Source organism: Pseudomonas sp. R43(2017) (assembly GCF_002112345.1).
In the GTDB taxonomy this organism is placed as follows: domain Bacteria; phylum Pseudomonadota; class Gammaproteobacteria; order Pseudomonadales; family Pseudomonadaceae; genus Aquipseudomonas; species Aquipseudomonas kribbensis.
The window spans coordinates 285,050-655,188 of the sequence record NZ_NEHJ01000004.1 but is presented as its reverse complement, the minus strand read 5'-3'; the positions used below and the strand labels follow the sequence as shown (position 1 = coordinate 655,188).

The window sequence follows — 370,139 nt, the reverse complement described above, 5'->3', positions numbered from 1 at the left end:
GAAGACCGAACCGTTGAAAGCGCCAGACAAACCGGCATTTCCAACTCCTTCCAGGCTTCGATGATCTGAAGCAATCCGCCATCGAAACCTACATAACTCATTGAATCTCAAGGAGTTTTCCGTTTCGACTGCGCCGGAAGTGGGGCGAATTATAGGCCTCCAGAATCTGCCGTCAACCCTTAATTTGGTTTTTCTATCAGTCAGAAGCTCAGCACCGTCGAAAGATCCAGATATCAGCGCGCATTCAGCGCAACGAGCAACCGTACCCAATGTCCCCTCATGCTCCTCTATATATAGATAGAAGAACATTCGAGCTCCATGAAAACGCAAAGCCAAGCAATACCCATCGAACCGACTGCATTACAAGACAGGAAGCTGAGGATCGATTCAGAAGCAATGAGCCACCCACGAGACGAAACCAGCCCGCGCAGCTTCAGCAAATCCTAGGAATATGAGAACAACAGAAAGTGATAATCAACCGTGAGGCCGGCGGACATCAACAAGAAGGTTTTGCAAAGATGGTGTCCCAGGGCAGGTTCGAACTGCCAACCTTCCCCTTAGGAGGGGGATGCTCTATCCAATTGAGCTACTGAGACATACACGTTGTCGCTTGCAGACGCTGCGCGACGGACGGCGAGCATGTTAACGGCCGAACCTTGATTTGTCATGTCGTCCGTAGGGCATTTTAAGTGTAGGCAGGCGCCCCGCAATCTCGAAGGGCGATTTACCGTGCAATTTGCATCATCACAAAATAACCGTCATTGCACATTGCAATGCACCATTTTTTAACCTGCATCTTAAATGCTTGTTTTTAAAGGACTTAACAGCAGTTAAACTATTGGCATGACGACTGCTTCGCCTGTTCTGCAGAAGAACGATCGGAGATCAGCCTCATGAACCGCACCCTCTTGCTTGCAAACGCGATCGCTTTAGCGATTCTGGTGGGCTTTCACTTTGCCCCCGAGAGCACTGAACCGGTTGCACAGCGTATGCCGCATTACTTGCAGGTACAAAAGGCGCCACAGTGGGCAGTGCTGAGTGACCAGGGCAGCCACTCACAGGAAGTCAGCGCGCCCCTCGAGACGTCGCAAGCCAAATCGATCGATCGCCTGGTGTTTTGAATCATCTTCAGGAGTACAGCATGTCCAAGTCAGCGGCAGGATTTTTGATCCTCGCCTTTTTGAGCGGCGCCCTGCATTTTTCGCTGTTCGAACAAACCGAAGTCACCCCGCCCCTGATCGGTTGCGCCGTTTTTGCAGTGCTGTTCTTGCTTGCACTGGCAGCCGGCCGCAAGTTCAAATTTGATCCGGTACTACGTTGAGCTTCACCCATTCCACAAAATGATCAGCGGCCACCGCCAACTCGCCAGAGTTGTCGAGCTGGAACACAGGCCTGCTGATTGACCTCCTTTCCAGGAACAAGGCGTTGCGAGCAAGCCTGGCATTGATTTGCTCAAGCGTTTCTCGCCCACGCTTGAGCAGACGTTCCCGCAACACCTCTTCCCTGACTGTCAACAAAACCGGCAACAGCGTCGGATAATCCTCCAGCGCTTGGCGCAGGTTCGCGCGCGATCCGTTTACCAATACGTGATGCCCGGTTTTCAGCCACTGGTCCATTTCAGCAGGAATACCATAGGAGAGTCCGTTCGCCTGCCATGACAATGAAAATTCACCGGCGCGTCGGCGTCGATCAAACTCCTCGGGAGTGACACTGAGCGCATCCTCCCCCACAGATTCCGCCGACCGAGTAATGACGCGGCGCATGACCTCACAACCCAGCAGACGCAAACGCTCACGCACAGCCTCGATGAGACTGTCCTTGCCCGAACCAGATGGCCCCATCAGATAAATAAGCTTGCCATCCATCCTGAAAACGCCCCCCAGCAGGTGCACGCCCCTAGTAAATCGGCCATTTGCCACTATCCTGTACAAGGTAAGGAACAACGATTTTAGCCGCATAGCATGCACGGTCTGACGCCTTCGGGCATCCCTTCGTGCGCTTCAGGACGCGGTCAGCGATACGGGCCGGCTCATTCTTTTCAAACCAGTCCGCATTTCTGATAATTGGTGCTGGCATTACGCCTTTACCCGGATCAATATTTGTCACAGAATTGACGCCAATGATCTGGCAATTTTGAGGCATGATGCGAGCCTCTTAACAATTCAGGTTGAACCATTTGGCGCGGATGCTTGTCCTACGACTCATCCTGCGGCCAATCCCGAGAACCGCTCCCCTGAACTAACCGGTTAAATATATGCGCCCATTGAAACAGGCAATTTATTCCAGCCGTACGGCTGACAAGTTCGTCGTACGCCTGCCAGACGGAATGCGTGAACGCATTGCCGAGGTGGCTCGCAATCATCATCGCAGCATGAACTCCGAGATCATTGCGCGCCTTGAGCAGAGTCTTATTCAGGAAGGCGCACTGGGCGAAGAGCTGAGCATGCGCCTCGACAGCCCGGAGCTTTCGCTGCACGAACGCGAGTTACTGCAACGCTTCCGCCAACTCTCCCATCGCCAGCAGAACGCACTGGTTTCTCTGATCGCCCACGACGCCGAAATGGCCGCAGACGCATCCTGAGTCAAATCGAATATCTCAAGCCAGCATGAATGCTGGCTTTTTTTTGCCCGCAATCCGGGATTTCAAGGACGAAAAAAAGCCCGCCAATTGGCGGGCTGTTCGACACAGGAAATCAGAGCAGGAAAATCGTCGCCAACCCCAGGAAGATGAAGAAGCCGCCACTATCGGTCATGGCCGTAATCATCACACTGGCCCCCATTGCCGGGTCTCGCCCCATCTTGGCCAACGTCATCGGGATCAACACCCCCATTAAAGCCGCCAGCAACAGGTTGAGCGTCATCGCAGCCGTCATCACCACGCCAAGCGACCAACTGCCGTAGAGCATGTAAGCCACTACACCGATCACTCCACCCCAGACCAGGCCGTTGATCAACGCAACGGCGAGCTCCTTGCGCATCAGACGCGAAGTATTACCCGTGCTGACCTGATCGAGCGCCATGGCGCGAACGATCATGGTGATCGTCTGGTTGCCGGAGTTACCACCGATACCCGCCACAATCGGCATCAGAGCGGCCAGCGCCACCAGCTTCTCGATCGACCCTTCGAACAGGCCGATCACCCGCGACGCGACGAACGCCGTGATCAGGTTGATCGCCAGCCACGCCCAACGGTTGCGCAGGGATTTCCAGACGGAAGCGAAAATATCTTCCTCTTCCCGCAGACCCGCCATGTTGAGGACTTCGCTTTCGCTCTCCTCACGAATCAGGTCGACCATTTCATCGATGGTCAGACGGCCGATCAGCTTGCCGTTCTTGTCGACCACCGGTGCCGAGATCAAATCGTAACGCTCGAACGCCTGAGCGGCGTCGTAGGCATCTTCGTCCGGGTGGAAACTCACCGGATCGCTGGCCATGACTTCGGAAACCTGTTTCTCCGGATCATTGACCAGCAAACGCTTGATCGGAAGCACGCCCTTGAGTACGCCGTCGTAGTCGACCACGAACAGCTTGTCGGTATGACCCGGCAGCTCTTTCAGGCGGCGCAGGTAACGCAGGACCACTTCAAGACTGACGTCCTCACGGATGGTCACCATCTCGAAGTCCATCAGCGCACCGACCTGCTCCTCGTCGTAGGAGAGGGCCGAACGCACGCGCTCGCGTTGCTGCTGATCCAGAGTCTCCATCAGCTCATGGACGACGTCTCGCGGCAGCTCGGAGGCCAGGTCAGCAAGTTCGTCGGCATCCATGTCCTTGGCAGCAGCCAGGAGCTCGTGATCGTCCATGTCGGCGATCAGCGTTTCACGGACGGAGTCGGATACTTCGAGAAGAATGTCGCCGTCGCGATCAGCCTTGACCAACTGCCAGAGCGTCAGACGATCGTCCAGCGGCAGGGCTTCAAGAATGTAGGCAACGTCGGCAGAGTGCAGATCATCGAGCTTGCGTTGCAACTCGACGAGATTTTGCCGGTGGACCAGGTTCTCGACCCGATCGTGATGTGCGCCTTCCTGGCGGTGAGTCAGGTCTTCGACGACCCGCTGGCGCTGCAGCAGCTCAACGACCTGAGCCAGGCGATCCTGCAGGCTTTCCTGTGTTTTCTTTACTTCGATTTCGGACATAGGCGAACTCCACTCCCAGCAGCGGGGCACGCCGGAAGGATCAATCAGTCAATTCATGATTGGTAAAACGGGGTACTGAGTAACTACTGGGTAAGTCCATGGAAGTTTTCCATAAGCCCCGGCGGGGCTGACGGGCGCAATGATACACCGCCTGACGGTTTTAAACGTTAAAAATCTAGGCTGAAACAAGCGCTTGCGAGACAAAGCTGAGCGCTGTCCTGACTCTTCAGACTCCGACGACTCATCCTGAAAAGAAAACACACCGGCAGCGAAAAAACTGCCGACTACGCTTGAAAGGGATCGTCATGGAGGACGCCGAATGCCATCGAAAACATCCCGACTCATGCTGACCACCCTGCTCTGCCTCCCGCCCACAGGGAACACAACGACACTTCACCGCTGCGAAGCTGCTGACGGCAGCCTCACATTCACAACGCTGAGTTGCGCGAACAATGAGCGCCTTTTACTCCAGGAGGTACGCCCCTACTCGCCCGGCTCGACAGTGGCACTGATACCCGAAGCCCGACACGAAGAAATATCCGGTATGAATATCAGAAAGCGAGAAATGGCCGTCGTAGGCCGGACAAAAGACAAATGTGGAGATCTGATCGACGCACGACAGAAGCGCGAAGCAATCATCAATCAACGAATCATCGCCGGCATGAGCCAACAGGATGTTGAGAGCGCCCTGGGCAAGCCTGACAAGATCAGCATCCGCAATTCGGCAACGACTTATCGTTACGACCTCAAGCGAGGCCGCAGTGCTCAGGTCGATTTTGATGAGAAAGGATGCGTGACAGGAAAACTCAAATCCCGGACAGCAAAAAGCCCGCGTTAAACGCGGGCTTTTTGGTATATGGTGCACTCGACAGGATTCGAACCTGTGACCGCTCGGTTCGTAGCCGAGTACTCTATCCAGCTGAGCTACGAGTGCAATTTGTGTTTTTAGACCAGACCACAACTGGTTGAAGCCAAGTTATTTACATTGCTGCAACTAACTCTTAAATGGTGCACTCGACAGGATTCGAACCTGTGACCGCTCGGTTCGTAGCCGAGTACTCTATCCAGCTGAGCTACGAGTGCATTTGTGTTTGTTAGACCAGATCACACCTGGTTGAAGCCGAGTCATTTACATTGCTGCAACTGACTCTTAAATGGTGCACTCGACAGGATTCGAACCTGTGACCGCTCGGTTCGTAGCCGAGTACTCTATCCAGCTGAGCTACGAGTGCATTTGTTGCGCCGCATTATAGCCCGTCTAATCTCTATTCCAACCACTTTTTCTATTAATTTCAACAACTTACAGAAAAAGCCAGATTACAACGTACTAAGCAAATAATGGCGGAGAACGGGGGATTCGAACCCCCGACACCCTTGTGAGGTGTACTCCCTTAGCAGGGGAGCGCCTTCGGCCACTCGGCCAGCTCTCCGCAACACGGGGCGTATCTTAACCAACCTTTTCCCCGTTTGCAAACATAAAAATCAATAAAAATTAATGACTTGGTTCTTCGTCCTTCTCTTTCTTTATACGCAGGTAGATTTCCTCACGGTGCACGGCGACCTCTTTCGGGGCATTGACGCCGATACGCACTTGATTTCCTTTGACGCCGAGCACGGTCACGGTGATTTCGCCATCACCGATAATCAGGCTTTCTGCGCACCGACGAGTCAGAATCAGCATACCTTTCTCCTCACGCGAATCATTTCAGGGACAACAGTCTGCAAAAAAAAGGCACCCGACCTACAACCGGAGCGATCGTAGCCCTACATGCCTGAGTATTGACCAGCGCGAGCAAAAGAACAGTTCAGGGCTCGCGCCATTCAAAAAATAAAGGGCGCGGTCAGACCGCGCCCTTCATTGACCAGGATTACTCGCCCTGACGGGCTGGAGCATCCAGTTCGAAAGCCGTGTGCAGGGCGCGCACGGCCAGTTCCAGGTATTTCTCTTCGATCACGACGGAAACCTTGATTTCCGAAGTCGAGATCATCTGGATGTTGATGCTTTCCTTCGCCAGGGATTCGAACATGCGGCTGGCCACGCCTGCGTGGGAACGCATGCCGACGCCGACGATCGAGACCTTGGCAATCTTGGTGTCGCCGACGACTTCACGGGCACCGATCTCGCGAGCGGTGTTTTCCAGCACGGTCTGCGCGGACTGGTAGTCGTTGCGGTGCACGGTGAAGGTGAAGTCGGTGGTGTTATCGTGCGCGACGTTCTGCACGATCATGTCGACTTCGATGTTCGCGGCACTGATCGGGCCGAGAATCTTGAACGCCACGCCCGGGGTGTCTGGCACGCCACGGATGGTCAGCTTGGCTTCATCGCGGTTGAAAGCGATGCCGGAAATGATCGGCTGTTCCATGGTTTCCTCTTCATCAATAGTAATGAGGGTGCCCGGACCCTCCTTGAAGCTGTGCAGTACGCGCAGCGGAACGTTGTACTTGCCGGCGAACTCCACGGCACGGATCTGCAGCACCTTGGAACCGAGGCTGGCCATTTCCAGCATCTCTTCGAAGGTGATCTTGTCCAGACGCTGAGCAACCGATACCACACGCGGGTCAGTGGTGTAGACACCGTCGACGTCGGTGTAGATCTGGCACTCGTCAGCCTTCAACGCAGCGGCCAGCGCCACGCCGGTGGTGTCGGAACCACCACGACCCAGGGTCGTGATGTTGCCGTGCTCGTCGACGCCCTGGAAACCGGCGACCACAACCACACGGCCAGCCTTCAGGTCACCACGAATCTTCTGGTCATCAATCTGCAAGATACGCGCTTTATTGTGCGCACTGTCCGTCAGGATCCGCACCTGGTTGCCGGTGTACGACACCGCCGGCACACCGCGCTTGATCAGCGCCATGGCCAACAGGGCGATCGTCACCTGCTCACCGGTGGAGACAATCACGTCCAGTTCACGCGGAACCGGTTGATCTTCGCCACTGATTTGCTTGGCCAGATCGATCAGACGGTTGGTTTCGCCGCTCATTGCAGACAGCACAACCACCAGGTCATCGCCGGCATCGCGGAATTTCTTAACCTTGTCGGCGACCTGCTCGATTCTCTCGACAGTGCCGACCGAGGTGCCTCCAAATTTCTGTACGATCAAAGCCATTTCAAAGCCGCCTCTGCCCATGAAGGGCGCCCAATAATCACTCGAACAGCCGCCGGGCCCGCCACTAGACTGCGGGCCCGACAGACCGTCTTATAAACCCTGCTCGACGAATGGAACGGTCAGCGCCAGTGCGCTATCCAGTGCGCCGGCGTCGACACCGCCGCCCTGCGCCATGTCCGGACGACCACCGCCCTTCCCGCCCACTGCCGCAGCAGCCTGTTTCATCAAATCACCGGCTTTGAGTTGGCCAGTCAGGTCCTTGGTCACGCCTGCAACCAGTACGACCTTTTCCTCATGGACACTGCCGAGCAGGATCACTGCGCGGCCGAGTTTGTTTTTCAGCTGATCGACCAGCGCCAGCAGCGCCTTGCCGTCCTGACCATCCAGACGCACGGCCAGAACCTTCACGCCTTTGACGTCCACAGCCGAAGCCGACAGATCGTCGCCGGCGGCAGCAGCGGCCTTGGCCTGCAACTGCTCGAGCTGCTTCTCCAGCGCGCGGTTGCGCTCCAGTACAGCCGACAGCTTGTCGATCAGGTTTTCGCGGCTGCCCTTGACCAGGCTGGCCGCTTCCTTGAGTTGTTCTTCAGCAGCGTTCAAGTAAGCCAGCGCCGCAGCGCCGGTGACCGCTTCGATACGACGCACACCCGATGCCACACCGCCTTCGCTGATGATTTTCAGCAGGCCGATGTCGCCGGTACGGTTGGCGTGGATACCGCCACACAGCTCGACGGAGAAATCGCCGCCCATACTCAGCACGCGCACGTTGTCGCCGTACTTCTCGCCGAACAGCGCCATGGCGCCTTTCTGCTTGGCGGTTTCGATGTCGGTTTCTTCGGTTTCAACGGCGGAGTTCTTGCGAATCTCGGCGTTGACGATGTCTTCCAGGGCTTTCAGTTGCTCCGGCTTGATCGCTTCAAAGTGACTGAAGTCGAAACGCAGGCGCTGACTGTCGACCAGCGAGCCTTTCTGTTGAACGTGATCGCCCAGCACCTTGCGCAACGCAGCGTGCAGCAAGTGCGTGGCCGAGTGGTTCAGCGAGGTGGCGTGACGCACGTCGGCTTCGACGTGGGTTTCCACCGGTGCGCCAACAATCAGGCTGCCCGACGCCAGCACGCCGTGGTGCAGGAATGCGCCGCCGGTCTTGGTGGTGTCGCGCACGTCGAAACGGCTGTTGCCGGCCTGCAGATAACCGCAATCGCCAACCTGACCACCGGACTCGGCGTAGAACGGCGTCTGGTTCAAGACCACAACGCCTTCCTGCCCTTCACTCAAGACGTCCACGGACTGGCCATCTTTATAGAGAGCAACGACTTTCGCCGAACCGCTGGTGGCGTGGTAACCGGTGAATTCGGTATCGACATCAACCTTGACCAGGCTGTTGTAGTCCAGGCCGAAGGAGCTGGCGGAACGTGCACGGACGCGCTGGGCTTCCATTTCACGCTCGAAACCGGCTTCGTCGATGGTCAGGCTGCGCTCGCGGGCGATGTCCGCGGTCAGATCCATCGGGAAACCGTAGGTATCGTAGAGCTTGAACACTACGTCGCCCGGAACCACGTCGCCCTTGAGCTCGGCCAGATCCTGCTCGAGGATCTTCAGGCCCTGCTCCAGGGTCTTGGCGAATTGCTCTTCTTCGGCTTTCAGTACGCGTTCGATGTGCGCCTGCTGGGATTTCAGCTCTGGGAAGGCTTCACCCATCTCTGCCACGAGAGCGGCAACGATCTGGTAGAAGAAGCTGCCCTTGGCGCCCAGCTTGTTGCCGTGACGGCAGGCGCGACGAATGATCCGGCGCAGTACGTAGCCACGACCTTCGTTGGACGGCAGCACGCCGTCAGCAATCAGGAAGCCGCAGGAACGGATGTGGTCAGCCACGACTTTCAGGGACGCCTGGTTATCGTTGCTGCAACCGATGGCCTTGGCCGAAGCGGCCAGCAGGCTCTGGAAAAGGTCGATTTCATAGTTCGAGTGAACGTGCTGCAGCACGGCACTGATCCGCTCCAGGCCCATGCCGGTGTCCACCGACGGCGCTGGCAGCGGGTGCAACACGCCATCGGCGGTGCGGTTGAACTGCATGAACACGTTGTTCCAGATTTCGATGTAACGGTCACCGTCCTCTTCCGGCGAGCCCGGTGGGCCACCCCAGATGTCGGCGCCGTGATCGTAGAAAATCTCGGTGCAAGGACCGCACGGGCCGGTATCGCCCATGGTCCAGAAGTTGTCGGAGGCGTAAGGCGCGCCCTTGTTGTCGCCGATGCGCACCATGCGCTCGGCCGGCACACCGACTTCCTTGGTCCAGATGTCGTAGGCCTCGTCATCGCTGGCGTAGACAGTGACCCACAGCTTTTCCTTCGGCAGGTTCAGCCACTTCTCGGAGGTCAGGAAGTTCCAGGCGTAGGTGATGGCATCACGCTTGAAGTAATCGCCGAAGCTGAAGTTACCCAGCATTTCGAAGAAGGTGTGGTGACGGGCGGTGTAACCGACGTTTTCCAGGTCGTTGTGCTTGCCGCCGGCGCGCACGCATTTCTGGCTGGAGACGGCGCGGGTGTACGCGCGCTTTTCCTGGCCCAGGAAGCAGTCCTTGAACTGGTTCATCCCCGCGTTGGTGAACAGCAGGGTTGGGTCGTTGCCCGGAATCAAAGAGCTGGAGGCTACACGGGTGTGGCCTTGCTCTTCGAAGAAGCGAAGGAAGGCTTCACGGATTTCTGCGCTTTTCATTAGGTTCTTCCACGGAGGCTGCGGCCAAAGGCCTGTACGAAACGTCAACAGACGAAACGACGGCAAAGGGCCGCATTATATCGGCCCTGCGCGCGGGGTACAGCGTGTTTATACGATAGAAACGGTCAATTGAGGGGCTAACGCTGTCACTTGCGCGAAAACTCGACGAATGTCGCGATCACTTGCTCGATTTGCGAGCGATTGACGTCCATGTGCGTGACCATCCGCAGACGGGCGGCAGCGCTCAGTTTGATCCCGCGCTCGGCGGCAAACGCCTTGATCGCTTCGGCACGGTCACCCATCTGCACGTAAACCATGTTGGTCTGCACCGGTTCGACGGTGAAACCGGCCTTGCGCAGGCCTTCGGCCAGGATTTGCGCGTTGGCATGGTCATCCGCCAGACGCTCGACGTTGTGATCCAGCGCATACAACCCCGCCGCCGCCAGCAATCCGGCCTGACGCATGCCACCGCCGACCATTTTGCGCAGGCGCCGCGCCTTGCCGATCAACTCGGCCGAACCGCAAAGCACCGAACCGACAGGCGCGCCGAGGCCTTTGGACAGGCACACCGATACCGAATCGAAGTGCTGCGTGATTTCCCGGGCATCAACCCCGAGCTTGACGGCGGCGTTGTACAGACGCGCACCGTCCAGGTGCAGCTGCAGGCCATTGTCTCGAGTGAACTGACGCGCCAGGACCAGATACTCCATCGGCAACACCTTGCCCTGCATGGTGTTTTCCAGTGCCAGCAGGCGGGTGCGGGCGAAGTGGAAGTCGTCAGGTTTGATCGCCGCTGCCACCTGATCCAGGTCCAGCGAACCATCGGTCTGCACTTCCAGCGGCTGCGGCTGGATCGAGCCGAGCACTGCTGCGCCGCCGCCCTCGTACTTATAGGTGTGCGCCTGTTGGCCGACGATGTACTCGTCACCGCGCTCGCAATGGGCCATCAAGCCCAGCAGGTTGCTCATGGTGCCGGTCGGGACGAACAGCGCGGCGGCAAAACCCAGCCGTTTTGCCAGTTCTGTTTCCAGACGATTGACCGTCGGATCTTCGCCATACACATCATCACCGGTGGCCGCCGCGGTCATCGCGTCGAGCATGGCGGGAGTCGGTTGGGTGACGGTGTCGCTGCGAAGATCGATAACGCTCATGAACCTGGCCTCTGGTCAGCAGGGGAAATCCCTTTTCGTAGAGGAATTACTGCGGGCATGGCGCGGATTAATCAACCCTCGCGCAAGGAAAAGTCGTTTCCACGCTTCGAAAAATCCGATGGCAATCATCACAAAGGCGCAATGCACAGCCCGCCGATCTGTGTTAAAAACGCTGCGCCGCCCGATAAAGGGCGGCGAAACGTTCTCAGGGCGGGGTGCAATTCCCCACCGGCGGTAATTGCGCGCAATGCGCATAGCCCGCGAGCGCTTGGTGACGGACACGGCAAAACACCGTGAACGACGGCAAGGTCAGCAGACCCGGTGTGATTCCGGGGCCGACGGTCACAGTCCGGATGAAGAGAGAACGGGATTAACGCCAAAGGGCCGTCCGCCGTGTTCGCGCGAGCGTGCGTACCCTTGAATCCCTTTCGATTCATAACGCCCTGTTTTTCACACAAACAGGAGTCAGAACATGCAACCTACCGCTATCGACAGCAAAAGCAAACACCCTCACGGCGAGCGCGTCGCGTTCATCCAGGCCTGCTGGCACAAGGAAATCGTCGACCAGAGCCGTAAGGGCTTCCTCGCCGAAATGATCGCCCAGGGTTATCAGGAATCGGACATCGATTTCTTCGAAGTCGGCGGCGCCTTTGAAATGCCCCTGCACGCCAAGCTGCTGGCCAAGACCGGTCGCTATGCCGGCATCGTCGCCGCCGCACTGGTGGTGGACGGCGGGATCTACCGTCACGAATTCGTTGCCCAGTCGGTGGTCAGCGGCCTGATGCAGGTTCAACTGGAAACCGAAGTGCCGGTGTTCTCGGTGTCGCTGACCCCGCACCACTTCCATGCCGGCGAAGAACACCAGAAGTTCTTCTTCGAGCATTTCGTGCACAAGGGTCAGGAAGCGGCGAAGACTTGCGCGGATACGCTGCAGAAAGTGCGTGCGTTGCGCCGCACCGAGCCGCGTGCTGTAGCGGTCTGATGCAATAACGATCTCCCCCGCGCGCTGCGTGGGGGAGATTCAGTTTCAGGCGAGATTTTCGTCAGTGGTCGGCACGATCAGAATGCCTGCCCGCAGGCCGTTCTTGACCTTGGGGTTGGGGAAGATGATCCGCGCGCCCTGCTCTTCGATGATCCAGCGGGTATTGGCCAGGTCTTCGGCCAGCACATAACCCACATCCAGCTCCGAAAAGTTTTCGATGTCCGCCGGCAGGTTCAGGCGGAACGAGTCGCTGTGTTTGATGATTTCCCGCGCCACGCTGAACAGTTGCAGACCGTCCAGGCCCTGCTCGGCCATCTCCGGCTCGGTACCTTCGATGATCTGCTTCAGACGGGTTTCCAGCAGCGACACATTGACCCCGGCGTTCTGCCCGAACGGCCGCGCCTTGCCCAGTTCCAGCGTGAAGGACTCGGCACCGAGCTTGTCGTAGGTGTAGGAACTGAAGACGATCGACGGTTTATTCTGCAACAGCACCGCTTCCATGCCGGCAGCGCGCAGGCGGGCCAGTTCAAGGCGGGAATGCTGACGACCTTCCTTCCACGGATACAACGCAAACTGTTCGATCTTCGAACCGCGAATCGCCGTGTGCAGGTCATAGTGCAGTCGCTGACGATCCGGCACGCTGAAGAAGCTCGCGGCCAGACGTTCCAGCTCGCAGGCGCGCAGGGCTTCGGAGCCGCTGCTTTGTTCGTGACGGCCGTTGAACAGCCGATTGACGTCCTGCTCGATGAAACGCTCGCCCTTGCGAATCGCTTCCGGGTTGCCGAACAGGAACAGAATGCGTGCGCGCGGCTTCAGGTCGCCGCGGGCGATGTCATGCAGCAGCCGGTCGAGCAATTCGATCGGTGCCGTTTCGTTGCCGTGGATGCCTGCCGACAGCAGCAGGTCCAGGCCATTGTCGCGCGCCTCGGGTGGCCGGACTTCCAGCGCACCCTCGCTCAGCCAGCGCATGCGCACGCCTTCGACAGTCAGTTGAGTCTTCTCCGCCGGTTCGCGGCCGGCGAGGGTCAGTTCAAGCAGTTTGCCGAGGGCGAGCATAGAGCGGTTTCCTTAGTGGTCGTGGTTGCAATCCGGGCCGTGCACGTGGCCGTCATCGTCGCCGAGGTCAGCCGGTTCCATCTCCAGTTGCAGACTTACCAGATTAGTCGCCAATGGGCGCAGCAGCAGGTTGGCGTACTCTTCGTCACCCTCCTCGACGTCCACGCCGATCAGCAGCTGGCCGCGGCCGTCCTGCTGGATCCACAGCTCTTTGCCTTGCCACATGACCGCGACGCGGGTGCAGGACGTTTGCAGTTGCGTGCCGTCGGTGTCTTCAAGGATCAGCTGCAGGGAATCGCTCATGTTTTACGCTCTCTTGGGGAGATGGAACCGTGCGCCGCGACGAAGCGGCGCACCGGTCATCAATTGATCTGGAATGGATAAACCGCGCCCAGTTTAAGGATTTGCGTCAGTTCATCCAGTGCCGTCCGGCATTCAAGCAGCAATTGCGGATCCGCCAGATCGCTTTCGCTCAGACGGTCGCGATAGTGCTTTTCAACCCATGCGGTCAACGAACCGTACAACGGGGCGGTCATGATAACCCCTGGGTTGACGGCCGCCAGTTCGGTTTCGTTGAGCGCGACGCGCAGACGCAGGCAAGCCGGGCCACCGCCGTTCTGCATGCTTTGCTTGAGATCGAAGACTTTCACCTCTCGGATCAGGCCGCCGGAACTGGTCAGGCCTTGCAGGTAGTTCCACACGCGCTCGTTGCCACGGCACTCTTCCGGCACGATCAGCAACATCGAACCATCAGGACGCGACAGCAACTGGCTGTTGAACAGGTAGGAACGCACCGCGTCGTCCACGGTAACCGCCGAACGCGGCACGCAGACCGACTGGAACTTGCCGCCGACCTTGGCCAGTTTGGCTTGCAGTTCGGCCAGCATGTTCTCGGTGTCGAGGAACGCGTCCTCGTGATAGAACAGCACCTCGCCGTTGCCCACTGCGATCACGTCGTTGTGGAAAACGCCCTGGTCGATCACCGCCGGATTCTGTTGCGCGTAGACCACGCCGTCATCACGCAGACCGTGCAGACGGGCGACCGCTTGCGAGGCTTCAAGGGTCTGACGCGCCGGGTATTTCTGCGGCGCCGGGTAACGGGTGTCGAACGCACTGCGACCGAACACGAAGAACTCGACGCCGGCCTCGCCGTACTCACGGCAGAAACGTGTGTGGTTCGCTGCGCCTTCGTCGCCGAACTGCGCGACTGCCGGCAATGCGGCGTGGTGAGCGAAGTGCTGCTGGTCGGCGAACATTGCACCCAGCACGCGGCTGGTGGTCGGGTGCTCGATGCTGCGGTGGTATTTGCAGTTCAGGTTGGCGGCGGTGAAGTGCACGCGACCGTCAGCGGTGTCGGCACTCGGGCTGACCGTGGCGGCGTTGGCCACCCACATGCTCGACGCCGAGCAACTGGCGACCAACAGCGGCATCGCGTCTTTTGCGGCTCGCTCGATTACCTGAGCGTCGGTGCCGCTGAAACCCAGACGGCGCAGAGCAGCCACGTCCGGACGCTCCTGTGGTGCGAGAACGCCTTGCTGAAAGCCCATTTCCATCAGCGCTTTCATTTTTGCCAGGCCTTGCAGCGCCGCTTCCTTCGGGTTCGAGGACTGCTGGCTGTTGCTCTGGGACGCAACGTTGCCGTAGGACAGACCACCGTAGTTATGGGTCGGCCCCACTAGACCGTCAAAATTGACTTCAAAGGATTTCATCAGCGAGGCTCCACGAGAATCTGTTGTTATAGGCATCGAGTAACAATTCAATAAGACCGAGTCGCGGCCTTCGCGAGCAAGCTCGCTCCCACAGGGATCTCATCGCCCTTGTGGGAGCGAGCTTGCTCGCGAATGGGCATCACGCCATCTTCACGCCAGGTGTCAGGGCCGCCGGCAATACCAGGCTCGGGGTTTCCAGCGAGGCCACCGGGTACGCGCAGTAATCCGCCGCGTAGTAGGCGCTGGCGCGATGGTTACCCGAAGCGCCGACACCGCCGAACGGCGCGCTGCTCGCAGCACCCGTCAGTTGCTTGTTCCAGTTGACGATACCGGCGCGGCTTTCCAGCCAGAACTGCTGGTAGCGTTCTTCGGAATCCGACAGCAGACCGGCGGCCAGACCAAACGCGGTGTCGTTGGCTTCGGCAATCGCCGCCGCGAAATCGGCGTAGCGGATCACTTGCAGCAACGGGCCGAACAATTCTTCGTCGGAGCGATCGGCAACCGCCGTCACATCAACGATGCCCGGGGTCAGCAACGCCGACCGGGCCTGTGGTTGAGTCATTGCCAGCAGCGACACAGCGCCGTTGGCCAACAGATGCGCCTGGGCATCCATCAACGCTTTCGCCGCGCCGAGGGAAACCACTGAACCCATGAACGGCGCCGGCTGCTGATCGAATGCGCCGACCTCGATGGTCGAACTGACTTCCACCAGACGCTTGAGCAGGCTGTCGCCCCACGCGCCTTGCGGCACCAGCAGACGACGTGCGCAGGTGCAACGCTGACCGGCGGAAATGAATGCCGACTGAATGATCGTGTACACCGCAGCGTCGAGGTCGGCGACCTGATCGACCACCAGCGGGTTGTTGCCACCCATTTCCAGCGCGAGGATCTTGTCCGGGCGCCCGGCGAACTGCTGGTGCAGGTGATTGCCGGTACGGCTGGAACCGGTGAAGAACAGACCGTCGATGCCCGGATTCGCCGCCAGGGCAATCCCGGTCTCCCGGGCGCCTTGCAGCAGGTTCAAGACACCAGCCGGAAGACCAGCTTCGATCCAGCACTTGACCGTCAGCTCGGCGACTTTCGGGGTCAGCTCGCTTGGCTTGAACAGCACACTGTTACCGGCCAGCAGCGCCGGCACGATGTGGCCGTTCGGCAAGTGACCAGGGAAGTTGTAAGGACCGAACACTGCCACCACACCGTGAGGCTTGTGGCGCAACACGGCGGTGGCGTCGCCCAGCGGGCCGCTCTTCTCGCCGGTACGTTCGCGGTAGCTCTGCACCGAAATCGCGATCTTGTTGACCATGCTGGTGACTTCGGTCGCGGCTTCCCACAGCGGTTTGCCGGTTTCCTCACCAATGGTGCGGGCCAGTTCGTCGGCGTGTTTTTTCAGCGCGGCGGCGAACGCTTCGAGCACGCTGATGCGCTCTTCGAGCGTGCGACGGGCCCAGCCCGGGAACGCCTGACGCGCAGCCTGCACGGCCGACTCGACCTGAGCGGCAGTGGCGCCCTCCCCCGACCACAGCACTTGCTGGGTCACCGGGTTCAGCGATTGAAAGACCTCGCCCTGACCGGCCAGCCACTCACCTGCGATGTATAGCGAATTCATTATTTCGACTCCCGGGCAGCAGACAACGCCACGGCGCGAACCTGATCGCCAGCGTTGAGTTGAAGACGTTTGGCGGTCAGCGGATCGACCACCAGGGTGCCGGCGGCCAGACGGGCCGGCGCAGCCGTGATGCGGCAGTCTTCGCGTTTGCGGTTATGGATGATGAACGGCGTGGCGTCGTCGCCCGGCGTGCCGATGGCCAGCACCAGCGCCTCGCTGTCACGCACCGCGCGGATCTTGCTGGTCTCGCACTCGATGGCTGGACCGGCATCGAAGATGTCGACGTAACCCTGGTAGCTGAAGCCTTCGCTCTTGAGCATCGCCAGCGCCGGTTCGGTGTCCGGGTGCACCTGGCCGATGACATTGCGCGCGTCCGGCGACAGGAAGCAGGTGTACAGCGGGAATTTCGGCATCAGCTCGGCGATGAATGCCTTGTTGCCGACGCCGGTCAGGTAATCGGCCTGGCTGAATTCCATCTTGAAGAAATGACGCCCCAGGCTTTCCCAGAACGGCGAACGGCCAGCTTCATCGGATACACCGCGCATTTCGGCAATGATCTTGTTGCCGAACAGTTCCGGGAATTCGGCGATGAACAGCATCCGCGCCTTGGACAGCATGCGACCGTTGAGGCCCGTGCGGTAATCAGCGTGCAGGAACAGCGAGCACAGCTCGGAGTTGCCGGTCAGGTCGTTGGCCAGGAACAGCGTCGGAATCTCGCGATAGATGTTCAACTCCTGCGAGGCGCTGACGGTCAGGCCAACGCGGAAGTTGTACCACGGTTCGCGCAGACCAACGGCGCCGGCGATGGCGGAAATCCCCACCACGCGACCGTTGTCGTCTTCGAGCACGAACAGGTAGTCCGCGTCGCCACGGCCGGCTTCACCGCGAAAGGTCTTCTCGGCCCAGCCGACCCGGTGAGTCAGGCGCTCTTCGTTGGCCGGCAAGGTGGTCAGGCCGGTGCCGGTGCTGCGGGCCAGGTCGATCAGAGCGGACAAATCGCTGCTGCGTACGGGACGAACAATCATGCTATCTCCTCAAACGGGCCGCCGTGGCCACCCGTGAAACTCGCTAAGGCGTTAAACCGCCACCAGGCGCACGCTGGCACCTTCACCGACGCCCAGGGCTTCGGCCGCTTCCAGATCCAGGGTCACCGGTTTGCCCGGTGCGTAATCCAGCTCCAGCAGTACAGCGCGGTAATCCTGCAACTGGGCATTGGCCACCAGATACTGGCGCCCGGCACCTTTGACCGGCTCACCGATCTTTACCGGCACCACGCGGCTCTGGGCGATCGAACGGATCCCCGAGACACGCGCATGCAGGGTCGGGCCGCCGTCGAAAATGTCGATGTAGTGATCGGTCTCGAAGCCTTCTCGCATCAGGATATCGAAGGTGATCTGCGCACGCGGGTGCACCTGGCCCATTGCTTCCTGAGCGGAGTCCGGCAGCAGCGGCACGTAGATCGGGTAATGCGGCATCAGTTCGGCGAGGAACGTGCGGCTTTTCAGGCCACACAGACGCTCGGCCTCGGCGTAGTTCAGGTCGAAGAAATTGCGACCGATGGCGTCCCAGAACGGCGAGTCGCCGTTCTCGTCGCTGTAACCGACGATCTCGGTCACCACCGAATCGGCAAAACGCTCCGGATGGCTGGCGACGAACAGCAGACGGCCACGGGAGTTGAGTTCGGCCCATGGCGAACCCACCAGCTCACGCTGCACGTAGAAACTGGTCAGCAAGCTGTTGCCGGTCAGGTCGTGGCATTGCGAGAGTACGTGAATCTTGTTGTGGATCTTCAGCTCGCGGGAAGCGTGCACGAAGGTCTCGTTGCGAAAGCTGTAGAACGGCTCGGAATAACCGGCCGAAGCGACGATCGCCGAGCAGCCCACCAGTTTGCCGGTGGCGGTGTCTTCGAGGACGAAGAAGTAGCTCTCTTCACCGTTGAAGCTCACTTCGGCGGCAAACGAGGCTTCGCTCGCGGCAATCTTGTCGCTCAGGCGTTCAACGTCATCCGGCAAGGAAGTGACACCAATCGGGCTGTCCGCAGCCAGACGCTGTACCTCGCCCAGATCAGCCATTTGCGCGGGGCGCATCACCAGCATGGTGTCACTCCTTTCTCTACTTCAGGTCGGCGAAAGCGCCGACTCGGGAAAAAAATGCCGGGCAGGCCCGGCACAGGAAATTTGTCCCGGCGCCTGTCGATGAAGACAGGCGCCGGGCGGTCTTGCATGAATCAGGCTTGGGTCAGTTTCGCTGCAGCACGTTCGAAGCGATCCAGACCGGCGTCGATATCCGCGTCTTCAACCACCAGGCTCGGGGCGAAACGGATCACGTCCGGGCCGGCCTGCAGAATCATCAGGCCTTCTTTTTCAGCGGCGTTGAAGATGTCCTTGGCCTTGCCTTTCCAGGCATCGCTGAGCACACAACCGATCAGCAGACCCAGACCGCGCACCTGGGTGAACAGGCCGTACTTCTCGCCGATCTGTTGCAGACGGGTCTTGAACTTGTCGTGCTTGGCGTTGACGCCGTTCAGCACCTCAGGGGTGTTGATCACGTCGATCACCGCTTCAGCCACGGCGCACGCCAGCGGGTTGCCGCCGTACGTGGTGCCGTGAGTGCCGACGACCAGGTGCTTGGCCAGCGCTTCGGTGGTCAGCATCGCGGCGATCGGGAAACCGCCGCCCAGGCTCTTGGCGCTGGTCAGGATGTCCGGAACCACGCCGAAATGCTGGTAGGCGAACAGGTTGCCGGTACGGCCCATGCCGGTCTGCACTTCGTCGAACACCAGCAGCGCGTTGTTCGCGTCGCACAGTTCACGGGCGCCTTGCAGGTAAGCCAGCTCGGCCGGCAGCACGCCGCCCTCGCCCTGGATCGGTTCCAGAACGACCGCGCAGGTCTTGTCCGAAACAGCGGCTTTCAGGGCCGCCAGATCGTTGTACGGCACGTGGGTGATGCCGGTGATTTTCGGGCCGAAACCGTCGGAGTACTTCGACTGGCCACCGACGTTCACGGTGAACAGGGTACGGCCGTGGAAGCTGTTGAGCGCGGCGATGATTTCGTATTTCTCGGTGCCGAAACGGTCGAACGCGACGCGACGGGCCAGCTTGAAGGCAGCCTCGTTGGCTTCGGCGCCGGAGTTGCAGAAGAACACGCGCTCGGCAAAGGTGGCGTCGATCAGCTTGTGCGCCAGACGCAGGGCCGGCTCGTTGGTGAACACGTTGGACACGTGCCACAGTTTGTTCGCCTGCTCGGTCAAGGCACCGACCAGCGCCGGATGCGCGTGGCCCAATACGTTGACGGCGATGCCGCCGGCAAAGTCGATCAGCTCGCGGCCGGCCTGATCCCAGACGCGGGAACCGGCGCCACGCACCGGAATGAAAGCGGCAGGCGCGTAGTTGGGAACCATAACCTGGTCGAAATCGGCGCGTTGTACCGCAGCGTGCTCAACGGACATCGGAGTCTCCTGATGAGGGCCACCCGCCTGAAACTGGCGAGCGATGGGGGGATTGTAAGGACAGTTTTGTGCCCGGCCTTGTCGCCAAGCGACAACTTCTTATAGCGCAAACCCCGGATTTTCCCGGGTTTACGGCAATGCGACATATAGCGTCGCAAAGGCGCAGTTTAAACCGTCGCCGACAATTGCAGCAGGCCCACGAGCATATCAATAGGCATGTGCCGGTCTGTCATACATATGTACCGCATCCACTGCCGAGATCTCTGGTTTGCTGACGGTTTCCCGACGTACATGGACAGACTCGATGCAGGCATCCACCGGACAGATTGCAGCTCACACAGCGCTCAATCCCCCCGAGCACTACGAACCTCTCAGAAACGCTTTCCCGGAATGGCTCGGCAAAGCCTCGGGCGTGCGCCGCCAGGCCCTGAAACACAATCGCCGCAGGCTCACCGACAACCTCAAGAAAGCACCAAAAACGCAGCATGCGGAATTGAGAGCCCTCATCGCTCAACGCATGAGCATGCAAAACACCGTCGACCGGACGCTTGAGCATCTGCAGGACGCCGGCGCCTATGCCGAGCCGATCCTGACCCAGGCGCTGAAGAGCAGATTCAGTCTGGACGCGGATGTCAGGAACACATTCCTGCACCTTTACATCCCGGTGACAACGCCCGGATTTTCGATCACCACCGGTAGTCGTACCTGGACGGTGTCACTGCTCGATGCAGCGCTGCACAACTTCGAAGAAGACGAAACCAAAGCTGACGCTTACTCCACCGAGTCGACCTTCACTACCAGGCCATCACCGTCAGGTCAGTTCGAAACCCTGCCGCAGATAAAGACACGCCTGAGCATCGCGGCGTTTACCCGCCTGTGCCGGGAACTGGACATCGGCGGCCGCTACAAAACGTATCTTGAAGAAAACCTGGGTATCGGCGAGCCCGTCACCAGCGCTGCGCTGCGTCAACGCATCAGCGCCAGTGAAAAGATCGCCATCCAGACCGCCTTGCAGATGGCGCAAATGAATGGCGATGTCAGCGAGTTATACGCACGCCTGATTGGCGGTTTGCTCGACGACTTGCAAGGCATGCGAGTCAATGGCCAGGCGCTGCTTTGCCATGACCTGAGCATGATGTCGTCGAAGCTGACCGGTATCGTTCTTTTCGCGCCGGATCTGCAGCAGGCACGCACCCCGGTCAGGGTGGTGGCCTATGTGCCGGACGACCCCGAACATCCGCTCAAGGAGTACGCCTCGACTGTAGACATGATGCGCGAGCTGACACGTCAACTGCGCAACCCGGAGTATCAGAAATTCTTCAGCCGCTTCGTGGCCCATGACCAGCGCGGGTACTTTTTCGCCGACCTCGGGCAACGCCTGAGTCGGGTGAAATGGCACCCTTCGGCACCCGGCAACTCATTGCCCGCCTGGCGCGACACGCCCGTCGACAACCCCAATCTGCAATTTTCCACCACGCCCATCGAGGGTCCGCTGCTGGATCAGCTTTATCAACGAAAGTTGAACAAGATCCTCAATGACGCGGCGACGATCGCTGTCCCGACCGCCACGGTCGACCGCAACGCCCGCTGGGCGACATGGGACGCCTTCACCCGGATTGCCTCTTCGATTCTTGAAATCGCCTCGTTCGTGCTGATGCCCTTCGTCCCCTTTCTGGGCGAAATGATGATGGCGTACATGGCCTATCAGTTTCTCGACGAAGTGTTCGAAGGGGTCGTCGACTGGGCCGAGGGGCTGAGCACAGAAGTTGCCGAGCACATGTTCGGCGCACTGGAGTCGCTGATCCAGCTCGGGGCCTTCGGCATCGGTGGTGCCATCGCCGTCGAGGAGCTGCCGAAAATCCTGCCTGCGGAGTTCATTGCACTGATCGACCGCTTCCAGCCCGTGAAACTGCGCAATGGCAAGACGCTGTACTGGAAACCGGATCTGCAGCCGTACGCACGCCAGATTCAACCACCCAAGGGGTTCGGCCCCGACCCACAAGGACTGCATTTGTACCAAGGGAAAAGGCTGCTCCCCATCGACCAAAGTCATTACGAAGTCAGCGCTCATGAGCATCCCGGAAAACTGTACATCGAGCATCCGACCCGTACGGACGCCTACCGCCCCATCGTGCGCCATAACGGCGATGGCGCCTTTTACACCGAGCTTGAACGACCACTCGAGTGGGACACCGCGACGGCATTGCAACGCATCGGCCATAGCGTTGAAGCGTTTTCACCCGCCAAACGCGAGCGGATCCTCAAGGTCAGCGGTTATCCGGAAGATGCACTGCGCAAAATGCACGTCAACCAGGAACGCCTGCCGCCGTTGCTGGCCGACAGCATCCAGCGCTTTCGGATCGATCAGGACCTGCAGGACTTCATTGACCAGATCGCCAGCGACAGACCCGAGAAATATCTGAATGTCGATCCACTGATCCAGCTCGAGCTTCTCAAGGGACAGAATCTGTGGCCGGCCAACAAAAGGCTGCGATTCATCAACGAGCAAGGTGAAATCGCATGGCAATCCACGACCGATCAATCGCTTCCTCTGACAGAGCTCCGCCAGGACAGCCTTGCCGAGGGTGACCTGCTCAAGACATTGATCCAGACCCTCGACGAACCGGAAATCAACACATTGCTGGGCGAGGCGTTCGGCGAGCGGTACGCCCTCGGTGCGCGCACCCGCACGCTCAGAGCCATGCTTGCGCAGCTCGCCCGACAACAGCGCCCTTCGCTTTTCGCGGCACGCTATCAGGCGCTGCAACAGAGCGTTGATCCCTTGGCCAGGCATGTGGCTGTGCATGCACCGCAACTGCCCATCAGAATCACCGAAGAACTGCTGAGTACGGCGACCGGTTCAGAGCTGAGGGAGATCCGCTGGGGACGCTGGCCCGAACGGCAGCAAGCCCTGACAGATCAGGCCAGGCACGAGCTGCGCATTACCCGTGCCTACGAGGGGCTTGAACTGGACTCGGTGCACAATCCCGATTCCGACACCCTCGCCCTGCACAGTCTTCAACAGTTGCCCGGTTGGCCAGCAGACATACATCTTGAAGTCCGCGCCCAATCCCGTGAAGGCCAGCTACTCGACAGCACCGGCCCTGTCGAAGCGCCCGTACGTAAAGTGCTGGTCCGCAAATCCGATGGGCTCTGGCAGCCACATGACGAACAGGGACTGGAACTGCTGGGGACCACCGACTTCTACACGGCTGTCCTGCAAGCGTTGCCGGACGCGCAACGGCAAGCCTTGAACCTGCAGATCGGCGAAGGCGCAAAGCTCAGGCAAGCCATCCGCGACAATCCGCTCCCCCGCACCGAACTGCGGCTGGCAATCTTGCCCGATCCTGCCCCGGCACCTGCCGTGGATGCCTTGCGATTGCTGGGTGCCGATGGTTACTCACGCAATACACCACCAGCCCTGCAAGCACCTCGCACGCTGGATAACCGGATCAGACAGATCTACCCGAGAATGTCCGAGACCGATCGGCTCGCCATGGCCCGGCGTCTTGAAAACCACCCGGGCGGAGCAATCGCCGAGCTGTCCCGGCTTCAGCTTGAATATGCACAACTCGATAGCGACCTCAATCATTGGATGTTCGACCTCCCGGATATCAACCCGGCAAACGGCACCCTGATATCGGACGACCAGCGGATGTCGGCCATCCGCGATCGCCAGATGTTCGCCCACGCGCTGCGCAATTGTTGGCGCAGAGAGATGCGCGGGCTCAATGGTTACGAAATGCGCTTTTCGCAGTCGATCGTGGGCGATCTGCCCACCCTGACTGCTGACTTCGGCCACATCGTCGAGCTGGAGCTGATTGGCGACAACGAGCCTGGCGCCGTGAATACCTTTCTCGAGTGCTTTCCGGGGCTGATACGCCTGGATCTGCTCGATTTCGACCTGCACAATCTGCCGCAGCGCATGACGAACCTCCCGCAACTGCAACAGCTGACGCTGCACAATTGCGGTGTCGTCCTGACACCGGGAAACCAGTCGCTGCTGTCGTCACTCAACGGGTTGACCGCACTGAATCTGGAACACAATCCGCTGAGCACGACGTTCGATTTCAGCGTTTTGCCAAACCTGACTCACTTGAATCTTTCCAGCACTGGAATCTCCGAAGTCCCGCCGGGACTTCTGAACCATCCTCGCCTCATCAGCGTGTGGCTTAGCGACAATCAGATCAGCACGCTCCCCGATCCTTTTTTCCAGCGACCTGCCGCTTCTACCGCCGGATACGATTTTTTCGGCAATCCACTTTCCAGTGCGACCCGGGAAAAAGTGAAGATCTATTACAACCGGACCGGCAGCGATCTGGGAGTTCGCCCCGAGCAAACGGAAATAAGCCGGACAAAGGCACTGTTTACCGATCTCAATGACCGCCAAGCCAGCGAACTGATCTACAGCCTGCCAGGCTCGCTGGTGCAAGGCCGACTTCAACTGGAGCGATGGGAAAGTGAAATCACCCGGCTGACCGCCGACCTGGCGACATGGGCGCGGAACACGCCGAATCGCAATCCATCCACAGGGGAGATGCTGACACCCCAGGAACATTCCAGTCAGTTTTACGAGCGGGAAATATTTGCCGGAAGGATTGAACGACTATGGCGCCACCGCTCGACCTCACACCCGCTGACAAGAGCGGACGTACTCTCGGCGCAAGCCACGTTCATCGGCGACATGCCCGTGCTGACGGCAGATTTCAACCACATCACAACGCTATCCCTGAACGGAAACAAACAGATAAATGCCACCTCTGCCTTCCTCCGAAGTTTCCCCCGATTGAAGCACCTGATCCTGCATGACTTTGCACTGGATCAACTGCCACAGACACTCAGCGCCTTGCCCATGCTTGAGACGTTGCTGCTCAAAAATTGCGGTGTGCGGCTCACTGGCGAGCTACAGATCGCACTGGCGTCCATGCGCGAACTTGAATCGCTCGAATTGCCGGATAACCCGCTGGACAACACACCCGATGTCGGCAGCCTGACCGAACTGACCTACCTCGATATCTCCCACACCGGCATCAGGCATGCGCCGGCCGGCCTGTCCGGGCACCCGAAACTGCGAACGGCCATCGTCAGCGACAACCGGATCAGCGAGCTACCCGAGGCCTTGTTTGAAATGCCCGCGCCGGCCAGCGAAGGGTTCGATTTCTCCGGCAATCCATTGACCGCCGATACTCGTGAAAGGATCAAACGTCACTCCAGGGAAACCGGTGTGGATTTCGCGGTACTCGCCGAGCAGCCAGACATCGAAGCCACCCAAGCCCTGTTTCCCGCTCTGGATATCGAAGAGGCCAGCGATGTGTTTTATGGCTTACCCGGCGACCTGGAGCATGGACGCGGTCAACTCAGGCACTGGAAAGCGGAATTCGAGCAACTCACCGCCGATCTGGCGCAATGGAAAATGGCGATCCCCCAGACGCATCCTGCCACCCAACGCCCATTCACTTCTTCGGAGTTCCTCGCAGAACATTCAGCCAGAACAACCTTTGCCGAACGACTGCAGGCTCTATGGCGTGCCCGATTACCGGAAAACCCCAGGCAACGGGGCGACTCATTGGTCGCCAACCTGGCGTTCAGCGGGCAACTGCCAAGGCTGACAACCGACTTCGGCCACATCCGCAGCATTTCACTCACGGGCAATCCGGCACTGAGCGATCTTGACGGGTTTCTTCAGCCTTTCTCCACTCTGCATCATCTGGAACTGCGAGATTTCAGTCTTGGGCAAAACCCGCTTTCAGCCCTGCACATTCCCTCTCTGGAAAGACTGATTCTGGAAAACTGCGGCTTGACGTTTACCCCACAAAGCCACGCGACCCTGTCATCACTTGACGCCCTTCAGTACCTGAATCTGAACCGAAATCCACTGGGGCAATCGCCCAACCTCAAAACGCTACCGGCACTGCTTCAACTGCATATGGTCGACAGCAGTATTTCGAGCCTGCCCGACGGCCTGTTCGACCACCCCCGCCTGCTCGCAGCCTTTTTCGATCGCAACCAGATCCGTGAACTGCCCGACATCCTCTTCGAAGTCGACACCCGTCCGCCCAGACAGCTCAGCCTTGCCGACAACCCGCTCTCACCCGCCATGCTTGAGCGAATCAAGCGTTGTTACCGGCAGTTCAGGTTGAGCTTTGGCGTTGCGATGCCTCGGGAAGACATCGAGCGAGTCCGCGAGCTGTTCCCGTCCCTGGACGATAATGACGCCAATCGAGTGCTGTTTCTGCTGGAGGGAAACATCGATAACGGCCGGTTGCAGATCGAGCGCTGGGAGGCCGAATTGCAGCAGCTGGAGCAAGACTTGGAACAATGGGTAACCGATATTCCGGAACGCTATCCGGCCAGTGGCCTTGTACTGACCGAAAGCGACCGCGCCGCAGAGTTCGCCAGCCGTACGACATTTCGCCTGGAACTGGAGTCGTTCTGGAGCCAGAGGTCTGCGGAAAACCCGGAATCAAGAGCTGCAATCCTCAACCTGGACCCGGGATTCATCGGCGAGCTGCCGGCATTGAGCGCAGACTTCGCGCACGTCACGGCACTGTCGATCATCGGCGATCACCAGTTACGGGTGGGCACGGAGTTCCTGCACGGCTTCACCGGTCTCGATTCGCTTGAGCTGGGTAACCTGGCACTGTCAGAGATTCCGCAGGCGCTGACCGGAATGCCGGACCTGCGACAACTGGCTCTGAGTCACTGCAAAATCGTGCTGGATGACGAAGGCAGCGCCGCGCTGCATTCGCTGAAGCAACTGGTCCGGCTCGACCTCTACAGCAATCCCCTGGGCCGTTCGCCCGACGTCCGCAGGCTGCCGTCTCTGGAGTTTCTCGACCTTTCGAACACCGGAATTTCCAGTCTTCCTCCAGGTTTGCTGGAGGCACCAGGACTGGAAACGGTGATCCTCAGTGGCAACCATCTCACCGAGCTCCCCCCGGAACTCTTCGAGCTGCCCGCCTCTGTCACCAACGGCTTTGACTTCGGCAGCAATCCGCTGAACGCGCCCACCCGGGAGCGCATCAAGACCTACTATCGCGAGACCGGGGAAAACCTCGGTGTACTGGCCGAACCGACAGACATCGCACGCACCCGGACACTCTATCCGGCGCTGGACGATGAACAGGCCAGCACGCTCATCTATCAACTTGAAGGTTCTCTGACCGATGGCCGCAGAGAACTGGCCCGCCGGGAAGCGGAACTCGGCCGGTTACTGGGCGAGCTGGCCACCTGGGAAAGCGATATACCGGACCAACGCTTGCCCGGTCAGCCAATCACACCTGACGAACGCCTGACGGAGGAACAAAACAGAACGGCATTCAGCGAAGCGCTGCTGTCCTGCTGGCGCAGAATACCCGTGGAAGGCTCGGACACTGGCGATCACGATTTCACTTTCCGGCTACCGATCCTGGGCGAACTGCCGACACTGAGCGTCAGCTTCGACCATGTTTCGGACCTGCATCTGGTCAACACCCGCGATGACTCGCCACGGATCGGGCGATTTCTCGAGGCATTCCCTCAGCTCGTCAGCGTCGACATTCAAGGCTATGAACTGACCGGTATCCCCGAGGCCATCTTCCGGATGAAGCGGCTCAACACCCTGAGCCTGCCAGCGTGTGACCTCACCCTGTCCCCTCGGGACGTTGCAGGACTGGCGAGCCTGGACAGCCTCGACCTGCTGCACCTGCATGACAATCCACTCGGGCTGACACCCGACCTCAGCAACCTGCAAGGGCTTACCGATCTGGATCTGAGCACCACCGGCATTCGCGAAATCCCGAAGGGCGTACTCGGTAACTACAACTGGTTGGAGCTGGATCTGTCAGGCAATGAAATCCGTGAAATGCCGGACGAACTGATGGAGGTGCCTGCCTATGTTGCGGATCGTTACGACCTGCGCGGCAATCCCTTCTCCGCTCAGGCCATGCAGCGAATCCGGGCTTACTACCAGGAAACAGGCCTGACGCTGAACGTTGACGGCGTGCTCGAACACCCACCGGTGCGCAGTCGCCCCAGTGTCGAGATCGAGGATTAACAACGTTTGAATCAACAGCGCCATGAAGCATGGCGCTGTGCTTGAAGGATCAACCGCGCTCGGGCGGCACCGACGACAGCTCGAACGGACTACTGCTGCGCCGCTGGTTGCGGTCTTCCCGCGGCGTGGCGCCGAAGAAGTTGCGATAGGCGCTGGAGAAATGCGGCCCCGAGGAGAAACCGCAGGACAGGCCGATCTGGATGATCGACTTGCTGGTCTGCATCAACATCTGCCGGGCCTTGTTCAGGCGCAGTTCCAGGTAGTACTGGCTCGGCACGCGGTTGAGGTATTGCTTGAAGATCCGCTCCAGCTGACGACGGGACACGCACACATGCTGGGCGATTTCGTCGGTGGTCAGCGGCTCTTCGATGTTGGCTTCCATCAGCAGCACCGCCTGGGTGAGCTTCGGATGGCTGGAGCCGAGGCGGTTCTGCAACGGAATCCGCTGACGCTCACCGCCTTCGCGGATGCGCTCGACCACCAGTTCTTCGGAGACCGCACCGGCCAGTTCCGCACCGTGGTCACGGGCCAGTACCGCCAACAGCAAATCGAGCACCGACATGCCGCCGCACGCCGTCAGGCGATCGCGATCCCAGTCGAACAGATGGCTGGTGGCGATGACTTTCGGGAAGCGCTCGGCGAAATCGTCCTGCCAGCGCCAGTGCACCGCCGCGCGATAACCGTCGAGCAGACCGAGTTGCGCCAGCGGATACACACCGGCCGACAGACCACCGATCACGCAACCGGCGCGCACCAGTTGTTTGAGCGCACTACTGAGTGCCGGCGCCAACGTGGTCGGTGGCTCATCGGCGAGCAGGAACAGTTTCTGGAAGTTTTCGAGCTTGCCGGCCCAGGGTTCGCCGGGCAGTTGCCACTCACCTTCGGTCGGTGCTTCGGCCTGCAGGAACGACAACTCGTAAACCACATCCGGATGCACACGCTGGGCAACACGCAAGGCCTCCTCTGCCAGCGCCAAAGTCAGAGCTTTAGTGCTGGGCCAAATCAGGAAACCAATTCGATGGGCAGTCATGGCGGGCGATCCGAAACGTAAACAGAGGGAAAAACCGAAATCGGCTGCAACCAAATTAGACCATCTGGCGCGCTGCGCAGCATGACCTAATTTGGTGCATAACGGGAGCGATTACTTGAGGCTGCCCGAGAGGAATTGTTGCAAACGTTCCGACTGCGGATTGACCAGCACTTCACGCGGGTTGCCGCTCTCTTCCACGACGCCTTTGTGCAGGAACACCAACTGGTTCGACACTTCACGGGCAAAGCCCATTTCGTGAGTCACCACCACCATGGTCCGGCCTTCCTGAGCGAGGGCCTGCATGACTTTCAGCACGTCGCCGACCAGTTCCGGGTCGAGGGCCGAAGTCGGTTCGTCGAACAGCATCACTTCCGGTTCCATCGCCAGCGCACGGGCGATTGCTACACGCTGTTGCTCGCCACCGGACATATGCCCCGGGAACGCGTCCTTACGATGGGCCACGCCGACCTTGTTCAGGTAGTGCTCGGCTTTCTCGCGGGCTTCGGCCTTGGACACGCCCAGCACGTGAACCGGCGCTTCCATGATGTTTTCCAGCGCGGTCATGTGCGACCACAGGTTGAAGTGCTGGAACACCATCGACAGGCGCGAACGCATGCGTTGCAGCTGTTTCGGATCAGCGGCTTTCAGCGCGCCGTCCTTGTTCGCTACCAGCTTCAACTCTTCGTTGTTGAGCAGGATCTTGCCCGCGTGCGGCTGCTCGAGCAGGTTGATGCAACGCAGGAAAGTACTTTTGCCGGAGCCACTGGAGCCGATGATGCTGATCACATCGCCGGCGGCCGCTTTCAGGGAAACGCCCTTGAGCACTTCGTGACTGCCATAGCGTTTATGCAGGTCTTGGACTTCAAGTTTGTACATGCGGTCGGTTCTCACAAAAACAGTCAGTCGTTGAGCAAAGGGCCGTCGCGCAGCGCATCGCGCCCCGCCACTTTGGCCAGCCAGAAACCGGGTTGGGCGTAACGCAGCCGCTCAATGGCAAACAGCACCCCGGACGTACCAGCACACACCGTGCTGACCCGATCCGACAGCGGATCGATCACTTCGAAAATCTTGTCACCGGCTTCAACCCACTCGCCGGGCTTGCGCAGAAAACTCACCACACCGGGATGCGGCGGCAGGAGCAGTTCCGTGCCTTCGAACGGCATGCCTTCGCACGGTTCGCGCACGGCGCTCGGCCACTCGCCACGGATCAGGCCTTGTTCTGCGAGGAACGACAGAATCCCCTCTGCCCAAGCCTCGGCTTGTGCAGGTGTGGTGTCGGCCTGACCACCCAGTTCGACGGTGGTCGCCAGGCACGCCAGTGGAATCTGCGCGTCCGGGAACAGACGCGACAGACGCAGCCACGGCAGCGAACAGGCTTCATCGAACGAGCTGCCGCCGGAATCTTCCGCCAGCAGGCCGACCTTCACATCCAGGTGCGCGGCGAGCGAACGCCACTGCGGCCAGTGCTGCGGCAAGGCGTACATGTGCAGCGCGGCTTCGCAGTCGCAATGCAGATCCAGCACCACATCGGCAGTCGCGGCGTGTTGCAGCAGGATGCGCTGCATGCCTTGCAACTGGCTGCTGGCCTCGGGCAATCCGGCCAGATGCTCGGCCATTGCCTGACGGATCAGACGGATGTTGGCGTGCGGATCATCACCGAGTTGCCCTTCAAGCCTGGCAGCCACGGGGGCGCTGAGCTCGACGAAATCACGGTTGAAGTTCTTGCCGCTGCCGGCCTCGAAACGCCCCTGGTGATTGCCTTGCAGCAATTGGCCAAGACCCAGCGGGTTGGCCACCGGCACCAGCTCGATGACGCCATTGAGCAGGCCTTTGGCTTCGAGTTCGCCGAGACGTTTTTTCAGTTCCCAGGCGGTGCGCATGCCGGGCAGTTCGTCGGCGTGGAGGCTGGCCTGGATGTAGGCCTTGCGCCCACCGTTGCCGAAGCGAAACACCGAAATCCGGCGTTCGCTGCCCAGGTGGCTCCACGGCAGAACGTGGTCGATGCGTTCCATATCAGTGCTTCCTCGGGGCCAGGTAGCTCAGCCAGCGACGCTCGGCCAGCTTGAACAGGCGCACCAGAATGAAGGTCAGGCACAGGTAGAACACGCCGGCGGTGATGTACGCCTCGAACGGCAGGTAGAACTGCGCGTTGACGGTACGGGCCGCGCCGGTGATGTCGATCAGGGTCACGATGGACGCCAGACTGGTGGTCTGCAGCATCATGATCACTTCGTTGCTGTACTGCGGCAGTGCACGACGCAGGGCCGATGGCAGCAGGATGCGCTTGTACATCTTGACCCGCGACATGCCCATGGCCTTGGCCGCTTCGATCTCACCGTTCGGCGTGGCCTTCAGGCTGCCGGCGATGATCTCGGCGGTGTAAGCGCTGGTGTTGATCGCGAACGCCAGGCAGGCACAGAACGTTGCGCTGGACAGCCACGGCCAGAGGAAACTTTCACGCACGGCTTCGAACTGGGCCAGACCGTAGTAGATCAGGAACAGCTGAACCAGCATCGGTGTGCCGCGAATCACGTAGGTGTAGAGCCACGCCGCACCATTGACCACGGCGTTCTTGGAGACGCGCATCAGACCCAGCGGCAACGCCGCCAGCAGACCGAAGAACAGTGACAGCGCGAGCAACTTGAGGGTGGTCACCAGGCCGCCGAGGTACAGCGGCAGCGACTCCCAAATGACGTTGTAGTCGAAGATCATAGATCAGCCGCCCTTACGCCTACCGAGTAGCGCTTCTCAAGGTGACGCAGCGCCAGCAACGAGACACTGGTGATCACCAGGTACATCGCCGCCACTGCGAGGAAGAAGGTGAAAGGCTCGCGGGTGGCGTCGGCCGCCTGCTTGGCCTTGAACATCATGTCTTGCAGACCGACCACGGAAATCAGCGCGGTGGCCTTGGTCAGTACCAGCCAGTTGTTGGTGAAGCCCGGAATCGCCAGACGGATCATCTGCGGCACCAGCACCCGGAAGAACACCTGGAAGCTGCTCATGCCGTACGCCATGCCGGCTTCGGCCTGCCCCTTGGGGATCGCCATGAACGCGCCACGGAAGGTTTCCGACAGGTACGCACCGAAGATGAAACCGAGGGTGCCGATGCCGGCGGCCAGCGGGTTCAGGTCGATGTACTCGTCATAACCGAGCATCGGGGCGACGCGATTGAGCAGGTCCTGACCGCCGTAGAAGATCAGCAGGATCAGCACCAGGTCGGGAATCCCGCGGATCACCGTGGAATACAGATCGCCCAGCCAGGCCAGCCAGCGCACTGGCGACAGGCGCAAGGCGACACCGATCAGCCCGAGAACGATGGCCAGGGCCATGGACGACAAGGCGAGCTGAAGCGTCAGCCAAGCGCCATCGAGGATGACAGCCCCGTAGCCTTTCAACATGATTCAGGTCCTCGAAAGTTGGGATGAAAAAATGGCGCAAACCGCAGAGATCCTGTTGCTTGCGCCATTTCGGACGGGTCGAGCGACGTAATTACTTGCCGTAAATGTCGAAGTCGAAGTACTTGTCCTGGATTTGCTTGTACTTGCCGTTTTCGCGGATGGCCGCGATGGCAGTATTGATCTTGTCTTTCAGGGCGTCGCCCTTGCGTACCGCGATACCTACGCCGTCGCCGAAGTATTTTTCATCGGTGAACTGCGGGCCGACGAACGCAAAGCCTTTGCCGGCGTCGGTTTTCAGGAAGCCGTCGTTCAGCAGGGTGGCGTCCGCCACGGTGCCGTCGAGGCGACCGGCGGCCACGTCGAGGTAGATTTCGTTCTGCGAGCCGTATGGCTTGATCTCGGCACCCAGCGGCGCCAGGACTTCACGGGCGAAGCGCTCGTGGATCGAACCACGCTGCACGCCGATGTTCTTGCCCTTGAGCTCGGTCAGCTTGTCGCTGACCACGGTGCCTTCCTTCATGACCAGGCGGGCCGGGGTGTTGTAGTACTTGTTGGTGAAGTCCACGGACTTCTTGCGGTCTTCAGTGATCGACATGGACGAGAGGATCGCGTCGATCTTGCGCACTTTCAGTGCCGGGATCAGACCGTCGAACTCTTGCTCGACCCACTGGCACTTGACCTTCATTTCTTCGCACAGTGCGTTGCCGATGTCGTAGTCGAAACCGACGATGCTGCCGTCCGGGGCTTTGGATGCGAATGGAGGGTAAGCCGCTTCGATACCGATCTTCAGAGGCTTTTCATCGGCGAATGTCGGCAGGGACAGCACGGACAGTGCCAGGGCGCCAAGCAGCACAAGTTTCTTCATCTTGGGACTCCATCGGTAAAGGGCAAAAACGGCAGAGTGAGCGACAGCCCAATATGCGAATGGGTGGAACGAAAGCGGTTGCTGCGTGCGTGGGATATTTCCGAACAAACCCTGAAGGCTTCAACGCGAGCCACGACGAGCGAGTGATCGGCATTCTAACGACAGGCCCGAAGCCGATATTTCTTCAATGCGACAACTAATTACAGAAGCACCGAGAAACCCGCTTGAGCACATTGACAGCTCCGCAATTTCATGCAAGAGCGAAAGACAGTGAACCGATCTATGCTGCAAATTGCGGGCCTATTATTCGCAAACCCTTCTAATCCGGCAAGCGCGGGGTGATGTCTTATTTTTCACCGGTCGTTTTGAGGCTCTAAAACGGGGCGATGCGTTTCTCATTGCCCCGTTGCGGGGCGGGCGGTTACACATTCGGTTACTTGAAGTCGGACGGGTAACAGTGGGAATGGGCTGACGGAGCAATTCGATAATTATTGGCCGAAGATCCCCCGTCACTGATCGTTACCACGCGGAGCGTGGGAACGATCGATAACAAAAAGCCCCGCCCGGCGTGATGCCGGACGGGGCTTTTCAGCCTTCAGATCCGCCGCTTACGCGACGTTCATGGTCTTGTGGGTATCGATCAGATGCTGCACCACACCCGGATCAGCCAGGGTGGAGATGTCGCCCAGGCCTTCGTACTCGGCGGTAGCGATCTTGCGCAGGATGCGGCGCATGATCTTCCCCGAACGGGTCTTCGGCAGCCCCGGCGCCCACTGGATCACGTCCGGCGAAGCGATCGGGCCGATCTCCCTGCGCACCCAGTTCTTCAGTTCCAGGCGCAGTTGCTCGCTCGGCTCTTCGCCATTTTTCAGGGTGACGTAGACATAGATGCCCTGCCCCTTGATGTCGTGCGGCACACCGACCACCGCCGCTTCGGCGACTTTCGGGTGAGCGACCATCGCGCTTTCGATCTCGGCAGTACCCATGCGGTGGCCGGACACGTTGAGCACGTCGTCCACGCGACCGGTGATCCAGTAGTAACCGTCGGCATCGCGACGGGCGCCATCACCGGTGAAGTACATGCCACGGAAGGTCTTGAAGTAGGTGTCGACGAAACGGTCGTGGTCGCCGTACAGGGTGCGCGCCTGACCCGGCCACGAATCGAGAATCACCAGATTGCCTTCGGCCTCGCCCTCAATGATGTTGCCGAGGTTGTCCACCAACGCCGGCACCACGCCGAAGAACGGACGTGCGGCCGAACCTGGCTTGAGGGTATGAGCGCCCGGCAGCGGGCTCATCATGTTGCCGCCAGTTTCGGTCTGCCACCAGGTATCGACGATCGGGCAACGGGACTTGCCGACATTCTTGTAGTACCAGTCCCAGGCTTCCGGGTTGATCGGCTCGCCCACCGAACCGAGCAGACGCAGGCTGCTGCCGTCCGCGCCTTCGACAGCGGCGGTGCCGGAGGCCATCATCGCGCGGATCGCGGTCGGCGCGGTGTAGAGGATGTTGACCTTGTGCTTGTCGACGATCTTCGCCACCCGGGTGATGTCCGGGTAGTTCGGCACGCCTTCGAACAGCAGAGTGGTCGCGCCGTTGGCCAGCGGGCCGTAGACAATGTAGGAGTGACCGGTGACCCAGCCGACGTCGGCGGTGCACCAGTAGATTTCGCCCGGACGGTAGTCGAACACGCGCTCGTGGGTCATCGCGGCGTACAACAGGTAACCGCCAGTGGTGTGCTGCACGCCCTTCGGCTTGCCGGTGGAGCCGGAGGTATAAAGGATGAACAGCGCTTCTTCGGCGCCCATCTCTTTCGGCGCGCAGACAGTGCCCGCCACTTTCATCAGGTCTTCGTACCAGATGTCGCGATGCTGGTTCCACTTGATGTCGCCACCGGTGCGCTTGCACACGATAACTTTCTGGATGCTGTTGGTCTCAGGGTTGGTCAGCGCGTCGTCGACGTTGGCCTTGAGGGAAATCTTCTTGCCGGCACGGATGCCTTCGTCAGCGGTGATCACCACTTTAGAGCGGCAGTCGATGATGCGGCCGGCCAGGGCTTCCGGCGAGAAGCCACCGAACACTACCGAGTGAATCGCGCCGATCCGGGTGCAGGCCAGCATGGCGACCACGGCTTCGGGGATCATCGGCATATAAATGGTCACCACGTCGCCGCGGTGCACGTCCTGACCACGCAGGGCGTTGGCGAACTTGCAGACTTGTTCGTGCAGTTCGCGGTAGGTGATGTTGCGGCTTTCGGAAGGATCGTCGCCTTCCCAGATGATGGCGACCTGATCGCCGCGCTCGGCCAGATGACGGTCGAGGCAGTTGTAGGAAACGTTCAGGGTGCCGTCGGCGAACCACTTGATGTCGACATGGTGGTCGTCGAACGAAGTCTGCTTCACCGTGGTGAAAGGCTTGATCCAGTCGAGGCGCTTGGCTTGTTCGCGCCAGAAGCCGTCAGGGTTGACGACCGACTGCTGGTACATGGCTTTGTAGGTCGCCTCGTCGGTCAGCGTATTGGCCAGAACCTCGGGACGAACGGGATACAGAGAAGCCGCACTCATCTTTCCTACCTCGGTGTAATAGTTGTTTTTGTATGACCCTGTTGTAGCCGGGGCGACCGTATAGAACCATTCGACGATGGTAGTAACAAGCCCCTACAGGTCGTGGCGATAATCCCGATGCTCGCCGCCGATGACCTCGCAGGCCTTGAATCTACTGGCCTGGCAGCGATTGTTACCAAATCTGCCAAAGGTGTTTATCAAAACCCCATCTGTTTACACCCACCCCGCCTCCCTAAAATCTGCCTCGCCGACAAGGCAAAGTGATTAACAACGTTACAGCCCCCACGAAGGCCGTTAATCCAGCTCTGAAGTAACAAACCAAACGATGAAGTTCCACACGCAACCCCAAAAAGGTTGCGTGACCCCACTCGACCTCAAGAAGGTAAATTTCAAATGAAAGCTTTATTGGTTCTGGCCCTCAGCAGTCTGTGCGCAACCGCCATGGCAGACGAGGTCCCGACTGATGTCGCACAGCAACAACCGGCCATCGAGGAATACACTTACTCCACTCACCTGGACATCGCCAAAGTTGTATCGATGAGCGAAGTACCAAATGTCTGCGAAGTGGTACCGATGAAAATGGAGTACGACGACTCCACTGGCCAGCGCCACATCCTGCGTTACAGCGTGATGGGTAACGGCTGCACCAATTGATGGTTTGAGACTGCACCGAATCGGATCGCTCAGCGCAACATCGAGGGTCGATTCCAGCCCGGCTCCGGTCGGGCTCAGTTGTGTTTGAAGGGACGTAAAAGGGTTGCAAAACACAAGATATAGTGAAAAACGCGGTTTTTTGCTCGTTTTTTGAGCAACCAATCACACGCAGAAAAATTAATGAAAAAAATTTCTCCGGGGCCAATCCCGGCGAAAGCCCTGTAAACCCTCGCTCCAAACGAAATCACCCTCCCGCTCGACCGCCCTGCGCTGTTTCGCCCTCCCCCACGCCGGTGTTTTTTTCCCTATAATGCCGCCCAATCGGGTCAGCAATATTCCCTTACAGGGATCAAAGCCATTCTGAAGCCCCGCAGCAGCGTCCACGCTGACTCGCGCCCGTCAGAGGCTCTCGGAAACCCGTAAAAATTTTCTGTTTATTGCCTGCGTTGCACCGCTGCAAAAAACGACATCCAACGCGGCCTGTACGGCCGTGTGAAAAACCAACCAATCAGTTTTCACACGGGCACAGGCCCTCACGCAGGAGACGACACGTCATGCTGAGCTGGGACGAATTCGACAAAGAAGACAGTGAAGTAGCAGTAAAAGGCGCCAACGCCGGCCACGCTACCGAAGCCAACATGGACCGCCTCGACAGCGCCGGCGGTGCCGCCGCCCTCGAAGCCCGCGCCGTGACCGCCGAAGACTCGGCCGCCGTGGCCCGCGCCAAGGCTGCACTGGATTCCCTCGACGTCGCCGAAGGCCTCGCCGAACTCGAAGGCTCCGCCGCCCGTGTCGCCGTTGACGAAAAGCGCATGATCAACTGCCGCGCCGACCTCAACCAGCTCGTGCCATTCAAGTACGACTGGGCCTGGCAGAAATACCTGGACGGCTGCGCAAACCACTGGATGCCGCAAGAAGTCAACATGACCGCCGACATCGCCCTCTGGAAAAACCCGGAAGGCCTGACCGACGACGAGCGCCGCATCGTGATGCGCAACCTCGGCTTCTTCTCCACCGCCGACTCCCTGGTTGCCAACAACCTGGCCCTGGCCGTGTACCGCCTGATCACCAACCCGGAATGCCGCCAGTACATCCTGCGCCAGGCATTCGAAGAGGCGATCCACACCCACGCCTACCAGTACTGCATCGAATCGCTGGGCATGGATGAAGGCGAGATCTTCAACATGTACCACGAGATCCCGTCGGTCGCGAAAAAAGCCGCCTGGGGCCTGAAATACACCCGCGCCATCTCCGACCCGGAATTCAACACCGGCACCGTAGAGACCGACAAAGAACTGCTGCGCAACCTGATCGCCTACTACTGCGTTCTGGAAGGCATCTTCTTCTACTGCGGCTTCACCCAGATCCTCTCCATGGGCCGCCGCAACAAAATGACCGGCGTCGCCGAGCAGTTCCAGTACATCCTGCGCGACGAATCCATGCACCTGAACTTCGGCATCGACGTGATCAACCAGATCAAAATCGAAAACCCACACCTGTGGGACGCCGAAATGAAGGAAGAAGCCTCGCAAATGATCCTGCAGGGCACCCAACTGGAAATCGAATACGCCCGCGACACCATGCCTCGCGGTGTGTTGGGTATGAACGCTGCGATGATGGAGGACTACCTGAAGTTCATCGCCAACCGTCGTCTGTCGCAGATCGGTTTGAAGGAAGAGTACCCAGGGACGACTAACCCGTTCCCTTGGATGAGCGAGATCATGGACTTGAAGAAAGAGAAGAATTTCTTTGAGACTCGTGTGATCGAATACCAGACTGGTGGTGCTCTGAGCTGGGACTAATCGTCTCGCTCGGCAGGATTTGGCGACTGATGCTTGAGTCGTCGAATTGAGAAAGCAAAAAGCCCCGATTTTATCGGGGCTTTTTTATGGGCGACTGGTTGTCCTTTTCCATTCCTACGTTGCAGCGCTCAATCTCCCACAGCACTTACAGCCGCTTCGCATTGAAGCAAACTGCAAGCACCTCTAAGCTCAATTGCAGGTGCCTAAGAAACACCCAACGTAGAAAGCTTGATCAGTCAAACAGACGCATATGCCGTCAGTGGAGCTGTTTCGCTCGTTGGGATTTCTTCAGTCCACTCTACGTTGGGGTCAGCCCCTCCAAAAATCTAAACGTAGAGGTAATGGATATGCCCAGTCCTTTTTCTGTAACAGTCTTCTCGCGTCACAACCTCGCGCTACACACCCTTCTGCTCGAAAACCAAGCGTGGTTCTGCGCCCGCGATGTAGGTCGTTTGATGGGTGTCCATCTTTGCGAACGCATGGTCAACAAACTAGATAAGGACCAACGTCGCGTTTTGTGGATTGAGTATTTTCGGCAACCCGAAAAGCAATTGATGCTCAGCGAATCAGGTGTGTATGCGCTGCTGGTGTACCACTACGTTCCGGGGAACCGCTTGTTGCGGGAGTGGTTGACTCTGCAGGTGGTGCCGGCCCTACGCGACGCAGAACACTTGGGACATACAGAACGACCGATGTTGAGTTTGTTGGATTGGCCGGAGATGTCGTTGAGCTTGCTGCATTGGCAGGATGAAGGCTGGATTCGACTGCGGGATATGCCTTATCTGCTGAACGATCAGACGCAACGGCGGACACCGGGGAAGCCTTGGTGGCGAAAGGTTGCGCAGGTTTTTCAGTCTTCGGGACACTCCATGGGGTAGTAATGGTGGTTGTAGGACTTAACGAGATCCGTCTTTATTTTCTGTAGGAATTTTCGTAGACATCAGTGATGGCCACTCAGTATCGTCCGAGGGTTTTCAATCCTCGGCGATTTTATGAGCGACAAGAAAAAAGACACTGACTGGACTGTTGCTGAGATTGAGGCAGCGGTTGACGCCTATCTGAAGATGTTTGAGCTAGAGCGAATCGGCCAAAAGTTTAACAAAGCACATGAGAATCGCGTGTTGCGTGCATCTGCGTTGCACAACCGCACTGAAGGCTCAGTTGAATTCCGCATGCAGAACATCTCTGCCGTTTTATTGAGAATGCATAGGGAATACATCAAAGGGTACAAGCCAGCTAGAAACGTTGGGGCCAACGTTGAGCCAGCCATACGGGCAGTATTGATTGCAAAAGGGGTCACGTTTGGGGATCCAACGATTGCGACTGCGGATGAAGAAGCACTAGAACAGAGAGCTCTGGCGCTAGAAAAACTGCCTCTTGAAGACGAACCGGAGGGGATTGTGAAACCGAAGCGCGCTCCCGCCCAAAGCACTGCATTTATACGTGATCCGAAAGTTAGAGCCTGGGTCCGTCAAAAAGCCAAAGGGATATGTGAAGGGTGCGGTGAACCGGCCCCGTTCACTAAAAATGACTCGCCCTACCTTGAAGTTCATCACGTAAGGCATTTGGCGAATAAGGGTTCTGATCGAATCAGCAACGCTGTAGCACTTTGTCCGAACTGCCATCGGCGCTGCCATCACTCGAATGACAGCAAAGAGTTCACCGAGTCGCTTTATGACAGGGTTAAACGGTTGAAGCGTGAACACCCGAACCGCAAAACTATGTAATGAGTGAGCTTGCTCCCTCGCCAAAGGTGAGGAGTGGCCGGCAGTGGCGGTGCGAGGATGGAGCCTGGGATCGCCAACAAGCCGGCTCCCACTGATTCCGCATCATTCTGAAAACAATCAGTGCAACCCACCCCACCACCCGCTATTAATACCCCTCCCCCCACTCAAGGACCCGAGCCCCACCATGAAATTCGACCTCGCCTACTGCCTCAGCCTCGACGACAAGTTGTCGATCTATGACGTTCGCGATCTCAATTTTGATGAGACGGTGGCGTTCGATTCTGCGAAGGAACACTTCCAGTGCCCCAACGACGCCTGTCGTTCGGCGTTCGATGCGTCCAACGAGTTGGGTACGTTCAACGCCAAGAACGTGAATTACGTGCGCACGCCGCACTTCAAGAATCTGCCCGGTACGCAGCATGTGGCGGGTTGTCCGTATGTGAGTTTGAAGACGTCGGCGTCGGGGGTTGAGGCGGCGGATGGGGAAGCGGATGACGGGCGGGAGGAGCATTTCCCGTCGGAGTTGTTGCTGACACGTCGTGAGTATGTGCGCAAGCCTGCTGCACCAGCGGGGGCGGCGGATGTGTTGCGGGATGATCCGGTGCGGGTGGCGGCTTCTCCCTCAAAAGACTCGCCGAGTCGGGAGACGGCACCGGACAAGACCAGTGTCTTCGCTCACCCCGTGGAGTGTTTTGTGTCGAACTTCGCGGACAAGGATTTGCTCAAGCGCATGCCGTTGAAGATTGGCGAGCATACGGCGCCGTACAGTTCGTTCTTCAAGAAGATCGAGTACTTGATGGACAACAAGGGGCTGATTTACTGGGGCCGGATCAAGAAGATCGAGGACTTTCACAGCGCCAGTTTCCGGATCGATTTCGAGGACAAGGTCTGGTTCAAGAAGCCGGATGACAGCAAGAAGAAGCCATATCCGGTGAGTGTCTATCTCAACAAGAAGCTGATCGACAACTACCGCAAGCGCAAGGCGTTTCTGGAAGAGATCAAGCACGCCATCGACAGCGACAAGGAGTTGTTCTGCTTCTTCTATGGTGTGACGCCGGAGTTGAAGCAGGTGCCGGGCAAGAAGAACCCCGAAAAGCCTTTCGAGGTCTTCAATGCCAATATCGAGAACCTGGATCACTTCATCATTCGTGAAGCGCCGGGTCTGGCGTGAGGGTTAGCCCTGGGGCAGTTGCAGTTTGACGGCGCCGGGGTGTTGCTTGACGACTGAGTACGGCAGGATCGACCAGTCGGGGTTATCGCAATTGCGCTGGTAACGGGCGAAGTAGGCGCCCAGGTAAATACCCTTCGGCGTGAAGTGCCAGTTGGAATAGCCCCAGACGCTTTCATCGGTGTAATCGCAACTGCCGTCATCTTCGGCCGGCTTCTTCATTTCATCCGGGTACAACGTGGTGAACTGTTTGACCAGCCACGGGGCCATGACTTTCATCTGGTCGTATTCGCTGGCTGCGCTATTGGGCTCGCCGATCCACAGTACGTCTTTGAGCTTCAACAGTTCGCCCGTGTGGACGTTCAAGTTGATCGGCGAACTGCCGAAGTCCGGGTGCGCGCCGCCGCAACTGTAGCCGGTTGAGATGTCCAGGCTGACCACGTCGGGCGAGAGAAACTCGGGGGCCGCGCCTTGATCGAACTCGGCGTACTCCGCGCCATCCATCATGCAGCGGTGATAGTCGATGACTTCAGTCCAGAGCCGCCCGAGCAGGTGGTTGTTGATGCGTTGCAGCTCTTCTTTTGTGTAGCCGGAATCAACACTGAACAGCGAAATCTTCGACTCAGGCTCCGCCCACCATTGCAAGTCGTAGCCCATGAAGTTCTCTTTTTTCCCCGGTTTGAGCTTGAGCCCCTGCAGGCGCAAATACTCGTAGGGATCGTCTTTCGGCAAGGTGGCAATAAAGGGCAACGTCGTTGCAGTCGGCGCGGGAAGTTTGGCCTCGACCAGTTCTACCGGCAGTTTCTTGCCTCTCGGGTTTTGCCATTCGCCCTGCCAGCCGTTGGCGGTGGCTTTCAGCTTGAGGGTCGGCAAAGGCTTGTCATCACCGTAGCGATTGTTGCCCTCGACCAGCGTCAACGTGATGTCCTGCAATGAACCGCTGAGGGCCAAATCGCGGTGATACTTCTCGTAGAAGTAACGACCGGTCACTTCTTCCGGATTCTGGGTATTGAGCTCGACCACAATCGGCGTCTTACCCAGTGTGCCAGTGAACACATGTGGGCCACCTTCGGCATGGGCGTTGGATATCAGTGTGAACAGCGCCACGGCGTATGGCGCCAGGCGCAACAGTCCCTTGAGCATGGATCGATCCCTGAATGAGTCGGAGGTTGCGCCGGGACGTGGGTGCCGGCGCTGGAAAATTCGCGGCGGATTATGGCGGGGTTGCGTGCAGGAATCGAGGTTCTACTTCAGTGCCATGGCCAACAGCACGATGACCAACAGACCGATATACACCCAAGCATGCACCCGATCCGGTATTCGCCCGATCCACGGCGTCGCCAATCGAATCCCTACCATTGAGCCCAGCGTCAGCACCGCAAACGCCAGCAGATCCACATACCCGATAAACCATGGCCCGAGGTCTGTCTCGCTGAACCCCGCCATCACCATGTACGTCAGCGTCCCCGCCAATGCCACCGGCACGCTCAGCGGATTGGCCATCGAAGTCGCCTGCGACATGCTCAACCCGCAACGCCGCAACAGCGGCACGGTCATGACGCTTCCTCCCACGCCGAGAAAGGTCGCGATGGCGCCAATGCCTACCCCACCGCCGGACGTTTCCACCGTTCCCAATCGCCGTGGGATGACGCCTTCGGACTGTGTGAGAAACCCGCGTCGCAGCAGGCAGTCGACAATCGTGACGCCGAGGTAGGCGATGAAGGCATAGCGGATGATTTCGCCGCTGGCCCAGACCGCGGCGATTGCGCCGACGATAGCGCCCAAACCGATGAAACCGCCCAAGGGCCACAGGTAGTCACGGATGAGGTTGCCTGCGCGGCGATGCTTGCCGGTAGCGACCAGGGCGTTGACGATCATCACGCAGGTCGAGGTGGCGACGGCGATGTGCATGGCGGATTGGCTGATCGGGTCGTCGACACCGTGGCTAGCGGTGAGCATGCGGTACAGCAGTGGCACGACGACAAAGCCGCCGCCGAAACCAAAGAGCACGGCGGTGATACCGGTCAGGCAGCCGAAGAGTGTCAGCAGGAGGTAGAACATAGCGCGTCGTCCGTTGTGTGGGAGCGGTCGACTGTAGAGCGGCGGCGCTTGGCCTGCTTCAGCAAGTCAGCCAATAATGTTTGCGTTTACGCCAACTGCCGGGTGCCGCTCGATGCGCAATGTTTCGATCAATCTGCTGGATGACACGCCGCGCCCGGTGGTGGCGATCGGTACGGATTATTCCCACGGCTATCTGTTGCCACGTCATACGCATCGGCGGGCGCAATTGTTGTACGGCGCGACCGGGGTGATGCAGGTCAGCACGCATGACGGCAACTGGGTGGTGCCGCCGCAGCGAGCGGTGTGGATTCCGCCGGGGGTAGCGCATGAGGTGTTGATGCTGGGGGTCAGCACTCGCAGTTTGTATATCGAGCCGGGGGCGGTGGATCTGGCTGAGCGTTGTCAGGTGATCAGTGTGTCGCCGTTGATGCGGCAATTGCTGATGGAAGCGGTGGAGCTGCCGCTGACCTATGACCTGACCGGGCGTGACGGCGTGCTCATCGACTTGTTGCTGCATGAATTGCAGCGGAGTACGCCACTTCCCTTGCATATCCCGCTGCCGTCTGACGGAAGACTGCTCGAACTTTGTCAGACCTTTCTGCAACAGCCGAATGCCCACCAATCCCCCCAGCATTGGGCCGATCAGTTGCACGTAAGCTTGCGCACTTTCAACAGGTTGTTCCGCCAGCAGACCGGCCTGAGTTTCAGTCAATGGCGCCAACGCGCCTGCGTGGTATTGGCGCTGGCACGCCTGGCGGCGGGTGAAGCGGTGACGCGGATTGCCCTGGATTTCGGCTATGACAGCCCGGCGGCGTTCTCGACGATGTTCCGCCGGATCCTCGGTCAGGCACCGTCCGTCTGGTTGGAGGCGGCGAACTAGGGCAAATCAAAAAATGCGTTTGATCCCGGCCGAAAACAACTGTACAAAAACACAGTACATTTTCCATCAGCACTCTCGAGCCCGGAGCACACCATGGCCTCTTCAGCGATGAACCTCATCCTCGAACGTATCGCCCTTTTCCAGTTCACCCCGACCCACTGCGCCCAGGCCCGAGGGATGTTGGGCTGGAGTGTGGAACAACTGTCGCGGGAGGCAGGGGTTTCGGTAGACGACATCCAGCGGTTCGAAGCGCAACAGGAAGTGGCGGATTCGGCTCGGCTGGCGTTGACGTATCGGTTTGAGGCGCAGGGGTTGGTGTTCTTTCCGGGGTTTGCGCCGGGGCGTGGGGGGAATGTGAGGGGATGCAGCCCTGCAGAAATACACGGTGAGTTGGCCATGGCCGAATAACCGTGCGCAAAAAAGCGATTGCGGCCACTCACTCAAAAGGAAGGTTTCACTGCCGTTTGCAATGAAACCCTCGTGAGCCTGATTACTCCTTGAACCCCGGCTGCCGCAATGCCATCGAAGCCTGTTCGTAGCTGTACGCCATCGCCAACAACTGCGGCTCGCTCCATTGCTGGCCGTATAAGAACACTGAAGTCGGCGTACCGTCATCGCTCATGCCCGAGGGCAAGGTGATTGCCGGATAGCCTGCGGTAGCCGCAGAAAACTGGGAATAACCATCGTTTTCAGCAAACAGTGCGTCCAGGTTGTGTTCGCGCAGTTGCTCATCGATAGCGTCTTTGAAGTTCTGGCTGATGATTGCAATCTGTGCACTCGCCTCCTCATGGGTGAGTTCAACGGCGTTGATTGCCTCCAGCATCTGCTGGCCGTAATGCTCATCACCGGGGTTAGCCTGGTTGAAGTCGATCAGCGTCTGCAATGAATCAATCGGCAAGCCCTGACGGCTGGCCAGGTACTCGGGCAACTCATGCTTCATCGCGCCCATCAGACCACTGAGGTAGCCCTCGATGTCTGGAAGACGCACGGTCAATGGGACCAGCGTAGCGCCCTGCTCCCGCAAGACAGCCATCGCGGCGAGCATCTCCGGATTCGGGGTCAGTAACGTGTCGTGGGATCCTGTATACGCGACTGGATAGCCAATCCGCTTGCCTTGCAGAGCGGCATCGGAAAGCAATGCCGTGTAGTCGATTCCTGTGGGGGCGTTGGCAGTGGCGCTGTCCGCAGCATCTGTGCCTTGCATGACGTTGAACATCAATGCAGCGTCCCGCACCGTACGGGTCAGTGTGCCCGGAGTGTCTTGCAGGCGAGTGATCGGCACGATACCGGAACGGCTGAACAACCCGAGCGTCGGTTTGACGCCGACCACGCCAATGGCCGAGGCCGGGCAACTGATCGAGCCATTGGTTTCTGTGCCCACTGCCAGCGGTGCGAAACCGGCGGCCACTGCGGTTGCCGGGCCGGAACTGGAACCACAGGTACCTGCGCTCAACAGGTGAGGATTTTTCCCCTGGCCGCCGCGCCCGCTCCACCCCAAAGGCAGAGACATATCACGCATGCCCGACCATTCACTCATGTTGGCTTTGCCCAGCAGGATGGCGCCGGCCTCGCGAAGCTGTTGAACCGTAAAAGCATCCTGAGTCGTCGGCTGTCCGACCATGGCCATTGAGCCGGCACTGGTTTGCATGCCGTCAGCGGTATCGAAGTTGTCCTTCAACAGGACCGGAATTCCGTGCAGCGGGCCACGGATCTTGCCTTGCGCACGCTCTTCATCCATCGCCGTCGCGATGTCGAGAGCCTCGGGATTCATTTCGATAATGGCGTTGAGGGTTGGACCTTGCTTGTCCAGATCCGCAATACGCGCAATGAGGTGTTGAACCAGCGCAACCGAAGTCAGTTCGTTGCTGACCATCATTGCACTGAGCTCGCTGGCGCTTGCGTATTCAAGTTCAGCACCGGAAGGCGCCGCGAGGGCAGCGCTGCTGGCCAGCGAGAGCAGGATGGCCTGCGCCAGCGTATTCATGTTGCGTTTAAAGCGGCATTTCATTTTCTAATCCTTGTTTAAGCCAATCACGAGTGAGTCATTTCACTCGCGACCAAGCCTACCGAAGCCGCAGGAAACGGCTGTCAGCAACAAGAACCAGTACTGGTAGGAAAACTCACCCAGCCTTGTAGCCGCTACAAGCAACGCGCCCTTTTTCTGACATCTCCTGTTCCACTTCTAGCCACCATGCGTCCCCACGCTGGGGTTGCATCAAGTTAAACGCCTCACCCATTTTCGGCGTCGTGATGGAAACACTGCGTTCCCAGGCCAAGGCAAGAATGCGATCAAAGGGTTCGTGCCAGGCATGCATTGCCAGATCGAACGTGCCGTTGTGGATTGGAAACAGCCAGCGGCCCTTGAGGTCGATGTGGGCTTGCAGGGTTTCTTCCGGTTGCATGTGCACGTGAGGCCATTCGACGTTGTAGGCGCCGGTTTCCATCAGGGTCAGGTCGAACGGGCCGAACTGTTCGCCGATGCGTTTGAAGCCGTCGAAGTAGCCGCTGTCGCCGCTGAAGAAAATCCGCGTGTCGCCGTCGATGATCACCCACGAAGCCCACAGGGTCTGGTTGCCATCAAACAGGCCACGGCCGGAGAAGTGCTGCGACGGGGTGGCGATGAAGCGGATGCCGGCGACTTCGGTGCCCTGCCACCAGTCGAACTGGCGGATCTTGCTGGCATCGATGCCCCATTTGATCAGGGTGTCGCCGACGCCCAACGGGGTTAGGAACAGGTTGACCTTGTCCGCGAGTTTCAGCACCGCTTCGTAGTCGAGGTGGTCGTAGTGGTTGTGCGACAGGATCACCGCTTCGATCGGTGGCAACTCGTCGATGCTGATCGGTGGCTGGTGGAAGCGTTTCGGGCCGGCCCATTGCACCGGTGAGGCGCGCTCGGCGAATACCGGGTCGGTGATCCAGAACTTGTCCTGCAGTTTCAGCAGCAGGGTCGAGTGACCGAGGCGATAGACGCTGTGGTTCGGCGCAGCAATCAGGTCGGCACGGGTCAGTGCCTGCACAGGAATGGCCGACGCAGGACGTGTGTTGCGCGGTTTGTGGAAGATCATGTTCCACATGATGCGCAGCATCTTGCGCACACCTTCACGCTGCACCGGCGCGTGGTTGCGGAACGTCCCTTCGGCCTGGCGCGAAGCTTCAGGTACAGGACTGACCGCGGAAGAAATTGATTTGGCCATGACTGAATGACTCCAGAAAAACCGCGCAATTCACGGTTTTCCACGGTGGGACGATAAATGGCCAAGGCACGCACGCATCAGCCGGACATCTGGTTTTAGGTTGCACCGATTAACGCAACATTACACTGATCGGTGTACTTTCTAGGTTGCATGAATCCGGATGACAAGTAAACTGCCGAGTGTAATTTCCTCCTTTTTCCTGCCGAATCGAATTTATGACAGCTCCAACACGCCTCACCGACCGCAAACGCGAAGCCATCATCCTGGCGGCCATTTCCGAATTCCGTGCCAACGGTTTCGAAGTCACCAGCATGGACAAGATCGCGGCCACCGCCGGGGTGTCGAAGCGCACGGTGTACAACCATTTTCCCAGCAAGGAAGAGCTGTTCGCCGAAATTCTCAACCAGTTGTGGGCACGGATCAGCACCGAGCAAGCCGTGTCGTACCAGCCCGACCAGCCCTTGCGTGATCAACTGCGAACGATGCTGCTGGCCAAACTGCAGATGATGGCGGACGACAATTTCATGGATCTGGCCCGAGTCGCCATCGCCGCCGCGATCCACTCGCCCGAGCGTGCGCAGAACATGGTGGCGCGCATGGGCGAACGTGAGGAAAGCGTCACCGTTTGGATCCGCGCCGCCCAGGCAGATGGCCGGTTGAAAGCGGTCGATCCGGAGTTCGCCGCGCATCAGGTGCAAGGGCTGCTCAAATCCTTCGCCTTCTGGCCACAGATTTCCATGGGCCAGCCCTCGCTCGACAGCGCCACGCAAAATGCCGTGGTCGATTCGGCACTGGACATGTTCCTGGCCTGCTACCAGCTCTAGATCACGTCTGCGCCGCGTAAATGGCTCACAAGGACACTGAATTTTCCCGCTGGAATAAATGACAATGTCTGTCATTGACCGATGAACGGTCGCTCTGAAGAATTACACTGCAAAGTGTTTCAGAATGAATCTGGCGAAGAACATCATGGAAAACCAACGCGGCAAAGGCTTGTCATTCGCCAGACGTATCTATTTGCCTCGTGCCATTGGATTGGGGATCGGTTTCTTCAGCGTCGGCGCCGCGCTGTATCCATTGAATGTGCCGGCGTGGCTCTGGGCGCTGCTGCTGTTCAACGGGTTTCTCTGGCCCCATGTCGCCTATCAATGGTCGACCCGCTCGGCTTTCCCCTACCGCGCCGAGCGCCGCAATCTGCTCTATGACTCGGTGTTCGGCGGCTTCTGGACCGCGTGTTTCCAGTTCAATCCACTGGTCACCGTGACCATTCTGTCGATGATGACCATGAACAACGTCGCCGCCGGCGGCCGACGTCTGTTCCTGCTCGGCGCCCTCGCCCAGGTGATCGGCGTGCTGCTGGGCTGGTCGCTGTTCGGGGTCAAGTTCACCCTGATGGCGACGCAGACCCAGGTCTGGGCGTGCCTGCCGATGCTCACTCTTTATCCGCTGGCGCTGGGCATGGTCTGCTATCGGCTGGCGATCAAACTCGCCGAACACAAACGCACCTTGAGTGCCCTGAGCCGCACCGACAGCCTGACCGGTCTGCTCAACCACGGTGCCTGGAAAGACCTGCTGCACCTCAAGTTCCAGCAGTGCCGCGATCACAACAGCCAGGCCACCCTCGCGCTGATCGACGTCGATCACTTCAAGGTAATCAACGACAGCTACGGACATATCGTCGGCGATGCGGTGCTCCAGCAACTCAGTCGCGAACTCAAATCCTTGCTGACTGAAAGCGAGCTGGCAGGCCGTTACGGCGGCGACGAATTCTGCGTGATCCTGCCCAACCTGCCACTGAGCAGGGCCGAAGCGCTGATGGAGCAACTGCGCCAGTCCCTGCACCAATATCGTCATCCGGATGTAGCAGAATTACGGGTCAGCCTGAGTATCGGGCTGGCACGTTTTCACCCGACCTACCCGGATGCGCTGCATTGGCTGGATGATGCCGACAAGGCGCTGTACACCGCCAAACATACGGGCCGCAACACAATCAGCGTCGCGCTGAGCCGCTCCAATGCCTGACAGGATTTGTACAACAAAGTGACACCGCACTTTCTTGTACAAGTTTAATAAGTTTGTATAAGATCGAGTCGCCAGCCTGGATGCTGGCACTTTAGTGGTCATTGCCCAATGTCGTCAGCTCGTTCGGCCGGCCAGCGCAGGAACAGGGACAACACCTCAGCCCTATTTCCGGAGCGCACCCCGTATGTTCTTCAATCGCCATCAATCCGTCATCGCTGACCTGCAACACACCATCACCGAGCAATCCGGTTTGCTCGAAGCCATTGACCGCTCCATGGCGGTGATCGAGTTCAATCTCGACGCCGTGGTCCTGCGCGCCAACGACAACTTCCTGAAGACCACGGGCTACAAGGCCGAACAGGTGATTGGTCAGTCCCACCGCCAGTTCTGCCCACCCGAATTTGCTCGCAGCAGCCAGTACACCGAGCTTTGGTCGAAGTTGAAAAACGGTCAGTTCCAGTCCGGTACTTTCGAGCGCATCGACAGCCAGGGCCGGCCGATCTGGCTTGAAGCCAGTTACAACCCGATCAAGGATGCGTCGGGCCGGGTGGTGAAAGTGGTCAAGTACGCCATGGACGTCACCGCCAAGGTACAGCAGGAAAGCGAAGCCAACGCCAAATTGCAGGCCATCGACCGGGCCATGGCGGTGATCGAGTTCGACCTCGACGGCAACATTCTTACGGCCAATCAGAATTTTCTGACGCGCATGGGCTACACCCAGGCCGAACTCAAGGGCAAACATCACCGCTTGTTCTGCCCCGCACATCTGGTCAACAGCAGCGCCTACCAGGACTTCTGGCGCCGGCTCAATCAGGGCGAGTTTTTCCACGGGCAGTTCGAGCGCATCGATAAACACGGGCGAACTGTCTGGCTGGAAGCCAATTACAACCCGGTGTACGACGCCGCCGGGCGTCTGTGCAAAGTGGTGAAATTCGCCTCGGACGTCACCGCCCGGGTCGAGCAGCACGAGCAGGATGCCCGCAGTGCCAGCGCCGCTTATCACATCTCGGTCGCCACCCGAAAAGTCGCCGAGCAAGGCACGCAAGTCATCCAGCAAGCGGCCAGCGAGATGCGCGAAATCGCCGATGACATTGCCGAGTCGTCGACCCTGATCGCCCAGCTCGGCGAGCGCTCCGAGCAGATCACCGCCATCGTCAACACCATCCGTGCGATTGCCGACCAGACCAACCTGCTGGCGCTCAACGCGGCAATCGAGGCGGCGCGGGCCGGTGAGCAAGGTCGCGGTTTTGCGGTGGTGGCCGACGAAGTACGGCAACTGGCGGCACGCACCAGCGGTTCGACGGCAGAGATTTCCAACATGATCGGCCTGATCCAGAGCGAAACCCGTCAGGCGATCAAGAGCATGGACGGCACCCGTGGCCGTGCGGCCCAAGGCGTCGAGCTGGCGGATCAGGCGGGGACGGTGATTCTGCAGATTCGCGATGGCGCCAGCGAAGCGGTGGACGCGGTGAGCATGTTTGCCAACGAGCGAGCGCCGGGATAGGCCGACACGGGCAACGCAGGGCTATAGTGATTCAACGTCCCAAGCCCTGCCGAGTCCGTCATGACCACCGAAAAAAACGAATCCCCCGCCGCACCTGTCGATCACCTGCGCTTCCACCGCCCCCACGCCCACCTCAACACAACCTTCGGCAACGACAAGTTCGCCCTGCGGGCCGAGGCGTTTGCGCGGTTCTTCGGTACGCCGACCTTTCTTGGCGCGCAAACCCTGATTGTGGTGCTGTGGGTGTGCCTGAACATGTTTGGCGTCACGACCTTCGACGTCTATCCGTTCATCCTGTTGAACCTGGCGTTCAGCCTGCAATCGGCCTATGCCGCACCGCTGATCTTGCTGGCCCAGACCCGTCAGGCCGCGCGGGACAAGGCGCAATCTGACGCCGACGCCCAGCACCGGGAAGCCCTGGCCGTCGCCAATTCCGAGCGTCAGGTCCAGGCCGCGAAGAACACCGCGCAATTGCTGGAGCTGCTGGAGCAGAACACCCGGCTCACCGAAATGACCAAGAACCTCACCGAACGCATCGAAGGCCTGACCCGCGAGTTGCACGATCACATGCGCCAGAACCCGCAGGCCTGATCACGGCAAACGCAGCGCCCGCCCGAGTTCATCGAACAACGTGACTACCGAGCGCAACGCGCGGCAGTCCGGGCGGGTCAGCAGCCAGAGCGCGGTGTCGTAACTGTGCAGCGGTTCGCTCAAGGCTTGCAGACCTTCGGTGATCAGAAAGTCCGGCAACGCCGCGACGCCTAACCCGGCACGCACCAGTTCCGTCACCGACAGCATGCTGTTGCAGCGATAGCCCGATGTCACGCCGGGCAAGTGTTGGCGGCGCCAGACCACGGTCGGATGATCGGGCAGGAAATCGTCCGGAGCGATCCAGGTCATGGCAGTCAGATCGGATGCATCGATGCTTTGCAGATAACGCTCACTGGCACAGACCCGGTAGGAAATCTTCGCCAGTTCTCGTCCGACCAGATGCTCCGGTGGTGTGCGAGTCAGGCGCAGGGCAATGTCGGCATCGCGGCGGCTGAGGTTGGCGAAATCGTTGGAGGTGCTCAGCTCGATGGTCAGCGCCGGATAGTTCGGCATGAACTGCGCCAGCGCCGGCAGCAGCAGACCTTGCAGCACCGAATCGGTACAGGTCAGACGCACCGTGCCGCTGACCACTGCGCCGCCCTGCTCCACGCCGATGCGCGCCGCTTCCAGTGCCTGCTCGGCGCGTTCGGCCTGCTCGGCCAAGGTCTGCGCAAGGCTGGTGGGCAGGTAACCGGCGCGGCTTTTTTCGAACAGTTGCTGACCGAGTGCGGCTTCCAGTCGGCGCACGGCGCGAAACACCGTCGACACATCGACCTTCAACAACTGTGAGGCCCGGGCCAGAGAGCCGCCACGCACCAGGGCAAGAATCAGCGCCAGATCCGGGAAGTCGAGTCGATAATGCGTCACTGCATTAATCACTTGGGGAAACGCCCATATTGAGTGCGTGAACGCCAATCTATAGTGAGCGTCATCCCTCAACAAGCACTGCGAGCACTCATGGAATCCAGAGCCCTGCGCATCGCCCTGATCGGTGACTACGATCCACAAGTTACCGCCCACCAAGCCATCCCCGTCGCCCTCGGCCTGGCGGCGGAACACATTCGCCGACCCGTCGATTTCGAATGGCTGGCCACCAACCGGATTCACCTCGATACACCGCTCGAAGGTTTCGACGGTTTCTGGTGCGTCCCGGCCAGTCCTTACAAAAGTGAAGCAGGCGCGCTGCGGGCCATCCGTTTTGCCCGCGAACAGCAGCGACCGTTCCTCGGCACCTGCGGCGGTTTTCAACATGCAGTGCTGGAGTTTTCCCGCAACGTATTGGGCTGGGCCGATGCCGAGCATGGTGAAACATCGCCCGACTCCACCCGCGCCGTGCTCTCGCCACTGACCTGCTCGCTGGTGGAAGCGGTAGACAGCATCCATCTGGTGCCCGGTTCGTTGATCGCCAAGGCGTACGAAACCTCCGAGATTCGTGAAGGTTATCGCTGCCGTTTTGGTGTGAATCCGCAGTTCGAACGGGAGTTGCTGACCCATGACCTGCACGCCGTGGGCCACGATTCGGCAGGCGATCTGCGCGCCATCGAACTGAAAAACCATGTGTTCTTTGTCGCGACATTGTTCCAGCCGGAACGTGCAGCGCTCAAAGGGCAACTGCCACCGCTGGTGCGGGCGTTTGTCGAAGCATGCGCGGAGCAACCTCGATGAAACCGGACACTGAGTGTTTCGCGGTGATATTCACTTCGACCCGCACCGAAGGCGACAACGGCTACGCCGAGGCGTCCGAGCGCATGATGCAATTGGTGGCCGGGCAACCGGGGTTTCTCGGCATCGATTCGATCCGGGGCGCGGACGGGGTGGGGATCACGATTTCGTACTGGGAGAGCGAGGCGGCGATTCTGGCCTGGCGCGAGCATCCGGAGCACCGGGTGATTCAGGCGCGTGGGCGGGCCGAGTGGTATTCGGCGTTTCATACGCGGGTGTGTCGGGTGGAGCGGGAGTATCGGTTCGGCAAGTGAGTAATGCGGTGTCATCACTGGCCCCTTCGTCGGATCGCCGCCCGGACCAAGCCCGCTCCCACAAGGTAGTGCGCTGTTATCAAGATCACGCCGTACTTGTGGGAGCGAGCTTGCTCGCGATGGCGGCAAATGGATCACCGAAGAACCTCAGTCCTTCACCAGACTGCGCACCGCCTCAATCTCCGGCACTTCGCGCTTGCTCATGTAAACGCGCAACGGCTCGGTGATGTTGATCCGGTCGTCGATGTGCTGATCGAGCAGCAACTGGATCAACTCGCGCTTCAACGTCATGGTCTGTTCCGTCGCGGGGGCCCAGACGAATTCGCTGGCGGGAATGATGCCGTCATCGGCCACGTCCATGCCGAACGAATCTTCGCTGAAACGCACGATGTACTGGCCGGTTTTGCGGTTGAGGCCGACAAAGCCCTTGAGGTCGTCGGCCGCCTGGCAGATGAGTTGGGATGTGATGCGCATGGTAAACCTCACAAGAGTGATCGAAGGTTCACACGCAGGGCATTGAGGCACACCCTCTGCCGGGGTGGTTGCCGTGGCCAAGCGTACTGCAAACAAACGCACAAAAGTGCGGAAATTTTCGCTTTCAGTACGTTTATGTCGGTCTTGCGATAGCACGTTTTCGTTTGAGTTGCTAAAAGGGACATCTTCGAAAATACCTGCGAAAGGACCTCGACATGCCCGCCACGTTTACCAAAAGCGCTCTGCTGCTGAGCCTGATGCTCGGCCTCGGCCAGGCCCATGCCGCCGCCCAGCCAAGCCCTGTTGCACTCGCTGCCTCCGAGGGCATTCCGCACCCGGCGGTGATCGCCCACCGTGGCGCCTCCTTCGACGCACCGGAATCCACCGCAGCCTCCTACAAACTGGCCCGGGACCTCGGCGCCGACTATCTGGAAATGGACCTGCAGCGCAGCAAGGACGGCGTGCTGTTCGCCCTGCACGACAACAATCTGCAACGCACCACCGACGTCGCCACCAAGTTCCCGGATCGCAAGGACAGCCCGGCCAACGCCTTCACCATGGCCGAACTGAAAACCCTCGATGCCGGCAGCTGGTACAACAAAGCCTACCCGGATCGCGCGCGTCCTTCCTACGTCGGCCTGCAGATTCTGACCCTGGACGAAATCATCGACATCGCCCAGGCCAACCCGCAGCACAAGCCGGGCCTGTACATCGAGACCAAGGAACCACAACTGTTCCCCGGCATCGAGCATGACCTGAAGGAAAAACTCCAGGCTCGCGGCCTGCTGATCCCGGCCGGCGCCAAACCGGCGAAAAAAGTCGCCAGCGTCGGCGAAAGCAACGGCAAGGTGATCCTGCAGACCTTCGAGAAAAACAGCCTCGAACTGCTGCAAAAGGAAATGCCGCAGGTGCCGAAGATCCTGTTGCTGTGGGTCGGCGAAGGCAGCATCGAGCCGAAATCCAAAGTGACCTTTGCCGAGTCCGGCGAGAAGGACAAGAACGTTTTCTATGGCAAGCAAGAGCCGAAATCCGAAGCTGAATTCAAGCAATGGATCGACTACGCCAAGGCTCAGGGCGCCATCGGCACCGGTCCTTCGGCCAAGCTGACCCACGGCGGCGATCAAAGCTATTCGGACCTCGTGCAGCCTTGGATGAACAAGTACACCCATGACAAGGGCATGCTGGTGCACGTCTACACCGTCGATGAGCCGGTGGACTACGAGAAAGTCATGGCTGCCGGCGTCGACGGTATCTTCACCAACCGCGCCAGCGAACTGCTGAAGTTCTACAAACGCCCGGCCGCCGCCAGTGTGGATCAGGTGTTGAAGAACAACGGTTTCTGATGCAACCGGACACCCCGTGGACAGGCCGCCTCTGGCTGGGGCACGACCATGGCCTGATCCACGGGATGTCGGGGCGCACTGCGCCCCACTCCCACTATGCGCATCAACTGATTCTTGCGCCTGACCGGCCAGTGACAGTGCTGGTCGAGGGCGAAACCGTCACCGCTTCCCGCCTGCTGATTGCCTCACAGACTCGCCATGCGATTGTCGAGGCGACGGATCCCGTGTTCACCGTGTATGCCGAACCGTTGCGGTTTGACGCCCAAGTGTTGCGCGATGCGCTGTTCGACAATGAGCTGTCGTTATCGGCACTGGATCATGCCATCAACCAATGCCCGCGACGCCCGCTGAATGACCCGCGAATCGAACGGGCTCTCGCCACTGTCGATGCCTCACTCTCGAGCAAAGTCGCCGCCAGTGCCGTGGCCGATGCTGCGCACGTGTCCATGAGTCAGTTGCAGCGGTTGTTCGTCAGTCAGGTCGGTTTGCCGGTGCGGCGACTCGTCTTGTGGCGACGATTGCGACTGGCGATGGCTTCAATAATCGCCGGCAGCCCGGTGACCGACGCCGCCCACGCCGCCGGGTTTGCCGACTCCGCTCACTTCTCCCGCAGCCTGAAAAAACTCTTCGGCGTCACCGCCCGCCAGGCGTTGCAGCACATCGAATTGCGCCTGCTGGACTGACTCAACGTCGCAAGCCGTCCGGCACTTTCGGTTCCTTGCCTAGCGTTGCCGGTTCGAACGGATCGAGCAATTGCGCCATGTAGTCACGCGGAAAATCCGGACGACTGCCGATACCCAGGTCGCCCTCGCCGATCCGGTATTGCGCCGTGTAAAAACCGGTCCCCAGCAGCCAGTCCCACAAAGTAAAGAACAGTCCGAAATTGACGTCACCGGCGCGCCCGTACTTCATGTGATGAAAGCGATGCAGCGGCGCCCAGGCAAAGATCCAGCGCAACGGGCCGACACGCATGTCCACATTCGAATGCTGCAGCAACAGCTGGATAGCAATGGCGAACGCCAGCAACACCGCCACTTCGGACGGAATGCCCAACACCAGCAACGGCAACAACCCCGCCGTCGCTTCCAGCAATTGATGCAGTGGATGTTTCATCAAACCGTTGAACCCGTAGAGCCGCTCGACGCTGTGATGAATCGCGTGCAACCGCCACATCCACGGCACCCGGTGGCTGGCGTAATGCATCAGGCTCACGCCCGCATCAGCAATGAAAATCGCCAGACCGACTTGCAGCCACAGTGGCCAGTTCGACGGCCAAGCACCGTCAATCGCCAGCAGCGTCACCAGCCCCGGCAATGCCAACAGGCCGATGGCGTTCAGCGCTTCGTTGACCAGCGCGTGCAGCATGTCGCGGCGACGATCACCGGCCGGGCGATTCCAGTTCACTTCATACGGCAGCACCCATTCGGCGGCGAACGACACCGCCAATGCCACAACAAACAGCGGCATCAACCACAGCAGCGAATGCCCCGCCAACCCTATTCCGCCTCCAATGAATCCAAGCCAGAACAACGGCGCGTACCACCACGAAAAAATGCGTTTCATGTCCACCTCCCTCAATCGAAGGCCGAGCATGAAAGTTGCCCGCGAACGGCGATTGAACAAACGACGCAAACACCTGCGGCGCTTTTTAAGGGTGAATTAAGTTGTGGTGACTAACCTGAACTCACTTGAACGAATCACCCAAAGGAATAACCGATGAAAACCCTGACTGCCTTGTTTACCGCTGCTGCCCTGACCCTCACCGCTGGCCTGGCCCAGGCTGACGTTCGTGTCGATCAGATCCCTGAGCTGGTCAAATCCGGCAAGATCAAGCCACTGGAAGAGCTGAACAAGATTGCCCTGGCCCTGCACCCGGGCGCGACCATCGTCGACACCGACCTGGACAACCATTTCAACGGCTATGAGTACGAAGTCGAGTTGCGTACTGCCGATGGCAAGGAATGGGACGTTGATCTGGACGCGGCCACCGGCAAGGTTCTGAGCAACAAGCAGGATCACTGATAACCCCGGCACTACCCTGTGGGAGCGAGCTTGCTCGCGATAGCGGTGCACCAGTCAACATTGAGTTGTCTGACGAACGCCATCGCGAGCAAGCTCGCTCCCACATTGCTTTACGGTGAGCTTAAGCGGTGGTGCTGACCAGCGAACCGGAAGTACCGCTGTCAGACTCCTGCAACGCCGCCAACAACGCCGCCGTAGCCGTCTGCAACGAAGCCGACGTCGTCGCGATCTGCGATTGCGCAGCCGCAACATCCGCAGCCTTGGCATCCTGACTTTCCTGCTTGGCCTGAGCCGCTTGCAGCGCCTGTTGCTGTTCCTGCAATTGCTTTTGCAGTTCGGCGATCTGCTTGCGCAGTTCTTTCACGGTATCCGATTCATCATTGCTGGAGCTGCTGTCACCCGACGGCGTCGCACCACCGCCCGCCGCAACTTTGCTGGTGTCAGCTTTCACCCCGGTGCTGGCCGCCGCTGTGGTCGAGGTGTCGTCGCCCGTGTCGGCAATCGATGTTTTGCTGGTAGGTGTGGTGACGGTTTGATTGATCGAAACAGACGTGATGCTGACCATGGAAAATCTCCAATGACGGTTATAGATAACCGGCCATCGGCGATGCACACATGAATTTGAGATCGACTGTGTACCGACTCGGTAACCGGGCCGGTACACAGTCGCTGGCGGGTCAGACGCTCAGGCGAGCGGTGACGTCGTTGAGTTGCCCGGACAGGCCGTGCAGGTTCTGGCTGGCGCTTTCAGTGCGCTGCACGTTGTCGAGGTTGGTGCTGGCGATCGAAGTGATCTCGGTCAGGTTGCGCGAGATGTCTTCGGCCACCGAAGTCTGCTCTTCGGCCGCCGTGGCGATCTGACGGTTCATGTCGCGGATCGCTTCCACCGCATGGGTGATGCGCTCGAGCATGGCGCCGGCCTGGGTCACTTGCTCGACGCTTTCGTCGCTGCGGGTCTGGCCGCTGTCGATGGCGTGGGCCGCATCCACCGCGCCGGTCTGCACGCTCTGGATGATCTGGTTGATCTCGATGATCGACTCCGCCGTGCGCTGCGCGAGGTTGCGCACTTCGTCGGCCACCACCGCAAAACCACGCCCCGCTTCACCGGCACGAGCCGCTTCGATGGCGGCGTTGAGCGCCAGCAGGTTGGTCTGCTCGGCGATGCCGCGAATCACTTCCAGCACCTTGCCGATGCGCCCGCTATCGGCTTCCAGACGACGGATCACCGTGGCGGTGTTGGCAATTTCACCGCGCATCTGGGTGATGCTGTGGATGGTGCTCTGCATGACCTTCTCACCCTGCTGGGCGGACTGGTCGGCATCGTCGGCAGCACGCGCCGCATCGGCCGCATGACGGGCGACTTCCTGGGCAGTGGCGGACATTTCGTTCATCGCCGTGGCCACCTGATCGGTGCGGTTGAACTGCTCGTTGGTGCCGCCGGCCATCACGGTGGCGATGGCGTTCAACTCGCCGCTCGCGCTGTCCAGATCCTTGGCGCTGCGCTGCAGATGGTTGAAGGTTTCGGCGAGGAAATCGCGCAGGGTGTTGGCCGCAGCAGCCAGATTGCCCAGTTCGTCCTGACGGTCGCTGGCCACACGCTCGACCAGCCGCCCCTTGCTCAACTGGGTGACGTAGTCGATGAGTTTGCGGATCGGCTCGACCAGGTTGCGGTTGACCAGCCACAGGCTCAGCAGACCAATCAACAGACCGGACGCGAGCATCACCAGAATCCCCAGCATCACGGTGCGATCAGCGCTGGCGCTGATCAGTGCCGACTGTTCGGTGCCCTGCTTGCGCAGCTCGGCCACCAGCTCGCTCATCTGGTCGCTGGCGGCGCGGTCAACGCCTTTGACCGCCACGTCGCCAGCGGTCGGATCGGCACCGGCGGCTACGTAGGCATCGCGACCTTTCTGGTACGCGGCGCCAAGCAGGCGATGTTCTTCACGCAGACGTTCGATGCGGGTTTTCAGCGAAGGCTCGAGGCCTTTCTGGTTGGCCAGTTCACCGAGGATGTTCTGCACATCGCGCTGACGGTCTTCGAACTGGCCCCAGTATTTGGCCAGGTCCGCCGGTTGCTTGCCGCGCAGCAGAACGTTTTTCCACTCCTGCACCTGCACCTTGAATTGCAGGTTGGCTTCGTCGATCAGTTGCGAGGTGTGCAAGGGACCGGCGATCAACTGGCTGTAGCTTTGCACGCCGTTGGACAGGAAATGAAAGCAGGCCAGCGCGATCAACAGCATCGCCAACAGGCTGCCGCTCAGCAGGGCGAGAATTTGCGCTCTCAGGGATTTTTGCAGCATCGCAGGTACTCATGACAGGGATGAGGCACGTCCGGTAAGACGTGAATTGTGGCCGGACATCCGTGTCGGCGAACCTTGGCTCTTGGCCGAAGGCGCGCAACCTAACTCATGCGTGATCGGCGTGCCAGAGCACTTCTTGAGAAAATTCCGACCGCCGGTAAGGCATTGATTTTGACGTCATTTCACCGTCACCAAAACGTCACATTGCATTGCAATGATGCGGCTCAGGTGAATCTGCAAATCCCGCAACAGACGCCTTTCTTGCAGCGAGACTTCATGAACCACAGCCTCGATATCAGCCATCGCGATCCTGATCTGTTTGGCCTGCTTTACGGCTTCCGTTTTCGCCCGGGCGAGCGCGGGCGCGAAGTGGATTCGGCGACCGCCCTGCGCTGTCTGCAGGACGACAGCGACAGCGACGAATTCCTCTGGCTGCACCTGAACCTGGCCCACGCCGCGTGCGAGCGCTGGATGAAAAGTCATCTGCAATTGCCCCAGGAGTTTTTCGAGGCGCTGCATGAAGGTTCGCGTTCGACCCGCATCGAGCATGTCGATTCGGCGTTGCTGGCGGTGGTCAACGACGTGGTGTTCAACCTCAGCAGCATGGTGTCGTCGGACGTGTCGACGCTGTGGGTCTGCGTGCGCAGCAAACTGATCGTCAGTGCGCGTCTGCAACCGTTGCACTCGGTGGACAAGTTGCGTTCATCGGTGAAGGCCGGCGAGTGCTTTCGCTCGCCGTCGGAACTGCTCGTGCACTTGCTGCGCGACCAGGGCGAAGTGCTGACGCAGATCGTGCGCAAGACCAGCATGAGCGTCGATCAGGTCGAGGACGAACTGCTCTCCTCGCGGCTCTCGACCAACCGCGCCGAACTCGGCGCCAACCGTCGGGTGCTGGTGCGTCTGCAACGGCTGCTGGCGTTGGAGCCGGGTTCGCTGCTGCGCCTGCTCAACCGACCGCCATCGTGGCTGCAAAAGGAAGACGTCAAGGAGCTGCGCAAGTCCACCGAGGAGTTCGCGCTAATCATCAACGACCTCACGGCCCTCGGCGAGCGGATCAAGCTGTTGCAGGAAGAGATCGCCGCCAACCTCAACGAGCAGAGCAACCGCACGCTGTTCACCCTGACCGTGGTCACGGTGCTGGCGCTGCCGATCAACATCATTGCCGGTTTCTTTGGCATGAACGTCGGCGGCGTGCCGCTGGCCACCGATCCGGAAGGGTTCTGGATTCTGGTGGCGCTGGTGGCCACGTTCACCGTGATTGCCGGGCGCTGGGCGTTTCGCAAGCGCGGGGATTATTAGGACCGGCGGCGCAGCTAATCCACCGAACACTGATCTGCCGCAGTCTCTCTGTAATATTTAGCAACGATCATGGGCGACACTCCTTCCCTCGCTCAGGATTGTCCTCCCATGGCTACTCCCTCCCTGACCGCCAGCCCGGCCCCCGCTTCCAGCGGCAGGCCGGCGCTCGACAAAAAAACCGGCCTCTTCACTTACGTGGTGTTCTTCGCCGTGCTGGCCATGGGGATGCTGTTCACCGCCTACAGCCTGATGCACGACATGCACGAACTCGGCACGGTGGTCACCACCTGGACGCCGTTCCTGCTGCTCGGCGTGGCGCTGCTGATTGCGCTGGGCTTCGAGTTCGTCAACGGTTTCCACGACACCGCCAACGCCGTGGCCACGGTGATCTACACCCACTCGCTGCCGCCGAATGTCGCCGTGGTCTGGTCGGGTTTCTTCAACTTCCTCGGCGTGTTGCTTTCGAGCGGCGCGGTGGCGTTCGGCATCATCGCGCTGCTACCAGTGGAGCTGATTCTGCAGGTCGGCTCGTCCGCCGGTTTCGCGATGATCTTCGCCCTGCTGATCGCCGCGATCCTGTGGAACCTCGGCACCTGGTGGCTGGGCTTGCCGGCCTCGTCGTCGCACACGCTGATCGGTTCGATCATCGGCGTCGGCGTGGCCAATGCCCTGATGCACGGCCGTGACGGCACCAGCGGTGTGGACTGGGCCCAGGCCACCAAGATCGGTTACGCGCTGCTGTTGTCGCCGCTGGTGGGTTTCGGTTGCGCGGCGCTGTTGCTGCTGGCGTTGCGTGCGTTCGTGAAGAACCGTTCGCTGTACAAGGCACCGGAAGGCAACACCCCGCCGCCATGGTGGATTCGTGGTCTGCTGATCGCCACCTGCACCGGCGTGTCCTTCGCCCACGGTTCCAACGACGGCCAGAAAGGCATGGGTCTGATCATGCTGATTCTGGTCGGCACCTTGCCGATGGCTTACGCCCTGAACCGCACCATGCCTGCCGATCAAACGTTGCAGTTCGCGGCGGTGGCCGAAGTCACCCAGCAGGCGCTGGTGAAAAGCGCCCCGCTGCCGGCCCCGGCCGATCCGCGTCCGGTGCTTTCGGATTACGTACGCAGCAAGGAAGCCACGCCACAACTGATCCCGGCCCTCGCCGCGCTGACCGGGCACATCGGTGAAGAGGTGAAAGGCTACGGTTCGCTGTCAAAAGTCCCGGCCGAAGCCATGGGCAACGTGCGTAACGACATGTACCTGGCCAGCGAAACCATTCGCCTGATGGACAAGAACAAGGTCGGCACCTTCGACGCCGACACCACCGGCAAACTGCAATTGTTCAAGCAACAGATCGACAACGCCACGCGGTTCATTCCGCTGTGGGTGAAGATCGCCGTGGCGATTGCGTTGGGGCTGGGCACCATGGTCGGCTGGAAGCGGATCGTGGTCACGGTCGGCGAGAAGATCGGCAAGACCCACCTGACCTACGCCCAGGGCGCATCGGCGGAAACCGTGGCGATGCTGACCATCGGCGCCGCCGACATGTTCGGCCTGCCGGTGTCGACCACTCATGTGTTGTCTTCGGGCGTGGCCGGGACCATGGTCGCCAACGGTGGCGGCCTGCAGATGAAGACCATCCGCAATCTGCTGATGGCGTGGGTGCTGACGTTGCCGGCGGCGATTCTGCTGTCGGGCAGCCTGTATTGGCTGTTTACCCAGATCTTCTGATCGACCCGAATCCCTGTGAGAGCCTTTGCTCCCACAGGGATTTTCGGCAGGAATCAGAGCGTCGAACGAATCAACTCCCCCAGCCAGTCCATGAACACCCGCACCCGCAACGGCAGATGCCGCTGCCTCGCGTACAGCAGTGAAATGCCCATCGCCGGCGCGGTGTATTGCGGCAGCACCGTCACCACCTCTCCGGTGTCCAGGTAGGTATTCATCCCGGTACGCGGCACCTGGATCAGACCGAATCCCCCAAGACACGCCGACTCGTAGGCATCGGTGCTGTTGACCGTCACGCTGCCGGCCATCGGCACGCGATGGACCTGCCCGTCCTGCTCGTAGACAAACCCTTCCGATCGCGAACCCAGCACTCCGACGTAATGCACCAGCCGATGCTGCGCCAGATCTTCCAGTGTCTGCGGCACGCCGTAGCGCTCAAGATACGCAGGGCTGGCGCAGTTGATCATGCTGAAATCCCCCAGATGCCGTGCGACCACCGATTGGTCGGGCTGCGCACCGATGCGCACCACGCAATCGAAGCCTTCGGCGAGCAGGTCGACCCGGCGATCGGTGCTGCTGATTTCCAGCTCCAGGTTCGGATGCCGGGCCATGAACTCCGGCAGCTTCGGCATGATCAGCCGCCGCGACAGAATGTTCGGCATGTCGACCCGAATCCGCCCGGTCAGCGACGCTTCGTCCTGACGGAACAGGTTCTCGATTTCGTCCATGTGCGACAGCAGATCCTTGCTGCGCTCATACAGCGCGAGGCCGTCCTGAGTCGCCTGCACCCGGCGCGTGGTGCGTTGCAGCAGACGCGTGCCGAGCAGGGTTTCCAGTGCTTGCACCTGCTCGGACACCGTCGAGCGCGGCAGCCCGAGACTCTCCCCCGCCATCGTGAAACTCGACAGTTCGCTGACCCGAACGAAGGTGCGCAGCAATTCCAGTTTGTTCATGGGCCACCTGTTGATTGTTCGGTATGACCGACCAGTGATTCCGGTTTCAGTCTGTTTATCACCCCATGGCGGATAAATAAACTTTGCTGCATCAACCGTCACTGCTCTCGAGGAAATCCCATGAACCGCAAAATCGCATTGATCACCGGTGCCAGCCGTGGCCTCGGCAAGAACGCCGCCCTGCACCTCGCCGCCCAAGGCGTGGACATCATCGGCACCTACAACAGCCGCGCCGATGAAGCACAATCGCTGGTCGAGGAACTGAAAACACTCGGCGCCAACGCCGTGATGCTGCAACTGGACGTCGGTCGCAGCGAAGGTTTTGCCGATTTCGCCGTGCGGGTCGAACAAGCGCTGCAACAGCTCGGACAGCCGCGCTTCGATTTTCTGATCAACAACGCCGGGATTGGTGTACATGCCTCCTTCGCCGACACCACGCCGGAGCAGTTCGACCTGCTGATGAATGTGCAGTTGAAAGGGCCGTTTTTCCTGACCCAACAGCTGCTGCCGCTGATCAACGATGGCGGGCGGATCATCAACATCTCCAGCGGTCTGGCCCGCTTCACCCTGCCGGGTTACGCCGCCTACGCGGCGATGAAAGGCGCGATGGAAGTGCTGACCCGTTATCAGGCCAAGGAACTGGGTGCGCGGCAGATCGCCGTGAATATCCTGGCACCCGGCGCCATCGAAACCGACTTCGGCGGCGGCGCGGTGCGCGACAATTCGGCGCTGAATGCGATGGTCGCCAGCAACACCGCGCTGGGCCGTGCCGGGCAGCCGGATGACATTGGCGGTGCACTGGCGCTGCTGCTATCGCCGGGGGCGCAGTGGATCAACGGTCAGCGGATTGAAGCGTCGGGCGGGATGTTCCTGTAAGCCCGAACAAAGTCCGGACAAAAAAAATCGCAGCCCTCACAGGCGGCGATTTTTTGTTTTCAGCTCTGGCAAGCGTTGCGCATCACCAGCCGCTCGCGCACCACGTCATAACCCCAGTGGTAGATGTAGGTGTACGGCAGGAAGAACAGCAGCACACCGATGTCGAGCAGGAACGCCTGCCACAGGCTGACCGACAGCCACCAGGCAATCAGCGGCACGCCCATCACGATCAGCCCGCCCTCGAACAGCAGCGCATGCGCCACCCGCACCCAGGCGTTGTGGGCGATGTTCCAGCGTTTGAGCAGACGGTCGAAGAAGCCGTTGAACACCACGTTCCAGCCCAGGGCCAGCAACGCGATGGCCATGGTGACGGCGCCCATTTCGACCAGCGGTTTACCCATGATCCACGCCAGCAACGGCGTACAGATCAGGATCGCCAGCAGTTCGAAACCGATGGCCTGGAAGATACGTTCAGTGATGGATTTGTTGGCAGTCATGACCGAAGTCCTCTGTGAAGATGGTTGCCATGATCCAGCACCGAACCGATACTTCATAACCAATAACCATCGATCAAGGCGATAGTTCATGGCTTCTCAGGAAGTGTTGCTGGCGTTTGTCCAAGCGGCTACTCAAGGTTCTTTTTCGGCAGCGGCGCGCAAACTCGGGCGCAGTCAGTCCACCGTCAGTGCGGCCGTCGCCAGTCTGGAGATCGACCTGGACCTGGTGCTGTTCGACCGCAGCAGCCGCAAACCAACCCTGACCCCGGCCGGGCACGTGATGCTGCAACGGGCCGAGGCGATTCTGGCGGCCACCAGCCGCCTGGAAATGACCGCCCGGCAATTGGCCCAGGGTGTCGAGCCGAAACTTACGGTGGCGATTTCCGACACTTATCAGTCCGACCGTTTCGAAGCCGCATTGGTGGGTTTCGAGCAGCGCTATCCGGATCTGGAGCTGGAATGCCTGATCGCCGAGTGCGATGACCTGATCGAACTGGTGCAACGCGGGCGAGCGCATTTGGCATTCGCCGAGATGCAGGACAACTATCCGCCAGATCTGGCGACCGCGACCGTCGCCGAACGAACTGAAATCGCCTTGTTCGTTGGTCGAAACCATCCATTGGCGACGCAGGAATCCATCGATCAAACAGTCCTTGAACAGCACCGCGAGCTGCGTCTGGCCACCATCGTCAATCCCTATGACAGTCGCGGCAAAGGCCGGGTGTGGTCGGCGCCGAGTTATCTGATGCTGCTGGAAATGGCCGAAAAAGGCTTCGGCTGGGCGCCGCTGCCGCGCTGGCTGGTGGAGCGTTTCGGCAACGGTTTGCTGGTGGAACTGAACGTGCGCGGCTGGCCTAAACCGGTATTCGTCGATGCCCTGTGGTCGCGGCTGTACCCGCCGGGGCCGGCGGGGAGCTGGTTGCTCAGCAAGATGCTTGAGTGAAGACTCAGGCAGCGGCAATGGCTGGAGGCCGGTTGTGCTGGAAGTATTCATACAACCCGCGCATCGTCGGCAATTCCAGCGCTTGCGCCGCATAGCACAACCCCACCCGCCGGGTCGGCGCCGGCAGGTGCAGCGATCGCACGACGATGCGCGCATGCCCGCTGACCAGTGACTGCGGCAACATCGCCACGCCGACACCCGCTGCCACCATGTGCAACGCCTGTTGCAGTGAGCCGGCATGCCCCGCCACCGCTTCCGGCGAACGTCCGTAAAGCGCCATCAACCGCTGATGCGAAGGATGCTGCGGACAAGTGATCCAGTCCTCGATCGGCGCCCAGCCGGCCTGCGCGTTGGCCATCGGGTGATCGAGGGGCAGCGCCATCACGTAAGACTCTTCCCACAACGGCAGGAACAGTTCGTCCTCGCAGCACATTTCCTCGACCGCCAATCGACCATCGCCGTGACAGCCTTCCTCCAGGGTCAGCAGCAGATTGGGCAACGCCTGATGGGCCATACGCACAAAGGCTTCGATGTGACTGGCGGCAATGTCGCCCTCGATGCCGAGGGTCAGCGGCGCGCGGTTTTCGCGGCCGCGAAACATCCGGCTCAACGCCTCGGACTCGGCCACCATCCGCCGTGCCTGTGGGTACAGCAACCGCGCTTCGTCGCTGACTTCCACACCACGGGGCTGACGCACGAACAACGTCGCGCCGAGTTCTTCTTCCAGCTGCTTGATGGTCACCGACAACGTGGGCTGACTGATGAACAGCCGTTGCGCGGCGGCGGTGATGTTGCGTTCCTCGAATACGGCGAGGAAGGCTTTGAGATGACGGATATCCATAGGAGATTCCGATGGCAGACAGAGGAATAAGGCATTTTTCAGCCTACAGCGGGCTAAATATACTGCGTCACGAATCTGGTTATTTGTTTTTCTTATCTCAGGAGTTCATCTATGAGCAAGCCATTGATCATCATCACCGGTGCCAGCTCGGGCATCGGCGAAGCCACCGCCCGCCGCTTGAGCGCTGCCGGCCATCCGCTGTTGTTGCTGGCACGCCGTATCGAACGCCTCGAAGCACTGGCCCTGCCAAACACCCTCAGCCGCCGCGTCGACATCACCGACCGCGCCGCGTTGCTGGCCGCTGTGGCCGAGGCTGAAGCGCAGTTCGGCCCGGCCGATGCGCTGATCAACAACGCCGGGGTGATGCTGTTGGGCGAAATGAGCAAACAGGACCCGGCGCAGTGGGACCAGATGCTCGACGTCAACGTGAAGGGCCTGCTCAATGGCGTGCACGCGGTGGTCACCGGGATGATCGAGCGCAAGCACGGCACGATCATCAACGTCAGCTCGGTGGCCGGGCGCAAGACGTTCCCGAACCATGTGGCGTACGTCGGGACCAAGTTTGCGGTGCACGGGTTGTCGGAGAACCTGCGTGAAGAGCTGTCGCCGCATAACGTGCGGGTGACCACGATTGCGCCGGGGGCGGTCGAGACCGAGTTGTTGAGCCACACCACGGATGAGGCGATCAAGACCGGGTATCAGGCGTGGAAGCAGGACATGGGTGGAACGGTGCTGAGTGCCGAGGATGTGGCGACGGCGATTGCCTATGCGTATGGGCAGCCGCAGGGGGTTTGTATTCGGGAGATTGTGATGGCTGCTACGCGGCAGCAAGCCTGATCCATTGTTACAGACCTAAATGGCCCCTTCGCGGGCAAGCCCGCTCCCACATTTGATCGCATTCCAATTGTGGGAGCGGGCTTGCCCGCGAAGAGGCCAATATTGCCAACGATCCTTTCGGATCATTCCAGTGCTTTAAGCCGCCCTTCAATAAACCGCCGCTCCGGCTCCTGCCGCGTCAACTCCAGCGCTCGAGAATAAGCCGCCCGAGCCTCCTCAACCCGCCCCAACTGCCGACAAAACTCTGCCCGAGCCGAATGCGCCAGGTGGTAATCCTGCAATTCCCCGCGCTCCAGAATCCCTTCGATCAAGGTCAACCCCGCCAACGCCCCATCACGCTTGGCCACCGCCACCGCCCGGTTCAACTCGATCACCGGCGACGGCACCGCCCGCAACAACACGTCATACAGCCCGACGATCTGTTCCCAGTCCGTCTCCCCCGCTGTCGGCGCTTCGGCGTGCACTGCCGCAATCGCCGCTTGCAGGCAGTAGGGCCCGAAGCGTCCGGTGGTCAGCGCCCGCTCCACCAGATTGCAGCCTTCGGCAATCAGCTCGGCATTCCACAATCCGCGATCCTGATCATCCAGCAGAATCAATTCCCCATCCGCCGATGAGCGCGCCGAACGCCGCGACTCATGCAACAGCATCAACGCCAACAATCCCATGACTTCCGGATCCGGCAACAACTCCAGCAGCAGACGCCCGAGACGAATCGCCTCTCGGGTCAAATCCTCGCGGGTCACCTGGGCACCGCCCGACGCCGAGTAGCCTTCGTTGAACACCAGATAAATCACCCGCAACACACTGTCGAGGCGTTCGGGCAATTCGCTCAGGCTCGGGACTTGATAGGGGATTTTCGCGTCGCGGATCTTCGCCTTGGCGCGCACGATGCGCTGGGCAATCGCCGCCGGGGCCGAGAGAAATGCACGGGCGATTTCTTCGGTGGTGAGGTCGCAGACTTCGCGCAGGGTCAGCGGCACTTGCGCATCCGCCGCCAGCGCCGGGTGGCAGCAGGTGAAGATCAGGCGCAGGCGATCGTCTTCCACGTCTTCAACGTCCCATTCGGACTGTTCCAGCTCTTCCAGTTGCGCCAGCAGCAACGGCTGCGAGGCCTTGAACCGTGCGCGGCGGCGCAACACGTCGATGGCCTTGAAGCGCCCCGTTGACACCAGCCACGCCCGTGGATTGTCCGGCACACCATCCTGCTGCCAGCGCTCGACCGCGACGAAGAACGCCTCGTGCAAGGCTTCTTCGGCGAGGTCGAAATCGCCAAGCAGACGGATCAGGGTCGCGAGGATCCGCCGCGAGTCTTCGCGGTAGACCTGCGCGACCCGGGCCGCGACCTCAGACATTCAACTGCCGCACGGGACGCACTTCGACACTGCCGACCCGGGCCGCCGGAATGTTGCCGGCGACCTGAATCGCTTCGTTGAGGTCCCGTGCGTCGATCAGGTAGAAACCGGCCAACTGCTCCTTGGTCTCGGCGAACGGGCCGTCGGTGATCGACAACTTGCCGTTGCGCATGCGCACCGTGGTGGCGGTCTGCACCGACTCCAGCGCTTCGGCGGCGACCATCCGGCCGCTGCCCTGGATCGACTCGGCGTAGGCCCAGCACTCGGCGTCTTCCGGGCTGTCGGGCGACGAATGCAGCAGGCGCTCATCGCTGTAGACCAGGCATAAATACTTCATGGCGTTCTCCTGAATCGGACGGATCAACTATGGCTGAAGATCAGGGTTTCGCATCGAACAGGGTCGAGCCGGTCATCGGATCGAACGGTGCCGACCAGTGTTCGTGGGCGATTTTCCAGGTACCACCGATTAGCCGATAGCAGGCGGTGGCGCGCATCCAGCAGCTCTGGGTTTCGCCCTTGTCATTGGTGCCGCCGCAGTTGGCGACCCAGTGGGCGAAGGCGATGTTGTCGCCTGTCTCGATGGCGATTTCGTGGAACTCGAAGATGTGCGGGCCGGGGCACATTTCCATGCAGGCGATCCAATGGGCGCGGTAGGCCTCCTTGCCCTTGAATTGCAGGGCCTTGATCGCATCGAACGAGAGGATGTCGTCGGCGTACAGGGTCATGACCTTTTCCACGTCCTTGGTCATGACGGCCTGACGGTAGGTGTCGATGATGGCTTGAATCTGCGCTTGCGTACTCATGGGTTTTCTCCCTGTTTTTTGTTGTGAAGACACCCTTTGTCGTTCGGCGACTGGGCGGATCGACAGCTGAAACAAAAAAATTCCGAAGAAGACAAAATCGCTAGAATCCGGGACTCATCTTTGTAGGAAAAAGGAAATTCCCGTGTCAGCCCGACTCGTGCCTTACGAAAGCCTGAACGCCACCCAACGCCAACAGGTCGAGGCCATTGAAATCCACGCCGAGCAGATCAAGTTCTCCGGCGACATCCACGGCGCCCTGCACACCCTGCTGTCGAAACCCGGCCCCGGCGTGAAAGGTTTTGCGCTGCTCGCCGAGGAAGTGCCGGTGGCATTCCTGCTGCTCAAGCGCCCGCCGGTGTTGCCGGATTGGGCTGATGAGCACAGCGCAACCCTGCATGCATTGCAGGTCGATCACCGCGCTCAGGGCAAGGGTTATGGCAAGGCTTGCCTGCTGGCGCTGCCGGAGGTTGCGCGCCAGGCCTGGCCGGAAATCAAAGGGCTGGAACTGTCAGTGGACGCCGACAACGACGCCGCGATTGCGCTGTACGCCAAATATGGCTTCGTCGACAGCGGCGAAGCGTACAAGGGGCGCATCGGTTACGAGCGCCGCATGGGCCTGTTCTTCTAATCGTCGAAGGAGCAACGATGATCGATTCAATCGAAGCGCTGGAAGCCATTTACGGACTGCCCCACGAGCGGGCAGTGCGCAAGCAGATCGGCTTTCTCAACGAGGACTATCAGGCGATGGTCCGGGTCTCGCCGCTGGTGATTGTCAGCTCGGTGGGCGCCGATGGCATTGACGGCTCACCGCGCGGTGACGCACCGGGATTTGTACGAATCATCAACGAACGCACCCTGGCCCTGCCGGATCGCCCGGGCAACAACCGCATCGATACCTTGCGCAACGTGCTGCACGATCCACGGGTGTCGCTGCTGTTCATCATTCCGGGGATTGGCGAGACGTTGCGGGTCAACGGCACCGCAACTATCAGCGCTGATCCGGAGTTGCTGGAAAGTTTCGCGGTCAACGGCAAACCGGCGCGTACGGTGTTGCTGGTGACGGTGGACGCGGCGTTTTTCCATTGCTCTAAAGCGTTTTTGCGTTCGGATGCGTGGAATCCGCAAACTCATCTGCCGCGCTCGGCACTGCCGACGGCGGGTGCGTTTCACAAGCGGCTGAACGACGGGCAGTTTGATGCTGAGGCCTATGATCGCGAGGCCCCGGCGCGGGTACGTGAAACGCTCTACTGAGGTTTTTACAGCGTCAGAATCATCTCGTGCCACGCCATCCCGCCGTGGTCGGACTCGGACGGTTTGATGTAGGCGAAACCGAATCCGGCGTACAGCGGGATGTGTCGTTCCTTGCACATCAGGTGAATCGTCGCCTTGCCCTGGGCGCGCATGCGCTCGATGAACTCGCCCAACAGACGCTTGGCCAGGCCCAGGCCCTGATAATCCGGGTGCACCACCACCGACATGATCACCACGTTCGGCCCGGCCGGGTCGTGGCCGATCAGTTCCTTGAACGCCTCGTCGGACATCTGCACGTCAAACGCCGCACCGGAGTTGATGAACCCGGCTACCTGCCCGTCCACTTCCGCGACGATGAAACCGTCCGGCCAGGTGGCGATGCGCGTGGCGATCTTCTCGCGGGTCGCGGCTTCGTCGCCTTCATAGGCGAGGGTTTCGATGGCGTAGCAGCGATCCAGGTCGGCGGCGGTGACGTGGCGGATGACGGTGTTCATGGCGGCTCGAAATCAGTGAAAACAAGGACGCCAAGGATAAAGGAATAAGGTGTTCATATCGATCCGCGCGGGCAGCGTAAAGCCTGCGTATAAGCGCTTTTCTTCGGATTCGGGACGGTCTATTCCTGAACACTGTCTCTGATCACCCGAAGGGGAAACAGCTTATGAGCAGCGTGGAAATCGGTTTGTTGATGGTGTTGGGCATCAGCTTCTTCGGCTTCATTACCCTGGGCATCGACCTGTTGCGGGCACGACGGATCAAGGGCAAATAGGGTTCGAACGGCAGCGCGAAGCGGGTTCGCGCTGCCGGTTGCCCATCAGGTTTTCTTTTCGACCGGGACGCAGATTTCCAGCTTGCCGGTTTTGAGCTTCGGGTTGAAATCGGCGCTGTAGCGTTCCAGCTCCGGGGCATTCAGCCCTTTGTATTCGGAGGCCGGCAGCCAGGTCTTGTAGATGTACTCAAGGGTCTGCGGCAGCAGGTCGAGCGAACCCTTGTGCTCGAACACCGCGTACTGGCGCGGGAGGATTTCGATCCACGGATACTTTTCCTGCGGGAAGTCGTCCAGCTTGCGGATTTCGACCCCGGCCATGTAATCGAAACCGCCGTTGCCGTCGAAATTGCTGCACACGCCGTAGGTCACTTCGCCCTTCTGCCCCGGGATATTTCCGATGTGCGGGATGAGTTTTTCCCACAGCGCAGGGATGTCCTGGACGGTCTCTTTGGTAAAGCGATCGCGAAAACCTGCAATCAGCAGGAAGTGTCCATGTTCGAAGCGAGGTTCAGCCACTTCGACGCGTTTTTGCTCATCCATGACTCGACTCCTTGGAACGAAAAAAGTGGGTTCGGCTGGGAGTATAGAAGCCAAACCCGATTCGCACATTTACAGCGTATGCATGGCCTCGGCGGCGCCGGAGCCGACGAATTCGTTATAGCCGGATACGATCACGTAGACTGCGAAATAGCAGAAGATCGCTGCAGATGCCATGTAGGAATAGCGCAACAGCTTGTCGCCCAGCAGTTTGCCGCCGTGGCTCGCCGCGAAGCACAAACCCGTCGACCACAGCAGCCCGGCACACAGGAAACCGCCAAGGAACAGCGCCGAACTCAGAGGTCCACCGCCACCGGAGCGGGCGATCAATGTGCCGCCCACGGCCGCGAACCAGAGGATGGCGCTCGGCGACGACATGGCGAGAAAAATCCCGCGGAAGAATTCCTTGCGATGGGAGTTCTGGCCGACTTCGGCCGTCGCCGCCAGCTGCGCCTCGTGATGGATTGCCGAATAGATCATCTTCGCCGCGAAATAGATCAGCAGCGCCGAACCGCCGATCCACAGCACCCAGCGCACGGTTTCGTATTGCAGCAGAACGGTCATTCCGGCCAGGGCCAGAACGGCGTAGATCAGGTCACCGACGCAGGTGCCGAGGCCCAGAGCGAAGCCCTGAAAATAGCCGCGTTGCATGGCCAGGGTGATCATCGCGATGTTGGCCACGCCGATATCCAGGCACAGCGAAAGGCTCAGCAAGAAGCCGCTGGTGAATTCCATTAACCGTTTTCCTTGGGAAAAATTGTTGTCGTGCACGCTGGACAGTCTGCCATCGCTGCCCTTATCTTCCGCCACAGGTCACCGCAGTGACCAGCGTCGCTCGGACGGTTCCGGGCGCTTACGTTATCCGAGGCAACAATGGCTGAACAAGGTTCGCCGCGCCGCTTTGCGCGCATAGATCGACTCCCCCCTTACGTTTTCAACATCACTGCCGAGCTGAAGATGGCCGCCCGACGTCGTGGCGAAGACATCATCGACTTGAGCATGGGCAACCCCGACGGCGCCACGCCGCCGCACATCGTTGAAAAACTGGTGCAGGTTGCACAACGCGAAGACACCCACGGTTACTCCACGTCCAAAGGCATTCCGCGCCTGCGCCGGGCGATTTCCAACTGGTACAAGGACCGCTACGAGGTCGATATCGACCCGGAAAGCGAAGCCATCGTCACCATCGGTTCCAAGGAAGGCCTGGCGCACCTGATGCTGGCGACCCTGGATCAGGGCGATACCGTGCTGGTGCCGAACCCGAGCTACCCGATTCACATCTACGGTGCCGTGATTGCCGGCGCCCAGGTGCGGTCGGTACCGCTGGTGCCGGGCGTGGACTTCTTCGATGAGCTGGAACGGGCGATTCGCGGCTCGATCCCGAAACCGAAGATGATGATCCTCGGCTTCCCGTCCAACCCGACCGCACAGTGCGTGGAGCTGGACTTCTTCGAGCGGGTGATCGCCCTCGCCAAACAGTACGACGTGCTGGTGGTGCACGACCTGGCCTATGCCGACATCGTCTACGACGGCTGGAAAGCCCCGTCGATCATGCAGGTGCCGGGCGCCAAGGACATCGCGGTGGAGTTCTTCACCCTGTCCAAGAGCTACAACATGGCGGGCTGGCGCATCGGTTTCATGGTCGGCAACCCGGAGCTGGTCAGCGCCCTGGCGCGGATCAAGAGCTACCACGACTACGGCACCTTCACCCCGCTGCAGGTGGCCGCGATTGCTGCGCTGGAAGGCGATCAGCAATGTGTGCGCGACATCGCCGAGCAGTATCGCCAGCGCCGCAACGTGCTGGTCAAAGGGCTGCATGAACTGGGCTGGATGGTCGAGAACCCGAAAGCCTCGATGTACGTCTGGGCGAAGATTCCCGAAGCCTACGCGCACCTCGGTTCGCTGGAGTTCGCCAAGAAGCTGCTGGCCGAGGCCAAGGTCTGCGTCTCGCCGGGTGTCGGTTTCGGTGAGTATGGCGACGATCACGTGCGCTTCGCGCTGATCGAAAACCAGGACCGGATTCGTCAGGCGGTCCGCGGGATTCGCGGGATGTTCCGGGCGGATGGCCTGGCACCGAAAACAAGCGGTTGACGCAAAACCTGTGGGAGCGAGCTTGCTCGCGATGAGGCCGTCACTGCAACAAAGATGTCGACTGGACCACCGCTATCGCGAGCAAGCTCGCTCCCACAAAGATTTGTGGATTCCGTGAAAAGTCATCACCCACAAAAAAACCGCATCGCTGCGGTTTTTTTGTGCCTGCGATTCGCCCTTAGACGAACAGCGACAGCAACAGAATGAAGCCCAGGCCAACCACCGACAGGATGGTTTCCATCGCGGTCCAGGTCTTGAAGGTCTCGGCCACGGTCATGTTGAAGTACTGCTTCACCAGCCAGAAACCGGCGTCGTTGACGTGGGACAGGATCAGGGAACCGGCACCGGTGGCCAGCACCAGCAGCTCACGGTTTACGCCCGGGATCATCCCGACCACGGGCACCACGATGCCCGCGCCAGTGATGGTCGCCACGGTGGCCGAACCGGTCGCGATGCGGATCACCGCCGCTACCAGCCACGCCAACAGGATCGGCGAGATCTGCGCGCTGACCGCCATGTGGCCGATCACGTCACCCACGCCGCTGGTCACCAGCATCTGCTTGAAGCCGCCGCCGGCACCGATGATCAGGATGATCGCGGCGGTAGGCGCCAGGCTCGCATCCAGCCACTTGAGCATCTGTTGGGAACCGATGCCCTGCTTGTGGCCGAAGGTGTACAGCGACAGCAGCAGTGCCAGCAGCAGCGCCGAAATCGGGTGACCGATCATGTCCATCCAGGTGCGGAAGAAATGACCGTCCGGCAGCGCCACGTCGGCGAAGGTTTTCAGCAGCATCAGGAACACCGGCAGCAGCACGGTGACCAGGGTGATGCCGAAGCTTGGCAGCTTGGTCGAATCGGTTTCACGGGCCAGTTGATCGACCAGTTCCTGATTCGGCGTGCCCGGAATGTGCTTGGCGATGAACGTACCGAAGATCGGACCGGCAATGATGGCGGTCGGCAGCGCGACGATCAGACCGTAGAGAATGGTCTTGCCGATGTCGGCACCGAACACGCCGATGGCCAGCAGCGGGCCCGGATGCGGTGGAACCAGACCGTGCACGGCGGACAGGCCGGCGAGCAGCGGAATACCGATCTTGATGATCGACACGCCGGTGCGGCGAGCCACGATGAACACCAGCGGAATCAACAATACAAAGCCGATTTCGAAGAACAGCGGAATGCCCACCAGGAACGCGGCGAACATCATGGCCCACTGCACGCGCTCTTTGCCGAACGCGCGGATCAGGGTCTGGGCGATCTGATCGGCACCGCCGGATTCGGCCATCATCTTGCCGAGCATGGTGCCCAGCGCGAGGATGATGCCGACGAAACCGAGCACGCCACCGAAGCCGTCCTGGAACGCCTTGATGATGGTGCCGATCGGCATGCCGGACGTCAGGCCGAGGAACGCGGCGGCGATGGTCAGGGCAATGAAGGGGTGAATCTTGAACTTGGTGATCAGGACGATAAGCCCGATCACCGTGACCACTGCATCAAGCAGTAGGTAGGCGTCATGGGACATGCCAAACATTGGGGGTGTCTCCTGGTTTGTTGTTGTTATTAAAGCGGGTTAATCAGAAGTCGAAAGGACAGCGCTATCTTCACAATCACACTCATACCGCCTGTTTCAGGCCATGGGCCTGCCACCAGACGTGGGCTTGCGACGCCAGTTCTTCAACGCTGTGGATCGAAGCATTCAGGGCCAGGGTCAACGGTTCGCCCTTGGGCGATTCGAGGGTGGCGAACTGGCTTTCGATCAAGGTGGCCGGCATGAAGTGGCCCGGACGGTGGGACACACGTTCGGCGGCGACTTCAGGCGTCAATTCGAGGAACACGAAGCCCAGGCCTGGCAAGGCACTGCGCAACACTTCGCGGTAACTGTGCTTGAGGGCCGAGCAGGTCAGCACCGGGCGTTCGCCCAGAGCGTCAACACGACGCAGCTCATCGCACAGGCTGTCGAGCCAGCCGGCGCGGTCTTCGTCGTTCAGGGGGATCCCCGCGCTCATCTTTTCGATGTTCGCGGCCGGATGGAAAGTATCGCCTTCAATGGCAGTGGCGCCGCTCAATTGGCACAGGGCCTCGCTGACGCACGTCTTGCCGCAACCGGCAACGCCCATGATGACCAGGGCGGTGATGGGATGATTCATGTAACACCTCAGCGCGCAGACAGCGCTACCTTTGCTAGCTATGACTCTAGTGCACAGGCAGAAGTTGCCGACGCCTTCTTGTCGTTTTTTTGGGTTGCAGCAGGTTTTGTCCCAACGCCAAAAAGCGAGGATCAGGCAGGACCTCGCTCACGCATTTGCAGCTGCATAAGGACAGCGCTACCTTAGTGCCTTGATTTTTGTTTGGCAAGCCGCCCGATGACCACCCCTAAAAACGATAAAAACACCCGCACCACCGGCCGTCCCACCCTCAATGAAGTCGCCCGGCTGGCCGGCGTCAGCCCGATTACCGCTTCTCGCGCCTTGCGCGGGGTCAGCACCGTTGCCACCGAACTGGTGGAAAAAGTCCAGAAAGCCGCGCTGGAACTCAACTATGTGGTCAACCCCGCCGCCCGTGCCCTGGCCTCGGCCCAGAGCCATTCGGTGGTTGTGCTGGTGCCTTCGCTGGCCAACCTGTTGTTCATCGACACCTTGGAGGCCATTCATCGGGTGCTCACGCCCAAGGGCTTCGAAGTGCTGATCGGCAACTTCCACTACTCTCGCGATGAAGAAGAAAACCTGCTGCGCAACTACATGGCCTATCAGCCACGGGGTTTGCTGTTGACGGGCTTCGACCGCACCGAAACCTCGCGGCGGATGATCGAGGCCAGCAACATTCCCTGCGTGTACATGATGGAACTGGACAGCGCCGCCGGGGTGAACTGCGTCGGCTTCTCCCAGCTCAGCGCCGGGGAAACCGCCGCCGAGCACTTGCTGTCCCGTGGCCGCAAGCGTCTGGCGTACATCGGCGCGCAGCTAGATCAGCGCACCCTGCTGCGCGGTGAAGGCTTTCGCAAGGCGTTGCAGAAGGCCGGTCGCTACGACCCGGATCTGGAGGTGCTGACCCCGCGTTCATCGTCCGTAGGCCTGGGTGGCGAGTTGTTCCTGCAACTGCTGGCGGCGCATCCGGACGTCGATGCGATCTTCTTCGGCAACGACGACCTGGCCCAGGGCGCCCTGCTCGAAGCCCTGCGCAACGGGATCAGGATCCCCGAGCAAGTGGCGATCCTCGGCTTCAATGACCTGCCGATGTCGGAGCACATGGTGCCGCGCCTGAGCAGCATCAACACCCCGCGCGAGGCCATCGGCCGGCGTGCGGCGGAGCAGATGCTGACGCTGATGGCCGGCAACAGCGTGGCGCGGCCGGTGGAGGACATGGGCTTCGAACTGAAAATCCGCGAAAGCACCTGAATCAGCCGCCCAGCAACTCCACAAGAGCCAGCGCGCCCTTCTGCAACGGCTGGCTCTTGAGCCACACCGCGTGCACCGGCAGTACCAGGCCGTTTTCGATGTTGCGGAAATTCAGCCGTTTCAATCGTCCGCTATCGAGCCACGGCTGCACCACCGACAACGGGAAATTGCCCCAGCCCAACCCTGCCTCGACCATCTCCAGCGCCGTCTCCAGACTGTCGGTGCGCCAGTGGGATTCAGCCACCAGCGGCCGGGTTTCGCTGATCGGCAAGTCGCGACTGCCGACCACGATCTGCCGCACATGCACCAGATCTTCGAGAAACAGATCCTGCCCCTGCAACAGCGGACTGTCCGCCGCCAGCGTGGCGATCATCCGCTCGCTGCCGACAAACTGAAAGCGCTCCAGCACGTTCACGCTCAACCCGGCGAACGCCAGGCACACGCTGATCCGGCCGCTGTGGAGCATCGCCAGCACGTCGTCCTGCGGCGCGGTGAGTACTTCGATGTCGAGTAGCGGATGGCGCTCACTGATTTCCTTGATGGCCGCCAACAACCGTCGGCGATCGATATCCGTCGCCACGCCAATCGACAACTTGCTCTCCAGCCCCAGCGACAACTGCACCGCGTGCACCTGCAATTGCTTGAGCTGATCGGCGATCAGTCGCGCATGGGGCACCAGCGACAGCGCCATTGCCGTGGGTTGCGGTTCGCGGTGGCTGCGATCGAACAAGGGATAGCCGAGTTCGGCCTCCAGATTGCCGATGGCCATGCTCACCGCTGACGGGACTTTGCCCAACGCCCTGGCAGCGGCGGAAAACGAGCCGCGCTCAATTACGGCGAGAAACAGTTCGATGCTTTCGCTGTTGAAATTCACTTCACACACCTGTCAATAAAACTGAAAGCATCTGACTTTTTCTGTCATCGCTATTGAAGCTATCTTTCGTCGCCTTCGCCAGCCCCGTTGGCCACAAGTCGCAAGAAAGAGGCAATTCCCCATGCAAGGCGTCAAACGCAAACTGGTCTACGTGTCGCTCTATGAAGTGATCGGCATGACCTTCTCGGCCCTCGGCCTGGCGTTGTTGTCCGGCACCTCGCCCGGCAGCACCGGCCCACTGGCGGTGATCATCACCACCATCGCCGTGACCTGGAACTTCATCTACACCTCGCTGTTCGAGCGCTGGGAAAGCCGTCAGGTCTCGCGCACCCGCACGGTCAAACGGCGCATCGCCCACGCCGTCGGTTTCCAGCTGACGCTGATCGTGTTCCTGATTCCGCTGATCGCCTGGTGGATGAATATCAGTCTGGTGCAGGCCTTCCTGCTGGATCTGGCGCTGATCGTGTTCATCCCCTGCTACACCTTCGCCTTCAACTGGCTGTTCGATAAGGTGTTCGGTTTGCCGGCCTCGGCGCTGCCGGATCCGGCACCCGCAGCATGAATCGCTGATGGGTGAGCGGATATTGCAAGAAATCGGCGGTTTTCCTGCGTAAGCCGCCGATATAAGCAATCCTTGATTTCCGATAGCAGGCTAAGATTTTCCATCATAAAAAAATGGATCGGCCCATGACTGCACACGCCCCCGCCGCCGCGCAACGCGACGGCATCGACCCGATACGCGCCGCACAGATTTCCGCCCGCATCGACCGCCTGCCGGCAGTCGCCACGATCTGGCGGCTGGTGGCGCTGCTGTCGATCGGTGGTTTCTTCGAACTCTACGACCTGTTCCAGACCGCCTACATCAGCCCCGGTCTGATCCGTGACGGCATCTTCGCCACCGGCAATCAGGGCGTGTTCGGTTTCTCCGATCAGGCCGCATTTGCCTCGGCAACCTTCCTCGGCCTGTTTCTCGGCGCCAGTCTGCTCAGTCCGTTGGCGGATCGCTTCGGGCGGCGGGCAATCTTCACCTTCGCGCTGGTCTGGTACACCGTGGCCACGGTGCTGATGGGCGTACAGAGTTCGGCGTTGGGGATCATCTGCATGCGTTTTCTGGTGGGCATCGGCCTCGGCATCGAACTGGTGACCATCGACGCCTACCTCTCGGAACTGGTGCCCAAGCGCATGCGCAGTTCAGCGTTCGCCTTCGCGTTTTTCGTGCAGTTTCTGTCGGTGCCGGCGGTGGCGCTGATGTCGTGGTGGCTGGTGCCGCAGGTGCCGTTCGGAATTTCCGGCTGGCGCTGGGTGGTGTTGGCGAGTGCGGTGTTTGCATTGTTCATCTGGTGGCTGCGCAAGCGTTTGCCGGAGTCGCCGCGCTGGCTGGCCCAGCACGGTCGGTTCGATGAGGCGAACCGGATTCTCGACGGTATCGAGGCACGCTGCGAGAAGGATCATCGTCAGCCACTGGACGCACCGGAAGCGGTAGCCGTGGACGTCGAAGGCAAGGGCCGTTTTGCCGATATCTGGCAACCGCCCTACCGTCGTCGGGCCTTGATGCTGATCGTCTTCCACATCTTCCAGGCCATCGGCTTCTTCGGGTTCGGCAACTGGCTGCCGGCGCTGCTGTCCGGTCAGGGCGTGGGTGTCACTCACAGCCTGATGTATGCGTTCATCATCACCCTCGCCTACCCGCTCGGGCCGCTGCTGTTCGTCAAATTCGCCAACCGCTTCGAGAACAAATGGCAGATCGTCGGCTCGGCCCTCGGCGCCATGACTTTCGGCACCTTGTTCGCGTTGCAGACCAGCGCCTTCGGCCTGATCTTCTGCGGGGTGATGATCACCTTCTGCAATGCCTGGCTGAGCTTCAGTTATCACTCCTATCAGAGCGAACTGTTCCCCACCAACATCCGCGCCCGGGCGGTGGGGTTCTGTTATTCGTTCAGTCGCTTGTCGACGGTGTTCAGCAGCCTGTTGATCGGTCTGTTCCTCGACCACTTCGGCACGCCGGGCGTGTTGGCATTCATCGTTGCCAGCATGCTGATCGTGATGTTGACCATCGGCTACTTCGGTCCTCGAACCCGCAACCTGGCGCTGGAAAACATCGCCCATCGCTGACGGGCAACGGTCATCTTCTGCCGCCGGACGGCAAAGGATGACCGCTTCTGAAAACTGGAAATTCATTAACCTGCTGAATTCACGGGACTTATTCTGACGGCACGGTAATTGCTGCTTTACCGCCGACAGCAATTACCACAAGGTCCTCCATCATGTTGGTCAGCTCGAAACAAGCGGATCTGATTCATCTGCCCAAGCGCATCACCGATGACGCAACCGCCACGGCGGCGGCCGGTCTGCAAGGCGGGCTTCACGGCGCCATGCTGCAAACCCTGCAAAACCAGGCGCAGGCGCAAACCACCGACGCCACCAATCAGGTGCAAACCTCGGCCACGCAACTCGCCACCCAGCAAGTCAGCGAAGCCACGCGCATCAGCGACAACGTCGATGAGGCGTTCGCCAAGACCCGCGTCGGCCTGCAGACCTCTGACGCTTCACAGACCAAGACCGCCGGCACTTCCGCCACGGACGAATTCAAGGACTACATGAGCAAGTCGCCGGAACAGCGCCTGCGCGACAGCATCCTGAAGGAAATGGGTCTGACCGAGGACGACATCAAAGCCATGCCACCGGAGAAACAACTGGCCATCGGCAAAGAGATCGCCGATCGCCTGCAGGACAAGATGAAGCTGGCCGAAGCCGAGAAGCAGAACAAGCAGGACGCCAACTCGGTCAAGCTCAGCGACCAGTCGGCTGACAAGTTCCTCGCTTCGCTCTGACCCGCAGCGCAATGAAAAAAGGATCCCGAGGGATCCTTTTTTTCAGCCGTGAAACCGTCAGTTCAACTGCAACGTCTCGTTGAACTGGCTGATCGCATCCACCACGTGCCGCGAGCCCTGCTGAATCTCGCGGATCGCGTCCCCAGCCTCGTTCGCCAGTTCCACCCCGAGCCCGGTGCGGCTCAGGCTCGACTGCATGCTCGACACCGCACTCAGTGACAACTCGTGGTTCTTGCGCACCACATCGACAATCTCCAGCGTCGCCTGACTGGTCCGCGCCGCGAGGCTGCGCACTTCATCCGCCACCACCGCAAAACCACGTCCGTGCTCACCCGCCCGCGCCGCTTCGATGGCCGCGTTGAGTGCCAGCAGGTTGGTCTGGTCGGCAATCCCGCGAATGGTCTGGACGATGGTGCCGATGATGTCCGACTGCTTGCTGACCGCATCGATGCTCAGGGCCGCTTCGTTGAGGTCGCGGGAAATGTCCTGAATGATCTGCACCGTTTGCTGCACGACCTGTGAGCCTTTTTGCGCGCAGGCGTCATTTTGTACCGAGGTGCTGTGGGCCGATTCCGCAGCGGTCTGCAAGGTGGTCATCTGGTGGGTGATGTCGCTGGCGAACTTCACCACTTTGTACAACCGGCCCTTGGCATCGAACAACGGGTTATACGAGGCTTCAAGGTAAACGGTCTGCCCGGACTTGTTCTTGCGTTCGAAACGGTGCGAGTGATATTCGCCGCGATTGAGCGAGGCCCAGAACGCTTTGTATTGCGCCGACTCGGCTTCGGCACGGTGACAGAACAGACTGTGGTGATGGCCGACAATTTCGTTGAGCGAGTACTGCATGGTCTTGAGGAAGTTATCGTTGGCCGAGATCACATTACCTTCCGGGGTGAACTCGATCACCGCCATCGAACGGCTGATGGCGGCGAGCATGCTTTCCTCTTCTTTTTCCTTGTTCACTCGCGCGGTAATGTCCGACGCCACTTTGATCACACTTCGAACCTGTTTGTCCGGGCCGTACACCGGCATGTAACTCGCTTCCAGCCAGATCTCCTGGCCACGCTTGTTCAGGCGCAGAAATGTCCCGCTGAGCGGTTCGCCACGGGCCAGGTCACGCCACAACTTGGCGTACTCCTCGCTGCGGTAAAACTCTTCCTCACAAAAGATCCGGTGATGTTTGCCCCGTACTTCCTCGGCGCTGTAGCCCATGGTCTTGCAGAAGTTGTCATTGGCATCCAGCACGATGCCGTCGGGGGTGAATTCGATCATCGCCATCGAACGGCTGATCGCCTCCAGCTTGGCGTTGGCTTCGGTCAGGGCACAGCTGAAGCGTTCGATTTCCTGCAGGTCAGCCTTGTGATGTAGGTTGAACATGTCTCTATCACCTTGAGCGCGGTCTTTTGATTTGATGAAAGTTCAGGTCTTTCAGAATCCACCACTACGTTCCACAGAACAGGCACACGCATTCCTCCACGGGAGGAAGTTGTCAGGTGATAAACGATGATTAATCAAAGAGTCCATGCAGCGACGCTCTAATCAAGACATCCTTCTCTTGATAGCCCGCGAACGGGCCATTCCTAACGTGTAGAAGAACTTCCATTTAAAAAACATGCTCCTTGCCGGTTAAGTGTCGGTGCCTTGGATTGCGCACTCTGGCAGCTTTGTTCTCGGCTAACCGATTGCCGTCGAGGCGCTTTGGATGGCGGTCGACATAGTTAGTTACGTGTGAGCATAGACAGCGCAAAGCCTTGCGCAAGGCCACTAGTCGGCCAGTACCTCGGGGATTAAGGACAAAAAACGGACAAGAATCGGTTCAGCGGGCGGGTTGTTTGTTGCCATTGCGACCGACTCGCAATGGCAACTTTTGAAACGACACGATAATCGGAAAAGAACTACAGACTGCCGCTGACTTTATTCGCCACCTCACCCGGTACCCATGGTTTCCAGACTTGTGGTTGATCGCGCAGAAATGCTTCGGCGACCTGACGTGGCTGCTGACGTTTCTCGCTCATCCCGGCCAGGGTCTGGTTCAGCAGATCGATCGGCAAATCGACTTTCTCAAAGAACGTCACCAGTTCCGGGTACTGCGCCTTGAACGGTGCCGACACGCCAATCGCCAGGCTCGCCGGCATCGAGCGGGTGCCTTTCGGGTTAGGGTTGTTGGCGTCGGCCAGGGTTTTCCAGGCTTCGGCGTCGAACGGCGGCTCTTCCAGCTTCACCAGTTTGAAGCGACCGAGCAACGGCGTCGGCGACCAGTAGTAGAACAGCACCGGTTTGCCGCGCTTGATCGACGACGCCACCTCGGCATCCAGCGCCGCACCGGAGCCGGTGCGGAAGTTGACGAAGCTGTCGTTGAGCGCATAGGCCTTGAGCTTCTGGCTGTTGACGATTTCCGAGGTCCAGCCGGTCGGGCTGTTGAGGAAACGCCCACGGCTCGGGTCTTCCGGGTCTTTGAATACATCCTTGTAGCGCGGCAGGTCGGCCACGGATTTCAGCTCCGGCGCCAGCGGTTTGATCCCGCGCTCGGGGTCGCCCTTGATCACGTACTCCGGCACCCACCAGCCTTCGGTGGCGCCCTTCACCGTATCGCCGAGGCCGAATACCTTGCCTTCGGCAGCGGCCTTTACCCACGCCGGACTACGCCCGGCCCACTCTTCGCCGATCACTTGAATGTCGTTTTTCGCCAGCGCCGCTTCGAGGCTGACGGTGCTGCCCGGCAGCGTATCGGTCGGGTAGCCGTAGCCTTTTTCGACAATCAGGCGCAACACCTCGGTGATGAAACTGCCGCTTTCCCAGGTGATGTCACCGAAGTGGATCGGCGCTTTTGTTTCCGCAGCGACAACGTGGCCGGCCGTCAGGGTCAGGGCCAGCAGCGAACTGCCGAGCAGGGTTTTGATCGATCTCATGCGGACCTCTTGTTCTGGGAGGAAATCAGGGTTTGGTTGGCGCTGTGGCGGTTGCACAGGGCCTGGGAACGGGTCATGTACAGGCTCACCGAACGCTGGGAGATACCCAGTTCGGCGGCGATTTGCGGGTAGGTCAGGCCGTCGATGCGGGCCAGCAGAAAGGTCGAGCGCACTTTGCCCGGCAGGCGCTGGAGCGTCCGGTCCAGATGCTTGAGGCTTTGCGACAAGTCGGCCAGTTCTTCGGGGGACGGCCCGTGATCGAGGTCACTCTGTTGCAGTTGTTGCAGATGCCGACGCTCCAGATCACCCCGCCTCCAACGCTCGTACAGCAAGCGTTGGGCGATGGTGGTAAGCAAGGCGCGGGGTTCGCGGATGGCGGTCAGGCCTGGCGCTTCGAGCAGTTGCGCGAATGTCTCGGCGGCGATGTCTTCGGCGCTGGCTGCATCGTTCGATTGCCGACGCAGGCGTGTGCACAACCATTGGTAATGGTCGCGAAACAACGTGTTCACATGATTGCGATGGGATGAGTCGGCGCCGGACATGGGGGCTCCTTGGTCAAGGGTCGCTGAATGTCCGGTCGTCCGGTGGCGCGATCCTAGCAAGGTGCCTTATGCGTTATAAATACTTAAAAAGAATTTTTATATTCCATTTGTGAATTAACCGTGGCCGCTAGCGCAAGCGGCCATAACCCAGTTCTTCGGCCTCGCGCTGGTAATCCAGCAGGACCTGGTAATCGCTTTCGCTGGCCGGCAGGACTTCGGGCAAACCGAGGACACGGGCCACATCCGGCAAGTCTTGCAGGCTGCGGTTCATGGCCCGGCGCAGTTGCTCGATCTGCTGGTCCGTCGTGCGGGCAGCGGTGATGAAGGGCAAGGTCGGGCTGAACGCACTGCGCCCCACCACCCGCAACCCACTGACCTCTTCAGCAGCGTGCTGCGCCAGGTACGCAAAGGTCACGCTGTCGATGGCCGCCAGATCGGCGCGGTCTTCGCGCAACCAGCGCAGGCTCTCGCGATGACCGCCACTGAGACCGACCGAAGCGAAAAACCGCCCGTCCCGCTGCAACGGTGCCAGGCGCTGGCGCAACAGGTTCATGCCGCTGTTGGAGTCTTCGCTGTTGATCACCCCGCGACTGTCAAAGAACTCCGCCAGACTGCGGCGCGGATCATCGGCGCGGGCAAGGATCAGGCTGCAATGATTGCCGGCCGTGGCGTCCGGCAATTCGTAGCGCGGACGGCCGACAAGCCTGACCTGCCCACGCAACGCGGTCATCAGCGGATAGCCGCAGGTCTGGGCCAGCAGCAACTGCGGCGACAGCCAGAGCTCCGGCAGCGACAAGCCTTCGGCACTGAGCCGCGAATGGCCCAGGTGATCGAGAATCCGCGCCAGCCACTGTTCGTTCGCCGCGCGGATCGGCTCGGGGGCGATGTACATCAACAGCTCTGCGTAACCTGACGACATGCTGACCTCAAATGAATGGATGCTGCGGACTGTCGATCGGCTTGATGCCGTGCCGGCGCCACAATTGCCCATAACCCTGCACCAGAAATCCGCCGCTGCGTTCGATCCATTGCTCGCGACGCATGCGGTAGGCCTTGGGCAAGTCATACCACGCCAGCTTCGGCAGATCGTGGTGCACCAGATGGAAATTCAGGTTCAGGAACAGCCAACGCCATGGCCACCCGGCTTCGTTGAGCACGGTGCGTTGCTCCGGTTGTGTGTGCGGCCGGTGTTCATAGTAAGAGCGGACCATCGCAATCGACAGCGCCGGGATGCTGATCAGCAGCAGGTAATGCCAGACCGGCAATACGCTGTAGCGGGCGATGAACACCAGCATCAGCACAGTCAGGGCACCGTGGGTCAGCCACATCAGCCGAGCCTGGTGTTCAGCGTTTTTCAGGCGTTGCAGTTCTTCATCGGCCAGCGCCAGCAAGGCCAGCGGTGCGCCGAGGATGAATCGGCCGAGCACGGTCTTGTTCAGCCAGTGCAGGCTGCGTTCGAACAGCGAGCTGCCTTGCCAGCCGTCGGCGCTCAGGTAGCGGCTTTCGGGGTCGAGGCCAGGGATCGTCAGGTCTTCGTCGCGATGGTGCTGCAGATGGCTGTCGCGATAGAGGGTGTACGGATACCACACGGCGAACGGCGCATAGCCGAGGATTTTGTTAACCCAGATCCAGCGTGTCGGATGCCCATGGAGCAACTCGTGCTGCACCGACAGCCACAACACCAGCAACGGAATCAGCAGCAACGTGCTCCACCAGAGGCCCAGCCGTTCGCTGCCCAGCACAATCGCGAACCAGCCGCCGTATACGCCGATCAGCAGCAGCCAGGTCGGCCAGTCGGTACGGGCGGTGAAGCGTTGACGCAGGGTTTCGATCTGTTGGCGATGGGCATCGTCGAAATAGTGGGGCATGGCGTGGCTCGGAACGAAGGTCTGATCGTTCTGTGCAACACCAGCGGGAAATCTTGCAGATTATTTTTTGCAGAGAAGAAAGGAGCCCGAAAAGCGGGCTCCCGTGGAACGGTATCAATGGCCAAAAATATCGACTTTTTTCGCCCTTTTCTCGTGGCGTTTCTCGATGGCGGTCTTGGCCGGTTTCTTCTTCGCAGCTTTCTTCGCATCCATACCTTTGGACATGACGCGTACTCCTCTGAAGGGGATGTGAGATCAGGTATACACCTATCCCGGCGAGTACGTTGTTTTATAATCCGCGACTTTTGCACCGGCAGTCCGATTCATGACCGACACCCGTTACAGCCAGCTCGACGACCTGTCCTGGCCTTTGATGAACAAGTTCTACCGCCAGCATCAATCGTCGATGAAAGCGGTACGCGAGGCGCAATTGTGGGTGGCGCGGCGCGAGGAGATCGTGGCTGCGCTGTGCCTGCGGCCGGTGTTCGGCGGGCATTGGCTGACCGGGTTGTTCGTTGATCCGGCCTGCCGCGAACAAGGCATTGCCGCGCAGTTGATCGCGGCGGCGGTGAAAGATGTGGAGACGCCGGTGTGGCTGTTCTGCCATCCGGACCTGCGTAGTTTCTACGAGCGGCGCGGCTTCACCTTCGACCCCGCCCTGCCCCAGGCGATGGCCGAGCGCCTGAGCCGTTATGCGCGGAGCAAGCCGATGATTGCCATGGAACTGGCTCCGCGCACTGGCTGATCAATCGTCAGCGTTGGGATCGAGATCCGGGAACATCACTTCGGTAAAACCGAACTTGCTGAAATCGGTGATGCGCGACGGGTACAGCCGCCCGATCAGGTGATCGCACTCGTGCTGCACCACCCGCGCATGGAATCCCGAGGCCACGCGCACGATCGGCTGCCCTTTCGGGTCGATACCTTCGTAGCGGATCTGCTGATAACGATCCACCGCGCCGCGCAGGCCGGGTACCGACAGGCAGCCTTCAAAGCCCTCTTCCATCAGCGGACTGAGCGGCGTGATCAGCGGATTGATCAGGATCGTCTGCGGCACGGCTTCGGCGTCCGGGTAACGCTCGCTGTGCTCGAAGCCGAAGATCACCAGTTGCAGGTCGACGCCGATCTGCGGCGCGGCCAGGCCAACACCGCCGACGCTTTCCATGGTCTGGAACATGTCGTCGATCAGTTGCCACAGCTCCGGGCTGTCGAGCATCTCGGCGGGCACCGGCGGGGCTATGCGCAGCAGGCGCTCGTCGCCCATCTTCAGGATTTCACGGATCATGGTCAGGCTTCGTCTGTGTTCGGCTTGAGCGACTGATCGCGCCCCAGGCCGGAAACGTGTTGTTTGGGATGTTCATCGAGTTCGCCGGGGACTTTCTCGCCCGGATCCTTGCCCTCGCTGGACATGTGTTCGATCACCGCATTCATCTCCGCCCCCAGCAACAGCACGGCGGCGGAAATGTAGAAATACAGCAACAGCACGATGATCGCACCGATGCTGCCATACATGGCGTTGTAGTTGGCGAACGTCTTGACGTAGAACGCGAACCCCAGGGACGCGACGATCCACACCACCACCGCCAGCACCGAGCCCGGGGTGATGAATCGGAATTCCTGTTTGACGTCGGGCATCACGTAGTAGATCAACGCGACGGCCACCATCATCAGGATCACGATTACCGGCCAGCGAGCGATGGTCCACACGGTGACGATGAAATCTTCCAGGCCGAACTGACCGGCGATCCAGCCCATCACCTGCGGCCCCAGCACCATGAGTGCGGCAGCGGCCAGCAGCATGCCGGCGATGCCGACGGTGTAGAAAATCGACAGCGGGAAACGCTTCCAGATCGGCCGGCCCTCGACCACGTCGTAAGCGGCGTTCATCGCGCTCATCATCAGGCGCACGCCGGCGGACGCGGTGTACAGGGCGATGACGATACCCACGGAAAGCAGGCCGCCCTTGGACTGTTGCAACTGGTCGATCACCGGGTTGACCTGCTCCAGCGCCTGGGGCGGCAGCACCAGCTCCGATTGCAGGCGCAGCCAGGAAAAGAAGTCCGGCAGGTGCAGGAAACCGATCAGGGCAATCAGGAACAGAATGAACGGGAACAACGAGAACAGCATCTGGTAGGCCAGTGCCGAGGCATAGGTCGACATCTCGTCTTCCATGAACTCGGTGACGGTACGCACGATGACCCGGTGCAGGGGCAGGCCTTTCATGTCGGGGAAAATCATTCGCGTCTCCTTTCGCCGCAAAACAGGTTGAAGTCGTGGCGACTCAGGGGCCGTTTTCTCTCATCAAAGTAGCCTACTTGGCGACTCTGAAACACTGTGATCCGTGACTGCATGTGAACGACACACAAAAACGGCCATCCTTGGATGGCCGCTTCGGTGTTTCGTTCAAGGCTGGATCAAGCCTTGTCGACGCCTTTCTTGATCGCGTCCTTGGCTTTGCCCACCGCTTGCTGGGCCTCGCCTTTCTTCTCTTGCAGTTTGCCTTCGGCTTGCAGCTTGGTGTTGTCGGTGGCTTTACCGACGCCTTGCTTGACGTTGCCGACTGCTTCGTTGGCCATGCCTTTTACTTTATCGCCTGTGCTACTCATGGTGTTTCTCCTTGGTGCATTAACGGGGAAAAGTCAGTACGTAATGATTGACTGGCCCGGTTTGCGCCAAGTTTCATTTATTTTCAGGGCTTCATTTCGTCGCGGCGTGCAGGTTGCGCTTTATGTTTGCGAGCGTAGCCCCGAGAATGCCCACCATAAGGGCGCCAGGCGCCACAGAACCGACCCCGCAGGAATGTTATGAAACTCGATAAAAAGCAGGCCATCGCCCGTCGCAACCAGGAACTGGGCGGTGCCGTGCTCGGCACCAACAACTGCCACTTCGCCGAACTGAACCGCAACCGCAACATCTGGTGGTTCGACTTGCCGGTGTCGCGTCTGGCCATCGGTCAGTACGAGTGGATTCACCTGTTGATGCACACCCCGGCCACCGACGAACTGCTGCACCTGAAAGTGCCGACCGTGTTTCTGCGCGAGAAACTCGAAGGCCTGGTGATCCGCAACGAAGGCAAGCGCAAGGCAGCCCTGAGCCTGGAACTGAGCGCCGACAAGGACTCGTACCTGCAGGACATGCGCCCGGCGGGGACCAATGTGAACTTTGCGCCGTTCCGCCAGTAAGCGATTCCTGCTTCAACAAAAAGCCCCGCATCTGCGGGGCTTTTTGTTTTACGCGGCGCTCTTCGCCTTGATCTTCTTCAGCTCTTCGTCACGCAGTTCGCGGCGCAGGATCTTGCCGACGTTGGTGGTCGGCAATGCATCGCGGAATTCCACCGAACGCGGCACCTTGTAGCCGGTGACGTTGGCGCGCATGTGCTCCATCACCGTTTCCTTGGTCAGCGTGACGCCTGGCTTGGCGACGATGAAGATCTTGATCGCCTCGCCCGACTTCTCGTCCGGAATGCCGATGGCTGCGCACTGCAACACGCCTGGCAGGGTCGCCAGCACGTCTTCCAGCTCGTTCGGGTACACGTTGAAACCGGAGACCAGGATCATGTCTTTTTTGCGATCGACAATGCGCATGTAACCGTCCGGCTGGATCACCGCGATGTCGCCGGTCTTCAGCCAGCCTTCGCTGTCGAGCATCTCGTCGGTGGCTTCCTGACGCTGCCAGTAGCCTTTCATCACTTGCGGGCCCTTGACGCACAGCTCGCCGATTTCGCCCAGTGGCTGCTCGACACCGGCGTCGTCGACGACTTTGCACAGGGTCGACGGCACCGGAATGCCGATGGTGCCGATCTGGATGTTCTGGATCGGGTTGACCGTGGCCACCGGGCTGGTTTCGGTCATGCCGTAGCCTTCGCAGATCGGGCAACCGGTGACTGCTTTCCAGCGCTCGGCTGCCGCCAGTTGCAGGGCCATGCCGCCGGACAGGGTGACTTTCAGCGCCGAGAAATCCAGCTTGCGGAAACCTTCGTTGTTGCACAGGGCCACGAACAGCGTGTTGAGACCGACGAAACCGCTGAACTTCCACTTCGACAGTTCCTTGACCATCGCCGGCAGGTCGCGCGGGTTGCTGATCAGGATGTTGTGGTTGCCGATCAGCATCATCGCCATGCAATGAAAGGTGAACGCATAGATGTGGTACAGCGGCAGCGGAGTGATCAGGATCTCGCAACCTTCATTGAGGTTGGAGCCCATCAGCGCCTTGCACTGCAGCATGTTGGCGACGAGGTTGCGATGGGTGAGCATCGCGCCCTTGGCCACGCCGGTGGTGCCGCCGGTGTATTGCAGCACAGCGACGTCGCCGCTGTTCGGGTTGGCTTCGGCGACCGGCTGGCCCTGGCCCTTGCTCAGCACGTCGTTGAACTTGACGGCTTTTGGCAGGTGATAGGCCGGAACCATTTTCTTCACGTACTTGATGACGCTGTTGATCAGCAGACGCTTGAGCGGCGGCAACAGGTCGGCGACTTCGGTGACGATGACGTGTTTGACACCGGTTTTAGGCACCACGGCTTCGGCCAGGTGCGCCATGTTCGCCAGGCACACCAGCGCCTTGGCACCGGAGTCATTGAACTGGTGTTCCATTTCCCGCGCGGTGTACAGCGGGTTGGTATTGACCACGATCAGCCCGGCACGGATGGCACCGAAGACGGCGACCGGGTACTGCAACACGTTGGGCAGTTGCACGGCGATTCGATCACCGGGCTGCAAATCGGTATGCTGTTGCAGATAAGCGGCAAACGCACCGGACAATTCGTACAGTTCACCGTAGGTGATGGTCTTGCCCAGGTTGCTGAACGCCGGTTTGTCGGCGAAGCGTTGGCAGGATTGCTTCAACACTGCCTGAATATTCGGGTACTCGTCTGGATTGATGTCGGCAGCAATTCCAGCGGGGTACTTATCCTTCCAAAAGTCTTCGATCATGGAAGCCCACTCCTCAGCAACGCGAATTCAGCACCGCATTTGATGCGATTATTATTGGTGTTTGTTTTGTATTGGTGAATCTGGCTTTTTATCAGGCCGAGAAGTCACAAAGCGCGCCGAGAGTAGCAGCTTTGCCAAGGGTCGACCAGAGCCAAAAGTGGCCCGCATGGTCACTTTAATGACTCAAGAACTATTGGCAGTCATTTTAGAGCAAAAATCCTATAACACCCTGAAAGTCCCGGTTTACCGGGCCTTCAAAGCAAAAGATCGCAGCCTGCGGCAGCTCCGGAACCGAAAACGTGTTTCCTGGAAGCGTTACCGCAGGCTGCGATCTTTTTACTTCAAGCTGACCTATGCGATATCGCGCAGCTCCCGCCGCAGGATCTTCCCGACAGGCGTCATCGGCAGCGACTCTCGCAGCACGATGTGTTTCGGCACCTTGTACGCGGTGAAATTCTCTTTGCAGTAGGCCTTCAGCTCTTCCAGGCTAACCCCGGTTTCCCGCGCCACCACAAACAGCTTCACCGCTTCCCCGGAACGCTCATCCGGCACACCGATCACCGCACAGTTGGCGACTTTCGGATGGGCCATCACCACGTCTTCGATTTCGTTCGGGTACACGTTGAAACCGGAGACGATGATCATGTCTTTCTTGCGGTCGACGATGCGCACAAAGCCGTCCGGGTCGATCACCGCAATGTCGCCGGACTTGAACCAGCCCTCGGCATCCAGCACTTCGGCGGTGGCCTCGGGTTTCTGCCAGTAGCCCTTCATGATCTGCGGGCCCTTGATGCACAGTTCGCCGCGCTCGCCCAAAGGCTGCTCGACGCCGTCGTCGTTGATGACTTTCAATCGGGTGCCCGGCACCGGCAGGCCGACCGTGCCGATCCGCGACAACTCGCCGTACGGGTTGGTGCAGGCCACCGGCGAGGTTTCGGTCAGGCCGTAGCCTTCGGTGATGCGGCAACCGGTAAGTTGCTCCCAGCGCTCGGCGGTGGCCTTGACCAGCGCCGTGCCGCCGGAGTTGGTGAGTTTGAGCGTGGAGAAATCCAGGGTCTTGAAGTCCGGATGATCCATCAGCGCGACGAACAGGGTGTTGAGCCCCAGCAGTGCCGAGAATTTCCAGTTCTTCAGCTCCTTGATGAAGCCACCGATGTCCCGCGGATTGGTAATCAGCACGTTGTGATTGCCGGACACCATCATGCACATGCAATTCGCGGTGAAGGCATAGATGTGGTACAGCGGCAGCGGCGCGATCATCACTTCCTGGCCTTCGCGCAACAACGGCTGACCGTCGCTGCCGAACTGACCAAGACAGGCGCGAACCTGCTGCATGTTGGCCACCAGATTGCCGTGGGTGAGCATCGCGCCCTTGGCCAGGCCGGTGGTGCCGCCGGTGTATTGCAGCACGGCGATGTCATCCAGGCCGACCTTCAACGGCTTGATGCCCAGGCCCCGGCCCATGCGCAAGGCGCTCTTGAAGGAAATCGCCTGGGGCAGCGAATACGCCGGGACCATTTTTTTCACTTTGCTGACCACGGTGTTGACCAGCCAGCCCTTGGCGGTGGGCATCAGGTCGCCCATCTTCGCTTCGATCAGGTACTGGATGTCGGTGTCAGGCAGCACTTCCTGGACTTTCTGGCCGAACATGTTCAGGTACACCAGCGCCCGGGCACCGGAGTCCTTGAACTGGTGACGCATCTCCCGCGCGGTGTATAGCGGGTTGGTGTTGACCACGATCAGCCCGGCGCGCAAGGCACCGAACACGGCAATCGGATAATGCAGGACGTTGGGCATCTGCACCGCGATGCGATCCCCCGGCGCCAGATCAGTGTGGGCTTGCAGGTAACCGGCGAACGCGGCGCTCTGGCGCTCGAGTTCGGCGTAGGTCAGGGTCACGCCCATGTTGCTGAACGCCGGGCGGTCAGCGAATTTCTTGCAGGAACGCTCGAACACCTCGATCACCGACTTGAATTCACCCACGTCGATGTCCAGGGGTACGCCCGCCGGGCGTTTGTCATTCCAGAAATCAGGTTGCATTGTTCTTGTCCTCTTTACCTGAGCCGATCCGGGGCCGCTTCGCTGTCATTTTTCTCTTGTCCTTGAAAAAGCCGAAAGCAAAAAGCGGGGCTTCACGGACACTAGCAGCTATGGTCATTCAGGCAAATATGGGCAGCGTCCTCATTGATCGTGTGAATCTTCCTGCCGTGGCGTGAGCTGATCGGACGCGCTATACAATGCAATCTCTGCAATCCCCTGCAACAAAAGCATGCCGCAAAAGGAATCGCCATGATCCACGACACTTTCTGGCTGGACGCGAGTGACCGCAGCCGCCTCTTCGTCAACCAGTGGCTGCCGAACGCGCCACTGAAGGCGGTGATTCTGCTGGCCCACGGCATGGCCGAGCACAGCGCCCGGTACGCACGACTGGCCGAATCGTTCTGCGCCGAAGGCTACGGTGTGTATGCGCCCGATCAACGCGGCCATGGCAAAACCGCCGATCATGGGACGCTCGGGCACTTCGCCGACGACGATGGCTGGTGCAAGGTGGTCGGTGATCTCGCGAGCCTCAACCAGCTCCTGGGCCAGCGTCATCCGGGCGTGCCGATCGTGCTGCTCGGGCACAGCATGGGCAGCTACATTGCGCAGGCTTATTTACTGCATCACAGCGCCAGCCTGCACGGCGCGATTCTCAGCGGCTCGAATTTCCAGCCGGTTGCGCTGTATCGCGCGGCCCGGCAGATCGCCCGGTTCGAAAAACTGCGCCAGGGCGCCAAGGGACGCAGTGCGCTGATCGAATGGTTGTCGTTCGGCTCGTTCAACAACAAATTCAAACCGGCACGCACCGCGTTTGACTGGCTGAGTCGCGATCCGGCCGAAGTCGACAAGTACGCCAGCGATCCGCTGTGCGGCTTTCGCTGCACCAACCAGCTATGGATCGACCTGCTCGGCGGCTTGCAGCAAATCAGCAAAGCGTCCAATCTCGCCCAGATCGACCCGGGCCTGCCGCTGCTGGTGATTGGCGGCGAATGTGATCCGGTGAGTGAAGGCAAGCGTCTGACTGATCTGGCCAATGCCTTGCGCTCGGCCGGCAGCCAGAACCTGCAACTGAAGATCTACCCGCAGGCCCGGCACGAATTGTTCAACGAGACCAACCGCGACGAAGTGACCGCCGATGTGCTGGCCTGGATCGACCAGGCGCTGAGCCATCCCCGTCCGCACCGCAGCGAATAATTTTTTGTGGATTCATTTAATCCGTCACAGGAACCGATACCGATGACCCAGGTTACCAACATCCCTTACGAAGCCCTCGAAGTCGGCCAGACCGCCAGCTACAGCAAGACTGTCGAAGAGCGCGACATTCAGCTGTTCGCCGCGATGTCCGGCGATCACAACCCGGTACACCTGGACGCCGAGTTCGCCGCCGCCAGCATGTTCAAGGAACGCATCGCCCACGGCATGTTCAGCGGCGCGCTGATCAGCGCGGCAGTGGCGTGCGAGCTGCCTGGGCCGGGCACCATTTATATCGGTCAGCAGATGAGTTTCCAGAAGCCGGTGAAGATCGGCGACACCCTGACCGTGCGCCTGGAAATCCTCGAGAAACTGCCGAAATTCCGCGTACGTATCGCCACTCGCGTATTCAACCAGCGCGATGAATTGGTGGTGGATGGTGAAGCCGAGATCCTGGCTCCGCGTAAACAACAGACCGTTACTCTGCCGACCTTGCCGGCGATCAGCATCGGCTGATTTCTTCTGCAAAAAAACAAAGTGGGAGCGAGCTTGCTCGCGATAGGGCCAGACCAGTCAACATCAGCGTTGAATGTCAGTCCATCATCGCGAGCAAGCTCGCTCCCACAGTTTTCAGGGATGCTTACGAGCGGGCACGCGCCTGGTTACGCAGCGCTTTCACCTGATCATGATTGCGTTGCACGCCGTGGTACTGGCGCTCGACCAGATCACGAATGCCGACCAGGTTGTGCTTGTTGATCTTCTCGATCGCTTCACGATAAGCCTTCAAGGCGTGGTCTTCACCGCGCTCGGCTTCGTTGAGCACTGCCTCTTCGTCCTTGCCGGTGAACATGGCTTTGACGTCGACCCAGCGACGATGCAGGTCACCGCTGACGCTGGTGGAGGTTTCCGGATCGCCACCCATCGAGCGCACGGTCGCCTGCAATTCGGCAGCAGCCGTAGCGCAGTCGGCGGAGCGTTTCACGAACAGGGTTTTCAGTTCAGGGTGCTTGATGTCTTCAGCGCAGGTCTTGAACCCTTCCTGACCGTCCTTGCTGGTTTCGATCAGGTCGTTGAGGACGGAGATGGCTTCTTTATTCATGTCAGTCATTTTTCAATTCCTTGCGTGGGTGAAAGATGCAAGGAGTGTTGCAGTGGTCGTGCCAGCTTCTTAAAAATTATTTAGTCGTTAATTTTCAATGAGTTACAAACAAAGCAGAAATCTGTATGCCTGTTATTTGCATGATCTGTCATTTGGCCTGCATGCAGAATGCCTGTATTTTCCAAAGTGTTTTCAAAGCCAGACGATTTCAACGATGAACCCCGAAAAACTCGAACTGCTGATCACCCGCGAAATGCCCTTCGGCAAGTACAAGGGACGGATCATCGCCGACCTCCCCGGCCCGTACCTGAACTGGTTCGCCCGGGAAGGTTTCCCCCACGGCGAACTCGGCGGCCTGCTGGCGCTGATGCAGGAAATCGATCACAACGGCCTGTCGGAGCTGCTGGAACCGCTGCGCGCCAAACATGGCAAACCCGCCCCGCGCCACTGAGGCGCATCCTGATCCGAGTCGACCATGCCCGATAACACCCGCCGCGCCCGAGACGAAGCCTTCTGGCAAACCTTCGCCAACCGTTACGACCGCCATCCCGGCCCCGTGAACCTGGAAAACGGCTACTTCGGACGCATGTCGCGCACCGTGGTCGAGGACTATCAGCGCCATATCGAACAGATCAACAACAGCAACTCGATCTATGTGCGCCAACGCTTCGAACAGCACGACAGCCTCGACATCCGCGCGCAACTGGCCGAGCTGATCGGCGTGCGTGCGCAAAGCGTCGCTTTCACCCAGAACGCCACCGCCGGCCTGCAGTCGCTGATCCGCAACTACAACCGGCTGGAGCCTGGCGATCAGGTGCTCATCTGCGATCTGGAATACGACACGGTCAAGGGCGCGATACGCTGGCTGGCCCGCCATCGCGGGGTCGAGGTGATCGAGATCGAGCACACGCACCCGGCCAGCTTCGACAGCCTGCTGGCGACTTACCGCGAAACTTTCATTCGCCATCCAAAGCTCAAGCTGATGGCGCTGACCCACGTCACCCACCGCACCGGACTGGTGATGCCGGTGCAGGCGATCGCCTCGCTGGCCAAGGAACATGGCGTCGATATCATCCTCGACGGCGCCCACGCCCTCGGCCAGATGGAGTTCGATCTGGAAGCGCTGGGCATCGCCTTCGCCGGGTACAACCTGCACAAATGGATCGGCTCGCCGCTGACCCTGGGCTTTCTGTATATCGCTCCGCAGCGTCTGGCCGACATCGATCCGGACATGGGCGAGATGCATTTCCCGCTCAACGACATTCGCTCACGCACGCCCTACAGCACGCCGAACATTCCGGCGCTGATGACCCTGCCGCTGGTGTTCGAGGAACACCGTGCACTCGGTGGTGCAGCGGCCAAGGGCGCACGGGTCAATTACCTGCGCAACCTGTGGGTCAGCGCCGTGCGCAACCTGCCGGGCATCGAGGTCACCACCCCGGACGATCCGCGTCTGTATTGCGGCATCACCTCGATGCGCTTTACCCGGCATGCCGACCAGCAGGCGATGGTCGAACGCCTGCTCAACGACTACAACCTGTTCACCGTGGTGCGCAACGGCGCAGCCTGCGGGCCGTGCATCCGCATCACGCCGTCGTTGACCACGACGGCGGCGGAGATTCAGTCGCTGATTCTGGCGCTGAATGAACTGCGTTAAACCGTGTACTTGTCGAAGTCCTCGGGCTTGATCTGCGACGACACCGCAAAGGTGTCGATGCCGATCGTGAGGTGACCGAAGTAACCGTCCTCGTGGGAGTCGCGGCCGATCGGCCACACGGTCAGGGTCGAGGCTTCCCCGCCCATGTTGGCGTAATAGACATCGTTGGCATTGCACACCGGCTCCGAGCTGCGCCCCCGATAAGCCTTGGCGTTGAGCACCCCGCGAGAAACCACCTCGGGAAAATACAACTGTCCGACCCAGGCCACATTGCGCTCATCGAGGTATTCGTTGCCGGCAACGATGCGCACCGCCACGTGAATGTGCAGGGCACGTCCGGCATAAAACCCCGGATAGATCGTGGTGAAACGCACCCTGCCCATGTGATCGCTGAACTGACCACCGCGCAGGTAGGTGTCGTCGTCGGTTCGCGGAATTGAACCGATGTCTTCAACGTCGACTTCCTGATCCGGGTTAACCCGGCTCCACCCGGAATAAGCACCACGTGCGTTGCAGTGCCAGATATCCACCAGTGCGCCGCTGACCGGTTCGGCGGTCATGGCGTCGACGATGGTCAGGCGCAGCAGCAAAGGCAAGCCCTCGGCGCCTTCGCTGATGTTGCGGCGCAACAGTTTGGGATTGCGAAAATATGGCCCGGCGACTTGCTCGGGAGCCAGTTGATAAACCGGTGGAGCTGAAGGCTGGTTGTCCATGAGGCGTTCTCTCTTCCATAAGATGAACGCAGGTTAACGCCACACGCCAAGCCAGGTGCGGTAACTATGTATCTCCAGATAACGTATCGCGAGATAACGAAGGCTTTTTCAGGCAAAAAAAAACGGTGCACCGACCAAGCGCACCGTTAAAGCCGTAGAACACACAACGAAGTGTCGGGTGAAGCGATCAGTCCAGCAGCGCCAAAGCCTCGGCGGTGCATTCCTGAATGCGGGCCCAGTCGCCGTTCTTGATCCACTCCGGATCGAGCATCCAGCTACCGCCCACGCACATGACGTTTTTCAACGCCATGTAGCTCTTGATGTTGGCAGGACCCACGCCGCCGGTCGGGCAGAATTTCACTTCGCCGAACGGGCCGCCGAGGGCCTTGATCGCCGCGACGCCGCCGCTAACTTCAGCCGGGAACAGCTTGAAGCGGCGATAACCCAGACCATAACCTTCCATGATGCCGGAGGCGTTGCTGATGCCCGGCAGCAGCGGGATCGGGCTTTCGACGCTGGCTTCCAGCAGGTCACGGGTGATGCCCGGGGTGACGATAAATTGCGAACCGGCCGCCTCGGCTGCGGCCAACATGTTGCGGTCGAGTACGGTGCCGGCACCGGTCACCAGCTCCGGGCGCTGTTCGCGCAGGATCTGGATTGCTTTCAAGCCAAACTGCGAACGCAGGGTCACTTCCAGCGCGGTCAGACCACCGGCGGCCAGGGCGTCGGCCAGCGGCAGCACGTCCTGTTCACGGGCGATGGTGATCACCGGCAGGATCCGCGCCTTGGCGCAGAGGCTGTCGATCAGGGCAACTTTGTCCGCCATGGAAACGGTCGGGGATGGGGTTGTCATAGCGGCTGTTCCTTGGCTCATGGGCACCAGTAAATCTCTAACGTAGGTTGCAGAAACGCGCGAACCGGCATGGCGGCGACGTCGTTGGATGCCAGTGCGGCATTCAGGGTGGTCAGTTTCGACTGACCGGAAATCGACAGAATCTTGTGTTTCGCCGAAGCCAGCAGCGCCCGGCTCATGGTCAGGCGTTGACGCGGCACGCTCGGCGCCAGCATCGGCCAGCAACGACGGGTGCCATCGGCTTGCAGGGCTTCAGCCAGGTTCGGGCTGTCCGGGAACAGCGACGCGGTATGGCCGTCATCGCCCATGCCCAGCACCAGCACGTCGATCGGCGGCAACTCGGCGAGCAACCGGTCGGCCTGCTCCGCCGCCTGCTCGACGTTGGCCGCCGCGCTGTAAAGGCTGAGAAACTGCGCCTTGGCCGCCGGGCCCTTGAGCAGATACTGCTTGAGCAAACCAGCGTTGCTGTCGGCGTGCTCGACCGGCACCCAGCGCTCGTCGGCCAGGGTCACGACGACCTTCGACCAGTCCAGCTCCTGCTTGGCCAGGTGCTGGAAAAATGCCACCGGGCTGCGACCGCCGGACACCACCAGCACCGCGTTGCCGCGCGCCGCCAGTGCTTCGCTCAACTGCTTGGCGACATTCAACGCCAGGCCTTCGGCGAGCAGCACCGGGCTCTTGAATTCGTGGGCATTCACGCCCGACGGCAGTTTCACATCAGATATCGCCATACCACGACCTCCCGTCCCGCGTGATCAATGCAATGGAGCTCATCGGCCCCCACGACCCGGCCGCATACGGCTTGGGCGCGTCACCGGATTTTTTCCACCCGGCGATCAGCTGGTCACACCACTTCCACGCGGCTTCGATTTCATCTTTACGGACAAACAGGTTCTGATTGCCGTTCATCACTTCCAGCAACAACCGCTCGTAGGCGTCGGGGATCCGCGCGCTGCGCCAGGTGTCGGAGAAATTCAGTTGCAACGGGCCGCTGCGCAGCTGCATGCCCTTGTCCAGGCCTTGATCCTTGGTCATCACACGCAGGGAAATGCCTTCGTCCGGTTGCAGCCGGATGATCAGTTTGTTGCTGATCTGCAGGCGCTGCTCCGGGGCGAAGATGTAGTGCGACGGTTCCTTGAAGTGGATGACGATCTGCGACAGCTTCTGCGGCATGCGCTTGCCGGTACGCAGGTAGAACGGCACGCCCGCCCAGCGCCAGTTGCGGATGTCGGCACGCAGGGCGACGAAGGTTTCGGTGTCGCTCTGGGTGTTGGAATTCGGTTCTTCGAGGTAACCCGGTACGGATTTTCCTTCGCTGTGGCCGGCAATGTACTGACCGCGCACTACCTGAGTGGTCAAGCCTTCCGGGCTGATCGGCGCCAGGGCCTTGAGCACTTTCACTTTTTCGTCACGGATGCTGTCGGCGGACAGGTCGGCCGGCGGGTCCATGGCGATCAGGCAAAGCAGTTGCAGCAGGTGGTTCTGGATCATGTCGCGCAGCTGGCCGGCCTTGTCGAAATAGCCCCAGCGGCCTTCGATGCCGACCTTCTCGGCCACGGTGATTTCCACGTGGGAGATGTAATGCTGGTTCCACTGGGTTTCGAACAGGCTGTTGGCAAAACGCAGGGCGATCAGGTTTTGCACCGTCTCTTTGCCCAGGTAGTGGTCGATGCGGTAGGTGCGGTTCTCCGGGAAAAACTGCGCCACGGCGTCGTTGACCTTGCGCGAGGATTCGAGGTCCGAGCCGATCGGTTTTTCCAGCACCACACGGGTGTTTTCCGCCAGACCGACCTTCGCCAGGTTCTCGCAGATCGCGCCGTACACCGCCGCCGGGGTGGCGAAGTAGGCAATCATGCGTTGTTTGGTGCCGGCCAGCTCGGCCAGCGCCGCGTAATCTTCAGCCTTGAGGAAGTCGACGTGCAGGTAGGTCAGGCGCGCCAGAAAGCGCTCGGCCACTGCCTCGTCCAGTTCCTTGCCCACGTAGCGGCGCAGTTCGGCGGCAATGAATGCCATGTGCTGCTGCTCGGTGCCTTCTTCACGGGCCAGCGCGATAATACGCGTGTCCTCGTGCAGCAGGCCGGCGCCATCCAGGTGATAAAGGGCAGGAAACAGCTTGCGCAGGGCCAGATCGCCCAGGGCGCCGAACAAGGCGAAGGTGCACGGTTCTACCGTAATCGAAGGCATGATGTTTGTTCTTTTATCAAGTTAAGCTACAAATACCTTTTTTCAAGGCATCACTCAAGGGAAAATGTAGTAATAACCACAACATTTTCGCAAAATACAGATTCCGAGTGGTGGTCGGTCGGAGCCATCAGTAGGATAGGCCACCGTCACGGGCCACATCAAAGGCCCAATTTGCATAGCCGCGCGCTTATCGGCGCCGGTGAATCTAGGAATTCTTATGGACCGCGTGCGAAATTTACTGGAACAGATCCAGAGTCGCCTTGAAGAGCTGAACAAGGCCGAACGCAAAGTCGCCGAAGTGATCCTGCTCAACCCGCAGCAGGCCACCCGCTTCAGCATCGCCGCCCTCGCCCAGGCCGCCTCGGTCAGTGAACCGACGGTCAACCGTTTCTGCCGTTCGTTCGGCGTCAGCGGCTACCCCGAACTCAAGCTGCAACTGGCCCAGAGCCTGGCCAGCGGCGCAGCTTACGTCAGCCGCGCGGTGGAGGCGGACGATAATCCCGAAGCCTACACCCAGAAAATTTTCGGCAGCGCCATCGCCTCGCTGGACAGCGCCTGCCAGGCGCTGGACCCGAACCTGATCAGCCGCGCCGTCGACCTGTTGATCCAGGCCCGGCAGATCCACTTCTTCGGCCTCGGCGCCTCGGCCCCGGTGGCGCTGGATGCGCAGCACAAGTTCTTCCGCTTCAACCTGGCGGTGACCGCCCACGCCGACGTGCTGATGCAACGCATGATTGCTTCAGTGGCGCACACCGGCGAGCTGTTCGTGATCATTTCCTACACCGGCCGCACCCGCGAGCTGGTGGAAGTGGCGCGCATCGCCCGGGAGAACGGCGCTTCGGTACTGGGCCTGACCGCCGAGAACTCGCCACTGGCCAAGGCCAGTACCCTGAGCCTGAACATTCCGCTGCCGGAAGACACCGACATCTATATGCCGATGACTTCGAGGATCATTCAGTTGACGGTACTGGATGTGCTGGCGACGGGGATGACCTTGCGTCGTGGGGTGGATTTCCAGCCGCATCTGCGCAAGATCAAAGAGAGTTTGAATGCGAGCCGGTATCCGGTGGGTGACGAGTTCAACTAGTTCGCGCTGATTACTCCCACGCTTGCGCGTGGGAGTAATGACTAAGCAGCAGCCCAAGCCTGCAAACTCAAATGCGCCTTCTCCCCCGGCGCCAGATGCAGGCTGTCGGTGCCCCCCGCCGCCGCTTCAACACAGACAAATTCCGAGATCTCATCCCAGGTCACGCCCAGCAACGGCCGCGCACCCGGATGCCAGACCACCGTGTCCGCACTCTCGCCGGTATCGATGCACAGCTCGCGCTGCCAGGCGTGATCCTTGAGCTGTAATTCGCCGTCGTGCTGGAACACGCGCTGACAGCCGCCGTCGACCCGCAACTCGCCTTCCTGCTGACAGACTTCACGGTTCAACTGGTCGTAACCCTGCGCTCCTTCGAGCCCAGACAGCGCTATCTCACTCACATCGCCAATACGCCAGTAAGCGTGCAAAGCCTGGCTCAACTGGCACGGCATGTCGTCCTGATGCTCGGTGCTCAGGCGTAATTCCATGCGTTCGCCCAGGTGCGCGTGCAAGTCCACCTGCCAGTCGCACAGCTGCAATTGCCAATGCAGGCGCACGCCGTCATCGGCGGTGCTGCTGTCGAGCAGTTTCCAGTCCAGCAATCGCGCCCAGCCATGGGACGGCCATGCGTTTTCGCTCGGATGGCGGCCATACCACGGCCAGCAAACCGGCACGCCACCACGGATCGCGCCGACATGCGGCCACTTCGCCGCGCACCACAACCACGGTTTTTGCCCGCGCGGCTGAAAGTGCAGCAATTGCGCACCCTGACGACTGAACACCGCCTGACACAGCGGATGGTCGATCACCAGCACATCGCGCATCTGATAGCGCTCCCAGGCGAACACCGGTCGTTCGCGCAGGGATTTGAAGAAGCGTTGCAGCGGATGCTCATGCATGGGCCACGGTTCCAGATTCAACTTTCATGGGCTGCGACACCCCTTTCCAAAAAAAAGCGGACAGCCTGGGCTGTCCGCAAATATGCGCACATAGAGAGGAGCTTATCGCAGACGCGTCAGAACGTAGACTGAATTTTCAGGCCAGCGACCAAAGCGTTGTCCACTTGATCCACGCCACCCGGGTGAGTGATGTATTGCAGGTTAGGACGCACAGTCAGCCAGTTGGTAACGTGGAAGCCGTAGTTGATCTCGTAGTTGTATTCGGTCTCGCGAATCGGCGAGAACACCGGATTGTCGTAGTCCGAAACACCGTTGGAGGCGTTCAGCAGTTCGGCGTTTTTCTTCACGTCGTCGTTGACGTGGATACGCGCCGCACCGATACCGACGTCATCCTTCGGACGGGCGTCGAACGGGCCTTTGTAGACAAACATCACCGACTGGTAGTTGTCGATGAAGTTGGTGTCCTTGTCATGGAACGTGGCGTTGGCCGCGATGTTCAGACCACGGGAGGCGTCGCCGTTGTGGCTGGTGAGTTGCTGTTGCGCAACGAACCAGTAGCCGTGCTTGCTGCTGTGGGTGCGGTAGGCGTTGCCGGTGGTTGCTGCGTCGTTGCCGTTGATGTCTTCACGGACATCGGCGGCATCAGCCGTGCTCTTGTAGTAACCGACGCGGTATTCGCCCGGCAGGCTGTTGACCTTCGGCGACCAGACCAGCTCGACCGGCAGTACGGTACCGGCGGTGCCGCTGCCGCTGAGCTTGAAGCCGTTGCCGTGTTCCAGCTGCGACGGGTTCTGGTTGTACGCGCCGATCTGCGCGTAGAGCTCGTCGTTGATGTTGTACTTCACGCGAATCGCGGCCTGGCTGACGGGCCAGTTGTACCAGATGTTGGTCGCCCAGTTACCGACCTGCGAGCCGCAGAACGCCAGGTTCTGGAATTCGCACGGGAAGGTGTTGAAGTCTTCGCCTTCACCGAAGTAACCGGCCTTGACGTCGAGCTTGTTGTCGAAGAACTGGTGCTGAATCCACAGTTGGGTCAGACGCACCATGTGGCCACGACCGTAGACTTCCTGCGAGGAAGACAGGGTGCCGGCACGCGGGTCGCCAACGCGGTCGTTGGAAATGTTCTGACCGTTACGGTTGGTCAGCTGGATCTTGGCCTGCGTGTTGTCCCAGCCCCAGAGTTTTTGCAGGTCCAGCGCCACGCCCAGACCGAACTGGTCGCTGTAGCGGCCGGTCTTGTCGTCGTTGTAGCCGCCATGCAGGTTGGCGCCCATTTCCCCGACGTAGTCAGCCTTGATGTCGATGCCTTGCTCGATCAGCTTGGTCCGCTCGCCACCCCAGTCGCCCGTCATCCACTTGGAATCGGAGCTGAATGCATCGGCGGCCATGGCATTGCCGGCCATGACCAATGCGGCCGCGGCTGACACTTGGCAGATCAACCGGGCATTGACGTGTTTCTTTTTCATCCCTACATCCTCGTCTTTATTGTTATTAACTGTTTTTTTCCAACGCGGTTTACATCCCCTGCGGAAATGGGTGTGCCCACTCCCGCATTGATTTCTTACCGACCCTTGAACTGAGCGACATTGGCGCTGTGCGCTTCGGTCTTCGGCAGCCCCGCCACACCCAGGCGCTCGCCGCTCTTGGCGTCGAACAGCAGCACTTTCGACGGATCGAATTGCAGGGTCAGGGTCTCGCCCACCTGCGGCGCCACGTCCGGGGCCAGACGGCAGCAGACCTTGGTGTCGTTGAGGTTGACGAACACCAGGGTGTCCGGACCGGTCGGCTCGGTGACCTGCACTTCAGCCTTGATGCTCGGCAGGCCGTTGCCCTCGCCGTTCGCCAGCGCGATCTGCTCCGGGCGCAGGCCGAGGATCACTTCGCGATCTTCAAGACCGGCGTCCTGCATCGCCATCGGCAGCTCGCAACGGGCCTGGCCGCTGTCGAGCAGCGCCACCAGACGACCGTCCTTGCGTTGCAGGCGCAGCGGGATGAAGTTCATCGGCGGCGAACCGATGAAGCTCGCCACGAACAGGTTGGCCGGGTCGTTGTAGATCTCTTTCGGCGTACCGAACTGCTGGATGATGCCGTCCTTCATCACCGCCACTTTGTCGCCCAGGGTCATCGCTTCGATCTGGTCGTGGGTCACGTAGACCGTGGTGGTTTTCAGGCGCTGGTGCATCAGTTTCATTTCGGTGCGCATCTCGACGCGCAGCTTGGCGTCGAGGTTGGACAGCGGTTCGTCGAACAGATAGATCTTCGGCCGACGCGCCAGCGCACGGCCCATGGCGACGCGCTGTTGCTGACCACCGGAGAGCTGGCCCGGCTTGCGATTGAGCAGGTGCTCGATCTGCAGCAGCTTGGCCACGCGAGCGACTTCCTCGTCGATGGCCGACTGGCTCATCTTGCGGATCTTCAGACCGAACTCGATGTTCTCGCGCACGCTCATGGTCGGGTACAGCGCGTAGGACTGGAACACCATGGCGATGTCGCGGTCTTTCGGGCTCATGCCGCTGACGTCCTGGTCACCGATCATGATCGCGCCGCCGGTGATGGTTTCCAGGCCAGCGATGCAGTTCATCAGGGTCGACTTGCCGCAGCCCGATGGCCCGACAAGGATCAGGAACTCACCGTCCTTGATCGACAGTTCGATGTTCTTCAGGGTGTCCGGCAGGCCGGCACCGTAGGTCTTGTTTACATTGCGAAGTTCGAGCGTAGCCATGATTACCCCTTGACTGCGCCGGCCGTCAGCCCGCGCACGAAATACTTGCCTGCGACCACATAGACCAGCAGGGTCGGCAGCCCGGCGATCATCGCCGCCGCCATGTCCACGTTGTATTCCTTGGCCCCGGTGCTGGTGTTGACCAGGTTGTTCAGCGCCACCGTGATCGGTTGCGAATCACCGCTGGAGAACACCACGCCGAACAGGAAGTCGTTCCAGATCTGGGTGAACTGCCAGATCAGGCAGACCATGATGATCGGGGTGGACATCGGCAGGATGATCCGCCGGAAGATCGTGAAGAACCCTGCACCATCCAGGCGTGCAGCCTTGATCAGCGCATCCGGAATGCTCACGTAGTAGTTACGGAAAAACAGCGTGGTGAACGCCAGGCCGTAGACCACGTGTACGAACACGAGGCCGGTGGTGGTGCTCGCCAGGCCCATCTTGCCGAGGGTGAACGACGCCGGCAGCAGCACGGTCTGGAACGGCAGGAAGCAGCCGAACAGCAACAGGCCGAAGAACAGCTGCGAACCCTTGAAGCGCCAGAACGACAGCACATAGCCGTTCAGCGCACCGATGGCGGTGGAGATGATCACGGCCGGAACGGTGATCTTGATCGAGTTCCAGAAGTAGCCGTCAACGGTGGCCCAGGCTTTCACCCAGCCGATGCCACTGACCACGGTCGGCCAGCTCAGCAGGTTGCCGGTGGAGATGTCTTCCGGGGTCTTGAAGCTGGTCAACAGCATTACCACCAGCGGCACCAGATACAGCAGGACCGCGAGAATCAGCACCGCGTAGATCGCGATGCGGCTCAGGCTGATGGCCGGTTTGGAGGCGAGACTAGTCATGACGCTTGGTCCTCAGCTCGGAGTACAGGTAAGGCACGATGATCGCGAGGATCGCACCGAGCATAAGAATCGCACTGGCCGAGCCCATGCCCATCTGCCCACGGCTGAACGTGAACGAGTACATGAACATCGCCGGCAAATCGGAGGAATAACCCGGGCCGCCAGCCGTCATGGCCGCCACCAGGTCGAAGCTCTTGATCGCGATGTGCGCCAGGATCATCACCGCACTGAAGAACACCGGACGCAGGCTTGGCAGCACCACTTTCCAGTAGATGCGCGGCATGCTCGCGCCGTCGATCTGGGCGGCGCGGATGATCGATTGATCAACGCCACGCAGACCGGCGAGAAACATCGCCATGATGAAGCCCGAAGCCTGCCAGACAGCCGCGATCACTAGGCAATACACCACGCGATCCGGGTCGATCAGCCAGTCGAGACGGAAGCCTTCCCAGCCCCAGTCCCGCAGCAATTTGTCCAGGCCCATGCCCGGGTTGAGCAGCCATTTCCACGCGGTACCGGTGACGATCATCGAGAGCGCCATCGGGTACAGGTAAATGGTGCGGATAAAGCCTTCGCGACGGATTTTCTGGTCGAGGAAAATCGCCAGGGTCACGCCGATCACCAGAGTGATAGCGATGAACATGCCGCCGAACACGGCCAGGTTCTTGCTCGCCACCCACCAGCGGTCGTTGTCGAACAGCCGCGCGTATTGCGCCAGGCCTGCCCACTTGTAGTTCGGCAGGAAGGTCGATGTGGTGAACGACAGGACAAACGTCCAGAGGATATAGCCATAGAAGCCCACCAGAACGATGAACATGCTCGGCGCCAGCACCAGTTTCGGTAGCCAGCGCTGCAATGCGTCGAACGGCGAGGCCTTGCTGAACACAGCAACAGAACTCATGGGAAGATCCAGTAAAAAAGATGAAGGACCGCTGCAAGCTCCCAGCCTCAAGCCGATGCGCGACTTGAAGCTGGCAGCTGCTCTACGCCGGTGTTACTTGGCAGCCTTGACGGCGGTGCCGAGTTTCTTCGCAGCGTCGGCCGGGTCGGCTTTCGGGTCGTTGATGAAGTTGGTCACGACATCGAAGAACGCGCCCTGTACGGCCAGCGTGGTCGCCATGTTGTGCGCCATGCTCGGCTGCAGGCCGCCGGTCTTGGCGTCTGCCAGGAAGTCCTTGGCAGCGGTCTGGGCACAGGAGTCGAAACCGTACTTGCCCATGTCGGCGAGCATGTCGTTGCGCACCGGGATCGAGCCCTTGTTGATGCTGAAGACTTTCTGGAAGTTTTCACCCAGCACGACTTTGGCGATGTCCTGCTGACCGGCCGCGGTACCCGCGTCCTTCTGCTTGAACACGGCCAGCGAGTCGATGTTGTAGGTGAACGCCTTGTCGGTGCCCGGGAAGGCTACGCACTCGTAATCCTTGCCGGCGACTTTCTTGGCGGCGGTCCATTCGGACTTGGCCCAGTCACCCATGATCTGCATGCCGGCCTTGCCGTTGATGACCTTGGCCGCTTCCAGGTTCCAGTCCTGGCCTTTGCCGTCGACGTCCATGTAGGTCGCGACTTTCTTCAGCTCGGTCAGCGCCTTGACCATTTCCGGGCCGGTCAGGGCAGCGTTGTCCAGGTCGACCAGGGCTTTCTTGTAACCATCAACGCCCATCACCGACAGCACGACCGCTTCGAACACGGTGCTGTCCTGCCAAGGCTGACCGCCGTGGGCCAGCGGGATGAAGCCCGCAGCCTTCAGCTTGTCGCCGGCGGCGTAGAATTCTTCGAGGGTGGTCGGGGCTTTGGCGATACCGGCTTTCTTGAAGACTTCCGGGTTGATCCACAGCCAGTTCACCCGGTGAATGTTCACCGGCACGGCCACGTAATCACCGTCGTACTTCACGGTATCGGAGACTTTCTTGTCGAGCAGGCTGTCCCACTTCTCGGACTTGGAAACGTCCTTCAGCACGTCAGTGTCGAGCAGACCGGTGGACGCCCATTCCTGGATGTCCGGGCCTTTGATCTGGGCCACGCCCGGCGGGTTGCCGGCGACCGCACGGCTTTTCAGCACGGTCATGGCGGTCGCACCGCCACCACCGGCGACAGCGCCGTCTTTCCAGGTGAAACCGTCTTTTTCCACTTGTGCCTTGAGCACATCGACGGCAGCTTTTTCGCCACCGGACGTCCACCAATGCACGACTTCCACCGAACCTTTGGATTCGGCAGCGGAAACACTCAGGGGCAGCACAGCGAGCGGGAACAGGGAGGCGACAGAAATGACAGTAGCGAGGCGAGAAATCGCATTCATCTGAGATGTACCTTTCTTGTTGTTATGCATGCAAGTCTGGTGCTTGCGCTGCACACGAGTTTAAACAGGACGTTTCCCCTCGCAGGTAACGAAGGGACGCGCAAATGTCACCGCATGGTTACACAGGAACAGGCCGGGACAACTGTGCCAGCGCAGTCGCCATGCTCGGCGCCAGCGGCAGACGCGGGATCAGCACCGCCTGCCAGGCGTGATACAGATCCGGTTTACCCGCCCAGATATCGGCACTTGGACGGTTCTGCGGATCGAGTTCGTGATGCCAGCTGCCGTCGCAGCGGTCGATGAAATTCGCTTCGCAGAATTCCCAGAATAGCCGGTACCAGGATTCGTACTGCGCATCGCCGGTGCGTTTGAGCAAGGCACTCGCGGCAGCGCTGGCTTCGGCGTGGGTCCAGTGCAGGCGATGGCGCACCACGGCCTTGTTGTCCCAGTCGAGGGTGTAGACGATGCCCGGGGCGCTATCGACGTCCCAGCCATGCCGGCAGTTGTTCTCGAACAGCTTTTGCGCATCGGTGGCCAGCCAGCCCGGCGTGAGCATGCCGGCCTGGACCCGCGCCGCTTCGAGGTGCAGCAACAGCCGCGCCCACTCGAAACCGTGGCCCGGCGTGGTGCCGTACGGACGGAAACCGTCGGCAGGATTGTCTTGGTTGTATTCGCGCAGCGGCTGCCAGTTTCGGTCGAAATGCTCGATCACCAGATAATCGTTGGCAGCGGCGTGACCGTGAATCACCCGCTCGACGATGCGTTGCGCACGCACTAGCCAGCGCGGGTCTTCGGTGACATCGGCCAGCGCAAGGAACGCTTCGGTGGCGTGCATGTTGCTGTTGGCGCCGCGATAGGCTTCTTCTTCACTCCAGTCACGGTTGAAGAATTCGCGTAGGGCGCCCTCTTCTTCGCTCCAGAAATACGTGTCGATGATGTCGATGGCGTCGTCCAGCAACGCCTGCGCGCCGGGACGTTGCGCGACCACTGCCGAACTCGCCGCGAGGGCGACGAACGCATGCAGATAAGCGTTCTTGCCGGTGTTGCCATCACGGTGTTCAGCGACGGCAAACCAGCCGCCGTGCAGCGCATCGCGCAACGGGCCGCGCAGGGCCGCGATGCCGTGATCGACCAGCTCGGCAAATCCCGGCAGCCCCTGAATGTGGGCCATGGCGAAGCTGTGAGTCATGCGTGCGGTGTTCATGGTTTCGGCTTGCGCGCCGGCCTGGAGCTGGCCGCGCTCATCAAGATTGCCGAAGCCTTCGGGCAACCGTGAAGCCTTGGCAAATGCCAGCAGGCGCAGGCCTTCGTCGGCGAGCCATTGCTGGTGGGCAGGGGCATTCAGCCAACTGCTGAAGCCCGGATTGAAGTGATCCATGGAAGGCCTTTTTTGTTGTTATGACTGCGGGCAGTCTAAACAACGGGCCGGGGTTGGCTTGTAACGAAGGGGGCAGGTTTTGTCACCAGTCGGTGACATTCAGATCAATCCGCCGAACGCGGCAATTGCAGGGTCACACGTAATCCGCCTTCACGCAGATTCTGCAACGTCACTTCACCGCCATGGCTATGGGCAATGTTGCGGGCAATCCCCAACCCGAGCCCATACCCCTGCTGCTGCCCCGCCAGCCGGAAGTGCGGCTCGAACACCTGCTCCAGCCGCTGCTCCGGCACGCCTGGCCCTTCATCGTCGACATGCAGCACGAACGCACTCTCGTCGTCATCGATATGCAAATGAGCGTTCTGCCCGTACTTCAGCGCATTGTCGATCAGGTTGCCGATGCAGCGCTTGAGCGCCAAGGGTTTGCCCGGATACGCCGCCAGCGCCCGTCCCTGCTGGGTCACGCGGCCATTGCCGTTGGGCGCCAGATACGGCTCCACCAGACAGTCGAGCACATGGTTCAGATCCACCGGCTCGATGTTTTCGTGGATGTCGGTGTCTTTGACGCATTGCAGCGCACCTTTGACCAGCAGCTCCAGCTCATCCAGGTCACGGCCGAACTTGGTTTGCAGCTGTTCGTCTTCCAGCAGTTCGACCCGCAGACGCAGACGGGTGATCGGCGTGCGCAGGTCATGGGAAATCGCGCTGAACAACTGACTGCGCTCGGTGAGGTAACGGCTGATGCGCTCGCGCATGGTGTTGAAGGCGCGGCCCACTTCCACCACTTCGCTGCCGCCGCCCTCGGCCACCGGCTCGACGTCGGCGCCCAGCGACAAGTCCCGCGCCGCCCGCGCCAGACGCTTGAGCGGCCGGCTCTGCCAGTGCACCAGCAGTCCGATGAACAGCAGCAGAAATCCGCTGGTGAAGACGATGAACCACACCTGCTGGGTCGGCAGGCCCTGCTCTTCGAGACTGGTGTAGGGCTCGGGCAACAGCGAGGCGATGTACAGCCATTCCCCCGGCGCCAACTGGATCTGGGTCACCAGCACCGGCGGATTCACCGGTTCCAGGGTCAGCGCGTAATGCGCCCAGGAGCGTGGCAACTCGTCGAGTTTCAACCCGGCGTTGAAGATCCGCAGATCATCGGGGCTGACGAAGGTCACCAGAATGTCGGTGTCCTGGCCCAGGGACTGACGCAGCACTTCATCCACGGCTTGAAGCACCGCTGCCTTGCGCGGTGTAACCGGCAACACCTCCATGCCCAGCGGTTTGTCATTCAGCGTCACCACAAAACGGGTGCCGCCCATGCTGCGCAACTGATCGAGCACCAACGGCCGATAAGCCACCGGCAACGAGCGGAAATAACTGACGCTGGCGGTCATCGAATGGGCGAGGCTGCGGGCGCTGGTGACCAGGCCTTCGAGCTGGGTCGCGCGCAACTGGGACACCCAGATCACGCTGGACAGCGTCTGGGCGAACAACACCGCGAGCAACGTCAGCAGCAACATCCGCCCAAGCAGCGAACGCGGCATCGGCACTTTGCGTGCAGTGTTGCGCAGGAACTCAGTGACCATTGCCGGCAACCACGTTGGCTGCCAGTTGGTAGCCGCTGCCGCGCACGGTGCGGATCAGTCGTGGCGGTTTTTCGGTGTCGCGCAGACGCTGACGCAAGCGGCTGACCGCCATGTCGACGATACGATCGAGAGGCATCAGGTCGCGGCCACGGGTGGCGTTGCCGATGGTGTCGCGGTCGAGGATTTCCTGGGGGTGATCAAGGAACAGTTTCAGCAAGGCGAAGTCGGCGCCGGACAGAATCACTTCCTCGCCGTCGGTGTGAAACAGCCGATGGCTGACCATATCCAGTCGCCACTCATCGAACGCCAGCACCTCGCTGCCGCTGCGTTCCTGACCGAACTGGGCACGGCGCAGCAGGGCCTTGATTCGCGCTTGTAATTCGCGGGGGCTGAAAGGTTTGCCGAGGTAGTCGTCGGCGCCCAGTTCCAGACCGATCACCCGATCGGCCTCGTCGGAACTGGCGGTGAGCATGATGATCGGCACCTGGGCCTGACGCGGATGCTGGCGCACCCAGCGGCACAGGCTGAAGCCGTCTTCATCGGGCAGCATCACATCAAGGATCACCAGATCGCTCGGCGCCTCGTTCAGCGCCTGGCGGAAACTGGCGCCGTCGGCCGTGGCCCGTACCTGAAAACCCGCGCGGGTCAGGTAGGTTTCCAGCAACTCGCGTATCTCCTGGTCGTCATCGACCAACAAAATCGACTTGTTGACTGAACTCACTTCGAAGGCATCCTTGTTGTTGGAATTGGGCGGATTATGCCTGATGTGCCGAGGGTTCCCACGCTCGGCGTGGGAATGTTCATTTACCGGATTGTTCGAGCGCCACTCCTGCACCGACCAGACCCGAGTACGGTGCCGTCACCAGCCACACCGGAATCCCCTTGAAGTAATCGCTCATGCAGCCCTTGTCGGCGAAGCTGCGGGCGAAACCGCTTTCCAGGAAGAAGTCGGCAAAGCGCGGAATCACGCCGCCAACGATGTACACCCCGCCGCGACCGCCAGTGGTCAGCACGTTGTTGCCGGCTACGCGACCGAGCCAGCAGCAGAATTGCTCCAGCACCTCCAGGGCAATCGGGTCACCGGCGAGGCCGGCTGCGGTGATCGCTTCCGGCGTGTCGAGTTTTGGCTCGTGGCCATCCACCGCGCAGATCGCCCGGTATACCCGAGGCAAACCGCCGCCGCTCAACGCGGTTTCCGCGCTGACGTGGCCGATCTCGTTGTGGATGTGCTGCCAGAGCTGGGTTTCACGCGGGCTGCTCAGCGGCAGATCGACGTGACCACCCTCTCCCGGCAACGCGGCAAACCGGCCTTCGCCCAGATCGAGCAAAGTGCCGACGCCCAGGCCGGTGCCCGGACCGATCACCACCGCCGGACGCAACGGTTCCGGCTCGCCTTCGCAGACCACGCGGAATTCGCCGGGCTGCAAACGGGTCATGCCCAGTGCCATGGCGGAGAAGTCGTTGACCAGCAGCAACTGCTCGACCTGCAACGCCTGGCAGAACGCCTTGCGGCTCAGGCGCCAGTGGTTGTTGGTGAACTTGAACTCATCGCCACTCACGGGACCTGCCACCGACAGGCACACCGAGCCGATGGCGCCCGGCGCCAGGCCGAGCCCGCTCAGGTAGAGGCTGATCGCCTCTTCCGGGCTGGCATGGTCGGCCGTGGCCAGCACCTGCACCGACTCGAGCTGCTGATCTTTCCACAACGCAAACCGCGCGTTGGTGCCTCCGATGTCACCGACCAAAGCCAGTTTCAATTAAGCGTCTCCAGGGCAGAAGTGAAGGCGCTGGCGCCCTGCTCTGCCGAGCTGAAGGCCAAACGCATGAAGCCAAACAGTTCGCGACCGCTACCGATGTTGTTGCCCAACAGGCCTTTGGCGGGTTCGCGCGCTGCGAATTCGGCGGCGTCCACCTTGAGTTCCAGGGTGCCTTTGACGCCATCGACGCGGATGATATCGCCCTCTTGCACGCGAGCCAAAGCGCCGCCGACATAAGCTTCGGGGCTCACGTGAATGGCCGCCGGGATTTTCCCCGAGGCGCCGGACATGCGCCCGTCAGTCACCAGCGCGACCTTGAAGCCGCGATCCTGCAGCACGCCGAGGAACGGCGTCATCTTGTGCAGTTCCGGCATGCCGTTGGAACGCGGGCCCTGGAAGCGCATCACCGCGACGAAATCCTTCTCCAGCAAACCGGCCTTGAAGGCGTCGGCCAGATCCTGTTGATCCTGGAACACCATGGCCGGTGCTTCGACGATCTGGTTTTCCAGCGCCACGGCGGACACCTTCATCACGCCGCGACCGAGGTTGCCTTCCATCACCCGCAAGCCTCCCTCTGCCGAGAACGCACGGGCCACCGGACGCAGGATGTTTTCGTCGAGGCTTTCGGTCGGGCCTTCGCGCCACACCAGTTTGCCGTTATCGAGGAACGGCTCCTTGGTGTACTGGCTCAAGCCGTGGCCGAGCACGGTGTTGACGTCTTCGTGCAGCAGGCCGGCTTCCAGCAGTTCGCGGATCAGGAACGACATGCCGCCCGCCGCCTGGAAGTGGTTGATGTCAGCCTTGCCGTTCGGATAGACGTGGCTCAGGGTCGGCACGACTTCGGAGAGGTCGGCCATGTCCTGCCAGGTCAGTTGAATGCCCGCCGCCATGGCGATGGCCGGCATGTGCAGGGTGTGGTTGGTCGAGCCGCCGGTGGCGTGCAGCGCGACGATCGAGTTGACCAGCGCCTTCTCGTCGACGATTTCGCCGATCGGCAGGAAGTTGCCGTTCTGTTTGGTCAGGCGTGTGACCTGGTGCGCGGCTTCGCGGGTCAGGGCCTCGCGCAGCGGCGTGTTCGGGTTGACGAAAGAAGCACCCGGCAAGTGCAGGCCCATGACTTCCATCAGCAACTGGTTGGTGTTGGCGGTGCCGTAGAACGTGCAGGTGCCCGGGCTGTGGTAGGACTTCATTTCCGATTCCAGCAGCTCTTCGCGGGTCGCCTTGCCTTCGGCGTACTTCTGCCGCACGTCGGCTTTTTCCTTGTTGGAAATCCCCGAGACCATCGGCCCGCCCGGCACGAAGATCGTCGGCAGGTGACCGAAACGCAGGGAGCCCATCATCAGGCCCGGCACGATCTTGTCGCAGATGCCGAGCATCAGCGCGCCGTCGAACATGTTGTGGGAGAGCGCCACCGCCGTCGACATCGCGATCACTTCGCGGCTCGGCAGGCTCAGCTCCATGCCCGGCTCGCCCTGGGTCACGCCGTCGCACATGGCAGGCGTGCCGCCGGCGAACTGGCCGACCGAGCCGATTTCGCGCAGGGCGTTCTTGATCTGTTCCGGGAAGACTTCGTACGGCTGGTGCGCCGAAAGCATGTCGTTATACGACGAAACAATGGCGATGTTCGCCGAGTTCATCATCCGCAGGCTGTGCTTGTCTTCGCTGCCACACCCGGCCACGCCATGGGCGAAGTTGGCGCATTGCAGCTTGCCGCGCATCGGCCCGTCGGTTGCGGCGCCGCGAATGAGCGCAAGGTAAGCCTGACGCGTGGCGCGGCTGCGGGCGATAAGCCGTTCGGTGACCTCAAGAACGCGGGGATGCATGTGTAGAACTCCAGGCTAACGGATGTGGCGACCTGATTGTCTATGCTGACCAAAGCGCCCGCACGCGTGGGATGACGGGCGGTTTCCTTGACCATTCGGACCAGTTGATTCAGGTCACTCGTTGTAGATAAAACAAAATATTGCCACTAAAAAGGCTTGTTTTCTATTTTTATGCGAATAATCTTGTAATTCCAACAACAAAACGACGGCGGCGCTGTTCAATGACTCTTCGAATCGCAATCAATGGTTTTGGCCGCATCGGCCGTAATGTCCTGCGCGCACTGTATACCCAAGGCTATCGACAGGATTTGCAGATCGTCGCCATCAACGATCTGGGCGACAGCGCGATCAATGCGCACTTGCTCAAATACGATACCGTTCACGGCACGTTCGATGCTGAAGTTGCGCATGACAACGAGAGTCTGACCGTCAACGGTGACCGTATTTCGGTCAGCGCCATCCGCAACCCTGCCGAACTGCCGTGGGCTGCGGAAAAGATTGATGTGGTTTTCGAATGCACCGGTCTGTTCACCGACCGGGCCAAAGCCGCTGCGCATATTACCGCCGGCGCACGCAAAGTGATTATCTCGGCCCCGGCCAAAGGCGCCGATGCCACCGTCGTTTATGGTGTGAACCACGACATTCTGCGCCAGTCGCACCAGATCATTTCCAACGCCTCGTGCACCACCAACTGCCTGGCCCCGGTGGCCCAGGTGCTGCACCGCGAACTGGGCATCGAAAGCGGTCTGATGACCACGATTCACGCCTACACCAACGACCAGAACCTGACCGACGTCTACCACACCGACCCGTACCGCGCCCGCTCCGCCACCCAAAACATGATCCCGAGCAAGACCGGCGCCGCCGAAGCCGTGGGCCTGGTGCTGCCGGAACTGGCGGGTAAGCTGACCGGCATGGCCGTGCGTGTGCCGGTGATCAATGTGTCGCTGGTTGACCTGACTGTGCAGTTGAAACGCGAAGCCTCGGCCGATGAAGTTAACGCACTGATGAAAGCGGCGAGCCAGCACTCGAAAATCCTCGGCTACAACACCCTGCCGCTGGTATCGAGCGACTTCAACCACAACCCGCTGTCGTCGATCTTCGACGCCAACCACACAAAATCCAGCGGCAAACTGCTGAAGGTGCTGGCCTGGTACGACAACGAGTGGGGCTTCTCCAACCGCATGCTCGATAACTGCCTGGCGCTGTGCAACGCGGAATAAAACGCCTACCCCCTGTGGGAGCGGGCTTGCTCGCGAATGCGGTGGGTCAGTCGACATATTTATTGCCTGACACGACGCTTTCGCGAGCAAGCCCGCTCCCACAGTTTTTTGATTTCAATCTGAAATCAACACTTGACCACTCGGGCGGATGATAAGCATTATCATTCGCTCGAAATGGATCAGGTCCTCCCGTGAGTCAGTCGCAGTTCAATCACGTTTTCCTCGCCCAGCGCACTTCATTGCTGCGAACGCTGGAACGCATGGTCAACAACCACAGCACCGCCGAAGACCTGTTGCAGGAAACCTACCTGCGCGTCACACGGGCGCTGAGCGAACGGGCCATCGATCACCTTGAACCCTTTGTCTTCCAGACCGCGCGCAACCTGGCGCTGGACCATTTGCGTGCGCGCAAGATCCATTCGCGGACCATGGTCGACGACGTGCCGCAGGACGTGGTGCACAGCGTCGCCGCCCCTGCCAGCAGCGCCGAAGACGCCGCCCACGCCGAACAATTGCTGGAGCGCTTGAACGTGAGCCTCGGTGAACTCAGCCCCCGTCAGCAGCAAATCTTCATCCTCAGCCGCCTGCACGGGCACAGCTATCAGGAAATCGCCGAAGAACTCAGCGTGTCCCTCAGCACGGTGCAGAAAGAACTCAAATTGATCATGACCATTTGCATCGGTGTCGCCGAGCGCTTGAATGGCGACTGATGCCGTAGGCTTTTTCGGTAAACGACAGGATCGACTGCACTGATCATCGGCCTTTGTTACCCTTGCCCGACTTTTACGCTTCACTAAAAAAACAGCCGTGCACAGACACTGCCGAGGAAACACCGTGACGGACACCCACCGCCCTCCTTCGCCCGACACGGCGCAGGACGCCGCCAACGCAATGGACCAGGCACTGAACTGGCTCATCGTGCTCGGCAGCCCGGACGAGGAACAGACCCGGCAGTTTCATGCCTGGCTGGCGGCCGATCCGTTGAACGCCCAGGCATTCGCCAAGGCCCAGTCGATCTGGGACGGCCCGCAGATCGCCCAGTGCGCGCAAGACCTCGCAGCCAGACCGAAGAAAGTCACCGTCCTCACCCGTCTGCGCCCGCACTGGAAACCGCTGGCCACCGCTGCGGTGCTGATTCTCGGTCTGTTCAGTTTCAGCAACCTGCCGATGCGTCTGCAGGCCGATCACCTGACCGTGGTCGGCGAGCGGCAACGTTTGCAGCTTGAGGACGGTTCGAAAGTCCTGCTCAACACCAATTCCGCCTTCTCCAGCACGATCAACGATCGCCAACGAGTTGCGCGGCTGTATCAGGGCGAAGCGTTTTTCGAGATTCCGGCCAGCCGCAGCCAGCCGCTGGAAATCGACGCCGGGCCGGTGAAGGCCAGCGTGCGCGACACCGCGTTCGCCGTGCGTTATCTGGATGGCGTGGCGCAGGTGCGGGTGCAGCGTGGCGATGTCGATCTGCGTGCCACCCGTGACGATGCCCGGGTGCGTCTGTCCGCCGGGGAAAGCATCCGCATCGGTCCGAATGGTTTCGACCGGACGGCCAAGGTCGACGCCGCTACCGATCTGGCGTGGGTGCAGGGTCGGTTGATCTTCGAAAACTGCCCGTTGAACCAGGTGCTGGCGGAACTGCGCCGCTACTATCCGGGTTTCATCATCAACACCAACGAACATCTGGCCGACGTAGCCGTCACCGGCAATTACCGCCTCGACCAGCCGCTGGACGTGGTGCGTTCGCTCGCTCACATCACCTCGGCCAAGCTTCAGGAATTCCCGGCGCTGGTGATTCTGAACTAAATGAGAATTATTTTTACTCGATAGCCGAAGCTCGTTCGTCTCGTTATAGCCAATGCAATTGATTCGCATCTTCGGACGTGAATCAGCACCTATAAAGATTCGTGCGACACGGAGCGCTATCGATGTCCTCACGCCTTACCCGCCAGACTTCTTCCCCTTCCCGCGTGCTGTCGCTGCTGACTGCCGCCATCCTGATGGCCGGCACCGCGCCACTGATGGCCGCTACCGAGCAACCGGCACGCAACATGGGCGATTACTCGTTCGCCATCGGCCAGCAACCGCTGGTGTCGGCGCTCAACGCGTTCACCGCCGTCACCGGCTGGCAGGTCGGTTTGCCGGCCGAACTGGGTAAAGGCGTGTCGTCCCCGGGCGTGCGCGGTTCGCTGCCACCGGAAAAAGCCCTGGAGCGCCTGTTGGTGGGGACCAACCTGAGCTTCCGCAAGCTGAGCAACAACAACGTCGTGCTGGAAAAACGCAACAACAGCGGCGCACTCAACCTCGACCAGGTGACCATCAGCGCCACCCGTCAGGAACAGTCGGTCAACAGCGTACCGGCCACCGTCACCGTGCAGACCCGTCAGGACCTGGACCGCAACAACGTCAACACCATCAAGGATCTGGTGCGCTACGAGCCGGGCGTGTCCGTCGGCGGCGCCGGTCAGCGCGGCGGTATCAGCGGCTACAACATTCGCGGCATCGACGGTGACCGCATCCTGACTCAAGTGGATGGTGTCGAAGTACCGGACGGCTTCTTCAACGGCCCGTACGCCAAGACTCAACGCAACTACGTCGACCCGGAAATCGTCAAACGCGTGGAAATCCTTCGCGGCCCGGCCTCGGTGCTGTACGGCAGCAACGCCATCGGCGGCGCGGTCAGCTACTACACCCTCGACCCGGATGACATCATCAAGCCCGGCAAAGACGTCGGCGCCCGCCTGAAAACCGGCTACAGCTCCGCCGACGACAGCTGGTTGAAATCCGCCACCGTCGCCGGTCGCGCCGAGCAGTTCGACGGTTTGCTGCACTACAGCCAGCGCGACGGTCATGAAACCGATTCCTACGGCAGCAACAACGGCACCGGTCTTGAGCGCACCGCCGCCAACCCGGAAGACGTGAAAGCCTCCAACGTGCTGGCCAAGATCGGCTGGAACTACAACGAAGGTTCGCGTCTGGGCCTGACCTACGAAAAGTACAAGGATGATCGCGACACCGATCAAAAAAGTGCTTACGGCGGCCCGTTCTTCAATGGCGCTCCGACCATTCCGAACAGCGTGCTGCCTGGCGGCATGTACCAGTGGCGTACCGGCAACGACACCGTCACCCGTGAGCGTTTCGGCCTGGAGCACAGCTTCGCCCTCGACAGCCTGTTGGCCGACAACGTGAAGTGGAGCCTCAACCACCAGGTCGCCAAGACCGACCAGAGCACCGAAGAGTTCTACTACCCGATGACCCGTAAAGTGCTGCGTACCCGCGACACGATCTACGAGGAAAAACAATGGGTGTTCGATGCGCAACTGGACAAGGCATTCGCCATCGGTGACACCGATCACGTGCTGACCTACGGCACCACGATCAAGCAACAGAAAGTCACTGGTTCGCGCAGCGGCGACGGCAAGTGCCTGGCAGTCGGTCGCGGCTGCACCGCCATCGGCGCCACCAGTGCGGCGGACGTGCTGAAGAAGTCCAGCGACTTCCCGGACCCGACCATCAACACCTACAGCCTGTTCGCCCAGGACCAGATCAGCTGGAACAAATGGACCTTCCTGCCAGGCCTGCGCTACGACTACACCCAGCTCAAGCCACACATCACTCAGGAATTCCTAAACACCGTGGCTGCCGATGGCAAAGGCACGGTGAGCGACGAAAACAAGACCTGGCATAAAGTCTCGCCGAAATTCGGCCTGACCTACGCCCTGACCGACAACTACACCTGGTACGGTCAATACGCCGAAGGCTTCCGCACTCCGACCGCGAAAGCGTTGTACGGCCGCTTCGAGAACAGCACCACCGGCTACAACGTGGCGCCGAACCCGAACCTGGAACCGGAAAAGAGCAAAAGCTATGAAACCGGTCTGCGCGGCAACTTCGAGCAAGGCTCGTTCGACGTGGCGGTGTTCTATAACAAGTACCGCGATTTCATCAACGAAGACGCCGTCACCCCGGGCTACAGCGAGCTGACCTTCCAGTCCAGCAACATCAAGCACGCCACCATCAAGGGTGCCGAAGTCAAAGGTCGCCTGAACCTGGATTCGTTCGGTGCGCCGCAAGGTCTGTACACCCAGGGTTCGATCTCCTACGCCTACGGACGCAACAACGACAACGGCGAGCCGTTGAACAGCGTCAATCCGCTGACCGGCGTATTCGGTCTGGGTTATGACCAGGACAACTACGGCGGCCTGCTGAGCTGGACCGTGGTGAAGAAAAAGGATCGCGTCGACGACACCAACTTCAAGTCGCCGGACGGTGTCAGCAGTCAATTCAAATCCCCGGGCTTCGGCATTCTCGATCTGGCCGGCTACTACAAGGTGACCGACGACGTCACCGTCAGCGGCGGCATCTACAACCTGACCGACAAGAAGTACTGGTTGTGGGATGACGTGCGCGGTTACGACAGCGTCGGCGAAGCGTCGGTGACACAACCGGCCAACCTCGATCGCCTGACCCAGCCGGGTCGCAACTTCGCGATCAACCTGGTCTGGGATATCTGATCCGGATGACCTCACGGCGCGTGCATTGCCGCGCCGTGAGGTTTTTTTACTGTCCCGCGCTTGCCCGTTCGTCTCGTTATCAAGCGCCTCTTTTATCAAGGACATCTCATGAGCACCCCGGAAAAAGCCCTGCGTTCGCAACGCCTGAACCAGATCACTCACGAGCCGCACAGCAAGCTCGATGCGCTGGTGAAAGCCCATGCGCCGTTCGAGACTCGCGCCAATTTTGCCCGCTTCGTGGTCGCGCAGTACTTGTTCCAGTCGGAACTGGTCTCGCTGTACAACGATGCCGAACTGACTGCCATCGTCCCTGACCTGCCGGCCCGCTGCCGCGCTGAAGCGGCCAAGGCCGACCTTGCGGACCTGGACACCGAAGTGCCTGCGCCCGTCGCCGGCGCGGTGAAAAACCCGAGCAAGGCCCGCGCCCTGGGCTGGATCTTCGTGTCCGAGGGTTCCAAGCTCGGCGCGGCGTTCCTGATCAAACGCGCCGTTGCCCTGGAACTGAGCGAAACCTTCGGCGCCCGTCACCTGGGCGAGCCTGAAGGCGGTCGCGCCGAAGGCTGGAAGAGCTTCGTGCGCACCCTCGATTCGCTGCAATTCAGCGCCGAAGAAGAAGCCGAAGTGGAGCAAGGCGCGATCGACGCATTCAACCGCTTCACCGTGCTGCTGGAACAGGCTTACGCCACGGAAGCCGAACCGGCCTGATCCCTGTGGGAGCGAGCTTGCTCCGGGCGGCGTTCCGACGAAGGCGACGGCACATTCAACATAAATGTGCATGACACACCGCTTTCGCGAGCAAGCTCGCTCCCACAGGAGTCTTGGCAAATCTGTAGAATCCCCGTTTCGCCTCACACACTTCGAGCCCATGCCCCAACCCGCCTCCTCCCGACTCGCCCGCCTGCTGTTCGGCCTGCTCGCCTACGTCAGCCTCGGCATCGGCCTGATCGCCATCGTCGTGCCCGGCCTGCCGACCACCGAGTTCATCCTGCTCGCCGCCTGGGCCGCGACCCGCAGCTCGCCGCGCCTGAGTGCCTGGCTGGAAAACCATCGGCTGTTCGGGCCGATCCTGAGCAACTGGCGTAACGGCAAGATCATCGCCCGCAAGGCCAAGGTCAGCGCCACCGTCAGCATGCTGCTGTGCGCCACCCTGATGCTGGTGGTGCTCGATCACGGCTGGCCGGTCTATCTGGCAATTGCCGGCATGACCCTGGGTAACCTGTGGATCTGGTCACGCCCGGAATCGCTGCCGAAGATTTCCTGATTTTTCCCTTCTTTTCAGGGCTTTTGCCCGCGCAAACGTTTTGCCGCGACCGTTCGTCGGCATGCGCCTCATGCACCCTCGCCCCGCGCCGATGAGCATTGAATGGCGCTGAATGGATTTGGCGAACCGGGCAACTCCGTGCCCCGTAGCCAACAGTTCATTCATTCGCGAGAACACCCCATGTTCGACTCCCTGTCCATTCGCCTGAAAATCGTCCTGCTGTCCGGGCTGTGCCTGCTCGGCGTGGTTGCGCTGATCGTCGGCATCAACATCTACCAGACCAACCAGAACGACGAACTGGTCAGCGATTCGAGCAGCAAGATGCTCACCGCCAGCGTGCAGAACCTGCTGCAGGCCAAGGCGGCCGAACAGGCGGTGCAGGTGCAGAAAACCTTTGGCGAGAGCCTGCTGGTGATCACCGCACTGGCCGACCAGATCAAGGACATGCGCGTCATGGCCGCCAAGCGTTCGCTGGACGCCGGGGCCTTGCGTGAAGAATTGAACCTGAGCCTGAAAACCGCGTTCGAGCGCAACAGCAAGGTGCTGGGTATCTGGCTGGCCTTCGAACCCAACGGCCTGGACGGCAAGGACAGCGAGTTCGTCAACGACGCCGCGCGCCAGTCCAACGAAGCCGGGCGCTTCGCCACTTACTGGAGCCGCGCCGGCGGTTCTGCGCTGAACACGATCATGGTCGAAGAAGACATGACCAAGACCACCCTCAGTGTCAGCGGCACGCCCTACAACAGTTGGTACACCTGTCCTCGCGACAACAAGCGCACCTGCCTGCTCGACCCGTACGCCGACACCGTGGGCACCAAGGAAATGCTCATGACCACCATTTCCGTGCCGCTGCTGGTGGACGGCAAGGCCATCGGCGTGGTCGGCATCGACATCGCCCTCGACGCCCTGCAAGCGGCGGCCGTGGGTTCCCAGCGCGAACTGTTCAACGGTGCCGGGCACATGCTGATCGTTTCCGGCAGCGGCGTGCTCGGCGCCTACAGCACCGACGCGACCAAGGTCGGCAAAGGCATCGCCGAGACCCTGGGCGCCGAAGGCAAGGACATCCTGCAACTGCTGAGCGCCGGCACACCGAAGATTCTCGAACAGGGCGATCTGATCCGCGCCGTGTACCCGGTCGACCCGATCGGCAACTCCCGGGCCTGGGGCGTGGTCATCGATTTGCCGAAACAAGTGCTGCTGGCCGACTCGGTCAAGCTGCAAGCGGTGCTCGATGACGCTCAGCAAACCGGCGTGATGACCGCGTTGGCGGTGGCCGTGATCGCCGGCCTGATCGGCCTGGTGCTGATCTGGCTCACTGCTTCGGGCGTGACCCGGCCGATCAACAGCGTCGCCGAAATGCTGAAGAACATCGCCAGCGGCGAAGGCGATCTGACCCAGCGCCTGAACTACACCAAAAAGGATGAACTGGGCGAACTGGTGAACTGGTTCAACCGCTTCCTCGACAAGCTGCAACCGACCATCGCCCAGATCAAACAAAGCATCACCGAAGCCCGAGGCACCGCCGATCAGTCGTCGGAGATCGCCCGCCAGACCAGCGAAGGCATGCAGGTGCAGTTCCGCGAGATCGATCAGGTGGCCACCGCCTCCAACGAAATGAGCGCCACCGCCCACGACGTGGCCAACAGCGCCTCGAACGCCGCCAATGCGGCCAAGGGCGCCGATCAGTCGGCCAAGGACGGGATGTCGATCATCGAACGCAGCACCCGCGACATCAATCAATTGGCTGATGAAGTCAGCAAGGCGGTGACCGAAGTCGAGGAACTGGCGGTCAACAGCGAACAGATCGGTTCCGTGCTGGAAGTGATCCGCAGCATCGCCGAACAGACCAACCTGCTGGCGCTGAACGCCGCGATCGAAGCAGCCCGCGCTGGTGAAAGCGGTCGTGGTTTCGCGGTCGTCGCCGACGAAGTCCGTAACCTGGCCAAGCGCACTCAGGATTCGGTCGAGGAAATCCGCGTGGTCATCGAACGCATCCAGACCGGCACCCGTGGCGTGGTAGCGACCATGCATTCGAGCCAGACCCAGGCCCACAACAACGCCGGGCAGATCCGCCAGGCCGTGGACGCCCTCGGCAAGATCAGCGACGCGGTCACCGTCATCAGCGACATGAACCTGCAGATCGCCAGCGCCGCCGAACAGCAGAGCGCCGTGGCCGAAGAGGTCAACCGCAACGTCTCGGCGATCCGCACCGTCACCGAAACCCTGACCGAACAGGCCACCGAATCGGCGGCGATCAGCAGCCAGCTCAACGCCCTGGCCAGTCAGCAGATGAAATTGATGGATCAGTTCCGCGTCTGACCTCCCCCGATCGTCATCTGTTCTATGATCAGGCCCTCTTCCGGAGGGCCTTCGATGACTGATCTGCTCACGTCCATTCAAGCCGCACTCGGTTTGCCCAGCACACCGATTCCATTCACCGGCGAGGGCGCCCTGCCCTCGGCGTTTGCCGTCACCGACCTTGCCTGCGCGAGCATTGCCGCGGCCGGGCAAGCGGTCGGCGAATTGCTCCGGCAGCAGACCGGCCAATTGCCCGATATGGCCGTCGACCGCCGCCTCGCCTCGTTCTGGTTCGCCACCTCACTGCGACCGATAGGTTGGGAAGTGCCGCCGCTGTGGGATCCGGTGGCCGGCGACTACGCAACAAAAGATGGCTGGATTCGCCTGCACACCAACGCCCCGCATCACCGCGCCGCCGCTGAAAGCGTGCTCGGTGCCTGTGCCGATCGCGCGGCCATGGCGACGAAAGTCGCGCAATGGGCCAGTGCCGATCTGGAGCAAGCGGTGGTCGATGCCAAGGGTTGTGCTGCCGAAATGCGCAGTTGGGAACAGTGGCAGAAACACCCGCAAGGATTGGCGGTGAACGCCGAACCCTTGGTGCGTTTCAGTGATGGGAAAGATGAAAGTCGTCAACTCTGGCAAGGCTCGGTGGCGCAGCCATTGGCCGGGCTCAAGGTGCTCGATCTGACCCGCGTCCTCGCCGGCCCGACCGCCAGCCGCTTTCTCGCGGGGCTCGGCGCCAATGTCCTGCGCATCGACCCGCCGACCTGGAACGAACCCGGCGTGGTGCCGGAAGTCACCCTCGGTAAACGCTGTGCGCGGCTGGATCTGCATCAACCGGCAGATCGGGCGGTGTTTGAAGGTTTGCTCAAGGACGCTGACATTCTGCTGCACGGCTACCGCGCCGATGCGCTTGAACACCTCGGTTTCGGTGCCGAACGTCGCCGACAACTGGCTCCAGGGCTGATCGACGTCTGCCTGAATGCCTACGGCTGGAGCGGTCCGTGGCAGAGCCGCCGGGGCTTCGACAGTCTGGTGCAGATGAGCAGCGGGATTGCCGAGGCCGGACAGCGCTGGAAGCAGGCGGACAAACCGACGCCGCTACCGGTGCAGGCACTGGATCATGCGACGGGGTATCTGATGGCGGCGAGTGTGATCCGGTTGCTGGCTGAAAGGTTACGCAGTGGTCGAGGTGGGTCCGCTCGACTGTCGCTGGCGCGGACGGCGAAGCTGTTGATCGAGCAGGAACCGGGCACGAACGAAGTGCTGCGTCTGGAAGATGCACAGGATCAGAGCTTGCGGCTGGAGCAGACGCCCTGGGGGCCGGCGCATCGGCTGCAAGCGCCTTTGAAGATCAGCGGGACGCCATTGCAGTGGACATTGCCGGCCACCGAGTTGGGTTCACATCAAGCGCGATGGTTTTGACTGCGTGCGAGTTTCAATCCGCACGACTCGACGATGTCCACAAAACCTGCGCCGCATAACCGCGAAACGGTCGCCAAGTCTCCGCGCGGGCAGACAATTCCCGCGCCGTCATCCGCTCTCCTTCCAGCACTTCCAGTGCCCGCAACAACCCCACATCCCCGGTCGGGAACCCGTCCATGTCCCGCAACTGCCGCAGCGCGATGTACTGCGCCGTCCAGTCGCCAATCCCGTGCAGCGCCAGCAACCGCGCCGTTCCTGATTCAAACAGCAACGGATCATCCAGCAACGCCTGCGCCACCCCGGACAAGGTGCGCCCGCGACTTTTCGGCATGCCCAGCGTTGCCAGATCGGCGTTCGCTAAAACGGCTGCCCGAGGAAAGACGTGAGTCAGTCCAGGCACCGATGAATGCAACGGTTCGCCATACTGCGCCAGCAGTTTCCCCGCCAGCCGGATCGCCCCGACCACGGTAATCTGCTGCCCCAGCACGGCCCGAAACGCCAGCTCCAGTCCGTCCCACGCCCCCGGCACCCGCAACCCCGGGCGCTCGGCAATCAACCGCGCCAGCAGCGGATCTGCCTTCAAATGCCGCTGCATCGTCGGCAGATCCGCGTCCAGATCGAACAGCCGACGCAAGCGCATGATGATCTCGGGAACCGCTGACGGATCCGGGAAATCCAGCTCCACCTCCAGCGCATCGCCGTCACCGGGCCAGACCGAAACCGTGCCGTGAACGCCGTCCAAACCGATGCTGCGCGAATACACGCCATCGATCACCGCCTCCATCCCGACCACCGCCCGCGCCGCGAGAAACCCGAGCATCGCCGGCCAGTCGTAGGGCGACTGATATTCGAGCCCCAGCCTCACAGTGACAGCAAGCCGCTGTACAACCCGTAGGCCGCCAGCCCGGCTCCGGCGATCACGCAGGTGAAGATGCCCTTCTCGATGGTGGTGAACAGCGGCTCACCCTGCTCATGCTTGGCCTTGGCGAACAGGATCACCCCCGGGGCATACAGCAGCGCCGACAACAGCAGGTATTTCACCCCGCCGGCATACAGCAACCACACCGCGTAGCACAGGGCGATGCCGCCGATCAGCAGGTCCTTGGTGCGTTCGGCCGAGGCATGTTCGTAGGTTTCGCCTCGCCCGCTCAACAGCACCGCATAGGCCGCCGACCACAGGTACGGCACCAGAATCATCGACGACGCGAGGTAGATCAGGCTGGTGTAAGTGCCGGCGGAAAACAGCGTGATCAGCAGGAAAATCTGGATCATCACGTTGGTCAGCCACAGCGCATTGACCGGCACATGGTTGGCATTTTCCTTTTTCAGGAACGCCGGCATGGTCTTGTCCTTGGCGGTGGCGAAGAGAATTTCGGCGCACAGCAGCGCCCATGACAGCAACGCGCCGAGCAACGAAATCGCCAGGCCGATGCTGATCGCCAGCGCGCCCCACGGCCCGACGATGTGTTCCAGCACCGCCGCCAGCGAAGGGTTCTGCAGGGTCGCCAGTTCCGGCTGACTCATGATCCCCAGCGACAGCACGTTGACCAGCACCAGCAGCGCCAGCACGCCGATGAAACCGATCACCGTGGCCCGGCCGACATCCGCGCGCTTTTCGGCCCGCGCCGAATACACGCTGGCGCCTTCGATACCGATGAACACGAACACGGTGACCAGCATCATGTTGCGCACCTGATCCATCACCCCGCCGAAATTCGGGTTGCTGCGGCCCCAGATGTCGCGGGTAAAGATATCGGCCTTGAACGCCACGGCAGCGATGACGATGAACATGACCAGCGGCACGATCTTGGCCACGGTGGTCAGCTGATTGATGAACGCCGCCTCCTTGATCCCGCGCATCACCAGAAAATGCACGGCCCACAGCAGCACCGAGGCGCAACCGATGGCGATCGGCGTGTTGCCCTGGCCGAACACCGGAAAGAAGTAGCCGAGGGTGCTGAACAGCAACACGAAATACCCGACGTTGCCCAGCCAGGCACTGATCCAGTAGCCCCACGCGGAAGAGAATCCCATGTAGTCACCGAAGCCGGCTTTGGCGTAGGCATAGACGCCAGAATCCAGCTCCGGCTTGCGGTTGGCCAGGGTCTGGAACACGAATGCCAGAGTCAGCATGCCGATGGCGGTGATTCCCCAGCCGATCAGGATGGCGCCGGCGTCGGCACGAGCCGCCATGTTCTGCGGCAAGGAGAAAATCCCCCCGCCAATCATCGAACCCACCACCAGGGCGATCAGTGCGCCAAGGCGCAGCTTTTGCGTCGGTTGCGACATACAAATCTCCTTGAAATATGTGGTGAGGTTTTATTTGTAACAACTATTAACTAAACGGCTAATAGCCGAAGACGTTTATCAGGTAATGCCAACAAACGCCCACTTATATATAGCGGATGACGCTAACACCTAGCACGTTAAGTCAGTTTTGTGCGCCGATCCTAATAAATCAATTCTGTACTGAAAACAGATGTGAAAAATTTGCCAAAACCTGAAAAGCAACTAGCGTGATAACTCGAAAGTAATAGGATCCATTCCCAATCAAATCGACCAAAGGCCTCTGGGACGGGCCTTCCAGACAGTAGCCTTATGCCTGCAGTGGATTCATAAGTCATTCATTAACAATGGAATGTGGCCATGCACTGATCTATGTCAGCTGTTTGAACAGTCAACAGAACTACGCTGTGAACTCTTCTCTCCTGCAATGGAGTCATGCAATGTCTGAAGCTCCCGGAAAACTACGACTAGGTGCACTGGTTGCCCTGGTAGTCGGATCAATGATCGGTGGCGGGATATTCTCTTTGCCACAAAACATGGCCGCCAGCGCCGACGTCGGTGCGGTACTGATCGGGTGGGCCATCACCGCCGTCGGCATGCTCACCCTCGCTTTCGTCTTTCAAACCCTCGCCAATCGCAAACCTGACCTGGATGGCGGCGTGTACGCCTACGCCAAGGCCGGTTTCGGCGACTACATGGGTTTCTCGTCCGCCTGGGGCTACTGGATCAGTGCCTGGCTGGGCAACGTCGGTTACTTCGTTCTGCTCTTCAGTACCCTCGGTTATTTCTTTCCGATTTTCGGTGAAGGCAACACCGTTGCCGCCGTGATTGGTGCCTCGGTGCTGCTGTGGGCCGTGCACTTTCTGGTGCTGCGCGGGATCAAGGAAGCGGCGTTCATCAACCTCGTGACCACCGTCGCCAAGGTCGTGCCGCTGCTGCTGTTCGTCCTGATCGCGATTTTCGCCTTCAAACTGGACATCTTCACCGCCGACATCTGGGGCGTGAAAAACCCGGACCTGGGCAGCGTGATGAATCAGGTGCGCAACATGATGCTGGTCACCGTGTGGGTGTTCATCGGCATCGAAGGCGCGAGCATCTTCTCGGCCCGGGCGGAAAAACGTTCGGACGTGGGTAAAGCCACCGTAATCGGTTTCATCACCGTGCTGCTGTTCCTGGTGCTGGTGAACGTGTTGTCGCTGGGGATCATGACCCAACCGGAACTGGCCAAACTGCAGAACCCGTCGATGGCCGCCGTGCTTGAGCATGTGGTCGGTCACTGGGGCGCGGTGCTGATCAGCGTCGGCCTGATCATCTCGCTGCTGGGGGCGTTGCTGTCGTGGGTGCTGCTGTGCGCGGAGATCATGTTCGCCGCCGCCAAGGACCACACCATGCCGGAGTTCCTGCGCAAGGAGAACGCCAACCACGTGCCGGTCAACGCCCTGTGGCTGACCAACGCGATGGTCCAGCTGTTCCTGGTCATCACCCTGTTCTCGGCCAGCACTTACCTGTCGCTGATCTACCTCGCCACTTCGATGATTCTGGTGCCGTACCTGTGGTCGGCGGCCTACGCCCTGTTGCTGGCGGTACGTGGCGAAAGTTACGAGGGCTTCGCGGCCGAGCGCCGCAAGGATCTGATCATCGGCGGCATCGCCCTGATCTACGCGGTCTGGCTGCTCTACGCCGGTGGCGTGAAGTACCTGCTGCTCTCGGCCCTGCTCTATGCGCCCGGCGCGATCCTGTTCGCCAAGGCCAAGCTCGAACTCAAACAACCGGTTTTCACCAACGTCGAGAAGCTGATTTTCGCCGCGGTGGTCGTGGGTGCCCTGGTGGCGGCCTACGGTCTCTACGAAGGCTTCCTGACTCTGTAATTGCCAAACGTTTTATCTCTGGAGGATCACTGAAATGACCACGGAAAAAGTTAAGTACGGCGTCCATTCCGAAGCCGGCAAACTGCGCAAAGTCATGGTTTGTTCCCCAGGTCTGGCCCATCAGCGGCTGACCCCGAGCAACTGCGACGAACTGCTGTTCGACGATGTGATCTGGGTCAATCAGGCCAAGCGCGACCACTTCGACTTCGTCACCAAGATGCGCGAGCGCGGGATCGAAGTGCTGGAAATGCACAACCTGCTGACCGACATCGTCGGCAACCCCGAAGCGCTGAAATGGATTCTGGATCGCAAGATCACCCCGGACACCGTCGGTGTCGGCCTGACCAACGAAGTGCGCAGCTGGCTCGAAGGCCTGGAGCCACGCAAGCTCGCCGAGTTCCTGATCGGCGGCGTGGCCGGCGAGGATCTGCCGGACAGCGAAGGCGCCAGCGTGATCAAGATGTACCGCGATTACCTGGGCCACTCCAGCTTCCTGCTCGACCCGCTGCCCAACACCCAGTTCACCCGCGACACCACTTGCTGGATCTACGGCGGCGTGACCCTCAACCCGATGTACTGGCCGGCCCGTCGTCAGGAAACCTTGCTGACCACCGCCATCTACAAATTTCACCCTGACTTCACCGGCGCCGACTTCGAAGTCTGGTACGGCGACCCGGACAAGGACCACGGCAAGGCCACCCTCGAGGGCGGCGACGTCATGCCGATCGGCAATGGCGTGGTGTTGATCGGCATGGGCGAGCGCACCTCGCGCCAGGCCATCGGCCAACTCGCACAATCGCTGTTCGCCAAGGGTGCGGTGGAAAAAGTCGTGGTCGCCGGCCTGCCGAAATCCCGCGCGGCGATGCACCTGGACACCGTTTTCAGCTTCTGCGACCGCGACCTGGTCACGATCTTCCCGGAAGTGGTCAAGGAAATCGTGCCGTTCATCATCCGTCCTGACGAAAGCAAACCTTACGGTCTGGACGTACGACGGGAGAACAAAACGTTCCTCGAAGTCGTGGCCAACTCGCTGAACCTGCCGAACCTGCGCGTGGTGGAAACCGGAGGCAACAGCTTCGCCGCCGAACGCGAGCAATGGGATGACGGCAACAACGTGGTGGCCGTGGAGCCGGGTGTGGTCATCGGCTACGACCGCAACACCTACACCAACACCCTGCTGCGCAAGGCAGGCGTGGAGGTCATCACCATCAGCGCCGGCGAACTGGGCCGTGGCCGTGGCGGCGGCCACTGCATGACCTGCCCGATCATCCGCGACCCGATCGACTACTAAAACTCTGAGCCCTGGCCGCGACTCACAAAGAGCGGCCAGGGGGATAACCGACACCGAAGGAGATCCATCATGGCTTTCAATATCCACAACCGTAACCTGCTCAGCCTGGAACACCACACCCCACGTGAGCTGCGTTACCTGCTCGACCTGTCCCGCGACCTGAAACGCGCCAAGTACACCGGCACCGAGCAACAACACCTGAAGGGCAACAACATCGCCCTGATCTTCGAAAAAACCTCGACCCGCACCCGTTGCGCGTTCGAAGTTGCCGCCTATGACCAGGGCGCCAACGTCACCTACATCGACCCGAATTCCTCGCAGATCGGCCACAAGGAAAGCATGAAGGACACGGCCCGCGTGCTGGGTCGCATGTACGACGCCATCGAGTACCGTGGCTTCAAGCAGGAAATCGTCGAAGAGCTGGCCAAGTTCGCCGGGGTACCGGTATTCAACGGCCTGACCGATGAATATCACCCGACCCAGATGATCGCCGACGTGCTGACCATGCGTGAGCACGCCGACAAGCCGATCCACGAAATCAGCTACGCCTACCTGGGCGACGCCCGCAACAACATGGGCAACTCGCTGTTGCTGGTCGGCGCCAAACTCGGCATGGACGTGCGCATCTGCGCGCCGAAAGCCCTGTGGCCCCACGATGATCTGGTACAGCGCTGCAAAAAATACGCGGAAGAAAGCGGCGCCCGCATCACCCTGACCGAAGACCCGAAAGCCGCCGTCAAAGGCGTGGACTTCATCCACACCGACGTCTGGGTATCGATGGGTGAACCGGTTGAAGCCTGGGCCGAGCGCATCGAGCAACTGCTGCCGTATCAGGTCAACGCACAACTGATGAAAGCCACCGGCAACCCGCGCACCAAGTTCATGCACTGCCTGCCGGCGTTCCACAACAGCGATACCAAGGTCGGCAAACAGATCGCCGAACAGTATCCGCACCTGGCCAACGGCATCGAAGTGACCGACGACGTGTTCGAGTCGCCGGCCTGCATCGCCTTCGAGCAAGCGGAAAACCGCATGCACACCATCAAGGCGATTCTGGTTTCGACTTTGGCTGATCTGTAAGCGTTGCCCCCCTGACCTGCGGGCGCCGCCAAAGGCTGCCCCCGCAGGCTCACTGAATTCTGAAAGGACTGCATTATGCGTATCGTCGTAGCTCTGGGCGGTAACGCCCTGCTCCGCCGTGGCGAGCCGATGACCGCTGACAACCAGCGCGCCAACATCCGCATCGCCACCGAGCAAATCGCCAAGATCCACCCTGGCAATCAACTGGTCATCGCCCACGGCAACGGCCCGCAAGTCGGCCTGCTGTCGTTGCAGGGCCTCTCCTATAAGCCCGATGAAGCCTATCCTCTGGACGTGCTCGGTGCCGAAACCGAAGGCATGATCGGTTACATCATCGAACAGGAACTGGGCAACCTGCTGGACTTCGAAGTCCCGTTCGCCACCCTGCTCACCCAGGTCGAAGTCGATCCCAAGGATCCGGCTTTCAAGGACCCGACCAAATTCATCGGCCCGGTCTATGCCAAAGAAGAAGCCGAGCGCCTGGCCAAAGAGAAAGGCTGGGTGGTCAAGGCCGACGGTGACAAATACCGTCGCGTGGTTGCCAGCCCGAAACCCAAGCGCATCTTCGAAATCCGCCCGATCAAGTGGCTGCTGGACAAGGGCAGCATCGTGATCTGCGCCGGCGGTGGCGGCATCCCGACCATGTACGACGAAAACCGCAACCTCAAAGGCATTGAGGCGGTCATCGACAAAGACCTGTGCTCGTCGCTGCTCGCCGAACAGCTGGAAGCGGACTTGCTGGTGATCGCCACCGACGTCAACGCGGCGTACATCGACTTCAAAAAACCCACCGAGAAAGCCATTGCCCAGGCCCACCCGGACGAACTCGAACGCCTGGGCTTCGCCGCCGGTTCCATGGGGCCGAAGGTGCAGGCAGCTTGCGAATTTGCGCGCCATACTGGCAAGGTCGCGGTAATCGGTTCGCTGGCGGACATCGAAGCCATCGTCCAGGGCACCGCCGGTACGCGGGTGAGCACCTCGAAACCCGGCATCACCTACCGATAAAAAAGAAATACTGGGGCAGACTCCAGGTCTGCCCTTCTCCCATGCCTTGAAAGGAGAGAACACCATGGCCCAGTTCGAACCCGGTCATTTGCACATCGAGCGGCACGCGTTGACCAAAGACGACGTCAACTACAACATCCGCCTCGAATACGAGGTGTCGCAGGATCCGCAAAAAGGCAAAGGGATACAGTTCCGGCTGGTTGGAAGCATCCAGGGCAAAGAGGTCAACGAACCGTTCTTCCTGCCCAAGGAAGAGGCCTACAACTTCGCGCGCAACGTGACGCAGATTGCCGAAAAGTACGGCATCCCCAAGAGCCACAGCCAGATCGGCTCGGTGCACAAGCATTACGACCTGATGTTTGAAGACATTCGTACGCAGCTGAATATGAAATCCGGGGATCCGGTCAATCCCGAGCATTTCGAGTAACCCGAACTCACCCCATACCCCCTGTGGGAGCGAGCTTGCTCGCGAAAGCGCTCTGTCAGTCCATATCTTCATTGCTGATACACCGCATTCGCGAGCAAGCTCGCTCCCACAAGGGTATGTAGCCAGCGGAAGAGCGCGCCCGGTTTCACCATTTCCCCGCCCCAAGGCATACTTGCCCCCCTCCGCACTCCAGAACCCAGAACCACCCCATGCGCATCCACGTCAGTTTCATCGACCGCGTCGGCATCACCCAGGAAGTCCTGGCGATTCTCGGTGGACGCAATCTCAATCTGGATGCGGTGGAAATGGTCCCGCCGAACGTCTACATCGACGCCCCGACCCTCAGCCCGCAAGTGCTCGAAGAATTGAAAGACGCGCTGTTCCGGGTGCGCGGCGTGGAAGCCGTGGTGGTGGTCGACATCCTCCCCGGCCAGCGTCGGCACTTGCAGCTCGACGCGTTGCTCGCGGCGATGACCGACCCGGTGCTGGCGCTGGACAGCGCCGGCAAGGTGCTGCTGGCCAACCCGGCGCTGATCGCCCTGTACGGTCGCGAGCCGGCGGGCGAAAGTGTCTCGGAGCTGTTCAACGATCCGGGCCTGCTAGAAACCTTGCTCGAACAGGGCTTCCGCTTGCCGCTGCGGGAGATCACCGTCAACGGCCAGACCCTGTTGCTGGATGCCACGCCGATCACTGACGCCGGTGCACTGCTGACCCTGTATCAACCGAACCGCATCGGCGAACAGCTCTCGGCGCTGCACCACGACCATGCCGAAGGTTTCGATGCACTGCTCGGCGAGTCGCCGCCGATCCGCACGCTGAAGGCCCGGGCGCAGCGCGTGGCGGCCCTCGATGCACCGCTGCTGATTCAGGGCGAAACCGGCACCGGCAAGGAACTGGTGGCCCGCGCCTGTCACGCCATCAGCGCCCGGCACAACGCACCGTTTCTGGCGCTGAACTGCGCGGCCCTGCCGGAGAACCTCGCCGAGAGCGAACTGTTCGGCTACGCCCCCGGCGCCTTCACCGGCGCACAACGGGGCGGCAAACCGGGGCTGATGGAACTGGCCAACCAGGGCACGGTGTTCCTCGACGAGATCGGCGAGATGTCGCCGTACTTGCAGGCCAAGCTGCTGCGATTCCTCAACGACGGCAGCTTCCGTCGGGTGGGTGGCGATCGCGAAGTCAAAGTCGATGTGCGGATACTCAGCGCGACCCACCGCGACCTGGAAAAAATGGTCAGCGAAGGCCTGTTCCGCGAAGACCTGTTCTACCGCCTCAACGTACTCAACGTCGAAGTGCCGCCGTTGCGCGAACGCGGTCAGGACATTCTGTTGCTGGCGCGCTATTTCATGCAGCAGGCCTGCGCACAGATCCAGCGTCCGGTCTGCCGCCTCGCGCCGGGCACCTATCCGGCGCTGCTCGGCAACCGCTGGCCGGGCAACGTGCGGCAATTGCAGAACGTGATTTTCCGCGCCGCCGCCATCTGCGAAAGCAGCCTGGTGGACATCGGCGACCTCGACATCGCCGGCACCTCCGTGGCGCGGCAGACCGACACCGACGTCGACAGTCTGGAAGAAGCGGTGGAAGCCTTCGAGAAATCGCTGCTGGAAAAACTCTACGTCAGCTACCCCTCGACCCGCCAACTGGCCGGCCGCCTGCAGACTTCGCACACCGCGATTGCGCACCGATTGCGCAAATACGGCATCCCCAACAAACCCTGATCTCACCGCAAATTCCCTGTGGGAGCGAGCTTGCTCGCGATGGCGGTGCGACATCCAAAAAGCTGTCGACTGACAGGCCCTCATCGCGAGCAAGCTCGCTCCCACAGGGTTTTCCATCCAGCCGGCTCTCGATCCAGTTGAGAGTCCTAGCCCGAAAGCGACCTCCATCTGTACTGAAAGCGCTACAGCGGAATGATATCGATACACCTTCCTCCGATCACCGCTGCGCAAGGCTTTGATCCACTTCAGCTTTTTTCTTTGCACCGAGCTGTAGCGATTTCGCTACAAGCCTCATCCTCAAAGTCCTTCGATAAAATATCAACTCATTGATTTATAACGATATTTTTACGTTGGCCGCGTTCTTGCTAAGTAACCGTTCATAAAATCAGGGCATTACCGCCCAAGTAATCCACCGCGTCCACCAGACGAGTCTGGCCCTTAGGAGATTCCATGAGCGAGTTGCGTTTTACTGAAGATCACGAATGGCTGCGCGCCGAAGCCGATGGTTCTGTCACTGTTGGCATCACCGCTTTCGCGCAGAACGCTTTGGGCGATGTGGTCTTCGTGCAACTGCCTGAACTGCAGGCTTACGAGAAAGGCGCCGAAGCCGCCACCGTGGAATCGGTAAAAGCCGCCAGCGGCGTGTACATGCCGCTGGACGGTGAAGTGCTGGCAGTGAACCCGGCGCTGGAAGATGCCCCTGAACTGGTCAACGAAGATCCGCTGGGCGAAGGCTGGTTCTTCCGCTTCAAGCCGTCGGATGCTTCCGCCGTCGCCAAGCTGCTGGATCAGGACGCCTACGACCGCCTGATCAAAGCCCAAGCCGAAGCCTGAGGAACCTGACATGACCCAAGTAAATCTCGGCACCGCCAACGAATTCATCGCCCGTCACATCGGCCCGCGCGCCGGTGACGAGCAGGCCATGCTCAACAGCCTCGGCTTCGACTCGCTCGAAGCCCTGAGCGCCAGCGTCATCCCGGAAAGCATCAAGGGCACCAGCGTGCTCGGCCTCGACGACGGCCTGAGCGAAGCCGATGCCCTGGCGATGATCAAAGGCATCGCCGGCAAGAACCAGCTGTTCAAGACCTACATCGGCCAGGGCTACTACAACTGCCACACGCCGTCGCCGATCCTGCGCAACCTGCTGGAAAACCCGGCCTGGTACACCGCTTACACCCCGTACCAGCCGGAAATTTCCCAGGGCCGTCTCGAAGCGCTACTGAACTTCCAGACCCTGATCAGCGACCTCAGCGGCCTGCCGATCGCCAACGCTTCCCTGCTCGACGAAGCCACCGCTGCTGCCGAAGCCATGACCTTCTGCAAACGCCTGAGCAAGAACAAGGGCAGCCACCAGTTCTTCGCCTCGATCCACAGCCACCCGCAAACCCTCGACGTGCTGCGCACCCGTGCCGAGCCACTGGGCATTGAAGTGGTGGTCGGCGACGAGCGTGAACTGACCGACGTGACGCCGTTCTTCGGCGCCCTGCTTCAATACCCGGCGAGCAACGGTGACGTGTTCGACTACCGCGAACTGACCGAACGCTTCCACGCCGCCAACGCCCTGGTGGCCGTGGCTGCCGACCTGCTGGCCCTGACCCTGCTGACTCCGCCGGGCGAATTCGGCGCGGACGTGGCCATCGGCAGCGCCCAACGTTTCGGCGTACCGCTGGGCTTCGGCGGCCCGCACGCGGCTTACTTCTCCACCAAAGATGCGTTCAAGCGCGACATGCCGGGCCGTCTGGTCGGTGTTTCGGTTGACCGTTTCGGCAAGCCTGCCCTGCGCCTGGCGATGCAGACCCGCGAGCAACACATCCGCCGCGAGAAGGCCACGTCGAACATCTGCACCGCACAAGTGCTACTGGCCAACATCGCCAGCATGTACGCCGTGTACCACGGCCCGAAAGGCCTGACCCGCATCGCCAACCGCGTGCATCACCTGACCGCGATCCTGGCCAAGGGCCTGAGCGCACTGGGCCTGACCGTCGAGCAAACCAGTTTCTTCGACACCCTGACCCTGGCCACCGGCGCGCAAACCGCCGCGCTGCATGACAAGGCCCGCGCCCAACAGATCAACCTGCGAGTGATCGATGCCCAGCGTCTGGGCCTGTCGGTCGACGAAACCACCACCCAGGCCGACATCGAAACCCTGTGGGGCCTGTTCGCCGACGGCAAGGCTTTGCCTGATCTCGCCGCTCTCGCCGCTGCCGCGCAAAGCACCATTCCAGCTGCACTGGTGCGTCAGTCGCCGATCCTCAGCCACCCGGTGTTCAACCGCTATCACTCGGAAACCGAGCTGATGCGCTACCTGCGCAAACTGGCGGACAAGGACCTGGCACTGGATCGCACCATGATTCCGCTGGGCTCGTGCACCATGAAACTCAACGCCGCCAGCGAAATGATCCCGGTGACCTGGGCCGAATTCGGCGCCCTGCACCCGTTCGCCCCGGCCGAGCAAAGCGCCGGCTACCAGCAACTGACCGACGAACTGGAAGCGATGCTCTGCGCCGCTACCGGTTACGACGCGATCTCGCTGCAACCGAACGCCGGTTCCCAGGGTGAATACGCAGGTCTCTTGGCGATTCGTGCCTACCACCAGAGCCGTGGCGAAGACCGTCGCGACATCTGCCTGATCCCGTCGTCCGCCCACGGCACCAACCCGGCCACCGCCAACATGGCCGGCATGCGCGTGGTCGTGACCGCCTGCGACGCCCGTGGCAACGTGGACATCGAAGACCTGCGCGCCAAGGCCATCGAGCACCGCGAACACCTCGCCGCGCTGATGATCACCTACCCGTCGACCCACGGCGTGTTCGAAGAAGGCATCCGCGAGATCTGCGGCATCATTCACGACAACGGCGGCCAGGTGTACATCGACGGCGCCAACATGAACGCGATGGTCGGCCTCTGCGCACCGGGCAAGTTCGGCGGCGACGTTTCGCACCTGAATCTGCACAAGACCTTCTGCATTCCGCATGGCGGTGGCGGCCCGGGTGTCGGCCCGATCGGCGTGAAATCGCACCTGACCCCGTTCCTGCCGGGCCACGGCCACATGGAGCGCAAGGAAGGCGCGGTCTGCGCAGCACCGTTCGGCAGCGCGAGCATTCTGCCGATAACCTGGATGTACATTCGCATGATGGGTGGCGCGGGTCTCAAGCGCGCTTCGCAACTGGCGATCCTCAATGCCAACTACATTTCCCGTCGCCTGGAAGAGCACTACCCAGTGCTGTACACCGGCAGCAACGGTCTGGTGGCGCACGAGTGCATCCTGGACCTGCGTCCGTTGAAAGACAGCAGCGGCATCAGCGTCGACGACGTTGCCAAGCGTCTGATCGACTTCGGTTTCCACGCCCCGACCATGTCGTTCCCGGTGGCTGGCACGCTGATGATCGAACCGACCGAAAGTGAATCCAAGGAAGAACTGGACCGCTTCTGCGACGCCATGATCCGCATCCGCGAAGAAATCCGCGCAGTGGAAAACGGCACCCTGGACAAGGACGACAACCCGCTGAAGAACGCTCCGCACACCGCCGCAGAGCTGGTTGGCGAGTGGACTCACCCGTACAGCCGCGAACAAGCGGTGTACCCGGTGGCATCGTTGATCGAAGGCAAATACTGGCCGCCGGTCGGTCGCGTCGACAACGTGTTCGGCGACCGCAACCTGGTCTGCGCCTGCCCGTCGATCGAAAGCTACGCTTAAACGAATGAGGGGCAGGTAAACCTGCCCCTTTTTCCAGAACACCACAAAACCCTGTGGGAGCGAGCTTGCTCCGGGCGGCGTTCCGACGATAGCGGTAGATCAGCCAACATTGATGGTGACTGACACTCCGCTTTCGCGAGCAAGCTCGCTCCCACAAGGAAATGCATCAATCCTGACATTCCGCCAATTCCTATAACAAGAAACCGGAGAACAACCATGTCGTTAAGCGTGTTCGACCTGTTCAAGATTGGCATCGGCCCCTCCAGCTCCCACACCGTCGGCCCGATGCGCGCAGCCGCGCGCTTCGTCGAAGGCTTGCGCCGGGAAAACCTGTTGTCGGCCACCACCAGCGTCAGGGTCGAGTTGTACGGATCCCTCGGCGCCACCGGCAAGGGTCACGGCAGCGACAAGGCTGTGCTGCTGGGCCTGGAAGGTGAACACCCGGATACCGTGGATACCGAAACCGTCGCCGCACGTCTCACGCAGATTCGCGGCAGCGGGCGTTTGAACCTGCTCGGTGAACACAACATCGCGTTCAACGAGAAAGAACACCTGGCAATGATCCGCAAGCCGTTGGCCTATCACCCCAACGGCATGATCTTCCGTGCCTTCGATGCGGCGGGATTGCAGATCCGCAGCCGCGAGTACTACTCGGTCGGCGGCGGTTTTGTGGTCGACGAAGATGCGGCCGGTGCCGACCGTATCGTTGAAGACGCCACCCCGCTGACCTTCCCGTTCAAAAGTGCCAAGGACTTGCTCGGTCACTGCGCCACCTATGGTCTGTCGATCAGTCAGGTGATGCTGACCAACGAAAGCGCTTGGCGCCCGGAAGCGGAAACCCGCGCCGGCCTGCTGAAAATCTGGCAAGTGATGCAGGACTGCGTGGCCGCCGGCTGTCGCAACGAAGGCATTCTGCCGGGTGGCCTGAAGGTCAAACGGCGCGCGGCGGCACTGCACCGGCAACTGTGCAAGAACCCGGAATCGTCGCTGCGCGATCCGCTGTCGGTGCTGGACTGGGTCAACCTCTACGCCCTCGCCGTCAACGAAGAAAACGCCAACGGCGGGCGTGTAGTGACAGCACCGACCAACGGTGCGGCGGGGATCATCCCTGCGGTGTTGCATTACTACATGCGCTTCATTCCCGGCGCCAACCATGACGGCGTGGTGCGCTTCCTGCTGACCGCGGCGGCCATCGGCATTCTGTACAAGGAAAACGCCTCGATCTCCGGCGCCGAAGTCGGCTGTCAGGGCGAGGTCGGCGTGGCCTGTTCGATGGCGGCCGGTGCGTTGTGCGAGGTCCTTGGCGGCAGCGTGCAACAAGTGGAAAACGCCGCTGAAATCGGCATGGAACACAACCTCGGCCTGACCTGCGATCCGATTGGCGGGCTGGTGCAGGTGCCGTGTATCGAGCGCAACGCCATGGGCTCGGTCAAGGCGATCAACGCCGTGCGCATGGCCATGCGCGGCGACGGGCAGCACTTCGTCTCCCTAGACAAGGTCATCCGCACCATGCGCCAGACCGGCGCCGACATGAAAAGCAAATACAAGGAGACCGCCCGCGGCGGTCTGGCGGTCAACATTATCGAGTGTTAATTAGCCCCCTCTTCCGCCGGGAGAGGGTTGGTGTGAATCAAGGAGTCACGCATGTCCACCGAACAACTGTCGAAAACCCCGCTGCACGCTCTGCACATCGAACTCGGCGCCCGCATGGTGCCGTTCGCCGGCTACGACATGCCGGTGCAATACCCGCTGGGCGTGATGAAAGAACACCAGCACACCCGTGAGCAGGCCGGGCTGTTCGATGTCTCGCACATGGGCCAGATCCGCCTGACCGGCGCCAATGCCGCCAAAGCCCTGGAAACCCTGGTGCCGGTGGACATCATCGATCTGCCGGTAGGCATGCAGCGCTACGCGATGTTCACCAACGAAACCGGCGGCATCCTCGATGACCTGATGGTCGCCAATCTCGGCAACGACGAACTGTTCCTGGTGGTCAACGCCGCGTGCAAGGATCAGGACCTGGCGCATCTGCAAAAACACATTGGCGATCAGTGCACCATTACCGAGCTGTTCGAAGCCCGCGCCCTGCTCGCCCTGCAAGGTCCGGCGGCTGTAACCGTACTGGCACGCCTGGCGCCGGAAGTGGCGAAGATGACCTTCATGCAGTTCGCCCGCGTGACGCTGCTGGGTGTGGATTGCTTCGTCAGCCGCTCGGGCTACACCGGTGAGGACGGTTTCGAAGTCTCGGTACCGGCAGCCGATGCGGAAAAACTCGCCCGCGCCCTGCTGGCCGAACCGGAAGTCGCCGCCATCGGCCTTGGTGCCCGGGATTCGCTGCGTCTGGAAGCCGGCCTGTGCCTGTACGGCCACGACATGAACACCGACACCACGCCAATCGAAGCCAGCCTGTTGTGGGCAATCTCCAAGCCGCGCCGTGCCGATGGCGCACGGGCCGGCGGCTTCCCGGGTGCAGAACAGGTTTTCGCCCAGCAGCAGAACGGTGTCGCGCGCAAACGCGTCGGCCTGCTTCCGCAGGAGCGCACGCCAGTCCGTGAAGGCGCAGAAATCGTCAACGAAGCCGGCGACATCATTGGCAGCGTGTGCAGCGGCGGTTTCGGCCCGACCCTGGGCGGGCCATTGGCGATGGGTTACCTAGACAGTGCTTATGTCGCACTGGACACACCAGTCTGGGCCATCGTTCGTGGGAAAAAGGTGCAAATGCTTGTAAGCAAAATGCCATTCGTTCCACAACGCTACTATCGTGGTTGATTGACTGTTTCTATAAGTAACGCGATTGCGTTATGCATGCACTAATGTGTAACGCAATCGCCATAAAACAGTGCACTTCCCTTACATTCGATTCGAATATGAACTTGGCTTATAACGTTCGAAAACAATTGAACAAGCTAATCGTATAAGCCCGACTAGTGGACTGACTAACAGCCGGCAAGCACAGGAAAACCGGGGCCTTCACAGGGCTTGTTTTTCCTCCTGTAGTTGGCGTAGAGTTTGTCCACTGTGTTTGCATGGGTCAGCTTGGAATCGTGACCTGGGCAGTAGCCTACAAGTTAGCTACATCCCGTTCGACGTCTTCTTACTCTCCTGCAACCAGCTCCAGTACTCTTTCATGAGGAAGAGACTGTCATCAATTTTTGCGTCAAAGGAAATAAGAAATGTCCACACGTCAGAGCGGTACCGTCAAGTGGTTTAACGACGAGAAAGGTTTTGGTTTTATCACTCCAGAAAGCGGTCCGGATCTGTTCGTGCATTTCCGCGCTATTCAGGGCAACGGCTTCAAGAGCCTGAAAGAAGGCCAGAAAGTGACTTTCGTTGCCGTACAAGGCCAGAAAGGCATGCAGGCTGATGAAGTCATCGCTGAAGCCTGATTTTCTGTAACGAAAAAGCCCCTGATATTGATATCAGGGGCTTTTTTGTGCGCGCGAATCCGTAAAATGGCGCTTCACTTTCCGTCCAGAGGCTGCCATGTCGAAACACCTGCTCCTTCCCCAGGGCGACTTTCCTGCCGTCGGCCTCGGCCGTCGTCTGGCAGCGATGTTCTACGATTTTCTTCTGTGCACCGCCCTGCTGATCGTCACGGGCTTCGTCTATAAGCTGATCCAGGCCGCGATCATCGGCGAAGAGCGTCTGCGCGCGATGACCGACGCCGGCAAACTGGACGGCGATCCGCTGTACTCCACCGTGCTGCTGCTGGTGCTGTTCGGTTTCTTCGCCAAATTCTGGACTCACGCCGGCCAGACCCTGGGCATGCAGGTCTGGGGTATCCGCGTACAGAACGCCGATGGCACCGCGATCAGCCTGTGGCAGGCGCTGCTGCGGTTCATGGTGTCGATCGCGTCGTGGCTGTGCCTCGGCGTGGGGTTCTTCTGGTCGCTGTTCGACAAGCGCAAGCGCGCCTGGCATGACATCTACTCGGACACGCAACTGGTGCGGATCCCGAAAAAAGCCAAATAATCCTGCAGATGCAAAAACGCCCCGATCGAATCGGGGCGTTTTCGTTTGCGGCTGAAGGTCAGGCGTTGCCTGCCAGTTTCATCCGCGCAGCCTGAGTGAAGTCGAGCATGCGCTTGAGCGGGCGGATCGCCTGGGGAATCAGCGCCGGGTCGACGAAGATCTCGTTCGAGCCCTCCTTCAGGCACTTCAGCGTGCGCTCAAGGGTGTTCATGGCCATCCACGGGCAATGTGCGCAACTACGGCACGCCGCGCCGTTACCGGCCGTTGGCGCCTCGATGAAGACCTTGTCCGGGCACAACTGCTGCATCTTGTAGAAGATGCCACGGTCAGTGGCCACGATCAGGGTCTTGTTCGGCAGCGATTGCGCGGCAGCGATCAACTGGCTGGTGGAACCGACGGCGTCCGCCAGCTCGATCACCGACGTCGGCGACTCCGGGTGCACCAGAATGGCCGCGTCCGGGTACAGCGCCTTCATGTCTTCCAACTGCTTGGACTTGAACTCTTCGTGAACGATGCAGGCACCGTCCCAGAGCAGCATGTCGGCGCCGGTCTGACGCTGTATGTAGGTGCCCAGGTGCTTGTCCGGGCCCCAGATGATGGTCTCGCCGTTATCCATCAGGCTTTCGACGATCTCCAGCGCGCAACTCGATGTCACCACCCAGTCGGCCCGGGCTTTGACCGCGGCCGAGGTGTTGGCGTACACCACCACGGTGCGCTCGGGATGCTGATCGCAGAACGCCGAGAACTCATCCACCGGGCAACCCAGGTCCAGCGAACAGGTCGCCTCCAGGGTCGGCATCAGTACGCGCTTTTCCGGGTTGAGGATCTTCGCGGTTTCACCCATGAATTTCACGCCGGCAACCACCACGGTCTTGGCCGGGTGAGCGTTGCCGAAGCGGGCCATTTCCAGAGAGTCGGAAACGCAACCACCGGTTTCTTCGGCCAGGGCCTGAATGATCGGATCGCAATAAAAGTGGGCAACCAGCACCGCGTCCTGAGCCTTGAGCTCGGCGGCGATGGCGGAACGGTAATAAGCCTCTTCCTCGGCCGTCAGCGGCTTGGGCTGCTTGGCGTCAAGGTGGGCTTGTACCAGAAGGCGTTCGGAAATCTGCGTCATGTTCGCAAGACCTGCAGGCGCATTCGCGCGAAAGTCGAGTATACACCCGGCTCCGGACCGCTTGAGGGTACCGCCGGGAGAGTGAGTTTTATCAGGCACGGACAGCGTTGAAGCTGCGCAAGGCTACAGAATATCCGGTTGATGCAAAAGATGATTCTGACCTGTGTCAGCGCAGGACGCGCCGAACGGAAAAATGCCCGAATTGCAGGCAAAAAAAAACCCGGAAATCCTCACTTTCGTGGGCCTTCCGGATTTTCTAAACCGCCAAATATGGTGGGTCGTGTGGGATTCGAACCTACGACCAATTGGTTAAAAGCCAACTGCTCTACCAACTGAGCTAACGACCCGCTGTGTGGTGGCGCGTATAATACTGATTTTTAAGGACTATTCAACACCTAATTTGAAAAAAATCAAAAATAAGGTGTCGGGTCGCTGATTCCGGCCGCTGCAAAGCCTTCTGCACGCAGTCGGCAGCTGTCGCATTTGCCGCAGGCACGGCCATTATCGTCCGCCTGATAGCAGGAAACCGTCAGCCCGTAATCAACACCCAGCTTCACGCCAGTCTGAACGATCTGTGCCTTGCTCAGGTTCTGCAGCGGCGCCTGGATGCGGAAACCATTGCCCTCCACACCGGCCTTGGTCGCCAGGTTGGCCATACGCTCGAACGACTCGATGAACTCGGGACGGCAATCCGGGTAACCGGAGTAATCCACGGCGTTGACGCCGATAAAGATGTCACGGGCGCCGAGTACTTCAGCCCAGCCCAATGCCAGCGACAGGAACACCGTGTTACGTGCCGGCACGTAAGTGACCGGAATGCCCTCGCCCAGTTCTTCAGGGATATCGATGCTGGTATCGGTCAGGGCCGAACCGCCCATGCCATTCAGGTTCAGGCCGATCACCTTGTGCTCGACCACACCCAAGTCGCGGGCAACGCGAGCAGCGGCGTGCAATTCAGCGTGGGAGCGTTGACCGTAATCGAAGCTCATGGTGTAGCAGGCGTAGCCTTCTGCACGGGCCATGGCCACGACCGTTGCCGAGTCCAGACCACCCGACAGCAGGATGACCGCACGTTTTTCGTCGGTGTTCAGTTGTTCAGTCATCTCAGCGCCCCGGCTCATCATTCCATAGATATTTGTGCAGCTGCAGTTGCAACCGCACTGGCAGGTTATCCGCCACCACCCAGTCCGCCAGATCCCTTGCGTTCAGGTCATGGTGACTTGGAGAAAACAGGACTTCGCCGGCACGCCGGTCAAGCCCGTACTGGATCAGCTTGGAAACCGCCCAGTCATAGTCGTCCCGCGAGCAGATGACAAACTTCACCTGATCGTTGGGCGTCAGCAGTTCGATGTTCTCGTAACGGTTACGATGGGCTTCTTTCGAATCGGGCGTCTTCAGATCGACGACCCGACTGACCCGCGGATCAACCGCTGAAATGTCGAGGGCGCCGCTGGTTTCCAGCGAGACTTCGTAGCCGGCATCGCACAATTGCTTGAGCAAAGGGATGGCATTGGGCTGTGCCAGCGGCTCACCGCCAGTGACACAAACGTAGCGCGGGCGAAACCCGGCCACTTGATCGAGGATGTCGTCGAGTGTACGAATGGTGCCGCCGCTGAACGCGTAGGCACTGTCGCAGTATTGGCAACGCAACGGGCAACCAGTCAGGCGCACAAAAACAGTGGGCAGCCCGGCAGTCCGCGTTTCCCCCTGCAACGAGTAGAAAACTTCGGTGATTCTCAATGTGTCTTGCATAGTCGCCACGGGCGTAACAGCTAAACAGGCTGTCCGCCTCCGTCAGGCACTTCAGGCAACCCCGCCAACGCGTAGATCACCAGAAGCGTGTTTCATAAAAGGGCGTGAATTCTAACGAAAAAACCCGCGACAAGCGCGGGTTTCTTCCAAACGGGTCAAACACACTTACATGCGTTGCAGATCGCGTTGGGCCAACTGGGCAGCGGAGGTACCCGGATACTGGGACACCACTTGTTGCAGAATGCCTTTGACCTTGTCGGTGTGACCGAGGCGGCGCTCTACGTCAGCCAGCTTGTACAGCGAATCCGGCACTTTGGCATGCTTGGGATACAGCTGCGAAACCTTGGCAAAAGCCTGACCTGCACCTTGCAGATCGCCTTTGGCCAAGTTCACTTCACCCAACCAGTACTGGGCATTGCCCGCGTACTGGCTGTTCGGGTATTTACGCAGGAACGCGGCGAAAGCCTGGCTGGCCTTGTCGAAATCCTTGGCCTTGATCAGGTCGAAGGCTGCATCGTAATACAGCTTTTCCTTGGCCGGATCAGCCGGTTCACCACTCGCGGCAGGTGCCTGGGCAGCAGCCCCGGCTCCAGCAGCGGCACCGGCAGCAGCACTTGCATCGCCACCGGCAGAAGAATTCTCGGGAGTCGCGGCAGGTGCAGCACCGGATCCTATGCGCCGATCAAGATCCTGGTATCGCTCCAGGGATTCCTGCTTCATGCGCGCAACCTGATTCTGCAGTTCTTCGATCACGCCCTGCTGGCGCGATATCTGATCCTGCATTTGTTGCAGTTGGTTGAACAGCATGCCTTGTGCCGAGGCAGGGGCCGAAGCCGCTCCCCCGGCATAGGCGCCGTTCGTACCGTAACCTGCAGGCGGATAACTGCTCCCGCTATTGTTATAACCGGAGTTGTCATCGACCACAGGAACCGCAGCCCACGCCGCAAGCGACGCGAGGCTGAGAGCCAGAACAGTTACAGCACGACGGCACGTTCGCATATCGAATTACTTACGCAGTTCGACGCGACGGTTTTGAGCCCAGGACTGCTCGTCGTTGCCGGTAGCAACTGGACGCTCTTCGCCGTAGGAAACCAGTTCCAGCTGAGCTGGGGAAACACCTTGCAGTACCAGGTAGCGCTGAACGGCTTTCGCACGACGCTCGCCCAGTGCCATGTTGTACTCACGAGTACCACGTTCGTCGGTGTTGCCTTCCAGAACAACGCGAGCGCCGTTTGCTTTCAGGTCTTTGGCGTGAACGTCCAGAGCGCGCATGGCTTCTGGCTTCAGGTCCGAGCTGTCGTATTCGAAGTAGAAGGTGGTGATTGCGCGCAGAGCAGCTTCTTCGCTCAGGGAACCGTCAACGGCACCGGTGTTTGCGCCGTAACCAGCGTTTGGATCAACAGCGCCTTCACCGGCGTTGTCGCCGCCTTTGGACGAGCAACCTACAGCTACAGCCATGGCCAGAGCCAGCGCAGCAAATTTACCAAACTTCAGCATTTCCATCGTGAAACTCCTAATGAACCCCAGTGTGTTAAGTAAAACGTGTAGCGCCCGCTCACTTCAGGTAAGGGGACCAGGACGGTTCTCTGACTTCGCCTTGAGCGGTAGGAAGCGGGAGCCTAACGCGTCCATTAATGGACACGAGCATCAAGACTCCCCGGCCCTGTTGGCGGGTGGCGTAGATTACCATGGTGCCGTTGGGCGCAACAGTAGGCGACTCGTCCAGAGTGCTATCAGTGAGGATTTTTACACTTCCGCGCTGCAAATCCTGAGCCGCCACTTTGAAATTGGTGAAACCGTCCTGACGATGGATCATCACCAGGGTCTTTTCATCAGCCGAAAGCTTCGGGTTGGCGTTGTAGTTGCCCACGAACGTCACACGCTCGGCACCACCGCCATTGGCGCTGGTCTTGTAGATCTGCGGCTTGCCGCCACGGTCCGAAGTGAAATAGATGGTCGAGCCATCCTTGCCCCAGTACGGTTCGGTGTTGATGCCGGGACCGGCGGTCACACGAGTGATCTGACGCGAACCGAGGTTCATCACGTAGATGTCCGGGTTACCGTCCTTCGACAGCACGAACGCCAGGCGATTGCCATCCGGCGACCAGGCCGGGGCACCGTTCAGGCCTTCGAAGTTGGTGATCTGCTCACGGCGACCGGTGTCGATGTTCTGCATGAAGATGCGCGGACGCTTCTGCTCGAACGATACATAGGCAATACGCTTGCCGTCCGGTGCGAAACGCGGCGACAGAATCGGCTCGCGCGATTGCAGCAGAGTCACGGCGCGGGCACCGTCATAGTCCGAACGCTGCAGGGTGTAACGGGTGTTCTTCTCGGAGAAGCGTTCAGCCGTCACGTACAGCAGGCGAGTCGAGAACGCACCCTCGATGCCGGTCAGCTTCTGGAACGACTGGTCAGAGATGAAGTGCGCCATGTCCCGTATTTGCTCGGTGGTACCGGAAACACTGCCGTCCGCCACTTTCTGCTCGGTGGCAACGTTGAACAACGCCCACTGAACCTGCAGGCGACCACCGGCCGGCGTGATATTGCCGACCATCATGTACTGGGCACCTACCGCCTTCCAGTCACGGAAGATGATTTCGCTCGGCTGGCTTGGCTGGCTGATCATGTTCTGTTTTGGAATCGGCGAGTAATAACCCGAGTTCCGCAGGTCGTTGCCAATGATTTCAGCCATGTCATCCGGCAGGACGGCACCGCCCTGGAAACCGAACGGTACGACGGCGATCGGGGTCGCCCGATCGCTGCCGCTGGTGACCAGAATGTTCTTTTCATCCGCCATCGCGATCCCTGCCATGCAGCAGATCACGACCAGCATTCCTCGAAGAAGGTTTCTCACAAGGCTAGATCCTCAGGTGTGAATGTCATCTTGAATGAACGATACGGAGCGAAATCGCTCGGCTTCATTCCCTGCATTTCCGTCAAACGTCCAATATTCTTGACCGCCGCCACTGCCGACGCATCGAACGGACCGTCGCCACTGGACTTGGCCACGCTGACCGTAGTCACCGTACCGTCCGGCAACATGCCGATCTGCAGTACAACCGTCATGCCTTTGCGTGCCGAAGGAGGACGTGCCCAACCTTCCGCTGCCCGCGCACGAATCAAGTCATCGAAGCTGCCTGCGGTTTCGTCACCACGTTCGTCCGCCAAAGCCTGCTGACGCTCGGTCTTGTCGGACAACAGGTCGGCCAGAGCCTGGGCCTTCTTGTCCTCGACCGATTTGCGTGCCGCGTCCTGCGCTTTCTTCTTCGCAGCATCGGCAGCAGCTTTCTTCTTGGCTTCATCGGCGACTTTCTTCTTCGCCTCTTCAGCCTCGGCTTTCTTCTTGGCGTCTTCGGCGGCTTTCTTCTTCGCGTCTTCGACGATTTTCTTCTTGGCTTCTTCAGCGGCCTCTTTCTTGGCCTCTTCTTCAGCAGCCTTCTTGGCTTCTTCTTCAGCTTTCTTCTTGGCTATATCAGCCAATTGTTTCTCTTCTGCCTTCTTGGCTTCGGCGGCTTTCTTCGCGTCTTCGGCTTTCTTGGCTTCGTCAGCCTTTTTCGCCTGTTCCGCTTTCTTCGCCTCATCGGCCTTCTTGGCTTCCTCGGCCTTTTGAGCCGCTTCTTCTTTCTTTTGTTCCGCAGCCTTCACCGCTTCCTGCTCGACCTTTTTCTGCTCCATCTGCTCGACTTCGGTCTGGCGCGCGGCGGATTTCTTCGCCTCACCCGCAATCTTCTGATTGGTCTGGGTGGTTGCCTGACTTTTCGATTTCAGCTGGTAAAGGGTCGCCTGGACAATCGGCTTGGCCGGCGGCAGCTCCGGTGTCATGGCGAAACTGACGAACAGCATGCCGAACACCAGCACGTGCAAGCCAATCGCCCAGACACTGGGCCAGAAGTAGCTTTCCGAGGCGGACGGCTCTCGCTGTTGCTGCATCAGGGGGCCTCGGTGATCAAGCCAACATTACCGACCCCGGCTTTCTGCAACCCGCCCATGGCGCCCATGACGGAGCCATAATCGACGGACTTGTCGCCACGGATGAAGACCTGGGTGCGCTTGCCGCCTTCAGTGCCGGCGCGGATGATCTTGGTCACCGCGTCGGTCATCTGTGGCAGGGTCATGGCCCGGTCCTGTTGCTTCTCGGTGTCGACTTCGCTGCCAAGGTTCCAGTAGTAGGTCTTGTCAGCCTTGATCGAAATGGTCAGCACCTGGGTGTTGTTGTCCTGCGGCAAGGCTTCGCTGGAAACCTTGGGCAGATCCACTTTCACGCCCTGATTGAGCATCGGCGCAGTCACCATGAAGATGACCAGCAGCACCAGCATCACGTCGATGTAAGGCACTACGTTCATCTCGGCGACCGGCTTGCGCTTGTGTCGGGCTCGAGTGATTAAAGCCATCGGTAAATACCTGCTTATTCTTCGCTGGTGTGCACTTTGCGGTGCAGGATCGCCTGGAATTCATCGGCGAAGGTGTAGTAGCGGCTCAGCAAGGTTTCACTGCGGGCAGAGAAACGGTTGTAAGCGATAACGGCCGGGATCGCGGCGAACAGGCCGATCGCGGTGGCGATCAGGGCTTCGGCGATACCTGGGGCCACAGTGGCCAGGGTGGCCTGTTGTGCACTGGCCAGACCACGGAAGGAGTTCATGATCCCCCACACGGTACCGAACAGACCGATGTACGGGCTGACCGAACCGACGGTGGCGAGGAACGGCAGGCTTTGCTCGAGCTTCTCTTCCTCGCGGGAGATCGCTACGCGCATGGCACGGGCCACTCCTTCCATGACCGCTTCAGGGTCGACGCCCGGCTGCTGGCGCAGACGCGAGAATTCCTTGAAACCGGCACGGAAGATCTGCTCGACGCCCGAGTCCGGATCCGGGTTGCTGCCGGCCTGGCGGTACAGTTTGGACAGGTCGATACCCGACCAGAAGCGCTCCTCGAAGCTCTCCAGGGCACGTCGACCGGCGCGCAGCAGATTGCTGCGCTGAAAGATCATGATCCATGAGGTCACCGATGCGGCTACCAGGGTCAACATTACCAACTGCACCACGATGCTGGCATTGCTGACCAGGCTCCACATGGAGGAATGGTCGACGACGTTAGCTTCCACGCTTTATCTCCTGCTTCAAGTGTGTACCCGTGCCGACCGCGTCGGCGAAAGCCGCACGCAAGTCTTCGGGAAGGGCCCGGGGTTTCAAACTGTTAGTGCGCACACAGGCCACCAGAAACTGCCCCTCACAGAGCAGCACATTATCCGTTGCCCGCCTGACCTGCTGTCGAAAGCGCAGGCTGGCACGGTTCAATTCGATTACATCAGCGCTTACCAGCAGCTCGTCGTCCAGTCGCGCCGGCGCGTGATAACGCGCTTCGCTGGAGTGCACGACGAACAACAGGTCCTCCCCTGCCAGCGCCGACTGGGCAAAGCCCAGCTCCCGGAGCCGCTCGGTTCGAGCCCGTTCCATAAACTTGAGGTAATTAACGTAATACACGATGCCGCCCGCATCGGTGTCCTCGTAATAAACGCGACAACGATGTGCGAACGGCTCAAGCCCGTTTTGCGCGCGCATACTCTAGTGCTTACTCCTCGGGTTGCCAATCCGGCCAGGCAACTGTTTTTCATAGTTCGAAGGCTTTACCGCAAAAGTACCGTCCTGAGACAGTACAAACGCTGAATAAATCGCCAATAAATGTGTATCAATCGTCCACGGCATCGAGAAACTCGTCTGCCACGGGCATTTCGCCCATTCGTGACGGAATGTTTAAACCAAAATGCAGATACGCGTGCCGGGTCACCACTCTGCCCCGCGGCGTACGCATGATGTAGCCCTGCTGAATCAGATACGGTTCCAGCACATCTTCGATGGTGTGGCGCTCTTCACTGATTGCAGCCGCCAGACTGTCGATGCCGACAGGGCCGCCATCGAACTTCTCGATCATGGTCAGCAGCAAACGCCGATCCTGATGATCGAAGCCGTGTTCATCGACATCCAGCAGATTCAGTGCCAGGTCGGCAACGGATTTGGTGATATGCCCCTTGGCCCGGACTTCGGCGAAATCCCGCACCCGGCGCAGCAGCCGGTTGGCGATCCGCGGCGTGCCACGGGCACGCCGGGCAATCTCGAAAGAGCCTTCCGGGTCCAGCGGCAGACCGAGGATGTTCGCCGAACGGCTGACAATCGTCGCCAGGTCGGCGGTGCTATAGAACTCGAGGCGCTGGACAATACCGAAACGGTCGCGCAACGGATTGGTCAGCATCCCCGCTCGTGTCGTCGCGCCAACGAGGGTGAACGGCGGCAGATCGAGTTTGATCGAACGCGCCGCCGGCCCTTCACCAATCATGATGTCGAGCTGGAAGTCTTCCATCGCCGGGTACAGCACTTCTTCGACGATCGGCGACAGACGATGGATTTCATCGATGAACAGCACGTCATGGGGTTCAAGATTTGTCAGAAGCGCGGCCAGATCCCCCGGCCGTTCGAGCACCGGGCCCGACGTGCTCTTGATCGACACGCCCATTTCCTGGGCAATGATGTTGGCCAGAGTGGTCTTGCCCAAACCCGGCGGACCGAAGATCAGGGTGTGGTCGAGGGATTCGCTACGGCCACGGGCGGCCTGGATAAACAGTTCCATCTGCTCGCGAACGGTCGGCTGGCCAATGTATTCGGCCAGACTGACGGGACGTATCGCCCGATCCTGGACTTCTTCGCGCTCACGCGGACTGTGCGTGGCGGCGATCAGACGATCAGCTTCAATCACTTAAATCATTCCCTTCAGGGCGCGTCGGATCATGTCTTCACTGCTCAAGCCTTTCTCCTTGATCGCGGAAATCGCCTTGCTCGCTTCCTGTGGCTTGTAGCCCAGGGAAATCAGCGCGCTGACCGCGTCATTCTCGGCGGTATTGACCGGTGCCGGGCCGTCCGGCTGGTTCGGCACCAGCGCAAACATGGCCGGCGAGGTTTCCCAGGCCTTGAAGCGGTCCTTGAGTTCGACCAGCAGACGCTCGGCGGTTTTCTTGCCCACACCCGGTACTTTGGTCAGCGCCGAGGTGTCCTGGGACTGCACGCAACGGATCAGCTCATCGACTTCCAGACTCGACATCAAGGCCAGGGCCAGTTTCGGCCCCACACCATTGAGACGGATCAACTCGCGAAAAAAGTCTCGCTCACGCTTGCCAGCGAAACCATAGAGTAACTGCGCGTCTTCGCGTACGACCAAATGGGTGTGCAAGGTCAGCGGTTCACCGACCGACGGCAGGCGATACAGGGTGGTCATGGGCACTTCCAGCTCATACCCGAGGCCGTTTACATCCAGAATCAGGTGCGGCGGCTGTTTTTCAGCGAGGGTGCCGCGCAAGCGTCCAATCACGTTTCAGATCCTTGAGCGTTGGCCAGCCGTGGGCTGGCGACAAAACGGAATACGGATTCGGGCCGACGACCCAGGCACAAAATCCATATACCGGAAAATTGATTGCTGATGCTATCAGAGACGCAGGCGCCCGCCACGACTGCGTGCGGTTCCCAGACCATGCGGCAACAGGCTGGAGCGTGTATGCGCATGGCAAATGGCAATGGCCAGGGCGTCCGAGGCATCGATTTGCGGCTTGCTGGTCAGTTTGAGCATGTGCATGACCATCATCTGCACCTGTTCCTTATTCGCGGCGCCGGTGCCGACCACGGCCTGCTTGACCTGGGTTGCCGTGTACTCGGCAATCTCCAGACTCTCTTCGGCCCCCGCGACGATAGCGGCCCCACGTGCCTGCCCGAGCTTCAGCGCCGAGTCGGCGTTTTTCGCCATGAACACCTTTTCGATGCCCATGGTCACCGGACCGTAGGTCTGGATGATTTCCCGCACGCCGCGATAGACGATCTGCAGACGCTCATGCAACTCGCCGGCGCCGGTACGAATGCAGCCGGAAGCCACGTAGACACAACCACGCCCGGTATCGCGTACCACGCCATATCCGGTGATGCGCGAACCGGGGTCGATACCAAGAATTAAAGTCATAAGCCTGCAGGTTCGAAAAAACACAAAAACAAATGTGGGAGATTCCATGTTCGAGAGGAACCCTCAAACATGAAATCTCCCACATTGAAGCCTAGCCGTTATCAGCCGAGCTGAGCCGCCACGTCTTCCGGAATGTCGGCATTGGAATAGACGTTCTGCACGTCATCCAGATCCTCAAGCATGTCGATCAGCTTGAGCACCTTCTCCGCGCCTTCCAGATCCAGTTCGGCGCTGGTAGTCGGCTGCATGACGATTTCCGCGTCATCACCCTTGAAACCGGCCGCTTCCAGCGCGTTTCGCACGGCGTAGAAGCTGGTGAACGAGGTGAACACGTCGATCGAGCCGTCTTCATGAGTGACCACGTCGTCGGCATCGGCTTCCAGTGCCGCTTCGGTCAGCGCATCTTCGTCGACACCCGGCGCGAAGCTGATCTGGCCCTTGCGTTCGAACAGGTAGGCCACCGAACCGTCAGTACCCAGGTTGCCGCCACACTTGCTGAACGCATGGCGCACGGCCGCGGCGGTACGGTTGCGGTTGTCGGTCATGCACTCGACCATCACCGCCACGCCACCCGGGCCGTAACCTTCGTAGGTCAGCTCTTCAACGTTGTCCGCTTCGGTCGCGCCGGCGCCACGGGCCACCGCACGATCGATGATGTCGCGGCTCATGTTGGCGCCCAGCGCCTTGTCCAGGGCCAGACGCAGACGCGGGTTGGAACCCGGGTCGCCGCCGCCCTGACGGGCCGCAACGGTCAGTTCACGGATCCACTTGGTGAAGATCTTGCCTCGTTTGGCATCCTGACGTTCTTTGCGGTGCTTGATGTTCGCCCACTTGGAATGACCTGCCATATCTCGCTCCGAATTCTCTTTGAAACGTTGCCCGCCGCGCACATCGCACAGCCAGCAAACAAAAAAATCTCGACCTGCTCTCTATAGAAAGAAAAAAGGCGCATCCGAAGATGCGCCTTCAGGCCCGTCTTACTCAGCCTTTGGTGTTTCACGCAAACGAATGTGCAGTTCGCGCAGTGCCTTGGCATCCACGACACCCGGCGCCTGCGTCATCACGTCGGCAGCACTCTGGGTTTTCGGGAAGGCGATCACTTCACGGATCGACTGGGCGCCGGTCATCAGCATCACCAGACGGTCCAGACCGAAAGCCAGACCACCGTGCGGCGGTGCACCGTACTTCAGCGCGTCGAGCAGGAAGCCGAACTTCTCTTCCTGTTCCGCTTCGTTGATGCCCAGCAGACGGAATACCGCTTGCTGCATCTCTTTGCGGTGAATACGGATCGAACCGCCACCCAGCTCGGTGCCGTTCAGAACCATGTCATAGGCACGGGACAGCGCGCCAGCCGGGTTGGCTTCGAGCTCTTCCGGGGTGCACTTCGGCGCGGTGAACGGGTGGTGCAGGGCGGAGAAGCTGCCGTCATCGTTCTCTTCGAACATCGGGAAGTCGACGACCCACATCGGAGCCCATTCACAGGTCAGCAGCTTCAGGTCGTGGCCGAGCTTGATACGCAGCGCGCCCAGGGCTTCGCTGACGATCTTGGCCTTGTCCGCGCCGAAGAACACGATATCACCGTCGACTGCACCGACGCGATCGAGGATCACGTTCAGGTTGGCTTCCGGGATGTTTTTCACGATCGGCGATTGCAGACCTTCAACACCGGCAGCACGCTCGTTGACCTTGATGTACGCCAGGCCCTTGGCACCGTAGATGCCGACGAACTTGGTGTAATCGTCGATCTGCTTGCGCGGCATGCTCGCCCCGCCTGGAACGCGCAGTGCGGCGATACGGCATTTCGGATCGTTGGCCGGGCCGCTGAAGACTTTGAAATCGACTTCTTTCAGCTGATCGGCTACGTCGACCAGTTCCAGCGGGTTACGCAGGTCCGGTTTGTCGGAACCGTAACGGCGCATGGCTTCTTCGAACGTCATGTGCGGGAATTCGCCGAATTCCAGATCCAGCACTTCCTTGAACAGGTTGCGGATCATGCCTTCGGTCAGGCCCATGATGTCTTTTTCGTCGAGGAAGCTGGTCTCGATGTCGATCTGAGTGAACTCAGGCTGACGGTCGGCACGCAGGTCTTCGTCGCGGAAGCACTTGGCGATCTGGTAGTAACGGTCGAAGCCGGCGACCATCAGCAGTTGCTTGAACAGCTGAGGCGATTGCGGCAGTGCGAAGAACGAACCGGCGTGGGTACGGCTCGGCACGAGGTAATCGCGCGCGCCTTCTGGAGTAGCGCGGGTCAGGATCGGCGTTTCCACGTCGAGGAAGCCGTTCTCGTCGAGGTAGCGACGGATGCTGGTGGTCATGCGCGAACGCAGACGCAGCTTCTCGGCCATTTCCGGACGACGCAGATCGAGGAAACGATAGCGCAGACGGGTTTCTTCACCGACGTCGGAGAACTCGTTCAGCGGGAACGGCGGGGTTTCCGACTCGTTCAGCACTTCCAGTTCGTAGCCCAGGACTTCGATCATGCCCGACGCCATGTTGGCGTTGGTGGCACCGGCCGGACGCAGACGCACCTTGCCGGTGATCTTCACGACGTATTCGCTGCGCACGCGATCGGCGGCGGCGAAGCTCTCGGCGCGATCCGGATCGAAGACCACCTGGGCCAGACCGTCACGATCACGGATATCGAGGAAAATCACCCCGCCGTGGTCGCGGCGACGGTGAACCCATCCGCAAAGGGTAATTTCCTGGCCTTCCAGGCTTTCGTTCAGTTGGCCGCAATAATGGCTGCGCATCATGGTAGTGGTTTCGCTTCTCGTAATTCGAAATTCGGTGGAGATCCGCCGCACTCAAGCTCTGTGCGACCGGTGGATGCTCGCGCGTGTCGTAAGACCTGGGCCTGAACCCTAGTCAGATTTGTCGCCACCGGCCAGATTCTTCTTCGCGCCGGTCTTGAAATCGGTTTCGTACCAACCGCTGCCGCTGAGGCGAAAGCCTGGCATGGACAGCTGTTTCTTTAGCTCTGGTGCCTGACAGGCAGGGCAATCGACCAGCGGTGCATCACTGATCTTTTGAATGGCTTCCAACTGATGACCACAGGAAGCACATTGGTAATCGTACATCGGCATGGAGTTGTCTCGGCGATCAGATTGCCAGCTGCCGCAGGGCGGTGTGGCGAAAGAGCGGGATTATATCCATTAAATGCGGCCTGTGCAGCCGGAAGACTGCACGGGCCGCCCGGTCACTGGCAACCCCCGATGGTCACCGGGGCATCCCGCAGGCCGTGCACGACACACACCACCCGCACCAGACCGCTGAAGTTCTTCACGCCACCGTGACGCAAGTGCACCTCGCGATCGACACGGGACAGCAAGGTGCCGACCGAACAGCAATTATCCTCGGCCATACGGCCCAGAATATTCCAGTAGACCTGCTCCAGCCGCATGCAGGTCGCAAACCCGTTCAAGCGCACCGACCGGGCCAAGGGCCGGATCAATGCCATGTCGAACTCTTCAAGAAACGGCGCCACGGCCCTGTCCTGCCGCGAGCCGATGACGATTCCACTTCGCCTGTCTCCAACTTCCATATCGTTGACACTCCTTTGCCATCTCTGCTTGTTGCCAAGGCAACATCCTGTGACCTCATTAAAAGCGCAGGGACAAAGGCATGGCCAGACGACTTTTTGACCGTCCTCGTAGGATAAGCCAACAGAAAAGGGAGGATCATGGACCAGCGAAGTGCTTTGCTCGCATCCTACAAACGCGAGTGCCTTTTCCTCGCCAGGACGGGCGCACGGCCGACAAATCGTGTCCGTGCGCCACGGGCGATCAGGCTTCGAGCAGCGCCCTGAGCATCCACGCGGTTTTCTCGTGGACTTGCATGCGCTGAGTCAGAAGATCAGCCGTCGGCTCGTCACTGACCTTGTCCAGCAGCGGAAAAATCCCCCGCGCCGTGCGAGTGACCGCCTCCTGGCCTTCGACCAGCTGTTTGATCATGTCTTCGGCACTCGGCACGCCCACCTCTTCTTTAATAGAGGAAAGACGCGCGTAAGTCGCATAGGCACCCGGCGCTGGAAAACCCAGGGCGCGGATGCGTTCGGCGATCGAATCCACGGCCAGCGCCAGTTCGTTGTATTGCTCCTCGAACATCAGATGCAAGGTCCGGAACATCGGTCCGGTGACGTTCCAGTGGAAGTTGTGGGTCTTCAGATAGAGCACGTAGGTGTCCGACAGCAGACGCGACAGCCCTTCGACGATGGATTTGCGGTCTTCTTCACTGATACCGATATCGATTGCCATGCTTACCCCCTAACGGCGATTGAATTCATCCAGCAGGTGTCGGTTCACTGTAGCAAGGCCTCCCTCCCATGGCAGCCCCCGTATCGACCCGATAGAGGCGACAAATCGCCCCACGCGTTGCCGCTGGCCGGCGTGATTTGAGTAGCTGTGGGCTTTGCTGTTAAATAGGCAGTGTGTCGCTACGCCCTGTTTTCCGGGCGTTGCGCATAGGCTGATGCCGGGCACGTGTCCAACGCCTCTTATTGTTCCGAAGCGAACCGTGCGCCTTCAGCTCTTCCTTGTGAGCCGTCATAACGTGAGTCAATAAAAATGTTGAAAATCGTCCACCTGCTAATGGGCGCAGCGGCGTTGCTGCTGTCGTTCATACCTAGCTTGAAATCCGAAGCCGTTCCTTACCTGCAACAACCCGATGCACTTTACCTGGCCTTTTTCGGCCTGCTGAACCTGGTCATTGCCCCGGTGATCCCTTACTGGAACAAAGGCCCGCGCCAGCATCTGCAAAATCTGGTCAGCGCACTGCTGGTGCTGACCGTCGTCCTGCAAACCCTGACCCTGATCGCGCCGATGCCTGTCATCGCCGGCCAGCCAGCCGTGCTGTTCAGCCTGGTGATCGCCCTGGTCGCCGTGATCCTGCACCTGGCCGTCAGCTTCTACAAATCCTCACCGGCCGCCGCCGCGCAAAGCTACGACATGAGCAACCGCGATACCGGCACCGTCAAGTGGTTCAACACCTCCAAGGGCTTCGGCTTTATCTCCCGGGATTCCGGCGATGATATTTTCGTGCACTTTCGCGCCATCCGTGGCGAAGGCCACCGCGTCCTGGTCGAAGGCCAGCGCGTGGAGTTCTCGGTGATGAACCGCGACAAAGGCCTGCAAGCCGAAGACGTGATCGCCGCCCTGCCGCGTCGCTGATCCAGAAAGAAAAAACCGCGAACAGCCTGGCTGCTCGCGGTTTTTTATTGCCCTTGCGAAATACGCAAACTCAGTAGTGCGGCGGCGGTGCGTCTTCCTCAAAAGACCCGAACTGGCCGACCATTTCTTCCTGGCGCTTGAGCAGCGCGGCCATCTGCAATTGCAGACGCTCCACGACTCGCTGCTGCTCCACCAGCACATCGTTCAATGCCTGAATGGTGTCGTCCTGAAATGCCAGGCGGCTTTCCAGATCGGTAACGCGTTGTTCCAGGCTCATGATCAGCCCTCCAGAAACTTGAAATCTTCGTCCAGCACCAGACGCAGGCGCTCACGGATCGCGGCCACCTGTTCGGCGCTGTAAGGCTTGGCCGGGTGCTTGCCCCAGACCGGCGCCGGCCACGCGGCGTCATCACGTTTGCGCACGATCACATGCATGTGCATCTGGCTGACGACGTTACCCAGGGTGGCAACGTTCATCTTGTCGGCATCGAACGAGTCCTTGAGCACCTCCGCCAGGGCCGTGGTTTCCTGCCACAGGCGCTGCTGGTCGGCGACATCCAATTGAAACAACTCGCTGATATCGTCGCGACGAGGCACCAGGATGAACCACGGGTAGTTGGCGTCGTTGGACAGCAGCAACCGGCAGAGCGGGAAGTCGCCGATGGTCAGCGTGTCCTGTTGAAGGCGTGAATCTAAAGCAAACACTGGGTGTACTCCCGGCTGATCGACAATATTCAGCTTAGTGGACCTGCCCGGTGGACGGCGCACTAAACGACAGGACGGCAGCATACCTTCGAATGCCCTGCCCTTCACGATGAAGCGGCGCCCCGCCATGGAACATTTCCGGCGATCACGCACCAGCACGAGACCCGCCGTGCCAGGCAACACGCCGAATTGACCATGACTCACTACCGCGTTCAGGGTCATGACAGGGCCCAAGTGTTTGAATTCAGTACAGCCGGAAAAATTTTTTGCACCAAAACCGTACAGCGGGTCTACGCTCAATGGCTCGGGCATCCGCCAAATACTCACTGACAGGGTGAACCGGTAACGTTTTTGCTTGTCATGCGCAAAATCGAGCGAGGCAACACCAAGCGAGGAAGCGCGTCAACCCTGATCAAAAAGGCGCGCGCGAGCCCGCATTTACAAGGTTTTTACAGCCACAAGCGGGGCTCGGGAAAAATAACCGCATCAATTTTGCGGTTTGTGCACGCTTGTTGCATTCGTACTCATATGGGCTATGAGCCCGCCACGGGAAGTGGTGGTTCAAACCCCGAAAAAAACAGTGGCAGGGTTGCCCGATGGAGATTCAAGTGTTTTGCCAGGGACTCTTTTTTACCGATGCAAAAAGGCCCAGAAACAGCGATAAAGTTGTCAGCCCGACTGCGTGGGTACTGTGAATTTGCGACATCGACCAAGCCATTTGCGACAGCGTCGTAAAGAACATGAAAGGTTGTATGTGCAAGTATCGCCAACATTGTCGGCGTGATATAAGTTTGCGCCGACACAAAAAGAAAGAGCCGCCCAGATAATAAAACAGGTGGGACGGCAGTACTCTTCTAAAACCAAAGGAGCAAATCACGATGCGCGTGATGAAGTGGAGCATGATCGCACTGGCCGTTACAGCAGCCAGTACTCAGTTGGCTACGGCCGCACCGTTTGTTAGTGACCAGTCTGAAGCCAAAGGCTTTGTTGACGACGCCAAACTGACCGAGACGTTGAAGAACTACTACTTCAACCGCGACAACAAGAACGGCGGCCACGACCAGAAAGACTGGACCCAGGGTTTCCTCGGCAACTTCACTTCCGGTTACACCCAAGGCACCGTAGGCGTCGGTATCGATGCATTCGGTTACCTGGCCGTGAAACTGGATGGCGGTGACGGTACCACCGGTACCGGTAACATGAGCCGCAGCAATACCGTCAAAGCCAACGGTTATGCCCATGACGTTGATGAAAGCCAAGGCAAAGCCGGCGCTGCCATCAAATTCCGCATCTCCAAGACCGAGCTGAAAATCGGCGACCAGCAGCCAAGCACTGCTCCAGTGTTCGCTGTCGGCGGTTCCCGAATCCTTCCGCAAACTGCCAGTGGCTTCCAGCTGCAGAGCAGCGAAGTCAAAGACCTCGATCTCGAAGCCGGTCACTTCTACTCGGCTACCAGCCAGGACAAAAACGCCCGTGAAGGCGGCCTCTACGCCACCTACGCAGGTGTCGAAGCCAAAAACATCGACTACTTCGGTGGTAAATACGCCATCACTGACAACCTGACAGCTTCGCTGTACGGCGCCAAACTGGAAGACATCTGGAACCAGTACTACGCGAACGTGAACCTCACCACGCCATTCGGTGGTGACACTTCGCTGAACACTGACTTCAACATCTACCGCACCACCGATACCGGTAGCGCCAAAGCCGGTGACATCAGCAACACCGCGTTCTCCCTGGCGACTGCCCTGTCGTTCCTGAAGGCACACACCTTCACCCTGGCCTTCCAGAAGGTCAACGGCGACACCCCATTCGACTACATCGGCGTGGGCAAGAACAACCGTGGCGGCGACTCGATCTTCCTCGCCAACTCCATCCAGTACTCCGACTTTAACGGTGCAGGCGAGAAATCCCTGCAAGCCCGTTACGACCTGAAAATGGCCGAGTACGGCGTTCCTGGTCTGAGCTTCATGGTTCGCTACGTCAAAGGCTGGGATATCGACGGTACCCACACTCCAGCGGGTAGCGCTTACGCCGGTCTCTACGGTGAAGATGGCAAACACCACGAAACCAACTTTGAAGCCAAATATGTGGTTCAAAGCGGCCCGGCAAAAGACCTGTCCTTCCGTATTCGTCAAGCGTGGCACGTTGCTAACGCTGATGAAGGCGAAGGCGACGTTAAAGAGTTCCGTCTGATCACCGAGTACCCACTGAACATCTTGTAATCGTCAGTGGTTAGTTTGGTTGAATGAAAAAGGCCCATCTTCGGATGGGCCTTTTTTATTGCCTGTTGCTTGTAATACATGCCTGACCGACAAGTCAGGCAATTAATTAGCAACCTATCATTAAACCGCCGATTCCTGAACCACACGAATCACTCGTTGTGGAAACGGAATATCAATACCGGCAGTCTTCAAACGATCACGGGACTGTTCGTTAAACATGAACATCACATCCCAATAGTCTGCGGTTTTAACCCACACACGAAGGGAAACAGTGATCGAACTATCGCCCAGCGTCGAAATGACAGCCTGTGGCGCCGGATCCTGCAGAACGCGATCATCTTTAGCCAAGTCCAGCAACACCTGACGGGCCTTTTGCAGATCGGCTTCGTAATCGACCCCCACATCGAACACGACCTTGCGGGTTGGCTGACGGTTAGTGTTGGTAATGATGCCATTCGACAGATTGCCGTTCGGCACGATGATGGTCTTGTTGTCACCGGTACGCAGCACTGTGTGGAAAATCTGGATGCTGTCGACAGTACCTGCCACGCCCTGCGCTTCGATCCAGTCACCGATACGGAACGGACGGAACAGCAGAATCAGCACGCCACCAGCGAAGTTCGCCAGACTGCCCTGCAACGCCAGGCCGATGGCCAGGCCGGCCGCACCGATCGCCGCCACGAACGAGGTGGTCTCGACGCCGATCATCGATGCCACGCTGACGATCAACAGCACCTTGAGAATGATGTTGGCCAGGCTGCTGATAAAACCTTGCAGCGCCAGGTCGGCATTGCGCAGAGCCAGCAAGCCACCGAGCTTTTGCGTGACTTTGTTGATCAGCCACCAGCCGATCGCCAGGGTAATCACCGCCAGCAGCACACGGCTGCCGTATTCCATGATCATCGGAATCCACGCCTGGGACGCCTTGACCAGGTTGTCTACCTCAGCATTCAAATCCATCTTTTATCTCCTGATTGCCGGCTTCCCGGGCTGAAAAAATCAGCGGCAGAACGACCGGGCCCGTGGGGGCTCAATCGTTTCTGCCGCTGCTTGGGCCTCGGACGCTGAAAACGCCGAGAGGTTCCCGACTCGGATGGCTCAGTCGCGGAAGTTGTTGAATTGCAGTGGCATGCCGAATTCCTTGGCACGCAGGGCAGCGATGGCTTCCTGCAGATCGTCACGCTTCTTGCCGGTCACCCGTACCTGCTCGCCCTGAATGGCGGCCTGCACCTTGAGCTTGGCTTCTTTGATGTGGCCGACGATTTTCTTCGCCAGCTCCTTGTCGATGCCTTCCTTCAGAACGGCGTCCTGCTTCATCAGCTTGCCCGAGGCGAAGGAGTCTTTGACTTCGAGGCACTGCACGTCGATCTTGCGCTTGACCAAGGCCAGCTTGAGGATCTCGATCATCGCTTCCAGCTGGAAATCGGCTTCAGCGGTCAGGTGGACGGTCAGGTCCTTTTCCTTGAATTCGAAGCTGCCCTTGCCTTTCAGGTCATAACGACGATCGAGTTCCTTCACGGCGTTCTCGACCGCGTTGGTGAGTTCGTGTTTGTCCAGTTCGGATACCACGTCGAACGACGGCATGTAATCTCTCCAATAAAAAGGCGCGCTCGTTCAGGACGCGGCGCGCTTGGCTTGCGGTTAAAATCGGGCTCATTATAACGGGTCTTTTCCCACCGACACGGCGAGCCTTGCATGCCTGTACCTTACCGAGTGAAAAACTGATGTCCACCCCCTGGCACATCCTCGGCGCCGGAAGTCTCGGCACCCTCTGGGCCACACGTCTGGCCCGGGCCGGATTGCCGGTCCGGCTGATCCTGCGCGACATTGACCGCTTGCATGACTATGCGACGGCGGGCGGTCTGACCCTGGTGGAACAAGGCGTGGCCAGCAGTTATGCCATCCCCGGAGAAACCCCGGACAGTCCCGGACCGATCCGGCGCCTGCTGGTGGCGTGCAAGGCCTACGACGCCGAAAGTGCCGTGGCCGGCGTCGCGCATCGACTGGCGCCGGACGCAGAACTGATTCTTCTGCAAAACGGCCTCGGCAGCCAGGAAGCGGTCGCCGCACAAGTCCCGCAGGCCCGCTGCATCAGCGCCTCCAGCACCGAAGGCGCGTTTCGCGACGGCGACTGGCGCGTGGTGTTCGCCGGCCACGGTTACACCTGGCTCGGCGATGCCGGTCATCCCGTGGCACCGTTCTGGCTGGATGATCTTGAAGCGGCAAAGATTCCTCATGAATGGAGCGCGGACATCCTCACCCGACTGTGGCGAAAACTGGCGCTCAACTGTGCGATCAATCCGCTGACTGTGTTGCACGACTGCCGTAACGGTGGATTGCAGGACCATCACTGCGAAGTTGCCACCCTGTGCGCCGAACTGACCGAGCTGCTGGAGCGTTGCGGCCAGCCCGCGGCGGCAGACAACCTGCAACAGGAAGTCGAACGAGTGATTTCGGCCACCGCCGCCAATTTCTCCTCCATGTATCAGGACGTGGCCAACAAGCGCCGCACCGAAATCAGCTATCTGTTGGGACATGCCTGCAAGGCTGCGCAGCGGCATCAACTCAACCTGCCGCATTTGCAACAATTGCAGCAACGGCTGACAGCCCATCTGCACAGTCTCGGATTGCCCGTGGACTGAGCAGCGGCTACGCTGCCCACTTGTTCCTTTGTTGCGATAAGCCCGATGCCATTGCGCCAGCGCCTCGAAAACCTGCCGGTCGGCCAGAAACTGCTGGCCGCCCTGCTGGTGCTGTTGACCACCGTGTTACTGGTCGCCAACCTGACCTTCATCAGCGCGGCCTATTACATTTCCCAGGAAAGCATGGCGCCCCAGGCGCTGCAGACCATTGGCCGTCTGGTGGCGAACCCGAGCCTGATTGCCGAGGCGCTGCAATCACCGCAGAGCGCCGAACGCTTGCTCAAGGAGCTCGACAGCTATTCGCCACTGCGGGCCGCCGCGCTGTACGACGGCAAGGGCGACCGTATTGCGCAGGTACAACGCGGCGACAAACTCAATCTGCCGGAGCGCTACCGGCACATCGAAGCCTGGCAACTCACCGAGTTTCGCAGCAACCAACTGATCACCCTGCCCCGCCCCGGCACGGCGCCCGGCCATCTATTGCTGGTGGCCAGCAGCGAACTGCCAATGGCGTTTTACACCGGCACCCTGACGGCGAGTCTGGGAATCCTGATTTTCAGCGTCCTGCTGTGGCTGGTGATTGCGCGGCAGATCAAGCGCCTGATCACCCGGCCAATCCACGAACTCGAAGAGCTCTCCCGCCAGGTGACCCGCGAGGAAAACTACGCCCTGCGTGCCTCACGCGGCAACCACGACGAAATCGGCAGTCTGGCCGAGGCCTTCAACACCATGCTTTCACGCATCGAGGCCCGGGAGCAGCAGCTCAAGCGCGCCCGCGATGACTCGCAAGCCGCCTACGATCAGGCTCAGGGGCTGGCCGAAGAAACCCGCCACACCAACCGCAAGCTGGAGCTGGAAGTCCAGGTGCGCAGCAAAATCGAGAAGAAGCTCACGGGTTTCCAGAACTACCTCAACAGCATCATCGACTCCATGCCCTCGGCGCTGATCGCCCTCGACGAGCAGCTCTACGTCACACAATGGAATCAGGAAGCCAGCGCCCTCTCCGGCACCCGGCTGGACGAAGCACTGAATCAGCCGATCTTCCTCGCGTTCGAACCGCTCAAGCCGTTCCTGCCGCAGCTCAAGCAGACCGTCGAACAACATACCGTGGCGAAAATCGAGCGGGTGACCTGGTTCAAGGACGACGAACCCAAGCATTACGCCCTGACCTTCTACCCGCTGATGGGCGGTGCCGGGCGTGGCGTGGTGATCCGGATCGACGACATCACCCAGCGCCTGTCGCTGGAAGACATGATGGTGCAGTCGGAAAAAATGCTCTCGGTCGGCGGCCTCGCAGCCGGCATGGCCCACGAAATCAACAATCCGCTGGGCGCGATCCTGCACAACGTGCAGAACATTCGCCGGCGTCTGTCGCCCGACCTGCCGAAAAACCTCGAACAGGCCGAACAACTGGGCATCGAACTGGATACCGTGAACCGTTACCTGCAAGGCCGGGAGGTCCCGCAACTGCTCGACGGCATTCAGCAGGCCGGGGCCCGGGCGGCAAAAATCGTCACCCACATGCTCAGTTTCAGCCGCCGCAGCACCCGGCAGATGGCGCCGTGCGAACTGCCGGCGCTGATCGATCAGGCCGTGGAAATCGCCGGCAACGACTTCGACCTGGCCATCGGCTTCGACTTCAAGGGTCAGGCGATCATCCGTCAGTTCGACCCGGCGCTGGGTCCGGTTCCGGGCACCGCCAACGAGCTGGAGCAAGTGCTGCTCAACCTGCTGAAAAACGCTGCGCAGGCGATCCATCTGCGCGAAGACGACAGCGAGCCGGGTCGGATTATTCTGCGCACGAAGCTCAATCCGCCATGGGCCGAGATTCAGGTCGAAGACAACGGCATCGGCATGAGCGAGAACGTACGCAAACGCACCTTCGAGCCGTTCTTCACTACCAAGGAAATCGGCCAGGGCACGGGGCTCGGGCTCTCGGTGTCGTACTTCATCATCACCAACAATCACAAAGGGCAGATGGAAGTGCAGTCGGCACCGGGGCAAGGCACCTGCTTCACCCTGCGCCTGCCGCTCGCGCAACCGGCCCCCATCGCCGCCGAAACCAATCAACTACCGAGGTAAACCATGGGCTTTCGCTTGTCGAAGATCTACACCCGCACCGGCGACAAAGGCGAGACCGGCCTCGGCGATGGTCGCCGCGTCCCCAAGGATCATCCGCGCATCGAGGCCATTGGCGAGGTCGACACATTGAACAGTCAGGTCGGCGTGCTGCTGGCCGGGTTGATTGCCGAACGCGAAAACTGCCCCGGGCTTAATGAGTTGATCGACGTGTTGGCGCCCTGTCAGCACCGCTTGTTCGATCTCGGTGGCGAACTGGCGATGCCGGAATATCAGGCGCTGAACACCGCAGAAATCGAACGGCTGGAAGCCGCCATCGATGTGTGGAACGAGGAATTGGGGCCGCTGGAGAACTTCATTCTGCCCGGCGGTTCGATGCTGATTGCCCAGGCGCATGTTTGCCGCAGCCTGGCGCGCAGTGCCGAGCGTCGTTGTCAGCATTTGAATGCGATCGAACCGTTGGCCGGGGTTGGCCTGGCTTATATCAATCGCTTGTCGGATCTGTTGTTTGTGGCGGCGAGGTTGATTGCCCGCCGACAAGGGATTGCCGAAATCCTCTGGCAGCCGGCGGCAAAACCTTCAGAGATGTAGCGCCGATCAGGACGCCTTCGTCGGAACGCCGCCCGGAGCAGGCTCGCTACCACAGGGAAATGTATTCCTACAGTTGGAATTCAATCAAATGTGGGAGCGAGCCTGCTCGCGAAGGGGCCAAATGCATCAATGCCAAATCAAGCCTCAGGCCAGAACGCCCGAATCCCCGCCACACCCTGGCCCCCGGCATTCCACGCTTTCTCGCGCTCGGCCGGGCCGACTCCGCCCAGCAGGAACACCGGCTTGCTGAAGCCTTCGATCAGTGTCGAAGCCTGCTCCCAGCCCAACGGCTGCGCATCCGGGTGAGTCAGGGTCGGCTGCACCGGCGACAGGGTGACGAAATCCACGCCCATCTGCTCGGCCAGCGCCAGTTCTTCAGCATTGTGGCAGGACGCCGCCAGCCAGCGCTCCGCCGGTAGCGGACGCCCGGCTGCCGCATACTTGCGCAGTTGCGCCGAGGTGATGTGCCAACCGGCGGACGGGAAATCCCCCAGCCACTCGAACGGGCCCTTGATCATCAACTGAGCCTTCCCGGCACACAGGCCGACCGCGTCCACCGCGAGGTCGCGGTACTTCGGGTCATAACCATTGGGCGCACGCAGCTGGATCAGCTTGATGCCACCGGCAATTGCCTTCTGGATGCCGCGCAGCAGGGCCGGAGCTTCCAGATCTTCCGGGGTGATGAGGTACTCAGCGGGCAGACGCGCCGCCGCGACGATCGGCTGGTTGGCCGCCGGGAACTCATAGCTCGTCAGTTCCTTCGCCGATACCCAGGCCAACGGTTGGCCTTCGGCGCCGTGGGGTTCGCCGGTGAAGCTCGAGACCTCCCAGACATCCAGCAACACCTGTTTGTCCGGGTAATCGTGGCGCACTTTGATCAGCGGTCGGGCGGCGCCGACGACAATGCCCAGTTCTTCGTGCAGCTCACGGGCCAGCGCGGTCTGCACCGACTCGTCGGCTTCGACCTTGCCACCGGGAAATTCCCAGAGGCCGCCCTGATGCTGAGTGTCAGCCCGGCGGGCGATGAGGATTTTGCCGCTGTCGTCACGAATGACGGCGGCGGCGACGTGTACACGTTTCACGACTGCAATTCCTCCAGTCCGGCCTTTTGCCAGGCCTTGAAGGCCGGCCATTGGTAGACGGTTTCAACATAGGCTTCATCTTCGGCCGGCAGCTGCACCTGATAGGTACGCAGACGCACGGCAATCGGTGCGAAGAACGCATCTGCCAGCGACACGCGACCAAACAGGAACGGTCCCGGCTCGGTGGCAACGGCACGGCATTCAGCCCACAGCGCCAGCATGCGCTCGACATCGACCTTCACTTCCGGCGGCACCGGGTTGAGGGGTGCGTCGTGGCTCAGGTTGAACGGCATGTGATTGCGCATGGCGAAAAAGCCGCTGTGCATCTGCGCGCAGGCAGAACGGGCCTGGGCGCGAGCCGCAATATCGGTCGGCCAGAGCTGTTCGGATGGAAACTGTTCGGCCAGGTATTCGGCAATCGCCAGGGAATCGGCGATGGTACCTCGTGCGGTGGTCAGCAACGGCACCTTGCCGGTGGGCGAATGCTTGAGCAGGCGCTCGCGGGTGTCGGGCTTGCCGAGCTTGATCAGTTCTTCGGTGTAGGGTGCGCCGGTCAGCTCAAGCGCCAATGCTGCGCGCAGGGACCAGGAGGAAAGCAGTTTGTCGCCGATGATCAGGTGAAGGCTCATGTTCGGGTCCTTTCATGGGACAGAAGAAAAGGAGGTCCGCAGACCTCCCTCTTCGGCAGGGATCAGGTGCGGTATTCGGCGTTGATCTTCACGTACTCGTGGGACAGGTCGGTGGTCCAGATGGTTTCGCTGCAATCGCCGCGACCCAGCTCGATACGGATGGTGATTTCTTCCTGCTGCATCACTGCCGAGCCCTGGGCTTCGGTGTAGGTCGCAGCGCGGGCGCCACGGCTGGCGATGCACACTTCGCCGAGGAACACGTCGATCTTGCTCACATCCAGATCCGGCACGCCGGCACGGCCGACAGCGGCGAGGATGCGGCCCCAGTTCGGGTCGGAGGCGAACAGTGCCGTCTTGATCAGCGGCGAGTGGGCCACGGTGTAGCCGACGTCCAGGCATTCCTGGTGATTGCCGCCGCCGTTGACTTCAACGGTCACGAACTTGGTCGCGCCTTCGCCGTCACGCACGATGGCCTGGGCCACGTCCATGCACACTTCGAACACGGCCTGTTTCAGCTTGGCGAACAGCTCGCCTTCGGCGCGGGTGATTTCCGGCAGCGCAGCCTTGCCGGTGGCGATCAGCATGCAGCAGTCGTTGGTCGAGGTGTCGCCGTCGATGGTGATGCGATTGAACGACTTGTTGGCGCCGTCCAGCATCAGGTTGTGCAACACGTCGCGGGAGACTTTGGCGTCGGTGGCGATGTAGCCGAGCATGGTCGCCATGTTCGGACGGATCATGCCCGCGCCCTTGCTGATGCCGGTGACGGTGATGGTCACGCCGTCATGCTGGAACTGGCGGCTCGCACCTTTTGGCAAGGTGTCAGTGGTCATGATGCCGGTGGCGGCGGCTTCCCAGTTGTTTTCCGACAGGTCGTCCAGCGCAGCCTGCAAGGCGCCTTCGATCTTCTCGACCGGCAGCGGCTCGCCGATCACGCCGGTGGAGTACGGCAGGATCTGGCTGGCATCCACGCCGGTCAGTTCAGCCAGTCTGGCGGTGGTGCGCTCGGCGGCGGCCAGGCCCGGCTCGCCGGTGCCGGCGTTGGCATTGCCGGTGTTGGTCAACAGGTAGCGCACAGCGTTCTGCACGCGTTTCTTGGCCAGGATCACCGGCGCTGCACAGAAAGCGTTCAACGTGAACACGCCCGCCACGGTCGAACCTTCGGCACAGCGCATCACGACGACATCCTTGCGCCCAGGGCGCTTGATGCCGGCCGAAGCGATACCGAGTTCAAAACCGGCAACCGGGTGCAACGTTGGCAAAGGACCAAGACCAACAGCCATGAATGCGCTCCTTACTCAATGATGTCAGCACCGCCAAGCGTAGTGGCGGTGGTGTAAATGGCAAAACGCCGCGACGGCTGGTGCCGGTCGCGGCGCGGGTATTTCAGCGATTGAAACGGGTTTTACTGGATCTGCCCGTGGCAATGCTTGAATTTCTTGCCCGAACCGCAGTAGCACAGTTCGTTGCGGCCCAGCTTCTGCTCGTTGCGAACCGGTGCGGTGGCCAGGGCCACATCGACCTCTTCACCGACCAGTGCTTCCGGCTGCTCCAGACCCGGGGCTTCGGCGTGTTCGAACTGCATGCGAGCGGCCAGCGCCTCGGCTTCCTGACGCAGACGCGCCTCTTCCTCGGCCGGATCTTCGCGACGCACCTGAACGTGCGACAGCACACGGATCGAGTCGCGCTTGATCGAATCCAGCAGCTCGGAGAACAGCGTGAAGGACTCGCGCTTGTATTCCTGCTTCGGGTTCTTCTGCGCATAACCACGCAGGTGGATGCCGTGACGCAGGTGATCCATGGTCGACAGGTGGTCTTTCCACAGGTCGTCCAGCACGCGCAGCACGATTTGCTTCTCGAAGGAGCGCAGTGCGTCGGCACCGGCCTGGTCTTCTTTCTCGTTGTACGCGGCGATCAGCTCGTTCATCAGCTTCTCGCGCAGGGTTTCTTCGTACAGGTGATCGTCTTCGTCGAGCCATTGCTGGATCGGCAGCTTCACGCCGAAGTCGCTGGCAATCGCGGCTTCCAGACCGGCCACGTCCCACTGCTCAGGCAGCGATTGTGGCGGAATGTGTGCGCTGACGGTGGCGTTCAGGACGTCCTGACGGAAATCAGCGATGGTTTCGCCGATGTTGTCCGCGGCCAGCAACGTGTTGCGCATGTGATAGATCACTTTACGCTGCTCGTTGTTGACGTCGTCGAATTCCAGCAGTTGTTTGCGGATGTCGAAGTTGCGACCTTCAACCTTGCGCTGGGCCTTCTCGATGGCGTTGGTCACCATGCGGTGCTCGATCGCTTCGCCAGGCTGCATGCCCAGGGCCTTCATGAAGTTCTTCACCCGGTCGGAGGCGAAGATGCGCATCAGGCTGTCTTCCAGCGACAGGTAGAAGCGGCTGGAACCGGCGTCGCCCTGACGGCCGGCACGGCCACGCAGCTGGTTGTCGATACGACGGGATTCGTGACGCTCGGACGCGATCACCTGCAGACCGCCGGACTCCAGCACTTGCTGGTGACGCTTCTGCCAGTCGGCCTTGATCTGCGCGATCTGCTCAGGGGTCGGGTTTTCCAGCGACGCGACTTCAACTTCCCAGTTGCCGCCCAACAGGATGTCGGTACCACGACCGGCCATGTTGGTGGCGATGGTCAGGGCGCCCGGACGACCGGCCTGTGCAATGATTTCAGCTTCTTTTTCGTGGAACTTGGCGTTCAGAACCTTGTGTTCGATGCCTTCCTTCACGAGCAATGCGGACATGTGCTCGGAAGTTTCGATGGTCGCAGTACCCACCAGCACCGGACGGCCGGCCGCCATGCTTTCCTTGATGTCGTTGACGATCGCCGCGTATTTCTCTTCGGCGGTCAGGAACACCAGGTCGTTGTAGTCCTTACGGGCCAACGGCTTGTTGGTCGGGATCACGATGACCGGCAGGTTGTAGATCTGGTGGAATTCGAACGCTTCGGTGTCTGCAGTACCGGTCATGCCGGACAGTTTTTCGTACAGACGGAAGTAGTTCTGGAACGTGGTCGAAGCCAGGGTCTGACTTTCGGCCTGGATGTTCAGGTTTTCCTTGGCCTCGATGGCCTGGTGCAGGCCTTCGGACAGACGACGGCCCGGCATGGTACGACCGGTGTGTTCGTCGACCAGTACGACCTGACCGTCCTGCACGATGTATTCGACGTTGCGGTTGAACAGCTTGTGCGCACGCAGGCCGGCGTAGACGTGAGTCAGCAGGCTCAGGTTGTGCGCCGAGTACAGGCTCTCGCCCTCGGCCAGCAGACCGATGCTGGTCAACTGGTCTTCGATGAACTGGTGACCGGCTTCGTTGAGTTCGACCTGACGGGTCTTCTCGTCGACGGTGAAGTGGCCTTCCTGGGTGACTTCGCCTTCGACTTCTTCGACGTGCAGCTTGAGTTTCGGGATCAGCTTGTTGATCTCGATGTACAGCTTGGAGCTGTCCTCGGCCTGACCGGAAATGATCAGCGGAGTACGCGCTTCGTCGATGAGGATGGAGTCGACTTCGTCGATCACGGCAAAGTTGAGTTCGCGCTGGAATTTCTCTTCCATGCTGAACGCCATGTTGTCGCGCAGGTAGTCGAAACCGAATTCGTTGTTGGTGCCGTAGGTGATGTCGGCGGCGTAGGCGGCACGCTTCTCTTCCGGCGGCTGGAACGGCGTCACGATGCCGACGGTCAGGCCGAGGAATTCGTACAGCGGACGCATCCAGTTGGCGTCACGGCGGGCCAGGTAATCGTTCACGGTCACAACGTGCACGCCCTTGCCGGACAGTGCGTTGAGGTAAACGCCCAGGGTACCCACCAGGGTCTTGCCTTCACCGGTACGCATTTCGGCGATCCGGCCTTCATGCAGCGTCATGCCGCCGATCAGCTGGACGTCGAAGTGGCGCATGCCCATGACGCGCTTGCCGGCTTCGCGGGCGACCGCAAAGGCTTCCGGCAACAGCTTGTCGAGGGTCTCCCCCTTGGCAATGCGGTCCTTGAACTCTGCGGTCTTGGCGCGCAGTTGATCGTCCGAGAGGGCGACCATCTTCTCTTCGAAGGCATTGACGAGCTGCACCGTCTTGAGCATGCGTTTGACTTCACGCTCGTTCTTGCTTCCAAAAAGTTTCTTTAACAAAGGCGCAAACATATCGGCAGGATCTTCCACACTAAAGGGATGGAGGGCGGCCCCGTGAGTCGCCCGTGCAGCCCTCATGGCCGCATGCGAACGAGCATTCTACCCGGAAACGGTGGTGAGGAAAGTGGCGATATTCCACGATGCTGGCACTGCGCTTTGACGGGGCTCACTTAAAATAGGGGCGTTTTGCTCAACTTCAAGCCGTTGGCGGCAGAAGTTAGTCGTTGATTTAATGGGCAAAGCAGGGACAAAAGCAATGGGCGAGTGAAATGGGGCCCATCTGCTACCATGGCGCCTTTGCAACTTCAGGTGTTGGATCATGGCATTTCGCCCTCTTACAGCCAGAGCGCCCGCCGTTCTGCTACGCGAAGCCAGGCCGTTGAAAGCCATCCTCGGCCATGCTCAACGCCTGGCCCATCTGCAGCGCCTGCTCGACAGCCAGCTGCAACCCGCCGCACGCGAGCACTGCCATGTGGCCAAGTGGCGCGAAGGCGAACTGTCGCTGGTGGTCACCGACGGTCATTGGGCCACGCGCCTGCGTTACCAGCAAAAACGCCTGCTGCGGCAATTGCAGATGTTCGACGAGTTCGCCGGTCTGACGCGGATCAAGTTCTCGGTGCGACCACCTGTCATTCAGCCAAGAGCAGCCGGGCACACGATGGATCTGTCGACGGATGCCGCAGCGACCATCCAATCCACCGCCGACGGGATCAGCGATCCGAGCCTGCGGGCGGCGCTGGAGCGACTGGCAGCGCACGCCAAGGCCAAATCCTGACCCTGGCGCGCCCGCTCAGGTCCTAGCGGCGCTTGCTGCCACCGAGCAAAGATCCCATCAATCCCCGCACCAACTGCCGGCCCAACTGGTTCGCCGCCTGCCGCATTGCCGACTTCAACGCCTGCCCCGCCGCTGTCCCGAGGAACTCTCCGGCCTTGTCCGCCAGGCTTGGCTCTTCAGGCGCCGGTTTGCCAGGTATTGCCTCGGCTTCAGGCCCCAGGTTCTTGCGCCCGGTGAGGATTTCATAAGCCGACTCGCGGTCGATCGGCTTGTCATAACGGCCCTTGAACGGCGACCCGGCAATCAGCATCGTGCGTTCGGTCTCGGTCAACGGCCCGATCCGCGATTGCGGCGGCGCCACCAGCACGCGCTGGACCATTTCCGGGGTGCCCTTTTCCTGCAAGGTGCCGACCAGCGCCTCACCAATCCCGAGTTCGGTCAACACCGACAACGTATCGAACGCCGGATTCGGCCGGAAACCGTCCGCCACCGCCCGCAGGGATTTTTGCTCCTTGGCGGTGAACGCCCGCAGACCGTGCTGCACGCGCAACCCGAGTTGCGCCAGCACGTTGTCCGGCAGATCGCCCGGTGACTGGGTGACGAAATACACTCCGACGCCCTTGGAACGGATCAGCCGCACCACTTGTTCCAGACGTTCCTGCAAGGCCTTGGGCGTATCACCGAACAGCAAGTGCGCTTCGTCGAAGAACAGCGCCAGCAACGGTTTGTCGGCATCGCCCCGCTCCGGCAGTTGCTCGAACAGCTCGGCGAGCAGCCATAGCAGAAACGTCGCGTAGACCTTCGGTGCTTCATGCACCAGACGACTGGCATCGAGCAAATGAATGCGCCCGCGACCGTCGGCGGCCGGTTGCAGGATGTCTTCCAGTTGCAGCGCCGGTTCGCCGAACAAGGCTTCGGCACCCTGCTGCTCAAGAATGGCCAGACGCCGCAACAGCGCCTGACTGGAGCCGGTGGTGAACAGCGCCGCGTCGTCGCCGAGCAGTTGCGGGTTGTCCTTGAGGTGATTGAGCAATGCTTTCAGGTCCTTCAGATCCAGCAGCAACAGCCCTTCACGGTCCGCGACTTTGAACGCTGCGTACAGCGCCGACTGCTGGCTGTCGGTCAGTTCCAGCAACGCACCGATCAATAACGGTCCCATTTCACTCAGGGTAGTGCGCAACGGATGACCGGACTCGCCGTGAATGTCCCACAAGGTCACGGGATAGGCCTGAGGTTTGTAGTTGAGCCACGGCATGCCGGCGATGCGCTCGGCGACCTTGCCCTGGGGGTTGCCGGCAGCGCCGAGGCCGCACAGGTCACCCTTGATGTCGGCGGCGAACACCGCGACCCCGGCGTCGCTGAAGGCTTCGGCCAGACGCTGCAAAGTGACGGTCTTGCCGGTACCGGTCGCCCCGGCCACCAGTCCGTGACGGTTGGCCAGGCGCATCGCCTGGGCGATCGGTTGCCCGGCGAGGTCGGCACCGATAACGAGTTGCGAGGAGTCAGGCATTTGGTCACCCAATAGTTAATCTTTGTCGAGCATGGCCGATAGAGAGGAGTGAGAGACCCGATCAAAAGTCCGGTCTGAGATTTCCCTAAGGAGAGACGGAAATATCAGTGAGCTTTCACCCCTGCCCATATTGCGCGCCTTTATAAAAGCACGCCCTGGACATTAAGACCTTAGCGGAACCCCAAGCCATGAACAAAAATCTACGCTTCAGCCATAAAATCTTGCTTGCCGCCGCCCTCATCGTCATTGCCGCCTTCGCCTCGTTCACGCTGTACAACGACTGGCTGCAACGCAATGCAATCCGCGACGACTTGAACAACTACCTCAACGAGATGGGCGAGGTCACTGCCGACAACATCCAGACCTGGCTCAGCGGGCGCATCCTGCTGATCGAGAACGCGGCACAGAACATTGCGATCAACCCCGAGCCGTCCGCCGTCGCCAGCCTGCTGGAACAGAAAGCCCTGACGTCGACCTTCATGGCGTCCTACCTCGGCGACGCCACCGGGCACTTCACCATTCGTCCGGATGCGAAGATGCCGGACGGTTTCGATCCGCGGGTCCGCCCTTGGTATAAAGGTGCCGAAAGCAGCAGCACCTCGACCCTGACCGAACCGTACATCGACGCGGCCACCGGCCAGACCATCATTTCCATCGCCACCGCCGCGAAAAAGGCCGGCCAGAGCGTCGGCGTGGTGGGCGGTGACCTGAGCCTGCAAACCCTGATCGACACCCTCAGCGCCCGGGACTTCTCCGGCATGGGCTACGCGTTCCTGGTCAGCGCCGACGGCAAGATTCTGGTGCACCCGGACAAGGCCCTGGTGATGAAATCGCTCAAGGAAGCCTATCCGCAGGACACCCCGCGCATCAGCAGCGATTTCAGTGAAATCACTGTCGACGGCAAGACCCGCATCGTCACCTTCGCCCCGATCAAGGGCCTGCCGTCGGTGAACTGGTACATCGGCCTGTCGGTGGACAAGGACAAAGCCTTCTCGATGCTCAGCCAGTTCCGCACCTCGGCCGTGATCGCGACCGTGATTGCCGTGGCGATCATCATCGCCCTGCTCGGCATGCTGATCCGCATCCTGATCCAGCCGCTGCACGTCATGACCCGCGCCATGGAAGACATCGCCGACGGCGAAGGCGACCTGACCAAACGCCTGACCATCCAGAACCAGGACGAATTCGGCGTGCTGGGAACTGCATTCAACCGCTTCGTCGAGCGGATTCACGGTTCGATCCGCGAAGTGTCGTCCGCCACCGGGCAAGTCAACGAAGTCGCACTGCGTGTGGTCGCGGCGTCCAATTCGTCGATGTACAACTCCGACCAGCAAGCGTCGCGTACCAACAGTGTGGCTGCTGCGATCAACCAGCTCGGCGCCGCCGCCCAGGAAATCGCCCGCAACGCCGCACAGGCCTCGACCCAGGCCAGCGACGCCCGTGGCCTGGCCGAAGACGGCCAGCAAGTGGTGGATCGCAGCATCAAGGCGATGAATCAGTTGTCGAGCATGCTCAGCGCGTCCAGCAGCAACATCGAATCGCTGAACAGCAAGACCGTGAATATCGGCCAGATTCTCGAAGTGATCACCAGCATTTCCCAGCAGACCAACCTGCTGGCGCTCAACGCCGCCATCGAAGCGGCGCGGGCCGGTGAAGCCGGTCGCGGTTTTGCGGTGGTGGCGGACGAGGTGCGCAACCTCGCTCACCGCACCCAGGAATCGGCGCAGCAGGTGCAGACCATGATCGAGGAGCTGCAAGTCGGCGCCCGCGAATCGGTCAGCACCATGAGCGACAGCCAGCGCCACAGTCAGGACAGCGTGGAAATCGCCAACCTCGCCGGCGAGCGCCTGAACAGCGTGACCCAGCGCATCGGCGAGATCGACGGGATGAACCAGTCGGTGGCCACCGCGACCGAGGAACAGACCGCCGTGGTCGAGTCGATCAACGTCGATATCACCGAGATCAATACGCTGAACCAGGAAGGCGTCGAGAACCTGCAGGCGACCCTGCGTGCCTGTTCCGATCTGGAACAGCAGGCTTCGCGCCTGAAGCAACTGGTCGGCAGCTTCCGCATTTAAACCCATCCCCCGAATGTCTTCGCGGGTCAGTCCGCGAAGACATCTCACCTCCCGCAAACCTCCCCCACCGCACATCCCGACCGAACATCTATTCTGGAGTAAGGTCAACACGGGACATCAACAAGCGAAGGGGCGTTCACTGTGCATATCGCTGAAATCACGCTGGCACTCCAACACAGACTTCACGCATGAGTCGCGGCATTCTGTTGCTGATCGGTCTGCTGGCGGCGGTGCTGATCCCTTCTTTACTGGGTGGCGGAGAAACCTGGACCCGGCTGCAAGCCTTTCCTCTGCACTGGCTGTCGATCCTGCTGGCCATGGTTCTGCTGTGCTGGGGCATCAATACGTTGCGCTTGCGCCTGCTGCTCGGCGATCAGCGTGAACGGGTCACGCCGCTGAAGAGCCTTGGCGTGGTCATGGCCGCCGAATTCGCCTGGTGCGCCACGCCTGGCGGCACTGGCGGGCCGTTGACGATCATGGCGCTGCTGGCCCGCAACGGGGTGCGCCCGGCCCGGGGCAGCGCGGTGTTTGCGATGGATCAGCTGAGCGACCTGCTGTTCTTCCTGTGTGCGTTGGGCGGGATTTTGATTTATGCGCTGTTCCAGCATCTGAGCGACCGAATGGAATGGCTGCTGATCGTCAGCGCCATTTCGTTGTTCGGCGGGTTATTCGGTTGTGTGTTGGTGGCGCGTTATCACCGGATGCTGATTCGCTGGAGTGGCCGGCTGCTGGCGCGCATGAACGTGCAACCCGCCACGCGATGGCGCTGGGCGCGCAAGCTGCTGCATTTTCTGGCGGCGTTCACCGATGCTTTGAAACTGCCGCGACAAACGCTGTTCAAGGTGTTTGCCCTGACGTGCGTGCATTGGTCACTGCGTTACAGCGTGCTGTATCTGGCTCTGCGGGGGCTGGGGGTGGACGTGCAGTGGGCCTGGACGTTTCTGATTCAGATGCTTTCGCTGGGGGCGGGACAGTTCAGCCTGCTGCCGGGTGGGGCCGGGGCGGCGGAACTGACGTCGGCGGCGCTGCTGGCGCCCATGGTGGGAGCATCGACCGCTGCGGCGGCGATCCTGATCTGGCGGGCGATGACGTTTTACTTCTACTTGCTGGTCGGCGGGCCGATTTTCCTGCTGATGCTCGGGCGACCGCTGCTCAGGAAGCTGATGAAGGTGCGCCAGGCTTGACGTCGTCGGGTTTCTTTTCGTTGAGCTGCTCCCACAACGCGGCGGCGTCGGGGAAGTCCGTGCCATCCTCCGGGCTCAGGTCATCCGGGTCATAGCGGCTCAGGCAGCCCTCGCCCAAAGTGGCGGGCGCTTTGGAGGTGGCTTTGTCCAGTGGATCGCTCATGGGGCGTTTTCTCCGGGGGCTGAAACAAAAAAGGGCCTGAAGCGATTGAACGCCCAGGCCCTTGGTTTTTCAACCGAAAGGTTCGATCAGAACACGACGGTCTTGTTGCCGTGCACCAGCACGCGGTCTTCCAGGTGATAACGCAGGCCACGGGCCAGCACCATCTTCTCGACGTCACGGCCGAAACGCACCATGTCTTCGATGCTGTCGCTGTGGCTGACGCGCACTACGTCCTGCTCGATGATCGGGCCGGCATCCAGCTCTTCGGTCACGTAGTGGCAGGTGGCGCCGATCAGCTTCACACCGCGCAGCGAGGCCTGGTGATACGGCTTGGCACCGACGAACGACGGCAGGAAGCTGTGGTGAATGTTGATGACCTTGTGCGCGTATTCGCGGCACATGTCCGGCGGCAGGATCTGCATGTAGCGCGCCAGCACCACCACTTCGGCGTCGTGCTGCTTGACCAGGCGCGACACTTCGTCGAAGGCCGGTTGCTTGTCCTGCGGATTGACCGGGACGTGGTAATAAGGAATGCCGTGCCACTCGACCATGCTGCGCAGGTCGTCGTGGTTGGAAATCACGCAGGAGATCTCGCAATCGAGCTCATCGCTGTGCCAGCGGTGCAGCAGGTCGGCCAGGCAGTGGGACTCACGGCTGGCCATCAGCACCACGCGTTTTTTCTGCTCGGTGTCGGTAATGCGCCAGTCCATCGAGAACTCTTCGGCGATCGGTGCAAACTTCTCGCGCAACACCTCGATACCGAAAGGCAGGGAATCGGCACGGATTTCGTGACGCATGAAGAACCAGCCGACCTGATTGTCCGAGTGGTGGCTCGCTTCGGTGATCCAGCCATTGTGGGCCGCCAGAAAGTTACTGACTTTGGCAACGATGCCAACGCGGTCCGGGCAAGAAATCACCAGCCGAAAAGTGCGCATGAGGGGGAAACTCCAGAACTTCGCAAAGGCGGACATTCTAGCGACTACGCCGCAAAACTGCAGTATCGATGAGCCTTGGGCCCCGCCAGGCCTCGCCGCAGCTTTTTTGACGTGGGCAATCGTCAGGATGATGGCGCGGCAATAGCCCTGCACCAACCGGTCTCTGTGAATATCTGTGAAGACTGCATCACATTATTTAACTGAATATTCAATTCAGGGCTTTTCAACGTAACTAATCCAAATAAAAAGCCCGGTTAAATGTTTACTTGATGAAACAGCCTGACTATTATTGCCGCACTGTCCCCTGCCATCGCGCACTCCCAATAAGGTAGTAATCATGTCCTTGATCAACGAATATCGTGCCACCGAAGAAGCCATCAAAGAGCTGCAAGCCCGTTTGAAGAACCTGTCGCAAGACGACAAACTGCAAGCCGAGCTGGAATTCGAAGGCAAACTGCGCACCCTGATGGGCGAATACTCCAAGTCCCTGCGTGACATCATCGCGCTGCTGGATCCAGAGTCCAAAACCAAGGCCCCACGTGGCGGCGCAGTAAAAACTACCGGCACCAAGCGTGCACGCAAAGTTAAACAATACAAAAACCCGCACAACGGCGAAGTCATCGAAACCAAAGGTGGCAACCACAAGACTCTTAAAGAGTGGAAAGCCAAGTGGGGCGGTGACGTGGTTGAAGGCTGGGCTACCCTGCTGGGCTAAGCCGCAACCCTTGTCGCAGACCCGTCCGCGACACAAAAAAACGCCAGCATCCGCTGGCGTTTTTTTATGCCCGCCGTTCAGGCAACGGACATGTTCGATTTCAAAGATTCAAACGTTTGCGCAATGCCTGGACATAACTCTGCCATTCATCCAGCACCTCGCGCTGTAATGGCGAGGCACTAAGCAACCATTGCTCCGCGGCCTCTGTAAAAGATTGCAAGGTATTAGGGGCACCCCATTCAGGCTCGGACAAGCGCTGCCGACAAAAGATTTGCCAGCGTTCTTGCTCTTCGAAATTCAACGTATCCGGAAAGTTACGTGCGCGATATCGAAACAACAATTCAGGCAAACGTTCGTCATCGAACGGCCATTGCTCTCGCGCCAATTGCACAGGATCCACCGTCCTCACTTGCTCACATAAACGACGATCACGATCACCGATAAATCCGTCGTACAACTGTTGTTCGGGATCGTCACTCGGGGTGAAATCTTCGCTCGCATAAATCGCCGAGACTTTATCTTTCCAAACTTGTTGTGCGTCACTTAGTCGCAATGCGCGCGCCTGATACAGCGCCATGTCCAGACCCAGACGCTGCTGATCTTCAGTCCTCAACACCGACAACGGCGCCACCACCGGGCACTTGTTGATGTGGATGAGTTTGAGCGGCACCGGCAATTCGCCTTCGGCCAGATCGTCACGGCGGGTATACAGGCGCTGGCGCAAAGTCTGCGCATCCAGATCCAGCAGGCCCTGTGGATCGAGATGCAGATCACAGACAATCAGCGCGTTCTTGTTGCGTGGATGCCAGGCCAGCGGCAGCACCACACCGACAAAACTGCGCGCCGCCGAGAAGCGTCCGGAAATGTGCACCATCGGCTGCAGCAGGCGAATCTGGTCCATGACCTTCTGCTTGCTGCGCAGCTGGAACAGCCAGTCATACAACTTGGGTTGCTTCTCGCGGATCAACCGGGCCAGGGCGATGGTGGCGCGCACGTCCGACAGCGCCTCGTGGGCATTGCCGTGATCGATGCCGTTGGCGGCAGTCAGGCGTTCGAGCTTGAGCGTGACCTTGCCTTCGTCATCGGTAGGCCAGACCAGCCCGTCGGGACGCAACGCATAAGCGGCGCGCACCACATCGATCAGATCCCAGCGGCTGTTGCCGCCCTGCCATTCACGGGCATAAGGATCGAAAAAGTTGCGGTACAGGCTGTAACGAGTCATCTCGTCATCGAAACGCAAGGTGTTGTACCCCGCGCCGCAGGTACCGGGAGCCGCGAGCTGGGCGTGGACCCGGGTCATGAAATCGGCTTCGCTCAAACCTTGTTCGGCAAGACGGCTCGGGGTGATGCCGGTGATTGCGCAGGCCGCCGGGTGCGGCAGGATGTCTTCGCTGGGCTGGCAGTAAAGATTGACCGGTTCGTCGATTTCGTTGAGATCGTGGTCGGTGCGAATCCCGGCCACCTGCAACGGTCGGTCGCATCGCGGATTGATGCCGGTGGTTTCGTAGTCGTACCAGAAGATGGAAGTCACGGGCGGTTCCTGAACTGAAGATCGGCAAAGTCTAGGCGTTCGACTGCCGTCGCGGCCAGCACCGCATCATTCAGTCACCTTTGGTTGAACGATGTGAATGACATAGTTATGTCGTTTTCCCCCGAGAGGCTGCTAGCATCGGATTCACTCGCATCCCGATCCGGCAACATCAGGTAACCCATGCTCGAGACCACAGCACCGCCAAGGAAAGCAACGCTGGCCCCGCCGCTGGACACACGGCACCAGGTCGAAACGCCGGAAGGCATCGACCTGCCGCTGCGTCCCGCCGGCCTGATGGTGCGTGCCGTGGCGTTCACCATCGACTTGGTTTTGCGCGGGCTGATCCTGGGGCTGCTGTTCATGTTGCTGGCGCTGCTCGGCAAACTCGGCATTGGCCTGGGATCGCTGCTGCTGTTCGCGGTGAGCTGGTGGTACATGGTGCTGTTCGAAGTGCTGCGTCAGGGCCGCTCGCCGGGCAAGCAATGGATGGGCCTGCGGGTGGTGCACGACGATGGCACGCCGGTGGGCTGGTCGGCCTCCTTGCTGCGTAATCTGCTGCGTTTCGTTGACCTGATGCCGTTCGGCTATTTCCTTGGCGCCATCAGTTGCCTGCAACACCCGACCTTCAAACGCCTCGGCGACATCGCTGCCGGCACGCTGGTGATCTACAGCGAACGCCCGCTCAAGCGCCCTCAGTTGCCCGATGCCGAACCTCGCCGCTCACCGATCCCGCTGACCCTGACGGAACAACGGGCCCTGCTCGCTTTCGCCGAGCGTCAGGGTGAACTGTCGACGGCGCGGGTCAATGAGCTCGCTGCACTGCTCGCCCAGCCGCTGCACATCAGCGCGCCGAAAGCCGTCGGTGAACTCAACGGCATCGCCCGTGGCCTGTTGGGGCCGACATGAAGCAAAGCCTTTTCGAAACCCGCCACAAGGCCGAATGGGAGCGCTTCACCCTCGCCCTCGAACGTCTGGAGCGCGGCAAGGACACTTCGCAGGTGGCTGAATTTCCCAAGGCCTACCGGCGACTCTGCCAGCATCTGGCCCTGGCACAGGAGCGTGGCTACAGCAGTTTCCTCGTCGACTCCTTGCAACAGTTGGTGCTGCGCGGCCACCAACAGCTTTACCGTCATCGCAGTCAGCTCGGCGCCAACCTGCTGGGCTTCATCCTGGCCGGATTTCCACGGCTGGTACGCGCTGAATGGCGCTTCGTGCTGGCCGCCGGGCTGCTGTTCTTCGGCAGCCTGATCGGTTTCGGATTGCTGGTGTACCTGTACCCGGAGCTGGTCTACAACCTGATTCCCGCCGATCAGGTGCGCGAGATGCAGAGCATGTACGACCCCGCCGCCGGCCACCTCGGGCGCTCTGCCGAACGCGCCGCCAGCGAAGACTGGGTGATGTTCGGCTACTACATCATGCACAACATCGGCATTGCCTTTCAGACCTTCGCCAGCGGTTTGCTGCTGGGGGTGGGCAGCGCGTTTTTCCTGTTTTACAACGGCTTGATCATCGGCACCGTGGCCGGGCACCTGAGTGAAATCGGCTACAGCCAGACCTTCTGGTCCTTCGTCATCGGGCACGGTGCATTCGAACTCACGGCCATTGCCCTGGCCGGGGCGGCGGGACTGAAACTGGGTTGGGCGTTGATCGCGCCGGGTCGCCTGACACGCGGCGAGGCCTTGAGACATGCCGCGCGCCAGAGTGTTTTGCTGATCTGCGGGGTGATGCTGTTCCTGTTGATCGCCGCGTTTATCGAGGCGTACTGGTCGTCACGCACCGGGGTCACGCCGCAGACCAAATACCTGGTCGGTGCCGGGCTCTGGCTCTGCGTGGCGACATATCTGCTGTTCGCCGGAAGGACCCGCCATGCGCCTGAGTGACGCCACCGTGGTGATCCGCCCGCGCAGCACCTGGGAAGCCATGGACCTGGGCGTGCGCATGAGCCAGCAGCACCGGCGTCTGTTGATGACCAGTTGGGCCATCGTCACCCTTCCGTTGTTTGCTGTTCTGAGCCTGTTGCTGTGGGATTCGCCGTCGCTCGCGGTGTTCATCTTCTGGTGGCTGAAACCGGCGTACGAACGCTTGCCGCTGTACATCCTGTCCAAAGCCCTGTTCGGCGAAACGCCCACGCTGAAACAGGCATTGCACCAATGGCCAAAACTGCTCAAACCTCAACTGCTGGCGAGTCTGACCTGGCGACGCCTGAGCTTCAGCCGCAGTTTCCTGATGCCGGTGGTGCAACTCGAAAGCCTGGGCGGCCTTGCACGCCAGCAGCGTTTGCGAGTGCTGCTGCAGCGCAATGCCGGCGCGGCCCAGTGGCTGACGATCATCGGCGTCCATCTGGAAACGGCGCTGTGGATCGGCCTGATGGTGCTGTTCTATTTACTCCTGCCGCAACAGGTCGAAACCGATTGGGACTGGCAAAGCCTGATCTTCGCCGCCGACCACCAATGGCGCTGGCTCGAGCACCTGACCAATGCTTTCTATGCCCTGATACTGGTGATCTGGGAACCGGTCTACGTCGCCTGCGGTTTCAGCCTTTACCTGAACCGACGCACTGTGCTCGAAGCCTGGGACATCGAACTGGTGTTCCGCCGCTTGCGCCAACGACTGAACAGCAGCGCACTCGGTTTGCTGCTGGTGATCTGTCTGCTGCTGCCGGGAATGCCCTCGGTATGGGCCGCCGACCCTGCCACCGCCCCGGATGCGCCCCGACTCCTGAATCAGCCACTGACCAGCCAGGCATCCCGCGACAGCATCAAGACCTTGCTGGAACAACCGCCGTTCAAGAACAAGGAAACCGTCACCCGTTATCGCTTCGGCGAAGATCCTGCCACCACCGAAAAGTCCAAGGACAGCAAAGCCCCACAATGGCTGAAAACCCTGCTGGGCTGGCTCAATGGTCAACACCTCAACGGGCTGGCCAAGGCGATTGAAGTGTTGCTGTGGGCCGTGGTGATCGGGGCGCTCGGATGGTTGATCTGGCGCTACCGCGAGTTTCTGCAAACGTTCGTCAGCCGTCGCCCGCGATTGCCCGAGCGGATAAAACGCCCCGTGCCACAACAAGCCTTCGGCCTCGACCTGAGCAAGGAAACCCTGCCCGACGACATCGCCGCCAGCGCCGAACAGCTCTGGCAGACCCAGCCCCGAGCGGCGCTCGGTCTGTTGTATCGGGCGCTGCTCAGTCACCTGCTGCACGACTTCAACCTGCCCCTGAAACCGGCCGACACCGAAAGCGAAGTACTGGCGCGGATCGAACATTTGCAGCGTCCCGACCTGCTCGCCTACAGCCGTCATCTCACCGGCCACTGGCAGAACATGGCCTACGGGCATCGCATACCGGCGGCGCATCTGCAACAGGAACTGTGTGATGGCTGGCGGTCCCTGTTCGGCCATGGAGCTGCCCGTTGAACCGGCGCGCACTCTGGCTGATCGGCGCATTGATTGTTGCCTTGTTGGGTGTGCTGGGCGTTTATCTGTACCAAAAGGCCACGCCTTACCAGGCCGTGGTCGATCACGGCCCTTCCCCCGCCGCGCAAGCCAATCCTTATCTGGCAGCGGAGATGTTTCTACGCAGTCACGGGATAACCGTCGACCATGCCGAGAGCCTCGCCGTGCTGCCCGAAATCGATCCTCGACGACACACGCTGCTGCTGTTCAACGACCGTTCAAAAATGACGCCGCGTCAGGTCGATCAGGTCTTGAACTGGGCCCGGGCCGGCGGACGACTGGTGTTCGTCGCCGAGTCGCTGTGGGATGAAAAGACCGGCCAGAGCAACGACCTGCTGCTCGACCGCGTGCAGCTGCATCAGTCCCTGAGCAAGGATCTGAAAGACCCGCCGCCGGATGCCGACGACGATCCCTGGCCCAATCTGACCAAGCTCTATCTGGAAGACGAAGACGCGCCCGCCTACGCCGGGTTCGACACCGCGTTCCACCTCGACGACCCGAAAAACCTCGCCCAGGCCTGGGCCAACAGCGCCCGCGCCACGCACATGATGCAACTGCCCTACGGCGTCGGCACGATCACTGTGGTCACCGATGCCGAACTGTGGAAAACCCCGGCCATCGCCCGACACGACAATGCCTGGCTGCTCTGGTACCTGAGCGCCGACACCGCCGTGACGCTGCTGTACAACACCGAACACGACGGTTTGCTGACCTTGCTCTGGCGCTATTTCCCGCAGGCCATCGTCGCCCTGTTGGCGCTGATCGGTCTGTGGCTGTGGCATGTCGGCGTGCGTCACGGGCCGGTGCAGGCTCCTGCCCCGAGCGGTCGTCGTCAGTTGATGGAACACCTGCGCGCCAGTGCCGATTTCATTCTGCGTCACAACGGTCAACAGACCTTGCTGCAAGCCTTGCAGCAGGACGTCTTGCGCCGCGCCCGTCATCGTCACCCCGGTTTCGACCAACTGAACGTCGCCGAACAGTGGCTGGCCCTGTCACGCCTGACCCGCCAGCCGACCCGTGCCATCAGCCAGGCCCTGAGCCCGGCACCGAAGCGGCGTATGTCCAGCGCCGAATTCTGCCGTCAGGTCGCCCACCTGCAAGCCTTGAGGAACTCGCTATGACCGAACACATCGAACCCGGCTCGCCCAGCCACGCGGCCCAGCAACGCCACCGAGCCAGTCAGTTGGCCCAAGCGGTACGCGGTGAATTGCAGAAGGCGCTGATCGGCCAGAACCCGGTGATCGACGACGTGCTGACCGCACTGATCGCCGGCGGCCATGTGCTGCTCGAAGGCGTTCCCGGCCTCGGCAAAACCCTGCTGGTACGCGCCCTGGCCAAATGCTTCGGCGGCGAGTTCGCGCGCATCCAGTTCACCCCGGACCTGATGCCCAGCGACGTCACCGGCCACGCGGTCTACGACCTGCAAACCGAACAATTCAAACTGCGCAAAGGCCCGCTGTTCACCAACCTGCTGCTGGCCGACGAGATCAACCGCGCCCCGGCCAAGACCCAAGCCGCACTGCTCGAAGCGATGCAGGAACGTCAGGTCACCCTCGAAGGCCGCGCCCTGCCGATTGCCCAGCCGTTCATGGTGCTAGCCACGCAAAACCCGATCGAACAGGAAGGCACTTACCCCCTGCCCGAAGCCGAGCTCGACCGCTTCATGCTCAAGGTGCGCATGGATTACCCCGACGCCGATCAGGAGCTGGACATGGTGCGCCAGGTCAGCCGCTCGACCCGCGCCGACATGCTCGATGTGCAGCCGCTGCGCACGGTGTTGCAGGCCAAGGACGTGCAGGCCCTGCAACGCATCGCCAGCGATCTGCCGCTGGACGATCAGGTGCTCGACTACGCCGTGCGCCTCGCTCGCAGCACACGCACCTGGCCGGGGCTGAGCCTCGGCGCCGGGCCACGCGCCTCCATTGCACTTGTGCGTTGCGCCCGCGCCAGGGCCCTGTTGCGCGGCGGCGAATTCGTGATTCCCGACGACATCAAGGGTTGCGCACTGGCGGTGTTGCGCCATCGCGTGCGCCTCGCACCGGAGCTGGATATCGAAGGGCTGCAAGTCGATCAAGTCCTTCAACAACTGCTCGACCAAGTACCGGCGCCGCGCCTGTGAAACCCTCGCGCCTGCTGTTGATCTGGCTGGCGATCCTGCTGGCCATCGGCATAGTGCTGGGCACGTTGCAGGCGCTGGACGTCGAGGTGCCATCGAGCCTGTTGTCGATCAACTGGGGATTGCTGCTGGCGCTGTTTGCGCTGAGCCTGCTGGACGCGCTGCGCCTCAGGCGCCTGCCCTCGCCCCGCGTGCAACGACAGATGCCCGGCAGCCTGGCATTAGGTCGCTGGAGTGAAATCCGGCTGGAAGTCGAACACGATTTCGAGCAGCCACTGACCATTCAACTCTTCGACCACGTACCCGATGGCCTGAGCTTTGAAAACCTGCCACTCGACACCGAGCTGCAACCCGGCCAGCGCAGCCTGATCGGCTATCGCCTGCGCCCGCTCAAACGCGGCCACTTCACCTTTGGCACCTGCGAACTCAACCTGCCGAGTCCCTTCGGCCTGTGGTCCGGCAAACGCCTGCTGAACCTCACCGACCACACCCGCGTCTACCCCGACTTCGCCCGCCTCTACGGCGGCCAGTTGCTGGCGGTGGACAACTGGCTCAGCCAGCTTGGCGTACGCCAGCGCCAACGCCGTGGCCAGGGGATGGAATTCCATCAGTTGCGGGAGTTTCGCGAAGGCGACAGCCTGCGCCAGATCGACTGGAAAGCCACCGCCCGCCATCGCACACCGATTGCCCGGGAGTACGAAGACGAGCGGGATCAGCAGATCATCTTCATGCTCGATTGCGGGCGACAGATGCGCAGTCAGGATGGGGAGCTGTCGCATTTTGATCATGCGTTGAATGCGTGTTTGCTGTTGAGTTATGTGGCGTTGCGGCAGGGGGATGCGGTGGGACTGATGACCTTTGCCAGTGATCAGCCGCGGTTTATTGCGCCGGTCAAAGGTGCGGGGCAGCTCAAGGTGCTGCTCAACGGTGTTTACGATCTGGAGAGCACGCAACGTTCGGCAGATTATCCGGCGGCGGTGAATCAGTTGCTGGCGAGGCAGAGGCGTCGGGCGCTGGTGGTGTTGGTGACCAATTTGCGGGATGAGGATGACGAAGAACTGCTGACTGCCATGACTCAACTGGGCAAGCAACATCGCGTACTCGTCGCAAGCCTGTACGAAGTCAGGCTCGGAGACGTGCGACTGACTCCGGTCCAATCGCTGACGGATGCATTGGCCTATTGCGCAACGGTGGACTACTTAAATGACAAGACAAGACTCCATGAGCAGTTGAGGACTCACGGAGTACCAATCATCAATGCACGGCCCTCGGAACTGGGAGCCGAGTTGGTGACACGATATCTGGCCTGGAAAAAAAGCGAGGCCCTGTGACTGCCGGATCAGCGATCCACAACAGGCACAGTTACCTCCTTGGTGACCGAACTACCGCCGGGGTTTTCCAGCATGACCCGAAGAGAAACCTGCTCGGAGGTTGAAGTCGGTGACCAGGCATGCGAGTACTTGCCCTGACTGTCAGTGCGTGCCTCCTGGCTTGCCTGCCCATTTCTGGAAACGAAGATCTTCCTGTTCACCATGGGTTGTCGGGACCTGGTTGCCACGATCAGCGCGGTTATTGTGGTGAATGTGTTAACAAGCACCGGACTGATCGAAGCAGTCACCGATTCGATATCCGCATGGTCAGGAGAGTCCAGTGGATCCAGAACCTCATAACCCAATGTCTTTGATCCAAGAGAGTTTTCCCGGACATAGGCGCCCATCAGATACCGACCGACCATCGGAGGAACCACCGTCACCTGCGCGATTCCATTTTCATTGGTCATGGATGTGCGCGGCGGCAAACCTGGCCACCCCCAGACTACCGGAACCCCTGATGCAACACTTCCCTGTTGCGCATAGAGCACACGGGCTTCTACGGTCATCGTCTCGCTCAACCAGATTGTCGTCTTTTCACTGGTCAACTCTGCAACGACCAGCTCATCCAGCGGCGCCGACAGTATGAGTGATTGCACGTTTCTACCGACCAGGCCACTGCTTACCGAGGCGGTAAATCTGACATCGCCAGGCACGAGCCAGAGATCAATCATTGCATTGCCCTGTACATCGGTGAACGTAGACGGCAGCACCCGATTCCCCTGCCGCCAATGCACCTCAACATCCGGTAGTGCCTTGTCGGTAATGGCCGATATCACCCGGGCGCGGGCTGACACTTTCTGCCCCGGAAATCCGCTCATCGTATCAATGACCAACTCTTCGATCCGGCACGGTTCGCTCATAGAATAGTGAATGTTGACTGAGGCCCCATCAGCACCGCCTATAACAGTAGCGGTGACGATACCTGGCCCCACAACCTTTGGAACAAAACTGATCCGCGCGACACCTCGATGGTTGGTGGCCGTCACCCTCGTTTCCTGCTCCGACAGCTCCCATCGGATCGGCAAACCTCTCATGGCGTTGCCGGTCAACGCATGAGTTACGGAGACTTCAGCGCTCACTGTTGCTCCCCAATTTACAACCTCAAGAGCACTAATGGTCGAGGCAATCCGGGCGACAAGGGCTCGACTCCCCAAAGACATGTGCTGAACCGGAGATCGCTCCAGCAAGCGAGAGGCAGCCAACTGCAAGGAAACACTGGCGTCCTTCACATCTCCATCCTTGAACTGAAAATCCAGCCCCTGCTCATCAAGCAAGTGGAACTCACCCAGCCCCCGGTTGAACTCAAGCCCAACTTCGCCCGGACCTGGACTGACCAGACCAAGCGCCAGCTCCTGATCAAGCAAGGTACTTCCATCCTTGGCAAAGACGCGAAATCCGAAGTCCTCGCCGCGCCTCGGAAAAAATGCCTTTTCTGCCCACACGTACTTATCTGACTCATTGAGGGCAACACTCAGATCCAGCCACGGATCCATTGCCAATGCATTGACCTCGGCACCGCGTTCGGCCGTTGAACCATCGTAAGGATTAGTGACGAGAGCAGTGACGGGGTTTACACCTGCCTGACTCGGCAGGGCATCGTGCCGCGCCCAGCCATCGGCGTCTGTGCGCAAGGAAACCGGCCCGGCACTCCCGGTCTGCACCGCGATTTCTGCTCCCTCGACTGGCTGATCATTGAACGCCGAGCCCAAGCGAAACTCCACGCGGGCACGCTCGCCCTTGCTCATGACGGGATCAATGGCAGGACCGCGCGCGGCCAGAATCTTGAGTTTGTTATGACCCAATTTCAATTGGATCTGCGCCGTCAGCGACTCTCCATCGATCATGATGGTAGTGGTCTGAGTCATCTCGACATCGGCTGTGCTGTTGGTGAAGTCCAGTTCCCTGCGTGCGCCCCCCGCCGTCATGACAAGATCGGTTGACAGCGGGGGATCGATCACCAGACCAGGTGGAATCGGTGAAATGGCGGATTTCACCGTCAGTCCGTGCAACGCACTGACCCCGTTTGGCATAAGTGCGGATTTGTGGGTAGCCCAAAGGCAGGGGTAAAGCGTGTCTTTACCCGGCTCGGCCGAAACATGATCAAGCATCGGACGGGCCTCACTGGCGAGATCGGCGGCCAGCAGCCGCAATGGAAACTCGCGCGTTTCCGGCAAATGAGAACTGCTGAACGCCAGGGTCGAAAACCCACTCTTGTCAGAGCCTGAGCTGATGTCCCACTCAAGACCGGAATTGCTCATCTCCCGGGCAACACCGGCTGCCGGACTCAGCTGGAGACTCGGTAAAGGAGGCGTATCCGCATTCCAGTCCAATGCAATCGACTTGCCGATAAAACTGCTGCCCGCAACGGGGTCAATACGCAACTTGTGCGCTTTGCCACGTCGGCAGACCACGCCCTGAACCAACCGATCGACCGGTTTTCCGTCCAGAGAGAAGTTGACCTGTCCTTTCCATGCGCTGGTGGGCAATGCCTTGACGGCGAATGAATGCTCCTCCACTGGAGCATCCTCGTGGCGCTGTACTCGCGCAACGATGCCGTAATCACCGCCAATGGCCGGCGGGTGATCCACACTTGCCCAGCCATCCACGCCCGTGAGGGATTTGACCGTACCGGTCGGTGTATCAAACTCGACCTCGACATTGCCGACAGGCTGTCTGTCGCGCCTTTGCACATTCACCATGCACGTAACGGCATCACCTTCGTCCACCACCGGGGATTTGTTCGGCCCCCAGATGTCGCCGATCTCGACTCTGTTGTAAGCCAGCGAGATGGCATTGCTACGGGATAAATGCTGCAACCTGGAACAACCAAGATTCCACTCAAACGCGCCGTCGCGCTTGTCCTCAAAGCGCGTGTTCCAAAGGACTGAACCGCCAACAACAGGCACTTGATCTTCAAAATCCGGGACAGAAGTCGCCCCTACATCCGCAGGTAAATCCCCGTTCCCCCACTTCAGGAAAAATGTAGCGTCACTCAGCGGGTGATCCGCCGGAATGTCCAGATTGACGGGAAAAGACTCACCGCGCTCCGGATAGCGGGTTTTCGCCCCCCAGAAGGCCGGTGCCCCGCCATCGAACCGAGCCTGCAAGGTTTTGAACGGGTCAATCGCGAATGCCTGAATCTCGAAGGTATGCGTCGCTTCACCATTGTCGGACAAAAGACTGGCAACCGAGGCGATAACCCTGCTCACCCCCTCTTCGGTTGGCGTGTACTGGTACGTCGCACGACCTTGAGCATCGGTGGATGCCCGGTGCAGAACCGTCCCCGCCTTACCCTCAATCCGCCAGACCACCTCACTCGCTACCGGTGCGTGGGTATAGAAGGACCTGGACTGAACCTGCAGCTCCACCGACTGGTTGTACTCGATGACCGGGTACGTCACGGCCTGTTTGAGCGCGAGCAGCTCCAAACGATGATGCCCCCAGGAAACCAACAGCGAATACGCTGGCGCCGAGTATTTGCTGTAAATCTTCGCCTTCAGTTCATAAGATTCTTTGCCTGACGGCTCTGGACAATCCAGCAGCCAGTCCAGACCGATGAGCTGGGATTTTCCCAACTCGGGCTCAGCGGTAACGGCCTCCTGCGGGTTATCTTCAAGCCACAGGCTGGCCTCGAGATTTTTCCAGACACTCTGCGGATCAACCTCAAACGAAACCCTGTGACTTTGATCCCCGGTAGCACCCAGGCAGATCGGCAGGGCGTTGCCTGCGTCGAAACGTTTGCCATCATTGAGAACGGCCAACAGCCTCAGCGCCGGAAGATTCAGCTTTATCTCCAGGCCCGTCAGACGAATTTCCACAGAGCCGGGTTCGCCCACAGCCCTTGCCGGGCTGCTCATATTGATCTCCAGCTCATCACCCGCCTGTAAACCCAGGCGGTCCGGCAGATCCTTGTGCATCTCGGTCAGATCAATCGCCAAAGGATCGGCATCCTGCACTACAGTCTTCGCCGGCAATTCGATTTCAAACTTTTCCAGGCTGCCCCTTTTATTGACCACCACTAGCCCGGCCGATGAAGGGTAAGTGTTCTCGTAAAGAAAACGCAGGCTATAACGGGCCTCCGCCAGCTGTCCGGTCGGCACGATCATCCTTTGCCGAACCGCCGCGCGGTTAGTCAGTGTCATGATCGATACGATGGTGTCGTCCCATCTGTCGTCCCGGATACCGACACCGCCCGGATTGGACACATCGTCCCAGTGGTCATAGCCCTCAGTCATGTTGCCGTTCTTCACGAAATTGTGATCCGTGTCGATGTTTCTTTCGCTCATGATTGCGCTCCCTTGGCCTCGACCTTGCCCTCGGCCTCGTTCACCAGTTCCTGTACTTTTCTGGAAAAAGCCAGATCCCCGACCTTGGCGCTGTAAAACACCTTGATCACGATATCGGTCAGCGATAACAGCATCGGCTTTTGCTTCAAATGCCAGGGAAACACGATCCGCCAGCGCGAAACGGCACCGGTGTTTTCAAACGGCAGCGTCATGCCCTCGTCAGCTCTGAGAGAGACAATGCCCATGTCGTCCAAACCGGAGGACAGGGAAACCTGCTGCCCGCTGCTCAGATTGATCAGCACATCGACCGGCGCCACGCCTTCTCCGGAGTGCAGATACTCCAGCGATTCGCTCGACGGTTTTGTGGCGATATAGCTGCCGACCTGTATCAGATTCGCCACCACATTTTCGAAAGGCCCGGTGAGCACCGGCAGATTGACTTCAACGCGAGAAATCTGGCGACAGTAGTGATCGTGGTAGTCGCGGTCGAACAGCAGCTGAATCAGCTCGAAATCCAGTAAACCCGTTGCCAGCAAGTGCTCCAGCGCATCAGTCCAGTTGTCAAAACCCTTTTGCCGGGTTGCCGGATCATTGAACAGCTGTTGCAGCGATACGGTCTTGACGATCTCCTGGCGTCGTTCCCGGCGTTGCAAATACTCCGACCGCATTCGCAACAGACCAGCCTGTAATGTCGCGCCGGCCGTCAAGCCGCGCCGCTGGTCGCGCCAGACATCGGTGTCCAGTTGATAGGCCTCGAACTCACAGGTTTCCGCCCGCAAGGCTGTCTGAGCGCTCAGACACAGTGCAACAGCGGCGTCATACGCCTGAAAGTGCAACGTCTGCAGTTGCCCCATCAGCCACTGGTAAAGCTCCAGATTGGTCGCCCGGGTCTGCAGGAACTCGAACATTTTGAGCGCCTGGCTATTCACGGCCAGGGTGTGTTCCAGATTGATCCTCGCGGCATTGATGGCCCGTTCCTGGCCCGCAATCTGGGCACTGATCGCGTTCTTTTCGGTAGTGGCCTGATTACGCAGCAACCGCCATTCTTCTCGGCGGCGACGATAGAATTCGGAGGTGGCCATCCTGTCGGCATTGGAGCGCAGCGCGTCTGCACCTATCTGAAAACCCAACCCCGCGGCGTTTAATAGGTGACCCGGCTGAGCACCGCCATTGGCCATTCCGAAAATGTTGGGAAACGCATGGATGATCGCCGCCCCCGCGTGAAAGCCGGTGGCCACAGTAACGAGGATCGACGCAATTTCCATATGCTCCATGACTTTGAACTCGCCCGGAGAAATGTGTTTGTCGTACAGGTCGGCGTAATGCAGCTCACGCTCTTCGGCCATGGTTCTGCTGTGCTGCAGCGCCGTAAGGCTCTCGACCTCACGTGCAATGGATTCTTCCTGTGCCCGACGAGCGAATTCGCCAAGCTCAGTCAAATGGCGTTGCTGCAACATCTCCTGCTGGACACGATCCTGATGTTCAAGCAGACGCTGTACTTCGTTCCCCAGCTCCTGCAAGTGCTGCACCATCTGCAACGCTGCATCGAACAGTACGTTCCAGCGATAGGCCGCCACTCGCAACTGCCCACCCATCGGTCGCACCGGGCCCGCGTTACCGGCTGCCAGGCGGCTCAACAACTCACTTGGATCCATGGCGGTAAAAAGAGGGATGGATGCAAGCTTGCCGTCGATTGTCCGACCATGACGAATGTTGTCGATACGTTGATGAGGCAGGTCAAAGAACGTCAACAAACGCGGACTGACCGGAATCTTGAAGGAAGGCGCACCGTAGACACCCAAATGCTGAGTACGCTCAGCCCTGACCGGCAAACTTTCCTCATGCAGCAGCAGTGTCTTTTCAAAATCCGCAAGGGCCGATCGGGTCTGCATCTCTCCCACGAGTTCACCGAGTTCTTTTGCAACCCAGCGATTGACGCTACGCGTATCCGGCCTGGCGCCCATCAGCGATCGGGCCCGGACATACTGCAGTTTGGCGGCCGTCAGGCTGTCTCGCGTCATCTGGCGATAGAGCCAGTCGCCCCAGGCAATGAGGTTGTTCACGTAGTCGAGGAAAATCACCGTCTGGTAATGCCATGGCGAAGAATAGGCAATGGCATCCGGATCTCCCGGTGCGAAGACCTCATAGGCAATGTTGGGCTTTTTCACGTTCAGAGGCCGGCAATGCCAGTATTGCGGTCTTGCCGGAGTATCACCCTGCGCCGGCTTCGCGGGCGACTGCGGCTCGAATATGAAATGCAGCCAGCGCTGAGCCGCTTCAAAACGATTCTCGTCACGTAGCCGGGCGGCAATCAGGTGCGGCAAGTGAAAAAACAGCTCCCAGAAAAACAGACCATTGGCACCATCGAACGGGCCGTTCGGCTCTACCTGGCCCTCGGGCAAAGGCGGCTCCTTCGGAAACTGCGTCGCCCAGTTAAGCAATGCCCAGATCGATACACTGGCACGCAGCACCAGTTCGTGACCGATCAATGTATTGAGCCGAACGTATTTCAGCTGGAGAACATTGGACGGTTGGTTGAAGGCCAGAAACTGGGCGCCCTGCGCATCGGTGTCATGGATATACGGCAGAGGTCCATGATCACCGAGCGTGGCGGGGACCGTCAGGACGAGGGTTCGCTCACCGTAATCTGCGGCACCTGTCAGCGTCACGGTGATCGTGCTGTTGCTGAACGCCGACCGCTGGATTTCCAGCCATTTCGTTGCCCATCCGCCGGAGGACGAGTACTTGTCAGTAAGTGGCTGCGGGTCGCTACCGGTGGAGGACTTGACGGTCAGCGTGAAATCTATCCCTGTGCCATTACCACGCGAGACATGAGCACAATGCCCCTGAACCCAGAGCGAGTGCTCAGTAGGGCTGTTACGCACGATATAAGCCTTGATCCCCAGGTACTCGGCCAGCTTGCCAGTTTTGGTGATCTGACTGTCAACGGCCGGAAACAACTGCGGCCGCATTTTTTGCTGAAGCGTACGGCGCTCGGCAAGCAAGTGATTGGCCAGATAATCCATGACCGCCGATTCGTCCTTCACTTTGCGAAACAGCGAGTCACGGGTTTCATAGATCGCGACTGACAGCGCTGACGACGTGCCGATTTTGGGCTGGGCATTGGTCACATGTACCGCCAGCCTGCCCTTGGGATACGAGGTATCGATCTCGTCACGCAAAATCACCGCGACCAGCCGGCACCCCTTCGATACGTCTTTGTCGGTCTGCAGCAGATGCAAGCGAATGGGGGGCGACCAACTGTCGTCCAGTGCGATGAACGCCACCATGACTTCCAGCTCATGGGGGCTTTGCAGTTGACCCTCGTTATCGAAAACGCCCGGGCGCCATACGACCCAGACCATGCATGGGCGGCCTTCCCAAAAGACCATCCGACAATCCAGCACATTGTCATCAGTGGGAATGTCGGCAGGTTTCCATTCTCGCCAGGCTGTCGGGTTAACCGATGGCGAGCCGACCGCGAGTTCGATGTTCGCCTCACGCCAGAACCAGCCATAAGGTGCAACGCGTTGTCTGCCCACCAGGTAATAACGCGTGTCCAGCGGATTGGGACCATCCAGATAACCGGTCATGACATACAGATTGCACGTTTCTTCAAAGCGGCGCAGGTAGCGCTGTGCGCCCTTGAGCACCGAATCGTCAGTGATCGAGGTCTGACTCACATAACTTTCAAGTTCCCTGAACAACCCGGTTTTACGAATGCGCACATAAGGCGTGATGTAGTCCTCCGGTGTGCACAACAGCAGCATGCTTGCAGACCACGGCCCGTAACTGCCAGCGAGGTCCCATTCTTCCAGAAGGTCAGAATCGAACTCCCGCCCGTCGTACCCCGGTTCGAGCTTCTGGAACACCGCATGAATGTAGGCCTGCAAACAGCTCACGGCCTCCGCCACCCACGAGGTTTCAATCTCGTCGCTGTCCAGCGGGTCGGAACGCAGCCATTCCCAGAGGTCATCCGCCGATTGGGTATTCATCGGAAAGGGATGATTGGCCTTCTCATGCTTTGCGTGAAGACAGAAATCAATCAACGCATTGCGACGCAGGGCTGACAATTCACCTGAAGTTTTGTTGAGCATCTCCGTCTCCTGTCACTGTTTGCGTTGCTTGCGGGGCGCTGACACTCGCCGGCGCGCAGGAAGGGCTGCGACAAACTTCACATCGCGAAACGTAACGGCCGTCGAGTTTTCAGCCGTCGCTTTAACCTTCACGGTCAGAGGCTCGGCACTGGTGAATGTCACCTCGGTGCCTCCCTGCCCATCAGTCACCGTCTTGATCTCACCCTGAGGCAGCGGATCGAGCTTCCAGGTCACCGACGCGCCTGCGATGGGGTTGTCGTAGTCGTCCAGGACGATGGCGCGGTAGGTCACCGGCGTTCCGATCAGCACGGTACTGTCGGGCACGGGGAAAGGGTTTTGGGATCTCAAATGGAGTGTGGCCATATCCGGCCCGATCTCGATCCTCGGTGCGGGCGTTTCCTCACCCAGATCGAGCCAGAAAACGGGAGTGACGCTACCCATCCGGCTGCCCGGGAAAAATTTCACCGTCGCCGTGCCGTTGATTCCAGTGGTGATCATTGAAGGTTCAAACCGGCCCAGCGTGGTGGCGCAATGAACATTGACGTTCAATCGCGCCAGGCCTTCGCGGTTCTCTACCGTGACGGTAAATTCGGCAAATTCGCCCGGTTTGTTGGCGATCAACCTGACGGGATCCGGTACCGTCGTCCAGCGCACGATCACGTCGAGCCCCACGGCCATGACATCACCTGCATAGGTCGGTTCGGTGGTGCTCGTCAGGCCGGCTCTGACAAGGTCTGCGACATGCTCATAATCGGCATATTTGCTGTCCGGTGGCAGCTTCCCAAGCTCGAGGAGTGTCCTTGCACTCTGACCGGTCTTTTTGGCAAACAAGCGAATGCGGATCAGCACATCGAGCTGTTGCAGAGTCACGACCAAGCCTTTCGACGGGTTCACATGGGCGGCGCAAATGCGCACCTCATCCACACTCCAGTTGAACAGCTCGGCAAGCCACTTCGCGGCACGCTCCTGAACCTGCTCAAGACCGTGATTGCCCAGATCAGCCGGCAGCTCGTTAATGCGGCGCAGATAATCAACCAGCCTCGTTTCCGGCTGATCGCTCATGCCCTGGGCACGTTTGTAGACTGTCAGGTAATACAAGGTTGCAAGGTCGAATGCGTCGACCGACTTCAAACCGAGCCACTGGCGATACCCGGTCCCGATGAAGTGAGTCAGGAATTCACTGCCAAGCTCCAGCCTTGCGACCACCGTGGCGCGTCTCGAGAACTCGGCCAACACCTGCAGAACTGGATCGCTCTGCGGGTCTTCCCGCCGCAGCACAGTACCGCTGTCCGTGAAAGTTTCCGGCAACGCGAGCACTTGAGCCAATACGAAATGCACATTGGCGCCGGACCAGCCAAGCACCTGCAGAACCAGATCCGGCTTCAGACCGCTATAGGCAGCCAGCCCTTCCTGCACCAGATTGTTCTGACTGGCGCGGCAACGCAGCACGACCGCCAGAATCAGCTCCACCAGACCTGTATCAAGGCTTCCCGTCTCCGACACCACCGCCCGCTCCGTCATTTCCCGGGCATGGGCTTCGTAGGTCTGATCCGCTGATTCAACAAAATCACGAATCAGGCCCCGCTCGTCAACCAACGCCGTCAACGCCCGCAACCACAGGCGATTGTTCGACAAGGGTTCGATACCGGCCATTTTCAGTACATCTTCCGTCACCTGAGTCACCGGGGCCTGCCGACGCCATTGATCGAACAGCGTAAGTTGTCTTTCATCCGCCCGGTTCGCTGGCCAGACCGTTGCTTGTTGCACCACCCAGTGCACCGGTAACTGCGCGCTCTGAGCCCATCGCACGCAATCCATCAAGGCATGTATGACACTCAGTACGTCCGGCGTATCGGCTGATTGTCGGTTGTTGATCTGCGGCACACCGGCCAGTGCATTCACCCAGAACTGACCGCCGTTAAGGTTCAACAACAAAATCGCCTCGATGGGAGTGATCCCCAGCAACCGGGGCAGCCTGACCATGCGATAAAAACCGGACACGATCGGCAAGCTGCATTTGAGCTCAGTCAGCCCGTGAGCGGCGGCAATCAAGTGGGCGAGGTAAAAATAGGTTTCCAGATCAATGCCCAGGCCTGCGCACAATTGCTTGACCGTAAGCAGGTCGGCAGCGGTCACGGGAATCACCGGGAAGGATCGGTCATCAAGTACCAATGAGCGAGAACTGGCGGCACCACTGTTGAAAATTCGGTCGTATTGGGAACGCTCCGTGCCGCGCCCGAAAACGGAAAGCGGCCCGATAAAGGCGGCGAAGTCTTCAGCAGAGCATCCAGTGACCTCCCGCAGTTCCTGGAACAGGCCGAGAGCTCGCAGAGTATTGGCTGTGATCCAGTAACGAGAGGGGGTCGGCGGAGGCACCTCAGCGAGCATGGCCGCAACGATCAGTCGATCGGTCTCGTGACTGGCCAAACGCAACCAGTCAGTCAGTCGCACTATACGATTGGCACGGTCAACCCGATCGGGCCCCATATCCTCGAAACGATTGAGCAGTTCCACTCCGGTATTGACGATGCTGATGGGCGGGGCCTTTGCCTCATTAACAAACACAGACCCATGGTCCTTGCCTGTTACAGGGCCCGCGACGACACCTGGCGCATTTTCGGAGAGAAAGGGAGTAAAACTTTCAATAGAAAGCAATGCCTCAAGCGCCGACGTATCCAGTTTCGTTCGTTCATTGAAAACGGCGACGAGCCTCAGATTCCCCACCGAAATGTCCTTGAGACCAAGGTATTTCTGGTAGAACTCGTCCTCCCCGGCTGGAAAATGACTCGCCTCGGTCAGGATTGTCCGTTGTGGTGGGCTCAACCGTGCAGCTTGAACGAGGGCGTCATCCGACTTGTCGCTCCACGGTGCCGAACGAAGAAAGTACGGATACTGCAAATCGCACAGACGCACCACGCTGCCCACGGACTCGCCATGCCCCTTCAGTACATGATCGAGCGTGACCCATGGCCAGTGAAAGGGTAATTCACGAGGAAATGCTTTCTGGCTCAACGCCTCGTCGAGGTTTTGAATGGACCCCAGCGTGGCGGTGATGAAGCGCTCCATGATGTTGCTGATCACTTCCACCGACGACACCGCGCCATGGACGGCCTTGAAATCGATCAACAGTTTTTCGAGGTCCGTACGCCGGCCAACCAGCGGAAGATCCTTGCCATCGGTCACGCCCAGCCGATGCAACGCCCAATGCAACAGGGCTGTCAGATACGCCGCAGGCGAATGAATGGCTTCGATCGCACCCGGCGGGCACAAAGCGTCGAAGTTCGGATTGAACAACAAGGCGTAAGTCGGACCGTTATTGAGCCCCGCACGTGCAACAGCCCTGGCATCTCCGGCGGTCAACTGGTGCTCGATGTACTGCCGCAATACCACGGTCGACAGCACATTGAGCCGCCGCTGGAACTCCCCGGCCTGTTGCCGGTCGAGGCCAAAATCGTGCATCAACCCGTCGACGCCTTTCTGCGCCAGTACGGCAACCGATCCCCCCGCCTTGAAAAAGCGTGTCAGTGCCGTCGTGGACGAGCGTTTGGGCTTACCGACCGTTTGAGTGAACATCGTCTGAGCGATTTGAGCGGGAGAGCGGTTCATGTTGATGCTCCTGGGTCCGAAACGGCTTCCAGTGAAGGAACGGCGCATTTCGCATGTTGCCTGCAAAGGATTTGGCGTCATTGAGCGGGCGGCGTCTACTGTCAGAACTGACAGTAGACGCGACCATTGGTCGGATCACTCGGGAGTTGGATGACGGCGTGGCGGCTCGTCTGATGGCGCTATTTCGAATCGTTTGCTGTCAGCGGGTATGGAGCGTTGTCCACCCACGACCTGCACGGCACGGGCCCATTGCGGGCCGGCAGGCAGATTTCGTTCGGATGCGCCGGCCCAACGTCCTCCGTCGGTCACAAGAGCGTTGGCATGTTTCTCCTCGGCGTTGTACCAGGGGAGCACATCAACCCGCGACCCCGCCAGAGCATCGCCTGCGAATTGGGGTGTTGCTCCTTCCCACTTGCCCTCCGGCGGTTCGTCAAAAGTGGGTGGGTCCGCAAGCCGCTGCAATCGTTGGGGTTCAGACCAACCCGAGCGGAATTCACCCTTGCGCTGCTCGGTGACGAGTGAAAGGTCAGTGCCGGTCCCGGGGAACACTATCTGGCAAAACCATGTACCGTCCTCCTGGACCTCGGCCTCCCCCAGCTCCGTACCATCAGGCAAGGCAACCACAACCGTATCTTTCGGGTATCCGAACCCGCAGATCATCGCAATCCGTCCGACAGCATCCCCTTCAGCTGGCGTTTCAACGATTGGCTTGTCGGGAACGATCGTAACCAGTACATCCTGAGTAAACGGCGACTCCTGGTCCTGGAAGTACTGCCTGGCTTTCAATACGCATGGCCCCAATGGCCGTGTGAAATTTTGTTTGAAATATCCATCGCCAAAATGCGGATAAACACGATAAGGAACGCCGTCGAGGTACACCTCAACCTCTGTCCGGTCGAAGTCTTTTCCTGCTCGGGCATAGCCTTCTACCGTGAATGTCCGGGGGACCGATGTTCTGTTTTTTGGAAAATCGATCCTTGGCGCAAACAACACCACTTTGAAAGTGACCGAGGCACTGCGCTGTGACTTCAACTCGTCCAGCGACTGGATGGCGAAAACGGTGTACTCCCGGTAGTCGAGCTCCAGAAGCTTCACCGACCAGACATCGCCTGTTGCCGTCGCCTCTCCCAGCAAACCCAGAGTCACAAAGTCAAACACTTGAATCTTGCCACCTTCAATCCCACCGGTGCCCTGTAGCTCCGGCAAGTGATCCGTTTGCCCATTGGGCGGCGGGGTGATCACCGGTACGCTCATCGCTATCTCAAAGGACATGGACACCGGGCTGGAGGTTTGCCCACCGAACGTCTGCGTGACCGTGACTGTGTGCCGACCAGGGCGAAACGCCGTGGAGCGCTGGAAATCCCATTGCCCGTTCCTGTCCGTATCCGCGACCGTATGGGAGGCAGGATTGTCGCTGAACGTGATTGTCAACTGCGCTCCCGGCCAGCATTGGCCGGCGACCTTTGCAGACAAACCATCCGGGGTGACCTTTTCGATAACGGCGGGGGGCGCGGAGATGACCACCCTTTCAGTTGGCTGCAGCCAGGTGGACGACACTGCCTTGAACGATTGCCGCGCAGTCACCAAATAAGTACCTGGCGCCCATCGTGCCGCTGCCGCGCTCGTCCAGGAACGATTCGGTTGCACGTCAACAATCGGCACGATGGGATCATTGGTATTGTTCAAACGGACTTCAATGGTGGACGCCGGCTGGCCTGGCCAGTTTCTGCCCGTCCCCGAAAAGGTGGGATTGCCGTCCGGGCTGACGCGATAAGTCAACGTCGGCAAAGGTACATTGACGGTGAACGTCCCTTCTCTGTCTGCCCAGTCCGAATAGATCGGTTGTCCATCAGACCCGGCCACGCTTTGTCGGGCTCCGATTCTGTATGGCGCAACTCCGGGTAACCAGTCAGGATAATCCATGCTCCAGGAATTGCTGGGCACAGTGAATGTCTTCAATGGAGCATCATCGCCCACATAGTGAATGTACAGCGTGGCTCCCACTGTTCCCGTGCCTGTAATGGTGACCTTTGCATCGTCATCGACCGTCGCCGCCAGTGAAGTGATCCTCTCGGGTCTTAGATTGAACGGGCGATACGGACTTCGATCGGAAGGAATGCCGTTGAGTTTCTGCTCGCAAGCGAGACGGACCTCCCCTGGCTGGATTTTGGCCGGGAAAGTGACAGACGCGCGCCAGATATCGCCTTGCGCCTGAGTGGTGCCAACCTCCAAGTCCTCAAGATCAAGCATGACCTTGATATCGGCTCCCGCTGTCCCTCCGGTCCCGCTGATATCAAATGTACGGTTCACAATTGTATTGGCTGGAGGGTTGCCAATGAGCAGGGTGCCGGGTTTGAGCCGAACGTCGACGGGAACTTCATTGGACCACTTTACGGTCCCATTATTGAACGTTTGCCCGGCTACGAGGGTGATTCGACGATTCGGCAACGGTTCCGTCAGATCGATGCTCCAACTGCCATTACTGACGTTGCCCGAGCCATAGAGAATTGCATCGCTCCCAGCTTCGTAGATGCGGATAGTCGCGCCGGAATGGCCCGTGCCGGAGATGGTGGGTTTGGGAACGGTGATGACATCACCTGTTTTCGGGGACTCTATGACAGGTTCCCTCACGTCGTCCAGCACGTTCACCACCAGCTCGGGCGAAACCGCTGTGGTTACACCATTGAGCGTTTGAGTGGCCACGATTTTTATTGCTGTGCCTATCGGGAGGTTGCTTGCCTGAACATTCCAGCTGGAGGAAGTCGCAGACCCAGAACCATATACGGTCCCGTTCACCAGAATCTTTATTGTTGCGCCTGGATAAGCCCCCGTGCCCGAAATGGTTACCGTCCTTTGTACATTGGAGCCTTGTGCGGGTGCGGTAATTTGCACCGGGAGGATTACCGTGAAAAAACCGGACTGCCCCCAATCCGAAGGTCCGTTATTAATCAGGTACTGGGCGTGGAGCTGGCAACGTCCCTGGCGTAAACCGTGTGTAGCGTCAATCGTTACTCTGATGACGGGAATAGGTGTCGCACCATACGTAAGCTCATGTACCTGACTTGATTCGTTGTAGAGACGAACCTTCCAGGTCCGATTCGTGAAGCCCCCTCCTGGAACTTGCAGGTCTCTGGAAAAAGGGAGTGTCTGAGTCGTGCCATTCAGTGTCGGGATAATGTGCGGGGCTACATGGGCAGTCAAAGAGTCGTCGGTTTCGTCAGCCATCTGAACACTCCTTTTGATCTGGACTTTCCGAGTACCTGTTCCGTTCTTTTTAATGCCCGGGCGAAAAAAAAAGACCTGTCAGAGTTGACAGTCCCGACAAGCGGTAACTCTTCCCACAACCCCTTCCGGCAGCGTCCTGCAAGTCGTAACAACGGGCTACGATGCCTTGTGCCATTGCCTACAAATCCCTCAGAATCCGCCGGCTTGTGCGCCTTGGCGTTGCCCCGTAACTTGATCCGTGTCGCTGCCAATCAGCGACCGGGTTTAGTCGCCCGGCTTCAGTACGATGCGCATAAGCGTCATCCAGTCGGGTATTCCCTATCCCCGCACTCGATGGTGGCTGTTCGCAGGGCGCTCTCGGGCGCGCCGGTTCTCGTACTCGCCGGTCGACTAACCTGCTTACAGCCGCCACCCTTTTCTCGTTTAGTCGCGAGCCAATGGTGGCCCTAACGACGAGTACGAATACATGAAAAAACCAGTTCCAAATCCCCCTTCGGACACCGATCCAAAGGACCCGACCGAGCAACCCGATCCGGTCTCCCCCTACGCTTCAATCGATTCAAAAAAACTCCACGACGCAGCCCACAGGGCCCTCGACTTCTACCTCAATCCCAAGGCTGAAAAACCGCGCAACTCCGTGGATCGCGGCATGCAGATGTTCAAGGTCGATCCCGAGATCAATTCCGAGGCGATCGCCATCCAGACCTACGAGACTTTCTCGTCGGTGAGCATTCTGCTGCTGGACCTGGCCGACAGCCTGGACGACAAGCCGCGGCACCTGGCGATGGCGATCTATCAGTTGAGCGAGATGGGATTGCTGCTGGCGGAAAAGACGCTGGATAACGAGCGGGCTATTGCGATAGGCGCGTAACAAAAAAGGGTCATGACCTGTAGCAGGTCATGACCCTTTTGTTTTGTCAGGCCGAAGCCGGCAACGGCTGAAAACTGAAGTACTGCTTCAACGCCTCGACCAGTTGCCCGTATTCCGGCGGCGTGCGGAACAGACTGAAGCCGGCGTCATAATGCCGTGGCGTGGCGTCTTCATGGCACCACAGGCAACAGGCGTTGAGGTCGATCACCTGCTGGCAGCCGTCGCCTACCGGGATCTTCAGACGCAATTTGAATTCGGCACCGATCATCATCGGCAACTGGCTGATCAGCATCAGCCCGTCTTCGGAGACGTTGCCCAGAAAGCCGATGGGTTTGTCGGTGACGCTGTTGAACACTCGCAGAAAATACGGCAACTGGTGCCGTTCGATTCGACGGTCGGTAAACATGAGCGTATCGCCATGCAGGGCCCGGCAAACGGGCCGCACTGTGCTTCGGAACGAACCTGCCCGACAGGCCCGCTCTCCCCGCTTCCGGTGTGGCGCTCGCCACGTACTGCTCATGCCAGTCGCAGGTGTTGCGCCGGTACAGTATGCATCTGCACCGGTGTCATTCGACTATAGCTCACCTTGTACAGCCGGCCAGCTTTTGTATGACAACTGCCATCAGAAGCGGGCGGGTGGCACCACGGCGGCGCTGCGGGTCGGGTAGTGGCCCAGGCTCTGCAGGGTTTCCAGACGCGCACGGGCGCGGTAGGCGTATTCGCTGTTGGGGTACGAGGCGATGATGAACTGATAGGTCTGCGCCGCGTCGACAAACATTTTTTGCCGCTCAAGGCACTGACCGCGCATCATCGACACTTCCGGCCACACGTATGGGCGGGCGCGGCTGGCGCGTTCGACCTTGGACAGTTCGAGCATCACCTGCTCGCAATTGCCCCGGTCATAGGCGCTGTAGGCGTTGTTCAGATGATGGTTCATCGACCAACGGGTGCAGCCCGAAGCGGCGAGGACGCTGAGGGCAAGGGCGGCAATGGGCAACAATCGCATGGGGGATCTCCTGTCTTGTGCTCTGTATCGACCCATTGTGAGAAATCTTCAGAGCCGTTTGCGCCGATTGTCGCGTTCAAAAAAGAAAATCGTAAGTAGTGCAAACGAACAATGACTACACCCTTCGAGCATAGTAGCCTTCGCTGGCGCTTGAACCTGAGGAGTCTTTGCATGTCCGTCCGTCGTACCAAAATCGTCGCTACCCTTGGCCCGGCCAGTAACTCGCCGGAAGTTCTCGAACAGCTGATTCTGGCTGGCCTGGACGTCGCCCGTCTGAACTTCTCCCACGGCACCCCCGACGAGCACAAGGCTCGCGCGAAGCTGGTGCGTGACCTGGCTGCCAAGCACGGCCGCTTCGTCGCCCTGCTGGGTGACCTGCAAGGCCCGAAAATCCGTATCGCCAAATTCGCCAACAAGCGCATCGAGCTGAAGATCGGTGACAAGTTCACCTTCTCCACCAGCCATCCGCTGACCGAAGGCAACCAGCAGGTGGTCGGCATCGACTACCCGGACCTGGTCAAGGACTGCGGCGTGGGCGACGAGCTGCTGCTCGACGACGGCCGCGTGGTGATGCGCGTTGAAACCGCCACCGCCACCGAGCTGAACTGCGTGGTGACCATCGGCGGCCCGCTGTCCGACCACAAAGGCATCAACCGTCGCGGTGGCGGCCTGACCGCACCGGCCCTGACCGAGAAAGACAAGGCCGACATCAAGCTCGCCGCCGAGATGGAAGTCGACTACCTCGCCGTGTCCTTCCCGCGTGACGCCGCCGACATGAACTACGCCCGTCAACTGCGCGATGAAGCCGGCGGCACTGCCTGGCTGGTGGCGAAGATCGAACGCGCCGAAGCCGTGGCCGACGACGAAACCCTCGACGGCCTGATCAAGGCGTCCGACGCCGTCATGGTTGCCCGTGGTGACCTGGGCGTGGAAATCGGCGACGCTGAGCTTGTGGGCATCCAGAAGAAAATCATTCTGCACGCACGCCGCCACAACAAGGCGGTGATCGTGGCGACCCAGATGATGGAGTCGATGATCCAGAACCCGATGCCGACCCGCGCCGAAGTATCCGACGTGGCCAACGCCGTGCTCGACTACACCGACGCCGTAATGCTCTCGGCCGAATCCGCTGCCGGCGCTTATCCGCTGGAAGCCGTGCAGGCGATGGCGCGCATCTGCGTCGGCGCTGAAAAGCACCCGACCAGCAAGACTTCCAGCCACCGCATCGGCAAGGAATTCGAGCGCTGCGACGAAAGCATCGCGCTGGCGACCATGTATACCGCCAACCACTTCCCGGGTGTGAAAGCGATCATCGCGCTGACCGAAAGCGGCTATACCCCGCTGATCATGTCGCGTATCCGTTCGTCGGTGCCGATCTACTGCTTCACCCCGCACCGCGAAGCCCAGGCCCGCGCGGCGATGTTCCGTGGCGTGTACACCGTACCGTTCGACCCGGCGTCGCTGGCCCCGAACGAAGTCAGCCAGAAAGCCATCGACGAGCTGGTCAAGCGCGGCGTGGTGGAGAAAGGCGACTGGGTCATCCTGACCAAGGGCGACAGCTACCACACCACCGGCGGCACCAACGGCATGAAGATCCTGCACGTGGGCGACCCGCAGGTCTGAGTGACCGGTTGCTGTAAATGAAAAGCCCCGCCATGTGAATGGCGGGGCTTTTTCGTTAATGGCGTTTGATGAACCCGGTCAACGCCGCCAACGCCTCCGGCGAGCGCAGACGCTGGGTGAACAGCGCGCCCTCCTCCTCGATTACCTTGCGAATCAACTCGCGATCCGGCGCCCGCATCAGTTGCTTGCTGATGCGCACTGCCTCAGCCGGCAACTCGTCAAACCGCAGTGCCATCTCCCGCGCTCTGGCCAACGCGGCTTCGCCACTGCCCAGCGCCTCGGTGGCGATCCCCCATTGCGCTGCCTGCTCACCCGTGAAGCCTTCACCCAACAGCAACAACTCCGACGCTTTGGCCTGCCCGAGCAAGCGCGGCAGGATCAGGCTGGAGCCGAATTCCGGGCACAACCCGAGATTGACGAACGGCATACGCAACCGCGCATCCCGCGCCACGTACACCAGATCGCAATGCAGCAACAGCGTCGTGCCGATCCCCACCGCCGCCCCGGCCACGGCGGCGATCACCGGTTTGCGGCATTCGAGCAATTCGAGCATGAAGTGAAACACCGGGCTGTCGAGGTCGCTCGGCGGTTGCTGGATGAAGTCGGCGATGTCGTTGCCGGCAGTGAAACACTCGGCGCTGCCGGTGATCAGCACGGCGTTGATTTCGAGGTCGTGATTGGCTTGCTTGAGTGCTTCGGCCAACTGGCTGTACATGGCGCGGGTCAGGGCGTTTTTCTTGTCCGGGCGATTGAGGCGCAGGGTCAGCAAACCGCGTTCACGGTGCAGGAGGATGGCTTCGGGCATGGCAGGTCTCGCGTCTGAGAATTCAGCGCTCAACCACGGCTCAGGAAGACATCGGCCAGCAGTTGATTGCGCGGCAGTCCGGCCAGGAACAGACGCTTGGCAAAGGCGTCGACGCTGGCGGTCGAACCGCAGACTAAAGCCAGGGTTTGCCGGGAGACAAGGCGCAGTTGCGCCAAAGCGCCCGGCAACTCGGCCGCCGTCCATAATTCGACGCTGAGGTTTTCCCGCTGTGCGGCCAGTGCTTCAAGGGGTTTGGCCAGGTAATGCCCAGCGGCATCATGGGCCAGGTGAATGACGCGGATGGCGCCCCGATGATCCTGGCGCAAAGCCTCGCGCAGCACACCGAACAACGGGCCGAGGCCGGTGCCGGCGGCGAGCAGCCACAGCGGCCGATCGTGCCAGTCCGGGTCGTAATGCAGCGCGCCGCCGCGCAGTTCGCCGAGGCGGATCGGGTCGCCGATCTGCAAGCGCCGGGCGGCATCGCTGAATTCGCCAGGCTGGCGACAATCGAGGTGGAATTCCAGAAAACGGTCTTCTTCCGGCAGGCTCGCCAGCGAATACGGCCGCGCAATGTGGCCGGCCCACAGCACCAGATGCTGGCCGGCGCTGTAGCGCAACGGTCGCTGAGGTGTCAGGCGCAGACGCAACACGCTGTCGCCGAGCCAGTCCAGCGCTTCGACCGTGGACGGGCGACCATCAATGACGGGATCGAAGGTGTGCACCTGCAAGTCTTCGATCACCTGACACTGACAAGCCAGGCGCCAGCCCTGATCACGCTGCTCGGCGCTCAGGGCATCCGGGCGGCTGTCGGCGGGCAAGCCCTGCACGCATTGCACCAGGCACGCATGGCAACTGCCGGCGCGGCAGCTGAAAGGCACCGCCACACCGTTGCGGTTGAGGGCATCGAGCAGGTTGCTGCCCGCCGTCACCGACCACTGTCGTTCACCGACCCGCAGTTCAGGCATCGACGTTCTCCCACGCGGCGGCGCAACGGTTACGCCCGTCGCGCTTGGCCCGGTACAGCGCCTGATCGGCGCGCTGCAAGGCGTCGTCCAGATCATCGCCCAGTTCCAGCAAGGTCATGCCGGCAGACAGGCTGAGGCTTTTCACATTCAGTCCCACCAGTTCGACGTCGGTAAAGGCAATGCGCAGGCGTTCGCAGCACGCGGTCAGTCGCTCCGCGTTGCAATCGGGCAGCAGCACCACGAATTCCTCACCACCATATCGCGCCAGCACGTCGCCGTCGCGCAGACAGGCTCCGGCCACGCCGGCGAACGCCTGCAACACCTGATCGCCGGCGGCATGGCCGTGCAGGTCGTTGATACGTTTGAAGTGGTCGAGGTCGATCAGCGCCAGACCATGCACGACGTCGGCCTCCATCGCATTCAATTCGCGGGTGGCCAGGCGCAGGAAATGCCGGCGATTGAACAGCCCGGTCAGTTCGTCGGTGGCCACCAGGTCTTCGAGCTGGCGCATCATCCCGCGCAACGTGTCCTGATGCGCCTGCAAGGCAAACCGGCGCTGGCGCATGCGTTGTCGTGAGGTCTGGACGAAACGTGCGTAGATCACCAGCCACGCCAGCACGATCAGCAGGATACAGGCCTGCAACGCGGACAGTGCCGGATCGTGCAGGCGGAAGTGGTAACCGTCCCACAGCGTGATCGCGCAGAAACTGAAGAACACCAGCATCGCGCAGCGCACAAAGGCCCGCCGCGACAGATGAAACAGGCCGAACAGCAGGATCAGTACATAGAAGACCAGGAACTCGCCCCGGGCTTCTTGCAGATGCGCGATCAGCCACGTCTGCCAGCCGAGGCCGAGCAACACTTGCGCCTCGGTCAGGCTCGGGTCGGAGAAGCGCAGGTTGGCGCCCGAGAAAAACACCGCGAACAGGGTCGCCTGGCTGATGACCACCAGGGCGCTGCCGACGGCGACGCCTGCCAGCGAATCTTCGTAGTGTCCGGTGAAATACGCCAGCCACAGCAGCAGCAAGGCCAATCCGTAGGTGGCTGCAGCGAGGGCGAAGCGTTTGAGCAAAAGACGTTGAATGGCGTTATGGGTCAATCGTTGACTCACCGTGCAATAAGAGGCTGACCGAGTGTCCTACTCTACAGACCGGCTGCCACTTTAGTGGCCCAGTCGATAAATGACCATTGATTTTCGGGCCGGATATTTGGCGTCAAAAAAGCCCTCAAGCCCGCCCCTCCCGGGTTCCCGGAGCGCCCGCCAAAAGCGCCGGCCACGCGTGATTTTTTGTCGGTCTTCACGGTTCCGAAACAGTGAGCCGGACGCAGGTGCGGAAAACCACGACGACCAGCTCCCGCCATGCGACCAACGAATGACTGCCGGCGCGTGTCACCACCGGGGAGGCGCGGTATACTGCCGCGCCTTTTTAGCGTCGCGCCAGCAGCCCCGGCGTGCCTTGAAAGGTGTCTGCGACCGACCGATGTACCCAAGCCGCAGGCACCTTATTGAATGTTCCCGTCTTTTAGAGGAGCGCGACTCATGACCGTGATCAAGCAAGACGACCTGATTCAGAGCGTTGCCGACGCCCTGCAGTTCATTTCCTACTACCACCCCGTGGACTTCATCCAGGCGATGCACGAAGCCTACCTGCGCGAAGAATCGCCAGCGGCCCGTGACTCGATGGCGCAGATCCTGATCAACTCGCGCATGTGCGCCACCGGCCACCGGCCGATCTGCCAGGACACCGGCATCGTGACCGTGTTCGTGCGTGTGGGCATGGACGTGCGTTGGGATGGCGCGACCATGAGCCTGGACGACATGATCAACGAAGGCGTGCGCCGCGCCTACAACCTGCCGGAAAACGTCCTGCGTGCTTCCATCCTGGCCGACCCGGCCGGTGCGCGTAAAAACACCAAAGACAACACCCCGGCGGTCATCCACTACTCCATCGTCCCGGGCAACACCGTGGAAGTGGACGTGGCGGCCAAGGGCGGCGGTTCCGAGAACAAATCGAAAATGGCCATGCTCAACCCGTCCGACTCGATCGTCGACTGGGTACTGAAGACCGTTCCGACCATGGGCGCCGGCTGGTGCCCGCCGGGCATGCTGGGCATCGGCATCGGCGGTACCGCCGAGAAAGCCGCTGTGATGGCCAAGGAAGTGTTGATGGAATCCATCGACATTCATGAGCTCAAGGCCCGTGGCCCGCAGAACCGTATCGAAGAAATGCGTCTGGAGCTGTTCGAGAAGGTCAACCAGCTGGGCATCGGCGCCCAGGGCCTCGGTGGCCTGACCACCGTGCTCGACGTGAAGATCATGGATTACCCGACTCACGCCGCCTCGCTGCCGGTGTGCATGATCCCGAACTGCGCCGCCACCCGTCACGCGCACTTCGTGCTCGACGGTTCCGGCCCGGCTTCGCTGGAAGCGCCACCGCTGGACGCCTACCCGGAAATCGTCTGGGAAGCCGGTCCGTCGGCCCGTCGCGTCAACCTCGACACCCTGACCCCGGAAGACGTGCAGAGCTGGAAGCCGGGTGAAACCGTCCTGCTCAACGGCAAGATGCTCACCGGTCGCGACGCCGCGCACAAGCGCATGGTCGAGATGCTGAACAAGGGCGAAACCCTGCCGGTTGATCTGAAAGGCCGCTTCATCTACTACGTCGGCCCGGTTGATCCGGTCGGTGACGAAGTGGTTGGCCCGGCTGGCCCGACCACCGCCACGCGGATGGACAAGTTCACCCGTCAGATCCTCGAGCAGACCGGTCTGTTGGGCATGATCGGCAAGTCCGAGCGCGGCCCGACCGCGATCGACGCGATCAAGGACAACAAGGCCGTGTACCTGATGGCCGTCGGCGGCGCCGCTTACCTGGTGGCGCAAGCGATCAAGAAGTCCAAGGTCCTGGCGTTCGCCGAGCTGGGCATGGAAGCGATCTACGAGTTCGAGGTCAAGGACATGCCGGTCACCGTCGCGGTGGACAGCAAAGGTGAATCGGTACACATCACCGGCCCTGCGATCTGGCAACAGAAGATCAGCGAAAGCCTGGCGGTAGAAGTGCAGTAAGCGCTTCATCTGCTTGTGAAAAACCGGGCGGTCAGCGATGACCGCCCGGTTTTTTTTCGCCTGCCGTCAGTCGGCACCTGTCAGATCTGACAGGTGTCTGGCGCATGCCGCTCTGCTAGCGTGACACCTCGACATATTCAGGTTGCGACGCCATGACCCCGGATGCTGATGCGCTCGTCACTCCTCCCTCCATTGCCAGGACTGCGTCCATTGCAACGAATGGGCGTAGTTGGGGGGAGATCGGTGCGACCGGGCAGCGCTCTTACACCCTGCCCCTCCCGATCCTGAACGCGCGCACGCTCAATCCCGAATTGCAGCTGGTCTATGACGGCAATGCGGGCAACGGCAAATGCGGGCTCGGCTGGGACCTGCCACTGTCCGCCATTTCGCGCAAAACCAGCAAGGGTGTGCCGAAATACGAAACCGTCGATGTCATGCAGGCGGATGGCACCGACCTGCGGCCCGAGCTGACGGCCCGCGGTAAGGTCAAGACCAGAAAGCGTACACGCGGTAAAGGCAGGAACGCCAAAACCTATTCCGTGGTGCTCTACATTCCGCGCCTGGAAACGACCTTCACCCGCTACGAACTTTGGACCCCTACCGGTGGCGGTCTCCCGTTCTGGATGGTCTTCGGCGCCGATGGCACGCAGTATTGCTATGGCAACACCCAGAATTCCTGCATCCATGATCCGCTAGACCCGACGCATGTCGCTGTGTGGTTGCTGAGGGAAGTCAGGAACCCCGTGGGCGAAAACATCTTTTACCAGTACAAGACCGACGACAAAACCGCTGACGCCCGTTTTGACTACAGCGCCCAACGCTACTTGCGCCAGGTCTGTTATTGCAACAAAACCGCCAGTACCGATTTGTATTGCCTTGATCACGCGCAACCCGAATTACTCGACTGGCTGTTCCGACTGATCGTTGACTACGGCGAACGCGTCACCGGATATGACGATGTTCCACCGTATGCCGCCAACGAGGATGGCTGGACGGTGCGTTCCGACCCGTTTCGTATGCATCGTTTTGGTTTTGAAGTCGGCACCCGGCGCCTGTGCCGGCAGTTTCTGTTGTTCAACCACACCGGCCCCACTCCGGTGCTGCTCAATCGACTGCTGCTGGAGCACGAACCCACAGCGCACCGGTACAACCACCTGAAAGCCGCGCACTACATGAGTTACGACGCTACAGGTCGCGTCAAGCACCTGCCGCCCCTCGAATATTTTTATGAAGCGCTGCTACTCGACACCACCCCCAAACCCTTCCTGCAACTCGATCACATGCCCGGCCTCAACGACGGCCAGCCCTACCATTGCGTTGATCTTTACGGCGAAGGCGTGCCCGGTTTTCTCTGCCAGTACGACGGCGCCTGGTATTACCGCGAGCCCTTGCGCGGTACGCCGGGTTCGGACGAAATCGTCTACGGCCCCTGGACACTGCTGCCGCTGATTCCGAACGCCGACAGCGGCAAACCGGTGGTGCAGATTCTCACCGACCTCACCGGGGACGGACGCCCGGACTGGGTCGTCGCGCAACCCGGTGGCAGCGGGTATTACACACTCAACCCGGATGGCAACTGGTCGTTGTTCAAACCTTTCAACCAGTTTCCTGTGGAGTATTTCCATCAACTGGCGCGACTGGGTGATCTGAGCGGCGATGGTCTGGACTCCATGGCGTTGATCGGCCCGAAAAGCGTGCGGGTGTATGCCAATGTGCGGGAGAAAGGATTCGCACCCGGCAAGTATGTGCCGCATACCCCGGATCGTTTACCGCTGTTCAGCGACGCTCGTAGCGAACTGGTGTCATTCAGTGGCATGGGCGCCAGCGGAATGGAGCTGTGCCGGATTCGCCACGATGAAATCCGCTGCTGGGCCAGCCTCGGACATGGTCGGTTTGGAGAGGGTTTCAAACTGAGCGACCTGCCGTTCGACTATGGCGAATTCGATGCGGACCGGGTGCGCATCGCCGATCTGGACGGCTCTGGCGCCCCGGCCTTCATTTACCTGTCTTCGGATTACTTCGAAATCTGGTTCAACCAGGGTGGCAATGGCCTGGCCTCGACACCCGTGCGTGTCCCATGGCCCACCGACATTCGCTACGACAACCGCTGCCAGGTGACCTTCGCCGACCTGCGAGGCCAGGGCTGCGCCAGCCTGCTGTTCACCAAACCCCACATGAAACCGCAGCACTGGGTGTATCACTTCGTCAGGGAACGGCCGTACCTGCTCACCGGCTGCAACAACAACATGGGCTACGGCGCAACCCTGACACATCGCAGCAGTGCGCAGTTCTGGCTGGATGAGAAACGTCTGGAACTGATGGCGCGCCGGCGTCCGGTCTGCCTTCTGCCCTTTCCCCAGATGTTGCTTCACTGGTTGCGCCAGGACGATGAAATCACTGGCAACTACCTGATGCAGTTCTACGAGTATTTCAAGGGCTATTACGACGGTTACTTTCGTGAGTTTCGCGGTTTCGGCAAAGTCTGCCAGACCGACAGTGAACTGGAGCCGGACAAGGCTGAAAGCGGCCATACGGCGCCGATGCGGACGACTCACTGGTTTCATACCGGTCAAAGCATCGACCCTGTCTTGCAAGACATCTGCGAACTCGACGATGAAAACCCGCCGCTGGGGCCAACGGTTATTTCAACGTTCGATACCAAAGGCCGAAAGGAGCGTGTTCGCACGCGGCACAAAGCCGACGACAATCGCGAAATTGCCTACGCCCTGGCTGGTCGCCCGTTGCGCAGCGAGGTGTCTCAGGCGGACGACCCCACCCCGGCGCGCCTGTTTTCCCTGAGCGAATTTCGCTATCGGGTGCGGGTCGTCAATGACAATCCGTCCAGCCTGCTGGTGCTCGAACTGGAAACCCGTAGCCATCAATACGAACGTTTCATGGACGACCCGAACTGCCAGCATGCAGTCAATCTTGCATTCGACGAGTACGGCCTCCTGACTCACGGATTGACTGTCGCCTGTGCTCGCCGTCGCTCCGAGACGGACAAACCACCCTTCGATCGAGAAGACCAGCTTCGGGCCTGGGTGGACAGTCACGATGAGCAGCAACAGTACTTTTATCTGACGGAATCAATCGCCGCCTTCATTCACCTGACCACTGACGGCCACTGGCTGCTCGGCTTGCCCTGGCGCCAGCGCAGCAACGCAATGAAGCTGCCCAAGGGCGCACTACCGGACGGGCTGCGAGCGGCGGACATCAGTTTCGAAAATTTCGACCGGAATAAAGACAGCGCCGAGTGGACAGCCGCACGGGAGCTGACCTCACTCTTGCAACACTCGTATCGGGAGTCCGGCGGCAAGATGCAGTACCCGCCGCAGGCCGGGCCGACCGAGCAAGCCGTGTTCGACAAAAAGGCCCTTGAGGCCTACGACGACGTCCCGATAGTCATCCGGGAAGAGCTGACAAAGATCGGCTACTCGCCCATGAAGCTGTTCTTTCCGGACGATCCTGCACAGGATCTGCTGCAAAACCTGTGGTCAGCGCAAAGCGGCTTTTTCACCTACGCCGATGCCAGCGGTTTTCATCACGTCACCGAGGTGCGACAGACCGCCAGCCATGGTGTAACGCACATCACTTGGGATGCAGACCATCTGCTGACCATTGCCATCACCCTGCCGGACGGCTGTCTGACGTCAGTGATCTACGACATGCACACCTTGCAACCACTGAGCGTCACAGACCCCAACGAGAACATACAGGAAGTTCTTTACGACGCAGGCGGCCAGCCCTTGGTGCATAGTTTTCATGGCACCGAAGAAGGATTGCCGGCCGGGTTCGCGCCGTTGTCCGCCTACCCGCCGCAGGCTGATCTGAGCGTCGATTACGCCCTGGCCAATGCGAAAGCCGTACTGGCTTCCGTCGCCAGCGCAGTGCGCACCGAGCTGTTCAGCTGGATGCCCGCACTCCCGCGCCAAACCCTGTCGCGCGAAAGAAAGGATTGGATCGCCAACGGCCTGATCCTGCCCGACGGCCGCATTCGCGCTTCGGCGCTGCGCTGGCTGAACCGGCGCAAAAAACGCACGGCCAGCGAACAGGCCCTGCTCAGGATCATTCACACCGCCCTCAGGCAACCGGTGCACAGCCTGAGCCTGGTTGCCGACCGCTATCACACCGACCCGCTGCAACAGATTCAGATGACGATCAGCTACGTCGACGGTTTTGGCCGCGAGTTGCAAAGCAAACAGCTCGTCCCGCCGGGCGATGCCTTTGTCGCCACGGCCGAGGACGGCTTGGCGACGGGGGCCGATGGCAAGCCTATTGAACTGCCAGCCCTTCAGCGCTGGCGGGTGCAGAGTCGCGTGGAATACAACCACAAGGGCGAACCCATCCGGGTTTACCGGCCCTATTTCCTCAACAGTCATCGCTGCATCAATGACAGCGCCATGCGCAAGCACGGCTACCACGACCAGATGTTCTACGACGCACTGGGGCGACCGATCCAGACGATCAACGCGCTCGGCCATCTGGCGTTCGACGTTCTGCATCCGTGGTTCAAGCTCAGTTATGACTTCAATGACACTGACGACACACCGCCGTCGAAACCCGCGAAGGTCCCATTGAGGCAAGCAGTCAGAAGGTTGAAAAAGGCTAAATGATGAGTGCCAATGTGCATGGGAACACACCCGCCCTGCAGGCTCATGATCCGCGCGTACTCGGGATCCGGCAGGTGGCCTATCTGCGCAATGTGGCAGGTGAGGATGTTCAGACGCTCGTCACCCGCAGGCTCCATGACGTCGCTGGGCGGGCCGTGGCGCAACAGGATCCGCGCCTGTCCACGGTGAACACAACCAGCCTTTTTACGCTGGATGGTCAGGTCGTGAAGTTTGCCAGCGTCGATGCCGGCGTGAACGTCACGTTGCCGGGGCCGGCCGGTGAAACCCTGCAATCCTGGGACGCTAACGGCAACCACCGACGCAGCCATCACGACCTTCAACTGCGCCTTTTGACCCTTGAAGAGAACGGTGTGCCGGACGTCGAAACCCGGCTATATGCCGCCTCGTCAGCCGACCCTGGTCACAACCTGCGCGGGCAGATGATCAAGCTGACCGACCCGTCCGGCAGTGTCGAATTTCACAGTTTCGCTCTCACAGGCCCCGCTCGACAGGAAACCCGCACCTTTCACGATGGCGTGGCGCTGACCAGCCACAATTTGTTCAGCCCGCTGGGCATGCTTGTCGAACATACCGATGCCGCCGGGCACCGGCAGCAGTCCAGGTTCGATGTGGCAGGTCAGCTCGTACAAGCGCTGCTCAGGCTGAAGGGCCAACCCGACTGGCAACCGGTACTGCAAGGTGCACAATTCGATGCCGCCGGACGGGTCATCGAACACCAGGCCGGCAATGGCGTGATCAGCCATTCGCACTATCGCGCCGCCGACGGTTTCCTGCTGCGTAGCTACGCACAAAAGGGGTCAGGGCCGGCGCTTCAGGATTTCGAATATGAATACGATCCGATGGGCAATATCACGACCATCGTCGATCACACCTTCACGCCGCGTTTTTTCGCCAACCAGCGGCTCGACGGCCGTCGCCTGTTCGCCTATGACTCACTCTACCGACTGCACAGCGCGACCGGATACAGCGACAAGCCCCCGGTAGACAACCCAGGCCTCCCCCAACCGTCCGACCCCGCCGATCGGCGCAATTACACGGAAACCTATGAGTACGACAAGGGCAACAACCTGATCAGAACCATTCATGCACGCGACGGCGCCAGTCACACCAACGAGGTGTTCATAGATCCACTCAGCAACCGGGGTTTGCGCTGGAAGCCCGGAGATCCGCTGCCAGACTTCAGCACTCGGTTCGACAGAGCTGGCAACCTGCTGGCCCTGCAGCCTGGCCAGCCGATGCAATGGAACACTCGCAATCAACTGGCGTCGTTAATCCTGGTAGACCGCAACGGCAGTGGCCCTAATGACGAAGTGCATTACCGTTACAGTCAGGGCAAGCGGGTCTACAAACGCCACGACAGCCACACAGCGGCCATCGATCACTTCCATGAGGTGCGCTATCTGCCGGGGTTGGAGATTCGCACCCGAGACAATGGCGAAGAATTACATCTGATCTCCCTCGTCATCGGCATCGAAAACGTGGTTTGCCTGCACTGGGTCAGCGGCAAACCGCCGAACATGCCGGCCGATCAAATGCGCTACACCCTCAGTGATCATTTGCAGTCCGTATCCATGGAACTCGATCAGCAGGCGCAGGTGATCAGTCATGAAGGTTACTTGCCCTTCGGCACCACCGCCTGGATGGTGGCGCCATCACAGATCGAGGTGGGCTACCGCTTCATCCGCTACTCGGGCAAGGAAATGGATATCGGCGGGCTGTACTACTACGGTGCGCGTTACTACGCCCCTTGGCTGGGCCGCTGGATCGCCGCCGATCCGGCGGGCGATGTGGACGGGCTGAATCTTTACGCATTTGTCGGCAACAACCCGCTGATCTATGTCGATGACACGGGTCACGAAGGTGTGGTGTTTTCCGTGTTCAAGTACATGTTCGGGTTCTTGAACATATCGAAACAAGCGTCAGGAGAGCTCAGGGGAATGGCAGCAGCTTTCAGAGATATGGTGCCTGAGTATCCGCAAGATGGCGGTGGAGGTGGAGGTGGAGGTGGAGGTGGCGGTGGAGGTGGCGGTGGAGGTGCCCCTCCTCCAAGGCCGATCCCAGGTGGTCGAACGGGTGTAGACGACGCCCCTCCCGACAGACCGGTGCCAGAAGGTTTTAGCCGATATCTTGCTTTCAAGGCACAGATTGAAAACCTAACGCTCGGCGAGTATCTGCGTTCTTCGTCCGGTCGGGCCGCCAGGACCGTCGGAGTGAAGATTGGCGCCAAAACAGGCGGACTGCTGGGTGGTTTTCTCGGTGGAATTGCGGGCGGTTTACTCGCTGGCCCGCTGGGCATCATCGTGGGTGCCGCGATCGGTAGTGCGCTTTTCGCAACCCTGGGTGGGGCGATCGGCTATGCCGTGACGCCTCGCATCATGCTCTGGTACATGAAGAAAAACATAAACAAGGGGAAAGCCAGAGAGGACATTCTGGAGTCCATGAATAATCTGGCCGCCCATATCGACATGCTCAACATGGTAAGTGAAAACTTTACTGATCCGCAGGATCTGCCTTCAGAACAACTACCTGGTGGCTCCAGAGGTAATACGGGCAGCCCCTTTTCGAACGCCGAGATGGAGCGCCTGCTTGGACAAGTCGGACAACTCCCGACCGAGCAACAGGTGTCGTTTGCAGCAGTGGTGAATTACCGGGCATTGGTGCAGGGCATTTCAAGAGGTGCTGCCCCTCGAACGATAGAGGTGAGCGATACACACCGCGCGGAAAGTCCGACGCCAAAACCGGGAAACTTGGGAACCGTCAGGCTTCAGCGCAGGAGTTCCGAAACCTTCGTCTGACCCCGTTGCATCCTGTAAACCCATAAAACGGATCAAGCCATGACCGCCAGCGTGCACCATCTCACACCGACGCTATCGGTAATCGGCCCTCGCGGCGAAGCCGTCAGACAAGTCGAGTACCTGCGCACAGTGGCCGGCGAGCAAGTGCGAGCGCTCATCAACCGATTGCAATATGACGTTGTCGGCCATCTGGTTGCACAGCAGGATCCGCGCTTGCCCACGCCCAACACAACAACCGTGTTCAGGTTAGATGGCATGGCGGTCAAGACCCGGAACGTCGACGGTGGCGAAGACACGGTACTGCCCGGACTCGGCGGCGAGCTTTTGCAGAATTGGGATGCGAACGGCAATCACCGGGAGATGAGCTACGACCCGCAACTGCGTCTGCGCAGCGTCACAGAAAACGGGGTAATCGGCTTCGAAACGTTCAGCCATGAAACGGCTTCGGCCGATCCGACGCACAACCTGCGCGGACAAATGACAGCGCTGAGCGATCCATCGGGTACGGTGCAATTCAACAGCTTCAACATGCGTGGCCAGTCAACGGCAGAAGTCCGCACCTTCGAGGATGGCAAGATCTGCACCGGCCGTCAGCGTTTCAGCGCCATCGGTGTACTGCTGCAAACCACCGACGCCGGCGGGCATGTCCAACAATCAACCTTCGACATCGCCGGGCAGCTTGCTCAGGTGCACCTGCAGCTCAGCGGGCAAAGTGTCCAGCCGATCCTGAACGGCGCGGATTACAACGCTGCCGGCCGGATCACCGAACAACGGCTCGGCAACGGTGTGACCAGCCACTGGCATTACCGCGAGGCCGACGGCCGTCTGCTTCGACAATATGCGCAAAAGGCTTCGGAGCCGGCGGTTCAGGATTTCGAGTATGAATACGACTTGGTGGGCAACACCATCTGCATTGTCGATCACACCTACACACCGACGTTTTTCCGCAACCAGCGGGTCGACGGTGAGCGCACATTTGGCTATGACTCGGTGTACCGCCTGACCCGCGCTACCGGTTACAGCGACGCCCCGCCCGCGGACAACCCCGGGCGGCCGCAACCCACCGATCCCAATGACCGACGCAACTATGTCGAGTCATTCGAATACGACGACGGCAACAACCTGAAAAAACTGACCCACGTGCGCGACGGCAACACCCACACCCGCGAGATGTTCATCGACCCTGACAGCAATCGTGGTGTGCGCTGGAGAGCGAGGAACCCGGCACCTGACTTCAGCGCCCTGTTCGACCGCGCCGGTAACCTGCTGGCCCTGCAACCCGGCCAGCCAATGCACTGGAACAGCCGCCATCAGCTGGAGTCGCTGATCCTCGCGGAGCACGCCAGCGGTCCGCCCGATCAGGAGCTGTATCACTACAGCCAGGGTGCAAGGGCCTTTAAACGTCACGAAACCCACACAAGCACCGTCAACCATATTGCTGAAGTGCATTACGTGGGGAGTCTGGAAATCCGCACCCGAAGCAGCGGAGAAGAATTGCACAGGATCACCGTCGCCACCGGCATCGGCGAGGTGACGTGTCTGCACTGGGTCACCGGAAAACCGCCTGGTATCGATGCCGATCGGTTGTGTTATTCCCATTCCGACCATCTGGGATCGAGCGTTACGGAGATTGATCAAAGGGCGCAGGTGATCAGCCGCGAAAGCTACTACGCCTTCGGCGCAACCTCGTCGATGGCGGCCCGCTCGCAGATCGAAGCGGACTACAAGTTCACCCGCTATTCGGGCAAGGAAATGGATGTCACCGGGCTTTATTACTACGGAGCACGGTATTACGCGCCGTGGTTGTGTCGCTGGGTCAGCGCCGACCCGAGCGGCGATGCGGATGGAACGAATCGGTATGCGTTCGTCGGCAACAACCCGATTTTCTATGTGGACGACACCGGCAACACGAAAAACGAAGCCGGCGCATCCGGAAGCACCGGCGACACCGGCGACGGCAAAAAAACCGCAGGTTATAAGCTGAAAAGATGGGCTGGCCACATTAAAAAAGCTGAAACAGCCGCAGGACAGATGCAAAACATCGCATCCGATTTTGAGAAGCTGGTTCCTGAAGACGCCGATATCGAGCAGGTTCGCAAAGACCTCACGTTTGGAAAATTCATCAGGTCCAAGTACGGCAGGGCTTCCATGCGAAAAGGCCTGGCTGTTGGCGCTACTGCGGGAAGCGCTGGCGCCGGCGTTTACATCGCAGCTACCGCTTTAACTGCCCCCCCCGCCGTCGCCGTCGCCCCCATAATCTTGGCTGTCTCGCCGATTGTCGGCATGGTTGCCGTACCGGTGATAACTTACAAGCACTTGAAGAAAGGGCTGAATAGGGCGGACATGCTGCGCAGAGCCGAAGCCGCCAACGATTCCATCGCCCTCTTTGGGGAGGTCGCGGGCGCCGTTGGAAATGCCCTTGGCGCCGCTGGTGACCTATACGATCAACTGAATCCAGAAGCGGATAAAAGCCCGGAAACGAAAATGACGCCCGAGGCCGCTCCCGCTACCTATGTGGAAACCTTGCAGGAATTGTTCTATGAGCAAATGAAGACACTCACTCCTCTGCAGCAGGCGGAAGTTGGCAAATTGGTCCCAGGCGAAGGCGTCCCGTACTTCGAGGCATTGAGTCAAGTGCTGAAGGCCGCCAACGAACCGTCCTCTTCGACCCGGCCGACGCCGGAGGTCAGCGACCCTCCACAGGAAAAACCAACACCTATGCCTATGGTAAACAAGCCTCAACTCGCTCGGCGCAGGCTTTTAGCAACGGGCCTTTGAATTTGATGAACACAGCAGAGGCCAAGGACGATGCCCCCATCTCTCCATGACCGCACACCTTCGCTGTCAGCTTATGACAGCCAGGGCCTGGTGATTCGTCAGGTGGCCTATCTGCGCTCGGTTGCCGGCGCAACCGCCGAGGCATTGATCACGCGCCAGCAACGCGATGCGCCAGGGCGCGTGGTGAAACAGTGGGACCCGCGTCTTGCCAGCCCTACCATCACCAGCGTTTTCAGTCTGATCGCAGAAGTGCTTGAAACCGACAGTGTGGACGCCGGACTGGATAACGAGACCTACGTCTATGCCGATGCCTCGGCCGACGCTGGCTACAACCGGCGCGGGCAAATGGTCGCAATCAATGATCCATCGGGCAGCGTCAAACTGCACTCTTTTGCCCTGACAGGCGCGGCGCTGCAGGAAAGCCGCACTTCTCACGATGGATTGTCCTTTTCCAGCCAGCAGAATCTCAGCCCCCTTGGCGCTCAGATACCGGTTTTTCCCATCGAGTTCGACGCGGCGGGCAACCAGCTGGCGCTACCGTTTGGTCCACTGAAGTGGAACAGTCGTAATCAACTGGACTCCGTGACCCTGGCCAGACATCCCACCGGACCACACGATACGGAGCAGTATCGTTACAGCCAGGATGTGCGCGTGCACAAAAGACTGGAGACCCACACTCCGTCAGTCAGCCATTTTCGGGACGTCCGCTACTTGCCCGATCTGGAGATCCGCACCAGAGACAACGGCGAAGAACTGCACGTCATCAAGCTGGACACTGGCGCAGGCCACGTGACATGTCTCCACTGGGTGAAGGGAAAACCCACGGGCATCGATCAGAGTCAAATGCGCTATATCCTCAAGGATCACCTGGGGTCGTCCCTGAAAGAAGTGGACCAACTGGCGCGATTGATCAGTGAGGAGACCTACTACCCGTTCGGCAGCACCTCGACACTGGCAGCCCGGTCACTGATCGAAGTGGACTACAAGTTCATCCGCTACAGCGGCAAGGAAACCGATGAAAGCGGCCTGGTCTATTACGGGCAACGCTATTACGCCCCATGGCTGCAACGCTGGACCCAGCCGGACAAGGCGGGAACCGTGGACGGATTGAACCTGTACCGGATGACGGCGAACAACCCGATCAACTTCATTGACGAGCAAGGGATGATGATGCAACCGGCGCCGGCCACGTCAGCCCAGGTCTCCATCAGCGTAGGCGGATCGACGTCGTCCTCCCCTCGCAGTTCGATCGCCGACAGCGTGGCGCAATCCACCGGTACTACCGCGCTGGTGGATGACCCGGCAAGCTGCCGCCCAAGCCCGAACAATCCTGGGGCGAATGGGGCAAGCAAGCGGCGCTGACGGTGGTCAATTCAAGAGTCGGATTGGCATTGCTGCCCGTCGGGACTTCGTCTCCGGCCAACGCAGCTTTCGTTACCCTTTTATCCAGCGCCGCCGGCTCGCTCATTTTGTACGCCACGCAGTTCAACCCGGGCTGGTCCCCGTTCAACACCTGGGACCCTGAAGGGGGCGACGGCATACCACCCGTGGATGTCACGCAAGATGTCAACCGGCACTTCGCACTGACCACGCTGGGTATCACCACGGCAGGAACCCTGGCGGGCATGGTATTGGGTCCGATCGTAGGGGGCTACGTCGACGAGTTGAGAGGCACCAAGGACAAGGCGGACAAGAAGGCTCAGGCAGGAAAATGGCTGGAGACGGTCGACAGGCTCGTCGCTGAACAGAGCCTTAAGAAGGAGGTGTCAATGAAAGCCGTGCAATCGCTGCGTCAGCAAGTACTGGACGCGGAAGAGTTGGTCGGAATTTCCTGGCAAAGCATGACAATCCTCGAAAAGATCACCCGCCTGCGGCCGCAAGCCCCAAGTGAAAGCAACACATCGTCACGTCGCAGTTCAGAGAACTCTCGAGGTTCCGCCGGGAGTGTATTTCATAGAGCCAGAACAACTCGCAGGGCTGTGCGCAAACCCTACGCGCTCCGCTGACAGCGCGAGCCGGGCAGAACTTTTGCCCCTCTTGTCAGTTCGGGCCGACACCATGCTATGGTGCCGGCCCGACTTCCTACCTCTATGCGCCCAGCATGCTGCCGACTTCCCGTACCCTGCGTCTGTCGTTGTATACCCTGCTGATCCTCGCCGGCGCCGCCCTCGCCGCGACGCTTGCGATCCGTCACGCCGAACGCCAGGCATTGGAGGAGGATGCGGCGCGGGCCAACCAGCAACTGGCGCTGTACGCCAACTCGCTGCACACCCTGATCGACCGCTACCGCGCCCTGCCCGCCGTGCTGGCGCTGGACCCGCAATTGCGTGCGGCGCTGGCCGGCCCGGTCGACGCCGAACAGCAGGCTGCGCTGAATCTGAAACTGGAAAAGATCAACGGCGCGGCGCAGTCCTCGACGCTGGAGCTGCTCGATCACACCGGTCTTGCGGTGGCGGCCAGCAACTGGCGTCTGCCAAGCAGTTACGTCGGCCACAACTACGGCTTTCGCCCCTATTTCAGTCAGACCCGCACCCAAGGCACCGGGCGTTTCTACGCGGTCGGGGTGACCAGCGGGATTCCCGGGTATTTCCTGTCCAGCGCGGTGCTCGGTGACAACGGCGAGTTCCTCGGGGCGATGGTGGTCAAGCTGGAATTCCCGGAGCTTGAGCGCGAATGGAGCCACGGCAACGACACCCTGCTGGTCAGCGATGCCCGGGGCATCGTCTTCATCGCCAACCAGCCCGAGTGGCGCTATCGCCTGCTACACCCGCTGACCCCGGCCGATTACCGGGAGATCAAGGCCACCCGTCAATACGACAAACAGTCGCTGGTGCCGCTGACTCATCTGTCCCTGCGCCGCTTCGATGACAACAGCGACCTGCGCCGTGTCGAGGCTCCGCAAGGCACGGCGGATTACCTGTGGGAGTCCCTGCCGCTGACCGCCGAAGGCTGGACCCTGCACCTGCTGCGTCGCCCGCAACTGTCCTTCGAAGACCAGCGCAATGCCGGGCTCGCCGCGGCCGGGGTGTGGCTGGCGCTGGTGTTCCTGTTGTTGTTCCTCAACCAGCGCTGGCGTCTGGCGAAGATGCGCCAGCGCAGCCGCGAAGAGCTTGAGCAACTGGTCGAGGAACGCACCCGGGATTTGCGTACCGCCCAGGATGGTCTGGTGCAATCGGCAAAACTCGCGGCACTCGGGCAGATGTCCGCCGCGCTGGCCCACGAAATCAATCAGCCGCTGACCGCCCAGCGCATGCAGCTTGCAACTCTGAGGCTGCTGCTCGATCACGGCCGGGTCGATGACGCCTACAAGGCGCTCAAACCGGTGGATGAGATGCTCACGCGCATGGCGGCCCTCACCGGTCATTTGAAAACTTTCGCGCGCAAGAGCCCCAGCGGTTTGCGCGAGCGGCTGGACCTGGCGACGGTGGTCGATCAGGCCCTGCAATTGCTGGACGCGAGAATGCGCGACGAACAGGTCAGCCTTGTGTTGCATCTGACCCGTCCGGCCTGGGTGCGCGGCGATGCGATCCGTCTCGAACAGGTGTTGATCAACCTGCTGCGCAACGCCCTCGATGCGATGCAGGGCAAACCGTGCAAACGTCTGGAAATCCGTCTGGAAGCCGACGAGCAACTGTGGCGCCTGAGCGTCATCGACAACGGCGGCGGCATCGCCGAGGAACATCTGGGTCAGGTGTTCGATCCGTTCTTCACCACTAAACCGGTGGGTGACGGCCTCGGCCTCGGACTGGCAGTATCCTTCGCCATCGTCCACGAATCCGGCGGACGCCTGAGCGCCGAGAACGGCGACAACGGCGCGGTGTTCAGCCTGACCCTGCCAATCGATCTGGAGGCGCACCTCTGATGCTCAACCGCGTGATGGTGGTCGATGACGAAAGCAGCATTCGCAATGCGGTCGAGCAGTGGCTGAGCCTGTCCGGTTTCGAGGTGCAGCTGTTCAGCCGCGCCGAGGAATGCTTGGCGGCGCTGCCGAAGCATTTTGCCGGGGTGATTCTCAGCGATGTGCGCATGCCCGGCCTCAGCGGTCTTGAGCTGTTGGCCGAAGTACAGCGCCGGGATGCCGACCTTCCGGTGATCCTGCTCACCGGCCACGGCGATGTGCCGATGGCGGTCGAAGCGATGCGCGACGGCGCCTATGACTTTCTGGAAAAACCCTTCAGCCCCGAGACCCTGCTCGGCAGCCTGCGCCGGGCGCTGGACAAGCGTCGGCTGGTGCTGGAAAACCGCGCCCTGCACGAACAGGCCGACAACCGCGCCAGACTGGATGCGACGTTGCTCGGTGTGTCCCGTGGCTTGCAGACCCTGCGCCGACAGGTGCTGGATCTGGCGACGCTGCCGGTCAATGTGCTGATCCGTGGCGAAACCGGCAGCGGCAAGGAGCTGGTCGCCCGCTGCCTGCACGACTTCGGCCCGCGCGCCGACAAACCCTTCGTGGCGCTGAACTGCGCGGCGATCCCCGAGCAGTTGTTCGAAGCCGAGTTGTTCGGTCATGAGAGCGGCGCGTTCACCGGGGCTTCGGGCAAGCGCATCGGCAAGCTGGAATACGCCGATGGCGGCACGCTGTTTCTCGATGAAATCGAAAGCATGCCGCTGGCCCAGCAGGTGAAGCTGCTGCGGGTTTTGCAGGAGCAGAAGCTGGAGCGGCTGGGGTCGAACCAGAGCATTCGCGTGGACTTGCGGATCGTCGCGGCGACCAAACCCGATCTGCTGGATGAAGCGCGAGCCGGGCGTTTTCGCGAAGACCTGGCGTATCGCCTGAACGTCGCGGAGTTGCGATTACCACCGCTGCGGGATCGTCGGGAGGACATTCCGTTGCTGTTCGAATCCTTCGCCCAGAGCGCCGCCCAGCGCTTGGGCCGGACCTTCCCGCCGCTCAGTGGTGCGCAGTTGAGCCACCTGCTCAGTCACGACTGGCCGGGTAATGTGCGGGAACTGGCGAACGTCGCCGAACGGCAGGTGCTGGGACTGGATGAACCGGTGCAGGGCATCGATCCGGGCCGGTCACTGGCGGCGCAGCAGGAGGCGTTTGAGGCGCAGTGCCTGCGGGCCGCGTTGGCTCGGCATAAAGGCGATGTGAAAGCGATTCTTGAAGAGCTGCAACTGCCGCGCCGCACCTTCAATGAAAAGATGCAACGGCATGGGTTGAACCGGGAGATGTTCATCGATTCATAAGGTGAATCGGGCAAGCGCTTACTGTCAAACTTGTCAGGTCACAACCCTTCCCCGACCTGTTAGGGTGAGTTCATGGCGCCGCCCCCCGCATCGAGAGATGAATCATGGCCGAGTCGCGTTAATGAACGTCCGGGTCCATCACCGTACACCGTCCATGCTCGTGGGAGATAGCCGCGGCTTGTCGGTCAGGCAAGTGGACTATCTGCGCACGGTTGCCGGCGAAGCCGCCGAAGCCCTGGTCACCCGACAGGTGTTCGATAAGGCAGGACGGCTGGCAGAACAGCGCGATCCACGTATTTCGTCCCCCAACTTCACCGGCGATCACGACTTGAACGGTGAATCACTCAAGGTCGCCAGCGTCGACGCCGGCTGGCGCCTGACCCTGCCCGGGCTGGCCGGGGAAATTCTGCAGCGCTGGGACGAACGGGGCCATCACTGGCGCATGACCTACGACCCTCAACTGCGCCTGACGACCGCCAGGGAGAGCGCCCAACCGGATCCTGAAACCTTCACCTACGCCGACGCTTCATCCGATGCCGGTTTCAACCTGCGGGGGCAGTTGCTCGAACAGGTCGATCCATCGGGCAGTCTGGTGTTCGACAGTTTCGCACTGACCGGTGAAGCCCTTGGCGAAACCCGCACCTTCCACGACGGCAAAGCCTTCAGCAGTCATCGCACTTACAGCCCTTTGAGCGCCGTGCTGGAACAGACCGACGCCGGTGGGCATCGCCAGCAGTCTCGCTACGATCTGGCCGGGCAGCTCACGCAGGCGCAGTTGCAGCTCAAGGGACAAACCACTTGGCAAGCCGTGTTGCGTGACGCACAGTACGACGCCGCCGGGCAGATCATTGAACAGCAGGCCGGCAACGGCGTGACCCAGCACTGGGCCTATGACCCGGCCAGCCTGCGCCTGCAACGGCAATCGGCCCGGCTCGATCAGCAACCGCCGTTGCAGGATTTCGAGTACGAATACGACCCGGTGGGCAACATCACCCGTATCCTCGACAACCTCTTCACACCCAGACACTTCGCCAACCAGCGGGTCGACGGTCACCGCGAGTTCAGCTACGACTCGCTGTACCGCCTGCATACGGCCAGCGGCTACGACGATGCTGCACCATCGGACACCCCCGGTTTGCCACAACCGACCCACCCCGCCGACCGGCGCAACTACACCCAGACCTACACCTATGATCACGGCGGCAACCTGACCGAGCTGCGCCACGTGCGTGACGGCGCCAGTTACACCCGACGCCTGCGCATCGACCCGGCCAGCAACCGGGGCGTGCGCTGGAACGAGGGCGACCCCGAACCGGACTTCGCCAGCCTGTTCGACCGCCACGGCAATCTGCTGGCCGTGCAACCGGGTCAACCCCTGCAATGGAACTCTCGCGACGAACTGTCCCGGGCGACGCTGGTGCAACGCGACAGCGGCCCCGACGATGCTGAACAGTACCGCTACAGCGACAGCACACGGGTCTACAAACGCCTGGACACCGACGCCAACCGTCACTTTCAGGAAGTGCGCTACCTGCCGGGGCTGGAAATCCGCAGCAAGGACAACGGCGAAGAACTGCACATCGTCGTTCTGCCGACCGGCGTGCGCTGCCTGCACTGGGCCGCTGTCCCACCCTCGGGCATCAAACAGAACCAGTTGCGCTACACCCTCGAAGATCATCTGGGCTCGTGCCTGATGGAACTCGACCAACAGGCGGGGATGATTTCCCACGAAGGCTATTACCCGTTCGGCGCCACGGCGTGGATGGCCGCCCGTTCGCAGATTGAGGTGGACTACAAATTCGTCCGTTATTCGGGCAAGGAAATGGATGTCAGCGGCCTGTACTACTACGGCGCGCGTTATTACGCGCCGTGGTTGCAACGCTGGGTGAGCGCGGATCCGGCGGGGGATGTGGATGGGCTGAATCTGTATGGATTTGTGGGCAACAACCCTATGGTCCGGGTCGATGCCGACGGTCGAACCTGGCTCAGTTTCCCTGAGATAGAGACTGCAGAAGAGCGGGATCTGCGCAAAGCAACAAGTGCAAGAAACCGCGCTAGTCGGATCGCCCGAGGTGAGTTATCTCGGGGCATTGTCCGACATGCCCAAATTCTCGAAATTTCCCTACGACGCGCGCTGAATGCGCAACAACAGATTCTCAACCACCGCTCACCCAGCGAACACGCCTTATCGTCAGCGCGACGTACCGCGGTGCATCTGGTCGGACAAGGTCTGGCATTTGGCGCCGGAATTGCCGTCGGTGTCGGCGGACAAGCATTGGGAGGAGTTGCACCCGTAGTGGGCAATGCAACGGCTGTGGTATTGGGGTTCGTTGTCAAAAAAACCGTCGGTCTCGCCGTGGATTATGTGGCCGAGCACTCCGGTGCAAGCGCTTCAGTCAAACTCAAAGGAGGAAAACTCGCCCCTGAAAAAATCATTCGCAAGGCAGAATACAAGACACTCGACTTCAAGGAATACATACAACAGCGATACGCCCACATGAACCTTAGCAAACAAAAAAACGCCCTCAGGACCGGCAAGGAAGTCGTCAATACCGGCACAGGTATGATTCTCAAGGTAGTCGTACCGGATGCAGCCGGTGCCGCCAGTACGGCAGTTTCCGCCGCACTGGGGACTTTTGAAATCGTGCATGAAATTGCAGGAGCTGGCTCCAATCTTTCAGAAGAAAAAATCGCCAAGGCCTACAACAATATTTCAAAGCTGATCGACGCCCTGAACGAAAACATGACTCAGGTAAAGAGTCAGTTTGAAGCGGCAGGCGTCAACGCCATGCACACTTTCAGTTTCTTCGGCAACAACCCCGGCGATACCGTTGAGTCTCTGCAGACTGAAACGAACAGAGTCATCAACGAATTGCGCTTTACGCAGACCATGCTGCATTCACGGTCAAGCCGTTTTTCAAAAGTCTGAAGAGGCCAGACATGAAATCAGAGTGTGTGAGCGAATTTCCGCTCATCACCCAACCGCCATCGGCAAAAAACCGCTCAACTTTTCCCCCCACCCCCTCTAAACCGGCCCTCTCCCCGTTGGCACAGCTCCTGCTATAGCCCCCGCAGGCTGCGTTTCAACGCGCTCCACAAAAACAATTAAACGAAGGATCCTTCAATGGATAACTCCAACGCCCTGCCTCTTGGGTCGGCCGTGCCGGCCAAAGAACGAACCACCGCCAGTCGCATCAAGTCGATCTTCAGCGGTTCCGTCGGCAACATGGTCGAGTGGTACGACTGGTACGTCTATGCCGCCTTCTCGCTGTACTTCGCCAAGACCTTCTTTCCCGCCGGTTCCACCACCGCCCAATTGATGAACACCGCCGCGATTTTCGCCGTGGGCTTTCTGATGCGTCCGATCGGTGGCTGGCTGATGGGTCTGTACGCCGACAAGGTCGGTCGTAAAAAGGCACTGATGGCCTCGGTGTACCTGATGTGCTTCGGCTCCCTGCTGATTGCACTGAGCCCGAACTACGAAACCATCGGCATCGGCGCACCGATCCTGCTGGTGTTCGCCCGTCTGCTGCAGGGCCTGTCGGTCGGTGGCGAGTACGGCACCTCCGCTACTTACCTGTCGGAGATGGCCACCAAGGAGCGTCGCGGCTTCTTCTCCAGCTTCCAGTACGTGACCCTGATTTCCGGCCAGCTCATCGCGCTGGGCGTACTGATCGTGCTGCAACAGATGCTCACCACCGAGCAACTGTACGCCTGGGGCTGGCGTATTCCGTTCGCCATCGGCGCGCTGTGTGCAATCGTCGCGCTGTACCTGCGTCGCGGCATGGAAGAAACCGAGTCGTTCACCAAGAAAGAGAAGTCCAAGGAAAGCGCCATGCGCACCTTGCTGCGCCATCCGAAGGAACTGCTCACCGTGGTCGGCCTGACCATGGGCGGTACACTGGCGTTCTACACCTACACCACCTACATGCAGAAATACCTGGTGAACACCGTCGGCATGAGCATCTCCGACTCCACCACCATTTCCGCCGCCACGCTGTTCCTGTTCATGTGCCTGCAACCGATCATCGGCGGCCTGTCCGACAAGATCGGCCGTCGCCCGATCCTGATCGCCTTCGGCGTGCTCGGGACGATCTTCACCGTGCCGATCCTGATGACCCTGCACACCATCCAGACCTGGTGGGGTGCGTTCTTCCTGATCATGGCGGCGCTGATCATCGTCAGCGGCTACACCTCGATCAACGCCGTGGTGAAGGCCGAGCTGTTCCCGACCGAAATCCGCGCCCTGGGCGTCGGCCTGCCGTACGCACTGACCGTGTCGATCTTCGGCGGCACCGCCGAATACATCGCGCTGTGGTTCAAGAGCATCGGCATGGAAACCGGTTACTACTGGTACGTGACCGCGTGCATCGCGGTGTCCCTGCTGGTGTACATCACCATGAAAGACACCCAGAAACATTCGCGCATCGTCACTGACTGATCGGGTTTCTACAGCCACTGCAATGGTGGCTGTTCTGGCCCCATCGCGAGCAAGCTCGCTCCCACATTGGATCGGCGTACAACTGACCCTGTGGGAGCGAGCTTGCTCGCGATTGAAGTCACCTCGGTATCAGGACAACTCGGCAACACCCTGTTTGCCGCCATAACGCTTCTGCGCATAAGACGCGCCCACGATCATCACCAGCAGAATCCCCGCCAGCACTGCCGACGAACCGATGGTGCCGAAGTCCAGACCGCCCTTCTCATGGGACTTGGTCATCAAGTCGCCCAAGGTCGCGCCAAACGGCCGGGTCAGCACGAACGCCACCCAGAACAGCGCCACCGACGAAATCCTGGTGAAGTACTTGAGCAGTACCACCACCGCAATCGCCGAGCCGATCAGCAGCGCGCCACCGGCAAAGCCCAGGCCCGAATCATCCGCCAGGTAATCGCCGAGCGCGGTGCCCAGGGTGTTGGAGAACAGGATCGCCATCCAGTAGAACATCTCGCCGCGAAAGCTCTGCACCTTGGTGACGTTAAGCGAGTCGCCACTCAGGCGCCACGCCGCGAAGATCGCCAGCAGGATCGCGATCAGGATCATGGAACCTGTGGCGTAGCCCAGCTCCAGCGTGCGGTCCATGAAGTCGGACATGGTGGTGCCGGCGGTGCTGGTCGACAGGATCACGATCCAGTACAGCAGCGGCTTGTAAGTCTTGGACATCAGTTGCGTGACCAGCGTCAGGACGAACACGCTGATCAGGATCAGCGAGCTCATGGCGTAGCCGACGTTGAGGGTCATCGACAGCAAATCCCCCGCGGTTTCCCCCAGGGTCGTCGCGCAGATTTTCATGACCCAGAAGGCCAGGGTGATTTGAGGCAGTTTGTTCATTGCAGGTAAAGCTCCAGTGTGTGACGGCCGGTTCTTGGTTTTCTGGCCGCCGGCAGACTGGCGCTACGAGGGTGAAAAACCGGTCGGGAATGTATGAAAAATCTGTCACACACGCCAAAAGCGGCGATTAATCACCGGTTAATGCCCCTGCCGCATCCTGCACTTACCTGATCGATTGACTGCGCGTCGCTCGCTCCCACGACGAGACGAATTGAATGCGTCGCCCTTAATATCAAGTTAATCGATTGTTTTTAGCATTATTTTGCGCTTTTTAATCAATTTAGTTGGCGTAGCATGAAACCCATGCAAGACACACCGCCAACGAATTTCGAATCTGGAGAACGACCATGAAAACCAAACTGATCATCGCCCTGACCCTGTCCGTACTGGCCGCCAACACCTTCGCCGCCGATGGCTCGGACAAAACCAAATCCGCCGATTTCATCAACGGCGCCAGCGCCGCCATCGAAACCAGCCACTCGGGCGCCTACGCTGCCGATGGTTTTGATAAAACCAACGTCGGCAAAGCCGTTGCTGCCGATGGCTTCGACAAGACCGGTACTGCCGCAGCCATCGCGGCTGACGGTTTCGACAAGACCGGCACCGCTGCTGCCATCGCTGCCGACGGTTTCGATAAAACCGGTACTGCTGCAGCCATCAGCTGATCGGCAGAATGCAGACACCAAAGCCCGGCCATTGCCGGGCTTGTTCATTTCCAAAGGTCGGCATTTGATCTTCGCGGACCGGACTTGCACTATTGGCCGCTTATAAAAGCCTTCAGGAACACCCCGCCATGCCCGATGACATCCATTTCTACGAACCGGCCAACGGCCACGGTCTGCCCCACGATCCGTTCAACGCGATTGTCGGGCCGCGCCCCATCGGCTGGATTTCTTCGCAGGATGCCGAGGGCCGGTTGAATCTGGCGCCCTACAGTTTTTTCAACGCGTTCAACTACATTCCGCCGATCATCGGGTTCTCCAGCGTCGGGCGCAAAGACAGCCTGAACAACATCGAGCAGACCGGCGAGTTCGTCTGGAACCTCGCCACCCGCCCACTGGCCGAGCAGATGAACCAGAGCTGCGCGGCGGTCGCGCCGGAGGTCAACGAGTTCGAACTGGCGGGGCTGACGCCGGTGGCGTCGAAGGTGATTGCCGTGCCGCGCGTGGCCGAAAGCCCGGTGTCCTTCGAGTGCAAGGTCACGCAGATCATTCAGTTGCAGCGCGCCGACGGCGAGACGGTGCCGAGCTGGCTGGTGCTCGGCGAAGTGGTCGCCGTGCACATTGCCAAATGGCTGTTGAAGGACGGGATCTACGACACCGCCGCCGCAGAACCGATTCTGCGCGGCGGCGGGCCGGCGGATTACTTCCAGCTGGGGCCGGAGGCATTGTTCAAGATGTGGCGCCCGGGCGCCGTCAAGTAAACGGAGTTACCAGATCAGCTCGGCGTCATCAGTGACGCCCTTGAGCTTGTCCAGCTCATTGATGGCCGCTTCATCAGCGGCAATGGCACCAGGGAAGACCTGGTCATTCAACAGTTTGTGAAAGCGTGGCGCACCGCCGTCAACCAGGGCCTTGACCGCGATTGCCGCGAAATAACCCTTGTTGCTGCCCAATTCGACGGGGACTACAGCGGAAACCGCTTCGAAGTGTTCGAACTCTTTACGTGCCATGTCGCAGGTCCTGGCTCAGTCAGTTAGGCCGGCCATTAAACCCTCAACCGGCGAGTTTGTGTATCGGCGCGCAACTCTGGCCCAGCGCCTGCGCTGCCGAAACGTCTTTAAACGTGTGGAAATCCAGGCTGTTGACCACCAGGTCCTGCACCAACTCGGCAAACACTTCCATCGACGGGCTGCTGAAATAAGCGGTCATCGACTGCTGGTTATTCCAGAAACCGGAAACCAGCCACAACTCCGGATCACACTGCGAATGCTGCAGGGAAAAGCTCAGGCAACCGGCGGCGGCACGGGATGGTTCGATCAACGCGCTGAGGCGCATGCCGAGTTCCGCCGAGCGCCCGGCGCGCGCTCGAACGAAGGCCATATGACTGACGGGAATCTGCTTGGACATGTTCAACCCTCCCAGGGAGTCGCGTGGCAGCCGGGGACGGGCTGCGACAGGATCCAAGGTTAAGGGCCGGGCAATGCTCGCCGTTAGTCGATTCCTGCCGTCGCGTTGCACAATCCTGCGAGACTGTCTTTCAGACGTGTAACAGATCGTGAATTGCTGTCACCGTCCTGTCACACCGGTTTCGAGCAAGTTTGCCGGGAGGCGCCCTGTCATGTCTGGGCAGGCCAGCAACTCCATGCAGGATCAGGCAAGCATTTCGCAGGATGTGTCTACCGCTTGCGCTTGCACAAACTTATGCTCTGCTCCCATTCCATCCCTTGCCGAGGAGGCTGTGCATGACGTCATTCGATCGTTTTCAGGCGCCGCCCGATGCCGACATGGCAGCTGACATGGAAAAACAGCGCGAGGAACTGGCGACGATCATTCGTCGCAACACCTCCGAAGATGGCAGTTATGCCACCGCCGTCGGCTCGCTGTTCATGTCGCGCCACACCAAATCCCACGACTTCGCCCCGGTGCTCGCGCAACCGGCGCTGTGCATCATGGCCCAGGGTCGAAAAGAGGTACAGCTGGCGGACGAGTACTTCAATTACGATCCGCTGAATTACCTGGTGGTGTCGGTCTCGATGCCGTTGAGCGGTCGGGTGGTGAATGTCTCGCCCGAGGAGCCGATCCTCGCCGTGCGCCTGGACATCGATCCGGCGGAAATCACCGCACTGATCGCCGACGCCGGCCCCATGGGCGTACCGACCCGGCCGACCGGGCGCGGTCTGTATGTGGAAAGGATCGACAGCGCGATGCTCGATGCAGTGTTGCGTCTGGCCCGTCTGCTCGACACACCGAAAGACATCGCCATGCTTGCGCCGCTGATCCGCCGGGAAATCCTCTATCGCCTGCTGCGCAGCCCGCAGGGCCATCGGCTGTACGAAATCGCCATCGCCAACAGCCAGAGCCACCGCATCAGCCAGGCGATCAAATGGCTCAACGGCAACTTCGAACAGCCGTTGCGCATCGATGATCTGGCGAAGGAAGTGAACCTCAGCGTCTCGACCCTGCATCACCGCTTCAAGGCGATGACGGCGATGAGTCCGTTGCAGTATCAGAAGCAACTGCGCCTGCAAGAGGCGCGGCGGTTGATGCTGGCTGAAGGGCTGGAGGCTTCGGCGGCGGGGTATCGGGTGGGGTATGAAAGTCCTTCGCAATTCAGCCGCGAGTACAGCCGGTTGTTCGGCGCGCCGCCACTAAGGGATCTGGCGCGCCTTCGGCTGAGTGTCTGATCAGGCGCCGAGTACCCGACAGGCCTCACTCGGCAACGTCACCGACACCGGATGCCCGATCCCCAGCCCAATCCCCTGACACGGCGTGCTCAGCGCCGTGAAGGTCACCCCGGAACATTCCACCGTGGTCTCGATGGTCGCGCCGATATCGCGCACGAACGTCACCTTGCCCAGCAGGCGATTGCCCGCCGTGGCCTGGGGCGCCGACAGTTGCAGGTCTTCCGGGCGGATCAGCATTTTCACTTTCTGCCCGACCACGATGCTGCTGCAGATCGGCACTTGCAGGGCATCACCGCCCGGCAGCACGACCTTGCCGTCGCCCAGTGCGGTGGCCGGGAAGATGTTGCCGGAGCCGATGAAGTCCGCGACGAATTCGTTGGCCGGGTGCCGATAGATTTCAATCGGCGTGCCCACCTGCTGCACCCGATGCTCGCCCAACACCACCACGATATCGGCCATGGTCATGGCCTCGCGTTGATCGTGAGTGACCATGATGGTGGTGATGTTCAGGCGTTGTTGCAGTTGGCGGATTTCCACCTGCATCGACTCGCGCAACTTGGCGTCCAGCGCCGACAGCGGTTCGTCGAGCAGAAGGATTTTCGGGTGCGAGGCAATGGCCCGGGCAATCGCCACCCGCTGACGCTGGCCGCCGGAGAGCTTCGCAACCGGGCGATCAATCATCGGTTGCAGCTGGATCAGTTCCAGCAACTCCACCACCCGCGCCTGTTGATCAGCCTTGCTCACGCCCCGCAGTTTCAGCGGATAGGCAATGTTCTCGCCCACGGTCATGTGCGGGAACAGCGCCAGCGACTGGAACACCATGCCGAAGTTGCGCAGGTGCGCCGGGGTGTGGCCGATGTCCTCGCCGTCCAGGCGGATCTCGCCGCCGGTGAGGGTTTCCAGCCCGGCGATCATTCGCAGCAACGTGGTCTTGCCGCAGCCCGACGGGCCGAGGAAGCACACCAGTTTGCCCTCGGGCAAATGCAGGTTGACGTCTTTTACCGCGCAGGCCGAGCCGTAGTGTTTCTCGACGTTTTCCAGAATCAGACCAGACATAAATCACCTCAAGAAATCAGAACGAAACGCCACCTTCACCGACCAGCTTCTCCAGCGCCCAGATCAGGACGAAGTCAATCAGCACGATCAGCACGGCAAACGAGAACACGGTAGGGTCGAGCGATGACACGGTGCGGCTATACATCCAGATCGGCACGGTCATGACGTCGATGGTGTAGAGGAAATAGGTCACGGTGAATTCGTTGAACGAGACGATGAACGCCAGCAGCATCCCCGCCAGAATCCCCGATTTCATCAACGGTACCACCACGTCGACGATGGCGCGCAACGGCGAAGCGCCGAGCATCTGCGCGGCCTCTTCGACTTCGCTGCCGATGGAAAGCATGGCCGCCGTGCAGTTCTTCACCACGAACGGCAGCGCCAGAATCACATGGGCAATCACCAGTCGCGAAGTGGTCATGTGCAACGGCAGGCTGTCGAACACCAGCAGCAAGGCCAGCCCCAGCACCACCATCGGAAACACCAGCGGCAGCGACATCAGTTGCAGCGCCACGCCCTTGCCACGGAACTCGCAACGGGTCAGCGCGTAAGCCGCCGGCACCGCGATCAGCGTGGCGAAAATCATCGTCAGGCACGACACCAGCAAACTGGTGCCCATGGCCTGGCCGAGGCTCAGCACATCGCTGGCGTCCGGCGAGACGAAGGTGTGCCAGGCCGCCTTGTACCACTGCAGGCTGTAGCTGCTCGGCGGAAAGTCGAGGTTCGACGCGCCGCTGAACGACATCACGATCATCGTCAGGATCGGCAACACCGCCAGGAACAAAATGATCCCGGAAAGGATGCCGGCGAACTTGCCGGTATCGCCCGGCAACAGCGACTGGCGCTTCTTGATCAGGGCACTCATTGCGAAGCCTCCAGCAGGCGGCGACGGCGGCCGGTGATGTATTCGGACAAGGTCATGATCACCAGCGTGGTAACGATCAGCACCACCCCGGCGGCGGACGCGGCGGGCCAGTTCATCAGCGGGGCGATCTGGTCATGCACCATCACCGCCAGCATCGGCACGCGCCGACCGCCGAGCAGCAACGGCACCACAAAGCTGCTGGCGTTGTAGGCGAACACCAGCGTCGCGCCGGTGATGATCCCCGGCAGGCTCATCGGCAATACCACCTGACGGAACACCTGAAAACGACTGGCGCCAAGGGTCGCGGCAGCCTCTTCGTAGCTGCGGGCGACGCCGCGCATGGCGCTGGCAATCGGCAGCACGGCCAACGGAAACGCAGTCTGCACCAGGCCCATCAACACGCCGTTCTGGTTGTAGAGCAACATGATCGGGCGCTTGATCAGACCGAGGCCCATCAGGGTCTGGTTGAGCATGCCGCCGGGGCCGAGGATCACCAGCCAGCCATAGCTTTGCAGCAACAGGTTGACCAGCAACGGCAACAGCACCGCCGCCAGAAAGATCCGCCGCACGAATGGCGAGGTCAGGCGCGACATGGTGTACGCCACCGGGATCGCCAGCACCACGGCGATCACCGCGCTGATCAGTGCCAGACGCAAGGTCAGCAGCAACGATTTGAGGTAGTAGGGTTCGAGCAACTGGGCGTAACTGGCCAGGCTGAAACCGGACCACTCCGCGCCCTTGGTGCCGACGCTCATGCGCAACACCAGCAGGCTGGCGGCAATCAGCACGCCGAGAAACAGCATCGACGGCGTGAGGAAAAACCACGCCCGCGCCGTCGGTGAAACACCGCGCGCCGGGCGCACGTCACCCGCGCCGACCGGTTGGGTCAGGGATTGATGTTCCATAGCAATGATCTCGTCAATGGAAAAACAACTGACAGACACTGCCTTCAAATTCACCGAGAAACCTGTGGGAGCGAGCTTGCTCGCTCCCACAGGTTTCTCGGTGTTTGAAGAACCTGCGTCCATCACTCGATCAGGAAGAAAAGATTTCCGTGTAGCGACGAATCCACTGGTCATGCACGGTCGCCAGGAAGGCGTTGTCATGCATGATCGCCTTCTCCGCAATCTGCTCAGGCGTAAGGATGAACGGGCTCTTGCGCGCTTCGGCGGAGATGATCGCCTTGGCGTTGACCGGGCCGTTGAAGATGTCCTCGGCCATCTTGCCCTGCACCAGCGGGTCGAGGGAGTGGTCGATGAAGGCGTAGGCCAGGTCGGTGTCGCCCGGACGGTTCTTCGGCATCACCGAGAGCATCAGGTCGGTATAGAAACCTTCTTTCATGCCGAACGTGGCGCCGAGGCCGTAGTTCGGGTCGCGGATCTGCTTGGGGAAAAACGCCGGGGCGTAGAGGCCGCCCATGTCCAGGGAGCCGGTGCGGAACAGCTCGGCAATCTGGTTGGGGTTTTCGCCCAGGGTCACCACGCGTTCTTTGAGTTCGGCGAGTTTCTTGAAGCCCGGTTCGATGTTGTGCTCGTCACCACCAGCCAGTTTGGCGGCGATGATGATCAGGTCCATCGCCTCGGTCCAGTTCGGCGGCGGCAGGAAAATGTTCGGTGCCAGATCGGCGTCCCACAGCGCGGCGTAACTGTCCGGTGCATCCTTCTGGGTGCTGTAGACCAGACTGTTGCACCACAGCAGGTAACCGATGCCGTGACCGTTGGCCCCGGTGCGATATTTTTCCGGGACGTCGATCAGGTTGGGAATGCGGTTGAGGTCGGGCTTTTCCAGCAGTCCGGCAGCGGCCAGACCTTCGGCGCCGACCCCGGCCAGGGTAATGATGTCGTACTGCGGACGATCACCGCCGGCCTTGAGTTTGGCGACCATTTCCGAGGTGCTGCCGGTGCGGTCGGCAATCACTTTGGCGCCGGTCTTGGCTTCAAACGTTGCAGCGATGTTGCGCAGTGCGGCCAGCCCAGTGTCATCGGACCAGGTCAGCAGGCGCAGGGTCTTGCCGGCAAATCGGGTGTCGCTGGCGCTGGCCCGGATGAAGGGCATGCTCATGGCCGCCGCAGCCACCGAGGCCACGCCGACGGTTTTGATGAATTGACGCCTGTTCAGATCGTGCTCGCCCATTTGGGACTCCCATTATTCTTGTAAGTATGAGATTGACCGCAACCCTTGCCGTGCGTGATCGGAACCGCTCAAGCCCCCGATTTAAAAGGGCTCGAACGTGATCAGCGGGTTCATCCTGAGGTCGTGCAAAACACCTGACTATCGATAAAAACTCATTGGAGCCATGACGCCGGCGCATGCCTCGTTGCGAGGCATGCGCTGACCTTTTTCGGGCATTCAGAGCGCGCGGATCACGTGCTTGATTTCCTGAAATGCTGCCAGGCCCCATGGCCCCAACTCGCGGCCGATGCTGCTCTGTTTGTAGCCGCCCCACGCCGTCTGCGGGAAGATCACCTGCGGCGCGTTGAGCCACACCAGCCCCGCCTGCAAGGCGTTGGCGACCCGATCCGCGGTCTCGGCATTGCGCGTGACCACACTGGCCACCAGACCGAACTGACTGTCGTTGGCCAGGGCAATCGCCTCCGCTTCCGAAGCGAAACTGCGCACGCAGATCACCGGGCCGAAGATCTCTTCGCACCACAGCGCACTGTCGAGGGGCACTTCGGTGAAGATCGTCGGCTGCAAGAAATATCCGCGCGGCAGATCCGCCGGGCGATTGCCGCCACAGATCAGCTTGGCACCGGCACTCAGACCACGGTCAATGTGACCGAGCACACGCTGGTACTGCGCCTGATTGACCAGCGCGCCCATCTCGACTTCCGGATCGAACGGATCGGCCACACGGATTTTTTCCGCCCGGGCCTGCAAACGAATCAGGAATTCATCGGCCAGCTCATCGGCGACCAGCACCCGGCTGGTGGCCGAGCACATCTGTCCGGCGTTGAAGAAACCGCCGCCGCAGGCCAGCTCCACCGCCAGATCAAGGTCGGCATCTTCCAGAATCAGCAGCGAGGATTTGCCGCCCAGTTCCAGGCTCACGCCCTTCACGGACTCGGCGGCGCGCTGCATCACTTGCACACCGACGGCGTTGCTGCCGGTGAAGGAAATCTTGGCGATGCGCGGATCCGCCGACAGCGGCGCACCGACCGCCAGGCCGGTGCCGCACACCAGGTTGAACACGCCTTTAGGCAGGCCGGACTCGGCGATGATCGCTGCCAGTTCCAGCTCCGGCAGCGGCGTGACTTCCGACGGCTTGAGCACCACGCAGCAACCGGCGGCCAGGGCTGGCGCGAGTTTCCACGCGGTGGTGACCATCGGGAAATTCCACGGCACGATCAGCCCGACCACACCGCACGGCTCACGGCGCAGACGCGCGCTGAAGTCGTCGCTGGGCAGCGGCACATCGCGGTCCTGTTTCGCATCGAGGCCTTCGGCGAGTTCGGCGTAGTACTCGAAGGTGGCGATCACATCGTCGACATCGATGCCCGCTTCGAACTGCGGTTTGCCGTTGTTGCTCGACTGCAACTTCATCAAGTGATCACGGCCGTTGCGCACGCCATTGGCGATGTTGCGCAGGATCGCCCCGCGCTCGGCACCGGTGGTTTTCGACCAGCCCTTGAAAGCGTCAGTCGCCGCCGTTACCGCTTGGTTGACGGCGCTTTCGTCACCGCCATTGACCGTGGTCAGCAGCGCTTCGGTGGCCGGGTTGATCACGCGCAGGTGTTCGCGACCGGCGGACCATTGGCCGTTGATGTACAGGCCATCGAGTGTGGTCGGGAAATTCATCATTTGGCCACCGCCTTCATCCATTGGGTCTGGTCGATTTCGATCAGGGTCGGGCCCTGACGATCGGTGGCGGCGCGCAGGGCACCACGCAGGTGTTCAGCCGAGCTGATCGCTTCCGCCGCGCAACCCAGAGCCTTGGCCACACCGATGAAGTTCGGGGTGTAGATGTCCACGCCGACCGGTTCGATGGCGCGGTTGACCATGTATTTCTTGATCTCTTCGTAACCTTGGTTATTCCACAGCAGGATGATCACCGGCGTGCGGGCTTCCACAGCGCTGGCCAGTTCCGGCAGGGTGAATTGCAGACCGCCGTCGCCGATCAGGCACACCACCGGCGGACGTGCGCCGTGTTCGAGGTGGCCGCCGAGCCACGCGCCAATCGCCGCCGGCAAGGCGTAGCCGAGGGTGCCGTAACCGGTGGACGAGTTGAACCAGCGGCGCGGACGCTCCGGGTTGAACGTGAGGTTGCCGGTGTACACCGGTTGCGTGGAGTCACCGACAAACACCGCGTTCGGCAGTTCGTGCAGCACGGTTTCGAGGAAACGGGTCTGGGCCAGGGTCGGCGCATCCCAGGTTGCGGCCAGATCTTCACGCAGACGGGCGGCGCGTACCTGACCCCAATCGTTGCGGCGTTCGGCCAGCGGTTTGTGCGACAGCGCGCTCAGCAGTGCTTGTGCAGCGTTGCGCGAGTCGGCGACCAGCGCCACGTGCGGCGGGTAGTTGCGCACGGTCTGGTCGGGATCGATATCGACGCGCAGCAGCTTGCCGGGGATTTCGAAGCCGCCGGCGAAGGTGACGTCGTAGTCGGTTTCCGCCAGTTCGGTGCCGATCGCCAGTACCACATCGGCATCGGCCACCAGAGCACGGGTTGCGACCAGGCTCTGGGTCGAACCGATCAGCAGCGGGTGGCTGGACGGCAACATGCCTTTGGCGTTGATGGTCAGGGCCACCGGCGCGTCGAGCAGCTCGGCCAGTTCGGTGAGTTCGGCAGCGGCATCGATGGCGCCGCCACCGGCGAGGATCAGCGGACGCTGGGCGCCGGCCAGCAGTTCGGTCATGCGGCTCACAGCGGCCGGCGCGGCACCGGCGCGGTCGATGTGGACCGGCACGCTACTCAGCAGTTCGTCGGCTTCTTCGACCAGCACGTCCAGCGGAATCTCGATGTGCACCGGACGCGGACGCCCAGCCTGAAACAGCGCAAACGCACGGGCCAGCACGCCCGGCAGTTCGGACGCCGACATCAGGGTGTGGGAGAACGCCGCCACGCCACCGACCAGTGCGCTCTGGTTCGGCAGTTCATGCAACTTGCCGCGACCGCCGCCCAGTTGACTGCGCGACTGCACGCTGGAGATCACCAGCATCGGGATCGAATCGGCGTAAGCCTGGCCCATGGCGGTGGTGATGTTGGTCATGCCCGGGCCGGTGATGATGAAGCACACACCCGGTTTGCCGCTGGTGCGGGCGTAGCCGTCGGCCATGAAACCGGCGCCTTGCTCGTGACGCGGAGTCACATGGTTGATGCTCGAACGGGCCAGCCCGCGATACAGCTCCACGGTATGCACCCCGGGAATGCCGAACACCTGCTCGACCCCGTAACCTTCGAGTAACTTGACCAGTACTTCGCCACACGTCGCCATGTCTTTGCCCTTCTTGTTCGTTGAGGCACCGGGCCTTGAGGGAACCGGTGATTGGCCTCATTGAAACGGGCGACCCGTAGCCGCAACAATCGATAAAAGCTCATACTAGCCATGTCCTCACGTCATACCTTGGATCCACATGAAACGACTGCCTCCCCTGCCCGCCCTGCATACGTTTCTGATTACCGCGCAGTGCTGCAACTTCACCCGGGCCGCCGAGCAGTTGCACATCACCCAAGGTGCGGTGAGCCGGCAGATCGCCGGGCTGGAGGAACATCTGGGTTATGAACTGTTCATTCGCCTGGCCCGGGGCCTGGAACTGACGGCCGAAGGTCGCGAATGGCTGCCACGGGTGCAGCAGGTGTTCAGCCTGATCGGCGATTCGATGGAGCAGATCGGCGCCAAGCGCGAGACCCTGCAACTCAAGGCGCCGAGCTGCGTGATGCGCTGGCTGTTGCCACGGCTGTTGCAATGGCAGCGCGAGCGCCCGGACGTGCCGGTGAAACTCACGGCGTCGTTGCAACACGGGGTGGACTTTCATCGCGAGCAGTTCGACGCGGCGGTGATCTACGGCACCGCGCCCCACGATTCCCCTGCCACGCTGCATCTGTTCGATGAACAACTGACGCCGGTCTGTTCGCCAACGCTGCTCAACGGTGGCCCGGCGCTGCACACGCCGGCAGACTTGCAACAACACCTGCTGCTGCATCCGACTCACACCGATGACGACTGGACGCTATGGCTTGAAGCCGCCGAACTGCACTTGAGCAACATCAGCAGCGGTCAGCATTTCGAGACGCTGGATCAGGCGATGTCGATGGCGTCCCACGGGACCGGGGTGGCGATTGGAGACTGGTCGTTGATCGGCGATGACTTGAACGCCGGGCGACTGGTGATGCCGTTCGATCTGAAGGTGAAGACGGGATTGGGCTATTACATCGTGGCGCCGGCGTCGGAGCCGTCGGCGAAATTGCAGGAATTGATGGGGTGGCTGGTGGAGCAGGCTCATACGCGGTGAACACCCCAATATCCTGTGGGAGCGAGCTTGCTCGCGAATACGGTGTGTCATTCAACGTTGATGTCGACTGACACGCCCTCTTCGCGAGCAAGCTCGCTCCCACACTGGATCGGTGTAGAGATTCAGTAACCGACCGTAAACCGCTGACGCGAATGCTTCGGCGTTTCCACTTCGTCGATCAGCGCAATCGCATAATCGGCAAAGCTGATCGAGCTCTGGCCTTCAGTGCTCACCAGCAAGTCATCCTTGCCGACGCGGAATTTGCCGGTGCGCTCACCTTCGAAGAACAGCGCCGACGGCGACAGAAACGTCCAGTCCAGTTCCTTCTCCTGACGCAGGGCATCGAGAAACGCCGCACCGGCGCTGGCCTCGGCCTTGTACTCGGCCGGGAAACCGGCGCTGTCGATCACACGTGTGCCATCCGGCAGCAACAGCGAACCCGCACCGCCGACCACCAGCAGGCGTTTTACCCCGGCCTGTTTCACCGGGCCGATCAGCGCGCTGGCCGGCACCGTGGCGAAATGCGCGGCGCTGATTACCACATCGTTACCGGCGACTGCGGCTTGCAGCGCGGCGGCATCCAGCACGTCGACGTTCTTGCTGACTACTCCGGCGCGGGCGCCGATCTTCGAGGTATCCCGGGCGATGGCGGTGACGCTGTGGCCGCGACGCAGGGCTTCTTCCAGCAATTGGCTGCCGGCACGGCCGGTGGCACCAATGATTGCGATCTTGCTCATGACATTCTCCAGTTGGCTTGAGAGTGCTGCGTTTTTCAGAATCGGGTTACCACTTCATCTCGCCCTTGGCGACTTTCGCGCTCAGCTCCAGCGAGCTTTCTTCGCCCAGTTTCGGGTAGCGTTTTTTCATCGCTGCGATCAGCGCGGCAGAGTCTTTGGCCTTGGCGGATTCTTCATCGAAGGCTTTGATGTAGTCGGCAGTGAATTTCACCGCTGCCAGCGAACGGGCGCTGTCACCCAGGTAGTGACCCGGAACCACGGTTTTCGGTTTCAGGGTTTCGATCGAGTGCAGGGTTTCCAGCCAGTCGGCGTGGGATTGCGCAGTCTGGGTATCGGCCATCCAGACGTGGATGTTCTCGGCAACGACGACACCACCGACCACGGCTTTCAACGATGGAATCCACACGAAGCTGCGATCCGGTTGCTTGCCTTCCAGGCCGACCACCTGCAGCTTCTGCCCTTCGAGCATCAGGCTGTCACCCTTGAGCACGCCCGGCACGATGGTTTTGGCCGGCACGTCGGCGCCCATTTTCGGGCCCCAGAATGCGAGCTTGCCGTCGACGGTTTGCTTGATGTGATCAACGGTCGGCTGCGAGGCCAGCACCTTTGCATTCGGGAAGGCCTTGGTCAGGGTGTCGAGACCGAAGTAGTAATCCGGGTCACCGTGGCTGATGTAGATGGTGGTCAGTTGCTTGCCGCTGGCGCGGATCTTTTCCACCACTTGCTCGGCCTGGGACTTGCCGAACTGGGCGTCCACCAGGATCGCGTCCTTCTCGCCGCTGACCAGCACCGAGGTCACCGGGAAGATCGCGTTGGTGCCCGGGTTGTAGACGTCGAGGCTCAGGTTCGCAGCCGCCGCGTGAGCAGCAAAGCCGAGGGTGGCGGTGGCCAGTAAAACGCGCTTGAGAGTGGTGAAGCCGATCATGGGTTGCTCCGCTGTTCGTATGCCGTGCTTGGCGATGGGACAGAGCTTAGTTGCCAGACTCGTTACAAAAAATGCGATGCTTAAACATAGTTTGTTTCTGAAAGCGGGCAAATCATGGATCGTCTCCAAGCAATGCGGGTGTTTGTCACGGTGGTGGATCTGGGCAGCCAGTCGGCGGCGGCCGATCACCTGGACCTGTCCCGGCCGGTGGTGTCGCGGTATCTGGCGGAACTGGAAGACTGGGTCGGTGCGCGCCTGATGCACCGCACCACACGCAAGTTGAGCCTGACTGCAGCCGGCAACGAAATCCTGCCGCGCTGCCGGCAGATGCTGGAACTGTCGAGCGACATGCAGGCCGCCGTCAGCGAGCCCGACGATGCACCGCGGGGGCTGCTGCGGATCAGCGTCAGCACCTCGTTCGGCCAGGCGCAACTGGCCGATGCCATGGCCGCGTTCGTCAAGCGCTACCCGGGCGTCAATATTGACCTGCAAATGCTCGATCGCACGGTGAACCTGGTGGACGAGCGCATCGACCTGGCGATCCGCACCAGCAACGACCTCGACCCCAACCTGATCGCCCGCCGCCTGACGGTCTGCCGCTCGGTGGTCTGCGCCGCACCCGCCTATCTGCAGGAACATCCACAACCGCAGCGCGTAGAAGATCTGAGCCGGCACAACTGCCTGACCCACTCCTATTTCGGCAAGAGCCTGTGGCATTTCGAAGAGGATGGCGAACCGGTTTCAGTGCCGGTGCAGGGCAACATCAGCGCCAACGAGGCCAGCACCCTGCTGCGCGCGACCCTCGCCGGTGCCGGGGTGGCGATGCTGCCGACCTATCAGGCCGGCGTGCATATCCACAGCGGCGAACTGGTGCGCCTGCTGCCCAACGCCGAACCTCGGCGGATGAATATCTACGCCGTATATGCCTCACGCAAGCACATGCCGGCGGCACTGCGCAGCATGCTGGATTTCCTGGTACTGCGCTTTCCCGAAAATCCGCAATGGGATGTCGGCTTGTAAACCCGATCGCAGAGCGGCTGGCAACTCCACGGCGCTGACCTATGCTGAAAGTAATACCCAAGGGTATTCGTTCAGAGGTCAACGCCATGATCATGAGCACCAGAACAAGAAGATACCTCGCGATTTTCATCACCTGCGCGGCCACGCTGGCGCTGTACGGCACCGCGGCATGGCGCGTGGAGCAGTTGCGGCAACTGCCCCGTGAGTACGCGAGCTGCAACTTCGAGCGCTGCATCCCGCACAACGCCACCCTCAACGCCCTGCGCTGATACAGGACGTCAGGCGTCGTCGTTCTGCTCGGCCTTCAAGCGGTCGCGGAACGCCTTTGGCGAGATCCCCACACGGCGCCGGAACAGGCGCGTGAAGTTGGTCGGATCGGAAAAACCCAACACCTCGGACATCTCGTAAATCGTCATGCTGGTGTACGTCAGCAGACGCTTGGCTTCCAGCAACTGACGCTCATGCATGATCTGCAACGCCGGCTGCCCCGCCAGTTCGCGGCAGGTGCCGTTGAGGTGCGAGACGGAAATCCCCAGGCGATGGGCCAGGTCCTCGACCTTCACATGCTGGCGGTACGTCTCTTCCACCAGCTGGATAAAACCGTTGAGGTACTCGCGTTGACGCTGCGGGCGTTGGCTCGCGTTATGACGGCGGATCGCCTGGCGGCTGACCCAGACCATGATCACGCTGACCAGCGAATGCATGAGCATTTCCCGCGCCGGTTGATGGCCGTTGTACTCGGCCTGTAACGCGGCAAACAGACTGTTGAGGTACTCCGCGTCCTGCCCCGCCGGATAGCTTTCGACTTGGGCCAGGGCCTGCACCGCGCTGCCCAGTTGCGCCTGCAAATGGTTGATCAACGGCGTGGCGAGGGTGACGACGAATCCTTCGACGTCCTCGGAAAAACGGAATCCATGCACCGATAGCGGCGGCAGGATCTGGATGGCGGCTTCGTTCAGTTGCGTGCGTTGGCCTTCGATTTCAAGCTCTGCCTGACCTTTGAATACGAAGAGCAACTGGCACAAATCGGCGTGGCGGTGGGGTTTGATTTCCCATTGATGTTCGCGGCTGCGTTTGGAAATGGTTTCACAGTGCAGCAAGTCAGGGGTCGGCCAGTCCAGGCTTTCACCGTAGAGCTTGAACACCGGAATCGAAGGCAGGTCAGGCTTGTTCATCACTTCAATCCAGGCCTCGAAGGTTGCGGGCGATAATCGCACCGATTGGCAGAATGTACAGGTATCGGCTCAGTTTTCACCTTCAATTGACAGACCCGCAAGGGAAAAATGCAAGCACTCGAATCCTGAAAATCATTCACCGGCCGTTGTCGCGTGAAGCTTGCGAGTCATAAAAACAATGAAAACGCTGAAAACCCAAGTCGCCATCATTGGCGCCGGTCCGTCCGGATTATTGCTCGGCCAACTGCTGCACAACGCCGGCATCGACACCCTGATCATTGAGCGCCAGACACCTGACTATGTGCTCGGCCGAATTCGCGCCGGAGTCCTTGAACAGGGCATGGTAGAGCTGTTGCGCGAGGCTGGCGTGGGTCAGCGGATGGACGCCGAAGGGCTGGTCCATGGCGGGTTCGAACTGGCCCTCGACGGGCGTCGGGTACACATCGATCTGCAGGCGCTGACCGGTGGAAAAACCGTGATGGTCTATGGCCAGACCGAGGTCACCCGCGACCTGATGGCCGCTCGTCGGGAGACCGGCGGACAGACAATCTATGAAGCACGCGATGTCGTTCCCTGTGGCATGAAAAGCGACGAGCCCTTCGTCACGTTTGAAAAGGACGGCGAAACCTGGCGCGTCGATTGTGATTACATCGCCGGTTGCGACGGTTTCCACGGCGTGGCTCGTCAGTCGATTCCAGCCGAATGCCTGAAGATTTTCGAACGGGTTTATCCGTTCGGCTGGCTGGGGATACTCGCCGACACGCCACCGATTCACGATGAACTGGTCTACGCCCGCCACGAACGCGGCTTCGCCCTGTGCAGCATGCGCTCGGCGACCCGCACCCGTTATTACCTGCAAGTGCCGGCTGAAGAGAACGTCGACGACTGGTCGGATCAGCGCTTCTGGGATGAACTGCGCAATCGTCTGCCGGTGGATCTGGCGCAGAAACTCGTGACCGGTCCGTCGATTGAAAAGAGCATCGCGCCGCTGCGCAGTTTTGTGGTCGAGCCGATGCAGTACGGGCGGATGTTTCTGGTGGGCGACGCGGCGCATATCGTTCCGCCGACCGGCGCCAAGGGTTTGAATCTGGCGGCCAGCGACGTCAGCACGTTGTTCAGGATTCTGCTCAAGGTCTACCGCGAAGGTCGCACGGACTTGCTGGAGAAGTATTCGCAAATCTGCCTGCGCCGGGTGTGGAAAGCCGAGCGGTTTTCCTGGTGGATGACTTCGATGCTGCACCGTTTCGACGAGCACGACGATTTCAGCCAACGGATCAGCGCCTCGGAACTGGACTACTTTGTCAGTTCAGAAGCGGGACAAAAAACCATTGCAGAAAATTACGTCGGGCTTCCTTATGAGGCTATCGAATAGCTTCCTACCGACTTACACTGGCGAGCATCCCCGCTCGCCTGACGATCTGCGGGACCCTCACTGCCCGCAGGTTTTGCCCGTGACCAATCTCAACCACCCCGAAACGCCCAAACCGGCCATTCGCAGCGTGCTGGTCGCGCTGATGCTGGCGATCTTTCTTGGCGCGCTGGACCAGACCATCGTCGCGGTTTCCATGCCGGCCATCTCCGCGCAATTCAAGGACGTCAGCCTGCTGGCCTGGGTGATTTCCGGCTACATGGTGGCGATGACCGTGGCGGTGCCGATCTACGGCAAGCTCGGTGACCTGTACGGGCGGCGCAAACTGATGCTGTTCGGCATGGGCCTGTTCACCCTCGCCTCGTTGTTCTGCGGCATGGCCCAGAGCATGGAACAACTGGTGCTGGCGCGGATTTTCCAGGGCATCGGCGCTGGCGGGATGATCTCGGTGAGCCAGGCGATCATCGGCGACATCGTGCCGCCCCGTGAGCGCGGGCGCTATCAGGGTTACTTCAGCAGCATGTATGCGGTGGCCAGCGTGGCCGGCCCGGTGCTCGGCGGCTACATGACCGAGTACCTGTCGTGGCGATGGGTGTTCCTGATCAACCTGCCGCTGGGCCTTGGCGCGTACTGGGTGGCGCGACGCAATCTGGTCGGTCTGCCGATTCCCCAGCGCAAACCGGTCATCGACTACCTCGGCACACTGCTGATGATCATCGGCCTGACGGCGCTGTTGCTGGCGATCACTCAGGTCGGCCAGGGTCATGCGTGGCGCAGCAGCGAAGTGCTCGGGCTGTTCGCTTGCGCGGTGGCGGTGCTGGCGGTGTTCGTCTGGCATGAGCGCCGTGCCCGCGAGCCACTGCTGCCGATGCACCTGTTCACCAACCGCAACGCCCTGCTGTGCTGGTGCACGATTTTCTTCTGCAGCTTCCAGGCGATTTCGTTGATTGTGCTGATGCCGCTGCGCTTCCAGAGCGTGACCGGTGCCGGCGCCGACAGCGCGGCGCTGCACTTGCTGCCGCTGGCAATGGGCCTGCCGATCGGCGCGTATTTCGCCGGGCGCCGCACCTCGATTACCGGGCGCTACAAACCACAGATTCTCACTGGCGCGCTGCTGATGCCTGTCTCGATCCTCGGCATGGCCTTCAGCCCGCCCGATGCGACGCTGATCAGCAGCCTGTTCATGTTGCTGAGCGGTATCGCCGGCGGCATGCAGTTCCCGACCTCGCTGGTCGGCACGCAGAACTCGGTGGAACAAAAAGACATTGGCGTCGCCACCAGCACCACCAACCTGTTCCGCTCGTTGGGCGGCGCGGTGGGCGTGGCGTTGATGTCGGCGCTGCTGCTGGCGTTGTTGCAGGACTCCAGCTTTGCCCACCTGACCGGCGCATCGTTGATTGGCGAAGGTCACTCCGGCAACGTGCTGCTCGATGGCCTGAACGCGGCGCCCGGCGATGCACAGAATGCCTTGCGCGCCGAATTGCTGGTGACGTTCCGGCATTTGCTGATGGTCAGCGCCGGGGTGTCGCTGCTCGGGCTGGCGGCGGCGATCGCGATGCCGAACCGCTTGTTGCGCGGGCGTGAGCACGGCGCCCGCTGACTGCAGAACACCGCATGACCTGTGGGAGAGGCGGTGAGGCCTGCTCGCGATGTGGGCGTGTCAGTCGACGAAATTGTTGAATGACACACTGCATCGCGAGCAAGCTCGCTCCCACAAGAGCCACAGGGATCAAGCACTGTAATAACCGACCGCCACCAGGAACCCGCCAACCTTCTTCAGGTAGGCATGCTTGTCCTCGACCTTGCCGGTCACCGGGTTCTTCCAGCGGTATTCGTACTCGCCCTCATCCTGCTTGCCGATCAACGACAGAATCGGCTCACCCACCGGTTTGCCTTCCGGGTCCTTGACCTTGGCGAAGTCGGTGTTGATCAACCGCAGGTTGGTGCCATGGGCGACGTAGCGTTGGGTGTTCAGATCCACGACGAACACATACAGGTCATCCTGCAGGTAACCGCCCTTGAGCGAGTTGATCGCCGTCAGCGTGCCCTTTTCGTCCTTGGTCAGATCGGTGGCGGCTTTGTCGAGCAATGATTTCGCCTGCTCCGCCGACGCGCGCGGCAAGTAGTAACCGACCGCCAGAATCCGCTGGCCGATACGCTGATAGAACACATGCTTGCGCTCGACCTTGCCGTCGTCCTGGTTCTGCCAGCGGTACTCGGCCTGCTGGATGCCGTTGCCTTCCGGCACTTTCAACGCGTCCTTGAACGCCTTCTGCAAATCCGGGCCAAGCACTTCGCTCACATCCCGGCCGATCAACGCTGAGGACGGCCCGCCGCTGGCGAGCATCACGCCCTTGGTATCGACCACGAACACGTAGCGATCCTTGTCGACGAATTCACCCTGGCGGCTGAATGCCGCGAACGCCTTGTCGCCGTTGTCGTGATAGTAGGCCAGAGCCTTTTCCAGCAAAGCGATGGCGGCCTTGCTGTCGTCCTTTTCCGTGGCCGCATTGGCCTGTCCGAAACTCAACAACAGCACCGCGCCGAGCCAGGCCAGCTTTTGCACAAACCCCATGACGCATCCCTCGTTCTTGTTGGTGTTTCAAGAGCGTAGACGGCCTGACGGCAGGTATGGATTTTCAGAAAGCGTCTGAATGTTGCGAGGGGGTTGCGGCGAGGGAGCACGCTCCCTCGCCGCAGAAGGGGCTCACGGCCGGGCGTTGATCTGCTGTTGCAGGTTTTGGATCTGCGCCTGCAGGGTGTTGATGTTGCGGGTCATCTGCCCACGGAACGCATCGAACTCGGCGGTGCTGGAGCCGCCCTGTGCAACGGCCGGACGGTTGTCCTGCTCGCTCTTGAGCACGACGATTTCCTGCTCCAGACGCTCGATGGCGGCGTTCGAACTGCCTTGTTTCTTCAGCGCCGTGATATCGGCACCGAGGCTCTTGAATTGCGCGTCGAAGCCCTTGAGTTGCGCATCGACTTTGCTGGTATCGGCCGGTGTGCTTTTCAGCGTCGCCAGCTCTGCACTCAGGGCTTTGACCTGGGCTTGCAACTGGGTGTTGGCGTTCTGTTGCTCAGTGGTCTGGGCGGTCATCTGCGCGAGGCGCTTGTCCAGATCCGTCGCCTGTCCGGCCACACCCTGCTGCTGTTTGCTCTGATCCTGCAGTGCGCTTTGCAGCTGTTTGATCTGCAGTTTCAGCGCTTCACTGTCGGTGTTGACGTTGGTCTGGCTGGCCACGACCTTGCCGGAAATGTCCTGCAGGCGCCCCGCCGCTTCTTCACTGATCCGCGCGAAGCTTTCCTGGGTCGCCACCAATTGCTGCTCCATCAGCGAAATCTGCTGGAAACTCCACCAGGCCAGGCCGATGAAGGCAAAGAACAACGCGCCGACCAGCGCCCACAACGGCCCGGTGCTCGCCGACTTGACCTTGACCACCGGCGGTGTGCGCGAATGCACGGAAGTGCGGGCGGTGGTCGGGAAATCGTCGTCATCGAGTGTGTCGGCGCGCAGGCTCGGAACATCGTCGAAATCGTCGTGGGCATCGTTACGCATGGACATTGAGGCAACCTTTGTGAAACCCGGTAATGGCTGATTGCGGCGCAGTATAAACCCCGCAGCCGCAGGGATTGACCCCCAACCCGCGGCGGGGTTCAGCAGTTCGTATCAACGAATGTCCTGGGCTTTCCACCAGCCACAGAACTCATCGAGGGCCGTCCAGAGACTGACTTTCGGATCGTAGTCCAGATAATGCCGGGCGCGACTGATGTCGAGGGTGAAATTTTTGTTCATCACCTGCATGCCCAGGCGCGACAGGGTCGGCTCGGGCCGTCCCGGCCAGAGTTTGCACGCGCCTTCGTTGAGCGCCGCCACACTGTAGGCCAGCCCGTAGGACCGGTACTTGGTGACCTGTGGGACTTCCATCTTGCGCATCACGTAATTGACCACATCCCACAAAGGTACCGGGGCGCCGTTGCTGATGTTGTAGGCCTTGCCCAGCGCCGAACCGGCCGCCAGCAGACTGCTCAGCAAGGCTTCGTTGAGATTGTGCACGCTGGTGAAGTCAACCTTGTTCAGGCCGTTGCCGATGATCGCCAGACGCCCCTTGCGCTGCATCTTCAGCAGGCGCGGGAAAATGCTCATGTCCCCGGCGCCGGTGACGAAACGCGGGCGCAGGGCCAGGGTTTCGAGACCGAATTCCTGAGCGCCGAAGACCTTTTGCTCGGCCAGATATTTAGTTGCCGCGTAATGATGTTTGAAACGCTTGGGCACCTGCTCTTCGGTCAGGCCGAGGTGGTCGCGGCCATCAAAGTAGATCGACGGCGACGACAGATGCACCAGGCGCCGCACCCGCTGCTTGAGGCAGGCTTCCACCACGTTTTCGGTGACCTGCACATTGCCCTGATGAAAGTCCTGATAACGTCCCCACAGCCCGACCGCACCGGCGCAATGCACCACGGCTTCGACGTCGGTGCAGAGAGCACGCACCAGGTCCGGGTCACTCAGATCCCCCTGAACGAACTCGGCGCCGCGACGCACCAGATGCTCGACGCCTTCGGCCCGGCGGCCGTTGACCCGCACGTCCAGGCCCTGCTCCAGGGCAAAACGCGCAAAGCGTCCGCCAATGAAGCCGCTTGCGCCGGTGACCAGAATTTTCATGTAGAGCTCCGCTGTCTTTCGTTTTGCCTGATTCGTGAGTCTTGACGCTGGTCGTCAGTCCAACGGCACCAGCCATTGCGACGACGAACGCACCAATTGCTCGGTCAACAACCCCAGCAACTGGCCGCCATTGCGCCAATGATGCCAGTACAACGGCACGTCGATCGGTTTATCTGGCAACAGTTCGCGCAACACACCGCGTTCCAGTTGCTCGCGCACCTGCAATTCCGGCACCAGCCCCCAGCCGAGCCCGGCTTCGGTCAGGCGGATGAAACCTTCGGACGACGGGCACAAATGATGTTCGAAACCACCATCTACACCCAGTGACGCGAGATAACGATGTTGCAGAAAGTCGTCCGGGCCAAACACCAGCGCTGGAGTGCGCGGCAGTTGTTCAGCCCGCACGCCGTCGGGGAAATGCCGCTCGATGAACGCCGGGCTGGCCAGCGCGCGATAGCGCATGGCGCCGAGCAGCACGCTACGGGCGCCCGCCACCGGCCGTTCGCTGGCACACAGGCATGCGGCTACTTCGCCGGCGCGCATGCGTTTGAGGCCGACGGTCTGGTCTTCGACGATCAGGTCCAGCAACAGGTGTTGTTCGGCGCAGAAGTCGCCCACGGCCTCGGCCCACCAGGTGGCGAGGCTGTCAGCGTTCAGGGCGATACGCAGCCGTTCCGGCAGGCCCTCTTCGTCCAGCGCCGGCACCAGCGTCTGCAGATCCCGTTCGAGCAGGCGCACCTGCTGCACATGGTTGAGCAGGCGCCGACCGATCTCGGTGGGTGACGGCGGTGTCCCGCGCACCAGCACCGGCTGGCCGACCCGCGCCTCCAGCAGTTTGATCCGCTGGGAAATCGCCGATTGCGAAAGGCCCAGCACCTGCGCCGCCCGTTCGAATCCGGCCTGCTCGACCACGGCGGCCAGAGCGGAAAGCAATTTATAGTCGAACATCAGTTTTCCTAATGAGCGATCAGCACTATTGGTTTTTCTTATACAGCGTCTGCCCGGAGAATAGCCAGCAAGCACTCTTTATCAAGGATCACCCCCATGGCTGGCGAAACCTCGTTGACCACCCTGCTGCGCAGCATGAGCCCGCAGCTCAATGCCGGCGAATATGTGTTCTGTACTTTGCGCGACGGGCAGTTGCCGAGCGGTCTGGAAATTGTCGGAAGTTTCCGTGAACAGGAAGGCCTGACGGTGATTCTCGAACGGTCCCACGCCGAGCGTGCCGGTTTCAGCTTCGACTATGTCGCGGCCTGGATCACCTTGAACGTGCATTCAGCGCTGGAGGCGGTCGGCCTGACCGCCGCATTCGCCACCGCACTGGGCAAGGCCGGCATCAGCTGCAACGTGATTGCCGGCTATTACCACGACCATTTGTTTGTCGGTCAGGCCGACGCCGAACGCGCCATGCAAGTGCTGCGCGATCTCGCAGCCAACGCGGAGTAAATGTCATGTGGCAAAGCTATACCAACGGCCTGCTGGTGGCCTTCGGATTGATCATGGCTATCGGTACCCAGAACGCCTTTGTCCTCGCCCAGAGCCTGCGTCGTGAACATCACCTGCCGGTCGCCGCGCTGTGCGTCGCCTGCGATGCGTTACTGGTGGCGGCAGGCGTATTCGGACTGGCCACGGTGCTGGCGCAGAACCCGACGTTGCTGGCGGTTGCCCGCTGGGGCGGCGCGGTGTTCCTGATCTGGTACGGCAGCCAGGCGTTGCGCCGGGCTTTCTCGAAACAGAGTCTGCAACAGGGTGAAAACCAGACTGTGCGTTCATTGCGGGCGGTGATGCTCAGTGCACTGGCGGTGACCTTGCTCAACCCGCACGTCTATCTGGACACCGTGCTGCTGATCGGCTCCCTCGGCGCACAACAGTCGGTGCCAGGCGCCTATGTAGTGGGCGCGGCGAGCGCTTCGCTGCTGTGGTTCTTTACCCTGGCGTTCGGCGCGGCATGGCTGGCACCGTGGCTGGCGCGGCCGGGTACGTGGCGAATTCTCGATCTGTTGGTGGCGGTGATGATGTTCACGGTAGCCGGGCAATTGATATTGGCTTCGTGATTTATTCCAAAAGGCTCTGGAACCTCTATCCCACACAGTTGTTGCGTGGTTATGCCGCACCCCCGGTGCTATGATCCGAACCCTGCGCCGCAAAGAGTAAAAACTCGCCGGTGCATTTCTGGCCGCCCGTGATCGGCCTTGCGCTCACCGCAACAGACCTGATTAGGAGAATCATCATGGCTTTCGAATTGCCGCCGCTGCCTTACGCACACGATGCCCTGCAGCCGCACATTTCCAAGGAAACCCTGGAATTCCACCACGACAAGCACCACAACACCTACGTCGTGAACCTGAACAACCTGGTGCCAGGCACCGAGTTCGAAGGCAAGACCCTGGAAGAGATCGTCAAGACTTCCTCGGGCGGCATCTTCAACAACGCCGCTCAGGTCTGGAACCACACCTTCTACTGGAACTGCCTGGCGCCAAACGCCGGCGGTCAACCAACCGGCGCACTGGCTGATGCCATCAACGCGGCTTTCGGTTCGTTCGACAAGTTCAAGGAAGAGTTCAGCAAAACCTCGATCGGCACCTTCGGTTCCGGCTGGGGCTGGCTGGTGAAAAAGGCTGACGGTTCCCTGGCCCTGGCCAGCACCATCGGCGCCGGCAACCCGCTGACCAGCGGCGACACCCCGCTGCTGACCTGCGACGTCTGGGAACACGCTTACTACATCGACTACCGTAACCTGCGTCCGAAGTACGTCGAGGCGTTCTGGAACCTGGTCAACTGGAAGTTCGTTGCCGAGCAGTTCGAAGGCAAGACCTTCACCGCTTAAGCTGCGCGCCAGACAAAAACCCGGCTATTGCCGGGTTTTTTTATGCCTGGGCAATCAGGTCGGCGAATCCCGTCACAAACAAGGCCATTTCCCACACGCAAAGCAGCCCTTGCCCCCTTGCTCCCAAGCCACAGCGGACTAACATCAAACAGAGGAAAAATTGTCCGACGCCCCTCAAGTTGGAGGTCAAAACTACCGACACAGTACAATCAGGGCCAATACTCCAGGCAGCCGCATTTCGGCCAAGGCCACGGACAAACTTTCCGCGGTTCGATTGTCCCTTTGACTGCCAACACGGGATTGCCAATACTCATGGCAACTTGACGCTACCCGCACGGAACAAGGAATAACCCTTTGAAGCTGGAACTCAAGAACAGCTTGTCGGTGAAGTTGCTCCGGGTCGTGCTCCTGTCGGCATTGATCGTCGGCGTGGTCTTGAGCTGCGCGCAGATTGTCTTCGATGCCTATAAAACCCGTCAGGCCGTCGCCGGCGATGCCGAACGTATCCTCGACATGTTCCGCGATCCCTCGACCCAGGCGGTCTACAGCCTGGACCGGGAAATGGGCATGCAGGTGATCGAAGGCCTGTTCCAGGACGACGCCGTGCGCCAGGCCTCCATCGGGCATCCCAACGAAGCGATGCTCGCGCAGAAATCCCGTGAATTGCAGCAATCCAGCAGCCGCTGGCTGACCGACCTGATCCTCGGCCAGGAGCGAACCTTCACCACCCAACTGGTGGGTCGCGGCCCCTACAGCGAATATTACGGCGACCTGAGCATCACCCTCGACACTGCCACCTACGGCCAGGGTTTCATCGTCAGTTCGGTGATCATCTTCATTTCCGGCGTGTTGCGCGCCCTGGCCATGGGGCTGGTGCTGTATCTGGTCTATCACTGGCTGCTGACCAAGCCGCTGTCGCGGATCATCGAGCACCTCACCGAAATCAACCCGGACCGCCCCAGCGAACACAAGATTCCGCAGCTCAAGGGTCACGAGAAAAACGAGCTCGGGATCTGGATCAACACCGCCAACCAGTTGCTCGAATCCATCGAACGCAACACCCATCTGCGCCACGAAGCGGAAAACAGCCTGCTGCGCATGGCCCAGTACGACTTTCTCACCGGTCTGCCGAACCGCCAGCAGTTGCAGCAGCAACTGGACAAGATTCTGGTGGATGCCGGCAAGCTGCAACGCCGTGTGGCGGTGTTGTGCGTCGGGCTGGATGACTTCAAAGGCATCAACGAACAATTCAGCTACCAGACCGGCGACCAGTTGCTGCTGGCCCTGGCAGATCGACTGCGCGCCCACAGCGGACGCCTCGGCGCCCTCGCCCGACTGGGTGGCGACCAGTTCGCCCTGGTGCAGGCCGACATCGAGCAGCCTTACGAAGCGGCGGAACTGGCACAAAGCATCCTTGACGATCTGGAAGCCCCGTTCGCCCTCGATCATCAGGAAATCCGCCTGCGCGCCACCATCGGCATCACGCTGTTCCCGGAGGACGGCGACAGCACCGAGAAGCTGTTGCAGAAAGCCGAGCAGACCATGACCCTGGCCAAGACCCGCTCGCGCAACCGCTATCAGTTTTATATCGCCAGCGTCGACAGCGAGATGCGCCGCCGCCGCGAGCTGGAAAAAGACCTGCGCGATGCCCTGCTGCGGGATCAGTTCTACCTCGTCTATCAACCACAGATCAGCTACCGCGATCACCGTGTGGTCGGCGTCGAGGCGCTGATTCGCTGGCAGCACCCGGAGCACGGACTGGTGCCGCCAGACCTGTTCATCCCGCTGGCCGAACAGAACGGCACCATCATCGCCATCGGCGAATGGGTGCTGGATCAGGCCTGCAAGCAACTGCGTGAATGGCACGATCAGGGTTTCGTCGACCTGCGCATGGCAGTCAACCTGTCCACCGTGCAACTGCACCACGCCGAGCTGCCGAGAGTGGTCAACAATCTGTTGCAGATGTACCGCCTGCCACCGCGCAGCCTGGAACTGGAAGTCACCGAAACCGGCCTGATGGAAGACATCAGCACCGCCGCCCAGCACTTGCTGAGCCTGCGCCGTTCCGGCGCACTGATCGCCATCGACGACTTCGGAACCGGCTATTCCTCGCTGAGTTATCTCAAGAGTCTGCCGCTGGACAAGATCAAGATCGACAAGAGCTTCGTCCAGGACCTGCTGGATGACGACGATGACGCGACCATCGTTCGCGCCATCATTCAACTGGGCAAGAGCCTGGGCATGCAGGTGATCGCCGAAGGCGTGGAAACCGCCGAACAGGAGACCTACATCATCTCCGAAGGCTGCCACGAAGGTCAGGGCTATCACTACAGCAAGCCGCTGCCGGCGCGGGAACTGAGCGTCTATCTCAAGCAGGCGCAACGCAGCAACGCCGCGATTCTCTGAAACCTCCGGCACAGGACTCCCCGCCACCGATACCGGGAAGAATCCGCGCCGTTGATCCAGCGCAACACCTGCGCAAACAGGAAATATTTCCAGCTACAACCCTTTACACATAATGCGAAAGATTTGCATTATGTCGCAGCTTTTGCGCACCCCCGCGCCTGTCCACTCAATTACCGAAGCAGGATGTTCGCCATGATTCGTATGCCTCTGGCTACCGCCAGTCTGCTGGCCATCGCCATTTCCCTCGCCGGTTGCGGCGAAGGTAAAGACAAGGCCGCCGCTCCAGCTGCGCCGACGCCAGCCGCCAGCACCGCCGCACCGGCGACGCCTGCCGCTGCCGGTAAAGTCGACGAAGCCGCTGCCAAGGCTGTGGTCGCGCACTACGCCGACATGGTCTTCGCCGTTTACAGCGATGCCGAATCCACCGCGAAAACCCTGCAGACCACTATCGACGCCTTCCTCGCCAAGCCGAATGCCGAGACACTGAAGGCCGCCCGTGAAGCCTGGATCGCCGCCCGCGTTCCTTACCTGCAGAGCGAAGTGTTCCGCTTCGGCAACACCATCATCGACGACTGGGAAGGTCAGGTTAACTCCTGGCCTCTGGACGAAGGCCTGATCGACTACGTCGACAAGTCCTACGAACACGCACTCGGCAACCCGGGCGCTACCGCCAACATCATCGCCAACACCGAAGTACAGGTCGGCGAAGACAAGGTCGACGTCAAGGACATCACGCCGGAAAAACTCGCCAGCCTGAACGAGCTGGGCGGTTCCGAAGCCAACGTTGCCACCGGCTACCACGCCATCGAATTCCTGCTCTGGGGCCAGGACCTGAACGGCACCGGCCCTGGCGCCGGCAACCGTCCGGCGTCGGACTACCTGGAAGGCGCCGGCGCCACCGGCGGTCACAACGATCGTCGTCGTGCCTACCTGAAAGCCGTGACCCAGTTGCTGGTCAGCGACCTGGAAGAAATGGTCGGTAACTGGAAGCCGAACGTGGCCGACAACTATCGCGCCACCCTGGAAGCCGAACCAGCTGAAAGCGGCCTGCGCAAAATGCTGTTCGGCATGGGCAGCCTGTCCCTGGGCGAGCTGGCTGGCGAGCGCATGAAAGTGTCTCTGGAAGCGAACTCCCCGGAAGACGAACAGGACTGCTTCAGCGACAACACCCACAACTCGCACTTCTACGATGCCAAAGGCATTCGTAACGTTTACCTGGGCGAGTACACCCGCGTTGACGGCACCAAAATGACCGGCGCCAGCCTGTCGTCGCTGGTGGCCAAGGTTGACCCGGCTGCCGACACCGCCCTGAAAAACGATCTGGCCGCTACCGAAGCCAAGATCCAGGTCATGGTCGATCACGCCAACAAGGGTGAGCACTACGACCAGTTGATCGCTGCCGGCAACACCGCCGGTAACCAGATCGTCCGTGACGCCATCGCCTCGCTGGTCAAGCAGACCGGTTCGATCGAAGCGGCTGCCGGCAAACTGGGCATCAGCGACCTGAACCCGGACAACGCCGATCACGAGTTCTGATCGACACCGTCTGACTGAACAAGGCGACCTTCGGGTCGCCTTGTTCGTTTCGGCCGACCTGACTTGTATCAAGCAAACGATAATTCCTCTTATTCAAACCCCCTCGCCCTGTTAGACTTTGCGCCTTTATTTTCGCCCGTCCGCAGGAAGTCTGATGCCGTCGCTGCCTCTTCGCTTGTCCGCACTGTTTCTGGCCCTTGGCCTGAGTGCCTGCGATGACGCCCCGCGTTTCACCAAGGCCGAGCCCGGCGAAGCCCGTTCCGGCGGTGCCGCGACCGTGCGCAAGACCGATCAGAATTCATTTTCCCTGCCCTCGGCCAACCTGCCACCTTCGCGTCGGGTGGACTTCAGCGTCGGCAACAGTTTCTTTCGCAGCCCCTGGGTGATCGCGCCGTCGACCACCACCGCCCGCGATGGCCTCGGCCCGTTGTTCAATACCAACGCCTGCCAGGGTTGCCACATCAAGGATGGTCGCGGCCATCCACCGCCCCCGGATGCGCCAAACGCGGTATCAATGCTGGTGCGTCTGTCGATTCCCGATGCGCCGCAGTACGCCAGATTGATCGAGCAAGTCGGCGTGGTGCCGGAGCCAGTCTACGGCGGACAGTTCCAGGACATGGCCGTGCCTGGCGTCGCGCCGGAAGGCAAGGTGCGGGTCGATTACACGCCAGTGCCGGTACGCTTCAAGGACGGCACCGAAGTCGAGCTGCGCAAACCGGTGTTGCAGTTCTCTCAGCTTGGCTACGGCCCGATGCACCCCGACACCCGTTTCTCGGCACGGGTTGCGCCGCCGATGATCGGCCTGGGTCTGCTCGAAGCGATCCCCGAAGAAGCCATCCTCGCCAACGCCACCGCGCAGGCCAAAGAGAACAACGGCATCAACGGCCGGCCCAACCGGGTCTGGGATGACGCGCAGCAAAAGACCGTGATGGGCCGATTTGGCTGGAAAGCCGGACAACCGAACCTCAATCAACAAAATGTTCACGCGTTTTCTGGTGATATGGGCCTCACCACGAGCCTGAGACCGTTTGATGACTGCACCGACGCGCAAATCGCCTGCAAGCAGGCGCCGAATGGCAACGGCCCGGACGGCGAACCTGAAGTCAGCGACAACATCCTGCGCCTGGTGCTGTTCTACACCCGCAACCTCGCCGTGCCCGCACGCCGTGGCGTCAACGACGCTCAAGTGCTGGCCGGCAAGAACCTGTTTTTCCAGGCGGGGTGCCAGTCCTGTCACACGCCGAAATACACCACCGCCGCCAACGCGGCCGAACCTGAACTGGCCAATCAAGTGATTCGCCCGTACAGCGATCTGCTGCTGCATGACATGGGTGAAGGCCTGGCCGACAACCGCAGCGAATTCCAGGCCAGCGGCCGCGACTGGCGCACCCCGCCGTTGTGGGGCATCGGCCTGACGCAGGCAGTCAGCGGTCATACCCAGTTTCTGCACGACGGCCGCGCCCGCAACCTGCTCGAAGCCGTGCTCTGGCATGGCGGCGAAGCCCGGGCGGCGCAGCAACAGGTTTTGTCTTTCAATGCCGAGCAGCGTGCCGCGCTGCTGGCGTTCTTGAATTCACTTTAAACACTTAAAAGAATCGGGAGCCCGACATGTTCCGTCCCAAGCTGTTGTTCACCAGCCTTGCCGCACTGGCCCTCGGCGCCTGCTCACCGCAGGATCCGCAAGCCGTCACCTCGGCCGCCATCGCCAAATCGGTGATCCTGCCGACCTACACCCGCTGGGTCGAGGCTGACCGGCAACTGGCCGTCAGCGCCCTCGCCTACTGCCAGGGCAAGGAAAACCTGGAAACCGCCCGCGCCGACTTCCTGCACGCGCAGAAAGCCTGGGCCGAACTGCAACCGCTGCTGATCGGCCCGCTGTCCGAGGGCAACCGCTCGTGGCAGGTGCAGTTCTGGCCGGACAAGAAAAACCTCGTCGGACGCCAGGTCGAGCAACTGGTCACCGCCCAGCCGCAGATCGATGCCGCTGCCCTGGCCAAGTCCAGCGTTGTGGTGCAAGGCCTGTCGGCCTACGAATACATCCTGTTCGACGCCAAGCCTGACGTGGCCAACGACGAACAGAAAGCCAGATACTGCCCGTTGCTGGTGGCCATCGGCGAACGCCAGAAACAACTGGCCGAAGAGATTCTGAGCAACTGGAACAACACCGACGGCATGCTCGCGCAGATGAGCAAGTTCCCCAACCAGCGTTACGCCGACTCCCACGAAGCGATCGCCGATCTGCTGCGGGTACAGGTCACCGCCCTCGACACCCTGAAGAAAAAACTCGGCACCCCGATGGGCCGTCAGAGCAAAGGCGTGCCGCAACCGTTCCAGGCCGATGCATGGCGCAGCCAGTCGTCGCTGACGGCGATGGAAGCCAGCCTCGCCGCTGCCAAGACCGTGTGGGAAGGCGTCGACAACAAAGGCCTGCGCGGCTTGCTGCCGGCCGAGCAGAAACCGTTGGCGGACAAGATCGATGCGGCGTACGCAGCCTCGCTCAAACTGTTCGGCAGCACCCAGCGCTCGTTGACCGAAATGCTCGAAGACGACGCCGGTCGCCAGCAGCTCAACGACATCTACGACAGCCTCAACGTCGTCCATCGCCTGCACGAAGGCGAACTGGCCAAGGCGCTGGGCATCCAACTGGGCTTCAACGCCAACGACGGTGACTGATGAGGGCATCTGCCATGCTGCGACGCCAGGCTCTGACTTTAGGTAGTTTGCTGCTGGGAGCAGTGACACTGGGCGGCTGGACGCTGTTCAAGCGCAAGGATCAGAGCCCGCTGTTGCTGTCGGCGCGGGACGACACCGACGGCAAGCACTACGCCGTCGGTTATCGGCTGGACGGCACGCGAGTGTTCGCCACCGAAGTCGGCCAGCGCTGCCACGACATCATCAATCACCCGACGCTGCCGATCGCGCTGTTCGTCGCCCGGCGTCCGGGCACCGAGAGCTACCTGATCGACTTGCGCGACGGTGCGTTGCTGCAGACTGTGACCTCGCAGCCGAACCGGCATTTCTACGGCCACGCGGTGATCCACCACAGCGGCGACTACCTGTACGCCACCGAAAACGACACCACTGATCCAGGCCGCGGCCTGCTCGGGGTGTACAAGTTCGAGGGTGAACGACTGGTGCACAGTGGGGAGATTTCCACCCACGGTCTCGGTCCGCATCAAGTGTCATGGATGCCTGACGGCGAAACCCTGGTGGTGGCCAACGGCGGAATCCGCACCGAAGCCGAAAGCCGGGTGGACATGAACCTCGACGCCATGGAACCGAGCCTGGTGCTGATGCAGCGCGATGGCACCCTGCTGAGCAAGGAAACCCTCGCCCAGCAGATGAACAGCGTGCGCCACCTGGGGATCGCCAGCGACGGCACCATCGTCGCCGGACAGCAATTCATGGGGCCTTCCCAGGAGCGTTCCGAACTGCTGGCGATCAAGCGTCCGGGCCAACCGTTCGTGGCGTTCCCGGTGCCGGAGCATCAGTTGCAGTCGATGGGGCACTACACCGCCAGCGTCGCCGTGCACAGCGAACTGCGTCTGGTGGCGCTGACCGCACCGCGTGGCAACCGCTTCTTCATCTGGGATCTGGACAGCGGCGAAGTGCGCCTCGATGCACCGCTACCCGACTGCGCCGGCGTCGGTGCAGTGAAGGATGGTTTCGTCGTGACCTCGGGGCAAGGACGTTGCCGCTATTACGATTGCCGTCAGGATGAGCTGCTCGCCAAACCGCTGGATCTGCCCGCAGGGCTCTGGGACAACCATCTGCACCTGATGGCCTGAAAATCGCCGCCGGCCGTTCGGTCGGCGGTGCTCCCCTCCTCCACCTCCCCCCCTCCTACCCTGTAAAAACTGGCAGTTGGAATCCCTGCCGGAGTCGGGGTAATGTGCCCGCCTGTCTCGCCTGATTTTCTCCAAGGAACTGGAATATGCTGCGTCGCCGCATGCTGATCATGTTGGGTGTTGTACTGCTGATCGTTCTGCTTCTCGCCGGTTACAAGGCCTTCTCGATCTACACGATGATCCAGGGCTTTGCCAAACCGAAACCACCGATCAGCGTCGCCGTGGCCACAGCCGCCGAGCGCCCGTGGCAGATGCGCCTGCCTACCGTCGGCACGCTCAAGGCGCTGCAAGGTGTCGAGCTGAGCCTGGAAGTCGCCGGCACCGTCACCGAGCTGAAGTTCGAATCAGGCCAGAAGGTCAAGGCCGGGCAACCGTTGCTGCAACTCGACAGCGCCGTCGAATCCGCACTGCTGGAAACCGCCAAGGCCGACCTCGGCCTGGCGCAACTGGACTTCGGTCGCGGCAGCCAGCTGGTCGGTAGCAGCGCCATCTCCAAGGGCGAATTCGACCGACTGTCGGCGGTGTTGCAAAAGAACCGGGCCACGGTCAATCAGCTCAATGCGTCGCTGGCGAAAAAACGCATCGTCGCACCGTTCAGCGGCACCATCGGCATTCGTCAGGTGGACGTCGGCGATTACCTCGCCAGCGGCACGAAAATCGCCACCCTGCAGGATCTGAGCAGCCTCTACGCCGACTTCTATGTGCCCGAACAATCAGTGCCAAAGTTGGCGATCGGCCAACCGGTGCAGATTTCGGTAGCCGCATATCCCGGGCAGAACTTTCCCGGCGCCATCAGCGCGATCAACCCGATTGTCGAAAGCACCACCCGCAACATTCTGGTTCGCGCGACGCTGGCCAACCCCGATGGCAAGTTGCTGCCGGGCATGTTCGCCAGCCTTGAAGTGCTGCTGCCGGATCCGCAGAAACACATCGTCGTGCCGGAAAGCGCGATCACCTACACCCTCTACGGCAACTCGATTTACGTGGTCGGGCAGAAAAAAGCCGAGGACGGCAGCATCGAGAAAGACGACAAGGGCCAGCCGGTGCTGATCGCCGAGCGCCGTTTCATTGAAACCGGTGAGCGCCGCGAGGGCCTGGTGATGATCAACAAGGGCGTGCAGAGCGGCGAGCAAGTGGTAACGGCCGGCCAGATCAAACTGGACAACGGCGCCCACATCGCCATCAGCGAAGACAAGACCCTCGGCGAGCAGAACAGTCCGCGCCGCGCCGACTGATCAAGGAATCCTCATGGCCTTTACCGATCCGTTCATTCGCCGCCCGGTGCTCGCCACCGTGGTCAGCCTGCTGATTGTGCTGCTGGGCTTCCAGGCCTGGAGCAAGCTGCCGTTGCGCCAGTATCCGCAGATGGAAAACGCCCTGATCACGGTGACCACCGCTTATCCCGGGGCCAACGCCGAAACCATCCAGGGTTACATCACCCAGCCGATGCAACAGAGCCTGGCGAGCGCCGAGGGTATCGACTACATGACCTCGGTCAGTCGCCAGAACTTCTCGGTGATTTCGATCTACGCACGCATCGGCTCCAACAGCGACCGCTTGTTCACAGAACTGCTGGCCAAAGCCAACGAGGTGAAGAACAAACTGCCGCAGGATGCCGAAGACCCGGTGCTGAGCAAGGAATCCGCCGATGCCTCGGCGCTGATGTACATCAGTTTCTTCAGCAAGGAATTGAGCAACCCGCAGATCACTGACTACCTGTCGCGGGTGATCCAGCCAAAACTGGCGACGCTGCCAGGCATGGCCGAAGCCGAGATTCTGGGTAACCAGGTGTTCGCCATGCGCCTGTGGATCGACCCGGTGAAGCTCGCCGGTTTCGGCCTCAGCGCCAGCGACGTGACCAATGCCGTGCGCCAGTACAACTTCCTCTCCGCTGCCGGCGAAGTGAAAGGCGAATACGTGGTCACCAGCATCAACGCCAATACCGAACTGAAGTCTGCCGAGGCCTTCGGCAAGATCCCACTCAAGGTCAGTGGCGACAGCCGCGTGCTGCTGAGCGATGTGGCGCGTGTGGAAATGGGCGCGGAGAACTACAACTCCATCAGTTCCTTCGGTGGCACTCCCTCGGTATACATCGGGATCAAGGCTACCCCCGGCGCCAACCCGCTGGACGTGATCAAGGAAGTGCGCAAGATCATGCCGGAGCTGGAAGCCCAGTTGCCGCCCAACCTCAAGAGCGAAATCGCCTACGACGCCACGCTGTTCATCCAGGCCTCCATCGACGAAGTGGTGAAAACCCTGTTCGAAGCGGTGCTGATCGTGATCGTGGTGGTGTTCCTGTTTCTCGGCGCCCTGCGTTCGGTGGTGATCCCGGTGGTGACCATTCCGCTGTCGATGATCGGCGTGATGTTCTTCATGCAGATGATGGGTTACTCGATCAACCTGCTGACCCTGCTGGCGATGGTGCTGGCCATCGGTCTGGTGGTGGACGATGCCATCGTCGTGGTGGAAAACATCCACCGGCATATCGAGGAAGGCAAGACCCCGCTGGAGGCCGCACTCGAAGGCGCCCGGGAAATCGCGATGCCGGTGGTGTCGATGACCATCACCCTGGCGGCGGTGTATGCGCCGATCGGTTTTCTGACCGGGCTGACCGGGGCACTCTTCAAGGAGTTCGCGCTGACACTCGCCGGGGCCGTGGTGATTTCCGGTATCGTCGCCCTGACACTGTCGCCGATGATGTGCGCCCTGCTGTTGCGTCACGAGGAAAACCCCAGCGGACTTGCCCACCGACTTGACCGCATCTTCGAAAACCTCAAGCGACGCTACCAGAGCATGCTCCACGGCACGCTCAACACCCGGCCGGTGGTGCTGGTGTTTGCGGTGATCGTGCTGTGCCTGATTCCGGTGCTGCTCAAGTTCACCAAATCGGAACTGGCGCCGGACGAAGACCAGGGCATCATTTTCATGATGGCCAACGCGCCGCAACCGACCAACCTCGATTACCTGAACACCTACACCGAAGAATTCGTGAAGATCTTCAAGGAATTCCCGGAGTACTACTCCTCGTTCCAGATCAACGGCTACAACGGTGTGCAGAGCGGCATCGGCGGTTTCCTGCTCAAACCATGGAACGAACGCAGCCGCACCCAGATGCAGATTCTTCCCGAGGTGCAGGGCAAGCTCGGCAGCATCCCGGGTTTGCAGATCTTCGGCTTCAACCTGCCCTCCCTGCCCGGCACCGGCGAGGGCCTGCCGTTCGAATTCGTGATCAACACGGCCAACGACTACGAGCTGTTGCTGCAAGTGGCTGACCGGATCAAGAAGCGTGCGATGGAGTCGGGCAAGTTCGCCTTCGTCGACCTCGACCTGGCCTTCGACAAACCGGAAGTGGTGGTCGATATCGACCGTGCGAAAGCGGCGCAGATGGGCGTGTCGATGCAGGATCTGGGCGGCACGCTCGCCACCTTGCTCGGCGAGGCGGAGATCAACCGGTTCACCATCGAGGGTCGCAGCTACAAGGTGATCGCCCAGGTTGAACGGGCCTATCGCGACAACCCGGACTGGCTGAACAACTACTACGTGAAAAACACCCAGGGCGAGTTGCTGCCACTGTCGACCCTGATCACCGTGACCGACCGGGCACGTCCGCGACAGCTCAACCAGTTCCAGCAACTCAACGCGGCGAAGCTGTCAGGGTTCCCGCTGGTCAGCATGGGCGAGGCCATCGACAGCGTCGTGCAGATCGCCCGGGAAGAAGCACCTGCCGGTTTTGCCTTCGACTACGGCGGTGCCTCGCGGCAGTTCGTGCAGGAAGGCAGTGCGCTGTGGGTCACCTTCGCCCTGGCACTGGCGATCATTTTCCTGGTGCTGGCGGCGCAGTTCGAGAGTTTCCGGGATCCGCTGGTGATTCTGGTGACCGTACCGTTGTCGATTTGCGGGGCGCTGATTCCGCTGTTCCTCGGCTGGTCGAGCATGAACATCTACACCCAGGTCGGACTGGTGACGCTGATTGGTCTGATCAGCAAGCACGGAATCCTGATCGTCGAATTCGCCAACCAGTTGCGCAAGGAAAAAGGCCTGACGGCCCGCGAGGCGGTTGAAGAGGCAGCGGCGATTCGCTTGCGGCCGGTGCTGATGACCACCGCCGCCATGGTGTTCGGCATGGTGCCGTTGATCATCGCCAGTGGCGCGGGTGCGGTGAGCCGTTTCGATATCGGCACGGTGATTGCCACCGGGATGTCGATCGGGACCTTGTTTACGCTGTTCGTCCTGCCCTGTGTCTACACCGTGCTGGCCAAACCCGATCCCGCACCCGCCCCGTAACCGCCGTTTTCACACGCGCACAAAAAAGGCCTCGCATCTGCGAGGCCTTTGGCACTCTTCAATCGATTCAACTCTGCGGCCTCATCCCTTGAGAAAGCCCGAACATGAACAGCAGCAAATCATGGTCAGGCTTGGTTGCCACGGAGGCTTTCGCCACCCGCGGCATCGGACAATGGGCATCGCTGCTCGATGCCCCGATCACTTGCATGCGTGGCTGTTCCCAGGCCGCCACCGCCAAAGATGCAACTGCCAAGGTTCCTACCAGAAACAAACCTCGCGCAATTTCTAGTTTCATCGCTATAAACCCTTGATAGCGCTGCCAAACGCCGTCTCATAAAAATAGACGAGTTTTTTCCAGTCCGTAGGGCTGAACGACGAGTGGCGGCGCAATTGTTTCATGTCATGGGAGGCCGCACGATAAGCGGTCAAACGCTGACGGCATTTTTCCAGATCGATCAGGGCCACTTCGACCTTGACCGAGTCGCCTTCGCCGGTGACGCGGACAAAGACGTGCTTGATGTAAATGCAGCTGTGCTGCCAGCGGCCCTGGTGCATGCGGGCCAGGTTTTCGGCGAGGTCCTTGAGCACGCGTTCATACACGGCTTCACCGTACTGCTCGCGACCACCTGCCGCTTCCCACTGTTCAAGCTCCTGGAAACCGTCCAGCGACTTGGTGACCAGCAACGCCCGCCACTTGTGCTGCGGATCAGGCTGGGCCCCGCAAAAAACGATTTCCGGCACCCGGACGCCAAGTCTGGCTACGCCGGTCAGCGCATCCAGTTCACGCAATACGGTCGGTCGGCCGAACGGATGCAACCAGCTGCGATAGATATGTCCTGTCTGGCGTTTGGCATACAGCAGTTGACCATCGCGCCCCACCACCCGCTGCACGCCACTTTCGCCACCACGACGCACGTTGGGTTCTTCCACCCACTCACCGCGCTGGTTCCAGTAATAGTCAAAGCGATCCTGGGGAGCAACTTCCGTTTCTGCTGCAAATTGCACTGCCATCCTCTTACCTCTTGCGTAGTACGTAAACTCGCCACATGGCATAGAGCGGAATGAAGTCCAGTTGTTCCTGGATCCTGAATCCTGCCTCTTCGAATTCCTTTTCAACCGTAGCGGCCGGTAGCACAAACCGGTTCTGATAACCTTCCTGGCCGCGGCGTTTCTCCGCGCGCTTGCGTTTCCAGGCCTTGAAATTGCCATCTACCCACAATGAAACGATCACACTGTCCCGGGTAACCCGTTCGAACTCGCGCAAAATCGTCCGCCGATGCTCGGCCTCGCCGATATGGTGCAGCAGACGCATGCAGAAAATGCTGTCCACGGAGTTGTCAGGCAGCGCGATATCAAACGCCGAGGTGTGCAAGGGTTGTACCCGCTTCACCACATCCGCCGGCTGGGCCTGCATCGCCGTCTTGATCATCGACTCGGAATTGTCTGCCCCGATGATTACCCGATTGGGCTTTTCTGCCAGCAACGGCCAGAAACGTCCGGCACCGCACGGCAGATCCAGCACCAGTCCCGGCTCGCCAACCAGCGTCAGCGCCTTGCGGGCCAACTGCTGATCACGCCAGTTGGACAGGCGACGCCCCAGGCCATCCTGGTGCTTGCGCAGATATTTCTGCGCATGGTTGTCGTCGTACTTCTCGGAAAAATCGAGTTTGATCGGGCCGGCCATCATCGGGACTCCTGAATTGCTGATATCCCCACCTTATGCAGGGGCGTGTCAGCGTCAGGTCATCCCTTTGTGAAAAAAACGTCGCGTAAACCCACGAACTATTTCAAGGTTATACAGGTTTCGTTCAGGTTGGCAGCTTTTTTGTGCCATTTGGGAGGGATTACTGTTTGCCCAGATCTACCTCGAAACGGCAGCCATTGGGCTCCATCGTACTCAAAGTGACGCTCCAGCCCTGGTTTTCACAGATGCGCTGCACCAGTGACAACCCCAGTCCAAGGCCTTCTCCGCGTTTTTCGCTGCCGCGCACGAACGGTTTGAACATTTCCTCGCGCTTTTCCTCGGGAATGCCTACACCCGAGTCCTCGACCACGAAGCCGTTATCGTTGAGCGTCAGCCGAATGAAACCCTGCTCGGTGTAGTGCAGGGCATTACGCAGCAGGTTACCCATCACGGCATTGAGCAGTGTGGCGTTGTAAAGGGTGTCCGGCGGATTGCCCGGCTCGAAAATCAGCTTCAGCCCCTTGGATTCGATCGGCTCGCGCCACACGCCCAGCAGATTGTCCGCCACCTGACCCAGACTGTGCCGCGGCGCCGCCCCCGCATCTTCGCGCTGGGCACGGGCCAGCATCAGGAAGGTCTGCACCAGTTCGCGCATTTCTTCGCTGGCACGAGCAATACGCTCGACCTGGGCGCGGCCGCGCTGATCGATGCCCGGGTTTTCCAGCAGCAGTTCACAGGAGGTGGCCAATACCATCAGCGGTGTGCGCAATTCGTGGCTGACGTCACTGGTGAACAACCGCTCACGGGTCAAAGCCTGACGCAAGCGCCCCAGCGTCGCATCGAAGGCCACCGCCAGTTCACCCACTTCGTCAGCGGCGTAGTCCGGCGCCAGCGGCGGGGCCAGCCCCAGCAACTGATCGCGATGACGCACCTGACGCGCCAACCGGACCACCGGTGCCATCACCTTGCGCGCCAGCACCCAGCCGAGGAAAACCGCCAGCGCCAGACTGAGCACGAAGCCCACCAGCACCACGGCAAACAGTACGCGCTCGCGCTCTTCGAAATCGCTTTGATCCTGCAACAGCACGTAACGCCGACCGTCGACGATTTCGACCATTGCGTGATAGGACAGCTGTTCACGGAAGACTTCGTGGAACCCCGAATCCAGATGCCGCAGGTCCTTGGGCAACTCGAAGTCCCCCGGGCCGCCGCTGAAATAGAACAACTGGTCCGGCTCCGGCCGATGGCTCCAGTCCGAAACGTTGTCCATCAGCAACAGACGCTGCAGATCACCGCCCAATCCAGCAGAAATCAGTTTCTCTTCCACCAGGTGCACGGTCGCGACGATGCCCATGGCGAAGGCCCCCGCCACCAGTGCGCTCATCAGCGCAAAGGCGATGATGATCCGCTGGGCAAGGCTCTGCTTAAACTCCATCGCGGCCCTCGGCCAAGCGATAACCCACGCCGTGCACGGTGTGCAGCAGTGGTTTGGCGAACGGTTTGTCGATCACCTGACGCAATTGGTGGACGTGGCTGCGCAGGCTGTCGCTGTCCGGGCAATCGTCGCCCCACAGGGCCTCTTCGAGAATTTCCCGACGCAGGACGTGCGGGCTCTTCTGCATCAGAACCGCGAGCAGTTTCAGGCCCACCGGGTTGAGCTTGAGCAGCTTGCCTTCGCGGGTCACTTCCAGCGTGTCGAGGTCATAGCTCAAGTCGCCGACCTGCAAGGAGCGACGACCGCCGCCCTGGGTGCGGCGCATCACGGCTTCGATTCGTGCAGCCAGTTCCGACAGCGCGAAAGGCTTGACCAGGTAATCGTCAGCCCCGGACTTGAAGCCCTGCAAACGATCATCGAGCTGATCGCGGGCAGTGAGCATGATCACCGGCGTGTCGCGGCGGGCGTCTTCACGCAGGCGTTTGCACAGGGTGTAGCCGTCGATGCCCGGCAACATGATGTCGAGCACGATCAGGTCATAGTGCTCGGTGGCTGCCAGATGCAGGCCCGACAGACCGTCCTGGGCGCAATCGACGGTATAGCCTTTCAGGCCCAGGTAATCGGCCAGGTTGGCCAGGATATCGCGGTTGTCTTCGACCAATAGAATTCGCATGGGCACCTCTTCCGTACACAGTAACGGCCGTTATGGCCCGCGCAGCTTAAGGCCTGTTTCGGTTCAGGGCCAGCGCTGGTGCCCCGGCGGATGAAATTGCCCGGACGAAATAAATCTTTAACAAAGTTTTCACTATCGATTCACAACCTGACTACAGTGGCGCCGCGAAACTCCCGCGCCATTGATAAAAGGAAAAGAAAACAATGGGTTTCTTCAAGACAGCGCCTATGCGCTATCTGTTGTTGGTCACCGGCGCCTGGCTGGTCGTGTTTCTCCTCACCCGCACCGTACTGCTGCTGACTCATCTGGATGAGGCCGGTGGCGGTGCGCTGTCCGTGTTCGGCGTCGGCCTGGTCTACGACCTGGTCTTTCTCGCCTACGCGGCCCTGCCGATGGGCCTGTATCTGCTGCTGTGCCCGCCGGGCCTGTGGCGGCGGCGCGGTCACCGCTGGTTCCTGCAGGGACTGCTGACGGTCAGCCTGTACGCCATGCTGTTCACGGCGGTGGCCGAGTGGCTGTTCTGGGATGAGTTCGGGGTTCGCTTCAACTTCATCGCCGTCGATTATCTGGTGTATTCCGACGAAGTGCTGAACAACGTGCTGGAGTCCTACCCGATCGGCAAGTTGCTGAGCATCCTGGCGGTGCTGGCCATCGCGTTGAGTTTCGCGCTGCGCAAACCGTTCAACGCGGCACTGGATGCCCCGCTGCCGCCATTGCGCGGGCGGCTGCTCAATGCATTGGTCTTGCTGGTGGTCGCGGGTCTGAGTCTGCAACTGATCAGCCAGGACGCCCCGCGCGCCCAGGGCGGCAACGCCTATCAGAACGAACTGGCGAGCAACGGCCCTTATCAGTTCTTCGCTGCGTTCCGTAATAACGAGCTGGACTACAGCCAGTTCTACAAGAGCCTGCCAGCGGACAAAGTCGCCGGTCAGATGCGTGCCGAACTGAACGAGCCCAATGCCCGCTTCGTCGGTCAGGATCCGCAGGACATCCGTCGCGATATCGACAACCCGGGCGTCACCCGCAAGCCGAACATCGTGCTGGTGACCATCGAAAGTCTCAGCGCCAAATACCTGGGCAGCAATGGTGATGGCCGCAACCTGACGCCGAACCTCGACGCGTTGCGCAAGCAGAGCCTGTACTTCAATAATTTCTACGCCACCGGCACCCGTACCGACCGGGGTCTGGAAGCCATCACTTTGGCCATTCCACCGACGCCGGGCCGTTCGATCGTCAAGCGCATCGGTCGCGAAAGCGGTTTTGCCAGCCTCGGCCAGCAATTGAGCGCGGTCGGCTATGACAGCGTGTTCGTCTACGGTGGCCGTGGCTACTTCGACAACATGAACGCGTTCTTCAGTGGCAACGGCTATCGCGTTGTCGACCAGAGCAGCGTCGATGAGTCGGAAATCCACTTCAAGAATGCCTGGGGCATGGCCGACGAGGATCTGTACAAGCAGACGCTGAAGCTGGCGGACGCCGACTACGCCAAGCAGCAACCTTTCCTGTTGCAGCTGATGACGACCTCGAACCATCGCCCGTACACCTACCCGGAAAACCGCATCGACATCAAATCCGGCAACGGTCGCGATGGTGCGGTGAAGTACACCGACTACGCCATCGGCCAGTTCCTGGAGCAGGCGCGGCAGAAACCGTGGTTCGACAACACGATTTTCATCTTCGTCGCCGACCACACCGCCGGCAGCGCGGGCAAGGAAGACCTGCCGATCACCAACTACCAGATCCCGCTGTTCATCTATGCACCGAAGCTGATCGAAGCACGGGAAAACGCACAACTGGCCAGCCAGATCGACCTCGCGCCGACGCTGCTGGGGCTGTTGAACCTGGACTACCAATCGACGTTCTTCGGCCGCAACCTGCTGCAGGATAACCCGCTGCCACCTCGGGTCGTGGTGGGCAACTATCAGCATCTGGGGCTGTTCGACGGCAAGGATCTGGCGATCCTCAGCCCGCGCCAGGGTCTGCGTCGGCATGACGACGCACTGACCGAAAGCCGCGAGTCCCGGGTCAACAGCGACGACCCGCTGGTCAGCCGCGCCATCTCGTATTACCAAACCGCCAGTTATGGCTTCAAGCAACAGCTGCTTGGCTGGAAAGCACCCAAGGAGGGTGCCGCGCAAGTCAGCGATCGTTAATCGAAGCGCCCCGGACTGATGCTCCGGGGCGTTTTCCCGTTCTGGACCTGTCATGTCATCAAGCGTTGTACGCCCTGCCCCTCGCCCGCTGAACTTCTGGCTGTGCCTGGGGATTCCCGCCGTCGCGGCCGCTCTTCTGATCCTGCTGGAACTCACCGATCTGGACATGAACCTGGCGCGGATGTTCTACGACCCCGCCGCCGGCGACTTCATCGGGCGCCACAGTTACTTCCTGGAAAACATCCTTCACGATCGCGCCAAGCAGGTGGTGATCGCGTTTTCGGTGTTCGCCGTCATCGGTTTCATCGGTGCGTTTTTCATCGACCAGATCAAACCGTACAAGCGTGAATTGGGCTGTCTGGTGCTGTCCCTGGGCTTGGCGACTTCGTTCGTGACACCGATGAAAGCCGTCACCGCCGTGCAGTGCCCGTGGAGCCTCGAGCAGTTCGGCGGCCATGAGACCTACAGCAAACTGCTGGATCACCGCCCGCCGACCGACAAGCCCGGGCGCTGCTGGCCTGGTGGTCATGCGGCTACGGGGTTCACCTTGTTTGCGCTGTTCTTCGTGCTGCGGGATCGTCGCCCGCGACTGGCGCGACAGGCGTTCATCTTCGCATTTGCGCTGGGCTCGGTGTTCTCGATCAGCCGGATGATGCAGGGCGCGCACTTTTTTTCGCACAACGTGTGGACGGCGATTTTCTGCTGGCTGATCTGCCTGGGGTCGTATTACTGGGTGCTGTATCGCCCGACCGTGAAAGCTGAAGCGGTCATGAAGGCACAACCGGTAAACGCCTGATTACTCAAACGCCAGATAACAAAATCAGGACATTAAAAAACCCCGCCTGCTCATCGCAGGCGGGGTTTTTCGTTTCCGGGTAAGGCTGGCTTACATCATGCCGCCCATGCCACCCATGCCGCCCATGTCCGGCATACCGCCGCCTACTGCACCTTCTTTCTTCGGTGCGTCAGCAACAGCGGCTTCGGTGGTCAGAATCAGACCGCCGATCGACGATGCAGCTTGCAGAGCGGAACGGGTTACCTTGGTTGGGTCCAGGATGCCCATTTCGATCATGTCGCCGTATTCGCCAGTCGCAGCGTTGTAACCGAAGTTACCTTTGCCGTTCTTGACTTCGTTGACCACAACGCTTGGCTCGTCGCCGCTGTTGGCAGCGATCTGACGCAGCGGTGCTTCAACGGCACGACGCAGAACAGCGATACCTACGTCCTGGTCGGCGTTGTCGCCTTTCAGGTTGATGATCGCGTTCAGAGCGCGGATCAGCGCAACGCCACCGCCAGGTACCACGCCTTCTTCAACGGCTGCGCGGGTTGCGTGCAGGGCGTCTTCAACGCGGGCTTTCTTCTCTTTCATTTCTACTTCGGAACCGGCGCCAACTTTGATCACCGCAACGCCGCCGGACAGCTTGGCCAGACGCTCTTGCAGTTTTTCACGGTCGTAGTCCGAGGAAGTCTCGGCAACCTGGGCACGGATCTGAGCGATACGCGCCTGGATGTCGCCTTCAACGCCGGCACCGTCAACGATGATGGTGTTTTCCTTGGACAGGGTCACGCGCTTGGCGCTGCCCAGGTGTTCCAGAGTGGTGCTTTCCAGGCTCAGGCCGATCTCTTCGGAGATAACGGTACCGCCGGTCAGAACGGCGATGTCCTGCAGCATGGCCTTGCGACGGTCGCCGAAGCCTGGAGCCTTGACGGCTGCGACTTTGACGATGCCACGCATGTTGTTCACAACCAGAGTCGCCAGGGCTTCGCCTTCAACGTCTTCGGCAACGATCAGCAGTGGACGGCCGGCTTTGGCAACGGCTTCCAGCACTGGCAGCATTTCGCGGATGTTCGAGATCTTCTTGTCGACCAGCAGGATCAGCGCGCCTTCCAGCTCGGCAACCATGGTTTCCGGCTTGTTGACGAAGTACGGGGACAGGTAGCCACGGTCGAACTGCATGCCTTCTACGACCGACAGTTCGTTTTCCAGGCCCGAGCCTTCTTCAACGGTGATCACGCCTTCTTTACCGACTTTTTCCATGGCTTCGGCAATGATGTCGCCGATGGAGTTGTCGGAGTTGGCGGAGATGGTGCCAACCTGGGCGATCGCTTTAGTGTCGGTGCATGGCGCGGACAGCTTTTTCAGCTCGGCAACGACAGCGATGGTCGCTTTGTCGATACCGCGCTTCAGGTCCATCGGGTTCATGCCGGCAGCGACGGCTTTCAGGCCTTCGTTGACGATCGACTGAGCCAGAACGGTAGCGGTGGTAGTACCGTCACCAGCGTCATCGTTGGCACGGGAGGCAACGTCTTTGACCAGCTGCGCGCCCATGTTTTCGAAACGGTCTTCCAGCTCGATTTCCTTGGCAACGGAAACGCCGTCCTTGGTGATGGTCGGAGCGCCGAAGCTCTTCTCGAGGATCACGTTACGGCCTTTCGGGCCCAGGGTCGCTTTTACCGCGTCAGCCAGGACGTTTACGCCAACCAGCATTTTCTTGCGGGCGGAATCGCCGAATTTAACTTCTTTAGCAGCCATGATCGATATTCCTTAAATACTTTGTAGTAGCGGGAAAATGAACGGGGGTAATCAGCCTTCGATAACGGCGAGGATTTCGTTCTCGCTCATTACCAGCAGGTCTTCGCCGTCGACTTTCACGGTGTTGCTGCCGGAGTACGGACCGAACACAACCTTGTCGCCCACTTTCACGGACAGTGCGCGCACTTCACCGCTTTCCAGTGCCTTGCCCGGGCCTACAGCCAGAATCTCACCGTGGTTGGCTTTCTCGGCAGCCGAACCTGGCAGGACGATACCGCCAGCGGTTTTCTTTTCTTCTTCGCTGCGACGGATGACGACGCGGTCATGCAGAGGACGAAGCTTCATTGTCGATCTCTCCTAATTGTGGTTTTCATCGGCCGGTGTAGTCCCGGCGGGTTTAACGAATCCGGCCTGCGCCGGTTGCGGCTCGTCGAGCGAACCGCGGAAGTCTGTCCGGTTCAAATACCGGAAACCTTTCGGTGACCGATACATAAGGGCGCATAAGCTCATTACAAGGGCAGGCCTAAAATTTTTTCATCGCGGCTCGTCATGTGCGCGGCCGTAAACGAACACGGCACCCGAAGGTGCCGTGTGAGTGCAGAAGTTACTTGGTGTCGCGGTGTTCGAACTCTCCTTCGATCACATCGCCTTCGCGGCCAAGGGGCTGGCGCGGTGCGGGACCGCCGCGAGGTTGCAGGTCATCGGCGAACGCACGCTGACGCATGGCCTGTTCTTCGGCGCGCTGGCGCATCTTGTTGGCGAACAGACGACGGCTGAACGGCAACAGCAGGATCAGACCGGCCACGTCGCTGATGAAACCCGGCAGGATCAGCAGGCCACCGGCCAGGGCCAGCATCAGGCCTTCGAGCATGGTCTGCGCAGGCAGTTCGCCGCGGTTCAGGCTTTCACGGGCACGCAGGGCGGTGGCCAGTCCGGCGATACGCAGCACGAATACGCCGAACATCGAGCCGAGAATGATCAGCAGCAGGGCCGGGAAAAATCCGATCGAACCTGCCACTTTGACGAATACGAACAGCTCCAACACCGGGAACAGCAGAAAGAGCAACAAAAAAGGGCGCATCAAAGTTTCCTCAACGCAAGAAATGCCTTGCAGTAAGCCTTAGATGACGTCGCCCTTTCGTGAATTCAAGCGTCGGCCACCGCATTTTTTGGCCAGACCTCGGCGTGAGCCAGAGAAACCAAGGCTTCGCGCACTTGTATCGGCGTATGACAAGGCGCTTGAAACGGCAGCCAGTACAGCGCCTGACCGATGCGCAGGTGCATGCCTTCGGTATCGATCCCGGCCATTTGTGCCGGTACGGTTTTCGGCAGCCCGGCGAGGTCGACGTAGTGTGCGATGGCCTTGGCGTGGTCGCTGTTCATGTGCTCGACCATGCTGATTTCGGCCTTGCCGGCGAACGGGTTGGCCAGGGTCAGGTGATCGACCCAGTGAATCGCGCCGAAACCGCCGATGTAGCGATGACGCACAGGCTTGAGCACCCAGAAATCGAAATCGTGGGCCTTGTGGTAATTCTGCGAATCGGGGAAATAGCGGTAGTAACGCTCGGCGGCGGCTTCGATGGCGGCAGCGTCTTCGAGTTTTTCCGCTTCGGCCAGATAGGTCAGGCGACCAACGGCTTGCACATCGTCGGCTTCACGCTCACCCACCAGCAGCGAACATTTCGGGTCTTTCTGCAGGTTGTGGGTGTGCTGGGCGATGCGGCTGATCAGGATCAGCGGCCGGCCCTGCTCGTCCAGGCAGTAGGGAACCACGGAGCCAAACGGAAAACCGGGCATCGATTTAGAGTGGGTCGACAGCACGCCACGGTATTCCTTGAGAAGCAATTCTCGGGCATTCTTAGCCGCTTCAACGCTCAATTTATGACTCCTTAAATAGAATCCGTCGAAAAAACGGACGAGCAACCTGGATAAGTCCCGGTTGCCATCGGGGCAGTTCTCATGTGCAGCCGGGCCATGTCGGGCGCAGATCGAGAGGCTCTCTAAAGGACACCACTCTGACCTGCTCTCGGGGACATGCGAATGCAACTCAACGACAAAGTAATCATTATCACTGGCGGTTGCCAAGGCTTGGGCCGCTCGATGGCCGAGTATTTCGCAGGCCTGGGCGCGAAGCTGGCACTGGTCGACCTGAACCAGGAAAAACTCGATGACGCCGTCGCGGCCTGCAAGGCCAAGGGTGTCGAGGCCCGCAGTTATCTGTGCAACGTCGCCAATGAAGAGCAGGTGACGCACATGGTCGCTCAGGTGGCCGAAGATTTCGGCGCGATCCACGGCCTGATCAACAACGCCGGGATCCTGCGCGACGGCCTGCTGCTCAAGGTCAAGGATGGCGAAATGACCAAGATGAGCCTGGCCCAGTGGCAGGCGGTGATCGACGTCAACCTGACCGGCGTGTTCCTCTGCACCCGTGAAGTGGCGGCGAAAATGGTCGAGCTGAAGAACAGCGGCGCGATCATCAACATTTCGTCGATCTCCCGCGCGGGCAACGTCGGCCAGACCAACTACTCCGCCGCCAAGGCCGGTGTGGCGGCAGCGACAGTGACCTGGGCCAAGGAACTGGCGCGCTACGGCATTCGCGTGGCGGGCATCGCACCGGGCTTCATCGAAACCGAGATGACCCTGGGCATGAAGCCGGAAGCGCTGGAGAAAATGACCTCGGGCATTCCGCTCAAGCGCATGGGCAAACCTGAAGAGATCGCCCATTCGGCGGCGTACATCTTCGAAAACGACTACTACACCGGCCGGATTCTGGAGATGGACGGCGGGTTGCGCATCTGACCTCTGTCGCACAATGAAAAACGCCCCGGTGCACTGGCACCGGGGCGTTTTTGTTTAAACCACAGGCATCAATCGTCGCTGATGGTGATGTTCGGCATCGCCGGCGACGCCGCTTCCTGCAACACGATCCGCGCGCCGACGTGGCGGGCCAGTTCCTGATAGACCATGGCGATCTGACTGTCCGGCTCGGAAATCACCGTCGGCTTGCCGCCATCGGCCTGTTCGCGGATCAGCATCGACAGCGGCAGCGACGCCAGCAGTTCGACGCCGAACTGGGTCGCCAGCTTCTCGCCACCGCCCTCACCGAACAGATGCTCGGCATGCCCGCAATTCGAGCAGATGTGCACGGCCATGTTTTCCACTACGCCCAGCACCGGAATATTGACCTTGCGGAACATCTCCACGCCTTTGCGCGCATCGAGCAGCGCCAGATCCTGCGGGGTGGTGACGATCACGGCGCCGGCCACCGGGACTTTCTGCGCCAGGGTCAGCTGGATGTCGCCGGTGCCTGGCGGCATGTCGATGACCAGATAATCCAGGTCGCCCCAGGCAGTTTGCGTGACCAGTTGCAGCAGCGCGCCGGAGACCATCGGCCCGCGCCAGACCATCGGCGTATTGTCGTCGGTCAGGAACGCCATCGACATCACTTCCACGCCATGGGCCTGCAGCGGCACGAACCACTTCTGGTCCTTGATCTGCGGACGGGTGCGCTCGGGAATGCCGAACATGATGCCCTGGCTCGGGCCGTAGATATCGGCGTCGAGGATCCCGACCTTCGCGCCTTCACGGGCCAGTGCCAGCGCCAGGTTGGCGGCGGTGGTGGATTTGCCCACGCCGCCCTTGCCGGACGCCACGGCGACCACGTTCTTGACGTTGGCCAGGCCAGGAACCTGCGCCTGGGCCTTGTGCGCGGCGATCACGCTGTTGACCTCGACCTTTGCCGACACAACGCCGTCGAGGTTCTCGATGGCCAGTTGCAGCATTTGCGCCCAGCCGCTCTTGAACAGACCAGCGGCATAGCCGATTTCCAGCTGCACATTGACGCGGTCGCCGGCGATTTCGATGTTGCGCACGCAACCGGCGCTGACCGGGTCCATGTTCAGGTAAGGGTCGGTGTATTGGCTGAGGACGGCTTCCACCGCTGCGCGAGTGACGGCGCTCATGGGCAACTCCGATAACAAGACTGGGAAAAGATGGCGGGTATCCTACCCCTTCTGTCGTCCGGACGGCATGTCCGGCAACCATTTGCAGGGGTGAAATATCTTTCCCGGCGCTTTATAGTGGCCGACCTCCGTTTCATCAAGTAGCGAAGCCCCACATGTCCGAACCACGCAAGATTCTCGTCACCAGCGCCCTGCCCTATGCCAACGGTTCGATCCACCTTGGCCATATGCTGGAGTACATCCAGACCGATATGTGGGTGCGCTTCCAGAAGCATCGCGGCAATCAGTGCATTTATGTCTGCGCCGACGACGCCCACGGTTCGGCGATCATGCTGCGCGCGGAAAAGGAAGGCATCACCCCGGAACAACTGATCGCCAATGTCCAGGCCGAACACAGCGCCGACTTTGCCGAGTTCCTGGTGGACTTCGACAACTTCCACTCCACTCACGCCGAAGAAAACCGTGAGCTGTCGAGCCAGATCTACCTGAAGCTGCGTGACGCCGGGCACATCGCCCAACGTTCGATCACTCAGTATTTCGACCCGGAAAAGAAAATGTTCCTGGCCGACCGCTTCATCAAGGGCACCTGCCCGAAATGCGGCACCGAAGACCAGTACGGCGACAACTGCGAAAAATGCGGTGCGACCTACGCGCCGACCGACCTGAAGGATCCGAAGTCGGCGATCTCCGGCGCCACTCCGGTGCTCAAGGATTCCCAGCACTTCTTCTTCAAGCTGCCTGATTTCCAGGAAATGCTGCAGGCCTGGACCCGCAGCGGCACCCTGCAGGACGCCGTCGCCAACAAGATCGCCGAATGGCTGGACGCCGGCCTGCAACAGTGGGACATCTCCCGCGATGCGCCGTACTTCGGTTTCGAGATCCCGGGCGAGCCGGGCAAGTACTTCTACGTGTGGCTGGATGCGCCGATCGGCTACATGGCCAGCTTCAAGAACCTGTGCAACCGCACGCCGGAGCTGGACTTCGACGCGTTCTGGGGCAAGGACTCCACCGCCGAGCTGTACCACTTCATCGGCAAGGACATCGTCAACTTCCACGCCCTGTTCTGGCCGGCGATGCTCGAAGGCGCGGGTTTCCGCAAGCCGACCGGGATCAACGTGCACGGCTACCTGACCGTCAACGGTCAGAAGATGTCCAAGTCCCGCGGCACCTTCATCAAGGCCCGGACCTACCTGGATCACCTGTCGCCGGAATACCTGCGCTACTACTACGCGGCCAAACTGGGCCGTGGCGTGGACGACCTCGACCTGAACCTCGAAGACTTCGTGCAGAAGGTCAACTCCGACCTGGTCGGCAAAGTCGTCAACATCGCCAGCCGTTGCGCCGGTTTCATCCAGAAGGGCAACGCCGGCCTGCTGGTGGACAACAACGCCGCGCCGGAACTGACCGAAGCCTTCCTGGCTGCCGCGCCGAGCATCGCCGATGCCTATGAAGCCCGCGATTTCGCCCGTGCCATGCGCGAAACCATGGCCCTGGCCGACCGCGCCAATGCCTGGATCGCCGACAAGGCGCCATGGTCGCTGAACAAGCAGGAAGGCAAGCAGGATGAAGTCCAGGCGGTCTGCGCCACGGCGATCAACCTGTTCCGCCAGCTGGTGATCTTCCTCAAGCCGGTGCTGCCAGTGCTGGCCGCCGATGCCGAGGCGTTCCTCAACGTCGCCCCGCTGACCTGGAACGACCACACCACCCTGCTGGCCAATCACCAGTTGAACGAATTCAAACCGTTGATGACCCGCATCGACCCGGTAAAAGTGCAAGCCATGACCGACGCCTCGAAAGAAGACCTGACCGCCAGCCAGACCGACACCGGCGCCGCCGCGCCTGCCGGCAATGGCGAACTGGCCAAGGATCCGCTGTCGCCGGAAATCGACTTCGACACCTTCGCCGCCGTCGACCTGCGCGTGGCACTGATCGTCAAGGCCGAACACGTCGAAGGCGCGGACAAGCTGCTGCGCCTGACCCTGGACATCGGTGATGAGCAACGCAACGTGTTCTCCGGGATCAAGAGCGCTTACCCGGATCCGTCGAAACTCGACGGTCGTCTGACCATGATGATCGCCAACCTCAAGCCACGGAAAATGAAGTTCGGTATCTCCGAAGGCATGGTGATGGCAGCCGGCCCTGGCGGTGAAGAAATCTACCTGCTGAGCCCGGACAGCGGCGCCAAGCCGGGTCAGCGCATCAAGTAAGGTTCTGCACTGACCGATCCCACAGGCGTACCCCGTACGCCTGTGGGATTTTTCATATGTGGCCCGCCCGTCATGGCAGCCGGATAATGCCTAATCTTAAGTGACACCCGCCCGCTCTCACCGGCAGAACCATGACCGAACTCGTGCTTACGCTCTTCAGTGCTGCGCTGATCAACAACTTCGTGTTGCACTGGCCGCTGGGCGTCGATCCGCTGCTGGCTGGCGAGCGCCGTCAGGTGCATGCGCTGGGGCTGGCGACGTTGTGTCTGTTGCTGATTGTCGGCGTGGCGAGTTACGCGATCTGGCATTGGCTGCTGGTGCCGTTGCAAGTGGAGTTCCTGCGCCTGTTCGTATTCCTGCCGCTGAGCGTGCTGCTGATCGCGCCGCTGCTGAAGTGGCTGGCGCGTTGGCGACCCGATATGCCGTTCGACGGTTTGCGGCCGCTGCTGCTGGGCAATGCCGGTGTTTTGGGGCTGACGCTGATCAACGCGCAAGCGGATAAGGGCCTGCTTCATGCAACGGCGCTGAGCCTCGGCGCCGGCCTGGGTTTCTGGCTGGTGCTGAGCGTGTTCAGCGATTTGCGTGAGCGCACGGCCGACAACGATATTCCCCTGCCCTTTCGTGGCCTGCCGATCCAGTTGATCGGCGCCGGACTGATGGCGGTGGCTTTTCTCGGATTCAGTGGACTGATCAAAACATGAGTCTGATTCAACGCATCGATGCCCTGCTGCCGCAGACCCAATGCGGCAAGTGCGGCCATCCCGGATGCAAACCCTACGCTGCAGGCATCGTCGCCGGCGAGCCGATCAACAAGTGCCCGCCGGGTGGCGACGAAACCATCGCGGCACTGGCCGAACTGCTGAAAATTCCGGTGCTGGAACTGGACATCAGCCGTGGCTCGGCGCCGCCGCAAGTGGCGTTCATCCGTGAAGCCGAGTGCATCGGCTGCACCAAGTGCATTCAGGCCTGCCCGATCGATGCCATCGTCGGCGCGGCGAAACTGATGCACACGGTGATCATCGACGAGTGCACCGGTTGCGACCTGTGCGTAGCGCCGTGCCCGGTGGATTGCATCGAGATGCACCCGCTGCCGATCGGAACGCTGCCAGTGGTCGGCGGCCTGGCCAACAGCCTCGAAGAACAACAGGCGCGTACCGCCAAGCGCGATCACGCCCGGCAACGCTTCGAACGGCGTAACGCCCGGCTGCAAAGAGAAGAACAGCAGAAGCAGGCCGAACGCGAAGCTCGCGCACAACGTGCAGCACAGGTTGAAGTTGCGTCCGCCACGCTCGATCCGGTGCAGGCAGCGCTGGAACGGGTGCGCGTGCAGAAAGCCGCGACCGCCGACGCCGCGCTGAAAAAGGCCAAGATCGACGTGGCGATGAGCCGCGCTCAGCTGCACAAATCGCTGAAAGCCTTCGGCCATCCGCCGACCTTCGAACAGCAGTCGCAACTGATCGTTTTACAGCAGCAATTCGAAGCCGCCGAACAGGCCCTGTCCAAACTGGAAAGCCAGGCTGTTCCTGCCCCAGCGGCACCGGCAAAGGATGCCGACCTGAAGCGCGCGAAAATCCAGCTGGCGATGCGCCGTGCCGAGCTGAAAAAGGCGCAGACCGCTGAAGCTCCGCCGGAGCAGATTGCTGCGCTCGAACGAGCCCTGCGTGACGCCGAACAAGCGTTGCACGACGCAGAAGCGGCCAGCGAGCAACCGGCTCCCGATCTGGTGCGTGTGGAGAAACGTCCGATCGACAATCAACTTCGTCAGCTGAAAACCGAACTGGCCTACGCGCGCGCCGACCTGAACAAATTGCAACGACGTGACGGCACGCCAGCCGAGGTCCTCGACAAGGCCCGCACCCGCCTGCAAGAGGCGGAGCGGCAGGTGGAAGCCCATGTCATCCATTGAAACCAGGGACGAACGCCTGCAACAGGCAATGAAGCTGGTTCTGCTGGCGACATTGCCGGGGTTGTTGGTGTTGTTCTGGTTTTACGGCTGGGGCGTGTTGATCAACCTGATCCTGTCCGTTGCCACAGCCTTGAGCGTCGAAGCCGCCGTGACCTCTCTGCGCCGACAGCCGCTGCAAGCCACCTTGACCGATGGCAGCGCGGTGGTCAGCGCCACGCTGCTGGCCATCGCCCTGCCGCCTTACTGCCCGTGGTGGCTGACGGTCACGGCGATAGGCTCAGGCCTGCTGTTGGGCAAACACTTGTACGGTGGCGTGGGCCGAAATCCTTTCAATCCGGCCATGCTCGGCTTTGCCTTGGTGATGGTGATGTTCCCGCAACCGATGACCCATTGGCCGGCCCATGGCATGGATCTGACGGCGGCTTTTGGCCAAGTGTTCAATCTGGGCACGCAGCCGGACGCCTGGGTTCAGGCCACTGCGCTGGACAGTCTGCGCATCAACAAAAGCCTGACCATGGATGAACTGTTTGCCGGCAATCCGGCATTCGGCCGTTTTGGCGGTCATGGTATGGAGTGGGTGAATCTGGCGTTTCTCGCCGGCGGGCTGTTCCTGCTGCAGCGGCGGGTGATCGGCTGGCAGGCGCCGGTCGGCATGCTCGCCAGCCTGTTTGTCATCAGCCTGCTGTGCTGGAATGGCTCAGGGTCCGACTCCCATGGCTCATCGCTGTTTCATCTGCTGAGCGGCGCCACCATGCTTGGCGCGTTCTTCATCGTCACCGAGCCGGTTTCCGGTGCAAAAAGCCCGCTCGCACGCCTGTTGTTCGGCGTGGGCGCCGGCCTGCTGACCTATCTGATTCGTACCTGGGGCGGTTACCCGGATGGCGTGGCATTTGCGGTGTTGCTGATGAACCTTTGCGTGCCGACACTGGAACGCTTTGCAGCCGCTCGTCAGGCGCAGGTGAAGCCATGAACCGCACAAACAGCCTGATCACCCTGGCCTTGCTGACAACGATAGGTGTCAGTGTGACCTATGTTGTGCAACGCAGCAACGCACCGCACATCGCCGCCGAACAGCGTCAGCTCGAAAGTCGCAAACTGCTGGACGTGCTTTCAGTCGATGCCTACGACAATCAGCCTCTGGAACAACCTCTGGCGCTGGCCGACGTCAATCTGAGCCACAGCGAGTTGCTGGGTGGTTATCGGGCGACCAAGGCCGGCCAACCGGTGGCGGTGCTGCTGCGCACCCGGACCGAGGGCTATGCGGGTCCCATCGAATTGCTGATTGCCATCGATGCCAATGGCCGGTTGCTCGGCGTGAAAACCCTGGAGCAAACTGAAACGCCGGCGCTGGGCGGACATATTGGCGACTGGCCAAATAGCTGGTTGCAGGCGTTTATCGGTAAATCCGGCAGCCAACCGACCGATGCCGGATGGGCCCTGAAAAAGGATCAGGGACAATTCGACCAGATCGCTGGTGCAACCATCACGTCCCGCGCATCCATCAACGCCATCCACGATGCCCTGCGTTATTTCGATGATCACCGTACGACCCTGCTCGGGAGCGCGCCATGAACACGTCAGCGACGCTGTCGAACTCAATGATGCTGGCGCTGTTGATTGGCGCCACCGACTCCGTGGCTGGTGCGCTGGCGATTGTGTTGATGTTCGCTGTAGTGGTGAGCCTGTACGGCGTGTGCATGGCGCCGCTTCGGGCACGACTGAGCAGCGAGAGCCTGTTACCGGTCAGCCTGGTGCTGGCCGCGACGTTGACGGGGTGCGCCGATATTCTGCTGCAACGCAGCGCTGTGCAGTGGCATCAACTGGTCAGCCTTTACGCCGGCCTGATCGGTTTACAGTGCGTCATATTCGAACATAACGGATTCTATCGACTGCCAGCCCGAGGACGTCTGAAACTGTGCGGCTTGTTCATCGCACTGATGACCGTGCTGGCGGTGTTGCGCGAGCTGCTCGGTCAGGGCAGCATCGGCCATCACCTGTCGGATCACTGGCAAGGTTTGATTCTGTTCGGCGACGGCCTGCATTTCGCGACGCTGGCTCCCGGCGCCTTCATATTGCTGGGGCTGTTGCTCGCCGCCCGTCAGGCCTGGACTCGCTCCGCCGCCCCTCCCGAGGAAACGCATCACCCATGAATGCCGCAAAACGTCTGGAGATCTTCCGCAGATTTCACGAGGACAATCCCGAACCCAAGACCGAACTGGCCTATTCCTCGCCTTTCGAACTGTTAATTGCGGTGATTCTGTCCGCGCAATCAACTGATGTCGGCGTAAACAAGGCGACGGCAAAGCTTTACCCGGTGGCCAACACTCCGGCCGCCATTCATGCCTTGGGCGTCGAAGGGTTGTCCGAGTACATCAAGACTATCGGCCTCTATAACAGCAAGGCCAAAAACGTGATCGAAACCTGTCGCATGCTGGTCGAGCTGCACAATGGTGAAGTCCCGCAGACGCGCGAAGAGCTGGAGGCATTGCCCGGCGTAGGTCGCAAGACCGCCAACGTCGTGCTCAATACCGCGTTCCGACAGTTGACGATGGCGGTGGACACCCACATTTTCCGGGTCAGCAACCGCACCGGCATTGCCCCTGGCAAGAATGTGGTCGAAGTGGAAAACAAACTGATGAAGTTTGTGCCAAAGCAATACCTGCTCGACTCACACCACTGGCTCATTCTTCACGGGCGCTACGTGTGCCTGGCCCGCAAGCCACGGTGCGGCAGCTGTCGGATCGAAGACTTGTGCGAATACAAGGCCAAAACTTCGGACGATTGAGCGTCTATTGGAATTATTGATATTGCGATTGAAAAAATCTTTTTTACGATCTGCTGGATTATCGATATAAGGAGCGCCAAAGGCAGTCTTAGCCTGGAGTTAACCTTATGAGCACCAGCAAAGAGCAAGTGGACGTAGAAGACGATTTCGTCGCAGATGCGGACGACGAACCGGTGGTTGAGGTCGCCAAAACGAACCTGAGCAAACGCCGGACCATCGATAACATGCTTGAGGAACGCCGACTGCAAAAGCAATTGGCCGATTACGACTTTGATCTCTGACATTTAAAAGCCTCCGCAACGGAGGCTTTTTCATTTCTGCTGCAAGCTGATGCCGATCTGCCCATGATCCGTCAGCGACTGAAGCGGTCAAACCAGGCCATTGCGCTGGGCCAGTTCGATCAGATCCACCAGCGACCGCGCGTTGAGCTTCAACAGCAACCGTGTCTTGTAGGTGCTGACGGTCTTGTTGCTGAGAAACATGCCATCGGCGATTTCCTTGTTGGTCTTGCCGCGTGCCAGCTGCTGCAACACCATCATCTCGCGCCCGGAAAGACGATCCACCATATCGGCTTCACTGGCATTTCCCAGGCTTGTGCGTACGGTGTGCAACGCCTGATTCGGAAAATAACTGTATCCGGACAGCACAGCCTTGATAGCACTGAGCAGTTCGGTCAGATCCTGTTGTTTGCAGACATATCCTGCTGCCCCCGACTGCATGCAACGCATGGAGAAATGCCCCGGGGCCTGAGATGTCAGCACCAGCACTTTCAGGGGCATCGCGCTGGTCGTAAGCCGCGCAATCACTTCCAGACCATCAAGTTTCGGTATACCGATATCCAGAATGACAATATCGGGCATCTGGTCGCGAGCCAGTTGTAAGGCATCCACTCCGTTATCCGTCTCTGCAATGACTTCGTAGCCATGACGCTCCATCAGCATACGCACCGCAAGACGAATGACAGGATGATCTGGGGCCTATCAAACGTTAGCAAAGTTCAAAACATCCTTTGTAGAATTCCACTGCGTGAACGCCAATGCCATCTGGTTCGAAAATGGATACCCGCTTAGCTGCCCCTTGCGACAGGCAAAGATCGGTCATTAGCTGCCAGTCACGAAAGGCTGTTTTCGACCATAGCTGCCAGTAAGCAGAGATAGAATCAGGCCAAAACCGGTCCACAGCACCAAGCATGATGCCCGAGACGGGAAGAAATAGATCATGGCTGAGAATGAGGTGAAGCTGCACTGGAAGTATGAGTCCATTGCAATGGTTATATTAGCGATTTTTCTTATATTAATTAGATATTTATTGGTGCGATATTGCCACTAGCGTTCGCACTTTCCGCTTTCACTGTCTACATTGTCTGAAAACGAATCGTTTTAAAGCATCTCTACTAGCGCAGCAATCGCCTTACGAAGTCCACTTTTGCATGCATCTGCTTCGCCACAAAGGATAAAAATATGGCAAGTAACTACAAAGACAATATGGAATTTGAAGCAGAAGTAAGACGAATCGCTGAAGTTATTTGGAGCTTAGAGCCTGGTGAGTGCCAACCAAGCCACTACAGTGACAATCCAGTCGTAAAGGAATTGGATGGCCTAGCAAGGTTAAGAGATTGCACGCATCTATTAATGGTAACCACTAGTACGAAATTTGACAAGATCAAGGGTGATGTAAAAAAGTTGGCCGCGGCTGAAGTAATAGAAAAAAAGACCAATCCAACCATTTCGAAATGGCTTATAACTCAACGTCAATTAGATGCAGAACATATAGATTACGCTAGAAGGAACAATGTACAGTCACTGACCTTCGAGCAGTTTCAACGAAGATTTTTTGATGGTCGCATGTACCTAAGCAAAAGATCCGTGGCAGCATTTGGCTCTGCACGCGATCCTCACACTGACTCTATCACCATTGGAGATGATACTTATGTACCACTTCCCATGAGAATAGTGCATACAAATATAAATCAGTTGAAAAAGCAAATTTCAAAGACTCCGCCCATAGATATTCAAGGGATAGCTTCCCAGATTCTTGATGGAAATACTGTAATACTAGTCGCACCTTTTGGCTCAGGTAAAAGTCTTACCACAAGAGAAATATTCAAAGAACTTGGCGCAAGACACAGAAAAGACCCATCAATAAAAGCGCCGATCACTTTGAATCTTAGAGAACACTGGGGGCAAGACTATTGCGATGAAATGCTTGAGCGGCATGCTCGTTCGATAGGTTACACACCGAGAGAAGACTTGGTGATCGCTTGGCGAGCAGGAATGACCGATCTCTTGCTAGACGGGTTTGATGAAGTTGCATCGCAAACGGTAATCCGAACCGACGACAAAAACTTTATGAAGGATGCGAGGAAGAAGGCTCTTCAGGGAGTAAGAGACTTCACTAGCAAGACTCCTATGGGGACTGGGCTCTTTATATGTGGTCGAGATCACTATTTTGATACCTTCCAGGAGCTGACATACACCTTAGGAATAGGTCAAAAAAATCATATTATTGTTCAACTAGATGAATTTACCGAGGCCGGCGTTGATGAGTTCCTGAAAAGAAATGGAATTTCCCATCAACTCCCGGACTGGCTACCTCGAAAGCCATTGATACTTGCATATCTAGCGGGAAAGGACTTAATCCAAGAAATAATTTCAATTGATTCCTCCCAAGGTTTTGGTTATGCATGGGACACATTTCTTGATCGTATCTGTCAACGCGAAGCGTCATTGGAAAAGTCCGCTATAGATCCCGTTACTCTCAGAAATGTTATGGAGCGACTCGCTAATATTGTTCGCTCCAAATCATCAGGTACAGGCCCGATAACCGGCAGCGATTTGTCTGAGGCATATAACTTAGAAACGGGGCAAGCGGCAGGCGAAGGAGTACTCGCGCATCTTCAACGTCTTCCAGGGTTGACTCAAAGAGATAGCGACCCAGGTTCAAGATCTTTCGTGGATGAAGACATGCTAGCGGCCCTCCAAGGATCCGCCTTCGCAAGAATGATACTTAGTGAGGACTCCTCTACGAGATCCAATCCAATTTCCGAAATCTCTGAAAAAGCGATCTCAATGGCTTCCTATATTTTACAACGTCAAAAAACTCTTCCTGAGACATTAATAACAGTAAGCGATCGTATATCGCGCAGCAGAAATAATGACAAGGGAGCCTCTCAAGTTATCGCAGATTGCTCGATGATTGCAATTCATATGGCCTCAATACAAGAACAATCTTCGATAGATTTTAGAGGCCTCACAATCGACTCCGCATCACTGGGGAGAATTAATTTAGAAGATATTGAGATTTCCGATTTGGAAATACGAAACTCAACAATAAAGGAGATTGTCCTTCCCGCAAGCATCAACGAGCCGAAGATAAAGTTCTATAATTGCCTGATCACAAAAGTATCTGGCGTATCTAACAAGAGTGCTTTGCCAGCCGAAAATTTTTCTGCGTGCGAGATTGGTGAGTTTGACGACGTATCAACAAATAATGCAGTTATGAAGCTATCAATATCCCCCCAACTAAAAGCGCTGCTTTCCATACTTAGGAAATTATACAAGCAAGCTGGTGCGGGTCGAAAAATCAGTGCACTGAGCAGAGGGATAACCAATACTGAAGTTGCGCAGTATATTCAGCCGGTTCTTGGTATTTTAGAGGCACACAAGTTTGTAACAATATTCAACAAAGTTGTTCATCCAGTAAGAAAGCAAGCGAGTCGAGTTGAGGTGATTTTAAGCGCTCCGGCATTTAATAATGATTTGTTAGTGGAGGATGTAAAAAAACTATAGGCGGCCAGATTATTTTAAAAAAGCTACTCTTGTAGCCCATCGTAAACGGGCTCTGAATTTAGCCAAAAAAGATCGATTCATATTAAATTTAACTTTTAACCAAATTCAGCGCTAGCACTGATAGGGCTAAAAACCAACACGCCTTACTACTGGAAATACTCCATACTTAGGTAGTCCAGCTGGTCTCTAGCAGCTTCAATTTTTTCCAATTATAAGTTCAAGTGACTCCTTAGTTAATTGCACTAGCTGATGTTCAAGCCCCCGCTTGCTGAACTTGATTTTTATTTGGGTGTAGCCCTCGTCATTCGTATACATCCAGTTTGCATGAACGACCTTATTGCGTAGGCTGCCGCACTCGCGCAAGACTGGAATAAGCTGTAAAAAACAGTCCGGTTGACCGCCCGTTTCACGAAAAAAGTCAGATGCAAAACGTTCAAATAAGTCTAGTGTTGTTGCATACATCATGGTGCCAACAACTAATAGGCCTTTTTGGTCCGTTCTATCTGAGATAAAACCACATAGGATGTCGTCGATGTCCGTCTCAAGTGTATTAAACCATAGTACAACCTCACCGATTAGGGGCATCAGCTCACGAACGTAGTCATACGCGTTATCTGTATCACCGAGACCGCCAATTCTCAACTGACCGACTGATAAGGTTTTAACCTTCATGATTATTCAACCCTTTAATTTTCGCATACTACCTATGACCTACAGTAGCCTTTGAGGGGCGGTCGTACGAGTGTCATTTGCATCTCAAGATTAAAACCGATGGTCGCAATAACGCTCCCACTGTATGTAGAAGTCGCGGTCATGAAGGGCAGCTTTTGGCCGATAGCTGCCGATCGCATATGCATCAACGCAGGATATCGCCATGGCCGAGATTTGAGCGTATCCAGAGAGTGATTTGGTGTAGATAACGGTTCAATTCCATGATCCGGGCTATGGCAGTGGAGACGTGAACGATGTCTCCACTCTACTAAGAAGCTCAGGCGCTTGGTTTGAGTACGACTTTTGTCCAGCCGCTGTCACGGTCATCAAAATGCTTGTAGGCCCCAGGACCTTCGGCAAGTTTTAGACGATGAGAGATAATTTGGGCGGGGTTGGCGCGGCCGTGATGAATGAGTTCGGCCAATCGACGGTTATAGGCTTTGACATTGGCCTGGCCGGTTTTGATCTGCTGGCCCTTGAACCAGAACGCGCCGAAGTCAAAAGCCATCTTGCCTTGCTTGGCCAGTTCGTTTTCGGCCCCCGGATCTTGCGGTACGAATACCCCGACCACACCGATTCCGCCCGTGGCCTTGGTGGAAGCAACCAGATTGTTCATGGTCAGGTGATTGGCTTCATGGCCATGTCGGTCGCAACACTGATAGCCAACGCATTCGCAGCCACGATCCGTGCCTTTGCCATGGGTCAGATTCATAATCTGATCCACAGCCTCTTTCTCCACCGAATTGATTGGCGTCGCGCCGATCTGGGCGGCGAGTTTCAACCGGTCAGGGTGATTGTCGACGACAAAGACTTGCGACGCCCCTTTGATCATCGCTGAGTGAGCGGCCATCAAACCGACCGGGCCGGCACCATAAATGGCGATACTTTCACCCGGCAGCAGGCCAGCCAGCTCAGTGGCGTGCCAGCCGGTGGGAAAAATGTCGGACAGCATCACGTAATCGTCTTCCCGCTCCTGGGCATCTTCGGGGAGAACCAGGCAGTTGAAATCCGCATAAGGCACACGAAGCAGCTCTGCCTGCCCTCCTTGATATGGCCCCATATCGGCAAAACCATAGGCAGCACCTGCGCTACCGGGGTTGGCCGTTAGACAGAAACCGGTCAGGCCCCTCTCGCAGTTCTCACAGAAACCGCAACCGATATTGAAGGGAAGGCAGACTCGATCCCCTACCTTCACCCGTTCCACGGCCGCCCCCACCTCAATGACTTCACCCAGATTCTCGTGTCCGAAAACCCGACCGGTTTCCATTGAGGTCCGCCCTTCGTACATGTGCAGATCTGAACCGCAGATATTGGTCGTCGTGATCCGAACCAGGACATCGGTCGGTTTTTCAATTTTCGCGTCGGCAACGTTTTGCACACTGACGTCACGCGGGCCGTTATAGACAATGGCTTTCATGTTGTTCTCCCGTTGGCAAACGAAGTGAAATTTCGTCTGCTCAGTCTTATCTGTCAGAGACAGGCAAAGGGACGTTCAAACATTTGAAAGGCTGAAGTGACGAGTGGTGATATGCAGAGTTTTTTGCCGGAAAGTCTGAACTATTTGCCGTCAAGCAGACCTGACAACGCCAACGCATTTGCCAGTGCCGCACCGCTTGCGGTGTTATCAAAGATGCACCAGAGGTTTTCGGCTTGAACCGCCTGCAGTTGAGTTGCAAGCGTTTCCAGGTAATCCGGACCGTAGGGACTGTGGTAAATCCTTGGAGAGCCGTGCAGGCGCCAATACTTTACGACGGATGCTCCTTGGGGTGTTCTGTCGGTGCTGATTCGCGAGGGATCGACCGCCGCTTGTGCGATCTGATATCCGGCTAACAACTGCTCGGCGTTCACCCACGACTCGTGGCGTGGCTCCAATACGACGGGCTCGGTGTACCTCTCCCTCAGCATGCTGAAAAATTGCTCTGTGACAGTTTTCTCATAGACCAGCGACGGGGGAAGTTGAACCAGCAGACACCCTAGACGTTCGCCCAATCCGGAGCACTGCTCCATGAAAATCTCAAATTCGGCTTCACATCCGGCCAAGCGTAAATCATGGGTGATGCGTTTCGGTATTTTCACACTGAAACGAAAATCCCGAGGTACGGACTGCGCCCAGCGCTCGTACGTCGTTCTACGATGTGGGCGGTAAAAAGAGCTGTTGAGTTCAACGCCTATCAACTTGAGGGCGTAGCGTTGCAGGTGCGTGCCTTGGGCAGGAAACTGCGCAGCGAAATCACGCCCTATGCTCCATCCCGCGCAACCGATGTAAATGCGCGAATGACTCAAAACAGTACCCTGCCCGCTTCGCGCATGAAGATCTCGACGGTCTTTGGTCCGACTCCATCAAAGGCAGACAGGCGTTTTTCGAACTCTTGACGATCGGGCTTCGCCTTAAGCATGTTCAATACCTTGCCTGCGTACTCATCGTTGAGTTTTCCGGCAAGTTCCAACAGGCGCGATGCCATTGATTCGTCGTATCTCACGTAGTGAGCTTCGCCGAGCATTCGTACCAGTTCTCGGTGCGAACGATGAGCAAGTTTGCGTGGCGTATCGCAACCATGTCGCTCAACGATGACGCGGTAAGCCTCCGCCGCGATCCCGGCCTGGATACGTTTTCCCATAAGGAAACTGGCGATCAGCCACTTGAACAGCCCCTGCTCGTTGGCTGTCGAAAGATCAATCTGTAGATCCTGTGCACTGATCAATTTGGGCATGAGGCTGCTCCTGACTGAACTCACTTTTTGCGTGGAAGCACAGCCCCCAGCACCTGTTTGGCGGTTTGCACGACAATCCCGGCTTCGTCCGGATCCCCCTTGAGCAACGTGGTGGCGAACTTCTTCGCCTGCTCAAGCTTGATGTGCGGTGGAAGCGGTGGAACGTTGGGGTCGGTCTTGAACTCGATCAGCACGGGAACATCCGAAGCCAGTGCCTGCTCCCACGCAGCGGCTACGTCCTCTTCGCGATCGACGAAGATGCCTTTCAAACCAATGGAAATGGCGAACAGGTGATAAGGAACATCGGGAATGCTTTGCGACGCTTCGAACTTCGGATCCCCCTCCATGACCCGTTGTTCCCACGTCACCTGATTGAGGTCTTCATTGTTGAAGACGGCGCAGATCCATTTTGGGCTTGCCCATTGCCGCCAATACTTGGCCACGGTGATCAGCTCCGCCATGTTGTTCATCTGCATCGCTCCATCCCCCACCAGCGCGATCACCGGACGCTCCGGGAAAGCGAATTTGGCCGCGATCGCATAAGGTACAGCGGCACCCATCGAGGCCAGGCCGCCGGACAAGGAACACTTCATGCCGCGACGCACCTTCAGATCGCGGGCGAACCAGTTGGCGCAAGAGCCGGAATCGCTGGTGATGATCGAAAGCTCCGGCAGGCGTGGCGACAGTTCGAACACCACCCGTTGCGGATTGACGGGATCGGCCTTGGCCATGGCGCGCTTTTCCAGGGTTTTCTCCCAGGAGCTGCGCCAGCCTTCGACCTTTTTGCGCCATTTGCGTGAGGTTTTGTGCTCGAGCAACGGCAACAGCGCGGCGAGGGTTTCGGCGGCGTCCCCCACCAGATTGACTTCCATGGGGTAGCGCAGGCTTAGCATGTCGGGTTGCAAGTCGACCTGCACCCCACGAGCCTGACCTTCCTTTGGCAGAAACTCAGAATACGGAAAACCCGAGCCAATCATCAGCAAGGTGTCGCATTCGGTCATCAGTTTGTAGCTGGGTTCGGTGCCCAGCAGACCGATACTGCCGGTGACCCAAGGCAATTCGTCCGGCAGTGCCGCTTTGCCCAAGAGCGCCTTGGCGACACCGGCACCGAGTTTTTCCGCCACGGAGATGACCTGGCCGGTCGCCTGCAACGCACCGGCGCCCACCAGAATCGCCACCTTTTCACCCGCGTTTAAAACCTCGGCAGCACGTTGCAGATCCGCGTCATAAGGCACGACCTTCGGTTTGGTGTAACCCACCCCCGAATGCACGGTGCCATGGGCTCGTCCCGGAGGTTCATATTCGATGTCCTGCAAATCGTTAGGCAGGATAATCGCCGTCACGCGCCGCTCACCCACGGCCGTGCGTACCGCTCTGTCGATCAAGTGGCGAACCTGTGCCGGGGCTGACGCCTGTTGCACGAAGGCACCGGCCACATCCTTGAACATCGACAGCAGGTCCAGCTCTTGCTGATAGTGCCCACCGAGTGCCGCACGGGCCTGCTGGCCCACAATCGCCAACACGGGCATGTGATCCATGCGTGCATCGTAGAGCCCCGTGATCAGGTGCGAGGCACCGGGGCCTGACGTGGCGATGCACACCCCCAGCTCACCGGTGAACTTGGCATGCGCCGAGGCCATGAACGCAGCCATCTCTTCGTGCCGCGCCTGAACGAATTCGATCTTGCCCTGCGCCCGGCTCAGTGCACCGAAAACACCGTTGATGCCGTCGCCCGGATAACCAAAGATCCGCGTAACGCCCCACTCGCTCAGCCTCTCGACCAGAAAATCTCCTACGGTCATCGTCATGTCGTTCCAGCCTTCATCCAGTGCATGTAAAGGACTGGACAGTCCGCCGGACAGCGAAGTTCGTCTGAATGTCGAGCCCATCCATCCAGTGACGCATGGGCTGATTGCAAGACCGGCAAAGGGTGAATCTTGCAGAGTGCAATCCGGCTTACAGGTGAGTCGTACCTCAGGTCACTGACTTGAAAGACATTTATATCCGCGATGCAAATGGCACGCTAAATGCGACTAAGCCTGAGCACATAACAATGATCCAGCCGCAAATCCTTAAACCGGAGACAGCCAAATGAACGCTATCGATCTTTTGAAAGCTGACCATGAAAAAGTGAAAGGCATCCTGGGCCAGTTGAGCGATTCCACCGAACGGGCCACCAAAAAACGGGTAGAGCTTCTGGACAAGCTGGAGATGGAAATCACCATCCATACCCGCCTTGAAGAGGAAATCCTCTACCCGGCCTTCAAGGCAACGGGCAGCAAGGAACAGGACGTGATGTATTACGAGGCCAAGGAAGAACATCGCACCGTGGATTCACTCGTATTGCCCGACCTCAAGGAAACCGATCCCGGCACCCCGGAGTTCGCCGGCCGGGTAAAAGTCGTCAAGGAGCTGCTGGAACACCACATCGAGGAAGAGGAAAAAGAGATGTTTCCTCAAGCCAGGAAACTGCTCGGCAAAGCCCGGCTCGATGAACTTGGCGAGCAGATGGAGGCCATGAAAAGCGCCTGTAAAAAAGAATGGTCCGCCAGCCATATAGCGGCATGACCAGCCACAGGGCCTGATTTGACGATCAGGCCCTTTTTCGGGAGAGCAGTCATGACCCGAGCTGAAACCGATTCGGTGCACGCCTTGTTGCTACCGCGCAATGGCTGGGTGCCGAACAATCCGCGTCTGCCCGTGTTGGTGTATTCCGGTGTCATTGCCATCCAAGGTGAAGATCCAGCGTCGGCATTCGAGAAAACCTTTGCCGACAACGGTTGGCCGCCACAGTGGCGTTCCACTGTCTTTGACTATCACCACTACCATACCCAAGGCCATGAGGTGCTTGGCATCGCCCGCGGCGAGGCTCGCTTGATGATCGGCGGCCCGGACGGGCAGATACTCATGGTCAGCGCGGGCGATGTCCTGTTGTTGCCGGCAGGCACCGGTCATTGCAGCCTGAATGCCAGCGACGATTTTCTGGTGGTCGGCGCCTACCCGCCTAGCCAGCATTCGGATATTCGCCGGGAGTCGCCCAGCGAAGCTCAGTTGCAGCAGATCGAAACACTGCCATTCCCCGCCACCGACCCTGTTCAGGGCCGCTCTGGAGCGTTGACCGAGTATTGGACGAGTCAATCTTCGGCGGGATGAATCTTGCCGCTGAACACACGAAAACCGTAGGTGTTGTAAAACAGCGTCAGCGGGATCAGCACCGCGAATCCCGTCAGCATGAACACCTGACTGACCGGGCTCGACGCAGCAGCCTGCAAGGTCAATTGCGGCGGGATGATCAGCGGAAACAGGGTGACGAGCATCAAGGCGAATGCCAGGACGAAAATGCCCAGGGTGGCGAACAGCGGCAGATAGTCGCGTCGGGTTGCGAAGGCCGCCCGGAATCCGGCCAGCAACAGCGTCAGGACCACCATCGTCGGTAGCCATACCAGAGGATTTCCCAAGCGTTGCGCATAGTGCCCGTGAAGGGTCGATGTCCAGACAACCAGAACGATCAGCAAGACTACGGTCAGCATGGCCAACCACTTTGCCTGCCGCCGCGCGCGGATTTGAAGTTCGCCTTCGCATCGCCAATACAGCCAGCCTGCGCCCAGCCATGTGTAGCCGATCACCAGCACCGCGCCGCAAAAAAACGGGAATGGGGCCAGCCATTCCCAACCGCCACCGCTGTATTGGCCGTTTTGTTCGGGTACCCCTTGTACCAGTGTGCCCAGCACGATCCCCTGACAGCCGCCAGCCACAACCGAGCCGAGCATCATTAAACCATCCACCCCGCGCTTGATGCGGTCATTGGGCGCATGATCGCGAAACTCCAGCGCCATCGCCCGGGCAATCAACGCCAGAAACATCAGAATGAACGGCAGGTACAGTGCCGGCAGCAGAATGGCGTAAGCCCTGGGGAACATGGCGAGCAAGCCACCGCCGCCGAGCACCAGCCAGGTTTCGTTGGCGTCCCAGATCGGCAGAATACTCACAGCCATGGCCCGGCGGTGCTGACGACTGTGAGTCACGCCCATCAGGATGCCCGTGCCCAGATCCGTGCCGTCCAGCAGCACATAGTTCAGCACGGAGAACCCGACTGCTGCCGCGCAGAGTAGTGTCAGCCAGTCAGTACCGAACATGCGCTTCTAGCCTCATCATTTGCCGGTTTCCCGAGCGAGAGCAGGTTGCGGCCCTTCTTCGTGCTCGCGGGGCGGCTGGCGCAACAGGCGCAGCAGTACCCACAGGCCGATCCCGAATGTCGCCAGATAGAACAGCAAAATGGTCCACGTGGCGCTGACGACTTGCGCCCGGGACACGGACGAAAGGCTGTCGGCCGTGCGCAGCAGACCATAAACGGTGAACGGCTGACGTCCCACTTCGGTGACCACCCAGCCGCAGAGCATCGCCAGTATTCCCGCCGGCGCCATCCAGACACTCACTCGAAGCATCCAGCGCGCTTCGTACAAGCGCCTGCGCCAACGTAGGACCAAGCTGATGACGCCCTGCCCCAGCATCAACAGGCCCAGACCGACCATCGCCCGAAAGGCAAAAAACACTGCCGGCACCGGCGGGATGTCCTGTGCCGGAAATTCATCGAGCGCCGGGATCGTGCTGCTCAAGTCGTGGCGCAAATACAAGGACGCGATGCGCGGGATCTCCACCTCCCAATGATTGCGCCGTTGGTCCATGTCAGGGATCGCGAACAGACGCAAAGGCTCGCCCGCGCCCTCGGGTGGACGCGTCCATGTACCTTCGATGGCGGCGACCTTTTGCGGCTGGTATTCGAGGCTGTGTTCGCCATGCAGATCACCGACCACGATCTGCACCGGGATCAGCGCTGCAAGTGCCCAGAGCGCCATGGAATAGGTCAGCCGGGCCCTTGGATTCTCGGGTGCATGCAGCAACTGCCAGGCGCTGGCCCCGGCCAGCAGCGTGGCCGTACCCAGTAGCGTGGCCAGGGTCATGTGCACGAACCGGTATGGAAAGGACGGATTGAATATGATCGCCCACCAGTCCCGGGCAATGAACCGACCATCGGCGGCTATCGAATAACCGGCGGGTGTCTGCATCCACGAATTGGCGGACAGAATCCAGAACGCACTGATCAGCGAGCCCGCCGCAACGGCGCAGGTGGCGAAGAAATGCAGACGCGGGCCGACCTTGTTCAAGCCGAACAGCATGATTCCCAGAAAACCGGCCTCGAGGAAAAAAGCCGCCAGCACCTCGTAGAACATCAAGGGGCCGAGGATACCGCCCACCTGCGTCGACAATCGCGACCAGTTGAGCCCGAACTGGTACTCCAGAATCAGCCCCGACGCCGTGCCCACCGCCACATTGAGCGCGAAGATTTTCAGCCAGTGGCGGTAGACATCCAGATAGACAGCCCTGCCGCTGCGTAACCACAGGGCTTCGAGCACCATCAGGAAACTCGCCAGACCGATGGTCAGCGCCGCCAGGACGATATGGAAACTGATGGTGATCGCAAACTGCGCCCGCGCGACCATCAAGGCGCTATCAATCGCGTTCATGAAACTTGCCGAGGGTATGGGCTGAAATGAGCATGACGGCGTCCGCTAATGCATTTGCCGGTTGACCTGTTCAGCGGCCCGATGATTCCAATATCTCGACTTTATCCTGAAAAAGAGCTGCGGGATGTCAGGCCCATTCGCGCCGCTCACTCTACTCGTTCTAAATAATCCTACGCTTTCCGGTTTTAGTATTCGGCCGTTGAGTAAATGCAGTGGAGGGGACTCTGTGGCATAAGCATAAGATGTCGATTCGGCCGAACTGATCCCCATTCTTGTCCACCGGGGCACTCCCTCTCTGCACGCGACGCTCTCTCTTTCAGGCTCAGCCGACTTTGTGCAAAGCTTCGACAAGTTCGCTTTTACGCATGGTCGAGCGCCCCGCGATGCCGTGCTTGCGTGCTCGGTCCATGAGTTCGGCCTTGGTCATATCTTCCAGTTGCTGACTGGGCCGCGGCTCCCCCTTGCGAGTGGCGGCGGCACGTTTGCCAGAAGACTTTCGGGCTTTCTTCTTGGCTGTCTCGCTGGTTTTCTGTCCAGAGCCGCCCTTGCGCTCGCCGCCGCCGGACTGCTTATTGACTGAGGCCCAGGCGCGCGCCTGGGATTCATCCTTTGAAACGCCCTTAGCCTCGTAGCTCTCCTCGATGTGCTCGGCCTTACGCTTTTGCTTGTCGGTGTACTTGTCTTTATCTCCACGCGGCATAGTGGTTGACCTCCTCTCGATTGACCGGTTTTTCCATGCATCATCGCTATGCTCACAGAGGCGCGAGCATGTGCCATTGATAACGGATGATTTCAGGCATAGGCGGCCCCAGGCGAGGACGCCGCCATTATTGGCAACGCAGCCTTACCCGAGGCGAGGGATAAGCTGATCTGCTTTAGGAATAGAGTATTCATAGGCTTACTCTGGAGGCTGCACGACGTCAGTGTCGCTATATGGTGGAGTCCGAGATGGGTCAAAGGTTTGTTTTTTCGTTGGGGGTGGATATACAAATGTTCGACGGGTCGCTAACCGGCCAATCATGGCTCCCTCATCCCCAACCGATCATGTGTGAGGCTGCAATTGACCATCATGCGCTCGCACAGAAAAAACAGACTGCGCGATGCCAATAACAATCAGTCCACCATCTGCCGTTTGATACGTCTCCAGTCGTGATACGCAGCATTCCTTTTCTCCTCAGCTAGAGCTTTGGCTTAGGAAAACCGCTGCCAGATTTCGCTACTGGTTGTGCCGACCTCGATGATCAGATACGCAGCGTCGTACAGGATGTCCGCATCACGAAACATCTGCGTGTTGAGTGCTATTTCCGCATCCCAGCTGCGGTCAGCGTTTTGACTGGTCAATGGATTCTTCATGGTCTAAACCTCGTCCCATACGAGTGGAGTAGGTTCTCGCCAGAGGACATCTGTGACCCCGAAGCGCTCAGCCATTGGCTTGGACATGCGCTTCAACGATGGTTTGCCGCGTTTGGGTAGCGGAGCGACTCCTGCATCACAGCACGCCCAATGCCAAGCATGTGCATTATTCATTTCGCCGGTACGAATTACGAAAGACGTGGGAACGCCGTGACACTTGTATTCAACTATCCACGAACTGATTTTGTTCACGACACTCTCCGATGCTCATAAGCAGAGGATCATGGGAGCGCGCAAATAATTCAGAACATTTGTTGACCAATTGACATCGTTGAAACAAACGCCAAATTTATTGTACAAACCTCGAGAGACCGTACAGATTTCGGAGCAATCCTATGTCAGCGGCTGACTTGCTTGTTTCGTGGAGCCAACGCTGGAGGCTGCGAAACGGGGTGGTGGTTTGCAGGGGATGTGGCGCTACTCAAGCCGAATGCGATAAAGGTGCCGCCTTTGAGCATGCGACCACTTGCCCCAACGCCCATACTGGAATGAAGCCTTGGGAAGATCTTCACGCGGCGGCGGGTAGCGACAACTCACGTCGATGAGTGGGTTACTTGGTGAGATCAAGCATTAAAACGCACGGGGCCTGCGTGCCGCCTAGATCAGGCAAGAGGAAGCGTCACAGTGAACGTCGTACCCAGCTCTAATGATGACTCGACACCTATTTCTCCGCCATGACCTTTCACGACTTCTGCGGCGATAAACAGTCCTAGCCCCAAGCCCGCTGACGGCCCGTTTTCGTTCTCGGCAAACGCAGAGTAACGCCCTTCTGGCGTGAACAGAAAAGGCATTGCGCTTATGGGGATGGGATCACCAAAATTTTGTACGGTGAAATGCACTTCTCTTGCAGATTTTTTCAATGATGCTCGAATAGGCTGATGACGGTCACCATGCTGAACAGCATTGTTCACCAAGTTGGAAAAAGCCTGTTCAATCCGCAGCGGATCGAATTGGCCTACAACGATGGCGGTGTCAGTCAGCGCTATTTGAGTATCGGGGAAGCGAGCGGCGGCCTCAGCCAGGATGGATTGGCAAACGGCGCTAAGGTCAATCTTCTGCTTGTTTACCGGAATTCCATTACCGAGGTTGGACCGTGCAAGATCCAGCAAGTCATCAACAATCTGATTGGCCCGGCGCACGCTGACGCCAATTTGGTTCGCCAGGTGCGAATTCCGATCGGTGTTTTCGCTGGACTGTTGAAGCAAATCCGCGGACATCATGATGGCACCCAAAGGACTACGTAAATCATGACCAAGTACGCCCAATACCATTTTTCGCGTGGTCTCGACGGCTCGACCATAGGAGGCAATGGACTCAACCAATGCCTGATCTATTGCTTCATTAAAACGGATCATGTCCTGCAGTTGGTGACGTTCACCCGAAAACACTTCAGCCATCCACAGCCTTAGTACCGTTGAACGCAGCGCACGATATTCCGAAACCATCTGGTCAAGCGTGAAGCCGTCCATCAATCGCAGTACGGCGTGGGTTTGCGCTGGTGTCTCTTCATCTTCTGATGGCGCTCGGCCCTGCGATTTATCGATTTGCTCCTGCTCTGTCTGAAACTTACGCATGTCCGATGCAACGCGATGAAGTATCTGCTGAGCGTGATTCCTGAGGCCTTTCTGATCCGAAATTGGCACAGGAGTGACCACCGTCCGAGCGAAATGCTCCCACTCAACCAAGATCGACTCCATGTTCGAAAAAATGAACGTCGAAAGCCTCATGCCATTCTCCCGCCGCTGAAAGATCACGCTCGGAGGCGCATCTGCAAGCCTAGGACACTGAGGTTAATAGATAAAGATACGACTAGACCGGATGTTTCTAAGCGTGATGAGCCACAATATCTAGCGGATCAAAGGAGGATTGTGAACGCTGAATATCTGGATGATCGCTTGTGGTCGACTGCGGCCGTTCACTTCATTTCGCTCTCAAAACTATCTCTCTCGTAGTCAAAAATGGTGCCAGCGTCTCGGATCAGCTGTCTCCACTCCCTGGCTGAAACGAGTCCTGCTTCTTCCATTTCGTCAGCCATCTTTAGGAGTTCGCCATACTGTTCCTCAATCGACATTTGAGGCTCGGGATTCCTTGCCAGTTGCAGCCACTCCGTCAGCGCTTTTTTCTTTTTCTCGGCGAACATTTAGAGGAGACCTCTTGAGCTTATATTTCCAGTTGACGGAGGTACTTTCTCCACGTTCCCATTGAGCGACTAGCGGTTTCCTGAGGAGGGTTGCTGCTCGGCTGACTACTAAGTCTCGTTTAGTTTCGACTGACCGTTAGCAGCGTTACCGCGATGCGCTCGACCTTTTCATATTCGGGTTTTAGAAGTTCTTCTCCAAAGACATCCGGATCGAGTTCAACATAAGTCCAACTGAAGTCACTGCCCAGCATTGATCCGATCATCGCCAGAAAAGGATCCGCGCCAGCGACCATGGCAACGCCGGTGTAAAGCAGAAGCGTCCCCCCCTGACTCAGTCGTGGCAGCGCCTCGCGCACAATACGCACCGACAGCGCTTCACCCAAGGCACCACCGCCGTGGCGGTAGGCGCGCTGCTGTTGGTCGTTCATGTATGGAGGATTGGCCACCACTAGGTCGAATCGCCCTTCGACACTGGCCAGAAGATCACTGTAGTAAATGGCAATATTATCCATGCCGGCCAGTTCGGCGTTGACCGCCGTCAGCCGCAGCGCTTGCGGATTGATGTCCACCGCGATCACCTGAGCCTGCGGATAAGCTTGGGCAATCAGCACCGCGCCGACGCCGGCGCCACAGCCGATGTCTACCGCATGTTTGACTGGTGTCGTGCGCTGTTGCAGGTAGGCATTGATAGCCCGGGCAAATCGATAGGTGTCCGGCCCAAAAAACACTGCGTCATTTTGTTTGGTTGGAAAAGACGAGTGAACAAACAGCAAATCGTTCAACGATGACCAGCGAACGGTGCTACGCCAAAGCCCGTCTTGTTGTTCGAGAATTCCCGCGCATTCCAGTGCTTGAAATCGTTCGGTGCCGAAAAGCCCTTGATCGAAGAGCATCGACCAACCAAAAACATCACGCAGATCCTTAGCTAGGCACCTATCCGCCCGTTGCAAGACCCTCTCATGCGTCAACGGTGTCGGGGTGGTGAATCGGTAACCGTCCTTCTGCAAGCGCAAACCCAGCTCGATCAATTCACGGTCGACTCGCTGCTGTACCGACATGAGGCCTCCTGAATATTCAGCGAAGAACTTTGCGCAGCTCAATGAAGCGGCGGGTGGCAAAAAGCCCTGCCGGACGCCAATGCCGCTGCGGTGCGAGCCATGGGATCAGCGTTTTCATCTGTTCAACCGGTGACTGCGCTTCCAGAGCTGCTTGCAAGGCTTGGGTTTCACTATCGCTGACTGCTTCAGCCAGATCATCGACGGCCTTGATTGGCGCTCGTGCGCGTTGTTTAGTGTTCTGCCACCCGTCGGCGATCCAGTCATGCATCAGTTGTTTTTCGTAACTACTGAACACACCGAACATCACAGCAGGGCTACCGTCGATCAACTGCCAGAAACGGCTTTCGACTGGATCCTCACCTCGCTTGATCCAGCCTTTACGGATCAATGCATCAAGAAAGGCCGCCATCTGCCCTGGAGTGGCCAGCCATTGATTGACGGTGCGATTTTCGATCCGGCAGTAGTCGGAATGCATATGTCGGCCGAACACGGCTTTGCGGTCCAGCATTGTTTTTACTTCGCGCTGCAGGTCGAAAGCCTGAATGACGGTTACCGAGCCTGATCCAAGGTCGTTCAAGCGATAGCCCTGGGTTACACGCCTGTAGAACGCGGCCCGCTGTTCCCCCGGCGGCAAGAGGTCGTGCAGCGCCTGGACCGCGCGATGAGCATGCCCCGTGCTGGCATTATCGATGGTCACATGCAGGCGGAAGTAATGTGGGTCGATGCCCAGTTCTTGCAGTTCGTAAGCGCTGATCAGCAGGTGTAACGGCAGTTGCTCATAGCCGAGGTTGTAGCCTATGACCTCCGGCAGCATTGAATCGGCGCAACGGCCCAGCGCCAATTGGAGCGCGCCTTGCAGAAAGCATTCATCACCCAGGCCAGACAGATCGTCGCAGGCATGCTCGGTCAGTAGCTGACGGTAGATCCGGACATGGTTCTGGCTCGGCACGCCATCACCCAACTCCTCGAGATAAATCTCCAGCAAGTGATCGAAGCGTATGTCCTGCACGTGTTGCAGCACCCCCGCCAACCAGGCGCCATCGACCAGTTTCGTTGGGCCGACATGCTGCAAAAAGTACAGGGCATGGGATTTGTTCTGGAAATACTGGCGCCCTGCCCCAGTTCGACGTGACCCGAGATAGTACGCATATTGTTCAGAAACGGCGGCGCAACGGCTTTGCGACCATGCAAACAATTGCTCCGGATCTTCTGGCAATTCATTGGCAATGGTGTTGGTACTTGCCAGGTTTCGCTGGAGAAACATTGAGGCAACGGCATCTGCCTCAGGCTCTTCCTTCAGCAGCAGTTCATAGATCTCGCGATTAGATCGGGTTAGCCCATCACGAGATGCGACTTGTGTTTCGCTCAGGCACTCTATCGATGTCATGAAGTTCTCCCCCGTAGGAACCGCAGATCGGACGTCATAGACAGGAGAGGAAATGCACGAAGGAAAATTCCTTTTATTTTCGCAGGCACAAGCATGGTCTGAAGCGCACTTCAGGTCAGCGCTCAAAGTGAACCTTTCGTAGACCTATGTCTCCCAATGGTCTGCGAATGCGAATACCAGGACGCTTCTCGTGCCAAGAATACTGACGAGTCAAACCAGTGATAGCGAGCTCACGGAACATAACGCCAAGATGTTCGGCTCGCCGAAAGAACGGCTGGATTTCTACCGCCGGGAGATCCAGTACGAGACCAGCATCCTGGCCAATCGAACCGACGCCTACCTCGCCGCTCAGTCGTTTCTGGTCATTGCCTTCGCCTCCAGCATGGGCAATCTCAATCCAGAGTGGGGCAAGCTGTTCACCCTCGTCGTGCCCCCCTTTCTCGCGCTACTGGGCGTATTGAGTTCACTCAATGCATGGCCCGGCATTCGCGCCGCTTACGACATCATCGACCACTGGTACTACAAGCAGAGCGAGCTGTTACGTAGCGAGCCCTTGATGGGTATGGCCTATGATGAATCGCCACTGTTCTGCGAGCGCGAATCAACGCACAAGGGCTACCGAAAAGCCCTGTTGTTCTCGGTCCGTACGCCATGGATTTTTGCGTCATTCTGGGTCCTACTTGGGTCCTGGGGAGTATTTATCCAAGTTGCCTGACTGCAGCGATTGCCTCCTAGCGGATGAGCTGAACGATACTTTAGAAAGGGCTTTGCTTTGAAACTTCCCTCGGAAGAACCATTGCCAGGAATGCCTTTAAAATCCGGCTCAGGCCTTTTTCCAAGAAGTGAGACATTGGGCTCTTAATGGCTAGTACCGTATCGTCCACTGTCGGTTGCGATGAAAGTAAGTAAATGGAACGAATAGAACGGGCGGCTCCCAATATTCTTCCCGTCCGGCTTAGTTATCCTTGCTCCTCGATTTTAGCCTGGCCAGCCCCTGCTTGATGTGACCGGCGTTTTCACCAATCCCCCACAGTGCGCTGCGAACGTTGTCTCCAACGTCCGTAAAGCCTTGCTGTTCAACAAGAAGAGTTAGCTCCATCAGAGCAGCCTCCAGACCGAGTTGATTCTGATACATCCTTTCCAGAAGGTCGGATAACGAGTATTCGTGGGACATGGCATCGACTCCAGCCGAAAAGACCAAGCATAGTTGGGGGCGCGCGTTTGGTCGGCGGTAATCATTCGAATCCTAACAAACTTTCCGGGATTCATTGATGCTGTCCACTTATGGTTGAAACGACCGCGGATTGGCTCAGATGAATGATTGCTCAAAATGTTCGACCAAGAGACTGTCTGTCTCGCTTTTTTGAGAATTCGAGGGACAGCTGAAGCAGTCTACCCAGTACCCTTCCCGTAATAGCGGCCGAGCTGCATGGAATCGGCGGAGCAGACAGCTCAAGCAGCGACTTGGGTAGTATTGGTTTGCCCATGAGAGAGCCTGAGTTGTGAAGGTCAATCAGCAACCGACTGTTCATCGGATATCCACCGTTGGCGTTGACTCATAGGGAACGGCCAGCTACGCATAACGATCCGACCTGCATCGTTTACTGAGGTACACGCCGTGACTTTTAGATATGCGGTCGTTCCGACAGATCCCTTCAGGTCATGTCCGTCGTATCGTGCGACCGCCTCTTATCGCTCAATCGATCAGCTCAGTTTCAATATCTACGACAACGAAAATAAGTGTCGACTGGGAAACTGTTATGCATCACGCAGCGCGGCCGAAGCCGAGTGCATGAGGCTCAACGGCGAAATATCACGAAAGCTGGTTCCGGAATAGGTGTTAGGCCACGGCGCAAGCTCTCACGGTAAGGTGCGGATCGGTAATCGATAAAGCGAAACCCCACTCATCCGCTTCACTGGAAAATGAAATTCAAGCTACTAGGGTGTAAAGATTGATTAAAAGGAGTGCCGGCATGGAAGAAATGTTCATCGTGCAAAAGAGACCTGCCAACGGCGTTTTGAACGGTTTCTATTATCGTGTCGTCGATGTCCGTACGGGCCAGGCGATCAATCAGAACTTCCTACAAGCTGCACAGGCAGAAAGTCATTGCCAAGAGCTGAATGAGCAACTCAACTGCCCCGAGCAAATCGAAGCATAGGAATGCTCGCTGGGGCTCCTCTATTCAGGCGTCCGACCTGGTCGCTTGGCGTCAGTCCCAGGGTTCGTGATATTGCGGATGTTCGCCACTCAGAAAACACCTGGCGACGAGTATCACCGCCGTAGGTGATCCGAATCGCAGCCACGGCACAAGACCGCGCAACTGCACAGAGGAGTCGGGCTTGCTGGCTCCTCCACACAAGCGCCAACTCCCGCGTATCTGATTCGTTTGGCATCACGGGGCTTCCCCATCAGGGCACCAGGAAAAAGCCCCAGCGGAAATAGAGGCGCCGTGTAGTAGTGAATACCACGCAGGGGCGTGATTCAAATCAGCCAATTATGAATTGTCAGACAATTCTTTGAATCTTTTCCCACCACAAATATCACTAGCTCATCAGCCAACAGGAGCGGACTTGTGAGCCAAGCGGATATTTATGTCATTGAGTACGACCTCTATGGTGTGTCGAAGTCTTTCGTCATTCGAACCAAGCTGATGAACAACGCCGAGGCTTGGCAATGGGCAAGCTGCGACGCCGGCATTGCCCCTATACCGAAGCCGGGGCGCCCTCCTCTCAAACGCTTTTCAAAACCCATGGCGGAACGATTCGGCATCACCGATGTGAAGTGGCGTTCATCCGCCGCCGTCACATGGGGAGAAATCTAGACGGCGCGGCAGTGAAGCCGAAATCTCGACCCGATCACACGTTACAAAAATAATCTACACCGCAGAGAAGACCTCCTATGTCCGACGTTGTCATCTCTGTAAGGTGTTTCACCGACAGAAAGTCGAAATTTGCTTGGAAAGTCACCCAGCCGATCGACCCCAAACCGCAGTTCGAATGGAATCTGGCAATACCCTAAGAGTCCACCCTACAAAGGCGCTCTTCAAATCGACAAGGCGCAACTGAAGCGAATACGAGGGACACATGAAATGCAGCTCAATCACGACGTCCGACTGGTACGCAGCGACCGACCGCAGTAATGAGCTTTTTCAAGAAGCGGATCGGCTCAATGCCATCGCCTATGAACTGTTGACCCATGCAGCAGAATCACCTGAAGCGATGATCAAGTTTCAGAACGCGAGAAACGCCGCAGATGCCAAGGTTTTGGAGGGTAAAAAGGCCTGGGATGAGGCAAGGGCCAAGCTCAGCAAGCAGAAGTAGACCCTTCCCGCGCGCGGTGGGGCGAAGGGATGCTTTTGCCTCAGGCGCCTGCTTCAGGATCACGTGCCGGCCCATTGCGTGACTCTTTTGCCCGGTTCTGATCGTCGGCATCCGCTGTGCCAGCGTCGCGACCAGATTCAGGGTGCTCGCTTGACACCGAATTCGCCGCCTCGACGTCGGACATGTCTTCCTCTATTGGCGCTTCGTCATTGGGTGGCATTGGCACCTCGGGCTCATCGCGCGTTGGGGCCTGCCCGGTTTGATTATCCGTCGTGTGCAGCACGGCCCGCTGCGTTTGTTTACCAAGAGCATTTTCGTCACTGCCCATGATGCTTCTCCGTGTTTCGCAGGTTTGCGTAAGCGTGAGAAACCACCCCGCATGATGAGTGCCCAGCAGTTGACGAATGGCTGGAAAAAAAAGCCCGGCTATCTGCCGGGCTTCTCTTATCTCCTGTCATCAGATAGCGGCGTCTCCTCATCCGCTTCTGGCGTCACTCGCTCCGCGGGATCCTTCCAGTCCTCTGGACGATCATCGGATGGATTCTTCAAAGGGTCGTACTTGTTGGGATCTTGAGGATCAAGTGCCGGCTCATCAGTTCCAGGTTCAGGCTTGGAAGGAACAGAAGCTTGCGTGTGGTCTTCGTAATTCGACTCGGTAAACATAACCACCTCACCAATAAAAACCCAGAAAGACTGGGTCGTATTCGTTGGAAGCTAGGGGCGTCACCGAATGCGTTCGAACAGATGAGCGGGCAATGAAAAATCGACCTGCGGTGCTCTCACTTGCAAGCCTGTCTGCGAAAGATAGGCGCGCCCATCGGCAGGTAGCTTTTGATCAGAAGCGGCCCTTCGGAAGGTCAGCGCGGACCACTCGTCGCGGAAACGGAAACAATTATCAACTTTAATTGCTGCCCCGTTCTCTCAACTCCATGAAGTGTCCTCTCTCCACCGTTAGGCCGGGGGAAGACGAGCCAATGCCAGCCACTCTCGGGAGTTATTCAGATGCCCTCATATCCCCGCCCTCCGTTTCCCCCTCAGCAGCAATCTGTCCCTGGCTCGCAACGGGCCATGGATCCCTACCCTGATAGCGGGGAAGAAAGTTACCGAGGCTCAGACCGCCTATCCGGCAAAGTGGCGTTGATTACCGGTGCGGACAGTGGCATAGGCCGGGCTGTGGCCATCGCTTTTGCCCGTGAAGGGGCGGACGTGGCACTCGCCTACTTGGATGAGCATGAAGACGCCCAGGAAACTGCACGCTGGGTGGAGCAAGCCGGTCGTCAGTGCTTGTTATTGCCGGGTGATTTGGCAGAGAAGCGGCATTGCCGCGACATCGTCAGTAAAACAGTCGAGCAATTTGGACGAATCAACGTGCTGGTGAATAACGCCGCTTACCAGATGACTCATCACGACCTGGCTGACATCTCGGACGATGAGTGGGTCCGGACTTTCGATATCAACATCACAGCGATGTTCCGGATCTGTCAGGCAGCGGTTCCGCACATGTCAGCAGGCAGTTCAATCATCAACACCAGCTCGATAAACTCCGATGCGCCCAAGCCGACTTTGCTGGCTTATGCCACGACCAAAGGAGCCATCGCCAATTTCACAGCGGGTCTCGCACAATTGCTTGGTGAGAAAGGCATCCGCGTCAACAGCGTCGCGCCGGGACCTATTTGGACCCCGCTGATTGTTTCGACCATGCCTCCGGATGAAGTGAGTCATTTTGGCGAACAGACACCGCTAGGCCGCCCGGGCCAACCGGTCGAAGTGGCGCCGATCTATGTGTTACTGGCGAGCGATGAGTCGAGTTACGTTTCCGGTTCGCGATTTGGGGTAACGGGAGGTAAACCGATTCTCTGAACGTCGACATCCTTGCCGGAACGGGTGTAGTGGCTGTTGGCCCGCACCCTCTAAGTAACCAACTCAAAGGAAATCGCTCCATGAAAAGCAGCCTTCAACAGATCCAGGCCCGTGCGTGTCGTAAATTTGCTCTGGAACAAAATGAGCGAATAGTGCGGCAGGCGCACGCGCTGAACGCCCAAGCCCATGATCTGATCAGTCAAGCCCACCCCAATATCGATACTTTTGAGCAATACCACCTCCTGCGCCAAAGGGCAGAGGAAAAATTCCAGGAGGCTGCTGAGCATCTTCGATTGGTGAATGAGGACTTTGCGGATGATGCAACGACCGATCACCGCCCCCGACCTTTTCCTGTAGTAACGATGCTCCCAAAGCCTGAACTGCTCGCCGGTCGTTGAGGTGCCCGAACACCATTCGTCACTCTCAGCATAGAATTACGATCGCAATGCTATAACCAGAAGGGAGCGAAGATTCTAAAACGGTGGCTTATGTCGGCGAGCGATAACCTGATTGAATGGAATGCCCGCTGGCGGATTTCGGGCGGTGTCGTGTTTTGCAAGACATGCTAGGCAGCCCAACCGGAAATGAATCGGATAGACCCCTTCATGCACGATCCCGGGTGCTCGCAGTCTGCCAACCAGGACCAGCCTTGGGATGATCTGAAGGTAATCTGTGACGCGCTCAAGCATCTCTAGAGCGCAAACGCCGCACATGTCCTCGTTCAAGCAATAGTCGCTTCCTTGCCGTAGCGAGGTCTCGCAAATGAGTCTAAGCTGTTAATTCTCAGCGTTCGTCGCACCTGCGGCCTACCATTCTTGGGGCCAGTACGATGAACGCAAATTGGGAAGCGATGCTGCCCATTTCCGGCACTATCTTAGTCGTCGAAGACGATCCAATTATCCGCTTACTGTTGTCCGATATCTTATCGGAGATAGGTGCGAAATTTGCCAGTTTTGCCACAGCTGACGATGCCTTAAAGTATCTTCAAGCACCTCACGCCTTCTGCCCAATGGTGATCGTGGATTACGGTTTGCCGGGCAAAATTCAAGGCGCTGAATTTCTATCGATGGTTAGAAATCAGTGGCCATGTACGCGCGCGATACTCACCTCGGGTTACGCATTGGACCCTGAGTCTCTCCCAGGTCAAACGGTCTACCTGGAAAAGCCATGGTCGCCAGACCAATTGGTGGCATGCATTGCAGCTCTCCTTCAGCTCCAGCCCAATCACCCGCTCCCTTTGATCGTTCAACCAGACTAGAGGGTGCATGCCATGAGCGACGCTGCTTTTTCCACAATCCATGTGGTACTGACCATTCTGTGGGTCGTTGCAGTTATCTATGTCATAGGGTGGAATTGGTAGGGCGCTCTCAACGAATGAGATTAAGTGACGGCCTGCTTCATCAGAAATGTTGGAAGCGTCTGCCTATGGCCGATAGCCGAACTTCACGACTGACCGCTTTCGGCCAAAAGCAGACGCTCACCAAGAGCAGCGCCCAACCAAAATGGACGCTCACGAGAATCACTATCAGTTGATCTGCTATCAAAAAAGATGGAGCGAGCAAGGCAGCGTTTCAATGACTGGCTACATATCGCTGGCGCAGGCGCAGCGCGGCCATGCATCATCAATAGTTCGATACTGACTGAAGACGACAATCCAGTATGAAAACGAATCTCAAGCATCAGCTAGTCGTAGTTTTTGATGATGCGGAGCAAGCCAGGCAATGCTCAGTGGCAGATGGTGGCCAGTTGGGCCGATGAACTGCGAGACTACTATGGTGAATTTCTAGACGGTGAAGCGTTGCAGTTGGCGCGAGAAACAACCATTGCCGCGAGGATATTGAATTAGGGTTAAATTCATGCGCAGAAAGAACAAAAGCGCCGAGTATGGGCAACACTCAAGCACTCAACCACTAGGAGTTGAACAAATGGCGCGTCGGGTTAATGTGATCAACCGCCTCGATCTTCAGCTGATTGCTCTTCTCAAATCACCTCCAGACTCACTGGAGCCGGTGGGACCGTTAGCGGGTAAACAACTCGCTTGACCAGTAGACCCACATCATTATCAATCGTTAGAGACCGATGATTAAGCTATGGTCTCGAAGGTGACTCTGCCGCCACCCAGCGTCCACCACGTGTCTGGGTCGCAGGCGATTGTGATCGACACCTCTCCACCTTAACGCGAGCGAACGTTGGTATGCGGGTTTGGGCAGCTATATTTGATGCTTTCGGCACTTTGGTGAAAATCGGCGAAGGCCATAATCCCTATCGAAAACTGCTTAAACTCGGCATTGAACAGGGCCGCCGTCCTCAATCCAGCGATGCGGAACATCTACTGAGCTTGCCAATGGACCTGCGCCAAGCCGCAGATTTTTTTGGCGTCCAGGTCGCTCCGGGCCTGATGCTGCAATGGGAATCGGAGCTTGCCCGTGAATTGGCCGAGATCCAGGCCTACCCTGATGGCCTCGCGGCAGCAGAGATGCTGCAGGAGGCGGGCGTCAAGGTGGTGGTGTGCTCCAATTTAGCAAAACCCTATGCCACCGCCATCGAACGCCTCTATCCGGGGTTAGACGGCTATAGCTACAGCTTCACCGTGGGTGCCATCAAGCCCTCCTTCGAGATCTACCGTCATGCCTTAGAGTTGGTGTCTGTCGCAGCAGGCGAGGCCTGGATGATCGGCGATTCACGACGCTGTGATTGCGAGGGTCCCAGCGCATTCGGTATGCAAGGATTCTGGCTCGACCGCCAGGGCGACAATGGGTATTCGTCTCTGCTGCAATTTGCCGACGCCCTTTTACGCAGCCGCTGACGTTTGAACCCAGCCTCGCCTCTTCCACATCGAGCAAACCGAGCATACCTTCTTCGGTATGTCGCAGACCGTCAGCCCGGTTTAACCTTACACAGGCTCGATCTACGACACGGCCATCACGCACACAAAACCGAAGCCGGCGTTGAACGCACGCTGGAACCACTGCCCAATCAGTCCCAACAGGCGGCACAGATTCAATCGCGATGATGCAAATTGACTACGATCTGATCGAGCGCGTCAGTGGTCTGGGCTCCGAATTTACAATTGAACATTTGGATCAGATCAGGAGTGAGATTACTGCTGAATGCTAAGCGAATATCGCTACCACGTAGGACAGATGTAAACAAAATGCAGCTTTAACATATAAATAACGTATCACGGAGGGGTGGTTGAGCCTGTTCGAAGCGCACATATGAATGTAAATCTCGCCATTGAGCACTCACGTAATGATGAACGCGCAGTATCGGGACTGCACAAAGGCTTGGAAGCTATAAAAAATCCGGTTCTATTCTCAATCGCTTTTCTCCTTTGCGCTGTTTGTTGGCAATGGTGTTGCATGACAAATTAAACAAAAAGAACACTATAGATTGTAGCCCTATAGTGATCATGAAGGCCTGATGACTCCATTTTTGGAGTACGAAAATGGAGCTAAAACAGGCGTTTGCGGCGGCACTGAAAACGCTCAGAAATCAGAAGCATCGTACGCAAGAAGACTTCTATCTTGTAAGCAGCAGAACCTACATCAGCACCCTAGAGCGCGGGCTAAAAAGCCCAACCCTAGAAAAAATAGACGATATTTCCAGCGTGCTTGGGGTACATCCTGCCACCCTCGTAATCCGATCTTATATGCAAAAAGATGATGTCAATTTAGAATCAATTCTGGATCGCATCCGCTCGGATCTCTCTGAGATCGGATAGTGTTTTCACCGCCCGAGGCTCGTTAACATGCGATCTTCGCTCTTCATCTCAATGCCCATTTTCCCTCATCCGAGTCGTGTAAAACCATGACTGCCGTAGCGCATTGAATCCTATAGAGCTACAACCTATAGTGCGCAAAGAACTAGCAACGGCTGGAATATGACCGACTACATCAAATGAAGGTAATTATGGGATTTCAAGACGATTTCGCACGTGAAGGTCGACCAAACCAGGTTCGGCAACTAAACCGATCTGTCGAAGTGAAAATAGTCCAATGGAGCAAACGATGGAAGCTGGAAGGTGTACACGTGCGCTGTCAATCTTGTGGAGGACAGCAAAAACTATCTGATGCTGGCAAGCCATTTCTTGATCAACATAAAGCAGGCTGTATTTTTTCCGGCGACCGACAAATCCCCTTTGGGGAACTAGCCGAAATTCTATCGGGGTATCATCTCGAGTTATGGGACGAGGAAATGGATCTCTTCCAATAACTACTACTATCACACGCAGTATATCCTCTGAAAATTGGATGAGCGTTATATATCTGCCACCCCACTCCGACTCAAATCCAGATGTGTTACGACTGTATCGTTGCTTCCTCTCTGTCACCACAGAAATTAGCTATGTGCCGAATGACCGGTTAACACACCCACGCATCTATATGCATCCATTCCTATTCAAACGGATCCTCACCGACTACTACTTCCAAAGCCTTCCGAGTCCCCACTTTCACAGCATTAAGACCACAAAGCAATTAATGTTATCGGCATCGCACAATTAGACTGGACCCAGCTAAGCCCTCCACACCAACAGCTTTTCAAGAAAATATTCAGACTTTACTAACGACATACCTCTTCAGATTACCGAAAACTATATACAAGTATATAGCAAAATATGTACGAGAGCCTCGTTTCTCACCTCCCAAAAAAATATCAGCTACGGAAACTACCATTTTTTCGTGGATACGCCTACGCTACTTAAAATACGGTTAGCAATACGATTACAGCATTACAGTGAGCTTTGAAATCGACAAAGCCAAACCAACCTTAAGAAAAGGCACTTATATAAAAAATTGCGGATCAATTTAAAAACAAATTCTATTGGGAGACAGCCATGGAACTTACATGGTCAACAGAAGCCTTTATAATGTCCGGTCGTTCGTATTCAGGATTTCCTATACTTCTGTGGGATTCGATGAATAGTTGCAATCCCGCCAATAGCTTCTTTCGTTATTACTTGAAGCGTGGAACTATAGCTTCAAAAAAAACATGGCCAAGCATTGGCCGAGCGTTGTATGACTTCTTTAGTTTCCTCCAGGCGCATGATCTCGACTGGCGTGATGTTGAACGAGGTGAAGCCAAAAGTCTTCCGGCAGCCTACCGAGATTACTGCCTGGAAGAGTGCCAACTCGCCCGCTCCACCACTCGCCAACGGCTGCTTTATGTATGCAAATTTTACGAGTATGCACAGCACCAAGGATGGGTAGACCGACTCCCTTTCAGTTATGAAGAGCGGATAACTAAACGTGCCCCCGGCTATCTCGCACATATTGATGCTAGTGGTGGTAGGAGGCTATCAATCGATGTCATGCCGCGCCAGCATTCAACAACACCCAAATTCTTAGTCATGCATGAAATCAAAGCACTGCTAGCTGCAGCGAAAAATCCACATCATCGGATGATGATTAGATTTGGGCTTCAGACAGGCCTACGTCGAGAGGAAATCGCTTCCTTTCCGTTGATCTACGTATTCGACGCGGTTAATTCAAATAGAAAAGAGCGTAACGTCCGCATTCCCCTGAATCCACACGATGGTAATGGCATGCTGACTAAAGGCAGTAAGCCACGTGACATCTATATCAGTCGCCGCTTTCTTTTAGAGTTACACCGGTACGCTGTACAAATACGGGGCGAACGTGCCTCGCTCAATAACAACAATCATAAACAATTATTTCTAAACCAGTTTGGTGAACCGTTCGCAGATGATGGTAAAGGAATAGAGCGCATTGTGCGAAATCTCGGGATCCGTATCGGTATTAAGGCCTACCCCCACATTCTGCGACATAGCTATGCCACGCATACACTCATAGCCCTTCAAAAAACGCGCGACAGCATTGATCCACTTGTATTTTTGCAACGACAACTTGGTCATCGCTCAATTCATACGACGATGGTTTACCTCCACTTGGTCAACGAAATGGCCGACAACGCAGTCCTCGCCTACGACGATGAGCTGAACGCAAGCTTGGAAACAGTGTAATGGGGAAACGAAAGGTTTTTTATAAGACGGATATAAGCATCCCGCAGATCGAGCATACCAATGATGCCATGGGGCAAACCGTCATTAAGCCGGAGCTAATTCCACCGCTTCAAACTAGCGTCGTCTTTGAGCGCAACGCTACGAGTTATCGAAATTTTGATTTTGCGCAATGGTACGGTGCAGGTATCGATTATATTACCTATTCCTGCCAACGCCAGATCGAGCGTTTTCTGGCAAGACAGGATGGCGAGATAGAGGCAAGTAGTGTTACCAGCTACTGTCGTGCTGGCTTAAATATTTTTTTAGATTTCATGGTAATAACCGCAGCGGCACTCAACCGTTCCCTTACCTTGGCGGACATTGATCGCTCCTTGATTGACAGTTATTTAGGATTTCTTCGCCTTCGAGGATTTAATTCAAATTACCAGAAAAACTCTTATAGCCATACTAAATCTGTCTTACATGCACTCGGTCGACGCGGGCTGTTCCCCTTAATCACCTTCGGCGATAATGCCACCTTTCCACGCAATCCGTTCCCGAATAGCAATCGTAAGTATGCTGGTGAAACTGCCTTACCCAAGCTTCAACGTCAGGCATTCACCTCAGCACTAAAGCAGGCGGTAATGCCGATTTGGCGTGATGATGTATCAATAACCAGCATGTTGCTGGGATATGTAGTCTTAATTATCGCGCTGCATACTGGTCGCAACACCACTTCGCTTTTGGAAATGGAACGCGACTGCCTGAAGAACCATCCTAAGAAAAATACTGTTTTCCTATGGTTGCCGAAGCGGCGTGGGCGTAATACCAGCAAGGTGGCCCTGCGCACCGACAGCTTGGCTGAACGCTTGCAGGTATCATCTCCTACTGTCAGAACCAACTTAAAACGGCTTATTGAACGAGTGATCGCGCTGACAGAACCGCTGGTTGCTAATGCCCCTAGCGAACTAAAAAAACGGGTGTGGCTGCACCACACTCAAACAGGTCCAAGCGCCGGGCAAATCGTCAGTATGAGTAATGGCACGTTGGACCGGGCAATAAAATTGTTAGTTAGCGAATATAAACTGACCGACACTGAAGGCCAACCCTTACATCTAAATGTTTCACGACTGCGAAAAACATTCGCCAACCGTATCTTCGAGTTGTTAGAAGGGGATTTGATTACAACGGCTATCGCTTTAGGAAACACTCCAAAAGTAGCCGATCGCAATTACTTGGCACCAGGAAAGAACGCACGGCACAATTGGCGTTTCATGGGCGAAATACTTGTAAAGGAACTCCTTAATTATACCATTGGAGCTACTTACAAACCCATTCCAACGGGCCATTGTGGTGATACAGAGACCGGTCGGTCTGGTACAAAACTTGAAGGCGTAGTGTGTTTCGACTTTCTAAGTTGTCTACGCTGCAAGCATTACGCGGTAACCGAGGAGGACTTGTACAAATTATTTAGTTTTTACTTTCGTATTTATGAAGAGCGCACGCGCATGGACAAACGTCGTTGGACGCGCGACTACGCGCATATTCCTCGGTTGATTGACGATTACATAATAGCCGAAGGAATCCGTCGAGGGATTTTCAAGCCCGCTAACGTCGAAGCCGCAAGACAGCGCGCTCGTGAAGAACCACATCCATTTTGGTCCACTGACGTCTTGCCTGTGTTGGATATCTTTTCATGATCCATGAACTAATTTCATCTTGGACAGGAATTGATTCACAGCCAAGTGATCTTCGAGGGATAACTGAGAAGAGGCGTGACTCAATTATCGTACATGCTATCCAAGTCAATGGGCGTTGGGTGATTACAAGCTATTACGGCGATGACATCTGGCAGGTTGACGGTTTTACAAGCAACGTGGGAGAGCATTCTAAGCGATTGGATTTCACTCTTGTACCGCACTCGTTCAGATCCGTGATGAAAGCTGTGTTGTATCGTTATATGCGACGCGGTCGCGAAGGTACGCAACCACCAAAAGGTACTACATTAGTCAAGTTCCTAATTAATATTCAGCTATTTCTACGCTACTTAGTTAGTCTGAACATTGAAAAACTGCAGGACGTCACTCCAGCGGTATGCGAAAGCTACATAGAAGCTTGCAGAACACACCGTCAAAAGCAACGTAGTAACAAACCGTTATCACAACAAGGGCTAGCCGCGAGGCTCTTGAACGTCGAAGCGCTATATGAACTGAGCCAGTTTACCGAGGACTCTATGCCGCAGCACCCTTGGCCAGAATCCTCTCCCTTCGCAATAGCGGGACTTGCCGGGCGTGGTTCACAAATTTGCAAAACGCCACTTATCCCTGACAAAGTGTTTTGCACGCTGTTCGAACGAGCCTATGAATTGGTTCAACTGGGAAGCTCTCTGCTAGACTTACGTGACGAGCTTGCAGTTATCGCTAAAAATAAAACCAATCATAATTCTCATTCAATTTGGCAGGATAAATCTAGGCATCTCCTTGAACGAGGCTCCGACGGACGCCTAACAACGTTTAACAAAGCGTTACTAAGATTGAGAACCGCCTGCTACATCATACTGGCGAGTACGTCCGGATGCAGAAATCATGAATTAGCCAACTTGAAGATAGGCGCCCATCGACGTACACAAGATGACGAAGGCACGATCTACCACTGGATGCGATCTCGATCGGAGAAGACCGATGCTGGAATTCACGACTGGATGATTCCTGAGATTGGGGTAAAGGTGTTGCGGTTAATGGAGCGCTGGTCTGCGCCTTTCCATGTTTTACTCGATAATGAAATTGGCAAATTACAAAAAAGCAACCCTTACAATCCGCTCATTACCAATCTCCAGGCACATCGTCATACGCTGTTTCTCGGAGAGAAAGACAACAAGGTACGCACCTTAACTTGTGTAGCCTGGCGCATGCACCTTGAAAAATTCGCCAATGAGCTGGGACTTGACTGGAAGCTTGGCACTCATCAATTCAGGCGTAAATTTGCTAATTATGTAGCCCACAGTAAGTTCGGCGATTTGCGTTACTTACGTGACCATTTCGCCCACTGGGGGATGGACATGTCCCTAGGTTATGCGATGGACTCAACCTGGGGGCAGCACTTGGATCTAGAGTTGTTTGATGACATTCAATCCGAATTAGAAGGAATCAAGATTGACGTCGTTGGTTCTTGGTTTGATGAAGATATGTTGGCCGGCGGTTACGGGGCTGACTTTAAAAGCTGGCAACGCACCCCTGCCAACCTGATGATTTTCAAAAGCCGACATGCAATGCTAAAAGCAATAGCCGAAAGTACCGCTATTCGCCACAATGGTCATGCATGGTGCACCGCTGATGATAATCGATGCATTGGTAACACGTTGGAAAAGACACGCTGTGGGAACTGTGATAACGCGGTAATTGGCCAGCGCCATAGGTTAATTCATCAACATCTTTATAAAAATTTGAAGGAACTACTTAACAGCAGCGGAATTGGTGAAGCTGGCCGCCAACGTGTCTTACGTGACATGTACCGTTGCCGCGATGTGTTGAAGCTGTTGGGTTTTGATCCGCAGGAAAACGAAACATGACCAACGCCCGTAAACCATCGGAACTTCGCGAGAAGGAATTACGTCTCGCGCTGCTGCGAATTCTGCACGGCCGTTCAAAAACCGGGGCTACCAAACTCACTGTCGCTGCCGTGGCACGCGAAGCAGAAGTCTCAACTTCACTTATCCACAACCACTACCCGAAAATTGCTGAAGCAGTACGCAATGTCCAAGGTAAGGCCAGTCGTAATCAACGCGATATAAAACGTAAAGAGCTGCAGTTGGAGCGAAAAAAAAACCTAATGCTGCGACAAGAAGTGCAGGAATTGACTTTAAAGCTAGCTAACCTTGCTTCAATTAACGAGGAGTTGCTAGCCGCCAATCTCGCTTTTAAAGCTGAGCTTGCCAGCTCAAAAGCAATAAAAATCATTCCAAAAACTTCTGACAAAAATTAACACCCCTCCATTTCGACCAAATAACATCATGACAACCAGGATCATCTAATTAATCCTCAACAACAAGCAATCGCGCAACACATTCTACCATGAGCCTAACATTTCGTTACCATTTGCTCCTAACAAAAACAACAACTGCAAAAACTAGCGAGCGCACATAGCGTTAAAGTAATACGCTATAAAAATTACAACCATCTAAAACAAAAGATATTTCAATATTGTGATCGGCGGAACACTCCAGCGCAATGGTGAACTTAAAAACAGCAACTCAACAAGACTATTTCCAAGTAAGCTCCACCTCCCTAACTACTGTAAGCCTTTGTATATCTAGACAGAGACTCGCCCACCTTTTTTTTACCACGCATAGGTATACCAAGATCGGATTGGTATATTTCGTCACCCGCAGCCCTGGTCTCAGCAAAAAAGTTAGCAGAGCTAATAGCCTGATTACTCTACAAAAAATGTGACCTAACTGTTACCAAGGCTCCAGAACAGGTGATCATCCACGATCAGCACTTTATTCATGGGCAAGTCCAGTTTCGCTGTTCGAATTTTTAGAACCGGCACAATAACGTAGTCATTTCCTCCATGGCATAGCGAAGTTCCCTTGCATCAGTAGCGAGAGACACTTCCTACAGGCAATAAAGATTTATCCTACAGAAAAGACTCATGAGCATGACTACTGGATAGCGGACCTTGAAAAAGATGCACTCAGCGCAACAAAAAAAACCGAAACAACATACTTATATCCAACCGGATTTTTTTACTATAAACACCAAATACCGGCGAGCAAAATCCTTCAACCACAACAATTAAAACCACCCAACACAATGAGAAAGACCACACTCATGAGTAAAGAATATGTTAAAGATCAACAAAAAAATCACCAACCCCATCAGTGTCATTGCCATATTCGCGTTTATCTCCGAAACGTCCGCAGCGGTGTCCTTGCCCTTCCTTGACAACGACGAACGGGAAATCTACGTCTGGTTTTTGATCAGCTTTCCATTTTATTTGTTATTCCTGTTCTTCATTACATTGAACTTCAACTACCGATCCCTTTATGCGCCCTCCGACTTTGATAACGACAAGAACTTTCTCAAAGCTTTTAAAGATGAAGCCCCGGACTTCCTCGGCGAGTCTACAGCTCAATCGAATACAGGACCGCACACCGTAAAACTACCAAAACCACTGAGCACACTGTGCATCATTGATATTCGAGGACCGAATACCGAATCAAAAATCGACACGCAATTGAAAAAAATCCCACACCCCGGTAAGAACTTACCAAGAATACTCCTCGTTTTAACCGACGATATGTCGGATATTTTACCGAAAGAAAATTTCGCCAAAACGCTGAAACAAGGAAAAAAAACCATGGGAACGACGCATTGTATTATTTACGATGTCCACTCGCTGAACATCACTGTATTGGGAAAAGTTTAAATTGAGGCGCGGATACACGAAGCGCATCAGTGCGATGCACAAAGTACCCATTGATATGGAAACGCTGATCGGCAACGATCAGGTAAACAGAAGGGTTTTCCAACATAGCGGCCTTGTCACAACGACAAGGCCGCTATTCCACATCAGGCCCGAGGGGCTCAGAACAGCTTGCGGCCCTTGTTGGCAGCAATACGCATGCGCAGCGCATTGAGCTTGATGAAGCCCGCCGCGTCGGCCTGGTTGTAGGCGCCGCCGTCTTCTTCGAAGGTCGCGATGTTGGCGTCGAACAGCGAGTCGTCGGACTTGCGGCCGGTCACGATCACGTTGCCCTTGTACAGTTTCAGGCGCACGACGCCGTTCACGTTGACCTGGGATGCGTCGATCATCTGTTGCAGCATCAGACGCTCAGGACTCCACCAGTAGCCGGTGTAGATCAGGCTGGCATACTTCGGCATCAGCTCGTCTTTCAGGTGAGCGACTTCGCGGTCCAGGGTGATCGATTCAATGGCGCGGTGAGCACGCAGCATGATGGTGCCGCCCGGGGTTTCGTAGCAGCCACGGGACTTCATGCCGACGTAACGGTTTTCAACGATGTCGAGACGGCCGATACCGTGTTGACCACCGATCTTGTTCAGGGTCGCCAGCACGGTGGCCGGGGTCATTTCGACGCCGTCCAGCGCGACGATGTCGCCGTTGCGGTAGGTCAGCTCCAGGTATTGCGGGGTGTCGGGAGCCTTCTCCGGGGAGACGGTCCAGCGCCACATGTCTTCCTCGTGCTCGGTCCAGGTATCTTCCAGCACGCCGCCTTCATAAGAGATGTGCAGCAGGTTGGCGTCCATCGAGTACGGGGACTTCTTCTTGCCGTGACGCTCGATCGGGATCGCGTGCTTCTCGGCGTAGTCCATCAGCTTCTCGCGGGACAGCAGGTCCCACTCACGCCAAGGGGCGATCACTTTCACGCCTGGCTTGAGCGCGTAGGCACCCAGTTCGAAACGTACCTGGTCATTGCCCTTGCCGGTCGCGCCGTGGGAAATGGCGTCGGCGCCGGTTTCGTTGGCGATTTCGATCAGACGCTTGGCGATCAGCGGACGCGCGATGGAAGTACCCAGCAGGTACTCGCCTTCGTAAACGGTGTTGGCGCGGAACATCGGGAACACGAAGTCACGCACGAATTCTTCGCGCAGGTCGTCGATGTAGATTTCTTTGACGCCCATGGCCTGCGCCTTGGCGCGAGCCGGCTCGACCTCTTCGCCCTGACCCAGGTCAGCGGTGAAGGTCACGACTTCACAGTTATAAGTATCCTGCAGCCACTTGAGGATCACCGAAGTGTCCAGGCCGCCGGAATACGCCAGAACGACCTTGTTTACGTCCGCCATGCCATCACTCCACGGGGTTCTACGGAAAGCCGAGGAGTCTACCGCTCAAACGCGATAATTTACAGAGGCGCGACAGCTTAAGACGACAAAGCGACAGAATCTGTCGAGAGCGCGACGATGACCGACAGGTCAGGAAGTCGCCGCGGCGTTGGCAGGCGTACTGGCTTGAGGTGCGGGAGCGGTAACCGGTGCCACCCGGGCCAACTTCACGCTGACTCGCCGGTTTTTCGCCCGGTTGGCGGCGTTGGTGTTCGGTACCAGCGGGTATTGCTCGCCGTGGAAACGCACGGTGATCTGCGATTCGGCGATGCCGTTGGCCTTGAAGAAATCGACCACCGCCAGCGCACGACGGCGCGACAACTCACGATTGGTCAGGCGATTGCCGCTGTTGTCGGAATAGCCATCGAGCTCAATGTGATTGACCGTCGGATCGGCCTTCATGAACTCGAGCATCACTTGCAGTTTGGCTTTCGCGGCGCCGTCCAGATCGATGCCTTCGCCCGGAAAACCGACCTGCGAGTTTTTGACCTGATCGAAATTCTGCGGGAGCAGTTTCGCCACGCAGGTCTGGTAGTCGTTGAACGCCTTGCTGAACTTGACCGGCAGCAGACGCACTTCGGAGACCCGTCCATCACCGGAGGCACGCCGCACCACCGGGCTGCGACCTTCCAGCAAACCGCTGATCAGCCCGCCGGCCTGCGATTGCGAACTGTTGAACAGCACGTTGCCGGTACCGATCCTGACGCTGCCCAGGTTGATGTCATTGCGTCCCGGCTGCCAGGGCGCTGCCGCCGCCAGCAAGGTTGCCGAACCACCGCCCAGCATCGCGTTGTAGGCATTCAGGCGGAAGATCGCCTGCTCGCCGGCCTTGCGCACGAACTGGCCCGAGCCGAAGTCGGTGATCGGCTGCGTCAGGCGGCATTCGAACTTGTCGCCTTCGACCGTCCACTCAATGTTCTCCAGACGGGTCTGGTAGGTCAGTGCCATCGCGGGAAGACTGGCAAACACACTGAGCAAGGCTAAATAACGCTGGCGCACGGGAGGCTCCATTGGCTTCTACAACAAAAAAGACCGATACATACATGTTTACGGCATACCTATGGGATATCGGACGCTCGTCGCAAAACTTGATAGCGAGTGCCTGCAAGAGTCTTTTCCGGTAGCATTCGCCTCAGTTTGACCCGCCTGGAATCCCCTCATGTCCGACCGCCTGACCCTGCTGCGTCCCGACGACTGGCACATTCATCTTCGCGATGGTGCCGTGTTGACCAATACCGTTGCAGATGTTGCGCGCACCTTTGGTCGCGCCATCATCATGCCTAACCTGGTACCTCCGGTGCGCAACGCCGCTGAAGCCGACGGCTATCGCCAGCGGATTCTCGCTGCCCGCCCGGCCGGCAGTCGTTTCGAGCCGTTGATGGTGCTGTACCTCACCGACCGTACCCAGCCCGAAGAAATTCGTGAAGCCAAGGCCAGCGGTTTTGTCCACGCGGCCAAGTTGTACCCGGCCGGTGCCACTACCAACTCCGATTCCGGGGTCACCAGCATCGACAAGATCTTCCCGGCGCTGGAAGCCATGGCCGAAGTCGGCATGCCGCTGTTGATCCACGGTGAAGTCACCCGTGGCGACGTCGACGTGTTCGACCGCGAAAAAATCTTCATCGACGAGCACATGCGTCGTGTGGTCGAGCGTTTCCCGAGCCTCAAGGTCGTGTTCGAACACATCACCACCGGCGATGCCGTGCAGTTCGTCAACGAGGCTTCGGCCAACGTCGGCGCGACCATCACCGCGCATCACCTGCTGTACAACCGCAACCACATGCTGGTGGGCGGGATCCGTCCGCATTTCTACTGCCTGCCGATCCTCAAGCGTAATACCCATCAGGAAGCTCTGCTCGACGCAGCCACCAGCGGCAGCGCGAAGTTCTTCCTCGGCACCGACTCGGCGCCGCACGCCCAGCACGCCAAGGAAGCCGCCTGCGGCTGCGCCGGCTGCTACACCGCGTACGCTGCCATCGAGTTGTATGCCGAAGCATTCGAGCAGCGCAATGCGCTGGACAAGCTCGAAGCCTTCGCCAGCCTCAACGGCCCGCGCTTCTACGGTCTGCCGGCCAACACCGACCGTATCACCCTGGTTCGTGAAGAATGGACCGCCCCGACCAGCCTGCCCTTCGGCGAGCTGAACGTTATCCCGCTGCGCGCCGGTGAAAAACTGCGCTGGCGCCTGCTGGAGGAACACGCGTGAGTGAAGACCATTTCGACGACGAACTGGACGGTCAAGGTGGCGGCGGTTCGCGCCATCCGATGGCAGCACGCTTTCGCGGCTACCTGCCGGTTGTCGTCGACGTAGAAACCGGTGGCTTCAACTCGGCCACCGATGCGTTGCTGGAGATTGCCGCGACCACCATCGCCATGGATGAAAAGGGTTTTGTCTACCCGGATCACACCTACTTCTTCCGTGTCGAGCCGTTCGAAGGCGCCAACATCGAAGCGGCGGCGCTGGAGTTCACCGGGATCAAGCTCGATCACCCGTTGCGCATGGCGGTCAGTGAAGAAACGGCCCTGACCGACATCTTCCGTGGCGTGCGCAAGGCCTTGAAGGCCAACGGTTGCAAGCGGGCGATCCTGGTCGGCCACAACAGCAGCTTCGACCTGGGCTTCCTCAACGCTGCCGTCGCGCGGCTGGACATGAAGCGCAATCCGTTCCACCCGTTCTCCAGCTTCGACACCGCGACCCTCGCCGGTCTGGCTTACGGTCAGACCGTGCTGGCGAAAGCCTGTCAGGCAGCCGACATCGATTTCGATGGCCGTGAAGCGCACTCCGCGCGTTACGACACCGAGAAGACTGCCGAGCTGTTCTGCGGCATCGTCAACCGCTGGAAACAGATGGGCGGCTGGGAAGACTTCGACGACTGATCGTCGTCGGTTTTCTACCGAGCATAAAAAAACCGGCCACATGGGCCGGTTTTTTTTGTACCTCGACGTTGCGCCTTACAGGGCAGCAGCGTTCTCGGTCAGGTAAGCCGCAACGCCTTCCGGCGAAGCGTTCATGCCTTTGTCGCCTTTCTTCCAGTTGGCAGGGCAGACTTCGCCGTGCTCTTCGTGGAATTGCAGAGCGTCGACCAGACGGATCAGCTCTTCCATGTTACGGCCCAGCGGCAGGTCGTTGATGATCTGCGAGCGGACAACGCCCTTGTCGTCGATCAGGAACGCGCCACGGAAAGCCACGCCGCCTTCGGATTCAACGTCGTAGGCCTTGGCGATTTCGTGCTTCATGTCGGCAGCCATGGTGTATTTCACCTGACCGATGCCGCCATTGTTGACCGGGGTGTTGCGCCAGGCGTTGTGGGTGAAGTGCGAGTCGATCGACACAGCGACCACTTCTACGTTGCGCGCCTTGAAGTCAGCCATGCGGTTGTCCAGAGCGATCAGCTCGGACGGGCAGACGAAGGTGAAGTCCAGCGGGTAGAAGAACACCAGGCCGTATTTGCCTTTGATGGCCGAGGACAGGGTGAAGCTGTCAACGATCTCGCCATTGCCGAGTACGGCCGGGACGGTGAAGTCAGGGGCTTGTTTGCCTACGAGTACGCTCATTGATATCTCCTGGTGTAGAAACTTGAAGTTCAGGGTCCGCGCCAGCCTGTCACCCTCAGGCGACAGCCCTGTGACACGAACCCCCTTCGCAAGGGCCGACCATCATACACTGCGTTTTTCGACTGTCCTCAAAGGTTTTTCGCGAAATCCCGGCTGGCATTCAGCCATGCACCACCGTTCGTCAGTCACAGCCGTTGGCGATGAAAACCGTTGGGAAAGCACTTTGACAATCATTCTCGTTAACATTAAGATCCATCGCAATTGAGCCACAACCAGCGACGGTTCTCACTTATGTATGTTTGCCTCTGCACTGGCGTCACCGACGGACAGATCCGCGAAGCGATCTATGAAGGTTGCTGCAGCTATAAAGAAGTCCGTCAGGCCACCGGCGTAGCCAGCCAATGCGGCAAATGTGCCTGCCTTGCGAAGGAAGTGGTACGCGAAACCCTGACCAAGCTGCAAACCGCCCAGGCCGCGATCCCCTACCCTGTAGAATTTACTGCAGCGTAATTGCACCCAATTCGAAGAACCGGACTAATGTCCGGTTTTTTTATGCCTGCAAATCAATTGCTTAGCGACTAGACGCGGAACACAAACATTCTTATTCCGATTAATTTTCATATATTATTCAATAACTTAGGTTTGACACTTATAAATACCAAGCTCAAACTCCGCCTTATATACCGCTACTTAGGGCAGGACTCCCATCATGAAAGGCGACGTAACAGTCATCCAGCATCTCAACAAGATCCTTGCCAATGAGCTGGTCGCGATCAATCAGTACTTCCTCCATGCGCGCATGTATGAAGATTGGGGCCTGAACAAGCTGGGCAAGCACGAGTACCACGAATCCATCGACGAGATGAAGCACGCGGACAAGCTGATCAAGCGCATCCTGTTCCTGGAAGGCCTGCCGAACGTGCAGGACCTGGGCAAGCTGCACATCGGCGAGCACACCAAGGAAATGCTGGAGTGCGACCTGCGTATCGAGAAGACCGGCCACGCCGATCTGAAGACTGCCATCGCTCACTGCGAATCGGTTGGCGACTTCGGCAGCCGCGAACTGCTTGAAGACATTCTCGAATCCGAAGAAGAACACATCGACTGGCTGGAAACCCAACTGGGCCTGATCGATAAAGTCGGTCTCGAGAACTATCTGCAATCGCAGATGGGCGACGACGAGTAATCAGCAAGCGCTGAACGCGAGACATTAAAAAGCCCCGCCCTCTTTCGAGAGGCGGGGCTTTTTATTGCCATGTCGGTAGGAGTCTGGCTTGCCAGCGAAGAAGACACTGCAGTTCAACAATTACACCGCGTCATCGTTCTTCGCGAGCAAGCCCGCTCCCACAAAAGCCGGTCAGGCTTCGGACTTGGCCGCAGCAGCCTTGGCGGATGCTTCCTTGACCAGAGTCTGCAGTTCACCGTTGGCGAACATTTCAGCCATGATGTCGCTGCCGCCGACCAGTTCACCGGCTACCCACAGTTGCGGGAAAGTCGGCCAGTTGGCGTACTTCGGCAGGTTGGCACGGATTTCCGGGTTCTGCAGGATGTCGACGTAGGCGAACTTCTCGCCACAGCCCATCACAGCCTGCGCAGCTTTCGCGGAGAAGCCACACTGCGGGGCATTCGGCGAGCCTTTCATGTAAAGCAGAATGGTGTTGTTGGCAATCTGCTCTTTAATCGTTTCGATGATATCCATGGAGCACCTCGGCTGAACTTTCCGACTCATGGGTCGGCACGGTGGCGCATTGTAACGGAATCCCGAGCGCGCTGCTCGGTCTCCCCGACAGACATGCTCAAGCCGCCGCCACCGTCACCGGCACGCCGTTGAGCGCCGCATTGCCCGACAACTCGTCGAGCTGGCATTCATCGGTCAGATCGTTGGCGCTGGAGCCCGGCTGGCCGCTGGCAATCGCCATCTGCACACCCGGGCGGGCATGGCCCCAACCGTGCGGCAGGCTGACCACGCCCGGCATCATGTCCGCACTGCCGAGCACCTCGACCTCGATCTGCCCGACCCGTGAGCTGACGCGCACAAGCTGACCATCAGTGAGCCCGCGACTGGCAAGATCCTCCGGGTTCATCAGCAACTGATGACGCGGCTTGCCCTTCACCAGTCGATGATAGTTGTGCATCCATGAGTTGTTGCTGCGCACATGACGGCGACCAATCATCAACAGTTCACCATCAGCCGGCGCCTGCAAGGCAGAGAAACGCGCCAGGTCGGCAAGAATTTCCGGCGGCGCTGCCTGGACTCGTTGATTGGCGGTCTTCAATCGTGGTGTCAGGTTGGGTTTCAGCGCCCCCAGATCAACGCCGTGCGGATGATCGAACAGGGTCGCCAGCGACAGCTTGTGCTCGGAGGCGTCGCCATACCGGCCCATGCGCAAACCCATGTCGATCATCTTCGCCGGCGGCATCGTCGGCTTCAGTTCCCTGTCGGTCTTCGCCGCAAAAGCCTTGGCCAGGCCGACGAAGATTTCCCAGTCATGCAACGCGCCTTCGGGCTTGGCGAGGATCGCCCGGTTGAAACGGGTGACGTTGCGCACCGCGAACAGGTTGAACGTGGTGTCGTAGTGATCGTTCTCCAGCGCCGAGGTGGACGGCAAAATCAGGTCGGCGTAGCGCGTGGTTTCGTTGATGTACAGGTCGACGCTGACCATGAACTCCAACCCGTCCAGCGCCTGCTCCAGTTGCCGGCCGTTGGGCGTGGACAACACCGGATTGCCGGCGACGGTGATCAACGCGCGAATCTGCCCCTCGCCTTCGGTGAGCATCTCTTCGGCCAGCGCCGAGACCGGTAGCTCGCCGCCGTACTCCGGGCGACCCGAGACACGGCTTTGCCATTTGTTGAAATGCCCGCCCGAGGTGGACGCCACCAGGTCTACCGCAGGCTCGGTGCACAGAGCGCCGCCCACCCGGTCGAGATTGCCGGTCACCAGGTTGATCAGTTGCACGACCCAATGGCACAGCGTGCCGAAGGCTTGGGTGGAAACACCCATCCGGCCATAGCAGACTGCGCTTGGCGCAGCGGCGAAGTCCCGGGCCAATTGGCGGATCTGTTCGGCGGGAACGGCACACAACGGGCTCATGGCTTCGGCCGTGAACGCCGCCACCGCTGCGCGCACGTCGTCGAGACCGTCCACCGGCAGATGGCTGTCCGACGTCAGCCCTTCGCTGAACAGCGTGTTGAGCACACCAAACAGCAACGCCGCATCGCCACCGGGACGCACGAACAGATGCTGGTCGGCCATCGCCGCCGTCTCGCTGCGCCGCGGATCGACCACCACCACTTTGCCGCCCCGGGCCTGGATGGCCTTCAGGCGTTTTTCCACATCCGGCACGGTCATGATGCTGCCGTTGGACGCCAGCGGGTTGCCGCCCAGGATCAGCATGAAGTCGGTGTGATCGATGTCCGGGATCGGCAGCAGCAAGCCGTGGCCGTACATCAAGTAACTGGTCAGGTGATGGGGCAGTTGGTCGACAGAAGTTGCCGAATAGCGATTGCGGGTTTTCAGCAGGCCCAGAAAGTAATTGCTGTGGGTCATCAGCCCGTAGTTGTGCACGCTCGGATTGCCCTGATACACGGCGACCGCGTTCTGCCCATGACGCGCCTGAATCGCCGAGAGCTTTTCAGCCACCAGCTCAAAGGCCTCCTCCCACCCGATCGGCAACCATTCACTGCCAACCCGGCGCATGGGTTGGCGCAGGCGATCCGGATCGTTCTGGATGTCTTGCAGCGCCACGGCTTTGGGGCAGATGTGCCCGCGACTGAACGTATCCAGTGCGTCGCCCTTGATCGAGGTGATCTGCACCTGGCCGTCGGTTTCAGTGGTTTCGATGCTCAGGCCACAGATGGCTTCGCACAGGTGGCACGCACGGTGGTGGAGAGTCTTGGTCATGGCCAGTCTCTGTCTTGTTCTGGGCAGGCAACAACGCCTGCGGGAACAAAACTATGGCGCGTGGCCGGGCGTGGCGCCAGCGACGTTCGTCTTGTGAATCGACGACCATCAGGCGAGCCGATAGCCCTTCATCGCGATCAGTTGGAAGGCAACTGGGGCGGTGCGGCCAGCTGGATTTCCTGAATGGTTTCGATCTGTTCGTGGGCGACGTGCACGCCGGTGAGTTCGCCGATCAGTCGCCAATGCTCGTCGAGTCCGGTGCTGATGGTCGCCATGCGATCGATCATGTGGCGGCCGGCGGTCTTGACCACTTCGTCTTCACTGCGCAGCAGTTCGAAGGACAAGGAAGTGACCGAAGCGGTCAGATGAGTCAGTGAGCGTGCCGTGTGGCCCAGCAATTCCATTAACAGTTTTTCTTTCGATTCCATGCGGAGGCTTCCTGCGTCGCTCGTGAGTTATTTATAACCCAGCACTTTGCTTTAGCAAATGTTTCAGATCGGACATCCGACCAGCGCTTCCATGGCCGACCGGTCGCAAACCGACCAGGCCTGCTCCATCCCCGCCCTGCCTGATTGCCAAGCCCGGCGGCGCCAGTGTACAAAGGTCTGGAATCCGGCTCAAAACCGGCGCTTCGAGTGACCGCGCCACTCCCGCACACTCCGCAAAAATCGTAGCCTATTGGAAAAACGCGACATTTAGTGTCAATATCGCGCCTCCCCCTATTTCGTCGCCCCGTGCGGCTTACGCCGCAGGTCTCGCCCGTTGTTCCTGTAAACAAGGCTTTGAGCATCTGCGGTTTGTAGCAAAAAGGTAGTCAATGATGAGCGCAAGGCACTTTCTCTCCCTGATGGATTGCACGCCCGAAGAGCTGGTCAGCGTGATCCGTCGAGGCGTTGAGCTCAAGGACCTGCGTAACCGCGGCGTACTGTTCGAGCCTCTGAAAAACCGCGTCCTGGGGATGATCTTCGAGAAATCCTCGACCCGCACCCGGATCTCCTTCGAGGCCGGCATGATCCAGCTCGGTGGCCAGGCGATCTTCCTTTCGCCGCGCGACACCCAGTTGGGCCGTGGCGAGCCCATCGGCGACTGCGCCATCGTCATGTCGAGCATGCTCGACGCGGTGATGATCCGTACCTTTGCCCACAGCACCCTGACCGAATTTGCCGCAAACTCCCGCGTGCCGGTGATCAACGGCCTGTCCGATGACCTGCACCCGTGCCAGTTGCTGGCCGACATGCAGACCTTCCTCGAACACCGTGGCTCGATCCAGGGCAAGACCGTGGCCTGGATCGGCGACGGCAACAACATGTGCAACAGCTATATAGAAGCGGCGATCCAGTTCGACTTCCAGTTGCGCGTGGCCTGCCCGGAAGGCTACGAGCCGAATCCCGAGTTCGTCGCCAGGGCCGGTGACCGCGTGACCATCGTCCGCGACCCGAAGGACGCCGTGCGCGGCGCGCATCTGGTGAGCACCGACGTCTGGACCTCCATGGGCCAGGAAGAGGAAACCGCCAAGCGTCTGCAGCTGTTCGCGCCGTTCCAGGTCAACCGCGCCCTGCTCGACCTGGCCGCCGAGGACGTGCTATTCATGCACTGCCTGCCCGCCCACCGCGGGGAGGAAATCAGCCTCGACCTGCTCGATGACCCGCGCTCCGTCGCCTGGGATCAGGCAGAAAACCGTCTCCACGCACAGAAGGCCCTGCTCGAGTTCCTCGTCGAACCGGCATATCACCACGCATGAGTCATGAATTACTGCTGAACCTGCGCAACCTCGCTTGCGGCTATCAAGATCAACGTGTGGTGCAGAACCTCAATCTGCACCTCAACGCCGGTGACATCGGTTGCCTGCTCGGCTCCTCGGGCTGCGGCAAGACCACCACCCTGCGCGCCATCGCCGGTTTCGAACCGGTCCACGAAGGGGAAATCCAGCTCGGCGGTGAAACCATCTCCAGCGCCGGTTTCACCCTCGCCCCGGAAAAACGCCGGATCGGCATGGTGTTCCAGGACTACGCGCTGTTCCCGCACCTGAGCGTCGCGGACAACATCGCCTTCGGCATTCGCAAGCACCCGAACAAGGAGCGCGTCGTCGAAGAGTTGCTGGAACTGGTCAACCTGAAGAGTCTCGGCAAGCGCTTTCCGCACGAATTGTCCGGTGGCCAGCAGCAACGTGTCGCCCTCGCCCGCGCCCTGGCGCCGGAGCCGCAACTGCTGCTGCTCGACGAGCCGTTTTCCAACCTCGACGGCGAACTGCGACGCAAGCTCAGCCATGAGGTGCGCGACATTCTCAAGGCCCGTGGCACCAGTGCGATTCTGGTGACTCACGATCAGGAAGAAGCCTTCGCCGTCAGCGATCACGTCGGCGTGTTCAAGGAAGGCCGGCTGGAGCAGTGGGATACGCCGTACAACCTCTACCACGAACCGGCGACGCCGTTTGTGGCGAGTTTCATTGGCCAGGGTTACTTCATCCGTGGCCAGCTCGGCAGCCCGGAATCGGTGCACACCGAACTCGGCGAACTGCGCGGCAATCGCGCCTACACCTGGCCGACCGGCGGCGCGGTGGATGTGCTGCTGCGTCCGGATGACATCGTTTATGCGCCGGACAGCGGGTTGAAAGCACGGATCGTCGGCAAGACCTTCCTCGGGGCTTCGACCCTGTATCGCCTGCAACTGCCGACCGGCGCGCAACTGGAATCGATCTTCCCGAGCCACGCTGACCATCAGGTTGGTGCGGATGTCGGGATTCGTGTGGCGGCGGAACATCTGGTGTTGTTCCAGGCGTCCGGTAGCACGGCTGCGCAGATTCCGGCCGTGGAAAACGGTGTTCGCCGATATAGCACTGCCCACTGACCCGCAAAAAGAGAGGGAGCCTGATGGCTCCCTTTTTTTGCTTCAGCCCAGCATCAATGTGCCGCTCGCCACGAGCGTCGCATTCCCGCCAATCTTCACCCGCTCGCCTTCCAGCCGACAGAACAACTCCCCGCCTCGCGCCGAACGTTGGCAAGCGGTCAGGCTCGACTTGCCCAAACGTTTTGACCAGTACGGAATCAGGCTGCAATGGGTCGATCCCGTGACCGGGTCTTCATTGATGCCGATGGCCGGAGCGAAGTAGCGCGAGACGAAATCATGCTGACTGCCCCGGGCCGTGACGATGGCGCCGAGCCAAGGCAACCTGGCCAGGGCGACCATGTCCGGCGTGCAATCGAGCACCGCCTGCTCCGATTCCAGCACCACGAACAGTTCGTTGGAACTCAGAACATCCACTGCCTGGACATTCAGCGCACGCTCGATCTCCACGGTGACGCCTTTCTCCACCGCTTCAATGGCCGGGAAATCCAGCCACAGCCGGCCACCTTCACGGCTGACACTCAACGGCCCGGACTTGCAGGTGAAGTCCAGACGCTCGGTGCTTTCCTTATAGATCTCGAACAACACATAGGCACTGGCCAGTGTCGCGTGACCGCACAACGGCACCTCGGTGGTCGGCGTGAACCAGCGGATATGCCAGGCCTGGCCTTCGCGCACCAGAAACGCGGTTTCCGCCAGGTTGTGTTCGGCGGCGATCTTTTGCATCAAATCGTCCGCGAGCCAGGCGTCGAGCCGATAGACCATCGCCGGATTGCCACTGAAGGGCCGATCGCTGAATGCGTCGACCTGATGAAACTCGAGCTGCATAACCTTCTCCCTGTGTCAGTCGAAAGAGCATGCCGCTGCGGCTTGTTCATCGCCAGTGACAGAACCGGTCAATTTTTCTCATACAGAACTCAGGCACGACCAATGTCGGCGAACTTCGCCTGGGTGTGCTCGGCGAGAACGGCGGGCGCCAGTTCGACTTCCAGACCACGTCGACCGGCACTGACATAAATGGTCGCAAAACCCTGGGCGGAATTATCAATAAAGGTGCGCAGGCGTTTTTTCTGCCCCAGCGGGCTGATGCCGCCCAACAGGTAACCGGTGGAACGTTGCGCGGCAGCCGGGTCGGCCATTTCCACTTTCTTCACTCCTGCGGCGTGGGCCAGCCCTTTGAGGTCGAGACTTCCGACGACCGGCACGACGGCCACCAGCAATTCGCCTTTTTCACTGGCCGCCAGCAGCGTCTTGAACACCTGCGCCGGCTCCAGCCCCAGTTTTTCCGCGGCCTCCAGGCCGTAGGACGCGGCCTTGGGGTCATGTTCGTAACTGTGCACGCGATGTTCGGCACGAACTTTTTTCAACAAGTCCAACGCAGGGGTCATGGCAGCTCCAGGCTCGGCAGTGGCAAAAAATCCTGCGCCGGATTCTAGGCCATCGCCACGTAAAAGGCTCTACTGCGCGCCACGTTTCCCGGGGCTTGCAGGCTGACAGCCGCATCGCCCAACGGGTGCCCCGCAGGATCATTCACCTGACTGATAGTTTATTTGTGACCGATGGTTCACTTTCGACCTTTGACAGCTTTGTTTCTTGTCTATATTTTTTCGAATCTGAATAATGTAAGAATTATCGTCACCGCAGCACCCAGCAGTAAACCGGGAACAGGATGGGGATCCTGCCCCGGCGAAAATCGCGCCTTGCCCTGTCGGCAACCGCGCCAGACAACAACAAAAACCGAGGTTTTCAATGACAACTGCGTTACAGCAACCATCGCTCTCGAGCCAGTGCCTGGCCGAGTTTCTGGGTACTGCACTTCTGATCTTTTTCGGTACGGGCTGCGTCGCCGCGCTCAAGGTCGCGGGCGCGAGTTTCGGTCTGTGGGAAATCAGCATCATCTGGGGCGTCGGCGTAAGCATGGCGATCTACCTCACCGCCGGAGTTTCCGGTGCGCACCTGAACCCTGCCGTCAGTATCGCCCTGAGCATTTTCGCCGACTTCGAAAAGCGCAAACTGCCGTTCTACATTCTTTCCCAGGTCGCCGGTGCCTTCTGCGGCGCGCTGTTGGTTTACACGCTGTACAGCAACCTGTTCTTCGATTTCGAACAAACTCACCATATGGTTCGTGGCTCCGCCGCCAGCCTGGAACTGGCCTCGGTGTTCTCCACCTTCCCGAACCCTGCGCTGTCGACCGCTCAGGCGTTCCTGGTCGAGGTGATCATCACCGCGATCCTGATGGGCGTGATCATGTCCTTGACCGATGACAACAACGGCCTGCCGAAAGGCCCGCTGGCGCCGCTGCTGATCGGTCTGCTGATTGCCGTGATCGGCAGTTCGATGGGCCCGCTGACCGGTTTCGCGATGAACCCGGCCCGTGACTTCGGTCCGAAGCTGATGACTTTCTTCGCAGGCTGGGGTGAAATTTCCTTCACCGGCGCCCGTGAAATCCCGTACTTCCTGATTCCGATTTTTGCACCGATTGTCGGTGCCTGCCTCGGCGCTGCCGGGTATCGCGGGCTGATTGCCCGTCACCTGACCGGCGCCACACCTGCTACAAAGGACGCAGCACCGGCCATTGACGGCAAACCAAGAACTTCTTGAAACAGTCGGCGCGGGCTCCTGCCCATTTCGAGCCCGCGCCACGGCCCACTCACCCTTATTTCGTCCAAGGCAATCGACATGACCGACATTCAGAATAAGAACTACATCATTGCCCTCGATCAGGGTACGACCAGCTCCCGCGCGATCATTTTCGACCGCGATGCGAACGTGGTCTGCACCGCGCAGCGCGAATTCGCCCAGCATTACCCGCAAGCCGGCTGGGTCGAACACGACCCGATGGAAATCTTCGCTACCCAGAGCGCAGTGATGGTCGAGGCGCTGGCCCAGGCCGGTCTGCATCACGACCAGGTGGCCGCCATCGGCATCACCAACCAGCGTGAAACCACCGTGGTCTGGGACAAGACCACCGGCCGCCCGGTCTACAACGCGATCGTCTGGCAATGCCGCCGCAGCACCGAGATCTGCCAGCAGCTCAAGCGCGACGGTCATGAAGACTACATTCGCGAGAACACCGGCCTGGTCACCGACCCGTACTTCTCCGGCACCAAACTGAAGTGGATCCTCGACAACGTCGAAGGCAGCCGCGAGCGTGCGCGCAACGGCGAACTGCTGTTCGGCACCGTCGACAGCTGGCTGATCTGGAAATTCACCGGCGGCAAGGTGCACGTCACCGACTACACCAACGCCTCGCGGACCATGCTCTTCAACATCCACTCGCTGGAGTGGGATTCGAAGATGCTAGAGATCCTCGACATCCCGCGCGAGATGCTGCCGGAAGTCAAAGCCTCCTCGGAAATCTACGGTCGCACCAAAAGCGGCATCGCCATCGGCGGTATCGCCGGCGACCAGCAGGCTGCACTGTTCGGCCAGATGTGCGTCGAGCCGGGCCAGGCGAAAAACACCTATGGCACCGGCTGCTTCCTGCTGATGAACACCGGCGACAAAGCGGTGAAATCGCAGCACGGCATGCTCACCACCATCGCCTGCGGCCCGCGCGGCGAAGTGGCCTACGCACTGGAAGGCGCTGTGTTCAACGGCGGTTCGACCGTGCAGTGGCTGCGCGATGAACTGAAAATCATCAACGACGCCCACGACACCGAGTACTTCGCCAATAAGGTGAAGGACAGCAACGGCGTCTATCTGGTGCCAGCCTTTACCGGCCTAGGCGCTCCCTACTGGGACCCGTATGCCCGTGGCGCGCTGTTCGGCCTGACTCGCGGCGTGCGTGTGGATCACATCATCCGCGCCGCGCTGGAATCGATCGCCTACCAGACCCGCGACGTACTCGATGCCATGCAACAGGACTCCGGCGAACGCCTCAAGGCCCTGCGCGTGGACGGCGGTGCGGTGGCGAACAACTTCCTGATGCAGTTCCAGGCCGACATCCTCGGCACTCAGGTCGAGCGCCCGCAAATGCGCGAAACCACTGCACTCGGTGCAGCGTACCTGGCAGGTCTGGCGTGCGGCTTCTGGGGCAGCCTGGAAGAACTGCGCGGCAAGGCAGTGATCGAACGCGAATTCGAACCGAGCCTGGACGAAGCGGCAAAAGAGAAGCTGTATAAAGGCTGGAAAAAAGCCGTCAGCCGTACCCGTGACTGGGAACGTGAGGACGCTGAATAAGCCAGTCTGAGGACTGGTAACGGCATGTAACTGGTCGGGAGCGGATTCCTGCGGCATCATGGGCAAATTTTGCACGGCAGCCCAAAGGAAGCCCCATGAATCTGCCTCCCCGTCAGCAGCAAATCCTCGAGCTGGTCCGCGAACGCGGCTATGTGAGCATCGAGGAAATGGCCACGCTGTTCGTTGTTACCCCGCAAACCATCCGCCGCGATATCAATCAACTGGCGGAAGCCAATCTGCTGCGTCGCTACCACGGCGGCGCCGCCTATGATTCCAGCGTCGAAAACACCGCCTATGCGATGCGCGCCGATCAGATGCGCGACGAAAAACAACGCATCGGTGAAGCCATCGCCGCGCAGATTCCCGATCACGCCTCGTTGTTCATCAACATCGGCACTACCACCGAATCCATCGCCCGCGCCCTGCTCAACCACAGCCACCTGAAAATCATCACCAACAACCTGCACGTCGCCTCGATGCTCAGTGCCAAGGATGATTTCGATGTGCTGCTCACCGGCGGCAATGTCCGTCGCGACGGCGGCGTGGTGGGTCAGGCGAGCGTGGACTTCATCAATCAGTTCAAGGTCGACTTTGCGCTGGTGGGCATCAGTGGCATCGACGAAGACGGCAGCCTGCTCGACTTCGATTACCAGGAAGTGCGGGTGTCCCAGGCGATCATCGCCAATGCCCGGCAGGTGATCCTGGCGGCGGACTCCAGCAAATTCGGCCGTAACGCGATGATTCGCCTCGGTCCGATCAGCCTGATCGATTGCCTGGTCACCGATCAGCAGCCGGTGCCGGCCCTGGCGCAACTGCTGAGCCAGAACAAGATTCGTCTGGAAGTCGTTTAACTCCTCCTTACATCCTCAGCGCCTGTACTGGCGCCTTCGTCGGATCGCCGTCCGGGGCAAGCCCGCTCCCACTGGTGTTGAATCGGCCACAAGATTTGTGAGCACAACCGACCACTGTGGGAGCGGGCTTGCCCGCGAAGGCGATCTTACAGGCGCCCTCATCCGCGCCCTGACGCGCATTTCATGTTCGAATATTTTCCTTTCCCCGCCCTTCGATGAGTTTTTTCAATCGAAGTCGACTGGCTGCGCGTGTCTTTATGGGCTACCATTTTCGCAAATGAACATTCATGTTCGATTTCCAAGACAGAAAATCAAAAGAGCCCGAGGCCAGCCGATGTCCACCTCTACCTTGCGTACGCCCCCTATCTCCGAGATCTACGATATCGCCGTCATTGGCGGCGGGATCAATGGCGTGGGGATCGCAGCGGATGCCGCCGGTCGCGGTCTCTCGGTGTTCCTTTGCGAAAAGGACGACCTGGCCAGCCACACCTCGTCGGCCAGCAGCAAGCTGATCCACGGTGGTCTGCGCTACCTCGAACATTATGAATTCCGTCTGGTGCGCGAAGCCCTGGCCGAGCGCGAAGTGCTGCTGGCCAAGGCCCCGCACATCGTCAAACCTATGCGTTTCGTACTGCCGCACCGCCCGCACCTGCGTCCGGCGTGGATGATCCGCGCCGGCCTGTTCCTGTATGACAACCTCGGCAAGCGCGAAAAGCTCGCAGGCTCCAAAAGCCTGAAGTTCGGTGCCGACAGCGCACTGAAAAGCGAAATCACCAAAGGTTTCGAATACTCCGACTGCTGGGTCGACGACGCCCGCCTGGTGGTGCTGAATGCCATGGCTGCCCGTGAAAAAGGCGCGCATGTGCACACCCAGACCCGTTGCGTCAGCGCCCGCCGCGCCAAAGGCCTGTGGCACCTGAACCTGGAACGCGCCGATGGCAGCCTGTTCTCGATCACCGCCAAGGCACTGGTGAACGCCGCCGGCCCGTGGGTCGCCAAGTTCATCCGTGACGACCTGAAGATGGAGTCGCCGTACGGCATCCGCCTGATCCAGGGCAGCCACATCATCGTGCCGAAACTGTACGAAGGCGATCACGCGCACATCCTGCAAAACGAAGATCAGCGCATCGTTTTCACCATTCCGTACCTGAACAACCTGACGCTGATCGGCACCACCGACCGCGAGTACACCGGCGACCCGGCCAAAGTGGCGATCACCGACGGCGAAACCGATTACCTGCTGAAAGTGGTCAACGCCCACTTCAAGAAGCAGATCAGCCGTGACGACATCCTGCACACCTACTCGGGCGTCCGTCCGCTGTGCAACGACGAATCCGACAATCCTTCGGCCGTGACCCGCGACTACACCCTGGCGCTGTCCGGCAGCAGCGAAGAAGCCCCGTTGCTGTCGGTGTTCGGCGGCAAGCTGACCACCTACCGCAAACTCGCCGAGTCGGCGATGGCGCAACTGATGCCGTTCTTCACCCAGATGCGTCCGAGCTGGACCGCCAGCGCAACTCTGCCGGGCGGCGAAGACATGACCACGCCGCAGGCCTTGAGCGCGCTGATCCGCGACAAATTCGACTTCGTCCCGAGCGAAATCGCCCGCCGCTGGGCCACCACCTACGGCAGCCGCACCTGGCGCATGCTCGAAGGCGTGGACAGCCTGGCCGACATGGGCGAACACATCGGCGGCGGTCTCTACACCCGTGAAGTCGATTATCTGTGCGCCGAAGAGTGGGCCACCACCGCTCATGACATCCTGTGGCGCCGCAGCAAGCTGGGCCTGTTCACCACCCCGGCCGAACAGGAAAAACTGGCGGCGTACCTGAGCCAGGTCGAGCAGAACCGCAGCAAGATCGAAGCGGCCTGATCTTCAAGCCGCGTTGACGAAAGCCCCTGAATCTCTCGATTCAGGGGCTTTTTGCGTTACTGCGCCAGATGCAGCAGGAGGAAATCGATGAATGCCCGCGACTTGTGCGGCAGATGCGCGGTGTTGGGAAATACGACATTGATCGACTGAGAAGGCAACGTATACGCCGGCAACAGGCGAACCAGCCGTCCGCTGGCGATATCGTCCTCGACCACCCAGCCCGGCAACACCGAGACGCCGAGCGACGACAAGGTCATCGAGCGAATCGCCGTGGAGGAGTTGGATTCGAAATGGCTGGTGCCATTGACCTCCACCGTCCCTCCCCGATCATCGCGCAGTACCCATTGCGTGGGCGCCTGCAAATTGCTGTTGGCAATCCATGGCACACCGTTCAGATCTTGCGGCTGCGCCACCGGGTGACGCTCGACAAACGCCGGAGTCGCCACCAGCACGATTTGATAATCCGCCAGCTTGCGGCTCTTGAAGGCGGAATCCGCCAGATTGCCCAGACGCACCACCAGATCCAGTTTTTCCGCCACCAGATCATTCAATGACGAATTGAAGTTGTAGCACAGGCGAATTTCCGGATAACGCTCGCTGAACAATGGAATCAACGGAAGAATGAACTTCTCGCCGTATTCACTGGTTGAACTAATTCGTAACTTCCCAGAAACCCGGTTATTACCCTTCAGTACATTATCAAAGGCATTATCGATATCCGCGACAATGCCCTTGAACTCTTCATAAAAGTCCTGACCAATTTCAGTCAGCGATATATTCCGGGTATTGCGAATCAGCAACGTCGCCGAAAGAACTTCTTCCAGCGCCTTGACATGCAGGCTGGCCATGGCTTTGCTGATACTCAGGTAGTTCGCAGCCTTGGTGTAAGAGCCGAAGTCGACCACGGCGAGAAATGTCTGAACCCGATTCAGATGAGAATGCATGGCGGTGGCGTTCACTGTTTAATCCTTTCAAACATTGTTTCAAGGATAGTCGTATCGACACTCCAAGTCCATCGCCCCTATGCTTTGCGACAAAGAGGAAACAACAATGAACTATCGCTACAAGATCGCGCTGATCTTTCTGATCGGCTTTTTTATTGACTGCATAAACATATTCATGTCCGCCGTGGCATTACCCAGCATATCGGCGACATTGCAAGTAAGCAGTTCTTCGGTGGCCTGGGTGGCGAATGCCTATATCCTCGGCCTGACCCTGATCATTCCTGTCAGCACCTGGCTCGCCGGGCGTTTCGGCAGCCGCGAGATTCTCACCGCTTCGATGCTGGTTTTTACCGGCTCCGTATGGATGTGCGGCCTGGCCGACAGTTTTCATGAACTGGTGATCTGGCGCTTCGTCCAGGGCATCGGTGGCGGGTTGTTGATTCCGGTGGGTCAGGCGTTGACCTTCAACCTGTTCCAGGGCGAGCAACGGGCGAAAATCTCCACACTGGTGATGGCCGTGGCCCTGATCGCCCCGGCCATTTCGCCGACCGTCGGCGGCATCATCGTCGACAGCAGTTCGTGGCGCTGGGTGTTCTACAGCAACATTCCGTTTTCGCTGATCGCTGCCGGATTATCCTGGTTCTGGATTCGCGAAAGCCGACCGACCAGCCTGGCGCGCCCGGACATCCTCGGCCTGCTGCTGGTCAGTGCCGCGCTGGGCAGCCTGCTGATGGGCATGTCGCTGTACGGCGGCGACTATCCTGCCATCGAGGCCATTGCCTGTGTCGCGGCGGGCCTGATGTTCGTGGCGCTGTACCTGCTGCATTACCGTCGCAAGCGCGACGCGATCATTGACCTGAGCCTGCTCAAGAGCAAAAAGCTCAGCACCTCGATCTTCATCTATTACGCGATTCCCGGCGTGTTCACCGGGGTCAACCTGATGAGCATCTTCTTTCTGCAGAACACCCTGCACTTCAGCGCCCGCCTCACTGGCATGTTCATGATCCTCTACGCCACCGGCGCATTCATCGCGATGCTCACCTGCGGCCGGGTCTACAACAAAATCGGCGCCCGGCGCCTCTTCACCCTCGGCATGCTGATCCACAGCGCCGGCATCGCCACCCTGATGCTGGTGGATGCGCCGACCGATATCGGGGTGATCGTGATCGCCTACAGCCTGATGGGCATCGGCGGCGGGATCGGCGCCAACACCGCGCAAACCACCTCGCTGATGGACTTCAAGGGCAGCGAAACCCACAAGGCCAGTGTGATCTGGAACATCAACCGGCAGATGTCGTTCAGCGTCGGCGCGGCGTTGTTCCTGATGATCTACAACCTGCTGCTCAAACAGTTCGACTCGACCCCGGCCTATCACGCCACGTTCGCAATTGCTGCGCTGGTCGGACTGTTCCCACTGCTTCAAATGAGCCAACTGAACCCTCCAAAGGAATGCCATGAACAACAACCCGGTTGAACTAGCCCGCCACAGCATCCACCACGTGCATGAACTGATTCATCGTGTCTTCACCAATGCCGACGGCGCCGGCGAAGCCGCCATCGCGCCACTGATGGATGTCTTCAGCGAAGACTTCAGCATGGTCACCACCTCGGCCGCCGTGGTCGGGCGGGCCCAGGTCGAGCAACTGTTCAAAGGTGCGGTCGGTGCCCGTCCGGGCCTGGAAATCGACATCAGCGACCTGCACACGATCTGGCACGAAGGCCCGACCGTCGCCCTGCGCTACAAGGAAACCCATCGCCAGAACCAGCGCGAGACTTCGCGCATTTCCGTGACGATCCTGCGCGTGCATCAGCACGGCACCCGCTGGCTGTACCTGCACGAAACACCGCTGGCCCAGGAAAACCCGGCATGAATTACACCGTTACCCATTGCCGGATGCTGTCGGCATCAATCAAGGAAATCACCGTCACCGGCGCTCCCGCCGCCACGCAATCGGCCCATGCCGGGGGGCACTTCAAATGGCTGATAGCGCCCTCGGGCGAATGGCGTCATTACTCCACCGTGGAGCTGGGCGACAGCGTCGAAGGTCATTTCACTTTCGCCATTCGCCTCAGTGACGACTCCCCCAGCAGCCAGTACCTGCGCTCGCTGGCGGCCGGCGACCAGGTGCAGCTCGAAGGCCCGTTCAACACTTTCAACTACCCGCTCGACACCCGGACCGGTCGCGACATCGCGATTGCCGGCGGCATCGGCATCACTCCGCTGACCGGCATCCTGCGGCATCTGACCGCGTTGGAGCGTTCGGCGCACCTGCATTACTTCGCCCGCAGCGTCGACGATGCGGCCTACGCCGAAGATCTGCGATCACTGCTGCAAGACCGCATGAACCTGCACCTGTCCGGCCAGCGCCCGGCGATTCACCAGGTACTCGCTGACCTGTGCGCCGAAGACCGGCTCTACGTCTGCGGTCCGGCGGCGATGCTCAACGACATCCTGAGCCACGCCGAATCCGCCGGGCTGCCCCGCGATCGTATTTATCTGGAGGTGTTCAACGTCGCCCGGGATGAAGGCGCCCGGGGTTTTACGGTCGAGGCGGCAGATTCCGCCTTAAGCATCGAGGTCGGTCCCGACCAGACCTTGCTCGAAGCCCTGGAAGCCGCGGGTCTGGACCCGATCTCTGACTGCCGTCGCGGCGAGTGCGGCGTCTGCGCGCTGGACGTGCTGGAAGGCGACGTCGAGCACCGGGATTTCATCATGAGCGAACAAGAAGCGGCCTGCAGCGCACGGATCTATCCCTGCGTTTCCCGGGCGAAAAGCCCACGCCTGAAGCTGGCGATCTGAAGAGGACACCCCGTTGGACAACTATTTCAATGGCAGAGAAGTGCACAAGTCTCTGTTCCTTGATCAACAACTGTTCGAACAGGAACAGCAACGCGTCTTTGCCGCAAGCTGGTGCTACCTGGGTCACGACAGCCTGATCCCCGAAACCGGCGATTACTTCACCGCCACCCTCGCCGCCCAGCCGCTGGCCATGGTGCGCCAGAAGAACGGCGACATCGTGGTGCTGCACAACCGCTGCCCGCACAAGGGCGTGAAAGTGCTGGCCGAAGCGCGTGGGAACGTGGGCCGCTTCATGCGTTGCCCCTACCACGCCTGGACGTTCAAGACCGACGGCGAGCTGCTGAGCATCCCGGTGAAAAAGGAATACGACGACTGCGACCTGAGCAGTTGTTCGGCCCACAAGGGCATGCGGCCGGTCGCGGCGGTGCGCAACTATCGCGGCTTCGTGTTCGTGCGCCTGAGTGAAACCGGCATGGGTTTCGACGAGTTTTTCGGCGAGTCGCTGTCAACGCTGGACAACATGGTCATGCGCTCCCCGCAAGGCAAGCTGCGCGTGGTCGGTCAGCCGCTGCTGCACAAGCATCGCTGCAACTGGAAGATGGTCGTCGACAACCAGACCGATACCTGCCACCCGATGATCGCCCACGAATCCTCGGCCGGCGAAGCCATTCGCCTGTGGAAGGAAACCGGTGACCAGAGCCAGCCTGCGCCGATGGCCGTGGAACTGTTCTCGCCGTTCATGGCCTCGTACGAATTCTTCGCCGGCATGGGCATCCGCGTCTGGCCCAACGGCCACGGACACACCGGGGTCAGCAACTCGATCCACAAGGCCTACACGGGCATTCCCGGTTACTGGGAGCTGATGGTCGAAAGCTACGGCGAGGACCAGGCCCGGGCCATTCTTGACGACACCCGGCACAACACCGTGTATTTCCCCAACTTGATGGTTAAGGGCCCGATCCAGACGCTGCGGGTGATCCGCCCGGTGAGTGCGCAGGAAACCATCGTCGAGTCGTGGATCTTCGAACTGCAGGGCGCCCCGGTGCAGTTGCTGGAACGCACCGTGCAGTACAACAACCTGATCAACTCGCCGTGCTCGATGGTCGCCCATGACGACGTGGAGATGTACGAGCGCGCCATGGAAGGCCTGCACAGCGACGCCAACGAATGGGTCAACGTTGCCCGACTGTTCGAACCGGGCGAGACCTACGACCAGACCCGCGTGGTGTCCGGCACCAGTGAACTGGCGATGCGCAACTTCTACGACAACTGGCAAAACCTGATGCGGGACGACCATGCACCACGATCAAACTGAACGGGCGATCGAGCGTTTGCTCGAGACCGAAATGCACCTGCTCGATCAACAGGACTTCGACGCCTGGCAGCAATTGCTGAGCGATGACTACACCTACTGGATTCCGATGACCCGCGAACAGCGCAGCCCGCTGCACGAATCCTCGCTGGTGTATGAAGACCGCTTCCTGACCACCCTGCGCATCAACCGCCTGGCCAATGCCCGCAACTTTTCCCAACAGCCGAAAAGCCGTTGCCTGCACATTGCCCAGCGCCCCCGGATCACGATTGAAGAGCCGTCCTGCAGCGCCGTCGCCAGCAGCAATCTGCTGTATTGCGAAGCCCGTGGCGAGCGCGAATGGCATTACCCCGCCACCGTCGAACATCGCCTGATCAATCTCGACGGCGAATGGAAAATCCAGGGCAAGAAGATCCTGTTGCTCAACCCCGACCGCGCCCTCGAAAGCCTGCAGCTCATCATCTGACCGACCGAGAATTACCCCTGTGAACTCCATGAACCATCCTGCCAGCCAGGATACCGCGTGCCTGTCTTTCCCCTATGTCGACCTGCTCTACGATTACGGTCAGTTCCTGCGCAACGCCGACCAGGCCATCGGAAACCTGCCGGCACTCACGGCAGAAAAACACATCGGCATCGTCGGCGCCGGCCTGACCGGGCTGGTGGCGGCCTATGAGTTGCTGCGTGCCGGTGCCCGTCGCGTGACCCTGTTCGAGGCTGAAGAAAGCCACATCGGCGGTCGCCTGTTGACTCAATGCTTCGATGAAGAACAACCGCAGTTCATCGCGGAAATGGGCGCCATGCGCTTTCCACCGAGCGAGGTCGGGCTGTTCCATTACCTCAACAAGTTCGGCATCCAGACCACTGAAGCCTTTCCCGATCCGGGGGTGGTCGATACCGAACTGCATTATCGTGGCGAGGCCCATCACTGGGCCGCGATGCAACCGCCGCCGGCACTGTTCAGCACCGTGCATCAGGGCTGGAATGCGTTTCTGCGCGAAGGCGCGGTACTGGACGACGGCACCAGCCTTGCCCCGCCGCTGCTGCTGACCGAACTGCTCAAGCAGCACAATTACTGCGAAGTGCAGCCGGAATGGCAACGCTATCTGGACTGCTTCGGTGACAGCTCTTTCTATTCGGCGATGGTGCGCATCTTCACCAGCAAGAACCCGCCGGGCGGCAAGGTCTGGCGCAAACCGGAAGACTTCCACCTGTTCGGCTCGCTGGGCATCGGCTCCGGTGGTTTCCAATCGGTCTATCGCGCCTCGTTCACCGAAATTCTGCGGCTGGTAGTCAACGCGCTGGAAGTCAATCAGCGGCTGGTGCCGAACGGCATCTCCTCGCTGGCAGAGCTGATCGCCGACACCCGGTTCAACGGCATGCAACTGCGCGACATGATCTGCCGTACCCGCATCGAATCGATCAACAAGGGACCCGACGGACAGATCCTGCTGGCCGGCAGCAACGGCGAAACCTACGCCTGCGACCGGGTGATCACCACCACCACGACCCGCGCCTTGCAGGTCAACCTCAAGCTCACCCAGAACCAGGCGTTCGTGAATCGCGACGTGGCCCGGGCCATCAACGAAACCCACATGGTCGGGTCCTCCAAGCTGTTCATCCTGACCAGGGACAAGTTCTGGCTCAAACACGGCCTGGCGCAGAACATCCAGACCGACACCCTGGTCAAGGGCGTGTACTGCCTGGACTACGCGCCACAAGACCCGGACTCCTGGGGCGTGGTGCTGATCAGTTACACCTGGGAAGACGACTCGCACAAGATGGTTTCCATGACCGACAAAGTGCAGCGCTGCCTGCGCCTGGTGGACGAGCTGGCGATGAGCGCGCCGGAATTCGCCCGCCACCTGATCCCGCTCAACGGCGACTACCAGCGCTACGTGCTCGAATACGACTGGCTGACCGACAAGCATGCCCTCGGTGCCTTCAAGCTGAATTTCCCCGGCGACGACATCTATTCCGAGCGCCTGTTCTATCAGTTCCGCACCGCTCTCGATCCGCGTCAGGACACCGGTCTTTACCTGGCGGGCTGCGGCGCTTCGTTCACCGGCGGCTGGGCCGAAGGTTCGATCCAGACGGCCCTGAACGCCGCCTGCTCGGTCATCAGCAGCCTGGGTGGCGACCTGATCGACGGCAATCCGCTCGACGGGCTGGTTCCGCAGTACCGCTACTGCTGATTGCGTCCCTTTCTTTTCGCCGAGACTTTCCATGTACAGACAGTTTTCCATCGAACAGCTCGTCAACGGATTTCGCCGTGGCGAGCTCTGCCTCGACACCTGGCAGCAGGCCCTGCGCGAGCGCCATGACCGGGCGCAGCATCTGCACAGTTTCATCACGTTCGACCCCGCGACGTTCGCCTACACGCCGGACGCGGATCGCCTGGCGCCGCTATACGGGCTGCCGGTGTCCTTCAAGGACAACATCAATGTCAGCGGCATGCCGACCACCGCCGGCACCCCCGGCCTCGCCGATTACCGGCCGCAGCACGACGCCGGTATCGTGGCGCGCTTCAAGCAACTGGGCGCGCGGGTGGTGGGCAAGAACAACATGCACGAACTGTCGTTCGGCGTGACGTCGGCCAACCACACCTACGGCGCGGTCATCAACCCGGCCAGCGAGCTGCATGGCGCCGGTGGCAGCAGCGGTGGCTGTGCCGCCGCTGTCGCCGCCGGGCTGGTGCCCTGCGCGGTAGGCACCGATACCGGCGGCTCGGTGCGCATCCCGGCGGCGTTTTGCGGCGTCGTCGGCCTGCGCCCGACGACCGGCGAATACCCGGCCGCCGGCATCGTCCCGGTCTCGCAGACCAAGGACACACCAGGCCTGCTGACGCGCACAGTGGAAGACTGCCGGTTCGTCCACGGCCACCTGACCGGCCGGCACCTGCCAGCACTGCCCGACGATCGTGCGCTGCGCATCGGAATTCCCGAGCGTTTCCTCTGGGCCGATCTGGACAACAACGTCAGCCGCGACTGCCGTGCCGCCATCGACGCGCTCGCCAGCGCCGGCATGGAAATCGTTGCGGTCGACGATACGGTGATCGGCGAGATCAACGAGTGCATCCAGTTCCCGCTGCCGATCTACGAATTCTTCATCGACTTTCCACGGTTCCTGATGAAGGAAGGACGCGGCGCAGAATTCCTCGACATCCTGGCGCGGATCGGCGATCCCGGGATCAAGAAAATCCTCACTGCACAGCTGGAAAGCCCGGCGATTTCCTATACCGACTATGTGCAGGCCTTGATGGGCAAAGTCCGGCTGGAGCAGGAGTACCGGCAACTGTTCAGTCGCCACCAGCTGGACTTGATGGCCTACCCGACAGTCAGTTGCAGTGCGCCGTTGCTGGCTGATTGCGCGGATGAAAGCCATTTCGAGCGGTTCGTGCGCAACACCGATCCGGCCAGCAACCTGGCAGCGCCGAGCATGACCGTGCCGGTGGCGGCCAAGGGTTCGCTGCCGGTGGGCCTGTCGTTCGATGCATTGCCGGGGCAGGACGGATTTCTGTTGCAGGCAGTGAGCCGGTTGTCCCCCCTGCTGAACATCCGATGAGTACGGCTCGCCCCGACAAGGGGCGAGCCGGATCGAACCTTCCATAACAATATCAATGCAGGCCCAGCCATGCGTGCCACGTCACTTGCTTCATCCCCTTCCCCCGCCGCACTCGAACGCTCGCCCTCGGTCCTGGGCGGCGCCATGATCATCGGCGGAACCATCGTCGGCGCCGGAATGTTTTCCCTGCCGGTGGTCATGTCCGGGCTATGGTTTTACGGGTCGGTCGCCGTGTTGGTGTTTGCCTGGTTCTGCACCTTGCATTCGGGCCTGATGATTCTCGAGGCCAACCTCAACTACCACGAAGGCGCGAGCTTCTCGACCATCACCCGTGATCTGTTGGGGCGTACCTGGAACCGGATCAACGGTCTGAGCATCGTCTTCGTGCTCTACACCCTGACCTACGCCTACATTTCCGCCAGCGGTTCAGTGATCCATCACACCCTGCAGTCCATGGGCGTCTCGCTGTCACCGCGTGCCGGCGGTCTGGGTTTCACCGTGCTGGTGGCGTTCATCGTCTGGCTCAGCACCTCGGCGGTGAGCCGGATGACCACCGTGGTGTTCGGCGCGAAGATCCTGGCATTCTTTCTGACCTTCGGCGGCCTGCTCGGCCATGTACAACCGGCCACGCTGTTCGACCTGAACAGCGGCACCACCAGCTACTGGCCCTATCTGCTGGTAACCCTGCCCTTCTGCCTGACTTCGTTTGGATTCCACGGCAACGTACCGAGCCTGATGAAGCATTTCGGCAAGGACCCGAAGCGCATCCGTGCCTGCCTGCTGGGCGGCACGCTGATCGCACTCGGCCTGTATCTGGTGTGGATGCTGTGCAGCATGGGCAACATCCCGCGTGAAGCCTTCAAGGGCATCGCCCAGCGCGGCGGCAATATCGACGTGCTGATCAGCGCTCTGGGCTCACGCCTGGACAGCGCCAATGTCGACCTGCTGCTGACTTTCTTCTCCAACTTCGCCGTGGCCTGCTCGTTTCTCGGCGTGACCCTGGGCCTGTTCGACTATCTGGCCGACGTGCTCGGTTTCGACGATCGGCCCATGGGCCGTCTGCGAACCGCTGCCGCGACTTTCCTGCCACCGATGCTCTGCGGGTTTCTCTGGCCGGAAGGCTTCATTCACGCCATCGGTTTCGCCGGGCTGGCCGCCACACTCTGGGCCGTAATCACCCCGGCACTGCTGGCCCGGGCCTCGCGCAAACGCTTTGGCAGCCCGCTCTATCGGGTCTGGGGCGGGACGCCAATGATCGCTCTGGTGCTGTTTTTCGGCGTGATCTGCGCGGTCGCGCACCTGCTGTTCACCCTGGACCTGCTGCCGGTCTGGCGCTGAATCGCCGGCATTCGGTTTTCCGAACGCGACCTGTCGGTCGGTTCGGATAACCGGATCAGAAACGCTGAAAAACACCATCACAAAACTTTAATCACCAGCAAAATCAACCAGTTAACTTGTTGCAACTGGTCTGGCACGACTCATGCTCTACACTCCTTCGACGAATGCCTGTTGCGCCAGCACAACAGGAGCCGTCAGGCATTCGAAGCACAAAAGGGCCCGCTCAACCGGCTCCATAAAAAAAACAATGTCGAGGAAAATTTGATGCGCATCGTTCCCCATATCCTGGGCGCAGCCATTGCTGCCGCTCTGATCAGCACACCAGTTTTCGCTGCCGAGCTCACCGGCACCCTTAAGAAGATCAACGACTCGGGCACCATCACCCTCGGGCATCGTGACAGCTCCATTCCCTTCTCCTACATCGCCGATGCTTCGGGCAAACCTGTGGGCTACTCCCACGACATCCAGGTCGCTATCGTCGAAGCCCTGAAAAAAGACCTGAACAAGCCTGACCTGAACGCCAAGTACAACCTGGTCACCTCGCAAACCCGTATCCCGCTGGTGCAGAACGGCACCGTGGACATCGAGTGCGGCTCCACCACCAACAACGCCGAACGCGCCCAGCAAGTCGACTTCACCGTCAACATCTTCGAAATCGGCACCCGTCTGCTGGTCAAGAAAGACAAGGAAGGCAAGCCGTCCTACGCCGACTTCGCCGACCTGAAAGGCAAGAACGTCGTGACCACCGCCGGCACCACCTCCGAGCGCATCATCAAGGCGATGAACGCTGACAAGCAGATGGGCATGAACGTCATCTCCGCCAAGGACCACGGTGAGTCCTTCCAGATGCTGGAAAGCGGCCGCGCCGTCGCCTTCATGATGGACGACGCCCTGCTGGCCGGCGAAGAAGCCAAGGCCAAGAAGCCGGACGACTGGGTCATCACCGGTACGCCACAGTCCTTCGAAGCCTACGCGTGCATGGTTCGTAAAGACGATCCGGCCTTCAAGAAGGCTGTAGACGACGCCATCGTCGCGCTCTACAAATCGGGCGAGATCAACAAGATCTACAGCAAGTGGTTCGAGAGCCCGATCCCGCCGAAGGGTCTGAACCTGAACTTCCCGATGAGCGAAAAGGTTAAAGAGCTGATCGCCAATCCGAGCGACAAGCCTGCGCCAGACGTAAAAATCTGACACTGATCTAACCTTGTCACCTGAGGGAGCCAACCCTCCCTCGGGCGACAGTTAATACCTGCTGGTTTCAACTGGAACACTCGACCTGGTGGTTTTCGAGCCGATCGCGTGTGCCTGACGTTCAACGTCAGACGGGAAAGGATTTTCCCCAGGCGGGCACTTGTACATCGATCGAATCGAGGGGAGACCCTAATGAATTACAACTGGGACTGGGGCGTGTTCTTCAAGTCCACCGGCGTGGGCAGCGAGACCTATCTCGACTGGTTCATCTCCGGCCTGGGCTGGACCATCGCCATCGCCGTCGTGGCCTGGATCATCGCCCTGTTGCTGGGCTCGCTGCTGGGCATCATGCGCACCGTGCCGAACCGCATCGTGGCGGGCATCGCGACCTGCTACGTCGAACTGTTCCGCAACGTGCCGCTGCTGGTTCAGCTGTTCATCTGGTACTTCCTGGTACCCGACATGCTGCCGCAGAACCTGCAGGACTGGTACAAACAGGACCTGAACCCGACCACCTCAGCCTACCTGAGCGTTGTCGTGTGCCTGGGCCTGTTCACCGCCGCCCGGGTCTGCGAACAGGTTCGCACCGGTATCCAGGCGCTGCCGCGCGGCCAGGAATCCGCCGCCCGCGCCATGGGTTTCAAGCTGCCGCAGATCTACTGGAACGTGCTGCTGCCCCAGGCCTACCGGATCATCATTCCGCCGCTCACCTCGGAATTTTTGAACGTGTTCAAGAACTCCTCCGTGGCCTCGCTGATCGGTCTGATGGAACTGCTGGCACAAACCAAACAGACCGCCGAGTTCTCGGCCAACCTGTTTGAAGCCTTCACCCTGGCGACCCTGATCTATTTCACCCTGAACATGAGCCTGATGCTGCTGATGCGCATGGTCGAGAAGAAAGTCTCCGTGCCCGGCCTGATCTCCGTGGGGGGTAAATGATGGACTTCGATTTCAGTGGCATCGTCCCGGCCATTCCCGGCCTGTGGAACGGCATGCTGATGACCCTTAAGCTGATGGCGCTGGGCGTGGTCGGCGGGATCATTCTCGGTACCATCCTTGCGTTGTGCCGTCTGTCCCACAGCAAACTGCTGTCGAACCTCGCCGGCGCCTACGTCAACTATTTCCGTTCGATCCCGCTGCTGCTGGTGATCACCTGGTTCTATCTGGCGGTGCCGTTCGTGCTGCGCTGGATCACCGGCGAAGACACCCCGATCGGCGCGTTCACCTCGTGCATCGTGGCCTTCATGATGTTCGAAGCGGCGTACTTCTGCGAAATCGTCCGGGCCGGCGTGCAGTCGATTCCCAAGGGCCAGATGGGCGCAGCCCAGGCACTGGGCATGACCTACGGCCAGATGATGCGCCTGATCATCCTGCCCCAGGCGTTCCGCAAGATGACCCCGCTGCTGCTGCAGCAGAGCATCATCCTGTTCCAGGACACCTCGCTGGTTTACACCGTGGGCCTGGTGGACTTCCTCAACTCCGCCCGCTCCAGCGGCGACATCATCGGACGCTCCAATGAGTTCCTGATCTTCGCCGGTGTCGTCTACTTCATCATCAGCTTTGCCGCCTCGCAGCTGGTCAAGCGTCTGCAAAAAAGGTTCGCCGTATGATCTCTATCAAGAACATCAACAAGTGGTATGGGGACTTCCAGGTGCTGACCGATTGCAGCACCGAGGTCAAAAAGGGTGAAGTGATCGTGGTCTGCGGCCCGTCCGGTTCGGGCAAGTCGACCCTGATCAAGTGCGTCAACGCGCTGGAGCCATTCCAGAAAGGCGACATCGTGGTCGACGGCACATCGATTGCCGACCCGAAGACCAACCTGCCGAAACTGCGCTCGCGCGTCGGCATGGTGTTCCAGCATTTCGAACTGTTCCCGCACCTGACCATCACCGAAAACCTGACCATCGCGCAGATCAAGGTACTGGGCCGCAGCAAGGAAGAAGCGACCAAGAAAGGCCTGCAACTGCTTGATCGCGTCGGTCTGTCGGCTCACGCCCACAAGCACCCGGGCCAGCTGTCCGGTGGTCAGCAACAGCGTGTGGCGATTGCCCGTGCGCTGGCGATGGACCCGATCGTCATGTTGTTCGACGAACCGACCTCGGCGCTGGACCCGGAAATGGTCAACGAAGTGCTCGACGTGATGGTGCAGCTGGCCCACGAAGGCATGACCATGATGTGCGTGACCCACGAAATGGGCTTCGCCCGCAAAGTGGCCGACCGCGTGATCTTCATGGATGCCGGCAAGATCATCGAAGACTGCAAGAAGGAAGAGTTCTTCGGCGACATCAGCCAGCGCTCCGAACGCGCGCAGCATTTCCTCGAGAAAATCCTGCAGCACTAAAAAACTGCCGGATTCCCCGACAGCAACTGTCGGGGAATCCGGGTGGTTGACCCAAGGCATCTGTGATGAAATGCGACCCCAATCTCTATCGCGCAACCACGCCATCACTTGCCGTGAAACCCCGTCTGATCCGCCATTTGTTCCTGCCGCCGCTGATCATCATCCTGATGGTCGGACTGGGTTACGCCGGCTTCTGGATCAGTGAACGCTTCGGCATTCGCAGCCTCAGCGAAAACGGCCAGCGCCAGCTCGAACTGAACGCCCGCGCCGTCGAAAGCGAAATCAGCAAATACACCTACCTGCCCAGCCTGCTGGAACTCGAATCGAGCGTTTCGCAGTTGCTCGGCGACCCGACCCCGGAACACCGGCAAACGGTCAACGATTACCTCGAAGGCCTGAACCGGCGCAGCCGCAGTCGGGCGATCTATGTCATGGACACCACCGGCCGGGTCATGGCCACCAGCAACTGGCGTGACGTCGACAGTTACCTCGGCGAAGACCTGTCCTTCCGCGCCTACTTCCAGAAAGCCGTGCGTGGCGAGCCCGGACGCTTCTACGGGATCGGCAGCACCAATGGCGAGCCCGGCTATTACCTGGCCCACGGCCTGGAAGAACACGGCAAGATCATCGGCGTCGCGGTGGTCAAAGTGCGCATGGAAGCCATGGAAGAGCGCTGGCAACGGGCGCGCCTGGAAGCCTTCGTCAGTGACGAGAACGGCATCATCATTCTCTCCAGCGACCCGGCCCGACGTTTGAAATCCGTGGTGCCGCTGAGCGACGAGACCAAGGAAAAACTCGCCCGCAGCCTGCAGTACTACTGGTTTCCGCTCAACGAACTGCAACCGCTGGCCCGGGAAACCCTGGCCGAAGGCGTGGAGAAACTCACCTTCCCGGCCAACAGCGAAGTCCTGCCGCAACAGGACCGCGACGAAGAGAACATCAGCTACCTGGCACAGACCCGGCCATTGAGCGACACGCCGTGGAATTTCACCCTGCTCACGCCGTTGCAGGATCTGCGCCGCGAAGCGATCAATCAGGGGATTCTGGTGGCGGTCGCCTTCGCGCTGGTGGCGTTTCTGCTGATTGCCTGGAACGAACGGCGCAAGGTCATCGCCACCCGCCTCGCCGCCCGGGAAGCCTTGCAGGAAGCCAACAATCAGCTGGAACGTCGGATTACCGAACGCACCGCTGACCTGCGCGCCAGCAACGAACGGCTCAAGAGTCAGATCCGCGAACGCCGCCAGGCCGAAGAAACCCTGCGCCGGGCCCAGGACGAACTGGTACAGGCCGGCAAGCTCGCGGCCATCGGCCAGATGTCCACCAGCATCGCCCACGAACTGAATCAGCCACTGGCGGCGATGCGCACGCTGTCGGGCAATACTGTGCGTTTTCTGGAGCGCGGCCAGCTGGATGTCGCCAGCACCAACCTCAAGACCATCAACGACCTGATCGACCGCATGGGCCGGATCACCGCCAGCCTGCGCTCGTTCGCCCGGCGCGGTGACGACAAGGGCCGCGCCAGCCTCGGCAAAGCGGTGGACGCGGCGCTGCAGGTACTCGGCGCCCGTGTCGAAAAAGCCGCGCTGCAAGTGCATCGCCAGTTCATTGATGAACAAGTGCAGATCGACCAGACGCGACTGGAACAGATTCTGGTCAACCTGATCGGCAACGCCCTCGACGCCATGCAGGCCCAACCGCTGCCGGAGCTGTGGCTGGAAGGCGAAGAATTCGACGGCAAATATCGCCTGCGGGTGCGCGACAACGGCCACGGCATCGATGCCGAAGCGCGCAAGCATCTGTTCGAACCGTTCTTCACCACCAAACCCGGCGAACAGGGTCTGGGCCTCGGCCTGACCCTTTCCGCCAGCCTGGCCGCCGCCACCGGCGGGCATCTGGGTGTCGAGCACCCGGCCAGCGGTGGTACCACCTTCGTCCTCAGTTTACCGTTGGTAAGCCCTACTCCTGCCGAGCCAATATGAACAACGACCTTAGTGTGCTGATCGTCGAAGACGATCCCCATGTGCTGCTCGGCTGCCAGCAGGCACTGACCCTGGAAGACATCCCCTGCATCGGTGTCGGCAGCGCCGAAGAAGCGCTGGAGCGGGTCGGTGACAATTTCGCCGGCATCGTCATCAGTGACATTCGTCTGCCCGGCATCGATGGTCTGGAGCTGCTGACCCGCCTCAAGCAACGGGATCGCAGCCTGCCGGTGGTGCTGATCACCGGTCACGGCGATATCTCCATGGCGGTCGGCGCGATGCAGAAAGGCGCCTACGACTTCATGGAAAAACCGTTCTCCCCGGAACGGCTGGTGGATGTGGCCAGGCGTGCGCTGGAGCAACGCAGCCTCGCCCGAGAAGTCTCGTCCCTGCGCCGGCAATTGGCCGAGCGCGATTCCCTTGAAGGACGGATCATCGGGCGCTCGCCGGCCATGCAGAACCTGCGCGAACTGATCGCCAACGTCGCCGATACCTCGGCCAACGTGTTGATCGAAGGCGAAACCGGGACCGGCAAGGAACTGGTCGCCCGGTGCCTGCATGACTTCAGCCGCCGCCACACCAAACAATTCGTCGCGCTGAACTGCGGCGGCCTGCCGGAAAACCTGTTCGAAAGCGAGATCTTCGGCCACGAGGCCAACGCCTTCACCGGCGCCGGCAAACGGCGGATCGGCAAGATCGAACACGCCGACGGCGGCACACTGTTCCTCGATGAAGTGGAAAGCATGCCGCTGCCGTTGCAGATCAAACTGCTACGGGTGTTGCAGGAACGCACCCTCGAACGCCTCGGTTCGAACCAGAGCGTGGCGGTGGATTGCCGGGTGATCGCGGCGACCAAGTCCGACCTCGACGAATCGAGCAAGGCCGGCGAATTTCGCAGCGACTTGTACTACCGCCTCAACGTGGTGACGCTTGAGCTGCCGCCCCTGCGTGAACGCCGCGAAGACATCCTGCAACTGTTCGAACACTTCACCCAGCAATCGGCCCTGCGCTTCGACCGCGCACTGCCGGAGCTGGACAACCAGACCCTGTCCAGCCTGATGAGCCACGACTGGCCGGGCAACGTGCGCGAGTTGCGCAACGTTGCCGAACGCTTCGCCCTCGGTTTGCCGGCGTTCAAGAAGTCCGGTGCCGGCAGCGGCGGCCAGGGCCTGGCGTTCGCCGAAGCGGTGGAAGCCTTCGAGCGCAACCTGCTCAGCGATGCCCTGCAGCGTAGCGGCGGCAACCTGACCCAGGCCAGCCTGGAGCTGGGCATGGCCAAGACCACGCTGTTCGACAAAGTGAAAAAATACGGCCTGAGCCATTAAGCGAGAACGACGTGGATCTGATTTTCAAAGCCTTTCTGGGTGCGGCGGTGGTGGTGATCCTCGCCATGCTGGCCAAGACCAAAAACTATTACATCGCCGGTCTGGTGCCGCTGTTTCCGACTTTCGCCCTGATCGCTCACTACATCGTCGGCAAGGGTCGCTCGGTCGATGACCTGAAGACCACCATCGTGTTCGGCATGTGGTCGATCATTCCCTACTTCGTTTATCTGGCGACGCTGTATGTGATGGTCGACCGGATGCGTCTGGAAGCATCTCTGGCCGTGGCGGCTGTCGCGTGGCTGATGGCGGCGACGGTGCTGGTCAGCGTCTGGGTCCGTCTGCACGCCTGAGCAGCCGTGCGGCAGAGGGGCTGGCCCGTCCCTTGCATTTACCCCCGAAAGCCCGCCCGGCCGGCGCTCATGTTCGATGAGGCCGGTGTCTGGGAGGGTCTGCCAAGGGTGAATTGCGACCTTGAATATTTTAGATCTCGACCACAGCCTGACCGGTCAGGCGTCCATCGCGCGGCTGCTCGACAGCGGCCGTGCCCGGCGCCTGGACCTGCTCGACCTGGGCCCGAAACTGCGGCTCTGGTCCAGCGAACGCACCTTTCGCCGTTTTGCCGAACGCTTGCGCGAGCGGCCCCGGCACAGCGGCCCGGCACCGGAAATTTTTTTCGTTGGCTCCGGCGATTATCACCATCTGACCCCGGCCTTCCTGACTGATTTGCCCGAGCCGGTAAGCCTGATCCATTTCGACAATCATCCTGACTGGGTGCACTTCGCGCCGCGCCGGCATTGCGGTTCATGGGTCAATCAGGCGCTGAAACTGCCGAACATCGAACGCATCGTCACCCTCGGCCCGTGCAGCGAAGACCTGCAAAATCCGCAGATCAAGGGCGGCAATCTCGGCGCCCTCAAACGCGGGGTGTTACAGCTGTTCCCCTGGCAGCACCCGCCGTCGAAAGTCTGGGGCCGGGTCGGTGACGGCGCCGGTCATCAGCAACAGGAGAATCTGCTGCACTGGAACAATCTGGCGGATCAGGACTGGTCGGCATTTCTCGAGCGGATGATCGCCAGCCTTCCGACCCAGGCAGTGTGGATCACCATCGACAAGGACGTGCTGGCCAGCGAAGACGCCGCGACCAATTGGGATCAGGGCCAGATGCGCCTGAGCCATTTGCTCCAGGCCATCCGCAGCCTCGCCGCCAGCAAGCGCGTGATCGGCATCGACATTTGCGGCGAGTTCGCCCGCCCGGCCTTCAGCAACGCGTTCAAACGCTGGGAAGCCAAGTCCGACCAGCCCCCGGCCGAGCGCTGGAGCGAAACCGATCTGCTGCGCAATTCGGCGACCAATCAGGCGCTGATCGAGTTGTTCGAGGAGTTGTTCCCATGACCTTGACCGTGATTCTGCTGGTGGCGTTTTCCATCGTGCTCGACGTGATCGGCCAGCTCTGTTTCAAACTCGGCCTGGACCGTTTGCCGGAACTGGAAGGCGGTTTTCGGCTCGGTGCGTTCTGGGGCCAGGTGTTCAATGCACCGCTGTTGTGGTGCGGGATCGGCGCGTACGTGATCGAGTTTTTCGTCTGGCTCGAAGCCCTGTCCCGTGCGCCGCTGAGCCTGTTGTTCCCTGCCGCCGCGCTGGCCTATTGCGGCGTGGTGCTGGCCGGCAAGGTGTTTCTCGGCGAAACCGTCAGCCGACGGCGCTGGATGGGCACTCTGGTGATTACGGCGGGCGTGATGCTCGTGTGTGTCGGCCATGCCTGATTCTCAACTGATACTCAAAAGGAATGGTTCGATGGATTGGCTGCACGGCCGCCTCGGCACCGTGGTGCTCTGGGCGTTGCTGATCATTCTGGAAAGTGGCGGGCAGATCGCGACCAAGGTCGGCGGCGATCAACTGGGGCAAATGGACTTCACCCTGCAATGGCTGCTCAGTGTCGCCCAGGCACCGGGGGTGCTGGTGGCGATTGCCTGCTACATCGGCGCGTTCTTTGTCTGGATGCTGATTCTGCGGCGCAGCAGCCTGTCGCTGGCATTTCCGCTCAGTTCGCTGGTGTTCGTCGGTGTACTGCTGGGGTCGTGGCTGGGGCTCGGTGAAGAGATCAGCCTGCTGCACTGGGTGGGCGTGGCCGTGATCATGGGCGGCATTGCGCTGCTGGCCGAGGGCGAGGAAAACTGAGGTGAACGGTCGTGGGAGCCTGCGGGCTCCCACGTTTTTTACGGTTCAATCCTTGCGATGCGCCACCAGAAATCCGAGGCCGTGGGCCACCGGAATATCCTTCACCCCCGCCTCTCGCTGCTGCCCGGCGATCTCCCGGTGAAACGCCTTGACCCGGGTCCAGTGCATTTTCGGCCGGTAGTGATGCTCGGCGTGGTAGCCGTTGTTCATCCACAGCAGGTTGTAGAGCGGGCTGTAGGCGCTGACGCCCCAGGCGATGGGCGAATCCGGGTTGCCGCCAAAATGTTCGTAGTAACCGTTGAGCGAAGACAGCGCCTGCCCCAGATACCAGAACGGCAGCAACACCAGCACCGCCCGCCAGTCACAGATCGCCAGCCCCAGATAGAACGCCACTGTCACACCGATCTCCACCTTGACCCAACGTGCATCGGCAGGACGTTTGCGCTGCATCTCGTCGTAGATCGGCTTGGGGTCGTCGCGAAAGAAACTCAGGAAGGTGTAGGCCAAGGGATTCTCGGGCTGACCGTCCTTGCCGCGCTGATAGATCGACAACGGATCGATGGTCTTGCCATCCGCCCCCGGCCGGTCCGAGTTGCCCCGGTGATGGCGGTTGTGGATATCGCGATAGAGGGTCTGGGAGAAACCGATGGTCACCGACAGCAGCAGGTCAAAGGCCCGATTGAGCCACGCCGGGGTGAAGTAGGCGTTGTGGATCTGGTTGTGGGAAATGCTGTTGATGCTCCATGACAGGCTCACCGCATACACCAGCGCCAGCGGCAGCAGTGCCCACCAGGACAACGCATGAAAGGCCAGGACCAGCCACACCACAAAGGCGAAGTGGGCCAGGCCGAGGGCCACGGGAATCAGGTCCCACAACGAATGGGCCAGCAAACGGTAAGCAGGGCGAGCCATGAAGAACATCCTGAAACAATGGGTTCGTCACGGCTGTCTGCAAAGGCCAGACCAGTTCCCGTCGGGCTTACTTGAATTTATAGGCGATCGCCATCTGCACCTCGCCCTGATTGGTATCGCCGACGCTCTTGACGATGCTGCTGTCGGCCGCCGAACCGGTCAGGTGAATCCAGCTCGCGCTGGTCACCAGCGACCATTGCGGCCCAAGCGGGAACTCGAAGCTCTGGGTCAGCGCGATGTTCTGCAGGCCGCCGCCAGCGTTGTAGGCGCGGATGCCGGACGCTTGGGCTTCCTTGTCGCTGACACCGAAGAAGGTGTTGTTCTGCCGGGCGTTGGCGAAATGCGCGGTCAGATTGCTGCTGCCGATCACGCCGCCACCCAGTGGATAACCGATCTCGCCGCCGACCCGACCGAGCACGCCGCCCTGCCCGCCATTACCACCGATGGCCTGGCCAACGGAGGCGAATACCCGCCAGAAGTCGGCCGGCGCGTACTGCACGAACCCACCGGCCTCGGCCATGTCCGGCACATCGCGCAAGCCGCGCAGTTCGCCGTTGGAGGTGCGACCCGGCAGGTAATTCACATAAGGGCCGGCGCTGAAGCCATTGGTCTTCAAGGCGCTCCAGGTCAGGCCGTCGTCGGTACTGAGGCTGACGTCGCCCCAGTCCAGATCCAGATACGGTATCGGCCGTGTTTCATAACGGCTACCACTTGGGTCGTGAGGCTGATAACCCAGGCCCAAGCCCGCCTCCCCGGTGATGCCGTCCGCCATGGCGCTGGCTGAGAAAGCACCCAGCGCTGCGAATAAAAACAGTGTCTTCCTCATCATGAGGCCATTCCTTTAATTGAACATGCGCGCATCAATCCCCGGATGCCACCCACCGCGCAAGCACTCATGTTGTTTGTAGCAAGCTACAAAAATTGTAGCTTCGAATTGCCAAAGCACCTCATCGGCCCCGCCGGCAAGGGGCTGATGGCACTTGGCACAGTCCCTGCTCTACCCCTCGGCAAGCGCACACAACGCGCTCTGACCAATAGGTAATGCAGATGATTGACTGGCATATCGTGTGTGATTTCGACGGGACCATCACCCGCACCGACGTGATCGACAGCATCCTCGAACGCTTCGCCGACCCGAGTTGGGAAACGATCGAAAACCAGTGGCTGGCCGGTGAAATCGGTTCCCGTGAATGCCTCAGCCGCCAGCTCTCGCTGGTCAAGGCCACGCCCGGCCAATTGCTGGAGTTCTTCGACAGCATCGAGATCGATCCGGACTTCCCCGACTTCGTCGACCACGCCATCGGCCTGGGCGCTTCATTCGAAGTGGTCAGCGACGGCATCGAGCAAGGCATCGCGCGGATTCTGTCGCGCAACTACGTGACCCTGCTGCCGATCCTCGCCAACCGCCTGCGACAGCTCGACCACGAAAGCTGGCGCATCGACTTCCCGCATTCCAGCGACGCCTGCCGCGCAGCGTCCGGCAACTGCAAATGCAAATCCACGCCGGGCAACAAACGCGTGCTGGTAATCGGTGACGGCCAGTCCGACATGTGCGTGTCGTCCACCGCCGACTTCGTCTTCGCCAAGGGGCGCCTCGCCGAGTACTGCGAACGCAACGCGATCCCTTACGCCCGCTTCGACAGCTTCGCCGAACTCCCGGCGCTGCTGGCCCTGCTGCCAAAGGCCAGCGCCGCCAACGCCACCGCTTTCAATTCCGACACCTTCAATACCGAAACCCAGGAACTCTTCCACCATGTCTGATATTCGAATCGCTACCCAGGAAGACCAGATCCTTCTGGAAAAAGAAGCCAAGTACTGCTCCTACGGCGACACCGTTCACTACATCGAACCGCCGCGCATTTTCAGCCGCTGCGAAGGCTCCTACGTCTGGGACACCGAAGACCAGGCCTACCTCGACCTGCAAATGTGGTACTCGGCGGTGAACTTCGGTTACGCCAACCCGCGCCTGAACAACGCGCTGAAACAGCAGATCGACACCCTGCCGCAGATCGCCAGCCAGTACCTGCACAAAGGCAAGATCGAGCTGTCGGAAATGATCGCCGTGGACGCCAAGAAGAAGTTCGGCCTCGACGGTCGCGTGCACTTCAACGTCGGTGGTTCGCAGTCCATCGAGGACTCGCTGAAAGTCGTGCGTAACGCCAGCAACGGCAAGAGCCTGATGTTCGCCTTCGAGGGTGGTTACCACGGTCGTACCCTCGGCGCTTCGTCGATCACTTCCAGCTACCGCTATCGCCGCCGCTACGGCCACTTCGGCGAGCGCGCCAACTTCATCCCGTTTCCGTACCACTTCCGCGGCCCGAAAGGCATGACCAAGGAAGAATACGGCAGCCACTGCGTGCAGCAATTCGCCCGTCTGTTCGAGACTGAATACAACGGTGTCTGGGATCCGAAAGTCGGTGCCAGTGAATACGCCGCGTTCTACGTCGAGCCGATCCAGGGCACCGGCGGCTACGTGATTCCGCCGATGAACTTCTACAGCGAACTCAAGCATGTGCTGGACCAGCACGGCATCCTGATGGTGGTCGACGAAATCCAGATGGGCTTCTATCGCACCGGCAAGCTGTGGTCGATCGAGCACTTCGACGTCAAACCGGACGTGATCGTCTTCGGCAAGGCGCTGACCAACGGCCTCAACCCGCTGGGCGGCATCTGGGCCAAGGAAGAACTGATCAATCCGAAAGTCTTCCCGCCAGGCTCGACCCACTCCACCTTCGCCTCCAACCCGCTGGGCACTGCCGTGGGCCTGGAAATGTTCAAGATGACCAGCGAAGTCGACTACGGCGCGATGGTCATGGCCAAGGGCAAATACTTCCTCGAAGGCCTGCAGGACCTGCAGAAACGCTACCCGATCATCGGTGACGTCGATGGCCTGGGCCTGGCCCTGCGCTGCGAAATCTGCGCCCCGGACGGTTTCACCCCGGACAAGGCCACCCTGGACTTCATGGTCGAGGAAGGCATGAAGGGCGACATCGAGATCGACGGCCGCAAACTGGGCCTGATCCTCGACGTGGGCGGTTACTACAAGAACGTGATCACTCTCGCGCCATCGCTGGAAATCAGCTACCCGGAAATCGACCTGGGCATCGCCCTGCTCGACCGTCTGCTGGCCCGGGCGATGAAACGATGAACGCGGCCGGGATCGATCTGGGCGAAGGCGACGCCGGTTTCGTTCTCGGCACAGGGGAGGTCGCGGTGTTGTTGATCCACGGCCTCACCGGCACCCCGACGGAGTTGCGTCGGGTCGCCGTGGGACTGGCCAAGGCCGGTTGCACGGTGTACGTGCCGACCCTGGCCGGGCACTGCGGCGGCAATGCCGACCTGCAGGCCACCGGCTGGCGTGACTGGTACGAAGGCGTGCGCAAGACCTTCGTCGGCATTCGCCGTCAGCACAGCAAGGTATTCGTCGGCGGCCTGTCGATGGGGGCGGTGATGTCGATGTACGTGGCGTCCGAGCATCCGGGCCAGGTGGCCGGGTTGCTGATGTATTCCACGACTTTGAAGTACGACGGCTGGAGCATCAACAAACTGGCGTTCCTCACGCCGTTGCTGATGAAAATCCCGTTCGGCGTGCACATCTGCAAGTTCGAAGAGAAACCGCCCTACGGCATCAAGAACGAGCGCCTGCGGGCCATCGTCGAACGGCAGATGAAGGAAGGCCACAGCAGTGAGGCCGGCCTGTTGACCATGGAAGGCGTGACCGTGCGCGAACTGCACCGGATGAACGCCGTGGTGCGCAAGCGCATGCCTTCGATCACCGTGCCGGCGCTGGTGCTGCACTCCATCGAGGACGACATCACCAGCCGCTGGAATGCCGACTACGTGGAACGCAAGCTCGGCGGCGAAGTGGTGAAGATCCTGCTGGACGACTGTTATCACATGATCACCGTCGACCTGCAGTACCGACGCGTCGTGGAACTGAGCGTGCAGTTCATCAACAACCATCGCACCGACCTTGCGCCCTCCGCTCATTCCCTGCCAACCGAGGAATACCGGCAGCGAGCGTGAAGCGCCTGCAAAACGACATGCCATGCCGGTTAAGGAAACGACGTGATCACGGCCCAAGCCTTTTCAACCATCGAAGCGATTGATCGCGACGCGTGGAATGCCTGCTTTCCCGAGGAGCTCGAAGACTGGGCCTATTACCGCGCCGTGGAACAGGCCGGCATCGACGGCTTTCACTGGCGCTATCTGGCGCTGTTTGAAGACGACCGGCTGATTGCGGCGGTCGTGGCCTTCACCACGGCTTATTCGCTCGACACCACCCTGCAAGGCACCGGCAAACGCTTGAGCCAGTGGCTGCGCAGTTGCTGGCCGGGGCTGTTCGACATTCGTCTTTACGCCCTCGGCTCGCCGGTGGCCGAGCAGTGCCATGTCGGCACGCACCCGTCGCTCGATCCGGCACGTTTGCCGTCGCTGTTCGCACGCCTGCTGCAACTGGCCCGCGAGGACGCGGATCAGGCCGGGGTCGGCCTGCTGGCAGTCAAGGACGCTTCCCACCGCAATCCGCAATGGCTGCAGGCCTGTCGCGAGGCCGGTTTGCAAAGCATGCCGGGATTGCCCGGTGCCGAGCTGCCGATCAAGTTCGCCTCGGTCGACGCTTACCTCGGCACCCTGGGCAAATCCACCCGCAAGGACCTGCGCCGGACCCTGCGCGGTTCAGGCCCGCGAATCGAATGGCGACGTTCGGTGGACGATCTGCTGCCGACCATGATGCGGCTTTACGAAGCAACACTGGCGCGCAGCGACCTGACCTTCGAATGCCTGCCTGCTGCGTATTTTCGGCAAGTGCTGGAACACCTCGACGAGCGTGCCGCCTGCGTTTTGTACTGGGTCGACGACGAGCTGGTCGCGTTCAATCTGGTGCTGCTGGACGAACAGCGGCTGGTGGACAAGTTCTTCGCCCACGATCTGGCCCGCACCCGCGAGCACAAACTGTACATGCGCAGCTGGCTGGCGAATGTCGGCTACTGTATTGAACACCGGATTCCGATCTACGCGTGCGGCCAGGCCGGTTATGCCAGTAAGCTGCGCCTGGGCTGTTCGTTCATCGGCAATACGGTGTTTTTCCGCCATCGCCACCCCGTACTCAATCACCTGCTGCGGCTGGTGAAGATTTTCATCCGCCCGGACCGTACCGATCCGGCCATGGCGACTGCGATAAGCGAACAACAATAAGCGAGCATGATGAGCAAAGACCGACGCGCCACCGCCCGACCCTTCGCCCTCTCCGGCTGGAGCCTGCAACGCAAACTGGTGCTGGCGTTCTGGCTGGTCAGCGTGATTCCGACCATGATCGCCGCGGAACTGGCGGCCACCACCCTGTCGCAGATTTTCGACAGCAACGTGCGGATCTGGCTGCAGGAATCGACCAAGATCGTCGAGGACGAAATCCGCGAGATCGTGCGCGACAATGCCCGCGCCGCGCAGTTGTTCCTGCGCTACACCCGTCCGCCAACGGACCGCCAGTCGGCCCGGCGCGACAAGCTGACTTCCGACATCGCCGACTCCATGGGCATCGATGTGGTCGCACTGGTGCGCAACAGCGATCACAAAGTGGTGTTCAGCACCGCCGCCGATGACATCGTGCGGCAGATCAGCACCGCGCCCAAAGCCGTGCTGCAGACCCTGCAGGTCGGCGGCGTGGCAACCGGCGCCGTGGTGTCGACCTTCGAGAGCGATCAGGACGGCACCGACTACAAACTGATCGTGGTGACCTACCTCGACAACAGTTTCCTCACCAGCGTCGCCGACGTGCACTCTCTGGACCTGCGCCTGTACCTGGCCAGAGACGCCGATTTCTCCGAGATATTTTCCACCCAGCGCTTTGAAGATCACCCGGCAATCGTGCCCGCGAAAATCGAGGACCAGTTGCGCAGCACCAAGCTGCCGATCGAGCAGTCGACCAAACGCTACAGCGGCATCTACCGACCGATTCTCAATGAAAACGGCGAACTGCAAGGCGTGGTGTTCAGCGGTTTGCTGCGCCACACCACGCTGGTCGGGCTGGTGAACCAGAGCAACCTGTTCATCCTGATCTTCATCCTCAGCTCGGCGGCTTCGCTGGCGGTAGGCTGGCTGGTATCGGAGCGCATGACCAAACCGTTGCGCGGCCTGGCCAAAGGCGTACAAGCGGTGATCGCCGGGGATTACCGCCAGCGCCTGCCGGTCACCGGCGGCGATGAACTGGCGGAACTGAGCAGCATCTTCAACCACATGAGCGAACGCCTCGGCGAGTTGCAGCACCTGGAGTCGCAACTGCGACGCCGCGACCGCCTGCATGCGCTGGGCGAAGTGGCGATGGGCCTGGCCCATGAAATCCGCAACCCGCTGGGCATCATAAAGACCGCCACGCAACTGCTGCACCGACGCGCCGACCTGCCGGAAACCGACAAGCGTCATCTGGAATACGTGGTCAGTGAAGTCAGCCGCATCAACGA

328 protein-coding genes, 6 tRNA genes, 4 pseudogenes and 1 riboswitch (1 of these 339 cut by a window edge) are annotated in these 370,139 nt (G+C 59.6%); of the genes and pseudogenes, 169 read left to right on the top strand and 169 right to left on the bottom strand.

What is annotated here, in order from left to right:
- Nucleotides 1-519 precede the first annotated feature (519 nt).
- Nucleotides 520-596 (bottom strand) — tRNA-Arg (locus CAG02_RS14940).
- A gap of 297 nt (nucleotides 597-893) precedes the next feature.
- Here CAG02_RS14940 and CAG02_RS14935 point away from each other — a divergent pair.
- Nucleotides 894-1,121, top strand: coding sequence for a hypothetical protein (locus CAG02_RS14935; RefSeq protein ID WP_085709731.1), 228 nt, complete (start codon nucleotides 894-896; stop codon nucleotides 1,119-1,121).
- Between the two features lie 20 nt (nucleotides 1,122-1,141).
- Nucleotides 1,142-1,321, top strand: a complete 180-nt coding sequence (locus CAG02_RS14930; RefSeq protein ID WP_085709730.1) for a PA3371 family protein — start codon at nucleotides 1,142-1,144, stop codon at nucleotides 1,319-1,321.
- On the opposite strand, the gene phnN is transcribed toward CAG02_RS14930, so the two are convergent.
- Nucleotides 1,296-1,865, bottom strand: coding sequence for a phosphonate metabolism protein/1,5-bisphosphokinase (PRPP-forming) PhnN (gene phnN, locus CAG02_RS14925; RefSeq protein ID WP_085709749.1), 570 nt, complete (start codon nucleotides 1,863-1,865; stop codon nucleotides 1,296-1,298). The genes CAG02_RS14930 and phnN overlap by 26 nt on opposite strands.
- A gap of 389 nt (nucleotides 1,866-2,254) precedes the next feature.
- Here phnN and CAG02_RS14915 point away from each other — a divergent pair, with 389 nt between their 5' ends.
- Entirely contained in the window at nucleotides 2,255-2,581 is a 327-nt protein-coding gene (locus CAG02_RS14915; RefSeq protein ID WP_003178899.1) for an Arc family DNA-binding protein, read from the top strand.
- A gap of 112 nt (nucleotides 2,582-2,693) precedes the next feature.
- Here the strand turns inward: CAG02_RS14915 and mgtE are convergent, their stop codons facing one another.
- Nucleotides 2,694-4,136 carry a magnesium transporter gene (gene mgtE, locus CAG02_RS14910; RefSeq protein WP_085709728.1) on the bottom strand — a complete coding sequence of 481 codons (1,443 nt, stop codon included), beginning with the start codon at nucleotides 4,134-4,136 and terminating at the stop codon, nucleotides 2,694-2,696.
- Nucleotides 4,137-4,455: 319 nt separating this feature from the next.
- Between mgtE and CAG02_RS14905 the strand changes: the two genes are divergently transcribed.
- Nucleotides 4,456-4,974 carry a cell envelope protein SmpA gene (locus CAG02_RS14905; protein ID WP_085709727.1) on the top strand — a complete coding sequence of 173 codons (519 nt, stop codon included), beginning with the start codon at nucleotides 4,456-4,458 and terminating at the stop codon, nucleotides 4,972-4,974.
- A gap of 19 nt (nucleotides 4,975-4,993) precedes the next feature.
- On the opposite strand, the gene CAG02_RS14900 is transcribed toward CAG02_RS14905, so the two are convergent.
- The 8 genes from CAG02_RS14900 to ltaE form a co-directional block, all read right to left on the bottom strand.
- Nucleotides 4,994-5,070: transfer RNA gene (locus CAG02_RS14900), tRNA-Arg, on the bottom strand.
- Between the two features lie 72 nt (nucleotides 5,071-5,142).
- Nucleotides 5,143-5,219, bottom strand: a tRNA-Arg gene (locus CAG02_RS14895).
- Between the two features lie 72 nt (nucleotides 5,220-5,291).
- Nucleotides 5,292-5,368 (bottom strand) — tRNA-Arg (locus tag CAG02_RS14890).
- Nucleotides 5,369-5,475: 107 nt separating this feature from the next.
- Nucleotides 5,476-5,566, bottom strand: a tRNA-Ser gene (locus CAG02_RS14885).
- A gap of 62 nt (nucleotides 5,567-5,628) precedes the next feature.
- The gene (csrA, locus tag CAG02_RS14880; protein WP_002554426.1) at nucleotides 5,629-5,817 is read right to left on the bottom strand and encodes a carbon storage regulator CsrA; all 189 of its coding nucleotides are present in this window, start codon (nucleotides 5,815-5,817) and stop codon (nucleotides 5,629-5,631) included.
- A 187-nt stretch (nucleotides 5,818-6,004) separates the two neighbouring features.
- Nucleotides 6,005-7,246, bottom strand: a complete 1,242-nt coding sequence (locus CAG02_RS14875; RefSeq protein ID WP_007951048.1) for an aspartate kinase — start codon at nucleotides 7,244-7,246, stop codon at nucleotides 6,005-6,007.
- A gap of 90 nt (nucleotides 7,247-7,336) precedes the next feature.
- Nucleotides 7,337-9,961 (bottom strand): alanine--tRNA ligase, encoded by a 2,625-nt coding sequence (alaS, locus tag CAG02_RS14870; protein ID WP_085709726.1) that lies wholly within the window; start codon nucleotides 9,959-9,961, stop codon nucleotides 7,337-7,339.
- A 146-nt stretch (nucleotides 9,962-10,107) separates the two neighbouring features.
- Complete coding sequence (gene ltaE / locus CAG02_RS14865; RefSeq protein WP_085709725.1) at nucleotides 10,108-11,112, bottom strand: low-specificity L-threonine aldolase; 1,005 nt, start codon at nucleotides 11,110-11,112, stop codon at nucleotides 10,108-10,110.
- Between the two features lie 197 nt (nucleotides 11,113-11,309).
- Nucleotides 11,310-11,482, top strand: a riboswitch (FMN riboswitch).
- Nucleotides 11,483-11,584: 102 nt separating this feature from the next.
- Here ltaE and CAG02_RS14860 point away from each other — a divergent pair.
- Nucleotides 11,585-12,094 carry a 6,7-dimethyl-8-ribityllumazine synthase gene (locus CAG02_RS14860; RefSeq protein ID WP_039772077.1) on the top strand — a complete coding sequence of 170 codons (510 nt, stop codon included), beginning with the start codon at nucleotides 11,585-11,587 and terminating at the stop codon, nucleotides 12,092-12,094.
- A gap of 45 nt (nucleotides 12,095-12,139) precedes the next feature.
- Here CAG02_RS14860 and astE read toward each other — a convergent pair whose 3' ends face one another.
- The 7 genes from astE to CAG02_RS14825 form a co-directional block, all read right to left on the bottom strand.
- Complete coding sequence (gene astE, locus CAG02_RS14855) at nucleotides 12,140-13,150, bottom strand: succinylglutamate desuccinylase (RefSeq protein ID WP_085709724.1); 1,011 nt, start codon at nucleotides 13,148-13,150, stop codon at nucleotides 12,140-12,142.
- A 12-nt stretch (nucleotides 13,151-13,162) separates the two neighbouring features.
- Nucleotides 13,163-13,453 (bottom strand): hypothetical protein, encoded by a 291-nt coding sequence (locus tag CAG02_RS14850; protein ID WP_011335531.1) that lies wholly within the window; start codon nucleotides 13,451-13,453, stop codon nucleotides 13,163-13,165.
- 59 nt (nucleotides 13,454-13,512) lie between these two features.
- The gene (astB, locus tag CAG02_RS14845) at nucleotides 13,513-14,859 is read right to left on the bottom strand and encodes an N-succinylarginine dihydrolase (RefSeq protein ID WP_085709723.1); all 1,347 of its coding nucleotides are present in this window, start codon (nucleotides 14,857-14,859) and stop codon (nucleotides 13,513-13,515) included.
- 139 nt (nucleotides 14,860-14,998) lie between these two features.
- Nucleotides 14,999-16,468, bottom strand: coding sequence for a succinylglutamate-semialdehyde dehydrogenase (astD, locus tag CAG02_RS14840; RefSeq protein ID WP_170931607.1), 1,470 nt, complete (start codon nucleotides 16,466-16,468; stop codon nucleotides 14,999-15,001).
- A complete protein-coding gene (astA, locus tag CAG02_RS14835; RefSeq protein ID WP_027612638.1) occupies nucleotides 16,465-17,490 on the bottom strand; it encodes an arginine N-succinyltransferase in 1,026 nt (341 codons plus the stop codon). The genes astD and astA overlap by 4 nt, the downstream gene beginning before the upstream one ends.
- 51 nt (nucleotides 17,491-17,541) lie before the next feature.
- On the bottom strand, nucleotides 17,542-18,561 hold the full coding sequence (aruF, locus tag CAG02_RS14830; RefSeq protein ID WP_025112905.1) for an arginine/ornithine succinyltransferase subunit alpha: 1,020 nt from the start codon (nucleotides 18,559-18,561) through the stop codon (nucleotides 17,542-17,544).
- A 131-nt stretch (nucleotides 18,562-18,692) separates the two neighbouring features.
- Nucleotides 18,693-19,913 (bottom strand): aspartate aminotransferase family protein, encoded by a 1,221-nt coding sequence (locus tag CAG02_RS14825; protein WP_085709721.1) that lies wholly within the window; start codon nucleotides 19,911-19,913, stop codon nucleotides 18,693-18,695.
- Between the two features lie 304 nt (nucleotides 19,914-20,217).
- Between CAG02_RS14825 and CAG02_RS14820 the strand changes: the two genes are divergently transcribed.
- Nucleotides 20,218-27,948, top strand: coding sequence for a dermonecrotic toxin domain-containing protein (locus tag CAG02_RS14820; protein WP_085709720.1), 7,731 nt, complete (start codon nucleotides 20,218-20,220; stop codon nucleotides 27,946-27,948).
- A gap of 49 nt (nucleotides 27,949-27,997) precedes the next feature.
- On the opposite strand, the gene argR is transcribed toward CAG02_RS14820, so the two are convergent.
- From argR to acs, 7 genes are all read right to left on the bottom strand, one after another.
- Complete coding sequence (gene argR / locus CAG02_RS14815; protein ID WP_085709719.1) at nucleotides 27,998-28,978, bottom strand: transcriptional regulator ArgR; 981 nt, start codon at nucleotides 28,976-28,978, stop codon at nucleotides 27,998-28,000.
- A gap of 111 nt (nucleotides 28,979-29,089) precedes the next feature.
- Nucleotides 29,090-29,854, bottom strand: a complete 765-nt coding sequence (locus tag CAG02_RS14810; RefSeq protein ID WP_003227281.1) for an ABC transporter ATP-binding protein — start codon at nucleotides 29,852-29,854, stop codon at nucleotides 29,090-29,092.
- A 23-nt stretch (nucleotides 29,855-29,877) separates the two neighbouring features.
- Nucleotides 29,878-30,990: a succinylglutamate desuccinylase/aspartoacylase family protein gene (locus tag CAG02_RS14805; protein WP_085709718.1), complete on the bottom strand. Its 1,113-nt coding sequence runs from the start codon at nucleotides 30,988-30,990 to the stop codon at nucleotides 29,878-29,880.
- A 1-nt stretch (nucleotide 30,991) separates the two neighbouring features.
- Entirely contained in the window at nucleotides 30,992-31,690 is a 699-nt protein-coding gene (locus CAG02_RS14800; protein ID WP_085709717.1) for an ABC transporter permease, read from the bottom strand.
- Nucleotides 31,687-32,376, bottom strand: a complete 690-nt coding sequence (locus CAG02_RS14795; RefSeq protein ID WP_065261785.1) for an ABC transporter permease — start codon at nucleotides 32,374-32,376, stop codon at nucleotides 31,687-31,689. Before CAG02_RS14795 ends, CAG02_RS14800 begins: the two co-directional genes overlap by 4 nt.
- Nucleotides 32,377-32,467: 91 nt before the next feature.
- Nucleotides 32,468-33,241, bottom strand: coding sequence for an ABC transporter substrate-binding protein (locus CAG02_RS14790; protein WP_065261786.1), 774 nt, complete (start codon nucleotides 33,239-33,241; stop codon nucleotides 32,468-32,470).
- Between the two features lie 608 nt (nucleotides 33,242-33,849).
- Nucleotides 33,850-35,805 (bottom strand): acetate--CoA ligase, encoded by a 1,956-nt coding sequence (acs, locus tag CAG02_RS14785; protein ID WP_085709716.1) that lies wholly within the window; start codon nucleotides 35,803-35,805, stop codon nucleotides 33,850-33,852.
- Nucleotides 35,806-36,198: 393 nt separating this feature from the next.
- Here acs and CAG02_RS14780 point away from each other — a divergent pair, with 393 nt between their 5' ends.
- From CAG02_RS14780 to CAG02_RS14760, 5 genes are all read left to right on the top strand, one after another.
- Nucleotides 36,199-36,459, top strand: coding sequence for a DUF2790 domain-containing protein (locus CAG02_RS14780; RefSeq protein WP_085709715.1), 261 nt, complete (start codon nucleotides 36,199-36,201; stop codon nucleotides 36,457-36,459).
- A 554-nt stretch (nucleotides 36,460-37,013) separates the two neighbouring features.
- Nucleotides 37,014-38,261, top strand: a complete 1,248-nt coding sequence (locus tag CAG02_RS14775) for a ribonucleotide-diphosphate reductase subunit beta (protein ID WP_085709714.1) — start codon at nucleotides 37,014-37,016, stop codon at nucleotides 38,259-38,261.
- 347 nt (nucleotides 38,262-38,608) lie between these two features.
- On the top strand, nucleotides 38,609-39,139 hold the full coding sequence (locus CAG02_RS14770; protein WP_085709748.1) for a Bro-N domain-containing protein: 531 nt from the start codon (nucleotides 38,609-38,611) through the stop codon (nucleotides 39,137-39,139).
- 114 nt (nucleotides 39,140-39,253) lie between these two features.
- A complete protein-coding gene (locus CAG02_RS14765) occupies nucleotides 39,254-39,988 on the top strand; it encodes an HNH endonuclease (RefSeq protein WP_085709713.1) in 735 nt (244 codons plus the stop codon).
- Nucleotides 39,989-40,172: 184 nt separating this feature from the next.
- A complete protein-coding gene (locus CAG02_RS14760) occupies nucleotides 40,173-41,159 on the top strand; it encodes a hypothetical protein (RefSeq protein WP_085709712.1) in 987 nt (328 codons plus the stop codon).
- Between the two features lie 3 nt (nucleotides 41,160-41,162).
- Here the strand turns inward: CAG02_RS14760 and CAG02_RS14755 are convergent, their stop codons facing one another.
- Both CAG02_RS14755 and CAG02_RS14750 read right to left on the bottom strand, forming a co-directional pair.
- Entirely contained in the window at nucleotides 41,163-42,299 is a 1,137-nt protein-coding gene (locus tag CAG02_RS14755; RefSeq protein WP_085709711.1) for a hypothetical protein, read from the bottom strand.
- A gap of 102 nt (nucleotides 42,300-42,401) precedes the next feature.
- Complete coding sequence (locus tag CAG02_RS14750) at nucleotides 42,402-43,217, bottom strand: sulfite exporter TauE/SafE family protein (protein ID WP_085709710.1); 816 nt, start codon at nucleotides 43,215-43,217, stop codon at nucleotides 42,402-42,404.
- A 112-nt stretch (nucleotides 43,218-43,329) separates the two neighbouring features.
- On the opposite strand from CAG02_RS14750, the gene CAG02_RS14745 reads away from it, so the two are divergent.
- Entirely contained in the window at nucleotides 43,330-44,097 is a 768-nt protein-coding gene (locus tag CAG02_RS14745) for a helix-turn-helix domain-containing protein (RefSeq protein WP_085709709.1), read from the top strand.
- 93 nt (nucleotides 44,098-44,190) lie between these two features.
- Entirely contained in the window at nucleotides 44,191-44,505 is a 315-nt protein-coding gene (locus CAG02_RS14740; RefSeq protein ID WP_085709708.1) for a hypothetical protein, read from the top strand.
- An 82-nt stretch (nucleotides 44,506-44,587) separates the two neighbouring features.
- Here the strand turns inward: CAG02_RS14740 and CAG02_RS14735 are convergent, their stop codons facing one another.
- Nucleotides 44,588-46,105 carry an amidase family protein gene (locus tag CAG02_RS14735; protein WP_085709707.1) on the bottom strand — a complete coding sequence of 506 codons (1,518 nt, stop codon included), beginning with the start codon at nucleotides 46,103-46,105 and terminating at the stop codon, nucleotides 44,588-44,590.
- Nucleotides 46,106-46,217: 112 nt separating this feature from the next.
- Nucleotides 46,218-47,291: an MBL fold metallo-hydrolase gene (locus CAG02_RS14730; protein ID WP_085709706.1), complete on the bottom strand. Its 1,074-nt coding sequence runs from the start codon at nucleotides 47,289-47,291 to the stop codon at nucleotides 46,218-46,220.
- Nucleotides 47,292-47,506: 215 nt separating this feature from the next.
- Here CAG02_RS14730 and CAG02_RS14725 point away from each other — a divergent pair, with 215 nt between their 5' ends.
- From CAG02_RS14725 to CAG02_RS14710, 4 genes are all read left to right on the top strand, one after another.
- Nucleotides 47,507-48,115 carry a TetR/AcrR family transcriptional regulator gene (locus CAG02_RS14725; protein ID WP_085709705.1) on the top strand — a complete coding sequence of 203 codons (609 nt, stop codon included), beginning with the start codon at nucleotides 47,507-47,509 and terminating at the stop codon, nucleotides 48,113-48,115.
- 145 nt (nucleotides 48,116-48,260) lie between these two features.
- Nucleotides 48,261-49,313 (top strand): diguanylate cyclase, encoded by a 1,053-nt coding sequence (locus CAG02_RS14720; RefSeq protein WP_085709747.1) that lies wholly within the window; start codon nucleotides 48,261-48,263, stop codon nucleotides 49,311-49,313.
- Between the two features lie 184 nt (nucleotides 49,314-49,497).
- Nucleotides 49,498-50,817 carry a PAS domain-containing methyl-accepting chemotaxis protein gene (locus CAG02_RS14715; protein ID WP_085709704.1) on the top strand — a complete coding sequence of 440 codons (1,320 nt, stop codon included), beginning with the start codon at nucleotides 49,498-49,500 and terminating at the stop codon, nucleotides 50,815-50,817.
- A 60-nt stretch (nucleotides 50,818-50,877) separates the two neighbouring features.
- Nucleotides 50,878-51,408 carry a DUF1003 domain-containing protein gene (locus CAG02_RS14710; protein WP_085709703.1) on the top strand — a complete coding sequence of 177 codons (531 nt, stop codon included), beginning with the start codon at nucleotides 50,878-50,880 and terminating at the stop codon, nucleotides 51,406-51,408.
- Here CAG02_RS14710 and CAG02_RS14705 read toward each other — a convergent pair whose 3' ends face one another.
- Entirely contained in the window at nucleotides 51,409-52,350 is a 942-nt protein-coding gene (locus CAG02_RS14705; protein WP_085709702.1) for a LysR family transcriptional regulator, read from the bottom strand. It abuts the gene before it with no gap.
- Between the two features lie 15 nt (nucleotides 52,351-52,365).
- Between CAG02_RS14705 and CAG02_RS14700 the strand changes: the two genes are divergently transcribed.
- Nucleotides 52,366-53,073, top strand: coding sequence for a CTP synthase (locus CAG02_RS14700; protein WP_085709701.1), 708 nt, complete (start codon nucleotides 52,366-52,368; stop codon nucleotides 53,071-53,073).
- On the top strand, nucleotides 53,070-53,384 hold the full coding sequence (locus CAG02_RS14695; RefSeq protein WP_085709700.1) for an antibiotic biosynthesis monooxygenase: 315 nt from the start codon (nucleotides 53,070-53,072) through the stop codon (nucleotides 53,382-53,384). The genes CAG02_RS14700 and CAG02_RS14695 overlap by 4 nt, the downstream gene beginning before the upstream one ends.
- 147 nt (nucleotides 53,385-53,531) lie before the next feature.
- On the opposite strand, the gene CAG02_RS14690 is transcribed toward CAG02_RS14695, so the two are convergent.
- On the bottom strand, nucleotides 53,532-53,858 hold the full coding sequence (locus tag CAG02_RS14690; RefSeq protein ID WP_085709699.1) for a DUF2025 family protein: 327 nt from the start codon (nucleotides 53,856-53,858) through the stop codon (nucleotides 53,532-53,534).
- A gap of 215 nt (nucleotides 53,859-54,073) precedes the next feature.
- Here CAG02_RS14690 and CAG02_RS14685 point away from each other — a divergent pair, with 215 nt between their 5' ends.
- Both CAG02_RS14685 and CAG02_RS14680 read left to right on the top strand, forming a co-directional pair.
- Nucleotides 54,074-55,201 carry a glycerophosphodiester phosphodiesterase gene (locus CAG02_RS14685; RefSeq protein ID WP_085709698.1) on the top strand — a complete coding sequence of 376 codons (1,128 nt, stop codon included), beginning with the start codon at nucleotides 54,074-54,076 and terminating at the stop codon, nucleotides 55,199-55,201.
- Complete coding sequence (locus CAG02_RS14680) at nucleotides 55,201-55,884, top strand: helix-turn-helix domain-containing protein (protein WP_085709697.1); 684 nt, start codon at nucleotides 55,201-55,203, stop codon at nucleotides 55,882-55,884. Before CAG02_RS14685 ends, CAG02_RS14680 begins: the two co-directional genes overlap by 1 nt.
- Nucleotide 55,885: 1 nt before the next feature.
- Here the strand turns inward: CAG02_RS14680 and CAG02_RS14675 are convergent, their stop codons facing one another.
- The gene (locus tag CAG02_RS14675) at nucleotides 55,886-56,764 is read right to left on the bottom strand and encodes a sterol desaturase family protein (protein ID WP_085709696.1); all 879 of its coding nucleotides are present in this window, start codon (nucleotides 56,762-56,764) and stop codon (nucleotides 55,886-55,888) included.
- A gap of 153 nt (nucleotides 56,765-56,917) precedes the next feature.
- On the opposite strand from CAG02_RS14675, the gene CAG02_RS14670 reads away from it, so the two are divergent.
- Nucleotides 56,918-57,223 carry a PepSY domain-containing protein gene (locus CAG02_RS14670; protein ID WP_065259299.1) on the top strand — a complete coding sequence of 102 codons (306 nt, stop codon included), beginning with the start codon at nucleotides 56,918-56,920 and terminating at the stop codon, nucleotides 57,221-57,223.
- 121 nt (nucleotides 57,224-57,344) lie between these two features.
- Here CAG02_RS14670 and CAG02_RS14665 read toward each other — a convergent pair whose 3' ends face one another.
- Both CAG02_RS14665 and CAG02_RS14660 read right to left on the bottom strand, forming a co-directional pair.
- Complete coding sequence (locus CAG02_RS14665; protein WP_085709695.1) at nucleotides 57,345-57,788, bottom strand: hypothetical protein; 444 nt, start codon at nucleotides 57,786-57,788, stop codon at nucleotides 57,345-57,347.
- A gap of 112 nt (nucleotides 57,789-57,900) precedes the next feature.
- The gene (locus CAG02_RS14660) at nucleotides 57,901-59,523 is read right to left on the bottom strand and encodes a methyl-accepting chemotaxis protein (protein ID WP_085709694.1); all 1,623 of its coding nucleotides are present in this window, start codon (nucleotides 59,521-59,523) and stop codon (nucleotides 57,901-57,903) included.
- A 276-nt stretch (nucleotides 59,524-59,799) separates the two neighbouring features.
- Here CAG02_RS14660 and CAG02_RS14655 point away from each other — a divergent pair, with 276 nt between their 5' ends.
- Together CAG02_RS14655 and CAG02_RS14650 are read left to right on the top strand one after the other, a co-directional pair.
- Complete coding sequence (locus CAG02_RS14655) at nucleotides 59,800-60,822, top strand: transporter (RefSeq protein ID WP_085709746.1); 1,023 nt, start codon at nucleotides 59,800-59,802, stop codon at nucleotides 60,820-60,822.
- A gap of 108 nt (nucleotides 60,823-60,930) precedes the next feature.
- Nucleotides 60,931-62,544 (top strand): inorganic phosphate transporter, encoded by a 1,614-nt coding sequence (locus CAG02_RS14650; RefSeq protein WP_085709693.1) that lies wholly within the window; start codon nucleotides 60,931-60,933, stop codon nucleotides 62,542-62,544.
- A gap of 53 nt (nucleotides 62,545-62,597) precedes the next feature.
- Here the strand turns inward: CAG02_RS14650 and CAG02_RS14645 are convergent, their stop codons facing one another.
- The gene (locus CAG02_RS14645; protein WP_085709692.1) at nucleotides 62,598-63,494 is read right to left on the bottom strand and encodes a LysR family transcriptional regulator; all 897 of its coding nucleotides are present in this window, start codon (nucleotides 63,492-63,494) and stop codon (nucleotides 62,598-62,600) included.
- A 120-nt stretch (nucleotides 63,495-63,614) separates the two neighbouring features.
- On the opposite strand from CAG02_RS14645, the gene CAG02_RS14640 reads away from it, so the two are divergent.
- Nucleotides 63,615-64,370: an SDR family NAD(P)-dependent oxidoreductase gene (locus CAG02_RS14640; protein WP_085709691.1), complete on the top strand. Its 756-nt coding sequence runs from the start codon at nucleotides 63,615-63,617 to the stop codon at nucleotides 64,368-64,370.
- A gap of 59 nt (nucleotides 64,371-64,429) precedes the next feature.
- Here CAG02_RS14640 and CAG02_RS14635 read toward each other — a convergent pair whose 3' ends face one another.
- Entirely contained in the window at nucleotides 64,430-64,867 is a 438-nt protein-coding gene (locus tag CAG02_RS14635) for a multidrug/biocide efflux PACE transporter (protein ID WP_085709690.1), read from the bottom strand.
- A gap of 88 nt (nucleotides 64,868-64,955) precedes the next feature.
- Between CAG02_RS14635 and CAG02_RS14630 the strand changes: the two genes are divergently transcribed.
- Complete coding sequence (locus tag CAG02_RS14630) at nucleotides 64,956-65,810, top strand: LysR family transcriptional regulator (protein ID WP_085709689.1); 855 nt, start codon at nucleotides 64,956-64,958, stop codon at nucleotides 65,808-65,810.
- 4 nt (nucleotides 65,811-65,814) lie between these two features.
- Here the strand turns inward: CAG02_RS14630 and CAG02_RS14625 are convergent, their stop codons facing one another.
- Entirely contained in the window at nucleotides 65,815-66,651 is an 837-nt protein-coding gene (locus CAG02_RS14625) for a LysR family transcriptional regulator (RefSeq protein WP_085709688.1), read from the bottom strand.
- 111 nt (nucleotides 66,652-66,762) lie between these two features.
- Here CAG02_RS14625 and CAG02_RS14620 point away from each other — a divergent pair, with 111 nt between their 5' ends.
- Nucleotides 66,763-67,488 carry an SDR family oxidoreductase gene (locus CAG02_RS14620; protein WP_085709687.1) on the top strand — a complete coding sequence of 242 codons (726 nt, stop codon included), beginning with the start codon at nucleotides 66,763-66,765 and terminating at the stop codon, nucleotides 67,486-67,488.
- A 122-nt stretch (nucleotides 67,489-67,610) separates the two neighbouring features.
- On the opposite strand, the gene CAG02_RS14615 is transcribed toward CAG02_RS14620, so the two are convergent.
- From CAG02_RS14615 to CAG02_RS14605, 3 genes are read right to left on the bottom strand one after another with little or no spacing between them, the layout of a single operon-like run.
- Nucleotides 67,611-68,840, bottom strand: a complete 1,230-nt coding sequence (locus CAG02_RS14615) for an RNA polymerase sigma factor (RefSeq protein ID WP_085709686.1) — start codon at nucleotides 68,838-68,840, stop codon at nucleotides 67,611-67,613.
- On the bottom strand, nucleotides 68,833-69,177 hold the full coding sequence (locus tag CAG02_RS14610; protein ID WP_007951101.1) for a YciI family protein: 345 nt from the start codon (nucleotides 69,175-69,177) through the stop codon (nucleotides 68,833-68,835). Before CAG02_RS14610 ends, CAG02_RS14615 begins: the two co-directional genes overlap by 8 nt.
- A gap of 40 nt (nucleotides 69,178-69,217) precedes the next feature.
- Nucleotides 69,218-69,643 carry a nuclear transport factor 2 family protein gene (locus tag CAG02_RS14605; protein WP_085709685.1) on the bottom strand — a complete coding sequence of 142 codons (426 nt, stop codon included), beginning with the start codon at nucleotides 69,641-69,643 and terminating at the stop codon, nucleotides 69,218-69,220.
- Nucleotides 69,644-69,785: 142 nt separating this feature from the next.
- Here CAG02_RS14605 and CAG02_RS14600 point away from each other — a divergent pair, with 142 nt between their 5' ends.
- Nucleotides 69,786-70,271: an N-acetyltransferase gene (locus CAG02_RS14600; protein ID WP_085709684.1), complete on the top strand. Its 486-nt coding sequence runs from the start codon at nucleotides 69,786-69,788 to the stop codon at nucleotides 70,269-70,271.
- A 17-nt stretch (nucleotides 70,272-70,288) separates the two neighbouring features.
- Nucleotides 70,289-70,894: a pyridoxamine 5'-phosphate oxidase family protein gene (locus CAG02_RS14595; RefSeq protein ID WP_085709683.1), complete on the top strand. Its 606-nt coding sequence runs from the start codon at nucleotides 70,289-70,291 to the stop codon at nucleotides 70,892-70,894.
- A 5-nt stretch (nucleotides 70,895-70,899) separates the two neighbouring features.
- On the opposite strand, the gene CAG02_RS14590 is transcribed toward CAG02_RS14595, so the two are convergent.
- The 3 genes from CAG02_RS14590 to CAG02_RS14580 all read right to left on the bottom strand — a co-directional run bounded on the left by CAG02_RS14590 (nucleotide 70,900) and on the right by CAG02_RS14580 (nucleotide 72,932).
- Nucleotides 70,900-71,388 (bottom strand): GNAT family N-acetyltransferase, encoded by a 489-nt coding sequence (locus CAG02_RS14590; protein ID WP_085709682.1) that lies wholly within the window; start codon nucleotides 71,386-71,388, stop codon nucleotides 70,900-70,902.
- A 317-nt stretch (nucleotides 71,389-71,705) separates the two neighbouring features.
- Nucleotides 71,706-72,200: a GyrI-like domain-containing protein gene (locus CAG02_RS14585; RefSeq protein ID WP_085709681.1), complete on the bottom strand. Its 495-nt coding sequence runs from the start codon at nucleotides 72,198-72,200 to the stop codon at nucleotides 71,706-71,708.
- A 69-nt stretch (nucleotides 72,201-72,269) separates the two neighbouring features.
- Nucleotides 72,270-72,932 carry a LysE family translocator gene (locus CAG02_RS14580; RefSeq protein WP_085709680.1) on the bottom strand — a complete coding sequence of 221 codons (663 nt, stop codon included), beginning with the start codon at nucleotides 72,930-72,932 and terminating at the stop codon, nucleotides 72,270-72,272.
- Nucleotides 72,933-73,070: 138 nt separating this feature from the next.
- On the opposite strand from CAG02_RS14580, the gene alaC reads away from it, so the two are divergent.
- Nucleotides 73,071-74,288: an alanine transaminase gene (gene alaC, locus CAG02_RS14575; RefSeq protein WP_085709679.1), complete on the top strand. Its 1,218-nt coding sequence runs from the start codon at nucleotides 73,071-73,073 to the stop codon at nucleotides 74,286-74,288.
- A 178-nt stretch (nucleotides 74,289-74,466) separates the two neighbouring features.
- On the opposite strand, the gene CAG02_RS14570 is transcribed toward alaC, so the two are convergent.
- Entirely contained in the window at nucleotides 74,467-75,819 is a 1,353-nt protein-coding gene (locus CAG02_RS14570; protein ID WP_085709678.1) for a GntP family permease, read from the bottom strand.
- Between the two features lie 82 nt (nucleotides 75,820-75,901).
- Nucleotides 75,902-76,435: a gluconokinase gene (locus CAG02_RS14565; protein ID WP_064598881.1), complete on the bottom strand. Its 534-nt coding sequence runs from the start codon at nucleotides 76,433-76,435 to the stop codon at nucleotides 75,902-75,904.
- Nucleotides 76,436-76,651: 216 nt separating this feature from the next.
- Here CAG02_RS14565 and CAG02_RS14560 point away from each other — a divergent pair, with 216 nt between their 5' ends.
- Nucleotides 76,652-77,683: a LacI family DNA-binding transcriptional regulator gene (locus CAG02_RS14560; RefSeq protein WP_065259320.1), complete on the top strand. Its 1,032-nt coding sequence runs from the start codon at nucleotides 76,652-76,654 to the stop codon at nucleotides 77,681-77,683.
- 1 nt (nucleotide 77,684) lies between these two features.
- On the opposite strand, the gene CAG02_RS14555 is transcribed toward CAG02_RS14560, so the two are convergent.
- Nucleotides 77,685-78,557, bottom strand: coding sequence for a LysR family transcriptional regulator (locus CAG02_RS14555; protein WP_085709677.1), 873 nt, complete (start codon nucleotides 78,555-78,557; stop codon nucleotides 77,685-77,687).
- Nucleotides 78,558-78,678: 121 nt separating this feature from the next.
- Here CAG02_RS14555 and CAG02_RS14550 point away from each other — a divergent pair, with 121 nt between their 5' ends.
- The 3 genes from CAG02_RS14550 to CAG02_RS14540 all read left to right on the top strand — a co-directional run bounded on the left by CAG02_RS14550 (nucleotide 78,679) and on the right by CAG02_RS14540 (nucleotide 81,388).
- A complete protein-coding gene (locus CAG02_RS14550; protein WP_085709676.1) occupies nucleotides 78,679-79,119 on the top strand; it encodes a PACE efflux transporter in 441 nt (146 codons plus the stop codon).
- A 125-nt stretch (nucleotides 79,120-79,244) separates the two neighbouring features.
- Complete coding sequence (locus CAG02_RS14545; protein WP_085709675.1) at nucleotides 79,245-80,669, top strand: MFS transporter; 1,425 nt, start codon at nucleotides 79,245-79,247, stop codon at nucleotides 80,667-80,669.
- Between the two features lie 152 nt (nucleotides 80,670-80,821).
- Nucleotides 80,822-81,388, top strand: coding sequence for a hypothetical protein (locus CAG02_RS14540; RefSeq protein ID WP_085709674.1), 567 nt, complete (start codon nucleotides 80,822-80,824; stop codon nucleotides 81,386-81,388).
- Nucleotides 81,389-81,445: 57 nt separating this feature from the next.
- Here the strand turns inward: CAG02_RS14540 and CAG02_RS30225 are convergent.
- The 6 genes and pseudogenes from CAG02_RS30225 to CAG02_RS14510 all read right to left on the bottom strand — a co-directional run.
- Nucleotides 81,446-81,874: pseudogene (locus CAG02_RS30225) on the bottom strand (methyl-accepting chemotaxis protein); the annotation flags it as partial.
- A 120-nt stretch (nucleotides 81,875-81,994) separates the two neighbouring features.
- Nucleotides 81,995-82,765 (bottom strand): annotated as a pseudogene (locus CAG02_RS30220) (PAS domain-containing protein); the annotation flags it as partial.
- Nucleotides 82,766-83,283: 518 nt separating this feature from the next.
- Nucleotides 83,284-84,297: an ABC transporter substrate-binding protein gene (locus tag CAG02_RS14525; protein WP_085709672.1), complete on the bottom strand. Its 1,014-nt coding sequence runs from the start codon at nucleotides 84,295-84,297 to the stop codon at nucleotides 83,284-83,286.
- Nucleotides 84,294-84,839: a sigma-70 family RNA polymerase sigma factor gene (locus CAG02_RS14520; protein ID WP_085709671.1), complete on the bottom strand. Its 546-nt coding sequence runs from the start codon at nucleotides 84,837-84,839 to the stop codon at nucleotides 84,294-84,296. Before CAG02_RS14520 ends, CAG02_RS14525 begins: the two co-directional genes overlap by 4 nt.
- Nucleotides 84,840-84,966: 127 nt before the next feature.
- A complete protein-coding gene (locus CAG02_RS14515; protein WP_085709670.1) occupies nucleotides 84,967-85,758 on the bottom strand; it encodes a phosphate/phosphite/phosphonate ABC transporter substrate-binding protein in 792 nt (263 codons plus the stop codon).
- A 7-nt stretch (nucleotides 85,759-85,765) separates the two neighbouring features.
- The gene (locus CAG02_RS14510; protein WP_085709669.1) at nucleotides 85,766-86,707 is read right to left on the bottom strand and encodes a fatty acid desaturase; all 942 of its coding nucleotides are present in this window, start codon (nucleotides 86,705-86,707) and stop codon (nucleotides 85,766-85,768) included.
- Between the two features lie 325 nt (nucleotides 86,708-87,032).
- On the opposite strand from CAG02_RS14510, the gene CAG02_RS14505 reads away from it, so the two are divergent.
- On the top strand, nucleotides 87,033-87,452 hold the full coding sequence (locus CAG02_RS14505) for a GNAT family N-acetyltransferase (RefSeq protein WP_085709668.1): 420 nt from the start codon (nucleotides 87,033-87,035) through the stop codon (nucleotides 87,450-87,452).
- On the opposite strand, the gene def is transcribed toward CAG02_RS14505, so the two are convergent.
- From def to CAG02_RS14490, 3 genes are all read right to left on the bottom strand, one after another.
- Entirely contained in the window at nucleotides 87,453-87,992 is a 540-nt protein-coding gene (gene def / locus CAG02_RS14500; protein ID WP_085709667.1) for a peptide deformylase, read from the bottom strand.
- 2 nt (nucleotides 87,993-87,994) lie between these two features.
- Nucleotides 87,995-88,945, bottom strand: a complete 951-nt coding sequence (locus CAG02_RS14495) for a YihY/virulence factor BrkB family protein (RefSeq protein ID WP_085709666.1) — start codon at nucleotides 88,943-88,945, stop codon at nucleotides 87,995-87,997.
- Between the two features lie 176 nt (nucleotides 88,946-89,121).
- Complete coding sequence (locus tag CAG02_RS14490; RefSeq protein ID WP_027612573.1) at nucleotides 89,122-89,313, bottom strand: CsbD family protein; 192 nt, start codon at nucleotides 89,311-89,313, stop codon at nucleotides 89,122-89,124.
- 198 nt (nucleotides 89,314-89,511) lie between these two features.
- Here CAG02_RS14490 and CAG02_RS14485 point away from each other — a divergent pair, with 198 nt between their 5' ends.
- Nucleotides 89,512-89,889 (top strand): hypothetical protein, encoded by a 378-nt coding sequence (locus tag CAG02_RS14485; protein WP_007951149.1) that lies wholly within the window; start codon nucleotides 89,512-89,514, stop codon nucleotides 89,887-89,889.
- A 48-nt stretch (nucleotides 89,890-89,937) separates the two neighbouring features.
- Here the strand turns inward: CAG02_RS14485 and fadD1 are convergent, their stop codons facing one another.
- Entirely contained in the window at nucleotides 89,938-91,635 is a 1,698-nt protein-coding gene (gene fadD1, locus CAG02_RS14480; RefSeq protein ID WP_085709665.1) for a long-chain-fatty-acid--CoA ligase FadD1, read from the bottom strand.
- 351 nt (nucleotides 91,636-91,986) lie between these two features.
- Nucleotides 91,987-93,675: a long-chain-fatty-acid--CoA ligase FadD2 gene (gene fadD2 / locus CAG02_RS14475; RefSeq protein WP_085709664.1), complete on the bottom strand. Its 1,689-nt coding sequence runs from the start codon at nucleotides 93,673-93,675 to the stop codon at nucleotides 91,987-91,989.
- 249 nt (nucleotides 93,676-93,924) lie between these two features.
- Here fadD2 and CAG02_RS14470 point away from each other — a divergent pair, with 249 nt between their 5' ends.
- A complete protein-coding gene (locus CAG02_RS14470) occupies nucleotides 93,925-94,869 on the top strand; it encodes an alpha/beta hydrolase (protein WP_085709663.1) in 945 nt (314 codons plus the stop codon).
- A 42-nt stretch (nucleotides 94,870-94,911) separates the two neighbouring features.
- Nucleotides 94,912-95,382: a MaoC family dehydratase gene (locus CAG02_RS14465; protein ID WP_003227420.1), complete on the top strand. Its 471-nt coding sequence runs from the start codon at nucleotides 94,912-94,914 to the stop codon at nucleotides 95,380-95,382.
- 124 nt (nucleotides 95,383-95,506) lie between these two features.
- Here CAG02_RS14465 and CAG02_RS14460 read toward each other — a convergent pair whose 3' ends face one another.
- A complete protein-coding gene (locus CAG02_RS14460; protein WP_085709662.1) occupies nucleotides 95,507-95,974 on the bottom strand; it encodes a PA2169 family four-helix-bundle protein in 468 nt (155 codons plus the stop codon).
- A 205-nt stretch (nucleotides 95,975-96,179) separates the two neighbouring features.
- On the opposite strand from CAG02_RS14460, the gene CAG02_RS14455 reads away from it, so the two are divergent.
- Complete coding sequence (locus CAG02_RS14455) at nucleotides 96,180-96,416, top strand: DUF3820 family protein (RefSeq protein ID WP_003213031.1); 237 nt, start codon at nucleotides 96,180-96,182, stop codon at nucleotides 96,414-96,416.
- 24 nt (nucleotides 96,417-96,440) lie between these two features.
- The gene (locus CAG02_RS14450) at nucleotides 96,441-97,622 is read left to right on the top strand and encodes an aminotransferase class V-fold PLP-dependent enzyme (RefSeq protein WP_085709661.1); all 1,182 of its coding nucleotides are present in this window, start codon (nucleotides 96,441-96,443) and stop codon (nucleotides 97,620-97,622) included.
- Here the strand turns inward: CAG02_RS14450 and CAG02_RS14445 are convergent.
- The 4 genes from CAG02_RS14445 to zwf form a co-directional block, all read right to left on the bottom strand.
- Nucleotides 97,619-98,335: an intradiol ring-cleavage dioxygenase gene (locus CAG02_RS14445; RefSeq protein WP_085709660.1), complete on the bottom strand. Its 717-nt coding sequence runs from the start codon at nucleotides 98,333-98,335 to the stop codon at nucleotides 97,619-97,621. The two genes, CAG02_RS14450 and CAG02_RS14445, sit on opposite strands and share 4 nt — an antisense overlap.
- A 187-nt stretch (nucleotides 98,336-98,522) precedes the next feature.
- Entirely contained in the window at nucleotides 98,523-99,188 is a 666-nt protein-coding gene (locus CAG02_RS14440) for a bifunctional 4-hydroxy-2-oxoglutarate aldolase/2-dehydro-3-deoxy-phosphogluconate aldolase (protein WP_011335602.1), read from the bottom strand.
- A gap of 17 nt (nucleotides 99,189-99,205) precedes the next feature.
- Nucleotides 99,206-99,919: a 6-phosphogluconolactonase gene (gene pgl / locus CAG02_RS14435; protein ID WP_085709659.1), complete on the bottom strand. Its 714-nt coding sequence runs from the start codon at nucleotides 99,917-99,919 to the stop codon at nucleotides 99,206-99,208.
- Nucleotides 99,906-101,372, bottom strand: a complete 1,467-nt coding sequence (gene zwf, locus CAG02_RS14430; RefSeq protein ID WP_085709658.1) for a glucose-6-phosphate dehydrogenase — start codon at nucleotides 101,370-101,372, stop codon at nucleotides 99,906-99,908. Before zwf ends, pgl begins: the two co-directional genes overlap by 14 nt.
- A gap of 226 nt (nucleotides 101,373-101,598) precedes the next feature.
- On the opposite strand from zwf, the gene CAG02_RS14425 reads away from it, so the two are divergent.
- Entirely contained in the window at nucleotides 101,599-102,459 is an 861-nt protein-coding gene (locus CAG02_RS14425; RefSeq protein ID WP_169842436.1) for a MurR/RpiR family transcriptional regulator, read from the top strand.
- Nucleotides 102,460-102,500: 41 nt separating this feature from the next.
- Here the strand turns inward: CAG02_RS14425 and CAG02_RS14420 are convergent, their stop codons facing one another.
- From CAG02_RS14420 to edd, 11 genes are all read right to left on the bottom strand, one after another.
- Nucleotides 102,501-103,355 (bottom strand): D-hexose-6-phosphate mutarotase, encoded by an 855-nt coding sequence (locus CAG02_RS14420; protein WP_085709657.1) that lies wholly within the window; start codon nucleotides 103,353-103,355, stop codon nucleotides 102,501-102,503.
- A gap of 116 nt (nucleotides 103,356-103,471) precedes the next feature.
- Nucleotides 103,472-104,821 (bottom strand): carbohydrate porin, encoded by a 1,350-nt coding sequence (locus tag CAG02_RS14415; RefSeq protein WP_085709656.1) that lies wholly within the window; start codon nucleotides 104,819-104,821, stop codon nucleotides 103,472-103,474.
- Between the two features lie 95 nt (nucleotides 104,822-104,916).
- A complete protein-coding gene (locus CAG02_RS14410) occupies nucleotides 104,917-106,077 on the bottom strand; it encodes an ABC transporter ATP-binding protein (protein ID WP_085709655.1) in 1,161 nt (386 codons plus the stop codon).
- A 2-nt stretch (nucleotides 106,078-106,079) separates the two neighbouring features.
- On the bottom strand, nucleotides 106,080-106,925 hold the full coding sequence (locus tag CAG02_RS14405) for a carbohydrate ABC transporter permease (protein ID WP_085709654.1): 846 nt from the start codon (nucleotides 106,923-106,925) through the stop codon (nucleotides 106,080-106,082).
- Nucleotides 106,918-107,826, bottom strand: a complete 909-nt coding sequence (locus CAG02_RS14400; RefSeq protein ID WP_085709653.1) for a carbohydrate ABC transporter permease — start codon at nucleotides 107,824-107,826, stop codon at nucleotides 106,918-106,920. Before CAG02_RS14400 ends, CAG02_RS14405 begins: the two co-directional genes overlap by 8 nt.
- 93 nt (nucleotides 107,827-107,919) lie before the next feature.
- Entirely contained in the window at nucleotides 107,920-109,221 is a 1,302-nt protein-coding gene (locus tag CAG02_RS14395) for an ABC transporter substrate-binding protein (RefSeq protein ID WP_085709652.1), read from the bottom strand.
- A gap of 118 nt (nucleotides 109,222-109,339) precedes the next feature.
- Nucleotides 109,340-110,599, bottom strand: a complete 1,260-nt coding sequence (locus tag CAG02_RS14390; protein ID WP_085709651.1) for an AGE family epimerase/isomerase — start codon at nucleotides 110,597-110,599, stop codon at nucleotides 109,340-109,342.
- 104 nt (nucleotides 110,600-110,703) lie between these two features.
- On the bottom strand, nucleotides 110,704-112,131 hold the full coding sequence (locus tag CAG02_RS14385; protein ID WP_162803532.1) for an ATP-binding protein: 1,428 nt from the start codon (nucleotides 112,129-112,131) through the stop codon (nucleotides 110,704-110,706).
- 31 nt (nucleotides 112,132-112,162) lie between these two features.
- Nucleotides 112,163-112,894, bottom strand: a complete 732-nt coding sequence (locus tag CAG02_RS14380; protein ID WP_025112821.1) for a response regulator — start codon at nucleotides 112,892-112,894, stop codon at nucleotides 112,163-112,165.
- 79 nt (nucleotides 112,895-112,973) lie between these two features.
- Nucleotides 112,974-113,930, bottom strand: coding sequence for a glucokinase (locus CAG02_RS14375; protein WP_085709649.1), 957 nt, complete (start codon nucleotides 113,928-113,930; stop codon nucleotides 112,974-112,976).
- On the bottom strand, nucleotides 113,927-115,753 hold the full coding sequence (gene edd / locus CAG02_RS14370) for a phosphogluconate dehydratase (protein WP_011335614.1): 1,827 nt from the start codon (nucleotides 115,751-115,753) through the stop codon (nucleotides 113,927-113,929). Before edd ends, CAG02_RS14375 begins: the two co-directional genes overlap by 4 nt.
- 221 nt (nucleotides 115,754-115,974) lie before the next feature.
- Here edd and gap point away from each other — a divergent pair, with 221 nt between their 5' ends.
- From gap to CAG02_RS14330, 9 genes and pseudogenes are all read left to right on the top strand, one after another.
- Entirely contained in the window at nucleotides 115,975-116,976 is a 1,002-nt protein-coding gene (gap, locus tag CAG02_RS14365) for a type I glyceraldehyde-3-phosphate dehydrogenase (RefSeq protein ID WP_085709648.1), read from the top strand.
- Between the two features lie 191 nt (nucleotides 116,977-117,167).
- Complete coding sequence (locus tag CAG02_RS14360; RefSeq protein WP_085709647.1) at nucleotides 117,168-117,686, top strand: RNA polymerase sigma factor; 519 nt, start codon at nucleotides 117,168-117,170, stop codon at nucleotides 117,684-117,686.
- Nucleotides 117,687-117,810: 124 nt separating this feature from the next.
- Nucleotides 117,811-118,776, top strand: coding sequence for a FecR domain-containing protein (locus CAG02_RS14355; protein WP_085709646.1), 966 nt, complete (start codon nucleotides 117,811-117,813; stop codon nucleotides 118,774-118,776).
- Between the two features lie 122 nt (nucleotides 118,777-118,898).
- The gene (locus CAG02_RS14350; protein ID WP_085709645.1) at nucleotides 118,899-121,484 is read left to right on the top strand and encodes a TonB-dependent receptor; all 2,586 of its coding nucleotides are present in this window, start codon (nucleotides 118,899-118,901) and stop codon (nucleotides 121,482-121,484) included.
- Nucleotides 121,485-121,592: 108 nt separating this feature from the next.
- The gene (locus tag CAG02_RS14345; RefSeq protein ID WP_085709644.1) at nucleotides 121,593-122,189 is read left to right on the top strand and encodes a biliverdin-producing heme oxygenase; all 597 of its coding nucleotides are present in this window, start codon (nucleotides 121,593-121,595) and stop codon (nucleotides 122,187-122,189) included.
- A gap of 160 nt (nucleotides 122,190-122,349) precedes the next feature.
- Nucleotides 122,350-122,745: a YbaN family protein gene (locus tag CAG02_RS14340; RefSeq protein WP_085709643.1), complete on the top strand. Its 396-nt coding sequence runs from the start codon at nucleotides 122,350-122,352 to the stop codon at nucleotides 122,743-122,745.
- Nucleotides 122,746-122,847: 102 nt separating this feature from the next.
- Nucleotides 122,848-124,206: pseudogene (locus CAG02_RS30215) on the top strand (HAMP domain-containing protein); the annotation flags it as partial.
- A gap of 102 nt (nucleotides 124,207-124,308) precedes the next feature.
- Complete coding sequence (locus CAG02_RS30210) at nucleotides 124,309-125,064, top strand: methyl-accepting chemotaxis protein (protein WP_371320921.1); 756 nt, start codon at nucleotides 124,309-124,311, stop codon at nucleotides 125,062-125,064.
- Between the two features lie 54 nt (nucleotides 125,065-125,118).
- Entirely contained in the window at nucleotides 125,119-126,468 is a 1,350-nt protein-coding gene (locus CAG02_RS14330) for a CoA transferase (protein WP_085709642.1), read from the top strand.
- 13 nt (nucleotides 126,469-126,481) lie between these two features.
- Here CAG02_RS14330 and CAG02_RS14325 read toward each other — a convergent pair whose 3' ends face one another.
- Both CAG02_RS14325 and arcD (CAG02_RS14320) read right to left on the bottom strand, forming a co-directional pair.
- The gene (locus tag CAG02_RS14325) at nucleotides 126,482-127,333 is read right to left on the bottom strand and encodes a DNA-3-methyladenine glycosylase (RefSeq protein WP_085709641.1); all 852 of its coding nucleotides are present in this window, start codon (nucleotides 127,331-127,333) and stop codon (nucleotides 126,482-126,484) included.
- Nucleotides 127,330-128,757 carry an arginine-ornithine antiporter gene (arcD, locus tag CAG02_RS14320; protein ID WP_085709640.1) on the bottom strand — a complete coding sequence of 476 codons (1,428 nt, stop codon included), beginning with the start codon at nucleotides 128,755-128,757 and terminating at the stop codon, nucleotides 127,330-127,332. Before arcD (CAG02_RS14320) ends, CAG02_RS14325 begins: the two co-directional genes overlap by 4 nt.
- A gap of 437 nt (nucleotides 128,758-129,194) precedes the next feature.
- Here arcD (CAG02_RS14320) and arcD (CAG02_RS14315) point away from each other — a divergent pair, with 437 nt between their 5' ends.
- The 12 genes from arcD (CAG02_RS14315) to CAG02_RS14260 all read left to right on the top strand — a co-directional run bounded on the left by arcD (CAG02_RS14315) (nucleotide 129,195) and on the right by CAG02_RS14260 (nucleotide 143,812).
- Nucleotides 129,195-130,622, top strand: coding sequence for an arginine-ornithine antiporter (gene arcD, locus CAG02_RS14315; protein ID WP_085709639.1), 1,428 nt, complete (start codon nucleotides 129,195-129,197; stop codon nucleotides 130,620-130,622).
- A gap of 34 nt (nucleotides 130,623-130,656) precedes the next feature.
- On the top strand, nucleotides 130,657-131,913 hold the full coding sequence (arcA, locus tag CAG02_RS14310; protein WP_085709638.1) for an arginine deiminase: 1,257 nt from the start codon (nucleotides 130,657-130,659) through the stop codon (nucleotides 131,911-131,913).
- Between the two features lie 69 nt (nucleotides 131,914-131,982).
- A complete protein-coding gene (locus CAG02_RS14305; protein WP_025126828.1) occupies nucleotides 131,983-132,993 on the top strand; it encodes an ornithine carbamoyltransferase in 1,011 nt (336 codons plus the stop codon).
- A 75-nt stretch (nucleotides 132,994-133,068) separates the two neighbouring features.
- Nucleotides 133,069-133,998, top strand: a complete 930-nt coding sequence (gene arcC, locus CAG02_RS14300; RefSeq protein WP_085709637.1) for a carbamate kinase — start codon at nucleotides 133,069-133,071, stop codon at nucleotides 133,996-133,998.
- Between the two features lie 64 nt (nucleotides 133,999-134,062).
- Complete coding sequence (locus CAG02_RS14295) at nucleotides 134,063-134,425, top strand: DUF5064 family protein (RefSeq protein ID WP_085709636.1); 363 nt, start codon at nucleotides 134,063-134,065, stop codon at nucleotides 134,423-134,425.
- A gap of 209 nt (nucleotides 134,426-134,634) precedes the next feature.
- Complete coding sequence (locus CAG02_RS14290) at nucleotides 134,635-136,143, top strand: sigma-54-dependent transcriptional regulator (protein ID WP_085709635.1); 1,509 nt, start codon at nucleotides 134,635-134,637, stop codon at nucleotides 136,141-136,143.
- A gap of 450 nt (nucleotides 136,144-136,593) precedes the next feature.
- Nucleotides 136,594-136,977 (top strand): glycine cleavage system protein GcvH, encoded by a 384-nt coding sequence (gene gcvH / locus CAG02_RS14285; RefSeq protein WP_085709634.1) that lies wholly within the window; start codon nucleotides 136,594-136,596, stop codon nucleotides 136,975-136,977.
- 10 nt (nucleotides 136,978-136,987) lie between these two features.
- Complete coding sequence (gene gcvP / locus CAG02_RS14280; protein WP_085709633.1) at nucleotides 136,988-139,840, top strand: aminomethyl-transferring glycine dehydrogenase; 2,853 nt, start codon at nucleotides 136,988-136,990, stop codon at nucleotides 139,838-139,840.
- A 216-nt stretch (nucleotides 139,841-140,056) separates the two neighbouring features.
- On the top strand, nucleotides 140,057-141,433 hold the full coding sequence (locus CAG02_RS14275; protein WP_085709632.1) for an L-serine ammonia-lyase: 1,377 nt from the start codon (nucleotides 140,057-140,059) through the stop codon (nucleotides 141,431-141,433).
- Between the two features lie 51 nt (nucleotides 141,434-141,484).
- Nucleotides 141,485-142,609: a glycine cleavage system aminomethyltransferase GcvT gene (gcvT, locus tag CAG02_RS14270; protein WP_085709631.1), complete on the top strand. Its 1,125-nt coding sequence runs from the start codon at nucleotides 141,485-141,487 to the stop codon at nucleotides 142,607-142,609.
- A gap of 404 nt (nucleotides 142,610-143,013) precedes the next feature.
- Nucleotides 143,014-143,226: a cold-shock protein gene (locus tag CAG02_RS14265; RefSeq protein ID WP_007951194.1), complete on the top strand. Its 213-nt coding sequence runs from the start codon at nucleotides 143,014-143,016 to the stop codon at nucleotides 143,224-143,226.
- 97 nt (nucleotides 143,227-143,323) lie between these two features.
- Nucleotides 143,324-143,812: an RDD family protein gene (locus tag CAG02_RS14260; protein ID WP_085709630.1), complete on the top strand. Its 489-nt coding sequence runs from the start codon at nucleotides 143,324-143,326 to the stop codon at nucleotides 143,810-143,812.
- A 58-nt stretch (nucleotides 143,813-143,870) separates the two neighbouring features.
- Here the strand turns inward: CAG02_RS14260 and nadA are convergent, their stop codons facing one another.
- The 19 genes from nadA to CAG02_RS14165 form a co-directional block, all read right to left on the bottom strand.
- Nucleotides 143,871-144,929 (bottom strand): quinolinate synthase NadA, encoded by a 1,059-nt coding sequence (gene nadA, locus CAG02_RS14255; protein WP_039766022.1) that lies wholly within the window; start codon nucleotides 144,927-144,929, stop codon nucleotides 143,871-143,873.
- 271 nt (nucleotides 144,930-145,200) lie between these two features.
- A tRNA-Lys gene (locus tag CAG02_RS14250) sits at nucleotides 145,201-145,276 on the bottom strand.
- 63 nt (nucleotides 145,277-145,339) lie between these two features.
- Nucleotides 145,340-146,032 carry a 7-cyano-7-deazaguanine synthase QueC gene (gene queC, locus CAG02_RS14245; RefSeq protein WP_085709629.1) on the bottom strand — a complete coding sequence of 231 codons (693 nt, stop codon included), beginning with the start codon at nucleotides 146,030-146,032 and terminating at the stop codon, nucleotides 145,340-145,342.
- A 1-nt stretch (nucleotide 146,033) separates the two neighbouring features.
- Nucleotides 146,034-146,681: a 7-carboxy-7-deazaguanine synthase QueE gene (queE, locus tag CAG02_RS14240; RefSeq protein ID WP_085709628.1), complete on the bottom strand. Its 648-nt coding sequence runs from the start codon at nucleotides 146,679-146,681 to the stop codon at nucleotides 146,034-146,036.
- Between the two features lie 165 nt (nucleotides 146,682-146,846).
- A complete protein-coding gene (ybgF, locus tag CAG02_RS14235) occupies nucleotides 146,847-147,680 on the bottom strand; it encodes a tol-pal system protein YbgF (RefSeq protein WP_085709627.1) in 834 nt (277 codons plus the stop codon).
- A gap of 6 nt (nucleotides 147,681-147,686) precedes the next feature.
- A complete protein-coding gene (gene pal / locus CAG02_RS14230) occupies nucleotides 147,687-148,184 on the bottom strand; it encodes a peptidoglycan-associated lipoprotein Pal (RefSeq protein WP_003178634.1) in 498 nt (165 codons plus the stop codon).
- Between the two features lie 52 nt (nucleotides 148,185-148,236).
- Nucleotides 148,237-149,517 (bottom strand): Tol-Pal system beta propeller repeat protein TolB, encoded by a 1,281-nt coding sequence (tolB, locus tag CAG02_RS14225; RefSeq protein ID WP_170931606.1) that lies wholly within the window; start codon nucleotides 149,515-149,517, stop codon nucleotides 148,237-148,239.
- 17 nt (nucleotides 149,518-149,534) lie between these two features.
- Nucleotides 149,535-150,614 carry a cell envelope integrity protein TolA gene (gene tolA / locus CAG02_RS14220; RefSeq protein WP_085709625.1) on the bottom strand — a complete coding sequence of 360 codons (1,080 nt, stop codon included), beginning with the start codon at nucleotides 150,612-150,614 and terminating at the stop codon, nucleotides 149,535-149,537.
- The gene (gene tolR / locus CAG02_RS14215; RefSeq protein ID WP_162803534.1) at nucleotides 150,614-151,066 is read right to left on the bottom strand and encodes a protein TolR; all 453 of its coding nucleotides are present in this window, start codon (nucleotides 151,064-151,066) and stop codon (nucleotides 150,614-150,616) included. Before tolR ends, tolA begins: the two co-directional genes overlap by 1 nt.
- A gap of 23 nt (nucleotides 151,067-151,089) precedes the next feature.
- A complete protein-coding gene (gene tolQ, locus CAG02_RS14210) occupies nucleotides 151,090-151,785 on the bottom strand; it encodes a protein TolQ (protein ID WP_007912733.1) in 696 nt (231 codons plus the stop codon).
- Nucleotides 151,775-152,242, bottom strand: coding sequence for a tol-pal system-associated acyl-CoA thioesterase (ybgC, locus tag CAG02_RS14205; protein WP_085709624.1), 468 nt, complete (start codon nucleotides 152,240-152,242; stop codon nucleotides 151,775-151,777). Before ybgC ends, tolQ begins: the two co-directional genes overlap by 11 nt.
- A 127-nt stretch (nucleotides 152,243-152,369) precedes the next feature.
- Nucleotides 152,370-153,431, bottom strand: a complete 1,062-nt coding sequence (gene ruvB / locus CAG02_RS14200; protein WP_085709623.1) for a Holliday junction branch migration DNA helicase RuvB — start codon at nucleotides 153,429-153,431, stop codon at nucleotides 152,370-152,372.
- On the bottom strand, nucleotides 153,432-154,040 hold the full coding sequence (gene ruvA, locus CAG02_RS14195; protein WP_007951205.1) for a Holliday junction branch migration protein RuvA: 609 nt from the start codon (nucleotides 154,038-154,040) through the stop codon (nucleotides 153,432-153,434).
- A 114-nt stretch (nucleotides 154,041-154,154) separates the two neighbouring features.
- On the bottom strand, nucleotides 154,155-154,679 hold the full coding sequence (gene ruvC, locus CAG02_RS14190; protein WP_065258525.1) for a crossover junction endodeoxyribonuclease RuvC: 525 nt from the start codon (nucleotides 154,677-154,679) through the stop codon (nucleotides 154,155-154,157).
- Nucleotides 154,680-154,780: 101 nt separating this feature from the next.
- Nucleotides 154,781-155,527 (bottom strand): YebC/PmpR family DNA-binding transcriptional regulator, encoded by a 747-nt coding sequence (locus tag CAG02_RS14185; protein WP_085709622.1) that lies wholly within the window; start codon nucleotides 155,525-155,527, stop codon nucleotides 154,781-154,783.
- A 129-nt stretch (nucleotides 155,528-155,656) separates the two neighbouring features.
- The gene (gene aspS, locus CAG02_RS14180; protein WP_085709621.1) at nucleotides 155,657-157,432 is read right to left on the bottom strand and encodes an aspartate--tRNA ligase; all 1,776 of its coding nucleotides are present in this window, start codon (nucleotides 157,430-157,432) and stop codon (nucleotides 155,657-155,659) included.
- A gap of 108 nt (nucleotides 157,433-157,540) precedes the next feature.
- Nucleotides 157,541-157,762, bottom strand: coding sequence for an FmdB family zinc ribbon protein (locus CAG02_RS14175; RefSeq protein WP_007951210.1), 222 nt, complete (start codon nucleotides 157,760-157,762; stop codon nucleotides 157,541-157,543).
- Between the two features lie 113 nt (nucleotides 157,763-157,875).
- A complete protein-coding gene (locus CAG02_RS14170) occupies nucleotides 157,876-158,220 on the bottom strand; it encodes a ribbon-helix-helix domain-containing protein (protein WP_085709620.1) in 345 nt (114 codons plus the stop codon).
- A 241-nt stretch (nucleotides 158,221-158,461) separates the two neighbouring features.
- A complete protein-coding gene (locus CAG02_RS14165; RefSeq protein WP_039766007.1) occupies nucleotides 158,462-158,932 on the bottom strand; it encodes a Dps family protein in 471 nt (156 codons plus the stop codon).
- A gap of 309 nt (nucleotides 158,933-159,241) precedes the next feature.
- Here CAG02_RS14165 and CAG02_RS30140 point away from each other — a divergent pair, with 309 nt between their 5' ends.
- Nucleotides 159,242-159,844, top strand: a complete 603-nt coding sequence (locus CAG02_RS30140) for a cold-shock protein (RefSeq protein WP_085709619.1) — start codon at nucleotides 159,242-159,244, stop codon at nucleotides 159,842-159,844.
- A gap of 70 nt (nucleotides 159,845-159,914) precedes the next feature.
- Here CAG02_RS30140 and CAG02_RS14155 read toward each other — a convergent pair whose 3' ends face one another.
- Nucleotides 159,915-160,121, bottom strand: a complete 207-nt coding sequence (locus CAG02_RS14155; protein WP_085709618.1) for a SlyX family protein — start codon at nucleotides 160,119-160,121, stop codon at nucleotides 159,915-159,917.
- A 2-nt stretch (nucleotides 160,122-160,123) separates the two neighbouring features.
- Nucleotides 160,124-160,549 (bottom strand): HIT domain-containing protein, encoded by a 426-nt coding sequence (locus CAG02_RS14150; protein ID WP_085709617.1) that lies wholly within the window; start codon nucleotides 160,547-160,549, stop codon nucleotides 160,124-160,126.
- Nucleotides 160,550-161,427: 878 nt separating this feature from the next.
- Here CAG02_RS14150 and CAG02_RS14145 point away from each other — a divergent pair.
- Nucleotides 161,428-162,774: an OprD family porin gene (locus CAG02_RS14145; RefSeq protein ID WP_085709616.1), complete on the top strand. Its 1,347-nt coding sequence runs from the start codon at nucleotides 161,428-161,430 to the stop codon at nucleotides 162,772-162,774.
- 120 nt (nucleotides 162,775-162,894) lie between these two features.
- On the opposite strand, the gene CAG02_RS14140 is transcribed toward CAG02_RS14145, so the two are convergent.
- A complete protein-coding gene (locus tag CAG02_RS14140; protein ID WP_007951217.1) occupies nucleotides 162,895-163,734 on the bottom strand; it encodes a mechanosensitive ion channel family protein in 840 nt (279 codons plus the stop codon).
- Nucleotides 163,735-163,872: 138 nt separating this feature from the next.
- Nucleotides 163,873-164,358 carry a YajQ family cyclic di-GMP-binding protein gene (locus CAG02_RS14135; protein WP_007951218.1) on the bottom strand — a complete coding sequence of 162 codons (486 nt, stop codon included), beginning with the start codon at nucleotides 164,356-164,358 and terminating at the stop codon, nucleotides 163,873-163,875.
- 140 nt (nucleotides 164,359-164,498) lie between these two features.
- Between CAG02_RS14135 and CAG02_RS14130 the strand changes: the two genes are divergently transcribed.
- Genes CAG02_RS14130 through CAG02_RS14120 form a run of 3 tightly spaced genes read left to right on the top strand, consistent with a single transcriptional unit; the run spans nucleotide 164,499 to nucleotide 168,086 of the window.
- Nucleotides 164,499-165,416, top strand: coding sequence for a putative 2-dehydropantoate 2-reductase (locus CAG02_RS14130; RefSeq protein ID WP_085709615.1), 918 nt, complete (start codon nucleotides 164,499-164,501; stop codon nucleotides 165,414-165,416).
- A gap of 45 nt (nucleotides 165,417-165,461) precedes the next feature.
- Nucleotides 165,462-167,498 (top strand): ATP-binding protein, encoded by a 2,037-nt coding sequence (locus CAG02_RS14125; RefSeq protein ID WP_085709614.1) that lies wholly within the window; start codon nucleotides 165,462-165,464, stop codon nucleotides 167,496-167,498.
- 3 nt (nucleotides 167,499-167,501) lie between these two features.
- Nucleotides 167,502-168,086, top strand: coding sequence for a cob(I)yrinic acid a,c-diamide adenosyltransferase (locus CAG02_RS14120; protein ID WP_085709613.1), 585 nt, complete (start codon nucleotides 167,502-167,504; stop codon nucleotides 168,084-168,086).
- Between the two features lie 137 nt (nucleotides 168,087-168,223).
- Here CAG02_RS14120 and CAG02_RS14115 read toward each other — a convergent pair whose 3' ends face one another.
- The 4 genes from CAG02_RS14115 to secA all read right to left on the bottom strand — a co-directional run bounded on the left by CAG02_RS14115 (nucleotide 168,224) and on the right by secA (nucleotide 173,938).
- A complete protein-coding gene (locus tag CAG02_RS14115; RefSeq protein WP_085709612.1) occupies nucleotides 168,224-169,168 on the bottom strand; it encodes a Nudix family hydrolase in 945 nt (314 codons plus the stop codon).
- Nucleotides 169,165-169,797, bottom strand: coding sequence for a glutathione S-transferase family protein (locus CAG02_RS14110; RefSeq protein ID WP_085709611.1), 633 nt, complete (start codon nucleotides 169,795-169,797; stop codon nucleotides 169,165-169,167). Before CAG02_RS14110 ends, CAG02_RS14115 begins: the two co-directional genes overlap by 4 nt.
- Before the next feature lie 62 nt (nucleotides 169,798-169,859).
- Nucleotides 169,860-171,077: a bifunctional glutamate N-acetyltransferase/amino-acid acetyltransferase ArgJ gene (argJ, locus tag CAG02_RS14105; protein ID WP_085709610.1), complete on the bottom strand. Its 1,218-nt coding sequence runs from the start codon at nucleotides 171,075-171,077 to the stop codon at nucleotides 169,860-169,862.
- Nucleotides 171,078-171,199: 122 nt separating this feature from the next.
- Nucleotides 171,200-173,938 carry a preprotein translocase subunit SecA gene (gene secA / locus CAG02_RS14100; RefSeq protein WP_085709609.1) on the bottom strand — a complete coding sequence of 913 codons (2,739 nt, stop codon included), beginning with the start codon at nucleotides 173,936-173,938 and terminating at the stop codon, nucleotides 171,200-171,202.
- Between the two features lie 307 nt (nucleotides 173,939-174,245).
- Between secA and CAG02_RS14095 the strand changes: the two genes are divergently transcribed.
- Entirely contained in the window at nucleotides 174,246-174,701 is a 456-nt protein-coding gene (locus CAG02_RS14095) for a DUF721 domain-containing protein (RefSeq protein WP_085709608.1), read from the top strand.
- Nucleotides 174,702-174,723: 22 nt separating this feature from the next.
- Here the strand turns inward: CAG02_RS14095 and CAG02_RS14090 are convergent, their stop codons facing one another.
- Entirely contained in the window at nucleotides 174,724-176,211 is a 1,488-nt protein-coding gene (locus tag CAG02_RS14090) for a helicase HerA-like domain-containing protein (protein WP_085709744.1), read from the bottom strand.
- 188 nt (nucleotides 176,212-176,399) lie between these two features.
- Between CAG02_RS14090 and CAG02_RS30205 the strand changes: the two are divergent.
- The 3 genes and pseudogenes from CAG02_RS30205 to CAG02_RS14080 form a co-directional block, all read left to right on the top strand.
- Nucleotides 176,400-177,431: pseudogene (locus tag CAG02_RS30205) on the top strand (cache domain-containing protein); the annotation flags it as partial.
- A 93-nt stretch (nucleotides 177,432-177,524) separates the two neighbouring features.
- Nucleotides 177,525-178,289: a methyl-accepting chemotaxis protein gene (locus tag CAG02_RS30200; protein ID WP_371320922.1), complete on the top strand. Its 765-nt coding sequence runs from the start codon at nucleotides 177,525-177,527 to the stop codon at nucleotides 178,287-178,289.
- Between the two features lie 188 nt (nucleotides 178,290-178,477).
- Entirely contained in the window at nucleotides 178,478-179,473 is a 996-nt protein-coding gene (locus CAG02_RS14080; RefSeq protein ID WP_085709606.1) for a lysylphosphatidylglycerol synthase transmembrane domain-containing protein, read from the top strand.
- On the opposite strand, the gene CAG02_RS14075 is transcribed toward CAG02_RS14080, so the two are convergent.
- Nucleotides 179,442-179,636 carry a hypothetical protein gene (locus tag CAG02_RS14075; protein WP_085709605.1) on the bottom strand — a complete coding sequence of 65 codons (195 nt, stop codon included), beginning with the start codon at nucleotides 179,634-179,636 and terminating at the stop codon, nucleotides 179,442-179,444. The two genes, CAG02_RS14080 and CAG02_RS14075, sit on opposite strands and share 32 nt — an antisense overlap.
- An 86-nt stretch (nucleotides 179,637-179,722) precedes the next feature.
- Nucleotides 179,723-180,571, bottom strand: coding sequence for a formyltetrahydrofolate deformylase (gene purU / locus CAG02_RS14070; RefSeq protein ID WP_007912774.1), 849 nt, complete (start codon nucleotides 180,569-180,571; stop codon nucleotides 179,723-179,725).
- 337 nt (nucleotides 180,572-180,908) lie between these two features.
- Between purU and mvaT the strand changes: the two genes are divergently transcribed.
- The gene (gene mvaT, locus CAG02_RS14065) at nucleotides 180,909-181,286 is read left to right on the top strand and encodes a histone-like nucleoid-structuring protein MvaT (RefSeq protein WP_046054737.1); all 378 of its coding nucleotides are present in this window, start codon (nucleotides 180,909-180,911) and stop codon (nucleotides 181,284-181,286) included.
- A gap of 100 nt (nucleotides 181,287-181,386) precedes the next feature.
- Here mvaT and sbcB read toward each other — a convergent pair whose 3' ends face one another.
- The gene (gene sbcB, locus CAG02_RS14060; RefSeq protein WP_085709604.1) at nucleotides 181,387-182,817 is read right to left on the bottom strand and encodes an exodeoxyribonuclease I; all 1,431 of its coding nucleotides are present in this window, start codon (nucleotides 182,815-182,817) and stop codon (nucleotides 181,387-181,389) included.
- A gap of 180 nt (nucleotides 182,818-182,997) precedes the next feature.
- On the opposite strand from sbcB, the gene CAG02_RS14055 reads away from it, so the two are divergent.
- The 6 genes from CAG02_RS14055 to CAG02_RS14030 are packed head-to-tail and all read left to right on the top strand — an operon-like array spanning nucleotide 182,998 to nucleotide 189,714.
- A complete protein-coding gene (locus CAG02_RS14055; RefSeq protein ID WP_085709603.1) occupies nucleotides 182,998-183,723 on the top strand; it encodes an RDD family protein in 726 nt (241 codons plus the stop codon).
- Nucleotides 183,720-184,697, top strand: coding sequence for a stage II sporulation protein M (locus CAG02_RS14050; RefSeq protein ID WP_085709602.1), 978 nt, complete (start codon nucleotides 183,720-183,722; stop codon nucleotides 184,695-184,697). Before CAG02_RS14055 ends, CAG02_RS14050 begins: the two co-directional genes overlap by 4 nt.
- Nucleotides 184,684-186,228: a DUF4129 domain-containing protein gene (locus CAG02_RS14045; protein ID WP_085709601.1), complete on the top strand. Its 1,545-nt coding sequence runs from the start codon at nucleotides 184,684-184,686 to the stop codon at nucleotides 186,226-186,228. Before CAG02_RS14050 ends, CAG02_RS14045 begins: the two co-directional genes overlap by 14 nt.
- The gene (locus tag CAG02_RS14040) at nucleotides 186,225-187,388 is read left to right on the top strand and encodes a DUF4350 domain-containing protein (RefSeq protein WP_085709600.1); all 1,164 of its coding nucleotides are present in this window, start codon (nucleotides 186,225-186,227) and stop codon (nucleotides 187,386-187,388) included. Before CAG02_RS14045 ends, CAG02_RS14040 begins: the two co-directional genes overlap by 4 nt.
- The gene (locus CAG02_RS14035) at nucleotides 187,385-188,386 is read left to right on the top strand and encodes a MoxR family ATPase (protein WP_085709599.1); all 1,002 of its coding nucleotides are present in this window, start codon (nucleotides 187,385-187,387) and stop codon (nucleotides 188,384-188,386) included. Before CAG02_RS14040 ends, CAG02_RS14035 begins: the two co-directional genes overlap by 4 nt.
- Entirely contained in the window at nucleotides 188,383-189,714 is a 1,332-nt protein-coding gene (locus CAG02_RS14030) for a DUF58 domain-containing protein (RefSeq protein WP_085709598.1), read from the top strand. The genes CAG02_RS14035 and CAG02_RS14030 overlap by 4 nt, the downstream gene beginning before the upstream one ends.
- An 8-nt stretch (nucleotides 189,715-189,722) precedes the next feature.
- Here CAG02_RS14030 and CAG02_RS14025 read toward each other — a convergent pair whose 3' ends face one another.
- The 4 genes from CAG02_RS14025 to CAG02_RS14010 all read right to left on the bottom strand — a co-directional run bounded on the left by CAG02_RS14025 (nucleotide 189,723) and on the right by CAG02_RS14010 (nucleotide 204,970).
- Nucleotides 189,723-194,042, bottom strand: a complete 4,320-nt coding sequence (locus tag CAG02_RS14025; RefSeq protein ID WP_085709597.1) for a hypothetical protein — start codon at nucleotides 194,040-194,042, stop codon at nucleotides 189,723-189,725.
- Nucleotides 194,039-198,139, bottom strand: a complete 4,101-nt coding sequence (locus tag CAG02_RS14020) for a neuraminidase-like domain-containing protein (RefSeq protein WP_085709596.1) — start codon at nucleotides 198,137-198,139, stop codon at nucleotides 194,039-194,041. Before CAG02_RS14020 ends, CAG02_RS14025 begins: the two co-directional genes overlap by 4 nt.
- A gap of 12 nt (nucleotides 198,140-198,151) precedes the next feature.
- Nucleotides 198,152-201,745: a Tc toxin subunit A gene (locus tag CAG02_RS14015; protein WP_170931598.1), complete on the bottom strand. Its 3,594-nt coding sequence runs from the start codon at nucleotides 201,743-201,745 to the stop codon at nucleotides 198,152-198,154.
- Between the two features lie 135 nt (nucleotides 201,746-201,880).
- Nucleotides 201,881-204,970 carry an Ig-like domain-containing protein gene (locus CAG02_RS14010; protein ID WP_085709594.1) on the bottom strand — a complete coding sequence of 1,030 codons (3,090 nt, stop codon included), beginning with the start codon at nucleotides 204,968-204,970 and terminating at the stop codon, nucleotides 201,881-201,883.
- A gap of 466 nt (nucleotides 204,971-205,436) precedes the next feature.
- On the opposite strand from CAG02_RS14010, the gene CAG02_RS14005 reads away from it, so the two are divergent.
- On the top strand, nucleotides 205,437-205,841 hold the full coding sequence (locus CAG02_RS14005) for a DUF6124 family protein (RefSeq protein ID WP_085709593.1): 405 nt from the start codon (nucleotides 205,437-205,439) through the stop codon (nucleotides 205,839-205,841).
- A gap of 46 nt (nucleotides 205,842-205,887) precedes the next feature.
- Here the strand turns inward: CAG02_RS14005 and CAG02_RS14000 are convergent, their stop codons facing one another.
- Both CAG02_RS14000 and CAG02_RS13995 read right to left on the bottom strand, forming a co-directional pair.
- Nucleotides 205,888-206,247, bottom strand: a complete 360-nt coding sequence (locus CAG02_RS14000; RefSeq protein ID WP_085709592.1) for a PilZ domain-containing protein — start codon at nucleotides 206,245-206,247, stop codon at nucleotides 205,888-205,890.
- A 216-nt stretch (nucleotides 206,248-206,463) separates the two neighbouring features.
- Nucleotides 206,464-206,847, bottom strand: coding sequence for a tol-pal system YbgF family protein (locus CAG02_RS13995; RefSeq protein WP_085709591.1), 384 nt, complete (start codon nucleotides 206,845-206,847; stop codon nucleotides 206,464-206,466).
- Between the two features lie 171 nt (nucleotides 206,848-207,018).
- Here CAG02_RS13995 and pyk point away from each other — a divergent pair, with 171 nt between their 5' ends.
- A complete protein-coding gene (gene pyk / locus CAG02_RS13990) occupies nucleotides 207,019-208,470 on the top strand; it encodes a pyruvate kinase (RefSeq protein ID WP_085697206.1) in 1,452 nt (483 codons plus the stop codon).
- 55 nt (nucleotides 208,471-208,525) lie between these two features.
- Here the strand turns inward: pyk and CAG02_RS13985 are convergent, their stop codons facing one another.
- Genes CAG02_RS13985 through CAG02_RS13975 form a run of 3 tightly spaced genes read right to left on the bottom strand, consistent with a single transcriptional unit; the run spans nucleotide 208,526 to nucleotide 211,339 of the window.
- Nucleotides 208,526-209,275, bottom strand: a complete 750-nt coding sequence (locus tag CAG02_RS13985) for an enoyl-CoA hydratase-related protein (protein WP_085709590.1) — start codon at nucleotides 209,273-209,275, stop codon at nucleotides 208,526-208,528.
- Between the two features lie 29 nt (nucleotides 209,276-209,304).
- On the bottom strand, nucleotides 209,305-210,240 hold the full coding sequence (locus CAG02_RS13980; RefSeq protein WP_085709589.1) for an iron-sulfur-binding ferredoxin reductase: 936 nt from the start codon (nucleotides 210,238-210,240) through the stop codon (nucleotides 209,305-209,307).
- Nucleotides 210,233-211,339: a diguanylate cyclase gene (locus tag CAG02_RS13975; protein WP_085709588.1), complete on the bottom strand. Its 1,107-nt coding sequence runs from the start codon at nucleotides 211,337-211,339 to the stop codon at nucleotides 210,233-210,235. Before CAG02_RS13975 ends, CAG02_RS13980 begins: the two co-directional genes overlap by 8 nt.
- Nucleotides 211,340-211,780: 441 nt before the next feature.
- On the opposite strand from CAG02_RS13975, the gene CAG02_RS13970 reads away from it, so the two are divergent.
- The 10 genes from CAG02_RS13970 to CAG02_RS13925 all read left to right on the top strand — a co-directional run bounded on the left by CAG02_RS13970 (nucleotide 211,781) and on the right by CAG02_RS13925 (nucleotide 233,139).
- Nucleotides 211,781-213,304, top strand: a complete 1,524-nt coding sequence (locus CAG02_RS13970) for a fumarate hydratase (RefSeq protein ID WP_007960181.1) — start codon at nucleotides 211,781-211,783, stop codon at nucleotides 213,302-213,304.
- Nucleotides 213,305-213,456: 152 nt separating this feature from the next.
- Nucleotides 213,457-217,917 carry a SpvB/TcaC N-terminal domain-containing protein gene (locus CAG02_RS13965; protein WP_085709587.1) on the top strand — a complete coding sequence of 1,487 codons (4,461 nt, stop codon included), beginning with the start codon at nucleotides 213,457-213,459 and terminating at the stop codon, nucleotides 217,915-217,917.
- Nucleotides 217,917-220,730 carry an RHS repeat-associated core domain-containing protein gene (locus CAG02_RS13960; protein WP_170931597.1) on the top strand — a complete coding sequence of 938 codons (2,814 nt, stop codon included), beginning with the start codon at nucleotides 217,917-217,919 and terminating at the stop codon, nucleotides 220,728-220,730. Before CAG02_RS13965 ends, CAG02_RS13960 begins: the two co-directional genes overlap by 1 nt.
- Before the next feature lie 39 nt (nucleotides 220,731-220,769).
- Nucleotides 220,770-223,508: an RHS repeat-associated core domain-containing protein gene (locus CAG02_RS13955; protein ID WP_085709586.1), complete on the top strand. Its 2,739-nt coding sequence runs from the start codon at nucleotides 220,770-220,772 to the stop codon at nucleotides 223,506-223,508.
- A gap of 30 nt (nucleotides 223,509-223,538) precedes the next feature.
- The gene (locus CAG02_RS13950) at nucleotides 223,539-224,870 is read left to right on the top strand and encodes an RHS repeat-associated core domain-containing protein (protein WP_085709585.1); all 1,332 of its coding nucleotides are present in this window, start codon (nucleotides 223,539-223,541) and stop codon (nucleotides 224,868-224,870) included.
- A 23-nt stretch (nucleotides 224,871-224,893) separates the two neighbouring features.
- On the top strand, nucleotides 224,894-225,514 hold the full coding sequence (locus CAG02_RS13945) for a hypothetical protein (protein WP_085709584.1): 621 nt from the start codon (nucleotides 224,894-224,896) through the stop codon (nucleotides 225,512-225,514).
- A gap of 95 nt (nucleotides 225,515-225,609) precedes the next feature.
- On the top strand, nucleotides 225,610-227,370 hold the full coding sequence (locus tag CAG02_RS13940) for an ATP-binding protein (protein WP_085709583.1): 1,761 nt from the start codon (nucleotides 225,610-225,612) through the stop codon (nucleotides 227,368-227,370).
- Nucleotides 227,370-228,698 (top strand): sigma-54 dependent transcriptional regulator, encoded by a 1,329-nt coding sequence (locus CAG02_RS13935; protein ID WP_085709582.1) that lies wholly within the window; start codon nucleotides 227,370-227,372, stop codon nucleotides 228,696-228,698. Before CAG02_RS13940 ends, CAG02_RS13935 begins: the two co-directional genes overlap by 1 nt.
- 121 nt (nucleotides 228,699-228,819) lie before the next feature.
- Nucleotides 228,820-231,627 carry an RHS repeat domain-containing protein gene (locus tag CAG02_RS13930; protein ID WP_085709581.1) on the top strand — a complete coding sequence of 936 codons (2,808 nt, stop codon included), beginning with the start codon at nucleotides 228,820-228,822 and terminating at the stop codon, nucleotides 231,625-231,627.
- A gap of 195 nt (nucleotides 231,628-231,822) precedes the next feature.
- On the top strand, nucleotides 231,823-233,139 hold the full coding sequence (locus CAG02_RS13925; protein WP_085709580.1) for an MFS transporter: 1,317 nt from the start codon (nucleotides 231,823-231,825) through the stop codon (nucleotides 233,137-233,139).
- 129 nt (nucleotides 233,140-233,268) lie between these two features.
- Here the strand turns inward: CAG02_RS13925 and CAG02_RS13920 are convergent, their stop codons facing one another.
- Nucleotides 233,269-234,027 carry a hypothetical protein gene (locus CAG02_RS13920; RefSeq protein WP_085709579.1) on the bottom strand — a complete coding sequence of 253 codons (759 nt, stop codon included), beginning with the start codon at nucleotides 234,025-234,027 and terminating at the stop codon, nucleotides 233,269-233,271.
- Between the two features lie 347 nt (nucleotides 234,028-234,374).
- On the opposite strand from CAG02_RS13920, the gene CAG02_RS13915 reads away from it, so the two are divergent.
- A complete protein-coding gene (locus tag CAG02_RS13915; protein ID WP_085709578.1) occupies nucleotides 234,375-234,692 on the top strand; it encodes a hypothetical protein in 318 nt (105 codons plus the stop codon).
- A 128-nt stretch (nucleotides 234,693-234,820) separates the two neighbouring features.
- A complete protein-coding gene (locus CAG02_RS13910) occupies nucleotides 234,821-235,450 on the top strand; it encodes a flavin reductase family protein (protein WP_085709577.1) in 630 nt (209 codons plus the stop codon).
- A gap of 6 nt (nucleotides 235,451-235,456) precedes the next feature.
- Here CAG02_RS13910 and CAG02_RS13905 read toward each other — a convergent pair whose 3' ends face one another.
- Together CAG02_RS13905 and CAG02_RS13900 are read right to left on the bottom strand one after the other, a co-directional pair.
- A complete protein-coding gene (locus tag CAG02_RS13905; protein WP_065258578.1) occupies nucleotides 235,457-235,699 on the bottom strand; it encodes a hypothetical protein in 243 nt (80 codons plus the stop codon).
- 43 nt (nucleotides 235,700-235,742) lie between these two features.
- Complete coding sequence (locus CAG02_RS13900; RefSeq protein ID WP_085709576.1) at nucleotides 235,743-236,096, bottom strand: putative quinol monooxygenase; 354 nt, start codon at nucleotides 236,094-236,096, stop codon at nucleotides 235,743-235,745.
- Between the two features lie 335 nt (nucleotides 236,097-236,431).
- Here CAG02_RS13900 and CAG02_RS13895 point away from each other — a divergent pair, with 335 nt between their 5' ends.
- Entirely contained in the window at nucleotides 236,432-237,373 is a 942-nt protein-coding gene (locus CAG02_RS13895; RefSeq protein ID WP_085709575.1) for an AraC family transcriptional regulator, read from the top strand.
- Here the strand turns inward: CAG02_RS13895 and CAG02_RS13890 are convergent, their stop codons facing one another.
- From CAG02_RS13890 to CAG02_RS13865, 6 genes are all read right to left on the bottom strand, one after another.
- Nucleotides 237,374-238,429: an ABC transporter ATP-binding protein gene (locus tag CAG02_RS13890; RefSeq protein WP_085709574.1), complete on the bottom strand. Its 1,056-nt coding sequence runs from the start codon at nucleotides 238,427-238,429 to the stop codon at nucleotides 237,374-237,376.
- A gap of 16 nt (nucleotides 238,430-238,445) precedes the next feature.
- Nucleotides 238,446-239,294 (bottom strand): ABC transporter permease, encoded by an 849-nt coding sequence (locus CAG02_RS13885; RefSeq protein ID WP_085709573.1) that lies wholly within the window; start codon nucleotides 239,292-239,294, stop codon nucleotides 238,446-238,448.
- Complete coding sequence (locus CAG02_RS13880; RefSeq protein WP_085709572.1) at nucleotides 239,291-240,199, bottom strand: ABC transporter permease; 909 nt, start codon at nucleotides 240,197-240,199, stop codon at nucleotides 239,291-239,293. Before CAG02_RS13880 ends, CAG02_RS13885 begins: the two co-directional genes overlap by 4 nt.
- A gap of 130 nt (nucleotides 240,200-240,329) precedes the next feature.
- A complete protein-coding gene (locus tag CAG02_RS13875; RefSeq protein ID WP_085709571.1) occupies nucleotides 240,330-241,427 on the bottom strand; it encodes an extracellular solute-binding protein in 1,098 nt (365 codons plus the stop codon).
- A gap of 216 nt (nucleotides 241,428-241,643) precedes the next feature.
- Nucleotides 241,644-243,092: an aldehyde dehydrogenase family protein gene (locus CAG02_RS13870; RefSeq protein ID WP_170931605.1), complete on the bottom strand. Its 1,449-nt coding sequence runs from the start codon at nucleotides 243,090-243,092 to the stop codon at nucleotides 241,644-241,646.
- Nucleotides 243,092-244,729: a 5-guanidino-2-oxopentanoate decarboxylase gene (locus tag CAG02_RS13865; protein WP_085709570.1), complete on the bottom strand. Its 1,638-nt coding sequence runs from the start codon at nucleotides 244,727-244,729 to the stop codon at nucleotides 243,092-243,094. The genes CAG02_RS13870 and CAG02_RS13865 overlap by 1 nt, the downstream gene beginning before the upstream one ends.
- Before the next feature lie 139 nt (nucleotides 244,730-244,868).
- Between CAG02_RS13865 and CAG02_RS13860 the strand changes: the two genes are divergently transcribed.
- On the top strand, nucleotides 244,869-245,747 hold the full coding sequence (locus CAG02_RS13860; RefSeq protein WP_085709569.1) for a LysR substrate-binding domain-containing protein: 879 nt from the start codon (nucleotides 244,869-244,871) through the stop codon (nucleotides 245,745-245,747).
- A 122-nt stretch (nucleotides 245,748-245,869) separates the two neighbouring features.
- On the opposite strand, the gene CAG02_RS13855 is transcribed toward CAG02_RS13860, so the two are convergent.
- Entirely contained in the window at nucleotides 245,870-246,484 is a 615-nt protein-coding gene (locus CAG02_RS13855; RefSeq protein ID WP_085709568.1) for an NAD(P)-dependent oxidoreductase, read from the bottom strand.
- Between the two features lie 46 nt (nucleotides 246,485-246,530).
- On the bottom strand, nucleotides 246,531-247,409 hold the full coding sequence (locus CAG02_RS13850; protein WP_085709567.1) for an MBL fold metallo-hydrolase: 879 nt from the start codon (nucleotides 247,407-247,409) through the stop codon (nucleotides 246,531-246,533).
- A gap of 114 nt (nucleotides 247,410-247,523) precedes the next feature.
- On the opposite strand from CAG02_RS13850, the gene CAG02_RS13845 reads away from it, so the two are divergent.
- Nucleotides 247,524-248,429 (top strand): LysR family transcriptional regulator, encoded by a 906-nt coding sequence (locus CAG02_RS13845; protein ID WP_085709566.1) that lies wholly within the window; start codon nucleotides 247,524-247,526, stop codon nucleotides 248,427-248,429.
- Between the two features lie 41 nt (nucleotides 248,430-248,470).
- On the top strand, nucleotides 248,471-248,698 hold the full coding sequence (locus tag CAG02_RS13840) for a hypothetical protein (RefSeq protein ID WP_085709565.1): 228 nt from the start codon (nucleotides 248,471-248,473) through the stop codon (nucleotides 248,696-248,698).
- Between the two features lie 9 nt (nucleotides 248,699-248,707).
- Here the strand turns inward: CAG02_RS13840 and CAG02_RS13835 are convergent, their stop codons facing one another.
- Nucleotides 248,708-249,604, bottom strand: a complete 897-nt coding sequence (locus CAG02_RS13835) for a helix-turn-helix domain-containing protein (protein ID WP_085709564.1) — start codon at nucleotides 249,602-249,604, stop codon at nucleotides 248,708-248,710.
- 178 nt (nucleotides 249,605-249,782) lie between these two features.
- Between CAG02_RS13835 and pobA the strand changes: the two genes are divergently transcribed.
- Both pobA and CAG02_RS13825 read left to right on the top strand, forming a co-directional pair.
- Nucleotides 249,783-250,976, top strand: coding sequence for a 4-hydroxybenzoate 3-monooxygenase (pobA, locus tag CAG02_RS13830; protein ID WP_085709563.1), 1,194 nt, complete (start codon nucleotides 249,783-249,785; stop codon nucleotides 250,974-250,976).
- Nucleotides 250,977-251,055: 79 nt separating this feature from the next.
- Complete coding sequence (locus CAG02_RS13825; protein WP_085709562.1) at nucleotides 251,056-252,573, top strand: MDR family MFS transporter; 1,518 nt, start codon at nucleotides 251,056-251,058, stop codon at nucleotides 252,571-252,573.
- Nucleotides 252,574-252,702: 129 nt separating this feature from the next.
- On the opposite strand, the gene CAG02_RS13820 is transcribed toward CAG02_RS13825, so the two are convergent.
- The 4 genes from CAG02_RS13820 to CAG02_RS13805 all read right to left on the bottom strand — a co-directional run bounded on the left by CAG02_RS13820 (nucleotide 252,703) and on the right by CAG02_RS13805 (nucleotide 256,581).
- Nucleotides 252,703-253,548: a cache domain-containing protein gene (locus tag CAG02_RS13820; protein ID WP_085709561.1), complete on the bottom strand. Its 846-nt coding sequence runs from the start codon at nucleotides 253,546-253,548 to the stop codon at nucleotides 252,703-252,705.
- Nucleotides 253,549-253,680: 132 nt separating this feature from the next.
- On the bottom strand, nucleotides 253,681-254,535 hold the full coding sequence (locus tag CAG02_RS13815; RefSeq protein ID WP_085709560.1) for an ATPase: 855 nt from the start codon (nucleotides 254,533-254,535) through the stop codon (nucleotides 253,681-253,683).
- 105 nt (nucleotides 254,536-254,640) lie between these two features.
- Nucleotides 254,641-255,633, bottom strand: coding sequence for an NAD(P)-dependent oxidoreductase (locus tag CAG02_RS13810; RefSeq protein ID WP_085709559.1), 993 nt, complete (start codon nucleotides 255,631-255,633; stop codon nucleotides 254,641-254,643).
- A 54-nt stretch (nucleotides 255,634-255,687) separates the two neighbouring features.
- Complete coding sequence (locus CAG02_RS13805; protein WP_065258594.1) at nucleotides 255,688-256,581, bottom strand: LysR family transcriptional regulator ArgP; 894 nt, start codon at nucleotides 256,579-256,581, stop codon at nucleotides 255,688-255,690.
- 96 nt (nucleotides 256,582-256,677) lie between these two features.
- Between CAG02_RS13805 and CAG02_RS13800 the strand changes: the two genes are divergently transcribed.
- From CAG02_RS13800 to CAG02_RS13755, 10 genes are all read left to right on the top strand, one after another.
- Nucleotides 256,678-257,079: an ACT domain-containing protein gene (locus tag CAG02_RS13800; RefSeq protein ID WP_085709558.1), complete on the top strand. Its 402-nt coding sequence runs from the start codon at nucleotides 256,678-256,680 to the stop codon at nucleotides 257,077-257,079.
- Between the two features lie 5 nt (nucleotides 257,080-257,084).
- Nucleotides 257,085-257,687, top strand: coding sequence for a LysE/ArgO family amino acid transporter (locus tag CAG02_RS13795; protein WP_085709557.1), 603 nt, complete (start codon nucleotides 257,085-257,087; stop codon nucleotides 257,685-257,687).
- Nucleotides 257,688-257,863: 176 nt separating this feature from the next.
- Entirely contained in the window at nucleotides 257,864-258,460 is a 597-nt protein-coding gene (locus CAG02_RS13790; protein WP_016773431.1) for a superoxide dismutase, read from the top strand.
- A 354-nt stretch (nucleotides 258,461-258,814) separates the two neighbouring features.
- A complete protein-coding gene (locus CAG02_RS13785) occupies nucleotides 258,815-260,866 on the top strand; it encodes a bifunctional diguanylate cyclase/phosphodiesterase (RefSeq protein WP_085709556.1) in 2,052 nt (683 codons plus the stop codon).
- A gap of 192 nt (nucleotides 260,867-261,058) precedes the next feature.
- A complete protein-coding gene (locus tag CAG02_RS13780) occupies nucleotides 261,059-262,402 on the top strand; it encodes an imelysin family protein (RefSeq protein ID WP_085709555.1) in 1,344 nt (447 codons plus the stop codon).
- 154 nt (nucleotides 262,403-262,556) lie between these two features.
- Entirely contained in the window at nucleotides 262,557-263,984 is a 1,428-nt protein-coding gene (locus CAG02_RS13775; RefSeq protein WP_085709554.1) for a di-heme oxidoredictase family protein, read from the top strand.
- Nucleotides 263,985-264,010: 26 nt separating this feature from the next.
- Nucleotides 264,011-265,075, top strand: coding sequence for an imelysin family protein (locus tag CAG02_RS13770; RefSeq protein ID WP_085709553.1), 1,065 nt, complete (start codon nucleotides 264,011-264,013; stop codon nucleotides 265,073-265,075).
- Between the two features lie 14 nt (nucleotides 265,076-265,089).
- Complete coding sequence (locus CAG02_RS13765; RefSeq protein WP_085709552.1) at nucleotides 265,090-266,190, top strand: DUF1513 domain-containing protein; 1,101 nt, start codon at nucleotides 265,090-265,092, stop codon at nucleotides 266,188-266,190.
- 146 nt (nucleotides 266,191-266,336) lie between these two features.
- A complete protein-coding gene (locus CAG02_RS13760) occupies nucleotides 266,337-267,485 on the top strand; it encodes an efflux RND transporter periplasmic adaptor subunit (protein ID WP_085709551.1) in 1,149 nt (382 codons plus the stop codon).
- Nucleotides 267,486-267,498: 13 nt separating this feature from the next.
- Nucleotides 267,499-270,534, top strand: coding sequence for a multidrug efflux RND transporter permease subunit (locus tag CAG02_RS13755; protein ID WP_085709550.1), 3,036 nt, complete (start codon nucleotides 267,499-267,501; stop codon nucleotides 270,532-270,534).
- A 67-nt stretch (nucleotides 270,535-270,601) separates the two neighbouring features.
- On the opposite strand, the gene CAG02_RS13750 is transcribed toward CAG02_RS13755, so the two are convergent.
- From CAG02_RS13750 to colR, 5 genes are all read right to left on the bottom strand, one after another.
- Nucleotides 270,602-270,829, bottom strand: a complete 228-nt coding sequence (locus CAG02_RS13750) for a hypothetical protein (RefSeq protein ID WP_085709549.1) — start codon at nucleotides 270,827-270,829, stop codon at nucleotides 270,602-270,604.
- Nucleotides 270,830-270,831: 2 nt separating this feature from the next.
- Complete coding sequence (locus CAG02_RS13745; protein WP_085709548.1) at nucleotides 270,832-271,545, bottom strand: lipopolysaccharide kinase InaA family protein; 714 nt, start codon at nucleotides 271,543-271,545, stop codon at nucleotides 270,832-270,834.
- Nucleotides 271,546-271,549: 4 nt separating this feature from the next.
- Nucleotides 271,550-272,218, bottom strand: coding sequence for a class I SAM-dependent methyltransferase (locus CAG02_RS13740; RefSeq protein ID WP_085709742.1), 669 nt, complete (start codon nucleotides 272,216-272,218; stop codon nucleotides 271,550-271,552).
- 160 nt (nucleotides 272,219-272,378) lie between these two features.
- Complete coding sequence (locus tag CAG02_RS13735; RefSeq protein WP_085709547.1) at nucleotides 272,379-273,653, bottom strand: HAMP domain-containing sensor histidine kinase; 1,275 nt, start codon at nucleotides 273,651-273,653, stop codon at nucleotides 272,379-272,381.
- Nucleotides 273,643-274,326, bottom strand: a complete 684-nt coding sequence (gene colR / locus CAG02_RS13730) for a two-component system response regulator ColR (protein ID WP_085709546.1) — start codon at nucleotides 274,324-274,326, stop codon at nucleotides 273,643-273,645. Before colR ends, CAG02_RS13735 begins: the two co-directional genes overlap by 11 nt.
- Nucleotides 274,327-274,529: 203 nt before the next feature.
- Here colR and CAG02_RS13725 point away from each other — a divergent pair, with 203 nt between their 5' ends.
- A complete protein-coding gene (locus CAG02_RS13725; RefSeq protein WP_085709545.1) occupies nucleotides 274,530-276,479 on the top strand; it encodes an LTA synthase family protein in 1,950 nt (649 codons plus the stop codon).
- A gap of 52 nt (nucleotides 276,480-276,531) precedes the next feature.
- Entirely contained in the window at nucleotides 276,532-277,275 is a 744-nt protein-coding gene (locus CAG02_RS13720; RefSeq protein ID WP_085709544.1) for a phosphatase PAP2 family protein, read from the top strand.
- A 90-nt stretch (nucleotides 277,276-277,365) separates the two neighbouring features.
- Here CAG02_RS13720 and groL read toward each other — a convergent pair whose 3' ends face one another.
- From groL to CAG02_RS13700, 4 genes are all read right to left on the bottom strand, one after another.
- Nucleotides 277,366-279,012, bottom strand: a complete 1,647-nt coding sequence (groL, locus tag CAG02_RS13715) for a chaperonin GroEL (RefSeq protein ID WP_085709543.1) — start codon at nucleotides 279,010-279,012, stop codon at nucleotides 277,366-277,368.
- Between the two features lie 51 nt (nucleotides 279,013-279,063).
- Complete coding sequence (locus CAG02_RS13710; RefSeq protein WP_011335724.1) at nucleotides 279,064-279,357, bottom strand: co-chaperone GroES; 294 nt, start codon at nucleotides 279,355-279,357, stop codon at nucleotides 279,064-279,066.
- 259 nt (nucleotides 279,358-279,616) lie between these two features.
- Nucleotides 279,617-280,093: an FxsA family protein gene (locus tag CAG02_RS13705; protein ID WP_085709542.1), complete on the bottom strand. Its 477-nt coding sequence runs from the start codon at nucleotides 280,091-280,093 to the stop codon at nucleotides 279,617-279,619.
- A gap of 65 nt (nucleotides 280,094-280,158) precedes the next feature.
- Nucleotides 280,159-280,890 (bottom strand): HugZ family protein, encoded by a 732-nt coding sequence (locus CAG02_RS13700; RefSeq protein WP_085709541.1) that lies wholly within the window; start codon nucleotides 280,888-280,890, stop codon nucleotides 280,159-280,161.
- A gap of 162 nt (nucleotides 280,891-281,052) precedes the next feature.
- On the opposite strand from CAG02_RS13700, the gene CAG02_RS13695 reads away from it, so the two are divergent.
- Nucleotides 281,053-281,811 carry an SDR family oxidoreductase gene (locus CAG02_RS13695; protein ID WP_085709540.1) on the top strand — a complete coding sequence of 253 codons (759 nt, stop codon included), beginning with the start codon at nucleotides 281,053-281,055 and terminating at the stop codon, nucleotides 281,809-281,811.
- Nucleotides 281,812-281,879: 68 nt separating this feature from the next.
- Here CAG02_RS13695 and apbC read toward each other — a convergent pair whose 3' ends face one another.
- Nucleotides 281,880-282,974 carry an iron-sulfur cluster carrier protein ApbC gene (apbC, locus tag CAG02_RS13690; protein ID WP_085709539.1) on the bottom strand — a complete coding sequence of 365 codons (1,095 nt, stop codon included), beginning with the start codon at nucleotides 282,972-282,974 and terminating at the stop codon, nucleotides 281,880-281,882.
- Between the two features lie 155 nt (nucleotides 282,975-283,129).
- Here apbC and metG point away from each other — a divergent pair, with 155 nt between their 5' ends.
- The 8 genes from metG (at nucleotide 283,130) to CAG02_RS29825 (ending at nucleotide 290,153) form a co-directional block, all read left to right on the top strand.
- Nucleotides 283,130-285,181 (top strand): methionine--tRNA ligase, encoded by a 2,052-nt coding sequence (metG, locus tag CAG02_RS13685; protein WP_085709538.1) that lies wholly within the window; start codon nucleotides 283,130-283,132, stop codon nucleotides 285,179-285,181.
- Between the two features lie 131 nt (nucleotides 285,182-285,312).
- Nucleotides 285,313-285,882 (top strand): Rnf-Nqr domain containing protein, encoded by a 570-nt coding sequence (locus CAG02_RS13680; protein ID WP_085709537.1) that lies wholly within the window; start codon nucleotides 285,313-285,315, stop codon nucleotides 285,880-285,882.
- Nucleotides 285,879-287,087: an electron transport complex subunit RsxB gene (gene rsxB / locus CAG02_RS13675; protein WP_085709536.1), complete on the top strand. Its 1,209-nt coding sequence runs from the start codon at nucleotides 285,879-285,881 to the stop codon at nucleotides 287,085-287,087. Before CAG02_RS13680 ends, rsxB begins: the two co-directional genes overlap by 4 nt.
- The gene (locus tag CAG02_RS13670) at nucleotides 287,074-288,057 is read left to right on the top strand and encodes an RnfABCDGE type electron transport complex subunit D (RefSeq protein ID WP_085709535.1); all 984 of its coding nucleotides are present in this window, start codon (nucleotides 287,074-287,076) and stop codon (nucleotides 288,055-288,057) included. The genes rsxB and CAG02_RS13670 overlap by 14 nt, the downstream gene beginning before the upstream one ends.
- Complete coding sequence (locus tag CAG02_RS13665) at nucleotides 288,054-288,659, top strand: RnfABCDGE type electron transport complex subunit G (protein ID WP_085709534.1); 606 nt, start codon at nucleotides 288,054-288,056, stop codon at nucleotides 288,657-288,659. Before CAG02_RS13670 ends, CAG02_RS13665 begins: the two co-directional genes overlap by 4 nt.
- The gene (locus CAG02_RS13660; protein WP_085709533.1) at nucleotides 288,656-289,237 is read left to right on the top strand and encodes an Rnf-Nqr domain containing protein; all 582 of its coding nucleotides are present in this window, start codon (nucleotides 288,656-288,658) and stop codon (nucleotides 289,235-289,237) included. The genes CAG02_RS13665 and CAG02_RS13660 overlap by 4 nt, the downstream gene beginning before the upstream one ends.
- Nucleotides 289,234-289,872, top strand: a complete 639-nt coding sequence (nth, locus tag CAG02_RS13655) for an endonuclease III (protein WP_085709532.1) — start codon at nucleotides 289,234-289,236, stop codon at nucleotides 289,870-289,872. Before CAG02_RS13660 ends, nth begins: the two co-directional genes overlap by 4 nt.
- A gap of 107 nt (nucleotides 289,873-289,979) precedes the next feature.
- Nucleotides 289,980-290,153 (top strand): PA3496 family putative envelope integrity protein, encoded by a 174-nt coding sequence (locus CAG02_RS29825; protein WP_167443787.1) that lies wholly within the window; start codon nucleotides 289,980-289,982, stop codon nucleotides 290,151-290,153.
- A gap of 87 nt (nucleotides 290,154-290,240) precedes the next feature.
- On the opposite strand, the gene CAG02_RS13650 is transcribed toward CAG02_RS29825, so the two are convergent.
- A complete protein-coding gene (locus CAG02_RS13650; protein ID WP_139831875.1) occupies nucleotides 290,241-290,813 on the bottom strand; it encodes a response regulator transcription factor in 573 nt (190 codons plus the stop codon).
- 519 nt (nucleotides 290,814-291,332) lie between these two features.
- Here CAG02_RS13650 and CAG02_RS29570 point away from each other — a divergent pair.
- The gene (locus CAG02_RS29570; protein WP_139831874.1) at nucleotides 291,333-293,660 is read left to right on the top strand and encodes an NACHT domain-containing NTPase; all 2,328 of its coding nucleotides are present in this window, start codon (nucleotides 291,333-291,335) and stop codon (nucleotides 293,658-293,660) included.
- Between the two features lie 195 nt (nucleotides 293,661-293,855).
- On the opposite strand, the gene CAG02_RS13645 is transcribed toward CAG02_RS29570, so the two are convergent.
- The 5 genes from CAG02_RS13645 to CAG02_RS13625 form a co-directional block, all read right to left on the bottom strand.
- Nucleotides 293,856-294,332 carry a hypothetical protein gene (locus CAG02_RS13645; protein WP_085709529.1) on the bottom strand — a complete coding sequence of 159 codons (477 nt, stop codon included), beginning with the start codon at nucleotides 294,330-294,332 and terminating at the stop codon, nucleotides 293,856-293,858.
- A gap of 316 nt (nucleotides 294,333-294,648) precedes the next feature.
- On the bottom strand, nucleotides 294,649-295,788 hold the full coding sequence (locus CAG02_RS13640) for a glutathione-independent formaldehyde dehydrogenase (protein WP_085709528.1): 1,140 nt from the start codon (nucleotides 295,786-295,788) through the stop codon (nucleotides 294,649-294,651).
- Nucleotides 295,789-295,928: 140 nt separating this feature from the next.
- Nucleotides 295,929-296,654 carry a DUF72 domain-containing protein gene (locus CAG02_RS13635; protein WP_139831873.1) on the bottom strand — a complete coding sequence of 242 codons (726 nt, stop codon included), beginning with the start codon at nucleotides 296,652-296,654 and terminating at the stop codon, nucleotides 295,929-295,931.
- On the bottom strand, nucleotides 296,651-297,082 hold the full coding sequence (locus CAG02_RS13630) for a DNA methylase (RefSeq protein WP_085709527.1): 432 nt from the start codon (nucleotides 297,080-297,082) through the stop codon (nucleotides 296,651-296,653). Before CAG02_RS13630 ends, CAG02_RS13635 begins: the two co-directional genes overlap by 4 nt.
- A gap of 20 nt (nucleotides 297,083-297,102) precedes the next feature.
- Nucleotides 297,103-298,890 (bottom strand): thiamine pyrophosphate-requiring protein, encoded by a 1,788-nt coding sequence (locus CAG02_RS13625; RefSeq protein ID WP_085709526.1) that lies wholly within the window; start codon nucleotides 298,888-298,890, stop codon nucleotides 297,103-297,105.
- Nucleotides 298,891-299,173: 283 nt separating this feature from the next.
- On the opposite strand from CAG02_RS13625, the gene CAG02_RS13620 reads away from it, so the two are divergent.
- Nucleotides 299,174-299,650, top strand: a complete 477-nt coding sequence (locus CAG02_RS13620) for a hemerythrin domain-containing protein (protein ID WP_085709525.1) — start codon at nucleotides 299,174-299,176, stop codon at nucleotides 299,648-299,650.
- A gap of 51 nt (nucleotides 299,651-299,701) precedes the next feature.
- A complete protein-coding gene (locus CAG02_RS13615) occupies nucleotides 299,702-300,235 on the top strand; it encodes a cupin domain-containing protein (RefSeq protein WP_085709524.1) in 534 nt (177 codons plus the stop codon).
- Here CAG02_RS13615 and cydB read toward each other — a convergent pair.
- The 9 genes from cydB to CAG02_RS13575 all read right to left on the bottom strand — a co-directional run bounded on the left by cydB (nucleotide 300,217) and on the right by CAG02_RS13575 (nucleotide 308,605).
- Nucleotides 300,217-301,218, bottom strand: a complete 1,002-nt coding sequence (gene cydB, locus CAG02_RS13610) for a cytochrome d ubiquinol oxidase subunit II (RefSeq protein WP_085709523.1) — start codon at nucleotides 301,216-301,218, stop codon at nucleotides 300,217-300,219. The two genes, CAG02_RS13615 and cydB, sit on opposite strands and share 19 nt — an antisense overlap.
- Before the next feature lie 15 nt (nucleotides 301,219-301,233).
- Nucleotides 301,234-302,607: a cytochrome ubiquinol oxidase subunit I gene (locus CAG02_RS13605; RefSeq protein WP_085709522.1), complete on the bottom strand. Its 1,374-nt coding sequence runs from the start codon at nucleotides 302,605-302,607 to the stop codon at nucleotides 301,234-301,236.
- A 322-nt stretch (nucleotides 302,608-302,929) separates the two neighbouring features.
- Nucleotides 302,930-303,307: a Rho termination factor N-terminal domain-containing protein gene (locus tag CAG02_RS13600; RefSeq protein ID WP_085709521.1), complete on the bottom strand. Its 378-nt coding sequence runs from the start codon at nucleotides 303,305-303,307 to the stop codon at nucleotides 302,930-302,932.
- Nucleotides 303,308-303,798: 491 nt separating this feature from the next.
- A complete protein-coding gene (locus CAG02_RS29820; RefSeq protein ID WP_170931596.1) occupies nucleotides 303,799-303,960 on the bottom strand; it encodes a hypothetical protein in 162 nt (53 codons plus the stop codon).
- A gap of 3 nt (nucleotides 303,961-303,963) precedes the next feature.
- Nucleotides 303,964-304,212: a DUF6555 family protein gene (locus CAG02_RS30045; RefSeq protein WP_085709520.1), complete on the bottom strand. Its 249-nt coding sequence runs from the start codon at nucleotides 304,210-304,212 to the stop codon at nucleotides 303,964-303,966.
- 410 nt (nucleotides 304,213-304,622) lie between these two features.
- Entirely contained in the window at nucleotides 304,623-305,747 is a 1,125-nt protein-coding gene (locus tag CAG02_RS13590; protein WP_085709519.1) for a sensor histidine kinase KdpD, read from the bottom strand.
- 188 nt (nucleotides 305,748-305,935) lie between these two features.
- Entirely contained in the window at nucleotides 305,936-306,160 is a 225-nt protein-coding gene (locus tag CAG02_RS13585; RefSeq protein WP_085709518.1) for a hypothetical protein, read from the bottom strand.
- A gap of 119 nt (nucleotides 306,161-306,279) precedes the next feature.
- The gene (locus CAG02_RS13580) at nucleotides 306,280-307,218 is read right to left on the bottom strand and encodes a class I SAM-dependent methyltransferase (protein WP_085709517.1); all 939 of its coding nucleotides are present in this window, start codon (nucleotides 307,216-307,218) and stop codon (nucleotides 306,280-306,282) included.
- 16 nt (nucleotides 307,219-307,234) lie between these two features.
- A complete protein-coding gene (locus CAG02_RS13575; protein ID WP_085709516.1) occupies nucleotides 307,235-308,605 on the bottom strand; it encodes an iron-containing redox enzyme family protein in 1,371 nt (456 codons plus the stop codon).
- Nucleotides 308,606-308,795: 190 nt separating this feature from the next.
- On the opposite strand from CAG02_RS13575, the gene CAG02_RS13570 reads away from it, so the two are divergent.
- Nucleotides 308,796-309,320 (top strand): hypothetical protein, encoded by a 525-nt coding sequence (locus CAG02_RS13570; RefSeq protein WP_085709515.1) that lies wholly within the window; start codon nucleotides 308,796-308,798, stop codon nucleotides 309,318-309,320.
- A 240-nt stretch (nucleotides 309,321-309,560) separates the two neighbouring features.
- On the opposite strand, the gene CAG02_RS13565 is transcribed toward CAG02_RS13570, so the two are convergent.
- On the bottom strand, nucleotides 309,561-309,779 hold the full coding sequence (locus CAG02_RS13565; protein WP_085709514.1) for a hypothetical protein: 219 nt from the start codon (nucleotides 309,777-309,779) through the stop codon (nucleotides 309,561-309,563).
- Between the two features lie 799 nt (nucleotides 309,780-310,578).
- Between CAG02_RS13565 and CAG02_RS13560 the strand changes: the two genes are divergently transcribed.
- The 3 genes from CAG02_RS13560 to CAG02_RS13550 all read left to right on the top strand — a co-directional run bounded on the left by CAG02_RS13560 (nucleotide 310,579) and on the right by CAG02_RS13550 (nucleotide 311,926).
- The gene (locus CAG02_RS13560) at nucleotides 310,579-310,764 is read left to right on the top strand and encodes a hypothetical protein (protein WP_085709513.1); all 186 of its coding nucleotides are present in this window, start codon (nucleotides 310,579-310,581) and stop codon (nucleotides 310,762-310,764) included.
- 414 nt (nucleotides 310,765-311,178) lie between these two features.
- The gene (locus CAG02_RS13555; protein WP_085709512.1) at nucleotides 311,179-311,427 is read left to right on the top strand and encodes a DUF6555 family protein; all 249 of its coding nucleotides are present in this window, start codon (nucleotides 311,179-311,181) and stop codon (nucleotides 311,425-311,427) included.
- 262 nt (nucleotides 311,428-311,689) lie between these two features.
- Complete coding sequence (locus CAG02_RS13550) at nucleotides 311,690-311,926, top strand: hypothetical protein (protein WP_085709511.1); 237 nt, start codon at nucleotides 311,690-311,692, stop codon at nucleotides 311,924-311,926.
- Between the two features lie 40 nt (nucleotides 311,927-311,966).
- Here CAG02_RS13550 and CAG02_RS13545 read toward each other — a convergent pair whose 3' ends face one another.
- On the bottom strand, nucleotides 311,967-312,254 hold the full coding sequence (locus CAG02_RS13545; protein WP_085709510.1) for a hypothetical protein: 288 nt from the start codon (nucleotides 312,252-312,254) through the stop codon (nucleotides 311,967-311,969).
- A gap of 674 nt (nucleotides 312,255-312,928) precedes the next feature.
- Between CAG02_RS13545 and CAG02_RS13535 the strand changes: the two genes are divergently transcribed.
- From CAG02_RS13535 to CAG02_RS13490, 10 genes are all read left to right on the top strand, one after another.
- Nucleotides 312,929-313,786: an SDR family oxidoreductase gene (locus tag CAG02_RS13535; protein WP_085709508.1), complete on the top strand. Its 858-nt coding sequence runs from the start codon at nucleotides 312,929-312,931 to the stop codon at nucleotides 313,784-313,786.
- Between the two features lie 80 nt (nucleotides 313,787-313,866).
- The gene (locus tag CAG02_RS29560) at nucleotides 313,867-314,184 is read left to right on the top strand and encodes a hypothetical protein (protein ID WP_139831871.1); all 318 of its coding nucleotides are present in this window, start codon (nucleotides 313,867-313,869) and stop codon (nucleotides 314,182-314,184) included.
- Between the two features lie 431 nt (nucleotides 314,185-314,615).
- Nucleotides 314,616-315,044: a response regulator gene (locus CAG02_RS13525; protein ID WP_085709506.1), complete on the top strand. Its 429-nt coding sequence runs from the start codon at nucleotides 314,616-314,618 to the stop codon at nucleotides 315,042-315,044.
- Nucleotides 315,045-315,980: 936 nt separating this feature from the next.
- Nucleotides 315,981-316,592, top strand: coding sequence for an HAD family hydrolase (locus CAG02_RS13520; RefSeq protein WP_085709505.1), 612 nt, complete (start codon nucleotides 315,981-315,983; stop codon nucleotides 316,590-316,592).
- A gap of 642 nt (nucleotides 316,593-317,234) precedes the next feature.
- The gene (locus tag CAG02_RS13515) at nucleotides 317,235-317,510 is read left to right on the top strand and encodes a helix-turn-helix domain-containing protein (protein ID WP_085709504.1); all 276 of its coding nucleotides are present in this window, start codon (nucleotides 317,235-317,237) and stop codon (nucleotides 317,508-317,510) included.
- A gap of 1,113 nt (nucleotides 317,511-318,623) precedes the next feature.
- On the top strand, nucleotides 318,624-319,769 hold the full coding sequence (locus tag CAG02_RS13510) for a site-specific integrase (RefSeq protein WP_085709503.1): 1,146 nt from the start codon (nucleotides 318,624-318,626) through the stop codon (nucleotides 319,767-319,769).
- A complete protein-coding gene (locus CAG02_RS13505; protein WP_085709502.1) occupies nucleotides 319,769-321,448 on the top strand; it encodes a hypothetical protein in 1,680 nt (559 codons plus the stop codon). Before CAG02_RS13510 ends, CAG02_RS13505 begins: the two co-directional genes overlap by 1 nt.
- Complete coding sequence (locus CAG02_RS13500; RefSeq protein WP_085709501.1) at nucleotides 321,445-323,316, top strand: integrase; 1,872 nt, start codon at nucleotides 321,445-321,447, stop codon at nucleotides 323,314-323,316. The genes CAG02_RS13505 and CAG02_RS13500 overlap by 4 nt, the downstream gene beginning before the upstream one ends.
- Nucleotides 323,313-323,729, top strand: coding sequence for a TetR family transcriptional regulator (locus CAG02_RS13495; RefSeq protein WP_085709500.1), 417 nt, complete (start codon nucleotides 323,313-323,315; stop codon nucleotides 323,727-323,729). Before CAG02_RS13500 ends, CAG02_RS13495 begins: the two co-directional genes overlap by 4 nt.
- An 861-nt stretch (nucleotides 323,730-324,590) precedes the next feature.
- Nucleotides 324,591-325,175 (top strand): hypothetical protein, encoded by a 585-nt coding sequence (locus CAG02_RS13490; RefSeq protein WP_085709499.1) that lies wholly within the window; start codon nucleotides 324,591-324,593, stop codon nucleotides 325,173-325,175.
- A 158-nt stretch (nucleotides 325,176-325,333) separates the two neighbouring features.
- On the opposite strand, the gene CAG02_RS13485 is transcribed toward CAG02_RS13490, so the two are convergent.
- Both CAG02_RS13485 and CAG02_RS13480 read right to left on the bottom strand, forming a co-directional pair.
- Nucleotides 325,334-326,551, bottom strand: coding sequence for an argininosuccinate synthase (locus CAG02_RS13485; RefSeq protein ID WP_007963976.1), 1,218 nt, complete (start codon nucleotides 326,549-326,551; stop codon nucleotides 325,334-325,336).
- A gap of 129 nt (nucleotides 326,552-326,680) precedes the next feature.
- Complete coding sequence (locus CAG02_RS13480) at nucleotides 326,681-327,589, bottom strand: OmpA family protein (RefSeq protein WP_085709498.1); 909 nt, start codon at nucleotides 327,587-327,589, stop codon at nucleotides 326,681-326,683.
- A 160-nt stretch (nucleotides 327,590-327,749) separates the two neighbouring features.
- Here CAG02_RS13480 and pyrC point away from each other — a divergent pair, with 160 nt between their 5' ends.
- The gene (gene pyrC / locus CAG02_RS13475; protein WP_085709497.1) at nucleotides 327,750-328,796 is read left to right on the top strand and encodes a dihydroorotase; all 1,047 of its coding nucleotides are present in this window, start codon (nucleotides 327,750-327,752) and stop codon (nucleotides 328,794-328,796) included.
- Nucleotides 328,793-329,467, top strand: coding sequence for a ribonuclease T (gene rnt / locus CAG02_RS13470; protein ID WP_085709496.1), 675 nt, complete (start codon nucleotides 328,793-328,795; stop codon nucleotides 329,465-329,467). The genes pyrC and rnt overlap by 4 nt, the downstream gene beginning before the upstream one ends.
- Nucleotides 329,468-329,542: 75 nt before the next feature.
- Here the strand turns inward: rnt and CAG02_RS13465 are convergent, their stop codons facing one another.
- On the bottom strand, nucleotides 329,543-330,145 hold the full coding sequence (locus tag CAG02_RS13465) for a peroxiredoxin (RefSeq protein WP_007963972.1): 603 nt from the start codon (nucleotides 330,143-330,145) through the stop codon (nucleotides 329,543-329,545).
- 291 nt (nucleotides 330,146-330,436) lie between these two features.
- Here CAG02_RS13465 and CAG02_RS13460 point away from each other — a divergent pair, with 291 nt between their 5' ends.
- Both CAG02_RS13460 and bfr read left to right on the top strand, forming a co-directional pair.
- Complete coding sequence (locus tag CAG02_RS13460) at nucleotides 330,437-330,655, top strand: bacterioferritin-associated ferredoxin (protein WP_003227725.1); 219 nt, start codon at nucleotides 330,437-330,439, stop codon at nucleotides 330,653-330,655.
- A 199-nt stretch (nucleotides 330,656-330,854) separates the two neighbouring features.
- Nucleotides 330,855-331,331 (top strand): bacterioferritin, encoded by a 477-nt coding sequence (gene bfr, locus CAG02_RS13455; RefSeq protein WP_085709495.1) that lies wholly within the window; start codon nucleotides 330,855-330,857, stop codon nucleotides 331,329-331,331.
- A 171-nt stretch (nucleotides 331,332-331,502) separates the two neighbouring features.
- Here the strand turns inward: bfr and grxD are convergent, their stop codons facing one another.
- The 3 genes from grxD to CAG02_RS13440 form a co-directional block, all read right to left on the bottom strand.
- Nucleotides 331,503-331,844 carry a Grx4 family monothiol glutaredoxin gene (gene grxD / locus CAG02_RS13450; RefSeq protein WP_039765841.1) on the bottom strand — a complete coding sequence of 114 codons (342 nt, stop codon included), beginning with the start codon at nucleotides 331,842-331,844 and terminating at the stop codon, nucleotides 331,503-331,505.
- Between the two features lie 97 nt (nucleotides 331,845-331,941).
- Nucleotides 331,942-334,047, bottom strand: a complete 2,106-nt coding sequence (locus CAG02_RS13445; protein WP_085709494.1) for a molybdopterin oxidoreductase family protein — start codon at nucleotides 334,045-334,047, stop codon at nucleotides 331,942-331,944.
- Nucleotides 334,048-334,184: 137 nt separating this feature from the next.
- Nucleotides 334,185-334,475 carry a hypothetical protein gene (locus CAG02_RS13440; RefSeq protein ID WP_065258633.1) on the bottom strand — a complete coding sequence of 97 codons (291 nt, stop codon included), beginning with the start codon at nucleotides 334,473-334,475 and terminating at the stop codon, nucleotides 334,185-334,187.
- A gap of 392 nt (nucleotides 334,476-334,867) precedes the next feature.
- Between CAG02_RS13440 and argF the strand changes: the two genes are divergently transcribed.
- Entirely contained in the window at nucleotides 334,868-335,788 is a 921-nt protein-coding gene (gene argF, locus CAG02_RS13435) for an ornithine carbamoyltransferase (protein ID WP_085709493.1), read from the top strand.
- On the top strand, nucleotides 335,785-336,894 hold the full coding sequence (locus CAG02_RS13430) for an ABC transporter ATP-binding protein (protein WP_085709492.1): 1,110 nt from the start codon (nucleotides 335,785-335,787) through the stop codon (nucleotides 336,892-336,894). The genes argF and CAG02_RS13430 overlap by 4 nt, the downstream gene beginning before the upstream one ends.
- A 42-nt stretch (nucleotides 336,895-336,936) precedes the next feature.
- Here CAG02_RS13430 and CAG02_RS13425 read toward each other — a convergent pair whose 3' ends face one another.
- Both CAG02_RS13425 and ybaK read right to left on the bottom strand, forming a co-directional pair.
- Nucleotides 336,937-337,719 (bottom strand): PhzF family phenazine biosynthesis protein, encoded by a 783-nt coding sequence (locus CAG02_RS13425; RefSeq protein WP_085709491.1) that lies wholly within the window; start codon nucleotides 337,717-337,719, stop codon nucleotides 336,937-336,939.
- A gap of 89 nt (nucleotides 337,720-337,808) precedes the next feature.
- Complete coding sequence (gene ybaK / locus CAG02_RS13420; RefSeq protein WP_085709490.1) at nucleotides 337,809-338,279, bottom strand: Cys-tRNA(Pro) deacylase; 471 nt, start codon at nucleotides 338,277-338,279, stop codon at nucleotides 337,809-337,811.
- A 361-nt stretch (nucleotides 338,280-338,640) separates the two neighbouring features.
- Here ybaK and CAG02_RS13415 point away from each other — a divergent pair, with 361 nt between their 5' ends.
- The 4 genes from CAG02_RS13415 to glpD all read left to right on the top strand — a co-directional run bounded on the left by CAG02_RS13415 (nucleotide 338,641) and on the right by glpD (nucleotide 343,797).
- Nucleotides 338,641-339,492 carry an MIP/aquaporin family protein gene (locus tag CAG02_RS13415; RefSeq protein WP_085709489.1) on the top strand — a complete coding sequence of 284 codons (852 nt, stop codon included), beginning with the start codon at nucleotides 338,641-338,643 and terminating at the stop codon, nucleotides 339,490-339,492.
- 78 nt (nucleotides 339,493-339,570) lie between these two features.
- On the top strand, nucleotides 339,571-341,073 hold the full coding sequence (glpK, locus tag CAG02_RS13410; RefSeq protein ID WP_085709488.1) for a glycerol kinase GlpK: 1,503 nt from the start codon (nucleotides 339,571-339,573) through the stop codon (nucleotides 341,071-341,073).
- 95 nt (nucleotides 341,074-341,168) lie between these two features.
- Nucleotides 341,169-341,924 carry a DeoR family transcriptional regulator gene (locus tag CAG02_RS13405; protein WP_085709487.1) on the top strand — a complete coding sequence of 252 codons (756 nt, stop codon included), beginning with the start codon at nucleotides 341,169-341,171 and terminating at the stop codon, nucleotides 341,922-341,924.
- Between the two features lie 334 nt (nucleotides 341,925-342,258).
- The gene (gene glpD / locus CAG02_RS13400; RefSeq protein WP_085709486.1) at nucleotides 342,259-343,797 is read left to right on the top strand and encodes a glycerol-3-phosphate dehydrogenase; all 1,539 of its coding nucleotides are present in this window, start codon (nucleotides 342,259-342,261) and stop codon (nucleotides 343,795-343,797) included.
- 56 nt (nucleotides 343,798-343,853) lie between these two features.
- Here the strand turns inward: glpD and CAG02_RS13395 are convergent, their stop codons facing one another.
- Nucleotides 343,854-344,741, bottom strand: coding sequence for a LysR family transcriptional regulator (locus CAG02_RS13395; RefSeq protein WP_085709740.1), 888 nt, complete (start codon nucleotides 344,739-344,741; stop codon nucleotides 343,854-343,856).
- A gap of 106 nt (nucleotides 344,742-344,847) precedes the next feature.
- On the opposite strand from CAG02_RS13395, the gene CAG02_RS13390 reads away from it, so the two are divergent.
- From CAG02_RS13390 to CAG02_RS13305, 18 genes are all read left to right on the top strand, one after another.
- A complete protein-coding gene (locus tag CAG02_RS13390) occupies nucleotides 344,848-346,215 on the top strand; it encodes an MFS transporter (RefSeq protein WP_085709485.1) in 1,368 nt (455 codons plus the stop codon).
- Nucleotides 346,196-346,612, top strand: a complete 417-nt coding sequence (locus tag CAG02_RS13385; protein ID WP_085709484.1) for a DUF4440 domain-containing protein — start codon at nucleotides 346,196-346,198, stop codon at nucleotides 346,610-346,612. Before CAG02_RS13390 ends, CAG02_RS13385 begins: the two co-directional genes overlap by 20 nt.
- Nucleotides 346,609-347,541, top strand: coding sequence for a flavin reductase family protein (locus tag CAG02_RS13380; RefSeq protein WP_085709483.1), 933 nt, complete (start codon nucleotides 346,609-346,611; stop codon nucleotides 347,539-347,541). Before CAG02_RS13385 ends, CAG02_RS13380 begins: the two co-directional genes overlap by 4 nt.
- Before the next feature lie 40 nt (nucleotides 347,542-347,581).
- Complete coding sequence (locus CAG02_RS13375) at nucleotides 347,582-348,856, top strand: Rieske 2Fe-2S domain-containing protein (RefSeq protein WP_256576895.1); 1,275 nt, start codon at nucleotides 347,582-347,584, stop codon at nucleotides 348,854-348,856.
- Complete coding sequence (locus CAG02_RS13370) at nucleotides 348,837-349,319, top strand: aromatic-ring-hydroxylating dioxygenase subunit beta (protein WP_085709481.1); 483 nt, start codon at nucleotides 348,837-348,839, stop codon at nucleotides 349,317-349,319. The genes CAG02_RS13375 and CAG02_RS13370 overlap by 20 nt, the downstream gene beginning before the upstream one ends.
- Nucleotides 349,320-349,347: 28 nt before the next feature.
- Complete coding sequence (locus CAG02_RS13365) at nucleotides 349,348-351,048, top strand: NAD(P)/FAD-dependent oxidoreductase (protein WP_085709480.1); 1,701 nt, start codon at nucleotides 349,348-349,350, stop codon at nucleotides 351,046-351,048.
- Nucleotides 351,049-351,079: 31 nt separating this feature from the next.
- On the top strand, nucleotides 351,080-352,417 hold the full coding sequence (locus CAG02_RS13360) for an amidase family protein (RefSeq protein ID WP_085709479.1): 1,338 nt from the start codon (nucleotides 351,080-351,082) through the stop codon (nucleotides 352,415-352,417).
- Between the two features lie 69 nt (nucleotides 352,418-352,486).
- Nucleotides 352,487-353,755, top strand: coding sequence for a tryptophan permease (gene mtr / locus CAG02_RS13355; RefSeq protein ID WP_085709478.1), 1,269 nt, complete (start codon nucleotides 352,487-352,489; stop codon nucleotides 353,753-353,755).
- A 264-nt stretch (nucleotides 353,756-354,019) separates the two neighbouring features.
- Nucleotides 354,020-354,946, top strand: a complete 927-nt coding sequence (locus tag CAG02_RS13350) for a glutamate/aspartate ABC transporter substrate-binding protein (RefSeq protein ID WP_085709739.1) — start codon at nucleotides 354,020-354,022, stop codon at nucleotides 354,944-354,946.
- A 192-nt stretch (nucleotides 354,947-355,138) separates the two neighbouring features.
- Nucleotides 355,139-355,885, top strand: a complete 747-nt coding sequence (locus CAG02_RS13345) for an amino acid ABC transporter permease (RefSeq protein WP_085709477.1) — start codon at nucleotides 355,139-355,141, stop codon at nucleotides 355,883-355,885.
- The gene (locus CAG02_RS13340) at nucleotides 355,885-356,556 is read left to right on the top strand and encodes an ABC transporter permease subunit (RefSeq protein WP_085709476.1); all 672 of its coding nucleotides are present in this window, start codon (nucleotides 355,885-355,887) and stop codon (nucleotides 356,554-356,556) included. The genes CAG02_RS13345 and CAG02_RS13340 overlap by 1 nt, the downstream gene beginning before the upstream one ends.
- Nucleotides 356,553-357,287, top strand: a complete 735-nt coding sequence (locus CAG02_RS13335; RefSeq protein WP_085709475.1) for an amino acid ABC transporter ATP-binding protein — start codon at nucleotides 356,553-356,555, stop codon at nucleotides 357,285-357,287. The genes CAG02_RS13340 and CAG02_RS13335 overlap by 4 nt, the downstream gene beginning before the upstream one ends.
- 65 nt (nucleotides 357,288-357,352) lie before the next feature.
- Entirely contained in the window at nucleotides 357,353-359,266 is a 1,914-nt protein-coding gene (locus CAG02_RS13330) for an ATP-binding protein (protein ID WP_085709474.1), read from the top strand.
- Nucleotides 359,263-360,591 carry a sigma-54 dependent transcriptional regulator gene (locus tag CAG02_RS13325; protein ID WP_085709473.1) on the top strand — a complete coding sequence of 443 codons (1,329 nt, stop codon included), beginning with the start codon at nucleotides 359,263-359,265 and terminating at the stop codon, nucleotides 360,589-360,591. Before CAG02_RS13330 ends, CAG02_RS13325 begins: the two co-directional genes overlap by 4 nt.
- Before the next feature lie 20 nt (nucleotides 360,592-360,611).
- Nucleotides 360,612-360,941: a GlpM family protein gene (locus CAG02_RS13320; RefSeq protein WP_167443801.1), complete on the top strand. Its 330-nt coding sequence runs from the start codon at nucleotides 360,612-360,614 to the stop codon at nucleotides 360,939-360,941.
- A 121-nt stretch (nucleotides 360,942-361,062) separates the two neighbouring features.
- Nucleotides 361,063-361,983: an arginase gene (locus CAG02_RS13315; RefSeq protein ID WP_085709471.1), complete on the top strand. Its 921-nt coding sequence runs from the start codon at nucleotides 361,063-361,065 to the stop codon at nucleotides 361,981-361,983.
- Nucleotides 361,980-362,354 (top strand): EamA family transporter, encoded by a 375-nt coding sequence (locus CAG02_RS13310; protein ID WP_085709470.1) that lies wholly within the window; start codon nucleotides 361,980-361,982, stop codon nucleotides 362,352-362,354. Before CAG02_RS13315 ends, CAG02_RS13310 begins: the two co-directional genes overlap by 4 nt.
- A 31-nt stretch (nucleotides 362,355-362,385) precedes the next feature.
- Nucleotides 362,386-362,769 carry an EamA family transporter gene (locus CAG02_RS13305; RefSeq protein WP_371856504.1) on the top strand — a complete coding sequence of 128 codons (384 nt, stop codon included), beginning with the start codon at nucleotides 362,386-362,388 and terminating at the stop codon, nucleotides 362,767-362,769.
- Nucleotides 362,770-362,814: 45 nt separating this feature from the next.
- Here the strand turns inward: CAG02_RS13305 and CAG02_RS13300 are convergent, their stop codons facing one another.
- Nucleotides 362,815-363,681, bottom strand: a complete 867-nt coding sequence (locus CAG02_RS13300; RefSeq protein ID WP_085709468.1) for a fatty acid desaturase — start codon at nucleotides 363,679-363,681, stop codon at nucleotides 362,815-362,817.
- 67 nt (nucleotides 363,682-363,748) lie between these two features.
- The gene (locus CAG02_RS13295) at nucleotides 363,749-364,510 is read right to left on the bottom strand and encodes a MipA/OmpV family protein (RefSeq protein ID WP_085709467.1); all 762 of its coding nucleotides are present in this window, start codon (nucleotides 364,508-364,510) and stop codon (nucleotides 363,749-363,751) included.
- A 218-nt stretch (nucleotides 364,511-364,728) separates the two neighbouring features.
- Here CAG02_RS13295 and CAG02_RS13290 point away from each other — a divergent pair, with 218 nt between their 5' ends.
- The 5 genes in view from CAG02_RS13290 to CAG02_RS13270 are tightly spaced (at most 42 nt apart) and all read left to right on the top strand, a layout consistent with a single transcriptional unit that may run on beyond the window.
- Complete coding sequence (locus CAG02_RS13290) at nucleotides 364,729-365,442, top strand: HAD-IB family phosphatase (protein WP_085709466.1); 714 nt, start codon at nucleotides 364,729-364,731, stop codon at nucleotides 365,440-365,442.
- On the top strand, nucleotides 365,435-366,829 hold the full coding sequence (locus CAG02_RS13285) for an aspartate aminotransferase family protein (RefSeq protein ID WP_085709465.1): 1,395 nt from the start codon (nucleotides 365,435-365,437) through the stop codon (nucleotides 366,827-366,829). The genes CAG02_RS13290 and CAG02_RS13285 overlap by 8 nt, the downstream gene beginning before the upstream one ends.
- Complete coding sequence (locus CAG02_RS13280; RefSeq protein WP_085709464.1) at nucleotides 366,826-367,707, top strand: carboxylesterase; 882 nt, start codon at nucleotides 366,826-366,828, stop codon at nucleotides 367,705-367,707. The genes CAG02_RS13285 and CAG02_RS13280 overlap by 4 nt, the downstream gene beginning before the upstream one ends.
- A 42-nt stretch (nucleotides 367,708-367,749) precedes the next feature.
- Nucleotides 367,750-368,877, top strand: a complete 1,128-nt coding sequence (locus CAG02_RS13275) for a GNAT family N-acetyltransferase (RefSeq protein WP_085709463.1) — start codon at nucleotides 367,750-367,752, stop codon at nucleotides 368,875-368,877.
- Between the two features lie 6 nt (nucleotides 368,878-368,883).
- Nucleotides 368,884-370,139, top strand: the 5' portion of a protein-coding gene (locus CAG02_RS13270; RefSeq protein ID WP_085709462.1) for an ATP-binding protein. The gene runs 520 nt beyond the window's last position; only the first 1,256 of its 1,776 coding nucleotides appear in the window; its start codon is at nucleotides 368,884-368,886; its stop codon lies off the right edge, out of view.

Coding starts and splice junctions, on each gene's coding strand:
- CAG02_RS14935 (WP_085709731.1), top strand. CDS start 894: ATGAACCGCACCCTCTTGCTTGCAAACGCGATCGCTTTAGCGATTCTG.
- CAG02_RS14930 (WP_085709730.1), top strand. CDS start 1,142: ATGTCCAAGTCAGCGGCAGGATTTTTGATCCTCGCCTTTTTGAGCGGC.
- phnN (WP_085709749.1), bottom strand. CDS start 1,865: ATGGATGGCAAGCTTATTTATCTGATGGGGCCATCTGGTTCGGGCAAG.
- CAG02_RS14915 (WP_003178899.1), top strand. CDS start 2,255: ATGCGCCCATTGAAACAGGCAATTTATTCCAGCCGTACGGCTGACAAG.
- mgtE (WP_085709728.1), bottom strand. CDS start 4,136: ATGTCCGAAATCGAAGTAAAGAAAACACAGGAAAGCCTGCAGGATCGC.
- CAG02_RS14905 (WP_085709727.1), top strand. CDS start 4,456: ATGCCATCGAAAACATCCCGACTCATGCTGACCACCCTGCTCTGCCTC.
- csrA (WP_002554426.1), bottom strand. CDS start 5,817: ATGCTGATTCTGACTCGTCGGTGCGCAGAAAGCCTGATTATCGGTGAT.
- CAG02_RS14875 (WP_007951048.1), bottom strand. CDS start 7,246: ATGGCTTTGATCGTACAGAAATTTGGAGGCACCTCGGTCGGCACTGTC.
- alaS (WP_085709726.1), bottom strand. CDS start 9,961: ATGAAAAGCGCAGAAATCCGTGAAGCCTTCCTTCGCTTCTTCGAAGAG.
- ltaE (WP_085709725.1), bottom strand. CDS start 11,112: ATGAGCGTTATCGATCTTCGCAGCGACACCGTCACCCAACCGACTCCC.
- CAG02_RS14860 (WP_039772077.1), top strand. CDS start 11,585: ATGCAACCTACCGCTATCGACAGCAAAAGCAAACACCCTCACGGCGAG.
- astE (WP_085709724.1), bottom strand. CDS start 13,150: ATGCTCGCCCTCGGCAAACTGCTTGAACTGACCCTCGCCGGCCGCGAA.
- CAG02_RS14850 (WP_011335531.1), bottom strand. CDS start 13,453: ATGAGCGATTCCCTGCAGCTGATCCTTGAAGACACCGACGGCACGCAA.
- astB (WP_085709723.1), bottom strand. CDS start 14,859: ATGAAATCCTTTGAAGTCAATTTTGACGGTCTAGTGGGGCCGACCCAT.
- astA (WP_027612638.1), bottom strand. CDS start 17,490: ATGATTGTTCGTCCCGTACGCAGCAGCGATTTGTCCGCTCTGATCGAC.
- aruF (WP_025112905.1), bottom strand. CDS start 18,561: ATGCTGGTGATGCGCCCCGCGCAAATGGCTGATCTGGGCGAGGTACAG.
- CAG02_RS14825 (WP_085709721.1), bottom strand. CDS start 19,913: ATGTCCGTTGAGCACGCTGCGGTACAACGCGCCGATTTCGACCAGGTT.
- CAG02_RS14820 (WP_085709720.1), top strand. CDS start 20,218: ATGCAGGCATCCACCGGACAGATTGCAGCTCACACAGCGCTCAATCCC.
- argR (WP_085709719.1), bottom strand. CDS start 28,978: ATGACTGCCCATCGAATTGGTTTCCTGATTTGGCCCAGCACTAAAGCT.
- CAG02_RS14810 (WP_003227281.1), bottom strand. CDS start 29,854: ATGTACAAACTTGAAGTCCAAGACCTGCATAAACGCTATGGCAGTCAC.
- CAG02_RS14805 (WP_085709718.1), bottom strand. CDS start 30,990: ATGGAACGCATCGACCACGTTCTGCCGTGGAGCCACCTGGGCAGCGAA.
- CAG02_RS14800 (WP_085709717.1), bottom strand. CDS start 31,690: ATGATCTTCGACTACAACGTCATTTGGGAGTCGCTGCCGCTGTACCTC.
- CAG02_RS14795 (WP_065261785.1), bottom strand. CDS start 32,376: ATGTTGAAAGGCTACGGGGCTGTCATCCTCGATGGCGCTTGGCTGACG.
- CAG02_RS14790 (WP_065261786.1), bottom strand. CDS start 33,241: ATGAAGAAACTTGTGCTGCTTGGCGCCCTGGCACTGTCCGTGCTGTCC.
- acs (WP_085709716.1), bottom strand. CDS start 35,805: ATGAGTGCGGCTTCTCTGTATCCCGTTCGTCCCGAGGTTCTGGCCAAT.
- CAG02_RS14780 (WP_085709715.1), top strand. CDS start 36,199: ATGAAAGCTTTATTGGTTCTGGCCCTCAGCAGTCTGTGCGCAACCGCC.
- CAG02_RS14775 (WP_085709714.1), top strand. CDS start 37,014: ATGCTGAGCTGGGACGAATTCGACAAAGAAGACAGTGAAGTAGCAGTA.
- CAG02_RS14770 (WP_085709748.1), top strand. CDS start 38,609: ATGCCCAGTCCTTTTTCTGTAACAGTCTTCTCGCGTCACAACCTCGCG.
- CAG02_RS14765 (WP_085709713.1), top strand. CDS start 39,254: ATGAGCGACAAGAAAAAAGACACTGACTGGACTGTTGCTGAGATTGAG.
- CAG02_RS14760 (WP_085709712.1), top strand. CDS start 40,173: ATGAAATTCGACCTCGCCTACTGCCTCAGCCTCGACGACAAGTTGTCG.
- CAG02_RS14755 (WP_085709711.1), bottom strand. CDS start 42,299: ATGCTCAAGGGACTGTTGCGCCTGGCGCCATACGCCGTGGCGCTGTTC.
- CAG02_RS14750 (WP_085709710.1), bottom strand. CDS start 43,217: ATGTTCTACCTCCTGCTGACACTCTTCGGCTGCCTGACCGGTATCACC.
- CAG02_RS14745 (WP_085709709.1), top strand. CDS start 43,330: ATGCGCAATGTTTCGATCAATCTGCTGGATGACACGCCGCGCCCGGTG.
- CAG02_RS14740 (WP_085709708.1), top strand. CDS start 44,191: ATGGCCTCTTCAGCGATGAACCTCATCCTCGAACGTATCGCCCTTTTC.
- CAG02_RS14735 (WP_085709707.1), bottom strand. CDS start 46,105: ATGAAATGCCGCTTTAAACGCAACATGAATACGCTGGCGCAGGCCATC.
- CAG02_RS14730 (WP_085709706.1), bottom strand. CDS start 47,291: ATGGCCAAATCAATTTCTTCCGCGGTCAGTCCTGTACCTGAAGCTTCG.
- CAG02_RS14725 (WP_085709705.1), top strand. CDS start 47,507: ATGACAGCTCCAACACGCCTCACCGACCGCAAACGCGAAGCCATCATC.
- CAG02_RS14720 (WP_085709747.1), top strand. CDS start 48,261: ATGGAAAACCAACGCGGCAAAGGCTTGTCATTCGCCAGACGTATCTAT.
- CAG02_RS14715 (WP_085709704.1), top strand. CDS start 49,498: ATGTTCTTCAATCGCCATCAATCCGTCATCGCTGACCTGCAACACACC.
- CAG02_RS14710 (WP_085709703.1), top strand. CDS start 50,878: ATGACCACCGAAAAAAACGAATCCCCCGCCGCACCTGTCGATCACCTG.
- CAG02_RS14700 (WP_085709701.1), top strand. CDS start 52,366: ATGGAATCCAGAGCCCTGCGCATCGCCCTGATCGGTGACTACGATCCA.
- CAG02_RS14695 (WP_085709700.1), top strand. CDS start 53,070: ATGAAACCGGACACTGAGTGTTTCGCGGTGATATTCACTTCGACCCGC.
- CAG02_RS14690 (WP_085709699.1), bottom strand. CDS start 53,858: ATGCGCATCACATCCCAACTCATCTGCCAGGCGGCCGACGACCTCAAG.
- CAG02_RS14685 (WP_085709698.1), top strand. CDS start 54,074: ATGCCCGCCACGTTTACCAAAAGCGCTCTGCTGCTGAGCCTGATGCTC.
- CAG02_RS14680 (WP_085709697.1), top strand. CDS start 55,201: ATGCAACCGGACACCCCGTGGACAGGCCGCCTCTGGCTGGGGCACGAC.
- CAG02_RS14675 (WP_085709696.1), bottom strand. CDS start 56,764: ATGAAACGCATTTTTTCGTGGTGGTACGCGCCGTTGTTCTGGCTTGGA.
- CAG02_RS14670 (WP_065259299.1), top strand. CDS start 56,918: ATGAAAACCCTGACTGCCTTGTTTACCGCTGCTGCCCTGACCCTCACC.
- CAG02_RS14665 (WP_085709695.1), bottom strand. CDS start 57,788: ATGGTCAGCATCACGTCTGTTTCGATCAATCAAACCGTCACCACACCT.
- CAG02_RS14660 (WP_085709694.1), bottom strand. CDS start 59,523: ATGCTGCAAAAATCCCTGAGAGCGCAAATTCTCGCCCTGCTGAGCGGC.
- CAG02_RS14655 (WP_085709746.1), top strand. CDS start 59,800: ATGAACCACAGCCTCGATATCAGCCATCGCGATCCTGATCTGTTTGGC.
- CAG02_RS14650 (WP_085709693.1), top strand. CDS start 60,931: ATGGCTACTCCCTCCCTGACCGCCAGCCCGGCCCCCGCTTCCAGCGGC.
- CAG02_RS14645 (WP_085709692.1), bottom strand. CDS start 63,494: ATGAACAAACTGGAATTGCTGCGCACCTTCGTTCGGGTCAGCGAACTG.
- CAG02_RS14640 (WP_085709691.1), top strand. CDS start 63,615: ATGAACCGCAAAATCGCATTGATCACCGGTGCCAGCCGTGGCCTCGGC.
- CAG02_RS14635 (WP_085709690.1), bottom strand. CDS start 64,867: ATGACTGCCAACAAATCCATCACTGAACGTATCTTCCAGGCCATCGGT.
- CAG02_RS14630 (WP_085709689.1), top strand. CDS start 64,956: ATGGCTTCTCAGGAAGTGTTGCTGGCGTTTGTCCAAGCGGCTACTCAA.
- CAG02_RS14625 (WP_085709688.1), bottom strand. CDS start 66,651: ATGGATATCCGTCATCTCAAAGCCTTCCTCGCCGTATTCGAGGAACGC.
- CAG02_RS14620 (WP_085709687.1), top strand. CDS start 66,763: ATGAGCAAGCCATTGATCATCATCACCGGTGCCAGCTCGGGCATCGGC.
- CAG02_RS14615 (WP_085709686.1), bottom strand. CDS start 68,840: ATGTCTGAGGTCGCGGCCCGGGTCGCGCAGGTCTACCGCGAAGACTCG.
- CAG02_RS14610 (WP_007951101.1), bottom strand. CDS start 69,177: ATGAAGTATTTATGCCTGGTCTACAGCGATGAGCGCCTGCTGCATTCG.
- CAG02_RS14605 (WP_085709685.1), bottom strand. CDS start 69,643: ATGAGTACGCAAGCGCAGATTCAAGCCATCATCGACACCTACCGTCAG.
- CAG02_RS14595 (WP_085709683.1), top strand. CDS start 70,289: ATGATCGATTCAATCGAAGCGCTGGAAGCCATTTACGGACTGCCCCAC.
- CAG02_RS14590 (WP_085709682.1), bottom strand. CDS start 71,388: ATGAACACCGTCATCCGCCACGTCACCGCCGCCGACCTGGATCGCTGC.
- CAG02_RS14585 (WP_085709681.1), bottom strand. CDS start 72,200: ATGGATGAGCAAAAACGCGTCGAAGTGGCTGAACCTCGCTTCGAACAT.
- CAG02_RS14580 (WP_085709680.1), bottom strand. CDS start 72,932: ATGGAATTCACCAGCGGCTTCTTGCTGAGCCTTTCGCTGTGCCTGGAT.
- alaC (WP_085709679.1), top strand. CDS start 73,071: ATGGCTGAACAAGGTTCGCCGCGCCGCTTTGCGCGCATAGATCGACTC.
- CAG02_RS14570 (WP_085709678.1), bottom strand. CDS start 75,819: ATGTTTGGCATGTCCCATGACGCCTACCTACTGCTTGATGCAGTGGTC.
- CAG02_RS14565 (WP_064598881.1), bottom strand. CDS start 76,435: ATGAATCATCCCATCACCGCCCTGGTCATCATGGGCGTTGCCGGTTGC.
- CAG02_RS14560 (WP_065259320.1), top strand. CDS start 76,652: ATGACCACCCCTAAAAACGATAAAAACACCCGCACCACCGGCCGTCCC.
- CAG02_RS14550 (WP_085709676.1), top strand. CDS start 78,679: ATGCAAGGCGTCAAACGCAAACTGGTCTACGTGTCGCTCTATGAAGTG.
- CAG02_RS14545 (WP_085709675.1), top strand. CDS start 79,245: ATGACTGCACACGCCCCCGCCGCCGCGCAACGCGACGGCATCGACCCG.
- CAG02_RS14540 (WP_085709674.1), top strand. CDS start 80,822: ATGTTGGTCAGCTCGAAACAAGCGGATCTGATTCATCTGCCCAAGCGC.
- CAG02_RS14525 (WP_085709672.1), bottom strand. CDS start 84,297: ATGAGATCGATCAAAACCCTGCTCGGCAGTTCGCTGCTGGCCCTGACC.
- CAG02_RS14520 (WP_085709671.1), bottom strand. CDS start 84,839: ATGTCCGGCGCCGACTCATCCCATCGCAATCATGTGAACACGTTGTTT.
- CAG02_RS14515 (WP_085709670.1), bottom strand. CDS start 85,758: ATGTCGTCAGGTTACGCAGAGCTGTTGATGTACATCGCCCCCGAGCCG.
- CAG02_RS14510 (WP_085709669.1), bottom strand. CDS start 86,707: ATGCCCCACTATTTCGACGATGCCCATCGCCAACAGATCGAAACCCTG.
- CAG02_RS14505 (WP_085709668.1), top strand. CDS start 87,033: ATGACCGACACCCGTTACAGCCAGCTCGACGACCTGTCCTGGCCTTTG.
- def (WP_085709667.1), bottom strand. CDS start 87,992: ATGATCCGTGAAATCCTGAAGATGGGCGACGAGCGCCTGCTGCGCATA.
- CAG02_RS14495 (WP_085709666.1), bottom strand. CDS start 88,945: ATGATTTTCCCCGACATGAAAGGCCTGCCCCTGCACCGGGTCATCGTG.
- CAG02_RS14490 (WP_027612573.1), bottom strand. CDS start 89,313: ATGAGTAGCACAGGCGATAAAGTAAAAGGCATGGCCAACGAAGCAGTC.
- CAG02_RS14485 (WP_007951149.1), top strand. CDS start 89,512: ATGAAACTCGATAAAAAGCAGGCCATCGCCCGTCGCAACCAGGAACTG.
- fadD1 (WP_085709665.1), bottom strand. CDS start 91,635: ATGATCGAAGACTTTTGGAAGGATAAGTACCCCGCTGGAATTGCTGCC.
- fadD2 (WP_085709664.1), bottom strand. CDS start 93,675: ATGCAACCTGATTTCTGGAATGACAAACGCCCGGCGGGCGTACCCCTG.
- CAG02_RS14470 (WP_085709663.1), top strand. CDS start 93,925: ATGATCCACGACACTTTCTGGCTGGACGCGAGTGACCGCAGCCGCCTC.
- CAG02_RS14465 (WP_003227420.1), top strand. CDS start 94,912: ATGACCCAGGTTACCAACATCCCTTACGAAGCCCTCGAAGTCGGCCAG.
- CAG02_RS14460 (WP_085709662.1), bottom strand. CDS start 95,974: ATGACTGACATGAATAAAGAAGCCATCTCCGTCCTCAACGACCTGATC.
- CAG02_RS14455 (WP_003213031.1), top strand. CDS start 96,180: ATGAACCCCGAAAAACTCGAACTGCTGATCACCCGCGAAATGCCCTTC.
- CAG02_RS14450 (WP_085709661.1), top strand. CDS start 96,441: ATGCCCGATAACACCCGCCGCGCCCGAGACGAAGCCTTCTGGCAAACC.
- CAG02_RS14445 (WP_085709660.1), bottom strand. CDS start 98,335: ATGGACAACCAGCCTTCAGCTCCACCGGTTTATCAACTGGCTCCCGAG.
- CAG02_RS14440 (WP_011335602.1), bottom strand. CDS start 99,188: ATGACAACCCCATCCCCGACCGTTTCCATGGCGGACAAAGTTGCCCTG.
- pgl (WP_085709659.1), bottom strand. CDS start 99,919: ATGGCGATATCTGATGTGAAACTGCCGTCGGGCGTGAATGCCCACGAA.
- zwf (WP_085709658.1), bottom strand. CDS start 101,372: ATGCCTTCGATTACGGTAGAACCGTGCACCTTCGCCTTGTTCGGCGCC.
- CAG02_RS14420 (WP_085709657.1), bottom strand. CDS start 103,355: ATGCATGAGCATCCGCTGCAACGCTTCTTCAAATCCCTGCGCGAACGA.
- CAG02_RS14415 (WP_085709656.1), bottom strand. CDS start 104,821: ATGAAAAAGAAACACGTCAATGCCCGGTTGATCTGCCAAGTGTCAGCC.
- CAG02_RS14410 (WP_085709655.1), bottom strand. CDS start 106,077: ATGGCTACGCTCGAACTTCGCAATGTAAACAAGACCTACGGTGCCGGC.
- CAG02_RS14405 (WP_085709654.1), bottom strand. CDS start 106,925: ATGACTAGTCTCGCCTCCAAACCGGCCATCAGCCTGAGCCGCATCGCG.
- CAG02_RS14400 (WP_085709653.1), bottom strand. CDS start 107,826: ATGAGTTCTGTTGCTGTGTTCAGCAAGGCCTCGCCGTTCGACGCATTG.
- CAG02_RS14395 (WP_085709652.1), bottom strand. CDS start 109,221: ATGAATGCGATTTCTCGCCTCGCTACTGTCATTTCTGTCGCCTCCCTG.
- CAG02_RS14390 (WP_085709651.1), bottom strand. CDS start 110,599: ATGGATCACTTCAATCCGGGCTTCAGCAGTTGGCTGAATGCCCCTGCC.
- CAG02_RS14385 (WP_162803532.1), bottom strand. CDS start 112,131: ATGCCGCGTTCGCTGCTTGGGCGGATGTTGCTGCTGACGTTGCTCGCG.
- edd (WP_011335614.1), bottom strand. CDS start 115,753: ATGCATCCCCGCGTTCTTGAGGTCACCGAACGGCTTATCGCCCGCAGC.
- gap (WP_085709648.1), top strand. CDS start 115,975: ATGACTCTTCGAATCGCAATCAATGGTTTTGGCCGCATCGGCCGTAAT.
- CAG02_RS14350 (WP_085709645.1), top strand. CDS start 118,899: ATGTCCTCACGCCTTACCCGCCAGACTTCTTCCCCTTCCCGCGTGCTG.
- CAG02_RS14345 (WP_085709644.1), top strand. CDS start 121,593: ATGAGCACCCCGGAAAAAGCCCTGCGTTCGCAACGCCTGAACCAGATC.
- CAG02_RS14340 (WP_085709643.1), top strand. CDS start 122,350: ATGCCCCAACCCGCCTCCTCCCGACTCGCCCGCCTGCTGTTCGGCCTG.
- CAG02_RS30210 (WP_371320921.1), top strand. CDS start 124,309: ATGCAGGTGCAGTTCCGCGAGATCGATCAGGTGGCCACCGCCTCCAAC.
- CAG02_RS14330 (WP_085709642.1), top strand. CDS start 125,119: ATGACTGATCTGCTCACGTCCATTCAAGCCGCACTCGGTTTGCCCAGC.
- arcD (WP_085709640.1), bottom strand. CDS start 128,757: ATGTCGCAACCGACGCAAAAGCTGCGCCTTGGCGCACTGATCGCCCTG.
- arcD (WP_085709639.1), top strand. CDS start 129,195: ATGTCTGAAGCTCCCGGAAAACTACGACTAGGTGCACTGGTTGCCCTG.
- arcA (WP_085709638.1), top strand. CDS start 130,657: ATGACCACGGAAAAAGTTAAGTACGGCGTCCATTCCGAAGCCGGCAAA.
- CAG02_RS14305 (WP_025126828.1), top strand. CDS start 131,983: ATGGCTTTCAATATCCACAACCGTAACCTGCTCAGCCTGGAACACCAC.
- arcC (WP_085709637.1), top strand. CDS start 133,069: ATGCGTATCGTCGTAGCTCTGGGCGGTAACGCCCTGCTCCGCCGTGGC.
- CAG02_RS14295 (WP_085709636.1), top strand. CDS start 134,063: ATGGCCCAGTTCGAACCCGGTCATTTGCACATCGAGCGGCACGCGTTG.
- CAG02_RS14290 (WP_085709635.1), top strand. CDS start 134,635: ATGCGCATCCACGTCAGTTTCATCGACCGCGTCGGCATCACCCAGGAA.
- gcvH (WP_085709634.1), top strand. CDS start 136,594: ATGAGCGAGTTGCGTTTTACTGAAGATCACGAATGGCTGCGCGCCGAA.
- gcvP (WP_085709633.1), top strand. CDS start 136,988: ATGACCCAAGTAAATCTCGGCACCGCCAACGAATTCATCGCCCGTCAC.
- CAG02_RS14275 (WP_085709632.1), top strand. CDS start 140,057: ATGTCGTTAAGCGTGTTCGACCTGTTCAAGATTGGCATCGGCCCCTCC.
- gcvT (WP_085709631.1), top strand. CDS start 141,485: ATGTCCACCGAACAACTGTCGAAAACCCCGCTGCACGCTCTGCACATC.
- CAG02_RS14265 (WP_007951194.1), top strand. CDS start 143,014: ATGTCCACACGTCAGAGCGGTACCGTCAAGTGGTTTAACGACGAGAAA.
- CAG02_RS14260 (WP_085709630.1), top strand. CDS start 143,324: ATGTCGAAACACCTGCTCCTTCCCCAGGGCGACTTTCCTGCCGTCGGC.
- nadA (WP_039766022.1), bottom strand. CDS start 144,929: ATGACGCAGATTTCCGAACGCCTTCTGGTACAAGCCCACCTTGACGCC.
- queC (WP_085709629.1), bottom strand. CDS start 146,032: ATGACTGAACAACTGAACACCGACGAAAAACGTGCGGTCATCCTGCTG.
- queE (WP_085709628.1), bottom strand. CDS start 146,681: ATGCAAGACACATTGAGAATCACCGAAGTTTTCTACTCGTTGCAGGGG.
- ybgF (WP_085709627.1), bottom strand. CDS start 147,680: ATGCGAACGTGCCGTCGTGCTGTAACTGTTCTGGCTCTCAGCCTCGCG.
- pal (WP_003178634.1), bottom strand. CDS start 148,184: ATGGAAATGCTGAAGTTTGGTAAATTTGCTGCGCTGGCTCTGGCCATG.
- tolB (WP_170931606.1), bottom strand. CDS start 149,517: ATGCTGGTCGTGATCTGCTGCATGGCAGGGATCGCGATGGCGGATGAA.
- tolA (WP_085709625.1), bottom strand. CDS start 150,614: ATGCAGCAACAGCGAGAGCCGTCCGCCTCGGAAAGCTACTTCTGGCCC.
- ybgC (WP_085709624.1), bottom strand. CDS start 152,242: ATGCGCGCGCAAAACGGGCTTGAGCCGTTCGCACATCGTTGTCGCGTT.
- ruvC (WP_065258525.1), bottom strand. CDS start 154,679: ATGACTTTAATTCTTGGTATCGACCCCGGTTCGCGCATCACCGGATAT.
- CAG02_RS14185 (WP_085709622.1), bottom strand. CDS start 155,527: ATGGCAGGTCATTCCAAGTGGGCGAACATCAAGCACCGCAAAGAACGT.
- aspS (WP_085709621.1), bottom strand. CDS start 157,432: ATGATGCGCAGCCATTATTGCGGCCAACTGAACGAAAGCCTGGAAGGC.
- CAG02_RS14175 (WP_007951210.1), bottom strand. CDS start 157,762: ATGCCGATGTACGATTACCAATGTGCTTCCTGTGGTCATCAGTTGGAA.
- CAG02_RS14170 (WP_085709620.1), bottom strand. CDS start 158,220: ATGGAAGTTGGAGACAGGCGAAGTGGAATCGTCATCGGCTCGCGGCAG.
- CAG02_RS14165 (WP_039766007.1), bottom strand. CDS start 158,932: ATGGCAATCGATATCGGTATCAGTGAAGAAGACCGCAAATCCATCGTC.
- CAG02_RS30140 (WP_085709619.1), top strand. CDS start 159,242: ATGTTGAAAATCGTCCACCTGCTAATGGGCGCAGCGGCGTTGCTGCTG.
- CAG02_RS14155 (WP_085709618.1), bottom strand. CDS start 160,121: ATGAGCCTGGAACAACGCGTTACCGATCTGGAAAGCCGCCTGGCATTT.
- CAG02_RS14145 (WP_085709616.1), top strand. CDS start 161,428: ATGCGCGTGATGAAGTGGAGCATGATCGCACTGGCCGTTACAGCAGCC.
- CAG02_RS14140 (WP_007951217.1), bottom strand. CDS start 163,734: ATGGATTTGAATGCTGAGGTAGACAACCTGGTCAAGGCGTCCCAGGCG.
- CAG02_RS14135 (WP_007951218.1), bottom strand. CDS start 164,358: ATGCCGTCGTTCGACGTGGTATCCGAACTGGACAAACACGAACTCACC.
- CAG02_RS14130 (WP_085709615.1), top strand. CDS start 164,499: ATGTCCACCCCCTGGCACATCCTCGGCGCCGGAAGTCTCGGCACCCTC.
- CAG02_RS14125 (WP_085709614.1), top strand. CDS start 165,462: ATGCCATTGCGCCAGCGCCTCGAAAACCTGCCGGTCGGCCAGAAACTG.
- CAG02_RS14120 (WP_085709613.1), top strand. CDS start 167,502: ATGGGCTTTCGCTTGTCGAAGATCTACACCCGCACCGGCGACAAAGGC.
- CAG02_RS14110 (WP_085709611.1), bottom strand. CDS start 169,797: ATGAGCCTTCACCTGATCATCGGCGACAAACTGCTTTCCTCCTGGTCC.
- argJ (WP_085709610.1), bottom strand. CDS start 171,077: ATGGCTGTTGGTCTTGGTCCTTTGCCAACGTTGCACCCGGTTGCCGGT.
- secA (WP_085709609.1), bottom strand. CDS start 173,938: ATGTTTGCGCCTTTGTTAAAGAAACTTTTTGGAAGCAAGAACGAGCGT.
- CAG02_RS14095 (WP_085709608.1), top strand. CDS start 174,246: ATGGCATTTCGCCCTCTTACAGCCAGAGCGCCCGCCGTTCTGCTACGC.
- CAG02_RS14090 (WP_085709744.1), bottom strand. CDS start 176,211: ATGCCTGACTCCTCGCAACTCGTTATCGGTGCCGACCTCGCCGGGCAA.
- CAG02_RS30200 (WP_371320922.1), top strand. CDS start 177,525: ATGTACAACTCCGACCAGCAAGCGTCGCGTACCAACAGTGTGGCTGCT.
- CAG02_RS14080 (WP_085709606.1), top strand. CDS start 178,478: ATGAGTCGCGGCATTCTGTTGCTGATCGGTCTGCTGGCGGCGGTGCTG.
- CAG02_RS14075 (WP_085709605.1), bottom strand. CDS start 179,636: ATGAGCGATCCACTGGACAAAGCCACCTCCAAAGCGCCCGCCACTTTG.
- purU (WP_007912774.1), bottom strand. CDS start 180,571: ATGCGCACTTTTCGGCTGGTGATTTCTTGCCCGGACCGCGTTGGCATC.
- mvaT (WP_046054737.1), top strand. CDS start 180,909: ATGTCCTTGATCAACGAATATCGTGCCACCGAAGAAGCCATCAAAGAG.
- CAG02_RS14055 (WP_085709603.1), top strand. CDS start 182,998: ATGCTCGAGACCACAGCACCGCCAAGGAAAGCAACGCTGGCCCCGCCG.
- CAG02_RS14050 (WP_085709602.1), top strand. CDS start 183,720: ATGAAGCAAAGCCTTTTCGAAACCCGCCACAAGGCCGAATGGGAGCGC.
- CAG02_RS14045 (WP_085709601.1), top strand. CDS start 184,684: ATGCGCCTGAGTGACGCCACCGTGGTGATCCGCCCGCGCAGCACCTGG.
- CAG02_RS14035 (WP_085709599.1), top strand. CDS start 187,385: ATGACCGAACACATCGAACCCGGCTCGCCCAGCCACGCGGCCCAGCAA.
- CAG02_RS14025 (WP_085709597.1), bottom strand. CDS start 194,042: ATGAGCGAAAGAAACATCGACACGGATCACAATTTCGTGAAGAACGGC.
- CAG02_RS14020 (WP_085709596.1), bottom strand. CDS start 198,139: ATGCTCAACAAAACTTCAGGTGAATTGTCAGCCCTGCGTCGCAATGCG.
- CAG02_RS14015 (WP_170931598.1), bottom strand. CDS start 201,745: ATGAACCGCTCTCCCGCTCAAATCGCTCAGACGATGTTCACTCAAACG.
- CAG02_RS14010 (WP_085709594.1), bottom strand. CDS start 204,970: ATGGCTGACGAAACCGACGACTCTTTGACTGCCCATGTAGCCCCGCAC.
- CAG02_RS14005 (WP_085709593.1), top strand. CDS start 205,437: ATGAAAAAACCAGTTCCAAATCCCCCTTCGGACACCGATCCAAAGGAC.
- CAG02_RS14000 (WP_085709592.1), bottom strand. CDS start 206,247: ATGTTTACCGACCGTCGAATCGAACGGCACCAGTTGCCGTATTTTCTG.
- CAG02_RS13995 (WP_085709591.1), bottom strand. CDS start 206,847: ATGCGATTGTTGCCCATTGCCGCCCTTGCCCTCAGCGTCCTCGCCGCT.
- pyk (WP_085697206.1), top strand. CDS start 207,019: ATGTCCGTCCGTCGTACCAAAATCGTCGCTACCCTTGGCCCGGCCAGT.
- CAG02_RS13985 (WP_085709590.1), bottom strand. CDS start 209,275: ATGCCCGAAGCCATCCTCCTGCACCGTGAACGCGGTTTGCTGACCCTG.
- CAG02_RS13980 (WP_085709589.1), bottom strand. CDS start 210,240: ATGCCTGAACTGCGGGTCGGTGAACGACAGTGGTCGGTGACGGCGGGC.
- CAG02_RS13970 (WP_007960181.1), top strand. CDS start 211,781: ATGACCGTGATCAAGCAAGACGACCTGATTCAGAGCGTTGCCGACGCC.
- CAG02_RS13965 (WP_085709587.1), top strand. CDS start 213,457: ATGACCCCGGATGCTGATGCGCTCGTCACTCCTCCCTCCATTGCCAGG.
- CAG02_RS13960 (WP_170931597.1), top strand. CDS start 217,917: ATGAGTGCCAATGTGCATGGGAACACACCCGCCCTGCAGGCTCATGAT.
- CAG02_RS13955 (WP_085709586.1), top strand. CDS start 220,770: ATGACCGCCAGCGTGCACCATCTCACACCGACGCTATCGGTAATCGGC.
- CAG02_RS13950 (WP_085709585.1), top strand. CDS start 223,539: ATGCCCCCATCTCTCCATGACCGCACACCTTCGCTGTCAGCTTATGAC.
- CAG02_RS13940 (WP_085709583.1), top strand. CDS start 225,610: ATGCTGCCGACTTCCCGTACCCTGCGTCTGTCGTTGTATACCCTGCTG.
- CAG02_RS13935 (WP_085709582.1), top strand. CDS start 227,370: ATGCTCAACCGCGTGATGGTGGTCGATGACGAAAGCAGCATTCGCAAT.
- CAG02_RS13930 (WP_085709581.1), top strand. CDS start 228,820: ATGAACGTCCGGGTCCATCACCGTACACCGTCCATGCTCGTGGGAGAT.
- CAG02_RS13925 (WP_085709580.1), top strand. CDS start 231,823: ATGGATAACTCCAACGCCCTGCCTCTTGGGTCGGCCGTGCCGGCCAAA.
- CAG02_RS13920 (WP_085709579.1), bottom strand. CDS start 234,027: ATGAACAAACTGCCTCAAATCACCCTGGCCTTCTGGGTCATGAAAATC.
- CAG02_RS13915 (WP_085709578.1), top strand. CDS start 234,375: ATGAAAACCAAACTGATCATCGCCCTGACCCTGTCCGTACTGGCCGCC.
- CAG02_RS13910 (WP_085709577.1), top strand. CDS start 234,821: ATGCCCGATGACATCCATTTCTACGAACCGGCCAACGGCCACGGTCTG.
- CAG02_RS13905 (WP_065258578.1), bottom strand. CDS start 235,699: ATGGCACGTAAAGAGTTCGAACACTTCGAAGCGGTTTCCGCTGTAGTC.
- CAG02_RS13900 (WP_085709576.1), bottom strand. CDS start 236,096: ATGTCCAAGCAGATTCCCGTCAGTCATATGGCCTTCGTTCGAGCGCGC.
- CAG02_RS13895 (WP_085709575.1), top strand. CDS start 236,432: ATGACGTCATTCGATCGTTTTCAGGCGCCGCCCGATGCCGACATGGCA.
- CAG02_RS13890 (WP_085709574.1), bottom strand. CDS start 238,429: ATGTCTGGTCTGATTCTGGAAAACGTCGAGAAACACTACGGCTCGGCC.
- CAG02_RS13885 (WP_085709573.1), bottom strand. CDS start 239,294: ATGAGTGCCCTGATCAAGAAGCGCCAGTCGCTGTTGCCGGGCGATACC.
- CAG02_RS13880 (WP_085709572.1), bottom strand. CDS start 240,199: ATGGAACATCAATCCCTGACCCAACCGGTCGGCGCGGGTGACGTGCGC.
- CAG02_RS13875 (WP_085709571.1), bottom strand. CDS start 241,427: ATGGGCGAGCACGATCTGAACAGGCGTCAATTCATCAAAACCGTCGGC.
- CAG02_RS13870 (WP_170931605.1), bottom strand. CDS start 243,092: ATGAATTTCCCGACCACACTCGATGGCCTGTACATCAACGGCCAATGG.
- CAG02_RS13865 (WP_085709570.1), bottom strand. CDS start 244,729: ATGGCGACGTGTGGCGAAGTACTGGTCAAGTTACTCGAAGGTTACGGG.
- CAG02_RS13860 (WP_085709569.1), top strand. CDS start 244,869: ATGAAACGACTGCCTCCCCTGCCCGCCCTGCATACGTTTCTGATTACC.
- CAG02_RS13855 (WP_085709568.1), bottom strand. CDS start 246,484: ATGAGCAAGATCGCAATCATTGGTGCCACCGGCCGTGCCGGCAGCCAA.
- CAG02_RS13850 (WP_085709567.1), bottom strand. CDS start 247,409: ATGATCGGCTTCACCACTCTCAAGCGCGTTTTACTGGCCACCGCCACC.
- CAG02_RS13845 (WP_085709566.1), top strand. CDS start 247,524: ATGGATCGTCTCCAAGCAATGCGGGTGTTTGTCACGGTGGTGGATCTG.
- CAG02_RS13840 (WP_085709565.1), top strand. CDS start 248,471: ATGCTGAAAGTAATACCCAAGGGTATTCGTTCAGAGGTCAACGCCATG.
- CAG02_RS13835 (WP_085709564.1), bottom strand. CDS start 249,604: ATGAACAAGCCTGACCTGCCTTCGATTCCGGTGTTCAAGCTCTACGGT.
- pobA (WP_085709563.1), top strand. CDS start 249,783: ATGAAAACGCTGAAAACCCAAGTCGCCATCATTGGCGCCGGTCCGTCC.
- CAG02_RS13820 (WP_085709561.1), bottom strand. CDS start 253,548: ATGGGGTTTGTGCAAAAGCTGGCCTGGCTCGGCGCGGTGCTGTTGTTG.
- CAG02_RS13815 (WP_085709560.1), bottom strand. CDS start 254,535: ATGTCCATGCGTAACGATGCCCACGACGATTTCGACGATGTTCCGAGC.
- CAG02_RS13810 (WP_085709559.1), bottom strand. CDS start 255,633: ATGAAAATTCTGGTCACCGGCGCAAGCGGCTTCATTGGCGGACGCTTT.
- CAG02_RS13805 (WP_065258594.1), bottom strand. CDS start 256,581: ATGTTCGACTATAAATTGCTTTCCGCTCTGGCCGCCGTGGTCGAGCAG.
- CAG02_RS13800 (WP_085709558.1), top strand. CDS start 256,678: ATGGCTGGCGAAACCTCGTTGACCACCCTGCTGCGCAGCATGAGCCCG.
- CAG02_RS13795 (WP_085709557.1), top strand. CDS start 257,085: ATGTGGCAAAGCTATACCAACGGCCTGCTGGTGGCCTTCGGATTGATC.
- CAG02_RS13790 (WP_016773431.1), top strand. CDS start 257,864: ATGGCTTTCGAATTGCCGCCGCTGCCTTACGCACACGATGCCCTGCAG.
- CAG02_RS13780 (WP_085709555.1), top strand. CDS start 261,059: ATGATTCGTATGCCTCTGGCTACCGCCAGTCTGCTGGCCATCGCCATT.
- CAG02_RS13775 (WP_085709554.1), top strand. CDS start 262,557: ATGCCGTCGCTGCCTCTTCGCTTGTCCGCACTGTTTCTGGCCCTTGGC.
- CAG02_RS13770 (WP_085709553.1), top strand. CDS start 264,011: ATGTTCCGTCCCAAGCTGTTGTTCACCAGCCTTGCCGCACTGGCCCTC.
- CAG02_RS13765 (WP_085709552.1), top strand. CDS start 265,090: ATGCTGCGACGCCAGGCTCTGACTTTAGGTAGTTTGCTGCTGGGAGCA.
- CAG02_RS13760 (WP_085709551.1), top strand. CDS start 266,337: ATGCTGCGTCGCCGCATGCTGATCATGTTGGGTGTTGTACTGCTGATC.
- CAG02_RS13755 (WP_085709550.1), top strand. CDS start 267,499: ATGGCCTTTACCGATCCGTTCATTCGCCGCCCGGTGCTCGCCACCGTG.
- CAG02_RS13750 (WP_085709549.1), bottom strand. CDS start 270,829: ATGAAACTAGAAATTGCGCGAGGTTTGTTTCTGGTAGGAACCTTGGCA.
- CAG02_RS13745 (WP_085709548.1), bottom strand. CDS start 271,545: ATGGCAGTGCAATTTGCAGCAGAAACGGAAGTTGCTCCCCAGGATCGC.
- CAG02_RS13740 (WP_085709742.1), bottom strand. CDS start 272,218: ATGGCCGGCCCGATCAAACTCGATTTTTCCGAGAAGTACGACGACAAC.
- CAG02_RS13735 (WP_085709547.1), bottom strand. CDS start 273,653: ATGGAGTTTAAGCAGAGCCTTGCCCAGCGGATCATCATCGCCTTTGCG.
- colR (WP_085709546.1), bottom strand. CDS start 274,326: ATGCGAATTCTATTGGTCGAAGACAACCGCGATATCCTGGCCAACCTG.
- CAG02_RS13725 (WP_085709545.1), top strand. CDS start 274,530: ATGGGTTTCTTCAAGACAGCGCCTATGCGCTATCTGTTGTTGGTCACC.
- CAG02_RS13720 (WP_085709544.1), top strand. CDS start 276,532: ATGTCATCAAGCGTTGTACGCCCTGCCCCTCGCCCGCTGAACTTCTGG.
- groL (WP_085709543.1), bottom strand. CDS start 279,012: ATGGCTGCTAAAGAAGTTAAATTCGGCGATTCCGCCCGCAAGAAAATG.
- CAG02_RS13710 (WP_011335724.1), bottom strand. CDS start 279,357: ATGAAGCTTCGTCCTCTGCATGACCGCGTCGTCATCCGTCGCAGCGAA.
- CAG02_RS13705 (WP_085709542.1), bottom strand. CDS start 280,093: ATGCGCCCTTTTTTGTTGCTCTTTCTGCTGTTCCCGGTGTTGGAGCTG.
- CAG02_RS13695 (WP_085709540.1), top strand. CDS start 281,053: ATGCAACTCAACGACAAAGTAATCATTATCACTGGCGGTTGCCAAGGC.
- apbC (WP_085709539.1), bottom strand. CDS start 282,974: ATGAGCGCCGTCACTCGCGCAGCGGTGGAAGCCGTCCTCAGCCAATAC.
- metG (WP_085709538.1), top strand. CDS start 283,130: ATGTCCGAACCACGCAAGATTCTCGTCACCAGCGCCCTGCCCTATGCC.
- CAG02_RS13680 (WP_085709537.1), top strand. CDS start 285,313: ATGACCGAACTCGTGCTTACGCTCTTCAGTGCTGCGCTGATCAACAAC.
- rsxB (WP_085709536.1), top strand. CDS start 285,879: ATGAGTCTGATTCAACGCATCGATGCCCTGCTGCCGCAGACCCAATGC.
- CAG02_RS13670 (WP_085709535.1), top strand. CDS start 287,074: ATGTCATCCATTGAAACCAGGGACGAACGCCTGCAACAGGCAATGAAG.
- CAG02_RS13665 (WP_085709534.1), top strand. CDS start 288,054: ATGAACCGCACAAACAGCCTGATCACCCTGGCCTTGCTGACAACGATA.
- CAG02_RS13660 (WP_085709533.1), top strand. CDS start 288,656: ATGAACACGTCAGCGACGCTGTCGAACTCAATGATGCTGGCGCTGTTG.
- nth (WP_085709532.1), top strand. CDS start 289,234: ATGAATGCCGCAAAACGTCTGGAGATCTTCCGCAGATTTCACGAGGAC.
- CAG02_RS29825 (WP_167443787.1), top strand. CDS start 289,980: ATGAGCACCAGCAAAGAGCAAGTGGACGTAGAAGACGATTTCGTCGCA.
- CAG02_RS13650 (WP_139831875.1), bottom strand. CDS start 290,813: ATGCTGATGGAGCGTCATGGCTACGAAGTCATTGCAGAGACGGATAAC.
- CAG02_RS29570 (WP_139831874.1), top strand. CDS start 291,333: ATGGCAAGTAACTACAAAGACAATATGGAATTTGAAGCAGAAGTAAGA.
- CAG02_RS13645 (WP_085709529.1), bottom strand. CDS start 294,332: ATGAAGGTTAAAACCTTATCAGTCGGTCAGTTGAGAATTGGCGGTCTC.
- CAG02_RS13640 (WP_085709528.1), bottom strand. CDS start 295,788: ATGAAAGCCATTGTCTATAACGGCCCGCGTGACGTCAGTGTGCAAAAC.
- CAG02_RS13630 (WP_085709527.1), bottom strand. CDS start 297,082: ATGCCCAAATTGATCAGTGCACAGGATCTACAGATTGATCTTTCGACA.
- CAG02_RS13625 (WP_085709526.1), bottom strand. CDS start 298,890: ATGACGATGACCGTAGGAGATTTTCTGGTCGAGAGGCTGAGCGAGTGG.
- CAG02_RS13620 (WP_085709525.1), top strand. CDS start 299,174: ATGAACGCTATCGATCTTTTGAAAGCTGACCATGAAAAAGTGAAAGGC.
- CAG02_RS13615 (WP_085709524.1), top strand. CDS start 299,702: ATGACCCGAGCTGAAACCGATTCGGTGCACGCCTTGTTGCTACCGCGC.
- cydB (WP_085709523.1), bottom strand. CDS start 301,218: ATGTTCGGTACTGACTGGCTGACACTACTCTGCGCGGCAGCAGTCGGG.
- CAG02_RS13605 (WP_085709522.1), bottom strand. CDS start 302,607: ATGAACGCGATTGATAGCGCCTTGATGGTCGCGCGGGCGCAGTTTGCG.
- CAG02_RS13600 (WP_085709521.1), bottom strand. CDS start 303,307: ATGCCGCGTGGAGATAAAGACAAGTACACCGACAAGCAAAAGCGTAAG.
- CAG02_RS29820 (WP_170931596.1), bottom strand. CDS start 303,960: ATGAAGAATCCATTGACCAGTCAAAACGCTGACCGCAGCTGGGATGCG.
- CAG02_RS13590 (WP_085709519.1), bottom strand. CDS start 305,747: ATGAGGCTTTCGACGTTCATTTTTTCGAACATGGAGTCGATCTTGGTT.
- CAG02_RS13585 (WP_085709518.1), bottom strand. CDS start 306,160: ATGTTCGCCGAGAAAAAGAAAAAAGCGCTGACGGAGTGGCTGCAACTG.
- CAG02_RS13580 (WP_085709517.1), bottom strand. CDS start 307,218: ATGTCGGTACAGCAGCGAGTCGACCGTGAATTGATCGAGCTGGGTTTG.
- CAG02_RS13575 (WP_085709516.1), bottom strand. CDS start 308,605: ATGACATCGATAGAGTGCCTGAGCGAAACACAAGTCGCATCTCGTGAT.
- CAG02_RS13565 (WP_085709514.1), bottom strand. CDS start 309,779: ATGTCCCACGAATACTCGTTATCCGACCTTCTGGAAAGGATGTATCAG.
- CAG02_RS13560 (WP_085709513.1), top strand. CDS start 310,579: ATGGAAGAAATGTTCATCGTGCAAAAGAGACCTGCCAACGGCGTTTTG.
- CAG02_RS13550 (WP_085709511.1), top strand. CDS start 311,690: ATGAAATGCAGCTCAATCACGACGTCCGACTGGTACGCAGCGACCGAC.
- CAG02_RS13545 (WP_085709510.1), bottom strand. CDS start 312,254: ATGGGCAGTGACGAAAATGCTCTTGGTAAACAAACGCAGCGGGCCGTG.
- CAG02_RS13535 (WP_085709508.1), top strand. CDS start 312,929: ATGCCCTCATATCCCCGCCCTCCGTTTCCCCCTCAGCAGCAATCTGTC.
- CAG02_RS29560 (WP_139831871.1), top strand. CDS start 313,867: ATGAAAAGCAGCCTTCAACAGATCCAGGCCCGTGCGTGTCGTAAATTT.
- CAG02_RS13525 (WP_085709506.1), top strand. CDS start 314,616: ATGAACGCAAATTGGGAAGCGATGCTGCCCATTTCCGGCACTATCTTA.
- CAG02_RS13520 (WP_085709505.1), top strand. CDS start 315,981: ATGCGGGTTTGGGCAGCTATATTTGATGCTTTCGGCACTTTGGTGAAA.
- CAG02_RS13515 (WP_085709504.1), top strand. CDS start 317,235: ATGGAGCTAAAACAGGCGTTTGCGGCGGCACTGAAAACGCTCAGAAAT.
- CAG02_RS13510 (WP_085709503.1), top strand. CDS start 318,624: ATGGAACTTACATGGTCAACAGAAGCCTTTATAATGTCCGGTCGTTCG.
- CAG02_RS13505 (WP_085709502.1), top strand. CDS start 319,769: ATGGGGAAACGAAAGGTTTTTTATAAGACGGATATAAGCATCCCGCAG.
- CAG02_RS13500 (WP_085709501.1), top strand. CDS start 321,445: ATGATCCATGAACTAATTTCATCTTGGACAGGAATTGATTCACAGCCA.
- CAG02_RS13495 (WP_085709500.1), top strand. CDS start 323,313: ATGACCAACGCCCGTAAACCATCGGAACTTCGCGAGAAGGAATTACGT.
- CAG02_RS13490 (WP_085709499.1), top strand. CDS start 324,591: ATGTTAAAGATCAACAAAAAAATCACCAACCCCATCAGTGTCATTGCC.
- CAG02_RS13485 (WP_007963976.1), bottom strand. CDS start 326,551: ATGGCGGACGTAAACAAGGTCGTTCTGGCGTATTCCGGCGGCCTGGAC.
- pyrC (WP_085709497.1), top strand. CDS start 327,750: ATGTCCGACCGCCTGACCCTGCTGCGTCCCGACGACTGGCACATTCAT.
- CAG02_RS13465 (WP_007963972.1), bottom strand. CDS start 330,145: ATGAGCGTACTCGTAGGCAAACAAGCCCCTGACTTCACCGTCCCGGCC.
- CAG02_RS13460 (WP_003227725.1), top strand. CDS start 330,437: ATGTATGTTTGCCTCTGCACTGGCGTCACCGACGGACAGATCCGCGAA.
- bfr (WP_085709495.1), top strand. CDS start 330,855: ATGAAAGGCGACGTAACAGTCATCCAGCATCTCAACAAGATCCTTGCC.
- grxD (WP_039765841.1), bottom strand. CDS start 331,844: ATGGATATCATCGAAACGATTAAAGAGCAGATTGCCAACAACACCATT.
- CAG02_RS13445 (WP_085709494.1), bottom strand. CDS start 334,047: ATGACCAAGACTCTCCACCACCGTGCGTGCCACCTGTGCGAAGCCATC.
- CAG02_RS13440 (WP_065258633.1), bottom strand. CDS start 334,475: ATGGAATCGAAAGAAAAACTGTTAATGGAATTGCTGGGCCACACGGCA.
- argF (WP_085709493.1), top strand. CDS start 334,868: ATGAGCGCAAGGCACTTTCTCTCCCTGATGGATTGCACGCCCGAAGAG.
- CAG02_RS13430 (WP_085709492.1), top strand. CDS start 335,785: ATGAGTCATGAATTACTGCTGAACCTGCGCAACCTCGCTTGCGGCTAT.
- CAG02_RS13425 (WP_085709491.1), bottom strand. CDS start 337,719: ATGCAGCTCGAGTTTCATCAGGTCGACGCATTCAGCGATCGGCCCTTC.
- ybaK (WP_085709490.1), bottom strand. CDS start 338,279: ATGACCCCTGCGTTGGACTTGTTGAAAAAAGTTCGTGCCGAACATCGC.
- CAG02_RS13415 (WP_085709489.1), top strand. CDS start 338,641: ATGACAACTGCGTTACAGCAACCATCGCTCTCGAGCCAGTGCCTGGCC.
- glpK (WP_085709488.1), top strand. CDS start 339,571: ATGACCGACATTCAGAATAAGAACTACATCATTGCCCTCGATCAGGGT.
- CAG02_RS13405 (WP_085709487.1), top strand. CDS start 341,169: ATGAATCTGCCTCCCCGTCAGCAGCAAATCCTCGAGCTGGTCCGCGAA.
- glpD (WP_085709486.1), top strand. CDS start 342,259: ATGTCCACCTCTACCTTGCGTACGCCCCCTATCTCCGAGATCTACGAT.
- CAG02_RS13395 (WP_085709740.1), bottom strand. CDS start 344,741: ATGCATTCTCATCTGAATCGGGTTCAGACATTTCTCGCCGTGGTCGAC.
- CAG02_RS13390 (WP_085709485.1), top strand. CDS start 344,848: ATGAACTATCGCTACAAGATCGCGCTGATCTTTCTGATCGGCTTTTTT.
- CAG02_RS13385 (WP_085709484.1), top strand. CDS start 346,196: ATGAACAACAACCCGGTTGAACTAGCCCGCCACAGCATCCACCACGTG.
- CAG02_RS13380 (WP_085709483.1), top strand. CDS start 346,609: ATGAATTACACCGTTACCCATTGCCGGATGCTGTCGGCATCAATCAAG.
- CAG02_RS13370 (WP_085709481.1), top strand. CDS start 348,837: ATGCACCACGATCAAACTGAACGGGCGATCGAGCGTTTGCTCGAGACC.
- CAG02_RS13365 (WP_085709480.1), top strand. CDS start 349,348: ATGAACCATCCTGCCAGCCAGGATACCGCGTGCCTGTCTTTCCCCTAT.
- CAG02_RS13360 (WP_085709479.1), top strand. CDS start 351,080: ATGTACAGACAGTTTTCCATCGAACAGCTCGTCAACGGATTTCGCCGT.
- mtr (WP_085709478.1), top strand. CDS start 352,487: ATGCGTGCCACGTCACTTGCTTCATCCCCTTCCCCCGCCGCACTCGAA.
- CAG02_RS13350 (WP_085709739.1), top strand. CDS start 354,020: ATGCGCATCGTTCCCCATATCCTGGGCGCAGCCATTGCTGCCGCTCTG.
- CAG02_RS13345 (WP_085709477.1), top strand. CDS start 355,139: ATGAATTACAACTGGGACTGGGGCGTGTTCTTCAAGTCCACCGGCGTG.
- CAG02_RS13340 (WP_085709476.1), top strand. CDS start 355,885: ATGGACTTCGATTTCAGTGGCATCGTCCCGGCCATTCCCGGCCTGTGG.
- CAG02_RS13335 (WP_085709475.1), top strand. CDS start 356,553: ATGATCTCTATCAAGAACATCAACAAGTGGTATGGGGACTTCCAGGTG.
- CAG02_RS13330 (WP_085709474.1), top strand. CDS start 357,353: ATGAAATGCGACCCCAATCTCTATCGCGCAACCACGCCATCACTTGCC.
- CAG02_RS13325 (WP_085709473.1), top strand. CDS start 359,263: ATGAACAACGACCTTAGTGTGCTGATCGTCGAAGACGATCCCCATGTG.
- CAG02_RS13310 (WP_085709470.1), top strand. CDS start 361,980: ATGACCTTGACCGTGATTCTGCTGGTGGCGTTTTCCATCGTGCTCGAC.
- CAG02_RS13305 (WP_371856504.1), top strand. CDS start 362,386: ATGGATTGGCTGCACGGCCGCCTCGGCACCGTGGTGCTCTGGGCGTTG.
- CAG02_RS13300 (WP_085709468.1), bottom strand. CDS start 363,681: ATGGCTCGCCCTGCTTACCGTTTGCTGGCCCATTCGTTGTGGGACCTG.
- CAG02_RS13295 (WP_085709467.1), bottom strand. CDS start 364,510: ATGATGAGGAAGACACTGTTTTTATTCGCAGCGCTGGGTGCTTTCTCA.
- CAG02_RS13290 (WP_085709466.1), top strand. CDS start 364,729: ATGATTGACTGGCATATCGTGTGTGATTTCGACGGGACCATCACCCGC.
- CAG02_RS13285 (WP_085709465.1), top strand. CDS start 365,435: ATGTCTGATATTCGAATCGCTACCCAGGAAGACCAGATCCTTCTGGAA.
- CAG02_RS13280 (WP_085709464.1), top strand. CDS start 366,826: ATGAACGCGGCCGGGATCGATCTGGGCGAAGGCGACGCCGGTTTCGTT.